Below are 453,765 nucleotides of genomic sequence, written 5' to 3'. Positions count from 1 at the left end.
GAATTGCCGCCATAGCCGCCGCCGGAGATCTGATACATCACATAGTCGCGGCCGCGCGCCGGATCGTTGCCGCCCAGCGCGAAATTGCCGCTGGAGCCGGCGGGCGCGGCCGTCACCTTTTCCGGCAGCGCCTGCACCATCGCCGCGAACACCGCCTCGGCGATGCGCTGCGAGACTTCAGCCGCACAGCCGGAGACGGGACGCGGGTATTTGGCGTCGAGGAACGTGCCTTCCGGCCGCTTGACGATCAGCGGCTCGAAAGCGCCGGCGCTGATCGGCACATCAGGGAAAATATGGCGCATGGCGAGATAGACCGACGACAATGTCGTCGCCAGCACGCTGTTCATCGGCCCGGCACAGGGTTTTGACGAACCTGTGAAATCGAAGGTCAGCGTATCGCCCTTCTTCTCCACCGCGAGCGCGATGGTCAGCGGCTCGTTGACCACGCCGTCCGAGTCGACAAAGGCCTTCGAGCTGTAGGTGCCGTCGGGAATGGCGGAGATGTTGGCGCGCATCTGCTCGGCGGCGCGGCGACGCAGTTCGGCGATCGCCCCGACGACGGTTTCGTCCCCGTAACGATCGAGGATTCCATTGAGCCGGTCTTGACCGATCAACAGTGCCGCGGCTTGCGCCCTTATATCGCCGATGCGCTGGTCGGCGACGCGGATGTTGGAGCAGATGATGGCGTAGATTTCGGTGTCGAGCACGCCCTTCTTGAACAGCTTGACCGGCGGCAGCCGCAGGCCTTCCTGCTCGACGGCTGTGGCGGAGGCGGAGAAGCCGCCCGGCACCGAGCCACCGATATCGGGCCAGTGGCCGGTATTCGATAGCCAGCAAAATATCTTGCCGTCGCGGTAGACTGGCATGGCGAAGCGCACGTCCATGAGATGCGTGCCGCCGAGATAGGGATCGTTGACGATGTAGATGTCGCCCGGCTCAGGCGGCAGGCAACGGCCGTCGGCGATCATCTCGATCACCGTTTTGGTCGAATACTGCATGACGCCGACGAACACCGGCAGGCCCTGGCTGCCTTGTGCGATCAACGAACCATCGACGGCCGAGTAGATGCCGTCGGAGCGGTCATTGGCCTCGGCGATGACAGGCGAGAAGGCAGCGCGGGAGAAAGTGAGATCCATCTCGTCGCAGACCTGCTGCAAGGCTGCCTGCAGGACCGAAAGCGTGATGGCGTCGAGCTTTTGCATCTCAGGCCTCGCCAATGTCGATGATGATGTTGCCGTCGGCGTCCGATCTTGCGCGGTCGCCGGGTTCGAGCACGGTGGTGGCGTCCATCTGTTCGAGGATCGCCGGCCCTTGGATAACGGCATCGAGCGGCAATTTTTCGCGTGCGTATATCGGCGTATCGTGCCAGCGTCCGGCATACCAGACCGGCCTTGTCTCGCGCAGCGCCTCGTCTAGCGTCTTTGTACGTCCGGCCGGGTCGATCAGCCGTGACAGGTCGATTGCCGGCCGCACGCCCGTCACCGACGTGTTGAGGTTGACCAGATTGGCGCGGATCTCCGGCAACTCGACCTTGAAGCGGGCGAAATAGGCTTTTTCGAACAGCGCCTGCAACTCCTGCCTTGTCACCGATGAAGACGGCAGCGCCACGTTGATGATGTGGGTCTGGCCGACGAACTGCATGTCGGCAGAGTGCGTAACGCGGATCGTTTCCGGCTTCACCGCTTCCTTGCCGATCAGTTCCTCGCCTTCCCCGCGGTGACGTTCCAGCACCTCGCGAAGCCGGGCTTCATCAAGCACGGCGACCGGCTGGTTGATGGTGTTGACGAAGTCATGGCGCAGATCGGCCACGACGCAGCCGAGCGCGTTGGTGATGCCCGGACGGGCCGGCACCAGCACGCGGGGCAGGCCGAGTTCGCGCGCCAGCGCGGTTGCATGCAGCGGCCCGGCGCCGCCGAAGGCGAACAGCGCGAAATCACGCGGATCATGGCCGCGCGACACCGAGACCATGCGGATGGCGCCGGCCATTTTCATGTTGCCGAGCCGCAGGATTGCACCCGCCGCCTCGACGCCGGAGAGGCCGGTGGCCTTGCCTATTCTGTCTTCGAAGATGCCGGTGACGCGCTCGACGGTGACCGGATTTTCGACCGCCAGCAGTTTTTTCGGCGCCAGCCGTCCCAGCACCAGATTGGCATCGGTGATGGTCGGCTCCAAGCCGCCGCGGCCGTAGCAGATCGGACCGGGATTGGCGCCGGCACTTTCCGGGCCGATCTGGATCAGGCCGGCCGCATCAACGCGCGCGATCGAGCCGCCGCCGGCGCCGACCGTATGCACCGCCACCATCGGCACATGGATCGGCATCGCATATTCGATCTCGATCTCGTTGGAGACCGCCGGCTCGGCGTTGCGGATCAGCGCCACATCGGTCGAGGTGCCGCCCATGTCGTAGGTGACGAGGTTTTCAAAGCCGGCGCGCTTGCCCGTATAGGCGGCCGCGATGACACCCGAAGCCGGGCCTGACATCACGGTCTTGGCCGACTCGCGCGTGACGAAGCGGGCCGAGATCATGCCGCCATTGCCGTTCATGATCAGGAAGTCGCGGGCATAGCCCTTGGCAGCCAATTCCTTGCGCAGCCGCTCGACATAACGCTCGAGGATCGGCTGCACCGAGGCGTTCACCGCGGCGGTCACGCCGCGCTCGAATTCGCGGGCTTCCGACAGCAGCGCATGGCCAGTCGTGATGTAGCCGTTCGGCCAAAGCTCGGCGGCGATTTCGGCCGCGCGCCGCTCATGCGAAGGGTTGGCGTAGGAATGCAGGAAATGGATGACCAGGGACTCGCAGCCGGCCCCGATCAGCGTCTTCACGGCGTCGCGCATCTCGGCCTCGTCGAGCGGCGTGCGCACCGCGCCCGACGCCTCGACGCGCTCCGACACTTCGAGCCGGAGATCGCGCGGGATGATCGGAACGAAGCTTCCGGTCATGCCGTAGGGCTGCGGCCGTGTGCGGCGGCCAAGCTCGATCACGTCGCGAAAACCGCGCGTGGTGATCATGCCGGTTTTCGCCAGCCTGCGTTCCAGCACCGCATTGGTGGTGGTGGTCGTGCCATGCACGATGAGGTCGATGCCGTCTATGGCAAAGCCTGTGGCGCCCAGCGCTGAAACCACGCCGAACGCCTGGTTGTCGACCGTCGTCGGCGTCTTGGCGATATGCACCTTTCCGCCGTCATTTCCGTCGATCAAAATGAGGTCGGTGAAGGTTCCGCCAACATCGATGCCGGCAACGACGTCGCCTGCGGAATCCGGCTGCTTCACCGAAAAATTCTCTTTCATTGTCGAAATCCGAAATGGCGGAACTACGAATATGCCGCAGTTTGGAAAGCTGTTTTAGCGTGGTATCTTGACACAAATATCGTTTGTATACTAATAAATTTGGGACACAAGAGCTCACTGCTTTGGAGTGTGTGAACGGCTCGCCGGGACCTGAATGGTCTGGGCGCGCAGGAAACGGTTTGGCGCCCGCACAGGCGTGGGCAAGACAGAGTTGGATTGATGAACACCACATCCGCACTCAACACAGCCGGCGCCCGTCCGCTGCAGTTTCCGATTCCGGCCAATGTCTATGCCGAAACCGTCGTCTCGGTGAAGCATTACACCGACCGCCTGTTCTCGTTCCGCATCACCCGTCCGCAGTCGCTGCGCTTCCGCTCCGGCGAGTTCGTCATGATCGGGCTGCCCAATGCCGAAAAGCCGGTGTACCGCGCCTATTCGGTCGCCAGCCCGGCCTGGGACGAAGAGCTGGAATTCTTCTCGATCAAGGTGCCGGATGGTCCGCTGACCTCCGAACTGCAGAAGATCCAGGTCGGCGACACCGTCATCATGCGCCAGAAGTCGACCGGCACGCTGGTTGTCGACGCGCTGACCCCGGCAAAGCGCCTGTTCATGATCTCGACCGGCACCGGCATCGCGCCCTTCGCCAGCCTTCTGCGCGACCCCGATACCTACGAAAAATTCGATCAGGTCATCCTGACCCACACCTGCCGCGACAATGCCGAACTGACCTATGGCCAGGAACTGGTGGCCGCGCTCGAGAACGATCCCCTGATCGGCGAACTGACCGGCGGCCGCGTCACCCTCTACAATTCGACGACCCGCGAAGAATCGGCGCGCATGGGCCGCATCACGGCGCTGATCGGCTCGGGCAAGTTCTACGCCGACCTCGGCATCGAGAAGCTCAATCCGGAGACGGACCGCATCATGATCTGCGGCTCGATGCATATGCTGAAGGACGTCAAGGAAATGGCCGAAGGCCTCGGCTTCCATGAGGGCTCGCTCAGCCATCCCTCGACCTTCGTCGTCGAGCGCGCTTTCGTCGGCTGACATCAGCAGGCGCCTCGGCGCCTGCTTCTCGATTGGAATTTTGACCATGCGGTCAAAATTCAGCTGCTTTCGCCGCCTTTTTCCGCTATGACCGCTTGAAGGACTCGTGAAGCGATGCTTCACGGGCTATCTTCGGTGTGCGTCGCCTAAAGCCGCCGTGCGGTCCGGGAGCAACGACACGCACCACGACGTAAAATCGTCGAGCGAAAGGGCAGGAGATGAGCAGCACAATCCGCGAAGCCGATCTCGGCGCGTCCAAGGTCACGCCGCTGCCGGCGCGTGCCGCAGCCAACACGCCCGTTCCGCAATCGCATGGCATCGCCCGCAACACCGGCATGCGGCTCGATCTCGGCTTCATGGAATCGGTGCGCTCGGTCAATCGCTCGGCGCTGGAGCGCCGCGTCGCCAGCCTGACCAAGCGTCGTTCGATCAAGGCCGACAACCAGGCGGCATGGCTGCTGCGCGCCGTCTCCTGCATGGATTTGACGACGCTGAATTCCAACGACACCGAAGAGCGCGTGCGCCGCCTGTGCGCCAAGGCGATCAACCCGTTCCGCCGCGACATCGTCGAGGGGCTTGGCATCGAGGGCGAAAAAATCCGCCCGGCGGCGGTCTGCGTCTATCATCCATTCGTCGCGACGGCTGTTGATGCCGTGCGCGGCACCGGCATCCATGTCGCCGCCGTCTCCACCGCTTTCCCGCACGGCCTTGCGCCGCTGTCGACCCGCCTGCAGGAGATCGAGGCATCGGTGCGCGACGGCGCGGACGAGATCGACGTCGTCATCCCGCGCGGCCTGGTCTTCGGCGCCAAGTGGCAGGAGCTCTACAACGAGATCGTCTCGATGCGCGAAGCCTGCGGCGATGCGCATCTCAAGGTCATTCTCGGCACCGGCGACCTCGCCACGCTGCGAAATGTCATGCTAGCCTCGATGGTGGCGATGATGGCCGGCGCCGATTTCATCAAGACCTCGACCGGCAAGGAAAGCGTCAACGCCACGCTGCCCGTCGGCCTTGCCATGGTGCGCGCCATCCGAGCCTATTTCGAGGAGACCGGCTTTCTCATCGGCTTCAAGCCGGCCGGCGGCATCTCTACCGCCAAGGCCTCGCTCGACTGGCTGGTGCTGATGAAGGAGGAGCTCGGCCGGCCCTGGCTGGAGCCAGACCTGTTCCGCTTCGGCGCCTCGAGCCTCCTCACCGATATCGAGCGCCAGCTCGAGCATCATCTGACCGGGCATTATTCGGCCAATCACCGCCACGCAATGGCGTGAGGCGGATGAAGGCCTTGAACGTCGTGTTCCTTCGCGCCTCCCTCTGTCCTGCCGGACATCTCCCCCACTTGGGGGGAGATTGGCTAACGTCGGCGATTTCGCCAATTGTCGACGTTTCAGAGCCGACAGGCGCGAAGGCTAATCTCCCTCCTTGTGGGGGAGATGTCCGGCAGGACAGAGGGGGGCGCCACAGAGCGCCTGCCAAGACGATTATCTGGAGCGCGTCATGAACATTCTCGAACGCTATCACGCCATGGAATACGGCCCGGCGCCGGAAGCCCGCACCGAGGCCGATGCCTGGCTTGCCGGACGCGATTTCGGCAAGGCGCTGTTCATCGACGGCGGCTGGAAGGCAGCAGGCGGCGGCAAGACCTTCGAGACCAGCGAACCCTCATCCGGCAAGCTGCTGGCCAAGATCTCCGATGCCGGCGCCGCCGATATCGACGCAGCCGTCGCCGCAGCCACCAGGGCGTTGCCGAAATGGTCGGCATCCTCGGGCTACCAGCGCGCAAAAGTGCTTTACGCCATTGGCCGCGCGATGCAGCGTCATCAGCGCCTGTTCGCAGTGCTTGAGTCAATCGACAACGGCAAGCCGATCCGCGAAAGCCGCGACATCGACGTGCCGCTGGCCATCCGCCATTTCATCCATCATGCCGGCTGGGCGCAGGCGCTGGACAAGGATTTCCCAGGCCACAAGGGTGTCGGCGTCGTCGGCCAGATCATCCCATGGAATTTCCCGCTGCTGATGCTGGCCTGGAAGATTGCGCCGGCGCTCGCCGCCGGCTGCACGGTGGTGCTGAAGCCGGCCGAGTTCACGCCGCTCACCGCCATCCTGTTTGCCGAGATCTGCGAGCGTGCCGGCGTGCCCAAGGGCGTCGTCAACATCGTCCAGGGCGGGCCGGAAGCGGGCGTCGCCATCGTCAACCATCCCGGCATCCAGAAGATCGCCTTCACCGGCTCTTCGGAGGTCGGCAAGATCATCAGGAAAGCCACGGCTGGATCGGGCAAGAAGCTGTCATTGGAGCTTGGCGGCAAATCGGCCTTCATCGTCTTCGAGGACGCCGATCTCGACAGCGCCGTCGAAGGACTGGTCGACGGCATCTGGTTCAACCAGGGCCAGGTCTGCTGCGCAGGCTCGCGGCTTCTGGTGCAGGAAGGCATTGCCGACGCGTTGATCGCAAAGGTCAAGGTCAGGATGAGCCGGCTTCGCGTCGGCAGCCCGCTCGACAAGAACACCGATATCGGACCGCTGGTCGACTTGACGCAACTGGACCGCGTCAAGGGTCTGGTCGCCGAAGGCGCCAGACAGGGCGCCGTCTGCTGGCAGCCCGACGCGGTGCTGCCGTCTTCCGGCTACTACCACCTGCCGACGCTCGCCACCGGTGTTTCGCCGGCAAATATATTGGCGCAGGAAGAGGTGTTCGGTCCGGTTCTGGCCACCATGACCTTCCGCAACACCGAGGAAGCGATCGAGCTTGCCAACAACACGCGCTATGGGCTGGCCGCCTCGGTGTGGAGCGAAAACATCAACCTCGCGCTGCATGTCGCGCCGCAGCTGAAGGCCGGCGTCGTCTGGGTCAACGGTACCAACATGTTCGACGCAGCCTGCGGCTTCGGCGGCTACCGCGAAAGCGGTTTTGGCCGTGAAGGCGGCCGCGAGGGCATGTTCGAATATCTGTCGGTGAAACTGCCGCTTGGTCCCGTGATCAAGCCGGCGACCTCTTCGGCGCAGCCGGTCGAGCAATCGGATGGCGGCGCCATCGATCGTACGGCCAAACTGTTCATCGGCGGCAAGCAGGTGCGGCCCGATGGCAATTATTCGCTTTCTGTCGCCACTGCCAGGGGCAAGCTGGCCGGCGAAGTCGGTCTCGGCAGCCGCAAGGACATCCGCGACGCCGTTGCCGCCGCCCGCGCCTGCAAGGCGTGGCCGGAGGCGACCGCCTACAATCGTTCCCAGGTGCTCTACTACCTCGCCGAAAATCTGTCCGGCCGTACCGGCGAATTTACCGCACGCTTGACCGAACTGACCGGCGCCAACGCCAAGGCCGCGCGGGAGGAAGTGGAACAATCGATCGAGCGCCTGTTCCTCTATGCCGGCCTTGCCGACAAGTATGAGGGCAGGGTGCATCAGCCACCGGCCCGCGCCGTCACGCTCGCTTTGCACGAGCCGGTCGGCGTCCTCGGCATCGTCGCCCAGGACAGCGCGCCGCTGCTCGGCTTGATCTCCCTGATCGCACCTGCGCTTGCCATGGGCAACACCGTGGTGGCCGTGCCGTCGGAAAAATACCCGCTGCTCGCCACCGATCTCTACCAGGTGATCGAATATTCCGACGTTCCGGCAGGCGCCATCAACATCGTCACCGGCCGCAGCGCCGAACTTTCCGGCGTGCTGGCCAAGCATGACGATGTCGACGGGCTCTGGCTGTTTGCCGATGCCGACACTTGCGCCAAGGCGGAGGCCGATTCCGTCGGCAATCTCAAGCGCGTCTGGACCGGCAACGGCCGCAGCCTCGACTGGGCGTCCGACGAGGCCGCCGGCGATGCCCTGCTGCGCCGCGCCGTCGAAGTGAAGAACGTCTGGGTGCCATACGGCGACTAATGCCGCCTGAAATGCGCTGTGCTTGAGCGAACCATGGCAACGTGACTCGTTGCCCGGTTGTCATACATGTTGTTGCATCAGAGCAAGCGATGTGCATTACATCAGCCGTCGCGAAGGTGATCGCGTTCGGGCTTGACGCCCGGACGTGTGTTCTTTAACCAGAAAAAACATTTGTTATTTTGGACTGATGGATTGTGCAGGCCGCATAGTCGCGCCTGTCTGGCACAGGACGCCCTGGTCAGCCCGCATTAAATCGGGCCGGGAAGTGGCCAAAGAGGGCGAGGAGAAACGCATGGCGGATCTGGCAGGCAAGGTCGTTGTCGTCACGGCGGCGGCGCAAGGCATCGGCAGAGCGAGCGCTCTGGCCTTCGCCAAGGCAGGTGCCATCGTGCACGCCACCGACATCAACGAGGCGCTGCTGGCCGAACTCGCCAAGACCTCCGGCATCAAGACCCGCAAGCTCGACGTTCTCAACGACGATGCGGTGGCATCCGGCTTCGCCGAAATCGGCCGCGTCGACGTGCTGTTCAACTGCGCCGGCTTCGTCCATTCCGGGTCCATCCTCGAGATGAAGGATGCCGATCTCGACTTCGCCTTCAACCTCAATGTCCGCGCCATGATCCGCACCATTCGGGCGGTACTGCCCGGCATGCTGGAGCGCGGCGATGGCTCGATCATCAACATGTCGTCCGTCGCCGGCGCCGGCAAGGGCGTGCCCAACCGCTTCGCCTATGGCGTCTCCAAGGCGGCCGTGATCGGTCTCACCAAGGCGGTTGCCGCGGACTATGTCGCCAAGGGCATTCGCTGCAACGCCATCTGCCCCGGCACCGTCGAGAGTCCGTCGCTGCAGGACCGCATGCATGCGCAGGGCGATTACGAGGCGGCCCGTGCAGCCTTCATTGCCCGCCAGCCGATGGGCCGTCTCGGCACGCCCGAGGAAATCGCCGACCTTGCCGTCTACCTCGCCGGCGCCACTTACACCTCGGGGCAGGCCTATAATATCGACGGCGGCTGGTCGATCTGAGCATAGTCTCGATACGCAGGTTCCGGGTCGACCAGTCCTAAAGTCCGGCTTGCCCCAGGTCGGATCCGTTAGCCAGAGTCGGCCAGTCCTCGTCGCTTTGGCAGAGTGAGTTGAAAACGGCCTTGGGCCGCAATTTGGAGAGCAAGATGAAACTGCTGCGCTATGGCGAGATAGGGAGCGAACGCCCCGGCCTGCTCGATGCGGATGGAACGATCCGCGATCTTTCGGGTCATGTCGCCGACATTGCCGGCAAGGCGCTCGATCCGGCATCGCTCGAGACATTGTCGAAGCTCGATCCGAAGTCGCTGCCGGTGGTTTCCGGCAAGCCGCGCCTCGGCGCCTGCGTCGCCGGCACGGGCAAGTTCATCTGCATCGGCCTGAATTATTCCGATCATGCCGCCGAAACCGGCGCCACCGTGCCGCCGGAGCCGATCATCTTCATGAAGGCGAGTTCGGCCATTGTCGGCCCCGACGATGATGTGCTGATCCCGCGCGGCTCGGAAAAGACCGACTGGGAGGTTGAACTCGCCGTGGTCATCGGCAGAAAAGCCAAATATGTCAGCGAGGCCGATGCGCTGGATTATGTCGCCGGCTATGCCGTTGCCCATGACGTGTCCGAGCGAGCCTTCCAGGCCGAGCGCCAGGGCCAGTGGACCAAGGGCAAGAGCTGCGACACGTTCGGTCCGACCGGGCCGTGGCTTGTCACCAAGGACGAGGTTGCCGATCCGCAGAACCTCAAAATGTGGCTGACGGTCAACGGCAAGACGATGCAGAACGGCTCGACCAGGACCATGGTCTACGGCGTCGCCTATCTCGTTTCCTATCTCAGCCAGTTCATGTCGCTGCATCCTGGCGACATCATCTCCACCGGCACCCCGCCCGGCGTCGGTCTCGGCATGAAGCCGCCGGTGTTCCTGAAGCCCGGCGATGTGGTGGAACTGGGCATCGAGGGGCTCGGCCAGCAGAAGCAGACCTTCAAGGCGGATGCCTAGCCGCCTCTTCCCTTAGAGCGTTTCACCGTTTGCCGGCGAAACGGTCTATCTCTTTGTTTGCCGGGCGGCTGGCGCCTCTTGTCAGCGCCAGCCCAGAGCCGGCGCGACGTGCTTCAGGATCGCCTCGATGACGTGGGCGTTGTACTCGACGCCAAGCTGGTTGGGGACGGTCAGAAGCAGCGTGTCGGCCTCGGCGATCGCTTCGTCCTCTTTCAGCTGATCGATCAGCACATCGGGCTCCGCGGCATAGGAGCGGCCGAAGACGGCAAGCTTCTCAGGCTCGATATAGCCGAAATGATCTTCGCTGCTGCCGCCGCCGAAATAGGCGCGGTCGCGGTCGTTCACCAGCGCAAAGATGCTGCGGCTGACCGACACGCGCGGCTCGCGTGTGTGGTCGGCCGCCTTCCACGCCGCGCGATAGGCGCGGATCTGTTCGGCCTGCTGGATGTGGAGCGGCTGGCCGCCCTCATCGAACTTCAGCGTCGAACTTTGCAGGTTCATGCCGAGCTTGCCCGCCCATTCGGCGGTCGCGTTGGTAGCGGCGCCCCACCAGATCCGGTCGCGCAGGCCGGCCGAGAATGGCTCGAGCCGCAGCATTCCCGGAGGATTGGGGAACATCGGCCGCGGATTGGGTTGCGCGAAACCTTCGCCGTGCAGCACATTCAGGAAAACCTCGGCATGATTGCGCGCCATGTCGGCATCGCTTTTGCCGTCCTGCGGCACGTAGCCGAAGTAGCGCCAGCCGTCGATCACCTGCTCCGGCGAACCGCGGCTGATGCCAAGCTGCAGCCGGCCACCGGCGATCAGGTCGGCAGCACCCGCATCCTCGGCCATATACAGCGGATTCTCATAGCGCATGTCGATGACGGCGGTGCCGATCTCGATGCGGCTGGTGCGGGCGCCGACCGCGGCCAGAAGCGGAAACGGCGAAGCGAGCTGGCGGGCAAAATGATGGACGCGGAAATAGGCGCCGTCCGCGCCCAGCTCCTCGGCGGCGACGGCCAGGTCGATCGACTGCAGCAGCGCGTCGGACGCCGAGCGCGTCTGCGATTGCAACGAGGGCGACCAATGGCCGAAGGAAAGAAAGCCGATCTTCTTCATGCGCGTATCCTGTTCTTTGATTGCAGTTGCCTACTTCGTCGCCCACGCGATTGGGTTCAATCGACACTGACACAACGCAGTGTCAATGCCGCCGGCCCTTGACGGTTTCGCGACGATACCCATCGGTGCGCAAAGGACCAAGGCCATGGTCCCCGGCGATGCCCTGCGCGACCGCGTCAGCATCTGCCGCGGCGCTTTTGGGGCCAAATGAACCAACCAAAGGCGATGTACCGCAAACTCCATTCGCTTCAGAGCCCGGTTTTGAAATCTTCTCGCTCATTTAATTCTACAAAATCGGTAGGCTTAATGCGGATAGTGCGTTTGCGAGAAGGAGCCTCGGATGTCAAAAAAGCTGGTGGTGGGGTTGTCCGGCAACCTGACCCGTCCGTCCAAGACGAAGGCATTCGTCAGCCACATCGCCGGTGAGGTGGCGAGCCGGGCCGGCTCGGCTTTGAGCGTTTTCGACATCGAGGATCTCGGCCCGTCCTTTGCGCCTGCAAGACAGCTTGGCGATCTCGATCCGGCGGCGCGCGGTATTATCGAGCAGCTGCTCGGCGCCGACGTGCTGGTGGTCGGCTCCCCGACCTTCAAGGGCAGCTACACCGGGCTGTTCAAGCACTTCTTCGACCTGCTCGACCCGTCGTCACTGCGCGGCAAGCCGATCATCCTGGCGGCAACAGGCGGCGGCGAGCGTCATTCGCTTGTCGTCGAACACCAGTTGCGGCCGTTGTTCGGCTTCTTCGAGGCGCAGACCCTGCCGACCGCGATCTACGCCTCGGACAAGGACTTTGCAGATGGCGTGCTGGTGTCAGAGGCAGTCAAGGCGCGAGCCCGGCAGGCGGTCGCCGAGGCATGCCGGGTGGCCGGCGTGCCCTACAGCGTCGTCCTTGCCGCCTGAAACCACGATCCGCGACGCAATATTCCATCCCGCATAGACCAGAAGGACGCCTGCAATGACTCGAGCCAGCAAGTCCGATAGCAGGCCGCGGCAGATCAAGCTAGGCGCTTTCCTGCCCGGCGGCGGGCAGCATATCGCCGCCTGGCGTCATCCCGATGCGCCGGCCAACGGCGCCACCAATTTCGAGTTCCACAAGCAGCTGGCGCTGATCGCCGAGCGCGGCCTGTTCGACGCCTATTTCCTGGCCGACAACCTGACCGTCGGCCTCGGCGCCCGCGAGGGCGGCAACGCCAAGATCGCCGGCTTCGAGCCGGTGACGCTGTTTGCGGCGCTGGCGCCGCTGACGACGCATCTCGGCTTCATCGCAACGGCGTCCACCACTTATGAGGAGCCTTACACGCTGGCGCGCAAATTCGCTTCGCTCGACCTGTTGTCGAACGGCCGCGCCGGCTGGAACGTGGTGACCTCGGCCGGCGACGAAACGGCACGCAATTTCAACCGCGACGTCCAGCCCAGCCATGCCGAGCGCTATGCCAGGGCGCATGAGCATGTCGAGACGGTTAAGGCGCTGTGGGACAGCTGGGAGGATGACGCCTTCATCCGCGACAAGCAGTCGGGCCGTTTCTACGACAAGGACAGATTGCACGACATCGACCACAAGGGCGAGCATTTCAGCGTCAAGGGTCCGCTCAACGTGCCGCGCCCGGTGCAAGGACATCCGGTTGTCGTACAAGCGGGGCAGTCGGAAGACGGCCGTGGGCTTGCCGCGCACTCGGCCGAGGTCATCTTCACGGCCCATCAGAAGCTCGAGACGGCGCAGGAATTCTACCGCGACATCAAGGCGCGCGTGGCTGAAGTCGGCCGCGATCCCGACCAAGTGCTGATCATGCCGGGCGTCGCGCCCTTCGTCGGCCGCACCGAGGACGAGGCCCGCGCCAAATACCAACAGCTCAACGACCTTATCCTGCCCGAGGACGGTGTTGCGCTCCTCAACGGTCTTGCCGGCCAGACGCTCGACATCAGGGGCTATCCGCTCGACGGCCCGTTGCCGCCGAGCAAGGAAACCGAAGGCATGAAGAGCCGCCAGGCGCTGATCCGGCAGATTGCCGACGAGCACAATTTCAGCATCCGCCAGCTTTACCAATGGGTAGCGACGGCGCGCGGCCACTACACCATCGTCGGCAGCGTCACGCAGGTCGCCGATCAGCTGGAGGAATGGTTCACCAGCGAGGCGGCCGACGGCTTCAACATCCTGCCGCCTTGGCTGCCCGGCGCGCTCGACGATTTCGTCGACCTGGTCATTCCCGAACTGCAACGGCGCGGCCTGTTCCGCACGGCTTACGAAGGCCGCACGCTGCGCGAGAATCTCGGCCTCAGGCGCCCGGAAAATCCATGGACCGTCGCCCGCTCGACCGTCCTTGCCGCCGAATGACCTTGGCATCGAAGGGGTGAAGCAATGACGCTGCAGCACATCGATCGGCAGATCACGGTTCGCCGCAGTGGTGGCGAAACTGGGCTCGGCACCGACTTCCTGAACCTCGGCAGCAAGGCGGCTGTTCGCTTCCTGAAGCGCTACGGCGTGCTTGCCGGCTTCCTGGCGCTCTGGCAGGTGGCGAGCAGCGTCGGCTGGGTCAACGCGGCGGTGCTGCCGCCGATCGACATGATCGTCGTCGCACTCTGGAAGGGGCTTGCCGGCGGCAGCCTGCTCGGCGACATCGCCATCAGCCTGCAACGCGCCGGCATCGCCTTTGCGGCGGCTGTCGCCGTTGCCATTCCGCTCGGCCTGTTCATGGGCCAGGTGCGCCCGGTCGAAACCGCGCTCGATCCGATCCTGCAGGTGTTCCGGCAGACGTCGGCGCTGGCGCTCTATCCGGTGTTCATCCTGCTCTTGGGACTTGGCGAGACCTCGAAGATCTTCGTCATCTTCTGGGCGACGCTGTTTCCGCTGCTGCTCAACACCACCAGCGGCGTCAAGGAAGTCGATCCCAAGCTGCTTGAAATGGCGCGCGTCTATGGTGCGAGCCGGCTCACCGTGTTTCGCCGCGTCGTACTGCCGGGCGCCGTGCCGTCGATCTTCGTCGGCTTGCGGCTGAGCGCCACCACGGCGCTGCTGCTGCTGATCGCGTCCGAGATGATCGGTGCCAACAAGGGCATCGGCTTCCAGGTGATGAACGCGCAGTACAATTTCCAGATCCCGCTGATGTTTGCGGCAATCGTCATCCTCGCCGGGCTTGGCCTGATCGCCAACCAGGCATTGGTCACCCTGCAGCGGCGGCTCTGTCGCTGGAGCAATCCTGTCAACTGAGCAGTCCGCCCCTCACCGTTTACCTCACAAGGACCCGATCATGAAAATCACCCGCCGTTCGCTGCTTGCCGGCGCGCCGCTTGCCGCCGGCCTCATCGCCGCCGGCCTGCCGCGCCTGGCCTTTGCGCAAGCCGCAGCCGTCAAGTTCCGCTACCTCGCCAGCCGTGGCAGCATCTCCCCGCACGAGCTGGCCGACGAGCTCGGCTACTTCAAAGGGCTCGGCGTCGAGCTGGAGAATGTCGGCTATTCCTCGGGTGGACCGGAATCGCTGTTTGCGCTGTCTTCCGGCAGCGTCGACATCGGCTCGGCCGCCACCGCAGCGGTGATCAACTCGATCTCCGGCGGCAACGACTTCGTCGCGGCGTATCCGAGCAACGGCATCAACAAGGATGTGAAGAGCGTCTTCTACGTGCTGGAAGACAGCCCGATCAAATCGATCGCCGACATTGCCGGCAAGACCATCTCGGTCAACACGCTCGGCGCTCATCTCGACTATACGGTGCGTGAGGCCCTGCACAGCGTCGGCCTGCCGCCGACCGCCGCCAACCTCATTGTCGTGCCCGGCCCGCAGCTTGAGCAGACGCTGCGCTCGCGCCAGGTCGACATTGCCGGCCTCGGCTACTGGCAGGCGACCTTTGCCGGCGCGCTGGTCGCCAACGGCGGCGTGCGCGGCGTGTTCGACGACACCCAGGTGCTCGGCGAACTCGCCGGCGGCTTCGTCGTACTCAGGCGCGACTTCATTGCCGCCAACCCGGATGCGGCGCGCAACTTCGTCGAACAGTCGGCGCGCGCCTCGGACTGGTCGCGCCAGAACCCGGACGAAGCCCGCAAGGTGCTGGCCACTATCCTCGACAAGCGCGGCGAAAACGGCGATCTCGCCCGCTACTGGACCGGCTTTGGTCTGCGCGAAGGTGCGCAGGCGACCGATCGCGACATCGACTTCTGGGTCGCCGTGCTGGAGCGAGACGGCCGTCTGGCCAAGGGCAAGCTGAAAGCCGCCGACATCCTGTACCGGCCCGGCGAAACCAAGATCAACTGAGCTTTGAAATAGCTGAGAGACAAGATGGCCGGTTCCAACCGTGGCGGAGAGGTCTCGATCCGCGACCTGTCCAAATCCTTCAGCCTCGGCGGGCGCCAGCTTGCCGTGCTGCGGACGCTCAACCTCGACATTCGTTCGGGGGAATGCCTGGTCATCGTCGGCGCCAGCGGCTCCGGCAAGACCACGCTGCTGCGTATTCTGGCCGGGCTGGAGGCGGCCGACAGCGGCGGTGTCGCGATCGACGGCCAGCCGGTGCATGGCGTCGGCGCCGAGCGTGCCGTGATCTTCCAGGAACCGCGGCTGCTGCCGTGGCTGAGCGTGCTCGGCAATGTCGCGTTCGGCCTCGAAGTGCGCGGTGTTCCCAAGAGGCAGGCCGAGGAACGCGCCCGCTTCTACGTCGCCCTGGTCGGCCTTGCCGAATTCGCCGATGCTTTTCCGAGCCAGCTTTCCGGCGGCATGGCGCAGCGCGTCGGCATCGCCCGGGCGCTCACCGTGCAGCCCGAGATCCTCCTGCTCGACGAGCCGCTGGGGGCCCTGGACGCCATGACCAAGATCGGCATGCAGGAGGAACTGGCGCGCATCTGGAGCGAGGAGAACGTCACCATGGTGATGGTCACCCACGATCTGGAGGAGGCGATCTATCTGGCTGACCGGGTGCTGATCCTGCCCAAGGAGAAAGGCGGCGCGGCGCGGTTGATCGACATCGACCTGCCACGCCCGCGCGAGCGCAGCGAGAGCCGCTTCGTGCGCTACCGTGAAGAATTGCTGCGCGAATTCGGATTGCACTGATCAAGGGAAGGGGCCAGCCGTGGCTCCCCCGGAAGATTAGCTCTCGCGATTATTGCTTGGTGAACGTGCCCGTATAGGTTCGGTCGGCAAGCCCATAGGTGACGGCCAGCGTTCCGTCCGCCTGAATGACCGCGCTGACGTCCGCGCCATTGGGAAGGCGCCGCAGTTTCAACGTGTTGCCGAAAATCTTGCCTTCGCCATCGGCCACGCCCGGTTTGTTGTCGGCGACATCGCCCCAGGCATAGGTGGCGGTGACATTGCCGCCGCGCGTAATCGTCAGCACGGCGAGCTTGCCGTCATACATCCCGTCCAGCTGTCCGCCCCATATGCCGGAAAACGCGACATATTTGGCCGGGACGCCTTCGCCGGGCGGCATAACCCGCACGGATGGATCGAGGACCGCCGCACCATCAGGAGCAGAGATCGCGGCAGGCTCCATGGGCTGAGGTGCGGGCGGCGATGATGGTTCAGGCGCCGACTGGCAGGCGACAAGCATGAATGCCGCGAAACCGAGCGTCGGAAAGAGACTGTTTGGTGGAGCCAATCGGGATCGAACCGACGACCTCTTGAATGCCATTCAAGCGCTCTCCCAACTGAGCTATGGCCCCACTCCGGCAGTCAGCCGTCGCCGTTGCCGGCGAGAGGTCCGGCGCGGGTTTCAGGACCGCGCCGTTTAGTGCAGGCGGCTTCTAACCCCGCCTTCCCTGAAGATCAAGCCTTCGAGGGCCGCTTTTTCGTCATAGCCCGTGAACGCCGCTAAATGCATGCGTTCGAAGCGTTCTTAGACTTCGTCGTCGTCGTCGCCGACGCCGATCATGTCGGCGACATCGTCGTCTTCTTCCTCTTCGTCGGCAAGGAAAGTATCGTCCTCATCGTCGCCTAGATCGACATCGTCCTCGTCGTCGCCCAGGTCGGGAAGCTCGTCGCCGGCCTTGACGTCTTCGTCGGCCTCTTCAAGCGAGACGACTTCAACGCCTTCTTCTTCCTCGGCGTCCACTTCCTTCTCGGCCACTTCCTCTTCCTCTTCGAGGGCGGCGATCTTGCCGTCCTCGAAATAGGAACGCGGATACGTCTTGCCCGTATAGGGCGAGACGACAGGGTCCTTGTTCAGGTCGTAGAATTTTCGGCCCGTTTCAGGGTCGACACGCTTTGTGCCAAGTTCGTTTTTTGCCACGTCAAGCCTCGTCAGTAAAAGAGTGGTCCCCTTAACCACAGTTTACCGCGCTGTCAAAGCGAAAAGCCGGCGTCACAAAACCAAGCACTGAAAGGCCTCGCGCCAAGCGACGACCATGGGGATGACCATTCGTGCCCGCCGTGATACGAGACCGCCGCAACAAATGAAAAGCGCCGGTGCGCCGGCATTCCGTCCAGGGAAATTCCATGTCTCACGCCGCCGCTGCCAAGCCGGCCACCGCCCGCAAATCATCCGCCCTTTCCGGCACCGCTCGCGTGCCGGGCGACAAGTCGATTTCGCACCGTTCCATGATGTTCGGCGGCCTTGCCTCCGGCGAAACCCGCGTCACCGGCCTGCTCGAAGGCGAGGATGTGATGCGCACGGCGGCCGCCATGAAGGCGATGGGCGCGCATATCGAGAAGCGCGGCGCCGAGTGGGTGATCCGCGGCACCGGCAATGGCGCGCTGCTGCAGCCGGAAGGCCCGCTCGATTTCGGCAATGCCGGTACCGGCTCCCGCCTCACAATGGGCCTCGTCGGCACTTACGACATGGAAACGACCTTCATCGGCGACGCATCGCTGTCGGGACGGCCGATGGGCCGCGTGCTCGAACCCTTGCGCCAGATGGGCGTGCAGGTGCTGAAGGCGACGCCGGGCGACCGCATGCCGATCACGCTGCATGGGCCGAAACACGCCGCACCCATTACCTACCGCGTGCCGATGGCCTCGGCGCAGGTGAAGTCGGCCGTGCTGCTGGCAGGCCTCAACACGCCCGGCATCACCACCGTGATCGAACCGGTGATGACGCGCGATCATACCGAAAAGATGCTTAGGGGATTTGGCGCCAATCTCTCGGTCGAGACCGACGAGCGCGGCGTGCGCCACATCTTCATCGAGGGCCAGGGCAAATTGACGGGGCAGACCATCGCCGTGCCCGGCGACCCCTCCTCGGCCGGCTTCCCGCTGGTCGCGGCACTGATCGTGCCGGGTTCGGACATCGTCATCGAGAACGTGCTGATGAACCCCACCCGCACCGGCCTGCTTCTAACGTTGCAGGAAATGGGCGGCCAGATCGACATCTTGAACCCGCGCAATGCCGGCGGCGAGGATGTTGCCGATCTGCGCGTGCGCTACTCCGAGCTCAAGGGCGTCACCGTGCCGCCCGAGCGGGCGCCGTCTATGATCGACGAATATCCGGTGCTGGCGGTTGCCGCGAGCTTCGCCGAGGGCGAGACGTTGATGCAGGGGCTGGAAGAGCTGCGGGTGAAGGAATCCGACCGACTGGCAGCGGTTGCCAATGGGCTGAAGCTCAACGGCGTCGACTGCGCCGAAGGCGAAGCTTCGCTCGCGGTGCGCGGAAAGCCCGGCGGCAAGGGGCTGGGCGGCCATCCCAATGGCCAGGACACGACGGTGCAGACGCATCTCGACCATCGTATCGCCATGAGCTTCCTGGTAATGGGGCTGGCAACGGAAAAGCCGGTGACCATCGACGACGCCGCCATGATCGCGACGAGTTTCCCGGAGTTCATGGGTCTGATGACGGGGCTCGGTGCGGAGATCGGGTAGGTTGATGCCAAGCGCAAAGCAAGCAGAGATGTCGGCGGGACAGCGCCCCCCTCTGTCCTGCCGGACATCTCCCCCTCAAGGGGGGAGATCGGCCGTCACAGCGGCTTTCGCCAGTTTTCGAAATTGCAGGAAAGAGTGGGGCGCAGAAGCTTCTGATCTCCCCTCTGGAGGGGGAGATGTCCGGCAGGACAGAGGGGGGCGCGAAGGATCGCGGCGTCTGTCTTTCGTGTTGGCCCGCCAATGACCTTCACCATCGCCATCGACGGTCCCGCCGGCGCCGGCAAAGGCACGCTGGCCCGACGGCTGGCCGACCACTACCGCCTCAACCTGCTCGACACCGGCCTCACCTACCGCGCCGTCGCCTATGCGTTGATCCGGCACGCGCTGCCACTCGACAATGTCTCAGCAGCCGAAACCGCCGCACGCCAGGTCGATCTGGCAAAGCTCGACCGTGCGGTGCTGTCGGCGCATGCGGTTGGCGAGGCGGCCTCGAAGGTCGCGATTTACCCTACCGTCCGGCGCATCCTGGTCGAAAAGCAGCGCGATTTCGCCAGGACACCGCCAGGCGCGGTGCTCGACGGGCGCGACATCGGCACGGTTGTGTGCCCTGACGCCGACATAAAGCTCTATGTGACGGCGAGCGCCGAAGTGCGGGCGCAGCGCCGGCTGGCCGAGATCGAAAGCATCGGCGGCACCGCCGATTTCGCCGAAATTCTTGCCGATATTGTGCGCCGCGACGAGCGCGACATGGGCCGCGCCGACTCGCCGCTGAAGCCGGCGGCGGACGCGCACTTGCTTGATACCTCCGAAATGGCTATAGAGGCCGCGTTTCTGGCGGCCAAAGCGATCATCGACGACGCCCTGGCCAAGAGAGACAAAGCCTGATCCAGGGTTTTCCCGCTCCACCGATTGCCGGAAGCGAAGAAAATACCCATATCGGGCACGAACCAGCCTGCCAGCATTCTTCATGCGCCGGAATTGCCGCTTAGGCGGCCCAGGGCTTTTGTAGCCCGGAACGCCGGCAGGCCAACGCAACGCTAACCCACGGCGCCCGTCCCGCTTCAGATGCGGGGCACTCCAGGAGAAAATATGTCAGCTGCAAATCCCACTCGCGACGATTTCGCGAGCCTGCTCGAAGAATCATTTACCACCGGTCACTCCGGCGAAGGTCAGGTCGTCAAGGGCACGATCCTGGCGATCGAAAAAGACATGGCCATCATCGATGTCGGCCTCAAGGTCGAAGGCCGCGTGCCGCTGAAGGAATTCGGCGTCAAGGGCAAGGACTCGACGCTCAAGGTCGGCGACACGGTCGAGGTCATGGTCGAGCGCATCGAAAACGCGCTGGGCGAAGCCGTCCTGTCGCGCGACAAGGCCCGCCGCGAAGAGAGCTGGGTCAAGCTCGAAGAGAAGTTCACCAAGGGTGAGCGCGTCGAAGGCGTCATCTTCAACCAGGTCAAGGGCGGCTTCACCGTCGACCTCGACGGCGCCGTGGCCTTCCTGCCGCGCAGCCAGGTCGATATCCGCCCGATCCGCGATGTCTCTCCGCTGATGCACAACCCGCAGCCCTTCGAGATCCTCAAGATGGATCGCCGCCGCGGCAACATCGTGGTGTCGCGCCGCACCGTGCTCGAGGAAAGCCGCGCCGAACAGCGTTCGGAAATCGTGCAGAACCTCGAAGAAGGCCAGGTTGTCGAAGGCGTCGTCAAGAACATCACCGATTACGGTGCGTTCGTCGACCTCGGCGGCATCGATGGCCTGCTGCATGTCACCGACATGGCATGGCGCCGCGTCAACCACCCGACCGAGATCCTCAACATCGGTCAGACGGTCAAGGTGCAGATCATCCGCATCAACCAGGAAACCCACCGCATCTCGCTCGGCATGAAGCAGCTCGAGAGCGATCCGTGGTCCGAGATCGGCACCAAGTTCCCGATCGGCAAGAAGATCAAGGGTACCGTCACCAACATCACCGACTACGGCGCGTTCGTCGAGCTGGAGCCGGGCATCGAAGGCCTCATCCACGTTTCGGAAATGTCGTGGACCAAGAAGAACGTGCACCCCGGCAAGATCCTGTCGACGACGCAGGAAGTCGACGTGGTCGTGCTCGAGGTCGATCCGGCCAAGCGCCGCATCTCGCTCGGCCTCAAGCAGACGCTCGAGAATCCGTGGCAGGCTTTTGCCGCGAGCCATCCGGTCGGCAGCCAGGTCGAGGGCGAGGTCAAGAACAAGACCGAGTTCGGCCTGTTCATCGGCCTTGAAGGCGACGTGGACGGCATGGTGCACCTCTCGGACCTCGACTGGACCCGTCCGGGCGAGCAGGTCATCGAAGAGTACAATCGCGGCGACATGGTCAAGGCGCAGGTGCTCGACGTCGACATCGACAAGGAGCGCATCTCGCTCGGCATCAAGCAGCTGGCCAAGGATACGGTCGGCGAAGCGGCGACTTCAGGCGAACTGCGCAAGAACGCGGTCGTCACCTGCGAAGTCACCGGCATCAAGGATGGCGGCCTGGAAGTGCGGCTGGTCGACAGCGGCATAGAGACCTTCATCAAGCGCAACGACCTCAGCCGTGACCGTGACGAGCAGCGCCCCGAGCGCTTCTCGGTCGGCCAGAAGCTGGACGCCCGCGTCATCGCCTTCGACAAGAAGACCCGCAAGCTGCAGGTCTCGATCAAGGCGCTGGAAATCGCCGAAGAGAAGGAAGCCGTCGCACAGTACGGCTCTACCGACTCCGGCGCTTCGCTGGGCGACATCCTTGGCGCCGCGCTGAAGAAGCAGGGCAGCTAAGCCGCTTTGCGCGCAGCGCGTAAGCCGCTTCGCGCAAGCGTAAGCCTCGGCTGCGCCTCGCGCGCAGCCTGAACAAGAAAACCCGCGGGCCGCAAGGCTCGCGGGTTTTTCATGCTCGGCTGCGCGATTGGCACTAGACTAAGACTGTGCAACCCCTTCAATTCCACACGCGCGGTTGTAGGCTCGGCCGTCGTTGCAGACGTAAACACGGAAGTCCGGCCCTTCGGGCAACGGAGAAGCATGCGGGATGAAGGTCGTCGAACTCTATCGCTATCCGGTCAAGAGCCTGCGCGGCCATGCCGTGCCGAGCGCCGACATCGAGACAATGGGCATGGAAGGCGACCGCCGCTGGATGGTCGTCGACAAGGATGGGCAGTTCCTCACCATTCGCCAGATACCTGATATGACGACGATCGACGTCGAGCATCGCGGAACGGGCATCCTGTTGAAACATGACAGGCATGGCTCGCACTTCGTCGAGGCTCCGGCTCCCGGCACCGCGCTCCGGCAAGTCAAGATCTGGAAGGATATGGCTGCCGCGCGGCCGGGCGATCCGGCCGCCGGCGCCTATCTCTCGGCTATTCTTGGCCGGCCTGTCGATCTCGTCTATTTCGACGATCCGCAAAACCGGCCGGTCGATGCGGAATTCGGCCAGCCCGGCGATTTCGTCGGCTTTGCCGACGGTTTTCCGCTGCTGATCGCCACGACAGGCTCGCTGAACCATCTGAACAGCCATCTTGCCAGGCCCATCGAGATGGCGCGGTTCCGGCCAAACATCGTCGTCGACGCAGAAGGCGCATGGCCTGAAGACAGCTGGAAGACGATCCGCATCGGCACGGTGGAGTTGCGGATCGCAAAGCCCTGCTCGCGCTGCGTCATCACCACCCGAGATCCGTTGAGCGGCGAGCAGCCGGACCCGCGCGAGCCGTTGCAGACGCTTGGCAAACTCCACCGCTCCGCCAAGGGCGGCATCATCTTCGGCCAGAATGCGATTCCCAACAACGCCGGCGCGATCGCCATCGGCGACGCAGTCGAGGTCGTGGAAGCGGGCGTCTCGAACCTGACGTAGTCGCAGGCCTTCTAATGCCGTGGAGGCGTCGGCGGACGCCATGATTGAATGGCCAACCTCCGCTGTAGACTCAGGCGAGGTCGGCAAAGGCCGCCATCGGAAGCCAAACCAAATGAGTCGCCTGCGCGGCGGAACTTCAGGCGCGGCCGTAAAGTGGCGCCAGCGTTCCGCTCATTGCCAGATTGGCCGGTGATGCCAGATAGGCGATTGCCTCGGCGGCGGCTTCGAGGCTGACCCATTTGCCGAAATCGGCATCCGGCATGTCGGCGCGGTTGGCCGGCGTATCGAGCGTCGAGGGCGCCACCGCGTTGACCAGTATGCCTTTGTGCTTCAGCTCTTCCGCCATCGCCACGGTCATCGCCGCCACTGCCGCTTTGCTCGCGGTATAGGCGACCATGCCGGCGCCTCGGCGCGGGTCGAGCCCGGCGCGTGCCGTGACATTGACGATGCGGCCCGCTGTGTTCGAGCCCAACATGGAGCGCACTGCCGCGCGGCAGCACAGAAAGGCGGTGCGGGCGTTGGTGTCCATCATTTCGGCAAAGGATGCGGATTCGATCTTCTCGACCGGGGCTGCGGCAAAGCCGCCGGCCAGATGGATGGAGGCCCACAATTCGGGGACGCTGTCATAGAAGGCATCGACCTTGGCAGGATCGGCGAGATCGACATTGTGCGCCAGCCGGACGCGATCATGGGCCGCGAAGGGGAAATGCGAGGGGGCCGACGCGTGGGCATTCGGCACATGGCAGATCGCGCCGTCCGCCAGCAATTTGCCGACGACCGCGGCACCCAGCGCCCCGGTGCCACCGGTCACCACGATATGCTTGCCCTGAACTGTTTCCGTCATCCTGGACGCTCCTGTCGTTTCTTATGATTATGTCGCTTGTCGTGCCGCGCCGACGCAGAGCGTCGCGCCTTTTGCACGATCACTCAACCGACATCTCGACATGGCAGTTGTTGCGTCTTTGCATCGCTCGAAGTCGCCGACCGCCCCCTTCTGACCCGCGCATTGACGTAAAGCGCGCGGTCAAGCGTCAGTCGATGGTGATTTCGATGACGTGCGGCAGTCTGGTTGCGCGTGCGCGTTTGAGCGCATCGGCGAGACCGGCAGTACCGGCAAGCCGTTCGGCTGATATGCCGTAGGCCTCGGCCAGCTTGCAGAAATCCGGCGGCGCCGGCGACACGCCGACCGGCTCGACGCCGACATCGAGCATCGACGTTTCGATCTCGCGATAGCATCTGTTGTTCCAGACGACGAAGATGACCGGTGCGGGTGCATCGAGCGCCGCGCCCAGCTCCGGCAAGGTGAACTGGAAGCCGCCGTCGCCGGTGAGGCAGACCACCGGCACGCCGGGCATGGCAAGGGCTGCGCCGATCGCCGCCGGTGGTCCGTAGCCGAGCGCGCCGAAACCGGTGGCGGCATTGAACCAGCCGCCTGGCCGGTCATGGTCGTAGTAAAGGTTGGCGGCGTAGATCGGCTGGGTGGAATCGCCGACGATGATGGCGCCCGGCAGCGCGTCGCGAATGGTTTCCACCGCACGCACCTGCGCGGCATAGGCCGGGCTGAGCTCGGCAAAGGCCGCCTTTCTCGACGCGGCTGCGCGGCTCTCGCCGTCCTTCGCCGCGGCATGATCAGGGTGGAGCGCGCCAAGCAGTGCGCCAAGCGCCTCCGCGCAATCGGCCTGGATGCCGACGCTCACCGGGCGGCGGGCGAGCTGGTCGGCGCCGATATCGATGCGGATCAGATTGGCGGGCAGCACGAAGCCGCCATCGCTGTAACCGTCATAGTCGGTCGGGCCGAATTCGGTGCCGGCGGCGATGACCAGATCGGCGTCTGCCATCAGCGCACGCACCGCCTTCAGGCTGGGGCTGGCCGGCACGCAAAGCGGATGTGCATGCAGCAGACCGCGCGCATTGGCGGTCTGGGCGACAGGCGCGCCGAGCCGCTCGGCCAAAAGCTGCAATGGCTGTTCGGCGCGCTTGGCGCCGCCACCGGCAAGGATCAGCGGCCGGCGCGCGGCTGCGATCAGTTTGGCTGCCTCGGCAATGGCCGCGCCATCCGGCGCCGGCGGCGCTGCATTGGTGAGCGAAGCAGCGATGCCGTCGGCCGGTTTGACCATGACGTCGGTCGGGATCTCGATATGGACGGGGCCCGGCCGCGACGACGAAAACAGCGCGAAGGCCCGCGCCAAAGCGCCAGGCAATTCGCTGGCCTCGGTGACACGCTGCGAAAACAGCGCCACCTTCTCCATCATGCCGCGCTGGTCCGGCAGTTCGTGCAGGAAGCCCAGTCCCTTTCCCAACGTCGGCATCGCGTTGACGCCCGAAATCACCAGCATCGGCACCGAATCGGCGCGCGCCTGGCCCATTGCGGTGATGGTGTTGGTCAGCCCCGGTCCGGTGATGACAAAGGCAACGCCCGGCCGGCCGCTGGCACGGGCATAGCCGTCGGCCATGAAGCCGGCGCCCTGTTCGTGACGCGGCGTGACATGGCGTATCTTTGAACGCGCCAGCCCGCGATAAAGCTCGACAGTGTGGACGCCAGGAATGCCGAAAACGGTGTCGACGCCATGCGCTTCGAGCAGCGTGATGAGGGCTTCGCCGATGGTGGTCATGGGTTCTCTCCCGTTAGTGCCGACCACTGTTCAACGGAAACAATGATCGGCTCTACCTCTTTGTTTTTAACGCAATTCCGGACGGAAAACCGCTTCTCACTTTTCCTGGAATTGCGTTTGCGGCGCGAGGCCGAGCTCGGCCTCTATGGCTTTGACGCCGATCCCCGCCAATTCGCCAGGCGAGAACATCTCTGCGGCCAGACAGCCTTCGATCCAGAGCCCGTCGATGATCGCGTTGATCGCGATGGCATGGCGGCGCAGCTCATTTGCGTTTGGCCTGCGCTGCTCGGCGCCGAGCACTTCGGCAACGACTGCTTCCACCTCGTTGCGAAAGCCGAGATAGCCTTCGCGGTGGGCGCGAGCCAGGCTCGGATCCGCGCCGGCGCGGCCGATGAAGGTTGCCCAGAGCGAAAACACGCGTGCATCGATGATCGGCGCGTTGAGGTTGGCGGCAACGAAGGCCGCAAGGCGCTGGCGCGGCGAGGCGTCTTCCATGAGCAATGCCGCCTTCGCCTGCTCGGTCATGCGGCCCATCAGCGCCGCGTACGCTTCCTGCAGCAAGTCTTCCTTGCCGGGGAAATAGTGCCGGATCAGCCCGGCGGTGACACCGGCGCGCAGTGCGATGGTGCGCAGGCTGGCGCCCTCCAGCCCATGTTCGGCCACGCTGTCCAGGGTCGCGTCGATCAAATCCTGCCGCCGCCGCTCCTCGCCCTCGCGGCGGAACTTGCGGCGCTCATTCATTGCCGCAGGATGGGCCGCGTCAGGCATGTCGGCCCACCTTCGCAGGCGATGCAGAGGGCATCCGCCTCGAAGATTTGAACCGTGCAGCCGGCGGCTTCCATCGCGGCCTTGGTCTTGGGAAAGCCGGCGACGGCAATGACCTTATGCGGGCTGGTCGGCAGCACGTTCAGGCTGAGGCCGTTGGACGCGGCAAACTCTTCGGCGTCGCCTTCCACCAGCCGGATGCCGCGCGCCTTCAGCAACTGATAGAACGGCGCCGGCAAAAGCGGTGAATAGACCAGGGCCAGGTCGTCGGCCAGCGGGCTGATCACCGACATCAGATGCAGGCACGCCTCCTCGCCCTGCCACAGCGGCAGATCGAAGCCGTAGACGGAAATGCCGAGCGGCGTCAGCAGGTTGGAAACCTGCTGTATGCCTTCCTGGTTGGAGCGCACCCCGCGCCCGATTACCAGCGTGTTTTTATCCAGCCATACGCAATCGCCGCCTTCGACCTGGCCGGGAGCCTCGACGCGGCCGAGGATAGGAATACCCAAGCGTGTGTAGGTTTCCTCATGCAGCGATGGCTCCCTGGCGCGCAGTGGCTTGCCCATGGACAGGATCAGCGCGCCGCGATCGGTCATCAGTGACGGATCGTGGGTGAATACGGAATCCGACAGCCCGTCGGCATTGTCATCGATCCATTCGATTTCGGCGCCGGACGCCGTCACCAGCTCAGCGAGAGCCGCGTGCTGCGCCGCCGCTTTCGCCGGGTCGAAACCCGGGCCATAGTGCCAGGTAGCCCGGTCGGCACCGCGCATGGCATTGGCCGCCGACCGCATCAGCACGCGCCGCAACGGCGCCGCCATGGACTGTGATCCGAAAGCGCTCATCAGTGCCCTTTTCAATGCCGTGTTCAGGGTGAAAAAAATGGAAGAAATTTCATCGGAGGCTATTTATACACTTGCACAATAAGGCCGCAAGTGCCGTAATGAGCGGGATTGACGGGCTCGCGCTGTTGGGTCCATGCTGAAGTCTGGAGTGGGCATTACAGCGTATGTTGATTAGCCGGATAGACGTTCGACGATCTGCCGTGGACCCTGTGGCAGAGGTTCCCCGGTGAGCGCGGCGGGAACCGCCGCAGTCCAATCCGGCAAGGCGCAGGACGGCGCCGCCGAAGCCATCCATGTCGAGAACCTGCACAAGAAATTCGGCCATCTGCATGTGCTGAAAGGCGTTTCGCTGTCGGCGCGCGACGGCGAGGTGATCGCCATTATCGGCGGCTCGGGTTCCGGCAAGTCGACGCTGCTGCGCTGCATCAACTGCCTGGAAAACCCGACCAGCGGCATCATCCGCGTCAATGGCGAGGAGATCAAACTCAAGGCCGACAGCCACGGCCACACCGTGCCCGCCGACCGCCGGCAGATCGAACGCATCCGCGCCAAGCTCGGCATGGTGTTCCAGAACTTCAACCTGTGGAGCCACATGACGCTGATCGAGAACGTCATCGAGGTTCCGGTGCATGTTCTGGGCGTCAGGCGCGACGTGGCGATCAGGGAAGCCGAAAAGCTTTTGGCGCGCGTCGGCCTGGCCGAAAAGCGCGACGTCTATCCGGCCTATCTCTCGGGCGGCCAGCAGCAGCGCGCGGCGATCGCCCGCGCCCTGGCCATCAACCCGCGCGTCATGCTGTTCGACGAGCCGACCTCGGCGCTCGACCCGGAGCTGGTCGGCGAGGTGCTGAAGGTGATCGGCGACCTGGCGCGCGAGGGCCGCACCATGGTGCTGGTCACGCATGAAATGAAATTCGCCCGCGAGGTCGCGACCCATGTCGTCTACCTCTGCAACGGGCTGGTCGAGGAAGAGGGGCCGCCGGAGCAGATATTCGGCGCACCGAAATCCGAAAGGCTGAAGCAGTTCATCCGCAACATCGGCTAGGACAAGCCGGGACGGAAGAAAACCGGGAACCAACAACAAACTGGGAGTCGTGACATGAAGACTGTTCTGAAAACATTCGCCGCAGCGCTGCTGCTCGGCGTCGCCGCCATGGGCGTGGCCAAGGCCGATCCGGTCAAGATCGGCGTCGCCGCCGAGCCCTATCCGCCCTTCACCTCGCCGGACGCTTCCGGCAAATGGGTTGGCTGGGAAATCGAGTTCATCGACGCCGTCTGCGCCGAGGAGAAGCTCGACTGCGTCATCACGCCTGTCGCCTGGGACGGCATCATCCCGGCGCTGACGACCAAGAAGATCGACGTCATCGCCAGTTCGATGTCGATCACTGCCGAACGCGAGAAGACCATCGACTTCTCGGATAAGTACTACAACACGCCGACCGCCATCATCGGGCCGAAGGACCAGAAATTCGGCGCCACGCCCGACGATCTCAAGGGCAAAGTGCTCGGCGTGCAGGTGTCGACCACCCATTCGGCCTATGCCAAGAAGCATTTCGGGCCCACGGCCGCCGAGATCAAGGAATACCAGACGCAGGACGAAGCCAACAACGATCTGGCCGCAGGCCGCCTCGACGCCGTCCAGGCGGATTCGATCGCGCTCGACGCATTTCTGAAGTCGGACCAGGGCAAGGCCTGCTGCGATCTGAAGGGCATGGTGGCTCCGGACGATGAAGTGCTCGGACCGGGCGTGGGCGCCGGCGTGCGCAAGGAAGACACCGACCTTAAGGCCAAGATCAACGCCGGCATCAAGGCGATCCGCTCGAACGGCAAATATGACGAGATATCGAAGAAATACTTCGATTTCGACATTTACGGTGGTGGCGGCGCGCAGTCGAACTGACGATCCTCGCATGAGCTGAGGGGCATGGCGCCAACGCCATGCCCCTCCTGCCCGACCTTTCCCAGACATGCTTGCCGCCGGCGCTGCCGTCGGCGGTGGTTGGACCCAGCAATCCGGGGGCGACGCTGATCGACGCACTTCTTTCGGCCTCGGCGGCCGGCATCATAGAACTTCTCTCGCCCAATCCGCCGGGCTGGGGCGGCACGCTGTTGCTTGGGCTGCTCCATTCGATCGAGATCGCGCTCGGCGCCACGGTCCTCGGTCTTCTGATCGGCACCGGTGGCGCCTTTGGCAAGCTCTATGGCGGTCCTGTCGTGCGCGACCTGCTGGCGGTTTACACCACCATCGTGCGCGCCGTGCCCGAACTGGTGCTGATCCTGCTGCTCTATTATGCCGGAACAGACCTGATCAACCAGGCGCTGACCGCTATGGGCTACCAGCGCGTCGACATCAGCGGCCTTGCCGCGGGCATCGCCGTGCTCGGCTTTGTCCAGGGCGCCTATTCGACCGAAGTGATCCGCGGCGCCATCCTGGCCATACCGCAGGGCCAGATCGAAGCCGCCCGCGCCTATGGCATGTCACCCGGGCTCATGCTGCGGCGCATCACCTTGCCGGCAATGCTGCCCTTCGCCATACCCGGGCTCGCCAATCTGTGGCTGATCGCCACCAAGGATACGGCCCTTCTGGCGGTCGTCGGCTTTTACGAACTGGCGCTGGCGACGCGGCAGGCGGCGGGCGTCACCAAAGCCTATTTCACCTTCTTTTTCGCCGCGGGCGTGCTCTATCTCATCTTGTCGCTGGTCTCCAACCTGCTCATCGGCCGCCTCGAGGCCTGGTCGCGGCGCGGTATGCCGTCGCTCAAGGATGCGCGCTGATGGCCGGAGAAGCGACCATCATCAACGCTGCCGCGCGCACGTCGCTGTGGCTGCAGCCGCATCGCATCGTGCTGATCCTGGTCGCGATCGCGCTGGTTTTCGGCGCAGCCTTCTTCATGCGCTGGGATTGGCTGCCGCAATATTACGAAATGGGGCTTCTCGGCATCTGGCGGTCGCTGTGGATCCTGGCCGTCACCTGCTTTCTCGGCTTCCTGCTCGCCGTGCCGCTCGGGCTGGCGCAGGCCGCCGGCCCGTTCTGGCTTTCCGCTCCAGCCAGGACATTCTGCACCGTCATCAGGGGCACGCCGCTGCTGATCCAGCTGTGGCTGCTCTATTACGGGCTGGGCTCGCTGTTTCCGCAATATCCGTGGATTCGCGAATCCTGGATGTGGCCGTATCTCAGGCAAGCCTGGCCCTATGGCGTGCTGGCGTTGACCTTGTCATTCGCCGGCTATGAGGGCGAAGTGATGCGCGGCGCCTTTGCCGGCGTGCCCAAGGGGCAGCTCGAGGCAGCCCGCGCCTTCGGCATGAGCCGCTGGAAGATTTTCCGCCGCATCTGGCTGCCGCAGGCCATCTACCGGGCGCTGCCGACGCTGACCGGCGAAACCGTGCTGCAGCTGAAGTCGACGCCGCTGGTGGCGACGATCAGCGTCATCGACATCTTCGCAGTCTCGTCCAAGGTCCGGCAGGACACCTACCTCACCTACGAACCCTTGCTGCTTTTGGCGCTGATCTACATGATCATCACCGGCATACTGGTGTTTGCATTCAGCAAGATCGAGGCGCGCATACCGAACAAGGTGGGCTAGGGAACAGTGAGCAGGCAGTAGTGAGTAGTCAGCATATGACCGGGAAACCGCTTGCTTTCGCTACTCCCTACTGACTACTCCCTACTCACTCTCACCACCAATCGGGTCCGCACCATGCAACTCTCTCTCGACCAGGCAACAGGGCTGTGCCGGATGGCGGCGCTCGGCGCCGGCGCCAATGAGGAGGCGGCGAGGTCGCTCACCGCCTCGATCATTGCCGCCGAGGCGGAAGGGCTTTCGACCGTCGGGCTGACCCATTTCATCGATTACCTCGAAGCGCTGGAAGCCGGCCGCATCGACGGCAATGCCGATCCCGTGATCACCAGGCCGGCGCTCGCCGTCCATCTCTCCGATGCGCGTGGCGGCCTCGCCCATACCGGCTTCGACCGCACCATCGACGACCTCGCCAAGGCGGCAAGGCTGTTCGGCGTCGCCATCTTCTCGCAGAAGAACGCTTATACCTGCGGCGCACTAGGCTATTTCACCGGGCGTCTGGCGCAATTGGGATTGGTCTCCTTCGCCGCCACCAACGGGCCGGCGGTGCTGGCAGGCTCGGGCTCGGTCAAGCCGGTCTATTGCACCAACCCGATGTCGTTTGCGGCACCCGCCGCTGATGGCGCGCCGCTGGTCATCGACCAGTCGTCGAGCGCCACCGCCTTCGTCAACATCCGCAAGGCGGCCGAGGACGGCAAGAAGATCCCCGAAGGCTGGGCGCTGGACGCCAGCGGCAACCCGACCACCGATCCGGCCGCGGCCATGAAGGGCGCCATGCTGGCCTTCGGCGGCCAGCGCGGCGCCAACATCGCGCTGATGGTCGAAGTGCTGGCGGCTGGCCTGTCGGGCGCCAACTGGTCGCTCGACGCGCCCTGGTTCTCCGGCGGACCGGACAGCCCGGGAACCGGCCTGTTCGTGCTCGCCGTCGAGCCCAAGCTGCTCGACCCGGATTTTGAGCAGCGCATGAAGGACCAGCTCGACCGGCTGCGCCGGCGCTTTGGCGTGCACGTGCCGGGCCGGGCGCGGGCCGAAGCGGCGGAGAAGGCGCAGGCGCGCGGCATCAACGCCCCCAAAGCCGTGGTGCAGCGCATTTCCGAATTCGCCGAGCGCTATTCGGGCTGAAGAATCCTTCTTTATCAAACAATTTAAACTGACCTTCCGGTTGGCGACGGGCAGGCGCGCATTTGCGCCGCCTGCTGAACCTTCTTGCGTCTTGCGGCGACCCATCCTTGTCCAGGGCAAGGTGAGCTTGCCCGAACCAGACCGGAGGAAACACCCAACCAAATCGAAAGCCTGCTTCACGCGAAGGGTGTGCCCTTTGCGCTCCGGAAACATCAACCGCAATCAAAGGAAATCATCATGACCAACACCAAGACCACCCTGCTGATAGCAGTCCTTCTGCTCGGTTCTTTCATGGGCGCCACCCAGGCGGCCTCCCTGAAGGCCGCGCCGGTCAAGCCATCTTCGGCCGGCGTCATCACGGCTCCGAGCGGCGGTGCAACCGAGGACCATTACTGCAAGAACGGCCACGCCAAATTTGCCAATTGCAGCGCCGACTTCATCGCGGCCTGCAAGCAGGTCGGCGGCACCATGTCGGATGTCCAGGGCTGGGGTGGGCGTACTTGCTTCACGCCCTCCTGATACCGTCTCAGGTCAGGCCGCTCCGTCGGCCCCTGGCTTCGTCCTGATGCTGCCCGGAAAACCCCGCTTCGGCGGGGTTTTCTGCGTTTCATCCCTCCGTGAGCAATAAACATGACGGTGAAAGTTAACTTTTGTTAACTTGACTTGATGGGACCATCGGGCGTTTGCGAGAGGTCATCACAACAACAGGAGCTACGATGTCCGCAACCACCGACGCCTCCCGCGGCAGACTGATCATTCCGGTGTTTGGCCGCCTGTACTCGTCGCTGCATGACGGCGCCGAAACCCTTCTGCGCGTCGTCGCCGGCGGGTTTCTCACCATTCACGGCTCGCAGAAGATCACCAACCCTTTCGGCGCCGCCGAGATGGTCGAAGGCCTCGGCTTCTATCCCGGCGCGTTCTGGTCGTTGCTTTTGTCCTGCACCGAATTCTTCGGCGGCATTCTGATCGCCATCGGCCTGTTGACTCGGCCCGCCGCCTTTGCCGGCATGATCGTGCTGCTGGTCACCGTCTGGTTCCACTGGATCACTGTCGGCCAGGGCTTTTCCGGCGCTGAAAAGTCGCTTCTATGGGCGGCGATCCTGCTGTTCTTCGTTATCCGCGGCGGCAACCGCCAGTCGGTCGACGCGCGCCTCGGCAAGGCGTTCTGAAGGGTCTATAAGAGGGTGGCAGCGACGACGCGTCACCCTTTGCCTTTGGCCCAAAACGGACTATGAAACGGCTTCAGCCAAGCTTTCGAGCGCCGGAGCCAGCCATGACCGAAATCCTGCAGATCCCCAAGCTCGTGGTCGTCTTCGGCGGCTCCGGCTTCGTCGGCCGCCACATCGTGCGGGCGCTGGCCAAGCGCGGCTACCGCATCAGGGTGGCGGTGCGCCGGCCCGATCTGGCGGGACATCTGCAGCCGCTCGGCAATGTCGGCCAGATCCAGCCGGTGCAGGCCAATGTGCGCGTGCGCTGGTCGGTCGACCGCGCCGTGCAGGGCGCCGACCATGTCATCAATCTGGTCGCCATCCCGCATGAAAGCGGCCGGCAGAAATTCAACACCGTGCACGAATTCGGCGCCCGCGCCGTCGCCGAAGCCGCACGCTCGGTCGGCGCAGGGCTCACCCACATCTCGGCGCTGGGCGCCGACCTCAACGCCGAATCCGACTATGCCCGCACCAAGGCGCTCGGCGAAAAGGCCGTCCTGGAGACGATCCCGGACGCCGTCATCTTCCGTCCGGCGATCAATTTCGGACCGGAGGACAGTTTCTTCAATCGCTTCGCCGACATGGCGCGCTATTCGCCGGTGCTGCCGCTGATCGGCGGCGGCCAGACCAAGTTCCAGCCGGTCTATGTCGGCGATGTCGCCGAAGCCGTGGCGCGTTCGGTCGAGGGCAAGGTCAAGGGTGGCCAGATCTATGAACTCGGCGGGCCGCAAGTGCTCACCTTCAAGCAGTGCATGGAAGAGCTGCTGACCGTCATCGAGCGCAAGCGGCTCCTGGTACCGGTGCCGTGGTGGATGGCCAATCTGCAGGCCTCGATCCTCGGCCTGCTGCCCAACCCGTTGCTGACCAAGGACCAGGTGCTGCTGCTGCGCCAGCCCAACATCGTGTCGGAGGAGGCCAACAAGGCCAACCGGAACCTTGCCGGCCTCGACATCCAGCCGCAGTCTATCGGCACCATCCTGCCCAGCTATCTCTGGCGCTTCCGCGCCGCAGGCCAGTTCCAGCGCAAGCCCGCCGGTATCGCGTAACAAGGCGTTGCGCCGTTAAACGCGCCGCGTGACCTGCATCGGCAGGCCGCCCTGCGGCTGTGTCGTCAGTTTCTGCACCGGCCACGGCTTGGTCTCGGCGGTCACATCGAAGCGGAAGCGCGACAGCATGATGGCCAGCGCAATGATCGCCTCCTGCATGGCGAAGCTGGCGCCGATGCAGATGCGCGGACCGGCGCCGAACGGCAGATACTGGAAGCGGTCGATCTTCTCGCGGTTTCCCGGATGGAAGCGTTCGGGCATGAAGGCGTCGGGCATGTCCCACAGTTTTCTGTGGCGGTGGACGACCCAAGGCATCACCAGTACGGCCGCGCGCTTGGGGAGCACCAGATCGTTCCAGGTCTCCGTCTCGATCGGCTCGCGGTTGATCGACGGCGCCGGCGGATAAAGCCGCAGCGCCTCCTCGAAGGCGGCGCGGGTGAACGGCATTGCCTCGAGCCATTTCGTTGGGTCGGGTTCGCGCGCCAGCACGGCCTCGATCTCGCGCTCGACCTTTTCGCGCTCCCACGGCGCTTCGGCGAGGCAGTAGATCGTCCAGCCCAGTGCCCGCGCGGTGGTCTCGTGGCCGGCGCCGATGAAGGTGATGATGTTGTCCTCGACTTCCGCCCGCGTCAGCCCGTCGGGGCCTTCGGCGCGCAGCAGAAGCGTCAGGAAATCCTGCGGCGCGGTGTCGGGGTCGCGCTTCAGCCGCTCCTCGCGCATCTTGACCGTATCGGTGACGATCTTGCGGAAATAGGCCATGGTCTTGCGGCCGCGGATGCGGGTCAGCCGCGGCAGCCATTCGGGCGCGCGCAACAGGTCGAGCGGATCGACGCGGCCCATGGTCTCGAACAGGCGGTCGATCTCCTGCGCGAAACTGCCGGGCTCGCCCGCAATCTCGCCCGAAAACAGCGTCTCGGCCAGGATATCGTAGGTGAGCAGCGTCATGTCATGGGCGACATCGGTCATGCCGCCTTCGTCATAGCGGGCGACGAACTGCATCGTGCGGCGCAGCATCGGCTCGGCGAAGCCGAAGATATGCCGCGGCGTGAACACCGGCGCCATCGCCTTGCGCGAGCGCTTCCACACCTCGCCTTCGGCGGTCAACAGCCCGTCGCGCAAGATCGGTCGCAGGATCATCTGGCGCACCGTCGCCATCTTGTAGTTCTTGGCGTTGTCGATCAGCACGTGGCGGATAAGGCCGGGATCGTTGGCGACGATCAGATGCCCGCCGACGCCATTCGCCGAAATCCAGGGCTCGTTGTAGGTGTGCTCGCCCCACAGTTCGAGCGGATTGCGGTAGACGATCCGCATCATCTCCAGCGTCGAAGGCGGCGTCGTGCGCGGCCTGGGCGCCGGCGGCACGAAGGGGACGGGCTGCGTGTCCATGAGGTGCTCCGCTGATAGCTCAGATGTAGTGGCTGGCAATCCGGGCGTCCATGTGACCGAACGGCAAACTGAAACGCTGCAGCGCCCGGTGTGCCCGACAGACGGTGTGTTCATCGGATCGTGACCGCCGGTGAAACGGTTGCGGCTTGTCCGGTTGGACACTCTGCCATAGGTGACAGTTACCAACAGCTACTGCCAATCGCCCAGGAGAGTCCGCTTGAAGCACAAGCTGAACATCATAATCGGCAGCACGCGGCCGGGCCGCGCCGGGCCGGTCTTCGCCCACTGGCTGGAGGATTTTGCCCGCGAGCACGGCAAATTCGAACCGGTGCTGACCGACATTGCCACGTTCCATCTGCCGGTTCTGGACGAGCCGCATCACCCCAGGCTCGGCAATTACCAGAACGACCACACCAAAGCCTGGTCGAAGGTCATTGATGCCGCCGACGCCTTCGTGTTCGTGGCGCCGGAGTACAATTATTTCGTGGCGCCTGCGATCGTCAACGCCATCGACTACCTTGCGCGCGAATGGAAATACAAGCCAGCCGCCATCTTCAGCTATGGCGGCATTTCCGGAGGCCTGCGCGCCGCGCAGGCGCTGAAGCCGCTGCTGACCGCGGTGGGCGTCATGCCCATCTCGGAAGGCGTCGCGCTGCCGATGTATCAGAAACTGCTGGAGAGCGACGGCTCCTTCCAGGCTAGTGAGCAGGTAGAGGGTGGGACCAAGACCATGCTGGACGAGCTCTCGCGCTGGAGCGGGGCGCTGAAGCCGATGCGGGCTACGTAACGCAGCCGGCCCCGGCTTGCTCATGCCATAAAGAGGTGGAATGGTCGGCAGGTGACTGAGCCGGGGGCGGTTCGATTTGCGCCTGTTGTTTGCCTTGCTGTTGATGCTTGCGACCACCGCCACAGCGGTGGCGGAGCGGCGCGTGGCGTTGGTCATTGCCGAGGACGACTACCGGCTGGTGCGGCCGCTGGCCAATCCTGTCAATGACGGCGAGGTGATGGAAGTGGCGCTGAAGAAGCTCGGCTTCGAGGTCGTGGTCGAGACCAATCGTGATCTCAGGCGCATGCGCCGGGCTCTCGACGATTTTCGCGAGGACGCCATGGGCGCCGACGTGGCGCTGGTGTATTTCTCCGGCCATGGCGTCGAAATCTCCGGCGACAACCGTCTTCTGCCGGTCGATGCCGATGCCTCCTCGCTCGACCAGCTGGAGAAGACCAGCCTGCCGTTGGAGGAAGTGCGCGATGCGGTTGCCGCCACGGCGAAGGTCGGGCTGATCGTGCTCGACGCCTGCCGCAGCGATCCGTTCACAGGCGGCAACGGCGACGGGCGTGGCGCCACATCGCTGATCAAGGACCTGGTGGACAAGATCAAGCCGGGCCTCGGACGCGTCGGCAAGGCGGAAAACATCCTGTTCGCCTTTTCGGCGGCGCCCGGCGAGACGGCTGCCGACGGTACCGGTGCGAATTCGCCCTTTACAGCGGCGCTGATCAAATACCTCGGCACCGACGGGCTCGAAATCCGCTCGGTGCTGACGCTGGTGCAGCAGGAGGTCTACGACCTTTCGCGCGGAAAACAGCTGCCCTACGTCGAGAGCGGGCTGCCGAAGCTGTTCTTCGCCTCGGCGGCCAAGGAACAACTGCCGGAGCGCGAGCGGCTGTTGCTTGCCATGGCCGATGTGACGCCGGAAATGCGCGGCGCGGTCGAACGGGTCGCCAGCGATGCCGACATGCCGCTGGCGCCGCTCTATGGCGCGCTGATCAGTTCCGACACCAGCCATCTCTCCGGCGAAAGCCTGGACGCCAAGCTGCGCGAGGCGGCCGACGCCTTCGTCAAGGTGCGCGGCGAGATGAAGACGCTGGCCGCCGACGACCCGCAGGTGACCGAACTGCGCCGCCAGGCCGAGGAACAGTTGGCGCTCGGCGCTTTCGATGGTGCACGCGTGATCCTCGCCAAGGCCGCCGACGTCGACAATGTCTCGCGCCAGGCGTTGAAGGCCAATTTCGTCAGCCGCACCCTGTCCGAAGCCGCGACGCGATTTCTCTCGGGCGGCGCGGCGCGTGCCACCCTGGACTATGCAACCGCCATCAAGGACTATGAAACGGTGCTGGCGCTCTATGGCGAAGCCGGGCAGACCTCGCTCAGCCTGGAACAGGCCGACCGCCAAAGCCGCACGCTGGAAGAGCTCGGCATCCTCTACACAACGGTCGGCAACACCGACGCCGCCGGCCGCGCCTTTGCGGCGCTGGTCGCCAATCTTGAGCAGCGAGCGCGCCAGGAAACCGATCCGAGCGTCAAGCGCGACCTCGCCATCGGCCATATCAAGTTCGCCAACATCAAGATGGCGCAAGGCGATCTGCCGGCCTCCCTGCAAAACTATGAGGCGGCCAGGGACATGTTGCAGGGCCTGACCACAGACGTGCCGGACAAGAAGGACTGGCTCGGCGATCTCGCCATGGCCAATGACAAGATCGGCAATGTGCTGGCCACGCAAGGCGACCTGGGTGCGGCAGCCCAGGCCTACCAGCAAAGCCTGTCCATCAAGCAGCAATTGGCCGATGCCGAGCCGAACAGCGTCTATCTGCTGCGCGACCTGACCATTACCTACGACGAAATCGGCGGTCTTGCCCGTACCGCCGGCCAGCTGGATGGCGCCCAGACTGCATTCGAAGAGAGCCTGAGAATTCGGCTGGCGCTGGCGCAGAACAACCCCGACGACCCCAGGCATCAGCGCGCCGTCTCCGTCAGCTACACCAGGATCGGCGACGTCCTGCGCGAGCGTGGCGACGCTGCGGGCGCGCTCGACGCCTACAACAAGAGCCAAATAATCGCCGAAGCGCTGGTGCGCCGCGACTCAAACGACACCGATTTGAAGCGCGACCTGTCGGTCGGTTACGCCAAGATCGGCAATGCTTACGGCGACCAGAAGGACTGGCCATTCGCGTTGGAGGCCTACCAGCAGGCGCTGGCCACGGCGCGAGACCTTGCCGCCAGCGACCCAGGCAACACCGATTGGCAGCGCGACCTGTCGGTCTGTCTGGAAAAAATTGCCGGCGTGTTTGATGCCCAGGGCGATATCGCCGGTGCTTTGCAGAACTACCAGGACAGTCTCGTCATTGCCGACCGGTTGGCAAATCTCGACCCGGGCAATTCCGACTGGCAGCGCGACCTGTCGATCACGTTCGAGGAAATAGGCCTGCTGGAGACCAAGCAGCGCCACTATGAGGGCTCGAAGAAGGCCTTCGAAGCCAGCCTGGCCATCCGCCAGCGGTTGGCCCTGTCCGATCCGGACAATGCGATCTGGCAATTCGATCTGGTACAGGCCTATATCAACTATGCCTATGTGGCGAAGAATCCGAAGGCTGTGTTGTCGCAGGCGCTAGACCTGACGCTGGAGCTTGACCGCACAGGCAAACTGGCGCCGAGGGACAAACCCACGATCAAATATCTGCGCCGTCTTCTGGCCAAATTGAAAGCCGCGAAAAAATAGCCGGCTGCCAGCTCGGGATTCAGCCCTGAAATGCCCGCAAACCTTGGAAAAACCGCCTTTTGCGCCTATATCTAGGACATCAAAGCGGCGTGATTCGAAGCCATTTTTTCGCGCTGAGCATGCGGCATCAATCAGACAGGTTTTCATGAGCGATCAAAGCGACAACGCCAACGGCGCTGAGGCCGAATACGGCGCCGATTCCATCAAGGTTTTGAAGGGGTTGGACGCTGTCCGCAAGCGGCCGGGCATGTATATCGGCGACACCGACGACGGCTCGGGCCTGCATCACATGGTCTATGAGGTGGTCGACAACGCCATCGACGAGGCGCTGGCCGGCCATGCCGATCTGGTCACGGTGACGCTCAATCCCGACGGTTCGGTCACCGTTATCGACAATGGCCGCGGGATTCCGACCGATATTCACACTGGCGAAGGCATTTCGGCGGCCGAAGTGATCATGACGCAGCTGCATGCCGGCGGCAAATTCGACCAGAATTCCTACAAGGTGTCTGGCGGCCTGCACGGCGTCGGCGTCTCGGTGGTCAACGCGTTGTCGGCCTGGCTGAAGCTGAAAATCCGCCGCAACGGCCAGATTTTCGAGATGAGCTTCACGCATGGCAATGCCGATGCGCCGCTCAAGGCGACCGGCAGCTATGAGCAGAACAAGCAGCCCGGCACCTATGAGGGCCGCAGCGGTTCCGAGATCACCTTCTTTCCGTCGTCCGAAACCTTCACCATGGTCGAGTTCGACTTCGGCACGCTGGAGCACCGGCTGCGCGAGCTCGCCTTCCTGAATTCCGGCGTGCGCATCATTTTGACCGATGCCCGCCATGCCGATCTCGTGCGCCACGAGTTGCACTATGATGGCGGCCTGGAAGAGTTCGTCAAATATCTCGACCGGGTCAAGAAACCGCTGATCGACAAGCCGATCGCCATCAAGGCCGAGCGCGACGGCATCACCGTCGAAGTGGCGATGTGGTGGAACGACAGCTACCACGAGAACGTGCTGGCCTTCACCAACAACATCCCGCAGCGCGATGGCGGCACCCATCTGGCCGGCTTCCGTGGCGCGCTGACGCGCCAGATCACCGGCTATGGCGAATCGTCGGGCCTGACCAAGAAGGAAAAGGTGGCGCTGATCGGCGACGACTGCCGCGAAGGCCTGACGGCGGTGCTGTCGGTCAAAGTGCCCGACCCGAAATTCTCCTCGCAGACCAAGGACAAGCTGGTCTCGTCAGAGGTGCGGCCCGTGGTCGAAGGCCTGGTCAACGAGGCGCTTGGCACATGGCTGGAAGAACACCCGACCGAGGGCAAGGTGGTCATCGACAAGGTGATCCAGGCGGCCGCGGCGCGTGAAGCCGCGCGCAAGGCCCGCGACATCACCCGCAAAAGCTCGCTCGGCGTCACCTCTCTGCCCGGCAAGCTTGCCGACTGCCAGGAACGCGACCCGGCGAAATCCGAAATCTTCATCGTCGAGGGTGACTCGGCCGGCGGCTCCGCCAAGGGCGGCCGTTCGCGCCAGAACCAGGCGATCCTGCCGCTGCGCGGCAAGATCCTCAATGTCGAGCGCGCCCGCTTCGACCGCATGCTCGGCTCCGAGATGATCGGCACGCTGATCACCGCGCTCGGCACCTCGATCGGCAAGGACGAGTTCAACGCCGACAAATTGCGCTACCACAAGATCATCCTGATGACCGACGCCGACGTCGACGGCGCCCATATCAGGACCTTGCTGCTCACCTTCTTCTTCCGCCAGATGCCGGAGCTGATCGAGCGCGGCCATCTCTACATCGCCCAGCCGCCGCTCTACAAAGTGACGCGCGGAAAAAGCTCGCAATACATCAAGGACGAGAGCGCCTTCGAGGAGTTCCTGATCGGCTCCGGGCTGGAAGAGGCGTCGCTGACGCTTGCCTCCGGCGAGGCGCGGGCCGGACAGGATCTGCGCGGCTCGATCGATGATGCACTGGCCGTGCGCCAGCTCATCAACGGGCTGCACACGCGCTACAACAGGGGCGTGGTCGAACAGGCGGCGATCGCCGGCGCGCTCAACGCCGATGTGCTAAACGACCTCGGCCGCGCCAATGCCATGGCCGAACGCGTCGCCCAGCGCCTCGACATCATTGCCGAGGACACCGAGCGCGGCTGGACCGGCCGGCTGTCGACCTCCAATGAAGGCGTCGGCGGCTATGTGTTCGAACGCACGGTGCGCAGCGTCAAGGAATTCGCGCAGCTCGATGCCGGGCTGATAAATTCGGCCGACGCACGCCAGCTCGACCGCTATGCCCCGCGCCTCATGGAAGTCTATGGCGAGCCGCCGGTGCTGCGCCGCAAGGATGTCTCCGAAACCATTTCGGGGCCGCTGGCGCTGCTCAACGCGGTGTTTGCGACCGGCCGCAAGGGCCTGACCATGCAGCGCTACAAGGGCCTCGGCGAGATGAATGCCGAGCAGCTCTGGGAAACCACGCTCGACCCGAATGTGCGTTCGCTGCTGCAGGTCAAGGTCAATGACGCCACCGATGCTGACAGCTTGTTCTCGCGGCTGATGGGCGACGAGGTCGAGCCGCGGCGCGAATTCATCCAGGACAACGCGCTGTCGGTGGCCAATCTGGACATTTGATGGCTGGGGGCCCATCGCTTCGTCATCCTAGGGTCTTCGCGACGGAGCTTCGCTCCTGCTTCGCCCTAGGATGACGTGGGTGAGGCCTCAGCCAATCTCCAGCGTTTGCGATGAACCGTTCTCAACGCCGCCACTCAACTCGGTTCCAGCTTTCGCCCGAGGTCCACCGCGTCGCGCAGCACTTGCAGATGCGAGCGCGGCGCGGTGCCCGCCGGCGGGGCGATTTCGACGCCGTTTGCCGTCGATGACCAATAAAGCGTGTGGGTGAAGATACGGCCAAGTGAGCTGCGAAGCTCGACCTGGATGTTCTCCACACCGGGGCCGAAATTTTCCGTCATCGGACCGGAAATCGGATCGCCTGTCGCCCAGCCATTGCCGCGGTCGTAGACGTTCGTCCAGCGCGTTGCCGCAAACACCGCGCCATGATGCACCGCGCGCTGCGCCTTGCCTGCTTGGCTGTGTCCTTCCTGGTAAAGCACGGTGCCGCCGGCGCGCCCGTCATCGGCAATCGGCGGGCAGGCCGAGAACAGGCGCTCGGCAAGGCCACGCCTGAATTCCGCGAGATTGTAGGTCACCAGGAATTCGCTGTGGGAGAGCGGACTGCCAAGCGTGACGAAATCGCTGATCTTCCAGGGCAGCGGGTGGTCGGCGTCCTTGGTCCGAAGCTGCTGGTAGAGCGCCCATTGGCCGCGCCGGAACCCGGCGAGGTCTTCAAGATTCTTTGGCCACGCTGACCCATCAGAGCCGAGCGTTGCCTTGTCGATGGCCTCGACCGCCGCCAGTTTGGCCTTGTCGCGGACCGCTTCCAGCCTTCGCGGCCGGAACTCGGCCCACAGGATCTGCAGCAAATCATAGGCGATGATCGACCCAAGGCTGTGCGAGACCAGCACGATGCGGTCGTAAGCATCGTCCTTCATCAGCGTCTTGAGCAGCGTCAGGCCTCTGTCGCGGATCAGCGCACGCTTCTCGATCGTCGCCGCCTCGGCGCGCACATAAGCGGCGACGTCGCCGAAATAGGGCAGGGCGAACTGATCCACCGCCCAGATGACAAAAGAAGCGAGGATGGTGATCATCAGGCCGGTCGTCAAGGTAACGGCCTGTTGCCAGACCGATGTTGCCAGCACGAGTGCTGCGCCCAGGATGACGATAACGATCAGAAGTGTGGCGACGTAAAGCTTGCGGGCGTCGAGCGGAATGTCGGCGAGCTTGCGCCACAACAGGTTCGTCACCCAGGCGGCCAGCCGGCCGCGCGTCGTGCCTTGCGTGATGTCGGCCCAATAAAGCTCGTAGAAATCGGTACGGCGGCCATCGACGTCGTAGGGCGTGGTGATGCGGCGCAGCTCGTGTGACTTGGTCCGGCTGTCGGGCGTGATCCAGCTCTGGTTGATCGTGGCGCCGGAAACGGCCGGATCGGGAATCTGGGCGTAGGGTGGAGCACGGGTGGGATCGCTGCTCCAGACCGCCTGGACGAATCCCCTCAGCGTACCCATCGGCCGCTGCTCGCCCATGCCGTGCACGATCACCACCGCCTGGCCGGGCTGCGCCTTTTTGTAAGCCAGCGATGCGACAGTCTTGGGCATCAGCGTCTCCGTTGACGACATCCGACGGCGGGAGTCGCTCATGCTACCCCCGGCTCACCGAGCCAACAATACACGGCAGCCCATGTGGAACTCCGTGAACCAATCCACAGTTTCGCAGTCGTGCCTCGGGCCGCGCGGAAAATAGTTCCGTTCCCGGCAAGCAAATCATTTCATTGCCCTTCGGAACGGAAATCGCTCAGGAACATTGTGACGACATCGATCAATTTCTCGCAGGGAGGCTCTTTATGGGACGCGGTATTTTGCTCTGGTTGCTCGGTATTCCGATCCCGATCATCATTCTCATCATGCTGTTCGTACGGTAGGAGGCGTCGATGCAGTCCACCGTGTCGGCTGTCGACGTATCCGCCTCAACAGAATCCTCCGCCCCGGCCGTCAGCTGGGGTCCGATCATCGCCGGCGCCTTCGCGGCCTCGACGCTGACCTTCATCCTCATGCTGCTCGGTTCGGGGCTGGGGCTGACCATGGTCTCGCCGTGGTCCGGCGCCAGTGCCTCGCTGACCACCTTCGCGGTGTCCGGCGCCATCTGGCTCATCATCGTGCAATGGCTGTCCTCCGGGGTCGGTGGCTATCTTGCCGGACGCCTGCGCACCAAATGGGTCGGCATCCACACCGACGAGGTCTATTTCCGTGACACCGCGCACGGCCTCCTCGCCTGGGCGCTGGCGACATTGCTGGTCGTCGGCATTCTCGGGTCGGCGCTGTCGGCAGTGCTTGGTTCAGGCGTGCAGGCGGCTTCTACTGTTGCCTCAGGCGCCGCCATGGGTGCTTCGGCCGGCGCGTCCGCCAATGCCGGCAGCGCACCGGCCGACAATGCAACGTCCTATCTTGTGGATACGCTGTTCCGTCCGGCTGATGCCGCCAGGCTCGCGGCGGCCAATCCGGACAGCGATGCGGCTGCGGCCGGGCAGGCTTCGCGCATCCTCATCGCCAGTGCGGCGGCAGGCGAAATTTCGGCTGACGACAAGACCTATCTGTCGCAGCTCGTCGCCGCCCGCACCGGGCTTTCCGAGGCTGACGCCAAGGCGCGTGTCGACGCCCTGGTGGCCAGGGTCGAGGACGGCAAGGTCAAGGCCAAGCAGGCCGCCGACGCCGCCCGGAAAGGCAGCGCCACCTTCGCACTGCTTGGCGCCCTGTCGCTGGTTATCGGCGCCTTCATCGCCAGCGCTGCGGCAGCACTGGGCGGCAGGCAGCGCGACGACGAGGAAGCGGTTTTCCTGACCAGCCGCTGAACCGGTCTTCAACATAGAAAAGCCCGGTCGAACCGGGCTTTTTTGTTTCCGATGATGGACCGACAACCTTCCAGTGGAAGGTTGCAGCGGGATCAGTGATCCATGGCCTTGACGATTTCCTCGGTCATCTTCTTGGCGTCGCCGAGCAGCATCATGGTGCCGTCCTTGTAGAACAGCGTGTTGTCGATGCCGGCATAGCCGGAGCCGAGCGAGCGCTTGACGAACAGGCAGGTGCGGGCCTTGTCGACGTCGAGGATCGGCATGCCGTAGATCGGCGACGACTTGTCGTCGCGGGCGGACGGATTGGTGACGTCGTTGGCGCCGATGACATAGGCGACATCGGCCTGCGCGAACTCGGAGTTGATGTCTTCCAGTTCGAACACTTCGTCATAGGGAACATTGGCTTCGGCGAGCAGCACGTTCATGTGGCCGGGCATGCGGCCGGCCACGGGGTGGATGGCGTATTTGACATCCACGCCATTGGCCTTGAGCTTGTCGGCCATTTCGCGCAGCGCGTGCTGGGCCTGAGCGACCGCCATGCCGTAGCCCGGCACGATGATGACCTTCTGTGCGTTCATCATCAGATAGGCAGCGTCGTCGGCCGAGCCCTGCTTGACCGTGCGTTCGATGCCGTCATCGGCAACCGCCGCGGTCTCGCCGCCGAAGCCGCCGAGGATGACCGAGATGAACGACCGGTTCATGCCCTTGCACATGATGTAGGACAGGATGGCGCCGGACGAGCCGACCAGCGCGCCGGTGATGATCAACGCCAGATTGCCAAGCGTGAAGCCGAGTGCCGCGGCGGCCCAGCCGGAATAAGAATTCAGCATCGAGACGACGACCGGCATGTCGGCGCCGCCGATCGGGATGATCAAGAGGACGCCGAGCGCCAGCGACGCCGCGACGATCAGCCAGAACACCAGCTTGGCCTCGGTGGTGACCAGAAGCACGATCAGCACGATCAGCGCGATGCCGAGGACCGCGTTGATGATGTGACGGCCGCCGATCATGATCGGCTTGCCCGACATGCGGCCATCGAGCTTGAGGAAGGCGATGACGGAGCCGGTGAAAGTGATGGCGCCGATGGCAACGCCAAGGCTCATCTCGATCAGCGCCTGGGCGTGGATGTCGCCATTGGTGCCGATGCCGAAACTTTCCGGCGCGTAGATGGCGGCTGCCGCTACCATGACGGCGGCAAGGCCGACCAGCGAGTGGAAGGCGGCGACCAGCTGCGGCATCGACGTCATGGCGATGCGGCGCGCTGTAACGGCGCCGACGCCGCCGCCGATGGCCAGACCAAGCACGATCAGGCCGAAGCGCCCGGCGGACGGAGTCGCCAGCGCCAGCGTGGTGGCAATGGCAATGCCCATGCCGATCATGCCGTAGAGATTGCCTTGGCGGCTGGTGGTCGGATGCGACAGGCCGCGCAGCGCCATGATGAACAGGACGCCGGAGACCAGGTAGAGGAAGGACGCGAAGTTGGCGTTCATGGCTCTCTACCGGTCCTTCTTCTTGTACATGGCCAGCATGCGCTGGGTGACCAGGAAGCCGCCAAAGATGTTGACTGAGACCAGCATCAGCGCGACGAAGCCGAAGCCGGTGGCAATGCCGGAGGCCGAGATGCCGACGGCCAGCAGCGCGCCGACGACGATGACCGAGGAGATGGCGTTGGTGACCGCCATCAGCGGCGTGTGCAGCGCCGGCGTCACCGACCAGACGACGTAGTATCCGACGAAGATCGCAAGTACGAAGATGGCGAAGCGGAAGACGAAGGGATCGATGGCGCCGCCGGACAGTGCGTGCGCGGCATCGCCCGCCGCATCGACGCCACCGGGCGCGTTGGCCAGGTTCTGCACAGCCAGCCGGACGGCGGCACTTGCCTGGTCGAGCTGATCGAGGGCTTTCTGCAAGGTCTGATCCATCACGCGATCCCCTTCGGCTTGGCGGCGGACTTGCCGGCAGTGGCTTTGTCGGACGCCTTTTTCGGTGCAGCCTTCTTCGGCGTGGCATCAGCCACCATGGTCTCGGCCGGAATGGCCGCCGGTTCGATATGGGGCTGTTCCGCCGCCTTGGCGAAGGCCGGATGCACCACGCGGCCAGCGTCGGTCAGCATCGTCGCCTTAACCAGATCGTCTTCGCGGTTGATGGCGAGCGTCTTGCTGGTCTTGTCGACCAGCGTCTCGAGGAAGGCGAACAGGTTCCTGGCGTAGAGCAGCGAGGCCGATGCGGCGACGCGGCCGGGCACGTTGAGGTGGCCGACGATCTTAACGTTGTTGGCCGTCGTCACCACCTGACCCGCAACCGCGCCTTCGACATTGCCGCCGCGCTCGACGGCGAGGTCGACGATCACCGAACCCGGCTTCATCGAGGCGACCATCGCCGCCGACACCAGCTTCGGCGCCGGCCGGCCGGGGATCAGCGCCGTGGTGATGACGATGTCCTGCTTGGCGATGTGCTCAGCGGTGAGCGCTGCCTGCTTCGCCTGGTACTCCTTCGACATTTCCTTGGCGTAGCCGCCGGCGGTCTCGGCCGCCTTGAACTCCTCGTCCTCGACGGCGAGGAACTTTGCGCCAAGCGACGCCACCTGTTCCTTGGCGGCGGGACGAACGTCCGTGGCGGTGACGACAGCGCCGAGACGGCGCGCCGTGGCGATCGCCTGCAGGCCGGCAACGCCGACGCCCATGATGAAGATCTTCGCCGCCGGCACGGTGCCGGCCGCAGTCATCATCATCGGCAGCGCGCGGTCATACTCCGATGCGCCGTCAATCACGGCCTGGTAGCCGGCGAGATTGGCCTGCGACGACAGCACATCCATCGACTGGGCGCGGGTGATGCGCGGCATGAATTCCATCGAGAAGGCGGTGACCCCAGCCTCGGCAAGCGCCGCGACCGCGGCATCATTGCCGTAGGGATCCATGATGGCGATGACCGCCGCACCCGATTTGTAGCCCTTCAGCTCGGCGTCGGTCGGCCGGCGCACCTTCAGCACCACATCCGCCCGGCTCGCATCCGAAGCCTTGCCGATCGCGGCACCCGCCTTGGCGAACTCCTCATCGGGAATGCGCGACTTGGTGCCGGCGCCCGTCTCGACGGTGACGTCGAAGCCCAGCGCCGCCAGCCGCTTCACGGTATCGGGCGAGGCCGCGACACGAGGCTCGCTGGCATCGAGCTCGCGAGGGATGAAAACCGTCTGTCCCACCGCATGATCCTTTCGGCTGGAACCTGTTTGCGCAAGAGTGCGGCCGGATATCCGGCTACGCCCTGGCAAGGGGTCTGTATAGACTATCGGAGAATGAAGGCGCCGAGGGCGAGGATCAGCACGAACAGGATGGTCGCGGAGAAGAAGCCGCCTGCGAAGAAGCCGAAAGCCATGGCCAGGAGCAGGGCGCCGCAGAACAGCGAGCCGTATTTGGCCAGCGCCAGAAAGCCATGATAGGTGCGGTCATGTTCGGCATAGTCCATCTTCGCGCCCAGTTCGACAGGACCGGTCGGCGTGTGATCAGCCATAGGAATACCCCTTCGAAGACATCTTTGAGGCACATAGCGAAAAGCCGGGCCAAGAGCAATGGCGCTATTGCCGCACGACCAGTGACAACAGCCTCAAAGGAATGTTGAAAGCCGGCGGTATGGGCTTGTCGCCGGCCTGGCGTCGAAGGTTGAGGATTTTGCGTTTCAACCGGCTAGATGCGGAAACAGCCCGAGCAGCCCAATGACGATCAGATAGAGCGCGACGATGTAGTTGAGCAGCCGCGGCATCACCAGGATCAGCACGCCGGCAATCAGCGAGATCAGCGGGGTCAGTGCTAGCTCGGGAATATGCATGTCGGTTCCTTTCTATGGCCGCGTCGGCGTCGTGACGTCCAGAACGCCGAAGCGGCCGGAAAGCTCCTCGCACCGGGCGCTAAAGTGCGCCGGCTTTGCCGACATTACGCTGCTTCGCGAAAATATTTAGCGGTGGGCAGGATGGTCAGCGGCGCGAGCTCGCCGGCCGGCGCCTTGGCAAACAGCATACGCCGCTCCAGCGCCGTCGACTGGAAGAAGGGAAAGCGCTCCAGCGTCGGGGCCATGTTCTGCTCGCAGATCGATTCATAGAAGAAGATCGGCATGGTGAAGGGCGGGTAGAGGCGCGGCTCGCCGACCTGCACCGATCCGAAGATGCGATGGTAGAAGGCCGTGTGCTCCTCGCGGATCATCGAAATGCAGCTGGTGGCGTTGAAGAAGGTGTTGGCGATAACCGCGAGCCGCAGCGTGACATAGGGCAGGGCGCGGTTGGCCGACGACATTTGCGGATCGATCGCCAACCGGCTCGGGTCGATGAAGGTTTCACCGCGCGCCAGCCGCAGCAGCAGCCGGTCGCCGAAAACGGTCATGATCGGCGCTTCGGGGGTCTCACGGGTCAAATGGTGGAGCCTGACGGTGCTGACCAGCTCGCCATCCATGAAGACGCCGAAACAGTAGCAATTGCGCACTTCGTCAAGGGGATCGACGAGCTTCTGTTCGGTAATGGTGTCAAGCAGGCCGTGTGTATGAAAGGCCTTGTAGCGCAGCCGGTAGACCGCTTCGAGATCCTCGCCGCTTTCGCAGCGCCGGTATTCGACACGCTCGAGGACGTCGAGGACGTTGCGGGCGAACAAGGAAGGCGGGCCGGATTTGACTGCCGCACCCGAAAGCACACCTGACTGATGCGTGTCCATTACTTCCCCTCGTACCGCCGCAGGAGAACAATACCGGACGACCGAAGGAACAAGAAGATGAAACTCTAATCGTCTGTGTTTACCGATCATTAACCTTAACAATCAGTTAACGCCTAGACAATACAACGCTTTTTAGACGGGCTTTTCAAGCGCAATTTAATGACGGGTCAGGGCGTGGCGAGTTTTGCCGCCGGCCGCAGCTCGGCGGCGAAAGGCCAGGTCACGTTGGACATGGTCTCTATGCCCGAGGCACTGAGTGCTGCGCCAAACAGGAAGCCCTGGACGAGGTCCGGCTTGACCGAATGCACCAGGATCTTCAGCTGTTCGAAGGTTTCCACACCTTCGATGGTGACGGTCAGCCCGAGCACGCGGGTCAGGTCGACGATGCCCTTCAACAAGTCGAGCGAACGCTTGTTCTGGGTCACGTCCATCAGGAACGAACGGTCGATCTTGATCTTGTCGAGCGGCAGCTTGTGGAGGTAGCTCAGGCTTGAATAGCCGGTGCCGAAATCGTCGAGCGCAATGCGCACGCCAAGCTGCTTAAGTTCCTCGATATACTGGCGCGTTAGCGATTTGTCGTCGAGCAGTGCGGTTTCGGTGACTTCGATCTCGAGGCGGCCGGCGGCGAGCCCCGAAGTGGCAAGCGCGTCGCGAACCTTCTGGACAACGTCGCGGTTGCGGAAATCCTTGGCCGAAAGGTTGACCGAGACGCTGGTCTGTGCGGGCCATTTAGCGCATTCGGCGCAGGCAGCCGCGAGCACAAAAGTGCTGATCTCGGAAATGATGCCCATTTCTTCGGCCAGCGGAATGAAGATGCTGGGCGAAACCGGCCCGAGATCGGGATGATCCCAGCGGCACAGCGCCTCGCAACTGGCGATGCGCATGGTGTTCATCGCCACGATCGGCTGATAGACCACCCGCAGCGCCTTGCCTTCGACCGCCGTGCGCAGATCGGCCTTCATCAGCTGGCGGTTGCGGAACGCCGCATCCATCGCTGCCTCGAACAGCCGCCAGTTGTTCTTGCCGAGTTCCTTGGCCTTGTAGAGCGCCAGATCGGCCTTGACGATCATGGCGTCGACATCGGTGTCGTCGACCCTGGACAGCACGGCGCCCGCGCTTGCCTGGATGCGCAGACCGTGGCCTGCGACGTCGACCTCGCCCTGCAGATCGGCAAAGATCTGGTCGAGCAGGCCCGTCAGATGGCTTTCATCCTCGACGCGGTCGAAGAAGATCATGAACTCGTCGCCGCCGAAGCGGCTGACATTGACGCCTTGCCCGGCGACGGCCGCCAGTCGCTCGGCAACGGCATAGATAAGTCCGTCGCCGACCGGATGGCCGAGGGTGTCGTTGACGCTCTTGAAATCATCGAGATCGAGCACCGCCAGGGCGCACAGGCGGTCGCGGCTGCCCGACGCCATGGCTTCACCGACCAGCTCATGGAAATACGCGCGGTTCGGCAGGCCGGTAAGGCTGTCATAGCGCGCCATGAAGCGGATTTTTTCCTCAGCCTCGACGCGGGCGGTGACGTCCTCGAAGGTGATGACACCGAGATCCTGATTGCCTTCGCGGGCCGAGAACTCATAGTGCTGGCCATTGGAGAAGGAGACCAGCACCTTGCGGTCGCGGCCCTCGCGCAAGGCGCGCGTCAGCTGCGCTTCGACATAACGACAGTCTTTCGGCGCCAGCATGCCGCCCGCAACGCCGCGCAGGAGCAGCGAATGGATCGACCGCCCGAGCAGCTGGTCGGGCGAGCGCAGCGACATCAGATGCGCGGCTTCGGCATTGCCGACCACGACCTTGCCGTCGGGGCCGAGCATGACCAGGCCATGCGACATGGTGTTGAGCGCGCGGTTGAAGCGCTCGGCGAGCCTGGCGGCCGTCTTGCGCTCCGAAATGGCGTTGAACAGCACGGTGCGGACGTGGCTGGCCATCCGGGTGATGATGAAGATGAACGGCACTATGTAGAGGCCGAGGATGAAATCGCCGAGATGTCCCTTGAGCATCAGCCCGACCGCGATCGGCAGCACGACCGTGAAGGCCTGCACCGCAACCATGGTCTTGGAGCCGTAATTGCGGCCGACAATGGTCACCGTCGAGCCCATTATGACGGCGATGGCGGCACTTTCCCCGAAGACATCGGGAATGAGATAGATTGAGGTGAAGCAGAAAAGCCCCATGAAGAAAGCCTGGATGGTGCCGCCAACCAGGTAGTAGCGTTCCCACTTCTTGGCTTGTTCATAAGTTTCGAAACTGCCTATGCGCAGGCCTTTGCGGATGCCGTAGTAACGGTAAAGCCCCGCCGCAAGCATAAGCGCGGCCAATGCAAGATAGGCCGGATGCCCCGAGGTAAAATAAACCAGAATGCCGATGAGGCCATGGCAAAATGCGCCAATCAGCAGGATCCCGGGATCGTTGAACAACGATCGCACGAACCCAGCATAGACGTCCTCACCTATCTCTGCGGCTTTGTTTTCTTGCATGGCCTGCGGTGTCGCACGAACCGCAGTCATGTCACATTCGCCTTAAGAAAGGTTTAGAGATGCCGTTCCGACGCCTGGCGTCAAGTCGGCTCCATCGGCGTAAACCGCGAAAATTCGTGTTCAGGTAAACAAGGCGTATCGATCACTCGGCGGCCTGAAGTTCAGGCCGCGCCGGCGTGTTGGCCAGCCGCTCGACAAGCCTTGTGCGCTCGCCCTCTGCCTTTTCGGCGCTGGCTTGCCTGACATGGCCGTAGCCGCGAATGAGCGCCGGCACCGAGGCAAGGGCGATGGCGGCCTCGATCCTGCCTGGCGCAAGTGCCTTGGCGACAAGCTCCAGATCGGCCTCATAGCGGGCCAGAAGCTGCCGCTCCATGCGCCGCTCAGTGCTGTAGCCGAACACGTCGAAGGCCGTGCCGCGCAGGCCTTTCAGCGCCGCCAGCAGGCGAAATCCCTTCATCATCCACGGGCCGAAGCTCGATTTCCTCGGCTTGCCGTCATTGCCGCGCCTGCCCATGATCGGTGGCGCCAGATGAAATTCGAGTTTGTCGTAGCTCTGGAACTGTTTTGAGAGCTCCATAGCGAAGGAGCCGTCGGTGTATAGCCGCGCCACCTCATATTCGTCCTTGATCGCCATCAGCTTGAACAGGTTTCTGGCGGCGGCCTCGGTCACCGCGGTCGAGTCAGGCACGGCCTTGGCCTCGGCAGCACGCAAAACCGCCAGCTTCTCGGCATAGCGCCTGCCATAGGCGGCATTCTGATAGGCAGAGAGGAAAGCGACGCGGCGGGCGATGATATCGTCCAGCGTCTTGGCGATCTCAGTGGCCTTGCCCGGCTGGGCGACGAGGCCGCGCACAAACTCCGGCTGATGCGCGGCGCGCCGGCCCCAGCGGAAGGCGGCGATGTTCATCGCCACCGCCTCGCCGTTTAATTCGATTGCTTTTTCAACGGCTTGCGCCGACAGCGGCAGCCCGCCATTCTGGAAGGCGAAGCCGAGCATGAACATATTGGCGCCGAGTGAATTGCCGAACAATTGGGTGGCGGTGCGCGTGGCGTCGAAGAAATGCGTCTTGTCTTCGCCGGCGGCAGCACGGATCGCCTTCTTCAGGCGCTCGATCGGCAGCGAGAAATCGGCCGAACGGGCGAATTCGCCGGGCATGATCTCGGCGGTGTTGGCGAGGAAGATGGTATGGCCTTCGCGCACTGCGGCCAGCACCTTCTTGGCGCCCGAGACGACGAGGTCGCAGCCGAGCACCAGGTCCGCCTTGCCGGCCGAAACGCGGATCGCGTGGATGTCGTCCGGAGTGCGGGCGATGCGGACATGGGTGAACACCGAGCCGCCCTTCTGGGCGAGGCCGGCCATGTCGATCATGCCGCAGCCCTTGTCCTCGAGATGGGCGGCCATACCGAGCACAGCACCTATGGTGACGACGCCGGTGCCGCCGACGCCGTCGATGATCGCCGCCCAACCCTCGCTACCGAGCGGGAATTCGGCTGGCACCGGCACGCCGTCAAGCGGGTCGGAGCGCCCGGCAATGCCTTCGGCCTTCCTGATCTTGGCGCCGTGCACGGTGACGAAGGACGGGCAGAAGCCGTTGACGCAGGAGAAGTCCTTGTTGCAGCTCGACTGGTCTATTCTGCGCTTGCGGCCGAACTCGGTTTCGACCGGCTGGATCGAGACGCAGTTCGATTGCACCCCGCAATCGCCGCAGCCCTCGCAGACCAGTTCGTTGATGAAGACCCGCTTGTCGGGATCCGGGAAGGTGCCGCGCTTGCGGCGGCGGCGCTTTTCGGCGGCGCAGGTCTGGTCGTAGAGCAGCACCGAGACGCCCTTGACGTCGCGCAGCTCGCGCTGGACGAGGTCGAGGTCGTCGCGGTGGTGGATGGTGGCGCCGGAGGGGAATTCGGCCTTCCCCGCATATTTGTCCGGCTCGTCGGTGACGATGGCGATGCGCTCGACGCCTTCGGCGCGCACCTGCCTGGCGATCATGTCGACAGTCAGGCCGCCCTCATGCGGCTGGCCGCCGGTCATGGCGACGGCGTCGTTGTAGAGGATCTTGTAGGTGATGTTGGCATCGGTCGACAGCGCGAAGCGGATCGCCAGCGTGCCGGAGTGATTGTAGGTCCCGTCGCCGAGATTCTGGAAAATGTGGCCGCGCTTGGAGAATGGCGCCTGGCCGACCCATTGTGCGCCCTCGCCGCCCATGGCGGTGAAGCCGACCGTGTTGCGGTCCATCCACAGCGCCATGAAATGGCAGCCGATACCGGCGGCGGCGATCGAGCCGACCGGCACCTTGGTCGAGGAATTGTGCGGGCAGCCGGAGCAGAAGAACGGCGTGCGCGAACCGATATCGCTGGTGTCGGCAAGCATCGCCTGGAACTGGCGCAGCTTTGCCACCTTGGCAGTGATCTCTTCCGAAGGGCCGATTGTGCGCAGGATGCGCTCGCCCAGCGCAATGGCGATCTCGTTGGGGTCGAGCGCGCCCTTGGCCGGGAACAGCCAGTCGCCGCGCTCGTCCTTCTTGCCGACGATCATCGGCTGGGTGGCGGTGCCGTAGAGGTTTTCGCGCAGTTGCACCTCGATCAGCGAGCGCTTCTCCTCGACGACGACGATGGTGTCGAGGCCGCGGGCGAATTCGGCGATATGCTGCAGGTCGAGCGGCCATGGGCAACCGACCTTGAACAGGCGGATGCCGATGCGGCCGGCGGCGGCCTCGTCGATGCCGATGTCTTCCAGCGCCTGGCGGACATCGAGATAGCTCTTGCCGAGCGTGATGATACCGAGCTTCGGCGCGCGGCCGCCCGAATAGACGATGCGGTTCAGGCCGTTGGCATGGATGAAGGCGGATGCAGCGGCGCGCTTGTATTCATGCAGCCGCTCCTCCTGGCCGAGCATGTCGATCTCATCGCGGATGTTGAGGCCGCCGGGCGGCATATCGAACTCCGGCACGACGATGTTCAGGCGCTCGAGCGCGGCATCGACGGAGGCCGTGGATTCGATGTTGTCCTTGACGCATTTGATAGCCGCCCAGGTGCCGGCGAAGCGCGACATGGCAAAGCCGTAGAGGCCGTAGTCGATGATCTCCTGAACGCCGGCCGGGTTGAGGATCGGCACCATGGTGTCGACGAACAGGAATTCGGTGGCGTGCGCATTGGTCGATGATTCGGCCATATGGTCGTCGCCCATCAGCGCAAGCACGCCGCCATACTTCGACGATCCCGCGAGGTTGGCGTGGCGGAAAACGTCGCCGGAGCGGTCGACGCCCGGACCCTTGCCGTACCAGACCGAAAATACCCCGTCATGCTTGCCTTCGCCCAGCAATTCCGTCTGCTGAGAGCCCCAGCAGGCGGTGGCGGCAAGCTCCTCGTTGAGGCCGGGCTGGAAAACGATGTCGGCCTGCGCCAGCTGCTTTTTCGCCCGCCACAGCTGCATATCGAGGCCGCCGAGCGGCGAGCCGCGATAACCGGACACGAAGCCGGCCGTGTTGAGGCCGGCCCGGCGGTCGCGCTCGCGTTGCATCAAAAGCATGCGGATGACCGCCTGTGCACCGGACAGGAAGATGCGCTCCTTACCAAGATCGAACTTGTCGTCGAGCGCGACGTCGTGCAGCGTCATCAGGCATTTCCTCTGCGGAGACAGCACCGGGGGCGCGCAGCCAACGTAGGAGTGAGATGGCGCAGTCTTTCTCCGCTTGCAAGGCAGGTCAAACGAAATCGAAAGTGCCAGGCAAAGCGCAACGAACGATCCGCTGCCGTCGCGTATCCGGCACGAAATCGGTCCGCGGCGGTTGTCCGGCGACCAAAAATTTCCACGCAATCGCGCCGGGCTAAGACGCGTCAGCCTTTCGAGCAATCCGGCTTCGGCTCACCCGGCAGCTTGCCGTCGGGATGGCCGGCAAGATCGGGATTGGCCGTATAGAGCTGGTCGACCACCAGCGGCCGGTCGGGAAGGATCGACTGGTCCTCGCTCGACATCAGCGTCGTGTCGATCTTCTGCAGGAACGTGCCGTCAGGACCCCTGATGCTGATCGAAATCGCATAGGGCTTGTCCTTGACGATACAGGTCAGCGCCGGGCTTTCCAGGCTGACCTTGTCGAGCTTCGGCCAGACCTTCTGCTCGATCACCAGGGGAGGACCGCCAGCCGGATTCTGGAAGCTGGCGACCGCAACCTGGCCTTCGCCCATCGGCTGCAGGGGCCGCAGCGTCACGACATAGGTCGCCCGGGCGAGGCGGTAATTGAAGACGACGACCTTGCCGGAAACCTCGAACAGCTTGCCGTCGCCGCCGGTGTCGCGGCAGGCGCCAAGCGCAACGGCTGCAATGAGCGCAGCACCGACAAGGATCGAACGAAAAACAACCCTAGGCATTGTTGACCTCATGGGGCGCCGTGCGGCGGCGGCGATAGTGACGGCTTGCTTTCTGGCGGTTGCCGCACACAGCCATATCGCACCAAAGGCGGCTGGAATTGCGGCTCCTGTCGACGAACAGCCAGCTGCAATTGGGACAGATCCTGAGCCTGGCGACCGTGTCGTCGCGCAGCAGCGACAAGGCCGAAACCGCCAGCGCCGCCTCGAACGCGATCGGCGTCGATGGGTCGCCGAACGGTCTACCCGGTGCGCCGATTTCGGCCAGGCTCCGGTCGAGGCCGTTGGCGCAGGCCTTGAGAAAAGCGGCGAGGTCGCCGGCGGCAAGCGCACCTTTCGACACCGCGCCGCGAAACAGGCAGTCGGTCGTCTCGCGGATCGCCAGCACCACCGGGGCGATCCTGTCCGGCGAGGTCGCCTCCAGCGGTCTGCCGCCAAGCTCGGCACCGCGAAAGCCGCTTGCGGCATCGGCGAAGCGCGCGATCTCGGCCGGATCGTCAAAACGGTCGAAGGTCTTTTCCGGATCGTTGCGCAACACCACGGTGTTGGCCGTATCGAGCGCAAGAATGCCGCCGGTGAAGCGATGTGGGGTCCAAGATACTGTCATATCAGAAATCTAACCCATAAAACGCATTTGACAAGTTAGATTCTACGATGCAAACCTTGGCGCGGGCTCCGGCGCCCGGAAAGCTGTCTATGCTCTATTTCTTCCAGCAGGTGCTGAACGGGCTGCATTCCGGCGCGCTCTATGCGCTGCTTGCCTTCGGCTACGTGCTGACCAACGGCATCCTGCACCGGACCAATCTCGCCTACGGCGCGCTGTTCGCCTTTTGCGGCCAGACGATGATCCTGACCGTGGCCTTCGGCTATCAGGTATTGTGGCTGACCTTGCTGGCGGCAGTGGTGCTCGGCGTCGTCACGGCTTTCCTTTATGCCGCGCTGATCGGCCACGTGCTGTCGCGCAGCGTCTTCGAACCGCTGGCCGACCGCACGCCCAATGCCATTGTGGTGACGACGCTCGGCATCCTGCTGGTGCTGTCGGAAGCAAGCCGTATCGCCGCCGACACGCATGATTGGTGGCTGCCGCCGATGCTGGCGCAGCCCATCGTTTTTGCTCAGGATGCCGGCTTCCAGGCGACGCTGACGCTGATCCAGCTCATCGATTGCGCGGTGGTTCTGGCGGCAATCATGCTCGCTGCATGGGCGTTTGCCCGCTCGGGCTTCGGCCGCCGCTGGCGCGCCGTCTCCGACGATCCCAAAGCGGCTGCCATGTGCGGCGTGGACGTGCGCGCAGTGTTCCGGCATGCGGTGCTGTTCGGCGGTTTCTGCGCCGCGCTGGCCGGAATCATGGCCGCCCTTTACTACGGCAATGTCAGCTTCGGCTCCGGCCTCGTCTACGGGCTGAAAATCCTGTTCGTGACGGCGGTGGGCGGCTATCTCTCTCCGCCTCGGGCCGCGCTCGGTGCGGCCGCCTTCGGCATGGCGGAGTCGCTATGGGCCGGCTATTTCCCGATCGAATGGCGCGATGGCTGGATGTATCTGTTCCTGGTCGCGGCACTTGTGCTGATCGGTCCCGGCCGCGACCAGCAGAAGATCGCCTGATCGCCGCATCCGCTGTCAGACTTTGGTTGCATGACGCAGCAGCCGGTCGGCACTTATCCCCTGCCTCCCGTCACGACGGCGTTGATCGCGCCCATGCCATGTTGACCCGCCGAACCACGCACGGCATACCGTTGGGCCACAGCGGCGCGACGGAAAATAGGGGAGCCGGCGCGCCTTCGACCTCAGGGAGGAAATGCATGGCAGGGCTGCTCGCTCTATCCAGAACGATCGACCGTATGAACGAGTTCATCGGCCGGTGGATATCGTGGCTGATCCTGCTGGCAATCCTGGTCAGCGCCGCCAATGCCATCATCCGCAAGGTCTTCGACGTCTCGTCGAATGCCTGGCTGGAACTGCAGTGGTATCTGTTCGGCGCCGCCTTCATGCTGGCCGCCGCCTACACGCTGAAACAGAACGACCATATCCGCATCGACATCGTCTACGGCATGTGGTCGCGCCGCGTGCAGCACTGGATCGACCTGCTCGGCCATGTCTTCTTCCTGATGCCGTTTGTGACGCTGATGGTGATCTATTTTGTACCCTACGTGTCGCTGTCGTTCCGCAGCGGCGAAATGTCGAACAATTCCGGCGGCCTGATCATCTGGCCGGCCAAGGCGATCCTGCTCGTCGGCTTCTTTCTGCTGGCGCTGCAGGGCATCTCCGAGATCATCAAGAAGATCGCCATCATGCGCGGCGACATGGACGATCCCAATCCGTTCATCTCGGTGCACGAACAGGCCGAGCTCGAGGCGAAAGCCCTTGCCGAAGAAGCCAAGGCGCTCGCCCAGGAGGCGCGCCCATGATCGAGTTCATCGCCCAGAACATGGCGCCGATCATGTTCGCCTCGCTGATCATCTTCCTGCTGATCGGCTACCCCGTCGCTTTCTCGCTCGCCGCCAACGGCCTGATGTTCTTCTTCATCGGCGTCGTGCTGTCGCCCTATTCGGGCGGCTCGATCAACCTGGCGTGGCCGCTGCTGCATGCGCTGCCCGACAATTTCTACGGCAGCCGGGTGATGTCGAACGACACGCTCTTGGCAATCCCGTTCTTCACCTTCATGGGCATCGTGCTGGAACGATCGGGCATGGCCGAGGACCTGCTCGACACGATCGGCCAGCTGTTCGGCCCGGTTCGCGGCGGCCTTGCCTATGCGGTGATCTTCGTCGGTGCGCTGCTTGCCGCGACCACGGGCGTGGTCGCGGCTTCGGTCATCGCCATGGGCCTGATCTCGCTGCCGATCATGCTGCGCTACGGCTATGACCGACGACTGGCGTCGGGCGTCATCGCGGCATCCGGCACACTCGCCCAGATCATCCCGCCGTCGCTGGTGCTGATCGTTCTGGCCGACCAGCTCGGCCGTTCGGTCGGCGACATGTATGCCGGCGCGCTGATCCCCGGCCTGGTGCTGACCGGCCTTTACACGCTCTACATCCTGATCATGTCGATCGTCCGGCCGAACTCGATGCCGGCGTTGCCGCTGGCGGCCCGCACGCTTGGCCACGGCGTGCTGTCGCTGCTCGCGGCACTGCTGGTGGCAGTCGCGGCTTCCTATGCGGCCTATCGCTACCTTGCGCCGGCGCATGGCGACAATGCCGATATCCTTGGCGCCAGCATCGGGGTGATCCTGATCTATATCGTGGCGATCGCCGACAAGGGCCTGAACATCAACATGATGTCCAGGTTGGCGCAGCAGGTGATCATCGTTTTGATCCCGCCTCTGGCGCTGATCTTCCTGGTGCTGGGCACCATCTTCCTCGGCATCGCCACCCCGACGGAGGGCGGCGCCATGGGCGCCGTTGGCGCCCTGGCGATGGCGGCAATGAAGGGGCGGTTGTCGCTGGATGTCATCAAACAGGCGCTCGCGTCGACCACGAGGCTTTCCTCCTTCGTGCTGTTCATCCTGATCGGCGCGCGGGTGTTCTCGCTGACCTTCTACGGCGTCAACGGCCACGTCTGGGTCGAGCATTTGTTGACGTCGCTGCCGGGCGGCGAAGTCGGCTTCCTGATCGGCGTCAACATCCTGGTCTTCGTGCTCGCCTTCTTCCTCGACTTCTTCGAGCTCGCCTTCATCATCGTACCGCTTTTGGCGCCGGCTGCCGATAAGCTCGGCATCGACCTGATCTGGTTCGGCGTGCTGCTCGGCGTCAACATGCAGACCTCCTTCATGCATCCGCCTTTCGGCTTTGCGCTGTTCTACCTGCGCTCAGTCGCCGCGCGCGTGCCCTATCTCGATCGCCTCACCGGCAAGCAGATCGCGCCGGTGACCACCGGCCAGATCTATTGGGGCGCCGTGCCCTTCGTCTGCATCCAGGTGATCATGATCGGGCTGACCATCGCCTTCCCGCAAATGGTCATGCGCTACAAGGGTGCGGCCGTCGATCCGGGTACGATCGAGATCAACTTGCCTGATATGCCAGGCCTTGCGCCTCTCGGCACACCACCACCAGCCAACGGTGGTCCATCACCTGCGGCGCCACCGTCGAACGATCTCTCGCAGCCGCCGAATTTCGGCGAGACGCCGCCCGCCAAGCCGGCGGCGCCGGCGACCGACCTGTCGCAGCCGCCGAACTTCAACTGATGTGTGAACACTGAGAACCTGAGTGAGGATGTTATGAGAGCCGTGCGCCTGGAAGCGGTGGGCAGCATTGCGCTACGGGAGGTCGACAAGCCTGTTGCGGGACCGCAGGACGTTCTGGTGCGCGTCGAAGCCTGCGGCGTTTGCGGCACCGACCGTCACCTCCTCCACGGCGAATTCCCTTCGAGCCCGCCGGTGACGCTTGGTCACGAATTCTGCGGCATCGTCGAGGCTGTCGGCGACGCGGTTTCCGGCATCGCCATCGGTGACCGTGTTACCGGCGATCCCAACATCTTCTGCGGACGCTGCAGTCATTGCCGAGCCGGCCGCGTCAATCTGTGCAGCAATCTCAGGGCCATCGGCATCCATCGCGACGGCGGCTTCGCCGACTACGTCGTGATGCCGCAGAGCCAGGCCTTTCTTCTGCCTGCGAACCTCAAGCCAACGCATGGCGCCTTCTGCGAGCCGCTGGCCTGCTGCCTGCACGCTGTCGACCTCGCCGGAATCAGACCCGGCGCTGCCGTGGTGGTGCTTGGTGGCGGCGTCATCGGCCTGCTTACCGTGCAATTGGCGAGGCTCGCAGGAGCGGCGACCATCATCCTGTCGACGCGGCAGGCCTCCCGCCGTGCGCTCGCCGAAGAGCTCGGTGCAACGGCGACGGTCGACCCAAACGCGGTCGACCCGATCGAGGCGATCGCCGGCCCAACCGGCCTTGTGCCCGGCGGGGCCGACGTGGTGCTCGAATGCGCCGGTGTCCCCGATACCGTCGAACAATCGATGCGGCTGGCGAAGTCCGGCGGCTCGGTGGTGATCGTCGGCGTGATGCCGCAAGGCGTGAAAGTGCCCTTCGAACCGTTCGACATCCTGTTTCGCGAACTGAAGGTTCTCGGCTCGTTCATCAACCCCTTCACCCACAGGCGGGCGGCGGACCTTGTCGCGTCCGGCGCAATCGAGATCGACAAGCTCATCTCAAGGCAGGTCGGCCTGGAGGAAGCCGCCTCGGTGATCGCCAATCCGGCAGCGCCCGGCGAGGTCAAGGTGTTGGTGGTGCCGGGCATGGAATGAAGGGCAGCCTCAATCCTGCGGCGTTGGCGATTGGCGAAACGGCGATGACCGCGCCCCTCTCCCCGTCACTATACGGGGACAGGATGCCGGCAGGCAGGTGAGGGGTAGCGTCAACGCTCGGAAAAATAAGCTGTAATTTCGGGGCGGCTACCAAGCCCAAGGCGATCGATCGCCGAAGTTTGCGCCGCCCCTCATCCACCTGCCGGGACCTTCTCCCCGTATAGTGACGGGGAGAAGGGACAGATCCCAGCCTACAGTTTGCCGTTGCGCTGCTGGACCATCATGAAGGTGTCGTAATTGTACTCGGCCACCTGCGCCCACAGATAGTGCTCCTTGCGGAAGCCCTTGATCGAGTCCCAGATCTTCTTGAACGGTGCGTTGGTGGCTTCCATTTCGGTGTAGACCTCATTGGCCTTCTCGAAACAGGCGGCCATGATGTCCTGGCTGAACGGGCGCAATTTCGCGCCGCCGGCCACCAGCCGCTTCACCGCCGCAGGATTGAGAAAATCGTATTTCTGCAGCATGTTGGCGTCCGCCGCCTGCGCGGCGGTGTGCACAAGCGACTTGTAGGCGGGCGACAGCTCCTCGTACTTGGCCTTGTTGAACAAGAGATGGACGGTCGGGCCGCCTTCCCACCAGCCGGGATAATAGTAGTAGGGCGCGACCTTGTAGAAGCCGAGCTTCTCGTCGTCATAGGGGCCGACCCATTCGGCGGCGTCGATCGTGCCTTTTTCCAGCGCCGGATAGATGTCGCCACCGGCGATCTGCTGCGGCACGACGCCGAGCTTCTGCACCACTTTGCCGGCAAAGCCGCCGATGCGCATCTTGAGGCCGGACAGGTCGGCGACGGTGTTGATCTCCTTGCGGAACCAGCCGCCCATCTGCACGCCGGTGTTGCCGCCGGGCAGGCCGAAAAGACCCTGCGTGGCAAGAAACTCGTTGAACAGGTCGATGCCGCCGCCATGATAGTGCCAGGCGTTCATGCCGCGCGCGTTGAGCGAGAACGGCACCGCCGCACCGAGCGCCCATGTCGGGTCCTTGCCCCAATAATAGTATGACACCGTGTGGCAGGCCTCGACGGTGCCGGCAGTGGTGGCGTCGGCGGCCTGCAGGCCGGGCACGAGTTCGCCGGAGGCGAAGACCTGGACCTGGAAATTGCCGTCCGTCGCCTCAGACAGCATCTTGGAGAAGACTTCGGCGCCGCCATAGATCGTATCGAGTGACTTGGGAAAGGATGACGCCAACCGCCACGTCACTTTCGGATTGGACTGGGCGATTGCCGGTGCGGCTAGCGTAGCGGCAGCCGCCGCTGCGCCCACGCCGGTGACCCCGGCCTTGCGGATGAATGAACGACGATCCATGCAGTTCCTCCCTATTGGACCAACAACCGATATCAGGGACATCTCCTCACGTCCGGTATCGATTTGCCCGAAACAATACACGGGCAAAAGGTCGAGTCCAGCATGGTGGCGGGATTTGACGGCGGCGCTGGCGACAAATCCGCGGGCCGGCCGGCCAGCCTGCAACTATAGTCTAACGTTCGCCGCGTGGCCCATGCGAGATGGCGAAACTTGCCATGGAAAAGCGCCTTCGGATCGCCTATTTTGCAGGCACAATAGCTATTCGCTTCGCGCCAAATGGAATCCGGACCCAAAATGCACCAGCCGCTCGTCGCCATATCAACCGACGTCCGTCAGTTCGACAACTACACCTGGCATGCCGTCCCGCAGCAATATATCGAGGCAGCACTTTCCGGCGCCGGCGTGTTCCCGCTTTTGGTGCCGTCATTCGGTGACCGGCTCGACTTCGACGAGCTGTTGTCTTCGGTCGACGGTGTCATGGTCACTGGCTCGAAGTCCAACGTGCATCCATCGCTCTATGGCGGCGACGCCAGCGAAGCCAACGGCCCCTACGACCCGGCGCGCGATTCCACCACGCTGCCGCTAATCCGCAAGGCGATCGAGCGCGGCGTGCCGCTGCTTGCCATCTGCCGCGGCATCCAGGAGTTGAACGTTGCGCTGGGCGGCACGCTTGGCACCGAGATCCAGGAGCGCGAAGGCTCGCTCGACCATCGCGCGCCGGTGAGCGACAACCAGGACGAACGCTTCGCCATTCACCAGACCATTTCGATCAAGCCGGGCAGCTGCCTGGCCGGCGTGTTTGGCGCCGGCGACATCAAGGTCAACTCGCTGCACCGCCAAGGCATCGACCGGCTCGGCTCGAAGCTGCAGGTCGAGGCGGTTGCCGGCGACGGCACGGTGGAGGCAGTTTCGGTGAAGGACGCCCGCGCCTTCGCCGTCGGCGTGCAATGGCACCCCGAATACTGGGTCAAGTCGGACAACAACTCGGCCAAGATCTTCCGCGCCTTCGGCGATGCGGTGCGGCTGCATGCGGCGGCGAAGGCCGGCGCGCGGGCGGCGGCGGAATAAATCCCGACGATCAATTGCCGGCGGATTGATCCCGTTCGCCGGTTGTCGCCAGCGAAAGCAGCGGCGTGGCCGGAGCGTAGGATTCGTAGCCGTCGCCATCCGCAACCGAGAAGGTGACGATCGGGTCGGTGCCGTCGGCGCTGAACGCGATCGTGCCGTCCTCGCCCTCTCGCCAGAATTTTGCCCGCTCGATCCCCGGCAGCAACCCGCGGCAGTTCGGCGCCACGGTCAACAGCGACAGGCCATCGTCAATCGCGGCGCCGCGGCTAACCGCGCAGTCGCCTTCGTCGCCATTGGCGACCAGCCTGAAGGTGGTTGCCGGCCTTGCTTCATTGGCCGAACTTTCACTGCTGCCGCCGTGAAACAGCTGAAAGCCGGCGAAAAGTGCCGCTGCCGCAATCAATGCCGGAAGTTTCGTCATCTTGCACTCCGCGCCCCCCGGCGCAGATGCAGAATGATTCCAAAGCGTTAAGCCGACGTTAACGAGTGTGGCAGACAGCCGCTCAGCTTCGTGGCTTGACTTGCGCCGTCTCCGGCACCGGGGTCAGTGGCCGGCGCTCGCTGAACCAGGATACCAGATTGTCGACGCACAGATCCGCCATGGCGCGGCGCGTGTGGTGCGAGGCCGAACCGACATGGGGCAAAAGCGAGGTGTTGGGCGCCTCCAGCAAAGCCTTGGGCACATTCGGTTCATCGGCGAAAACATCGAGCCCGGCCGCGGCGATGGTGCCGTTGGCAAGCGCTGCGGCGAGGTCTGCCTCGTCGACCGTGCTGCCACGGCCGATGTTGACGAAAACGCCGTTGGCGCCAAGCGCCGCCAGGATTTCGGCATTGACCGCCTTCTCCGTGGAAGCGCCGCCCGGCACTACGGAAATCAGCGTATCGACCGCTTCGGCAAGGCCCTTCAGCGTCGGGTGGTATTCATAAGCCAGACCTTCGACCTTGCGCCTGTTGTGGTAGGCCACCGGCAGCCCGAACGCTTCCAGCCGGCGCGCAATGGCAAGGCCGATGCGGCCCATGCCGAAAATGCCGACATGCCGACCGCGCAAGGTCAGCCGGCTCAGGGGATAGTTGCCCTTCTTCACCCAACTGCCGTCGCGCAGCCATTTCTCGGCGTTGTAAAGTTCACGCACGGTGTTGAGCAAAAGGCCGATCGTGGTGTCGGCGACCTCCTCGGTCAAAACATCGGGGGTGTTGGTGACCATGATGTTTTTCTTGGCCGCATGGCCGGCATCGACCGAATCATAGCCGACGCCGAAGGAGGCGATGAGTTCGAGGTTGGGCAATGCATCCATCAATGCCGCATTGACGCCGGCAAAGGACGCAATGGCGCGCACGTCATGGCGCATCTCCTCGGTGACCAGGGCGGGATCGGCGCGCTCTATCTTGACCCGCTTGAAGGTGCGGTCGATGCGCTCGACCGCATGGTCGTTGAAATGTCCCGGCACCAGAACGGCGACGGTCTGCAACGCATCAGTCTTGGTCATGCACGCTCCACCGGCTTGCCGGTCGACTGGCGCACATGCAGTTCCGGCTTGATCAGTTCCTGTGACGGCCGTACCGCCTGTCCGTTCAGCTTGTCGAGCAGCGCGCTGGCGGCACGGCGGCCGACCTCTCGCTGGCCATTCCAGACTGTGGTGAGCGCCGGTGTCGCGATTGCCGCCTCCTCGAGATCGTCATAGCCGGTCACCGAGATGTCGGCGCCCGGCACCAGGCCGGCGCGGGCAATGCCGTTCATCAGGCCGATGGCGACCAGATCATTCCAGCAGCAAGCGGCGGTTGGCTTGTCTTTAAGCGCCAGAAACTGTCCAGCCGCCTCGAATCCGCCCTGCTTGGTGCGCGGCCCGGCGATGCGCCAGGACGGCCTGACCTCAAGCCCGGCGGCCTCCATGGCGTTGAGATAGCCCTGGTAGCGGTCGCGCCCGGTCGAGGTCTGGTCGGTGCCGCCGATCATGGCGATGCGCTTGTGCCCGAGCGAGATCAGATGATTGGTGGCAAGTGCCGTGCCATAGGCATCGTCGCCGCGAAACACCGGCACGTCGGCGCCTTCCACGCTGCGTGCGATCAGCACCGCCGGCAGGCCGTTTTCCTCGGCCATGACGATGTCGGAGGCCGGCGTGCCGATGGCCGGGGACATGATGACGCCGTCGGCGCCGAGCTGCAGCAGCGTGTCGATGAAGGTGCGTTGCTTTTCCAGCTGGTCGTAGTGATTGGACAGGATGAAGGTCTGCCGGCTGCGATCGAGTTCGCTCTCGATCGAGCGCAGGATCTCGGCGAAGAACGGGTTCATGATGTCATGCACGACGACGCCGACAATGCCCGAGCGCGAGGTGCGCAGTGAGGCGGCGCGGCGGTTGTAGATATAACCGATGGCCCGCGCATGTTCCTTGATGCGGTCACGCGTGGCGCCGGCGACCAGCGGGCTGTCGCGCAGTGCGAGGGAGACCGTGGCCGTGGACACGCCAAGCGCATCCGCGATCGTCGAAAGCTTGATCTTTTGTGCCAGCCCTTCGCTCCCCGAGTTTTTTTAAAATTTTTTAAATGCGGCGTTATGCCATCGGATTCGGAGCAAATCAAAGTTTTTTCGCCAGCGCCTCCGCCTCGGCATCGACGGTCGTGCGATTGCGCAGCCGCAAACGGTGCTCGCGATGGATGATGTAAAGGCCGCTGGCGACGATGATGGCAGCACCCACCAGCGTCCAGCGGTCGGGGAACTGGTGGAAGATGATCCAGCCGGACAGGATCATCCAGACCATCTGCGAATAGGGGTACGGCGCCAGCGCCGTGGTAGTCGCCAGGCGGTAGGCCTGCACCAGCAGCCAGTGGCCGCCGGCGCCGAACACGCCCAGCATCATCAGTATGAACCAGTGCCAGCCATCCTGCGGCAGCCCATGCGAGAACGGCAGCATCGGCAGAAGCAGCACGGCCGGCGCCAGCGCCGAAAACAGGATCAGGCTTTCCGAGGTTTCGCTGGCTGACATCCGCCGCGTCATGATGACGTAAAAACTGTTCGACAGCATCGAGCCGAGCGCGAAAAGATGGCCGATGCCGAACACGCCGATGCCCGGCCTTGTAATGACGAGCACGCCGACAAAGCCCGACAGGATTGCCAGCCAGCGCCGCCAGCCGGCCCATTCACCAAGCAGCGGTCCGGCAAGGGCGGTGATCACCATCGGCCCGAAGAAGTAGATCGAGGTGGTCTCGGCCAGTTGAAGCGTTTTGAGCGCCATGACGTTGCACATGGTCGAGCCGAACAGCAGACCGCCGCGCAGGATGTGGGCCGGCAAATTGTTGGCGCGGAAGCGCGACGGCTCGCGCCAGCCGCGCAGGAAGACGCCGACAAGCAGGACATGGACGGTGAAGCGGGCCCAGGCGACGATCAGCGCCGAGACGCCGGCCAGGACCAGATATTTGCTCGATGTGTCGAGAAAGGTGAAAAAGACATAGGTGGAAAGCATGAACAGCATCGCGGCGGGCGGCGTTGCGCTTTCGTCTGATCTTGCGGGAACGTTCAATGTCAGGCCGGGCAGGGAGGAGCAACGCTTAACCTTTGCGGCAATCGCCTGCGCCCGGCAAGCCAAAAGCGACTGGCACAACAGGCGTCTGAGACAGGTTCAGCGCAGGCCAATCCGATGCCCAATCCGATGCCAGCTAAGGCGCCTTGCGTTCCGCTGCGACGTTCTGACATCCCGGTGCTTTGCCGTCGGATGCCATTTGCGCCTGGAGATGAAGCCACAACGCCTGGGCGACGGGTCCATGCGGTCGGTCGCGCCGGCGCACCGCCGCCAAGGTCTCCGTCCGGCCGGGCAGATGTGCACCAGCGATCGAGATCAGCCTCCTATCCCGCAGTTCATCCTCGATCAGCCATCCCGGCAGATGGCCCCAGGCCAATCCGTGAAGGATCAGTTCCTTCTTCATCAGATGATCCGGCGCCGAGCACTGATGCGCACCGTCGACGAGGAAATAGCTCTCCGGCGACGGCCGCCGCGCCGTGTCGCGGATCACGCACTGGGTGAAGGGCCGCATCTGCTCCGGCGCAATCTCCCGGCCAGGCGCGAAGGGCAGGAACCCAGGCGCCACCACCGGCACGAGCGTCACCGCGCAGAGATCGATCCGCTCGAGATGCGGATCGGAAGGATCCGCGCGATGGAAGACGAGGTCAGCCTCGCCTTCCATCAACCGTTCGAGCGGACCGCCGATCGCCTCATACTCCAGACGCAGGCGTGTCCTGGTGCATTCGGCAAAGAAGCCGCTGAGCATAGGCAGGATTTGCGGTCGCGGGCACAGATCACCCATGACGACACGCAGGACCGTCTCCTCGCCACTCGCCAACTGGCCCGCATAGGTTCGCAGATGGTCGAGCTCGCGCAATGTCAGCTGCGCTCGCGCGCGAAACTCGCGGCCCGCCTCCGTCAGCCCCACCCGATATCCGCTGCGGTCGAGAAGTGTGAGCCCGAGCAACTGCTCGAGGCGTGCAACAGCGGCGAAGACGGATGGATGCGATCGGTTCAAGGCAAGGGCGGCCGCCTGGAAGCTGCCCTCGCTTGCCACGGCGTCAAAGCACCGTAGGTCGTGGAGTTTCAGACCATTCATTATAGTCAAAACCTACTGAGATTGTCCAATCATAGTAATTTTCCTGGATAATTACGAGGCCTAGGGTGGCTCATTCAAAGGGCGGCGGGAGCATCGAACTCCTTTCGCCAGGGTGAGATGAGGACCAGATGACTGACACGCTTTATTTTACGACGGGCGACGGCTGCCGGATCGCCTATCAGCTGGCGGGGGCCGGCCCTGTGCTTGTGCTCTCGAATTCCATTGCGACGAACCTGCATATGTGGGACCGGCAGCTTGCGGAATTTGCCGGATCTTTCCGGGTGCTGCGCTATGATCTGCGCGGCCACGGCAGTTCCGATGCTCCGGCCGGAGCCTATTCGCTCGATCGGCTGGGCCGCGACGTCCTTGAGCTGCTGGATGCGCTTCAGATCGCCCGCGTGCATTTCTGCGGGCTGTCGCTGGGCGGCTTCGTAGGGCAGTGGCTGGGTATCCATGCCCCGGACCGCATCGAGCGTCTCATCCTTTCCAACACCTCGCCGCATCTCGGGCCGGCGTCTTACTTTGATGAGCAGATCGGTACTGTCCTTGCAGCGAGCAACATGTCGGCCACCGCGGATATGTTCATGCACAACTGGTTTCCCGCCTCGATGCTTGTCGGCCCAAACGAAACCGTCGACGCGTTCCGCGCGATGGTCCTGGCGACGCCGCCCCAAGGTCTCGCGGGATGCTTCGCCGCCGTACGCGATTGCGATCTGCGCCGGACTGTCTCCCTCATTACCGCGCCCACCCTGGTGATCGGTGGAGAAGACGACAAGGTAACGCTGGCAAGCCACAGCGAGGCGATCGCAGCCAGCATCCCCGGCGCCACGCTTACACTGCTTCCGGGCGTCCATATGCTGAACGTCGAGCGGCCGACTGAATTCATGAGCGCCGTTACACGCTTCCTGCTGAATTAGGCGTGCATGCGGGCGCCCTTGGTGATCTTGTCGACGAGTTTCTTGTCGGTACGCAACGCGATGCCGACGATCTTGGCGTCCTCAGGCCCGAACTCGGCGAAGACCGCGCGGTTGGCCGCATCGAAGCCGGTGGCAAACATCTCCTCGACATAGGCTGACCCCGTCACGCCCCGCTCCAGCGCCTTCCGGTGGATGGAGTTGAGCGTCGGCCCATCGGCCGAAAGCACGATGACCGGCTGGATCGACAGAGGATTGTAAAGGTTGCCGGCGCGGTCGCGGTAGGGTTCGCCGATAATGCCGGGGAATTGCGCGACGATGCCGCTGGTCAGGAAGGCGGCGACGTTGAGCTTTTGCCAGACGGCGAGATCGTCCCGCAGCACGATTGCAAATTTCGTATCGAACACCAAAATGAGGACTCCGGAGCACGCCCATGAAGGGCAGGGATAGGTGATGACGCACGATCTAGAAGGTGAGGCGACGCAGGGTCTTGAACGTTCGTGCGCGGATGAAGACCGGATCGTGTCGGCGCCTGTTACCGCTGGCATCGAGCGCATCGAGGCGCATTTCCATGGCAACGCCTTCGACCTGCACCGTCATGATACACTTGCCGTCGGCGTGACGCTTTCCGGTGTGCAGCGCTTCCACTACAGGGGCACTGTCAACCACAGCCTGCCCGGCCAGGTTATCGTGCTGCATCCCGACGAAGTGCACGATGGCGGCGCCGGGACCGAGGATGGTCTGCGCTACCGGATCCTCTATCTGGAACCGTCACTGCTGCTCGACTGCCTCGACGGCGCGCCGCTGCCTTTCGTCAGGGATGCTGTGGTCAGCGATCCTGCCTTGCGTGGCACGCTGCTTTCGGCTCTGGCGCCGCTCGACGAGGAACTGGACGAGCTGTTCGTCGCCGATTTCGTTGCGGAGCTGGCGCAGCATCTGGGGCGTCATGCGGGACAGAAGGCAAAGCCGATGGGGAAGTCGGCCTCGCGTGCGGCGGCGCTGGCGCGCGGCTATCTCGAGGAGAATGCCGAGCGGTCCGTTCGTTCCGATGAGCTGGAAGCCGTCACCGGGCTCGACCGCTATGCGCTGTCACGCCATTTTCGCGCGACCTATTCCACCAGCCCGCATCGGTTCCTGCTGATGCGCCGGCTGCAAAAGGCAAGACGGATGATCGAGGTGGGCGAGCCGCTGGCCGAGATTGCCGTTGGCGCCGGCTTCAGCGACCAGAGCCATTTCAACAGGCATTTCAAGAAAGCATTCGGCCTGACGCCCGGCCGCTGGTCGACCCTGGTGCGCGGGCCTTCGGTAGCCGCCTAGGTCAGGAAGATCAATCGTCGATGTCGCCATCGTCGTCGACAAGCACCAGCTCCTCGTTCGACAAATTGGCCTCGATGCGGGCGAGCAGCTTGAACAGCGTCTTCTGTTCTTTCTTGTCGAGGCCCTTCAACGCCTGCTTCTCGGTCTTCTTCACCGACTTCTCGATGGCGTGGATGATCTCGCGGCCGGTGTCGGTGAGAAAGATATGCGCCTGGCGTGCATCCGCGGAAGAGGCGCGCTTTTCCAAAAAGCCCTGGGCCTGCAGCCGGTTGATGGTCTTGGTGATGGTCGGCGGGCGCACGCCGAGGCGGCCGGCGAGATTGCCGGGCGTCTGGCCGTCCTCGCGGTCGAGCGTCAGCATGATCTGGTCCTGGCCGGCATAGAAGCCGTGCGCCAGAAGCCGCGCCGCCAGCGCGGTCCTTGCCAGCCTTGCCGCCGAATGCAGCCGGCTCATCGTTGCAGTCTTGTCCGCCTTGGCCATGGTGATCCCTCTTCGGCCGTACCGGTGCGTGCAGCATAGACGCAGCCGGCCGGTTGGCAATCGACGATCAAAAAGATTCCGGCTTTCGAAACAGCTTTGCCGGCAAGCATTTGTGGTGCTCGAAATGGTGATGCCAGATGTTTATTTCAGTTAGATGACAAACGAGTTTCCGCCAAGGCGATTGCAACGGTTTGACGCGGCGCGGCTTAGCACAGATCAACGAAGAGGCGTTTCCAGCGACACGTTGATGGTCGGCATCCCTTGCACTCGGCCTCTCGGGTCTACCCATCCGCTTCGTCAATCCTGGGTCAAACACCCAGGCGGTTTGCCTCGTGCAAAAGGCCGGCACACATCCTATATCAGGCCAACAATCCCTTCTTGCGGCCCGCAATTCCGTGGCCCAGCCATTTCGAGGCAAGATATGAGCGAAGCACAGACGCAAATCCCCGTGACCGTTCTCACCGGCTATCTCGGCGCCGGCAAGACGACGCTGCTCAACCGCATCCTGTCGGAAAACCATGGCAAGCGTTATGCCGTCATCGTCAATGAATTCGGCGAGATCGGCATCGACAATGATTTGATCGTGGAATCCGACGAGGAAATCTACGAAATGAACAATGGCTGCGTCTGCTGCACGGTGCGCGGCGACCTGATCCGCGTCGTCGAAGGCCTGATGCGCCGTCCCGGCCGCTTCGACGCCATCGTCGTCGAGACCACCGGCCTCGCCGATCCTGTGCCGGTGGCGCAGACCTTCTTCATGGACGACGACGTGCGCTCCAAGACCAAACTCGACGCTGTCGTGGCCCTGGTCGACGCCAAGCACCTGCCGCTCAGGTTGAAGGATTCCAAGGAAGCCGAGGACCAGATCGCCTTCGCCGATGTTGTCGTGCTGAACAAGACCGATCTGGTGACGCCCGAAGAGCTGGCCAAGGTCGAAGCCACCATCCGCGCCATCAACCCGGCGGCCAGGATTCACCGCACCACGCGCGCCGGCGTGGCGCTGTCCGAAGTGCTCGACCGCGGCGCCTTCGACCTGTCGCGCGCATTGGAAAACGATCCGCATTTTCTCGAGGCGCACGATCATGATCACGACCACCATGATCACGACCACGATCACCACGACCATGATCACGACCATCATCATCACGATCACGCGCATCCCTCCGAGATCCATGACGTGACCGTACAGTCGGTGTCGCTGCGCGGCGGCGAGATGGACCCGAAGAAATTCTTCCCGTGGATCGAGAAGATCACTCAGATGGAAGGTCCCAACATCCTGCGGCTGAAAGGCATCATCGCGCTCAAGGGCGACGACGAGCGCTATGTCATCCAGGGCGTGCACATGATCATCGAAGGCGACCACCAGCGCGCTTGGAAAGACGGCGAAAAGCATGAGAGCCGGCTGGTGTTCATCGGCCGCGAGCTTGACGCCGAACGGCTGAAGAAGAGCTTTGACGCCTGCCAGGCGGCTTGATTTCCGGACTCTATGGCGCTAGCGCTGCCCGCTCTTCCTTCTCCCCTTGTGGGAGAAGGTGGCCTCGCGAAGCGAGGTCGGATGAGGGGTGCTCCAGCTCGGCACCGACGGCGATCCGTTCAACACCCCTCATCCGTCTCGGCGCTGCGCGCCGATCCACCTTCTCCCACAAGGGGAGAAGGTTGACGCCAGGCCTGGCCGCCTCAGTGGCTTCCCGGGAGTGGTGACAGCTTCATTGGAATGGTCCTGATGCCCACAGTTGCTCCCCTCGACCTGGAAGGTCACTGCCTTGCCGCCGTCTTCCTCGACAACGTGCCGCATTTTGCGCTCGCCGATGGGACAGTTCATAGGCTCGACAACGGCCACAAGACAATTCAGGCCAATGACGGCCTGCTCTCCACGTTCCATGACGCCGCCAACGACCGCCTGATCACCGGCGGCGAGGACGGCAAGATTTTTGCCGTTGCCGCCGGCGGCAATGTCAGCGAACTCGCCAGCGCCGGCAAGAAGTGGATCACCAGCGTCGCCGCCGGGCCGCAAGGCGCTATCGCCTATGCCACAGGCAAGACTGCGTTCGTGCGCTTTGCCGACGGCAAGACCAAAGAGTTTGCCCATCCACGTTCGGTCGAGGGGCTGGCCTTCTCCCCCAAGGGCATGCGCTTCGGCGTCGCCCGCTACAATGGCGCGACGCTGCATTTCCCGGCCGCCGAGGGCAGACCGGTGGAGCTGGAATGGGCCGGCGCCCATACCGGCGTGACCTTCTCGCCGGATGGCGCCTTCCTCGTCACCACCATGCAGGAAAACGCGCTGCATGGCTGGAAGCTCGCCGACGGCAAGCACATGCGCATGACCGGCTATCCCGGCAAGGTCAAAAGCCTGTCGTGGAGCGTGAAGGGCAAGTGGCTGGCGAGTTCCGGCGCGCCGGCGGCGATCGTCTGGCCGTTTTCGGGCAAGGACGGCCCGATGGGCAAGGCGCCGCTGGAGCTCGGCACGCGCGGCAACGCCATGGTGACATCGGTTGCCTGCCATCCGAGCCAGGATGTCGTCGCCGTCGGCTATGATGACGGCATGGTCATGGCGGTGCGCTTTACCGATGCCAAAGAGGTGCTGTTGCGCCGCCCGGGCATGGGCGCCATCACCGCGATGATGTGGGACAAGGAAGAGCGCCGGGTCGCCTTCGGCAGTGCCGCCGGCGACTGCGGCGTCATCGATATCTCGGCGTGACCTATTCGGCTCCGCACGACACCTTGCCGGTCAATTCTTTCGGCTTGCCGTCCTGTTCCGTGTCGGCGGCGTTGTCGTAGACGGCAAGCGTGTACCGGCCGTCATAGACGCCCTCGTCACTGGTCTTGGTCAGGATCGTCAGTTCGACAGAGTTGAATTTATCTCCGAGCTGATGCTCGTGGTAGACGTTCAGCCGCAACTCCTTGTCGTCCAGCCAGTACTGGGTGAGGTCGGAATCCTCGAAGACGGTCTTGCGCAGACTGTCGCCTTCCGGCCGGCCAAGTATCTCGAGATCGCCGCGAAAATTGAAGGTCGGGCCGCCCATACCTCTGGTGACCCCGGCGCCGACCTCGAATTGCACCGCTTTGTCATCGACGGAACACCAGACGCCGCCCGATGCGGAAGCCGCAGCGGCCGACAAGAGTAGCGCAATAGCGCAGATGATCGTCCGCATTTTTCTCCCCAAACCACAGACCCGATCGCATTGGCGCCCGACTGCGCCGGAAGGTCAAGTCTGCCGAACTTGCTGCTGACCCAATGCAGCGCACCAACACGGCCAATTGCGGTTGCCGTCGCCAATTGGGTAGTGTGCCGGCCGAGAGGGATTTCATGTACAGCACGAACAGTTCAAAGGCGTCCATTGGCGGTATCAGCCGTGACCGCATCGCTGCATTGCGGACAAGCGAGGCGAACACCTTCCGCAAGGCGCGGCCGAAATCGCAGGCCAAGGTCGGTAACGGCCTGCCAGGCTTCTTCGGCGGTGTGCCGATGCACTGGATGAACGACTGGCCGACGCCATTCCCGATCCTGGTCGAAAGCGCCAAGGGCGCCGCCATCACGGATATCGACGGCAACAGGCTGGACGATTTCTGCCTCGGCGACACCGGTTCGATGTTCGGCCATTCGCCGCCGCCGGTGGCGCGCGCCATCCGCCGCCAGGCCGGGCGCGGCCTGACCTATATGCTGCCTTCGGAGGATGCGCTGGCCATCGGGCCGCTGCTCACACAGCGTTTCGGTCTGCCGTTCTGGCAGATCGCCACCAGCGCCACCGACGCCAACCGCTTCGCGCTGCGTGTTGCCCGCGCTATCACCGGTCGGGAAAAGATCCTGGTCTTCAACGGCTGCTATCACGGCTCGGTCGACGAGACGATGGTCCGGCTGGTCGACGGCAAAGCTGTCAACCGGCCGGGCCTGGCGGGCGAATTCCGCGACCTGACCAGGACGGCGAAGGTCATCGAATTCAACGATGTTGCTGCACTGGAAGCGGCGCTCGCCGACCGCGATGTCGCCTGCGTCATCGCCGAGCCGGTGCTGACAAATTCCTGCATGGTGCTGCCCGATCCGGGTTTTCACGACGCCTTGCGCAAACTGACGCGCGCGGCCGGAACGCTGCTGCTGATCGACGAGACCCACACCATCTCGACCGGCCCAGGGGGCTACACCAGAAAATTCGGGCTGCAGCCCGACCTTTTCGTGCTGGGCAAGCCGATCGCCGGTGGCGTGCCGGCAAGCGTGTGGGGCATGAGCGACGAGGTCGCCTCGCGCTATGCCGACTACAACCGAACCAAGGAGCCGGGCTATTCCGGCATGGGCACGACGCTGTCGGCGAACCCGCTGCAGTTCGCAGCCATGCGCGCAACGCTCGAAGAGGTGATGACGCAGGAGAATTATGCCCGGATGGATCGCCTCGCCCTGCGGCTCGATGCCGGGCTGACCGGCGTCATCGATCGCTACAATCTGCCCTGGCATGTCGCCCGCGTCGGCGCCCGCGTCGAGTTCATCTGCGCCCCTGGCCCGCTCAGGAACGGCGCCGAAGCCGAGACTGCCCATGCGCCGGAGCTTGAGGCGGCTATCCATGTCGCGCTGGTCAACCAGGGCGTGCTGATCGCGCCCTTTCACAACATGATGCTGATCTCACCGGCCACCACCGGCGCCCAGGTCAACCGGCTGATCACCGCCTTCGCCACGGTTGCGGCAAGGCTGACGGCATGAGACAAGCTGCCAAGCCAAACTCGAGTACACTAATCATGACTTCACCTTCGGGCTCGACGCCCGCCGAGGCGCAAGCCTTTCTCGACGCCCATCCCGAAATCGAAGCCTTCGATATCGTCTTGACCGACGCCAACGGGGTCGGCCGCGGCAAGATCGTGCGCCGGCATGAGCTGAAAAGCATCTTCGAGGGCGGCCGCCACATGCCGATCTCGATCCTCGGCCTCGACATCACCGGCGAGGATGTTCACGAAACCGGGCTGATCTGGACGACCGGCGATGGCGACCTCAGGGCCTGGCCGATCCCCGGCACCCTGGTGCCGCTTTACGGCACGAACCCGCCGCGCGGCCAGTTGCTGATGGCGATGTACCATCTCGAGGGACAGCCTATGTCGTCGGACCCACGGCTGGCGCTGGCCAGGCAGGTCGACATCTTGGCGGCCAAGGGCCTCTATCCCGCCGGCGCCTTCGAACTCGAATTTTTCCTGCTTGCCAATCAGCGTGACGCCGACGGCAAGGTAAAGCCGGCGGACGCCGTGCTCGACGGCCGCCGCTCGGCCAAGACGGAAGTCTATTCCGTCGACCATCTGCACGGCATGGAGCCGCTGTTTTCCGACATCTATGCCGCGGCTAAGGCGCAAGGCATTCCGGCCGAAACGGTGATTTCCGAATACGCGCCCGGCCAGTACGAGCTGACGCTGAACTATCGCAAGGATGTCATGCGGGCGGCCGACGACCTCGTCATGTTGAAGCGGCTGGTGCGGGCGCAGGCGCGCCGCCATGGTGTCACCGCCTGCTTCATGGCCAAGCCGATCGAAAAATACGCCGGCTCCGGCATGCATTTCCATGTTTCGTTGCAGGACAAGAACGGCCGCAACGTTTTTGCCGAGGCTGGCGGCGAAAGCTGGTCGCTGCCGCTGCTGCAGGGGCTCGGCGGGCTGATCCAGACCATGGCCGAATCGATGCTGGTGTTTGCGCCGCACGCCAATTCCTGGCGGCGCTTCGTCTCGCAGTCCTATGCGCCGGTGGCGCCGACCTGGGGCGTCAACAACCGTTCGGTGGCGCTGCGCATCCCGGCGGGCGACGCCAAGAACCGGCGCATCGAGCACCGGCCGTCGGGTGTCGACGCCAATCCCTACCTGATCGCGGCAACGGTGCTGGCCGGCATCATCAAGGGTCTGGATGAAGGCCTCGACCCCGGCCCCGAAACCACTGGGAATGGCTATGAAGCCGCCATCACGCGCACGACCATGCCGGTCGACTGGCGCGCTGCGATCGAGGCGGCGCGGGCATCGAGCTTCCTGAAAGAGGCGCTTGGCGAGGATCTGCATCGCACCTTCGTGGCGATCAAGCAGTCGGAGTATCTGCGCGTCGCCCGCACCGTCAGCGAGCTGGATTACCACCTCTACCTCCATGAGGTCTGAGAGACCGCCTGGAACTCGGGCAGTCGTCCTGCTAGCCCGACGATCAGGCGGCGATTACTTTTTCGCCGCCTGCATCAAATGAGGTGGCGCTGCAGCCTTCAAGAACATATCATGAACGGATGAGCGCACCTACCGTCCGTGAAAAGCTGGCAATCCTGTCTGACGCCGCCAAATACGATGCTTCCTGCGCCTCGTCCGGCTGGGCGAAGAAGGATTCGCTCCAATCCGGCGGTATCGGCTCCACAGAAGGCATGGGCATCTGCCATTCCTACGCGCCGGATGGCCGCTGCATTTCGCTCCTGAAAATCCTGCTCACCAATTTCTGCATTTACGATTGCAGCTACTGCATCAACCGCTCGTCATCGAATGTGCGCCGCGCCCGCTTTAGCATCGACGAGGTGGTGAAGCTGACCATGGATTTCTACCGGCGCAACTACATCGAGGGCCTCTTCCTGTCCTCCGGCGTCATCCGTTCGCCCGACGAGACCATGGCCGAGATGGTGGAGGTGGCGCGGCGGCTGCGGCTGGACGAAAAATTCTCCGGCTATATTCATCTGAAGACCATTCCGGAAAGCTCGGCCGAACTGGTCGAGCAGGCCGGGCTCTACGCCGACCGGCTGTCTATCAACGTCGAACTGCCGACCGATGAGGGCGTCAAGAAACTGGCGCCGGAGAAGAAGCCGGAAACGATCCGCCTTTCCATGGCGAACCTGCGCCGGAAGATGGAGGAAAAAGCCGAGCCGACGCTGAGGACCAAGAAGCGCGAACGCTTTGCGCCCGGAGGTCAGTCGACGCAGATGATCGTCGGCGCCGACAAGACATCCGACGACGGCATCTTGCACACCAGTGCGCGGCTCTATGGCAGCTACCATCTGCGGCGCGTCTATTACTCCGCCTTCAGCCCGATCCCGGATTCGTCATCGTCGCTGCCGCTGCAGAAACCGCCGCTGATGCGCGAGCACCGGCTCTATCAGGCCGACTGGCTGATGCGCTTCTACGGCTTTTCGCAGCCGGAAATCCTCGCCGGCAGCAGCGACGGCATGCTCGATCTCGCCATTGACCCCAAGCTCGCCTGGGCTTTGCGCAATCGGGCGAGGTTTCCCGTCGACATCAACCGCGCCGATCGGGAAGCGCTGCTGCGGGTTCCGGGTCTGGGCACCAAGGTGGTGGCGAAGATCCTTGAAACCCGCCGCCACCGACACATGCGGCTGGAAGATGTCGGACGGATCTGCCATTCGATCGCCAAGCTGAGGCCCTTCATCATCGCCGAAGGCTGGTCGCCGGGTGGACTAACGGACAAGACCGGCTTGCGCGACACGATCGTAAAGTCCTGCGAACAACTGTCTCTGTTTTGACCATGCAGCCGGCCCAGCTCGACCTTGCCCGATACACTGTCCGGCTAGCGAGCCAGACCGATTTCGCCGGTTGGCGCGATGCGGCACGGCGTCTGGCGCTGAATGAGGTCCGACCTGAGGATATTAGTTGGGGTGTCGGGTCCGACGCCAATGATACTCAAGATGCCTTGCCGGCGGTGCCAGAGGGCGCGCAGCTTACCGTCCCGCGCGAGTTCATCGCCCATGCCGAAACGGCCTTCTGCCACTCCGACCCCGGCCGGTTTGCCTTTCTCTACTGGATGCTTTGGCGCCTGCGCACCGAGCCGAAACTGCTGGCGATCGCATCCGATCCCGACACCAGGCGGCTCGAAGCCATGGAAAAGGCGGTGCGGCGCGACAGCCATAAGATGCATGCCTTCGTACGCTTCCGGAAGATCGGCGACGGCGAGAACGAGCGCTACGTCGCCTGGTTCGAGCCGGAGCATTTCATTGTCGAGCGCAACGCGGATTTCTTCGTCCGGCGGTTCACCGGCATGCGCTGGACCATCCTGACGCCCTATGCCTCCGCCGACTGGAACGGCGAAAGGCTGGCGATCGGGCCGGGTGCGGCCAAGGGCGATGCACCCGATCAGGACGACACCGAGGCGTTGTGGCTGACCTATTTCGAAAACATCTTCAACCCGGCGCGGCTCAAGGTGAAGGCGATGCAGAAGGAGATGCCGAAGAAATATTGGCGGAACCTTCCCGAGGCCTCGCTCATTCCAGATCTGATCGCAGGAGCGGACGAGGCCGCCAGGGATATGATTGCCAGACTGCCGACAACGCCGGCGCCGCACCACGCCAAGCTGCAGGCGAAACATTGGCCGAAGCGCGAGCCGGCCGAGGCGCCGGACGATGACGCCAACACCATTTCCGAGCTACGCGAAGCCGCGAAAGGCTGCCGCCGCTGCCCGTTGTGGCGCGACGCGACACAGACCGTGTTCGGCGAGGGGCCGGATGATGCCAAAGTGGTCTTCGTCGGCGAACAACCGGGCGATCAGGAAGATCTCGCCGGCAAACCTTTTGTCGGGCCAGCGGGCAAAGTGTTCGATGCAATTCTCGATGACGCAGGCGTCGACCGGCAAAAAGTCTACGTCACCAACGCCGTCAAGCACTTCAAGTTCGAGCCGCGCGGCAAGCGCCGCATCCACTCGAAGCCAAATACCGGCGAAGTCCAGGCCTGCCGCTGGTGGATCGGCCGGGAGCTTGAGCTGATCAAGCCGGACCTCGCCGTGGCGCTTGGGGCAACGGCGGCGTTGTCGCTGCTGGGCAAGGCCATTGCCGTGACGAAAATGCGCGGCCAGTTGATCGAACGCGATGATGGCTTGCGCGTGTTCATCACCATCCACCCCTCCTTTATTCTGCGTATTCATGAGCCCGCGGACAAGGAGGCAGAGCGCGAGCGGTTTCTCAGGGATATGAGAGAGGTGAAGCGGCTGATGGGGTCGTGAGATGAGCGAAAGCCTCAGCGACATCGTCATCCGCGGGCGGAGCAAGGAGTGAAGCGACGCAGCGCAGACCCGAGGATTCATGCCGCGACGTTTGGACGCTGCTACGGTGCAGAATTCTGCTCCGCTGCGCTCGACGGCTAACATCACGGAATGGACCCGGGGCTTCGCGACGGAGCTTCGCTCCTGCTTCGCCCAGGGATGACGAAGCTGAGTGGCTTCAGCCAATCACCTACGGTCGTGAATCCAACGTTGGAAACTTCGGCCGCCACGGCCGAATTAACTGATTAGGATTGCCCTCAGATCATTCACATTCGTACCCGTCGGCCCCGGCACGAACAGATCGCCGATCGCGTTGAACGCCGTCCAGGCATTGTTGCCGGCCAGCATCGCCTTGGCGTCGATGCCGGCGGCACGCATGCGCGAGACAGTTGAGCCATCGGCAAAGGCGCCGGCATTGTCTTCAGAGCCATCGATGCCGTCGGTATCGGCGGCCAATGCATGAATACCTTCCGCGCCGCTGATACCGATGGCAAAGGCGAGCAGGAATTCGGAGTTGCGGCCGCCCTTGCCCCTTTTTCCGTCAACAGGGGCCCGCAAGGTCACGGTCGTCTCGCCGCCGGACAGGATCAGCACCGGCTTTTTGAACGGCCGGTTGCGCGTCGCCACTTCGCGCGCAATGGCTGCATGCACGCCACCGACCTCGCGCGCCTCGCCCTCGATGGAATCGGAGAGGATGACGGCTTCGATGCCCTGCCGTTTTGCCTCAGCGGCTGCCGCTTCCAGCGACACGCCAGCCGAGGCGATCAGGTGCACTTCATTGCGTGAAAAGCGCTGGTCATCCGGATCTGGCGCATCGGCCTCTGGCGAGTTGATGTGCGCCATGACGGCGTCGGGCAGTTTCATACCGTAGGCCGCTATCGAGGCCAGCGCATCGGCGCGGTTGCCGGAGTCGGGCACGGTCGGGCCGGAGGCCACCAGGGCCGGGTTGTCGCCGGGAATGTCAGAGACAACCAGTGATACCAGTTTGGCCGGCCAGGCGGCAGCTGCCAGCCGGCCGCCCTTGATGGTCGAGAGATGCTTGCGGATTGTGTTCATCGCCGCGATCGGCGCGCCGGAGGCAAGCAGCGCCTCGTTGACGGCGATTTCGTCGGCGAGCGTCAGGCCGGCGGCAGGCGACGGCAGCAGCGCCGATCCTCCGCCCGATATCAGCGCCACTACCAGGTCGTCCGCAGTCAGCCCTTGCACCTTTTCGAGCAGGCGCCGCGACGCCTTAAGACCGGCAGCGTCCGGTACCGGATGTGCCGCCTCGATGATTTCGATGCGCTCGCATCTGGCGCCATAGCCGTAGCGGGTGACGACCAGCCCTTCGATTGGGCCATCCCACACCTTCTCGAACGCGGCCGCCATCTGCGCCGAGCCCTTGCCGGCGCCAATGACAATGGTACGGCCCTTGGGCCTGGCCGGCAGATGATCCCTGATGGTCCGTTCAGGATCGGCAGCGGCAACAGCGGCATTGAAGATCGAGATGAGAAAGGATTTGGGATCGAGCACGGTTATCCTTGGCCGTAACTGGCGGTTTTCAAAATGAGCAAACGTTGGCGCTGCCCCTCACCCTCACCCCGTGAAAGACGGGGAGAGGGGATCGCCAGCGCTCGAGCTTGTCCTTTCTCCCGTCACTATACGGGGAGAAGGTGCCGGCAGGCGGATGAGGGGCAGCGCCAACGTCACGATTTACCTTCCGGCGGCAGCGCCAATTGTGTCCGATCGACGCCGAGATGATCGCACAGTGCATCGACGACGACGCCATGATCCTGGCGTTCCGGCAGGCCGGAGACGGCGATGACGCCGATGACGCCGGCACCCTTTACAGTCACCGGAAACCCGCCGCCGGCCAGTACGTAATCAGCAATATCCAGCCCCTCGCCGACCTTGAAGGTGCGGTCCGGTCGCTGCTGTTCCAGCACCAGACGATAGGTGCTCCTGAGGTAGCGCTTGACCACATTGATCTTGCGTCGTGCCCAGTCGGGGTTGGAGGCGTTTGAACCGGGCATCGCGGCATAAAACAGCGGCCGATCCCACAGCCTGATATCGACAATGATGGGCAGCTTTTCGGCCAGCGCCCGCTCGCGGATCGCCGCGCCGACCTTGAAGGCGACGGCCTCGTCGAAGGCCGGGAAGACCAGCGTCTCTTCCTGTTTCTGGATCAGAGCGATGTCGTCTGCGGCGGCCATTTTTGTTCTCCGAAATCGTCACAAATCGTGTGTACGACAAGCTCCGCCCGGTCAAGGTCTCGTCGCGGTGGTGGTCTTGCCCCGCCAGGGTCGCCCCCCACTCCGTCGAGCTTCTCTCGACACCTCTCCCCCGATCGACGGGGTAGAGGAAGGGCGCAAAGCTGTCCGAACCGGCGCCCGTCCTCCGAAGCAAAGGCTCCCTTCCTCTCCCTCCGGAGGGGGGAGAGTTGGCGCCGCGAAGCGGCGACGGAGTGGGGGAACCTCTTGGCAACCAGGCGCAATCATCATCTTGTCCCGCGCGGATGATGAGTCCTAACCCGCGATCATATCACTCTTGGCTGGCCGCCCCGCAACATAGACCTCGCGCACCGCGCGGTCGTCGCCCAATGTCTGCAGCAGGAACAACTCCTCCGCCAGCGTCTCCGCAGTCTCCATCCTCAGCCGCATCGCCGGCGTGGCGCGGGCGTCGAGCACGGTGATGTCGGCATCGGTGCCTTCATCCAGCGTGCCGACCTTGTCCGCCATAGACAGCGCCTCGGCATTGCCACGTGTTAATTGCCAGAAGGACTGGAACGGGTTCAGCTTTTCGCCAGTCAGCGCGATCACCTTGTAGCCCTCGTCCATGGTGCGCAGCATCGAATAGTTGGTGCCGCCGCCGACATCGCTGGCCGCGGCGATGCGCAGCGGCTTGTCGCGGCCCCGAAAGCGCTGGTAATCGAACAGGCCAGAGCCGAGGAACAGGTTCGAGGTCGGGCAGAACACCGCCACCGAGCCGCTGTCCGACAGCGCATCGGCCTCGCGTTCCGAGAGATGGATGCAGTGGCCGAACAGGCTCTTTGGCCCCAGCAGGCCATACTGCTCGTAGACATCGGTGTAGTCGCGCGCCTGCGGATAGAGTTTTTGCGTGAAGGCGATTTCGGCGTGGTTTTCCGACAGATGCGTCTGCATATGCAGATCGGGATGCTCGCGGCAGAGCGCGCCCGACATCTCCAACTGTTCGGGCGAAGAGGTGATGGCGAAGCGCGGCGTGATCGCATAAAGCTGGCGGCCCTTGCCGTGCCATTCCGCAATCAGTGCCTTCGTATCGTCATAGCCGGATTGCGGCGTGTCGAGCACGCCTGCCGGCGCGTTTCGATCCATCATCACCTTGCCGGCAATGTTGAGCATGCCGCGCGCATGCGATTCGGCAAAGAACGCTTCGGCAGACGCCTTGTGCACCGAGCAGTAGGCGGCGACCGTCGTCGTGCCGTGGCGCACCATCTCGTCCAGGAACAGCCGGGCGATGCGGCGGCCATGCTGAGCGTTGGCGAATTTGGTCTCTTCGGGAAAGGTGTAGGTGTTCAGCCAGTCGAGCAGTTCGGCGCCGTAGGAGGCAATGACCTGCATCTGCGGAAAATGCGCATGCGCATCGATGAAGCCGGGCAGCAGCAGATGCGGCCGATGATCGATCTTTTTCGCACCGTCGCCCGCTTGCTTTTCGACTTCCGTGTAGCTGCCTACGGCAACGATCCGGCCGTCGCGGATCAGCAGGCCGCCATCCTCCTCATAGCGCCAGGCGGCATGGTCGTCGATGGCTTCGGGCCAGCGCAAAAAACTTAGGGTGCGGCCGCGCAGAAGTGTGGAGGTCATCCCTATTTCCCTGCGCCTTCGAACCAGGCGACCAGCAGCGCCCGTTCCTTGTCGCTGATCTGGGTGACGTTGGCGGGCGGCATGGCGTGGCTGCGCCCGGCCTGCAAATAGATTTCACGCGCATGCTCGGCAATGCCGGCGTCGGTGTCGAGCATCACGCCCTTCGGCGCATGGTAGATGCCTTCATAGACCGGCTCGGCCGTATGGCACATCGAGCAGCGGCCAAGCACGGTGTCGCGCACCGCCGGGAAATGCGACGAGGCGATATAGACTTCGGCCGCGGCGGATGCCTTGGGCTCGCCGGTCAGTATTTTCGGCGCTGTCGACAGCCACATGATGATCATGAACAGAACGGCAGCTGCCATCCAGGTCCAGTGCGGATTGCCGGCACGCTTGTGCACGGTGTTGAAATAGTGCCGGATCAAGACGCCGATGATGAACACCAGCGAGGCGATGACCCAGTTGAACTCCGTCGCAAACGCCAGCGGATAGTGGTTCGACAGCATCAGGAACAGCACGGGCAGCGTCAGGTAATTGTTGTGCAGCGAGCGCTGCTTGGCGATCTTGCCGTATTTCGGGTCGGGCTTGCGGCCGGCAATCAGGTCGGCGACGACGATCTTCTGGTTTGGAATGATCACCATGAAGACATTGGCCGACATGATCGTGGCGGTGATGGCGCCCAGATGCAGGAAAGCGGCGCGGCCGGTGAACAGATGCGTCAGACCCCAGGCGATGAACACCAGCACGCCATAGAGCACCAGCATCAGTCCGGTGTCACTTTTGCCGAGCGGCGAGCGGCAGAGCAGATCGTAGACTACCCAGCCGACGCCGATGGTGGCCATCGACAAAAGGATGCCGACCGGCACCGACATCGGCAGCACATTGGGGTCGATCAGGAACAAATCGGCGCCGGCATAGTAGACCACGCACAGCATGGCGAAGCCGGACAGCCAGGTGGCGTAGGATTCCCACTTGAACCAGGTCAGGTGTTCCGGCATTTCGGCCGGCGCCACCAGATATTTCTGGACGTGGTAGAAGCCGCCGCCATGCACCTGCCATTCCTCGCCGAATGCGCCGACCGGCATGCCGGGGCGCTGGCGCAGGCCAAGGTCGAGCGCGACGAAATAGAAGGACGAGCCGATCCAGGCGATGCCGGTGACGACGTGCAGCCAGCGCACGGCGAAACTCAGCCAGTCCCAGAAAATCGCGAAATCCATCATGTGAAATCGTCCCTGCCGATCGGCTGACTTTACGGTGTGGGGCGCAAACGAAAAGAGGCGAGGTGTACGATGACTTTCAAAAAAAAATGGAAAATACTAGGCTGACCACGTACGCCGCCACATAAAGAGCCACGAATGGCCTATCTCGACAACATCGCCGTCTTCGTCCGCGTCGTCGAGCTTGGTAATCTCTCGGCGGCGGGCCGCGACATGCGCATTTCGCCGGCGGTCGCCTCCAACCGCATCAAGGAGCTGGAAAAACACCTCGGCGTGCGGCTGTTCAACCGCACCACACGGCAATTGATGCCGACGGAGCATGGCACGGTGTTCTACTCCGGCGCCAAGCAGGTGCTGGAGGCGATCACCGAGGCGGAAGCCGCGGTCTCGGCTCTTTCCGGCCAGCCGCGCGGCACCATCAAGGTGACCGCCCCGCTCGGCCTTGGACGGCGGCTGGTTGCGTCGGGCATTCCGGATTTCCACGACAAATACCCCGATATCGAGGTGCGGCTGAGGCTCTCCGACCACAATATCGACATCATGAAGGAAGGCATCGACGTCGCCTTCAAGCTCGGCATCATTGAGGATTCCAGCCTGCGGATGCGCGGCATCATGGAATGTGAACGCGTGCTGGTGGCGGCACCGAAATATCTCGAAGCGCGCGGCGAGCCGGTGGCGCCACAGGAGCTGATCGGCAAGAAGCACGACTGCCTGATGCTGCGCTATTCCGGGGCGCGCGAATATGTCTGGACGCTGCAGACGCCGTCCGGCCCGCAGAAATTCGAGGTGCACGGCCCCTACGACACCGACGATGGCGATGTGCTGACCGGCTGGGCGCTGTCGGGCCGCGGCATCATCAACAAGCCGCGCTTCGAGGTGGAACCCTTCATCCGCGACCGGCGGCTGCAGGTCATCCTGGCCAGCACGCCGCCAACGCCGGTGCAGTTCGCCGCCGTCTATCCGCACAAGAAGCTGCAAGACCCCAAGGTGCGGCTGCTGCTCGACTTCATGGCCGAGCGTTGCCAGCGGCTGATCAAGGATTTGCTGGCCGGCAGGTGAGAGGCTGTTGGCCCAGTCGCCAGGGTTGTCTTACAAGCAGGTGACCTTAGGGTCGCATACGCTGCCCTATGATCGATGGTCCCATGCCGACTGACCAGCAAGCCACAATGCATCTTGCCGTTTCGCTCAACATTACTTCCGGGCAGCCGCTCGGGTTTAGCGACCTGGCCGGCTTTGCCAAGCAAGCGGAAGCGGCTGGGCTGGACATGATTGTCCTCGATGATTCCGCGCCGAACAGCGCCGGGTCGAGTTCTTTCGAAGCGACGACCTTGCTGGCGGCGCTGGCGACGGTGACAAGTCGGATCGGCCTTGTCGCTGCAGCCTCGACGGTCGCTCACCAGCCGTACAATCTGGCGCGCCGTTTTGCTTCGCTCGACATCATCAGCCATGGCCGCGCCGGCTGGCACGCGACCATGGCGCAGGCGCCAGGGGAAGCCGCCAATTTCAGCCGGCCGGATGGATTTTCGGACGATGTGTTCCGCCGCCGCACGCAGGAATACATTGGCATCGTTCAGCGCCTGTGGCAGGGCTGGGATGCCGACGCGCTGCTGTTCGACAAGGCCGGCGGCCGCTTCCACGATCCCGAAAAAATGCACCTGCTCGACCACAAAGGCGAATTTTTCTCCGTGCGCGGGCCGCTGAACGTCGCGCGCTCGCCGCAGGATACGCCGGTGCTGGTGCTGTCCGGCCTGTCCGAGGCCGACTTGGATATCGCCGCCCGCACCGCCGATGTCGTCCTGCTGGACAGACCCACAGAGGACGCCAAGGCGCGCCATGACGATCTCAAGCGCCGCGTTGTGGCCTGCGGACGCGATCCGGGTGCGGTCAAGCTGCTGCTGAACGTTGGCGCAGATGTCGCTGCTAACGCGCTCGAAACATTGTTCAGCTCGCAAAGCTGCGACGGGTTCAACATCGCAATACCGCCTGCCGCGATTGACGGTTTCATCGGCCGCGTGCTGCCGGAATTGCAGCGCCGCAGCCTCGTCCGCCCGGATTATCCCGGCACCATCTTGCGCTCGCATCTCGGATTTGCCGGAGGAACGCAATGACCCGCCAGATGAAGCTTGGCGCCTTCCTGTGGGCGACGGGCCACCACATCGCCGCCTGGCGTCACCCCAAGGCGCACGTTACGGCAGGCATCGACATCGATCATTACATCCAGCTGGCGCGCACGGCGGAAGCGGCAAAGTTCGACATGGTGTTCTGCGAGGACGCCGCCGGTCTGCGCGAAGCCAATGTCGGCATCGCCAGCCAGACCTCACGCTCGATCGGCTTCGAGCCGATCAGCCTGCTGTCCGCGCTCGCCGTGCAGACCAGCGGCATCGGCCTCGTTTCGACGGCGTCGACCAGCTACAACGAGCCCTACGGTCTGGCGCGCACCTTTCTGTCGCTCGATCATCTGAGTGGTGGCCGGGCTGGCTGGAACCTGGTGACGTCGGCCAGCCCCATCGAAGCCGCCAATTTCGGCGCGATGGGCCTGAAACCCCATGCCGACCGCTACGAGCGGGCGCGCGAATTCGCCGAGGTGGTATCAGGACTTTGGCAAGGCAGTGGCTTTCACGGTCACAACGGCCAGAGCTTTTCGGTGCGCGACCCGCTCGACCTGCCGCGCTCGCCGCAGGGCGCGCCGGTGATGGTGCAGGCCGGCGCCTCGGATGTCGGCCGCGACCTTGCCGCCCGCACCGCCGACGTCGTGTTCACGGCGGCGCAGACCCTCGAGGAAGCCAAGGGCTTTTACGACGACCTCAAGGGCCGTATGGCTGCCTATGGGCGTCAGCCCGACGACATCAAGATCATGCCGGGCGTCTCCCCCGTGGTGGCGGAAACCGAGGCCGAAGCGCGGGAGAAACAGGAGGAATTGCAGGCGCTGATCCCCGACGATGTCGGCGTGGCGCTGCTGTCCAGCTATCTCAGCATCTCCGATCTCGGGAGCTATCCGATCGACGGACCGATGCCCGAGCTGCCGGAGACCGAGGGAATGAAAAGCCGCCAGGCGCTGGTCATCGAACAATCGCGCCGCGACGGCCTGTCGATCCGCCAGCTTGCGCGCCATTTCGCCGGCGCACGTGGCCATTGGCGTATCGTCGGCACGCCGGCGCAGATCGCTGACGAATTGCAGGCGCGGTTCGAGGGCGGCGGCGCGGACGGCTTCAACGTCATGCCGTCATACTTCCCCGGCGAGCTCGATGCCTTTGCCACGCTGGTGGTGCCGGAACTGCAGCGGCGCGGACTGTTCCGTCGGGAATACGAAGGCAGCACCTTGCGAGATCATCTCGGCCTGAAGCGGCCTGCTTAGCCGCGCCGAAGCTTAGCCGGCCATCATCTTGTGCTGGACTTCATGGTCGGCATTCGGCGCGGTGTTGTGAACGACCAGTGCCGTCATGATCTCGGCTGCCGCGAGCGCCGCGATCACCGGCGGGCGCTTGTCCCTGACGGCGTCGCCGCCGATCGGGGAGACGAGGCGGGCCAACTCAGCCTCCGTGCCATCCGCCGATTTCAGGAACCAGTTCCTGAACGTCGCTCTCTTGGTTTTCGAGCCGATCATGCCGACATAGGCCGCGTCGTCGCGCTTCAGCGCCTCGGCGACGATGAGGAAATCCAGCGCATGGTCGTGGGTGAGGATGGCGAAGGCGGTGCCGGCGGGGGCGTTTCGCACCTCGGCCTCGGGCATCGGCGTCAGCAGCGTCTCGACGGTTTCCGGCATGCCTTCCAGCGCTTCGGCCCGCGTCTCAATGACGACGCCATGCACGGGAAGAAGTGCTACCGTCGCGGCCAGCGCCTGGCCGACATGGCCGCCGCCGAACATATAGACATGCGGCAGGTGGGCTTCCTCGGCTTCTGCGGCCGCAATCAGCTCGGCAGTAAGCGCGGCATCGACGATACGGATCAAGACTTCGACGCGCCCGCCGCAGCACTGGCCGATCTCGGGACCTAGCGGCACGTCAAGCGTGGCGCAGACTTCGTCGAAGCCGATGCGGGCTTCTTTACCCTCCCCCTTGTGGGGAGGGTCGGTGAGCGGACGCCGCGTGGCGGCGTCCGCGAAACGGGGTGGCTTGGCACGATCGTCCGCACCCCCACCCCGGCCGGCTTCGCCGGCCGACCCTCCCCACAAGGGGGAGGGTGAAGACCCCACCATCTGCCTCGCCTTGTCGATCGCCATGTACTCGAGCTGACCGCCGCCGATCGTGCCAAAAATCGCCGCCTGCGATACGAGCATGAAGGCGCCCTTCTCGCGCGGAGTCGAGCCTTTGGTGCCGGCCACTTCGACCAGAGCAAGCCGGCCGGCGCTGGCGAGAAAAGCTCTGAGGCTTTGCACTTTCGAGTTCATATTTCGCATTCCCGTACGGGAAATATAGAGTTTTTCAGTCTGAATTGCACGTTTTGCCAGAATCCAGGTCAGAGTCAGGCGCTATTCTCGGCTTCACCCTTCAACCGTTCGATCGCCATCAGCACCCGTTCTGGTGTTGCAGGAGCGTCGAGACGCGGACAGACCTTATGATCGGCCACACTTGCCACCGCGTCCGACAGCGCATGCAGCACAGACATGCCGAGCGGGAAGGGCGGTTCGCCGACCGCCTTGGAACGGTGCACCGTCGGCTCGTTGGCCTCCGGCCAGTCGGCCAGCGTGACGTTGAATATCTTCGGCCGGTCGGACGCGAGCGGGATCTTATAGGTCGACGGCGCATGCGTGCGCAGCCGGCCCTTGTCGTCCCACCACAGCTCCTCCGTCGTCAGCCAGCCCATGCCCTGGATGAAGCCGCCCTCGATCTGGCCGAGATCGATGGCGCGGTTCAGCGAGCGGCCGGTTTCATGCAATATGTCGGTGCGCTCGACGACATATTCGCCGGTCAGCGTGTCGACCGAGACTTCCGAGCACGAGGCGCCATAGGCGAAATAATAGAACGGACGGCCCTCGCCCTTGTCACGGTTCCAGTGGATTTTCGGCGTCTTGTAAAAACCCGCCGCCGACAGTTGGATGCGGGCCATATAGGCCTGCTTGACAAGGTCGGTGAAGGCGATCTCCTGGTTGCCGATGCGCACCCGGTTGGGCAGGAAAAGCACCTGCTCGCGCGGCACCTGGTATTTTTCGGCGGCGAAGTCGGTCAGCCGTTCCTTGATCTGGCGGGCGCCGTTCTGCGCCGCCATGCCGTTGAGGTCGGTGCCGGACGACGCCGCGGTGGCCGAAGTGTTGGGCACCTTGCCGGTGGTCGTCGCGGTGATCTTGACCTGGTCGAGGTCGATCTGGAACTCTTCCGCCACCACCTGCGCCACCTTGACGTAGAGGCCTTGCCCCATCTCGGTGCCGCCGTGATTCAGATGCACCGAACCGTCGGTGTAGACATGCACCAGCGCGCCGGCCTGGTTGTAGTGGGTGGCCGTGAAAGAGATGCCGAATTTGACCGGCGTCAGCGCCAGGCCGCGCTTGATGAAGCGGCTGTTGGCGTTGAAGGCCTGGATGATGCGGCGGCGCCCCGCATAGTCGGCGCTCGCCTCCAGCTCGGCGACGATGCGGTGGATGATGTTGTCCTCGACCGTCTGGTGATACGGGGTGACGTTGCGGCCCCCGTCTTTATCACCACTGGTGCCATAAAAATTCTGCTTGCGGATTTCGAGCGGGTCCTTGCCGACGGCAAAGGCAACCTCGTCGATGACGCGTTCGGCGCCGACCATGCCTTGCGGGCCGCCGAAGCCGCGAAACGCCGTGTTCGACACGGTGTTGGTGTAAAGCGGCGCCGATTGCGCATGCACCGCCGGCCAGAAATAGGTGTTGTCGCAATGGAACAGCGCGCGGTCGGTGACCGGGCCGGACAGGTCCGATGAAAAGCCGCAACGCGCCGCGAACATGAAGTCGACGCCAAGAATGTTGCCGGCGTCGTCGAAACCTACTTCGTAGTCGACGAGGAAGTCATGGCGCTTGCCGGTGGCAATCATGTCGTCGTCACGGTCGGGCCGGATCTTGACCGCGCGATGGTGTTTCTTGGCGGCGATCGCCGCCAATGCCGCAAACTGGTTGCCTTGCGTCTCCTTCCCGCCGAAGCCACCGCCCATACGGCGGATTTCCACCGTGATGGCATTGCTCGGCACGCCCAGCGCATGGCTGACCATATGCTGCACTTCGCTCGGATGCTGGGTCGAGGAATAGATGGTGACGTCCTGGTCCTCGCCGGGAATGGCCACGGCGATATGGCCTTCCAGATAGAAATGCTCCTGGCCGCCGATGCGCATCTTGCCCTTCAGCCGGCGCGGTGCCGCCTTGATCGCGGCAGCGGCATCGCCACGCTTCAGCGTGAGCGGCGGCGTGACCAGCTTGTCCTTGCGGGGGTCGAGGTCGCCAATGTCGGTGACGAAAGGCAATGGACTGTATTCGACCTTGGCCAGCCGGGTGGCGCGGCGCGCCTGTTCGCGCGTCTTGGCAATGACGCAGAAGATCGGCTGACCATAAAACTGCACCTTGTCGTCGGCCAGCACCGGCTCGTCGTGGCGGCCGGTCGGCGAAATGTCATTTTCGCCCGGAACGTCCTTGGCCGTCAGCACATCGACGACGCCCGGCGCCGCGCGCACCGCCGACAGATCCATTTTGCTGATCGTCGCATGCGTCGCCGTGGACAGGCCGAGGCAGCCATGCAGCATGCCCGCCGGTTCCGGCATATCGTCGATATAGACCGCGCTGCCGCTGACATGCTTGTGCGCGGAATCGTGGCGCTGGTCGGCGGCGACGCCACCGGAAATCTTCTGCGCCTTGAGATCTGGAGAGGCGTGCTTGTTCATCAGGCCGCCTCGTTGCGTGACACCTGGAACGGCGCCTTGCTGCCGCTGGTTTCGGCAAAAAAGCGCAGCAGCAGGTTCCTGGCCGCCAGCGCCCGGTATTCGGCCGATGCCCGCATATCGGTCAGCGGGGTGAAATCGCCGGCATATTCAGCCATGGCCGCTTCCACCGTCGTCTCCGTCCACGGCTTGCCGAGCAGCGCCTTTTCGACACCGAAAGCCCGCTTTGGGGTCGCCGCCATGCCGCCATAGGCGATGCAGACATCGGCCACCGTGCCATCCTTGGCCAGGTCGAGGAAAAAGGCGCCAAGGGCTGCGGTGATGTCCTCGTCGCGGCGCTTGGTGATCTTGTAGACGGCAAACTTCGTGCCCTTGGCCGGCACGGGAACGTGCACGGCCTCGACGAATTCGCCTGGCTGCCGGTCCTGCTTGCCATAGGCGATGAAGAAATCCTCGAGCGCGATGGTGCGCCGCTTCTTGCCGCGGCGCAGCGTCAGTTGCGCACCAAGCGCGATCAGGGGCGGCGGCGTGTCGCCGATCGGCGAGCCATTGGCGATGTTGCCGCCGATGGTGCCCATGTTTCGTACCTGTTCGCCGCCGATGCGGTCGAACAATGGCCCGAGCGCGGGGATGCGCTTGGCCAGTGTCGCGAAGGCGTCGGTGTAGGTAACGCCGGCTCCGATGGTGATGACGTCATTGTCTTCGGAGATCGCGCACAGCCCCTCGAGATTGCCGATGAAGACTACCGGTGAGATGTCGCGCATGTGCTTGGTGACCCACAGGCCGACGTCGGTCGAGCCGGCGACAACAGTGGCGTCGGGTTCCTTATCCAGTACAGCGGCGAAATCATCGGCGTTGGCCGGGACGACCAACCTCAGCTTGCCGGCGCCGATTTCGACGCGGGCACCGTCATGCATAGCCTCGAGCCTGGCGGTGATCGCCTTGCGCTCGGCCGCCAGCGGATCCTTCGCCGCCTTGCCGTAGCTGGAGATGGCACGCGCGGCGCGCATGATTGCCTCATAGCCGGTGCAGCGGCAAAGATTGCCTTGCAAGGCCTTCTCGATCGCCGCATTCGACGGGTCCGGCGACTTCATCCACAAGCCGTAGAGCGACATGACGAAGCCCGGCGTGCAGAAGCCGCATTGCGAAGCGTGGAAATCGACCATCGCCTGCTGCACCGGATGCAATTGGCCAGGCGCGCCGCGCAGATGCTCGACGGTGACGACATGGGTGCCGTCGAGCGAACCGAGGAAACGGATGCAGGCGTTGACGCTTTCATAAACCAGCTTGCCGGCGGACAATTTTCCGACCAGCACCGTGCAGGCGCCGCAATCGCCCTCGGCGCAGCCTTCCTTGGTGCCGCGCAGCGAGCGGTCGAGCCGCAACCAGTCGAGCAAGGTCGCGTCGGGCGCCACCGACGACAGCGCGACATCCCTGCCATTGAGGATGAAGCGGATCTCGTTGCGTATTGTGATCTTGGCCATGCGTCAGCTCCCCCTGTAGGTCGAGTAGCCGTAAGGAGAGATAAGCAACGGCACGTGATAATGCACGGATTCCGCCATGCCGAAGCGGATCGGCACACTGTCGAGGAAGGCCGGTTCCGGCAGTTTGGTGCCCTGGCCGCGTAGATAGTCACCGGCGGCGAACACCAGTTCGTATTCGCCGAGGCGAAATTCCGCTCCTGCCAGCAGCGGCGCATCGCAGCGGCCGTCGGCATTTGTGACGATGGTCTTCAAATGTATCCGCGCGTCGCTCTCAAGATGATAAAGCGCGATCGACAGGCCCGCCGCCGGCTTGCCGGTCGCGGTGTCGAGCACATGCGTCGTCAGACGTCCGCCATCGGCTCTCGACGTTTCTGCCACTGGCGCCTCCCATTTCCGATACAGCCGAACAAAGCAGTGAATTGTGCGCCAATTAAAGGCGATGCATAAGTCCCGGTCGAGCGGAGTGGCACAAAAACACTTTCAAAAATTTCGGGGGAATGCGCGAGCAACCCTTTCGACTATCCTGATCACAACTTCCGGCAGCGTCCGGCGGGGAGGGGCAATGCGTTACTCTAGAGACATGCGCGGCTACGGAGCCAATCCGCCGGATCCGAAATGGCCGGGCGGTGCGCATGTGGCCGTCCAATTCGTCGTCAACTACGAGGAAGGCGGCGAGAACTGCGTGCTGCACGGCGACAAGGCCTCGGAAGCCTTTCTGTCGGAAATCGTCGGCGCCGCGCCCTGGGTCGGCCAGCGCCACTGGAACATGGAATCGATCTACGAATATGGCGCGCGGGCAGGCTTCTGGCGGCTGCTGCGCCTGTTCAGCGAGGCGCAAGTGCCGGTGACCTGCTACGGGGTCGCCTCAGCATTAGCCCGGTCGCCCGACCAGGTGGCGGCGATGCAGGAGGCCGGCTGGGAAATGGCCTCGCACGGGCTGAAATGGATCGACTACCGCGACCACAGCGCCGAGGACGAGCGCCGCGACCTCGAAGCGGCGATCAAGCTGCACTACGAGGTGACAGGCCAACGGCCGACCGGCTGGTACACCGGCCGCACCTCGGTCAATACGGTGCGGTTGGTGGCCGAAGAGGGCGGCTTCGACTATGTGTCGGACACTTATGACGACGAACTGCCCTACTGGTTCGAGCACAGCGGCGGCGCGCAACTCGTCATCCCCTACACGCTCGATGCCAACGACATGCGTTTCGCCACGCCGCAGGGATTCAATTCCGGCGACCAGTTCTTCTCCTATTTGAAGGACAGTTTCGACACGCTCTATGCCGAGGGCAAAGCGGGCCGGCCGCGGATGATGAATATCGGCCTGCATTGCCGCCTCGTCGGACGTCCTGGTCGGGTGGCGGCGCTGAAGCGCTTCGTCGACTATGTGAAATCGCACGACAAGGTCTGGCTGGCGCGGCGGATCGATATCGCCAGGCACTGGCAGGAGAACCACCCCTACCAGCCGGCGGCGCTCAAGCCGTCGAAGATGGAGTTCGAAACCTTCGTAGACACTTTCGGCGGCGTGTTCGAACATTCGCCCTGGATCGCGGAACGTGCCTATGAGCTGGAGCTTGGGCCGGCGCATGACAGCGCCGGCGGCCTGCACAATGCGCTCTGCCGCGTCTTCCGCGCCGCCAGCGAAACCGAGCGGATCGGCGTCCTCAACGCCCATCCCGATCTCGCTGGCAAACTGGCCGAAGCGAGACGCCTCACTGCGGAATCCACACGCGAGCAGGCCTCCGCCGGCCTCGACGCGCTGACCGACAAGGAGCGCGAGCTGTTTTCCAAGCTCAACGCCGCTTACGTCACCACCTTCGGCTTTCCCTTCATCATCGCGGTGCGGGGCAAGACCAAGGAGGAGATCCTCGCCGAGTTCGAGGCGCGCATCGGCAACAGCCGTGGCGTAGAACTCGATACCGCCTGCAAACAGGTCGAGCGCATCGCGCTGCTCCGCCTGAAAGACATGCTCCCGCTCTAATGAAATGACTGAGGGGTCAGGACCCAATGGATATGATCAAGACTGACCAGAAAACCTATTATGCACCGCATGGCGGCCATCCCGGCCAAAATGAGCTTTTGACCGGCCGCGCCGTCTTCACCGAGGCCTATGCCGTCATACCGAAGGGAGTGATGCAGGACATCGTCACCAGCCCACTGCCGTTCTGGGACGAGACCAGGGCCTGGATCATCGCCAGGCCGCTTTCGGGTTTCGCCGAGACATTTTCGCAGTACATCGTCGAGGTCCTGCCCGGCGGCGGCAGCGACCGGCCCGAGCCGGACGCCGGCGCCGAGGGCGTGCTGTTCGTGGTCGAGGGCGAGTTGACCGTTTCGCTGGCCGGCAAGAAGCACTTGCTTCAAGCCGGCGGTTTTGCCTTCCTGCCGCCGGCCAGCGGCTGGACGGTGCGCAACGAAGGTCGCGACGCCGTACGCTTCCACTGGATCAGGAAGGCCTATGAGGCCGTCGACGGCATCGGCGCGCCGGAAGCCCTGTTCAGCAGTGACCAGCAAGTGGCGCCGACGCCGATGCCCGGCACCGAGGGCCGCTGGGCGACGACCCGTTTCGTCGATCCGGCCGACATGCGCCACGACATGCATGTCACCATCGTCACGCTCGAGCCCGGCGCCGTCATCCCGTTTGCCGAGACGCATGTCATGGAGCACGGGCTCTATGTCTTGGAAGGCAAGGCGGTCTACCGCCTCAACCAGGACTGGGTCGAGGTCGAGGCCGGCGACTTCATGTGGCTGCGCGCCTTCTGCCCGCAGGCCTGCTACGCGGGCGGCCCAGGCAAATTCCGCTATCTCCTTTACAAGGACGTCAACCGGCACGCCAAGCTCGGCGGGGCGGGCATTGGCGGTCGCGCGCGGTGACCCGCATCACAGCGCGGCCGCTGACCCGCGAAAGCTTTGCCGGCTTCGGCGATGTCATCGACATGGGCGGCGGCAATCACTACCCGATCAATGGCGGCAAGACCGAGCGCTACCACAATCTCGCCACCGCTGAAGCCGCGGGACCGAATGCCCGCGTGCTGATCTCGATGGCGCGCGGCACGCCTTACGACCTGCCGCTGAAGCTGACCATGGTCGAGCGCCATCCCTTAGGCAGCCAGGCGTTCATCCCGCTGTCACCGCGCCCTTTCCTGGTCGTCGTCTGCCATGACGGCAAGGACGGTCCGGGCGAGCCGCACGCCTTCATCACCGCACCCGGGCAAGGCGTCAACTATCCGCGCAATCTCTGGCACGGCGTGCTGACGCCGCTCGGCGAAGCGCAGGATTTCGTCATCGTCGACCGCGGCGGTGACGGCTCCAACCTCGAAGAGTTCCATTTCTCGCACACCTACGAAATCCATCTCCCCAACGAGACCTGAGAAATGACCGACATATCGCTGATCGACCGCCTGCTCGATGTCATCGAGCACGACATCGTGCCGAAAACGGCAGAGGGCGTGGCCCATGGGAACAAGCTGTTCGGCGCCGCCATCCTGCGGAAGGGCGACCGCTCGCTGGTGCTGGCCGAAACCAACAACGAGATGGAAAATCCGCTCTGGCATGGCGAGGTGCACTGCCTGAAGCGTTTCTATGAAATGCCGAAAGCCGAGCGCGTCGACACCAAGGACGCCATCTTCATCGCCACGCATGAGCCCTGCTCGCTCTGCCTGTCGGCGATCACCTGGACCGGCTTCGACAATTTCTACTACCTCTTCAGCCACGAGGATTCACGCGACAGCTTTGCGATCCCGCACGATCTGAAAATCCTGAAAGAGGTCTTCACTCTTGATCCCGGCGGCTACAATGCCGAGAACGCTTATTGGAAGAGTTTTTCCATTCGCAGGCTGGTGCGGGCGCTGCCCGAGGCCGAGCGCGGCCGGCTTGAGGCAAGGATCGGCAATATTTCCGCCCGCTACGACGAACTGTCCGGCGCTTATCAGGCGCGCAAGGCCGAAAACGACATTCCGCTGAACTGACGCGGATTGCCTAGCCTACCTTCGCGTTTTTCAGCACCTCGTTGATCCTGGCCTGCCAGCCCTTGCCGGTCGCCTTGAATTTACTGATGACATCCTGATCCAGACGGATGGACACGACTTGCTTAGGCTTCTCCACGGCTGGCCGGCCACGAGCACGCCTTATGCTCTCGAAAAGTTCTGGAAACACTTCCGCGAAAGGCCTGGCTTGCGCCAACTGTTCGTCTGTCGTCTCCGCATCGTCGGGATCATCAACAATTTGTCTTTGAATTTCCACTTCCTCCGCATCGGTAAGCGGTCGAACACGCGATTTAGGATTGTTCATATACTGACCTTTCCTTTCGGCTGGCACGGCGCATCGAGATCACCGAAATCGCCTCCGAACCAAGCGGCTTGAAAATCACGGCCAGGATGATCTCTCCGAATTCGCCAATCGCCTTGAACCGGTCGGCCTTGGCTGGAAGGACGGTTGAAGTCGCAAAAAACTCAATATCGAGTTCGGCAAAATCGAGACCCCGGCTGTCCAGGTTCGTCACGCGCTTTGGCTCATCCCAAACGATTTTCAGGCGAAACCATCCTCATCACGTTGGGTTCAGTTAATAAATGTAATACATTAATTATAATCCTGCAACATCAGGGCAAAACAATCGGGCTACATATCGTGGCGTCGTCGCGGCGACACCGGCCGTCGCCCGTTTGACTTCATGACATGCCCGCTTCATGCGTCACTGACATCCTGGAGCATCGCATGAAAACCATCACCGAATTTCCCCGCAAGGTCGTCGAATTCCCCGATATGGGCATCGTCATGCCGGATGGTTGCCGGCTGTCGGCGCGGGTTTGGATGCCGGAGGACGCCAGCAGCGATCCGGTGCCGGCGATCCTCGAGCACCTGCCCTACCGCAAGCGCGACGGCACCATCTTTCGCGATCAGCTGACGCATCCCTATTTCGCCGGCCACGGCTACGCCTCGATCCGCGTCGACATGCGCGGCAATGGCGATTCCGAAGGGCTGATGGACGACGAATATTCCGAACAGGAATTGCAGGACGCCTGTGATGTGATTGCCTGGGCGGCAGCACAGCCCTGGTGCAATGGCAGCGTCGGCATGATGGGCATTTCCTGGGGCGGCTTCAACTGCCTGCAGGTAGCGGCCAAGCAGCCGCCGGCGCTGAAGGCGGTGATCAGCCTGTGCTCGACCGTCGACCGCTACGCCGACGACATCCACTACAAGGGCGGCTGCCTTTTGACGGAAAATTTCGGCTGGGCCTCGACTATGTTGTCCTATTCGTCGCGACCGCCGGATCCGCTGATTGCGGGCGACAATCGCTGGCGCGACCTCTGGCTGACGCGGCTGGAGAACCAGTCTTTCCTTCTGCCGCTCTGGCTCAGCCATCAGCATCGCGACGCCTATTGGAAACGCGGTTCGATCTGCGAGGATTTCTCCGCGGTCAAAGCCGCCGTGCTGTCGATCGGCGGCTGGCATGACGGCTACCGCAACACGATCTCGCATCTGGTCACCAACATCCAGGCGCCGGTGAAGGGCATTGTCGGGCCATGGATCCACAAATACCCGCATTATGCCGAACCCAAACCCGCCATCGGCTTCCTGCAGGAGGCGTTGCGCTGGTGGGACAACTGGTTGAAGGGCGTCGACACCGGCGTCGAGGCCGACCCGGACTACCGCGCCTATGTCATGGACAGTGTGCGGCCGGCGCGCTGGCACCCGGAGCGGCCGGGCCGTTGGGTGGCCGAACAGGAATGGCCGTCTCCCAACATCAAGGTCGGGGCGATCGAACTCATTGCTGACGGCGTCAGGCCGGCGATCGTGGCGACCCCGCAAAGCTGCGGGCTCGCCGGCGGCGAATATTTTCCCTTCACCTTTGGCCCGGAACTGCCCGGCGACCAGCGCCCGGACGATGCGCTGTCCGTCTGCTTCGATCAGCCTGTGCTTGCCGAGGCACTCGACATCGTCGGCGCGCCGGAGCTTCTCATCCGGGTGTCGTCCGATCGCCCGCAGGCGAACATCGCGGTGCGGCTGTGCGACGTGCACCCCGACGGCGCCTCGGAACTGATCTCCTACGGCGTGCTCAACCTGACGCATCGCGCTTCGCACGAACAGCCGCAAGCGCTGGTGCCGAGCGAAACGGTTTCGGCGCGCGTTATTCTCGACCAGTGCGCCTACCGCGTGCCGGCCGGACACCGCCTGCGCATCGCTGTTTCCAACGCTTACTGGCCGATGATCTGGCCGTCGCCGGAGCCGGTGCGGCTCGACCTTTCAGCGGCGACGCTGAGGCTGCCGCTGCGCCCGCTCGCAAAAAGCGACGAGACTTCATTCCAGTCTCCCGAAGGCGCAACACCCTGGGCAACCGAGACAGTTCGTACAGCGAATTCCGAGCGTCACGTCGATCGCGATGAGAAGACCGGCATCGTCACGCTGTCGATCACGGATGATTTCGGAGAAGTGCGCGATCTCGCGCATGGACTGGCCAATGGCAGCATTGCCCGCGAGAGCTGGACGATCCACCCCGACGACCCGCTGTCTGCCTCGGGCCGCACGCACTGGACGCAGACCTTGTCGCGAAACGGATGGTCGGTGCGCACCGAGACGTCGGCTGAAATGCGCTGCGATGCGCAAAACTTCATCGTCAGCGCCAGAATCGAAGCCTATGAGGGCGAAACGCTGGTTTTCGAACGCGATTTCGAAGAGACGATCCCGCGCGACCTGCTCTGAGCGTCCACCCGACTGGTCCAGTTGCGACGCACGATTTACGCCACGGCATGTCGCATTCCGTCTTGCTTACCGCTTTGCCTTCCGGTCAATATCCCTTTGGTAACAACAAGCAAAAAACGACCATAAGGTCGAACCAACAGAGTGAGGAACTCAAATGTCCAACGAACTCGAATATCTGAGCCGGCGCGTTGCGTCCGGCAAGCTGAGCCGTCGTGATTTCCTCGGCCGCGCCGCAGCACTCGGCGTCACAGCGCCCTTCGCCAATATGCTGCTTTCCAGTGCGGCTCGCGCGGAAGGCCCGGTCAAGGGCGGCACGCTGAAGGCCGGCCTCGTCGGCGGCGAATCCACGAACAGCCTGGACCCGGCTTTGTTCATGACGCAAGTGCCGTTCGCTTTTGGCAAGATGTGGGGCGAACTGATCGTCGAGCTGTCCCCGGAAGGCAAGCTCGAGAACCGCATCGCCGAAGAGATCGGCTCGTCGGACGACGCCAAGGTGTGGACGCTGAAAATCCGCGACGGCGTCGAATTCCACAACGGCAAGACGGTGACCGCTGAGGATGTGGCGGCAACGCTCGAGCGCCATTCCGATGAAAAGTCGAAGTCCGGCGCGCTGGGCTACATGAAGGGCATCGACAGCATCAAAGCCAGTGGCAAGGAAGTCGTCCTGACGCTGAAGGAGGCCAACGCCGACCTTCCCTATCTCCTCAGCGACTACCACCTCATCGTCCAGCCCAACGGCGGCAAGGACAAGGCGGATGCCGGCATCTCGGCAGGACCCTACAAGGTCACCACCAACGAGCCCGGCGTGCGCCATGGCGGCGAGCGCTTCGCCAATTACTGGCAGGCCGACAAGATGGGCCATGCCGACCAGATCGAGATCATCGTCATCAACGACGCGACCGCGCGCACGGCGGCCCTGCAGGGCGGCCAGGTCAACATGATCAACCGCGTCGAGCCGAAGATCGTCGACCTCATCAAGCGCGTACCGGGCGTCACCATCCGCAACCATGCCGGCCCCGGCCACTACGTCTTCATCATGCATTGCAACACCGCGCCCTTCGACAACAGCGACCTGCGCATGGCGCTGAAGCTCGCGATCGACCGCGAAGAGATGCTGAACAAGGTGCTGCGCGGCTACGGCTCGCTCGGCAACGACTTCCCGATCAATTCGTCCTATCCGCTGTTTTCCGAGATCGAGCAGCGCAAATATGATCCCGACAAGGCCAAGTTCCACTACAAGAAGTCGGGCCATGACGGCACCGTGCTGCTGCGCACCTCCGACGTCGCCTTCCCGGGCGCGGTCGACGCCTCGCAGCTCTTCCAGCAGAGCGCGGCCAAGGCCGGCATCAAGATCGAGCTCAAGCGCGAGCCCGGCGACGGCTACTGGAACGAGGTCTGGAACAAGCAGCCCTTCTGCGCCTCCTATTGGGGCGGCCGCTCGACCCAGGACCAGATGTACTCGACCGCCTATCTGTCGACCGCCGACTGGAACGACACCCGTTTCAAGCGTCCGGACTTCGACAAGCTGGTGCTGGCCGCACGCGCCGAACTCGACGAGACCAAGCGCAAGCAGATGTACCACGACATGGCCGTGCTGGTGCGCGACGAGGGCGGCCTGATCCTGCCGATGTTCAATCAGTTCATCGATGCGACAGGCGCCAAGGTCGGCGGCTGGGTAGACGATCCGCATCAGGAGCTGATGAACGGCTACGCGCTGGCGAAGTGCTGGCTCGAAGCCTGAGCCCGGCTTTGCGGATATGTCCTCACCCGTCGTGAAACTTGTGGCCCAGCGCGTTGCGCTGGGCATCGTCCTCTTGCTGGCCGTTTCGGTCCTGATCTTCGCCGGCACCCAGATCCTGCCCGGCGACGTCGCGCAAGCCATTCTCGGACAGTCGGCGACGCCGGAATCGCTCGCCAATCTGCGCGAGCAGCTCGGCCTGAATCAGCCGGCTTACATCAGGTATTTCCATTGGCTAGGCGGTGTGCTCACCGGCGATCTTGGCACGGCGATGTCGAGCGGCCAGGATATTGCCACGTCGATCAAGGGGCGGCTGTGGAACACGCTGTTCCTCGCCTTCTGGGCTGCGATCGTGGCCGTGCCGCTGGCCATCATCCTCGGCCTGATCGCCGTGCGTTACCGCAATGGCTGGGTCGACAAGCTGATCTCCGGCCTGGCGCTCGCCTCGACATCTTTCCCGGAATTCTTCATCGGCTATGTGCTCGTCTATTTCTTTGCCGTGAAGTATCAATGGTTCCCGGCCATTTCCACGGTCTATGACGGCATGCCGTTCGGTGAGCGCATGCAGGCGATCGCGTTGCCAGCCACCGCGCTGACGCTGGTTGTGCTGGCGCATATGATGCGTATGACCCGCGCGGCCATCCTCAACGTCATGCAGTCGGCCTATGTCGAGACGGCAGAACTGAAAGGCCTGTCGGCCTTCAACGTCATCCGCAAGCATGCTTTCCCCAATGCCATAGCGCCGATCATCAACGTCGTCATGCTCAACCTCGCCTACCTCATCGTCGGCGTCGTCGTGGTCGAGGTGATCTTCGTCTATCCCGGCATGGGACAATATCTGGTCGACCACGTCACCAAGCGCGACGTGCCGGTGGTGCAGGCGGTCGGCCTGGTCTTCGCCGCCGTTTATATCAGCCTGAACATCATTGCGGACATCGGGGCGATCGTCGCCAATCCGCGCCTCAGACATCCGAAATAGGCGGCGGGCATGCTCGACATCAAACGCATCCCCATCCCCGCGCTGATCGGCATCGTGCTGACGGCTATGTTCGTGTTGGCGGCAGTTTTCGCACCGTTGATCGCACCGTACGGCAATGCCGAAATCGTCGGCGATGTCTGGGAACCGATGACGGCGGCACATTTGCTGGGCACCGACAATCTCGGTCGCGATCTTCTGTCGCGCATGATCTACGGCGCTCGCATCACGCTGTTCATCGCGGTGCTGGCCACCGCGCTGTCATTCTCGCTCGGCGCCATCCTCGGCTTTTCGGCGGCGGTGTTCGGCGGCTGGTTCGACACGCTTCTGTCGCGCCTTGTCGATCTGCTGATGTCGATCCCGACCCTGATCATGGCGCTCGTCGTGCTTTCGGTGCTGCCGACCAATCTGGTGACGCTGATCCTGGTGATGGGCGTCCTCGACTCGACCCGCGTCTACCGGCTGTCGCGCGCGGTGGCCGTCGACATCAACGTCATGGACTATGTCGAGGCCGCCAAGCTGCGGGGCGAAGGCAGCGGCTGGATCATCTTCCGCGAGATCCTGCCCAACGCGCTTTCGCCGCTGGTCTCGGAACTTGGCCTGCGCTTCATCTACGCGGTGCTGTTCTTGTCGACGCTCTCCTTTCTCGGGCTTGGCGTGCAACCGCCGGATGCCGACTGGGGCGGCATGGTCAAGGAGAACAAGGACGGCATCGTCTTCGGTATCGGGGCGGCACTCATTCCCGCCGCGGCGATCGCAGCACTGGCGATTTCGGTCAATCTGGTCGCCGACTGGGTGCTCAACCGCACGACAAGCCTGAAGGGAGGACGCGGGTGATGGCTGACACAAAAGCAAAGCCCGGCCTGCTGCTCGATATCCGCAATCTGCGCATCGAAGCGACAGTGTTTCCGCCCGGCGAGGCGCCGAAGAACATCGTTTTGGTCCACGATGTCTCGCTGACGCTGGAAAAGGGCAAGGTGCTCGGCCTGATCGGCGAGTCCGGCGCCGGCAAGTCGACCATCGGCCTGTCGTCGATGGGCTATGGCCGTGGCGGCGTGCGCATCACCGGCGGAGAGGTGCTGCTCAACGGCCGCGATATCCTCAAGGGCGGCAAGGAAGGTTTCCGCAAATTGCGCGGCCGCGAGGTCTGCTATGTCGCGCAGTCGGCGGCCGCGGCCTTCAATCCGGCGCACAAGCTGATGGACCAGGTGGTGGAAGCAACGCTGCTGCACGGCACGGCGACACGCGCCGAGGCCGAGAAACGTGCCGTGGCGTTGTTCAAGAAGCTCAGCCTGCCAAACCCCGAAATCATCGGCGAACGGTTCCCGCACCAGGTCTCCGGCGGTCAGTTGCAGCGGGTGATGACGGCTATGGCGCTGTGTTCGGAACCCGACCTGATCGTCTTCGACGAGCCGACCACGGCGCTCGACGTGACGACGCAGATCGACGTGCTGGCGGCGATCAAGGACGCCATCCGCGACACCCATGTCGCGGCGCTCTACATTACCCACGATCTTGCCGTCGTCGCCCAGGTCTCGGACGAGATCATGGTGCTGCGCCATGGCAGGCTGGTCGAATGGGGCGGCACTCGCCAGATCATCAAGGAGCCGCGCCAGGAATACACCAATGCGCTGGTCTCGGTGCATGAGATCGAGCATGCCGAGCAGAAGCCCGGCGCCGCGCCGTTCCTGTCGGTCAAGAACGTCACCGCCGCTTACGGCGGCAGCCACGTCAAGGTGCTGAAGAACGTCTCGGTCGACATCTTTCCGGGACAGACGCTGGCTGTCGTCGGTGAATCCGGCTCCGGCAAGTCGACGCTGGCGCGCGCCATCACCGGGCTGTTGCCGCCGGAAGAAGGCACCGTCACCTTCGACGGCAGGCCGCTCGCCAACAGGCTTGCCGACCGGCCGAAGGAGGATCTGCGGCAATTGCAGATGATCTACCAGATGGCCGACGTGGCGATGAACCCGCGCCAGACCGTCGGCACCATCATCGGCCGGCCGCTGGAATTCTACTTCGGCATACGCGGTCGCGAGCGCGACAAGCGCGTCGCCGAACTGCTCGACGAGATCGAGATGGGCAAGGGCTTTCTCGATCGTTATCCGGCCGAACTCTCCGGCGGCCAGAAACAGCGCGTCTGTATCGCCCGCTCGCTCGCTGCCAAGCCCAAGCTGATCATCTGCGACGAGGTGACATCGGCGCTCGACCCGCTGGTGGCCAACGGCATTCTCAAGCTGCTGCTCAACCTGCAGCAGCACGAGAAGGTCGCCTACCTCTTCATCACCCACGATCTGGCGACGGTGAAGTCGATCGCCGATTCGATCGCGGTGATGTACCGCGGCGAGGTGGTGCGCTACGGCGCCAAGAGCAAGGTGCTGACGCCGCCCTTCGACGCCTATACCGACCTGCTGCTGTCGTCCGTTCCCGAGATGGAGATCGGCTGGCTGGAAAAGGCGATCAAGGGACGGCGCATGGCGAGCGCGGGGAATTAGTAGGGAATTCGTGGCCTTTGTCGCGAAAACTTCCTTCAACGGCAAAAGCTTTCCGGAGCCGCCCATGGCGCTCAAGACCAAACTGCTGCTCATCATTTTCGATGGCGTGCCCTACCGGAACTGGCGCCGGCTGATGGGCAATCTCGAAGGCTGGGTGCAATCGGGCGAGGCGCAGGTGTGGAAGATGCGCTCGGTGCTGCCGTCGACCTCGGCCTGCTGCTATGCCTCGATCCACACCGGCGTTTCGCCGCAGGAGCACGGCATCCTATCCAACGAGAACCGTTTTCTCGTCAACAAGCCGGATATTTTCTCCGAGGTCAGCAAGGCCGGCGGCAAGACCGGCGCGGTGACGCATTCCTGCTGGTCGGAATTCTTTCGTTCCTATCCGTTCGATCTGGTCGAGGACATGGAGTATGACGAGCCCAACGGACCGATCGCGCATGGCCGCTTCCACACCATGACCGGCTACAATGCCCGCAACCAGATGACGCCGAGCGATGTCGACCTGTTTGCGACGCTGACCATGCTGACCCGACGCCATGCCATCGACTACGGTATCCTGCACACCTGCACTCTGGATTCGATGGGCCATCGCTTCGGCCATGACTGCCACGAAATGGACCATGCCTGCTATGCGATGGACGGCATGCTGGCAGCCTTCCTGCCGGGCTGGCGGCAGGCCGGTTACGAGGTGATCGTAACCGCCGACCACGGCCAGACAGACCGCGGCCATCATGGCGGCCGTGACGATGAAATGCAGGATTTCGCGCTGTATTATTTCGGAGCCGGCAAAGGGCCGGATCCGGACACGCTGCTTGATCAGCTGCAACTGGCGCCGACGGTGCTGAAGCGGCTGGGTGTGCCGGTGCCGGAGACCATGAAGGCTAAGCCGTTTTTGGGGTGACGGAGGTCGTCGCTGAGCCGCCGTTCGCTACCCCCTCTCCCCGTCACTATACGGGGAGAGGGTAAGGGTGAGGGGCAGCGCTAACATCAAAATAAATACCCCAACGCCGGCGCCGCCCCTCATCCGCCTGCCGGCACCTTCTCCCCGTATAGTGACGGGGAGAAGGGAGACGCTCTGGCAACACTCCCTCTCTTCGGTTAGCTTCGCCAAAATTCCTTGGCGGAAGGATGAACCTTTTTGAACCTATCGGCGACAGAGCAGACAGGAGCCAGGCGGCTCGACCGGCCATGACGGCAGCGACCGAGACTGATCGCGCGCTTGTCGACCGGGTCGCGAAGGGCGACCGTGCCGCTGTTCGGCTGCTGTTCATGCGTCACCACGCGCGGGTCTACCGCTTCGTGGTGCGCCAGACGGGATCGGAAATGATGGCCGACGATATCGCAAACGAGGTCTTTCTCGAGCTGTGGCGCCAGGCGCCCGGTTTCGAAGGGCGCTCGGAAGTCTCGACATGGCTGCTCGGCATCGCCCGGTTCAAGGCGCTGTCGATGCTTCGCAAGAAAAAAGAAGACTGGATCGATGACGATGATGCGGCGCAGGTTCCCGACGGCGCCGACACGCCGGAAGTCGCCACCATGAAGGAAGACAAGGGCGCCGCTTTGCGGCGCTTCGTCGATGCCTTGCCGGAGGAACACCGCTCGGTGATCGACCTTGCCTATTACCATGGACAGTCGGTGACGGAGATTGGCGAGGTGCTCGGCATCCCGGTCGCCACCGTCAAGACCCGAATGTTCTACGCCCGCAAGAAACTCGGCGAAGCCCTCAAGGCCGCCGGTTACGACAGGGGGTGGCCATGAGCAATCCTGAAGACATGAGCGCCGCTGAAAAAATGTCGCGCCGTGACGAAATGGAAACGCTGCTGCCGTTCTACCTGAACGGCTCGCTGGAAGGCTCGGACCTCGAAGCCGTCGAGGAATGGCTGGCGTCCGATCCGGCGGCGACGGCGGCGCTTGGCGAGGCTGAGGCGGAATTCTCCGGCGCCACCGCCGCCAACGAGGCGATCCGGCCACCGGCCGATGCGCTCAGCCGCTTTGCCAGGGCGCTCGACGCCGAAGCCGGACCGGTCCGCGCTCCCGCGGGCCGTTTCTGGCTGGCGCAGGCACTCGGCCGTTTCATGGCGGTGCCGGTCGGTGTCGCCTGGGCGGCAGCGGCGGTGCTGCTGGCGTTGGTCGTGGTGCAGTCCTACGTGCAGACCGGCGGCAAGAGCCATGATTTCGAGATTGCCGGCGCCGAGGATGATCTGGCGAAACTGCCGTTCGCGCTGGTCAAGTTCAAGCCGGATGCGAAGATGTCCGACATCGCTGTCTTCCTCGACCAGAACGCGCTGAAGATCGCCGGCGGGCCGGCCGCCTCGGGCGTCTTCCGCATTGCCATCCCGGTCAAGACCGGAGCAGACTACACCAGGCTCGTCGGCCTTATTGCCGCCCAGCCGTTCGCGGAGACTGTGATCGAGGGAAGGAAACCGGTTGATGGCAGCTAGGGCGGTCATTCGATTTGCGGCGATCCTGGTGGCGGCGACGACAATCGTCGCCGTGCCGGCGTCGGCGCAGACCAATGATCCCAATGCCGGCCGGGCCGACTGCACCGACGCGGCCGGAGCGGCGGCTGCCGACTGCCCGAAAGACGGCAATGAGGCCAACGTCGGCGGCGAACCAGGCGCAGTTACCCTTCCGGCCCTGATCGTCGACCTGTTTCCCAACCCACCGGCTCCCGTAGCGCCGGTGCCGACGCCGCGGCCGTCAGCGCCGCCTGCCGACACGCAGGCCGGGCCACCCGCCGGTGGGGCGATCGTTTCGCCGACCGATCTTGTCGCGACCGCGCCGCGGCGTGCCATCGCCGGCGAGTTCGTGCCCGACGAGGTGCTGGTGACCGTCGACGGCGATGCCGGCGCCGTCCAGCAGATCGCCGCCTCCTTCGGCCTTGAAGTGCGCTCGCAGCGCCAGTCGCGGCTGCTCGGCACCACACTGGTGCGCTTCGGCATTCCCGACGGCCGCCCGGTCGGCGCCGTGCTGGCGCAGCTGGCCGCCGATGGCCGCACCCTGCGGCGCGAGCCAAACCATATCTACTCGCTGCAGCAGGCGGCCGGCATCGTCAACTATGCCTTCGAGCGCATTCAGCTCGACAACAAGCAAGCCAGTGGCGAAAACGTGCGCATCGCCGTCATCGACACCGGCATAGACGACACCAATCCGGCGCTGTCCGGCGTCATTGCCGACCAGTTCGACGCCATGCCCAACGTGCCGGTCGAAAAGCGTGACCACGGTACCTCGGTCGACGGGCTGATCGCCGGCGTCGGCGCGCTCGAAGGCATGGCGCCCGGCGCCAGGATCTATCACGCCCGCGCCTTCGAGGACGGCAGGTCGACCATGGATGTCATCCTGTCGGCGCTCGACTGGGCGGCGGACCAGAATGTCAGCATCATCAATATGAGTTTCGTCGGCCCCAAGAACGATCTGCTCGCCACCGCCTGCCGCAATGCGCGCGGGCTCGGCATCATCCTGGTCGCTGCTGCCGGCAACAACGGGCCGAAAGCGCCCTATGGCTACCCCGCCGCCTATGACGGCGTGATCGCGGTCACCGCCACCGACGCCAAGGACGGGCTGATGCAGCAGGCCAATCGCGGCGCTTATGTCTTCATCTCGGCGCCCGGCGTCGAGATGGTGGCGCCGAGCGGCGCCGGCTCTGACGTCGTCACCGGCACCTCATTTGCCGCCGCGATCGTGTCCGGCGCAATCGCCAACCTGATCCACGCCTCACCCGAGCGCTCGGCCGACGATATCGAAAAGGCGCTGGCCGCCACCGCCAGGGATCTCGGTCCGAAGGGACGGGACAATGATTTCGGTTATGGGCTGCTGGATACGAAGGCGGCGGCGAACAAGTAAACCGGAATTTCGCGCCACCCAATTCAGAGCGCCGGACCCAGCCGGACAGGGCTGCCATCATGGAAGCGCGACAGCCGGAAGCGGCTGAGGTCGTGCCCGGTCTGGTTTCCCTGGATCATGTCGGCAACGACCCGGCCTATGCCAGGCCCGATACCGAAGCCGTGACCGCTCATTCCCGTCGCGACGAAAAGACCGCCGACGGCCTGCACATGATCCACGATGGGGACGACGTCCGGCATGGCGTCGATCATGCCGCCCCAGCCTGCCTTCAGGCGAACCCTCTCGAACTGCGGAAAGAGGTGCTTGAACTTGCGTTCTATCGAACGCAGACGGGCCGGTTCAGGGGCCGGGTCGAGCACCCGCATTCTCTCGAAAGGGCTGTGCGAATCCGGCGCCCAATCGCGCGGCGTCGACCAGGCATCGGGGTAACCTGACGGCGCGAACGGAAAGTAGCGTGTCCCCAGCGGATTGTCCCTCAGCGCAGGAAGATATTTGGTGGCGTGCCGGAAGGCGTCAGGTCCCAGGTAATGCAGATGGCTGCCGCCCGCGGCGAGCGTATACCCGCCATCCTGCCGGCGCCTGAAAGCGATGTGTTCGTCAGTCGCCGCACCTGCATAGATTTCAGCCAAGGGGTCCGTTGCGGCTGCGGTTACCCTGACGCTGAGCTGGGGGATGGAGACGCCGTGTCTTCTCAGGAACAAGGATGACCAGGCACCTCCCGCGACCAGCACGCTGGAGGCCTCGATATACCCCGTCTCGGTCCACACGCCCTTGACCTTGCCGCCTGAGATTTCGAGGGTTCGCGCTGCGCAATTCTCGACGATTTTGACGCCTTTTCGCACGGCGAGCCGGGCAAGTGCGGGCACCGCCAGCCAAGGCTCCGCCCGCATGTCGGAGGGCGTCGTCATCGCGCCCTTGAATTTGCGCGACATGCCTTTGATGAGTGCCGCGGTTTCGTCTGCATCCAGGAGACGGGTGTCGAGCGCATGCGTCGCAGCGATCTTCATGAATGCTTCGAAGCCGGCCATGTCCTTGTCGGTCTTCGCCAGGTAGGTCACACCTGTCTGGGTCAGGCCGATGTCCTCGCCGCATTCCTCAGCCAGTTGCCGCCACAGGCGAATAGCCTCTATGACGATGGGCAACTCGTCGGCGTCGCGTCCCTGCTTCCGGATCCAGCCCCAATTGCGGGACGACTGTTCGGCCGCAATGCGTCCTTTTTCCAGCAGCGTCACCGGGATGTTCCGCTGTGCCAGGAAAAGCGCCGTCGTCACACCGATGATGCCGCCACCGACAATGACCACCTCCGACGTTTTCGGCGGTGGGCCAGGATGCCGGATTGGATCCGTTTCGGAGAACGGGAATATGGGCAAGTGGCGCACCCTGAGGACTGGTTGATGGCTCTGGCTTACTGGTTGCCACCCACTCGAAGCCAAATCAAGGACAGGTCCAGGCAGACCGTTGTCCCAACGAAGTCAATCTATCTGCGGGCAACATCCACATGGGTGAACTTGCCCAGCGGAGCAATTGGATTAATCCCTAAACCGGCGCGCCGGCGACCGAGCCTCTCACCACCAGGTCGACAGGCCAGACCTCGCCTCGCGCCCCTTCTTCCAAGCCGGAAATGCGCGCTGCCAGGCGTTCGGCGATGCGGGCGCCGGCGAGGCGGATCGACGAGCGCGTCGTCGACAGCGGCACGGAAAAATTCTCCGGCTTCAGCCATGGAAAGACGTCGTCATGGGCAATCAACGACAGGTCGCCGGGAATGGTCAGGCCAAGGTCGCGCACCGCGCGCACGACGCCGAGCGACATGATCAGGCTGGAGCAGGCGATCGCCGTCGGCCGCTCGCTCTGTTCGAGCAGGCGCCTGGCGGCGCGGTAGCCGTTCTCCTCGGTCATGGTGAGTGAACAGACATGGCGCTCGCCGAGCGTCAGGCCGCTCGCGGCCAGCGCCCTGCGCATGCCGCGCTCGCGGTGGATGGCGAAGGTCTCGCGGTCGTCGCCATTGATCAGCGCCAGCCGGCGGTGGCCGAGCTGAACCAGCAGCCGGGCGGCGTCGTGGAAGCCGCCCTCATTGTCGATGTCGGTGAAGGGGTAGTCGAAATCGAAGCCTTCGCTGCGGCCATGGACGATGAAGGGAATGCCGAGCGTGTTGACCAGCGCCACCCGCCGGTCGGCCGGGCGCGGCGAGGAGATGTAGACGGCGTCGACCTGGCGGTTGGCGACGATGCGGCGATAGGTGGTTTCCTGGTCGTCGGCATCGGCCGGCGACAGCACCAGGTCGAGCTCGTGCGAGCGGGCATAGTCGCCGAGACCCGACAGGAACTCGACGAAATGCGGGTCGATGTCGACGGAGGCGCCCGTCGGCAGCACATACCCGATCATGCCCGTCTTGCCGGTCGCCAGCCGGCGCGCGCTCGGGTTGGGCCGGTAGCCGTGGCGCTTGGCGGCATCCACCACACGCCGGCGGGTTTCCTCGTTGACCTCGGGATAGCCGTTGAGCGCACGGCTTACCGTTGTCTGCGACAGGGCCAGCATATGAGAGAGCTGCTTCAGGTTCACTGGGAGGCCTCCAAGCCTCAAAGCGCTTTTAATTTTGAAGCCACGCGGCGCCACAATGGGCGCGGCCGAACTGGTCGACCATACGCACTGGTCCGGCCAGTTTGAAGCTTAATACGGTGCTGCACCGCCGTAAAACTGTGCTGCAGTGCACTTTACCAAGTCTTGCGGCCCGCAATTAAATCGATTAGCCCACCGCCCTCTTGACTTCCAGCCGATTCAATGGCGAGATCAAAAAGACCAAAGCGCTTTGGAAGACTCTTCGAAAGGTTGCGGTTCCTTTCTGAACGAGTCACAGTCCTGCAGCGTCGGCGGGCGGAATGGAGGTTCCGCCCGGGTGTATGTGTCCACACTGGGAGGAATACCGATGAAGAAGATGCTTCTGCTTGGCGCAGCGTTTGCCACACTCGCCTTGTCCCTGCCGGCGCAAGCCGAACTGAAGTTCAAGCCCGGGGAAGACAAGCGCTTCAACTGGGCCAATTACGAAGAGCTGAAGAAGGTCGATCTCAAGGGCGAGACGCTGACCATCTTCGGGCCCTGGCGCGGCGAGGACGAAGGCCTCATTCGCACTGTTCTCGAATATTTTCAGGAAGCCACCGGCGCCGAGATCAAATACTCCTCGTCGGAAAATTACGAACAGCAGATCGTCATCGATACCCAGGCCGGCAGCCCGCCCAATATCGCCGTACTGCCGCAGCCGGGCCTGATCCAGGATCTGGCGTCCAAGGGCCTTTTGACGCCGCTGGGCGACGACACCGCCAAATGGATCAAGGACAATTACGGCGCCGGCCAGTCATGGGTCGATCTCGGCACCTTCAAGGACAAGGACGGCAAGCCGGGCTTCTTCGCCTTCCCCTACAAGGCCGACGTGAAATCGCTGGTCTGGTATTCGCCCGACAATTTCGAGGAAGCCGGCTACAAGGTTCCCAAGACGCAGGAAGAGCTCGCCGACCTCGAGAAGAAGATCATCGCCGACGGCGGCACGCCGTGGTGCATCGGCCTCGGCTCAGGCGGCGCTACCGGCTGGCCGGCGACCGACTGGGTCGAAGACATCATGCTGCGCACCCAGACGCCCGACGTGTATGACAAGTGGGTAAAGAACGAGATCCCGTTCAACGATCCGGCGGTGGTCAACGCCATCGACATTTTCGGCAAGATCGCGACCGACGACAAGATGGTCGACGGTGGGGCCAAGGCGGTTGCCGCGACCGACTTCCGCGACAGCCCGAAGGGCCTCTTCTCGGTGCCGCCGAAATGCTACCTGCACCATCAGGCATCGTTCATCCCGACCTTCTTCCCGGAAGGCACAAAGGTTGGACAGGACGCCGACTTCTTCTACTTCCCGCCCTATGCATCCAAGCCCGAGCTGGGCACGCCTGTGCTCGGCGCCGGCACGCTGGCCATGATCACCAAGGATTCGAAGGGTGCACGCGCGTTCATCGAATTCCTGAAAATGCCGCTGGCACATGAAATCTGGATGGCCCAGGGCGGCTTCGTCACGCCGCTCAAGTCGGTCAACAAGGATGCCTATGCCAGCGACGCGCTGAAGAAGCAGGGCGATATCCTCGCCAATGCCTCGACCTTCCGCTTCGACGGTTCGGACCTGATGCCGGGCAAGATCGGCGCCGGCGCCTTCTGGACCGGCATGATCGATCTGGTCGGCGGCAAGTCGGCGCAGGATGTCGCCACCGACATCCAGAAGAGCTGGGACGCTATCAAGTAGTCAGCTGGCAAGCAGTCAGCTGGCAAGCAGTCAGCTGGCAAGTAACCACTGCCAAGTAATCAGCCGCTTTGGCGGCAAATTCAGGACTTCCTCCACAGACTGGGTCCGGGCCGCTATGGCCCGGATCCGACCGGCGCCTTACGCCGGACCGATTTGCGTTCGTTCGTTTCAGAATAACTTAAATCGGCGCAGAGCCACATCGCCAGGGCTGTTCAAGGCCCGGCCGATCATGCGCAGGGAAGAGGGACCCATGGCTGCTCAGATCTTATCGGCCATTTTTGTCATCATCATCGGCGTCGGCGGCTGCGTCGCCTATTTCTGGGGCGCCAACAAGCTGGTCGACCTGATATTCCCGTCGCGCGGCGTGGCCGGGGCTGCGGCCATCGACAATCTGCGCCGGCAAGGACTGGTCCGTCCGTGGCTGTTCGTCGGCCCGGCGATGATCATCCTCACCGTCTACCTGATCTATCCGGTGGTGGCGACGCTCTGGCTGTCCTTCCTCGACCGCGGCGGCCAGCATTTTGTCGGCTTCGCCAACTATGAATGGGCGTTCGGCGACCGCGAGTTCCGCAACTCGATCCTGAATAACATCATCTGGCTGGCGGTGGTCCCCGCCGCCTGCACCTTTCTAGGGTTGATAATCGCCGTGCTCACGGACAAGATCTGGTGGGGCACAATCGCCAAGAGCCTGATCTTCCTGCCGCTGGCGATCTCCTTCGTCGGCGCCAGCGTGATCTGGAAATTCATCTACGAATATCGCGGCGAGGGCCAGACGCAGATCGGCCTGCTCAACGCCATCATCCAGTATTTCGGCGGCCAGCCGCAGGTCTGGATATCGCTGCCGTTCTGGAACAATTTCTTCCTGATGATCATCCTGATCTGGATCCAGACCGGCTTTGCCATGGTCATCCTGTCTTCGGCGTTGCGCGGCATCCCCGAAGAGACGCTTGAAGCCGCGGTCATCGACGGCGCCAATCCGTTCCAGATCTTCTGGAAGATCATGGTGCCGCAGATCTGGGGCACCATCGCCGTGGTCTGGACGACGATCACCATCCTGGTGCTGAAAGTGTTCGACATCGTGCTGACCATGACCAACGGCCAATGGAACAGCCAGGTGCTGGCCAATCTGATGTTCGACTGGATGTTCCGCGGCGGCGGCGATTTCGGCCGCGGCGCAACCATCGCCATCATCATCATGATCGCGGTCATCCCGATCATGGTCTGGAACATCCGCCAGGCGAACAAAGAGACGGGAGGACATTGAGATGGCCGTCGCGACCGGAAAGTCCTTTGCCAGCCGCTTCGGCGTCCACATCGCCGTGCTCATCTTCGTCGCCATCTGGACCGTGCCGACGCTCGGCGTCCTGGTCTCGTCGCTGCGCGACAAGGACCAGATCATCGCCTCGGGCTGGTGGAATTCGTTCTCAAGCTCCACCCAGACTGAAGCCGGCCGCCTGCCGCCGGCCTCGGCGCAGGTTGAAAAGGACGGCAAGTTCGTGCTTGCCGGCAACATCTTCGGCGATGCTGTGGCCCGCAACATCAGCGCCTTCGGCGTCAAGTCGGCCGCACCGACGCAGTATCCGGCCGGCACCACGGCCGACCTCGGCGACGGGGTAACCCTGCTGCTCAATGCCGACGGCACGTTCGTCATGTCGTCGCCGAAAGCCTTCGAAGGCGACCGTGGCCAGCGCGTTTATTACGCCTCGTCGGCGCCGCCGAAATTCACCATCGACAATTACAAGACGGTGCTGTTTTCGGAGGGCATCGGCCGCTCCTTCATAAACTCGCTGACGGTCACCATTCCGGCGACCGTGATCCCGATCCTGATCGCGGCCTTTGCCGCCTACGCGCTGGCTTGGATGCGCTTTCCCGGCCGTGCACTGTTGATCGCCATCATCATCGGCCTGCTGGTCGTGCCGCTGCAAATGTCGCTCATCCCGCTTTTGAAAATCTATAACGGCGTCGGCATCTTCTTCGGTGTGCCGTCGAAAACCTATCTCGGCATCTGGCTGGCGCATACCGGCTTCGGCCTGCCCTTTGCCATCTATCTCCTGCGCAGCTACATTGCCGGTCTGCCGCGAGAGATCATGGAATCGGCGCGTATCGACGGCGCCAGCGATTTCGAGATCTTCGTCAAGATCGTGCTGCCGCTATCGTTCCCGGTGTTGGCTTCCTTTGCCATCTTCCAGTTCCTGTGGGTATGGAACGATTTGTTGGTGGCGATGGTTTTCCTTGGTACAGAGGGCGATCAGATCGTCCTGACCGCCAAGCTCAATGCGCTGCTCGGTTCGCGCGGCGGCGACTGGGAGATCCTGACGACATCGGCCTTCGTGACCATCATCGTGCCGCTGATCGTGTTCTTCTCGCTGCAGCGCTATTTCGTCCGCGGGCTGCTGGCCGGCTCGGTCAAAGGAGGTTGAGACTTATGCAATCCGCTTTGAAGGCGACCTCGAAGCCCGATCTCGCCGTCGATCGCGACTGGTGGCGGGGCGCGGTGATCTACCAGATCTATCCGCGCTCCTACCAGGACTCCAATGGCGACGGCATCGGCGATCTCAAGGGCATCATCCGCAGGCTGCCCTACATCGCTTCGCTGGGTGTCGACGCCATCTGGATTTCGCCCTTCTTCAAGTCGCCTATGAAGGATTTCGGCTACGACGTGTCGGACTATTGCGACGTCGACCCGATGTTCGGAACGCTCGCCGATTTCGATGCACTGGTTGCGGAAGCTCATCACCTTGGCCTCAAGGTGATGATCGACGAGGTGCTGTCGCACACCGCCGACGTCCATCCATGGTTCAAGGAGAGCCGCGCCAACCGCAGCAACCCGAAGGCCGACTGGTATGTCTGGGCCGATGCCAGGCCCGACGGCACGCCGCCCAACAACTGGCTGTCGATCTTCGGCGGCTCGGCCTGGCAGTGGGACACCAGCCGCCAGCAATATTATCTGCATAATTTCCTGTCCGAGCAGCCGGACCTCAACTTCCACAATCTGGAAGTCCAGGACGCGCTGCTCGACGTCACCCGCTTCTGGCTGGAGCGCGGCGTCGACGGCTTCCGCCTCGACACCATCAATTTCTACTTCCACAGCCAGGGGCTGGAGAACAATCCGCCGCTGCCGCCCGAAGAGCGCAACGACCAGACAGCACCTGCGGTCAATCCCTACAACTACCAGGACCATATCTACGACAAGAGCCGGCCGGAAAACCTTGCCTTCCTCGAACGGTTCCGGGCGCTGCTCGACGAATATCCGGCGGCCGCCGCGGTCGGCGAAGTCGGCGATTCGCAGCGTGGGCTGGAAGTGGTCGCCGCCTACACCGCCGGCGGCAAACGCGTCCACATGTGCTATTCCTTCGATTTCCTGGCGCCGGAAAAGATCAGCGCCGCCAAGGTGCGCCAGGTGCTGGAAGCCTTCGGCAAGGTCGCCAGCGACGGCTGGTCGTGCTGGGCCTTTTCCAACCACGACGTGATGCGTCCGGCCTCGCGCTGGGCCGCCGACGAGGCCGACCCGGCCGCCTATCTGAAGGTTATGTCGGCGCTGCTGATGTCGCTGCGCGGTTCGGTCTGCCTCTATCAGGGAGAGGAGCTTGGGCTGGGCGAAGCCGAGTTGCAGTTCGAGGATCTGCAGGACCCCTACGGCATTCGCTTCTGGCCCGAATTCAAGGGCCGCGACGGCTGCCGCACGCCGATGGTGTGGGATGCAACCGCCAGCAATGCCGGCTTTTCGACGGCCAAGCCCTGGCTGCCGGTGCCGGGCAAGCACTTGTCGCAAGCGGTCAATGTTCAGCAGGGCGACGCGGCCTCGCTGCTCGAGCACTACCGGCGCTTTCTCGGTTTCCGCCGCCAGCATCCGGCCCTGGCCAAAGGCGACATCGAGTTCATCGAAAGCGAGGGCGACACCGTCGCCTTCACCCGCCGTGAGGGCAATGAGCAGATCGTCTGCGTCTTCAATCTGGCCAGCAAGCCGGCCGAGGTCGATCTCGGTGGTCAGGCGTTGCTGCCATTGGCCGGGCACGGTTTTTCGGGACAATCCGGCACAGGTTCCATCCGCCTCGGCGGCTACGGCGCCTGGTTCGGGCGCATCGACTGAGTTTTTGACGAAACTGGATTTTTTGAGGAAATCCAGGTTCTCTAGGGAAATCACTGGGAGGAAATTATGGCCGATGTCACGCTGAGACAGGTGAAGAAATCATACGGCAATCTGCACATTCTCCACGGCATCGACCTCGACATAAAGTCGGGCGAGTTCATCGTCTTCGTCGGCCCGTCGGGTTGCGGCAAGTCGACCTTGCTGCGGTCCATCGCCGGGCTTGAGGAGATCACCTCCGGCGAGCTGAAGATCGCCGGCGAGGTGGTGAACGACGTGCCGCCTTCCAAGCGCGGCATTGCCATGGTGTTCCAGTCCTATGCGCTCTATCCGCACATGACCGTCTACGACAACATGGCCTTCTCGATGAAGATCGGCAAGGAAAGCAAGGCCGAGATCGACAAGCGGGTGCGGCAGGCCGCCGAAATCCTGCAGCTGACCAAATATCTCGACCGCCTGCCCAAGGCGATGTCGGGCGGCCAGCGCCAGCGTGTCGCCATCGGTCGCGCCATCGTGCGCAATCCGAAAGTGTTCCTGTTCGACGAGCCGCTGTCGAATCTCGACGCGGCGCTGCGCGTCGCGACCCGCATCGAGATCGCCAAGCTCAAGGAATCGATGCCTGCCACGACCATGATCTACGTCACCCACGATCAGGTCGAAGCGATGACGCTCGCCGACCGCATCGTCGTGCTGAAGGATGGCCATATCGAGCAGGTCGGCACGCCGATGGACCTCTACAAGAAGCCCGGCAATCTGTTCGTTGCCCAGTTCATAGGCTCGCCGGCCATGAACATCCTGCCGGCGACAATCGACAGGACGGGCAACCCGACAATCGTCAGCCATGTCGGCGGCCGCAAGGCAACGGTGCCGATCGCAACGCCGGCGTCAGCAAAGGGTGCGGCAGTCAGCTTCGGCGTGCGGCCGGAGGATCTGTCGGCCGCCACCGGCGCGGAATATCTTTTCGAGGGCGTGGTGGACTATGTCGAGCAACTCGGCGAGGTGCAGCTTGTCTATGTCGATATCGGCCGCGCTGACCTGCCGTTGGTGACCAAGCTGCCCGGCAATGTCGAGGTCAAGCGCGGGGCAAAGCTGCGACTGACCGCGGATGCCGGGGACCTGCACATCTTCGACGCCGATGGGCACTCCTTCTCGCTCAAGCCGGTGGAAGTGAAGGCGGCTTGAGATAGCTGCGTCGTACAGGCATGAAAAAAGAGCGGCGGGCCAGGCCCGCCGCTCTTTTTTTAAGCTTCGGCTGTTAGTTGTTGCCGAACCGATCCCTGTCGCTGCTCTGAGGAACGAACTTCTGTTGGTCGTTCGACGAGTTCAGCAGCTTGTAGACCGCCGAGTTGGTGCCGGTCGACGAAGTGCGGGTGGTGTCGACGGCAGCGGCCGGCTGGTTGGCGCCTTTGGAGCCATAATTGTCGCTGCCGGCAAAGGCAGCGCTCGAAACAGCCAGAACGGCTGCGGTGGCAAGAACGATCTTCTTCATTTTAGTCTCCTGAATTTTTCTGATGCCGCCAGCTGCAGCGGATAAGCCCGCCACGTGCTGGAAACCGGCTTTTAGCGGCCGAAAAGGTTACGGTCGGCACCGTGGGCAGGCGCCTGCTCGGCTGGAGCCGACTTCTCAACCGAAGCCGTATGGCCACTATCGGTCGACGTAATCGCAGGCTGGTTGGCGCCGTTCGAACCGTAGTTGTCGCTGCCGGCGAAAGCGCTGCCGGAGATGGCCAAAACGGCGGCGGCAGCAAGGATGATCTTTTTCATTTCAATACTCCTGAATTTTTTGGGATCCCGAGAGCGACGGGTTAGCCGCCTTCTTTGGTCGGGATCAGCGATTGCCGTAGAGGTCGCGGTCGGCGCCCTGAACGACAGGCTGCTTGTCAGCGTGCGCCGGCTTCTGAATGGAAGCCGTATACGAGCTGTAGACCGAGACGGCTGGCTGGTTCGCACCATTGGAACCGTAATTGTCGCTACCGGCGAAGGCGCTGCCGGTGATCGCCAAAACGGCTGCGGCAGTGAGGATGATCTTTTTCATTTTTAGTACTCCAGTTTGTCTGTCCGTCTAGCGGCGTGTCTTGGGAGGAATTCGCGTTGTTCGGACAGCCCCGATGTGGGAAAGCCATAGGCTGGTTTCCAATCACGAAGTTGTTCCGTGTGGACCAGGGTCCTGCACCTTGAAATTGTGCCAGGAAGTTCCTCTGTGGTCATTTACCGTTTTGTTTTCAGTTGCTTATGTCGAACCGAGTGGTTCGCTCCGGTGTCGGTTTCCGGGCCGTCGTTCACACCGTCCTGCACGCATCGTCAACAGAAACGAACCGTTCGGTTCGATTAGAGATTGCTAATAGTAACTTTTCGATACCGTTGAGCCCTTTTTGCCCCCGATCGAACTGGATCCGCAGCGATTCGAAACGGCGATGATGGCGTCGCAAGAAACGTCTAAGCTCTTTGACCGGCGGCGGGGGGCGTATGCCGCGCGTGTCGCGCCGCATGGATATGATGTCGCTTTCATGCCGACGTCGCGATCGCTGCCGTGATTAGATGATCGCATCTCAGGTGCCGCTTCGTGACGACGCAGCGGAGAATTGGGAAGCCGGTCAGAATCCGGCGCTGCCCCCGCAACGGTGGTGGAGTTCAAGTCGCAACGGGAGACCACTGGGCAGCAGCCTGGGAAGGTGTCGCGATGGTCCGCAAGGACAACTCCAGAGCCCGGAAACCAGCCCGAGATGCATAGACTCGACTGATCGCGGTGGGCGGTCAAGAGGTGGATAGTGCATGTCCGGCGCCGCGCCGGCCTGCGTCCGATCCTTCCTCCATCACCACCAAGTTCAGTCCTTAAACCACGAGGACAGAACTATGGATACGCGCAACGACATGCTGAGGCTCCTGAACGGCCGCAAGCAAGGCTTTTCGCTGGAACAGCCCTTCTACACCGACCCGGACTATTTCAAGCTCGACATGGAGCTTATCTGGTATCGCGACTGGCTGTTCATCGGCCATGATTGCGAACTGCCGAAGCCCGGCAGCTATATCACCGTGCAGATCGGCGATTATCCGGTGGTGCTGGTCCGCGACCAGAAGGGCAACATCAACGCCTTTCACAATTCCTGCCGCCATCGCGGCAGCCGTGTCTGCAACACTGAGAAGGGCATGGCGGCAAAGCTTGTCTGCCCCTATCACCAGTGGACCTACGAGCTTGACGGCCGGCTGCTGTTTGCCCGCCAGATGGCCGACGGTTTCGACAAGAGCCAGTTCGGCCTGAAGCCCGTCGCCTGCGAGAGCGTCGGCGGCTACATCTTCATCTGCCTGGCGAAAGAACCTGCCGACTTTGCGCCGATGCGCGCCATGATAGAGCCCTACCTCAAGCCGCACCAGCTGAATGAAGCCAAAGTCGCCTTCGAGAGCACCATCATCGAGAAGGGCAACTGGAAGCTGGTCTGGGAAAACAACCGCGAATGCTATCACTGCGCCGGCAATCATCCAGAGCTGTGCAAGACATTCCCCGAAGCGCCGACGGTGACCGGCGTGCAGGGCGCCGACAGCGATCCGGAGATGCTGGCGCACTGGGCGAAATGCGAGGCGGCGGGCCTGCCGAGCAAGTTCCGCATCGATCCGGCCGGGCAATACCGCGCCACCCGCGCGCCGCTGCTGCGCGATGCCGTCAGCTACACGATGTCGGGAAAGCGCGCGGTGACGAAGAACCTGTCCGACACTGTTGCCGCCGACCGCATCGGCACCTTGATGCACTACCACTATCCGACGACTTGGAACCACATACTGATCGACCATGCGGTCACCTTCCGGGTGCTGCCGATCAGCACCACGCAAACCGCGGTGACGACCAAGTGGCTGGTGCACAAGGATGCGGTCGAGGGGGTCGACTACAACCTTGAGGAGCTCACCCATGTCTGGACCGAGACCAACGACCAGGACCGCCGCATCGTCGAGGAAAACGCCTTCGGCATCCTGTCTCCGGCCTATGAGCCCGGCCCCTATTCGGAGCTGCACGAGGGCGGCGTGATCCAGTTCGTCGAATGGTACGCGGCCTTCATCGGCCCGCGCCTTGCCGAAGGTGGCAGGCCGGCGCTGCGCAGCGTCGCGTGAGCTGGAGCAGGCGAAGAAGGACCGGAGGATGAATGCGATGACGGATCTTGGGCTCTATCGCCATCTCGACCAGATGGCGCCCTGGAACGATAGGCTGCAGGTGCTGGAAGTGATCGGCGTCAGCGACGAGGCGCCCGACGTCAAGACCTTCACCTTCCGCTCCGACAACCAGACCTGGTTCCGCTACAAGCCGGGCCAGTTCCTGACGCTGGAACTGCCGACACCGGACGGGCCGCTGATGCGCACCTATACGCTGTCGTCGTCGCCATCGCGGCCGTTTTCGATCGCGGTGACGGTCAAGGCGCAGGCCGGCAGCATCGGCACGCGCTGGATGTTCGACCATCTGGTGCCCGGTTCGCATGTCAAGGCCTACGGACCGGCCGGCGACTTCTCGTTGCACAGCCACCCGGCGGCCAAATACCTGTTCATTTCCGCCGGCTCCGGCGTGACGCCGATGATGTCGATGCTGCGCTGGCTGAACGACTGCGCGCCATGGACCGATGTCGGTTTCGTCGACTGCGCGCGGCGTGCCGAAGAGATCATCTTCCGCAAGGAACTCGAACTGCTCGGCGGCCATATGCCCGGCCTGTCGCTCGGCTTCATGATCGAGGAACGTTCCAGCCGCGAGGGCTGGTACGGTCATATGGGGCGCATCGATGCGATCCGGCTGCCCTTGCTGGCTCCGGACTTCCGCGAGCGCGAAATCTTCTGCTGCGGCCCCGATCCGTTCATGCGCGCCGTGCGCGGCATGCTGGAGGCCGCCGGCTTCGATATGACGAAATACCATCAGGAGAGCTTTGCCGCGCCCGTGGTGGAGGAAATCCCGGCGCCGTTTGCTTCACCCGCTGAAGACGGTGCTGTTGCACCTGTCGAGGCTGTGACGCCGATCCGCTTCTCGCTTTCGGAGGTCGACGCCGGCTGCGTTGCCGGCCAGACCGTGCTGCAGACGGCGCGCAGCTCGGGCGTGCGGATACCCGCCGCCTGCGAGTTCGGCCTGTGCGGCACCTGCAAGGTGAAGAAGGTCTCCGGCGCTGTCGAGATGAGCCACAATGGCGGCATCCTCGACCACGAGATCGATGACGGTTTTATCCTTGCCTGCTGCTCGAAACCGTTGTCGGCGCTCGAAATCGAGGCTTGAGCCGGTCGACTTCGCCGCAACGGTCGCCGACGCAAGCGTTGTGTTCGCGGGTCTTTGTCTTGCCAAGCATAGGCCGAGTGATTTAGACGCACTTAGGAAGGGCTGGGCAGACCGTGAAACCGGCGCATCCCTTCATGGGCGCATGGAACGGGGGACAGAGCGATGCAACAGCGGGTCTACGCGGTCGCAAGCAAGGACATCGTTTTCGAATCATTCGATGGCGAAGCCGTCGTTCTCGATCTTTCGAACGGCAAGTATTTCGGCTTTTCCGATTCCGGCAGCCGGGTCTGGCAAGCTTTGTCGTCCGGCGTCGCCACTGAAGCGCTGGTCGGAGCTGCCGCGGGCGCCGCAAAAATAAGCCTGGCCGACCTCGAAAGCTTCGTTGCCCGACTGCTCGATTTAGGGTTGCTTGCGCCAGCCGAAACACCGGCACAACCGCTTTCGGGCGAGCTGTCGTCTGCGCTTGCTGCCAGCAATGAGCCGCTCAAGGTCGATGTCCATGACGACCTTGCCGATCTCATCATTGTCGACCCGATCCATGAGGTCGAGGAACCTCTCGGCTGGCCGGCGGTGAAACAGGCATAATCGTTTCCCTAAAGCGCGTCGCGTTTGAACGGACTCAGGCGACGCGGTTTAGATCTTTGATTTTATGCATGTCGTCGTCTCAAAACCGGGGCCACCCCGAGCGACATGCATCAGGCGACCCGGCGCAATTCTGGACGCTGAACAACCAACACATGCCTTTGATCACGCTGCAAACCCTGCCGGATTATGCCCGCCATGTGCTGGCGGCCGCGGAAAGCGCCGCCGCCTTCTATCCCGTTACCGCCAGCGTGCGGTTGCCGGGACTGGACCTGAGTGTCCACCTCGACCATGGCACGCTGGCGGAAGCCATGAGCCATGCCTTCATACCGGCCCCGGAAAATCCGTCTGCATCTGACGGCTGCCGCATTTTCGTCGCCCACCCGGGCATCGATGGCGTCCCCGCCCCGGCCACCTGGGGCCGAGGCGATTACAACCATCATGCCTTTGCCAACCGGCTGGAAGAGGCCGGATTGCGCGGCAGCTACTATCATGACCTCGACTTCTGGCAGTTCCATGATCCGCAACGCCATGTCGGGGCGCAGCTGATGATGTCGGCCGACGCCTTTCCGCCATGGGAACAAGGGGCGCCGCTGCGCGCCTTCCTGCATTGGGAATATGCGGCGCGCGGCATGCGGCTCACCCATGCCGGCACGCTGGGCATCGATGGCAAGGGCGTCCTGCTGGCGGGCTCCGGCGGTGCCGGCAAATCGGGAACGGTCGTCGCCGGCTTGCTCAATGGGCTCGATAGTGTCGGCGACGACTATGTGCTGATCGACCGGACCGAGGGGGTGACGGCCTATCCGCTGTTTGCCACGCTCAAGCAGGATCCGGAGGGCTTCAAGCGGCTGAAACTGGAGGGTCGGCTAAAGTCGTACCAACCGCTGAACTGGCAAGGCAAGCATGCCTTTCACATCGACGAGATCGCGCCTCGACCAACTCCTGCAAGTCTGGACATTATTGCTTTGATAGTGCCCCATATCAGGGGAGGTGCGAGAAGCTCGGTCATGCCCATATCGCGCAAGGATGCCATGATCGCCTTGGCCCCGTCAGGAATCGTGCAGATGCCGGGCGAGCGGGAAGCGGGCTTTCGCTTTTTCAGCGAGCTTACCCGCGACCTGCCATGCTACCGGCTGTCGCTGGGGGCCGAGCCGCGCGAGATCGCCGGCACGATTGCGGATTTCGTCCTTCGGGGCGCTGCATGAAGTTGAGCATCATTGTGCCGGTCTACAATCGGGAGATCTATGTCGTTTCGACGTTGCGGTCCCTGCTCAGGCAACGCGACGATGCCGATCTCGATATCATCGTTGTCGACGACGGCTCGACCGACAGCTCCGTTGAAGCCGTCCGCGCCATCATGCGGGAAGCGTCGTGCATCCGCCTGTTCCAGCAGGCCAACCAGGGCGTGGCCAACGCCCGCAACACAGGGCTGAAGCAGTTGCTGCCGCAAACCGAACTGGTGTCGTTCCTGGATTCGGACGACGTCTCGCCGGCTGGACGATTCAAGACTGACCTACCCCTGTTCGCGACCGACCCTGCGCTCGAGCTGACCTACTCGCTGATGACGCGCGTCGATCTCATGGATGACGAAACCCTGCAGCCGGCACCGGGCGGCGCAGGTCCCACCGTGCGCGGCGTCAGCCTTAGCGCCGGGATATTCCGCAGGGCACTCATCGACCGTGCCGGTGCTTTCGACGAGGAGTTCCGGCAGGGGGAAGACGCCGACTATCTTCTGCGCATTTTCGAAACCAGCCCGAAGCACATTTTTCCCGACACCGTCGCGGTATACTACCGGCGCCACCCCGGCAATTTGACGAAGCAAAGGGATGTGGCGGTGCGCGAATATCTACGTGTAATTCAGAAATCCTTGCGGCGGCGCAAGGCCGATCCGTCGCGGCGCCCGGTCGAGGGGCTTTTCGAGATCAAGCGCCCGGCAGAGTGGTGAAAGAATGAACAGATCACAGCCTGGAATGCGTGCGTGAAGCTGAGCGTGATCATGCCGGTTTACAACCGCGAACGCCATGTCGGCTCGGCGCTGCGCTCGCTGCTGAGGCAGCGCGATGCCGCCGATCTCGACATCATCGTTATCGATGACGGTTCGACCGACAGTTCGGTGGCGGTCGTGCGCTCGCTGATCGCGGAGGCGCCGTGCATTCGCCTTTTCCAGCAGCAGAATGCCGGGGTGACGCGGGCACGCAACGCGGGCTTGCGGCAATTGCTGCCGCAGACCGGGCTGGTATCGTTTCTCGATTCCGACGACATTTCCCCGCCGGGCCGCTTCAAGGCGGATCTGGCCTGTTTCGACGCAGACCCCACCCTCGAGCTCACCTATTCGCGCATGACGCTGGTCGACGACATAGATGACGATACGCTGGAGCCGACAGCCGACAGCCACTCGGTGACGGTTCGCGGCATTCACCTGTCTCCCGCTATCTTCGTCCGGCGGTTGGTCGAACGCATCGGCAGCTTCGACGAGGATTTCCACCAGGCCGAGGACACCGACTATCTGCTGCGCACTTTCGAAAGCGGGCCGAAATTCACGATGCCCGACACTGTTGCGCTCTATTACCGGCGCCATCCCGGCAACATGACCAGGCAGGCCGATGTTCCTTTTCGCGAATTCATGCGCGCCGTCTACAAGTCGATGAAACGGCGCGAGGCCGACCGCTCCTTGCACCCTGTCGACGGCATCTTCGATTTCAAGGAACTTGCGAATTGGCGTTTCCTGTGATGGCCAGCTACGGCGTCGTCATTCCGGCCTTCAACGCGACCGCCACCATCGCCGAGACGCTGCGATCGGTCGCGGCCCAGACGGTCCAGCCCGACGCTATAATCGTCGTCGATGACGGCTCGACCGACGATACGGTCGCGGTGGTCAATTCGCTGGGCATGCCGGTGCAGGTGTTGCGCCAGGACAATGCCGGACCAGGCAGCGCCACCACCAGGGGCATCGCCGCGCTGGCGACGCCCTTCGTCGCCACGCTCGATGCGGACGATCTGTGGCTGCCGACCAAGATCGAAAGGCAGCTGGAGCATTTCGAGCGGTTTCCCGCGACGGCAGGAGTCTTTGCCCACTGGCGGACGTTTCGCGATGATAAGCCCGATGTGCAACAGGACGTGGCCGTGGCGGGCTGGTCGCGCACGACGATGATGATCCGCCGGGAGGTAGCCGAGGCCGTCGGTCCGATCATCGACCCGCAAGGCGGTCGCGGCGACATGGTCGACTGGATCGCCCGTGTCCGCGAGGCGGGCTTTGCGCTTGCCATGCTCGACGATGTCCTGACCTTGCGCCGCATCCGGCCCGACAGCATGTCCTATGGACGCGACCCCGCGCGCGATCGCGGTTATCTCGAAGTCGTAAGGCTGGCCATGCAAAGGCGAGCAGCGAAAAAGACGAGCGCCGACTGATGGCCAATGCCATGCGCCGTATCGGCCGTCGGTTTCCGGACTATGGCTGGTCATGGCCAACTGGCGGACTCGACCAGCTGCTGAAGGCCGCATTGCTGCCCGATGAAGAAGCGGCAGGGCGTTACGCGGCGCGCTGGCTCGACGAGAACGACATCGACCATGTTGCCTTCCGAGAGCATCGGCTGCTGGCCGCGATCTCCGACAGGTTCGGCCGCAAGCTCGCTGGGCATCCGGCCTATCCACGTCTTGTCGGCCTGCAAAAGATGCTGTGGACCAAATCGCGACTGGCTGCGCGCGAGGCCGAGCCGGCGCTACAGGCCATGATCGACGCCGGCTGCGCGGTGATGCTAATCAAAGGCGCCAGCCGCATCGCCGTCAACGCGTCGGCGCAGCGGGGCCGGGTGGCGCACGACATCGACATATTGGTGCGTCCGCAGGACATGATCGCCGCCTTCGACGTGTTGACCGAGGGTGGCTGGCAAATCGCCACCGGCGTCAGCCCGCAATATCTGCGCACAAGGCTGGCGTCCCTGCGGTCGATGAATTTCTTCAAGGGCAGTTTCGGCGACATCGACCTGCACCAGTCGGCCTATGACGGATCGCAGCAGAGCACCGAAGACGATCTGGCGGTCTGGCAGCGGGCGCTGTCAGCCGATTTCAATGGCGTCCGCGTGCTTGTGCCCTCTCCGGCCGACCGCATGGCGCTCGCCATCGCACATGGCGGCCTCGATGCCCACACCCACAGCGACTGGCTGGTCGACTGTGCGGTCGCCATCGAGAGTGGCGCAGTCGACTGGGGCGTGTTCGCCGACATCGTCGCCAAGCGGGGCCTCGCCGTCGCCGCGGCGGTGGCGCTCTCCTATCTCTGCCTGGAGATCGGCATTGCGGTGCCGGAGGCCGAACTTGCAAAGACGATTGAGTTGGCCGACCGCGCCGGCCTGTCGCGCTGGTCCGCGGTGCTGCAGGCCAAGCCGCGCACCGATTTCGGCGGCCTCGTTTGGCTGTCGCGCGGCTTTGCCAAGCAGTTGCGCCTCAAACGCAAAAAGGGCCGCCTGCAGCAGCCGACGCCCGCCGTCTGGCGCGGCAGGCCGACATTGCGCAAGGCAAGAGCGACGTCGGCGCCGTTTGCACTTTCCCAGCCCCTGCCGCGTCCGGACAGGACTGGAGCGATGGTGCTGGACGTCACCGTCAGGATCGTCGTTCCACCAATCCGGCGCCGCATTGAGATGGAAATCAATGCCGGCGGCGGCCATGTCGCCCGCCTGCGTTCCATGGTGATCAGCCGCGCCGGCGGCGGACGTGTGCTGCGCTTTCGCGGCAAGGTAACGGTGGACGACACCGGCCGGCCTCTGGTGATCGAGGCACGGCCATCGCGCCAGTTCCGCAACTGGGACAATGAGGCCGAAGTCGCCGCCTATGGCGCGCTGCCGTTCCAATTGCTGTCGGCAAGGTTTTCACCCACCTGAGAGCGGGTGGCTGTTTCCATGAAACGGTGAACCACTGTGGCCCTCTCAGACGCCATAGCGCTCGGTGCGGATGATTTCCGCTGATATGCCGGCGTCGATCAGCGCCTGGGCAGCCGCCGAGACGAAGGCGTTCGACCCGCAGACGAAGGCGAGCGCCGGCGGCCGCGGCAGCCGCGTGAGCGCCTGCATGACCATTGCCGTGTCGATGCGCCTCGAATAGTCGGACGGGCGCCGTACGGCCTCGCGCGTCAGCGTCAGCACCAGCTCGAACCCGTCGCGGCGGTCACCGAGACCGATCAGCTCGTCGCGGAAGATCACCTCGTCCCAGACCCGCACCGAAAACATCAGCGCCACCGGCACCGCCGATTTGCGCAAGGTTCGATGCCGCACCATCGCCATCAGCGGCACCACGCCGGAGCCGCCGCCGACCAGAAGCAGCGGCCCGCCATCCCCATCGGACCAGACGAAATGGCCGCCGAGCGGCCCGCGCAGTTCGATCTCGTCACCGACCGCGGCGACGTCATGGAAGAAGGGCGAGACTTCACCGTCGTCGAGCTTCTCGATCGCCAGCTCGATCGTGGCGCCGCTCTCCGGCGCCGAGGCGATGGAGTAGGAGCGGCGTGCCTGGTAGCCGTCAGGCGCGGTCAGCCTGACATCGACATGCTGTCCGGCGCGATAGGCGAATCGCCGTGACAGCGCGAAGAAGAAACTGGTAACGCGTGGCGTCCGCTTTTCGATCCGGGTGATTTTCGCCGTCTGCCAGGGAGATTGCGGCGCTTCGCTCATGGATCGCCGCTATAGCGCTGCTCGCGCCACGGGTCGCCATAGATGTGATAGCCGCGCAATTCCCAGAAGCCCGGCTCGTCGCGCTCGGTGAACTGCAGCCCGTTCAGCCATTTAGCCGATTTCCAAAAATAGAGATGCGGCACCAGGAGCCGCGCCGGGCCGCCATGGTCGGCAGTGATTGGCTTGCCTTCATAAAGCAGCGCCACCATCGCCTTCCCCGCGGTGAGATCCTTGGCCGGCACGTTGGTGGTATAGCCGTCATAGCCATGCGCCAGCAGGAAGCCGGTCGGCGCTTCGATGCCGGCATCGGCAAGGATGTCGTCGACCAGCACGCCTTGCCAGGCGGTATCGAACTTGGTCCAGGCGGTAACGCAATGGATGTCGCGCGTCATCTTGGTCAAGGGCAGCGCGTTGAACTCGGCCCAGTTCCATTTCTTGATCGGGCGTGGCCCGTGCTTGAGCGTGAACGACCAGTCATCGGTGCGCACGCGCGGCGTCGGCCCCGCCGACAGCACCGGAAAGCCCTGTTCGAGATACTGACCGGGCGGAATGCGCGCATCGGTCTCCGTTGGAGGCTTTCGACCGGAGGAAAAACCGCGAGTGACCATCGGACCGTCCGTTTTTAGCAGGCCATTGCCGGCCTGCCGTAATGTTCTCGAAGATGTCGCGGCGGGCAACAGGAATTTTGGCGGCGCCGTGCGGCAGGCCTGTCGGTGGTCCGGCGACCCCTGCCGCATCATGCCTCAGCCGGCGGCGAAGGGTACGGCGACGAAGATTTGTGTGTCGCCCCGGTCGACCAAAAGCAGCACCGACTTCCGGCCCGATCTGCCGGCCTCGGCGATCGCCTGGTTGGCTTGCCGCGCATTCCGCACCGGCGACTGGTCGACGGCGACGATGACGTCGCCCGGCTGCAGGCCGGCATTGGCGGCTGCCGTGTCCGGATTGACGCGCTCGACCACGGCGCCACGCTGGTTCCAATCACAATGTCGTCAGAGGCCTCCGGTGCGCCTGAGATAGGCTGTGGCGATCTCGCGCATCCGGTTGCCGTCGAAGCTCGGCCCATGGCCGCCATGGCCGAGGCGAACAGGCAGGTCAAGGAGCCGCTGCATGGTACGGCGATAATCAGGCCGGGAGGAATCCGGCAGGTCGTCGATCAGCGTGGAATCGTAGATGGCGTCGCCGGCAAAGAACAGGCCGTCTGCCTCGTCGAACAAAGCGATCGAATCCGGCGAATGTCCGGGCAGACGCAGGACGCGGAACTGCCGGTCGCCGAGGTCGACGATGTCGCCCTCGTCCAGCGTGCGCGTCAGCGGCGCCGGCGGAATCTTGTAGTCGGCCGCCGTCCAGCCCGGCGCCGGCAATTTCGAAACGGCGCCGTCGAGATTGTTGAACATGTAGGCGTAGGTCACCTGATCGTTCATGGTCTCGAAATGCTCGGCACTGTGCCGCGGCCCGGCGCGCAGCGGAAACTCGTGCAGCGAGCCGACATGGTCGAGATGGATGTGGGTGGCGACAACAATGAGCGGCTTGCCCTCCGGCGTGTCGATCTCAGGCGCCAGCGGGCAGATGCCCATGCCGGTGTCGACCAGCAGGTCGGCGTCGCGTCCCCTGAAATGCCAGATGTTGGCGCGCACGAAATCATGCACGAACGGCTCGGTCAGCATCGTCGTGCGGTCGTCGATGATCGTCTTGCCGAACCAGTCGCCGACAACGCGCTCGCCACCAAAACGGGTGCCGCCAAAACGGCCGCCCATCAGACGAAGGGCTTTCCCACCTTGTATTTTTCCGGCACCAGCCGCTTCAGGTAAGCCATGCCCGCTTCCGACAGCTGGTTGACATCGGGCTTCATGAAATCGTCGGGCATATGGCGCGTCTTGCCGGCGACGTTCTTCAGCGGCACCTTCTTCAGCACGGTTTTCGTGCCGTCATATTGCAGCGCCACCGAGCCACCGCCTTCGCCGGCAACGGCAACCGCGAAGGCGCCGGCGTCGAAAGCCTCCTGCGCGTCGACGGCGCTGATCGCGCCGACATAGCCGCGCGGCATGTAGCCAAGCGCATCGACGCGGGCGCGCTTGCCCGGGAGGCCTTCGGCGAGCGCACGTTCCAGAGCTGACGGCAGGTCGCTGCCCGACAGTTTGACGTTGCCATGCGCGTCGCGCTCGAGCTTCTCCGGCGGCACCAGGCTTTCGACCAGCGCCTTGCCGTCGGCGGTGCTGACACCTTCGGAGACGGCGACGATGCAACGCTTGTGGCGGTCGAGCGTGGCGCGCACGTCGTCGATGAAACCGGCGGCGGAGAACGGCCGTTCCGGCACGTAGACCAGATGCGGGCCGCTGTCGGGATCGAGCTGCCAGGCTGCAGCCGCCGCGGTGAGGAAGCCGGCATGCCGACCCATTACGATGCCGACATAGATGCCGGGCAATGCGCGGAAATCGAGATCGACGGACAGGAAGGCGCCGGCGACGAATTCGGCCGCCGAGATGAAGCCCGGCGTGTGGTCGTTTTCCTCGAGGTCGTTGTCGATGGTTTTTGGCGCATGGACGAAAGCAATGCTGCCGCCGGCGGCGTCGGTCAGAATCTGCTGCGTGCCCGACGTGTCGTTGCCACCGATGTAGATGAAAGCGTCGGCGCCGGCCTTCTTCAACCCGTTGAGGATGACTTCGCAATAGGCGGCATCCGGTTTGTCGCGCGTCGAGCCGAGGGCTGCACTCGGCGTGCCGGCGATCAGCCGCAGCCGGTCCTCGGGGATGGCGGAGAGGTCTACATAGTTGCCGTCACGAATGCCGCGCACGCCGTGGAGCGAGCCCAGCACCTTGGCGCCGGGATGGCGCTTGCGGATTTCCAGCGTGGCCCCGACAACCGTCTGGTTGATGACGGCGGTCGGGCCGCCGCCCTGTGCGATGACAAACGTTCCAGCCATGCTCGATCTCTCCCGGCGCTGTGGTTTTCAAGGCACCTTGGCCTAGCTTGCCGCATCGCGCAACGGGAGTTTCCAGCGGCGCCAAACCGCCGCACAGGATCAGACGACCACGACCGGGTTCTTCTTGGAAACGCGGCTGTAGAGGTCGATGATATCCTGGTTGATCAGGCGCACGCAGCCCGACGACATCGCCTGGCCGATGCTCGCCCATTCCGGCGAACCGTGTATGCGGTAGCCGGTGTCCTTGCCGTCCTGGTAGATGTAGAGGGCGCGTGCGCCGAGCGGGTTGGTGAGGCCACCGGGCTGGCCGTTTTGCCATTTCACCAGTTCCGGCTTGCGCTGGATCATCTCCGGCGGCGGCGTCCAGGTCGGCCATTCCTTGCCGTACTGGATGTTGGCGCGGCCGGACCAGCGGAAGCCGTCCTTGCCGATGCCGACGCCGTAGCGGATGGCGTCGCCGCCCTCCTGCACCAGATAGAGCTTTCGCTCCTGCAGATGGACGACAATGGTGCCGGGCGCCTCGCCGGTCTCGTTGACGACGATCTGGCGGCGGAACTCCGGCTTGACCTTCTGATAGGGCACCGCCGGCACTTCGAAGCCGCCATCGTTGAGCGAAGCGTACATGACATCGGGGCCGGTGACGTTCTTGTCGACGCTGATCGCCGGACGGATCGGCCGCACCGAGCCGGTGACCGTGTCATCCAGCTGGAATTGCGGCAGCTCGAGCGTCGAAGTGCTGCAGCCGGCCATGCCGAGTAGCGTCATGGCGCCGGCCCCTGACAGGACGAAGCGGCGGGAATAGAGATGTTCGGTCTCGTTTGCGTCGCCATTTGCTGGCGGCGTCACATTCTGCGGCAACTCACGCATGCACCCAACCCTACGCTGTCGGCGGGAAACACGGTCCGGCCGGATAGCAGGCAGTTTCGCCAAACATGGTTGAAAAAGGGTGAAGGCCCAACGACCGGCATTAAACTTGTGCCGCCAATAGCCGCAGCGGTCGGGCGAAATGGTCCGCAGTGCATTTTTGGGAGAGGGCTCTTTACATTCCTCCGCACACGAGGATTTATCCTTTTCTTTGCGCTCAAGGAGACAAAGATGTCGTTCGAAAACTGGGCCGCCTTCGCCGCCGCCTCGGCCGTGCTGCTCATCATTCCGGGCCCGACCATTCTTCTGGTCGTGTCCTATGCGCTGGGCCAGGGCTGGCGCACTGCCTTGCCGATGGCCGTCGGCGTGGCGCTGGGCGACTTCACCGCCATGACCCTGTCGATGCTGGGCATCGGCGCGCTGCTGGCCGCGTCGGCGACCGTGTTCACCATTCTGAAGCTGATCGGCGCCTGCTATCTGATCTATCTCGGGGTAAAACTGTTTCGCGCCGGCGGCGCGCTCAAAGCCGAACCACGCACAGATGCCGTCTCGGCCGCCAAGATGATGGCGCACGCCTGGCTGGTCACCGCACTCAACCCGAAGAGCATCACGTTCTTTGTCGCCTTCCTGCCGCAGTTCCTCAATCGGGAAGCCGATTTCTGGACACAGATGCTGATCTTCGAAACGACCTTCCTGGCGCTCGCCTTCGCCAATGCCTTCGGCTACGCGCTGATTGCGGCGCGCGCCCGCAACGTCGTACGCAACCCCAAGGCGATCCGCATCTTCAACCGCACCGGCGGCACGCTGCTGGTCGGCGCCGGGATCGCCACGGTGGCGATGCGCTCGGGCCATTAGGAACTGCGGAGCATCAGGGCCGATATGGCAGTAAGAGATCCATTCGGCCTAATGTTTTCGGGCGCGACCGAGGCCGGGTTTTCACCCTACAGCCAGGCCGTTCATGAATTGCAATGCTTCGTCGGCGACCCGGTCGGCTCCGTTGACCGCGCCATATCGGCGGATCCCGGTTTCGTCATGGCGCATGTCTTCAAGGGGTATCTGTTCGGCCTCGCCACCGAACGCGAGGCAACGGCGGTCGCCCAGGCATGCCATGCTGCGGCACTGCCGCTTGCCGCGACGCCGCGCGAACAGGCGCATGTGGCGGCCCTTGGCCACCTTGCCGAGGGACGCTGGCATGACGCCGCGCGCCTGCTCGAAGATATCGCCATCGACAACCCGCTCGACGCGGTGGCGTTGCAGGTCGGCCACCAGATCGACTTCTTCACCGGCAATGCCCGCATGCTGCGCGACCGTATCGGCCGCGCGCTACCGTCCTGGCAGAGCGGCATGCCAGGTTATCACGCCATTCTCGGTATGCAGGCCTTCGGTCTCGAGGAGATGGGCGACTATATCAGAGCCGAAAGTTTCGGCCGACAGGCGATCGAGATCGAGCCGCGAGACGGCTGGGCGCAGCACGCGGTCGCCCATGTCATGGAGATGCAGAGCCGGCAACGGGACGGCATCGCCTGGATGCGCGCCAATCCCGAGGCGTGGACCAAAGAGAGCTTCCTGCAGGTGCATAATTGGTGGCATCTGGCGCTGTTCCACTACGATCTCGGCGAGACCGACGAGGTGCTCAAACTCTATGACGGGCCGATCTATGGCGAGCGTTCGACGCTGGCGCTGAACATGGTCGATGCATCCGCGATCCTGTGGCGGCTTTATCTCGGCGGTGTCGATGTCGGCGACCGCTGGGCAGCGCTCGCCGCCAACTGGGCGCCAAAGGCTGGAGCCGGCAATTACGCCTTCAACGATGCGCATGCGATGATGGCATTCGTCGGCGCCGGGCTCGAAGCGTCGGCCAAGATCTTGCTCGAAGCCCAGCACGAGGCGATGCGCGGCAGCGACGACAATGCCGCCTTTACCCGGGATGTCGGCCAGCCACTGACGGAAGGCATCAAGGCATTCGGCGAGGGCAATTACAGCGAAGCGGTGCGCCTGATCCGACCGATCCGCGCCATTGCCCATCGCTTTGGCGGCAGCCACGCCCAGCGCGATGTGATTGATCTCACGCTGATCGAGGCGGCGTTGCGCGCCGGCGACACGGCGCTTGCCTGGGCGTTGACCGCCGAGCGCGCACTGGTCCGGCCGGACAGTCCGCTGTCGGCGCTGTTTTCGCAACGCGCCGCCAATTTGTCAGAGAATTGACCCGCGGCGGATCTTGTTTTAAAAACTGGCAAGCCAGATTTTTTCGAGACCCGAAAAAATTAATGGCAATGGGAGGAATGCATGTATCTCGGCCTCGATCTCGGCACGTCGGGCGTCAAGGCGCTGTTGATCGATGCCGGGCAGAAGATCATCGGCTCCGGCCATGCTTCGCTTGACGTATCGCGGCCGCATCCCGGCTGGTCCGAACAAAACCCCGCCGACTGGATCCGCGCCTGCGAGACGGCCATTGCCGAGCTGAAAGCCTCGCACCCGAAAGAGCTTGCCGCGGTCAAGGGCATCGGCCTTTCCGGCCATATGCATGGCGCCACCTTGCTCGATGCCGGCGACCAGGTGCTGCGCCCCTGCATTCTGTGGAACGATACGCGCAGCCACGCTGAGGCCGCGGCGCTCGATGCCGACCCGCGCTTTCGCCAACTCACCGGGAATATCGTCTTCCCCGGCTTCACGGCGCCGAAACTCGCCTGGGTGAAGAACAATGAGCCCGCGGTTTTCGCCGAGGTTGCAAAAGTGCTTTTGCCGAAGGATTTCCTGCGGCTGTGGCTGACCGGCGAGCATATCTCAGAAATGTCCGACTCGGCCGGCACCTCCTGGCTCGATGTCGGCAAACGGCGCTGGTCCCCCGAGTTGCTTGCGGCGACATCGCTCGACGAAAGGCAGATGCCGTCGCTGGTCGAAGGCACGGAGAAGGCTGGAGCCTTGCGCGCCGAACTGGCCGCCAGCTGGGGCATAGCATCGGGCACCCCGGTTGCCGGCGGCGCCGGCGACAATGCGGCTTCAGCCTGCGGCATGGGCACGGTCGGCGCCGGCCACGCTTTTGTGTCGCTGGGCACATCTGGCGTGCTGTTTGCTGCCAACGCTTCCTACCTGCCCAATCCGGCAAGCGCGGTGCACACCTTCTGCCATGCCCTGCCCAACACCTGGCACCAGATGGGGGTCATCCTGTCTGCGACCGATTCGCTGAACTGGCTGTCGGAGATTTCAGGCAAGAAGGCCGGCGAATTGACCGCCGAACTTGGCGATGTGCTGAAAGCGCCGAGCGGGGTGTCGTTCCTGCCCTATCTCTCGGGCGAGCGCACGCCGCACAATGATTCCGCCATTCGTGGGTCCTTCACCGGACTGGCGCATGAGTCGAGCCGCGCGGTGCTGACGCAGGCCGTGCTTGAAGGCGTCGCCTTCGCATTCCGCGACAGTCTCGAAGCCTTGAAGACCGCCGGCACGGATTTGACGCGGGTGACGGCAATCGGCGGCGGCTCGCGCTCGCGCTACTGGCTGAAGGCGATCGCTACGGCGCTGCAGGTGCCCGTGGACATTCCGGCCGACGGCGATTTCGGTGCTGCCTTTGGCGCGGCGAGGCTTGGTCTGATCGCGGCGACAGGGGCTGATCCGCTGGCGGTGTGCACGGCGCCGAGGACGGATGCGACGATCGAGCCGGATGCTGCGCTTGGCGGGGCGTATGCCGATGCGTACCAGCGCTACCGGGCGCTATACCCGGCGATAAAAGGCATGACCGCGTGAGTCGGCGCGAGGCACCCCCCTCTGCCCTGCCGGGCATCTCCCCCGCAAGGGGGGAGATCGGCAGCGTCGGCGGGTATGCCAGTCTTGTAAGGTGGGTGATTAGCGAAGGCGTGGATGCCAGCCAATCTCCCCCCTTGCGGGGGAGATGCCCGGCAGGGCAGAGGGGGGTGTCTCGCGCCACCCTTGATCGATCACTGCGCCGGCACCTTGTCCAGAAACCCGGTGACGCTCTTCAGGCGCCCATTTTCGATAACACCGATATCGGTGCCTTCGATAACCGACGGCACGCCTTCCGGCCCAAGATTCCACGAGAAGCGGATGCGGTCGCCAAACCCGTCCGGCGTACCCTTCAGCGAGAACCGGAAGCCGGCGAAGCGCTGCTGTACGCCGTCGATCAGCCCAGCAACGCCGGCGTGGCCGTCGCCCTGCATGAGCGGATCGCGGTAGCTGACGTCTTCGGTGAAGGTGGCCTTGAGCAGTTCGGCACGGCGATCCGCATCGGCCTCGTTCCAGGCGGTGATGTAGTTCTGGGCGATCGTATTGAGGTCGGTCATGGTCTGTCTCCTTCGTTGAGTGGCTTTGACACGAGGCTTTTCACCCCAAGCGAGAGCGAAACCAATTACGCCTGAGGTAATCAGGGTGGACTATTCGAGAGAGGACAGAAATCATGAGCAGCGGATTTTTCGGCGACATCAAAGCGATCAAGTATGAGGGGCCGGATTCGACCAATCCGCTGGCCTACCGCTTCTACAATCCCGACGAGGTGGTGGCCGGCAAACGGCTGGAAGACCATCTGCGCTTCGCCGTCGCCTACTGGCATTCTTTCGCCTGGCCGGGCGGCGATCCCTTTGGCGGCCAGACCTTCGACCGGCCCTGGTTTCCCAAGGCTGGCGGCGTCGACACGATGGAACTGGCCAAGCTGAAAGCCGACGTCGCCTTCGAGATGTTCTCGCTGCTCGGCGCGCCCTATTTCTGCTTCCACGACGCCGACGTGCGGCCGGAAGGCAAGGATTTCTCCGAAAGTGCCGCGCGGCTCGACGAGATCGCCGACTATTTTGCCGCCAAGATGAAGAAGACCGGCGTCAAACTGCTCTGGGGCACGGCCAACCTGTTCTCCAACCGCCGCTTCATGTCGGGCGCCGCCACCAATCCCGATCCGGATGTCTTCGCCTATGCGGCGGCGACGGTGAAAAGCTGCATCGACGTCACGAAGCGGCTGAAGGGCGAGAATTATGTACTGTGGGGCGGGCGCGAGGGCTATGAAACGCTGCTCAACACCGATCTTGCCCGCGAGCAGGAGCAGGCTGGGCGCTTCCTCAGTCTCGTCGTCGACTACAAGCACAAGATTGGCTTCAAAGGCACGATCCTGATCGAGCCGAAGCCGCAGGAGCCGACCAAGCATCAGTACGACTACGACGTTGCCACGGTCTACGGCTTCCTCAAGCGCTTCGGGCTGGAGAAGGAAGTGAAGCTGAACATCGAGCAGGGCCACGCGATTCTTGCCGGCCATTCCTTCGAGCACGAGCTGGCGCTGGCCAATGCGCTCGGCGTCTTCGGCTCGATCGACATGAACCGCAACGACTACCAGTCGGGCTGGGACACCGACCAGTTCCCCAACAATGTGCCCGAGATGGCGCTGGCCTATTACCAGGTGTTGCAGGCCGGCGGCTTCAAGACCGGCGGCACCAATTTCGACGCCAAGCTGCGCCGCCAGTCGCTCGACCCGCAGGACCTGCTGATCGGCCATATCGGCGGCATGGATTCCTGCGCACGAGGCCTCAAGGCAGCCGCCAAGATGGTCGAGGACAAGGCGCTGTCGGGTCCGCTGGCCGAGCGCTATGCCGGTTGGAACACGGCCGAGGGCAAGGCGATGCTGTCGGGCAAGCGCTCGCTGGAAGACATCGCCGAGCGCGTGGTGAAGAAGAAGATCGAGCCGCAGCCACGCTCCGGCCGCCAGGAATTGCTGGAAAACATCGTCAACCGCTACGTCTGAGGGCGGAAAGCCGATTCGTTGTGCTCAAGGGTGGCTGGATAACATTCCGGTCGCCCCGGAATGGGGTTTGCGCAAGACCCTATCCGACGACAAGGGTTTGCCCTTTGGCGCCCCTCAATGACCTCGCTCTTGCCTTCAAACTGCCGTCACGTATCTCGTATAAGGATGCGGTTGTGGCGGGTGAAAAGGAAGGAGGCGAACCGATATGCAGCATGAACGCGAAATCGACGCCCTGCTCTCATCCGGCGAGACCGGATCGATCATCGACCGGCTGATGGCGCTGCCGCGGCCGACCGACAGCGTGAAAAACGAATGGGATCGTGCTGTCAGCAGCCGATTTGAAGTCCGTCTGGCGAGGCAGATGCGCTCGCAGATGGACGCCGGCAGCGATCGACAGAACGCAGCCTGATCTCCCTTTGTCTGTGCATGTCGTAATCCCAAAACCGCGACACACTTTTGGGCGACATGCATCAACCTCGGCGCAGCCTGACCGGGGCTTCGCCGAACGCTCTTGAAAACGCTCTGGAAAATGCCGCGGCGGACGAGAACCCCGTCCGCCCGGCAATATCCGCCATGGCGATCCGCGTGTCGACCACCAGCCGCCGCGCCGCGCCCAGCCGCAGCCTGAGATAATATGCGCCCGGCGTCTCGCCGATCGACTTGCGAAAAATGCTCTCCAATGTCCGCGCCGTCACCCCGGCGCGTTTTGCCACCGCGTCGATGGTCAGCGGCTGGTCGACATGCGATTCCATCAGCCGGATAGCCTGCGCCAGACGCGGGTCGTAGCCGTCGAGCCGGCCGAGCGAGACCAGCGGCTGCGCGTCGGTCGCGGCGCGCGCCTGGTCGTAGATGAAGACGCTGGCGACATCGAGCGCGACGGCCATGCCGAGCCGGGTGCGGATCAGATGCAGCATCAGGTCGAAGGTCGGCGACGCCCCGCCCGAGGTGAACACCGGTCCGTCGATGACGTAGCGGTCCGGACGCACGTCGACGCCGGGAAAGGCGGAGGAAAAATCCTCCATGTCTTCCCAATGGGTGGTGGCGCTGCGGCCTTCGAGGAGGCCGGCGCGCGCCACCAGCCATGTGCCGGCCTCGACGCCGCCGCAGGCGCGAGCCGCGCGGGCCGCTCGCCGTAATCCGGAAAGCAGAGCCGATGTCGCGTAATTCTGGGTGCCGAAGCCGGCGACGACGACAAGCACGTCGGTCGGCTCGGCCGCATCGAAGCGGCCCCTGACCGCCACCGGCAGGCCGCATGTGGTGACCGGCGCCTCGCCGGTGACCGAGACCAGTTTGAAATCGAACAGCGTCTCGCCTGAGATGCGGTTGGCGGCGCGCAGCGGGTCGACGGTCGACGCCACGCACATGATGGACGAGCCTGAAAACACCAGCAGCGTCACCTTGAGCGGCGATCGCTCAGCGCGAAAGATGGTCGGTTTTTCGCTTTTGATCACGAGAGCTTCGTAAATTGCAAAACAGTTTCCGGCAAGTCGGTCATTGTTAGGGTCTGTTTCTATGGGGAGGAGATGTCCATGCCGCTCGCGATGAACCGTGAGGTTTTCATTACCTGTGCCGTGACCGGGTCCGGCGGCTCGCAGGACCGCTCCCCGCATGTGCCACGCTCGCCCAAGCAGATCGCCGATTCGGCGATCGATGCGGCCAAGGCCGGTGCCGCCATCGTCCACTGCCATGTCCGCGACCCCGAGACCGGCAAGCCGCGCCGCGATGTCCATCTCTACCGCGAAGTGACGGACCGCATCCGCGCGGCAGAAGTCGATGTGATCCTGAACCTGACCGCCGGGATGGGCGGCGACATGGTGTTCGGCTCACCGGAAGCGCCGCTGCCGCTCAATGAAAAAGGCACCGACATGGGCGGCGCCACCAACCGCATGGAACATGTGCGCCAGTGCCTGCCGGAAATCTGCACGCTGGATTGCGGCACCATGAACTTCGCCGAGGCCGATTATGTCATGACCAACACGCCCGGCATGCTGCGCGCAATGGGCGGCATGATGACGGCGCTCGGCGTCAAGCCGGAGATCGAAGCCTTCGATACCGGCCACCTCTGGTTCGCCAAGCAGCTGGTCGAAGAAAAGGTCTTGAATCCCGACGCGCTGGTGCAGCTCTGCATGGGTGTGCCGTGGGGGGCGCCGGACGACCTCAACACCTTCATGGCCATGGTTAACAACGTGCCGTCGACCTGGAACTGGTCGGCCTTCGCCATCGGCCGCAACCAGATGGCCTATGCAGCCGCTGCAGTGCTCGCCGGCGGCAATGTCCGCGTCGGTCTCGAAGACAATCTCTGGCTCGACAAGGGCGTGCTGGCCACCAATGCGCAGCTGGTCGAGCGCGCCGCCAGCATCGTCACCAATCTCGGCGCCAGGATTTTGGGGCCGGAGGAAGTGCGCAGGAAGCTCAACCTCACCAAGCGGGCGCCGATCGCAGCGGCTGCTTAAGACGGGAGCGGATCATGGCTACCGTCAAATTCACTGCGATGAAGGATGGCGACAGGCAAGACTATGAGTTCCTGACCGCCCATGAGATCGACTATGCCGCCAGGACCGGCGAGCGGCTGCTCGACGCACTGGTGCAACTCGACGAAGGCCTGTCGGGCTACAAGATCACCAGGCTCGGCCATTCGCTGCAAGCGGCGACGCGGGCCTGGCGTGACGGCGCCGACACCGACTGGATCGCCTGCGCGCTGCTGCACGACATCGGCGACATCTACGCTCCCTACAATCACGACGAATACGCCGCTTCGATCCTGAAACCTTTCGTGCGCGAGCAATGCACCTGGGTGGTGGAAAAGCATGGCGACTTCCAGCGGCTCTATTACGCGCATCATCTCGGCGGCAACCGCCATGCTCGCGACCGCTTCGCCAGCCATGCCTATTTCGACGATTGCGACCAGTTTTGCGAACGCTGGGACCAGTCGAGCTTCGACCCGGACTTCGACACGCTGCCGATCGAATTCTTCCGGCCCTTCGTGCTCGAAGTCTTCGCCCGCAAGGCCTACGACCCCTCCGTGATCCGCTCCGGCGAGCGCGTGCCTCTCATCGACCCCGAAACCGCCAAGACAAGAACCGGAGCCTGACCATGAGCATCATCAACAAGGCAGCCGCCATTGGCGGCGGTGTCATTGGCGCCGGCTGGGTGGCGCGGCTGCTGCTCAACGGCATCGACGTGTCGATCTTCGATCCGGACCCGGAAGCGTCGCGCAAGGTCTCGGAAGTGATGAAGGGGGCGCGCCGCGCCTACAAGCAGATGGTTCCCGGCGGCCTGCCCAGGGAAGGCAGACTGACCTTTGCCAAGACCATCGCCGAGGCGGTGGCCGACGCCGATTTCATCCAGGAGAGCGTGCCGGAGCGGCTCGACCTCAAACACCGCGTACTGGCCGAGATCGATCTCTACGCGCCGGCCAACGCCATCGTCGGCTCGTCGACCTCCGGCATCAAGCCGACCGACATGCAGGTGGCGATGAAGAAGCACCCGGAGCGGCTGGTTGTCGGACATCCCTTCAACCCGGTCTACCTGCTGCCGCTGGTCGAGATCGTCGGCGGCGAGCAGACGTTCCCCGAAGCGATCGAGGTTGCCAAGGAAATCTATGCCTCGATCGGCATGAAGCCGGTGGTGATCCGTAAGGAGATCGAGGCCTTTGTCGGCGACCGCCTGCTGGAGGCGGCGTGGCGCGAGGCGCTGTGGCTGATCAAGGACGGCATCTGCACGGTCGAGGAACTCGACGACATCATGCGCTATGGCTTCGGCCTGCGCTGGGCTCAGATGGGCATGTTCCAGGTCTACCGCGTCGCCGGCGGCGAGGCCGGCATGCGCCACTTTATGGCGCAGTTCGGGCCGTGCCTGAAATGGCCGTGGACCAAGCTGATGGACGTCCCGGAGTTCAACGACGAGTTGGTTGATCTGATCGCCACCCAGTCGGACGACCAGGCGCATGGCCTGTCGATCCGTGAGCTGGAAAAGATCCGCGACGACAATCTGGTCGCGATTATGGATGCTCTGTCGAAACAGAACAAAGGCAAGGGCTGGGGCGCCGGCGCCTTGCACAAGGACTATACCAGGCAATTGGCCAAGCTGGCGGCGAAGAAGCCGGCCGCATCCAGGGCCGCCGAGAAGTCCAAGGCATCGAAGCCGGTGAAGAAGGCGGAAAAACCGAAGAAAAAGAAGAAGGCCTGAAGACCATGGATTTCGGGCTGTCGGAGGAACAGAAGCTCATTGTCGAGACGACGCGCGCTTTCGTCGAGAACGAGCTTTACCCGCATGAACGCGAGGTCGAGCGCACCGGCGTGCTGCGCCGCGAGCTGATCGAGGAGATCAAGGTCAAGGCAATCGAAGCGGGGCTCTATGCGGCCAACATGCCGGCCGATGTCGGTGGCGCCGGCCTCGATACGGTGACTTGGCTGCTCTACGAGAAGGAACTCGGCCGCGCCAACTATGCGCTGCACTGGACCTGCGTCGCGCGCCCCTCCAACATCCTGCTCGCCGGCACGCCCGAGCAGCGCGAAAAGTACCTGTTCCCGTGCATCCGCGGCGAGAAGTGGGACTGCCTGGCGATGACCGAGCCCGGCGCCGGCTCCGACCTGCGAGGCATGAAGGCGACCGCGGTGCAGGACGGCGACGACTGGGTCCTTAACGGCACCAAGCATTTCATCTCCCATGCCGATCTCGCCGATTTCGCGATTTGTTTTATGGCTTCGGGCGAGGAAGAAACGCCGCGCGGCAAGCGCAAGAAGATCACCGCCTTCTTCGTCGACAAGGGCACCAGGGGGTTCACCGTGCGCGACGGCTACCGCAACGTCTCGCATCGCGGCTACACCAATGCCATCCTCGAATTCGACGATTGCCGCCTGCCGGGAGCCCAAGTTCTCGGCGAAGTGCACAAGGGTTTCGACGTCGCTAATTCCTGGCTCGGCGCCACGCGCCTGCAGGTCGGCGCCACCTGCCTCGGCCGCGCCGAGCGGGCGCTCGGTCATGCCATCGAATATTCGGCGCAGCGCCAGCAGTTCGGCCAGCAGATTGGCAAGTTCCAGGGCGTGTCGTTCAAGCTCGCCGACATGGCGACGGAATTGAAGGCGGCGGACCTGATGGTGTTCGAAGCCGGCTGGAAGTACGATCAGGGCACCGTCACCGACCAGGACATGGCAATGGCGAAGCTGAAGGCTACCGAAATGCTCGCCTTTGTTGCCGACGAAGCAATCCAGATCCATGGCGGCATGGGGCTGATGGATGACCTGCCGCTGGAGCGCATCTGGCGCGACGCCCGCGTCGAGCGCATCTGGGAAGGCACGTCGGAAATCCAGCGCCACATCATTTCGCGGGCGCTGCTGCGCCCGTTCGGGGCATAAACCATGCATAAGCTTGAACGTCTCCTGCGTCCAAAATCCATCGCCGTGTTCGGCGGGGCGCAGGCCGCTGCCGTCGTCGCGCAATCGATCAAGATGGGCTTTGCCGGCGAAATCTGGCCGGTGCATCCGAACAAGGACGAGGTCGCCGGCCGCAAGGCCTATCGCTCGGTCGCCGACCTTCCCGACGCGCCGGACGCTGCCTTTGTCGGCGTCAACCGGCATCTCACCATCGAGGTAATCAAGGCGCTGGCTGAGCGCGGCGCCGGCGGCGCCGTCTGTTTTGCCGCGGGCTTTCTTGAGACCGAGGCCTATGACGATGACGGCGAGCGGCTGCAGGCCGAACTGGTGGCTGCCGCGGGCCAGATGCCGATCATCGGGCCGAACTGCTACGGCCTGATCAACTATGCCGATGGCGCGCTGCTATGGCCCGACCAGCATGGCGGCATCAGGCTGCCCGAAGGCGCCAAGGGCGTCGCCATCATCACCCAGTCCTCCAACATCGCCATCAACATGACGATGCAGAAGCGCGGCCTGCCGATCGCCTTCCTGATGACCGCCGGCAACCAGGCGCAGACCGGCCTCTCCGAAATGGCGCTCGGCCTGATCGAGGACGAGCGCGTCACCTCGCTCGGCCTGCACATCGAAGCCTTCGATTCGGTAGCCGGCTTCGAGAAGCTGGCGGCGCGGGCGCGCGAACTGAAGAAGCCGATCATCGCCATGAAGGTCGGCCGGTCCGAACAGGCGCGGCAGGCGACGGTCTCGCACACGGCATCGCTGGCTGGCTCGGACGCTGCCTCGGGCGCTTTCCTGCGGCGGCTCGGCATTGCCCGCGTCGATTCCATCCCCGCCTTTATCGAGGCGCTGAAGCTTCTGCATGTCACAGGACCACTGCCCGGCTATCGACTGTCATCGATGAGCTGCTCGGGCGGCGAAGCCTCTGTCATGGCCGACAGCGCCGAAGGCCGCTGGGTCAATTTCCCGGAGCTCACCAGCAAGCACCGCGCCCATGTCAAATCGACGCTCGGGCCGCTGGTCGCGGTCGCCAACCCGTTGGACTATCACACCTTCATCTGGAACAACGAACCGGCGATGACCGCCACCTTCACCGCCATGGTGTCGGGCGGTTTCGACCTCAACATGCTGGTGCTCGATTTCCCGCGCCCCGACCGCTGCTCGGTCACCGACTGGTGGGCGACGCTGCGCGCCTTCGAATCGGCGCTGAAGACCAACAAGGCGCATGGCGCGATTGTCTCGTCGCTGCCGGAGAACCTGCCGGAGGAATACACCGCCGAGCTGATGGCGCGCGGCATGGTGCCTTTGTTCGGTATTTCCGAGGCCATGGATGCCGCAGGCGCGGCGGCCTTCATCGGCTGGGCCTGGGCCGAGCCGCAGGCGCAGCCGATCGACACATCGGCTGCCGGTGCTGCCGGCGGCGATCATGTCACCCCTGACGAGGCCGAAGCCAAGGCGCGGCTGATCAAGGCCGGCTTGCCGGTGCCGAAGGCAGAACGTGCCGCTAACGCTGTCGAGGCCGTCATCTCATCCATGGCGCTCGGCTTCCCGGTGGCGCTGAAGGCGCTCGGCGTCACCCATAAGTCGGAAGTCGGCGCGGTGCGGCTCAATCTGAAAGACGCCGAATCGGTCAGCACGGCCGCGCATGATCTGCTGCCGCTCGGCACCGGCCTCTATGTCGAACGCATGGTGCGCGACGGCGTTGCCGAGTTGATCGTCGGCTTCACCCGCGATCCGATGTTCGGCGCGGTCATGACACTGGGCACCGGCGGCGTGTTGGTCGAACTGTTGCGCGACAGCGTTACGCTCATGCTGCCGGCGACGCGCGACGACATCGAGGCCGCCCTGCGTGGGCTTAAACTGTTTCCGCTGCTGGACGGCTATCGTGGCCGGCCCAAGGCCGATGTCGGGGCTGCCATCGACGCCATCGCGGGCATTGCCGGCTTCGTGCAGACGAATGCCGGAGAGATCGAGGAACTCGACATCAACCCGCTGATCGTCTGCGCCGAGGGCAAGGGCGCCTGGATCGCCGACGCGCTGCTGGTGCTGGGAGAGAAGAAGAATGTCTGACGTCATTTCCACCCGCCGCGAGGGCACCATCCTCGAGGTCACGCTCGACCGGCCCAAGGCCAACGCCATCGACCTCAAGACCTCGCGGCTGATGGGCGAGACCTTCAAGGCGTTCCGCGACGATCCCGGATTGCGCGTCGCCATCGTCAAGACCGCCGGCGACAAGTTCTTCTGCGCCGGCTGGGATTTGAAGGCAGCCGCCGGTGGCGACGCGGTCGACGGCGACTATGGCGTCGGCGGTTTTGCCGGCCTGCAGGAGCTGCGCGACATGAACAAGCCGATCATTGCCTGCGTCAACGGCATGGCGGTGGGCGGCGGCTTCGAGCTGGCGCTGTCCTGCGACCTCATTTTCGCCTCCGACCATTCCTCCTTCGCCCTGCCCGAAATCCGCGCCGGCACGCTGGCTGATGCCGCGACGATCAAGCTGCCCAAGCGCATTCCCTACCATGTCGCCATGGACCTTCTGCTCACCGGCCGCTGGATGGATGTGGCGGAAGCGCATCGCTGGGGCCTGGTCAACGAAGTGCTGCCCAAGGACAAGCTCGAGGAGCGCGTCTGGGAGATCGCAAGGCTGCTCGCCAGCGGCCCGCCGCTGGTGTTCGCCGCGATCAAGGAGACGGCGCGGGTGGCGGAGGCGCTGACCTTCCAGGACGCGATGAACCGCGTGACGCGCCGGCAATTGGCGACGGTCGATGCGCTTTATGGCTCGGAGGACAATATGGAAGGGTTTCGTGCGTTCGCAGAAAAGCGCGACCCGGTGTGGAAGGGGAAGTAGCCTCTTTACCCTCCCCTCGATGGGGAGGGTCGGACCGAAGGTCCGGGGTGGGGTGATGCGCCACCACCCCCACCCGCCGCTTCGCGGCGACCTCCCCCATCAAGGGGGAGGTAAAGGAGCTGCATGACCGACTACAAAACCCTCATCGACGCGGAAACCTGGGCCTTCATCGAGAAGACCAACTCCTACTATCCTCCCGACACGATCGACTACACCATCGCCCAGCAGCGTGCGATCTATGACAGGATGTGCCGCGAGTTTTTTGCCGGCTATCCCGATGGCGTGACGGCGGAAACGACAATCATTGCCGGCCACGACATCCCGATCCGCATCTATCGCTCTGCCTCACCCAACCGGGCCGCGATGGTGCTTTACATCCATGGCGGCGGCTTCATCCTCGGTGGGCTGGACAGCCATGACGATGTCTGCGCCGAGCTGTGCGCCCGGACCGGCTTCGAAGTGGTCTCCATCGACTACCGGCTGGCGCCGGAGCATCTGCACCCGGCCGCCTTCGACGATGCGCTGCATGCCTTTGAATGGGCGGCCTCAAACTACGACTGCCCTATTTTGCTCTGCGGCGACAGCGCCGGCGGCAATCTCTGCGCGGCTCTCGCCCACGCGACGCGCAGCCATGCCAAAAAGTCGATCGGCCAGGTGCTGATCTATCCCGGCCTCGGCGGCGACCGTTCGCAAGGCTCCTATTTGACGCATGCGGAAGCGCCGATGCTGACGGTGCGCGATCTCGACTTCTACAGGGATATCCGCACCGGCGGCCTCGATGGGACCGGCGACATCACTTTGTATCCACTGGCCGACGCAGATTTCATCGGCCTGCCACCGACAGTGCTGATCACCGCGCAATGCGACCCGCTGTCGTCGGACGGCGAGGCCTATCGCGACCGCGTCCTCGCTGCCGGCGGCCATGCCGCCTGGTTCGAGGAGCCGGGACTGGTGCACGGCTATCTCCGGGCCAGGCACACGGTCGGCCGGGCCCGCGCCAGCTTCAACCGTATCGTCGAAGCGGTGTCGGTGCTGGGCAAGGGCGACTGGATCGGGTGAACGGCTCAGCCGCGGACAAAGGCGATCAGCGCCTCGGCCATGCGATCGTTGAACTCCCGGCGAAAGCGGTTTTTCTTCAGCCATTCCGGATTTGAGCCGACGGTCTTGTTGGCATCGACGACAACGCCTTTGCCATCGACAATGAAATAGTCGATGGCGCCGAAGTCCAGGTTGAGCCGCTGCCGCACCGCCAGCACTTCCGGCGGCACGGCGCCGCCCACCTCATTGCTCAGGATTTTTGAGCCGGCGCACAACACATCGTCGTAGACCTGCCGCATGTTGACCTCGGCACCGAGCAGGAACATGTAGCGGTGCTTGACGATGGGCAGGTCGAGCGTATCGAAAGCGAACTTTTCCACCATCAGGCGATTGTTGCGCCATACATCCCGCGGAACCTCGCCGATCGTCTGGTAGACCTTATAGGGCGGGCACAGGCGGTCCTTGTAGCCGGGTTCGAAGAGCTTGCGGATGGCATGCGCGCTCCTGGTCAGGCCGTTGCGATGCTGCCACCAGCGCTGCTCTGGTCGGCCCCTGGAGTTGAGGACCGTCTTGACGACAACCGGCCCCTCGTGGCTGTCGCCTGCTTCCAGCTTCAGTGTCGAATAGAGGTGCCTGTGGATGGACAGCGCGCGGCCATTGATGGTGCGGTCGTAGAGGTGGCCGAGACCGCGGTACGTTGGCGGCACGATTGTCAGGTCGACATGCAGAAAGGCCACCGGCGCCCGATCTCGGCCGGCCGGCCGGTCGAGCAGGCGCACTTTCAATCCAGCCTGTTCCAGGTAAGGCAGTAACTGCGCGATGCTATAGCTCCGCACCAGTCGGAAATTGCGCAGGCTCTCTACATAGACATCGAGATCTGCGGCAGACACCGAACGCTATTCCTTGATATCGACGCCCGAGAAATCATGGTGATCAAAGGGGTCCATGACATAGCCCGTCACCTGTTCGCGCATCGGCATCGAGACCACGGAGTGGGCGATAGCGACCCACGGCATCTGCTCCCTGAAGATCGTTTGCGCCTGCGAATAGAGTTTTGCGCGGGCAGCGGGATCGACGATCCCGGCTGCCTGCTTGAGCAGATCGTCGAAGGCCGGAAAACACCAGTTGGCACGATTGGTGGTGCCGACGCCGGCACAGCCAAGCGGCACCGACAGGAAGTTGTCGGGGTCGCCATTGTCGCCGGTGAAGCCGAACAGCATGGCGCCATCGCGGTCGCGTGACTTCGAGCGGGCAAGGTATTCAGTCCACTCATACGTCACGACTTCCACGGTGACACCGATCTTTGCCAGGTCGGACTGGATCATTTCGGCCATACGCTGCGCATTCGGGTTATACGGACGCTGCACCGGCATCGCCCAGATCTTCATGTGCAGGTCTTTTACGCCGGCATCGGCGAGCCCCCGCCTGGCGGCAGCGGGGTCGAAGACATGATCGGGGCTCGTCTTGTCATAGGCCCAGGAGGTCGGCGGCAGCGGATTGCGTGCGACTTCACCGGTGCCGCGGAACACGACGTCGACCAGCGCCTGGGTGTCGATGGCCATGGCGATCGCCTTCCTCACCCTTGGATCGTCGAAGGGCTTCTGCAAGGTGTTGAAGGCGAGGTATCCTGTGTTGAGGCCCTCCTGCCGCATGACCTTGATACCGGGCGTCGCCTTGATCGCGTCCAGGTCGGCCGGATTTGGATAGGGCATGAGATCGCATTCGCCGGCGCGCAGCTTTTCCATGCGAATGCTGGCATCGGTGGCAATCGCGAAGACGAGATCGTCGATCTTCGGCTTGCCGCGCCAGTAGTCCGGATTGGCCTTGTAGCGGATGACTGCATCCTGCTGGTAGTCGACAAGCTGGAACGGACCCGTCCCGACCGGCTTCAGCGCCAAGTCGAGAAGCCGCTTCTCTGCGACGAGCTTGTCGGCATATTCCTTGGAAACGACCGAAGCGAAATCCATCGCCAGGTCGGCAAGCATCGGCGAATGCGGCGCCTTCAGCGTCATCACCACAGTATGGTCGTCAAGCTTGCGCCAACCGGCGACAAGATCCGGCATGCCGATGCCGTCGAAGTAAATGTACTGGCGTTTGGCGTAATTGTTGAACGGGTTCTGCGCGTTGGCCTGCCGGTCGAAGGTGAACAGCACGTCATCGGCATTGAAGTCGCGACTAGGCGTAAAGCCCTCGACGATGTGGAATTTCACGCCCTGCCGCAGGTGGAATGTGTAGGTGAGGCCATCGTCGGAAATCTCCCAGCTTTCGGCAAGGCCGGGGCGCACCTTGGTGGTGCCGGGCTCGAACTCGACCATGCGGTTATAGAGAGCGGTGGCCGAGGCGTCGCGGGATCCGGAGGCGAGTGCGGGATCGAACGTATCGGGGCTAACCTCGGTGCAGTAGACCAAGGTCTTGGCTACGGATTGATGGACCGGCAACGCACATGGAAAAAGCGCCGCCAGCAAGAGAACGAAGTGCCTGCGTGTCATGATACCCCCCAGGGTTGGGAAGACGCTAGCAGAAGCCGGCACTGACGGTAAGTAAGCCGGCCGGTCTTTCGCGCGCCAAGACTGTTTTCCACCTTGAGTTGACACAAGGAATTGGCCGCGCCTATGTGAAATGGCGGACAGACCCGGCCGCCGTTTTGCATGAACCTTTCCGCTTCAGCCTGCGACTGACGACCAGGCGCCGCATGGTGCGGGCCGGAAAGGATGCCCCCATGACCAGGACCCCAGAGGCTCCACGGTCTCCGGGACCAACGCAAGCTCAGCGCGACCACCGCCTTCGGGATGGAGTCGATGCGCTGGGCTTTCGGCTGATTCCGTTGACCCTGCGCAGGAGCAGGCGTATCGTGAAGATGAGGAAAGCAGACAATTCGATCAGGGACGAACGTGCCGGAACGCCGCGCCTTGCCCTGTTTCGCGCGGCCGGACCGGATGTTCCTCCCGAAAACTTCGGGGGGAGTTTTATGTCCTGCGATCGCGGCGCGTCCATGTCGTCTCCAAGCGGCGGTTTGCGCCGTTCGCTCCATCTGGCCGGCGGTTTGCTTGCCCTGGCGCTGAGCGCCACGCTCTGGTTGGACACAGCCGCCCAAGCGCAGGAAACCCAGATCATCTATCCCGGCTCGATGGCGGTCACCGGATTTTCCGGCACCGTCATTCCCAATTTCGACTCTGCCGATTCCGAAAGGGGGGGGCTGCCGCCCGGCGTCGACCCGGTCGACGAAACCTTCATCGACACGACGCGCGCCACCTTGCGCGTCTTCGACGTTTCGGCGCTCGGCGGACCGGCTTCCGGCCAGCTCGTCTACACGCCGCCGCCTTTCGAGGTGACGGCCGAACAGATCGGCCAGGTGTTCGCCATTACCTATGATGACGGTGTGCGCGACGGCGTTCCCACGGGCGTCCCCAACCTCTATGCCGGCGCGACCTCGCTGCACGGCATCCGTATCGTCACCCCGGACGAAGATGCCGACGGTCGGCCCGAGCGACAGCGCCGCGGAACCGCAGGCGCCGTCTTCATGGACGGCCAGTTCGGCACCGAAAGCGGTGGCGGTCCGGGCACGATCTGGAAGATCGACGGCATCACCGGCGCGGTCTCCAAATTCGCCGACATTGACACCAACAGCGGTTCCGGCATCGGCGACATCAGCTTCGACAGCAATCACCGCGAGTTCTTCGCCAGCGATCTCGACACCGGCCTCATCCACCGCCTCGACGCCAACGGCACGCTGATCGACACATTCGATCACGGCGTTGCCGGGCGGCCGGCGCATGGGCTGGCTCCCGTCGCCGATGACGGTGCGGTGATGGACATACAGGGTGCTGCCTTCGACTCGGAAGACCCCGACACATGGGGCTACACGCAGGACGAACGCCGCGTCTGGTCCGTCGCCTATCATGGCGGCCGGCTCTATTATTCGGTCGGCGAAAAGGCCGAGATCTGGTCGGTTGGCATTGCCCGCGATGGCAGCTTTGCCGGTGATCCGCGCTGGGAGCTGACGGTCAAGGCCGACAAGGACTACGCCGTCACCGACATCGCCTTCGACAACCAGGGTTTCATGTATCTGGCGCAGCGCGGCCCGGTCGAGAATCGCTACGATTACAGCCAGTTCGCCGATTCCGGCAAGGGCGAGGTCATCCGCTACTGGCGCGAAAACCCGGACGATCCGGCGACGGAATCGGTCTGGGTGGAAGAGCCGCAGGAATATGCGGTCGGCTTCCCGCAAGGCAACCGGCAGTCGGCCGGTGGGCTCGACCTGCAATATGGCTATGACGCCGACGGCAATCTCGACACCGGCGTGTGCACCGACACGCTGGTCAACACCGGCGACAAGCTGCGCGACAACCCGACACTTGCCGACCAACTCGCCGCCGGCGGGCCGCTTGCCGTGCACGGCGTGCAGATCACGCCGACGCCGTTGGTCAAGCCGGCCAACGTGCCGCCTTTCGGCTCGTGGTTCGTCGACTTCGACGGCTATTTCGAAGACCCAGAAGTGGAAGGCCATGTCGGCGACGTCGAGGTCTGGCACCCCTGCGACGGCCGTGCCGGCTATTATGAAGAGATCCCAGGCGGTTATCTGCCGCCGTTCTATCCGCCGGGCTTCCCACCGCCCGGCGATCTGCCTCCGTGCATCGATGTCGAGGATGTTCAGTTCTACTGCACGCCTCGCGGCCTCCAGGCCGACCTCTATCTCCATGACCATGCCGGCTTTGGCGGCGATTCGATCAAAGTCCAGTCCATGACACCAGGCGTCGGGGTGACATCACCCCAGTCGCATGCTCCCGGCAAGCCTTACACGGTCGACATCACCGGCCATTCTCCGGGCGACAGAGTCGATGTTGGACTTTGCTTCTACAGGCAGTCCGACAAGGACAAGGGTGGCTACTACCCTTGCTGCAAGATGACTCTGCCGCTCAGAACCCCAGCCGTCAGCTGCGAACGTTGAGGAGGGAAAGATGAAAAATCTCGCACTTTCCCCGACCGCGAAGAGCAGTCAATCCACCGGCAAGCAGCCAACCGTCATGGAGACCATCATGAAACCCCTGTCATATGCCAGGCGCGGCGCGCGCTGGCTGATGGCGGCCGGTATCGCGGTCGCCATGTTCACCCCTGTGGCAAGCCACGCCGAAGATGCAGTCCCGATCACTCCGGAACTGCGGCTCGACCTCGACAATTCAAAAATCGTCAATCCGAGGCCGGAACGGATCGTGCCGTTCTTCACCAAAACAGGCACACAGAGGAGCTGCGACTACGTCGTCTACTCTCTGAGCTTTGGCCTGCGCGGCGACTCGCAAGGCTTTGCCGACCCAAGCTTTTCGGCCAGGCTGAAGAAACTCCAACTCGACTTCAAGGATCAGCTTCCGCACGGTCTTGCGATCGTCAACGTCAACGTGTCCGGCGACGGCACGGATGCGTCTGGCGGACCGCTGCCGGGTGCGACAATCAGCACCTCGGCTAATCCGAACGATACGGCAACGGTTTCCGATTTCCGGATTTCCACCACCGATCTCGACGGCGCTGGGGCTGGCAATGAACGCGTCATCAATTTCAAGATCACCGCCAAGATCGACCATGCGGCGTTTCCTTCGCCGACCATCGTCGACAACCAGGGCATGATCAAGGTGACGCCGGGCGTCGGCACGGGGGCCATCATCCCGTCGCAGGATCCGGGCAAGCCCGACGACGGCGACTACAAGACCGGGGCCAAGACCTCGATCAAGATCGACCTCACCAATTGTGACAAGCGGCCTCCGCCTCCCGACCGGGAATGTTTCAAGGTGGAGCGCGGCACGGTCGATTGCATGCAAGGCGGCGGCGCGTTCATCTACCACATGCCTGTCGGCCCGGAGATGGGCGGCAAATGGGTGCAGGTATCGACGACGACCCCAGGCATCACCATCATCCCCGACACGCAATTGGTGCCGGCGGGCGGCGGTGTGCTGAACTGGAAGATCGTCGGTGCGTCGCCCGGCGACGTCATCCACCTCATCGTCACCGGCATCGAGACCTATGCCGGCCCGAAGGAGGGCTGGGGACTATGCTGCACGCAGACCATCGACATCGTCATCCCGCGTGACTTGAGATGTCCGCCCAAGGACAAGGAACCGGACCTCAAGGTCGAGAAACGCGCCGACGTGACGCGTTGCACGATGAGCGGCGGCTGCGACTTCACCATCAAGGTCACCAATGTCGGCGACGGGCCGTATCACGGCAAGATCGTGCTCGACGAGGTGACGCTGCCGGCCGGCTCGACTCTGGATTCAGGGCCCAATCCGCCCTGGGTATGCATGCCCGGCGTGACCCCGATGACGTGCACCTATCCGGTGACCACGCTCAATCCGGGGGCCTCCATCAACCTCAAGCTCGGCTTCAAGCCGGCGGGTGGTTGGCAAGGCAGCGCGCTGCGCAACTGCGCCACCTATAACTACGGCGCCAGCGGCAAGCCGCTGTTCGGCAGCCAGCAGAACGATCGCGGCTGTGCCTCGATCCCGATCTGCCGGCGTGGCGACCGCGACCGCGATTGCCGGCCCCCGGTCGACAAGAAGGTCGACCTGATCCTGAAGAAGCGTGCCCGCATCCCAGTCTGCACGCCCGACGGCATCTGCTACTTCGTGATCGACATCATCAACAATGGCAGCGTCCCCTATAATGGGCCGCTGACGGTTATCGACAATTACCCGGGCGGCGCGCCGGCCTCTTCGACCTTCGGCCCGTCTCCGCCCTGGACATGCGGACCGAACGGTCCCGGCCAGTTCCGCTGCGACAATGCAGGCATCGTGCTGATGCCGGGCGCCTCGACGCCGATCGTCGTCAAGGCGGTCATGCCGGCCGGCTACCAGTCGGATTCGGTCGAGAACTGCGCGGCGCTGAAGCCCGTCCCCGGTGAGGTCGACCTCACCAACAACAAGGCCTGCGCCAAGGAACGCTTCCGTCATCCCAATGGCGGCAAGCCGACCATACGCATCACCAAGGTCTGCAATGGCTCGCTCGCCGGTGCGGCGGTGGTTTCCTGCCGCATCACCGTCATCAGCCTTGGCACCTCTGCCCCCACCGGTCCGGTGCGGGTCAACGATGCTGCCACGCTGATATCGGGTGGCGCGCCGGTCCAGATCCAGACCGTCACACCCGACGGTGCGGAATGGGCCTGCGGAGCGGTTCCGGCCAATGCGCTGTCATGCCAGATACCCGGCGCCGCGATGACGCCCGGAACCTCCAGGCACTTCGACGTGACGGTCTTGGCCAATGGCGCGTTCGAGAACTGCGCACGCGGCTCATACGGCCCGGCCCCTGGAGACGACGTCGTCTACCCGATCGGCCATGCCTGCGCCAAGGGCGGCGGCACGTCCACCATTAGCGTCAAGAAGACCGGCGATGCCGAGTGCCAGCCGGGGCAACCCTGCTCGTTCGAGATCACCATCACCAATGATGGCCAGACCGCCTTCTCCGGTCCGGTCCGCATCGGCGATGCGATCGGGGTGGACGGGCTGGGGCGGCTGCAAGGCGTCGCGATCACCTCGATCGAACCGCCCTTTGGCTGCTCGCCCGAACCGACGACCTTGCCGTTGACCTGCATTGCCAACCTGACGCTCGGCGCCGGGGAAAGCCATGTGCACAAGGTCACCGTGGTCCTTCCCGACGCTCCCCTGGTCAATCTGCGGGGCAACGTCAGCGGCCAGAACTGCGTCGGCGTCTTGTCTCCCGACACCAGGGTGCAAGGCGGCGGCGACGTACTGCCCGGCGACCTGACCAACGTCCAGGGCGATCGCGGCAAGGCCTATGCCTGCCATCCGTTCACCATCAAGCGCGAGGTGAAGAAGGAATGCTCGCCAGGCTTCGTCATGAACGATGCCGGCCGGTGCGTGTGTCCGGAAGGCACGACGTTCCGCAACGGCCAGTGCTCGCCCGACGGCGGCGTCATCATCCAGCCGAAGGATCCGAGGCCCTGCGTGCTGCTCAAGGGCCAGATCCGCACCGAGGATGGACGCTGTGTCTGCCCGCGCGGAACCGAGCTTGAGAACGGCGCTTGCGTCAAGACCGACAAGCCTGGCTGCACCATCCCCGGTTCGGTCCCGACGTCGGACGGCAATGGCTGCTACTGCCCGGAAGGTACGCATCTCGACCGACAGGCAAATGCCTGCGTGCGCGACAAGCAGAAGCCCGAGCAGTGCGGCATACGCGGCCAGGTTCATGACGCCGATGGCGATTGTGTCTGCCCGCGTGGGACAGAGGTGCGCAATGGAGCCTGCCGGCCGATCCGGCCAAAGCCTGAACAATGCTCGATCCGTGGTCAGATCCAAAACGCCAATGGCGATTGCGTCTGCCCGGACGGCACAGAAGTCAGGGGCAAGGTCTGCCGGCCGATCCGGCCGAAGCCCGAGCAGTGCTCGATCCGCGGCCAGGTCCACGACGCCAATGGCAATTGTGTCTGCCCGCGGGGTACCGAGGTGCAAGGCAATGCCTGCCGGCAGAAGAAGCCTGTGCTGGAACAGTGCGACATACGCGGCCAGGTGCACAACAAGCGCGGCGAGTGTGTTTGCCCGCGCGGCACCCAGGTGATCGACGGCGCATGCCGCAAGCCGAGGCCGCAGGTGGGAGACTGCGCCCCGGGCTCGCAGATGGTCGGCGGCCAGTGCGTGCCGATCATCAGGCGGCACTGCCCCGAAGGCACCGTTGGTCGGTTCCCGAACTGCAGAGCCATCCGGCAGCAGCCGTCGCTCGACCCGACCCTGTTGCTCAATCCAGGTGTCATTCAGCAGTTCATACCGAAGCGCACGCCGCAGACGCAGGTACAGCCGCAAAGGGATCCGGCGGCCAACTTCAAGCCATAGGATCTGACACGAGTCAAAATTCAGAACCCCGCCGGAGCGATTCGGCGGGTTTTTTTCGTCAGCGCGATCGGGGTCCGCCGCATCTCGTCGTTGAAATGCCGGTGCAATCTTCCTCGGACGCCAGCAAGCCGCTGTCGCCCGACGGTCCCTCGATAAAGCCGTCCAGCGACGTCAGCATGGAAGAGACGGTCTTTCCCGTCTGAGCTCTCCTTTCTGTTTTCGCCAATTGGGCCATAACCGGAAGCGAGGCCGAGCAGGTAAGGCATCAGCCGGGCCGCTCCTAGCACAACAAATACCGACTTTCCCTTTTCGGGATCATGGTCTAGGCAGACGTTTGGATCGCGCCCGCAAACAGGGCGCCCAAAGGGGCCGCATCATGAGCAGGAAGACCCTGATCGCGCCATCGGTGCTGGCGTCGGATTTCTCGAAGCTCGGCGACGAGGTCGAGGCGGTGACGGCGGCCGGCGCCGACTGGATCCATCTCGACGTGATGGACGGGCATTTCGTGCCCAACATCACCTTCGGCCCGCCGGTGATCAAGGCCATCCGCAACCGCACCAAGGCCTTCTTCGACTGCCATCTGATGATTGCGCCGGCCGATCCTTATCTGGCCGCCTTTGCCGATGCCGGCTGCGACGGCATGACCGTGCATGCCGAGGCCGGACCGCATCTCGACCGCTCGCTTCAGACCATCAAGGGTCTCGGCAAGAAGGCCGGCGTATCGCTTAATCCGGCGACGCCGGAAAGTGCGATCGAATATGTGCTCGAGCGGCTCGACCTGATCCTGATCATGACCGTCAATCCGGGCTTTGGCGGCCAGGCCTTCATCCCGGCCATGGTCGACAAGGTCAAGCGGGTGAAAGCGCTGATCGGCAACCGGCCGATTCGCATCGAGATCGACGGCGGCGTGTCGCCGGAAACCGCCCCCCTGGTCACATCAGCCGGCGCCGATGTGCTGGTGGCGGGCGCCGCCATCTTCAAGGGCGGCAGCGTCGAAGCCTACCGGGCCAATATAGAAGCCATCCGAACCGCGGCCGACCGGGCTGCCGGCTGACATCAGTTCCAGGGCAAGTTCCCGGCTGGTCGATTCTCCTCGGCCTGATCTCCCTGCCTGATCCTTCGATCTCCCAAAGGCCGTCAACGGGTGGCAGCCGCAAGGGCATCGCGGCAAGCGACAGGATCGCGGCATCCGGCACTAGTTTTGGCCCATAAATCTAGTGGATAACTGCCGAAGGGATCTGCATGCGGGGAGAGGTCAATCCGGCGGCATGACGCGCGTTAAGAAAAAATTATCCGTATTCGGGATCTCGAAGCTGTTTCTCGAGGGCGCCTGCCATGCAGGGAGACAAACTTTCTTCAGAAGAACAAGTTTTTCACGATTTTAGTTACTTCCGGCGGATAAGATGCGGTCAACCTTCCTCTTTAAGTCGAATATCGTGATCTTTCGCTTGAGGGGCGGATGCCTTAGGAGTTACAGTAAATTTCCAGGGGAAATCGTTTGCTTCGCGAACGGGCTAGCGGAGCATGGCGAGCTACAGGAGTCATATTGACCTACGGATCTGCCGATGTGAGCGAAGGCGCGGGACCCAAGAGCACACTCGCTAGTACGGTCTATCAACAGCTTCGCGACGATCTCCTGCGCGGCGTGTTTGAAAGTGAAAGCAAGCTTCGTGTCGAATGGGTGGTTTCCCGTTACGGCGCCGGCGCCTCACCGGTTCGCGAGGCCCTCAACCGACTTGCTTCGGAAGGCCTGCTCGGCCGCCACGACCAGCGCGGTTTCTTCATCATGCCGGTCAGTGCCCCGGAACTCGAGGAATTGACGCGCACCCGCTGCTGGCTGGAAGAGCGGGCGCTGCGTGAATCCATTGCCAACCGCACCGGCGAATGGGAAGAGCAGCTCGTGCTGGCCTTGCATCGCCTGGCGCGTGCCCCGCGCCGCTTGCCGGAGGATCCGTCCTCGAACAATCCGGAATGGGAAAAGCTGCACCGCGCCTTCCATCGGGCACTGATCGCAGGCTGCCGCTCGCATTGGCTGACCGGCTTTTGCGACCAGCTTTCGGATCAGGCCTCCCGCTACCGGCTGATCTCCCAGGACGGCAGCGAGCGCGACGAAATCAGTGAACATCGGCTGATTGCGGAGCGCACGGTGGATGGCGATGCCGACGGCGCCGTTGAAGCCCTCCTCAACCACTACCGTCTGACGGCAGCCATGTGCATGGAGCGCTTCAACGACAGCGGCGATCCACGCGTGAGCGCCACCAAGGCGCTGCGCAGCCGCAGATAGAAGCGCTTCCGGTCCGCTATCCAAAATCCGCCCGCTATCCAAAATCGCCCGCTATCCAAGTCCGCTTGCCTTCATCTGATCGGCGGCAAACCCGATTTCACGTTGTTGCCGGACGGAGGCGAAATCGTTTCCTTTGTTCCAAGGCCATCCGGCTCTAAATCAAAGGGTTAGAGCATGACGTCCTCCGAAAACCGCTTCACACTTTTCGGCATCATCTCTAGGGAATGCGCATGACCAATCACCTGTTCGACGCGTTCCGCAGCCGGATTTCAGCCTCCAAGCGCATCCTGATGGCGACCGATGACGGACGCGCGATCGCCTATGGCGACATGTTGGCGCAATCGGCACAGCTGGCACATGCGCTGAGGCATTTTGGCGTCGAGCCGGGCGACCGCGTTGCCGTGCAGGTCGAAAAAAGCCCCGAATGCATTTTCCTCTACCTCGCCTGCCTGTGCGCCGGCGCGGTCTTCCTGCCGCTCAACACCGCCTACACGCTGGCCGAACTCGGCTATTTCTTCGGTGATGCCGAGCCGCGGCTGGTCGTCTGCGACCCGGCCCGCGCCGGCGCTATCGCGCCGTTGGCGCAGGCGTCGGGTGCTGCCACCGTCACGCTTGGCAGCAATGGTGAGGGCTCGCTGACCGCACTGGCGGCACAACAGCCCACGGATTTCGACGCCGTGGCGCGCGGGCCGGACGATCTGGCCGCAATCCTTTACACATCCGGCACCACCGGACGCTCCAAGGGCGCCATGCTCAGCCATGAAAACCTGGCCTCCAATGCGCGCGTGCTGGTCGAGCAATGGCGTTTCACCGGGGATGACGTGCTGATCCACGCGTTGCCGATCTTCCATACGCACGGCTTGTTCGTCGCCACCAACGTCACCCTGATGGCCGGCGCCTCGATGCTGTTCGAGCGGAAATTCGACGCCGGCCGCATCGTCTCGCTCTTGCCCCGCGCGACAGTGCTGATGGGGGTGCCGACCTTCTATACCAGGCTCCTGCAGCAGGACGGGCTGGATGCCCAGGCGGCGAAGAACATCCGCCTGTTCGTTTCCGGCTCGGCGCCGCTGCTCGCCGAAACGCACAAGGCCTGGCGCGAGCGCACCGGCCACGCCATTCTCGAGCGCTATGGCATGACCGAGACCAACATGAACACGTCGAACCCCTATGAGGGCGAGCGTCGGGCCGGCACGGTCGGCTTCCCGCTGCCCGGCGTTTCGCTGCGCATCGCCGACCCTGACAGCGGCGATGCGCTTGGCCAGGGTGAAGTCGGCATGATCGAGGTCAAAGGTCCGAATGTCTTTTCCGGCTATTGGCGCATGCCGGAAAAAACCAAGGCGGAGTTTCGCAAGGACGGCTTCTTCATCACCGGCGACCTCGGCATCATCGACGCGGACGGCTACGTCCACATCGTCGGCCGCGGCAAGGATCTCATTATCTCCGGCGGCTACAACATCTATCCCAAGGAGATCGAGAGCGAGGTCGACGCCGTTGCCGGCGTCTTGGAAAGTGCCGTCATCGGAATTGCCCATCCCGATTTCGGCGAAGGCGTCACCGCTGTCGTGGTGCGGGCGCCGGCATCGCAGATCACCGGGGCCGAGATCGTTGGCGCCATTGCCGGCCAGCTGGCCAAATACAAGCACCCGAAGCAGGTGATCTTCGTCGACGAGCTGCCGCGCAACACGATGGGCAAGGTGCAGAAGAACCTGCTGCGCGAGACCTACAAGGGTCTCTACGGCTAATCCATAGCCGGCTAACGTCTTTGCCCAAGCGCTTCGCCTGGACATCTGTTCGCGGTTCGGCAGTGGCGCCTTTTACCTGCGCGGCTTTTTCACCCGAGTGCTGGAACCCCACAAAGCGCGGTTCAGCAGGCTGCGTTTGCGCTTGCGCGGGATGAGGTCGACGTCGCTGACGAGCTTGGCGCCGCCCTCGCGCCGCTCCAGGGTGATCTTGCGGCTGTGGAAGGCTTCGAGCTCCGCACGATGCGCCACGCTGATGATGGTGACGTCAGGCAGTTCGCGGATCACCGTCAACATCATCGTGTCCTGGCTCTTCTCGTCGAGCGCCGAAGTCGCTTCATCCAGCACCACGATATCGGGGCGATGCAGCAGCAGGCGCGCGAAGGCGAGGCGTTGCTTTTCGCCGCCCGACAGCGTCTGGTCCCATGGCGCCTCTTCCTTGATCCTGCCGGTGAGATAGCCAAGCCCCACCTTGTCGAGGGCAGCCTTGATTTGCTTGATGGTCCACTTGTCCGCCGCCGCGGGATAGGCGACCGCGCGGCGAAGCGTTCCGGAAGGGATGTAGGGGCGTTGCGGCAGCATGAACAGGCGCCTGTCGGTGTGGAAATTGACGCTGCCGCCGCCCCATGGCCACAGGCCCGCGACGGCCCGCACCAGCGTCGACTTGCCTGAACCGGATTCGCCTGAAACCAGCACCCGCTCGCCCGGCTCGATCACGACCTCGGTTTCCTTGACCACGGAGGTGCCGTCGTCGAGTGTCACGGAAAGATTGTCGAGGCTGAGGATGGCGCCGTCTTCCGCTTCGCCCCGGTTGATGCGTCCGAGCGCATCGCTCTGCTCGGCGCGCTCGAGCCCGTCGAGCGACATCATCAGCGAGGCAATGCGCCGCGCGGAGGCGTTCCAGTCGGCGAGGCGCGGATAGTTGTCGACCAGCCAGCCGAACGCGCCTTGCACGATGCCAAAGGCAGACGCCGCCTGCATCACCTCGCCAAGCGTCATCGAGCCTTCGAGGAATTTTGGCGCGCACAAAAGGATCGGCACGACCGGCGCAAACAGGCTCGATCCCTGCGACACCGCCGCCGTGCGCATGTGCTGTCCGGTCAGCAGAGCCCATTGCCTCAGCACATGGCCGAAATTCCTGTCGATGCCGCTGCGCTCCTCGTCCTCCCCTCCCAGCAAGGCGATGCTCTCGCCGTTTTCGCGCACGCGCGTCAGCGTGTAGCGCAGTTCGGCCTCCGCCTGGTTCTTCCGCTCGGAGAGCTGGACGAAGTCGCGGCCGATGACCACCATCGAGGTCGAGGTGATGGCGGCATAGATGATCGCGGTGATGACCAGAAAGCCGGGAATGGTGATGCTCTCGCCGCCGATCGGCAGGGTGAGCGCGCCGCCGATGGTCCACAGCACGACGATAAAGGTCGAGGCCGACAGGAACGCGTTGAGGACGCCGGCGGTGAAATCGACCGGCGACTCGGTGGCGATGCGCAGATCCTCGGTCATGCGGGCCTCGGGGTTCTGGTGGTCGCCGCCCACGAGGTTCAGCTGGTAGTAGCGGCCGTTTGCCAGCCAGCGCGCGACGACCCCGGTGGTCAGCCAGGAACGCCAGCGGCGCTGGATCGTCATGCGCAGATAGACCTGCGCGACGACAAGGCTGCCGCTGCAGATCACCAGCGGCACGAATACGGCGCTGAGGAGATAGACCGTGCGGGCGTTGCGCTGCTCGAGGGCATCGAACATCGAGCGGTTCCAGACGTTGATGCCATACTGGAAACCGATGTTGATGCAGATCAGCAGCAGCACTCCGATCGTCAAAGGCCAGGCGAGCTTGTCGCCATGCCTCCCCCAATAGCCGCGCCCGCTGATCCAGAAACGCCGCAGCAGATATTTTTTGCGCGCCTGCTCGGCCTGCTCGGGCGTCAGCTTGGGATCGGGTTCGACGGCATCCGGCGGCGGCGCAGGCTCGCCAACGGGCTCGGACGCGGCTTCGGCGGCCGATGCTTTTTTCTCGCGCGGCGTGTCCTCGCGCGGTCCATCTCCGCGCGTTTGCCGTGACGGCTTTTCCCGACGCGACTTCGTGGCATCGCGCGCTTCGATGCCGTCGGCCGGTTTCGATTTGGGTTTTGCCTCGGACATATGCCTCGACAACGACCTCCATATCAAAAGGTTTCATGGTATGCGCCTGCCCGACGTTTCAGGAAACGCCCGTCATTGCGGATATAAAAGCCCAACGACATGTTCTGCGATGGCGAGGCTGGCGGTAAGGCCAGGGCTCTCGATGCCGAACAGATTGACGATCTGGCCGTCCCCGTGGTCAGCCGGTCCCAGGATGACGAAGTCGGCGGCCGGCTGTCCCGGACCCGACAGTTTCGGCCTGACACCGGCATAGGCCGGTTGCAGGGCGCCATCCGCCAGGCCGGACCAGTAGCGCCTGATTTCGTCGTAGAAGGCAGCGCCTCGTGCGGGATCGACGGTATAGTCGACGCGATCGATCCATTCGACATCTGGGCCAAAGCGCGCGCTCCCCGACATGTCGAGGGTCAGGTGCACGCCGAGGCCGCCATGGACTGGCACCGGATAGATCAGCCGCGAAAAGGGCGAGCGGCCGGAAAGCGCGAAATAATTGCCGCGCGCCAGCCACAGCGGCGGAACACGGTCTTGCGGGAGGCCTTCGATGCGGCCGGCGAGCGCCTGCGCGTCGAGGCCGGCGGCGTTGATGAAGGCGCCGGTCTTCAAGGTGAAACCCTCGCCATCGGCGTCGCGCGTGTCGATCCGGATGCCGTCGGCTTCGATGCTCGCGCCTGAGACAACGGTGAGCAAGGCGAAAGATGCGCCGGCCGCTTCCGCGTCTCCACGCAATGACAGCATCAGCGCCTGGCTGTCGACGATGCCGGTTGACGGCGACAGCAGCGCGCCGGCGCAGCTCAGCGCCGGTTCCAGGCTTTCGGCCTCTGCGCGCGTCAAAAGCTTGAGGTCACCGACTCCGCATTGCGCCGCGTTGATCTGGATCGCCTGCAGTTTGTCCAACTGGTCGGGTTCGACGGCAACGATCAGTTTGCCGGTGCGATGATGGGCGACGTCGTGCTCGCGGCAATAGGCATAGAGACGCTCGCGGCCGTTGACGCAGAGACGGGCCTTCAGGCTGCCCGGCGTATAATGAAGCCCGGCATGGATGACTTCCGAATTGCGCGAACTGGTGCCCGTGCCGATGGCTGCGGCCTTCTCGACCACCAGCACCTCGCGGCCCGACAGCGCCAGCGCGCGGGCAATGGCGAGGCCGACAACACCGGCTCCGGCGACAACGCAGTCGACATCATGCATGGGTGGACTTTAGCGCGGACTGTCCGCGCCTGCAAAAACCTTGTCGCCGCCGATCCAGACGCCGTTGACGTCGAGGGCGTCCGACAGAGCGACGATATCGGCAGCCGTGCCATTGGCGAAGCGGCCGAGCCGGTGGGCCTGGCCGACCGCCTGCGCCGGATAGAGCGAGGCCATGCGCAACGCTTCCGACAGGTCCAGCCCGACGATCCGGTGGACGTAGCGAACCGCCGAGATCATATCGAGATCGGCGCCGGCCAGCGTGCCGTCGGCCAGCCTCAGGCTGCCATCCTTGCGATAGATGATGCGGCCGTTGAGGGTGAACGATGTCATGTCGGTGCCGATCGTCGCCATGGCGTCTGTAACCAGCACGATCTTGCCCGGTCCCTGCTTGGCGCGCAGCGCGATTGCCATGGTGGCGGGATCGACATGGATGCCGTCGGCAATGATCCCGGCCGACAGACTGCCTATGTCGATGGCCGCACCCGCCAGCCCCGGCTCACGGTTGCCGATCTGGCTCATGGCGTTGAACAGATGTGTGACCACGCTGGCGCCGGCATCGGCAAAGGCTCTGGCCGTGGCATAGCCGGTGTCGGAATGGCCGAGGCTGACAATCACACCGGCCTTGGCCAAGGCCGCAACGCGGGCAGGCTCGACGGATTCCGGCGCTATCGTCGTCAGCAGCACCGGCAGGTTTTTGCGTGCCGCGACCAGCGCCGCTTCATCCGCATCCGTCATCGGCCGGATCAGCGCCGGGTCATGCGCCCCCTTGCGGGCTACCGAGAGATGCGGTCCCTCGAGATGCAGGCCGAGAAACCCCGGCAGTTTTTGCCGTGCCGCCTCGGTGCCGGCGGCAATGGCCGCGGCGGTGATGTCAGGCGTATCTGTGATTAGCGTCGGCAGCAGTGCGGTCGTGCCGAACGGCGCATGCGCCCGGCAGATTGTTGCCAGCGAGGCGACATCGGGATGGTCGTTGAGCATGACGCCGCCGCCGCCATTGACCTGCAGGTCGACAAAACCCGGCACCAGCATGCCGCCCCCGGCGTCGATGCGGGCAACGCCCGACGGAATGGCGCCGACGGGATGAATGCCTTCGACCACATCGCCGTGCACGACAAGGGCGGCGTTATCATGCCAGTCGTCGCCATCGAAAATTCGGGCGCCAGTCAGGGCAAAACGGTCGCTCATACGGTTTCCGTCACCTTGCGCAGATTGCGCGGTACGTCCGGATCGAGGCCGCGATGGCGGGCGAAGGCTTCGACGAAGCCGTAGAAGGAGACGATCAGCGTCAGCGGGTCGGTCAAGGGATGACCGGTGGCGACATGCGGCAGCCGCGCCGCGCTCTTGGCTTTGTCCGAGGTTACAAAAACTGCTGCACCCTTGCCGGCAAGGTTGTCGGCAGCCTCTGCCACGGACGGCTCGGAGGCATCGCGGGCGGCGAGTGCCAGCACCGGGAAGCCTGGCCCGACCAGCGCCAACGGGCCGTGCATGACTTCGGCTGCACTGTAGGCCTCGGCATGCATGCCGCAGGTCTCCTTGAATTTCAGCGCCGCCTCGTCGGCCATCGCCGCCGACGGGCCACGGCCGAGGATGAACAGCGATTGCGGCGTCTCCAACGCGCCGGCCAGCGCCATCCAGTCGCAGTCGATCGCCTTGCTGAAATGCTCGGGCAGGCGGGCAAGGGCGGCCAGCAGTCTGTCGTCGCCGGTGCAATGCGCCATCAGCGCCAGGCCGGCGACCGCCGAATTGACGAATGTCTTGGTCGCCGCGACGCTGCGCTCGGGGCCGGCCAGAATGTCGATGGCAAAATCCGAAGCCCGAGCCAGCGGCGAATCGGCGGTGTTGGTGATGGCGACGGTGAGCGCACCGCCGGCTCGTGCCGTCTCGGCCATGGCGACGATGTCAGGGCTCTTGCCGGATTGCGAGATGGCGAGGCAAGCGGAACCGGCGAGCTTGAGCTTGGCGCCGTAGATCGAGGCGATCGACGGACCGACCGATGCCACGGCCAGGCCGGCGGTCAGTTCGACGGCATATTTCATGAAGGTGGCGGCATGGTCGGACGAACCGCGCGCGACGGTAACGACGAAGCTCGGATCGCGCTCGCGAATGCCGCGTCCGGCCTCGGTCAGCACCGCCGCCGAGCCATCGAGCAGACGCGCGACGGCTTGCGGAATTTCGTCGATCTCGCGCCGCATATGGGTGGTCTTGGGGATCATGGTCGGCCCTCTTCGCTCGGCCCTGTCAGGCGCAGTTCGGCGACGAAATCATAGGCGTCGCCGCGGTAGATGGAGCGGGTGAACTCGATCACCTTGCCGCTCGCGAGATAGGAAATGCGTTCGATGTGCAGGCCGGCAATGCCGGATGGCACTTCGAGCAGACGCGCATCGGCGTCGCCGAGATTGGCGGCGGAAATGCGCTGCACCGCCCGCACCGGCCGGTTGCCGGTCAGTTGCAGCGCCGCATAGAGTGACGAGCCTATCCCGGCCGGATCCGGCAGCACGCTGGCCGACAACGAGGCGCGCTCGATGGCCAGCGGCGTGTCGTTTGCGATGCGCAGGCGCGCCACGCGCGCCACCAGCTCGTTCGAGGACAGGCCGAGCACCATCATCTCGTCGGGCGAGGGCGGGTAGAGGTCGCGGTCGAGCCAGGCTGAACGCACCGCCATGCCGCGCCTTGCCATGTCCTCGGTGAATGAAGTGAGCCTGGACAGCGACTGCTCGACGCGCTCCATGCGCGGCGCCACGAAGGTGCCGGAGCCGTGGCGCTGCACGAGGATGCCGCCCTTGACCAGATCCTGCACCGCCTTGCGGACGGTGACGCGCGAAATGTCGGCCTTGGTGGCGATGTCGCGCTCGGAAGGCAGCGCATCGCCCGGCCCGATCAGGCCGCGATTGACGGCGTCCTCGATGCTTTTCCTGAGCTGCAGGTAGAGCGGGGCGCCGCTCTGCGACGACTGCCTCAGCGTGGCGAAGATCTGGTCGGCGGCATCGCTCATCGCGTCGCCTCCGCTTTGACGAAGATGCGGGCCGCCATCTGCACGGCGCCGCCCAGCGCATCGTCGAGCGGCGCTTTCAGCAGCGCCTGGCAGCGCTGGGAAAGGCGCGGCCCATAGAGCGGCGCCAGCCCGCCGAGCAGGCAGAGCGGGGCGTCATCAGAGAGGTCGAGCGCGTGGAGCGACGCCTCGACATCGGCAACCGACTTGTCGACGATCCAGTTGGCGACGCTGTCGCCCTTCTCGGCATGCTCGAAAACCTTGGGCGCGAAGCCGCCGAAATCGCCGGGCTTGGCATTGGTGGTGAACTCGACCACGTCTTCGGGATTGTTGCGGAAAATGGCCATCATGCTGTCGGTCAGGGCTGAGCGCGGCCGGACGCCGTCATGGGCGAGCAGCGTCTGCTCCAGCAGGTCGCGGCCGATCCGGGCGCCGCTGCCTTGATCACCGACCTGAAAGCCCCAGCCGCCGATGGCGCGCGACGTGCCGCCCTTGCGCGCCATATAGGCGGTGCCGGTGCCGAGGATGGCCATGGCGCCGTCACCAGAGCCGACTGCCCCTTCGAGCGCGATCTCGGCGTCCGTCTCGACGCGGCTGATGCTGAACGGGAGGATTGCTTCAAGCTGCTGGCGGTAGGTGCCGACATTGGCGCCGGCAAGGCCGAGAATGGCTGGTGTCTGCGGGATCAGGTCCGGATCTTGCCCGGCGGCGATGAAGGCCTGACGAGCAGCCTCGACGATGTGGGTGCGAGCGCCGGTGAGATCGGTGCGGATGTTGGCGGCGCCGCTTTTGGCACGGCCAATGACAACGCCATCGCCTGTCGCAAGGGCTGCCCTGCAGCTGGTGCCGCCGCCGTCGATACCGAGCACGAATCTCACGCGATGTCTCCTCCGGGCGGATAATACCAATAAAATACCAATAGCCAAGGGATTAATTTCCGTTTCAAAAAGATTAAGACGTATCAGGTTGAAAAACCCGGGAATTTTGCCGGATCAACGCTTTCCAGTTCGCAATTTCGTTAATGCGTGTGGACAAGTGGTATTTTTTTGGTATTGTTCTTCCATCGGAGGGACAGGGATGGCCGAACCGCGCACCGAAGCGCTTCACAGCAATGCCGAGGGACTGGACATCCAGGCCCCGGACGCCATCCTTTCTTCTTTGGTCAATGCGCAGATCGAGGCCGCCAAGGCTGTGCGCGACGCCATTCCCGCCATCGCCGCCGCAGCCGAAATCATCGCCGGGCGGCTGAACGGCGGCGGCAAGCTCGCCTATGCTGCGGCCGGCAGCTCCGGCCTGATGGCGCTGGCCGACGCGCTGGAGTTGCCCGGCACCTTCGGCATCAAGCGCGAACGCATCGCCATCCTCATCGCCGGTGGCGACGACGCTTTCAAGACCCTGGCCGGCGGACCGGAAGACGACACCGACGAAGCCTCGACGGCAATTGCCGGCGCCGGCATCGGCAAGGGCGACTGCCTGATCGCGATTTCGGCCAGCGGCTCGACGCCCTATGCGGTGCAGGCGCTGAAGGAGGCGCGCAGCCGGGGCGCGGCAACCATCGCCATTGCCAACAACAAGGACACGCCCCTGCTCAGGCTGGCCGACGTCGCCATCCTGCTCGAGACGCCACCGGAGGTGATTGCCGGCTCGACGCGCATGGGCGCCGGCACTGCCCAGAAGATCGCGCTCAACATGCTGTCGACGCTTACCGCCATTCATCTCGGCCATGTCCATGACGGCTACATGGTCAATCTCACCGCCGACAACATCAAGCTGCGCGACCGCGCGGCTCGCATCGTCGCCGCTATCAGCGGCCGCGACCGGCAAGACGCCGTGCGGCTGCTCGAAGCGAGCGGCGGCGTCGTCAAGACAGCCATTCTGCTCGCCGCCGGCGCTGCCAACGCCGTTGCGGCCGAGAAGATACTGGAAGGGACCGGCCAGAAGCTGCGGCCAGCCCTTTCCGCGATCGAGGGGAACAAGGGCGCGAAGGCCCCTGTTCTCAAAACCGAACCTGAAAAAGGTCAACAGGGAGACTAGCATGACAACGAAATTACTGACGGCACTGCTTCTCGGCACCAGCATTCTCGGCACCGCCGGGTTGGCTCACGCCGATGACGTAACGCTCAATATCGAAAGCTGGCGCGGCGACGACCTTGCCATCTGGAAGGACAAGCTGATCCCGGCTTTTGAGGCCAAGAACCCGGGCATCAAAGTGGTGTTCGCACCGTCGGCGCCGACCGAGTATGACGCCGCACTCGGCGCCAAGCTCGCCGCCGGCTCGGCTGGCGACCTGATCACCTTGCCGCCCGTTCGACAAATCGCTCGAACTGTTCAAGAAGGGCAACCTTGCCGATCTGTCTTCGCTGCCCGGCATGGAGAACTTCTCACCGGTCGCCAAGGCGGCATGGCAGACCGACGACGGCAAGGCGAGCTTCTGCGTCCCGATGGCCTCGGTCATTCACGGCTTCATCTACAACAAGGACGCCTTCGACAAGCTCGGCCTCAAGGTCGTCACCGTCGCCTCGCTGTTCTTCGTGCTTCTGTTCGGCGCGATGGCGGCGTTCGCGTTGTCGGAATACCGCTTTCGCGGCAACACGCTGATGGGGCTTTACCTCGCGCTCGGCATCATGATCCCGATCCGGCTCGGCACCGTCGCCATCCTGCAATTGATGGTGGCGAGCGGGCTGGTCAACACGCTGACGGCGCTGATCCTGGTCTACACCGCGCAAGGGCTGCCGCTGGCCGTCTTCATCCTGTCGGAATTCATGAAGCAGGTGTCGGACGATCTGAAGAATGCCGGCCGTATCGACGGGCTGTCGGAATACACGATCTTCTTTCGGCTGGTGCTGCCGCTGGTGCGGCCGTCGATGGCGACGGTCGCCGTCTTCACCATGATCCCGATCTGGAACGATCTGTGGTTCCCGCTGATCCTGGCGCCGTCGGAAGAGACCAAGACGGTGACGCTCGGCGCGCAGTTGTTCCTCGGCCAGTTCGTCACCAACTGGAACGCCATCCTGGCCGCACTCTCGCTGGCGATCATGCCGGTGCTGACCCTCTACGTCATCTTCTCGCGGCAGCTGATCCGAGGCATCACATCCGGAGCCGTCAAGTGAGCGGAGCCCTACAAATCTCTGCTGGAGCCTTCACCCCACCCGGCGCTGCGCGCCGACCTCCCCATCAAGGGGAGGTAAAAGGTCGTGGCTTCATTCACGACCGCCAAAGGGCGACTTTCGGAGAAGCTTCTTTGGCAGTGAGGGTGTTCGCGCCAACGTCCTACCTCCCCTCGATGGGGAGGTCGGCGCGAAGCGCCGGGTGGGGTGACGCCCTCTCAGAAGGAACAACTGGAACATCTGGAGTAGTTAGGTGACCTCTAAATCGCCCCTTCGCGTCGTCGTCGCAGGCCTCGGTAATATGGGGCGTAGCCATGCGCTGGCCTATCATAACAATCCGGGCTTCGAGATCGCGGCGCTGATCAACCGCTCCGACGTGCCGTTACCGGACGGGCTGTCGGCCTATGGCATCAGGCGCTCCTTCGACGAGGCGCTGCGCGATGAAAAGCCGGATGTTGCCTGCATCGCCACCTATTCCGACAGCCATGCCGACTATGCGGTGAAGGCATTCGAGGCCGGCTGCCACGTCTTTGTCGAAAAGCCGCTGGCAACGACGGTGGCGGACGCCAAGCGCGTCGTCGCGGCGGCCAAGGCCAATGGCAGAAAGCTGGTGATTGGCTATATCCTGCGCCATCACCCGTCCTGGGTCCGGCTGATCGCCGAGGCGCGCAAGCTTGGCGGCCCTTACGTGTTCCGCATGAACCTCAACCAGCAATCGTCAGGCCCGACCTGGCAGACGCACAAGCAGTTGATGCAGACGACGTCGCCGATCGTCGATTGCGGCGTGCACTATCTCGACGTCATGCTGCAGATCACCGACGCCAAGCCGGTCGAGGTGCGCGGCATGGGTCTGCGGATGACCGAGGAGATCGCGCCGACCATGTATAATTACGGCCATCTTCAGGTGCTGTTCGATGACGGTTCGGTCGGCTGGTACGAAGCCGCCTGGGGACCGATGATTTCGGAAACGGCGTTCTTCGTGAAGGACGTGATTTCGCCCAATGGCTGCGTGTCGATCGTGATGAAGGAAGGTGTGAAGTCCGACGACATCGACACCCACACCAAGACCTCGACCATCCGCCTGCACAGCGCTGCGACCGGCGCGGACGGCAAGTTCGCCAGGCCGGACGAGATGCTGTCGATGGACGGCGAACCCGGCCACCAGGATCTCTGCGACCTTGAACAGGCCTTCGTGCTGAAGGCGATCCGGGAAGACATCGACCTGACCCGCCACATGGACGACGCGGTCAAATCGCTCGCCGTCTGCCTTGCCGCCGATGAGAGCGTGCGCAGCGGCGCCCCAGTTAAGCTCTAGTAGGGCAAACTCTAGAACAAGGACGAAGCCGTGGGCTCGCTGGTAATCGAGAATGTGAAGAAGGCCTTCGGGCCGGTCGAGGTGCTGAAAGGCATCAACCTCGAAGTGACCGACGGCGAATTCGTCGTCTTCGTCGGCCCATCTGGCTGCGGCAAGTCAACCTTGCTCAGGGTCATCGCCGGGCTGGAGGATTCGACCTCCGGCAGGGTGGTGATCGACGGCGCCGATGTCTCGGCCACGCCCCCGGCAAAACGCGGCATCGCCATGGTGTTCCAGACATACGCGCTCTACCCGCATCTGACGGTGAAGAACAATATGGGTCTCGGCCTGAAGCAGGCCGGCACGCCCGCCCCAGAGATCGAGCGCCGCATCGGCATAGCCTCGTCGATGCTGTCGCTGGAGCCCTATCTCGAGCGGCGGCCGGCCGAACTCTCCGGCGGCCAGCGCCAGCGCGTCGCCATCGGCCGCGCCGTGGTGCGCGAACCAAAACTCTTTCTCTTCGACGAGCCGCTATCGAACCTCGATGCAGCACTTCGCGTCAACACGCGCCTGGAGATCGCGCAGCTGCACCGGCGGCTGAAGGCGACGATGATCTATGTCACCCACGACCAGGTCGAGGCGATGACGCTGGCCGACAAGATCGTGGTGCTCAATGCCGGCCAGATCGAGCAGATCGGCGGACCGATGGAACTCTACAATTCGCCGGCAAATGAATTTGTCGCCGGCTTCATCGGCTCGCCGAAGATGAATTTCATCGACGGCGCCAGGCTGGGGGAAACGGCCAAGACGATTGGCGTGCGGCCGGAGCATCTGACCGTCGATCCGAAGTCCGGCGCCTGGAAGGGAACGGTCGTGCACGCCGAACATCTCGGCGCCGACACCAACCTCTATCTCGACTGCGACAAGGCCGGGCTGATCACGGTGCGTATTTTCGGTGTCTACGACGCGGAGCCGGGCGCCACGCTTTATGCGACGCCCGAGCCGGGAAAGACGTACCGGTTTGGGGCGGACGGGAAGACGATCAAGTAATCCTCTGCCCGCAGCGCCAGAGCGATCATGCAGCGCCGAGCAGCACCGCTCCGTGAATGGCCGCCTGCCAGCCCAGGGCGGCCCAGCGTATGTCCAGAGGCTGGACAACAAGCGAATGCGGCAGGCTCTCCGCGATACGCTGCTTGAGCGTCTGGCGGGGATAGGACTTCATGTCGACAATGCCGCCACCGATCAGGATCGTCTGCGGGGAAAACAAAGCGGCTGCCGTTGCGATGGTCACCGCCTGCTGCCAGACGATCTCATCGAGCCATTCGCGCAGCGACGGCGGCTGCCCGGTCGCCGAAAACAGCTCGGCAACCGGGATATCGTAGTCTGTCGCGAGTTCGACAAGCGTTGCCCCTGAGGCGTAGGTCTCGACGCGGTTTGGCGGTCCGCTTTCGTCAGGCCGGTAGATCGGCATATGGCCGATTCCAGCGCCCAGCCGCCACCCCTGAAAATGCCGTCCTTGCCGAGATAGGCCGCACCGATGCCGGTGCCGAGATAGACCGCCAGCACCTCCTTTTGCCGCTTCACTGCGCCGGCGACGCTTTCACCCAGCAATTGCAGCACGACGTCGCGTTCGAGCCGCACGGGAACGCGGAGCCGCGATGCCAGTTCCGTACCCAGCCGGATGCCGTTCAGCTCGGGAATGTTGGCCGTGTGCAGCACCGTGTCGAAGTCGCGGTCGATGAACCCAGGCACCGTCGCAACGACCCGTGCAGGTTTGAGCCCGGCATCGCGGCAGGCTGCGGTGACCGCATCGGCCAACCCCGCCACAGGCGCGCCCTGGCGCAGTTGCGCGGTCGGGTAGGTGCGGGCAAAATCCACCGGGATGCCGTGGTCGGCAAAGCCAACTTTGACCGACGTGCCGCCGATCTCGACCACGGCGATCGTGTCTTCCATCGTTTGATGCGTCATGCCAGCGCTTCCAGGAATTCCGAAAGACAGGCGCGGAATTCCCGCCGGTAGGCGGCGCGATCCTGCGATTTGGCTGTGATGGTGCAAAGCCGGGCCGACGGGATGAGCCCGGCCAGCGTCTGTGCGTCGTCCAGTCGATGGACGAGGTCATGGTCATGGCCGATGACAAGGGTCGGCACCGCGATAGCGCGGATGTCCGCCTCGCTCACGCCCGGACCATCGCCCGCGATCGCCACCAGCAACCTACCGAACAGAACCGGGTCCGGGCGATTGAAGAAGCCTTGCAGGCTGGCGAGATTGTCCGGCGCCAGCCTCGCTAGCTCTGCGGCAACTGCGCTGTCATCGAACAGACGCCTGGCGTCAGGCGAATGGCGCATCAGGAGATCGCCGACCACGGCATAGGGCCTCATATTGGCCGGTGCAGCCTGGGATACCCACGCAGGCCGGGCGAGCACCAGCGCCCGCACCCGCGCCGGCCTGTGCACCGCCAGGCGGAGCGCCAGCGCCGCGCCCATCGAGATGCCGCCGACGACGGCCGGGCCGAGGCCGAGATCGTCGGCCAGTGCATCGACGTCCTCGGCAAACGTCGCGATCGAAAGCTGCTCGACAGGCCCGTAGCCGGATCCGCCCTGGCCACGGCATTCGAGCGTCACGCGCCGCGTCACCGGCAGATCGGGAAACACGTCGGCCACCTGCGCCTCATCGCCGCCCAGCCCATGCTGGAAGATGACGGGAAGGCCCGTGCCGACCTCCCGGTAGGCAAGGTCGACGCCATCTCGGCTGAAGGTCTTTTTCACGTGTCGTCGCTCGCTTCCAGGACATTGCGCAGGAACGCGCCGACGCCGGGCGCCTCGGCCTCTGTCAGGCCATGCGTGATCAGGGGGCCGTCGAACCCGGCGGCTCTTAGGCAGCCGATGAAATGCGGGAAATCGACGACGCCCTGTCCGGCGGCGGCAAAACTGCCATCGGCATTGCGGTCCTTGGCATGGGCCATGCCGATCTCCGCAGCCAGCAGATCGACGGCCTCGTCGATCAGGCGGTGACGCTCCGCGCTGTCCGCCACTTCGAATAGATTGGCCGGGTCGAGCACAATGCGCAGCCGCGCGCTGTTCATCTCGTCGAGCAGCCGGCGAGCGGCCCGCGCGCTGGAGACGACATTGGCCAGTTCCGGTTCGATGCCGAGCTCGATGTCGAAGCGCTCGGCAATCGCGATCGCCGCTTCCATCTCCGTCCGCAGATCGCTCCATGCCGCCTCGCTTGCATTGTCGGGATGCCAGCGCCACGGATCCTGTGCATCCCTTGTGCCGGTGCACAGCGTGATCAGGCGGGTGCCCATGTCAGCGCATGACGCAGCCAGCACCTCCAGCCGAGCAAGACCTGACACACGAACCGAGCGATCCGGGTGGATCATATTGTAGGTTCCAGACACGGCCGCGATCGAAACGCCGGCCTCGCCGCTCGCCTTAGCGACGGACCGGGCCGCATCCGGCTCGATGCTGTCCGGCATCGACGGCAGTCCAAGGCACGCCATGTTGAACTGCGCCGCCGTGTAGCCGCCGTCCGCGACCGCGCGCAGCACCGGCAAGGCGCCGGTGGTGGCGAAGGTCTTGGCGAAAATCCCAAGCTGCATCACACGACCCCGTCGACATCGGCCAGACGGACGGCGCGGCCGCCGGCAGCGGCCGAGCGGGCTATGGCCGCCATGCCCCTGACCGAGGCGATGCCGTCCTCGATGCCGGCGCCGATCATCGGCGCGCCATTCAGCACGACATCGGCAAAGCCTTCGAGCTGCCGGCGATAGAAGTGGCCATCCGCGCCAAGCGTCCGATGCCAACTGCCATCGGCCTCGCGGAAAATGTCGACCTCGCTGCTCTTGTAGTACCAGGGGTTGTAGGTCTTCGCGAGAACGCTGCCATTCTGGCCGTAGATCTGGAACCCTTCGTGCCAGTCCATGCGCACGGCGACCGTCAGGTCGAGATGGCCGATCGTGCCGTCGGCGAAGATGGTGGTGACGAACCAGCAATAGGCGCCGTAGCGCTCGGTGAGCCGGGCCTCGACCGCCTCAATCGGACCATGCAGATGGCGCGCCGTATCGATGAGATGGCTGCCATGCGCCAGCATATAATACTGGCGCAGATCCGCCTTGGGATTGACGGAGGGCTTGCGTGCCTTGGCGCTGGTGATGATGAGCGGCTGCACCGCATCGGTCATCGGGTAGCGGTGGGTGCTGTCGCAATACCAGCCCTTGAATGCCAGACGCTCGCCCATCTCGTTATCTACGAAGGCCTTTGCCGCCTGGATGCCTGGATCGAAGCGCTTCATATGGCCGACCTGAAGCACCTTGCCGCTCTTGTCGAGTGCGGCCCGCAAGCCTTCGACTTCCTCGACCGAAACGCCCAGCGGCTTCTCGCACAGCACATGCTTGTCGGCATCCAGCGCCAGTTCGGCGGCCTTGACGTGGAACGTGTCCGAGGTCGCGATGATGACGGCATCGAGGTCGGGATCGGCCAGCATCTGGCCGTAGTCGGCATAGGATTTTTCGGGCGCGTAGGTCGCGGCCATCCTGTCGCGCAGATCGTCGGCGACATCGCAGATGGCATAGAGGTCGGCGTTGCGCGCCTTGGTGCAGGATTCGAAATGCGCGGCCTGCGCAATCGGGCCGCAGCCGAGCACGCCGACACGCAGCCGCTTTTCGTCTTTGCGAGGCATGGAATCTCTCCTGATTAGCGCGCGGCGAGGCCGCGAAGTTGAAATTGCGGATCGCCCGACAAAGCTGCCTGATGCAGCAGACAGGCAGCGCCCAATGCCGGACCGTCGGCGCCGACGCGCGACAGTTCGACCGTGGGAACGGGATAACCTTCAGCCAGGAAGCCCGAGAGGAAAGCTTCCACCTGTTCGGCGACAAAGGGATAGATGGCATTGACCGAGCCGGAGAGAATGATGCGCTCCGGCTGCAAGGTGCAGGCAAGCGTCGCCAGGCCGCGACCGAACCACAGCGCCCAGTCGCGCGCGGTGGCGACGGCTGCCGGATCGCCGCCGGCCAGCGCTGCGACAAACTCATCCACGCCGGCGCGCCGCCCGCTTATGTGCAAATAGCGCGCCAGCAAAGCATCCTTGCCGACATATGATTCCAGCCGGCCCGGGCGCTTGGCGTCGAAGACAAAACCTTCGTCGCCAATGCGCAAATGACCGATCTCGCCGGCGCCGCCGAGCCGGCCGCGATGCAGCCTGCCGGCATTGATGATGCCGCCGCCGACGCCGTTCTCGATCAGGATGATCAGCGCATCCTCATCGTCCTTTCCCGGCTGCGCCCAGTATGTCTCGGCCACAGCGACGGCATTGGCATCGTTTTCCAGCAGGATCGGAAAATCGTCGCCAAAGGCGTTGCCCAAAAGCTCAGCCAGATTGACCCCGTGCCAGCCAAGGATGGTGGCATGGTATGAGACGCCATCAGCGGCGGGGAAGCCGGGCACGGCGACATTGAGCCCGTAGGGGCGCGTGCTCTCAGGCAATTGCGATCGGACATCGCCAACGAGTTCCTCGATGATGGCGACTGCAGCGGCAGGCGTACTACCCGGGCCGGCAAAGGCCTTCGATGCTGCGGCACGCTGCGTGCCAGCAAGGTCGACAGCCACGGCAGCGATCCAGTTGACGCCGATATAGGCGCCAAGGAAGAAGCCGCCATTGCCTTCGATCTCGACAAGGATTCCGGGGCGGCCGACCCGGCCCTCGCCGTCCTGCTCGTCATCCCCTTCATCCGAGCGCTCGCGCGCCAGACCGGCTTCGATCAGTCCCAGCACCAGGGCCCCGGTGGTCGACCGGGTCAGGCCGAGATCGCGTGCGAGCGCCGCCCGGCTCAACGCGCCGGCACGAAACAGCGCCGCAAGGGCCCGCGTTTCATTCGGCCGAAGATCGGTCGACACCAGCACGTCTTCCTCCGCGATTTGTTTGATTGCCATACTAATAGATTTTTTATGCGATTTGAAAGGGTCAAACGGGGCGCACTGTAACAAAATGTTCGGCGTTCTGAATCTGTTGACCCAAGTTTCAAACGATAATTTGTATCAAAAACTTACAAATTGACATGGGAGGATGCGATGCCGGTTCTAGCGCCATTGTCACCCACCAGGCCAAAAGCCTCGCCCTCATGATGTCGAGCGAGACATTGTCCAGCGCGCGGACGGCACCGAAATCCTTCACAATATGGGGACATCTCTTCGAATGCAGGCTTGTCGGTCAGCCTGGCCCGCTTTGCGATCAGAGATCGTCGCCGTCTCTCCAGCAGGCGATCAGATGACCGTCGCCGGCCTGCCTGACGGGTGGTTGCGCCTTTCGGCAATCGGGCAGCGCGACAGGACAGCGGGCGGCAAAGGGGCATCCGGAGGTCTCGGCATCGTGTGCCGCGACGTCGAGCTGAGCCGGAGCCTTCGGCGCCGTCTCATCCGAGGACGCGGCCAGAAGCAGCTTCGTGTAGGGGTGGTTGGGGCCACGGAAAATCTGCTCGGATGAGCCGGTCTCGACCAGCCGGCCGCGATAAAGCACGCCGATCCGGTCGGCCATATAGCGCACCACCCTGAGGTCGTGGCTGATGAACAGATAGGTGGTGTCCTTGTCGCGCTGCAGGTCGTTGAGCAAATTGAGCACGGTCGCCTGCACGGAAACGTCGAGCGCAGAGGTTGGCTCGTCCAGCACCACGAGCTTCGGCGCGCCGGCAAAGGCGCGCGCAATCGCCGCACGTTGGCGCTGGCCACCAGACAGCGATCTCGGCTTCTGGTCGACGGTCGTAGCGGCAAGACGAACCGAGGCCAGGAGATCGGCGACACGCTGCTTCACCTCGCTGCGGCCAAAGCCGGCGAGCCGCCGCAGCGGACGGCCGAGGATCCTGCCGATCCGCTGGCGCGGATTGAGCGTGCGGTCGGGTGACTGGAACACCATCTGCACGTCGCGCCGTTCGCTCAGGCTTCTTTTCTCGACGCGCGGCGCGACAGTGCTGCCGAACAGCTCGACCGACCCAGCGTCCGGCGTCTGGAGGCCAGTCACGATCCTTGCCAATGTCGACTTGCCGGAGCCGGATTCGCCGATCAGCCCGAACGTCTCGCCCTGGGCTATCTCCAGGTCGATATCGTGCAGGACGGCCTGGGAGCCGAAGGCGTGGCTGATGCCTTTGCAGGCGACGGCGATCGGACGTGCGGCTTCCGGTTGATCGCTGCGGACAGGCTTCGACGGGCCGGTTGTGTGCATCTCGGCCAGCCTGCCGTCGCGCTTGGTGAAGTTGAGCGCCGGGATCGAGGCGATCAGCGCCTTGGTGTAGGCGTGAACAGGGTTCTCGAAGACATCGTTGGCGATGCCGCTTTCGACCACCGTCCCCGACTGCATCACGGCCACCCGATCGCAGGCCCGGCGGACCATGTTGATGTCATGGCTGATCAGCAGAACGCTGGTTTGGTGATCGCGGCGCAAGTCCTGCAGGATGGCGACGATCTCGGACTGGACGCTGGCGTCAAGCGCCGTCGTCGGCTCGTCCAGCACCAGCAGCGACGGGTCGAGCGCAATGGCAATCGCGATGTTGGCGCGCTGCTGCATGCCGCCCGACAATTCGTGCGGATAGAGATCGAGCACCCGTTCCGGATTGCTCACCCTGACACGGATCAGCAGTTCGGCGGCGCGGGTGCGTGCTTCGTCCTGCCGAACCTGGCGATGCCGCATGATCGTTTCGGTGATCTGCCGGCCGATCGTCATGGCCGGATTGAGCGCCGCACCTGGATGCTGGTAGACAGCCGCGATGCGATCGCCCCTTAGCCGGCGAAGCTGCTCGCCGGAGAGACTGCGGATCTCGCGACCCTGGAATTCGAGCGCCGACGCGGCGATCCGGGCGTTGCGCGGCAGATAGCGCAGAATAGCGAGAGCCACCGAGCTCTTGCCCGATCCGGACTCGCCGACAAGGCCGAGCGCTTCGCCTTCGCCGATGGCGAGCGACACGCCGTCGACGGCCGGATGCGATCCCCGGCGTCCATCATAGGCGACGGTGAGCTGCTCGACCTTCAGAACCGATGACGACATGTCTTGCTGAAACCACTTTCTTTCGGCGCGGCCTTCAAGGGCAATCGCTTCCGCTTTCGCAACGCACAATCTATATAAAATTACTCGAATTAAGCTGGAGCGCAATCTACCTTTCATCGCTCAGGAGAGATTGTCGCAGCCGGTCGAGGCGTCGCGACGGTCCCTTGGAGCAGTTCTGCAAGGAGGCCGACATGGCACGCGACCACATGATCCTCAGCGCGTTTTTCTTCAACCCGCAGGGCGATCATCGCATGTCGTGGCGCCATCCGCGCGCGCCGGGCCGCGAAGTGCTCGACTTCGACTTCTACCGCGATCTCGTCCAGTCTGCCGAGCGCGCCAGGATCGATACGATCTTCGTCGCCGACCATGTCGCGATCTGGGATTCCGTACAGAGCGGCGTAGCCCATTACGCCAATGCCCGCCTGGAACCGCTGACGCTGTTGTCGGCGCTTGCCGGCGTGACCAGGCATATCGGCCTCATCACGACCGCCTCGAGCTCCTACAGCGAGCCCTACAATGTCGCCCGCATGTTTGCCTCGCTCGACCATATCAGCAAGGGCAGGGCGTCTTGGAATGTGGTGACGTCGGCCATGGACGAGGAGGCCCGCAATTTCGGCCGCGACGGCAATATCGAGCACGCCTTTCGCTATGAGCGCGCCACCGAATTCCTCGATATCGTCAAGGCGCTGTGGGACAGCTGGGAAGACGAAGCCCTGCTTATCGACAAGGCATCGGGCTATTTCGCCGATCCCGACAAGGTCCATGCGATCAACCACAAGGGCCCGCACTTCAAGGTGCGCGGACCGCTCAATGTCTCGCGCCCGCCGCAGGGCCATCCGCTGATCGTCCAGGCCGGCTCGTCCGAAGACGGCAAGAATTTCGCTACCGCGCACGCCGATGCGCACTTTGCCATCTACAGCACCAAGGAAGACGGCATCAAATATAGGCAGGACATCAACGAGCGCCTCGCCCGTTACGGTCGCAAGCCCGAGAGCTTCAAGATCCTGCCGGGCATCCTGCCGATCGTCGCAGCTTCCGAAGCGGAGGGACGCGAGCGGCAGGAGTATCTGCAGAGCTTGCTTCCCGATAGGGTCGGCATCGACCTTCTCTCGAGCTGGAGCGGCGTCGATCTCTCCGTATATCCGCCGGACGGCCCGCTGCCGCCGCTGCCGGACGAGAGCACCTTCAATGGCGGCCGCACCTCGCTCAATCGCGTCAAGGAATGGTCGAAGCAGAACCTCACTCTGCGCGAGATCGCTCGCAAGCTCGCCAACAGCGGTTCGGTGCCGACCGTCGTCGGCACACCGAACCAGATCGCAGATCAGCTGCAGGACTGGTTCGAGGCAGGTGCCGCCGACGGCTTCAACCTGATGTTCCCGCTGCTCCCGGAGGATTGGGTGAATTTTGCCGAGCAGGTCGTGCCGGAACTGCAGCGCCGCGGCGTATTCCCCACCGAATATGCGCCGGGGACGCTGCGTGATCGTTTCGGCCTGGCTCGGCCGGCCAACCGCTTCGCCGAACAGCGCGACAATGTGCGCGCCGTATCCTGACTTGGGGCAACTGATATGACCGGAGCGCCAAAACTTCAGCCCCGCGAAGCCACGGCTCCGCAGCTCATCAATGTTCTGCACAGCCCCAAGCGCATTCGGGTCAAATTCGCCGGCCGCACCATCGCCGACAGCCGCAACGTCCTGGTGCTGCGCTCCAACCATTTTCTGCCGATCTATTTCTTCCCGGCCTCCTCGGTGGACCGCTCGCTCTTGAAGCCGTCCGAGCGTCGCCAGCCGCATCCAGTCGGCGGCGAAACCACCTATTGGGACCTGGAGACGGGATCGAAAGCTTCTCCCAATGCGGCCTGGTCGTTTGTCGCGCCGCAGGATGAAAGCCTGTCGCCACTGGCCGGCCGCATCGCCTTCACCTGGAAAGCGGTCGACCAATGGTTCGAGGAGGAGGAAGAAGTCTTCGTCCACGCCCGCGACCCATACGCCCGCATCGACGCTCTGCAGAGTTCAAGCCATGTCCAGATCTGGTTCGACGGCGAAGTGATCGCCGACAGCCATCGCCCGGTGCTGCTGTTCGAAACGCATCTGCCGACGCGTTTCTATTTGCATCCGGACGATGTCAGGCTCGACCGTCTGGTCGACTCGGACAGCACGACGCGCTGTCCCTACAAGGGCATCGCCTCCTACTGGTCGGGCCGGCGCGCCGACGGCTCGGTGAGCCCCGATGTCGCCTGGAGCTACCGCGATCCCATTGCCGAAATGCCCAAGATCAGGGGCCTCATCGCCTTTTACCCGCAAGCCGTCGACCGCATCCATCTCGACGGCGAACCAGTCGCTTAAGCCATTCAACAGTCATTTCAGACAGGGGTTTCAGAATGACCAAACGCAACCACATCGATACGCTTCACAATCTGTCCGGCGACATCTGGAACGTCGCCGTCGATGAGCACCAGGCCGGCTTCCTCAAGCGCCGCGATCTGCTGAAATACGCAGCCTTGATCGGCCTCACCGGCTTTGCCGCCTCGCAGGGACCTGCTGGTTTCGGCACGGCGCGCGCTGCCGGCGCCGGCGGCACGGTCCGCGTTGGGCTCGGACAGCCGACCAAGGCGATCGATCCCGTCTCCATCACCGATCCGGCCAGCATCGGCGTCATCAGCCAGGTCGGCGAATATCTCATCCTCGACGATCCCAAGGACGGTCTGCAGCCCAAGCTCGCTCTGTCGTGGGAGGCCGACGAGACCGCCAGCCGCTGGACCTTCAAATTGCGGCCGGGCGTGAAATTCCACGACGGCCGCACCGTCACCGCCAAGGATGTGGTGGCGAGCTTCGAGCGGCTGGTCGATCCGGCCAGCGGTTCGTCCGCTTTGTCTGCCTATAAGGGCATCCTGTCCAAGGGCGGCGCCAAGGTCGTCGACGACCAGACAGTCGCCTTCGATCTCGACGGGCCCAACAGCAACTTCCCCTTCTATGTCTCCTCCGACGTCTACAACGCCGTAATACTGCCGGCCGACTATGCCGGCGATTTCGAGAAGAATTTCAACGGCACCGGCCCGTTCAAGCTCGAATCCTTCCGCCCCAAGCAGGGCGCCAGCTTCGTGCGCAACCCAGACTATTGGGGCGACAAGGCGCTGCCCGACCGCGTCGAGATCAAGTTCTTCGACGACGAGCAGGCGCAGGTGCTGGCGCTGCAGGCCGGCCAGCTCGACGTCATCCCGAGCACGACCCGGCTGGAATTGGCGATCGAGGGCAATCCCAACTTCAAGCTGCTCAGCGTGCAGGCAAGTTCGCATGACGAGGTGCATCTGAGGACCGACCAGGCGCCGTTCACCGACAAGCGCATCCGCCGCGCCTTGGCGCTCACCATCGACCGCGAGGCGGTGGTCAAGGGCTTGCTCAAGGGCCGCGCCATTGTCGGCAACGACACCCCGTTCGCGCCGATCTTCCCCTCGGCCGATCCGTCGGTGCCGCAGCGCAAGCAGGACATCGCCGAGGCCAAGCGCCTGCTTGGCGAAGCCGGCGTGCCGAACGGCTTCCCGGTGACGCTGACCACCGAGCGCGCCTATGACATTCCCGATTATGCCGTGCTGATCCAGAATTTTGCCAAGAAGGCCGGCATCGACATCAAGCTCAACGTGCTGCCGCAGGACGCCTATTATGGCTCGGCGAAGTTCGGCTCGTCGCCATGGCTCGATTCCAATCTCGGCATTACCGATTTCGGACATCGCGGCACGCCCGACATCTTCCTCAACGCGACGCTGAAGAGTTCGGGCGCCTGGAATGCGGCGCATTTCAACAACCCGGCCTATGACGGGCTGCTGCTCGAATATGGCAAGGCCCGCGACCTTCAGGCGCAACGCCTTGCCGCGGGCAAGATCCAGACCTTGCTGCTGGACGAGACGCCGCTGATCATCAGCTACTTCTCGCAATACAGCCGCATCGTCTCGTCGAAGGTCGAGGGCGTCCGCTTCACGGCGATCTCGCATCTGCTGCTCGACCGCGTGACGTTCGCCCAGGCATGATTGCGAGACGTCCAGCCACTCCGGGCACTAAAATCCGATGCTGACCGGCCGCACTGTGTCGGTGCGGGCAGCCTCGCTTCTGCTCACGCTGTGGCTGGTCAGCATGCTGGTGTTCTTCGCCGGGCAGGTTCTGCCCGGCGATGTCGGTCGCCTCATGCTCGGGCCGTTCGCCGATGCCGAGGCCGTCGCGGCGCTGAACAGGCAGCTCGGCGCCGACCAGCCGGTGCTCGTGCAATACTGGCACTGGTTCAGCAGCGTGCTGTCAGGCGACTTCGGCACCTCCCTGTCGCTGCGTCTGCCGGTGGCGCCCTTCGTTCTGGAAAGCCTCAAGCGCTCGGCGGCCCTTGCCGGAATTATCCTCGTCTTTCTGCTGCCGCTGGGCATCGGCGCCGGCATCGTCGCCGGTCTCAACCAGGGCCGCTTTATCGACCGCCTGATCGTACTCGCCGGCGTGTCCTTCGGCATTGTCCCGGACTTCGTCTCCGGCCTGCTGTTGCTCATCGTCTTCGGCCTGTGGCTGAACTGGTTCCCGATCACGGGCGCTGCTCCCGATGGCGCCGGGCTCTGGGTCAGTGGCTATTACCTGATCCTGCCGGCGCTGCCGCTGGTGCTGAACCTTGCCGGCTACATCGCCCGCATGACGCGGGCCGGCGTGATCGAGGCGCTGGCCGCCGACTATACGCGCACCGCCGTCCTGAAAGGCCTCGAGCGTCGCGAAATCCTCATCCGGCACGTGCTGCGCAATGCGCTGACGCCGACCATCGCCGTGCTCGCGACGCAGACCGGTTACATGCTTGGCGGGCTGGTGGTCATCGAAGCGCTGTTCGGCATACAGGGTCTCGGCAATCTGGTGCTCAACGCCGCCAAGTCGCGTGACTTCCCGATGCTCGAAGCCGGCGTGCTGGTCATGGCGACCATCTTCGTGCTGTCGGCCGCGGCAGGCGATCTCGTGAATGCCTTGCTCGATCCGCGGCAGCGCCGCCGTGTCTCGCCATGATGGAACTGATGGAATTGCCGGAGCGCCGTACGCTGGGCTGGCGGGCAGCAAGTCGCATCCGCGAGACTGTTTCGCAGCTGCCGCCCTCGGTCATCATCGGCTCGCTGCTCCTGCTGTTCTGGGTCGGCTGTGCCGTGTTTGGCAGCCTGTTTGTGCCCTACGATCCCTATGCCGAGGATTTCCTCGTCATGCTGGCGCCGCCCGACGCGGCGCACTGGTTCGGCACCGACCAGCTCGGTCGTGACGTGCTGTCGCGCATCGTCGTCGGCTCGCGTGACATCCTGCTGGTCGCGCCGGCAGCAACACTGCTCGGCGTTGCCGCCGGCAGCGTGCTTGGCCTCGTGCTCGGCTATTTCGACGGGCTGATCGACGCCATCGGCGCCAGGCTGCTCGACACGCTGATGGCTTTTCCCTTCATCGTGCTCGTCACCATGACGCTGGTCGCGCTCGGGCCGTCCAACCTCACCGTCATCCTGGTGATCGCCATCGCCTATGCGCCGCTGGTGGCGCGAACGGTGCGCGCCGCCGTGCGCGAACAGCGCGACCGCGACTATGTCAGCGCCGCCCGTCTCGGCGGCGAGAGCGCTCTTGCCATCATGTTCCTCGAGATCCTGCCCAATGTCAGGGAAACCATCCTCATCGAACTGGTCACAAGGCTTGGGTACGCCTTCTTCTCGATCGCGACGCTGAGCTTCCTCGGCCTCGGCATCCAGCCGCCTTCCGCCGATTGGGGGCTGGCCGTTGCCGACGGCTACGGCTTCCTGACCGGCGGCAAATGGTGGGTGGTGATCTTCAACTCGGCGGCCATCGTCTCGCTGGTCATGGCCACTAATCTGATCGCGCAAGGCATGGGCGCCTTCGAAAACAGCGACCGGTGAAGATCGGCGCTCACCAAAGCTGACGCGCAATTCAGGACCGTGCGCTAAAATCGCTCCTTGTGATTCGGCCCGGATCGGGCATCAGAACAAGGAACGGCATGAGCAAGGCTCTCTCCACATTCGCACTGGTCGCGGTGTTCACCGCATTGCTCATGGCGCTCAGCCTGGCGGTTGCCCGGCACGGCTATCCCTATGGCGCGATCGGGGTCCGGCGGCTGGACGGCATCGCCGATGCTGGCTCGTTCCTGCCGCTCGCCGCCGTCTATTTCTTCAGCGCCATGCTGATGATGATCCTGCCGATCCGCGCCGCCGGCATCGTGCTCACCCATGCGGCGGACGCGCTGTTCTGGGCGGTGATCGCCTTGTTCGCGACCATTGTCGGCTGCCTCGTCGCCCGCTGGGCCTTCGGCCAGAGCAGTGTGTTATGGGCGCTGCTCAACTGGCGCTTTCTGTTTGCCGCGGCAATCGTCGGCTGTCATTTCACCATGAACGAGCTGCGCCGTAACATCCTGCTCAGAAGCCTGTTCTTCGTCATCTTCGCCGCGGCAACGCTGGCTTGCCTGTTCTGGACTTTTCCGAGCTGACAGCGGCCTGCTTCATATCGTCCGTTTTGAGGTCGCGGCTTTCACAGCAGCGCGCCATCGGCTATCCAGTCCGCAGCTAGACGTCAGGCCTCACAGTGTCGTCATTTGTCTGATAAATGATTCAGGCATACGGCACCCCCAGCGAACCAATACAAGGAAACCGCGACATGACCCTGTTTCGTAAAAATCTGATCGATGGCGAGTGGGTGGGCGAAGCCGGCTCGCGCAACATCAACCCGTCCGATACCGGCGATGTCGTTGGCGAATATGCCTCGGCCGGTGCCGAACAGGCCAAGCAGGCCATCGCGGCGGCCAAGGCTGCTTTCCCGGCCTGGTCGCGTTCGGCGCCGCTGGTTCGCCATGCCGTGCTGAAAAAGGCGTCGGACGAGATCATGGCGCGCAAGGAAGAGATCGGCCGCGCGCTGTCGCGCGAAGAGGGCAAGACGCTGGCCGAAGGCATTGGCGAGACCATCCGCGCCGCCCAGATCTTCGATTTCTTCGCCGGCGAGACGCTGCGCCTGTCGGGCGAACTGGTACCCAGCGTTCGGCCCGGCGTCGGCGTCGAGATCACCCGCGAAGCCGTTGGCGTCGTCGGCATCATCACCCCGTGGAATTTCCCGATCGCCATCCCCACCTGGAAGATCGCGCCGGCGTTGGCCCACGGCAACACCATCGTCTTCAAGCCGGCCGAATTGGTGCCGGAGAGCGCCTGGACCATTGTCGACATCCTGCACCGCGCCGGCCTGCCGAAAGGCGTGCTCAATTTGGTCATGGGCAAGGGCTCGGTGGTCGGCCAGGCCATGCTCGACAGCCCCGACCTCAACGCCATCACCTTCACCGGCTCGGTCGGCACCGGCAAACGCGTGGCCGCGGCAAGCGTCGAGCACATGCGCAAGTTCCAGCTCGAAATGGGCGGCAAGAATCCGATGGTCGTGCTCGACGACGCCGACCTCGCCACGGCGGTCGAGTGCGCCATCAACGGCGCCTATTTCTCGACTGGCCAGCGCTGCACGGCCTCGTCGCGCCTGGTGGTGACCGAAGGCATTCATGACCGCTTCGTTGCCGTGCTCAAGGAGCGCCTGGAAAAACTCGTCATCGGCGATGCGCTTGATGCCAAGACCCAGATCGGGCCCGTCGTCGATGCGAGCCAGCTGAAGCAGGACGAGGACTATATCGCCATCGGCAGCCAGGAAGGCGCCAACCTCGCCTTCGGCGGCGAGCGGCTCGATCGCGAAACGCCCGGCTTCTACCTCAGGCCGGCACTGTTCACCCAGAGCACCAACGCCATGCGCATTTCGCGCGAAGAAATCTTCGGGCCGGTCGCCAATGTCATCCGTGTCAAGGATTATGACGAGGCGCTGGCGGTTGCCAACGACACGCCCTTCGGCCTGACGTCCGGCATCTGCACCTCGAGCCTCAAGCATGCCACGCATTTCCGGCGCAACTCCGAAGCCGGCATGGTGATGGTCAATCTGCCGACGGCAGGCGTCGATTTTCACGTTCCATTCGGCGGCCGCAAGGGCTCGAGCTACGGCCCACGCGAGCAGGGCCGCTACGCCGCGGAGTTCTACACAACGGTGAAGACAGCCTATACCTTTGCCGGCTGATCGGCGGGTGTATAGGTGACTTCGGCGAAAGAGGAACTGACCTGGCTCAACCCGCCGCCGCATCATGTTGTCGGTGACACTACGGTGCATGTGCGCACCGGCAAGGAAACCGACTTCTGGCGCGAAACCTTCTACGGTTTCTGGCGTGACAATGGCCATTTCCTCTACCGGTCGGTCGAGGGCGACTTCAGCGCCGAAGTCACCGTCAAGGGCGACTACAAGGTGCTCTATGACCAGGCCGGGCTGATGCTGCGGCTGAGCGAAACGCACTGGATCAAGGCCGGCATCGAATATACCGACGGGCTGGCGTATTTCTCTGTCGTCGTCACCAACGACACCTCCGATTGGTCGCTGCTCAGCATTCCCAACGATCCCGACGGCGTCCGCATCCGGCTGACCCGTCACGCCGAGGCGATCCGCGTCCAGTATCTTGATACCATCGACGGCAAGTGGAAGCCGGTGCGGCTGGCTTGTTTCCCGATCTCCAAATCCGTCGATGTCGGCATGATGTGCTGCTCGCCGCAGCGCGAAGGGTTTGAGGTAACATTCTCCGGCTTTACTGTCGGCCCGCCGATTTCCAGGCAATTGCACGACTGACGGCCATATCGATGGCGGACTAACCGTCTGCCCGATGCTGGAAGAACTGCAAAAACAGCTCCCGTTCGGTGGTGATGTCGAGCTTCTCGTAGATGCGGCGGCGGTGGTTCTTCACCGTGCCGACGGCGATGCCGAGCCGTTCCGCGATGTTGGCGGTCGGATGTCCCGCCAGGATCAACTGCACCAATTCCCGCTCGCGCAGCGACAGCTCCGGCCACAGGCTCGCCGGGATGGTCGGCTCCTGCCGGGGCGAGGCGCCGGGGCCGGTCGGCGCCGATGTGCGGGAGAACTCGGTGCCGCGCGCCTTGATGTCGAGCGCATGCAAGGCCTCGAACACCGGCAGCCGCTCGTCCAGCAGGGCGATCTCGCTCTCCTTGAAGGTGGAGGTCGAGCGGTCGAGGAAGATGCCGAGGCACCAGTCGCCGCCATCGGCCAGCATGATGCCGACCTCGTCGCAGATTTCCGACTGCGCCAGGAAGCCCGCTATGTACTGGCCGCGCTTGGCCTCGTCATCGGCAAGCCGCTTCAGCGGCAGGATGCCCAGCCTCTGCTCACGCCGCCACGAGGCATAGAACGGGTCGAAGACGTAGTAATTGTCGAGATAGCGCCGGACCATCTCGTCGGAGAAGCGCCGGTGCTTGATGAATTCCGGCGTCTGCGTCGCCGAATATCGGGTCACGGTGACGAGATCGTGCTCGATATCGGCGCCGATCAGGTCAATCAGGCAGTCGACATGCCTGTCCGTACCGGTGGCGGCAATCGCCCTGGCGAGCGGCCCCCAGATATTGCCCATGCGCATGCCCTTTTCTCGGCGATCCCGGTCCGGCAGTCATTGTGTCTTTTGGCATATGGCGCAAGGCCGCCCAAGGAATCTAGCTTGAGCCATCCTAGAGCAATCCTGAGGCGACCGTGACCCAACCCAACCTCACCAGCCCCATCGTCGGCAATCCAATCGTCATCGGCATCGACGCCGGCGGCACCATGACCGACACGATCCTTGTCGACCAGGACGGCCACTTCAAGATCGGCAAGTCGGCAACCACGCCGAAGAACGAGGCCGAGGGTTTCCTGGCCTCGGCCGAGGATGCGGCCGATGCCTGGGGCATCTCGCTGGAGCAGCTCTTTTCCGGCGTCAACGTCGTGCTCTATTCCGGCACTGGCATGCTCAACACGCTGCTGTCGCGCACCGGCCGCCGACTCGGCCTGATCACCACCAAGGGTCTGGAAGACATGATCCTGATGGGCCGCGGCCTGCAGGCCTGGGCCGACTATTCCTATGCCGACCGGCTGCATGCGGTGACCCACCATCATCCCGATCCGCTGGTGCCGCGCCGTCGCACCCATGGCGTCACCGAGCGCATCGACCAGTTCGGCGACATCGTGCTGCCGCTCTACGAGCATGAGGTCGCGACTGCAGCCAGGAAGCTGATCGCCGACAAGGTCGAGGCGATCTGCATCATGACCATCTTCTCGCACGTCAATCCGGTGCACGAGAAGCGCATCGCCGAGATCTGCCGCGAGGAAGTGCAGAAGGCCGGCGCCGACATTCTCGTCTACACCAGCCACGAAGTCCGCCCGGTCATTCGCGAACAGTCGCGGCTGAACTCGGTGCTGATCGAGGCCTACGCGACGTCGCGCGGCCGCAAGCAGCTTAGGGGTATCGAGGACGTCTCGAAGAAATACGGCTTCAAATACGGCGTGCAGACTTTGCTCTCCTTTGGCGGCCTGACCTCGATCAATCATCCGCGCCTGCACGAAACCATGATTTCGGGCCCGATCGGCGGTATTCTCGGCGCGGCCTATGTCGGCAAGCTCATCGGCAACGACTCCCTGATCTGCTCGGACATGGGCGGCACCTCCTTCGACATGGGCGTCATTTCGCCCGGCCAGACGCGGATCGAGAACGAGCCGCTGATGGACCGTTTCAAGCTCAACGTGCCGACGTTGCATCTCGACACGATCGGCGCCGGCGCCGGCATGATCCTCAAGGTCGACCCGCTGACCAAGAAAGTCTCGCTCGGGCCGGAAAGCGCCGGTTCCGACCCCGGCCCCATCTGCTTCGCCAAGGGCGGCACTGAACCCACCATCGCCGATTGCGACGCCATACTAGGCCGCCTCAACCCGTATTATTTCCTCGGCGGCAAGGTCGTCTTGCAGGTCGAGAAGGCGCGCAAAGCGTTTGAGGAAAAATGCTCCAGCATCCTTGGCGTCGGGGTCGAGGAGGCTGCCGAAGGCATGATCGACATGCTGGAAGCCGATGCCAACAACGCGCTGCGCCGGGTCATTTCCGGCCAGGGCATCCATCCCTCGGAATTCACGCTGCTGTCCTATGGCGGCTCGGGTCCGCTGCATCTGGCCGGCTGCTCCAGGGGCATCGGCTTCAAGGACATCATCACCTTCCAGTTTGCCGCCGCCTTCTCGGCCTTCGGCTGCACCACCGCCGATTTCATGCGTCGGCATTCGGTGTCGACGCAGCACGACATCGGCGCCCGCGCAAGCGATAACGAGCTGCTCGCTTTCGGCAAGAAGGTCACCGACGTCTGGAATGATCTCACCAAGGCGGCGGTCAACGAGATGATCAGCGACGGCCATATCAGAGACAAGATCAAGACCGTGCCGTTCCTGATGATGCGCTACACCGGCCAGCTCGAGGATGTCGAGGTCATGGCACCGCTTGCCGAGGTCAATTCGGCTGACGACATGCGTAGGGTCATCGACGAGTTCGAGGCGGTCTACGCCAAGGTCAACCATCGCGTTTCGCGCTATGGCGAAGCCGGCTTCACCATCACCGAGCTCGGATTGATCGCCACCGCCGACAAGGTCAAGCCGGTGCTCTTGAAGCGCCCGCTCGGCAAGTCGGCCCCGGCAGCAGCGCACAAGGGCGTGCGCGAGGCCTATATCGGGGGACGCTGGCACAAGGCCAATCTCTACGAGATGGACCTACTGCAGCCCGGTCATGAGGTGATCGGTCCGGCCATCATCGAACATCCCGCCACCACGCTCGTTGTTCATCCGCAGGACCGTGTCCACGTCGATGAGTGGACGCTGCTGCATTACACCCATTCTTGAAAGGGCACCGCCATGTTGGACAGACCTGCCTCGGCCCTGCGCCTTCGCGAACGGCTGCTCGATTCAGAACGGCTGATGGAAGAGACCGGCTGCTATGACGGCATCACCGAGCTCACGCTACGCAACCAGGACCCGCTGAAATTCGAGACGCTGCACACCAAGCTGCGTGCCTATTGCGTCTCGGCCCGCGAAATGGCCCGCCGCATCTCGGCCTCGCCCGGCGTGCGCGAAGTCGGCGAAATGGTGGTGGCGATCTATACGCCCGAGGGCGATGCGATCGCGCTGTCCAACGGCATCATGGTCCACGTCCACACGATGAGCCGCTTCATCAAATGGATGATCGAGAACAATTACGAGGAAAACCCGAAGATCCGCGAAGGCGACATCTTTGCCAACAACGATGCCTTCATCGGCACAGTGCAGGTGCCCGACGTCATGGACGTGGTGCCGATCTTCCATGAAGGCACGCTGGTCGGCTGGGCCGGTGCGGTCTGCCACGAGCTCGAAGCCGGCGGCATCACGCCCGGCGGCGACGTCTGCCTGGCGCAGGAGCGCTTCACCGAAGGCCTGTTCGTCTGCGCCGAGAAGATCGGCGAGAATGACGAGATCCGCCGCGACTACGTCATCCGCTGCGAGCGCAATCTACGCATGCCGATCTACTGGGTGCTCGACGAGAAGGCCAAGGTCGCCTCCTGCATCGACATGCGCGAAAGCGTCAAGCAGCTGATCTCGGAGATCGGCCTCGACTACTGGATGAAGGTATCGAAGGAGTTCATTGAGGAGGGTCGTCGTGCCCAGCTCGCCCGCACCCGCCAGCTCACCGTGCCCGGCATCTATCGCGGCCACACCTTCTATGGCCATGTCACGACGGGCAAGCCCGGCTTCCAGCTGCTTGGCGATCCCGACTGGCTCTACAACATCCCGATCGAGATGGAGATCACCACCGACGGCAAGATCACCATGGACTTCGAGGGCACGCAGCCCTGGGGCTACCATTCGATGAACTGCACGCCGGCCGGCATGGATGGCGGCATGTTCGTCACCTTGACCCAGCACATGAATTTCGAGGGCCTGGTCAATGACGGCGCCTGGATGGCGACCGAGCTGAAGCTGCCGCACGGCACCTGGACCAATCCCGACAATGAGATGGTGGCGACCGCCACATCCTGGGCGCTGCTGCTGCCGGCCTATGGCGTGTTCCAGCGCCTTTTGTCGCGCGGCTTCGTCGCGCGCGGCTTCGTCGAGGAAGCCTTCGTCGGCCAGGTCAACAGCCCGATGATCGAGATGGGCGGCGAAAGCCAGTACGGCACGCCGTTCGGCATGGCGCATTTCGAATGCGCCGCCGCCGGCTCCGGCGCGCTCGCCATCGCCGATGGCCTCGACACCGCCTATGTCGGCTGGAATCCGGAATCCGACATGGGCAACATTGAGGTCTGGGAACAGTCGATGCCGATGGTCTATATCGGCCGCTCGATCATGCCCAATTCGGGCGGGGCCGGCAAATATCGCGGCGGCTGTTCCTTCGTCTCGACCTGGCTGATCAACAAGACCTCGCACCTGCGACTGCACACCTCGGAACACTCCTCGCGGGTATTCGACAATGGCGGCATGTGCGGCGGTTATCCCGCGCCGACCTGCCAGAAGCATCGCGCGGTGCGCAACTCCAACATCCACGAACTGGCGGCAAAAGGCGAACCGCTCGCGCATGCCCCAGGTATCGATCCGCATGTCTCCGACTACGAGAAGAACATCGGCGGCGACCATGCCGTGGTCGAAGGCCCCTACATCACCTCGCCGCACAAGTCGGGGGACATCTTCAGCCATTCCTACAATGGTGGCGGCGGCTACGGCGACGTGCTGGAGCGCGATCCGGTCAAGACCGCCTGGGATGTCGAGAACGGTTTTCTCACCCGCCAGGCGGCGATCCAGATTTTCGGCATCGTGCTGAAGGACGACGCCGAGGGTTATCCGGTTGCCGATATCGACGCCACCGTCGAACGTCGTGCCGCCATGCGCAGAGAGCGTCTGGCCAAGGCGATCCCGGTTTCGGACTGGATCGCTGCCGAACGCGGCCGTGTCGAGAAGGCCGACTTCGCGCCCGAGGTGAAGAAAATGTATGCCAGCGCGATCAAGCTATCGTCGCGCTTCACCAGGGATTTCAGTGATTTCTGGACTGTCGACGCCAGATCGATCTTCATGCCGGGAGCAAAGCCATGACCTCATACAGCAAGGAAGTCCTCGGCGATCTCTCAGCCGGCAAGCTGCCCTGGCCGCAGACAAAGCGCATCATGAGCGCCTACAAGGACGACGACCGCTTCTTCAAGATGCTCGCCGTCTATCAGGACCGTGTCGCATGGAAGGACCCGATCCTGCTGCCGGTCTCGGATCACCTCTTCATCTGCCAAAGCGGCGATGAACGGATCACCCGCTGCGAATGCGGCCACTCCTTCGGCGACTACCGCAAGAACTGGAAGCTCAAGGCTGCGATCAACGTGCGAAACACCGAGGAAGCGCTGCGCGAGATCTATCCCAACAGCGATATCCCCGATCCGCAATGGATGGAAATTCGCGAATTCATCTGTCCACAATGCGGCACCATGCACGAAGTGGAAGCGGCGGCGCCGGGCTACCCGATCGTCCATGATTTCGAGCCAGATCTCGAAGGCTTCTACCGCGAGTGGCTGGGCAAACCGCTTTAGCGAAACTCGATGTTACGGCCGCGTTGCCGGCAAGGTAGCGCTCCTAGCCGGCGACGGACTATGAATAAACGCATCGTACGTCGCATCGGAGACTGCCCACCATGACAGACCTTTCCGGCCGCAGCGCCATCGTCACCGGCGGGTTTTCCGGCATGGGTTTCGCCATTGCTACGGCCCTGGCGCAAGCCGGCGCCAATGTCGCCGTCGGCTCCTACATCGCGCCCGCCAGCGCCGACAGATCCGACGCCGCCTACTATCCCGGCGCCGATGAACTCGAGGGCGTGCGGTTGGCCCTGTCGGCACACGGCACCAAGGTTTGTGCCGCCCATCTCGATGTCCGCGACAGCGAGGTGACCAACCGGTTTGCAGCCGACGTGCAGGCCGCCATCGGCCCGGCCGACATACTGGTCAATGCCGCGGGCACCACCGCCGAACAGCCGGTCTGCGGCCATTCCGACGCGCTGTGGGACAAGATCGTCGACACCAATCTCAGCGGAGCGTTCCGCGTCACCCGAGCTGTGCTGCCCGGCATGATCGAGCGCGGCTGGGGCCGTATCGTCAACATCGGCTCGACGGCGGCTTCCGTCGGCTGGAAGGACAACCCGGCCTACTGCGCCTCGAAGGCCGGGCTGCTCGGCCTTACCCGCTGTGTAGCGCTGGAAGGCGCCGCGCACGGTGTCACTTGCGTCATGATCAGCCCGACCTGGGTCGAGACCGAACTGATGCGCCGCAACGTGGCGCAGGTCGTCGAGCGTGAGGGCAAGGGCAGAACCGCCGAGGAAGCGATGGCCGAGATCGCCAAGGGCAATCCCCAGCAGCGCATGCTGCAGCCGCAGGAAATCGCGGCTCTAGCCGTGTTCCTGTGCTCGGATCTGGCCAAGGGCATCACCATGGAAAACATCCAGGTCACCGGCGGAGCGCTGTGGTAGCGGCCACAGTTTGAATTTTCGAACAAGCGAGCCGCATTAACGCCATTTGTCGGTTGCATGGTCGTTTTGGCCCTGCCTGCAGCAACTTTACCCCTCGCGGCAAATTTACCATTGAGTGACAGGCGATCGAGGTTATATTGTGCACTGCACAATGGATGCCCGCTGATCGGGGTCCGGCAAGGGCAGGTTCCGGCGATCGCGCATGACGCAGAAAAGCCGACCATGGGCGCTTCAGCCCAGCCGAAAGGCGGCAGCATGAGAAATCCGGTACGGATATGAAGATCCCGAAATCCATTCTGATCGATCCGGACAACAACAAGGCCTATGCCGCCTTCGCCGTTGCGGTGTCGGTCTTTGCCTTCGCCTACTCCACCAATTTCGGCCAGATCCTGATCCTCGCCTACTATCTGGTATGGCTGCCGCTGCTGTTCGTCGATTACCGGCGTTTCGCCCGCGATCTCTCCAGCGCCTGGCTGCCGCTGCTGTTTGCGGCCTATGTCTGCCTGTCGCTGTTCTGGTCGCAAGCGGCCGGCACCAGCGCGCGGGCGGGGCTGCAATATTTCTCCCACATGCTGTGCGCCTACATCGCGGCGCGCACCATCAGCACGCGCACGCTGGTGCTGGGCTCGCTGATCGGCATCTTCATCGTGCTGCTGTATTCGCTGAAGGTTGGCGCCTATGCGCTCGACACTATCGACGGCACCACCAATTTCGTCGGCGCCTTCGGCTCCAAGAACCAGATCGGCTTCTTCGCCTCGCTCGGCATCTTCTTCTGCTTCGCTTTTCTGGCCTTCTACCGGCGCAACTGGATGAGCTTCGTCTGGACCGCGCCGATCATCCTGCTGTCGGTCTATATGCTGGCGATCGCCCACTCGGCGACGTCGGTCGCTTCGCTTCCGGCGGTGATCGGTGTCGTTGCCTTGCTTGCGATGAGCAAGGTTCTGTCACGCCGCTACCGCCGCGTGCTGTTCGTCGTCGGCGCTACCGCGCTGGTCGGCGGTGTGATGGCTGCGCTGAACCTTGGCCTGCTCGATGTCGTGCTCGGCATCTTCGGCAAGGATTCGACGCTGACCGGCCGCACCTATCTCTGGGAACAGGGCTGGGCCGCCGCGCAGCAGCGTCCGGTGCTCGGTTATGGCTATGCCGCCTACTGGATCCAGGGTTTTGCCGATCCGGAACGGCTCTGGGCCGAGTTCTACATCTCCACCCGCACCGGCTTCCATTTCCACAACACCTATATCGAGACGCTGGTCGAGCTCGGCTTCATCGGCGTGACGATGCTGGCGCTGATCATCCTGCGCTCCTTCTGGGGCCATGTTTCGAAGGTGGTGTTCGGTGACTGGAGCGCCGATTCAGTGGTGCTCGCCGGCGCGGTCGGCATGATGCTGATCCGCTCCTTCTTCGAGGTCGAGATCCTCGGCCCCTATTTCATGGCCTCGTTCATCGTCTATTACGGCCTGTTCAAGCTGCGCCCGGTGCCGCTCGCCAGGGCAAGGCGGGCCTATGTTCCGGTGCCGGACGAGAACACCGCCAACGGCCGCATGCCGGCGCGCGTCTGACTTGCTTATCTCAGGCGACGGCGCGCTTGCGCAGCATCAGCCGCTGCAGGAAGCGGCGCAACGGCTCGTCATAGAGGCGCGTGGCGATGTCGGCGATGACGATGACGGAAACCGCCATGACGATGCCGAACCAGGGATGATGCGCGAACGGGTCGATCGCTGCGGCCTTGCCCGCCCCGGCGATGATCATCAGCAGCGGCGTGTGGATGATGTAGATTGGGTAGGAAATCCGCCCCAGCCAGCCATAGAGGCCTGACAGGCGCGGCGCCGTCGGCGCAATAGTGCCGACCACCACCAGCGCCGGGAAAACAAAGACGACGCAGGCGAGATCGTAGGCGACGCGCGCGCCGCCGACCGGCGCGATGGCAAAGACAACGAGCGTCAGTGCGATCGCGGCCTCTATCCACCAGCCGCGCCGCAGAAAGCCGAGCCCGCTTTGATAGCGTGTCATGGACCGGCAAAGCAGCACGCCCAGGAAGAACGAGAAACAGACGCGTGGCAGGCCGCTGATGATAGTCGATCCGGTCATGCCGAAGTCGAGGGTGCCGGCAATGATAGAGACGACCACCAGCAACACCAGACTGACGGCGATGAGCGTGCTCAGCACGCGTTTCGTCAGCAGGAAGAAGACGGCGACATAGGCTATGTTGACGATCAGCTCGAAGAACAGCGACCACGACGCGGGGTTGAGCGGAAAGATCGTGTGATAGGCATCGCTGACCAGCGGGATGAAGAACATGCCGGTCGTCAGCATGGTGCCGATCTCGGAGATCGGCATGTATTCCGCCGGAATCAGCCGGTTCTTGACGACGAGATAGAAGAAACCGAGCAGCGTGCCGGCGAGGTAGAGCGGGTAGAGGCGTATCAGGCGGATCGCCACGAAGGTGCCGACGCCCATGCCGTTTTCGATCTTGCGGTCATAGGCATGCGCGATGACGAAGCCGCTGAGCAGGAAGAACAGGTCGACGGCCAAATAGCTCGACGGCAGCACCTTGCCGGCGGCCAGGAACGGCGAGAAGTGGTAGAGCATGACGCTGATCGCCGCGACGCCGCGGATGGCATCGAGATTGAGGTAGACGTGGCGCGGTGCGGCGGGCTGCATGGAATGCCTTCAAGCGGTCGAAAAACGGAAGTTCCCGCCCGCACCCTGGCGCGAACGAGCCGAACTGGTTCCTCCCGCCTCCATCGCGCGGGCCTCGCCGAGCGAGCCCGAGCGCTAGAGCAATTCCGGGAAAAGTGGGAAACGGTTTTCCGTCCGGAATTGCTCCAAACAAACAGGTTACTGGCTGGCCGTCGGCGCCAGCTTCACCTTGATGACGTCGCCCGGCAGCACCGGCGTATCTTCCTTGGCGTCGATCTCGCTGGTCTTGCCGTCCGTCACGCGCACCAGCGAATAGATGAGCGCCGGCTCTTCATTGTGGTTTGTGATGGCGGCGGTCGTGGCCGGGTCCGATGCCTGGGCCATCAGGCCCTGTTGCATGTTGACCCTGAGTGCGGCTTCGTTGAGGTCTGCTTCGACCTGCTGCCGGTCGGCGGCAAGTCTCGAGTTCAACGTGTTCTGGGCATCGATGGCATCCTGCGTCGCCTTGCTGACCGACTGCTTGGCGGTGAGGATCGCCGTCTCATAGTCCAGGATCTTGCCCTGCAGATCGGTGACCGACTGTTGCGAGGAAAGCAGGCGTGCGTTGGCGACCAAGCCCTTTTGCGCCAGCGGACCGATACTGTCCGCCTGCTGCTGCGCCAGGTCGACCTGCTTTTGCTGGTTGACGATCTTTTTCTGCAGCGCCTCGATTTCGGACTGCAGGACCCCTTTCAGATCGTCAAGCGCCTGCAGCTTCAGCTTCAACGCTTTCTGGTCGGAGATCAGGATCTGCATTTCGTCGGCGACGATTGTCGCCAGGCGCGGGTCGCCCTCGACTTCCTTAGGCGCCTCGAAACTCTCCTTGCCGGCGAGATCGGCATCGATGCGGGCACGCTTGACGATCAACCGCACGCGCTGGTCGTCATAAATGTCGAAATTGCCCTTGGCGGTGATCAGATCCTTGCCGAGCTGGGTGCCGAAATCGGCGTTGCGCCGGATGCCGCCGGCGATGCTGATCGCCTTGAGCACGGTCAGCTCCGGCACATAGGGAAACTGGCCAGGCGTCTGGATCTCGCCCGAGATGTAGAACGGCCGGAACTGCACCATTTCCACCGAGGCTTCCGGCTTGTCCGACAAGGCAAGCTTGCGCTGCAGGGCGACGCTGATCGCGGTCGCAACCTCCGACGTGGTCTTGCCGGCGGCCGGCAGTTCGCCGACGAACGGCACCGACAAATTGCCGGCTGGACCGACCGAATATTCGCCGTTTACCGCCGACCAGTCACGGAACGTGCCTTCCACCGTCTGCCACTCGGCGACGCGGATGTTGAGCTTGTCCTGCGAGCCGAGCCGGTACTCGTCGGCCATGGCCGGAACCGCGAGCGACAGAGCGAGGCACGTGGCGACGAGCCGTGCCGGCCGCATCGGGCCGGCAAGGCGAAAATACGCTGATATGTCTGTTTTCAACTGAACGTTTCCGATCCGTTTTGGCCCCATCCGCCCGATAGGCCTGCTGCCGAGTGCCTCCTTCGGAACCTGGCAGAATACTATGGCTGCAATGCGAGACCGGCCCATCGCCGAATAGCTTTGGACCGGATTGGCTTCGGGCCGTACCGGCCCGATTGCTGACCAGTTGCGGTCGGTCAGTAGGAACCGCGCGACATCCACACCGCAGGCACGGTCTTGAGGATGATGCGAACGTCTTCGAACAGCGACCAGTTCTCGACATAGTGACGGTCGAACGCGACGCGACTGTCATAGGAGACATCGTTGCGTCCGCTGACCTGCCAGAGCCCGGTCAGGCCCGGCCGCGACTTCAAATAATAGACCGCGGCGCTGCCGTAGATCTCAAGCTCGTCGCGCACCACCGGGCGAGGCCCGACAAGGCTCATGTCGCCCTGCAGGATGTTGATGATCTGCGGCAGCTCGTCGAGGCTGAGCTTGCGCAGAACGGCGCCGACGCGGGTGACGCGCGGATCGTTCTTCAGCTTGCGGGTCGCGATCCATTCGGCGTTGGCTTCCGGATTGGCCGCGAGATAGGCGGCCAGCACACGTTCGCCGTCTTCGACCATGGTGCGGAACTTGAGGCAGGGGAAAATCCGCCCACCGCGTCCGATGCGCTTGTGGCCGTAGAAGATCGAGCCGCCGTCGGAAAGCTTGACCAGAAGGGCCACCATCAGGAACAGCGGGCTAAGCGCCACCAGGCCGACAAGTGAACCGAAAATATCGAAACTGCGCTTCAGCAGCCCGCCGATGGGTGGCGGAAAATCTACGCCGACATGCGAAAATGCCGCATTGGCCGACTTGGCAACGTCCCTCATGCAAAAGCTCCATACGTTGAACGGATGGTTTATGCCACGATACCAAAAAAATGCTGCAGCGCAACACACAATTTCCCATATGGCTGAAATAGTCACGTCAGGAATTGACCAAATAATAAACCCTCCTTGCCCAAATTTTGCCCTTTATGGCGGGTTTGTGACGAATAATTAGCAACCGTAGGAAATGTAATGCATTTTTTCGGCGGGTTTTGGGCAAATCGTCCTTTGCCGCAGAGGGAACGGCTTTAACTGATTTTCGAATCACTGGCTTTGCTAAATTAATCAAGTAAAATACTAATCAACGTTGTAGATTCTACTGTAGTATAAAGCGCATGACGAGTTAGGTCACCACCCCTGCGTGTGCATCGCAGCATGGCGGAGTCCAAGCCGCCGCCAAGCCGAAAATTATTGCAGGTTGCCCTTGCCGTCAGTTTCGCGCCTTAATAGAGTCGCAAATTATTCCTGATAGAGTCTGGATGGGTTGGGAAGGCCGGAAGCAACCGGCCGAAAAAGAGCAGCTAAATAAGCTCGCATGGCGAATGGGGAGATACTCGGGTGGGTAAGTCATCGCTTTTGCATGCTCGGGCCGGTTGACGGGCCGCCGAACATGTCATTACCAAAATTCGTCATTGGAATGGTTTTCGCCCTCGCGATCGTGGTCGCGTGGTCCTATGTCGACGGCGCGACGGTCACCACAACGGTGCTTCGCGTCATCGGCTGCGCTGTCCTCATCCAAGTCGGTTATTTCCTGCTGGTGTATGTTATGATCGCCAGGAGCGCGCCGACATCGGCCGACAGGGCTCGCGACGCCGAAAGAAGCCTCGGCGCCGACAAGGCGGTTGAAGGCGAGAAGCTCTCGGCGAGGCGCAGCGTGCATTGAACAGTCTGAAGCCGCAAGGTCGGCCTCGGATCATCTTGCAGCCGGACTCAGCCTGCTTCGGCCGGCTCGGGTTCCGATTGCTCGCCTGAAAGCATTTTCGACAGGCGGCTGCCGGCCTTCGCTTTCAACCTCTGATATTGCCCGACTTCGACGATTCGTCCGTTTTCGACTGCAACCACCCAGTCGGCGAAGGCGATCATCGATGGCCTGTGCGCAATGGTCAGGATCGTCATCGATCCGCGCAAGCCGTCGATCGATTTGGCGATCAGGGACTGGTTCTGCCAGTCGAGCGCGCTGGTCGCCTCGTCGAGAATGAGCAGCGAAGGTTTGCGCAGCAGCGCGCGCGCCAGCGCGATGCGCTGGCGTTCGCCGCCCGAGAGCCGGACGCCGCGGTCGCCGACCACCGTGTCGAGCCGCAACTCCAGCCGCTCGACGAAGTCGGCGCCATGCGCAGCGCGCAGTGCAGTCCACAGCTCCGCGTCACTGGCTTGCGGCGCGGCAAGGCGCAGATTGGCGGCGATCGTATCGTGCAGCAGGAACACGTCTTGCGGCACATACGCCACCTGGTCGCGCCAGCGCCGGCGGTTGGCGGCGCCGATCTCGACGCCATCGGCCAGGATTTTGCCCTCGCTCGGTTCGAGCAGGCCAAGCAGCATGTCGGCAAGCGTGCTCTTGCCCGATCCTGACGGACCGATCAGCGCCGTTACCTTGCCGGCGGGTAGGCCAAAGGTGACATCGCTCACCACCGGCTTGCCGCCCGCCTCATAGGCAAAGGAGACATTGCGTATGTTGAGCCCGACATCGAGCGACAGCTTGGCATCCGATTCGAGGTTTGCCGGCTCGCGCTCGGCATCGAAACGCGCCTGCATGTCGCGCATCGAGGCATAGGCCGGCAGATTGATCAGCACCTGCTGCGCCTGCATCTGCATGTCCATGAAGCGCGGCGCAATGCGCATGAACACCAGAAGCAGGACAACGATCTCGGCCAGCGAGAGGTTGAAGCGCACCAAAGCGACATAGATGAACAGGCTCAGACCAATGACGCTGGCGACCTGGAACAGAGCGGTGCCGATGGTGCTGTTGCGCACATAGTTGATGTTGTCGGCCTTCATCTTCTCCAGTGTCGCGCGAAGCTGCGCGTAATAGGTCGCCTCGACATTCAGGCTCTTGGCCACCTTGATGCCGCCGAGGAACTCCGAGACCGTTCGGTACTGCTCCTGGCGATTGCTGGTCAAAACCCGGCCGAAGGCGCTGGCTCGTGCCCGAAACGGCTGCAGCGCCAGGAAGGTGACGATGCCGACGACAATGGCAAACGCCGTCATCACTGTCGAAATGAACAGCGAGACAACGAGATAACCCGCCAGAAGCACGGCGATCTGCACCAGCATCAGCAGGGAGAACGCCGCCGACTGCACGCGGTCGATATCGCCGGTCAGCGCATGGTCGAGATCGGAGCTGCGCATGCGCGCGAATATCCCCCACCGCGCCTTGCCGATGCTCTCGAACAGGTTCATGCGCAGGCGATTGATGAAGTCGAGCAGCAGCCGCGCCATGTAGACGGATTTATAGCGGTTGAACGCTGCCTGCAGCGCGACAAGCCCGACCAGCAGGCAAAGCACCGTGGTCAATTGCAGCGTTCCGTCCGGAGCCAGCCAGCGCACCCAGTCGCGGTCAGGCAACCTGACCGCGAAATTCTGCTCGGGTCGCCCGACCAGATGCAGCAGCGGCACCAGAAGCAGGATCGAGATGCCTTCGGTCAGGCTTCCCAGGATCAGGAACAGCAATGCCGTGAAGGTCCTGCGCCCGCCGATCCGGGCCATGGCGGCGCCGAAGCCGGCGACATCGCGGTAAAACGAAAAGCGCAGGATCTGCGATGCGGACATGTCAGTCACCGCGGCCCTTTGTCGGCCGCCAGATCGTTTTCGATCAGGGCGACGGCTTCGCCGATACGGTCGAGCCCGGTGGGCACTTCGAGGCGACAGACGCCGATCTGGCTGGCCAGGGCCGCGCATTGGCGAAGATGTGTCGTGGCAAAATCGCCGACCAGGGCTGGACGGCCGAAACGCGTCACATAGGAAAATTTGATGATGGCCGGCAGGGCGCCGATGCCTGGCAGCGGCGTGATCGCTGCTTTGTCGCTGCGCTCGAGGATATAGATCCGGGTCGCCGGCACCGCGTCTGCCGCAAATCCGGCGTGCAGGCGATGCTGCATCTTGTCGATCGCCGCATGCACCTGCGGGCGTATCTCTGCCTGGCGGATGGGAAACGCGGCGGCCGCATCGGCGGCGAGTTTCAGCTGCGGAAAACCCGGAACGATCATCGGCCGGTCCGTGAGATCGAGCGCCACGACATCGTCGGTCAGCAATCGATGCCCGGCGCGGATCATCGCGCTCGCGGTCGTCGATTTCCCGGCGCCCTTGTCGCCCATGAAGACAGCGCTCTTGCCGCCGACCGCAATGGCGCTGGCGTGCAGGATGAGCAGGCCGCGCTGGTGCAGGAGCAGTGCCATGACCGGACCGAGCAGCGGAAACGCCAGCAGCGCATCGTCGACATCGGGCGCCGGCTCCACCTCGATCCGGCAGGCATCGGTGATCAGGAAGGCGCCGACCGTCTGCCATGCCAAATATTGCTGCCGCGGCTCGAAACGGAAAGCGGTTCCGGTCTCGGGCGAGGGTTTTGGCAGGTCGATCGGGCCGACCGTGATCAGCACATCGACGCAAGCTGGTTCGCTCGGCTCTAGCTCAGGCAGTTCGACCTGCGAAGCGATCGTCAGCCCATAGGCTTTGTACAAGTGCTGTGCGCGAGCAGCAATTGCATGGCGGTCATCAGCGGCAAGAGGCATGTTGGCCGGCATCATCAGTGGCTCCCGCGCTGTTGCACCTGCCGCAGCCACAACGATAGCGAAATCGAACGCCATACATATTGGACATCGGGCAAGGTCGCGGCCTCGGGTTGGCTGGAAATGCGGCCATAGGCGGCGGTCACCTCAGGCAGGTTGACGTAAGGGGCAATCCGCGCCGCATCTTTCACCAGCACCTTGTCCAGGAGATCGCGGTGGTTGCCCAGCATGCCTTTGACCAAATTGGAGGTGAAATCGATCTTGTCGCGCCGCCACTGCACCGCCGGGGGCAAAATTCCTTCCATGGCACGGCGCAACACCGAGCGGCCAAAGCCCTGGTTCAGCTTTTCCGCGCCGGGCAGTGCCAGGCAGAACTCGACCAGAGGCTTGTCCCAGAAGGGGTAGCGCGGCTCGACGCCGAAATTCGCCGCCGCCTTGTCGAGTACCTCGAAGGCGTGCGGCACCATGCCGTTCGACAGCAGCCAGCGATGGGTCAAGGTCTCGCTGGCGCTGACCGCGGGCGGCATATAGCCGGCCCTGCGGAACCGTTCGACGAGGTCGGTACGCATCGCCAGGTCCGGATTGATCAGGGCGCGCCAGCTCGTCGCCGGCCGCCCAGTGGGATGGCGCCGCAATTTGCCAAGCACGCGGTTCGCGAACCGCTTGATTCTCGCGATGCGCCAGGCCGGCCCGTAAAGGGTAAGGAACTGGTAGTAGAGGCCGAGCATGCCATCGCCATAGGTGTTGGAGGCGCTGCGCAGCTCGCGCCACAGCTCCATCCATTTGCCGGCATAGGCGAGTTCGTGCAGATGGCCGTGGCCCTGCGAAACCACCTCGTCGCCTCCATGGCCGTCGAGCAGAACCTTCATGCCCTTGCCGCCGGCGGTCCTGTAGATGTCGCGGGTCAGCGACAGGCCGGGCGCAAGAAACGTTTCTTCCTGCTCCTCCAGGATGCGGTCGAATTCGGCGAAGGGGGCATAATTGCCGACCGAAATCAAAGTGCCGTCGACCTTCTGCTGGCCCAGCACCGCCTCGATGAACGGACGCTCATCCATCGGCGAGCCCTTTTCGAACACCAGCGAGAAGGTCGGCAGCCTCGATCTTTGCTGGGCGGCATTCTGCAGGCCCGCCACGCAGGCGATCGAGGAGGAATCGAGGCCTCCGCTCAGCATAGCACCGACCGCAGGCGTGCCGCGCATGCGGTTGCGGACCGATTGCGAGAACAGATGCCGGAATTCCTCGGCCGTGTCCGATCGCATCGGCCTTGGCGAGGGTTCGATCTGCCAGTAGCGGCGCAGCACCACCTGGTTGCCGGTCACTGTCAGACTGTGGCGCGCCGGCAGGCGGAAGATATCGGCATAGGCTGTCGACTGCGGATCGTCGGGCAGCCCGGCCAGGAATCCCGAAATCTGGTGTTCGCTGATGCGCATGTCGACGCCGCCGGCATCGAGGATCGGCCCGATCTCCGAGGCAAAGACGAAGCGCCGGTCGCTCGAATGATAGTAGAACGGTTTGACGCCGAAATGGTCGCGCACGCAAAACAGCTGCCGGCGCTCGCCATCCCAGATGGCAAAGGCGAAGTCGCCTTGCAGATGCTCGGGGCAGGCTTCGCCCCAGCGCAGATAGGCGCTCATCACAAGCACGGCGTCGGCAACCGAATTGTCCCGGATGCCGAGCCTGGCCAAGAGTTCGTCGCGGTTGTCCAGCCGGCAATCCGCGGTGATTGCGAGCTTGCCGCCGGCCATGGTCAGCGGGCCGGGGCCGGCTTCATCGGTGGTGTTGAGCCAGGCGTGGCCAAGAACGACGCCCTCGTCGATCCACCACGAACTGCCGTCAGGCGCGCGATGCTGCATGCGGGCAAGCATGCGCTGGATGTCGGCCGCGGCGGCCTGCCTGCCTTCCTGCCTCAGCAGAATTCCGGCGACGCCGCTCATCGCTCACTGGCCGTGGTCGACGAGATGGTTAAACCTGCCAAGCGAGCCGCCGAGCACGATATGGTCGCCGCTGACCAGCCAGGCATGCGCCTTCAACTCGGTGCCGGTATCGCGCTCGATGCCGATGCGGATTTTTGAGGCGTTGCCCTGGCGGGCAAGCAAATATTGGCCGGAAAGCGCTTGGGTCAGACAGCTTGCGCCAGGCACCAGGCGGGCAGCCGCAGCCACGCCCCAGGCGACACGCCTGAGATCGCCGATGTCGGCTGGTTCGCGCGCGTCGAGCCGGGTCACCATGCGGCGCACTTTGTTGTAGGAAAGCAGCGTCAGCCCCAGCCGCACCGACACGACCACCGCAAGGCAGTGGGCGAGAAAGAGCATCTCCGGCCCGCTCAGTGAGAAAGCTCTAGACAAGTTCCTCATCATGGAGCCTCGCAAGCCCGGCGTCCGCCAAGCCCTTCAACAATCCATCGACATCGGCCTTGCAGCGTTCCGGATCGACATTGTAGCGATCCAGCACGGCGCTGCGGATTTCGGAAATCGGCCGCGGCTCCTGGATCAGCTCCCAGATATAGGCGCCGACGCCGTTCAGGCTGTAATAGATGTTGGACCTCATATCGAGCAGCGCTAGGCCGTTGCCGAATTCGCAGGCCACGGCATCCTTGCTCGCGCTCATCCGATCATGGTCCGTGGGGTTCCAGTCCATCCTAAACCTCGCTCACAACCAACGCTTCGGCAATTCCGGACAAAGACGCGAGAGCCGGGGTTTGACCCCCGACTCTCCTTAGTGCGCTCTGTTTGCAGAGTCCGGACTTTGTCACCCCAACGAGAGAATACTCAGGAGAAGGTGAGTTCGCCGACCGGCGTATGTGCCGGAAACGAGGCGTCGAGTGCCGTAGTACCGCTACCGCCTTGCGTGATGGTCTCGATCGAGCCGTGGACCGTCAGGCTAGGGGTTTCGTACTCATGCTTTTCAACATTCTGTTCCAATTTACTCTCCACTTGTGGACTGGAAGCGGCCTGTCGATTGCCGGCAGCGAGCTATTGCTGCACCGCAATAGCTGCATGGCAGCATTTATGAGTCAAGCCTGATTTACCAGCCGTTAATCAATTCTCGGTTGCGACTCCCTTCAATGGTGATCAAAGCGCTTTGCATTTTCACATCCCAGGAGAATTCAGCAGAGTGTCCGAGGCCATCAACTAAGTATCTGATTTAATTACGTTAAGTTTTCCTTCGAATGCTCCTCACTTGGGCGCTGGCGCATTCCCACAAAATTGTTGCTGACGTACCCGCCACAAGCCCCGATCAGGCGGCGCCTTGCATCTCGTTGTAGGACTGTGTTGCGAAACGTTCAGGTTGCAGGAAAATTGGCGCCAAAGGAAAAACTGGACGCGGCGCATGAATTTGGCGATGCTTTGCTTCGCAGTTGCAATATAACGCGCCTGGCGAATTTTTTGCGGAGATGCTGCAGCATATGGCATTGCAGGAAGGGACCTTCGAAAGGTTGCGCGCCGCTGGCTGCGCCGACGAAGTGGCCTATGTGCAGGCTTGCCTGCGGCTGTTCTTCGCCTCCAGGGCGAGCCCCAGCGCCGCGCCTGCACCGGCCATCTCCGTTGCCGATGTTTGCGATATCGCCAGGCTGAACAAGGTCGCCACCTTCATGCTGAAGGCGCTGTCGCGCCCACCGGCGGGCGAGACGCCGCCGGGATTGCTCGAGTGGCTCGACACTTATCGCCGGCGCACGATTGCGATGAACTCGTCCGGCATCATGGATTCGATGGCCATCGACAAGGCGCTGCGCGGCAGCGGCATCGATTTCGTCTTCCTGAAGGGCCCCCTCCAGCAGCAACTGCTCTATGGCGACCATTTCATGAAGCCGTCCGGAGATGTCGACATATTGGTGTCGCCGGCCGGCTTCTTTAGAGCTCGCGATGCGCTGCGCTCGATCGGCTACGAGGTCGCCGGCAAGTCCCGCTCCGTCTGGTGGGTGCGCTTTCTGGGCGAGCAGCACATGGTTCGCAGCCAAGGTCGGAAATTGTCCACCGTCGATCTCCATTACCGGCTCCAGCAGCCGGGATCGCCCAGCCCGCGCGATACGGAAGGGTTCCTGCGCCGCAAGCGCGCGCTTGCGATCGCCGGCTCCAGCGTGCCGTTCATCTCGGCCTCCGACACTTTGCTTCTGTCCTGCATCAGTGTCGCAAAGGCGCTGTTCAACCGCGAGCCATGCGCGGGCTATGTCTGCGATATCCGGGCCGCTGCCGGTCGGCTGAGCGAGGCCGAGCAGCAGACTGTGCTCGACTACGCGGCCGAGCAGGGGCTGGCTGACACCCTGCTGCTGGGCCTGCGCGCCGCCGATGTGCTGCTTGGTGGCGCCGGCACGCTGCTGTCGGATCGGGCCACCAGGATCCTGTCACGCATCGGCAATGAAGACCTGTTCCACATGGTCATCGCGCCGTGGCTGTCGTCGCTCAGATGGCCGCAACGGCGCACCGTTTTGTGGGAATTGTGCGGCCGCGAACCTGTCCGCTACCTGACCGAGGCCGGCTGGGCCGCGTCAGCCGACCTCAGCCGGCGGATTTTCGAGCGGGAAAGCCGGTGACGATGAGGGTCGTCATGCAGCAGGCAGATAACGTTCCGTCCCGATCCGCTGGGGATGGATCGGGGGATGGATCTGGGTCCGGCGCCGCGCGCCGGGAGGGCGAGGGACCAATGCGACACTTTATGCAATCGAAAGGCCACCCTATGTCCATGACAGAATCCCGGGTCTGCGTGATCATCGCGGCGCGCAACGCGGCCCGGACCATTCCCGCAGCCATCGCCTCGGCGCTGCGCGAGCCGGAGGTGGCGGAAGTCGTTGTCGTCGACGACGCCTCCACCGACGACACCGCAAAAGTGGCCAGCGCTGCCGACGATGGCAGCGGTCGGCTTTCGGTCATCCGGCTCGACGTCAATCGCGGCCCGTCCTTCGCTCGCAATGCCGCCATTGCCGGGTCGAAATCGCCTTTCATCAGCATTCTCGACGCCGACGATTTCTTCCTTCAGGGACGGTTTCGCCAGCTGTTTGCCAGCACCGACTGGGATTTCGCCGCCGACAACATCATGCTGATCCGTGACGATACGGCGACCGACGTCTCTAAGATCGTCGCCCCGTCCTTTTCGGCGGACCCGGAATTCCTCGACTTCGAGCGGTTCATCGAGGGCAACATCTCCAGACGGCGTGTCCAGCGCGACGAACTCGGCTTTCTCAAGCCGGTGATATCAAGAGCTTTCCTCGACAGGCATGGGCTGCGTTACGACGAGAACCTGCGTCTCGGCGAAGATTATGAACTGTACGCCCGCGCCTTTGCCCTTGGCGCACGCTTCAAGGTCATCCGTTCCTGCGGCTATGGCGCGATCGTGCGCGCCGATTCGCTGAGCGGGCGCCACAAGACACAGGATCTGAAGCGCCTCGCCGATGCGGATCTGGCACTGCTCAAGATCGACAGCCTGCCGGAAGGCTCCAAGGCCCTGCTGCGCAAGCACGAGCGGCATGTGCGTGACAAATACCGGCTGCGCAATTTTCTCGATGTGAAGGCCGAGCGCGGCATGGCGTCTGCCGCCGCCTACGCGCTGGCCAGCCAGTCGAACTTCATTCCCATCGTTGTCGGCGTGGCCGCCGACAAGCTCGATGCGTTGTTTCGCCACGCCGGTCTGCCCCCGCGGCAGCAGCCGGTGCCGCCCTTGCGCTTCCTCATGGCCGCTACCAGCACGGCGGCGCAAAAGTAGGCTCCGCCAAGTCCGGGACGGCGGCCGCAAGGCTGAAAAAATTGCCTTTCTGAAACTCGGAGGTTGCCTACACGCCCCGACGATGGCACTGTATGTTGCGGTGCAGCAATTTTGGAAGGCCAACCGGATGGCTTCAATTTTCGGCTTCAGGTCCAGGGACCCAGCGCGCGACAAGCAGACCGATCTGGCGCGTTTCGACCGTCTGGCAAAGCTGTTGGATCAGATCACGGCCGAGATTGCGGCCGAGAAGACCGGGCTGGAGGCCCGCTACCGGTCGAAGTCCACCAACGCGGCCTTCCTGGTCGAGTCGATGGAGAACGGCTCGGCGTCGGCAAGCAAGCTGTCGGAAGTCGGCGAGTTGACGAAGTCCATCCTGAACTGCGAACAGCGCATCGCCGAGCTGGTGCGCCAGACGAGCCGGATGAAGGAACTGCGTCATTCGCTCGACGCGATCGTCGGCGAGGATGGCCAGGGTTCTGATTCGCACGGCGAATATGTCAAACCCGCAGGTCGCTTCGGCTGAACACGGTCACACGAGACACAGAAGAGAAAGTTCGGGGACGGAGGATCGGGATCGGCCCGTTAGCAATGTGGGCCAATCGGTGACTTTGGGTTGGGGCGGAACAGCACAAAGGTGAATTGATATGAACGCAGATCCGAAGACGACGCCCATGGCGGCAATCGATGCCATGATTTCCGCGCGGCCAAATCGGCCAATGCGTCTTGTATTCCCAACGCGTCTTCTATCCGTTGGTGCGCTTCTGTTGGCGGCAGCCGCAGCTCTGCTCGGCGCCGCGCACCCCTCCCGCGCCCAGGACGCCTCCCCGGAGATGCAAAGCGCACCGTCCTTCGTCGACGATTTCAAGAGTTTCGATCGTTCGCGCTGGTATGTCTCCGACGGCTGGTCGAACGGCAATCACCAGAACTGCACCTGGTCGAAAAGCCTGGTAAAAGTTTCCGACAACATGCTGACGCTCGGCTTCGAAAAGCGCAAACTGAAGGACCGCGAGTTCGCCTGCGCCGAGATCCAGACCAAGCAGCGCTTCGGCTATGGGACCTATGAAGCACGGATGAAGACCGACACCGGATCCGGTCTCAACGCCGCTTTCTTCACCTATATCGGCCCTGCCGACAAACAGCCCTGGTATGAGATCGACTTCGAGGTGCTGACCAAGGATACATCCAAGGTGCAGGTCAACAGCTACATCGCCGGCAAACCCAAAAACGAGAAGCTGGCCGAGGTCGAAGGCGGCGCCGACAAGGGCTTCAACGACTATGCTTTTATCTGGGAAAAGGACCGGCTGCGCTGGTACGTCAACGGCAAGCTGGTCCAGGAAGTGACCAATCCCGAGCAATTGCCGACCCACTCGCAAAAGATATTCTTCAGCCTCTGGGGCAGCGACACGCTGAAAAACTGGATGGGCGCCTTTTCGGACCCCGGCCGCCAGGTGACGATGCAGGTGCAGCGCGTCGCCTTCACCGCACTCGGCCAGCCGTGCCAGTTTCCGGAATCGTTGGCATGCAGTGTAAGCAGCATAAAGTAATCTGAACCGGCCCGGCCATATAAGGCCAAAGGGCGTGAACAGGAATTAACCCGAATGAATTTGACGGTCTTTGGAATTGGCTATGTCGGTCTCGTGCAGGCCGCGGTGCTGGCGGAGGTCGGGCACCAGGTGGTGTGCGTCGATGTCGATGAAAAGAAGGTCGAGCGGCTCAACCAGGGCCTGGTGCCGATTTTCGAACCGGGACTGGAGGCCCTGGTCAAGGAGAACCACGCCGCCGGCCGCATCAAGTTCACCACCGATGCCGCCGCCGGCGTAAAGCATGGCGAGATCCAGATGATTGCGGTCGGCACGCCACCCGGCGAAGATGGTTCGGCCGACCTCAAATATGTGCTGGCGGTGGCCGAGACCATCGGCCGCGAGATGGACGGTCCCAAGATCGTCGTCGGCAAGTCGACCGTGCCGGTCGGCACCTGCGAAAAGGTGAAGGCCAAAATCGCCGCGACGCTGAAGGCGCGCGGGCGCCAGGACCTGGCTTTCGATGTCGCTTCCAATCCTGAGTTCCTCAAGGAGGGTTCCGCCGTCGCCGACTGCATGAAGCCTGACCGCATCATCGTCGGCACCAACAGCGAGGGCACCGAGGCGGTGATGCGGGAGCTCTACGCGCCGTTCAACCGCAACCACGAGAAGATGATCGTGATGGACGTGCGCAGCGCCGAATTCACGAAGTACGCCGCCAACTGCATGCTGGCGACCAAGATCTCCTTCATGAACGAAATGGCCAATCTGGCCGAGCAGCTCGGCGCCGACATCGAGGAGGTACGCAAGGGCATCGGCTCGGATCCGCGCATCGGCTACCACTTCATCTATCCCGGCCTCGGCTATGGCGGTTCGTGCTTCCCCAAGGATGTCCGCGCGCTGATCAAGACCGCCGAAGGTGTCAAGTTCGACGCCAAGCTGCTGCGCGCCGTGGAGGAGCGCAACAATGCCCAGAAGTCGGTGCTGTTCGACAAGGTGCACCGTTATTTCAAGGGCAGTCTCAAGGGCAAGACCTTCGCGCTCTGGGGCCTCGCCTTCAAGCCCAACACCGACGACATGCGCGAGGCGCCGGCGCGCGTCCTGATGGAGGCGCTGTGGCAGGCCGGCGCCAATGTGCAGGCCTACGATCCCGAGGCGATGCAGGAATGCCAGGCCATCTACGGCCTGCGCGACGATCTGCTTTTGTGCGGCACCAAGGAGGCGGCGTTGCGCGGCGCCGACGCGTTGCTGATCGCCACCGAGTGGAAGAGTTTCCGCGCCCCGTCCTTCGACGCGGTGAAGGATGCCCTGACCACGCCGGTCATCTTCGATGGCCGCAACCTCTATGATCCCAAGGTCATCGCCCGTCACGGCATCGAGTATTTCTCGATCGGCAGGATGGCGGCGTGAAGGCAGGGCGGCACAACGCGGAGCCAGGTTCATGAAAGTTCTGTTTGCAGGCGGCACCGGCTACACGCCGCAATTCAGCGGGGGCGTCCAGTCGAGCACCCACCACCTGGTCGAGCAATTGCGCGAAAACGGTCACGAGGCATCCGTTCTGGCAGCGCTGTTCGGCGACGGCATGTTCGGCTTCCGGGCGCGCGCCAAGATGAAGCTCCTTCGTCAGCGCGCGGTCATCGACAATTTCCCGGGCTATCCGGTTGTACGGGCGTGGTTCCCCTGGGAAGCGGCCGACTTCGCCGTCAAAAAGTTGAGGCCGGATGTCGCGGTCGTGCAGTGCCACAATTCGGTGCCGATCGGCAGAGAGTTGCAGAGGCTTGGCGTGCCGCTGACCGTCTATCTGAGGAATGTCGAATTCGACGAATTGGCCGGCGATCTGCGTGAGCTCCATTCGGCGGTTTATATCGCCAACTCCGAGTTCACCGCGCGCGCCTATAAGGCAAAATTCGATATCGATTCGACGGTTATTCCGCCGACCATCAATCCCGCGTTCTACAGCACACCGACGACCGGTGAATTTGTCACGCTCATCAATCCATATGAGGAAAAAGGCTTCGATCTTGCGGTGCGCATTGCCGCCGCCTGTCCCGAGATCCCGTTCCTGTTCGTCGAAAGCTGGAAGCTCGACGACGATCATCGAGCCCGGATCGAAGCAACAATCTCTCCCCTCCAGAACGTCAAGCTGGAAAGCCGCACCAGCGACATGAAGACGGTCTACGGCCGCACGAAAATCCTGCTTGCGCCCAGCAAATGGGAAGAAGCCTGGGGCCGGGTGGCCTCGGAAGCGCATTGTAGTGGCATTCCCGTGGTCGGCTCGCGGCGCGGCGGTCTGCCGGAAGCGATCGGCGCCGGCGGCGTGGTACTGGACTACGACGCCCCGCTCGCCGACTGGGTCGCAACGGTCAGGCGGCTGTGGAGCGATGAGGCCGAGTACAAGCGGCTGTCAGCGACAGCACGTCAGTTTTCGGAGCGGCGGCAAATGAACCCCGACAGCCAGTTCGCAACGTTCATGGGCGTTCTCGACCGCGCAAGACGTGTCGGTTTGGAGCGCGCAGCCTAAACGCGTCGTGTTGCAGTTCAGCTGAGACGCTGCACGACCGTGGTCGCGCAAAGTTCCCGTTAGCCAGGTCCAGGCGTCGTGCGCCCGTCCGGATCACTTTTAATTGCTGCAGTGCAATATCTTGTGGCACTGCAGCAATCAACGTGTATTCTGCCTGTCTACATTAGGGCTTGTGCGATATGGACCGCTTGGTCCGAGCAAGCCCCAACCTTATGGGCGGGTCATGCGCGTGGGCTTTGTCGTCGGCGAATTCCCTCTGCTTTCGGAAACCTTCGTCGTGGACCAGATGGCTGGGCTGCTGGCGCGGGGCTTTCAGGTCGAAGTGGTCTGCGAAAAGATGCAAGGTGACCACCGAATTGACCGGCAAAGCGAGCCGATGGCGACGCTGCTCGCCAGAACCCGACATTGGTGGCGATGGGCCGCTGTAATCAGCAAATTTGTACAGCGTCTGCCGCCGCGTCTGCGATACAAGGCCTCGACCGTTCTCGACATCGCCTTTGCACGCCGCCTGAACCGCTGCGACGTGATTGTCGCCCACTTCGGACAGAACGGCGAGAGAGCAGCCGCACTGAAGAAATGGAAGGTGCTCAAACCACCGATTATAACCATCTTTCACGGCGCGGACGTGGCGATCCCGGCGCGGCAGGCAGTGCTCGCGACACAATATGCCGGGCTGACCAAGCATGGGACCCTGAACCTGCCCGTCAACGATTACTTCCGCACGATGCTGCTGGAAGCCGGCCTGTCCCAGGCGAGCACGACGGTCCACCATATGGGAATTGACACCCGCGAAATCGGCTATCGCTGGGAATCGTGGGAAGGCACCCAACTGGTCGTGACGACGGTTTGCCGCCTGGTCGAAAAGAAAGGCGTCGAGTTCGCCTTGCGAGCCCTGGCCTCCCTCAAGGCCTCCCAGCCGCAGCTAGACTGGCGTTACGACATTGTTGGCGACGGTCCTCTGCGGATGAATCTGGAGAGGCTGGCCGTAGAGCTGGGCTTGGCTGGTCGCGTAACATTCCTCGGCAGCCTCCCTCACGCAGAGGTGAAAAGACGGCTTCGCATGGCGCATCTCTTTTTGCTGCCAAGTATCACTGCCAGCGACGGGGATATGGAAGGCATTCCGGTCGCGCTCATGGAGGCCATGGCCGCCGGATTGATTGCGGTCAGCACGTATCATTCGGGAATCCCGGAGCTCATCAAGGATGGGGAGACGGGGTTGCTTACGCCCGAGCGAGATATTTCAGCGCTTGCCGGCAAGCTTGCCTGGGCCGGGGAGCACCCGACCGAATGCGAGCGTATCGCGCTTGCCGCACGCCGCAAAGTCGAGGACGACTTCAACGCAGATGTTCTGAATGAACGTTTTGCGCAGATCGTTACCCAACTGGCCACATCGAGCCCTGCGCATGAACCTGCCGGTCATGTCGGGGTTTCCGAGGGCCTGGCGGATCCTTCATCTGCCGGCTGACACTGCTGCTCTGCGTTTGATCGGCAGACACGCCAAGCCGAGGGAAATCTTGCTACAGTGCACCAAAAATGTTGCAGTGCAGCAAGACCTATACTAACGTCCCTGCGGGTGGGCCAACAGCGGTAGAGTTCCATGCTGCATGTCTTGTGCCTCCGGCACCCTGTTTTCGGCCCGGCTTTTGTCAAGGGCACACCGGCTCTCCGCACGAGCGCATCCTGCCGATGAAGATTTGCTTCGTAGTCGACAAGTTCCCCTCATTGTCCGAAACCTTTGTTCTCGACCAGATAGCCGGATGCCTTGAGCGCGGCATGGAAGTCGGCGTCGTCTGCAACGAGACGTCCTTCGGCAGGGACAGCAACATCGATGATCCGCGCTGGCAGGCGCTGCCAGGAAAGGTCATATGCTGGTGGGGTGGCCTGGGTCGCTATCGCCCGCTGCTCAGGAAGTGGTCCGGCAGGTTCTGGGACAAGCTCTCGACCGCCATCGACATTGCTCATGCCCGAAAACTGCAGGGCGCCGACGTCATCGTTGCCCATTTCGGCAACAACGGCATGCGCGTGGCCCGCGCCATCAAGCGCGGGAGGATTTCCGCTCCCCTGGTGACGATATTTCACGGCCGTGATGTCGGCGAACCGCTGCATGACAATACGCTCGCGCGCTACAAGATTGTGTTCGAAAAGGGCGTTCTTCAACTGCCGGTGAATGCGTTTTTCCGCGATGCCTTGATTGAGGTCGGTGCATCGCCGGAGCAGGTTGTGGTTCACCATATGGGGGTGCGGCCGAGTGACATCGACTATCGGTGGCGTTCATGGGAGCAGGCTACGCTCTCTTTCATCTCGGTCTGCCGCCTGACTGAAAAGAAGGGCATCGAATATGCGCTTCGCGCGCTTGCTGGCCTGCCGCGGCGAGACTGGATCTACTCGGTGATCGGCGGCGGAGAACTTCTCGAGCAGCTGAACGGGATCGCCGCAGAGCTTGGCATTGCCGACAGGGTGAATTTTCTTGGGCCCCGGCCGCACAGCGAAGTCAAACAGCGTCTGCGCGATGCGCATGTGTTCCTGCTGCCCAGCGTCGGCGCCCGCGATGGCGATCTGGAAGGCATTCCGGTTTCGCTGATGGAAGCGATGGCCGCCGGCCTGACGGTGGTCAGCACATATCATTCCGGGATCCCTGAACTGATCGATGATCACAAGACGGGTTTTCTCGTGGCTGAGCGGGACGTTGCGGCGCTGACCGGCAAGCTTGCCTGGATCGCCGAGAATCCGAAGCCGTGTGAAGGGATCGCTCTCGCGGCGCGCAAGAAGATCGAGGCGGAGTTCAACTCCGATCTGCTGAACCAACATTTCGTGGAAATCGCCATGCGGCTTGGCGAAACGAGGTCGCTTGCATGAACGCCAATCCGCCCCCCCAGTTCGGTCGTGTCGCCCTGCGCGGCGGGCTGGTAACCATCGGCGCCCAGGGTTTCAAGATGGCGATCCAGTTTCTCTCCGTCATCGTGCTGGCCCGTCTGCTCGTCCCCGAGGATTTCGGTCTGGTGGCTTCCGTCGGGCCGATCGTGGCCTTCGTCGGGCTGCTTCAGAATCTGGGCCTGCAGCAGGCTGTGGTTCAGCGCAAGGACATCAGCAACCAGCAGCTCAACCAGGTGTTCTGGATCAGCGCGCTCGTCGGGCTGGGTAGTGCCGTGGTAGTGGCCGGCCTGGCGCCTGCCATCGCCGCGTTCTATGGCGATCAACGTATGTCCGGCATCACCCTTGGCTCCGCCCTGCCGCTGCTTCTCGGCAGTCTGGCCGCAGTGCCGCTGGCGTTGATGAACCGGCACCTGCAGTTCGGCCAGCTCGCACTGAACGACGTGATAAGCGCCGCCGCCGGACTTCTGGCCGCCGCGATCGCGGCCTATGCGGGGTTGGGCTACTGGTCGCTGGTCATCGGCCCGGCGGTTTCGGCAGCTATCGCCCTGGCTGCCGCCTGGCTGGTGGCGCGTTGGACGCCTTTGCGGCCGGACCTGAAGGTCGATGCCGATATATTGTCGTTCGGCGCCAACCTGACCGGCTTCAACCTCGCCAACTTCTTCTCGCGCAATCTCGACAACATTCTCATCGGCAAATATTCCGGTGCGATCGAACTCGGCTATTACGACCGCGCCTACAAGCTCCTGTTGTTCCCGCTGCAGAACATCAACCAGCCGCTGACACGGGTCATGGTGCCGCTGCTCAGCCGCATCCACGATGACAAGGCCCGCTTTCGCGATATCTATGTGCGCACCAACTGGATGCTGGCGGCCGTTACCATGCCGGGCATCGCGGCGCTGACGCTGACCTCCAATCAGATCGTCGGACTTCTCTTCGGCGCGGGCTGGGCACCGGTCGCACCGATCTTTGCCTGGCTGGGCATCGCCAGCCTGGTCCAGTCCGTTTCAAGCACGACGGGATGGATATTCATCTGTCAGGGCAAGACGAAGACCATGTTCCATTGGGGCATCTATTCGTCGCTGACGACCGTCGCTGCCTTCGTCGTCGGCCTGCACTGGGGCGCCGTCGGCGTTGCCGCGGCCTATGCCATCAGCGGTTACGTGCTGCGCGTTCCCGTGCTGGCGCTACTGGTCCATCGCGTCGGTCCGGTGACCGCCGCCGACTTCCTGCTCATGCAGGGGCTTTTCATCGCCTCGTCCCTGCTTGCCTGGTTCCTGTACCTGTGGTTGCCGGCGTCTCTAACGGGCCAGTCAGACCTGCTCGCGGTCTTTTTGGCGCTTGCCCTCAACTACGGCATCGGTCTCGTTTTCATGCTTGCCGTCCCGCAGTCGCGACGCGCTTTGTTCACCACCCTGTCCAACGCCGCGCGCAATATCCGCTGAGCGGCCGGCGATCAGCGGCGCCAGCAGGTTTGTGGCCGACATTGCCGAAGCATGTTCTTCGAGCACGGCCTGAAGGCTTGTCTTGCGATAGCGGTCGAGATTTCCCGCAAATCGGCCGAGCTTTTCGCGCGCCTCTTCGGGCGTCACGGTGTCGATGTCGAGCAGCACATCGTCGACACCGATTCGCTTGGCCACTTCCTTGGTTTTGAACTCGTAGGCGATCGGCAGCACCGGCGTGCCGACGCAAAGCGACATGATCATCATATGCATGCGCGTCGCGACGACGAAGTCGAAGCCCTTCACCAGCGCCATCAACTGGTCCGGCGTGTGGAACGAAGCGTCCACCGTTACGTGGCTGGCGATCTCAGGATCGAGCTCGGCAACGATGGCCTGTGCGGTCTTGGAATCGTCATGGGCATATTCCGGCACGCCCTGACACGTGGAGACGAAGGTCACCTCCTTGCCAAGGTCCCTGACAAGAATTGTGGCGATCTCGCGGACCGAATCCAGATAGCGGCGCATGCCGCCCTCACCGTCGCTGACGTAGTTCCACTGGCGGACCGAAATAGCGACGCGGCCCGTCGACGCCGGCGGCTGGCTGGAAGCGAGACGCTTGCGGATCCTGTCGGTATCGGCCAAGGCGAATACGGCATCGGCCACCACGCGGCACTTGCCGAGATCCTTCACCAAGTCCCGGATATGGGTCCGCGACCGTTCGTCGCGCAACAGGATGAGCGGACTGCGGTCAAAGATCGGGCCGAGCTCCTGGCGGTTGTAACTTTTGTCGAACGGACCGAGGGATTGCGTGAAGAAGACCGGATCCTTGCCAAATACGGCATCGAGCCTGAACTGATTGAGGCGTCGTTCGAGATTGTAGTTCTCGACGAGATAGGTTCCCCCTGTGGTGACCACCATGTCCGCGTCGGCGTAGATATCGAGACCGCGCCGGTCGCGATAGCTGAAAAAATTGCCTAGCGCGCTGCTGCCAAACCAGCGCAGAGCCTGGAGAACGAGCCGATTGTAGATCGGCTTGAACCGGTCCCTCAGCCCGCTGCCATTCTTGTATCGGAACAGGGATTCCGACAGCAGCTTATGAAATTCGAGGTCGGGATAATCCGTCTTCGGATAGAGTCGTTCCGCAACCTCGGGCTGGCTGTCGAAGACGGCAAACCGCACGTCGCCTTGCACGATCGTCTTGAGAATGTGGCGGATCGCCAGCAGAATCGCCGCATCCCCGGTATTCAGGCAGACTGTGTTTTCAACGACGATCTTCATGGGATACCTCATTTCGTCAGCAGATTCCGCGGCGTGGCCTGCGGTGCCTAGGACGGGCATGGTGACCGAAAATACCCACGCCAGGACGATCCCGATGCGGCTCGCGTCACAATCCATCGCTGCATCGGGCTGGGTGACCAGCCAGAGCGGCGCTCAAGCCCGACGGAGGGTAACGCATCAATTTTGCAGTGCAACAAAAAACGTGCACTTATGCTACGGCGCACCAAAAATGTTGCGATGCAGCAAAAGCTGGGTTAGCATTCCCGTGGGTGGGCCAACAGCGGTCGAGTTTTCATGCTGCATGTCTTGTACCTTGTGCACGATGTTTCCGACCCGGCGGTGCGCCGGCGGATCATAATGCTCAAGGCAGGCGGCGCGCGGGTCACGTTGGCCGGCTTCCGTCGGACCACAAATGCTGTTCCCGACGTCGAGGGGCTGCAGCCGGTCGACCTCGGCGCGACGCGTGACGGCCGATTCGGCCAGCGTCTGGCGGCGGTCGCCAAGGCGGCGCTGTCGATAGGCTCGAAGCTTGCGGCGATGCCGAAGCCCGACCTCATCATCGCGCGCAATCTGGAAATGCTGGCGCTGGCCAGGCGCGCCAAGGCCGCCTTTCGCGGCGGCGTGCCGATCGTCTACGAATGCCTCGACATCCATCGCCTGGTGCTGCGCAATGACATGCTGGGCAAAGCACTGCGCACAGCGGAGCGTTATCTCGCCCGCGACGTGAAGCTTCTGGTGACGAGCTCACCGGCCTTCATCGCCAATTATTTCAAGCCGTTCGGGCAGGTCGCCGCACCGGTGGAACTGGTCGAAAACAAATACTTCGAAACCGCGCCGATCGCCTTGGATGACAGGTCAAAGGCCGAAAACCCTGCAGCACCCCCGTGGCGCATCGGCTGGTTCGGCGCGCTGCGCTGCCGCCGCTCGCTGGAGCTGCTGGCCGACTTCACGCGCCGTCAGGGCGGGCGCTTCGAGGTCGTCCTCCGGGGCCGTCCGGCACTCTCGGAATTCCCGGATTTCCATGCTTTTGTCGAGGCCGAACCCTATCTCTCCTTTCGTGGCCCCTACCGCAACCCGGAAGACATGGCCGCGATCTACGGCGAAGTGCATTTTTCCTGGGCGATCGATTTCTTCGAGGAAGGGCAGAATTCGGAATGGTTGCTGCCCAACCGCCTCTATGAGGGCTGCCGCTTCGGCGCCGTACCGATCTCGATGGGCACTACCGAGACGGGGCGCTTTCTCAACCAGCAGGACATTGGCATCCTGCTTTCTGCTGCCACGCCCGAAATCCTGGAAACCGCGCTCGGCCGCATGGACCAGGAGCACTTCGGCAAGGCCAAGGCGCGTGTGCTGGCCCGCAACCCACGAACCTGGAGCTACGACCGCAGCGACTGCCGCGCCTTTGTCGACAGGCTGCGCGGCCTTGCGGTTGCCCCTGGTTCGTTCGCCACCGAGGCACTGGCCTGAAGGATGACCAATGACAAAAGTGCAGTTCATGGAAAGGCGCCGATGACGCAAACCGAAGCGCTGCCGCCAAGCCTGATCGTCATTCCGTGCCTGAATGAGGCAGCCCATATCGGCGCGTTGCTCGAGCAGCTCAGGCCGGCAGCGCTAAGGCTCGGCGCCCGCATCGTCGTTGCCGATGGCGGCAGCACCGATGGTACTTTGGCCATTGTCGAAGCGGTTGCGGCCAAGGACCCTCAGGTCGTCCTCCTGCACAACCCAAAACGTATCCAGAGCGCGGCGATCAATCTCGCCGTCGCCAGCCTCGGTGACGGCGCCGAATACCTGATCCGCATCGATGCCCATGGCGGCTATCCCGCCGATTATTGCGACCGGCTGGTCGAGGAGGCGCTCGCCACTTCAGCCGATTCGGTCGTCGTCTCGATGCTGACCAGCGGCAGCGGCGCGGTGCAGAAAGCGGTCGCGGCGGCGCAGAATTCCAAGCTCGGCACCGGCGGCTCCAAGCATCGGCACTTCTCGGCCGGCGAATGGGTGGACCATGGCCATCACGCGCTGATCCGGATCTCGGCCTTCACCGCGGTCGGCGGCTATGACGAGACCTTCAGCCACAATGAGGATGCCGAACTCGACTACCGCCTGCGCCGGGCAGGCTACCGCATCTGGATGAGCGGCAAGACGCAGATGGTCTACTATCCGCGTTCGTCGCTGAAGGGCCTGTATTTCCAATATCTCGGCTATGGCCGCGGCCGCGCCAAGAATGTGCTCAAGCACCGCATGATCCCGAAAGTTCGGCAGATGATCCCGCTGCTGGTGGCGCCGGTCGTCCTTCTCGCGGTATTTTCCTTTATCCACTGGCTGGCGGCGGTGCCGCTGCTGGTCTGGGCTTCGGTCTGTCTGGGCTACGGCGCTGTGACCGCCATCAGCCAGCGCAATCCCAACAATGTGCTGGCGGGCATTTCGGCGATGGTCATGCATTTCGGCTGGTCGCTCGGGTTTTGGCTGCAACTGCTCGGCTCGCGATCGCAGCGCGGGGTGGCATGATGGTCGCCGACAGCCGCCGAATCGACATCTGCGTCTGCACGTTCCGGCGGCCGGAACTGGCCGACACGCTGCGGTCGCTCGCTGCCATGGATATGCCTGCCGGTTTCGGCATCGGCGTCATCGTCGCCGACAATGACGACGAGCCGACCGCCGAGCCGCTGGTGACCGCGCTGGCGAGCGAATTGAAGCTCGTGGCCCGCTACCGGCACGCCCCGGCGCGCAACATCTCGGTTGCCCGCAACGCCTGTCTTGATGCCAGCACGGCCGATTTTCTCGCCTTCATCGACGACGATGAAACCGCTTCCCGGCAATGGCTGGCCGAACTGATTGCTATCGCGGAGACAAGCGGCGCCGAGGCCGTGCTCGGTCCGGTGCGGGCGCTCTACCGCCCGGATGCGCCGGACTGGATGCGCAAGGGCGATTTCCATTCGACCTTGCCGGTCTGGGTGCAGGGCGAAATCCGCACCGGCTACACCTGCAACGTCCTTTTGAGGATGAGCGCCGACAGCTTGCGCGACCGTCGTTTCAGCCTGGCGCGCGGCCAGAGCGGCGGCGAAGACACCGAATTCTTCGACCGCATGGTCAAGGCAGGCGGTCGAATCGCCTTTGCGCCGGAGGCGTGGGTCGAGGAAGTCGTGCCGCGTTCGCGAGCCGCTTTCGACTGGCTGCGCCGCCGCCGCTTCCGCTTCGGCCAGACGCATGGCCACCTCATCGGCCATGACGCAGGCGTGATAGAGCGTGCGAAGGCTGTCGGCCTTGCCTCGGCCAAGGCCGTCTATTGCTTCGGCATGGCGGCGTTGACCGCGATTAGCCCGGTCCGCCGCAACCGCAGCGTGCTGCGCGGCATCATGCATGTCGGCGTCGTCAGCGGCCTCGTCGGTATCAGCGAAATTCGCCAATACGGACTGTCTTCCCCGCAGCAAGGAGGCAAGCGTGCAGCCTGACGTCTCCTTTGTCATCGCAGCCTACAATGCCGCGGCCACGCTCGACCGGGCGATCGCAAGCGCCATGGCCCAGCGCGATGTCAGCGTCGAAATCATCGTCGCCGATGATCAGTCGCGCGACAACACGCTCGACGTCGCAAGAGCCTATCCAAAAGATGTCGTCAAAGTGGTTGCGCTGCCGGCAAATCGTGGCCCTGGCGGCGCCAGGAATGCCGGGCTCGAACTGGCTTCCGGCCGCTGGATCGCGGTGCTCGATTCCGACGATGCCGTCCTGCCCGGGCGGCTTTCCGCCATGATCGCGCGGGCCGAAAGCGCGGGCGCTGTAATCGCCGTCGACAACCTCCAGGTGGTGCGCGAGGAAAGCATTGCCGAAGCGACGATGTTTCCCGCCGAATATCTGGAGGGCCTGCGTGAAATCACGCTCGCCGACTACATCGCCGGCAACATCGTTTTCGAATCCACGTTCAACCTTGGCTATCTCAAGCCGATCTTCCAGCGCCGTTTCCTGATCGAAAACGGGCTTCGCTATGATGAAAGTCTGAGCATAGGCGAGGATTACATCCTGCTCGCCAACGCGCTGGCCAAGGGCGGAAAATGCGTGGTCGAGCCGACGACCGGCTATATCTACCACATCCGCACGGGCTCGATCTCGCGCGTGCTCGAGCTTCACCATATCGAGGCGATGCGCAAGGCCGACGCGGTCTTCGCCGAGACCAATTCCATGGACGCTGCTGCTGCGGCCGCCTTCGCCAAACGCGCCCGCAGCCTGCGCAAGGCGGCATCGTTCCTGTCGCTGGTCCAGCACATCAAGGCGCGTTCGCCGTTGAAAGCGATACGCACCGCGCTAAGTGATCCGGCGGCTGTCAGGCACATGTCGATGCCGATCGCCGTCCGCCTCAAAAGGGTGGCGGCGCAGTTTGCTGTCGGCGCGGAGTAAGGAGGGCGAGTACATGAAGACGTTTGTTCGTGGCCTGCAACAGGCTGAAATCGATCTGCTCAGAAGGAATTTGCGATGAAGAAAATCAGGAAGGCAGTCATCCCTGTGGCGGGGCTTGGAACACGGTTCCTGCCGGCAACCAAGTCGATTCCGAAGGAGATGCTGCCCGTGGTCGACCGGCCGGTCGTCCAATATGCGGTGGACGAGGCCTTCGAAGCCGGCATCGAGCACATCGTGTTCGTCACCGGCCGCAACAAGGCTGTCATCGAGGACTACTTCGACCTGCACCCCGAACTGATTGGAACGCTCGAACAAACCGGCAAGAAGACCCAGCTGGAGGCGCTCGAAAGCATGCTGCCCGTGGCCGGCGCCACCAGCTTCATCCGCCAGCAGTCGCCACATGGTCTCGGCCATGCGGTGTGGTGCGCACGCGAAGTCATCGGCGACGAGCCCTTCGCCCTGCTGCTCCCCGATATGGTGTCGTTCGGTCGCCGAGGTTGCCTGGCTGAAACAGTCGATCTCTATCAGCAGACCGGCGGCAATGTGATCGCCGTCGAGCGCTGTGATCCCAGCGAGACCAGCAAATACGGCATCGTCGGGCGCGGCGCCGAGACAGGCAGCGGCTTCGAGGTGACGGCCATGGTCGAAAAGCCGGCGCCGGCCAATGCGCCGTCGAACTATTACATCAACGGCCGCTACATCCTGCAGCCCGAGATCTTCTCGCTGCTGGGCAACCAGCAGCGCGGCGCCGGCAACGAAATCCAGCTTACCGATGCCATGGTGCGGCTGGCGAAAAGCCAGTCTTTCTTTGCCCAGCCTTTCAATGGCCGCATGTTCGACTGCGGCTCCAAGGAAGGCTTCATAGAGGCGACCATCGCCTTCGCGCTGGCGCGCGACGACATGAAGGGACCTGTGCTGGAAATGCTGCAGGCGTTCGTGCGGTCGCATGAGCGTCAGGAAGTGGCCGCATAATGCCCATCTTTCGAGGGCATATGCGTTTGGACGATGGCGCGGCTCATGCCTGCACGCCTGGCCGCTCAGGCCCGGCGCCGGATGGCATGAAGCTTGCGTTGCATATCTTGCCCCCGATCTCCGCAGCTTCGGACGAGGTGGGACCTGACCCGTCTCGCTCCGGCGCCTGTAACCTAGAATTGGATCGAAGATGAATTATGCCAGCTTTCCTCTCGACAAGAGGATGCCATTGCCCAACCCCGATCAGGAAAAGGGTGAAGACTTCATCGACGTCGAGCGCCTGCTTGGCATGGCGGCGCGTCAGGTCAAGGTGGTGGCGGTCTGCGCCATCATCGGCCTGTTCCTGGGGTTGCTCTATCTGCAGACCACGCCCAAGCAATACATGTCGGTCGCCAGCGTGCTGATCGACGAAGGCCTGAACAAGGTCATCGACGACATCTCGGCTGCATCCGTCACCATGCAGACCGACGCCGCCCTGCTCAGCCAGATCGAAATCATCACCTCGGCGCGGCTGGCCTCGGTGGTGGTCGACAAGCTGAAACTCGACCAGAACGCAGAGTTCATGAACCCGCCGCAATCGGCGCTGGTCAAGGGCATCGGCTTCGTGCGCGGCGTGATCGGCTATTTCCGCTCAAGTTCCGCCGAGCAGATTCCCGGCATGGAAAACGTCGATGAGGCGACACGCCAGGCCATGATGCAGACGGCGCGCCACGACTATGCCGTGCTGAAGCTGCAGAGCGAGGTGCTGGCGCAGCGCAACGGCCGCTCCTATGTGCTCGCCATCGGTTACCAGTCGACCAATCCGGCGCTCGCCACCGCCATCACCAAGGCCTATGCCGACGCCTATCTCGCCGACCAGCTCAATGCCAGCTTCGACGCCACCGAGCGCGCTGCGGTCTGGCTGCAGGGCCGGCTGACCGAGCTTCGTCAGAACTCACAGGCGGCCGCTATGGCGGTCGAGAAATTCAGGGCCGAGCATGGTCTGGCCGCCAACAGCGACGGCCAGCTGATCAGCGACAAGCAGATTGCCGATCTCACCGCGCAACTGATCGTCGCGCAGGCCGATACGGCGCGCGCCAGCGCCCGCTATCAGCAATACAAGACCATCGTCGAAAGCGGCTCGGACAATGCCTTCAACGATTCCGCCATCTCAAGCGATCAGCCGGCAAGCTCCGTCATTGCAACGCTCAAGACCCGCTATCTCGCAGTGGCCAAGCGGCTGCAGGACGTGACGGCCAATTTCGGCGCCGACCATCCGCAGGCGGTGGCGCTGGCCAAGGAAAAGGCCGACCTGTCGACCCAGATTTTCGGCGAGTTGAAGCAACTGACCGAAAGCTATCGCAATGAATATGAAGTCGCGCTTTCACGCGAGACCTCACTGAGGCAGAAGATCGCCGACGCGGCCGGCAAGAGCTCCATCGACAACCAGAGCCAGGTCAAACTGCGCGAACTCGACCAGCAGGCGCAGGCGCTGACCACGCTCTACCAGACCTTCCTTAGCCGCTACGAGGAGGCCTCGCAGCAGCAATCCTTCCCGGTCGGCAAGGTCCGCATCATCTCGGATGCCTCAACGCCGCTTTCCGCCTCGAGCCCGCGCACCTCCAGGGTGCTGGCGCTGTCGCTGGTGCTTGGCGTGCTGCTTGGCGCCGGCTTTGGTGGCCTGAATGAGTTCAACGAGCGCTTCTTCAGGACCGGCGAGGACATTCGCGATCGCGTCGGCCTCAAATTCCTCGGCTATTTGCCGATGATCGGCGGCAGGCTCGGCAAGGACGCCGACGGCGGTGCGGCGGATGCCAAAGGCGCCAACACATTGTCGGCGGCCGAGAAACGGGCGCGCATGCGGGTCAGCGTCGATGCGCCGGCATCAATGTTCTCCGAAACGCTGCGCAACGCCAAGATCGCCTTCGACGTCGTCATGGAAGGGCAAGGCAGCCGGGTCATAGGCGTGGTCTCGGTCCTGCCCGGCGAGGGCAAGTCTACGGTCGCCGCCAATCTCGCCGGATTGCTGGCCGCCAACGGCTCGAAGACGCTTTTGATCGACGCCGATCTGCGCAATCCTGGCCTCAGCCGCAACCTCGGCATGGAAGCCGAGCAGGGGCTGATGGAGGCCGTGGTCAACGGCCAGACCTGGCAGTCGGTCGGCAAAGTCGACCGCCAGACCAAGCTGGCGATCATCCCGGCCGTGCTGCGTGGGCAATTCTCGCATACCAGCGAGCTGCTGTCGTCGGCCGGCATGCGGCGCTTCATCGACAACGCCAAGGAGACGTTCGAGTACATCATCGTCGACCTGCCGCCGCTCGGCCCCGTGGTCGACGCCAAGGCGTTTGCGCCGCTGGTCGACGGCTTCGTGCTGGTTGCCGAATGGGGCCGCACGCCGCGCGCCATGGTGCGCTCGCTGCTGGAGCAGGAACCCTACGTCGCAAGCAAGGTCGTCGGCGCCGTGCTCAACAAGGTCGATCTGAAGAAGCTGCCGAAATACGGCTCGCTCGGCGGCTCGGAGAAGTTCTTCGACCGCTATTCGACCTACTATCTGGAGAAATCGGACGTGCGAGCCAAGACCGCCGCCTGAACGGAGCGCGATCCTGAAAAGGAGCGTGATCCGGACAGCGGATCCGGTTTTCGGAAAAGATCACGCTCAAACGAAGAAGCACGGCAGGTCAGGAAAAGATCAGCTTGCCGAACTTACCCGCGATCCTGAGCGCTGTCAGCCGTCCGCTCTGAAAGGCGCCGGTGTCGATGCCGAGCCTTCGCCCGTCAAGCCTGGGGATATCGACCGGCGTGTGCCCATGCACCACAAGGCGGTCGAGCAGATGTGCGGCCTTGAAGAACTCGTCGCGGATGTTGAGCAGATCCTGCTCATCCTGTGCGACCAGGTCGATGCCCGGCCTGATGCCGGCATGGACGAAAACGAATTTATCCGAACAGAGCAGCACCGGCAGGCTGCGCAGGAAGTCGATATGGCTGGCCGGAATGACCTCCTTCACGCGCCGGTCGACCGCGTCGCTCGAGGCATAGAGGCTGGCAAGCCGCGCCGGATCGACCCCATAGGAAAACAGAGTCTCGCGGCCGCCGACCGCCAGCCAGCGGTCCCGCGACAGATAGCCGTCGAGATAGTTCAGCATGGCCACTTCGTGGTTTCCCGCCAGGCAGACGCGCAGGAACCCTGTTGGCGGCAGCGCCAAGAGGTGGTCGAGCACGCGCGCCGATTGCGGCCCGCGATCGATATAGTCGCCGAGCATGACGATAATCTTGCGGCCGCGAAATTGCAGCGCGTCGAGCTGGATCTTCTGCTCCAGCGACAGCAATTCCTTGTAGCAGCCATGCACGTCGCCGATCGCGTAGACGACGGTGTCGTCCATATCCATTTCCAGGCGCTCGCGCGGCGCCGGCCGGGGGGGCCTGGATCGCTGGAACAACGCCACTGGGGCCGTCAGACCCCGATGCCGCGGGCTTTGAGCGCCGCGGTGATCTCGTCAAGAATGGCGGGATCGTCGATAGTCGCCGGCATCGTCCATTCTTCCTTGTCGGCGATCTTCTGGATGGTGCCGCGCAGGATCTTGCCGGAGCGCGTCTTGGGCAGGCGCTTGATCGTCACCACGGTCTTGAAGGCTGCGACCGGGCCGATCCGTTCGCGCACCAGCCCCACCACTTCGCCTTCGATGACGGCGGTATCGCGCGACACATCGGCATTGAGCACGACGAAGCCGAGCGGAACTTGGCCCTTCATCACATCGGCGACGCCGATGACGGCGCATTCGGCAACATCGGGATGCGCTGAAAGCACCTCCTCCATGGCCCCGGTCGACAGCCGGTGTCCGGCGACATTGATGATGTCGTCTGTGCGCGCCATGACATAGAGGTAGCCGTCCTCGTCGATCATGCCGGCATCGGCCGTCTTGTAGAAGCCGGGAAATTCCTCGAGATAGGCTTGCCGGAAACGCTCGTCGGCATTCCACAGCGTCGGCAGGCAGCCGGCCGGCAGCGGCAGTTTCACCACCACATTGCCAAGTGTGCCGCGCGGCACTTCATGGCCGGCATCGTCGAGCACGCGAATGTCGTAGCCCGGCATCGGCACGCCGGGCGAGCCGTATTTCACCGGCAGCAGGCCGAGGCCCGCCGGGTTGATGGTCATCGGCGAGCCGGTCTCGGTCTGCCACCAATGATCGACCACCGGCACGTTGAGTTTCTGCTCCGCCCATTTGATGGTTTCCGGGTCTGCGCGTTCGCCGGCCAGGAACAGAGTGCGGAATTTCGACAGATCGTATTTCGGCACGAATTCGCCCTTGGGGTCCTGCCCCTTGATGGCGCGGAAGGCCGTCGGCGCGGTGAACAGCGCGACCACGCCGTGTTCTGCGATCACCCGCCAATAGGTGCCGGCGTCGGGTGTGCCGATCGGCTTGCCCTCGAACAGCACGCTTGTCGCACCATGCAGCAGCGGTCCGTAAACGATGTAGGAATGGCCGACCACCCAGCCGACATCGGAGGCCGCCCAGAATACTTCGCCCGGTCTGACGCCGAACTCGTTTTCCATCGTCCATTTGAGCGCGACCATGTGGCCGCCATTGTCGCGCACGATGCCCTTAGGCTGGCCGGTCGTGCCGGAGGTGTAGATGATGTAGAGCGGGTCGGTGGCGAGCACCGGAACGCAATCGACGTTGGCGCCCGCGGCGCGCTCGCGGGCAACGGCGTCGGCAAAATCGATATCGTAATGCTCCCTCAGATCGCAGCGCAGCTGGTCGCGCTGCAGGATCAGGCAGGCGTCCGGCTTGTGGCGGGACATTTCGATCGCCTTGTCGAGCAGCGGCTTGTAGGCCACGACACGTCCAGGCTCCAGGCCGCAGGACGCGGAGATGACCAGCTTTGGCTTGGCGTCGTCGATGCGGGTGGCGAGCTCGTGCGAGGCAAAGCCGCCGAACACCACCGAATGCACCGCGCCGATGCGGGCACAGGCAAGCATCGCGACCGCCGCTTCGGCCACCATCGGCATGTAGATGATGACGCGGTCGCCTTTGTGAATGCCGCGGTTCTTGAGCACCGAAGTCAGCGCTACCACTTCGCGCTTCAATTCGGCATAGGTGAATTTCTTGACCGTGCCGGTGATCGCGCTGTCGTAGATAAGTGCGATCTGGTCGGCGCGGCCGCTTGCGACATGGCGATCGAGAGCGTTGAAGCAGGTGTTGCAGCTGGCGCCGTTGAACCAGCGCCCGTAAACGCCGGCCTTGGCATCGAAGACGCTGGTCCACGGCGAATACCAGTCGATCGCCTCGGCCGCATCGGCCCAGAATTGTTCCGGGTCGCGTTTCCAGCCGTCATAGACCTCGTGGTAGCGTGACGCCATTCATCCCTCCTCGGGAAAACTCTCTATCTTGCAATAGCCTATGCGGGTTTTCCCGGCCACGTCTTTCCCCAAATGCCATGTCTTTCCCGAAATTTGGGGCTTGGCCGATCTCGCCTTGGCCATAAATTGCAGGCACCATGGCCGGGTTTGAAATCGGGGCAGGGCGCGCAATGACGGTACGATACGGGGTTGGATCTGCCGTTGGAGCAGCGCTGCTGTTGACGATCGTTTCCGCCGCCCAGGCCGGCGATGCCGCCGCGCGGCGCATCATCGGCTTTTCCCCCGACGGCAAATATTTCGCCTTCGAGCAATATGGCGAGCTCGACGCTGCCGTTTCCGGCTGGTCGCAGATCGACATCATCGACACAAGCACAGACGAGTTCGTCGGCGGCAAGCCGATCCTTGTCCTCGATGAATCGGAAGAGGCGACCACAACGGTGGAGCAGGCACGGGCGCAGGCCGCAAAGCAGGCCGCGCCAATCCTGGCCAAATACGGCATCGCCGAGCGCGGCACGCGCACGGCCTCCGACAGGTTCACCTTCCCGGACGACACGGTCGAGTACAACGACATCCCCCGCCTCGAGCAGGCCGCGCAGAAATGGCTGTCGCCGTTCTATGGCGAAACACAGATTTCGACCATCCAGCTCGATGAGATTTTGGCCGACAGCAAGACGGACTGCTCGGCAAGCTTTGATGACGCCAAGCCAAGCGACCAGGCTCTTCCGAGCGACAAGACACTTCAGGGCGAAAAGAAACTTCAAGGCGCCAAGACGGGCAAGGCGCGTGGCTTCCGCCTGTCGCTGCAGGGGCAGGACGGCAAGCCGTTCAAGGTGCTGCACGAGGACAAGGCCGTGCCGGGCTCGCGCAACTGCCCGACTTCCTACAGCCTGTCGGAATCCTACGAATACACCCCGCCCGGCAGGCCGGCGGTAGTGGCGGTGCTGGTGCAGCGCTTCAGCCAGGGCTTCGAAGGACGCGACCGCCGCTTCATCGCCGTAACCGGCCATGCACGCTAAGCCGCGGCCCGTCTTGTGGCAGGCAGAAAAAGCTCATGCGCCCGGAGAAAGCAGGGCGTTCGTGTCGGATATCAGGTCTTAAAGCGGCAAGGCCGCCAGCATCAGCCCGACGCCACCCGCGATCAATATGGCGGCTGCCAATGCTTTTCGATGACGTTCGAACGCGGTCGGAGCCCGCTCCCAGTTGTAACGCATACCCAATGCTCTCCCAAAACCCCGCGACTCCATAGCTTACTTTAGGTAAGAAAAGCAAGACCTTGACCCTGCGAGATAGCTGGCTTGACCGTTTGCGGCGGTGATTCCCAGCTGCAATCACCGACTATTTCTGGGGTGCTTCCCTGTTCTCAGGCTCTGAATCATGGTGGCGTTGCCGGATTGCCACAGAACGGTCAGGCCGGCCTGTTCTCCCTCTCGTCCGCGCAATGGACAGACCCGCATCGCCGCGCTATCTGCTCTCCAGGAAAATGGTGGAGGGGCTCCATGGCCCAAATCGGTTCTGAAATGGTTCTGCGGCTGGCGGACGACGCCTCGGTCCAGCATGTCGGCGATGGCGCCGTCGTGCTCTTGGCGCGCAGCGGCCAGCTTTACACCTGCAACGGCACCACCGAAGCCTTTCTCGACAAGGTGGACGGCGCCCGCAGCCTTGACCAGATCGTCGTCCTGTTGTCTGACGAGTTCGAGGTCGACAAGGGCACGCTCGACCAGGACATGGCGGCGCTGGCCGCCGAACTGGTGAGCGAAGGCATTCTCGCCGACCCGGCTCCCTGATGGTGGACGGCGTTCTCCTGCGCGCTTTGTTTCGTGTCCATTTATGGGCAAGCGCGCGGCTGATGCCGACCCTGATCGGCCGCCGCAGCTTCGAATCGGTGCTGAAATGGGCGCCGCTCAGCGCACACACCCCTTATCGCGGCCTGTCGTCAGCCTACATCGTCGCTGCCGTCAACCGGACCGTCCGGCACCCCTGGCTGATGCGCGACCGCAGATGCCTGCGCGAGGGCCTGCTCGCCCACCGCTTCCTGCGCTTTGCCGGCTTCGATCCGGATCTGCGCTTCGGCGTCGATCCGAAGTCGATGCAGGCGCCGCGTATGTCTGCCCATTGCTGGGTCTGTCTCGATGGCCGCCCGGTGGTCTCGGACAGCCTCCCCGGCATGGTGCAGATCTATCGCCATCACGCCGATGCCGGAAAGGCGCACGCTGCTTGACCGGTCCGGCGACCACCTTCTGCTATGATCTCCAGGGCCAGGTCATCAGCATATCGGCCTCGCGGGCCGATCTCTGGCCGAGCTTCGACCTCTTGCTCGGCACGTTGCGCGTGAGCGGGCCGGTCGAGCCCGATTTCCGCGTCGACATCGTCGAGACGCGGGAGTTACCGGAATCGCCTGCCGGAAAACTCGCTTTCGACGGCGAGGTGCCGGAGGGCGGCCATTGCCGGCTGATCGACGGTGGCGGCACCGTTCATCTGGTCTTTCCCGGCCTGCAGACCGTCTCGATCAATGCCGATGGAGGCTGGGCCGAGATACGAGTCCATCCCGATGCCAAGGTCAAATGGACGGTGCTGATGATGGTGCTGGATGCAGCACTTGATGCCGGCGACCAGCACATGCTGCACACCGCCGGCCTGACATTGCCCGGCCGCGAGGCGCTCGTGCTGATCCATGCGCCGAGCGGCACCGGCAAGTCGACGACGTCGCTGGCGCTGGCGTCGCAAGGTTTCGGCCTGTGCTCGGATGACGCCATGATCCTCAAGGTTTTGGCCGGTGGCGGCATCACGGCCTGGGGCTTGCCGCGCAAGGTGAAGGTCCACCGCCACACCGCGGCAATGCTGCCCTTCGTGGCGCCTTGCCTTGGCGACAAATGGGACGCCAATGGCGAGCAGGCCGTCTCGCTGGAACGTCTCGCCGAGATCATCCGCATCGAGGAAACTGTCGGCAGACCGGTTGCGGCACTGTTTCATCTCGCCCGCTCGGCGGACGCGCAAACCCGGCTCGTGCCCATGACCAGGACAGACGCCATGGTGGCGCTTGCCACCGACAATGTCAGGACCGGCATGACCGGCCTTTTGCCGGCGCAGAAGCGCCGCATGGCAACCATCGCAACGCTGGTCAAAGCCGTCCCGACATTTACCCTGGAAGTCGGCGCGAACCCGGCCGAGGCGGCCCCGCTGATCCGCTCGGCGCTGGCGGCGCGGGACTAAAGCACACTTCAGGCAGAATGCGGCTTTGGCCTGGCGAGGCGCTGGATCCAGCGGAAGGCGTCGCGGCGCAGGCGCGAATGCATCTTGTCCCTGGAATTGACGCCGAGCAGCGTATCGCCGGTGATCAGCCATTTGGCCAAAAATATCGAGAGGCCGGGCTTGATGCGGTCGGCCAGTTCGATCGCGCGCGGTGCATCAAACAGCCGCCCCGTCACATTGAGAACCGTCGCCAGTTCGAGCTCGATGCCGCTGATGCGCGCCGCCTCGAAAAGCCGGTCTTCATCCGCGGGCGACCGCAGCGCGCGCACGCCCTGCAGCACATCGACGCAAAGCTGCAGCCGGTGGAACTTGTGCCCGCCGGCGGCGTGGACAATGGCGATGGTCAGCAGCGCGGCCGGCGTGTCGGCCTCGCCGCCGTCGATGATCTGCAATTCGCGAAAGCCCAGCGACAGCCGCCGCCGCATGCCGGAATCATGCACCAGGTTGCCGTGCAGTTCGATCAGCAGGCTGGTATTCTCCTTCTCCAGCCACTTGAACTCCTGCAGATCCTGCGACTGCGCCTCGCCGCTCCAGAGCTCGAAGCCGCATCCGGCAATCACCGTGTTGGCTTCAATGATGCTGGCCGGCTCGACCAGAATGTCGATGTCGGTGAACGGCCGGTCAGCGGCGTGGCGGTAAAGTTTGCGTGCGAAGACCGGACCCTTGACGATGCGGGCCGGAACATTTTTCGCCGCCAATGCCTTCATGATGCGGTCGCCATGATATTGCAGCAGCATCGATTGGCCGGTCGCCAGCGTCGAGCGATCACGCAGTTCCGACAGCTTTTGCCGCAAGGCTGCGTCCGCAGGCAGTTGGGCGTCGCCGATCTCGCTGAGCTTGCGCAGCATGATCGGCAGCACGCCGTGGAACTCGGCATTGGCGAGCAGTGCCAGCAAGCTTTCGGCAGCAACGTCACGGCCAATGGCAACCGTCGCCTCCGGGTCGGCGAAGGTCAGCAGCAGTTTTTCATCGGCAGGCGCAAGAGATGGCAGCATCAAACCCGGATTGCGTTCGCCCACATCAGCAATTCCCGTCCGGAATTGCGTCAAACAACCAACTCAGAGGAGCGTATGTTGCAGAAAAGCATGCATGAAGCCAGCGTGTGGTGGCAGAACCAGCTCATGAATTGACTTTCCACGGTTTCGGTCCATTCTTTTGCACTTGACTGAAAAGGGTGTTTGGAATGGCCAAGAAAAAGTATGAAGCGCCCGTGCTGCGCAAGGCAGGAAAGTTGTCCAGCGTGGTGGCCGGGCCGTCGCTGCCGATACCGCGATAAGACTTCTACGGCTTCGGTTTGGATGAAGCCGGAGCGGTCGGCCGCAAGGCAAGCCGCGCTGCAGGCGGGCAATCTGTCGGCGTGACTGCGGGTAACGGTCCGTCCGGTCCCGCAGGCTAAGGCAAGTTCATAAGCCGCCTGTTCGGGATATGGGCAAGGCCCCTCCGTTACAGTCCCCAGCGCAGCGCGGCTGTGTGCACCGGCGCGTCCCACATTGACGTTGCCTCGTCATCCAGCATGGTCAGCGTGATCGAGCAGCCGGCCATGTCGAGCGATGTCACGTAGGACCCGACCAGCGAGCGGGTCACCGTCACGCCCTGTTTTTCGAAGATGTTTCGGGCGCTGTTGTACATCAGATAGAGCTCCATCAGCGGCGTGCCGCCAAAGCCGTTGATGAACAACAGTGCCGGGCCTTTCGCCCTGTCGCCGAGATCGCCCAGGATCGCGGCGCAAATCTCTTCGGCGATCGCATCGGCGCTTTTCAACGTGTCGCGACGCCGGCCGGGCTCGCCATGAATGCCGACGCCGAATTCCATCTCGCCATCACCAATCTCGAAGGTCGGCCTGCCGGCCGCCGGCACCGTGCAACTGGTCAGCGCCACGCCCATCGAACGCGTCGCGCTGTTGATGCGACCGCCGAGCGCCTTGAGATCCGCCAGCGCCATGCCTTGCTCGGCGGCGGCGCCGACGATCTTCTCCACCACCAGCGTGCCGGCGACGCCGCGCCGGCCGGTCGTAAAGGACGAATTCTCGACGGCGACGTCATCATTGATCACCACCTGCAGGACGCCGTCGGCCATTTCGCCGGCCATGTCGAAATTCATCACGTCGCCTTCATAGTTCTTGACGATGAACAGGCAGCCGGCGCCGGTATCGACGGCGGCGGCCGCCGCCAGTATCTGGTCCGGCGTTGGCGAGGTGAAGACCTGGCCGGGGCAGGCGGCGTCCAGCATGCCGTGACCGACAAAGCCGGCATGCAACGGCTCGTGGCCGGAACCGCCGCCCGAGATCAGCGCCACCTTCCCCGGCTTCATCACCTTGCGGCGAATGAATTTGTGCTCCTCGCCCAGCACCAGGATGTCGGCATGAGCTGCAACGAAGCCGTTGAGGCTTTCGGTCAGCACCGTGTCGACGGAATTCATAAACTTCTTCATGTGTCCTCCCGACACAACACGATCAGCCGCCACTCCTGCCGGTGATGCTGGTGATCTTCTGGATGAATTCGTTGATCGCCTTGTCGAGCGCTGCATTCTGCTTGTCGTCGCCGAAATCGGGCACGATCAGCGAGACATGCCGGGTCTTGCGCATGCCTGCCGCAACCGACATCTTGCCGGGATGCGCCAGATGATAGGCAGCCAGAAACTGATCGCGCTCGGCCGGACTGAAATGGCAGACCGAAAAAATAGCCGGCAGATGTTTTGACGGGATCGGGGTCGAATAGGCCGCGCTGGAAATCTGGGTGACGAAGCTGCGGTGCTTGCCAAGCGCGTCGGCAAGGCGTTGTCGCATACCCGACGGTCGCTGGTCGATGACCTGCGACAGGATCGTCTTGTAGGCGCGGATCGCCTCTTCGGAGCCGGCTTCTGGTGTCTTGTCGGCCATCTCAGTCATCCTAGACCGATGCATCCGAGATGGCCGCCTTGGCCATGGCGAGTTGGGCGGGAGCCACCGAGAGATCCCGCAGGCCGGCCTCGAGCAGTGCCGGGATCGATGCCGGATCGCCGCCGGCATCGCCGCACAGGCTGACTGGGATTTTCGCGCGCAGGCCAAAAGCGGCAACCGAGCCGATCAGCCGCAACACGGCGGGATGGCGGACAGAATTAAGATGCGCCACGGCTGCGTTATCGCGGGCAGCCGCCATTACATATTGGGTCAGATCGTTCGAACCGATCGAGAAGAAGGCGACATCGGCGAACGCCTCCGGCGCGATCGCCACCGAAGGCACCTCGACCATGATGCCGAGCGGCGGCATTTTTTGCGCGATGCCGCGCGCGGCAAGCCCGGCCTGCTCCTCCATGAACAGAGCGGCGGCGCGTTGGTATTCCTCCGCGACGGCGATCATCGGAAACATCACCTTCAGATTGCCGTGCACCGCCGCGCGCAGCAGCGCCCGGATCTGTACGCGAAACACCTCCGGCCTTGCCAGCGACAGCCTGATGCCACGCAGCCCGAGGAACGGGTTGCTCTCCTCGACGGTGAAGCCCGGCACCGGCTTGTCGCCGCCGGCGTCGACGGTACGGATGGTTACCGGCTTGTCGCCTGCCCATTCCAGCACCTTGCGATAGGCCTGGTATTGCGTCTCCTCGTCCGGCGGCGCCTTGCCGAACAGGAATTCGGTGCGCATCAGCCCGACCCCGTCGCAGGTCGAAATGTCGATGCCGTCGACCTCGGACGGATCGGCGATGTTGACCTGCACGCGCACTGTCGTCCCGGCCCGGGTTACCGCCGGTTTCGCGAGATAGACTCCGGCCTTGTCTCGATGTGCCACAAACGAGGACGAGGACCGGTGGAACGCTTCGATCTCGGTCGTGGTCGGCGAAAGCACGATACCGCCATGCTCCGCATCGAGCAGAGCCAGACCGACGGGATTAGCCGGCGAAGCGCCAAGCCCCACCACCATCGGCACGCCGCGCGAGCGCGCCAGCATGGCGACGTGGCTGGCGGCGCTGCCGGCCCTCAGCGCGATGCCGCCGCCGGTGCTCCAGTCGGTCTCGAGAAAGCGCGTCGGCGCGATGTCCTCGCCATAGAGAATGGCGCCGGCTGGTGGAGCGCTCTCCTGCTCCTCGGTAAGGGCGCGCAGCACGCGGTCGCGGATATCGCTGATATCGGCGGCGCGAGCCCGGAAATAGTCCTGGTCTGACGTTTCGTAGCCGGAGATTTCGGCGTCCAGCGCCTGTCGCCAGGCCATGTCAGCCGGCATGCCGGACGCGATCGCGGCAAAAGCCGGGCCGGTCAGTGCCTCGTCCCCAAGCATGGCGAGCTGGAATTCGAGAATGCCGGCGGCCTCGTCATCGGCGGTTTCGATCAGGGTCGCGAGCCGGTCCGTCGCGCTGGCGATAGCTGCTTCCAATGCGGCCTTCTCGTCCGCGGCGCTCGCCTTGCCCGTGTAGTGCGCGGTGCCGTTGTCGAGGTTGAACAACGGCCCCTCGGCATAGCCGGCCGAGGCCGAAATGCCTTGCAGCCTAAGCGGTTCGGGCATGGCCCGCATCCTCGTCGAAACCGCGTCGCACCAGCTCGGCCAGCGCTCTCACGGCATCATCGGCGCCGTCGCCTGTGGCCCGGATGTGCAGCATGGTGCCTTTCGGCGCCCTGGCCGCCATCACCTTGACGATGCTCTTGGCGTCGAACCATGGGCCGTTGGCGGCAAGCGCAATCTCCACCTCGGCGGCAAAGCTCTTGGCAAGCTTGGTGAACTTCACCGAAGGGCGCGCGTGCAGACCTACCTCGTGGGTGATCAGGACGGTGGCCTCGGCAAATGCGGACATCAGGTCAAAATTCCCGTTCGCTCACGACGGCGACAATTCATGCGCCGTCGCCACCACTTCCTTCAGCGAGGCCCCGCCGGACGCCTCCGTCGCAGCCATCACCGCGCCTTCGACGATCGGCGCGTTGCAGACGACGATCTTCTGCGCCCGCGGCTCGCCGATCATTTCCACCGCCATTTCCGAATTGGTCTCGGCGCCGCCGAGATCGACCAGTATGGCGACGCCCGCCTCCGACCACGCCTTGTCGATGGCGCCCATGATCGCTTCGACGCTGGTGCCGAGCCCGCCATGGCCGTTTCCGCCGCACCATGCAAGCGGCACTTCGTCGCCCACCATCTGCCGCACCATGTCGGCCGTGCCTTCGGCAACCAGCGGCGAATGCGAGACGATGACGATGCCGACATTGCTCATGCTTGGCCCTCGACGGTTTCGGCGACGGTCCGCACCAGCAGCGCCACAGAGCGTCCGCCGGCATCCATATGACCGATTGAGCGGTCGCCGAGGAATGAGGCGCGACCGCGTGTTGCCTTCATCGGCACGGTCGCTTCGGCAGCCGCGTCGGCGACATCTGCGATTTCCATGGCCGTCTTTCCTTTGACCAATGCGTCATGCACGGGTTGCAGCACATCCAGCATGGTCTTTTGACCAACCTGGGATTTGCCTCTAGCGGCCACCGCCTCGATTGCCTTGCCGAAAGCAGCCGTCAGCTTGGGGCGATCCGGCTCTCCTGAAATCTCCTTGCCCAGCGCCAGGAACAATGTACCGAACAGCGGCCCGGACGCACCGCCAACCGTCATCACCAGCTTGGTGCCGATCGCCTTCAGCGCCTCGGGCAGCGGCTTTGCAGCGAACGCCCCGGCATCGGCGCGCACAGCCTCGAAGCCGCGCTTCATGTTCAGCCCATGGTCACCGTCCCCGATCGCCTGGTCGAGCGCGGTCAACTCTTCCGAGTGAGCGGCGATCGTGTCCGCGGCGGCGGTGATCAGCCTGGCAAGGTCGAACGCTGCCATGTCCAGATTCCCGGTTTCGATCCTGCCGGCAGTATCGCAAGAGTTTTCATTCGACAATCGAAGCATGCCGTCAGGCCGTTGCATGCAGCGCGGCGGCGGCCGCGAACACTTCGGCCACGGCATGGGCGCCAGGGTCGACTACGCCCTGCAATTTGGTGCCAACATAGGCGGAGCGTCCGGCCTTCGCCTTCTCCATGGCAGCGGTCGCCTCGGCGCCGTGCCGTGCCGCTGTAGCCGCGGCATCCAGCCCCTTGGCATCGAGCGCCTTCAGCGCCGGCTCCAAGGCATCGACCATGGTGCGGTCGCCGACCTTGGCGCCACCGTAAAAAGTCATGCGGTCAAGCCCGGCAAGCAGCGCCTTGGACAGGGTTGCTCCGCCGTTCGAAGCCTGAGCCGCCGCCGTGAAGAAGATCGACAGCAAGACGCCTGAGGAGCCGCCCATTGCGACGCCCAGACTATCGCCTATAGCCGCAAGCGTGGCGGCAGGGTCAGCCAGCGGCAGCGCATCGAGCCGTTCCAGCACGCTGCGCGCGCCGGTCGCAACCGTCGAACCGGTATCGCCATCGCCCGCCTTGGCGTCGAGCCCGTTCAGTGTCTCTTCGAGCGCGATCAGCCGTTCGCAGACCGTGACGATCAAACGCCTGGTGCCGGAATCCTGGCTGGCCCTTTGGGCTGCGCTGTTTCCAGCCGCTTTCGCCATAGGCACGATAGCCGGCGCGACGACGGTTTTGGCAGGCATCCAGGCATGTGGGCCGACAGGTGCCAGCAAGGCTGCCTCGCGCGCCGCATCGAGCTTGATCAGCGACAGCGAAAAACCGTTCATGTTGAGCGCCGTCATCAGCGGTCCGGGGCCGATCGCAAGCTTCACGGTCTTGGCCAGCGGCGAGGCCAGCACGGCATTGGCGACCAGCGACATTTCGAGCGGCGGCACCGAGCCGAGATTGTTGATGAGCAACGCGTGGCTGGCGTTCGGGTCGAGCCGCACCGCCAGCCGCTCCGCCATGATCGCCACAAGTCTGTCGGCGCTCTGCACGGCGATGCGCTCGACGCCCGGCTCGCCATGGATGCCGAGGCCGAGTTCGCCGTCATTTTCGCCGAACCGCTCTTCATGTGGCTGGCCGGGGATCGAGCAGGACGACAGCGACATGCCGAGCGAGATGATGTCCTTCGTCGCCGCGCGAGCGGCTATAGCAACGGCTGCCAGGTCCTGACCGGTCTCCGACAAATGGCCGGCGATCTTGTGCACGAACAAGGTGCCGGCGACGCCGCGCGGCTGGTTGATACCCGGCAGGGCGATGTCGTCGGCAACGATCGCCATCTCGACGCGAAACCCCTCGGCGCGCGCCTTCTCGGCCGCCAGGCCGAAATTGAGCCGGTCGCCGGTGTAGTTCTTGACGATCAGCAGGCAGCCGGCGGGGCCGGTCACCGCGCGGATCGCCGCCAGCACCGCCTCGACGCTGGGCGAGGCAAAGATCTCGCCCGAAACCGCCGCCGTCAGCATGCCCTTGCCCACAAAGCCGGCATGGGACGGTTCGTGTCCGGCGCCGCCACCGGAGACGACGGCAACTTTCGCCTTGTCCCAGTCGGCGCGCAGCACGACCTTGATCTCGGGGTAACCGTCGAGGCGCGCGAGATCGCCGGAACCGATGGTCCGCAACAGGCCATCCAGCGCCTCGGTGACGATCGTTTCCCTGCGGTTGAAAAAGTGCTTCATCGAGTTCGTCCCGTATTCGCAATCGTCAGTCAGAAGCCGGCGTCTAGACCGCCGAAACCGTCACATCAGTCGTTGTCCGTCGGCGCCGAAATACAGCGGCGAGCGGTAGCGGATCACCACTTTGTCGCCCTCGGCCAGATCCGTATCGGGGTCGGTGAGCGTCACCAGTTTCTTTGGGCCGACCGTAACATGCAGATGGTTCTGGTCCCCGAGATGTTCGACCCAGTCGACGACGCCTTCGGCATGGCCGTTTGCGGCCTTCTCGATCGACAGATGCTCGGTGCGCGCGCCGATGGTCTTGGTTCCGGTCGGCGCCCCACCATCAGGCAGCAGCCCGGCCGGCAGCAGGTTGATCGCCGGCTGGCCGAGGCGGGCCGCGACATGAAGGTTGGCCGGCTCCGAATAGATTGTGCGCGGCGTGCCGATCTGCACCAGCACGCCGTCATTGAGGATCCCGATGCGATCGGCCATGGTCATCGCCTCGATCTGGTCGTGCGTGACATAGAGCATGGTGGCGCCGAGTTCGGCCTGGATGCGCTTGAGTTCGAGCCTGAGATCGGCGCGCAATTTGGCATCCAGCGACGACAGCGGTTCGTCCATCAGATAGATCGACGGTTTGCGCACCAACGCTCGGCCGATGGCGACGCGCTGCATCTCGCCGCCCGACAGTTTGGTCGAGCGGTTGGCGAGCTTGTGGTGGATGCGCACCATCCTTGCGACCTCTTCGACGCGGCGGCGAATCTGGTCCTCCGGTACTTTCCGCGCCGGCGAGCGCAGCGGGAAGGCGAGGTTGTCGTAGACCGACAGATGCGGGTAGAGCGAATATTGCTGGAACACGAAGGCGGTGTCGCGCTCGGCCGGCGACAGCGTCGTCGCATCGTGGCCGCCAATATGGATCGTGCCGCCATCCGGCCGCTCCAGTCCGGCGATCAATCTCAGCGTCGTCGTCTTGCCGGCGCCTGTGGGACCGAGCAGCACGACGAATTCGCCATCGGCGATGTTAAGGTCGAGGCCATCGACGGCGACATGGTCGCCGAAGCTTTTGGTCACGCCCTTGATGTGCACGTCAGCCATGCTGCGCTCTCCCTTGAGAGGCGGTATCGTGAACAGCGGTGCGCACGGCGCGGCCCGATCCCTTGTCGAAGAGTGACAGCCGCGCGCTGTTCAACATCAGGCCGACATGATCGCCGGCAGCGAGCCGGATTTCGGCCGGCACCCGCGCCTTGATGATGCCGTCCGCCGTCTCCACCGCCACGATCTGCGTCGTGCCGAGATATTCGGTGCCGTAGATGGCGCCGCGCAGTTTCGACGCATCGTCGAAACGGATGTGCTCGGGACGGATGCCGAGCGCCATGTCGGCGGGCGCAATTTCCTCGCGCACTTCCGGCACCGCCACCTTGGCGCCCTGGACGACGATTTCCTTCGCCCCCTTCGCCAGCCCGCCACCGAAGCCCAGGAAATTCATCGGCGGCGAGCCGATGAAGTCGGCGACGAACATGGTTGCCGGGCGGTCGTAGATTTCGCGCGGGCTGCCGAACTGTTCGATGACGCCATGGTTCATGACGGCGATCTTGTCGGCCATCGACATCGCTTCCATCTGGTCGTGCGTGACATAGACGGTGGTGGCGTGGATGCGGTTGTGCAGCTCGCGCAACTCATGCACCATCAGATCGCGGAATTCGGTGTCGAGCGTGCCGAGCGGCTCGTCCATCAGAAAACACTTTGGCCGCCGCACGATGGCACGGCCGAGCGCGACCCGCTGGCGGTCGCCGCCGGCAAGCCCTGAGACCGATTTGTTGAGCAGGTGGTCGATGCGCAAAAGCTTGGCCGTCTCTTCGACCCGCTGGCGGATCTCGGCGGACGGCATGCCTTGCGCCAGCAGCGGGAAGCCGATGTTCTTGCGCACATTCATATGCGGATAGAGCGCGAACAGCTGGAACACGAAGGCAATGTCGCGCTCCCGCGCCCGGCGCATGGTGACATCCTCGCCGCCGAGCAGGATCTGGCCGCCGGTCGGCAGTTCGAGCCCGGCGATCATGCGCAGCGTCGTCGTCTTGCCGCAGCCTGACGGCCCAAGCATCACGAAGAACTCGCCATCCTCGACGACGAAGCTGGAATCCTGCACGGCGACGAAATCGCCGAAGGCCTTTCCCAAATGTTGGACGCGGATTTCGGCCATGATTATTCCGGGAATTTCGAGACGATGATGAACATCACCGTGCCGGCGAGCATGGTGATGAAGGAATAGGTGTAGAGCGCCAGCGCGAAAGGCTGGAACAGCATCAGGAAGCCGACGGCGATGAGCGCCGTCGCAATGTTTTCCATGAGGCCGCGCCGGGCCCAGCGAGGCCAGGATGACTTTTTGGAGATGGCTGGGCGCGTCATGCGTAGCTGCCTTCCTTCTGCCCGGCAACGGGGCGAGACGGTTGCCAGGTGGTTCCCCCACTCCGTCGCTGCTTCGCAGCGCCACCTCTCCCCCCTCCGGAGGGAGAGGAAGGCAGCCTGCCTGAATGAAGTTCGCGTCCTTCCTCTACCCCGTCGATCGGGGGAGAGGTGTCGAGCGAAGCTCGACGGAGTGGGGGTCGACTTGACACACCAATCATTTGCGTACCGCGCCGAAGGTGATGCCGCGCAGCAATTGTTTGCGAAGCAGGATGGTGAAGACCAGGATCGGCACCAGGAAGATCGTCGTGCCGGCCGCCACCGCCGGCCAGTCCTGGCCGCCTTCGCCGATGATAGTCGGGATGAAGGGCGGTGCGGTTTGCGCCGTGCCGGAGGTGAGTAGTGCCGCGAAGGCATATTCGTTCCAGGCGAAGATCAGGCAGAAGATGGCGGTCGCGGCGATGCCGGTGGTGGCTTGCGGCAGCACGGTGCGCCAGAAGGCCTGCAGCCTGGTGTAGCCGTCAATCATCGCCGCTTCCTCATACTCGCGCGGGATCTCGTCGATGAAGCCTTTCAGCAGCCACACCGCCAGCGACACGTTTACCGCCGTGTAGAGCAGGATCATGCCCAGCGCGGTGTCGGACAGGCCGAGCTCGCGGTACATCAGGTAGATGGGAATCGCGACCGCGATCGGTGGCATGAAGCGCGTCGACAGGATGAAGAACAGAAGGTCATCGGCCAGCGGCACCTTGAAGCGCGAGAAACCGTAGGCCGAAAGCGTGCCGAGGAATACGGCGCAGAAGGTGGAACCGAAGGCGATGATCAGTGAGTTGACGAAGCGCGGCAGGAAATTGGACGGGCCGGCAATCACCATGTTGCGCTTGCGCGAGGTCTCGTCGCAGAAACCGGTCGCGGGTCCGAGCGAGTTGATATACTCGGGCGTTTGCCTGGTGCGCGTCGTGAACAGGTTGCAATAGCCCTCGATGCTCGGCTGGAACAGAATCTTGGGCGGATAGGCGATCGAATCCGGCGGCGTCTTGAAGCTGGTGGCGAAGATCCACAGCAACGGCACGATCGAGATCAGCGCGTAGAGCACGATGATGGTGCCGGCGATCCGCTTCGAATTGGCCGAGGGGGCGACGACGGAGTGGGCGGTGGTCAGGCTCATCTCTGCTTCACCTTGTTCAGCGCCTTGACGTAGATGTTGGCCAGCCCAAACACCGCGACGAACAGGATGATGGCGAAGGCCGAGGAATATCCGGTGCGCCAGCTCTCGAAGGCCTGCCGCTTCAGCGTGATCGAGGCGACCTCGGTGGTCGAGCCCGGCCCGCCACCGGTCAGCAGGTTGACCATGTCGAACATCTTGAAGTTCTCGATGCCGCGAAACAGCACCGCCAGCATGATGAAGGGCAGCGCCATGGGCAGCGTGATCGACCAGAACTGCCGCCAGTTGGACGCGCGGTCGACCTCGGCGGCTTCATAGATGTATTCGGGGATGGAGCGCAGGCCGGCGAGACAGATCAGCATGACATAGGGCGTCCACATCCAGGTGTCGACGATGATGATCGACCACGGCGCCAGCGACACGTTGGACAGCATCTGGATGTCGGTCGGTGGTATCCGGGTGACGAACGAGATGGCGTAGGCGAACAGGCCGATCTGCGGCTCGTAGAGGAAACGCCAGAAATTGCCGACCACCGCCGGCGACAGCATCATCGGCACCAGGATGATGGTCGTCCAGAAGGCGTGGCCGCGAAACTTCCTGTCGATCAGCCATGCCAGCGTGAAACCGATCAGCGTCTGCAGCAGGATCGTCCAGAACACGAAATGCGCCGTCGTCTGCATGGCGATCCAGATGTCCTGGTCGCCGAGGATGCGCTGGTAATTGGCGAAGCCGAGGTTCTTCACCACCTCGTTCGGGCGGTTCGCCCGGAAGTTGGTGAAGGACAGGTAGATCGCCCAGAACAGCGGGAAGATGTTGATGGCCAAGAGCAACAGGATCGTCGGCGAGATGAACAGCCAGGCGAGGCCCTTGTCGCTGATGCCCCGGACCTTGCGGGCCAACGGCTCCGGGGTCGCCCGGGCAACGTTCTCCGCAGTCCGATTGAGCATGGTGAGTCCTGCTTCGGTCACGTCAAGTCTCGACACTGGAATTTATCTGAACTGCGTCCCGTGCCAAGGGCGGCACGGGACGCGTCGGCGCGACTCGGGAGGAGCCGTTAAACCGTTGGTCCGGTTACATCTTGCCGTCGTCCTGGAACACTTGCGTCCAGTCCTTGACCAGGCCGTCAAGCGCGTCCTTGGCCGAACCCTGGCCGGCAACGACATAGTCGTGGAAGCGCTTCTGCGACGCCTGCAGCAGCGGTGCGTAGCTCGGCTCGGCCCAGAAGTCCTTCACGATCGCCATCGAGTCGAGGAAGGTCTGTGCATAGGGCTGGCTGGACGGGAAGGCCGGGTCCTTGACCACCGCGTTCAGGCAGGAATAGCCGCCGAGCGACCACCATTTGGCCTGCACATCCTTGTTGGCGAACCACTTGATGTATTTCAGCGCCGATTCCTGCTTGTCTGAATAGGACACGACCGAAATGCCCTGGCCGCCAAGCTGCGCAAACTGGGCGCCGCCGGGACCCTTCGGATTGACGAAGTAGCCGATCTTGTCGCCGCCGACATTCTCGTCCTTCTGCAGGCCGGGCCAGGTGAAGGCGAAGTTCATGTGCATGGCCACCTGACCGGATTTGAAGGCGTCGACGCCTTCGCCCATATAGCTGTTCGAGGCACCCGGAGGCGTGCAGCAATCGTAGAGCGACTTGTAGAACTCCAGGCCTTTGACCGCGTCTGGCGAATTGACGAAGCCTTCCATCTCGTAGGGCTTCTTGGGGTTTTCATACTGGAAGCCGTAGCTGTAGAGCACGTCCATGGCGCCCATGGTGATGCCTTCCGAGCCACGCTCGGTGTAGATCGAAGCGCCATAGACGGTCTTGCCGTCGATCTCGCGCTTCTGGAAGAATTCGGCGACCTGCTTCAGTTGGTCGAAGGTGGTCGGCGGGCCGAGATCCCAGCCATATTTTTCCTTGAATTCCTTTTGCAGCTCCGGCTTGGAGAACCAATCCTTGCGGTAGGTCCAGCCGACGACGTCGCCCATGGCCGGCAGCGCCCAGTAATTCGGCGTGTTCTTCGGCCATTCGGAATAGCCGACGACTGTTGCCGGCACAAAGTCGTCCATGCTGATCTTCTCCTTGTCGAAGAAGTCGTTTAGCTTGACGTAGTGGCCGTTCTCGGCCGAGCCGCCGATCCACTGGCTGTCGCCGATGATCAGGTCGCACAGTTTGCCGTGCGAGTTGAGCTCGTTGAGGAAGCGGTCGGCATAGTTGGTCCACGGCACGAATTCGAATTTCATGCCGATGCCGGTTTCCTTGGTAAAATCCTTGGACAGTTCGACCAGCGCGTTTGCCGGATCCCAGGCGGCCCAGCAAAGCGTCAGGTCTTCAGCGTGCGCAACGTTCGAGACGGCTGTCGACGCGGTAATCGCCGAGGTCAGTCCCAACGCCAGTTTCAAGCTCGATTTCATGCCTTCCTCCCATTTGCGAAACGCGCCCGGATGGCCGTTTCAAGAACCCCTCAACCCTCGCTCCTCCGAGGGGCTAAACACGGCGCGCTATGCGTCGCCAGGGCGGCGCGGTGCGCCGCAGATGTTTAGTAATTTGTTTAGTGATGCAATTTTTACTAAACAAGGCAAGCGAATTCGTCGCTGCGCCGCAACATGGCGAAACGGCGATTGAAATCGTTGGGAAATGATTGCCGGACGGCTCGCCCGGAAGTTGCTTAGCCGGGGTCGCCTATAATTTTCGTCTGCGGCGTCACCGGCCGAACAGGGGGCGCGGGCGGCAGCAGCGCGCGGATGTCGGCGAAGGGAAATGTCGGCTCGAATCGGAAGGCCTCGGCCAGGGAGCCGGGAACGCTGTTGCATTGCCCGGCGCGAAACTCATTCTGGACGCGCGCTCTGTCGACATACTGCTCCGGCCACTGCGACTGGTGCGCGCGGATCGCCTGCGTCTTGATATCGCCGTAGGCGGAAATGTCGACATAATGCGTCGGCGCAAAGCCGGTGCCGCCCATCGTGTCGGCATGCAGCACGGGGACGCCGAACGAGGCCGCGATGCGCACGCCGTCCGACAAAGCGCGATGGTCGGCGTGATAGTCGTTGGGGGCATGCGTGATCACCAGATCCGCCGCTGTCTCGCGTATCAGCGCTTTCAGCGAAGCGATCAGCGCCGCATCGGCCACCAGTTCGCTGTCGGGGAAGTCGAGAAAGCGAAGGGTTGCGCCGAGCAACGCCGCAGCGGTCGCCGCCTCGTCGCGGCGGACACGAGCCAGAACGCTCGGGTCGCCCATGCCGCCCCTGGCGCCATCCGTGGCCACGGCAAAAGTCAGTTCTGCGCCTTGCGTGGCATAGGCAGCCAGCGTACCGAACATGAATATCTCGATGTCGTCGGGATGCGCGCCGAGCGCCAATACCTTCACTGCACTCTCCCCGGAAATGGAAAAACGTGACGAACGGAATCCTGCTCGCCCTCATCGCCTATGCAAGCTATTCGTGCAGCGATGCCGTTATCAAGAGCCTTGGCGGACAGTTCACCGTCTTCGAGATCGGCTTCTTCATCACGCTGTTTGCCGGCTGCTTCCTGTTTTTCAGCCGCCCAGTCGATGAGCGCTGGCGCGACTTCTGGCGCACCGGGCGGCCATGGGCGGTGCAGGCCCGCGCCTGGGCCGGCATCGCCTCGGGCGTGCTCAGCGTCTACGCCTTCACCACCATTCCGCTGGCCGAGACCTATGCACTGATCTTCCTGGCGCCGCTTTGCGTTACCATTCTCTCGACCGTCATCCTGAAAGAAAAGGTCGGTCCATGGCGCTGGCTGGCGGTGGTTGCCGGCTTTGCAGGCGTCATGCTGGTGGTGCGGCCAGGTTTTCGCGAGTTGCATCTCGGACACCTTGCCGCGTTCACGGTGGCCTTCCTTGCCGCGGCCAGCGTCATCCTGATGCGGTCGCTCGCCCAGCAGGAAAAGCGCACCACCATGCTCGGCGTGCTCATCGGTTACGGGCTGCTGTTCAACGGGGCCGGCACCATCGCCACGTCGTTCACCCTCCCCAACGCCATGCAACTGCTGTGGCTGGTGCTGGGCGGCGCCTTTACCGCCGGCGGCCAATTGCTGCAGCTGCTGGCCGCCAAATACGCACCGGCCAACCGCATGGCGCCGACGCATTATTCGCAGATCGTCTGGGCGGTGATCCTCGGTGCGTTGTTCTTCCAGGAGTATCCGGACTGGATATCGCTGGTCGGCTTGGCCGTCGTTGGCGCGTCCGGCCTGCTCACCATGGTGCGCGAGGAGGTGCGGCTGGGCACGGTGCGCTGGAACCCGTTTGCGCGCACGAGGCTTTGATCCGGTTGCATGGCCATAGTGACCGCTGATATGCGGACGCAATGACGACGAGATCCTTGCCGGAGCTTCCGGTATCCGCCGTGCTGCCGGCCCTGAGCGAGGCGCTCGGCTCCGGCAACAGCGCCGTCCTGATGGCGCCGCCCGGCGCCGGCAAGACGACGCTGGTGCCGCTGGCGCTGCTCGATGCGCCCTGGCTGGTCGCCGGCAAGATCGTCCTGCTCGAACCGCGCCGGCTCGCCGCCCGCGCCGCCGCCCGCCGCATGGCCGAATTGCTTGATGAAGAGCCCGGCGCCACTGTCGGCTATGCCATGCGCATGGAAAACCGCACATCGGCCCGGACAAAAATCCTGGTCGTCACCGAAGGCGTCCTGGCGCGCATGATCCTAGACGATCCCGAGCTGCCCGGCGTCTCGGCGGTGATTTTCGACGAATTCCACGAGCGCTCGCTCGACGGCGATTTCGGCCTGGCGCTGGCGCTCGACGTGCAGGGCGCGCTGCGGCCGGATTTGCGGCTGCTGGTGATGTCGGCAACGCTCGATGGCGCGCGCGTCGCGAAACTCCTGTCCGGCGCCCCGGTGATCGAAAGCCAAGGCCGCGCCTTTCCCGTCGACATCCGTTACGACGAACGGCCGGCCGGCGTTCCCGTCGAAGACACCATGGCCAAGGCTATCCGCTCCACCCTTGCCGAGGAGAGCGGCAGCGTGCTCGCCTTCCTGCCCGGCCAGCGCGAGATCGAGCGCACCGCCGAGCGGCTGCAGGGCCGCCTCGGCGCCGACACCGACATCGTGCCGCTCTACGGCCAGCTCGACAACAGGGCGCAGGATGCCGCCATCAAACCGGCGCCGCCCGGCCGCCGCAAGGTGGTGCTGGCGACGTCGATCGCCGAGACCTCGATCACCATCGACGGCGTGCGCGTCGTCATCGATTCCGGCCTGTCGCGGCTGCCACGATACGAACCGGCGAGCGGCCTGACGCGGCTGGAGACGGTGCGTGTCTCCAGGGCGTCGGCCGATCAGCGTGCCGGCCGCGCCGGGCGTACACAGCCAGGCGTCGCCATCCGCCTGTGGCGGGCCGAGCAGACGGCGGCCCTTCCCGCCTTCACCCCACCCGAGATTCTCGAAGCCGACCTGTCCGGCCTACTGCTCGATTGCGCCGCCTTCGGCGTCGCCGATCCCGCAAGCCTGTCCTTCCTCGATCCGCCGCCCATTCCCGCGCTCAACGAGGCGCGGGCGCTGCTCCTGGCGCTGCACGCCATCGATGCGGCCGGCCGGCTGACGGAGGCGGGCGGCGCGATGCGCAAGCTGGCCCTGCCCGTGCGGCTCGCACACATGGTCGCTGAAGCCGCTGGCGGCGGCCACGCGCTCGAGGCTGCGATGCTAGCCGTCCTGCTCACCGAGCGTGGTCTCGGCGGCGACGGCGCCGACCTCGAACGGCGCTTGATGCGCTTCCGCACCGAAAAGTCACCGCGCGCCGTTGCGGCAAGGCAGCTTGCCGGGCGATTGGCGAAGGAGGCGGGCGGCCCCAAGAGCAGCGAAACCGCTTCTGCCGGTCTTCTCCTCATCCACGCCTGGCCGGACCGTGTCGCCAGAGCGCGCGGCGAGCGCGGGCGTTTCGTGCTCGCCAACGGCTCCGGCGCCATGCTCGAAGCCGCCGATCCGCTGGCCGGCGAGACCTGGCTGGTCGTCGCCGATCTGCAAGGCAAGGCGCAAAACGCCCGTATAACCGCCGCGGCCGCGGTCCACGAGACCGACATCCGTGCCGCTCTCGCCGACAGGATCGAGACGCGCCGCGAGACAAGCTTCGACCGCGAGCGGCGCGCGGTGCGCGTGCGCGAGACCGCCAGGCTCGGCGCCATCACTTTGTCGGAGCGCATGCTGCCCGCACCAACTGGAACAGACGCCGACCGCGCCATCCTGGATGCCTTGCGCGAGCACGGCCTGTCGCTGCTGGAATGGAGCAAGGACGGCGAGACGCTGCGCCAACGGCTTGGCTGGCTGCATCGCGGCCTAGGCGCGCCTTGGCCCGATGTTTCGGAAGCCGCCCTGCTCGAACGCCTCGACGACTGGCTGCTGCCGTTCCTGTCGGGCAAGGCGTCCTTCGCCGCCATCGACCCCGGCACGCTGTCATCGGGCCTGATGGCGCTGGTGCCGCATGATTTGCAGCGCAAGATCGGCACACTGGCGCCGACCCATTTCGACGCGCCGTCCGGCAGCCATGTGCCGATCCGCTATGACGGCGAATGGCCGGTGCTGGCCATCCGCGTGCAGGAACTGTTCGGCCTTGACCGCCATCCGGCAATCGCCAACGGCACCGTGCCGCTGACGCTCGAGCTGTTGTCGCCGGCGCACCGGCCAATCCAGACGACGCGCGACCTGCCCGGCTTCTGGCGCGGCTCCTGGGCCGATGTGCGCACCGACATGCGCGGCCGCTATCCCCGCCATGTCTGGCCGGAAAATCCGCTGCTCGCTGCGGCCACCGCCCGCGCCAAACCGCGAGGGACCTAGCGCTCGTCCTTTCCCGGCTATAATCCTTGGCCATGATCAACATCGTGCACGCGCCAGACTTCCAGCAAAGCCAGCGGCTGCGCCTCAACACGCTGATCCGGCTGCGCTGGCTGGCCATCGTGGGCCAGAGCCTGGCGGTGCTGGTCGTCGCCTATGGGCTCAAATTCCCGCTGCCGGTCAGCCTCTGCTTCGCGCTGGTCGCCTGCTCGGCCTGGCTCAACCTGGTGCTGACCTTCCGCTATCCGGCAGCGCACCGGCTGACCCCGTTCTCAGCCTTTTTCATCCTGACCTTCGACAGCCTGCAGCTTGCCGGCCTGCTCTATTTGACTGGCGGCCTCACCAACCCGTTCTCGGTGCTGATGACCGTGCCCGTCGTCATCTCGGCGGCCTCGCTGCCGCTGCGGCTGACTGCGGTGCTCGGCGCGCTGGTCATGGCGGCGGCCACGTTGCTGGTCTTCTTCCACCAGCCGCTGCCATGGTATGAGGGCGCGCCTCTGCCCATGCCATTCATCTATGTCGCCGGCATATGGATGGCGGTGTTTTCCTCGATCGCCTTCACTGCCATCTATGCCTTCCGCGTTGCCGAGGAAGCCCGCCTGCTCGCCAATGCGCTTGCCGCCACCGAACTGGTGTTGCAGCGCGAGCAGCATCTGTCGGCTCTGGATGGGCTTGCCGCCGCCGCCGCGCACGAACTCGGCACGCCGCTCGCCACCATCGCCCTTGTCTCCAAGGAGATGGAAAAGGCACTTGGCGACGACCCAAAATACGGTGAGGACGTCAAACTTCTGCGGTCGCAGAGCGAGCGCTGCCGCGAGATCCTGAAGCGGCTGACCAGCCTGTCCTCCGAGGGCGAGGCGCATCTGTCGCGTCTGCCGCTGACCTCGCTGGTCGAGGAGGTGACCGCGCCGCACCGCGATTTCGGCATCTCGATCAAGCTTCGGCCGGGCGAGCGCGTCGGCCCCGAACCGGTGGGACGGCGCAACCCCGGCGTCATCTACGGCCTCGGCAATCTGGTCGAGAACGCCGTCGACTTCGCCCGCAACAGTGTGACGGTGCGATGGAGCTGGGACGAACTCGACGTCACCTTCTCGATCATCGATGACGGGCCGGGCTTTCCCCCCGAAATCATCGATCGCATCGGCGAGCCCTATATGTCGACACGCCAGGGCAACGAGGCTGGCGGTGGCCTGGGTCTCGGGCTGTTCATCGCCAAGACCTTGCTCGAACGCTCCGGCGCCACGCTCGATTTCCGCAATTCGAGCGGACTGGGCGAAGGCGCGATCGTGCAGATATCGTGGCCGCGCACGGTCTTCCTCAACCCGGAATCGGTGGGGATCTCGATGTTCGACACCGCGTAAAAGCCTTGGCGGAGGCGGCAAAATTGGACAATGGCGTTCAGGAACTATATCTGCGTAAAATTAAGGCAGCAGGATTTTTTGAGATAATGACTGGCGAAGAAGCAATTGGCGCAATGGTCGAAGGCGAGGACACCTCGCTGCTCATCGTCGACGACGACAAGCCGTTCCTGACGCGGCTGGCCCGCGCCATGGAAACCAGGGGTTTCGTGGTCGAGACGGCCGAGAGCGTCGAGGAGGCAGTGGCCAAGGCGCGCGCCCACCCGCCGGCCTATGCGGTGGTCGACATGCGGCTTGGCGACGGCAACGGCCTCGACGTCGTCGCCGCCATCCGCGAGAAGCGCGACGATGCCCGCACCGTCATCCTCACCGGCTACGGCAACATCGCCACCGCGGTGACCGCGGTGAAGCTCGGCGCCATCGACTATCTGTCGAAGCCGGCTGACGCCGACGACGTGTTTGCAGCGCTCACCCGCACCGCCGGCGAGCGCGCCGCCCCCCCGGAAAATCCGATGTCGGCCGACCGCGTGCGCTGGGAACACATCCAGCGCGTCTACGAAATGTGCGACCGCAACGTGTCGGAAACCGCGCGCCGGCTCAACATGCATCGCCGCACGCTGCAGCGCATACTCGCCAAGCGCGCACCACGCTGAGGTTCACGCGCCGGTGGCGCCGGCCGCCAATTGCCGAACCTCAGCGCTGCCCCTCACCTGCCTGCCGGCATCCTCTCCCCGTATAGAGACGGGGGAGAGGGGCGCTCTCATCGCCGGTTTCGCCAATCGCCGGCGTTGCAGGAGACGACGGCGAGGCTGAAGCTGCTGTCCAGTCGATAGATGGGTAACACTTTGAACCGGATACATAGGTGACACTTCTCTCCCCCTATGCGGCGGACAAGCTTCATGCGGCGTGTGTCGATGATGCCGAGCGGGTGGGCATGGAATGAGAGTGTCCATTGTCCGTCTTCGGTCTCCAACGCAGCGACCGGTTCGCCCGCCAGCGCTTGCGAGACATATATGAAGCCGCCATTCCATCGGATCTCGCCATTGTGGCGCACGCGGCGGACCGAGGCCTCGGCCGGATAGACGGGCTCGGGTAGTGTCCTGGGCATGGCGCGCTGTGAGGACCGGTAGTGCTGGGCGGGCGTATCCATGCCCAGCGCCTCATGGGGACGTTCCTCATTGTAGCTGTGGCGGAAGGTCTCGAAGGCCTGGCCCTGTGCCGTTCGGTCGGCTTCCGGTGCCTCGGCCATCGGCAGCATGGTCAGGTGAAAGCGCTCGTGACGTCCGTTCTGCTGTGGCCTGCCGGGTGCGATCCGCTCCAGGGTGATGCCGAGCTTGATGAAGCGCACGACAAGCGGCGTCAGCCCGGTGACGCCGGCCGATGCGAAGGGCGGGCCATTGTCGCTTCTGAAGCGATCCGGCAGGCCATGCTCTTAAAACAGCCGCTCAAACACCGGCCAGGCTTCGCTATCGGCCGTCGACCCCGTCGCTTCGAGCGCCAGAAGATAGCGGCTCGACGCATCCATCACCGTCAAGGGTTCGCAACGCCAGCCGTCGCGGGTCCGGAACCAGCCCTTGTGATCGCCAGTCCACACCGCGTTCGGTTCTTGCGGCTGTGGCCAGGGTCCATTGCCGCAGGCCCGCAGGCGGGGTCGCTTGCGGGCGCGGACAAGCCCATGCCGCGCAAGGATCGCGCCGACCGTCGAGGCTGAAGGCCACATGAACTCGGGAGCCGTGCGCCTGAGCCGTGCCACGATCTTCTTTGGACCCCAGAGCGGATGCAGCTCCTTGGCCGCCACAATCCGCTCAACTAGGTCCTGAGCTGTCGCCCGGCCTTGATTGAGCGGTGCTCGCGGCAGGTCGTGCAAACCTTCCGGGCCGAACTCCCGATAACGTCCGAGCCATTTGTAGCCGTTCTTGCGTGAGATCCCGTAGGCCGCACAAAGCGCAACCATCGTCTCATCCCCAGCAAGACACTCCACAACAAACCGTAGCCGCTCGTCCATGATGCCAGTCTCTCGTCAAACCATCGCCGGTCCTCCCGGCGAAGGAGAAAACTGTCACCCATGCTATCGGTCCATTCTGTTACCTATCTATCCGGTTCGGACACTGCCTCTTTCTCCCCGTCGCTATGTGGGGAGTTGAGGAATGGTCCGCGAAGCGGACGAAAAGCCAACTGCTTGGCTTTTCGAATGACGAACGTCCGGCAGGACAATGAGGGCGGCGCCAACGCTGGAAACAGTTGCGCTTGCCGTGCCATCGACCTTTGCCCATCATCGGCAATAACGCCGCCGGAAAACCCGGCAACGGAGCACAGATGCGCGACAAGCAGCCGAAATCCATCCTTCGCGAATTCCTCGACGGCGAGGCGGCGGGCGGCATCATCCTGATGGTTGCGGCAGCCCTTGCGCTGATCGTCGCCAATTCACCATTGGCCGAAACCTATTTCGCCGCTCTCCACGCCTATCTCGGCCCGCTCAGCGTGTCGCACTGGATCAATGATGGGCTGATGGCGGTGTTCTTCCTGCTGGTCGGCCTCGAGATCAAGCGCGAGATGCTCGACGGTCAGCTCTCGACCTGGCCGCGCCGCGTGCTGCCGGGCGTCGCCGCCGCCGGCGGCATGCTGGTTCCCGCACTCGTCTATGTCGCCATCAACCGCAACAACGCCGCCGCGCTCTCCGGCTGGGCGATCCCGACCGCCACCGACATCGCCTTTGCGCTCGGCGTGCTGTCGCTGCTCGGCAACCGCGTGCCGGCGTCGCTCAAGATCTTTCTCACCGCGCTCGCCATCATCGACGATCTCGGCGCCGTCATCATCATCGCCATCTTCTACACAAGCGGCCTATCGCTGGCCTATCTCGGTGCGGCCTTCGCCGTCATCGTGGTGCTCATCGTGCTCAACCGCATGCGGGTGACGAGGCTGACGCCCTACCTCGTGCTCGGCGCCGTGCTGTGGGTGCTGGTTCTGAAATCGGGCGTGCATGCCACGCTGGCCGGCGTCGCGCTGGCTCTCACCATTCCGCTGAAAATCTCTGCCGATAGCGGCCACGATCTCAACCATTCGCCGTTGCACCGGCTCGAACACGGCCTGCACAAGATCGTGCCCTTCGTCGTCATCCCGATCTTCGGCTTTGCCAATGCCGGCGTGTCGCTGGCCGGCCTCAGCGCCGCAGTCCTGGTCGAGCCGCTGACGCTCGGCGTTGCCGCCGGCCTGGTGCTGGGGAAGCTGGCCGGCGTCTTCGGCTCGTCCGCGCTTGCCATCCGGCTCGGCTTCGCCGACCTGCCGGTCAATGCCGGCTGGCTGCACATGATCGGCATTTCGCTGCTCTGCGGCATCGGCTTCACCATGAGCCTGTTCATCGGCCTGCTTGCCTTTGCCAACGACATGGCGCTGCAGGACGCCGTCAAGGTCGGCATCCTGGCGGGCTCGTTCGTTGCAGCGCTGCTGGGGGCAACCGTGCTGTTGGTGGCGCCAGCTGCGGGGGCGGAGGAAGAGGTGGAGTAGGTGTTCTTGGGTTCCTCGCCCCACTTCGTGGGGCGAGGAACTTGAGCTTCGTCTACTCGCTCTCCCCCGCCAGCGCCGGCACCGCCACACCCGCCAGCTCCGCCGCCAGCAGCCGCGCCGCACCCGCCCGTGCAATGCGCAGCATCAGCGCCTTGCGCGTTGCTGCGGCCATGCGGTGCTCGGGCGCCTCGCGCAAAATCTCGGCGCCGTAGCCGTCGGACAGGATGAAGCCGCATTCCTCCGGAAAAATATCCGAGGGCACGCCGGGATGCGTGGCGAAGAAGAAGCGGTCGGAGTGCAGCCGGTAATCAGGCCATTTGCGGTCGACGCGAAAATCCTCGATCGAGGATTTGATCTCGATGATCCAGATGTCGCCCTGCCTGGTCAGCGCCACAAGGTCGGCGCGCCGCCCGGTGGCCAGCGACAGTTCGGGCAGCACATGCATGCCCATTTGCATCAACAGCCTCTGCACGCCGCGCCGCACCAGCATGGCGCGTTCGGACTGGCGGCCGTCGATGAGGGGATTGAGGGGAATCGGCGAAATGATCGGCATGGCAGCCACCATGCCAGATTTTGTTCACGGTTTGAACCCTGTGTGCCATGGCGATGTATGATTGACAAACCATAGGCGAATTTTCTCTCGCAATGATAAGAAGCACGGTCCTTGGCACGAGGGGAGACACCATGGGGTTTTTGGGATTCATCAACCGGCTTTTCCCCGCGACCGAAGAGTTGCGCCGGTACTCAGCGATCGCGGGTCCCTATTCATTCATGTTTCTGGTGAAGCGCATCCCAGCCGAAAACCGGAAATTCGTACGCTTCCGCCTCAGCCATATGGGAGCGGTCCAGGATAGTTACACATTCAGCGTCGAGGAGTTCGGTTCCCTCGTTGATGCCGTCCTGAAGACAAAGGCAGAGCTAGATGACCCACTGCTCACGAGCGCTACCCAGCCGTAGGGGAATGGCGGCAATTATACGGTTGACAGAACCGAGGCTACGACTTGATCCGAGCGCCTTCCGCGATCGCACCATATCTGTATCGGCGCGGTCTGGTATTGCTCCGGAACGCCCCTGCGTCCGCCGATCAACTTCCGTTCTTAGCTATAAGGCGGCCGGACTAAAGTCTTGCGCCGGGAACGCAAAGGTCTGATGTAACCGCTTTGGTTCCGTTCTTGTCCCTTGGACGTTCCCGTATTTTAGTCAGTCGAGATACTACCTATATGGCCGAAGCCGGCCTGTTCTCGAGCAGCGCAGCCCCCGCAATGTCATCCAAAATCGGGCAATCCGGCCGGTCGTCACCATGGCAGGCCTGGATCAGCGTCTGCAAGGTCGTGCGCATCGACTGCAGCTCGCGCACCTTTTCCTCGATGGCGCTGACATGGGCGGCGGCGATCTCGCGCACATCGTGGCTGGCGCGGCTGCGGTCCCGGTAGAGCGCCATCAGCTGCCGGCAATCGTCGATTGAAAAGCCGAGGTTGCGAGCGCGGCGCAGGAAGGCTAGCCGATGGATGTCGTCGCTGGAATAATCGCGATAGCCATTGCCGGCGCGCGCCGGGGCGATCAGGCCGATCTCTTCATAGTAGCGGATGGTCTTGGCCGGCAGGCCGGACCGCGCCGCGGCATCGCCTACATTCATTGTTATTCCTCGATGTGGTTCCCTGATTCTAGGCTATCCGACAGGACCGACCATTGTTTTTCCTTCACAATCCCGTGAGTCCTGTTGCCGAAATGCCATAGTTGCCGGCTTACCGGCACGTAAGCTCCTGCATATAGGCATCGCGCGCTTGGCAAGCAAAGCAAATGCCAGCATGAATGATTTCAGGAAAAGCGGCCGTAACGTGTCGCGACATCTTGGTGGGGCATCGGACCATTTCATGCGCATGAAGTCATTTGCAATCGTCGCCGCACTTGCGTTGTCGGCCGCGATCTCGGGTTGCAGCACGATCGGCTCTCAGCTGTTCACCAACAACTACGGTTCGGTGAACGATGCAGGCTACCAACTGCCGCGCATCCCGATCGAGAGGGTGCCGCTGAAGTACCACCGGCAAGAGGTAAACTACGACACCTCGGAAAAGCCGGGCACCATTGTCGTCGATACTCAGAACAAGTTTCTCTACTTCGTCGAAGGCGACGGCCGGGCGATCCGCTACGGCATCGGCGTCGGCCGCGAAGGCTTTGAATGGCACGGGACCGCCCATATCGCGCTGAAGCGCGAATGGCCGACCTGGACGCCGCCGCGGCAGATGATCCAGCGCCAGCCGGAGCTAGCGAAGTTCGCGAGCGGCATGGAGCCGGGCCTGAAGAACCCGCTCGGCGCGCGCGCCATGTATCTGTTCAACAAGGGCGGTGATATGGGCTACCGCCTGCACGGCAGTCCGGAATGGAATTCGATCGGCAAGGCGATGTCGTCAGGCTGCATCCGGCTGATGAACCAGGACATCATCGACCTCTACGACCGCACGTCGGTCGGCGCCAAGGTCATCGTGATGTAGGACCATGATCCGGAACCGAGGTCCACGAAAGCGAAAAGTGGAACCGGTTTTCGGGAAGATCATGGTCAAAGTAGGCGTTACCCTTCGTACGCGGACCGTCTAGGCAACAACGGACGTCCAAAACAGAAAACCGGGCAATCTGGCCCGGTTTTTTGTTGCTCGCTCGAATGCGTGAAGGGGTCTTAGGAGACCTGCTCGACCTGCTGTACTTCCGGCACGAAGTGGCGGAGCAGGTTCTGGATGCCGTGCTTCAGCGTCGCCGTCGAGGACGGGCAGCCGGCGCAGGCGCCCTTCATGTGCAGGAACACGGTGCCGTTCTCGAAGCCGCGGAAGGTGATGTCGCCGCCATCCTGGGCAACCGCCGGGCGCACCCTGGTGTCGAGCAGTTCCTTGATGGTGATGACCAGTTGCTCGTCAGCCTTGTCGTAGAATTCGCCGGTCTGGCTGGTCTCGGCGGCGGGGCCGGCGTTGACCATCACGGGCGCGCCCGACATGAAATGCTCCATGATGGCGCCCAGGATCGCCGGCTTCAGGTGCTGCCAGTCCGGGCCGTCCTTGGTCACGGTGATGAAGTCATAGCCGAAGAAGACGCCGGTCACGCCGGGGATCTCGAACAGCCGGCCGGCCAGCGGCGAGGCGCTGGCTGCACTGTCGGCGTCGCGGAAATCGGCGGTGCCTTCAACAAGGACTTCCTTGCCGGGCAGGAACTTCAGCGTTGCCGGGTTCGGCGTCGATTCGGTCTGGATGAACATGGCCGTCTCCGTGCCCCAGTCGGGCAGCTAGTTTGGAATAGTTCTAAATAGGCTCAATCTGCTGGACATTCAAGCGAAACGCGTCGCTCAAAACGGCTGGCTGGCGGAATGTCTTTGCTGGCTGGGGATGAATCCCGCGCGGGCTATAAATCCAGGATCGTGATGTTATCCGAACCGCTTCACACTTTCCGGCATCACTCTCTATGCGAGGCTGTCGATCTCCTCGTCGGAAAGGTTCTGCGGCACCACTGTGACGGGAATAGGGAAGGCGGCGCCCTTGCCGGCAACAGCCCCGACCAGCGGCCCAGGTCCTTCCTTGCCGGCACCTGCCGCCAGCACCAGGATGGCGATGTCCTGGTCTTCCTCGATCAGCTTGTGGATCTCTTCGGTCGGCTTGCCTTCGCGCACCACCATCTCGGGCTCGATGCCGAGCTTCTGGCGCACCTTGTTGGCGTAGCCGTCGAGTGCCGCGCGCGCCGTGGCGTTGGCTTCCTCGCGCATGATCTTCTCGACGCCCAGCCAGTGCTGAAAGTCGTCCGGTGTGATGATGTAGAGCAGCACCAGCGTGCCGCTGGTGCTCTGCGCCCGCTTGGAGGCGTACGCGACGGCGCGCTCGCACTCCGGCGTGTCGTCGATGATCGTCAGGAATTTCCTGCGATGGCCGGCTTCGCGACTGAGGCGTTTGGAGACCATGTCTATCTACTCGATGTTTTCGGCCGCAATCTGCCACCGCGACAGACCGGCGGCAAGCCGCCGGCCTTGGGCCAGAATGGTGCGGTGCACTGACGGTAGGATCAGCCCTGCAACAGGCCGATAATGTCGCGTACCGTCTTCATGGTGGTCTCAGCCAGCGCGCCGGCGCGTTCGCCGCCGTCTCTCAGCACCGCGTCGACATAGGCGCGGTCGCCCTCGATACGGCGCATCTCGCCGGCGATCGGCGCCAGTTTTTCCACGGCAAGGTCGGCGAGCGCCGGCTTGAACACGGAAAACTGCTGGCCGCCGAATTCCTTCAGCACGTCCGCCTTCGACATCTCGGCCAGCCCGGCATAGATGCCGACCAGGTTTTCCGCTTCCGGGCGGCTTTCCAGTCCGTCGACTTCGCTTGGCAACGCTTCCGGGTCGGTCTTGGCCTTGCGGATCTTCTTCGAGATGGTGTCGGCATCGTCGGTCAAATTGATGCGCGACAGGTCGGACGGGTCCGACTTCGACATTTTCTTCGAACCGTCGCGCAGGCTCATGATGCGCGCCGCCGGCCCGCCGATCACCGGTTCGGTTATCGGGAAGAACCCGTTTACCGTCTCCTCGCCAACCTGCATCTCGACGCCGACGCCAAGACTGGCGATGCGGCTCGAAAAATCATTATTGAACTTTTGCGCGATGTCGCGGGTCAGCTCCAGATGCTGCTTTTGGTCCTCGCCCACCGGCACATGGGTCGCGCGGTAGAGCAGGATGTCGGCCGCCATCAGCGAGGGATAGGCAAGCAGGCCCAGCGAGGCGTTCTCGCGGTCCTTGCCGGCCTTGTCCTTGAACTGCGTCATCTTGTTCATCCAGCCGATGCGCGCCACGCAATTGAAGATCCAGGCAAGCTCGGCATGCTGCATCACCCGCGACTGGTTGAAGACGATGTGCTTCTTCGGGTCGATGCCGGAGGCAAGGAAGGCCGCGGTAATCGAGCGGGTCTGGTCGGCGAGGTCGTCATGGACGAGTTGTGCCGTCAGCGAATGCAGGTCGACGACGCAATAGATGCAGTCTGACGTGTCCTGCAGGGCGACGAATTTCTTGATGGCGCCGAGATAGTTGCCGAGATGCAGATTGCCGGTCGGCTGTACCCCGGAAAAGACGAGCTGTTTGAAGGCGGTCATGGGTTCCTCATGGCTTGTGGAGGGCCGTATAAGCGTGATTCCGAAAAGTTGCAGACTTTTCGGAGCCAATCACGCGGCTGGAAACCACGCGCGGCGAAAGTCTTGCGACGGCGCGCTTATGGACGAAGGGGCGGAGAGGATCAAGACCGATGTTGCTGTTAGCTCGCCCGGACTATTCGTCCAGATCGGCCTTTGGCGCTGGCGCCGCTGCCTTGCCCGAGCCGCGTTTCACATTGCGCCGGATCATTCCGAAATCGGCGCCGCCGGTGGCGAAAGCCGTGACGAAGTAGAGCAGCGCCCCGCCGGCTACCAATGAGAGAAGCGTCACGGCCTTGATCACCAGTGGCGAGCCGGGGCCGAGCCTGACGGCCAGCCAGTGCTCGGCGAAATAGAGCGCCACCGCCATCACCGCAGCCGACAGCACCAGGCGCGGAATGCGCTTCAGCAATGGCACGTCGCGGCCCCAATGGCCGCGTCGGATCAGCACGGCGAGCAGCATCACAGCGTTGACCCAGCCGGCCACGGCCGAGGCCACCGCAATGCCGGGCGCGCCCATGCTCGGGAACAGCGTCAGTGCCGTGATCACGTTCACGCCGACCGAAATGGCGGCGAACATCATCGGCGTGCGCGTATCCTCGCGGGCGAAATAGCCGGGAGTGAAGGCCTTGATCAGCACGAAGGCCGGCAGGCCGAGGCCGAAAATCGCCAGGATCGCGGCCACGGTCGGCGTCGAGCCGTTGGCGGCGAAGGCGCCGCGCTCATAGACCAGCCGCACGATCGGCTCCGCCATTACCCAAAGGGCCGCCGCCGCCGGCAAGGTCATGAACAGCGTGAACTCGACCGAGCGGTTCTGCAGATTGGCCGCCTCGACCAGATTGCCCGATTTCAGCGCCCGCGACAGCTCCGGCAACAGCACGATGGCGACGGCAACGCCGACGACGCCGAGCGGCAGCTGGTAGATGCGGTCGGCGTAAGCAAGCGAGGACACGGCGCTGTCCTGCGCCGACGCGATCGCCGTGCCGATCAGCTGGTTGATCTGGGTGATGCCGCCGGTGATCGCCGCCGGCAGCGCCAGGATCAGCAGGCGCTTGACGTTGGGCGTCATCTTCGGCCGGCGAAAACCGATGGCGATGCCGGCATTGCGCACAGCCACCCAGACAATGGCGAGCTGTACCAGCCCCGCCGCCAGCACGCCCCAGGACAGGCTGAAACCGACCTCACGGGCATCCATGCCGTGGTACCAGGCGTAGCCGAGCACGCTAATCAGGATGATGTTGAGGAATGCGGGCGCCACGGCAGCCGCGAAATAGCGGCGCAGCGAATTCAGCATGCCGGCCATCATGGCTGCGAGCGACATGCAGATGAGATACGGGAACATGATCGTCGCCAGCAGGACGGTCGTCTCGAATTTGCCCGGCGTGTCGGCAAAGCCCGGCGCCACGAGATAGCGCACGATCAGCGGCATCGCCAATTCCATGACGATGGTCAGCGCCAGAAGTGCGGTGAACAGGACGCCGAACACTTCCTCCGAAAAGCGCTTGGCGCCGTCGGTGCCGTGAGTCTCGATCTCCTTGGCAAACAGCGGCACGAAAGCGGCGTTGAAGGCGCCTTCGGCAAACAGCCGGCGAAACGTGTTGGGAAACTGAAAGGCGGCGTTGAAGGCGTCCGCCACCGGCCCGGTGCCGAGTGCGGCCGCCATCAGCATTTCGCGGCCAAAGCCAAGGGCGCGGCTCATCAGCGTGCCGGACGCAACCGTGGCGAATTTCTTGACGAGGCTCATGCGCGGGGAGATTGCCTGGATGATTGGGACAAAGGGGGTGATTGGGACAAAGTGATGGTCACTCGGCCGCCGCCTTGGCCTTGCCGCCGCGCTCTGGGACAACGCCTTCAAGCGCCGCGATCAGCCTGGCGTGGATGGTGGCGGTGCGTGCCGGGTTGTCGATCTTCTGCCCCGTAAGGTCGGTGACATAGAAAGTGTCGATCACCTTCTCGCCGAAGGTGGTGATGTGAGCCGAGGCGATGTCGAGCGAGAGATCGGACAACGCACTGGTGATTTCCGACAACAGCCCAGGCCGGTCCAGTCCCTCGACCTCGATCACCGAAAACCGGTTCGACAGCGTGTTGCGGATTTCGGCGCGCGGCGGAATCTTGAACACCTTGGCGCCGCGCCGCGGCCGGGTGCGCTTCTCGATCATCTCCGGCAGCCAGCTCTTGCCCGACAGCACGTCCTCGATCAGCCGGCCGACGCGCTCGGCGCGACGGCGCTCATCTTCATCGCGGTCGAATTCCCGTGAGATCAGGATGATGTCCAGCGCGCGGCCGTCGGACGTGGTGAAGATCTGCGCGTCGACGATGTTGCCGCCGGCGCCGGCACAGGCGCCGGCAATAACCGAAAGCAGGCGCGGATGGTCCTGCGCCAGCACGGTGATCTCGGTCACCGCCTCGAATTGGTGGGTCCTGACCACGGTGGCGAGCTTCTTGCCTGCCGCGTCGGCTTCGCGAATGAATTCGGCATGGCGCAGCTGATCGGGGAGGTCGACCGTCAGCAGATAGTTCTCGTAATGCAGGCCGACATAGCGCTTGCGGGCCTTGTCCGGCCAATCGGCCAGCGCCTCGGCCAGCCGCTCGCGCGCCGCCGCCGTCCGCTTGGCGCGCGACACTTCCGAGAAGCCGCCGGTCAAAAGCAGTTCGGTCTCGTAGTAGAGCGTGCGCAGGAGCTGGCCCTTCCAGCCGTTCCACACGCCCGGCCCGACACCCCTGATGTCGCAGACGGTCAGGATCAACAGCATTTTTAGCCGCTCAACCGATTGCACGATCGAGGCGAAATCCTCGATCGTCTTGCGGTCGTTGAGGTCGCGCGTCTGCGCCGTCATCGACATCACCAGATGGTTCTCGACCAGCCAGGCGACTGTCTCGGTGTCGGCCGCCGACAGCCCCATATGCGGGCAGATGCGGCGCGCGATCCGGGCGCCGGCCTCTGAGTGATCCTCCGGCCGGCCCTTGGCGATGTCGTGCAGCAGCACCGCGACATAGAGCGCCTCGCGGCTCTTCTCTAGCCCCGGCATCAGCGTGTGCGAGAGCGGATGCACCTTTTCGCCGTCGCCGCGCTCGATCTCGGCCAAGACGCCGATGCAGCGGATCAGGTGCTCGTCCACCGTATAGTGGTGGTACATCGAGAACTGCATCATGGCGACTATTCTGCCGAAATCGGGGATCAGCCTGCCGAGCAGGCCGGCCTCGTTCATGCGCCGCAAATTAAGCTCGGCATTGCGGTCCGAGGTCAGGATGTCGAGGAACAGCCGGTTGGCCTCCTCGTCGCGCCGCAGCGACTTGTTGACCAGACCGAGCGAGCGGGTGAGCAGCTTCAGCGCATCGGGATGGAACTCCAGCCCGTGCTTGTCGGCGAACCAGAACAGCCTGAGCAGATTGACCGGGTCGCGCTCGAACACGCTGTCGTCGGCGACGTTGATGCGGTGATTGTCGACAATGAAGTCCGACGTGCCTGCCAGCTTGCGCTTGCGGCGCTGGAAGGTGAGGAAGATGCGGTTGAAGCCGGGCACATGCTTGGCCTGCTCTTCCTCGAGCGCGGCGCAGAAGATGCGGGTGAGGTCGCCGACATCCTTGGCGACGAGGAAGTAATGCTTCATGAAGCGCTCGACCGCCGACAGACCGGGATGGGTGGTGTAGCCGAGACGTTCGGCAATCTCGCGCTGGATATCGAAATGCAGCCGTTCCTCTGGCTTGCCGGTGAGGAAATGCATGTGGCAGCGCACCGCCCACAGGAAGTCTTCGGCCTTCTGGAATTCGCGGTACTCGGCCTCGGTGAAGACACCTTTCTCGACCAATTCCTCGCCGGTGCGCACGCGATAAAAATACTTGGCGATCCAGAACAGCGTCTGCAAATCGCGCAGGCCGCCCTTGCCGTCCTTGACGTTGGGCTCGACCAGATAGCGGCTTTCGCCGGCCTTGGCATGGCGATCGTCGCGTTCGGCGAGCTTGGCCTGCACATATTCCGGTCCGGTGGTGCGCACCACTTCATGGTCGAAGCGGGTGAGCAATTCGTCGAAGAGCTTCTGTTCGCCCCACAGGAACCGCGCTTCCAGGATCGTGGTGCGGATGGTGATATCGCTGCGCGATAGCCTGAGACACTCGTCGATGTTGCGGGTGGCGTGGCCAACCTTCAACCCGAGGTCCCACAGCATATAGAGCATATATTCGACGATCTGTTCGCCCCACGGCGTCTGCTTGTAGGGCAGCAGGAACAACAGGTCGATGTCGGAGCCCGGCGCCAGCGTGCCGCGGCCATAGCCGCCGACGGCAACGACCGCCATGCGCTCTGCGGTCGAGGGGCTTTTCACCCGGTAGACGTGGGTCGCGGCGAACTCGTAGAGGGCGCGGATGATCTCGTCCATCAGATGCGACAGCCGGGCGGCGCAGGCCGTGCCGCTGCCATCGTCCATCAGCATGCGCTCGGCAACCTTGCGGCCCTCGGTCAGCCGATCCTTCAGCAGCCGGAGCGCGCCGACGCGCGCGCCGGGCTCGATGCCGCTGGCCGCCGAGATCAGCGCCGTCATGTCGCGGCGCAAAGCCTCGCTGTCGATCAGCGCGTCGAGCTTGAGGGAGATTTTTGCCATGGATTGCCGGTGGGCCTCGCCTTTGCGCGGCGTCTATAGCGCGTTTTCACGGCGCTGTGTATGGGGCGGACGGACGCGTCGGCCGCGATACCAGAAAGGGATGATCATCTCGCGCCGGAGCCGGAAGAGATCGGCGATCTGCCGCGTCAACCGCCTGGTCTCGATCCTTACCTTGGCGGTGATTGGCCTGGGGCGCCGTTTACCTATCCCGCTTGCCACCCATTCCTCTGTTCGCTCCTGCTTGAGCAGGCTTGGCAATCTCACCGGACTGTCGCCGAGGAATTGTGCCTGCAGGCACAATGCTGGGACGAGTTGGTAAATGACCTTGTCGGACGAGGTCGCAAAACGCGGATTGAAGATGAGGTGATCGACGGGAATGCTGATCTCATTCGTTGCCGCAAGAAGGTCCCGCGCGGCCTGTCTGGACAGGATGTATCCCGCCGTACCGATATGGAGCCCGTGCAGTCTGCTCGCGGAAAAACCGTGGCCGCAGGCGACTTGCTTCCGTGAAATTACGGTTCGGTTGAAGAACGTTTCCAACTTGACGATGTCCGCATCAGCGGGAATCCAGCCCGCATCGGCAAGCAAAGCACCGGCTTTGTCCGGGAAAACGACATCGTCCTCGAAAATCGCCGCGTAAGCATCCTCACCTGCAGCGATCATCGACCAACACTGTTGGTGGCTGAGCAGGCAGGCGATCTCGGCGTCGGCCAGGCGCAAATGCTTCTTGCCCTGCGGCATTTCGGCCAGATCCGGCCGATCTCGCGCATCGATGGCGGCGACCCGCTCGAAGGCGATGCCGATGCGCGCGAACTCCGCCGTTACATGGGCGAGGCGATCGCGGGACCGATCGAGATTGATAATCAGGCATTTCATTTGGGTGGGATCGATGCAGTGGGACGCGCGTCCATAGCATGGGAACAAAGTTGCGTAAGCGATTTTCCCTCGATGTGCGCGATGACGGCCACGATCGAAAAGTGGAAATCGCCCCTTGACCTTCCAGTTACTGGAAGCACTACCTCCTCACCCAGACAGATATAAGGCACTTTTCGATGGCGCATTCCGAGCATCACCACCACGCGCACGCGGCCGATGGCAGCTGTTGTGCGGCAAAGGCTGCTGAGCCGGCCGCCGAAGCCGTGGTGCGCGATCCGGTCTGCGGCATGAGCGTCGATCCGGCCGCGGGCAAGCCGACGGCCGAGCATGGCGGCCGTCTCTTTCACTTCTGCAGCGAGGGTTGCCGTACGAAATTCGTCGCCGGGCCCGAAAAATACCTGACCGCCACCGACCCCGTCTGTGGCATGAGTGTCGACCGCGCTACCGCCAGGCATTTTTTCCGCCACGAAGGCCAGGGTTTCTATTTCTGCTCGGCCGGCTGCCAGGCGAAGTTCGAGGCCGAGCCACAAAAATATCTCGGCGACAGGCCGGCGGCGTCGCCGGTGCCGAAAGGCACGCAATACACCTGCCCGATGCACCCCGAAGTGATAAGAGACAAGCCCGGCTCCTGCCCGATCTGCGGCATGGCGCTTGAGCCGATGGGCGTTCCCACTGGCGATGAGGGCCCGAACCCCGAACTGGTAGACTTCACCAGACGGTTCTGGGTCAGCGCGGTGCTGTCCGTGCCGCTGCTGATCGTTGCCATGGCGCCGATGCTCGGCCTGACGTTCCAGGCGTTTGTCGACGGGCGGACGATGGTGTGGCTGGAACTGGCGCTGGCGAGCCCCGTCGTGCTGTGGGCGGCATTCCCGTTCTTCCATCGCGGCTGGGAGTCGCTGGTCAACCGCAGCCCCAACATGTGGACGCTGATCTCGCTCGGTGTGGGTGCGGCCTACCTCTACAGTGTCGTCGCCACGCTGTTTCCCAACATCTTTCCGCATCAGTTCCGTGGCCATGGCGGCACCGTCCCGGTCTATTTCGAGGCAGCTTCCGTCATCGTCGCGCTGGTATTCCTCGGTCAGGTGCTCGAATTGCGGGCGCGCGAAAAGACCGGCTCGGCCATCCGTGCGCTGCTCGACCTGGCGCCGAAGACGGCAAGGCTGATCGGGGAGGACGGCTCCGAGACCGACGTGCCGCTCGATGCGGTCAAGACCGGCGACCACCTGCGCCTCCGTCCAGGCGACGCCGTGCCGGTCGACGGCATCGTAACGGAAGGCCGTTCCTCCATCGACGAATCGATGATCTCGGGCGAGCCGCTGCCGGTCGAAAAAACGAAAGGCGATGCCTTGACCGGCGGCACGCTCAACAAGAACGGTTCGCTGATCATGCGCGCCGAAAAGGTCGGCTCCGAAACGACGCTTTCGCGCATCGTCGAGCTGGTCGCAAAGGCGCAGCGTTCGCGCGCGCCGATTCAAGGTCTGGCCGATCGCGTCTCCTTCTACTTCGTGCCGGCCGTCGTGCTGGTCGCGCTCGCGGCCTTTGTCGCCTGGGCGATCCTCGGTCCCGAACCCAGCTTGATCTTTGCCATCGTCTCGGCGGTCTCGGTGCTGATCATCGCCTGCCCCTGCGCGCTCGGCCTGGCGACGCCGATGTCGATCATGACCGCCACCGGGCGCGGGGCGCACGCGGGCGTGCTGATCAAGGACGCGGCCGCGCTTGAGCGCTTCGCTTCCGTCGACACGTTGATCGTCGACAAGACCGGCACCTTGACCGAAGGCAAGCCTCGCTTGACCGATGTCGTCGCTGCCGAAGGCCTGTCTGAGAATGTATTGCTGGCGCTCGCCGCCGGCCTGGAAAAAGGCTCGGAGCATCCGCTGGCCGAGGCCATTGTCGGCGGCGCCGGCGAACGCGGCCTGACACTCGTTGAGGCCGGCGGCTTCGACGCCGTCACCGGCAAGGGCGTATCCGGCACGGTGTCTGGCAGGAAGGTTTCGCTCGGCAACGCCGCCATGATGGCCGATGTCGGCATCGACACCGCTTCCCTGTCGGCCAGGGCCGAGGCGCTGCAGGCAGAAGGCAAGACGGCGATGTTCGTTGCGGTGGACAAAAGACTGGCCGGCATTGTCGCGGTCGCCGATCCGGTCAAGGCAACGACAGCCGAGGCGATCAGGGCGCTGCACGACAGAGGCTTGCGGATCATCATGGCGACCGGCGACAATGAACGCACGGCGCGCGCCATCGCCAAAAGCCTTGGCATTGACGAGGTGCGCGCCGGCCTTCTGCCGGAACAAAAAGCAGCCCTTGTCGAGGAGTTGCGTGCGAAAGGTGCCGGCATCGCCATGGCCGGCGACGGCGTCAACGACGCGCCGGCCCTGGCCAGCGCCGATGTCGGCATCGCCATGGGCACCGGCGCCGATGTCGCTGTCGAGAGCGCCGGCATTACGCTGGTCAAGGGCGATCTCAACGGCATCGTCAGGGCGCGAACGCTCGCACAGGGGACGATCCGCAACATCCGCCAGAATCTGTTTTTCGCCTTCCTGTACAATGTGCTTGGCGTGCCGGTTGCCGCCGGCGTGCTCTATCCGCTCACCGGCACGCTTTTGTCGCCGATGCTGGCGGCGGCGGCCATGAGCCTGTCTTCGGTTTCGGTCATCGCCAACGCATTGCGGCTGCGGACGTTGAAACTCTGAGCAAAGCCCCCAGATACGAATTTCAATCAACAGGAGATCATGGATGACCTTGGCTAAGAAAATCGTGCTTTTGATGATGGCGGCGGGAATGCTGCTTGCCGTTTTCCTCGAAAGCGTCCCGGCGCAATCCGAAGAGATGAAACACGACATGGGCGCGATGGGCGCGCAAGGTCCTTCGACCGACGGCTACAAGGCGGCGATGGACAAGATGCACACCGACATGATGATCGAATATTCCGGCAATGCCGATGTCGATTTCGTGCGCGGCATGATCCCGCATCATCGGGGCGCGATCGACATGGCCAAGGTGGAACTCGCCAATGGCAAGGATCCCGAAATCCGCAAGCTGGCCGAAGATGTCATCGCCGCGCAGGAAGCCGAGATCGCCAAGATGCAGGCCTGGCTCGCCGCCCATCCGGCGAAGTAAGGCAGCAACGGCCATGCCGGAGAGATCCATTCTGGATTTCTCTCCGTGGTTGTGATGCCATTCACATCGATTACACGGCGCCAGGAGCCCACATGCCATCGACGATAAGAGCCACCACGCTGCCTTCGGGCGAGGCCGTCCAGGTGCTGGGACAGGGCACATGGAAGATGGGCGAAGATTCCCGCCGCCGCGCCGCGGAGGTCAATGCCCTGAAGCTCGGGCTGGACCTCGGCATGACGTTGATCGACACCGCTGAAATGTATGCCAGCGGCGGCGCCGAGGAGGTGGTGGCGGAAGCCATTGCCGGGCGTCGCGACGAACTCTTTCTTGTCTCCAAGGTATTGCCGTCCAATGCCTCGCGCGCCGGCGTGGCGCGGGCCTGCGAAAACAGCTTGAAGCGCCTGCGCACCGACCGCATCGATCTCTATCTCCTGCATTGGCCGGGCAGTGTGCCTCTAGGCGAAACGGTCGACGCTTTCGAGGCGTTGAAGAAGGCCGGCAAGATCTGTCACTGGGGCGTCAGCAATTTCGACACCGACGAAATGGAGGAGCTGACCGGCCTGTCGTCTGGAGATCATGTCCAGACCAACCAGGTACTCTACAATCTGTCGCGGCGCGGCCCCGAATTCGATCTCGCACCGTGGAGCCGGCAGCGCGGCATCCCGCTGATGGCCTATTCGCCGGTCGAGCAGGGCGCGCTGGCGCGCAATTCCAGGCTGGAAACCATCGCCGCCCGCCACAACGCCACGGCAGCACAGATCGCGCTTGCCTGGGTGATGGCGCAGCCCGGTGTCATCGCCATCCCGAAGGCGAGTAGCCAGGAGCATGTCCGCCAGAATTTTGCCGCGCTCGACATCGAGCTGGCGGCCGAAGACCTCGCCGAACTCGACCGCGCCTTTCCACCGCCGACGCGCAAGCGCGGGCTGGAGATGATCTAGATTGGAACGGGTTTCGGCCGGGTATCATCATACGGCGTATAGAGTCGGAGCCATGACGGTCACGTCGCTGCGCGACGGTTACGTCGACATGCCAATCAGGCGGCTGCGCCAGCCCGGAGACCGGACATTCGGTGACAACCTGCCCTCGCATGTACCGCTCGTCGACGGTGCGCTCAGGCTGTCGGTCAACGCCTTCGCCATCGATGACGGCGACGACATCACGCTGATCGACACAGGGGCTTCGAACGCCTGGCACCCGACAATGGGGCACCTGCCCGAGGCGCTGCGCGAGGCGAAGATCGCCACCGACCGGATTCGGACTGTTGCTTTCACCCACACCCATCTCGACCATATACACGGGCTCATCCTTGCCGATGGTGGCGACGGCTTCCCGCAGCTCTCTCGCCTGCTTGTCCCGCGCGCTGAGCTCGGCATGTTTCGCGACGTGGCGAGGCTGGAACGCTTCCACGATCGCGCCCAGCCTCTCGATGCTGGACAGCGCGTCAGCGCTGACATCGATACGATCGGCTCCGCTGGCCATGAAGCCGGCCACACTTGCTTTCGCGTTGTGAGCGCAGGCGAAACACTGTTGATCTGGGGCGACATCGTACATGTGCCGTCGCTTCAATTCGATCGACCCGAGATCACGTGGGAATTCGACGCAGACCAGCAGCAGGCGAGGGCAAGCCGGTTGCAAATGCTGGCGCTTGCGGCCAACAACGACTGCTACGTTGCCGGCGCGCATCTTGATTCGCCCGGCGTCGGCCGGGTTTTTCGAACCGAGACGGCTTTCCGCTTCGAGCCCTTGTAGCACTCTAGCCGAGCGCCGCCCGCGCCCGTCGCAACGCGCGCGAAAACACTGCGGTGTCGTCGAAGGCGCGCGCCAGCGTGAGCGCGCCCTGGATGGCGCCGACCGTTTCTTCGGCGAGTTCGTCTGCTTTGGCCGGGCTGTGTCCGACACGAGTCAGCGCCTCGGCAAGATGCGCTACCCAGCGGCCAAAATAGCTTTTGATCGCCTTGGCGAAGAGATCGCGCGATTCGTCCAGCGCAATGGCGCCGATCAGGCAGACCCGACGGCCTGAGCGGAAATAGCTGTCGGTCGCCTTCAGCATGCGCTCGATGCCGGCGTGTGGGTCAGCATGGTCCTGCAGCGGCACGAAGACATTCTCCTCGAACCAGCCATCTATATGGGCAATGACAGCCGCCGCCATCTCTTCCTTGCCGCCGGGGAAGAAGTGGTAAAGGCTGCCTTTGCCTAAGCCGGTCGCCGCGCCGATCCGCGTCACGCTCGCCCCTTCATAGCCGTGTTCGCGGAAAACCTCGCCGATTATGGAGAGCAAACCGGCGCGATCGGGCGCAATCCTGCGCATGCGCTAGTTTTTCCGCTTTTGAGCATGATCTTTGCCGAAAACCGCGACACAGTTCTAGGGATCATGCTCTAGAGTCCGAGTTCGGTCAGGCCGGGATGGTCGTCGGGCCGGCGGCCGAGCGGCCAGTGATATTTGCGCTCACTCTCGGCGATCGGCAGGTCATTGATGCTGGCAACGCGCCGACGCATCAACCCGGCCGCGTCGAATTCCCAGTTCTCGTTGCCGTAGGAGCGGAACCAGTGGCCGCTGTCGTCGCGCCATTCATAGGCAAAGCGCACCGCGATGCGGTTGTCGGTCCAGGTCCAGACCTCCTTGATCAGCCGGTAGTCGAGCTCGCGCGCCCATTTGCGTGTGAGGAAGGAGACGATCTCATTTCTGCCCGAGACGAACTCGGCGCGGTTGCGCCAGGTGCTGTCCTGCGTATAGGCGAGCGAAACCCGTTCTGGGTCGCGGCTGTTCCAGGCGTCTTCGGCCATGCGCGCCTTCTGCGCGGCGGTCTCGGCGGTGAAGGGCGGCAGCGGCGGACGGCTCATGTCATTCTCCCATCGGGAAAGGCGATGGCGAGCATTGTACCAATCGGTACAATTGATCAAGGCTGAAATCGGACTAGGTTTTCCCCGCGAGCCCCTTCAGCCGGTAGAGTGCTTCCAGCGCCTCGCGCGGCGTCATCTCGTCTGGATTGATCTCACCCAGCGCTGCGCCCAATGCGTCGCTCTTCGCAGGCTTTGCCGCTTCCCGCTTCATTGCCACCGAAAACAGCGGCAGATCGTCGACCAGTCGGTTGGCCTTGCCGGAGACATCGCCTTCCTCGAGTTGATGCAGCACCTCTTTGGCGCGGCCGACCACCGCTTCGGGCAGACCGGCAAGGCGAGCGACCTGAACGCCATAGGAGCGATCGGCGGCACCCTTGCCGACCTCGTGCAGGAAGACCACGTCGCCTTCCCACTCCTTGACCCGCATCGTGACATTGTGCAGTCGCGGCAGCTTGCCGGAGAGTGCCGTCATTTCGTGGAAATGAGTGGCGAAGATCGCCCGGCAGCGGTTCTTCTCGTGCAGATACTCGACTGCCGCCCAGGCGATCGACAGGCCATCGAACGTGGCGGTGCCGCGACCGATCTCGTCCAGGATCACCAGCGCCCGTTCGCCGGCCTGGTTGAGGATCGCCGCCGTCTCTACCATCTCGACCATGAAGGTCGAACGGCCGCGCGCCAGATCGTCCGAGGCGCCGACCCGCGAGAACAGCCGGTCGACAACGCCGATATGGGCCGACGTCGCCGGCACGAAGGAACCGGTTTGGGCGAGGATGGCGATCAGTGCGTTTTGCCGCAGGAAGGTCGACTTACCGCCCATATTCGGACCGGTGAGCAGCCAGATCGCGCCGGCCTTGGCCCCGTCTTGCGGCGACAGATCGCAATCATTGGCGACGAACGGCCCTTCGCCCGAACGCCGCAGCGCCTGTTCCACCACAGGATGGCGCCCGCCCGAAATGTCGAAGGCAAGGCTGGAATCGACCAGCGGCCGGCACCAGGCTTCGCTCTCCGACAACAGCGCGAGCGCCGCCGACACGTCGAGCACGGCGAGCGCATCGGCGCCGGCGCGGATCTTCTGCGCCTCGCCGACCGCCTCAACCGTCAGCGTATCGAAAGCGGCAAGCTCGATGCTCAGCGCCCGGTCGGCGGCATTGGCGATCTTGGTCTCGAGTTCGGCAAGTTCGGTCGTGGTGAAACGCATGGCATTGGCCATGGTCTGGCGGTGGATGAAGCGCGCCTTGGCGCCGTCGCTTCCGGTCATGATCGAATGGTGGTTGGCGGTCACCTCGATGTAGTAACCCAGCACATTGTTGTGCCGGATTTTCAGCGAGCGGATGCCGGTCTCCTCGATCAGCGAGCGCTCCAGTCCGGCGATCACCTTGCGCGATTCGTCGCGCAGCGCCCGCATTTCGTCGAGTTCGGCATGGTAGCCGCCACGCACGAAGCCGCCGTCGCGCCTCAGCAGCGGCAGTTCCTCGCCAAGAGCCTGGGCCAGATGCTTGGCCAGCGCACGCGGCAGCGCCTTTATCGCGGCAAGTGCTTCCGTCAATTCATGGGGCAGCGCTGTTGCGGCGAAGATTTCGGCAATGGCGCCCGCCGCTTCAAAGCCGGCACGCAGCGCGCCGAGGTCGCGCGGGCCGCCGCGGTTGAGCGCCAACCGCGACAGCGCTCGCGGCATGTCGGCGACGCTCTTCAGGCTTGACCGCACCGCCTGGCAGAGCCGCGTCTCGGCGCGGAAGAACGATACCGAATCAAGCCGGGCAGCAATCGCCGCCGGATCGGTCAGCGGCGCCATCAGCCGGTCGGCGAGCAGCCTGGCGCCGCCGCCGGTGACCGTGCGGTCTATAGCCTTGAACAGCGAGCCGTCGCGGCTGCCCGACAGCGTGCGCAACAGTTCCAGATTGCCGCGTGTCGCAGGATCGATGAACAGCGTCGAGCCCTGCTCCTCGCGTTCGGGACGCGACAAAGGCGGCCGCTCGGCCTTCTGCGTCTTTTCGACATAGGCGATGGCGCCCGAGATCGCCGACAATTCGGCGCGCGAGAAGGCACCGAAACTGTCAGGCGTCGCCACTTCGAAGAAGCGCGCGATCCGCCCCGCTGCCGAAGCCGAATCGAAAAGCGACGGCGGCTGCGGGCTGGCGACGCGGCCGATGACGTCGAACACCGGCTTCAGCTCGGGATCGTAAAACACCGGCTCGGCGACGATCAGCTCGCGCGGGTCGACGCGGAAGACATCGGCCAGCAGGCGGTCGGCCGTGGTTTCGGCGACGCGGAAGACGCCTGTCGAGATCTCGATCCAGGCCAGGGCGAAGGCGTCACCGCTGTTGCCGCCCTTCACCCGCCCTAGCGCCATCAGGAAGCTCGATTCCGACGGCGCCAGCAATTTGTCCTCGGTGATGGTGCCGGGCGTCACCAGCCGCACCACGTCACGGCGTACGACCGATTTGCCGCCGCGCTTCCTGGCTTCCGCCGGGTCCTCGACCTGCTCGCAGACGGCGACGCGGAAACCCTGGCCGATCAGCTTCTGCAGATAGTCGTCGGCCGCATGCACCGGCACGCCGCACATCGGAATGTCATGGCCCTGGTGCTTGCCGCGCTTGGTCAGGACGATGCCCAGCGCGCGGCTCGCCTTCTCGGCATCGTCGAAGAACAGCTCGTAAAAATCGCCCATGCGGTAGAACAGCAGCGAGTCTGGGTTCGCCGCCTTGATCTCGATATATTGCTCCATCATCGGCGTGACGCTGCCGACGGGCGCAGGCGGTGTCACCTCGGGGGCGTCGGTTTCTGCTGAAGTGTGCATGTTCATGCCCGCACGCTAGCAGATGTGGGTGCGGGGTTTAATGCCGGCGGCCCGAAAAGCAGGGGACGACCGGCCTCGACGGCGGCTTGTGCTCCCTCTACGCCGGGTGAAGCCGTTGGTTGCTTCGGGCGCCAACCAGACCCTATGATCGCCATGGCGGGGATAAGCGGCATGGATCAGGACAAACAGGAGGCGTTCGAAGAGCTGGTCGGTCCGGCTGGATCGGCGCTTGAGCGCCTGCTGCTGTTGGCGGCGCGGCGCGTCCACCGCACCAAAAGCAAGCTTAGGGGGACAGTGCGCAAGCGCGTCCCCTTCCTCCTGCCGACACGGGGACCGCTGTCCGATCTCGATAGCGGCATCGAGATGTCGCTGCATGTGCTCAGCCGCGACCCGCTGGTGCTCTATGTCCCGATTGGCGGAGCCCGTCCGCTCTATCCGCTGGCGGCCCTTGGCCGGCGCCTGGCGGGACGGCGCGTCACCTTCCTGACGATGCAGACCTGGACCATGGAGCGGCCGGCTGTCATCGCCCGGATGGGCCGCGATCTCGCCTGGTATGCCGGCCGGTTTCCGCTGCACGAAATCATCTTCCTGTGCAACACCGAGGAAGAGCGCCGTCTCGTCGCGGCTGCGGGCGGCAATGCCATCTTCTCCAACCACAATCTGATGGTGTCGGAGGATATATTCCGGCCGCTGCCGGACGTGCCGGTCGAATTCGACGCGGTCTACAATGGCCGCATCTCGCCGATCAAACGCCATCACCTGGCCTTCGACATAGAGCGGCTGGCCCACATCACCTATTCGATCGGCGAATTGCCGCCGGTTGCCGCCCGCGCCTTTGTTCGGCGACTGCAGGCGCGTTCGCCGCTCCACCAGATCGCCAATCCGCTCGTCGACGGCTGGCCGGGCAAGCTGACGGCGCAACAGGTCAACCACGTCTACAACCAGGCCGCCGTCGGGCTGTGCCTGTCGGCCGTGGAAGGAGCGATGTACTCCTCGATGGAATATCTGATGGCCGGCCTGCCGATCGTCAGTACGCCGAGCCTTGGCGGTCGCGACGTCTATTTCGATCCGGATTATTGCATCGTCGCCGATCCGGAACCGGCTGCCATTCGCCGCGCCGTCGAGACGCTGCGAGATCGTGCCATACCGCGTCAGCACATCCGCCGCCGCACGCTGGAGAAGGTTCACGCCCAGCGCATCGAACTCATGGCGTTCCTGACTGCATTGCTGCGGCGCAAGGGAAGCCGTGCGCCACCCATCGAGACGTGGCCTTTCCCCGGCACAGACGGCATGATGCGACGGGGAACGGTGCGCGAAATCGCTGCCTTCGTCAGCGAGCCAGAGCCGACGTGACGCCGTTCGACCTCGGGAGATTTCGCTGCGGGCGTGAAGATCGCTTGGCGATTTACAGCGGTGGCGTGTAGCCTTGATCCAGAAGTTTCAAAAACACGCACCCGTCTCAAGGGGGCGACACCGGCGAGGAATTCAAAAGCATCATGGCCAAGAAAACCGAAAATAGCGGCCCCTCCGTCAGCGCCGAGGAGGCGCTGGAATTCCACGCCATGGGCCGCCCCGGCAAGCTGGAGATCGTCGCCACCAAGCCGATGGCGACGCAGCGCGATCTGAGCCTCGCCTATTCGCCGGGTGTCGCGGTTCCTGTGCTGGCCATCGCCGAAGACCCCAGCCGCGCCTTCGACTACACGACGCGCGGCAACATGGTCGCCGTCATCTCCAACGGCACCGCCATTCTCGGCCTCGGCAATCTCGGCGCGTTGGCCTCCAAGCCGGTGATGGAAGGCAAGGCGGTGCTGTTCAAGCGCTTCGCCGATGTCGATTCCATCGATCTCGAGGTCGACACCGAGGATGCCGACGAATTCATCAATTGCGTGCGCTTTCTCGGCCCGTCCTTCGGCGGCATCAACCTGGAAGACATCAAGGCGCCGGAATGCTTCATCATCGAGCAGCGCCTGCGTGAATTGATGGACATCCCGGTCTTCCATGACGACCAGCACGGCACCGCCATCATCTCGGCCGCCGGGCTGATCAACGCGCTGGAGATCACCGGCCGCGACATGAAGACCACGAAAATGGTCTGCAACGGCGCCGGCGCCGCCGGCATCGCCTGCATCGAACTGATGAAGGCGATGGGCTTTGCCCCCGAGAACATCATCCTGTGCGACACCAAGGGCGTCGTCTACCAGGGCCGCACCGAAGGCATGAACCAGTGGAAGTCGGCGCATGCGGTCAAGACCGACACGCGCAGCCTGGCCGAGGCGCTGGACGGCGCCGACGTCTTCCTCGGCCTGTCGGCCAAGGGCGCATTGACCACCAAGATGGTGCAGTCGATGGCCAAGAACCCGATCATCTTCGCCATGGCCAATCCCGACCCGGAGATCACGCCGGAGGAAGTGGCCGAAATCCGCACCGACGCCATCATGGCCACCGGGCGTTCGGACTACCCCAACCAGGTCAACAATGTGCTGGGCTTCCCCTACATCTTCCGCGGTGCGCTGGATGTCAGGGCCACCACCATCAATGACGACATGAAGATCGCCGCAGCGAGAGCGCTGGCCGACCTGGCGCGCAAGGACGTGCCCGATGATGTCGCCGCCGCCTATCAGGGCAACCGGCCGAAATTCGGCCCCAACTACATCATCCCGGTGCCGTTCGATCCGCGCCTGATCTCGGCCATCCCGCTCGCTGTGGCCAAGGCGGCGATGGAGTCAGGCGTCGCCCGCAAGCCGATCCTCGACCTCGACCGCTACGCGCAGGAACTGTCGGCCCGCCGCGACCCGATCGCCTCGACCTTGCAGCGCATCTACGACCGCGTCCGCCGCCAGCCCAAGCGCATCGTCTTTGCCGAGGGCGAGGAAGAACAGGTGATGCGCGCCGCCGTCTCCTATGTGAACCAGAAGCTCGGCACCGCGATCCTGCTCGGCCGCGACGATGTCATCAAGGAAAACGCCAGGCACGCCGGCATCGACCTCAACAAGCAAGGCATCGAGATCATCAATGCCAGGCTGTCGCGCCGCAACGGCATCTATACCGATTATCTCTACGAGCGCATGCAGCGCAAAGGCTTCCTGTTCCGCGACTGCCAGCGGCTGATCAACAACGACCGCAACCATTTCGCCGCCTGCATGGTGGCGCTGGGCGATGCCGACGGCATCGTCACCGGCGTCACCCGCAACTATTCCACGGCGCTCGACGATATCCGCCGCGTCATCGACGCCAAGCCCGGCCACCGCGTCATCGGCGTCTCCATCGTGCTCGCGCGGGGCAAGACAGTCCTCGTCGCCGACACCGCCGTGCACGACATGCCCAATGCCGAGCAGATCGCCGATATCGCCGAGGAGGCCGCGGGCTTCGCCCGCCGCATGGGCTACGAGCCGAGGCTCGCCATGCTTGCCTATTCGACCTTCGGCCACCCGCAGGGCGAACGTTCCGAGCGCGTGCAGGAAGCGGTGCGCATCCTCGACAAGCGCCGCGTCGATTTCGAATATGACGGCGAGATGGCCGCCGACGTGGCGCTCAACGCCCGCGCCATGGCCCAGTACCCGTTCATCCGGCTGACCGGCCCTGCCAATGTGCTGATCATGCCGGCGTTCCACTCGGCCTCGATCTCGACCAAGATGCTGCAGGAACTCGGCGGCTCCACCGTCATCGGCCCGCTGCTGGTCGGCCTCAACAAGCCGGTCCAGATCGTCTCGCTCAACGCCAAGGATTCGGACATCGTCAACATGGCTGCGATCGCGGCCTATAGCGCGGGAGCCTGATTCGCGGCAAAATCGCCAACCCATAAGAGATTGATAATATTCGGCTGCTATAGGGAACGTTCTCGCCCCCTATGGCCTTATGGCATTGGCGGCGCGCTCAGACCGCCAAAACGGGGGTGCGGCCATGAAGCATGACACGGCATCTGTGGTCGGCCACGGGGTCTACCACGACGAGCGGCTGGACGCGCTGCTCAGCATCACCGGCCGCATGGACGGTTATCTCTACCGTTGCCGCAACGATGCGTCCTACACCATGCTCTACATCAGCGACGGCATTTTCACCGTCAGCGGTTATCGGCCGAGCGACTTCATTCAAAATGCCGTGCGCGACTATGTCTCGGCCATCCACCCGGATGATCTCGCTGCCGTCTATGCCGCCGTCGATACCGCGCTCGAGGCGCGCTGCAACTGGAACGTCGACTACCGCATCGTGCCGCAGGTCGGCGAGCCGCTCTGGGTCCGCGAGATCGGCGGCGGCGTCTGGGACGAGGCCGGCGAACTGGAATTCCTGGAAGGTTTCGTCGTCGACATCAGCGACCGCAAGGTCGTCGAGGATCTCAACGCCGAGCTGCTGCTCGAACTCAAGGCCGCCAATGAGGAACTCTCCGTACAAAAGCGCGAGATCGAGCTGGCCAAGCAGCACAGCGACCACTCGGCCAACCACGATGCATTGACCGGCCTGCCCAACCGGCGCGCCTTTCACAACGAGCTGAGGTCGGTGATCGACCGCTGCGACAGCACCGGCCAGGCGGCCGGCCTGCTGTTCATCGACCTCGATAGGTTCAAGAAGGTCAACGACACGCTCGGCCACGAGGCCGGCGACGCGCTGCTGCAGGAGGTGGCGGGTCAGCTTCGCACCATCCTGCGCAGCGCTGATTTCGTGGCGCGGCTCGGTGGAGACGAGTTCGCATTCCTGTTTTCAGGAGAGGCTAGCCGGGCCCGACAGAAGGCCGTGGGCGTCGCCGAACGTATCCTGGAAAAGCTGCGGATCAAGGTGCCGACGCCGAATGGTGCCATCCATGTTGGTTGCACCGTTGGCGTCGCCATCTACCCGGCGGAAGCGTCCGATTCGGAGGCGCTGATAACGCTCGCCGACCGACTGATGTACATCGGCAAAAAGAGCGGCCGCAACCGGCTGGTCACCGCCGGGGCTTTGGAACCCGGGCCTACGTCCGACGGCCTTCGCCGCACCGCCTGAGCGGAGCGCCGGACAGCCTGAACCGGCGGGCACCCTCATCTGGCTGGGCGCTGCGCGCCGAAAGATGGCCCTACAGCAACCCCGCCAGTTGGGCCGCGCTGCGCAAATTCTGCCGCGGCCTTGGCCCAAGCTGCTGGATCACCAGCCCGGCGGCTAGCGAGCCGAGATCGCCGCAATCCTTCAGGCTGCGCCCGCTCGTATAGCCATAGAGGAAACCGGCGGCGTAGAGGTCGCCGGCGCCAGTGGTGTCGACCAGTTCGCGGATCGTCGTCGCCTGGATGGTGACGGTCTCGTCGCCGCGCACGATCACTGAGCCTTTTTCGGAGCGGGTGACGGCGGCAATCTTGCAGTCCTTGCGGATAGCCGCCAGCGCCTCGTCGAAGGATTTTGTCTGGTAGAGCGACTTGATCTCGTGGCTGTTGGCAAAGACGATGTCGACAGTGCCCGAGCGCATCAGCTCGAGGAACTCGTCCCGGTAGCGGTCGACGCAGAACGAATCCGACAACGTCATCGACACTTCGCGCCCGGCCTCGTGTGCGAGCTTCGCCGTCTGCCGGATCGCCTCCTTGGCGCGCGGCGGATCCCACAGATAGCCCTCGAAATAGGTAACCTTGGCGCCGGATGCCTTGTCGGCCTCGACGTCTTCCGGGCCGAGTTCGACGCAGGCGCCGAGATAGGTATTCATCGAACGCTCGCCATCGGGGGTGACGAATATCATCGAGCGCGCCGTCGGCGGCTGTCCCTCAAGCGGCCTGGTGTCGAAGGCAACGCCCTGGGCATGGATGTCATGGGCGTAGATTTCGCCGAGCGGATCGTTCGACACCTTGCCGAAGAAGGCGGCGCGGCCGCCGAAGCTGGCGACGCCCGCCGCCGTGTTGCCGGCGCTGCCGCCCGAGGCCTCGATCGCCGGCCCCATGCGGCTGTAGAGCAGCTCGGCGCGCTTGGTGTCGATGAGGTTCATCGCACCCTTGATGATGCCGTTGGTCTCGAGAAAAGCGTCGTCGCACTGGGCGATGATGTCGACAATGGCATTGCCGATGCAAAGCACGTCAAAATCCGGCATCAATGTCTCCGCCTCGGAACCTGCCGGCTTTCTGCCGCGCCCGGGCGGGTCTACAGCATCACCCCGAAAAATGGCAACCGATTTCCATCCTTTGCCGGCCCAAGCCGGCGCGCGCGCCTGGGACGAGGCTCCATCACAGTTCGACCGTGGCCGAAGCATCTGACCGCCGGGTCGCCTACAAGCTTGGCCTCAAATCAAGCGCTGGAAGCACCCGCATGCAAGCAAAGACCGACATGACCACCGAACTGGCGCTGCTTGGCGTGCTGGCCGCCCTGTGGGGCGCGTCCTATACCTTCATCAAGATCGGTGTCGAGACGATCCCGCCGATATCCTTCATCGCTGCCCGCACCTTGATTGCCGGCGCCATCCTGCTCGCGCTGATCCGCTGGCGCGGCCTCGCCATGCCCAAGGACAGCGCGACCTTGTGGCGGTTCATGGTCCAGGCCTGCCTCAACAGCGTCGTGCCATTCACGCTGATCGCCGCCGCCGAGCGCTCCATCGACGCCGGCCTCGCCACCATTCTCAACGCGACCTCGCCGATCTTCACCTTCCTGCTGACCGCGCTTATCACCCGCCATGAATCCGTGACCGCACGCAAGCTGTTCGGTGTCGGTGCCGGCATTGCCGGCATTTGCCTGATCGTCGGCACCCAGGCGCTTGGCGGGCTCGGCCATCAATTGTGGGCGCAGCTTGCCGTCATTGCCGCCACGGTCTGCTATGCCGGCGCCGCCATTTTCGGCCGCGGCTTTAGGGGACTCGACCCGATGCTGCCGGCCGCCGGCTCGATGCTGTGCGGCGCGGTCATCCTCGTCCCCTTGAGCCTGGCCTTCGACCGCCCGTGGACCCTGTCGCCTTCAATGGCGTCGATACTGGCCTTGTTGGCATTGTCGGTGTTCTCCACGGCGCTGGCCTTCTGCATCTTTTTCCGCCTCATCCACACGCTTGGTTCGGTCGGCACGACGTCGCAGGCCTATCTGCGCGTGCCGATCGGCGTCGGCATCGGCGTCGTGTTCCTCGGCGAGAGCCTTGGGCCGACAGCTTTCTGGGGCATGGGCTGCGTCGTCGCCGGCGTTGCGGCAATGACCATCCCAGCCCGCTCCCGGGCGCTGGCGCGCTAGATCGTGATGAGATTTGGTTGAAATCTCATCATGATCTAACCCTTTGTTGAAGCATGATCTTTTCCAAAAACCGGTACCCACTTTTTGGGATCATGCTCTAGTTCCCGTCCGGAATTGCGCCCGCTCCAGCAGGCTTGCGGCTGACAGGGTCTCAGCCTATGTCGGAGATATCCGTTCGTTCCTGGGGGTGAAACGCCGTGATCTTCAACGCTGCCCGCGCCGCCTTCAGCCGGCTGTTTTCTCCCGAATTCCGCGCGGTTTTCCTGAAGACGCTGGGCTTGACCGTCCTGGCGCTGGTCGCGTTGTGGTTCGTCTTGACCGGGCTTGTCGATTGGCTGGCCCTGCCATGGGTTCACTCCTTGCTGCCCGGCCTGCCGTCCTGGGCCGGATGGCTGAGCGGCATCATCGCTGCCATCGCGCTTGCCTTCGGGATGGCGCTGCTGATCGCGCCGGTGACGGCAATCGTGGCGGGCCTGTTTCTCGAAGACATCGCCGAAGTGGTCGAGCGCACCGACTATCCGGCCGATCCCGTCGGACGCGCCATGCCGGCGCTGCGCTCGCTCGTGTTGTCGGTGAAATTCTTCGGCGTTGTCATCCTGGGCAACATCGTCGCCCTGCTGCTTCTGTTGGTTCCGGGCGTCAACATCGCCGCCTTCTTCATCGTCAACGGCTATCTGCTGGGACGTGAATTCTTCGAATTCGCCGCCATGCGCTTCCGCCCGGAAGACGAGGCGAGGGCGTTGCGCCGGAAACATGCCGGCACCGTGTTTCTGGCCGGGCTGCTCATTGCCGCCTTTCTCGCCGTGCCCCTGCTCAACCTGCTGACGCCGCTCTTTGCCGCCGCCATGATGGTGCATCTGCACAAGGCGGTCGGCGCGCGGGAGAGCGCCGGGCGATAGGCCTATCAACGCAGAAGAAAACCGCGTCCCAATTCGTCATCCGGCTCGACGGTGAATTCCGCCCGGCCCGAATAGTAGGCGTGGCCGCCGACGCGGGCGATGATCGCATCATGCGGGCCGGCCATGGTCGTGCGCGCCACCGCTCCGGAAAAGCGCGAGCCGGCGATGCTTTCGAAGGACCGCTCCTGACCAGGGTTGATCTCACCCTTGGCATGCATTGCCGCCAGCCGCGCGGTGACGCCGGAGCCGGTCGGCGAGCGGTCGACCTCGGCATCGGCAAAGACGCAGATGTTTTTTGTTGCCTCGCCGGAGAACGCATCGTGTCCATCGGTGAGGATGGTGCCGTAGAGGAAAGCGAGATCGGCATGGTCGGGATGCGATAGAGGGAACGCCGCCTTCAGCCGTTCGGTCAGCGCGGTTGCCGCGTCGACGAAATCGCGCACCCGGCTGCGGCCGAACTCCAGGCCGAATTGATGGCAGTCGGCCAGCGCGTAGAAGGCGCCGCCATAGGCGATGTCGAACGCAATCTTGCCGTATCCCCCCAATTCGATTTGTTGGTCATGGGCAAACAGAAAGGCCGGCACGCTTTCGAACGACACCGATCCCGCTTTGCCGTCCCTGACCTCGACCGAGGCGACGACCATGCCGCACGGCGCCTCGATGTTGACGGTGGTGATTGGCTCCTGCTTGACCACCAGCCCTTCGTCGACGGCGTAGCGGCCAAGCGCAATGATGGCGTGGCCGCACATCGTCGAATAGCCCTCGTTGTGCATAAACAGCACGGCCAGCTCGGCGCCGGGCAGGTCGGGCTCCACCAGCAGCGCGCCATACATGTCGTAGTGGCCGCGCGGCTCGAAGATCAGCAGCTTGCGCAAATGGTCGAGGTGGTCGCGCACATAGGCGCGCTTTTCCAGGATCGTGCCTTTGGGAATGTCTGGATAGCCGTCCGTGACGATCCTGACCGGCTCACCGCCGGTGTGCATGTCGACGACGGTGAGCGTCATGCGCCGGGACCCCTACCCTGAGGATTTGGAAAACAGCGCCTGCAATTTGCCGAACGGCATGGCGGCGCGGGTGAAGCCGAACGTGCCGTCCTGCTGGATCTCTCGCGCCGCGGTTTCCAGCATGCCGAAGGCGAAATTGGTCAGCCACGGCCCAAGCGAGATGCGCTTGACCCCGGCCATGGCGAGGTCGGCGATGGTGAAGGCCGGGAGTGCCATGACATTGACCGGCCTGCTCACTGCCGAGCAGACGTTCCGGATGGTCTCGACATCTTTGAGGCCCGGCGCATAGAGCACGTCGGCGCCGGCCTTTTCGAAGGCCTGCAGCCGCTTGATCGTGTCGTCGAGATCCGGTTTGCCCCAAAGGAAATTCTCGGCCCGCGCGGTGAAGACGAAATCATGCTTGAGCGCCCGTGCGGCTTCAGCAGCAGCTGCAACGCGCTCGACGGCGTGTGAAAACTCATAGATGGGCTTGTCGGGATCGCCGGTATGGTCCTCGATCGAGCAGCCGGCGAGACCTGCCGCTTCGGCCGCAAAAACCGTCTCGGCGGCACTCGTCGCGCTGTCGCCCTTGCCTTTCTCGAGATCGGCCGACACCGGCAGGCTGGTTGCCGCCGTCAGCTCGCGGCAATGGTGGATCATCGCCTCGAAGGTCACTGCGCCATCGGGCAGGCCGCGCGAGAAGGCAAAACCGGCGCTGGTGGTCGCCAGCGCCTTGAAACCGAAGGACGCCAGGAGCTTGGTCGTGCCGACATCCCAGGGGTTGGGCATGACGAAGGTCGAGGCGTGCAGGTCGCGAAAGATCTTGCCCTTGTCCATGAGTGCTCCCTTCAGATGCGAAATGCCGGCAGATTCTATCGTGCAGCAATGCACCGAGCAAACGAATGCGGTTGGCTCAGAAGCGTTTGGCGTTCTCTCCTGCCAATCTGTCCAGCGCATCGGAATCCTTGACATAGTGCAACGTTTTTTTGTCCCAATGATAGGTGACGGAAATTGCGTGGGCTTCAGGCTTGGGCGGCTGGTCGTCGCAGCTCTCGCCGTTGAGCACCGTGGCGTCGGTCACCGTCACTTTGACCGCGGCATGAGGCTGTCCGTCAGCGATCGTCTGGAAAGCAACGTCCTGCTTCCGGCTGTAGGCGCACAGGTTCTCATCGAAGGTGAAGATCATGTCGATCAGTTGGAATTTGTCGTCGCGCACCATGATCAGCGGCGTGATTGCGTAGTTTTGGCTTGAATTGAAATGCGCGCTCATGGTGATCACGATGTCGTCGTTCGGCCCAACGGAAAGCTTGCCCGGTTCACGGAAATAGGTGCCGCGGTCGAGCGCGACATTGACGGCGTCGAGCAGCTTCGGCTTGTCTGTGATGTCGTAGAGCGCCAGCACGGCATAGCCTTCGGCGCTGTCGGGAGAGTCGCCGAGGTCGTAGAGCATCGCCAGCCGGTCCTTGCCCCCGGCCTTGATGGCGAGCACGCCGGCGTTGGAGAGGCCCGATGTCTCAGGCGGCGAACCGCCGCCATCCGGTCCCTCGATGTGGCGCATCTCGATCGGCAATCCACCCCGGTAGAAACCGTTGCTGTTACCTGCGAGGCCGGGAATGACCATCCTTGCGAGGTCCAGATAGGTCACATCCATGTGGCCGGGGATGGCGCTGCCGAATTCCGGGAAGCTGACGGCTTGCGCGCCGGCTGCGGTCCAAAGCCACGGCAGCAGCACAAGCGCTAGAGCAATTTCAGGAAAAGTGTGTGCGGTTTTCCGGCCGGAAATTGCGACAAAACAAAAAGATAGAGCGGTTCGCCGTTTCCATGAAACGGTGAAACGCTTTAGGATGGAGCGAAGCAGGTTCGTTGGCATGGGCGCCTCAGGCTGGCCGCGCGGAACCTAACACAGCTTCAGTGGATCGGCACCAGCCCGGCAAGTTCGCGCATGTCGTCGAACAGGACGCCGCCGGCGCTGGCCAGGCCATCGCGGTCGGAATAGGGATCGCCATGATAGGAATAGACACGCATGCCGGCGGCAATGCCGGCCTGCGTGCCGGCAACGCTGTCCTCGATGACGATGCAGTCGGCGGGCACAAAGCCCATGGTCTTTGCCGCATGCAGGAACAGGTCCGGGAACGGCTTGCCGCGGCTGACCATGGTCGAAGAGAACATGCCATGCTCGAACAGCGGCAGCAGCCCGGTCTGGCCGAGCGTGATGTGCATCTTCGAGATACGCGCGGAAGTGGCGACGCAATAGGGAATGCCGGCCGCGCGAACCGCCTCGATGAAGTCGCGCACATAGGGGATCGCCTCGACGCCATGCGCAAACAGATCGGGCAGGCCGGCATTCCAGCGATCGACGAAATCGGCGCCGAGCCGCACCGTGGTCGTCTCTTCGATTTCCTTCTGCACCGAAGCCATGCTGCGGCCGGAAAAATATTTGCGGCAATATTCGAATGTGGTGGGATAACCGGCGGCAACAAACCACTCGGCAAGCCGCCGGTTGGCAAGGTTCTCGGTGTCGACCAAGATACCGTCGCAGTCGAAGATGACCAGTTTCGGTATGCTCATTCAGGCGGTGCCGGTCGATCCGAACCCGCCCGCGCCGCGCGTCGTGGCGCCGGCCAGCGAGCGCTCCTCAACCGTCACCTGCGTCACCGCGGCAAAGACGATCTGGGCAATGCGCATGCCGCGCGTCACCGCGAAATCCTCGTCGCCAAGGTTGACCAGCAGCACCTTGACCTCGCCGCGATAGTCGCTGTCGATCGTGCCCGGTGAATTGAGGACGGTCAGCCCATGCTTGAAGGCAAGGCCGGAGCGCGGCCGCACCTGGCCTTCCATTCCTTCGGGAATTTCCAGGATCAGACCGGTCGGCACCAAGGCGCGCTTGCCAGGCAGGATCAGCAGCGGCCGGTCTTCCGGCACCGCGGCGCGCAGATCCATGCCGGCGGCGCCGGTGCTTTCGTAAGCGGGAAGGGGAAGTCCATCGCCATGCGGCAACCTGACGAAGCCGACGGTTGGACCGATGACGGAGGAATTGTGGAGGGCTGCGCGCATAAAATCGATCCTATCGGCGCGAACGGCGATTCGGTCAACTCGTCCGCAGGCCTATCAACGGCTTTCTTTCGGGCGTCAGTGTGACCTAGCGCAATTCCACCGGAACGACCGTCGTCTCCTTGATCTCCTCCATGACGAAGGAGGCCGAAACGTCCGACAGCGCCACCTTGGCGATCAGCCGCTGATAGAGCCGGTCATAGGCCTTCATGTCAGCGACGCGGGCGCGCAGCACGTAGTCGAGATCGCCGGACATGCGATAGACTCCGGTGATCTCGGGAAAACCAGTCACCGCCGCCCGAAACTTCTGCAGCCAGTCCGGGTCATGATTGGACGTGCGGATCAGGATGAACACCGAAAGCCCGAGCCCGAGCTTGTCGGCATCGACCAGCGCCACCCGCCCGGTGATGACGCCGTCCTCTTCCAGCCGCTTGACCCGGCGCCAGCAGGCGTTGCGCGACAGCGACACTTTTTCGGAGAGCTGATCGACCGACAGTGTGCCGTCGCGTTGCAGCTCGGCCAGCAATCTTCGGTCGATTTCATCGAATTCAAGCGCCATGTTGGGAGGAATGTCCCGAACGACGGCGTTAGACAAGGACAAATTGAGACCGATGAACCTTTACCCCGTGGCAGGATACCCACATCGGGGCTTATCCCGGCAGGAGGGATCACCATGACGACGCTGTTTTCGAAGCTGTTCACCTCTCACCCGGCCAAGGTGGGCGAGACCTATTTCAGCCATATGGCCTTTGCCGCCTGGTTCTGCTCGCGCCTCCTGATGGCCGCTGGTGCGGCACTCGTTCACGCTTTCTTGCCGTTTCTCTTCGAAACTACGGCAAGCCGAATCGTTCGCGAACTCTATGAACGGACGCACAACAGAGGCTCGCACGCGGTCAAGGAGCCCCAGGCTCTCTTGGATCGCGCCTAGGATTGGTTAGAAGCGATGTGCAGATGGGCGGCCTATCTGGGTGAAGCGGTCTTCCTCGAAGACGTCGTCACCGCGCCTTGCCACTCGCTGATTGCCCAGAGCCATTGCGCCCAGGAAGCCAAGTCGCCGACCAATGGAGACGGTTTCGGCCTTGCCTGGTATGGCGACCGGCCCGAGCCCGGCCTCTACCGCGACATCCTGCCGGCCTGGTCGGATCCCAATCTGAAAAGCCTGTGCCGGCAGATCAAATCCGGCCTGTTCCTCGCCCATGTCAGGGCGTCGACCGGCGGCGCCACCAGCCGCATGAACTGCCATCCCTTCATCTCCGGCAGCTGGTCGTTCATGCACAATGGCCAGATCGGCGGCTTCGAAAAGATCCGCCGCGCGCTGGAGAACTCGCTCTGCGACGCCGTCTTCGACCAGCGCGAGGGCACCACCGATTCCGAGCTGCTTTTCCTGCTGATGATCGACGAGGGTCTTGCTGGCGACCCGCAAGGGGCAGTATCGCGCGCCACCGCCCGCGTCATCGAGGCATCGCGCCGCGCCGGTCTGGAGCCAGCCTTGAAACTGACTGCGGCCTTTTCGGATGGAAAGGCGCTGTATGCCGTGCGCTATGCCAGCGACGATCACGCGCCGACGCTGTACACGTCGGTGCGCAATGCCGGCCGTTGCATCGTGTCGGAGCCTTTCGATCGCGAGGGCGGGGAATGGCAGGCCATCCCGCCCGCGAGTTTTGTCACGATCAGCGGCGATGGGATGGTTATTCGGCCGTTCGTGCCGGCAACTGCGAAGCTCGCGCTGGTGGGCTGATCGAAGGAAACAGGGTAGGCCGCATTCCTTCGCGCCCCCCTCAACCGAACCGGTCAGCGCAATTACGATCAAGCGTTCCCTGTCCTAGAAATGCTGAACTCACTTCAAGCCGCGCCTGCCATTTGGCGAAGGCGCCGACTGCCGGAGCATTCGCCATGGACCTAGTCTTCTCCTCGACCGTCGACCTCGCTACGACGATTGCGGCGCGAAAAATCTCCGCCGTTGAGGCGCTAGACGCGCAACTGGCGCAGATTGACCTGCATAACGAGGCGGTCAACGCGGTCGTCAATCTCGAGCGGGAAGGCGCCCGCGAGCGCGCGAAACAGGCCGACGCGGTGCAGGCGCGCGGCGATGGGCTCGGACCGCTGCATGGCGTGCCTTTCACGTTGAAGGACATGCACCAAACCGCTGATATGAAGACCACGGTTGGTTTCGCACCATTCGCCGACTATGTGGCAAAGGCAGACAGTCCGGTCGTCGCCCGATTGAAAGCCGCAGGCGGCATCCTGATTGGAAAGACCAATGTCGCGACGATGCTGGGCGACTGGCAATCGGACAATCCGCTGTTCGGTCGCACCAGCAATCCGTGGAACCGCTCGCGCACGTCAGGCGGGTCCAGCGGTGGCGCAGCGGCAGCGGTGGCGACCGGCATGACGCCGTTCGATGTCGGCACCGACATGCAGGATTCGATCCGCCTGCCGTCGGCTTTTTGCGGCGTCTACGGGTTGAAACCGACCGAGCACCGCGTGTCCCTGGCCGGCGCCTTCCCCGATCCGAACGGCGCGGCGCGTAGCGTGCGGCTGATGTCCTGCCTCGGCCCGCTGGCGCGCAGCGTGGACGATCTTGCGCTGATCTACAAAATCATCGCCGGCCCGGACGGAGCAGACACCGACCTCGCGCCGGTGCCCGTAGAGGCCATGCCCAGGCTCGACCTCAAGACATTGCGCATCGCCGTCGCGCCGTCCTTCCCCGGCTTTCCGGTGGCTGGTAAAATCGCTGCCGCGGTCGAAAGCCTGGCCAAGCGCTTGCAATCAGCAGGGGTGATTGTGGAAGAAGCGAACTTGCCTGAGATCGATCTGCATGACGATCTGGAGCAGGGCGGCGATCTGATCGGCATGATGCTGGAGGCAGCGCAGCCCGAACCGCCGGAGCAGCCAACGCCGATCACCAATTGGTTCGAGGCGCTCGCTCGCCGCGACCGCTCGATCCTGGCCTGGGACAGGTTCTTCGAAACCTGCGATGCCTTGCTGTGCCCGGTCGCCATGACCACGGCCTTCGCGCATTGTGAGCCCGGCACGCCGATCGAAGTCGACGGCAAGGAGCAAAGCTATTGGATGCTACCGGCCTATGGCGCGGTCTTCAATTATTCCGGCCATCCGGCACTCTCGCTGCCCTGCGGGCAAGACCGCGACGGCCTGCCTATCGGCCTGCAACTGGTCGGCAAGCGCTGGTCGGAATCGCGGCTGCTCGGCATCGCCAAGGCGATCGAAGCGCTGACCGGCGGCTTCAAGCGTACGCCGGGCTACTGAGCAAACCGACCCAACCCATAAGGCGTCAGCAGCGGATCACGCTCGCCGTCGAGAATTTCGCGCGTGGCGAACAGCCCGACCGCGGGCGCCAGCGTGATGCCGGAATGCATGACGGCGACATAGAGGCCGTCGGCGCCCTCGGCGCGGCCGATGATCGGAAAGCCGTCGATCGGCGTCGGCCGGTAGCCAACCGTGTGGAAATCGAATTCCAGTTCGTCGGCGCCGCGCAAAGCCGCCTTCATTGCTGCAAACAGCTCGCGCGCCGTGGCGTCGGGATTCTCACCGGGATCGCTCCCCGCGAAATCCGAGCCGGCGATGATGCGGCCCTCCGCCGTCTGGCGCATATGCAGCCTCTCGGCATGCACCAGCCCGGTGAGGAGCTTCTTGTAGGGCTGCGAGTGGACGATCAGACCGGGCGGCGTCTCGATCGGCAGCTTGATGCCGGCGGTAGCGGCAATATCGGGCGCCCCGACACCGGCTGCGATCACCACCTCTTCGGCTGGCATCAGCCCATGCGATGTATCGACACCGGCAATCCTGCCATCGGTCTGGACAAGTGCGGTTACAGAACTGGAGAGAACGCGCGCACCTTGCCGTTCTGCGTCGGCCAGCAGCGCCTTGGCCGCTGCGACCGGTTCGGCCACGCCTTCTTCCGCGACATAGACAGCGAATTCCGGCGGCTCGACGAGATTGGGCTCGATTTGCGCTGCCCGCCCGGCGTCGACGCGTTCGATGCCGTAACCCCAGGAAGCGTGCTCAGCCGCGTAGGCTTCGAGCCGGTCGGCCGGCAAATCCCAGCACAAGCCGCCGCACCAGGCGAGCGGCAGTCCAGGCAACTCGTCTGCCAGCCGCTTCCACTCGGCCATGGCGCGGGTGCGCAGCCGGAAATAGATTTCGGGGTTACCCCAGCTGGCGTTGATCCAGGCAAAGGAATTGGGCGTCGCGACGCCACCGGCGCCGCTCTCCGAAACCACCGTCACCCGCGCGCCAGCCTTGGTCAGGTGCCAGGCGATGGAAGCGCCGACAATGCCGGCGCCGATGACGATGACTTCTTTAGCGCTGCTCATACCGGACCTCTCAAAATGGGCTCCTCTGATGCCACCGCAGCGGGTTAAGCTCAAGGGCGGTCGAGGCCTGCCGGCCCGAAACGGTCGACAGGCTGGCAATGCGCTGCTAGAAGCCCGCGCCACAGACAGGATTCCAGAAATTGGCTGAAGACATCGAACAGGCGGTATCGCGCCGCCGCACTTTCGCGATCATCGCCCACCCCGACGCCGGCAAGACGACGCTCACCGAAAAGCTGCTGCTGTTCGGCGGCGCCATCCAGCTTGCCGGCGAGGTCAAGGCCAAGAAGGACCGCATCCAGACCCGGTCCGACTGGATGAAGATCGAGCGCGAGCGCGGCATTTCGGTCGTCACTTCGGTGATGACCTTCGAATACGAGGACAATGTCTTCAACCTGCTCGACACGCCAGGTCACGAGGATTTCGCCGACGACACCTATCGTACGCTCTCGGCGGTCGACTCGGCCGTCATGGTCATCGACGCCGCCAAGGGCATCGAGCCGCGCACGCTGAAACTGTTCGAGGTCTGCCGGCTGCGCGACATCCCGATCATCACCTTCATCAACAAGATGGACCGCGAAAGCCGCGACCCGTTCGAAATTCTCGACGAGATCGAGCAGAAGTTGGCGCTGGACACCGCCCCCATCACCTGGCCGATCGGCCGCGGCAAGACTTTTGCCGGCACCTACCACCTGGCGCTCAACGCTGTGCGCAGGGGCGATGCCGAGAAAGACCGCACGCCGGTCAACGGCCCCGACTCCAACCGCGTCGCCGGCCTGCTGCCGGAAAACGAGCGCGAGGCCTTCATCGAGGAGCTGGAGCTCGCGCGCGAAGCTTGCCGCCCGCTCGACATCGACGCCTTCCGAGAAGGCCATCTGACACCGGTCTATTTCGGCTCCGCGCTGCGCAATTACGGCGTGCGCGACCTGATCGAGGCGCTCGGCGCCTTCGGGCCGCCGCCGCGCGCGCAGGAGGCAGACACCCGCAAGGTCGAGGCGACGGAGGAGAAGATGACGTCCTTCGTGTTCAAGATCCAGGCCAATATGGACCCCAACCATCGCGACCGCATCGCCTTCGTGCGCGTCTGTTCGGGCAAGCTCGAGCGCGGCATGAAGGCCAAGCTGGTGCGCACCGGCAAGCCGATGAGCCTGTCGGCGCCGCAGTTCTTCTTTGCCCGCACCCGCGTCACCGCCGACGAAGCGTTTGCCGGCGATGTCGTCGGCATTCCCAACCACGGCACGCTGCGTATCGGCGATACGCTGACCGAAGGCGAGGAGATACTGTTCCGCGGCGTACCTAACTTCGCGCCGGAAATCCTGCGCCGTGTGCGCCTCGGCGACGCGATGAAGGCGAAAAAACTCAAGGAAGCGCTGCACCAGATGGCCGAGGAAGGCGTCGTGCAGCTGTTTTCGCCGGAAGACGGCTCGCCGGCCATCGTCGGTGTCGTCGGCGCGTTGCAGCTCGACGTCTTGAAGGAGCGGCTGAATTTCGAATACACGCTGCCGGTCGAATTCGAAATGTCGCGCTTCTCGGTCTGCCGCTGGATCTCGGCCGACGACAAGGGCGAGACGCTTCGCTTCATCGAAGCGCATCGCGGCGACATCGCCCGCGACCTCGACAACGACCCTGTGTTTCTGGCCCAGCACGCCTTCTCGCTGAACTACGAAGCCGAACGCTGGAAGGCGATCCGCTTCGCAACCGTCAAGGACTACCAGGTCCGCGACAAGGCGGCGTAAGGCGCCATCTTGCCTTCTCCCCGTTCACTGGGAGAAGGTGCCCGAAGCGCGGATGAGGGGCAGCGAGGCGTTGAGGGCTTCACTCAGCCTTTGGCAGCTTCCTCGATCTTGGCGATATCGATCTTGCTCATCTGCATCATCGCCGACATCACCCGCCCGGCCTTGGCCCGGTCCGGATCCAGAAGCAGGCGCGGCAGTTGCTCCGGCACGACTTGCCAGGAGACGCCGAACTTGTCCTTCAGCCAGCTGCATTGCGACGGTTCGCCGCCGCCTTCGATGAGCTTGTCCCAGAAATAATCGACCTCTTCCTGGGTCTTGCAGTCGATCGACTGTGACATCGCCTCGTTGAACTTGAATTGCGGTCCGCCGTTGAGTGCCTGGAACTGCACGCCGTCGAGTTCGAACGTGGTCACCAGCGCCTTGCCGGCATCGGCTTGGCCTTCGGGCCAACGCAGCACGCTCAGCACCTTCGAATTCTTGAAGATGGAGACGTAGAAATTCATCGCCTCTTCGGCCTGGCCATCGAACCACAGGCAGGTGGTGATCTTTTGCATGTCATGCTCCTCGGGTGTTTGGTTGCGGTTACAGGTGAAGCTGCTGACTTATAGCAATGGTGCCATTCCCTTGCCGTCGTCCAAGGACGGATGCCGGGCTAGCGATCCGACACTGGCCGGCAATCTTTTTCGAAACCCTGATTTTCAGCGAGACTCTGGCGCATTGCAAAAAAGTGGCCAGACCATACTTGCCGGTCTATAAACCCTGCGATCCAAGTTCCGCGCCGCCACGCTCCGCACCGGGCGCAGCCAGCCAGCCAAGGAAAATTCATGCCTGCCTATCGCTCCCGCACCACCACCCACGGCCGCAACATGGCCGGCGCCCGCGGCCTGTGGCGCGCCACCGGCATGAAGGATTCGGATTTCGGCAAGCCGATCATCGCGGTGGTCAATTCCTTCACCCAGTTCGTGCCGGGTCATGTCCATCTGAAAGACCTTGGCCAGCTGGTGGCGCGCGAGATCGAGAAGGCCGGCGGCGTCGCCAAGGAATTCAACACCATCGCCGTCGATGACGGCATCGCCATGGGCCATGACGGCATGCTCTATTCGCTGCCGTCGCGCGAGCTGATCGCGGACTCGGTCGAATATATGGTCAACGCGCATTGCGCCGATGCCATGGTCTGCATCTCCAATTGCGACAAGATCACGCCCGGCATGCTGATGGCCTCCTTGCGCCTCAATATCCCAAGCGTCTTCGTCTCCGGGGGGCCGATGGAAGCCGGCAAGGTGGTGCTCGCCGGCAAGACACAAGCGCTCGACCTGGTCGACGCCATGGTTGCCGCCGCCGACGACAAGATCTCCGACGAGGACGTCAAGGTCATCGAGCGCTCGGCTTGCCCGACCTGCGGCTCGTGCTCGGGCATGTTCACCGCCAATTCGATGAACTGCCTGACCGAAGCACTGGGGCTCTCGCTGCCGGGCAACGGCTCGACGCTGGCAACCCACGCCGACCGCAAGCGGCTGTTCGTCGAGGCGGGTCACCTTATCGTCGATCTCGCCCAGCGCTACTACGAGCAGGATGATGAGACGGCGCTGCCGCGCAGCATCGCCTCGAAGGGCGCCTTCGAGAACGCCATGACGCTCGACATCGCCATGGGCGGCTCGACCAATACGGTGCTGCATATCCTGGCCGCCGCCCACGAGGGCGAAGTCGATTTCACCATGGAAGACATCGACCGGCTGTCACGGCGGGTTCCGGTGCTATGCAAGGTCGCACCGGCCAAGTCCGACGTGCATATGGAAGACGTCCACCGCGCAGGCGGCATCATGGCCATCCTCGGCCAGCTCGACAATGCCGGGCTGCTCAACCGCAACCTGCCGACGGTGCATACGGCAAGCCTCGGCGAAGCGCTCGACCATTGGGACATCTCCCGCACCTCGAGCCAGAGCGTCCGCGACTTCTTTCTCGCCGCTCCGGGTGGCGTGCCGACACAGGTCGCCTTCAGCCAGGACCGCCGCTGGGACGAGCTCGACCTCGACCGCGAGAAGGGCGTCATCCGCTCAGCCGAGACGCCGTTCTCCAGAGACGGCGGGCTTGCGGTTCTGAAAGGCAATCTCGCGCTCGACGGCTGCATCGTGAAGACGGCCGGCGTTGACGAGTCGATCCTGAAGTTCACCGGCCCGGCCCGCGTGTTCGAAAGCCAGGACGCTTCCGTGAAGGCGATCCTGTCCAACGAAATCAAGGCCGGCGATGTCGTCGTCATCCGCTATGAAGGACCGCGCGGCGGTCCCGGCATGCAGGAAATGCTCTACCCCACGAGCTATCTAAAGTCGAAAGGCCTCGGCAAAGCCTGCGCGCTGGTCACCGACGGCCGCTTCTCCGGCGGCACATCAGGCCTGTCGATCGGCCATGCCTCGCCCGAAGCAGCGGAAGGCGGCACGATCGGACTGGTGCAGGAAGGCGATACGATCGAGATCGACATCCCCAACCGCACGATCCGGCTTGCTGTCAGCGACGCTGAACTCGACGCGCGCCGCGCGGCCATGGAGGCAAAGGGCGCCATGGCCTGGAAGCCCGAGGAAAAGCGCAAGCGCAAGGTGACGACCGCGCTGCGCGCTTACGCCGCCTTCGCCACCAGCGCCGACAAGGGCGCGGTGCGGCACGTGCCGGAGTGATCCAGCCCGGCTAGTGGTACTGGCCGTACCAAGGCGATTTCGGATCGGGAAGATAGGGCCAATCCGTGCGGGTTGGCAGCGATCGCTTTGCGTCTTCCGCCTGTGATGGTGTCAAGAAGATGCCGAACAGGTCGTTTCCACCGTTGAGCGCGTAGTATCGCACGCCCGAATGGGTGAGTTGGTCATTGATGATTTTGAAGAAGACATAAGTGGCCGTGCCCCAGCTTTTGTCTTCGCTGCCCACACTATCCGGGGCGTATATCACGAACTCCTGGCCAGCCGAGCGCACGGCATATCGTGAAGCGTACATGTCTACGCTTTCCTCGATTGCGATTGGGTCTTTCACATATTGCCGAAGCTCGGGCAAAACTTCTTGGTAGGTCTTTGCGATTCCTTGTTCGGCGAGGTTCTCCGCGTCGAGGTGATGCGCCTTGTCGTAGTCGAGAGCCATGGCAGGAGATTGCGCGGCAAAGGTGCCCAACAAGACGGATCGTAGAAAGGACATGAACCGAGCAGCGCGCATACTCGCACTCCGTTATGGCATCAGCTGATATTCATAAAGCTTCTGATACAGCCCGCCTTGGTTGAGCAGCGTGCGATGCGCGCCGCTTTCCACCACGTTGCCGGCCTCCAGCACCACGATCGTGTCGGCCTGGTGCACGGTCGACAGGCGGTGGGCAATGACGATGGTGGTGCGCCCGACCGTCAGCTGCTGCAGCGCGTCGCGGAAAAGCGCCTCGGATTCGGCGTCGAGCGCGCTGGTCGCCTCGTCGAGCAGCAGGATTTCGGCATTGCGCAGCATGGCGCGCGCGATCGAGATGCGCTGGCGCTGGCCGCCTGACAGCAGCGCGCCATTCTCGCCGACATCCGTGTCGTACCCTTTCGCCTGGGCGCTGATGAAGTCATGTGCATTGGCGGCCCTTGCGGCGGCCATTACTTCCTCGTCCGTGGCGCCCTCGCGCCCGAGCCTGATGTTGTGCATGATCGTGCCGGCAAACAGGAACGTGTCCTGGCTGACATAGGCGATCTTTTCCCTGACCGAGGTGAGCGTGGCACAAGAAATGTCCTGCCCGTCGAACATCACCCTGCCGACCTGCGGGTCGTACATGCGCATGATCAGGTTGAGGATGGTCGACTTGCCGCTGCCCGAGGGTCCGACCAGCGCCGTCATCTTGCCTGCGGCAAGCGTCAGGTCCAGTCCCTCGAACACCGGCGCGCTTTCGGGGTAGGCGAAGCTGACATTGTCGAAATGGATCTCGCCCGGCCCGGCCCGCAGCGGCTTTGCATCCGGCTTTTCGGCCAGCGTCAGCGGCCGGTCGGCGAGCTGGAACATCATGCGCACGCCGACAATGCCGGTTTCAAGCGAGATGCGTACGCGGGCCAGGCGCTTGGCCGGCTCATAGGCCAACAGCAGCGCCGCGATGAACGCCATGATGTTGCCCGGCATCTGACCGCCGCCGCCCAGAACCAGGAAGCCGCTGACAAAAACGGCGCCAGCGATGGCCAGCCCCGCAAGCGTTTCCATCACCGGGCTGGTGGCGGCCTCCAGCGTGGCGATGTTGTTGGCGCGGCTCTCCACGTCCGACACGGCCTTGTACATGCGCTTGCGCATGGCGCCTTCGAGACCGAAGGATTTGACGACGCGCACGCCGATCGCCGTTTCCTGCATCACCTGCACGATCTGGCCGAGCGAACGGAATTCTTGCGAGGCAATTTTTCGGACGCGCTTCAGGATACGATTGACGCCGTAAATGGCGATCGGCCCGATCACCAGACAGATCAGGGACAGCGCCGGCTGCTGCCAGACCATCACCCCCACCAGCGCAGCCAGCGTCACCAGGTCGCGAACATAGGACGTGACGATTTGGTCGAGCACGCTGCGCGCGGCCTGGGCATTGTTCGTCATGCGCGAAATCAGTTCGGACGAAGAGGTCGAATGATAGAATTCGATGCCTTGCGCAAGAATGCTGTCATAGATCTTGCGCTGCCGGTCGGCGATGATGGCATTGCCGACCCTGCTCATGAAGTAGGCCTGGATGAAGTTTGCGAAGCCCTTGAGAATGAAAATCGCTCCGGTCGCCGCCGCGATCAGATTGACCTGCCCAATCCGCTTGTAAACCACGAATTCATTGGTGATTTCGCGCAGCATATAGGCGCTGGCTGCTGTCGTTGCCGCCACCACCAACATCGACAGAATGGCCGCAGCGTAGCCAAATCTATGCGCGTGAAAGGATTCCCGCAAAAGCCTTGCGATAAGGCGCTGGTTTTCCGTCGAACGGAAGAAGCGAAACAAATGGCCGATCCCATGCCTGACTGACGAATTTCGGATTCGCCACCGGGGCGAAAGGCGGCTTATAGAGCGAGTTGTGGCCGGATGGAACCTTTCGCTGTCGCGGAGACAATCGGCTGCGGCACGGTGTCTTTTGCGCCACGATTGCGGCGACTGATCTGCAGGGAGATGACGACAGATGGATTTCGACCTTGTTGTGCGCGGCGGAACGCTGCCCGACGGCACCGTCGCCGACCTGGGCATCATCGGCGAGACGATCGTCGCCATCGAGTCCGAACTGCATGTCAGCGCCGGCACGGCGATCGACGCCCGTGGCAATCTGATCTCGCCGCCCTTCGTCGATCCGCATTTCCATATGGACGCCACGCTGTCCTACGGCATTCCACGCATCAACGCTTCGGGCACGCTGCTGGAAGGCATTTCGCTGTGGGGCGAACTGAAGCCGCTCTTGACCCATGACGCGGTGCGCGAGCGGGCGCTCGCCTATTGCGACTGGGCGGTCTCGATGGGCCTGCTCGCCATCCGTACCCATGTCGATGTCTGCGACGACCGGCTGCTGGCGGTCGAGGCGCTGCTCGACGTCAAGAAGATTGTCGCGCCCTATATCGATCTGCAACTGGTCGCTTTCCCGCAGGATGGCTTCTACCGTTCGCCGACGGCGCGCCAGAACACGCTGCGCGCGCTCGACATGGGCGTCGACATCGTCGGCGGCATCCCGCATTTCGAACGCACCATGGCCGACGGCACGCGCTCGGTCACCGAACTTTGCGAAATCGCGGCGAAGCGCGGGCTGATGGTCGACCTGCATTGCGACGAGACCGACGATCCGTTGTCGCGCCACATCGAGCAGCTTGCCTATGAGACGCAGCGCCTTGGCCTGCAGGGCAAGGTGGCCGGCTCGCACCTGACTTCCATGCACTCGATGGACAATTATTACGTCTCCAAGCTGCTGCCGCTGATCGCCGAGACCGGTGTCTCGGCGATCCCCAATCCGCTGATCAACATCATGCTGCAGGGCCGCCACGACACGTTTCCCAAACGCCGCGGCATGACCCGGGTGAAGGAGATGCAGGCGCTCGGCATCCGCGTCGGCTGGGGCCAGGATTGCGTTCTCGACCCCTGGTATTCGCTCGGCACCGCCGACATGCTCGACGTCGCCTTCATGGGCCTCCACGTCGCTCAGATGTCGAGCCCTGCCGACATGGCGCGCTGCTTCGACATGGTCACCAACGTCAACGCCGCCATCATGGGCCTCGATCATCTCGGCCTTGCCGTGGGCAAGCGCGCCAGCTTCGTCATCCTCGATGCAGGCAACCCGATCGAGGCCTTGAGGCTGCGTGCCGAACGGCTGTGCGTCGTCGCCAGGGGCAAGGTGGTGGCCGAGCGCACGAAGCAGGAGACACGGCTGTCGATCGCCGGCCGTCCCGGACAGGTGAACCGGCGGCACAAAGCTGCGTAGAAACAGCCGATTTCCGCCGCTGGTCTTACCGATTTGCCTCGTCAAAGCGGCCGCTTGCAGCTAGGGAGCCGCATGGCCCAGTCGCTCGTCCGCACCTTTACCATCAGGAACGTGCTTTTGGCCGGCATCCTTTTGATGCTGGCCGGCGACTTCATGTTCGCGCTGAACGACGCGATGGGCAAATGGCTGGTCGCCAGCTTCTCGGTGGGGCAGGTGGTGCTGATCCGATCGATCGGGGCCTTCATCGTGCTCGGCCCGATGATCGCCAACCAGGGCGCCGCAAAGCTGTTCCAGATGGAGCGGCCAGTCCTCCAGCTTCTGCGCGTGGTGGCGACGACGGTCGACACAGCCTTGTTCTACGCCGCCGTCGTCTATCTGCCGCTGGCCGATGTGATGAGCTTCTACATGGCCGGGCCGATCTATGTGGCGGCGCTGTCGCATTTCCTGCTCGGCGAAAAGGTCGGCTGGCGCCGCTGGGCCGCCATCCTGGTCGGCTTCTGCGGCGTGCTGATCATCTTGAAGCCCTCTTCGGCTGCGTTCTCGCAGTCCTCGCTGTTCGCACTGGTCGGCAGCATTGCCTTCGCCTTCGCCATCATCCTCAGCCGCCGCCTGCGCGGCACCAGCGACACAACGCTGGTAACCTGGCAGACTATCGGCACGCTGCTGGTCGGCGGCGTGATGACCATCGGCGCCTGGCAGACGCCCTCGGCACTCGATTTCGGCGCCATGCTCCTGCTCGGCATCGTCTCCTGCAGCGCGCATCTGATGATTACCAGGGCGCTGAAACTGGCCCCTGCCTCGACGCTGGCGCCGCTGCACTACAGCCTGCTTCTATGGGCGGTGATCTTCGGCCTGGCCTTCTTCGGCGACGTGCCGGGACCGCGCATCCTGATCGGCTCGGCCATCGTCGTGCTCGCCGGCCTGTTCATCTTCCACCGCCAGAAGGTGGTCGAAACAGTCGTGCCGCGGGAGAACGTGCCGAAAGGCGTGAATTGACCTAACCTTGGCGCACCGCCGCCAAATGCCGTGAAAACTCAGGCGTTTCCATCAGCGCCTTGCAACGGGCGAAGCGGCCGTCGGCATAGGCGCGGAAGTCCTCGACCGGGTTGTTGTTGGCAAGCTGGATCAGCCCCCACAGCGTCCACAACAGGTCGCACATCGCCTTGTAGGTGACGACGCGGCCGCGCTCGGCCGGTTTCGCCTCGCCGCCGAAATAGGCGCGCATCATCTCTTCCTCCTGCGCGGTGTCGAACCGGCCTTCGACCGAGAGGTCGCCGAGATCCCAGAGCGGGTCATTCATCCCCGAATATTCCCAGTCGACGATCCACATCCGCTCGCCCGTATCGAGCAAATTCTCGCACAGCGGATCGCAATGGCAGGCGGCAAGCGGCAGTCTATGCGCGGCAAGGGACGCACGCACGGTGTCGGATTCGCGCACCACGTCGTGGTAGCCCGGCGGCAAGGCGACATCCTTGGTCGACAAGACCTTGAGATAGTCGTCGATCATCGCAAACAGCTCGAAGCGGAACGGGAACACCGCGCCTGACGAGTGCAGCTTGCGGAAGGCTTCGCCGGCGCGGGCCGGGCTACCGGCGCGCAGCTTGAACTTCTCCGGCGACATTGTCTCGGCGCCGGCAACGAAGCGGCTCGCCATCACGCCTGTCGCGGGGTCGACATGCAGCACCTCGGGACTGACGCCGGCCTTGGCCGCCTCACGCGCCGCCACCGCTTCATTGGCGCGGTTGATATACTCCTCCGTGCCTTTGCCGGGCATGCGCAGGCAGATATCGCCGGCCCGAAAGACGAGATTGGTCATCCCGCCCAGCCGCTCAAGCGGTCCGTCATAGCCCGCCAATGCCGGAATTGCCGCAAGTGTTGCGCGTGCCTCGTCCGTCCCCATGCCTGTTGCCCCTGGCGTGTTATTTCTTGCGACAACGGTTCCACAGTTTTCGCCGTTTGGCTATCATCCGATCGAGGGTGAGCAGCGAGCTGGCGGAGAAACAGCCATGGCGGGCAACAAGGATCATGGCGGGCTTGGCGCCGCCTATGCGGCGCAACGGCCCGAGGACGTCGCCGCGATCTATGACAAATGGTCGGAAACCTACGATGCCGATATGTCGGCCGCCGGCTACCGCCATCCGACGATCTGCCTGGCCCTGCTGGCCCGCCATCTGCCGCGCGGCGCGGCCCCGCTTCTCGACGCCGGGGCCGGCACCGGGCTGATCAGCGAGTGGCTGGCCATTACCGGCTATCCCCAGGTCGAAGCGCTCGATATTTCGCAAGGCATGCTGGCCAAGGCGGCGGCAAAGGGCGTCTATTCGGCACTGCATTGCCTGGCGCTCGGCGGGCCGCTCCCCTTTGCCGACAATGCCTATGCCGGCATCGTCTCGGCCGGCGTTTTCACCTCCGGGCATGTCGGCGCCGAGGGACTGGACGAACTGATCCGCATCTGCCGGCCGGACGGCATCATCGTGCTGACGGTCAAGAACACGCTGTGGAACGCCGGCTTCGCCGAACGCATCGCTGCGCTCGAGGCTGAGGGCAGGGTTGTCCGCGCCGAGGAGACGGCGCCCTATGTCTCGATGCCGGGCGAGTCGGATACCGTGCCCAGCCGCGGCCTCGTGCTTCGTGTGAGCTAATCCAGGTTTCGTCTACGCTTTGATCTTGCTCATCGCCGGATCGTACATCGGCTCGAGATGGATCTTGGCCGGCGTCCGTTCCATCGCCACCACCAGCTCATAGTCGCCTGAGCTGAGAAAATCGTCGCTGACGCCATCGGCGTTGCGGACATAGCCATAGCCGATGTTCTTAGCCAGCGTGTAGCCATAACCGCCGCTGGTGAGATAGCCGACCGGTTCGCCATTGCGCAAAATCGTCTCGCGCCCGACCAGCACGATATCGGGATCGTCGACCGTGAAGCCGGCAAAGCGTTTCTTCAGGTCGGCGCCGCTGATCTTTTCGAGCGCCCGCCGGCCGACGAAATCGGTGTTCTTCCTCAGCTTCACCGCCCAGCCGAGGCCGGCCTCCTGAGGCGTGTCGTTGGGGGTGATGTCGGAGCCCCAGGCGCGGTAGCCTTTCTCCAGCCGAAGTGATTCCAGCGCCCGATAGCCGATCGGCCGGATGCCGTGCGGCTTGCCTGCCGCCATCAGCGTGTCGAAGATTTCGCCGGTGGCGGCGATTGGCACATGCAATTCCCAGCCGAGCTCGCCGACATAGGTGACGCGCAGCGCCCGCACCGTGTGACCGGCAATAGCGATCTCGCTGACATGGCCGAATGGGAAGGCGGCATTTGAGACATCCGCGTCGGTGACGGCCGAAAGCACATCGCGGGCGCGCGGTCCCATCAGCGACAGCGTGCCGAAATCCTCGGTGACATCTTTCAACGTCACGTCGAGGCCCTTGCCGACATGGTCGCCGATCCAGGAGAGATCATGCGTGCGGAAGCCGGTGCCGGTGACGATGTAGAATTTGTCTTCGGCGAGCCTTGCCACCGTCAGGTCGGCCTCTATGCCACCGCGCGTATTGAGAAGCTGCGTGTAGGTCAGCCGTCCCACTGGCTTGGCGACATCGTTGGCGCAGATCCAGTCCAGCGCCTTGGCTGCATCGACGCCTGTCATTTCGTATTTGGCGAAGGAGGACTGGTCGAAGATGCCGACCTTTTCGCGCACATGCCGGTGCTCGTCGCCGACGGCTGAGAACCAGTTCTGCCGGCCCATCGAGTAGACGTCTTCGGGCTTGGTGCCCTGCGGTGCGAACCAGTTCGGCCGTTCCCAGCCGAGCTTGGAGCCGAACACCGCGCGGTGCGCTTTCAGCCGCTCGTAGAGCGGCGAGACGATGCGCGGCCGGCCCGAGACGTACTCCTCATGCGGAAAGCCGATCGTGTAATGCTTGCCATAGGCTTCCAGCGTGCGATCGCTGACCCATTGCCGGTCGCGGTGCAAATTGGAAAAGCGCCTGATGTCGACCACCCAAAGGTCGAGCGGCGCTTCACCATCGACAACCCATTGCGCCAGCACCCAGCCGGCGCCGCCGCCGGAAGCGATGCCGAAGGCGTTGAAGCCGGCGCCGACGAACATGTTGGCGCATTCGGGCGCGACACCGAGGATGAAATTGCCGTCCGGCGTAAAACTCTCCGGCCCGTTGATTATCTGCTTCACGCCGACCGTCTCCAGCGCCGGCACGCGCGCGATCGCCTGGCTCATATGCTGCTCGAAATGATCGTAGTCGTCGTCGAACAGCCGGAACTCCCAGTCGTCGGGGACATCGCCGCCCGGCAGGCCGGTCGCCCAGGCTTGTGGGTTCGGCTCATAGCCACCCATCACCAGCCCGCCGACCTCTTCCTTGAAATAGGTGCGGCGGTCGGGATCGCGGATTGTCGGCGCGTCGGTCGCCAACCCGTCGATCTTCTCGGTGATGATGTACTGGTGCTTGACCGGTTGCAGCGGCACGCAAATGCCGGCCATCGCGCCGACCTGGCGCGACCATTGCCCGGCGCAGTTCACCACCTTGTCGCAAGCAATGTCGCCCTTGTTGGTCTTCACCGCGGTGATGTGCCCGTCCGTCATGTCAAAGCCGGTAACGCGGACGTCCTCGAACAGCTTGGCGCCATGCATGCGCGCGCCCTTGGCCAGCGACTGCGTAATGTCGGAGGGGCTGGCCTGCCCATCGGTCGGCAGCCAGGAGGCGCCGACGAGGTCGCCGGTCTCCAGCAGCGGCCACATCTTTTTGACCTCCCTCGGCGACAGCAACTGCATGTCCATGCCGAAGCTCCTGGCCGTCGTCGCCAGCCGTTTATATTCGGTCCAGCGGTCGGCATTGGTCGCAAGCCTGAGGCACCCGGTCATCTTCCAGCCGGTAGCGAGCCCGGTTTCGGCTTCCAGTCCCTTGTAGAGCTCGACCGAATATTTGAGCACGCGGGTGATCGAGGCGGACGAGCGCAGCTGGCCGACCAGCCCGGCCGCGTGCCAGGTCGAACCCGAGGTCAGCTTGCCCTGTTCCAGCAGCACGACATCGGCCTTGTGGTCGCGCGCCAGGTGGTAGGCCGTCGAACAGCCGATAATGCCGCCGCCGATGACGACGATGCCGGCATGTGTGGGCAAGCTCATGACTGTGTCCCGTATTTCGTGCGGTAATTGTCCAGCGCCGCGTCAAGCCGCGTCAGGTTCTCCGCGGTGTAGGCGACGTAGTCGATGCCGGGCGCGTCGAGGTAAAGTTCGGAAACCATGCTCCACATCGCCTCGCGCAGCAGCGAGGCGCATTGCATGGCCGCGTGCGAGCGGCGGATCGCCTCATCCGGCTCGCGCATGAAATACGCCGTGAGGAAAGTGAAGGACTCCGCGTCGCTCATCTCGGCGTTGGAGGCAACGCCGGCAAGATCGAACATCGCGGTGTTGAAACCGGCATATTCGAAATCGATGAGCCACAACCTGTCGCCATCGTCGAGAATATTTGCCGGCAAAAGATCATTGTGGCCGAAGACGATCGGCAGCAGTTTCTGGGCCCGCTCCAACTCGTCGGCCAGAGCCAGCAGCCTGGGCAGCTCGTCGCGCTTGCGGCTGCCGCCTTCGCTCAGCGTTCGCGCATAGTCGCGGATGACATGGAAGACCCAGAACATGAAGCCGGCGCCGGAGATGTGATTGGGCATCTCGCGATGGAACCCGCGCATAAGGGCTGCGACGCGGCCGATATTGGCGCGCACGTCCTCGGCAACATAGGTTTTCGCGCCGAGAAATTCCGTGACCATGATGCCGGGTTCGGAATGGTGGACCGCCGGCGCGAAGCCTGCGGCGTGCGCCGCGCGGGCCGTCATCACCTCGCGGTCGCGAAAGACGTGGTGAAATGGATAGTCCTGGCCGAAGCGCACGACATGCCGCCCGGCCGCGTCCTTGACCAGATAGTTGGCGTTGCTGAGGCCGCCCGGCAACGGCGCAATGTCGATGCTGCCATTCCAGCAAGGCAAGGTCCGGATGCGGTCTTCAGCAGTCACGGGACCATCCCTGACTTTTGCGGAGCTTTCTTGGGCGCCATGCGCCGCGCAACGAGCGTTGGGAAACGCAAAAAATCTCGTCGGTGCGGGACGCAGGAACTCCTATCCCGCGCCGCACCGACGAGCCCCTCTGGCCAGGTTTTGATACCCGGTCTCCGCCCCCGCGGATTTGAGAAACTTTTGTGCCAGTTCAAACCCAGACGGTCTGGCCAGACGGTCCGGTCCGTGAATTGCGGCTCTGCCATCACCCTCCCGTGGCAGTTCCGAAGCTGTCACGCCGTCAATGTCACGCCAGTGCTACCTAACTGTCAATGAAATGTTGTGACTTTTTTTGGGTGTTTTGCCCGAAACCACGAGCAATTCCTTTAAAAACGGCGGCATTGCCCTAAAACCGGGCAGGCCGCAAATTCAGGAAGCCAGATGATCCATTCGAAACGGCATGGCGAAATCCTCCGCCTCCTCAAGGAAGAGGGCACCGTCACCATTGCCAGCCTCGCCGACCGGCTGGGGGTTTCGCTTGAAACGGTGCGCCGGGATGTCAAGCCACTGACCGGCAATGGCTCGGTGCTCAAGATGCATGGCGCGATCGGCCTGCCGTCGATGGCCGGCGAAGCGCCGTTCGAGCGGCGCATGCGCGACAATGCGGAGGCCAAGCGGCTGATCGCCCGCATGGTCGCTGCCACCATTCGCGACGGTGAATCGGTCATGCTGGACACCGGCACCACGACCTCGTTCCTGGCCCGCGAACTGCTCGGCCACCGGCGGCTGACCGTGGTCACCAATTCATCCGACATCGCCCGCACGCTGGCCACCGTCAACGGCAACAAGGTCTATATGGCCGGCGGCGAATTGCGCAGCGATTCCGGAGCCGCCTTCGGCGCCTCGGCGATCGATTTCGTCAGCCGCTTCTCGGTCAGCCATGCGGTGATTTCGATCGGCGCCGTCGATGCCGCCGCAGGCCTTGCCGACTACGATCTGGAAGAGGCGGAGTTCGCCCGCATGGTGCTGTCGCGCGGCCAGCGCTCGCTGGTCATCACCGACCACACCAAGTTCGGTCGCCAGGGTCTGGTCCAGGTCTGCGGCTTCGACGGTTTTTCCGAACTCGCCACCGACCAGCCGCCGCCGCGCGACATTGCCTCGGCACTTGCCGAGGCTGGAGCGCGCCTTAGCATTGCTGCGGCCTAGCCAAACACCAGCGACTGGCGCGCCGCGATCCCGGCCATGCCGCCACCCGATACCACGAAGGCGATGTTGTGCATCATGCGCGCCGCGTTGCCGGCCGCGTAAGATGTCGTTCTGGTGAAAAATTGTTTTTCAATCATCCCGCTCTTCGCAATGTCCATGCAACTTGGCAGCCGCAAACAGCGCCTCGTCGAAATGCGGGCCGGGCGAATCGCCCGCATCAGCAATGAGGCCACCATGCTGCAAACGATGCCTTGTCTTTCCTCATGGCCTGGACGCTTGCGCGCTCCGACCTGGAAGCCGACCCGGCTTGGCCGGACATTCCGCAACTTTCCGCCGGCGACGGTGTATGACGGTGTATAAGGTGTCCAGGATCAAGAACCTCAAAACCTATGACTGGCGCTTCGCATGACTGATCCACTGTCGGCGATCCTGGGCTTCGGCCTGCTCGGCGTCGCCTGCCTCGCCTTCACAGAAAAGATCCTGCCGCTGCCGCCCTCGCATGTGCTGCTGCTGTTCCTCGGCATGACGGCAGCCCCCGATCTCCCGGCGCTGGCGATCCTGCTTCTGGTAACGACGCTGTCCGCCATCACAGGCTGCCTTGTCTGGTATAGTTTGGGTCGTCGGATTGGCTTGGATCGTGCCGACAGGCTGGTCCAGCGTTTCGGCAAATATGTCTGCTTGCGCTATGCGACCTACAGCAAGCTTGGTCAGGCCTATCGCCGCCATCATGTCCGGGTCTCCTTGCTGGCGCAGTTCATCCCGACGGTTCGCAACTATCTGCCGATCGCGGCCGGCGCGCTCCGTCTTCCACTCTTGCCCTTCGCGGCGGCGACGCTGCTCGGCGCCACGCTATGGAACACCGGCTTCCTCGTCACCGGCTACCTTATGCGCGGCAGCGGCCGGGATTCCTATGCCATCGGCTTTCGCATCATCGTCATCGTCATGGCGCTGGAGACGGCGTTCATGCTCGCGCTGCGCTACGGTTCAGCCTGCCGGCGGCGCCTCGGGTTCGGCTGACCAGGAGGCGCCTCAAGCCGTATGGGTATAAGCTCCGCCTTCGGCTTTCCTTCCCCGGCGCGCCGGTGTTTAGTCCGGCCATGGCTTTCACCATCCGCCAGCTGCAGTTCTTCATTGCCGTCGCCGAGCAAGGCACGGTGTCGGGCGCCGCACAAAACCTCTCCATCTCGCAATCCTCGGTCACCGAGGCGATCAAGGAGCTGGAGAGCGATCTCGGCGTCGAATTGTTCGAGCGCCATCCGCGTGGCCTCAACATTACCCACAAAGGCCACCAGTTCCTGCGCCATGCGACCAAGATCCTGGCCGACGTCTCCGACGCGCGCCGCGCTTTTTCCGACGACCAGGTGGTGGCCGGCGGGCGGCTGCAGCTCGGCGTCACCTCGCTGGTCGCGGGCTATGTGCTGTCCGATCTGCTGGCGCGCTACCGCCGCGCCTATCCCGGCGTCGATGTCTCGGCCATCGAGGACAATGGCGACTATCTCGAACATCTGCTGATCGGCGGCAAGCTCGACATTGCCGTCATGGTCACCTCCAATTTGCGCGACCGCACCGCTCTGCAGTCGGAAATCCTCGAGGTCTCGGCCTACCGGCTGTGGGTCCCGCTCGGCCACAAGCTGGCCAGCGCCGACATTATCGGCATAGGCGACATTGCCGGCGAGCCGCTGATCATGCTGACCGTCGACGAGATCGAGGAGAACACCGGCAAGCTTCTGGCGGCGATCGGCGCCAGGCCGCATGTCGCCTTTCGCACCCGCTCGGTCGAAGCCGTTCGCAGCCTCGTCGCCACAGGTGCGGGCGTGGCGTTGCTGCCCGACCTAGTCTACCGGCCGTGGTCGCTGGAAGGCGACCGCATCGAATCGCGCGACATTTCGGGTTCCCTGCCGGTCGTCCAGGTCGGCATGGTCTGGCGCCGCGGCTCCGGTCTGCCGCAGGCGTCGCGCGACTTCATCGGCCTTGCCCAGTCGCAGCGTATGGTACGCCAGCAGCGTTGATAGGGTGCGTGGTTATCTATCGGAAAAACCGATATCGCGTTTCTGATAAATGAATTTGCGAAACCGGAATTTTCCGAGCACTTTTCATGTCAGGGACGAAAGCCGCCACCAGAGCGGCAACGTGCCATCGGATGAACTGACGCTTTTCAGCCTGCGGCTGACCGCGGCGGCGACTCGCTTCGCAGTCAGGCGCCAAAATGGGAGATTGACGATGAATTCATTCCTGAAGACGTGCACCGCCTTGACGGTCGCGCTGACCTTTTCCGGTCAGGCCGTCGCCCAGGTCAAGGAACTTGGCAAGGGCGAAGGGGAGGTCAGCATCGTTGCCTGGCCGGGGTACATCGAGCGCGGCGAAACCGACAAGGGCTATGACTGGGTGACCTCCTTCGAGAAGGAGAGCGGCTGCAAGGTCAACGTCAAGACCGCGAACACCTCCGACGAGATGGTCTCGCTGATGAATGAGGGTGGGTTCGATCTAGTCACCGCTTCGGGTGACGCATCGCTGCGCCTCGTTGCCGGCAAGCGCGTGCAGCCGATCAACACCGATCTCATCCCGAGCTGGAAGGCGGTAGACGACCGTCTGAAGGATGCGCCCTGGTTCACCGTCGACAAGGTGCATTACGGCGTTCCCTATCAGTGGGGCCCGAACATCCTGATGTACAACACCGATGTCTTCAAGGAAGCGCCCAAGAGCTGGAACGTCGTCTTCGAGGAAATGAACCTGCCGGACGGCAAGTCCAACAAGGGCCGCGTCCAGGCCTATGACGGCCCGATCCACATCGCCGACGCCGCCAACTATTTGATGTTCCACAAGCCGGAACTCGGCATTAAGGACCCGTACGAATTGAACGAAGACCAGTACAAGGCAGCGCTCGAGCTGCTGCGTGTTCAGCGGACGCTGGTCGGCCGCTACTGGCATGACGCCGCCATCCAGGTCGACGATTTCCAGAACGAAGGCGTCGTCGCTTCCGGTTCGTGGCCTTACCAGGTCAACACGCTGGTTGCCGCCAAGAAGCCGGTCGCCTCGACCGTGCCGGAAGAAGGCGTCACCGGCTGGGCCGACACCACCATGATGGAGGCCGACGCCGCGCATCCCAACTGCGCCTATATGTGGCTTGAGCATTCGCTGTCGCCCAAGGTCCAGGGCGATGTCTCGGCCTGGTTCGGCTCGCTCCCCGTGGTGCCCGCTGCCTGCAAGGGCAACGAGCTGCTCGGCGAGGAAGGCTGCAAGACCAACGGCTACGAGAACTTCGACAAGATCAAGTTCTGGAAGACCCCGGTCTCCAAGTGCGCAACCCAGAACGACCAGTGCGTGCCTTACTACCGCTGGGTGTCCGACTATATCGGCGTCATCGGCGGGCGTTGAGCTCCCTTTAACCCACCCCCTTGTGGGGAGGGTCGACGCGCAGCGTCGGGGTGGGGGCAGCGCTGACGTCCGGTGCTAGTCACCCCCACCCGCGGCTTCGCCAGGTGAAGTGCCGTGCCCGCTGGCCTGATTGGTGGCGGCAAGAGCTATTTCGACGAACCACAAACCGGCAACAGATCAGGACAGCCCATGACCTCGGCCGTTTCCTTCCAGAAAGTCTCTCGCCATTTCGGCAGCGTGCGCGCCGTCGATGCGGTCGATCTCGACATCGTGCCGGGCGAGTTCTTCGCCATGCTTGGTCCGTCGGGGTCCGGCAAGACTACCTGCCTGCGCCTCATCGCCGGCTTCGAGCAGCCGACATCGGGCTCGATCTCGATCTTCGGCGACCGCGCCGAGGGCGTGCCGCCCTATCGCCGCAACGTCAACACGGTGTTCCAGGACTACGCGCTGTTCCCGCATTTGAACGTGCTGGACAATGTCGCCTACGGGCTGATGGTCAAGGGCATCGCCAAGCCGCAGCGGCAGAAGGCGGCGGAAGAGGCATTGTCACTGGTGCGGCTTCCCGGCTATGGCGCCCGCCGTCCCGGCCAGCTCTCCGGCGGCCAACGCCAGCGCGTCGCGCTGGCCCGTGCGCTGGTCAACCAGCCCAAGGTGCTTTTGCTCGACGAGCCGCTCGGCGCGCTCGACCTCAAGCTGCGCGAGAACATGCAGGAAGAGCTGAAGTCGCTGCAGAAGGCGCTCGGCATCACCTTCGTCTTCGTCACCCATGATCAGGGCGAAGCGCTGTCGATGGCCGACCGCGTTGCCGTCTTCAATGACGGCAAGATCATGCAGATCGGCACGCCGGAAGACATCTACCAGCGGCCCAGGACACGCTTCGTCGCCGATTTCGTCGGCTCCTCCAACGTACTGCCGCCGGACTTCGTCCAGCGCTATTCCGGCCAGCACCGCTGGGGCAGCCTGCGTCCCGAATCCATCCGCATCGGCCGCGCCGCCAAAGGCGAGGGCGTCGCCGCGCGCCTGGTCGGAACCAACTATCTCGGCGCTACGACCAAGCTGGCGCTCGACGCCGACGGGTTGAGGCTGCACGCCATCGTGCCGGCCGGGACAAAGCTGCCGGCGGAAGGCGAAGCGGTGGTGCTGACGTTCAACCGCGAGCATTTGCATTTGATGGACGAGCCGGCATGATTGAGGTTTGCGCCAAGCACCCCCCTCTGTCCTGCCGGACATCTCCCCCTCAAGCGGGGAGATTGGCTGTTCCTCCCGGTTTCGCCAATCTTCAACGTTGGGGATTTGGCGGGGCAGCGAAACTGCTGATCTCCCCCCTTGAGGGGGAGATGTCCGGCAGGACAGAGGGGGGTGTGAAGGAACGCTGCCTCTCACGGTTCCTTCAGCACGCGGTCGCCCCATGACCATCGCCGCGCTCGACTCAACCTCCGCCCCCGCCATCCTGCCCGGCAGCGGTGGCATGCGCGGCGCACTGTCGGACCTTTTCTGGCGCAAGCCGCAACTGCTGCTGTTCCTCATGCTGCTGCCGCCGGTTCTATGGCTCGGCGTTGTCTATATCGGCTCGTTGTTCGCACTTCTGGCGCAGAGCTTTTTTTCGATCGACGAGTTCTCCGGCCTCATCAACCACGAATTCACGCTGAAGACCTATGGCGACCTGTTCCAGCCCGCCAATCTCGACATCATCCTGCGCACGGTGACGATGGCGGTGCTGGTCACGCTGGCCTCGGCCGTCATCGCCTTCCCGATCGCCTATTATGCGGCGCGCTATGCCCGCGGCCGCTGGAAGGCGCTGTTCTATCTCGGCGTCATGCTGCCGCTATGGTCGAGTTACCTCGTCAAGATCTACGCCTGGAAGCTGATCCTCGCCAAGGAAGGCATTTTGACCTGGCTGCTCGCCAAATTGCATCTGCTCTGGGTGCTCGATGGCTGGCTGTCGCTGCCGGTCGTCGGCGGCAACTCTTTGTCGGTCTCCGCCACCGGCACCTTCATCGCTTTCGTCTATGTCTGGTTGCCCTTCATGATCCTGCCGGTGCAGGCGGCATTGGAGCGCGTTCCCGGCAATCTGGTCGAGGCGTCCTCCGATCTCGGGGCGTCGCCGGGCCAGACCTTCCGCAACGTGCTGTTCCCGCTGGCGCTGCCCGGCATCGTCGCCGGCTCGATCTTCACCTTCTCGCTGACGCTGGGCGACTACATCATCCCACAGATCATCGGCACATCGCGGCTGTTCATCGGGCAGGCCGTCTATTCGCAGCAAGGCACAGCCGGCAACATCCCGCTCGCCGCAGCCTTCACCGTCGTGCCCATCGTCATCATGGGTTTCTATCTCTGGGGCGCCAAGCGCATGGGGGCCTTCGATGCGCTCTGACGGTTCGCAATCCGCTCCGCTCGGCCTCAAGATCGCTGCCGCCTGCGGCCTGCTGTTCCTGCATCTGCCGATCTTGTTGATCTTCGTCTACGCCTTCACCACGGAAGAGAAGAGCTTCGTCTGGCCGCCGCCGGGGCTGACCACACAATGGTTCGCCGTCACCTGGAACCGGCCGGATGTCTGGCAGGCGCTGTCGCTTTCGGTCCGTGTCGCCGCCATCTCGACCGCGATTGCCTTGATACTGGGCACGCTGTGCGCCGCCGCCGTGTCACGGACGAAATTCTTCGGCCGCGAGACGATCTCGCTGCTCGTCATCCTGCCGATCGCGCTGCCCGGCATCATCACCGGCATCGCGTTGCGCTCGGCCTTCTCGCTAGCCGACATCCCGTTCTCGTTCTGGACGATCGTGCTCGGCCACGCCACCTTCTGCGTTGTCGTCGTCTACAACAATGCGGTCGCCCGTTTCCGCCGCACTTCCGGCTCAATGATCGAGGCCTCGATGGATCTCGGCGCCGACGGCTTCCAGACCTTCCGGCACGTCGTGCTGCCCAACATCGCCACCGCTCTGCTTGCCGGGGGGATGCTCGCCTTCGCGCTCTCCTTCGACGAGGTCATCGTCACCACCTTCACCGCCGGCCAGCAGCAGACCGTGCCGATCTGGATGCTGGAAGAGCTGATCCGCCCACGCCAGCGTCCGGTCACCAATGTCGTCGCCATGGTCGTGGTGCTGGTGACGCTGCTGCCCATCCTTGCCGCCTATTACCTGACCCGCGACGGCGACCAGATCGCCGGTTCGGGCAAATGAAGAACAGCGAATAGGGAGTAGCGAATAGCGAATAGGGAGATTGCACGACCAGCCCTATTCGCTACTCGCTATTCGCTACTCGCTCCTGACCAAGGAGAACCCGCATGGACACCCAGATGCTGATCGGCTCGAAGTTCGAGAACGGCACCGAGACCGAGGAGCCGATTCTGAATCCAAAGACCGGGGCGACCATTCTCAACCTGCCTGAAGCCAGCCAGGCGCAGATCGAGGCGGCTGTTACTGCCGCCGGGCGAGCGTTCGTCTTGTGGTCACGCACAACGCCGGCGCAGCGCTCCGGCTATCTCCTCAAGATCGCCGACCGCATCGAGGCCAACGCGCGGGAGTTCGCGGCGCTCGAGGCGCTGAATTGCGGCAAGCCGATCAACGCGGTGCTCAATGACGAAATCCCGGCGATCGTCGACTGCTACCGCTTCTTTGCCGGCGCGGTACGTTCGATGCCGGGCGTGGTCGCCGGCGAATATCTGCCCGGCCACACCTCGATGGTGCGGCGCGACCCGATCGGCATCGTCGCTTCCATCGCGCCGTGGAACTATCCACTGATGATGATGGCCTGGAAGCTGGCGCCGGCCATTGCCGGCGGCAACACCGTCGTCTTCAAGCCGTCGGAGCAGACGCCGCTGACGGCGCTGAAGCTGGCCAGGATCCTGGCCGAGGTTCTGCCCGAGGGCGTCGTCAATGTCGTGCTCGGCCGCGGCGACAGCGTCGGCAACACGCTGATCAATCACGCCAAGGTCAACATGATTTCGATCACCGGCGACGTCGCCACAGGCAAGAAGGTGCTGCAGGCCGCCGCCAAGTCGGTCAAGCGCACGCATCTGGAACTCGGCGGCAAGGCGCCGGTCATCGTTTTCGACGACGCCGACCTCGGCGCCGTGGTAAACGGCCTGCGCGCTTTCGGCTACTACAATGCCGGGCAGGATTGTACAGCCGCCTGCCGCATCTATGCCGGCAAGAAGATCTACGACAAGCTCGTCGCCGATCTCTCATCTGCCGTCTCGACCATCAAATACAACCAGCCGGATGACACCAAAAACGAGATCGGGCCGCTGATCTCGCGCCGCCAGCGCGATCGCGTCTCGAGCTTCGTCGAGCGCGCTTCGGAACTGAAGCACGTCGAGATCACCACCGGCGGCAAGCCCGGCGAAGGCTCCGGCTTCTATTACCAGCCGACGGTGGTTGCCGGCGCGCTGCAGGAAGACGAGATCGTGCGCCGCGAAGTGTTCGGTCCGGTCGTCTCCATCACCCGCTTCTCCGAAGTCGATGAAGCCGTGAACTGGGCCAATGACGGCGACTACGGCCTGGCATCCTCGGTGTGGACCAAGAACGTCTCGCGCGCCATGGCGACGGCCGCCCGTCTGCAATATGGCTGCACCTGGATCAACACCCATTTCATGCTGACCAACGAGATGCCGCATGGCGGGCTGAAGCAGTCCGGCTACGGCAAGGACATGTCTCTCTATGCGCTGGAGGATTATACCGCCGTTCGTCATGTGATGGTGGCGCATGGGTAGAGGCCGCCACTATCTCTAAAATATTCGCCACCGCGTTTTCTGTATATTAAGCGTGAGTTACCTTTGCGGTACGGCGGGAGTTCACGATTTACTGAATATTCAACCTGAACGAGCAGCCTCTTGCCGGGAAACCGCGCGGCGAGGGGTTTGCGCATGAACACGACCAAGATCAAGCTGGTACTCATTGGCGGCTTCTGTCTGCTGATCGCTGTGTTCGGCGGCAAGGACATGATCAAGAAGAGCGGCTGGCCCGAGGCGCCTGCTGAAATCCTCGCGGTCAATGTCGAATGCGACATGGAATCGACCGCCCACAAGATTGTCTACAAGACCGTCAGCACCGCCACGATCCCGTGCGAACTGGTTGATGCGTTCAAGACGGTTCATGCTGACAAAGAGTGGAAGGTGACCCAGAAATTCACCGGCACCTTGCGCGTCGGCACCGGCGCCGATGCCGTCGAGGCCACGATGGAGCTGAACAAGAACGGTGCCCGCGAACCGCAGGTCGGCGACAAGCTCACCGTCGTCCAGAACCCCGCCAACCACACCCAGATCGAACGCACCGGCATGACCGGCACGCGTTTGACGATCGTCATTGGGGCTGGACTGCTCGGCGCGTTGCTTCTCTATCTTGCTTTCAAACCCCGCCGGCGGATGTCGACCTCCGCCGTGGCGGGCAACCCTGCCGGAAATGCCGGCGCGGACCAGCGCGCGCGCCAGGCCGACGCCTTGATAGCGGCGGCCCTGGCCAAGCAGGCCACATTGCCCAATCACCCGGCACGTGTCGCGGCTGCCGGATCGGCCAGGGAAGGGCGGTTTTCCGGGCAGCGGACGAGTTTCGGCCGCCGCAACTGATGGCCGAAAACTGCTGCACCTGCCACGGCTACTCCACGATGCGGTAGATGTTCCAAAGGCTGGTGCCTGAAACGACGTAGGGCTCCATCTCCTTGCCCCATTTGGCGTGCGCGTCGATCTTGCCAATCCTGGCGAAGAATCCCTCCAGCTGGGCAAGGCTTTCGACCTGATGATGCGATTCGACCGTCGCTTCCCGAGCTCCGACCGAACCGGTCATGATCTGGAACTCGAGATCGGCAATGCCGACCTGAGAGCCGATCTCGCGTTCCCATTTCTTCAACAGGTCGAGCACGGTCTGCTTGTGCCCGAACTTGGCGTCGATCTGCCATCTGGCGCTGAACATTTTTGTCTCCTCCAGTTTTGCGGCCCAAACCGCGGTTGATCTTTCCGCGGTGGAACTACTCGTCCCAGGCCTGCACGACGGTCTGTCGTGCAATCCGCCCATTCTTCAGCTCCAGCATCGCCGCGCAGAACACTTTCGTTCCGTCCGGATAGGCGCAGGCCTGGGTGAAGGCGAGATTGTCGCCATCGGCGATGGTGGTGTCGACCTTGTGGGTCATCGCCCGGCTGCAGATGTCGTCCCAGAAGGTGCTGATCGCCGCCCGGCCGCGGATCTCGCGCGGCTTGCTCGGTGGATTGTTGCGGTCGATCACCCGCACCAGTGCGTCGTCGGCATAGAAGCTAGCGAGCATCCTGCCGTCCCGTCCTTCGATCGCTTTCTTGATCGCCGCGCCGTCCACGCTCTGCGTCTTGGTCAGCATCTTCTCCTCCATGGCCCGTTGATCGGGCGGTTGAATGATCACAAGCAATGCCCGGCGCACCGCCCGGCATTTTCTTTCACTGCGACTTGGCTTTGACGGCTGCGAACACGCCGTCGGTCTGTTGTTTGAAGGTCGCGAAATCGACCTGGCTGCCGTTGAGCATCGTCGACCAGTGGCGCACGATCGCCGCCATCGCGATCGCCTCCTTGATCTCCTCATCGGTCGCGCCATTGAGCTTGGCGGCCTCGGTGTGGAAATAGATGCAGTACTGGCAGGGGATCTGCGAGGCGACGGCCAGCCCCAGCAGTTCCTTGGTCTTGCCGTCGAGCGCGGTCTTGGGGTTGAGCTGCACACCCTTGATCTCGGCCCAGGCGCCGGCAACCGCGACATCGGGCAGCGTCTTGAACATGTCCGGCACTGAGCCGAGCGTCGCCTCGATGTCCTTGTAGGCGGCGGCCGCCGAGGCATCCTCGGCTCTGGCGGGAGCGATCGTGAACAACGCGCCAACGCCTGCCGCTATCACCAGCGATTTGATCGACCTGTTTGACTTCAGCATTGCATCCTCCATCCGCAGTGCCTTTCCCGGCGACATCCGCCTGGCCTGCATGGAGAGAATTGGTACGCCTCGACCCCACCTGGCCGCTTCGCCCGAAAGCGCCATGGTCCCTATGGCCCGTCCGGGCCAGCCTGCCTGGCGGAAAATGCCGCTGCCGCCGCCCGTGACGGCAAATCGAGCTTCAGCAATATGTTGGCGACATGACGCTTGACCGTATGCTCGCTGAGCCTCAGCTCGGCGGCGATCGCGGCATTGCTCTTGCCGTCGGCGATCAGGATCACCACCTCGCTTTCGCGCGCCGTCAGTTGAGCCGGCTCGGCGGGTTTCGCCTTGGGGCGGCAGGCCGGCTCCAGGTGCTGTTCCGACGTTGCCTGGACCAGCGCCAGCGGCTCGTCCAGCTCATCCACCGTGACACGCCCGGCATCGATGAAATGCAGGCCGGACCCCGCCGCCAGATCGGCGGCCAGCCGCGACGCCAGAATATCGCCGCGCCCGGCATGGGCGGCGATCTGCATCGTCACCCGTGCCATCAGCCCCACCGGCGGCCCGCGCATTTCGACCTCACCGACATGGGCGCCCTGGGCGCTTGCAATGCCCATATGTTGCGCCGCATCGCGCAGTGCCGCCGCGCAGCGTATGGCCCGCGCCGGCCCGTCGAAGCGCGAGATCATCAATTCGCCATGGATGCCGGCGACGCGTCCGCCATGACGGCCGACCAGCTGCTGCCAGCTCTCCTGGAAGCGCTCGCTACGTTCGCTCCACATGCGGTCGCCAACCCGCGCCGTGTCGTAGATGCGTGTCGCCAGAAGAGCGGCAAGCACGCGCTCCGCTTCGGCCACGGCACGCTCGCCGGTCAGGAATTCCTCGATCAGGTCGGCCACCCGGTCGACATCGCCGGTCCAGATCGGGTGGTCGCGCCCGGGGACCTCGACCAATCGCGCATTGGCGATCTCTTTCGCCAGGAAGCGGCTGGCGTCCGGGTCGACCCGCGCGTCGTTGCGGCGATGAATGAGCAGTGTCGGTGCGCCGATCGCCGAAAGCACGCCGCGCACATCGATTCCGGCATTCATCCGGGCAAGGGCTGCCGCTGCCGTCGGACTGGCCGACAGCCGCTCGAAGCGGGCCCACCACTGGGTGAAATGCGCATCATCTACCCGGCCGGGAGCGAAGTTGGGCAGTGTGGCGCCCGTGCCCCATTCCGTGCCGGCCGTCGCGATGAAGGCCTCGAGGCGCTCCGGCGACATCACCCATTTGTGGAAATGCGCATAACCGCCATAGAGCGCCAGCGCTCGTGTCCGTTCCGGATAGGTGGCGGCAAACAACATTGCCATCGGCGCGCCTTCCGAAGCGCCGAGCAAGGCCGCGCGGCCGCTGCCGGTGGCATCCATCACCGCGCGCACATCGTCCATGCGGGTTTCGAGGCTGGGCAGGTGGCGTGGGTCGACGCGGTCGGACAGGCCGGTGCCGCGCTTGTCGAACAGGATAAGCCGCGAGAACGCCGAGAGCCGTTTCAAGAGCCTGGCGTAGCCCTCGTCTTCCCAATGCAGGTCGAGATTGGAGATGAAGCCGGGCACGAAAACCAGGTCGAACGATCCCTGGCCGACCACCTGATAGGCGATCCGCACGTCGCCGCTGAGGGCATATCGCGTCTCGATCGGCCTCACGTTGCTATCCCGCCCGGCCAGACGATTTCTGATCGCCGACCATAGCAGACGCCCGGCGGATGCGGCAGCCAAACTTTAGAAGACAGGAATATAGCCCGCGGCGAGCCGTGTTCGCCCGCCATTTCTGGGGGAGGCTATTTCTGGGGAGCGGCGCTCTCTGCACCCGTGGGTTGGACGTAGCCGATGCTCACATCGGCCTGCTCCTCGGTCTTCGGCCGCTTGATCCTGGCCGAGGCCACGACGACGAGTTCGTCAAAACCTTCGCCGCCGCTGTCCAGCATCTCGAAGAACTGCCGGCGCATCCTGGGCTCCCAGAACTTGTTGATGTGCTCGGCCACGCCCGCCACACCTTCCTCGCGGGGCCTTGAATGGAAGAAGGCGGCGATCTGGTTGGCCATGCGCACCAGCTTTTCCCCGGTGCTCGTGATGTGTTCTTCGTTATGCGACATGCTGGGCAACTCCCAAGACCACCCGTTCCGGGTGGGTGAAAACATCGAAATCATCGCCGCGCACCAGCGCTACCAGTGTCATGCCGGCCTCATCAGCGGTGCGGATGGCGAGCGCTGTCGGCGCCGACACGGCGATGATGAAGGCGGAGCCGATCGTCGCCGTTTTCTGCACCATCTCCACCGAGACGCGTGATGTCACCACCACCGCGCCCGATGCACCGTCAATGCCGGCCTTGGCCAGCGCGCCGGCCAGTTTGTCCAGCGCATTGTGCCGGCCGACATCCTCGCGCGCCATGACGATGCCTTTGCCGGGAATGTAGAAGCCCGCTGCATGCACGGCGCCGGTTTCTGAATGCAGAGGCTGCACCTTGGACAAAAGCTTTACCGAACGGGTGATATCGTCGGCTTCAAGCGTAAGCTTGGACGCACCAACCTTGTCGACCGAGCGCATCGCTTCCTCGATCGATTCGATGCCGCATAGCCCACAGCCGACCGGACCGGCCAATCGCCTGCGTCGCGCCTCGAAGCGCGTATTGGCCTGGTCCTTCAGCCGGATCTGGATATCGATGCCGGCGCCATGGTCCTCGACCTCGATCGCATCGATTTCGTCAGGCAAGGCTATGATGCCTTCGGTCAGAGAGAAGCCGAGCGCGAAATCCTCGAAATCGGCCGGGCTCGCCATCATCACCGCATGGGTGGTGCCGGCAAAGGAGAACGCCACCGGCGTCTCCTCCGGCACCATGCGGTTGGCCGATGTCGTGCCGCTGGCGCGGTGGGCAAGGCGAGAGATTTGGGTGGTGGCTTGGCGTTTTCGGGTCACGAGGCGCGCCCCTCTGCCCTGTCCGTCCTTAGCAGTAGCTGTGGAGGCTCGCGCCTTTCCTCTCCCCCGTCGACCGGGGGAGAGGTGTCAAGCGAAGCTTGACGGAGTGGGGGTCGACTGCTCGCCAGATAGGCCGGTTTGCCTGCTCTTTGGGTTGTGCGCGACTTTCGACGGCTGCGTGTTGCGGGGCCGGCTTCCCCCACTCCGTCGCCGCTTCGCGGCGCCACCTCTCCCCCCTCCGGAGGGAGAAGAAAGGCGCCATTCGGCATAAGCTCGCGTCCTTCCTGACGGAGTAGGGGTCGACCAACCGTCAAGATTGAAGCTCTTATTGTCGAACGCCGTGGCAAGACTACTCCGCCGCTTCCAGCTTTGCGATGCGGCGGCTCTGCTCGGCCTGCTCGTTATAGTCGCGCTGCCAGTCCGAAGGTCCGTTCGACGCGCCGACCTGCACTGCGGTCACCTTGTACTCCGGACAATTGGTCGCCCAGTCGGAGAAGTCGGTGGTGATGACGTTGGCCTGCGTGTCCGGATGGTGGAAGGTGGTGTAGACCACGCCCGGCGACACCCGGTCGGTGATCAGCGCACGCAGCGTCGTCTCGCCCGAACGGCTGGTCAGCCGCACCCAGTCGCCATCGCGCAGGCCGCGGTTCTCGGCGTCGTGCGGATGGATCTCCAACCGATCTTCCGAGTGCCACATGACGTTTTCGGTGCGCCTTGTCTGTGCACCGACATTGTACTGGCTGAGAATGCGGCCGGTGGTCAGCAGCAACGGGAAACGCGGCCCGGTCCGCTCGTCGGTCGCGACATATTCAGTGCGGATGAACTTGCCCTTGCCACGCACGAAGCCATCCATATGCATGATCGGTGTGCCGAGCGGCGCCTTCTCGTTGCAGGGCCATTGCACGGATCCGACACGGTCGAGCAGCTCGAAGGACACGCCGGCGAAGCTCGGCGTCGTTTTTGCAACCTCGTCCATGATCTCGGAGGGATGCTGATAGTTCCAGTCCAGCCCGATCGCACGGGCAAGCTCCTGTGTCGCTTCCCAGTCGGCGTAGCGCGCCTTCGGCTCCAGAACCTTGCGCACCATGTTGATGCGGCGCTCGGCATTGGTGAAAGTGCCGTCCTTCTCCAGGAAGGTCGAGCCCGGCAGGAAGACATGCGCGTAGTTGGCGGTCTCGTTGAGGAACAGGTCGTGCACGACCACGCATTCCATCGCCGCCAGGCCGGCCGCGACATGCTTGGTATCAGGGTCCGACTGCAGAATGTCCTCGCCCTGGATGTAGATGCCCTTGAACGAGCCGTCGACGGCGGCATCCAGCATGTTGGGGATGCGCAGGCCGGGTTCGTCGTCGAGCTTCACCCCCCAAAGGCTCTCATAGATGTCACGCACCGCCTCGCCCGAGATGTGGCGGTAGCCTGGCAGTTCGTGCGGGAATGAGCCCATGTCGCAGGAACCCTGCACGTTGTTCTGGCCGCGCAGCGGGTTCACGCCGACGCCGGGACGGCCGATATTGCCGGTCGCCATGGCAAGGTTGGCGATAGCCATAACCGTGGTCGAACCCTGGCTGTGTTCGGTGACGCCAAGGCCATAATAAATCGCGCCATTGCCGCCCTTGGCATAGAGGCGCGCAGCACCCCGGATCAGTTCGGGGTCGACGCCGGACAGCTTGCCGACGATTTCGGGGCTGTTTTCCGGCAAGGCGACGAAAGAAGCCCAATCCTGGAACTCCGCCCAGTCGCAGCGATCGCGGATGAAGGCTTCCTCGAAAAGCCCTTCGGTAACGATGACATGCGCCAGCGCCGTCAGCACCGCCACGTTGGTGCCGGGCTTCAGCGGCAGGTGATAGTCGGCCTCGATATGCGCTGACTTGACCATTTCGGTGCGGCGCGGATCGAGCACGATCAGCTTGGCGCCCTGGCGCAGCCGCTTTTTCAGCCGCGAGGCGAACACCGGGTGCGCGGAAGCCGGATTGGCGCCGATGATGACGGCGACATCGGTGAAGTCGACGGAATCGAAATCCTGCGTGCCGGCCGAGGTGCCATAGGTCTGGCCGAGGCCGTAGCCGGTCGGCGAGTGGCAGACGCGGGCGCAGGTGTCGACATTGTTGTTGCGGAAGCCTTGGCGCACAAGCTTCTGCACCAGATAGGTCTCTTCATTTGTGCATCGCGAGGACGTGATGCCGCCGATCGAGGTGCGGCCGTATTGATACTGGATACGGCGGAATTCCTTGGCCGTATGGGCGATGGCCTCTTCCCAACTCACTTCGCGCCAGGGATCGCTGACCTTTTCCCGGATCATAGGCGACAGGATGCGGTCCTTGTGGGTGGCATAGCCATAGGCGAAACGGCCCTTCACGCAGGAGTGGCCGTGGTTGGCCTTGCCGTCCTTGTAGGGCATCATGCGAATGACTTCGTCGTCCTTCACTTCTGCCTTGAACGAGCAGCCGACGCCGCAATAGGCGCAGGTGGTGACGGCGGAGCGCTCGGGCATGCCTTTCTCAAGCACGGTCTTTTCACGCAGCGCATCGGTCGGACAGGCCTGCACGCAGGCGCCGCAGGATACGCATTCGGAGGCGATGAAATCCTCGTGCATGCCGGCGACCATGCGCGATTCGAAACCGCGGCCCTCGATCGTCAGCGCGAAGGTGCCCTGCACCTCCTCGCAGGCCCGCACGCAGCGCGAGCAGACGATACATTGCGCCGGATCATAGGTGAAATATGGGTTGGACTCGTCGCGGGCGATGTAGTCGACCGCCAGCGAGCCATGGCCGGGCGCGACGCCGTTTTCCTGCTTGACGTGGTTGCGGCCCTCGATGCCGAAGCGGTTCTCGGTCAGGCCGACCGATTTCGCCACAACGTCGAACTCGCTGGCGCCGGTGCCGGCCTTCTCGTCCCAGCCGGTCGGGTGGTCGGAGACGTAAAGCTCCATGACACCGCGGCGGATGGCGTCGAGCCGCTCGGATTGCGTGCGCACCACCATGCCTTCGCCGACGGGCGTCGTGCAGGATGCCGGCGTGCCGCCGCGCCCGTCGATCTCGACCAGGCAGACGCGGCAGGAGCCGAACGAGTCCAGCATGTCGGTAGCGCAGAGTTTTGGGATCTCGACCCCGCCTTCCATCGCCGCGCGCATGATCGACGTACCCTCCGGCACGCTGATGCTGCGGCCGTCGACGATCAGCGTAACCTGCTTTTGCGCCTTCGATTCCGGGGTTCCGTAATCGAGTTCTTCGATGAGTGTCGGGAAGTCGGCCTTGATATTCATCTGCCAGCTCCTATTCAGCAGCCACGCGCGCCGGCGCGGGCTTGAAATCTTCGGGGAAATGGGTGATCGAGCTCATCACCGGATAGGGCGTGAAGCCGCCCAGCGCGCAGAGCGATCCGAACTTCATCGTGTTGCAGAGATCGGTGACCAGTGCCAGGTTCTTCTCCGGCTCGATGCCGGCGGCAAGCCGGTCGATGGTCTCCACCCCGCGTATCGAGCCGATGCGGCAGGGCGTGCACTTGCCGCAGCTTTCGATGGCGCAGAACTCCATGGCAAAGCGCGCCTGCTTCAGCATGTCGGCCGTGTCGTCGAACACGGTGATGCCGGCATGACCGATCAGTCCGTCGCGCTTCGCGAACTCTTCGTAGTCGAACGGCGTGTCGAACAGGCCGCGCGGGAAATAGGCGCCGAGCGGGCCGCCGACCTGCACCGCCTTCACCGGGCGACCAGTGGCCGTACCGCCGCCGATATCGTCGACGATCTCGCCCAGCGTCATGCCGAACGCCGCCTCGAACAGGCCGCCGAATTTGACGTTGCCGGCGATCTGTATCGGGATCGTGCCGCGCGAGCGGCCCATGCCGAAATCCTTGTAGAAGGCAGCACCCTTGTCCATGATGATGGGCACGGAGGCTAGGCTGATGACGTTGTTGATCACCGTCGGCTTGCCGAACAGACCCTGGATTGCCGGCAGCGGTGGCTTGGCTCGCACCACGCCGCGCTTGCCTTCAAGGCTGTTCAGCAGCGAAGTTTCCTCGCCGCAGACATAGGCGCCGGCGCCGACGCGGATTTCCATGTCGAAGGCGTTGGGCGAACCGAGCACGCTGACGCCGAGCACGCCTGCCTTGCGGGCGACCTCGACAGCCTTGTTCATGACAGCCACCGCATGCGGATATTCCGAGCGGATATAGACGAACCCCTTGGTCGCGCCGGTGGAGATGCCGGCAATCGTCATGCCTTCGATGAGCACGAAGGGGTCGCCCTCCATAATCATGCGGTCGGCAAAGGTGGCGCTGTCGCCCTCGTCGGCATTGCAGACGATGTATTTGCGGTCAGATGTCGTATCGAGCACCGTCTTCCACTTGATGCCGGTCGGGAAGCCGGCGCCGCCGCGGCCGCGCAAGCCCGATTCCGTGACCTGTTTGACGATGTCGAGCGGCGCCATGGCCACCGCGTTCTGCAGGCCCTTGAGCCCGCCCAGTGACTTGTAGGCATCGAGCGATAGCGGGTCGTTGATGCCGCAACGCGCAAAGGTCAGGCGCGTCTGCTTGGCCAGGAACGGGATTTTGTCGGGCGCGCCCAGCCAGCGCTTGTGATGCCCGCCGGTGAGAAAGCCGCTGTCGAACAGGCTCTTGACGTCCGATGGCTTGACCGGCCCGTAAGCGACGCGGCCCTTTTCGGTCGCGACCTCGACCATCGGTTCGAGGAAATAGGCGCCGCGCGAGCCGTTGCGGACGATCTTGGCCTCGACGCCCCGTTCAGCCAGTTCCGCACGAACAGCCTTGGCGACCTTTTCGGCGCCGAGCGCCAGCGCGCCGGAGTCACCTGGAATGTAGATGCGCGGGATCATGAGCGTACCTCCCCGACGATCTCTTCGATCTTCTCGTCATCGAGCCGCCCGATCACCTCACCATCCAGCATCGCCGACGGTGAACAGGCGCACAGCCCGAGGCAATAGACAGGCTCAAGTGTAACCGATCCGTCGCGGGTGGTCTCATGGAAATCGATGCCCAACAACTGCTTGACCTTTGCGGCGATCGCATCCGAACCCATCGACTGGCAGGCTTCCGCCTGGCAGAGCTTGAGCACATGCCGGCCAGCCGGCCGGGCACGGAAATCATGATAGAAGGTCACGACGCCATGCACTTCGGCCCTCGACAGGTTCAGCCCATCGGCGATGACGGGCACGGCGTCCTGCGGCACGTGGCCAAATTCTTCCTGGATCTCGTGCAGGATCGGCAGCAGGGGGCCTTCGAGGCCCTTCAACTCCTGGATGATCGCCGCCGTGCGCGACTGTATCTCGGTACTTGCAGGCTGCATCGTCACGCAGCGCCCTCCCTATCGTAGCGATCGATGCATATAATCGTCCAAAAGCATGAAGCAGTTTTGGAACAACGACATGCCTACGCCGCTTAATCGCTAAGTGCTTAAGAAATCAGAGAAAACCTCTGAAATCAATAAAGCGCTTTCGTTGCACGATAGAAAATTTCTATCGCGCCGGTTGACCAGTTATGACTAGCTCAGCGATTGGCGCGGAAATCGTCTGCCAGCGCCATCGCCTCGTCCAGCAGCGCCTGCACCAGCGGCGTGTGCGGTTCGCGCGGCGCGGCGACCAGCCCGACAGTGTGGCTGGCATCCGGTTCGACGATCGGAATGGCCCGGATCGGTTCGGAAAAACCGAATGTTTCCGCCAGGTTGAGCGGCATGATCGACGACCATTTGCCTGTCCGTATGTGGGAGAACAGCACGATCATCGAGTTGGATTCCAGTGTCGGCCGCACCTGCACGCCGGCCTCGGCCAGATGCTGGTCGATGATGCGGCGGTTCTGCATGTCCGGCGTCAACAGGCAGAGCGGCAGCTGGCTGATTTCGGCCCATGTCACTTTGTCGCGATCCGAATAGGGATTTCCGACCGCCGTGATCAGCTGGTAGCGCTCGTCATAGAGCGGCACGCTCGTCACCCGTCCGAGAGGCTCGTTGTCGAGATAGGTGATGCCGGCATCGACGTCGAAATTGCCGAGCAGCGACAACACCTCGATCGAGGTGCGCGACAGGATAGAGAAGGTGACGCCCGGGTGCTTCTCGCGAAATGGCGTCGTCAGCCGCGCCACCATGGCGAGGGCGGTTGGGATGGCGGCAATACGGATACGCCCGGACAGGCCATGTCGCGCCGCCCGCATCTCTTCGCGCATGGTCCTGGAATCGCCGACGATGCGACGCGCCCACACCAGCACCTGCTTGCCTTCCGGCGTCAGCCCCTGAAAGCGCGAACCACGATTGACCAGCATGACGCCGAGCTGGCCCTCCAGCTGCTTGATCCCGGCCGACAAGGTCGGCTGCGTGACGCCGCACGCTTCCGCCGCCCGGCCGAAATGCTCCTCCTTGGCCAGCGCGATGAAGAATTCGAGCTTGTCGATCATCCCATCCGTCCGTTCGTTCCGCGCAAGGTCGGGGAAATTGCCTTTCGCCGCAAGCTCTACCCGCAATTGGCCATGCATCCACATCTTTGGGCCGGCTGGCTGTTTCCCCCGGCCGAACACGGCGCTATGTGGTTGGATGGAATACGAGGAGATCGGACATGCTGGGCTGGTTCCGCAAGCTTTTGCCGCGCGAAGATCGCTTCTTCGACCTCTTTGAACGGCATTCCCGCACCGTGGTCGGCGGCGCCGAGGCGCTGGAGCAGCTTCTGCAGGGCAAGGACATCGATCGCTGGTGCCAGAAGATCATCGATCTCGAGGACGAGGCCGATCATATCACGGCCGAAGTGCTGCTGGCGGTGCGGCGTTCCTTCATCACGCCCTTCGATCGCGGCGACATCAAGGACCTGATCCAGTCGATGGATGACGCCATCGACATGATGCACAAGACCGTCAAGACGGTGAAGCTGTTCGAAAAGAAGGAATTCGACCCGCTGATGCAGGAGATGGGCGGCGTCATCGTTGCCGCCTCCAGGCTGGTTGCCGAAGCAATCCCGCTGCTCAGCAAGGTCGGCACGCACACGGTACGCCTCAACGCCATCGCCGAAGAGGTGATGCGCGTCGAAAGCCGCGCCGACGATCTGCATGAGCAGGGATTGAAGGACCTGTTCAAGCGGCATGGCCGCAGCGATCCGATGGCCTACCTGATCGGCTCGGAGATCTACGGCCAGCTGGAGAAGGTGGTCGACCGCTTTGAGGACGTCGCCAACGAGATCAGCGGCATCGTCATCGAGAACGTTTAGGCAATGGAAGCCACCATCGCCTTTCCCGTGCTGATCGGCCTTGTCGCCGTCGCGCTGTTTTTCGATTTTCTCAACGGCCTGCACGATGCAGCGAACTCCATCGCCACCATCGTCTCCACCCGCGTGCTGAGACCGCAATATGCGGTCCTGTGGGCGGCTTTCTTCAATTTCATCGCCTTCATGTTCTTCGGCCTTCACGTGGCTGAAACTGTGGGAAAAGGTATCGTCGACGTCAGCATCGTCACGCCGGCGGTGATCTTCTCGGCGCTCGTTGGCGCCATCGTCTGGAACATCGTCACCTGGATTGCCGGCATCCCGTCCAGCAGTTCGCATGCCCTGATCGGCGGGCTCGTCGGCGCCGGCGTTGCAAAGGCTGGGCCCGGCGCCATCGTCTGGACCGGGCTTGGCAAGACGGTCGCCGCAATCGTCGTGTCGCCGGCGACAGGGTTTGTTCTGGCGCTGGTCCTGATCCTGGCCGTTTCCTGGCTGTTCGTGCGCCAGACACCGTTCGCCGTCGACAGCACCTTCCGCGTCATGCAGTTCTTTTCGGCCTCGCTTTATTCGCTAGGGCACGGCGGCAACGACGCCCAGAAAACCATGGGCATCATCGCCGTGCTGCTCTATTCGCAAGGTATGCTCGGCGGGACGTTCTACGTGCCGCTGTGGGTCGTCCTCACCTGTCAGACAGCACTGGCGCTCGGCACTTTGTTCGGCGGCTGGCGCATCGTTCACACGATGGGCTCGAAGATCACCCGGCTGAATCCGATGCAGGGCTTCTGCGCCGAGACCGGCGGCGCCATCACCCTGTTTGCCGCCACCTGGCTCGGCGTCCCCGTGTCGACCACCCATACCATCACCGGGGCCATCATCGGTGTCGGCGCCGCCCGCCGCGTCTCGGCCGTGCGCTGGGGCATTGCCGGCAACATCGTCATCGCCTGGATCGTCACCTTGCCGGCCACGGCTGCAATTTCGGCGCTCACCTACCTAGCGGTTGGCCTGGCAGGGTGAGGCGGACACCGGTGGTGCTTGGAGTCGCTGCCAATCTGCACTATCTGAGCCGCAGCCAAACGCCTTAGGGAATAATGCATGTCCGTCACCAAGGAAATCGTCACCGAGCGTCTGAAGACGGTCAACGGGCCGGACTTCACCGGCAACATCGTCGACCTCGGCATGGTTTCGGAGATTTTCATCGCCGATTCGAAAGTGTTTTTCTCGATCACCGTTCCCGCCGCCCGCGCACAGGAGATGGAGCCGCTGCGCGCTGCAGCCGAGCGTGTCGTCAAGGCGATCCCTGGTGTCGCCGGCGCCGTCGTCGCGCTGACGGCGGAGAAGAAGGGCGGCGGCATGGAGGCTCCGGTTGCGTCGCGTCCCGCGCCCAGGCCCGCACCGCCGGCTGCGCCAGGCGGGCCGCGCCCAGCTCCACACACTCCAGCCCCGCACGCCTCGGCCTCGCAAAGCTCGGGCAAGCGCGGCGTGCCCGGAATCGAGGCGATCATCGCGGTGGCGTCCGGCAAGGGGGGCGTCGGCAAGTCGACCACCGCTGTCAACATCGCGCTTGGCCTCGCCGCCAACGGTTTGCGTGTCGGCGTGCTCGATGCCGATATTTATGGCCCGTCCATGCCCAGGCTGCTCAACATCCATGGCCGGCCGCAGACCGTCGACGGCAAGATCCTGAAACCGATGGAGAATTACGGCCTTAAGGTGATGTCGATGGGCTTCCTCGTCGACGAGGAGACGCCGATGATCTGGCGCGGTCCGATGGTGATGTCGGCGCTGACGCAGATGCTGCGCGAGGTCGAATGGGGCCGCCTCGACGTGCTCGTCGTCGACATGCCGCCCGGCACCGGCGACGCCCAGCTGACCATGGCCCAGCAGGTGCCGCTGGCCGGCGCCGTCATCGTCTCGACGCCGCAGGACCTGGCGCTGATCGACGCCCGCAAAGGATTGAATATGTTCAAGAAGGTCGACGTGCCGCTGCTCGGCATCGTCGAGAACATGAGCTATTTCATCGCCCCCGATACCGGCAAGCGCTACGACATCTTTGGCCATGGCGGGGCGCGGCGCGAGGCCGAGCGCCTCGGCGTGACTTTCCTCGGCGAAGTGCCGTTGGAAATGGGCATTCGCGAAAGTTCTGATGAAGGTGCTCCGGTGGTGGCGTCGAAGCCAGACAGCGCCGAGGCGAAGATCTATCGCGGCATTGCTTCGAAGGTCTGGGACCGGGTCAACGAAGAACGCGGCGCGGCCGAAGCGGCGGTGCCGAACATCGTGTTCGAGTAGCTCGGATATCCCTCCCCTCAAGGGGGAGGGGAACCCACCTTCTCGCCAAAGCTTGAAAAGAACTGCAAGGCCAGCTTCTTCGAAGTCGATTCGATGAGCCGGCTGCCGAGTTGGGCGATCTTGCCGCCGACTTCGGCTTTGGCAAAGTATTTGAGGACCGTCGCATCCGGCCCGTCCGCCGTCAGCGTCACGTCGGCGCCACCCTTGGCGAAGCCGGCAATACCGCCCTTGCCCTCGCCCTGGATGGTGTAGGAGTGCGGCGGCTTCAGGTTCTTCAATGTCACCTCGCCGTTGAATGTCGCCTTGATCGGTCCGATCTTCAACACCACCGTCGCCGCCATTTCGGTCGGCGATTTCATCTCCAGGTGCTGGCAGCCGGGAATGGTCGCCTGCAAAACCTTCGGATCGTTCAGCGCGTCCCACACTTTCTGCAGGGGGGCGGCAATGCGTTCCTCGCCTTCGATCACCAAAGCCATCGACACCTCCCGGACAGACTTCGAAGGCCTAACGCACGGTCTGGTCTGTGTCTATCGCACCAAAGTCCGGTTGCGACGGTGCGCCCTCTTGCCTGCTTCCGCGCGTTGCCATATCGATTTGTCTTACAAATACGGAGACCATGATGGCAGGCGCCCCCACCGGAAAGAAGAAATTTCGCTCGCAGGAGTGGTTCGACAATCCCGACAATCCAGGCATGACCGCGCTCTACCTCGAGCGCTACCTGAACTACGGCCTGACGCGGGCCGAGTTGATGTCGGGCAAGCCGCTGATCGGCATCGCCCAGACCGGCTCGGATCTGTCGCCGTGCAACCGCCACCATATCGAACTCGCCAAGCGCGTGCGCGAAGGCATCGTCTCGATGGGCGGCATCCCCTTCGAATTCCCGTGCCATCCGATCCAGGAGACCGGCAAACGCCCGACCGCGGCACTCGACCGCAACCTTGCCTATCTCGGCCTGGTCGAAGTGCTTTACGGCTATCCGCTCGACGGCGTCGTGCTGACCATCGGCTGCGACAAAACCACGCCGGCGCTGCTGATGGCGGCGGCCACCGTCAATATTCCGGCCATAGCACTTTCGGTCGGACCGATGCTCAATGGCTGGCACAAAGGCAAGCGCACGGGATCCGGCACCATCGTCTGGGAATCGCGCCAGCGGCTCTCCGCCGGCGAGATCGACTATGACGAGTTCATGGACATCGTCGCCTCATCGGCGCCGTCGACCGGCTATTGCAACACCATGGGCACCGCCACCACGATGAACTCGCTGGCCGAGGCGCTCGGCATGCAATTGCCGGGCTCGGCTGCCATCCCGGCGCCCTATCGCGAGCGCGGCCAGATCTCCTATGAGACGGGCAAGCGCATCGTCGAGATGGTGCATGAGGATCTGAAGCCGTCCGACATCATGACGCGCAAGGCCTTCGAGAACGCCATTGTCGTCAATTCGGCGATAGGCGGCTCGACCAACGCGCCGATCCACCTCAACGCGATTGCCCGCCATCTCGGCGTGCCACTCACCAATGACGACTGGCAGACGGTCGGCCTCCATGTGCCGCTCATCGTCAATCTGCAGCCATCGGGCGAATATCTCGGCGAGGACTATCACCATGCCGGCGGCGTGCCGGCTGTGGTGGCCGAACTGATGAAGGCCAAGCTGCTGCCTTATCCCGAAGCGATGACCGTCAATGGCAAGACTATCGGTGACAATTGCAAGGGTGTCGCCAACGAGAACACCGACGTCATCCGCACCGTCGCCGAGCCGCTGAAGGCCAATGCCGGCTTCATCAATCTCAGCGGCAATCTGTTCGATTCCGCAATCATGAAGATGAGCGGCATCTCGCCGGAATTCCGCGAGCGCTATCTCTCCAACCCGAACGACCCGGAAGCCTTCGAAGGCAACGCCATGGTCTTTGACGGGCCGGAGGACTACCACGCCCGCATCGACGATCCGGCGCAAGGCATCGACGAGCACACCATCCTGTTCATGCGCGGCGCCGGCCCGATCGGCTATCCCGGTGGCGCCGAGGTGGTCAACATGCAGCCGCCCGCCTATCTCATCAAGAAGGGCATTCACGCGCTGGCCTGCATCGGCGATGGCCGCCAGTCGGGCACATCGGGGTCGCCCTCTATCCTCAACGCTTCCCCGGAAGCCGCCATTGGCGGCGGCCTGGCGCTGCTCAAGACCGGCGACCGTGTGCGCATCGACTTACGCAAAGGCACTGCCAACATCCTCGTCACCGACGAGGAAATCACGCGCCGCCGTGCCGAACTGCAGGACGATGGCGGATACCACTATCCCAAGCACCAAACGCCATGGCAGGAAATCCAGCGCTCCATGGTCGACCAGTTCTCGGAGGGCATGGTGCTGAAGCCGGCGGTGAAATACCAGGACGTCGCCCATACCAGCGGCGTGCCGAGGGACAACCACTGAGCGTTGCAAGTTTGGTGAAATCGAAGGCGGCTTGCCATCGGGCAGGCCGCCTTTTCTCATGGCAACGCTCTTGTATCGATTGGGCCAAGTCTACAGATACGTCGTGTCGATAGGTCCTGCACAAGGGATAACACCCATCAATGACGAAGCGGCGCTCTTCCCTCGGTTTCCTCGGCATGTTCGGCCGCTCGGGTGATTTGCGGGAACTGGACAACGCGCTGCGCGGCGCCGATCTTCATCCGGCGCTTGTTCCCGGTAAAGCTCACCATCGTCAATTTGATGAAGGATCATTGGCCGGACGAGCCGCCGCCCGACGCCTACCGGTCCGTGGCGCAGCTGTTCGGCTTTTGCATCGCGGGCCCACAAACCTTCGAGCAGGCCAATGGGCCGGAGCGGCGGCTGGAGGCTGAGCGCCGCATCGAGGCTGCGCTTGAAACCGGCGACAGCCTGGATGCCCAGATCGTGTTGATGGCGCTGCATGGCAAGCTGATCAGCGCCGAAGTCGTCGAGCGCTTTGGGCTAAGTGCGGACTGACCTTCGTAAGGTGAAGCTTACCCGCCCATGCCGCTGCGTGGCAGCTTGATCATCTCGCCGAAGCGGGCACGCAATTTGTCGTCGAGCAGCTTCGGCACATGGCGCGGGAAGCGCTCGGCCAGCACGCGCTTCTTTTCGATGATCGCCCGCTGCAAGATGTCGGGCCGGCCCTTCTCGTTCCATTCCTTGGGCGAAAAGCGGTCGCCGACGGCAGGATAGAAATACTCCGTCTGCATCAGGCGCAGCGTCTGCTCATTGCCGAGATAGTGGCCTGGGCCATTCATGCAGACTTCGGTGATGGTGTCGATCGACAGCGCTTCGTCGGTCACTTCGATGCCCCGCACGCAGCGCAGGCAGTGGCCCAGCATGTCATTGTCTATGATCAGGCTCTCCAGGCAAAAGCCGAGCAGCGAGGCATGCATACCCGCCGATTCATAGACCAAGTTGAGGCCGGCAAGACCGGCCATCACATCGGTGATGCCCTTTTCATAGCCGGACTGGATGTCGGGCAGTTTCGAATCCGTCATGCCGGCGGCCGAACCGCCCGGCAGATCGTAGAACTGCGCCATCTGCGCACAGGCCGAAGTCAACACTGCCTGCTCGGCCGAGCCGCCCGACATGGCGCCGGTCCTGAGGTCGGAGACGAATGGCCAGGTGCCGAAGATCGCCGGATGCTCGGGCTTGATGGCGTTGACGTAGATGAGGCCGACCAGCACTTCGGCCACCGCTTGCACCACAGCGCCGGCAATTGCCGCCGGAGCGGTGGCGCCGGCCTGGCCGGCCGATAGAAGCAGGATCGGAATGCCGCCTTCGACGCAGGCTTCGAGCACGCCGCAGGCGTCCTCGGCAAACTTCATCGGCGGCACGACGAAGCAATTGGAGTTCGACACGAACGGCCGGGCGCGAAAGTTCTCCTCGCTGCCGGCGATCGCATAAAGCATTTCCAGCGCCGGCTGCACGTTCTCGCGCACCGTGAACGAGGTGCCGACATGCTTCGAGGTGCCCATCACGCAGGCGTAGAGCGTGTTGAAGTCCATTTCGAGCGGATCGGGAATGTCGCGCGGCACCATCGGTCGCTGGAAGAAATGGATGTTGTCGAGCCCTTCGACGAGGCGGGCGGCATCATAAATGTCCTGCACCAGCGACTCGCGGTATTCGCGCTTTTCGACATCGACCAGATGCACCGCCGCACCCGCCGTGCCGTAATGCACGCGCTTGCCCTGGATCAGCATGTCATGCCTGGGGTCCTGGCCGTGCAGCGTAAAATTCCGCGCGGCTCGTCTGATCGTGTCCATCACAAGCCCACGTGGGAAACGGATGCGGCCGTCATCGCCATAGACGGCGCCGACCCCGGTCAGCGCCTCGATGCAGGAGGGAATGGCATTGGCGAAGCCGACGGTCTCCAGCAGCGTCAGCACCGCTTCATGGATGCGCTCCTGGTCGTTCTGGTTGAGCGGCCCGTAGCTGCCGCCTTCGAGGCCGGCGCGCACCGGCCGGATATCGTCGGCAAGCGGTGCGGCCCGCATGGCGCGGCGCGCTTCGCGCCCGCCGGATCGTCGCGTACGCTGGTCGGCTGATGTATCTTTAGGAGCCGCATCCTTAAGAGCCGCATCCTGCTGCTCAACAGCCACTGACATGGGGGGCACTCCACCTTTAGCTTGCGAAACACGGCGCGGTGATTGGTCCCCGTCGGCTTGCTTCGTCCCTCTGTCAGCCGACTATGCCGTTGCCATTGGCCCAGCCTATGGGCCAGTCAACGCAGCCGAGTATGCCAGAGAGCTAATGCAGAATGTTGGTGATCACGCCAAGGGCCGGGGCTGTTCAAAGCTCCAGCACAGGCAAATCAGGCTGCCGCGGGCCTGCGTCCGGCCGCAGTCGCGAGCTCGCGAATACCCGGCTCGATGTGCTGCAGCGCGATCGAGGAAATGCCCAAGCGCATGAAACGCGAGGGCTTTTCGGTGCGATCGAAGAAACGATCGCCGGGCTCGATGATGACGCTGCGCGACGCCGCGGCCTCGGCCAGTCCACGTGAATCGGTGCCGCGCGGGCCTTCCAGCCAGAGCGATGTGCCGCCGGCCGAATCGGTCGAGCGCCATTCCGGCAGGAATGCGGAAATCGCATGGACCAGACGCTTGCGCCGCTCGTCGAAGGCCGACGACAGCCGCCGCACCAGCGCCTCGTGATGGCCGAGCGACAGGAACAGCGCGACCGCGCGCTGGTTGTTGGCCGGCGGGTGCCTGAGCATGAAGCGGCGCAGCGCCCTGAGTTCGGAGATTAGTCCAGCCGAAGCGACGATGTAGCCAAGCCGCAGGCCCGGAGCCAGCGTCTTCGACATCGAGCCGACATAGACGACGCGACCCGAGCGATCGAGGCTCTTCAGCGCCTGCTGCGGCGCCTCGTCGAGAAGCTGGCTGTCATAGCCGTCCTCGATGATGATCTGGTTGTGGCGGTTGGCGCGCGCCAGAAGGTCCTGCCGCCGCTCCGCAGACAGCGGCACCATGGTCGGGCAGTGGTGGCTGGGGGTGACGAAGACAAAGCCGGAATCGTTGGGAATGGACGAGGTGACGATGCCGGACTGATCGACCGGAACCGGCTGGATCTCGGCGCCTGCCAGGCGGAAGATCGAGCGCGCGTCGGGGTATCCCGGGTCTTCCATCGCGACCTTGGAGCCCTTTGTCATCAGCAGTGTCGCCAGCATATAGAGCGCGTTCTGGGCGCCGAGCGTGACGATGATCTCGTCCGGATTGGCGAAGATACCGCGCCGCGGCAACAGCCGCGCCTGGATCTGCTCGATCAAGAGCGGATCGTCGCGATCGACCATGTCGGAGGCCCAGTTGCGGATTTCGAGCACGGCCAGCGCCATGCGGTTGCACTCACGCCATTCGGCTGTCGGGAACAGCGCCGGGTCGAACTGGCCGTAGACGAAGGGGTAGGAGGACTTGATCCAGTTGTCGTGCTTGGCCGGTGGCGGCATGTCGCTGGCGGCGATCTGCCGGCGTGCCTTCCAGTCGATCTCGTTCTGCTGGTCGGGCGCCTTCTGGTGCGGCTTGGCGGGGGTGGCCAGCACATCCGGATTGACGAAATGGCCGCGCCGTTCGCGCGCCACCAGGAAACCTTGGTCGACCAATTGCTGGAACGCCAGCACCACAGTGCCGCGCGCGACGCCGAGTTTTTCAGCCAGGATGCGGCAGGACGGAAGCGGCATCGAAGCGGCGATCTGCCGGTCGAGAATGGCGGCGACGATCGCCTGACGGATCTGCGCCTGCAGGGTCTGGCCCGATTCCGCCGAAATCCGGAACAGGCCGGACCATATGGCCGTGTCGTTACGCTGTGGCATGGAAGGTGTTCCTCGATGGCCAGTCTTTTTTGCTTGGCTGGACCAGCGGAAGGTAACCGTGGCACAAGGGGTTGCGCCAATCAATTTTTCTGATCGCTGGGATTTATGCCAGTGATCTATGCGCGACGCGCAGCGTCGTCTCATCCCCGGGTGACGCTTGCGTCATCCCGCAGCGCGGACGCCCGCGCGATGCGAAGCGTCGTCGCGCCTCATTATCCCCAGCGCGACGCGCAGCGTCGTCGCTACTCCCATCAAATCATCCAGCGCGGCGCGGAGCGTCATAGCTCCATCACATCGCACTATGCTGCACTGCGTCATCCCCACGCATTGAAACATGCGGAATTCGGCTCAATAAGATCAGCGCGACGACACGCGCCGGAAACATCCGGTCTGATAAGATGTCGTGAAAAACGATCAGGAGCCGAAAGTGGATCATTCCTCCTTCGACAAACAGCTTGTCGCCTTGCGTGCTGCGCGCGCGGCGGCATCGGGTACGATGCGCGAGGCTTTTGCCGCCGACCCCAAGCGCTTCGAGACGTTCTCGGCCAGCGACGGCGACCTTTTGCTCGACTGGTCGAAATGCGCGGTCGACCAGGGCACGATGGAACTGCTCGAGAAGCTCGCCGCCGCCGCCGATCTCGAAGGTCGCCGCGCCGCAATGTTTTCCGGCAAGAAAATCAACATCACCGAAGACCGCGCCGTGCTGCACACGGCGCTGCGCAACCTCTCGGGCAAGGGCGTCACCGTCGATGGCCAGGACGTCAAGGCGGATGTGCTGTCCGTGCTCGACGCCATGGGCGCTTTCGCCGACGCCATTCGCTCCGGCAAGGCCGCCGGCGCCACCGGCAAGAAAATCACCGACATTGTCAACATCGGCATTGGCGGCTCCGATCTCGGCCCGGCCATGGCGACGCTGGCGCTGGCGCCCTATCACGACGGCCCGCGCGCGCACTACGTCTCCAACATCGACGGCGCCCATATCCACGACACGCTGAAGGGCCTGTCGGCCGAAACCACCCTGTTCATCATCGCCTCGAAGACCTTCACCACGGTCGAGACGATGACCAATGCCGAGACGGCGCGCGAATGGGTGCAGAAGGCGCTCGGCAAGGAAGCTGTCGGCAAGCATTTCGCCGCCGTCTCGACCGCGCTCGACCTGGTTTCCAAGTTCGGCATCGAAGCGGATCGCGTGTTCGGCTTCTGGGACTGGGTCGGCGGCCGCTATTCGCTGTGGGGCGCCATCGGCCTGCCGGTGATGATCGCCATCGGCCCGCGCAACTTCCGCGCCTTCCTCGATGGCGCGCATGAGATGGACGAGCACTTCCGCACCGCACCCCTGCAGAAGAACCTGCCGGCGCTGCTGGGGCTGGTCGGCTGGTGGCATCGCGTGATCTGCGGTTATCCGGCGCGTGCGGTCATCCCTTATGACCAGCGCCTTTCCAGGCTGCCGGCCTATCTGCAGCAGCTCGACATGGAATCGAACGGCAAGGGCGTCACCCTCGACGGCACGCCGGTGACGACGCCGACCGGACCGCTGGTCTGGGGCGAGCCCGGCACCAATGGCCAGCACGCCTTCTTCCAGCTGCTGCACCAGGGCACCGATTCCATCCCGGTCGAGTTCCTTGCCGCTGCCGTCGGCCATGAGCCGGATCTGAAGCACCAGCACGATCTACTGCTTGCCAATTGCCTGGCCCAATCGGAAGCGTTGATGAAGGGCCGCACGCTGGACGAGGCTCGCGCGCAGATGCTGGCCAAGGGCATGAAGCCGGCCGATGTCGACAGAATAGCCCCGCACCGCGTCTTCTCCGGCAACCGCCCCTCGGTGACGATCCTCTACCGCAAGCTCGACCCGCGCACCTTCGGCCGGCTGATCGCGCTTTACGAGCACCGCGTCTTCGTCGAAGGCACTCTGTTCAACATCAATTCCTTCGACCAATGGGGCGTCGAGCTCGGCAAGGAGCTGGCGACCGGCCTGTTGCCAGTCGTGGAAGGCAAGGAGAGCGCCGCCAAGCGCGACGCATCGACGGCCGGGCTGGTGGCGCGCATCCAGCAACTGCGGGGGGCGCAATGAAAAATCCGGCCGACATCAAGGGCATATTGTTCGACAAGGACGGCACGCTTGTCGATTTCAACGCGACCTGGCTCGGCATCGCCGATTTCATGGCCATGGATGCTGCCGAGGGCGATCGCTGGAAAGCCGACAGGCTGCTTTCAGCGGCGGGCTTCGATTTTGTCGCCAAGCGTTTCAAGCCGGATTCCATCTTCGCCTCGGGCACCAACATGGATGTCGTCGAACTATGGTTCCCGCGCCTGTCCGACGAGGACCAGATGCTGGCCGTCGCCCGTTTCAACGAGATCACCTCGGTGCAAGGCTCATCGATGGCGGTGGCCTTGCCCGGCATCGTCGCGGCGCTGACGGCTCTGCACAAGCGATCCTACCGGCTCGGCGTCGCCACCAATGATTCGACTGCCGGTGCCGAAAAGACCATGGTCACGCTCGGCGTCGCGCAGCTGTTCACCGCCGCCTATGGCTATGACGCGGTCGCCAATCCGAAACCGGCGCCGGACACGATCGTCGCCTTTTGCGACCTGACCGGGTTGAAGGCGTCCGAGATCGCCATGGTCGGCGACAACCGCCACGACCTGGAGATGGCGCGTGCCGGCGGCTGCGGCCTGGCGGTCGGCGTGCTCTCCGGCACCGGCACGCGGGAATCGCTGGCGTCGATCGCCGATGTCGTTCTGGATTCGGTTGCCGACTTGCCGGACTTTCTGTCGGCGCGGGTCAAGGAGACGGTCTGACGGGGGCCTGGGGCAAACTCAATTCGGCTCGGGATTTCCCCGCCAATGGCCGAGTTGGGGGAAGCAGCCATGAAACTATGGAGCTTCTGGTTTGTTTTCGGACATAGTGGGCTACTCATCAGCAGAGCAAACGTACCCGCATCTGCCGCAGCTGATCTTGGCGCTTGCGTTATCGATGTCTTCGCCAGGCTGAAGCTCGAAGCCGCGATTTTCGCACTTTGGGCAAACTATGAAGCCGATACGTTGAACAACTTTAATCCACGCCATTCGACTTCTCCTATCAACGGCTAATCCAATCTATTTTCTGCCCCTTGAGGTTTGTCCACAATGAGTAGAATCCGGCCATTCAGAGCGACTGGGCTTTGCCGCGTCGCGCTAGCAATCTTCCGGCTCGAACCAAAACACACCGCTCGGCTTGGTCACATCACCCTTTGCGTCGCCGAAATCCGGCACCTGATATTCGGCGAGCAATCGTAGCCGCGACAGCGGCAGATCGGCGCGGCGGGGATCGCCGACCAGCACCTCGATGCCGGCTGCCAGGCAGCGGTCGAGGAACGGGATCACCCGCAGAGCAACCTCGCGGCCGTAGAACACGTCGCCGGCAAGCACGAGATCGACCGCTGGCGGCGGGCCCGTGGTGATATCCTGGTCGACAATGGTGATCTCGACGCCGTTGGCCAACGCGTTGAGGCCGATCGCGGCGACGCCGTTGCGATCGCTCTCGGCGGCGATCACCGCGCTGGCGCCGGCCTTGGCGGCGGCGATGCCGACGAGGCCCGAGCCGGCGCCGAGGTCGAGCACGCGGTGACCGGCCACGATTTGCGGATGGTCGAGTATATAGCGCGCCAGCACGGCGCCGCCGGCCCAGGCATAGGCCCAGTAGGGCGGCTGCGGCTCAGCTTCGTGCTCCTCGGTCTGGCTGCCGTCTTCCGGTCCATGAGCTCGCCACTCGACAAGCCGCCTCAGGCCGCTGCCGGAATGAGCCGTATAGAGCTGGATTTCACGAAGGGCGGGAACGGGCGCAAGCCGCAGGTTCGCCTTGATGAACACTACTGCATCGGGACGCCGACTATCGTCCGCCATCCCGCCGTCGCCAGGCTCGCCGTTCAAATTATTCCCGCAGCGCCCGGCGCAAAATCTTGCCCACCGGCGTCTTCGGCAGCTCGGTCCTGAACTCGATGTATTTCGGCCGCTTGTAGCCGGTCAGGTTCTCGCGACAATACGCAGTGATTGCCTCAACGGTCAGCGCCGGATCCTTCTTGACGATGAACAGCTTCGGCACTTCGCCCGAATGCTCGTCCGGCACGCCGACCGCCGCCACTTCGAGCACGCCCGGATGCTGGGCGACGACTTCCTCGAGTTCGTTGGGGTAGACGTTGAAGCCGGAGACCAGGATCATGTCCTTCTTGCGGTCGACGATCTTGGTGTAGCCGCGCTCGTCCATGAAGCCCATGTCGCCGGATTTGAAAAACCCGTCCTTGGTCATCACCTTGGCGGTCTCGTCCGGCCGGTTCCAGTAACCGGCCATGACCTGCGGCCCGCGAATGCAGATCTCGCCGACCTCGCCGAGCGGCAGGTTGTTGCCGTCATCGTCGCGGATGACGATCTCGGTCGACGGCAGCGGCAGGCCGATCGTGCCGGTGAAATTGCTGTCGCTGAACTTGTTGGCGGTCGCCACCGGCGAGGTCTCCGACAGCCCGTAGCCCTCGGTGATCGAATTGCCGGTCAGCGCCTTCCAGCGCTCGGCAACCCCCTTCTGCACCGCCATGCCACCACCCAGCGTCATGATCAGCGGCTTGAAGTCGAGCTTGCGGAAATCCTCGTTGTTGAGCAGCGCGTTGAACAGCGTGTTGAGGCCGGGGAAAATGTGCATCGGGTATTTCTGCAGCTCCTTGACGAAGCCGGGAATGTCGCGCGGGTTGGGAACGAGCACGTTCTGGGCGCCCTGCTGCATGCCCATCAGCGCGTTCACCGTCAGCGCGAAGATATGGTAGAGCGGCAGTGCGCAAATGAAATTGAGATGCGCCGGTTTCGGCTTGATCGCATAGGCGTCCTGCAGCCACAGCGTGTTCTGCGCGACATTGGACAGCACATTGGAGTGCAGCAGCACAGCACCTTTGGAAATCCCCGTGGTGCCGCCTGTATATTGCAGGAAGGCGACGTCGCTGGCTTCCATCTTGGCCGGCTTGAAGGCGATGCCGGCGCCGGCCTTCACCGCCGCATTGAACTTGACATGGCCGGGCAGCGACCAGGCCGGCACCATCTTTTTCACCCGGCGCACGACCAGGTTGACGATCGTGCCCTTGAGGCCGCCGAGCATGTCGCCCATCGCCGCGACCACCACATGCTTGACCGCCGTCCTGGCAATCACCGCGTCCAGGGTGCTGGCGAAATTCTCCAGAATGACGATCGCCTGCGCGCCGGAATCCTTGAGCTGATGTTCGAGCTCGCGCGGCGTGTAGAGCGGATTGATGTTCACCACGACATAGCCGGCGCGAAGCACGGCCATCATCGCCACCGGATATTGCAGCACATTCGGCATCATCAGCGCCACGCGTGCGCCTTTCTGCAGGCCCTTCGATTGCAGATAAGCGCCGAAGGCGGCCGATTGCCGCTCGAGTTCGGCATAGGAGATCGACTTGCCCATGCAGACGTATGCCGGCTGGCCGGAAAACTGCTTGCAGGCGCCGACGAGGAAGTCGCCGATCGAACTGTAGGGCAGGGCGCCGATCTCCGCCGGCACGACTTTCGAATAGCTTTTTAGCCATGGCTTTTCCGGCAAGCCCGCGGCAAGCGCCGTCAGCGTATTCGGCAGTTTTTTGGCCGCGCCCGGCGACGGCTTCGAGGCGGGCTTCGCCGCGGCTGTCTTCGCGGCTGGCGGCTGGGCGGGCTTTGCAGCGGGTGTTGTCTTCGCCGCGCGCTTGACCGCAGGTTTCGCTGCCGGGTTGGCGCTTGCCTTCGCCGGCGTCGAGGTTGCCGTTGGCTTGACGGCGGGAGTGGCTTTGGCCGGTGGCGCTTTCGACTTGGCGGCAGCGGCGGCCGGTTTTGAAGCTTTCGCCGCTTTTGCTTTCGCCGGGGCCGTTGTCTTTGTTGCTTTCGCCACCTCTAGCCTCCCTCGGTCGTTCTGTTGCCTGCTCCTGCTGCGCCGCCTCGATGTGGTGAGGCGTCCTCCGCTGCAGCGATGTCGCGGATTCCCGGAAAATCCAGCGTGTCATCTATCTATTGCGACTATCGGCGGCCGTGCAAGTCTTGCCCCAGCGGCAGGACGGCAAAGATTTGCCGTCGAAATCCTTCCCGCGATGCCAGCTCAGGCAATGCCGTCCGGTCATCTCGGTGGCGAAACCCAGGCTTGTGGATTTTTGGCTTACGATTGCTGCGATCAATGAAAAAATGCGGTCGTTAACAATCCCGTGATTAGCAGATTTTGCTATTTGTTTCTGCAGTTCGTCAAAGACCGAGAAATATTTTCTGCTTACGGTGGGGTAGGCAAACAGGGTGTTCCAAAGCCGGAAAAACGGTGCTTATATGCGCGCTTCGCGAGCCTATAGAGGGGCTTGGAAGAACATCAGGGAGTGCTCAATGAAAAAGAAACTGACTTTTGCAGCCGCGTTGCTGGCTGCAAGCGTCCTCGGCGGTGTGGCCAATGCCAAGACGCTGGTCTATTGCTCGGAGGCCTCGCCGGCCAACTTCGACCCGGGTACCACGACGGGCGGCAACGACTTCGACGCCTCGTCGCGCACCGTCTATTCGCGCCTGGTCGAGTTCAAGCATGGCGGCACCGAAGTTGTGCCCGGTCTCGCCGACAAATGGGAGATTTCGGACGACGGCCTGGTCTATACTTTCCACCTGCATCCGGGCGTGAAGTTCCAGACGACGGATTTCTTCAAGCCGACGCGTGATTTCAATGCCGACGACGTCGTCTTTTCGTTCGATCGCCAGTTCAACAAGGAAAACCCCTGGAACGGCGAGAAGTACCTGCCGAACCTGACCTGGGACTACTACACCGGCATGGACATGCCGAAATACGTCGCCAAGTGGGAAAAGGTCGATGACCTGACCGTGAAGCTGACGCTGACCGAGCCGAACGCGCCGATGCTGGCCAATCTCGGCATGGACTTCGCCTCGATCGTGTCGAAGGAATATGCCGACCAGCTGGAAAAAGACGGCAAGATGGCCGACTTCTCGACCAAGCCGGTCGGTACAGGTCCGTTCCAGTTCGTCGACTACCAGCTGGATTCGGTCATCCGCTATGCGGCCAACCCGGACTACTTCAAGGGCAAGGAAAAGATCGACGATCTCGTCTTCGCGATCACGCCTGACGCCACCGCCCGCATCCAGAAGGTGCTCGCCGGCGAATGCGATATCGCGCCCTATCCGAATCCTGCCGACATCGGCACGATCAAGGCCAACGCCGACGTGACCCTGATGGATCAGGCTGGCCTCAACATCGGCTATATGAGCTATAACACCACCATCCCGCCGCTCGACAAGCCTGAAGTGCGCCATGCGCTCAACCAGGCGATCGATCGGGAATCGCTCATCAAGTCGCTGTTCCAGGACGCCGGCGCCACGCCGGCCGTAAACCTGATCCCGCCGACCATGTGGTCGTGGAACAAGGACGTGAAGTCCGACGCCTATGATCCGGAAGCCGCCAAGAAGGTGCTGGCCGATGCCGGATTGAAGGAGATCCAGCTTTGGGCCTCCGACCGCGTCCGTCCCTACAACCCGAACTTCCAGCGCGCCGCCGAACTGATCCAGGCTGACTGGGCCAAGGTCGGCGTCAAGGCGGAGATCGTCAGCTACGAGTGGACGAAGTACCGCGAAGAAGGCAAGAAGAAGGAGCGTCCGGGCGCCTTCCAGATCGGCTGGACCGGTGACAATGGCGATCCGGACAATTTCTTCGCCACGCTGTTCGCCTGCTCGGCCATCGGCGTGTCGAACTACTCCAGCTGGTGCGACAAGGACTTCGAGGATCTGATCCAGAAGGCCAAGAAGACCAGCGACCAGGCCGAACGCACCAAGCTCTATGAAGAGGCGCAGGTTGTCTTCCAGAAGCAGGCTCCGGCCTTCCTCATGGCACACAGCCAGGTCTACGCAGTCGTGCGCAAGAATGTCAGCGGCTTCATGATGGACCCGCTCGGCATTCATCGCTTCGACGGCGTCGACAAGGCCGAATAGAACTGTTAGGCGGGCGGCGCGCAATCAGGCGCCGCCCGCTTTTCAAGATGCTCCGATATCTCCTAAACAAAATCGTCTTGGTGCTGCCGACGCTGATCGGCATCACCATCTGCGCCTTCGCTTTCGTCAGGCTGCTGCCCGGCGATCCCATTCTTGCCATGGCCGGCGAGCATGGCGTGTCGCCCGAGCGTTACGCGGAACTGAAGGAACAGTTCGGCTACAATTTGCCGATCTGGCAGCAATACGCGCATTATGTCCGCGATGCCGCGACCGGCAATTTCGGCGTGTCGATTTCGTCCAAGCGGCCGGTCATCGAAGATTTCATGACGCTCTTCCCGGCAACCGTCGAGCTCTCAGTCTTCGCCATGATCTTCGCCATGGTGCTGGCCATCCCGGCCGGCATCATTGCTGCGGTCAAACGCGGCTCCTGGTTCGACCAGGGGCTGATGGGCACCGCCCTTGTCGGCTATTCCATGCCGATTTTCTGGTGGGGTCTGCTGCTGATCATCTTTTTCTCCGGCTATCTCGGCTGGACCCCGGTTTCAGGACGCATCGGCCTTCAGTTCTTTATCAAGCCGATCACCGGCTTCCTGACCCTCGACAGCCTGCTCTACGGCAAATGGGATGCTTTCCGCTCGGCATTGAGCCACCTGGTGCTGCCGACAATTGTGCTCGGCACCATCCCGCTGGCGGTGATCGCGCGCCAGACGCGCTCGGCCATGCTCGAAGTGCTGGGCGAAGACTATGTGCGGACCGCCCGCGCCAAGGGCCTGTCGTCGTCCCGCGTCATCGGCGTGCATGCGCTGCGCAATGCGCTGATCCCGGTGGTCACCACCATCGGCCTGCAGGTCAGTACCCTGCTCGCCGGCGCCATTCTCACAGAAACCATCTTCGCCTGGCCGGGCATCGGCAAGTGGATGGTCGAATCCATATCCAAGCGCGACTATGTCGTCGTGCAGTCAGGCTTGCTGTTGATCGCCCTTATCGTCATGGCGGTGAACCTGATCGTCGACGTGCTTTATGCCGTCATCAACCCGCGCATCAGGGCGGCGTGATGAGCCAGTCCACCGAAATCGCCCCGATGGCCGCCGGCAACCCTGACCGTCTGACCGGCTTCAGGACCTTCTGGCACTATTTCTCGGTAAACCGCGGCGCCGTCATCGGCCTATTCGTCTTCATCCTGCTGGTGCTGGCCGCGCTCTTTGCACCGCTGCTGGCGCCCTATGCGCCCGACATCCAGGACAAGACCGCTTTCCTGCGTCCGCCGGCCTGGCAGGCGGGCGGCAGCATGGAATATCTGCTTGGCACCGACGCGGTCGGCCGCGACATGCTCTCGCGCCTGCTCTATGGCGCGCGTTTCTCGCTGCTCATCGGCGCCGTCGTGGTCACACTGGCGCTTGTCGGCGGCATCACGCTCGGCCTTTTGGCCGGCTATTTCCGGGGCTGGGTCGACGTGGCGATCATGCGCGTCATGGATCTGATCCTGTCCTTCCCGTCGCTGCTCTTGGCGCTGGTTCTGGTCACCATCCTCGGCCCCGGCCTGTTCAACGCCATGCTGGCCATCGCGCTTGTCCTGCAACCCCACTTTGCCCGTCTGGTGCGCGCTGCCGTCATGGCCGAAAAGAGCCGCGAATATGTGGTCGCCGCCAAGGTCGCCGGCGCCGGCCATATAAGGCTTATGCTGCGCACCATCCTGCCCAACTGCCTGGCGCCGCTGATCGTCCAGGGCACGCTGTCCTTCTCCAACGCCATCCTGGAGGCGGCCGCTCTCGGCTTTCTCGGCCTTGGCGCCCAGCCGCCGACACCGGAATGGGGAACCATGCTCGCCTCGGCGCGTGAATTCATCCTGCGCGCCTGGTGGGTGGTGACCTTCCCCGGTCTGGCCATCCTCATCACCGTGCTTGCCATCAACCTGATCGGCGACGGTCTGCGCGATGCGCTCGATCCGAAGCTGAGGAGGTCGTAATGGCGCTGCTCGACATCCGCAATCTCGTCGTCGAGTTCCAGACCGCATCCGGCCCGTTCCGCGCGGTCGATGGCGTCTCGCTCCATGTGAACGAACGTGAAGTGCTGGCCATCGTCGGCGAATCCGGCTCCGGCAAGTCGGTGTCGATGTTGGCTGTGATGGGGCTGTTGCCGTGGACGGCGACGGTCACTGCCGACGAGATGAGCTTCAACGGCCGCGATCTCCTGAAGATGAGCCCGGCCGACCGGCGCAAGATCGTCGGCAAGGACATGTCGATGATCTTCCAGGAGCCGATGGCCAGTCTCAATCCGTGCTTCACCGTCGGCTTTCAGATCGAGGAGGTGCTGCGCTTCCATATGGGCATGGACAAGGCCCAGCGTCGCGAGCGCGCCATCGAATTGCTGACGCAGGTCGGCATTGCCGAGCCGGCCGAACGGCTGAACTCGTTTCCGCACCAGATGTCGGGCGGCCAGTGCCAGCGCGTTATGATCGCCATCGCCATCGCCTGCAATCCGAAGCTTCTGATCGCCGACGAGCCGACGACTGCGCTCGACGTCACCATTCAGAAGCAGATCCTCGACCTGCTGGTGTCGCTACAGGTCAAATACGGCATGGGCCTGATCATGATCACCCACAATATGGGCGTCGTGGCCGAGACCGCCGACCGCGTCATCGTCCAGTACAAGGGTCGCAAGATGGAAGAGGCCGACGTGCTGTCGCTGTTTGAATCGCCGAAGAGCAATTACACCCGCGCGCTTTTGTCGGCGCTGCCGGAAAATGCCGTCGGCGACCGGCTGCCGACCGTCTCGGACATGCTGTTCGAACCGGCTGCCGGGAGCGTCTGATGGGCATCAAGGTCGTCGAAGGCAAGGACATCGTGCGCGACTATCACGTCGGCGGCGGCCTGTTTCGCGGCGCGCGCACCGTGCATGCGGTCAAGGGCGTTTCGTTCAGCGTCGACAAGGGCAAGACGCTGGCCATCGTCGGTGAATCGGGCTGCGGCAAGTCCACGCTGGCGCGCATCATCACGCTGATCGATCCGGCAACGTCGGGCGAACTGTTCATCGACGGCAACAAGGTCGACATCGCAAGGAACGGCCTGACCAGGGAGATGCGCCGCAAGGTGCAGATCGTCTTCCAGAACCCTTACGGATCGCTCAATCCGCGCCAAAAGATCGGAGATGTGCTGGGCGAGCCGCTGCTCATCAACACCGATAAGCCGGCCGAAGAGCGGCGCGACCTCGCCATGAGGATGCTGAAGAAAGTCGGCCTCGGAACCGAGCACTACAATCGCTATCCTCACATGTTCTCGGGCGGCCAGCGCCAGCGCATCGCCATTGCCCGCGCGCTGATGCTGAACCCGAGCCTGCTGGTGCTTGACGAACCGGTCTCCGCGCTCGATCTTTCGGTGCAGGCGCAGGTGCTCAACCTGCTCGCCGACCTGCAGGACGAATTCCAGCTGACCTATGTCTTCATCAGCCACGATCTGTCGGTCGTGCGCTACATCGCCGACGATGTGATGGTGATGTATTTCGGCGAAGCCGTCGAATACGGCTCGCGCGAGGAGGTCTTCGCCGACCCCAAGCACAACTACACCAGGACGCTGTTCGCCGCGACGCCGCGCGCCGACGTCGCCTCGATCAAGGCGCGGCTGGCGAAGAAGAAGGCCGCCTGACCTCCCACCGAGAATTGTTTTTGAACAATCGGAAATGCGTCGCGGCGGTGGTTTGCCGGCAGGATTGATCGCGATCTGCGAGCTGCCGGGCGCAAGCCGCGTCGCAGGTTGGGGTGCGCCCCATCACTCACCCGCTCCGTGCTGGTAAAGCTCGTCCATGCTGAGCATTGCCAGGGTTGCGAAGGGGGCCTGTTTTTTCACCCGACCGCGGCTCAAGATCACCACGTCGTCGCAGAACGATATGGTGCTGTAATGATGACTGATGACAATGGTGGTGCGGCGGCCGGCCCGCGATTTCAGCGTCTCGACAATAGCGGCTTCTGACAACCCATCCACCGCACTGGTGGCTTCGTCGAGGATGAGAATATCGGGATCGCGCACCAGCGCCCGCGCCAGGGCGATCCTTTGCCTTTGTCCGGCTGACAGGTTGATGCCCCGGTATCCGACCAGTGTCGCGTAGCCCTGCGGCAGGTGCTCGATGAATTGATGTGCCTCGGCCAGCCTTGCGGCGCGCATGGCGTCGCTGGCCGACGCCGTGTCGTAGCCGTAGATAATGTTTTCAAAAATGGTGCCGTCGACCAGTTCCAGCTCCTGACTGGCCAGGGCAATGTTCCGCCGCCACTGGCTTGGGTCCACTTCATCGAGCGGTGCCCCATCGACGAGGATCCTGCCGCTGTCGGGTTTGACGAAGCGGCACAGGAGATTGACGATCGTCGTCTTGCCGGCGCCCGAGCGGCCGATCAGCGCCGTCGAGCGGCCGCTGCGGATGTCGAACACCGCCTTATGCAGCACCGCCTCGCGCGCGTCGGGGTCTGACAGGGGACCGGAATAGGCGAAGCTCACGTCATCAAAGCTGATCCCTTCGCGCAAGCCGTCGAACGGCAGGCTGCCCTGCGGCGCCTCGGGCTTGTCGGAAGGATCGAGCAGCCATTGTACCTCCTCCAGCGAGCCGCTCATGCCTTGCAACTGACTCCAGGACATCTGCAAGGCGCGCATATGCGGCTGCAGTCGGTAGAGCAGGATGAGGAAGGCGACGGTCAGCGGGAAGCTTACATTCGCCAGCCAGGCTCCGATCACCACCGCCAGGAACAGCATCGCGTGCAACACCTCGGTCAGTGGCGGCAAGACGCCCTGGCGGATTGAAAGCACGAAAGCCGCCCGCCGCACCCCGTCGGACGCTTTGGCGAAGACCGCCTTTTCGCGGTTCTCCTGCCCGAAGATGCGAATTAGGCGCCCGGCATGCACCAGATGCAGCATCTGCGACGCCAGTGCGCTGTTGCGCGAGACGACGCTGCGGCTCGGCGCCTTCAGATTGGACGACAAAACCCCGTGCGCCAATTGGACGAGCGCCAGCCCTAGCGTCACCAGCAGCGTCATCTGCCAAGAGAGGAGCAGGAGGAAGGCGAGCAGGATGACGGCGGCCGAGGCACTGACGATCGCGCCGAGCAGGGCCTGGATAGCGTCGGATGCTCGCCAGGATTCGTTGGAGATGATGTTGAGCAGCCGCCCGGGGCTTTGCTGCAGGAAAAAGGGGTAGCCGACCCTGAGCAACTGCTCCGACAGTGCGCTACGGATCGAATAACCTGCCTTGCCGTAGATGTAGCTGGTCAGCAGAGTGTTGGCGAAGGCAAAGACATTTTTCAGTACGATCGAACCGAGGATCGCGGCCGAAATGGCGATCAGCCGCTGGCGCTCGCCGAGGTCCGCTCCAACCTGCTGGAGGAGGGCGGAGAAACCGGCCATGCCTGATGTTTCGCCACGTCCCATAATGATGCCGAGCAGCGGAATGATGAGACCGATGCCGAGGCCTTCCAGCGCGGCGCCCGCAAGCCCGAGCCCCACCACGACGGGAACGAGCCGCAACAGCCTGCCACCAAGCGCGCGGCGCAGCATTGGCAGGGCTGACGGAATCAGTGACATTATCGCGCTCTGGCCTCCGCATTGGCTTCGCTGGCTTCTCGGTCGTGGCGCAGCGGCAGCCGTTTTGGCCATCCCATCATGACGAGCAGCGCAAATCTGGCGGCACCTGCCAGATTCATAACAACAATAGGCCAGTGCGACAGATCGAGGTCGCGGTCAAAGCGAGGACGGCCCGCCAGTTCCCTGAACGCGGCCCGCGCGGACCAATAGACATGGCGAAGCAGCCAAGGGGCGTGGCGGACATGTTTCAGGCACAGCGCACCATTACCGAGGCTATAGTCGCGGTGCAGCCTGTCGATCGATTTGCGGTCTCGCCGGCCGTGATGATGCAAGACCGTCATGTCGGGCACATACTCGACCGGCATGCCGAGCAGCATCGCCCGCACGAGATAATCAGTATCTTCAGCCGAGCGTAGCGGGCCGCCAGCGCCGAAGCGTTCGTCGAACGAGCCGATGCGGGCCGCGACGTCGCGGTGCATGGTCATGTTGCAGCCGAGCACGAAGCCGCCGGGGTGGACCGCCGGGGTCAGCCGCTCGCTTGCCTCGCGGAGCTTTATGGTGAAGGGCAGGTCCCGGGCATCACCGAGCTCGACCCGGCCGCCGCGGATCAGCCACTTCTCGCCACTCCGGTAGTGCCGCTCCAGGTCGCGGAGATAGTCGCGGTCGAGCTTGCAGTCGTCGTCGACGAAGACCAGCACGCGGCCTCGCGCTCGCGCCAATCCGGCATTGCGGGCAGCGGCTAGTCCGGGGCGAGTCTCCGAGACGGCTGTGACTGGGATGTCGGAAGTTTCGGCGATAGCGGCCAGCCGCTTTGACGTGCCGTCCCGTGAACCATTATCGACCACCACCAACTCTGCCGCGAAGGTGGCGTGCACCCGGCATGCGGTCTGGATCGAGGCTATGCAAGCCTCCAGCACAGCGGCGCGGTCGCGCGTGCAGACGATGAAACTGACCTCGAGCGACGGCCGCTCCGATCGGGGAGATGTCGGGACAGGTGCACTCGCAAACTGGTGATCGCGCAGGAGCGGGTGGGGCCTGTCGGTCATACCAGTCCCCGCTGATAACGCGCAAGCACCGCTTCGGCCGGCGTGGTTTTGAAGAAGTACGCCACCGCGTCCGCCCGCTTTCCGGCCCTTATCGAGAGCAGGCTGAGCCAAGGCGCCCAGACGCCGGGACGCAGCGCATATTGTTCGCGGCGCCGGATGAAATTCCATCTCGCCGTCCGCGTGAGCAATTCGTGGGTCAGCGGCGGTTCTCCTTCGTCGCCGACGAGTTGGTAGAGGAAATAGAACAGGTTCAGCGCGCCTGCCTCGAAGCTTGGCCGTGTGTCGGTCGGCAGCTCGGAAATCCGCTCTTCGAGCGCACGGATGAAATCGGCTGCGCGCGAAACCGTGTCGAAAGAGACGGCCTCGCCGATGTCGCGCAGATCCGCTGTGGTTTCCGCAAGCCCCTCACGCTCGAGATTTTCGGCCACGATCCGCAAATGCGTCCTGCGCATTTCCTTGGCATGCCGCATGGTTACGCTTCCCGCATGGATGCGATAGACGAGCAGGCTATCGGGCAATATGGTCGCCGGGAAACGGCCGGCAAGCCGTCTGAAGAGATCAAAATCCTCGGCATGTCTATACTTGGGATCGTAATAGAGATCGTTGTTCCCAATGACATTCCTGTTGTAGATCACCGTCGGATGTAAGAATATCGTAAAGAACATCGACAATATGTCGAGCCGGCCGAGCCGGAACACCGGGTCTAGCCTGCCTTTGGCGATACGGCCGTGAAGCAAGGTATCGACGCAGGCGCCGCAGAAGCCGAGATCGGGCCGCCGCTCGAACAGTGCGACCTGGCGCGAGAGGCGCCGGGGATAGGCGACATCGTCCGCATCCATTCGCGCAACAAGCTCGCCCTGGGCCAGTCGTAGCCCTTCATTGAGGGTGGCGACGAGGCCGCGGTTCTCACGCGAGATGACAGAAACGCGATTGTCTGCCCGGCGGTATCGTTCGAGAATCTCGAGCGAGTTGTCAGTCGATCCGTCATCGATAGCGATGACCTCCAGGCGATCGTAGTCTTGCCGCAGAATGCTCTCCAGCGCAGCGGTGAGATAAGGCCCGGCATTGTAGACCGGCAGCAGGACGGAGACGAGCGGCGCGGTGGTCATCTCTGCGCATCCGTTCGCCGGAGTTCGAGTGCGGCGCGGCCATCGGGGGATCCGCCGGGATAGGCGTCCGCCGCCCTGCCGAGCCAGCCGGCATCGCCAGAGCGTGCCTGGGAGCGGCGGCGCGCTACATAGGGGAAGCGGCGCTTGAGGCCGTTGAGCGGCTTTTCGAAAGCCGTCCACGAGATCGAAGCGACGGCGATCGTGGCGGCGCTCGCGACCAGGAAACGCCCTGGCCCCTGCTCCGAGACATTGAGCGGGATCCAGGGCTGTGACTTGACTGCGAGCGACAGAAGGATCGGATGGTAAAGATAGACGCCGTAGCTGATGCGGCCCAGTGACAGCAGCGGTGGCAGTTCGAAAACCCTGCCGAGGACGCCGCCAAGGCCGGCTGAACAGGCGGCGACAACGGCCACCAGCGGCACCAGGGGCAGGATCTGCAGCAACGCCCAGCGGGCCCATTCCAGCATAGGATCGGCCGGCGCAGGGATAAGCCACTCAATCGCCAGGAAGACAGCCGCAAGGGCTGGCCAGCCTAGCCGCATCCATTGCGGCAGGCCGGCGCCTCTGGTCCGCCGGCAGGCAAGCAAAGCACCAAACGCCAGCGCGTCCATCGATGCTGGCGGCAGCAGGTCGCGCGCTAGCGCCGGGGTGGCGGTGATCGGCCAGTAGAAGCGATAGGCCAGCGACAACAGGATGACGCCGATAGTGATCGCTTCCACCCGCCGGCGGGGTGCGAGAAGCACGACCAGCGGCCAGGCGATATAGAACTGCTCCTCGATGCTCAGGCTCCAGAAATGGCAGAGTAGCCAGGGCGTCCATTCGTTGCGCAGCGCGTACCAAAAATTCGACAGGTAAAGCGCATGCCAGACGAGCGATCCACTGGACTGCTCCAGATCGGTCAGCCAGACGAACCCAAGCACGGCGAAATAGGGCGGGAATATGCGCAGCGCGCGCCTGATGTAGAAGGAACTCAATGCAGGGCCGGCTTTGAATTCGGCCGCGGCGCGCGCTTCGAGCAGCAGTCGTGTGATCAGGAAGCCGCTCAGCACAAAAAAAAGCCGCACCCCGATGTGGCCCCAAAAGGAGGACCCGTTGGGTGCAAGGAAATGGGAATAGAGAACCATCGTGACAGCGATGGCGCGCAGAGCGTCCAACTGATTGTCACGCGCGACCGCCATCAGCCATTTCCGCCGGTCTGAAATCTCCGATGAAGCCAGCGGCCCTGCATTCCGGGCCTCAGGTCGAGGCCTGCCAGCGTCGAGAGTGCGCCGACAACATCAAACCCGCGCCTTGTGCGCGGGGCAGCCTCGAAATCGGTGCTGGCCAGCGAAAAATTCAAGCTGATCAACTTGGCGGAATCCTCCACGGCGCACTTCCCAGTACCAAATCCCCCAAGAAATGGTGCAACCGGGCAATGGTGCAGTGCAACACAAAATATCTATCGAGCTGTAATATTTGTGTGAGTTAGTGCTAAAAATGGGTATGATTTGCGAGTGCGTTGCGTCGATCAGGGTTTTTCACGTCCGCAATGCTGCATGAGCAGTAGTACCATGTCAGAAAAGGCACGGTTTAATTACACAACTATAATCCGGAGTGTCTGATATAGGTCAAAATTGACGAAGATTATTCCAAGATAGTGGTTTTGTATCTTATAAATTATGCTTGTATTGTCGGGTTCTCTAGGCTGTCGATCTTGCGCGATGCAGCATAGTCGATGGTCAAGCGTCTGACGACGCAATCCTGTGGCGGCGGCCATATGGCGCATGTCGACGAGGCAGACAGGAAGTGCCGGTGTTGGCGTAGGGAGTGACGTGCATTAGCCTTGCACCTGCCGTCACGCTTGCGTCGGATGGAGAACTGGTGCCGCTTAGGTGACTCGAACACCTGACCCCATCATTACGAATGATGTGCTCTACCAACTGAGCTAAAGCGGCCCGGGAAGCGCGAGGTTCCAGGATCGGCTGGGTGATAGACTCAACCGGCCGCTAATTCAAGATGGGCAACCGCGATTTCGAGCCGGCATCCGGCAATTCGTCCCGGCATTTTCCATTGGCGCGCAATGAGCCACCGCCTCATTTGCTTTTTCGGCTACGCGGAGACGTCGCGGTGGACTGCGCACAAACTGCCCGGCAAGGCGGCAAAACGGACTGATTTTATTGCCAAAACGCATCGAAATGGGCCTTGAACAGGCCTGTAAGGCAGAATGCGGGCGCTCGCCCGTTGATTGATTGGTCGCCTGCGGCTAACGATCATGGCAATGTAAGCGAACGGACAGGGGAAATTCGCTTGGACGCGATCGAAAAAGCGATCCGCAACGCCTTCGAGAAAGGCAACGCCGAGGACCGGGCATTTCGCGAGAGGGTCTATCGGTCGGCTTTCGCGGCGCTCGACCGCGTGCTCCAGGCCAATCCCGGCGTGACGGTGGAAGCCGCCATCAAGCGCCGCAAGGCGGTGCAGGAAAAGATCGCCGAGATCGAATCCGAATTCCTGCCCGCGGTCCCCGATGTCGCCGCGCCGACGCAGAGCGCTGCGCAGACGCAGAGCGCTGCGCAGACACAAGATACCGCGCTGACGCAACGCGTTGCGCAGCCGCAAGACGCCGTACAGGGCGCCGCCGAAGCGCCCGCGGTCGATGCCCCGACAGGTGTCGCGGTCGGACCGTCGCCGGCGATCGTCGTTGATGGACCGGTTCAGCCCGAGGCATCCGACGCGCCGCGTTCGCGCGTGCTGCCGGTCGTCCCCGACATCATGCCTGACGCCACGCTGCCCGGCGCCCCGGCGATCGATATGGCCGATTCCGCGCCGGCCGAGGCCGCGGCGGAAGTGGCGCCTGACCGCGATGAAAGGCGGATAAGGGGCCGCCGCCTGCCGCTGACGGCGATCTTCTTTGGCGTGACGTTGCTCGCCGCCGCCGGCATCGGCCTCTATTTCGCCGTGCAGACCGGGGTCTTCAAGACGCCGGCGCAGCTCGACACGGCGCCGCCCGAAGCGCCGCCGACCGTCGACGATGACGACTTCACGCCGCCTGCCGATACAGCTGAGCCGCAGCAGCCTGGCGCGCCGCAGCAGCCTGGTGTCGCCGAACAGACGCGCGACTGGATCAACGTGTTTACACCCACCGATCCAACGCATGTGGCGACCCCGTCCGACGCCAAGGCCGATGTCGTGCAGGACGACACCGGCTCCTTCCTGCGCATCCGCTCCGGTGCTTCCGGCTCGGCCATCAGCTTCGATGTCGGGCAGGGCGTGCTGGAGAAGCTTGCCGGCAAACATGCCGTGTTCGACATCGTCGCCCGCGCCGAGGACGGCAAGGACACGCAGATCTCCGTCGACTGCAATTTCGGCGATCTCGGCGATTGCGGCCGCAAGCGCTATGCGGTCGGCCAGCAGCGTAACGAATATCTGTTCGACGTGAAATTCCCCGACAAGCCCCCGGGCGCCGCCGGGAGCATCGCCATCAACTCCGACTTCGACAAGCAGGGCAAGGCGGTCGACATCTACGAGATCCGCGTCTCGATCGAACCGTAGGTCCCGGTGCCCGGTGGTCACAGCCTGGATTTGCGGGCGCGGCTCCTGCCAGCTAAATCATCGCTTTGGGGCTGTGCAGGACGCCCCAGGCCGGGGCGGAGTCCAGCGCGCCGAAGTCGCCTGCCGCAATCTCCCGGCAGATGGTCAGCAGCGCTCCGCCGGCAGCGCGGGCGAGCGATCCACCGACGCTGATCCGCCGCACACCGGCTTGCGCAATCTGGTCGAGGGTCAACCCGGAGACACCCTGGCCGATCACATGATTGACGGGAGTTTTGACTGAGCGGCAAAGCTTTTCGAGGGACGCCAGGTCCGGCACACCCGGCGCATAGAGAACCTCAACGCCGACAGCCTCGAATGTCCTGAGGCGGCGAATGGCCTCTTCGAGATCATAAGCGCCTTTGCCGAGGCCGTCGGCGCGGGCAGTCAGCACGATGTTGTATTTTCGCGCCGCCTCTGCGGCGGCGGCTACCCGCGCCACCGCGTCGTCAAAATCGCGTATCGGCAGATCGGAATTCGGCTGCCGATCCTCGATGGACAGCCCCGCCAGTCCAGCCTCGGCCGCCAGCCGAACGGTCTCGGGAACACCCTCGGGCGTGTCTTCGTACCCGTCCTCGAGATCGGCGGTAACGGGAACATCGGTCGAGGCGGCGATATCGGCGGCATAGGCCAGGCTCTCGGCGCGGCTGACGTCCAGCGCTCCGTCTTTCCTGCCTTTCGAGAATGCGTAGCCCGACGATGTCGTCGCCAGCGCCTTGAAGCCGAGACCCGTCATCATCCGCGCGCCGGCTATGTCCCACGGATTGGGGATCACGAAGCAGCCGGATTTGTGAAGAGCACGAAATCGTTCAACCTTGTCGGATCGGGAAATCATCTACGCTCCTGCCTGGGTTGGTACTCCCGGTTCGGAATTAAGTTTAGCGATCAAGCAGCGCCTGCAGCGTCTCGATGCGGTCGGCTTCGGCGGTCGGCTTGTCCCAGCGCAGCCGTGAGATGCGGGGAAATCGCATCGCAACGCCGGATTTGTGGCGGGTCGAACGGTTGAGACCTTCGAACGCCACCTCCAGCACCAGGCCTTGGCTGCGGTCGGCGCGCACCGAGCGCACCGGGCCGAAACGCTCGACCGTATTGTCGCGGACAAATTTGTCGATCTGCTTCAACTCCTCGTCGGTGAAGCCGAAATAGGCCTTGCCGACCGGCACCAATTCCTCCGCGCCTTCCGGCCCCGACCAGACGCCGAACGTATAGTCGGAATAAAAGCTCGACCGCTTGCCATGGCCGCGCTGCGCATACATCAGCACAGCATCGACCGTGTGCGGATCGCGCTTCCACTTGAACCACGGGCCTTTCGGCCGTCCCGCGAGATAGGGCGAATCCCAGCGCTTCAGCATCACGCCTTCGATGATTGGGTGCGGCGGCGCGCGGCGCAGTTCCTCCAGCGTTTGCCAATCCGGGAATTCGACGAACGGCGACAGATCGAAACGGTGCGGGTCCAGCGTTGTGATGAAGGCCTCAAGACGGGCCCGCCGCTCGCGGAAAGGTAGCGCGCGCAAATCTTCGTCGTTGATCTGCAGCGCATCGTAGCAGCGCATGAACGCCGGGTATTGCTGCTGTATCTTCGGGGCCACGCTCTTGCGATTGAGCCGCTGTTGCAGGTCCGAAAACGTGCCGGTCGCCACCGGCTCGCCGACCAGCAATTCACCATCGAGCGCGGCGGAAAAATCCATTGCCTGGGCGAGATCGGGGAATGCGCCGGACACATCGTCGCCGGTGCGCGAATAGAGCCGGCGCACGCCGCCCTCGCACACCGCCTGAACGCGGATGCCGTCCCATTTCCATTCCGCGGCATAGTCGGCCGGATCGAGCTTTTCGAGGTCGCCGTCGCCGACCGGGTTCGACAGCATCACCGGACTGAACAGGGCAAGTGCGGTCCGCTTCGGCTTCTCGGCCTTGCCTTCCAGCCACGCGAACAGCGAGATATAGGGCGGCGTCAGCCCGTGCCACAGCTCCTCGATCTCGGCGACATCGACCTTGCCGACATCGGCCAGCGCCTGTTTGGCCAGCCGCGCCGAAACGCCGATGCGCAAGCCGCCGGTGACCAGCTTGATGATGGCAAAGCGCGCTGAAATGCCGGCGCTGTCGAGCAGCCCGGCCAGCACCTTGGGTCCGTCCGAGCGGCTCGCCGCCTGCAGCTTCGCCACGACGTCGCCAAGCGTCGGCTCCCGGTTGGGGATATGTCCCGGCGTTTGCGGCCAGACCAGCGACACGGTTTCAGCGAGGTCGCCGACATAGTCGTAGGAATAGCCGAACAGCACCGGATCCATGCGCTCGGTGACCAGCGTGCGCAGCATCGCCGGCTTGACCGCCGCAATGTTGAGGTCGCCGGTGATAGCCGCCAGCGCCAGCCCGCGGTCGGGGTCCTCGACGCTACGGAAATAATCGACGAGCAGCGTCAGCTTGCCATTGCGCGACGGCGTCAGCACCAAGCGGTCGAGGAGTTCGGCAAAGCGGTTCATGGATGCAAGGACCGCGTTGACGGCAGAGGTTTGCGTTCTGGCGCACCCCCCTCTGTCCTGCTGGACATCTCCCCTGCAAGGGGGGAGATTGGCAGCCTTGATCTTGCCGCCCATCTTGCGAGGTTGGCGATTGGCGAAAGCGGAGGTGACATCTGATCTCCCCCCTTGCGGGGGAGATGGCCGGCAGGCCAGAGGGGGGTGGTAAGGATCGCCGCGCCGGCGATTTCTGGATCAAAAATCACCATCAATCGCCCTCGTCCTCATATCCCACCAGGTGCAGTGGCCTGGCGGCGATGCCTTCCAGCTCGCACCAGCGCACCAGCGCTTCCTCGCGGCCATGCGTCACCCAGATTTCGCCGGCGCCCGTCTCCTTGACGGTGGCGGTCAGTTCGTCCCAGTCGGCGTGGTCGGAAATGATCAGCGGCAGTTCGACGCCGCCTTGCTTGGCGCGCTGGCGGATGCGCATCCAGCCCGAGGCGAAGCACGAGATCGGGTCGGGAAAGCGCCGCGCCCAGCGGTCGGCGAAGGCCGATGGAGGGCCGACAACGATGACCCCAGTGAAATCCTGCTTGCCGCCGCTGTCGACGGTTGCCGGCTCCAGCGTGCCGAGGTCGATGCCCTGGCTCTGGTAATATTCGCTGAGCTTGGCCAGCGCGCCGTGGATATAGATCGGCCTGTCATAACCGGCATCGCGCAGCAGCCGCATCACCCGCTGTGCCTTGCCCAGCGCATAGGCGCCGACCAGATGCGATCGCTCGGGAAACTGCGCCGCCGATTTGAGCAGCCGGGCGATCTCCTCCGTGTCGGGCGGATGGTGAAACACCGGCAGACCGAAGGTCGCCTCGGTGATGAAGACGTCGCATTGGACCGGTTCGAACGGTGCGCAGGTCGCGTCCTTCTGGCGCTTGTAGTCGCCGGAGGCGACGATGCGCCTGCCCTTGTGCTCGACCGCGATCTGCGCCGAGCCCAGCACATGGCCGGCCGGATGGAAGGTGACGCTGACATCGTTCAGCGCCATAGCTTCGCCAAGCACGGCCGCTTGCGTTGTCCCGGCAAAATCCTCGCCATAACGCAACCCCATAATGTCGAGCGTCTGCTGCGTCGCCAGCACCGAACGATGGCCGGATCGGGCATGGTCGGAATGGCCATGCGTGATCAACGCCCGGTTGACTGGCCGCACCGGGTCGATGAAGAAATCGCCGCATGGGCAATAAAGGCCTTCAGGCCGGGGATGGAGCAGGTCGCTGGCGCGCATCCAGTCAAGATAGTGGCTAATTCCAGCGCGGGAAGCCTGTTGCAAGAGACTGCTGACTCGGCCTACAGCCAGCCACCGGCCGCATCAGCCGGCGGGGCCATCGCCATGCAACCGCTGAAAATCTCGTCCGGCGACCTGACCGCCGACCGTCGCGCCGACTATGCCGAGATGCTTTTCGGGTCGGGCGAGCACGCGGCAGCGACGGAGCTGCTGCTCGGCGCGCTGGAACTGGCGCCGCAATGGGCGGCGGGCTGGTTCCGCCTGGGCGAGATGCAGGAGGCAACGGGGCTGCTCGACCTGGCGACGCAGGCCTGGGCGACGGTGCTGAAACTGGACCCGGCGGATCGCCTGGGTGCTGCGCTGAAGCTGCAGCTGATCGGCAAGGCGCCGGCTGCCGCAGCGCCACCCAGCGCCTTCGTCGAGACGCTGTTCGACCACTATGCCGAGACTTTCGAGGACTCGCTGGTCGACAAGCTCGGCTACCGGCTGCCGGAGTTTCTCGATCGCGCCATTCGCGCGGCAAGACCGGGCCGCTTTTCGCTGGCGCTCGATCTCGGTTGCGGCACCGGTCTGATGGGCGAGAAACTGCGGCCGGTCGCCGAACGGCTGGAGGGCTACGATATCTCCGCCGCCATGCTGAAAAAGGCCCGCGCCAAGGGCGTCTACGACCTGCTCGCCAAGGCCGATCTGCAGCATTTTGCCTATGCCGGGCCGAAAGCCGATCTGGTGGCGGCGGCCGACGTGTTCATCTATGTCGGCGCGCTCGATCGCGTGGTGAAGACCGTCGCCGGCATTCTGGCCACCAATGGCCTGTTTGCCTTTTCCGTCGAAACGCCAGCCAAGGGCGGGGCGGGCGGCGACGCCGGTTTCGCGCTGCAGCCGTCTCGTCGCTACGCCCATTCTCAAGCCTATGTCGAGCGGGTGCTTGCCGCAAACGGCCTGTCGGTGCTGTCGATGCAGCCGACCGTCATCCGCTGGGATCGCCGCCAGCCGGTCGACGGGCTTGCCGCGCTGGCGGTGCCCTCGTCCAAGGGTTGATGTCTCGTCTTGTTCGAAAACGTGAATAGGATTTTTGCGGCTGGCGCGGCATCAGGTAGGATACAAGCCTAGAAAAGCCCTCGGCAGGCATTGAGGAGGAACACATGCGCTGGAACATGATGGTCTTGGTGTCTTGCCTGGCGATGACCGGCTGCAGCAGTTCGATGTCGGAGCGGCAGGACCAGGACGTACAATCGTCGCTGCAGTATGACAATGTGCCTTGCGACCAGTTGCTGGCGCAGCGCAACGAACTGGCGCAGCAATACCATCTGTCGACGGCCGCCAAGCCGAGCTTCTCCAATCCGGCGATGGGCTTCGGCCCGTTTACCCCGGATATGCGCTCCAAAAGCAAGCGCGATACTGATCTGGCTAGTGGCAAGATCGACGCCATGAACCGCTCGATCGTCCGCCGCGACTGCGGCAAGCCCAACAAGCAGAAGAAGTTCAGTCTGCCGAGCTGAACCTGAACTTCCTCAGTACCCCGCCTTGCGGTCGACCACGTTATCAAGCTTTTCGCCGCGCTCGAAGGCATCCATCTGCCGCAACATGCTCGGCGCCAGGTGGACAGGGTCGGAGGTCGCCGCCGCGTGCGGCGTCACGAACACTTTCGGGTGACTCCATAGCGGACTGGTCTTCGGCAGCGGCTCGACCTCGAACACGTCGAGGCTCGCCTCCTTCAGCGTGCCGTCGCCCAGCGCGCGCAATATGTCGGCGTCCTTCTGCAGCCGGCCGCGCCCGGCATTGATCAGCACCGAGCCGCCGAGGCCGTTGCGCTTGCGCAATTCCTTCAGCACGCCGTAATTGATGATGCCGTGCGTATCCGGCGTCAGCGGCAGCAGCACCACCAGTATGTCGGTGGCGTTGAGGAAGGGGATCAGCCCGGCCTCTCCGGCATAGGTCGCAACGCCTTTCATGGCCTTGTCGCTGCGCGACCAGCCATTGACGGCAAAGCCGAGCGACAACAGCACCGACGCCGCGGCGCGGCCGAGATTGCCGAGCCCCATAATGCCGACCGAGATGTCGCCGGCCGGCCGCTGCGGCGGTTCGTGCCAGGTCTTCTTCGGCTGCTGGGCACGATAGAGCATGCCCTGGCGATGATGGTCGAGCACCCGCCAGACGACATATTCGGTCATGTATTGGGTGAGGTTGTCGGCTACCACTTTGACGATCGGCACATCGGGCAGGCCGGGATCGGCGAAGATATGGTCGACGCCGGCGCCGATCGAGAAGATTGCGCGTAGATTGGGCAGCGATTTCAAGAGGTTCGGCTTCTGCTTCCACACCACCGCATAGGTGATCGACGGATCCGAAGCGCCGTCCGGCTCCAGCACCACTTCGCGCTCGGCCGACAGCAGCTCGCGCCAGCGCTGCGGATGAAAGCCGGTGACGGCAAGCAGGATTTTGCCTTTTTCCATTTGCGGATTGTATTCCCTGTTATTCGCTGACGATACCGACCGGCGCCGTCTCGATCTTGAACGCGGCCGAGATCAGCGCCTTCGTATAGTCGGTCTGCGGCCGCTCGAAAATCTGTTCGGAAGGGCCGGCTTCGACGATCTTGCCATTGCGCATGACGATGACGTCATTGGCAAGGGCGCGAATGACTTTCAGATCGTGGCTGATGAACAGATAGGCAAGGTCGTGCCTGGCCTGCAGATTGCGTAAGAGGTCGACCACTTGCGCCTGCACGCTCATGTCGAGCGCCGAGGTCGGTTCGTCCAGCATGACGAAGCGTGGATTGAGCACCATGGCGCGCGCAATGGCGACGCGCTGGCGCTGGCCGCCGGAGAATTCATGCGGATAGCGGTTCCTGGTCGCCGGATCGAGCCCGACCTCCTTCAGCACGGCGACGACCTTGTCGTCGCGTTGGTCGGGCGACAGCTTCGGCTCGTGGATCTTCAAGCCTTCCTCGATGATCTCCGAGACCGACATGCGCGGGCTGAGCGAGCCGAATGGGTCCTGGAAAACGATCTGCAACTCGCGGCGCAGCGGCCGCATGGCGTTGAAGGAAAGCTGGTTGATGTCGCTGCCATTGAACTGGATGGTGCCGGTCGATGAGATCATCCGCGCCAGCGCCAGCCCGAGCGTCGTCTTGCCGGAGCCGGATTCGCCGACGACGCCTAGCGTCTGGCCGGCGCGTACGGTGACGTTGATTCCGTCAACAGCCTTCACATTGTCGACGGTGGTGCGAAAGAAACCCTTTTTGATCGGGAACCAAACCTTGATGTCCTTGCCGGTCATAACCGGTTTGGCGGCGTCGTTGGTGGCCGGCGGCTTGCCCTTCGGCTCGGCGGCGAGCAGGTGCTTGGTATAAGCGTGCTGCGGGTTGGCGAAGATGTCCCTGGTCGGCCCGGTCTCGACGATCTTGCCTTTGGTCATCACGCAGACGCGGTCGGCGATCTTTCTGACAATGCCGAGATCATGGGTGATGAACAGCATTGACATGCCCTTGCGGCTCTTCAGCCCCGCCAGCAATTCGAGGATCTGCGCCTGGACAGTGACGTCGAGCGCCGTCGTCGGTTCGTCGGCGATCAGCAGTTCAGGCTCGTTGGCCAGCGCCATGGCGATCATGACGCGCTGGCGTTGGCCGCCGGACAGCTGGTGCGGATAGGCGTCGAGCCGCTTCTCCGGTTCGCGTATGCCGACCTCGTTGAGCAGCGCCAGCGTGCGCGCCTTGGCCTGGCGGTCGCCCATGCCCTGATGCAGCGCCAGGATCTCGACGATCTGCTGCTCGATCGTGTGCAGCGGATTGAGCGAGGTCATCGGCTCCTGGAAGATCATGGTGATCTTGTTGCCGCGCACGCTGCGCAACTGCTTTTCGTTCATCGCCAAAAGGTCGGCGCCCTGGAACAGGATCTTGCCCGAGGGATGGCTGGCCGTCGGGTAGGGCAGAAGCTTCAGCACCGACAGCGCCGAGACCGATTTGCCGGAACCGGATTCGCCCACAAGCGCCACCGTCTCGCCCTTGGCGAGATCGAAGGAGATGTGGTCGACGGCGGTCGACTCGTTGCCGCCTTGGGTGAAGGCAACGCTGAGATCGCGGACGGAGAGCAGGAGTTCGCTGCTCATCGGAACGCCTTGCGCGGGTCGAAAGCATCGCGCGTTGCTTCACCGATGAACACCAACAGCGACAGCATCAGCGAGATGACGATGAAGCCCGATATACCGAGCCAGGGGGCATTGAGGTTACTCTGCGCCTGTTTTAGCAGTTCGCCGAGCGACGCGGTGCCGGGCGGCAGGCCGAAGCCGAGATAGTCGAGCGAGGTCAGTGTCGAGATCGAGGCGCTGACCAGAAAAGGCATGAAGGTCAGCGTCGCCACCATGGCATTGGGCAGAAGATGGCGCAGCATGATGGTGCGGTTGGACACGCCAAGCGCGCGGGCCGCGTTGACATATTCGAAGTTGCGCGCGCGCAGGAATTCGGCGCGCACCACGCTGACAAGCGACGTCCAGGAGAAGAGCAGCATCAGCCCGAGCAGGATGAAGAAGCCCGGCGGCAGGATGGCAGCGACGATCAGCAGCAGATACAGCAGCGGTATCGCCGACCAGATTTCTATGAAGCGTTGAAAGAGAAGGTCGGTCCAGCCGCCGAAATACCCTTGCAGCGCGCCGGCGGCGACGCCGATAACCGACGAACCCGCGGTCAGGATCAACCCGAACAGCACGGAAATCCTGAACCCGTAGATGATGCGCGCCAGCACGTCGCGCGCCTGGTCGTCGGTACCCAGCCAGTTCCAGTTGCCGACAATGCAGTCAGGATCGGCAGCGCCTTGCGGATATTGGCTGCATCGCCTCTGCGCGTCGTATTCCCATGACGGTTTTGCGGGAGCGGCGTCGGGGATCGCATTGTTGACGGTGCGGTAGGAATAGCGGATTGGCGGCCAGATCATCCAGCCATTGGCGTTGATCTCGTCGCGGATGACCGGGTCGCGATAGTCGGTGACGGCGTAGAAGCCGCCGAATTTTTCCTCGGGGTAGGCGACCGCCACCGGGAACAGGATCTCGCCTTTGTAGTAGGCGACGATCGGTCTGTCGTTGGCGATCAGTTCGGCAAACAGCGACAGCACGAACAGAGCGAGGAATATCCACAACGACCAGTAGCCGCGCCTGTTGGCCTTGAAGTTCTGCCAGCGCCGCTTGTTGAGCGGCGACAGCCAGGGGCGGGCGATCCTTGTCGGTGTGATCTCGGCTGCAGCCTGCGTCATCAGACGTCTCTCCGCTCGAAATCGATGCGCGGATCGACCCATGTGTAGATCAGGTCGGACAACAGCGTCACGAACAGGCCAAGTAGCGAAAATATATAGAGGTTGGCGAACACGACCGGATAGTCGCGCGCCAACACGGACCTGAAACCGAGCAGCCCGAGACCGTCGAGGGAAAAGATGTTCTCGATCAAAAGCGAGCCGGTGAAAAAGGCCGAGATGAAGGCCGCTGGAAAGCCGGCAATGACGATCAGCATTGCGTTGCGGAACACATGTCCGTAAAGCACCCGCCGCTCCGACAGGCCCTTGGCACGGGCCGTCACCACATACTGTTTGCGTATCTCTTCCAGGAAGGAGTTCTTGGTCAGCAGCGTCGTCGTCGCGAAGGCCGACAGCACCAGCGCCGTCAGCGGCAAGGTCATGTGCCAGAAATAATCGACGATCTTGTCAGGCCACGACAATTGGTCCCAATTGTCGGAGACGATGCCGCGCAGTGGGAACCAGTCCCAGAAGGAGCCGCCCGCGAACAGCACCATCAGCAATATGCCGAACAGGAAGGCCGGTATGGCATAGCCGACGATGATCACGCCGCTGGTCCAGACGTCGAAGGCGGAGCCGTCCTTGACCGCCTTGCGGATGCCAAGGGGAATCGAGATCAGATAGGACAACAGCGTGATCCACAGCCCAAGCGAGATCGACACCGGCATCTTTTCCAGGATCAGATCGAGCACCGAGATGTCACGGAAATAGCTGTCGCCGAAATCGAAGCGGACATAGTTCCACAGCATCATGCCGAAGCGTTCGAGCGGTGGTTTGTCGAAGCCGAACTGCTTTTCCAGCTTCTTGATGAATTCAGGATCGAGCCCTTGCGCGCCGCGGTACTTCGAACCGACATCGCCGGCCACATCGAAATTGCCGCCGCCTCCTGCATCGCCGCCGCCGCTGCCGAGGCGATCGCTGCCGCCCTGGTTGGTCAGGCTGGCGATGACCTGCTCGACCGGTCCACCCGGTGCGAATTGAGTGACGACGAAAGCAACAGCCATGATGCCGAACAGGGTCGGTATCATCAGCAGGATACGGCGCAGTATGTAGGCGCCCATCAGCTTTCACCCTCCCCCTTGTGGGGAGGGTCGATCCGCGAAGCGGAGCGGGGTGGGGGTAGTCTCGATCCGGCGTACGCCGTCACACCCCCACCCCGGTTCGCCATTCGCGCTGCGCACGAAGTGCTCACCGACCCTCCCCACGAGGGGGAGGGTAAAGTGCCGCGCAACAGCCTACCCTTTGCCAATTTTTGCCGCCTTGCCCTTGTCGACCCACCACAGCGCTTCGACCGGGAAGTCGAAATCGGGTTTCCGCTCGGGAAAACCGAACATGTCCCAATAGGCGCTTCGATGATTCGCCAGGAACCAACTTGGAATCCAATCCCTCCGTGCACGCAAGACCCGGTCGAGCGCGCGCATGGCAATTGTCAGGCTTTCGCGACCCTCGGCGGCACCTGCGGCGTCAACCAGGGCGTCGATGGCCGGGCTCGACGTTCCCGGCAGATTGCGAGAGCCCGATACGGTAGCTGCTCGCGAATGGAAAATGGTTTCGAGGTCATCACGGGTTGGCGTCGCCGGAAACGAGGCCGCGACCGAGACGAGGTCGTAGTCGAACGAATTCTGCCGCAGCTGATATTGCGCGGCATCCACCAGCCGGATCGAGGCATCGATGCCGACCGCCTTCATGTTTTCGACCCAGGGCGAGTAGACCTGTTCGAATACTTCGTCGTCGACAAGAAACTCTGCGGACAACCGACCACCCTTGTCGTTCACGACGAAATTGCCGGACCGTTTCCAGCCGGCCTCGGCCAGAAGCTTGGCCGCCTTGCCAAGCAACTGCCGGTCGCGGCCGGAGCCGTTCGACGCGTCCTGGATCACGGCTTCGCCAAAAGCCTCGGCGGGAATCTGCTCACGCAGCGGCTCAAGAAGAGCCAATTCTTGTGGCGACGGTCTGCCCTCGGCGCGAAATTCGGATTTCTCGAAGCAGGATTGCGAGCGCTCATAGGAACCGTAGAAGAAATTGCGCCGCGTCCATTCGAAGTCGAAGCACAGCCCGATCGCCTGCCGCACGCGCGAGTCGCGAAACTGCTCGCGCCGCTGGTTGACGGCGGTGCCCTGCATCGAAGGCACCGTTTCGGCCGGGAATTCGTGCTTCACCACCTTGCCGGCAGTGAAGGCTGGGAAGTCGTAGCCGGTCGCCCAGACGCGCGAGGTGAATTCCTCCCTGTAGAGGATTTCTCCCTTCTTGAACGCTTCGAAGGCAACGCTACGGTCCTGATAGAACTCAACGCGAATCCGCTGAAAATTGTTCTGGCCGCGATTGACCGGCAGGTCGTTGCCCCAATAATCAGCCACACGCTCATATTCGATCCAGGCCCCTGCCGACCAGCGACCGACCTTGTAGGCGGCTGACCCCAACGGCGGGTTCATCTGCGAGGAATCGAACGGGTTGGTCGTGTAGAACGCCTTCGACAGGACCGGGAACTCGACGACGTTGAGGATGGTGCGGCTTGTCTGCTTGCCGGAAAACCTAAGCTGCAGCGTGTGGGCATCCACGGCAATCCCGTCATCCAGATGCGTTAGCGGCAGGGAATAGTACGGGTGCCCCTTGTCCTTGAGCAGCTTGAAGGTGAAGGCGGCATCCTCTGCGGTCAATGGCGTGCTGTCATGGAAGCGGGCCTGCGGGCGCAGCGAGAAGGTGAAGTCGTTGCGGTCGTCGGAAATCGTCACGCCGTCAGCGATCAGCCCGTAAACGGCGTCAGGTTCGTCGTACGCTCTCACCATCAGTGAATCGAAGCACATCTCCGTGCGCTGGGGCGAATCGCCTTTGGGGACGAACGAATTCAGCGTGTTGAAGGTCAGCGGCGTCTGGTTGGCAAGCCAGTTGCGCGGCAGGAAGTTGAAGACGCCACCTTGCGGCGCATCGACATTGACATAGTCGAAATGAGTGAAGTCCGGCTTGTATTTGAGGTCGCCGAAAGCCGACAGTCCATGCAGTTTCACGCGGGTTGGGCTGGCGGCGAAAGCCTTGCCCGGCAGCAGCGCAGCAACAGCCGCGGCGCCACTGAGGGCCAGGAAATCGCGGCGAGGGAGCCCCGCCATCAATTGCTGCCCTTGTACTTGGCGGCCAGGGCCTTTTCCTTGTCCGCATCGATCCACCAGGAATCGATATCGGCGCCACGGTAGCCGGGCTGCTTTTCCGGAATGCCGAACTTGTTCCAGTAAGCCAGCCACACAACGGCGCGATAGTATTGCGGCACCACATAGTAATTCCACAGCAGCACGCGATCGAGCGCATGGGTGGTGGCGACGAGGTCATCGCGATCCGTGGCAAAAATGATGCGGTCGACAAGGGCGTCAACGACCGGGTTCTTGATGCCGGAATAATTGCGCGATGCCGGTGTGCCGGCGGACTTGGAGCTCCAAAAATCGCGCTGCTCGTTGCCGGGCGATTCCGACTGTTGGAGCTGTCCTGTGATGACGTCGTAATCGAAATTTCTGACGCGGTTGGTGTACTGGCTCGGGTCGACGATGCGCAGTGTCGCATCGACGCCGATCTTGCGCAGATTGGCGATCCAGGGGCTGGAAATGACCTGGTCGGTTTCATTCGAGCCTAGGATTTCAAACTTGAATGGCTCGCCGGTCTTGGCGTTGACCATCTTGCCGCCCTTGATCACCCAGCCGGCCTGGGCGAACAGGTCGACCGCCTGCTTCAGATATTTGCGCTCCGCCTGCGGCGAATCGTAGACCGGCAACTTGAATTCCTGGGTGAATACTTCCGGCGGCAGCTTGTCGCGGTACTTCTCCAGGATCTCCAATTCCTTGCCTTGCGGCAAGCCGCTAGAGGCTAGGTCCGTGCCCTGGAAATAGCTGTGGGTGCGAGTGTTGAAACCGAAGAACAGCGTGCGGTTCATCGATTCGAAATCGAACGGGTAGGTGAGCGCGGCCCTGACCAGACGATCGGCAAACAACCTATGTCTCTGGTTGAGCATGAAAGCCTGCATCGGCTCGGGCGAGGTGGTCTTGAACTCCTGCTTGATCACATCGCCGGCCTTGATCGCCGCGAAATCATAAAATGTCGCCCAGCGCTTCGAGCTGTTTTCCGGCTTGATATCGTCGAGGCCACCTTTCTTGAACGCCTCCCAGGAGGCGTTGTCGTCAAGAATGTAGGTGAAGTGCTGCGTGTCGAAATTCTCCCGGCCGATCTTCACAGCCAGCTTGGCGCCCCAATAGTCGGGGACGCGCTGCCAGACGATTTCCGACCCCGCCTTGAAGCTGGCGATCTTGTATGCAGCCGAGCCCAGCGGCGGCTCCAGCGTCCCCTTGGTGATGTCGCGCTTCTTGCCATTGTCGTCGGTGCCTTCCCACCAATGCTTGGGCAGCACGACAAGGTCGCCGAGGATCTTGGGCAGTTCGCGATTGCCCTTCTGGTCGAAGTGGAACTCGACCTCACGGTCCGAGACAGCGACGGCGTCGGTGACGTTTTCGAAATAGCGGCTGTACATCGGGCTGTTGGCCTTCAGCACCTGGAACGACCAGATCACGTCGTCAGTGGTGATCGGCTGTCCGTCATGCCATTTCGCCCGTGGGTCGAGCCGGTAGGTGGCCGAGGAATAGTCGGTAGGGTACTTGTAGGCATCGGCGATGAGCGGGTGGCTGACGCTGCCTTCGTCAGTCGCTTGATCCATGAGCGTGTCGTAGAGCAGGCCGCCGCCAAATGGCTGCAGGCCGGCCGCCGGCGAGCCCTGCACGATGTAGGGATTGAAGCTGTCGAACGTGCCGGAAACGACCGAATTGTAGGTACCGCCTTTCGGTGCATCCGGATTCACATAATCGTAGCGCTGGAAATTCTCGCCATATTTGGAGGGGCCGATCAGCGAAGAGGTGGTGTGCCATTCCTGGGGGAAGGCTGCCTGCAGGCCGCCTGCGAGGGCGCCCACAACCAGAAAGGACCTCAGAAGCGTTCGGCCAACCGTCATGCGTTCTCCTCTTCGCCATGCCCGGCAATCCTAAATGATTTGACGCCGGTGAAAACCGCCATGCGGCGGCTTTGTCGCCGCATATGCGATTTTCCTAACAAAAAGCCGGCCTGAACCCGGCTTTTTTGAGATCATGGAGATGACAATTCGGTTATTTGGCGGGCGCCGGTGCCGGCGTCGCAGGGGCTGGAGCTGCACCTTCAGCCGGCTTGGCCGGAGCAGCACCCTCGGCCGGCTTGCCCGGCGCGGTTGCATCAGCGGCGGCACCTGGCGTCGGCAGCGGCTTCGGACTATCCGACAGCGTGCGCAGATAGGCGATGACGTTGGCGCGGTCCTCGTCCTTCGGCAGGCCGGCAAAGCCCATCGCAGTGCCCTTCACGAATTTCTTCGGCGAGGTGATGAAGTGGTTGAGGTTGTCATAGGTCCACTTCTCCGCGCCGCCCTTGGAAAACTCTTTCATGCCGGCCGAATAGGCAAAGCCCTCATGCTCGGCGACGGGGCGGTCGACGATGTCCCAGAGATCCGGGCCGACCTTGTTGGGGCCGCCTTTTTCGCCGGAATGGCAGGCCTGGCATTTCTTAAAGACGGCCGCACCTTGCTCGACATTGGCGGTGGCCAAAAGGTCGGCGATCGGCTTGGCCTCTGCCGCGGGTCCGGCGGCGCCGCCTTCGGCAGGCTCCGTCGCCTCGATGGCAAAGCCGGGTTTTTCCGGCGCCGGCGAGGCAAACAGGGCGTCGGACACCAAACCGACCGAGAAGACGACGAAACAGGTTCCAAGCAACCCGGCGAGCAGTTTGTTGACTTCGTTGGAATCCATACGCCCCAGGGCTCCCTTTTCCGGCGGACCTCTCCGTCCACTCCGTCCGTCGGTATCGTGACCCACCCCGTCGAGCCGGTCAAATCGGGCGGAAACTAGGTCTTTTGCTTGGGCGTTGCAACACCTATAAGGGCGCTTCCAGTGAGACCTTTTGCCACTTTCCCCATCCTCTTTCGAACGCCTTGCAACCTCGATGTCCACGCTCATCCTGATCCCGGCCCGCATGGCCTCGACGCGCCTGCCGGGCAAGCCGCTGGCCGACATAGCCGGCGCGCCGATGATCGTCCATGTCGCCCGCCGCGCCGCTGAGGCTGGGCTTGGCCGGGTGGTGGTGGCAACCGACACGCGCAACGTGGCCGAAGCGGTGCGCGCGCACGGTTTCGAGGCGGTGATGACGCGCACCGACCACGAATCCGGTTCCGACCGTATCTTCGAGGCGCTGACCGCCCTCGACCCCGATCGCAAGGTCGAAACCATCGTCAATGTGCAGGGCGACCTGCCGACCATCGATCCCAAGATCATCGGTGCGGCGCTGAAACCGTTCGAGGACGCTGCGGTCGACATCGCCACGCTCGGCGTCGAGATCGTCCGCGACGAGGAAAAGGCCAACCCCAACGTCGTCAAGATCGTCGGTTCGCCGTTGTCGGCGACGCGGCTGAAGGCGCTCTATTTCACCCGCGCCACCGCGCCCTGGGGCGAGGGGCCGCTCTATCACCATGTCGGCCTCTACGCCTATCGGCGCTCAGCCCTCGAACGCTTCGTCGCGCTAAAACCGTCGCCGCTCGAACGGCGCGAGCGGCTGGAGCAGTTGCGGGCGGTGGAGGCCGGTATGCGCATCGATGCCGAGATCGTGCAATCGCTGCCGCTCGGCGTCGACACGCCGGAAGACCTCGAACGCGCCAGACAAATTCTTTGCTGAGAAGACAAATCCTTTCCTGACACCGCAGATCCTTTCAAACCTGAGATATCGGCATGCCTGACAAGACCAACAGAATAGCCTTCCAGGGCGAACCGGGCGCCAATTCCGACACCGCCAGCCGCAACATGTTCCCTTCGATGGAGCCGTTGCCGTGCCCCACCTTCGAGGATGCCTTCAACGCGGTCGAGACCAACAAGGCCGACCTCGCCATGATCCCGATTGAAAACACCATCGCCGGCCGCGTCGCCGACATCCATCATCTCTTGCCGGAATCGAAACTCCACATCGTCGGCGAATATTTCCTGCCGATCCACTTCCAGCTGATGGTGCTGCCAGACGTCAAACGCGAAGAGATCAAGACCGTGCACAGCCATATCCATGCGCTGGGACAGTGCCGCAAATACATCCGCAAGAACGGTTGGAAGCCGGTGATCGCCGGCGACACGGCGGGCTCTGCGAAGCTGGTCTCGGAGCTCAAGGACCGCACCATGGCCTCGCTCGCCCCGGCGCTAGCCGCAGAACTCTACGGCCTCGACATCATCGAGAAGAACGTCGAGGACACGGATTCGAATGTCACCCGCTTTGTCGTGCTGACCAAGGACAAGCGATTGGCCGAACGGCCCTCGGCCGACACCAAGATGATGACGACCTTCATGTTCCGTGTCCGCAACGTGCCGGCTGCGCTCTACAAGGCAATGGGCGGTTTCGCCACCAACGGCGTCAACATGACGAAGCTGGAGAGCTATCAGTTGGGCGCCTTCACCGCGACGCTGTTCTACGCCGATATCGAGGGCCATCCCGACGACCCACTGGTCAAGCTGGCGCTGGACGAACTGCGCTTCTTCTCGCGCGAAGTGCGCATTCTGGGTGTCTATCCCGCCAGCGAGTCGCGCGAGCAGTGGAAGGTCTCGGACTAAGGTTCCCCTAAACCAGCAGGGTCAGCGGCACATAGTCGATTTCCATGAAGGTTTCGACTTCCGGGATCCAGCGGTCGCGCACGAAGGCAACGTGGTCGGGATGCTCGTTATATCTGGTGTAGGCGGCCTGATCGACGAACTCCATCGAGAAGCCGAAGTGATAGTCGTTCTTCGGGCTGACTTGCCGCAGCGGCTCGAAATGGGTGACGCCCTTGATTGCGCTGAGAATGCGCTTGGCATCGGAGAGGAACCGCTTTTCCTCCAGCGAGTACTGCGGGTGCTTCAGGGTGAAAACCACGGTGTGACGGATCATTTTTGCTCCCGTTAAGCAATTCCAGGAAAAGTGTGAAGCGGTTTTCCGTCCGGAATTGCGTAAAATAACAAGTCTTATTCGCTGTCGACCCAGGCGCGGATCAGATGATGCGCGATCGCGCCTTTCGGCGGCGTGACCAGATTGTCCTTGTGCGTCCTCTCCAGCATGGAACGCACCTCGTCGCGAAAAAACCAGCGGCAATCTTCCAACTCGTTGAGATCGGCCTGGATGTCGTCATTGAGCGGTTCGCCGAAACAGCCGATCATCAGCGAATAGGGGAACGGCCAGGGTTGGCTGGCATGGTAGACGACGCGGCCAAGCCGGATGCCGGCTTCCTCCAGCGTTTCGCGGCGCACCGCCGCCTCGATCGTCTCGCCCGGCTCGATGAAGCCGGCAAGCGCCGAGTACATGCCGGGCCCGAAATGCCGGCCGCGGCCGAGCAGGCATTTTTCCCGCGTCGCCGTCAGCATAATCGCCACCGGATCGGTGCGTGGAAAGTGCTCGGTGCCGCAATTTGGGCAATGGCGCTTGTAGCCGCCGGCCCGCATTTGCGATTCATGGCCGCATTTGCTGCAGAAGCGATGGGTGGCATGCCAGGCAAGCAGGGCGGCGCCTTGCGCCAGCGCGCCCGCTGCCGCCTCGTCGATCAGCCCCTGCATATAGACCGAGCGATAATCGATCGCCTTCATGGTCTCCGGTAGCTGTTCGGGATCGAGGCCGACCGGCACGGCAAGTACCGGGCCGCTCTCGGCAAAGCCAAGCAGCACGCCTTGTGCGAGTGATGGCTGCAGCTTCTGGCCCTCAGCCAGATCGAACCAAGGGTCGAAGCTGCCATCGTGCAATTTCAGATACAGCCGTCCGCCATGCATCGGCAGAAGACGTGCCGAGGGATCGGCCAACGCCCTTTCGACGGAATCGTCGGCGCGGTTCTCGGATTGCCGATCAATCGTGTTTCCGGCGAAGCCGACGAACTGGCTCGGTTCGCGCAAGGGCGCGTCAAAAAGGCGAAAGGTCATGGAAGCTCGAACGTCTAGGGATGGACACAGGCGGCTTATAGCGCCGCCTTGATCTGTTGCGCAAATTGGCGGATGCCTGAACGCTCATAGGGCTCGCGCATGCCGTGCCCCCACACCGGCCCCGGCCAGCCCGGATCGCCTTCCGAGCGGGCGATGACGTGGACATGCAATTGCCGAACGATGTTGCCGAGCGCGCCGGTGTTGATCTTGGTGCAGCCCGTGGTTCTTTTCAGCGCCTGCGCCACCATGTTGGTTTCGAAGGTCAACATCGCCTGGTCGAGCGGCGTCATGTCGTGGATTTCTTCGGCCCCCGGCCGCTGCGGCACCAGGACCAGCCATGGCCAGCGGCTATCGTTCATCACCCTGAGCTCGCACAGGCCGAGCCACATCAGCTGCTCGCTATCCGCCTCCAGCCTGGAGTCGAGCGTGAATCCGGCCTTGAGGCCCGGTAGCATTGGCGTTTCCCTTGCGCTTCTCGCATTATTCCCAAACTCATGACGCTAGAGCGGCTGCACGGGGGCTGCAAGCGATTCATTGAGCGGCGGAGTTCACGGGCATCCGATTCTCAATGCACCCTTGCATTTGATCGCTGAATTGCCGATATGGAACGCGGGAGGTTGGTGGTGGACGATCCACTCGCCAACCGGGTCAGGTCCGGAAGGAAGCAGCCCTAACGAGCCCGGAACGGGTCATTGTTCCAGCCTCCCACCTCATCGGCCCCTCTCGCGACATTGACGACGCATTGCAGCGCGGGCGAGACTATTGGAGCAATTCCAGGGAAAGTGTGAGCGGTTTCCCGTCCGGAATTGCGTTAAAGCAAAGGGTAGAGCGGTTTGCCGTTTCAGAAAACGGTGAAACGATCTAGCAGGAATCGGCTACGCTGAGACGCGGCCTTTTGGAGCTTTACGGGCGAATGAGCGAAGCCGGAAATTCGGACCCCGAAAACCTGGAGAAGCAAAAGGCCGTCGCCTATCGCGTGCTGGCGCGCAAATATCGTCCGTCGAATTTCTCCGAACTGATCGGCCAGGAGCCGATGGTCCGCACTTTGACCAACGCTTTCTCCACAGGCCGCATCGCCCAGGCCTGGATGCTGACCGGCGTGCGCGGCGTCGGTAAGACCACGACGGCGCGCATCCTGGCGCGGGCGCTCAACTACAAGACGCCGACGGTCGACCATCCCTCGGTCGACCTCGCCCTCCTGGGCGAGCACTGCCAGGCGATCATGGAAGGCCGCCATGTCGACGTCATCGAGATGGACGCCGCGTCGCATACCGGCATCGACGACATCAGGGACATTATCGAGCGCGTGCGCTATGCCCCGGTGTCGGCGCGCTACAAAGTCTACATCATCGACGAAGTGCACATGCTCTCCACCCAGGCCTTCAACGGCCTGTTGAAGACGCTGGAAGAGCCGCCGCCGCACGTCAAATTCATCTTTGCCACCACCGAAATCCGCAAAGTGCCGATCACCGTGCTGTCGCGCTGCCAGCGTTTCGACCTGAGACGCATCGATGCTGGCGCACTGGTCGCGCACCTCTCCTCGATTGCCGGCAAGGAAGGCATATCGGTCGACGACGACGCGCTGGCGATGATCGCGCGCGCCGCCGAAGGCTCGGCCCGCGATTCGCTCTCCATCCTCGACCAGGCGATCGCCCATGGCGGCGGCGCCGTCAGCGCCGAAGCGGTGCGCGCCATGCTGGGTCTCGCCGACCGCGCCCGCATCGTCGACCTGTTCGAACATGTCATGAAGGGCGATGTGGCGGCCGCCCTTGCCGAATTCCGCAACCAGTACGACACCGGCGCCGATCCGGTTGCCGTGCTGACCGATCTGGCCGAATTCAACCACCTCGTCACCCGGCTGCGCTTCGTGCCGACGGCTGCCGACGACGCTTCCCTGTCCGAGGATGAGCGCCGCCGCGGCGCCGACTTCGCCAGCACGCTGTCGGTCAAGGTTCTGTCGCGAACCTGGCAGATGCTCTTGAAAGGCATTCCCGAGGTGCAGTCGTCCAACCGACCGGTCAGCGCCGGCGAGATGGTGCTGATCCGGCTGGCGCATGCCGCCGACCTGCCGACGCTGGACGAGGCGCTGAAATCTCTAGAGAGCGGCGCTCCGGCGTCCGGTGGTGCGTCACGCCCGAATGGTGCGCCGGTAAATGCCGGCAATGGCGGCGGCGCCAGCGCGGTAGCGCAGACCCGGATGCCGTCCGGGCCAGCCGGTGCGCAAACCATGCGATTGGTCGACGCGCCCCCGGTCGCCTTTGTCGCGCCTCCGCAGCCGGTCGTCGAGCCGCAATCGCCGCCGCTGAAATCGCTGGCCGATATTGTCGCTCTTGCCGACGCGCAGCGTGACATCGCCTTTAAGGTGCTGGTCAAGAGCTGTATTCGCCTGGTGCGCATCGAGCCCGGCCGTATCGACGTCGGCCTGACCGCCGATGCGCCCAAGATGCTGCTCAACGACTTGACGACGAAGCTGCGCGCCTGGACCGGCCGCAACTGGCTGGTGTCATTGTCGAAGGAAGAGGGCGGCCAAACGCTGGCCGAGATGGAATCGACCAGGCGCGAGACTGCTTTCTCCGACGCGAAAAGCGATCCGGCTGTGGCCGCCATCCTGGCGCGCTTTCCCGGCGCCAAGATCATCGACGTGCGCATTCCCGACGCGCCGGAAGTCGACACCGACAAGGCCGAAGCGCCGGTCGAGCCGCCGTCCGACGACGACGAAACCTGACCATAGCCACGAATCCGCAAAGGACCCGACCATGAAAGATCTTCTCGGCCTGATGGGCAAGGCGAAGGAAATGCAGGCCAAGTTCCAGGCCATGCAGGACGAGATCGCGACGATTGAAGCAAGCGGGCAGGCGGGCGGCGGGCTGGTCAATGTCACGCTGACCGGCAAGTTCGAAATGAAGTCGCTGAAGATCGATCCGTCGCTGTTCAAGGAGGACGAGGTCGAGATTCTCGAAGACCTGCTGCTGGCCGCTCACAATGACGCCAAAAATAAGGTCGAGCAGATTATGCAGGAGAAGACCAAGGCGCTGACGGCAGGCTTGCCGATCCCGCCCGGAATGAAATTGCCGTTCTGAGCCGGCTCCAACCAGTTAATTGATTATGAAGGGAAATCGGCTGCGGAGGCTGTTGTTAAGACTTTCTCCGGCTTTGCTCACGCGGACATATCCGGGCATTTATAAAGTTTTACCTATGCTGCACGAAAGCTAATCCTTTAGCCATCTTTTTGCCTTTAAGAGTCTCATTCTTGCCACATCTCGGGGCGGGCTGGCATCTGGACAATGAGGCATTTTTGTTGATCGCGACGCGATGGAAGACGCCGCTTCTGCTCGGCATCATCTTCTCCCCTATGTTCCTGGCCGGTTGCAGCCAGACCACGTCTTCGCACGGCCTGTCGGTCGCCAGTCTGACCGACGCCATCACGCCCAGCTTCCTTTCGACGCGCGCCTACCGCAACACGCCGAAGGAGAAGGAATGTCTGGAGCGGGCGATGTTCTTCGAGTCCAACCGCTCGAGCCGTGACGGCATGATCGCCGTCGGCACGGTGGTGATGAACCGGCTGCGCTCCGGCAATCATGGCAGCACCATTTGCCAAGTGGTTGGCGAACCGGGCCAGTTCGCGCCCGGCGTGATGACGCGGGCGATGAATTCGAAAGCGATGCCCGATGTCGAGGAGGCCGCCGATGCGGTGCTCAAGGGCGAGCGCAAGGCCAAGCTGAAAAACACGATGTACTTCCACACCGCCGGCCTGAGGTTCCCCTACAAGAACATGCATTACACCATGGTTGCCGGCGGCAACGCCTTCTACGAGAAGCGCGGTCGCAACTGGCAGCCGCTGCCGGATGAATCCACGACCATGGTTGCCTCGGCGCAGCCGCGCGCGCCTGTGCCTGAAGCGCCGGTGCAGGTTGCCTACGCCGAGCCGGTGGTGAAGACCATTGTCCGTCCAGATCCTGCCAAGCAGGCCGCGGCGGTTCGCGCAGCCAAGGCGACACGTGCCCCGGCCGAGCAGACCTATGTGACGGCTTCCGCGGCGCCCGCCAAGAGCGCCCGCGTCGCCGCCAAGCAGACGGAGGTGGCGATGCAGGAGCCGATGGCCGAGCCCGATGCCTCGCGTTTCGGCGGCACGCTGAACGCCCGCCACATCACCTCGGTTCCATCGGCAACGCAGGAAGCGTCGATGGGCTTCCAGTCGACGCCTGAGAATACCGACGCTATCGGCGCGATGATTATCGACCAGACCCGGCCAGCGTCAGCTTACTGACGCCAAAAACAGTTTCCAAGCCCGCCATGGCAGCATGGCGGGCTCGGTGCGTATGCGGCATGTTTCAAAGCGCGCGGAAAAATCCTAGATCAGTGCGATGTCGAAGCGAATCGCCGGTCCCGAGATCGAACGCCTGATCCAGCTCCTGGCCAAGGTGCCGGGGCTAGGGCCGCGTTCGGCCAGGCGTGCGGCACTGCACCTCATCAAGAAGAAGGAGCAGCTTTTGTCGCCGCTCGCCGCCGCCATGGCTGAAGCCGCCGACAAGGTGCGCATCTGCACGACCTGCGGCAACGTCGATACCTCCGACCCTTGCATGATCTGCACCGATCCGCGCCGCGATGCCTCGACGCTGATCGTCGTCGAGGATGTCTCCGACCTCTGGGCGCTGGAGCGGGCGGCGGCCATGAATGTGCGCTACCACGTGCTCGGCGGCACGCTATCGCCGCTCGACGGCATCGGCCCCGACCAGCTCAATGTCCGCTCGCTGGTCGACCGCGTCGCCGGCGGCGAGGTGAAGGAGGTGATCCTCGCCGTCAACGCCACGGTCGAGGGCCAGACGACGGCGCATTATCTCACCGACCAGCTCTCGGGTTTCGAGATCAAGGTCACCAGACTTGCGCATGGCGTGCCGGTCGGCGGCGAACTCGACTATCTGGATGAGGGGACGCTGGCGGCGGCCTTGCGCTCGCGGACGGCGTTTTGACGCAATTGGCGGGCAGGATGTGCGACATGAAAGCTTCGCATTCTTCGAGGTTTGCGCCAAACACCCCCCTCTGTCCTGCCGGACATCTCCCCCTCAAGGGGGGAGATCAGCAGCTTCTCGGGCGGCATTCTTCTTTCAACGCTGGTGGTTGGCGAAAACCGAAGCGACAGCCAATCTCCCCCCTTGAGGGGGAGATGTCCGGCAGGACAGAGGGGGGCGCGACAGAACGCAGATCTTTTGGATTGGCGCTCGTTGCGCTTCTCGCATCCCTCGTTGCCCTGCTTTTTGTAGCCCCCGCCTCCGCCGCCAAAATCGACGACCAGTTCCGCGCCTGGCTGAAAACCGATCTCTGGCCGGAAGCCCAGACCAAAGGCATCTCCAAATCCACCTTCGACGCCGCTTTCGACGGCGTGAAGCCGAACCTCAAATTGCCCGACCTCGTCCTGCCCGGCGAGAAACCCAAAACTCCGCAAAAACAGCATCAGGCCGAGTTCGGTTCGCCCGGCGCCTATTTCGCCGAAAAGACGGTGCGCGCCGTCACGTCAGGTGGGCGCACGCGCGAGGCGGCCAACGCCAAGACGCTGGCTGCGATCGAAAAGCGCTACGGTGTCCCGGGCGAGATACTGTTGGCGATCTGGGGCCGCGAGACCGGCTTCGGCGCGGCGAAAATGCCCTACGACGCCTTCGAGGTTCTCGGCACCAAGGCGTTCATGTCGACCAAGAAGGACTTCTTCCGCACCGAGGTACTGGCGGCGCTCGAGATCGTCGAGCATGGGTTGGCGCCGGTCGGCGCCATGAAATCGTCCTGGGCCGGCGCGCTCGGCCAGCCGCAATTCATGCCGACCTCGTTCCTGAAGCACGCCGTCGACTACGACGGTGATGGGCACCCGGACATCTGGAATTCGACGCCGGACGTGCTGGCCTCGATCGCCAACTATCTCGTCCACTATGGCTGGGTGAAGGGGCGTGGCTGGGGTTTCGAGGTGACGGTTCCGGAAAGCGTTTCCTGCTCGCTCGAAGGTCCCGACCAGGGCAAGAAGATCTCAGCCTGGGCGGCGATGGGAATCAGCCGCGTCGGCGGCAAAGCCTTTCCGGCCAACGAACCGAAGGCGGAAGGGTTCCTTTTGATGCCGGCCGGACGCAGCGGTCCGGCCTTCATCGCCACGACAAATTTCTACGTGCTGAAGCAATACAACACCAGCGACCTCTACGCCCTGTTCATCGGCCATGGCGCTGACCGCATCGCCCATGGCGATGCTGATTTCGTCGGCAGCTGGGGTGCGGTCGGCGGCCTGCATCGTTCCGACATCGCCGCGCTGCAACGGGCGCTGGAGGCCAAGGGCTACGATGTCGGCAGCGCCGACGGCCTGCCCGGCTTCAAGACCCGCCGCTCGATCGGCAGCTGGCAGGAAAAGAACGGCCGCCCCGCCACCTGCTTCCCCGACGCCGATCTGGTTGCTGCCATCAAGTAACACCGAAAAGAGCAGATTTTTCCCCATCGGCGGCTGCAATTGGCTCGCCCATGCTTCGACGCGCACAGCATATTCCGGTCCAGTATGCCGGCTCGCAAAAATGCCCGTTGCCGGTTGGAGGGCTGCCGGATAGGGTGTTGACCAACTGGAAAAAAATCAACACGGTATGGGGTCTAACGGTCGTCCTCCGGCCGCGAAAAAGATTACTGCAGCCCTGAGCCGGGAACTCGGGGTCAACAATCAACAAAACAGGGAACAATCATCATGATGATGGAAAAGTTTGCTCTACGTTCGCGCGTCTGGCTCGCAGGTGCTGCCATGTCCGCTCTGCTCATTGGCGTCGCGCCGGCCTTTGCCGTGACCCCCGCCGACACGCTGGTCGAAGGTTTTGCCATCGACGACATCATCTCCATGGATCCGGGCGAGGCGTTCGAACTGTCGACCGCCGAAGTCACCGGCAACACCTATGATCTGCTGGTCCGCCTCGACCTCAGCGACACCTCCAAGGTCAAGGGCGACCTTGCCGAGAGCTGGACCGTCTCCGACGACGGCCTGGTCTATACGTTCAAGCTCAAGCCCGGCCTAAAGTTCGCTTCGGGCAATCCACTGACGGCCGCCGATGTCGCCTATTCCTTCGAGCGCGCCATCAAGCTGGATAAGCCGCCGGCATTCATCATCAACCAGTTCGGCATCAGCGGCGACAATGTTGCCGACAAGGCCAAGGCCGTCGACGATACCACCTTCCAGTTCACCGTCGACAAGGCCTATGCGCCGAGCTTCGTGTTAAACTGCCTGTCGGCAACGGTCGCTTCGGTCGTCGACGCAAAGCTGGTCAAGGAACATGTCGCCGCGGTGACGCCGAGTGCCGACTACAAATGGGACAACGATTTCGGCAACGCCTTCCTGAAGACCGGTTATGCCGGCTCCGGCGCCTACAAGCTGCGCGAATGGCGGGCCAATGAGGTCGTCGTGCTGGAGCGCAACGACAATTACAATGGCGAGAAGGCCAAGCTCGCCCGCGTCATCTACCGCAACATGAAGGAAAGCTCGGCACAGCGCCTGGCGCTCGAAGCAGGCGACATCGACGTTGCCCGCAACCTCGAGCCGAACGATCTCGACGCCATCGCCAAGAATGCCGATCTCACCACGACCAGCGCGCCGAAGGGCACGGTCTTTTACATCAGTCTCAACCAGAAGAATCCGAACCTCGCCAAGCCCGAGGTTCGCCAGGCGTTCAAATATCTGGTCGACTACGATGCGCTGAGCACGACCATCCTCAAGGGCATTGGCGAGATTCACCAGACCTTCCTGCCCAAGGGCGTGCTGGGCGAACTGGACGAAAATCCGTTCAAGTTCGACGTCGCCAAAGCCAAGGAACTGCTGACCAAGGCCGGCCTGGCCGACGGCTTCAGCGTAACCATGGACGTACGCACGGGACAGCCGACAACGGGCATGGCGGAATCGATCCAGCAGACGCTTGGCCAAGCCGGCATCAAGCTGGAAATTATCCCGGGCGACGGCAAGCAGACGCTGACCAAATACCGCGCCCGCAATCATGACATCTATATCGGCCAGTGGGGCCAGGACTATTTCGATCCGAACTCCAACGCCCAGACCTTTGCCTCAAACCCGGACAATTCGGATGAAGGCAAGACCAAGACGCTGGCCTGGCGCAATGCCTGGGACATCCCGGACCTGACAAAGCAGACCGAAGCAGCCTTGCTGGAGAAGGATGCCGGCAAGCGCGCCGATATGTACAAGAGTCTTGAAAAGACGATCCTCGACACCAGCCCCTTCGTCATCATCCACCAGCAATTGGAAGTGGCAGGCCTGCGCAAAAACCTGAAAGGCTTTGCGCTCGGTCCGAGCTTCGACACCAACTTCGTCGGCCCGGTCTCCAAGGAATAGCGCCGGCGGACGCGCCCTGATGAGCGCGATTGAAAACCAGGCGACGGCGGGGCAGGGAAGCGCCCGCGCCGTCGCTATCTTGTTGGCGATCGGCCGCTTCCTGGTCATCGCCGTCACCACCTATCTCGGCCTGCTCGCGGTGACCTTTTTCATCGGCCGCGTCATCCCGATCGATCCGGTGCTGGCGGTGCTCGGCGACCGCGCACCGGCCAATGTCGTCGAGCGCACCCGCCGCGAGATGGGGCTCGATCTTCCGTTGATCGAGCAATTCTATATCTATCTCAAGCATGCGCTGAACGGTGATTTCGGCACCTCTGTGCTGACCACCAATCCTGTGATGACCGACATCCGCCGTGCCTTTCCGGCAACGATCGAACTGGCGACTTTGGGCACTCTGATAGGCTCGTTGATCGGCGTGCCGCTCGGCGTGCTGGCAGCGGTAAAACGCGGCAGTCTCATCGACCAGATCGTTCGCATTGTCGGCCTGATTGGCTATTCCGTGCCTATCTTCTGGATCGGGCTTTTGGGGCTTGTCCTGTTCTACGCCAAGCTCCAATGGGTGGCTTTTCCTGGCCGCCTCGACATCGTCTACGAGTACACATTCACACCGATCACCGGCTTCTACCTGCTCGACGCCGCGCTGCAGGGCCAGTGGGATGTCTTCTACGACGCTTACCGCCACATCATCCTGCCGGCAGGGCTGCTGGGCTATTTCTCGCTCGCCTATATCAGCCGAATGACGCGCTCATTCATGCTGAATGAGCTGTCGCAGGAATACATCGTCGCCGCGAGCGCCAAGGGCCTGTCTGAAACGCGAATCATCTGGGGCCATGCGCTGCGCAACGCCGCGGTGCCGATGGTCACGGTGATCGCGCTGTCCTATGCCGGGCTGCTCGAAGGTTCGGTGCTGACCGAGACGGTGTTCTCCTGGCCCGGCATCGGCCTCTACATCACCAATTCGCTGCAGAACGCCGACATGAACGCCGTGCTCGGCGGCACCATCGTCATCGGTTCGGTGTTCATCGGCATCAATCTCCTGTCCGATGTTCTCTACAAGGTGCTCGATCCGAGGACGAAGACAGGATGAGCGCCGAAGCAATCCAAACGCGCCGCGATTGGCTGCTCAGCGATCGGCCGGCCTCGCGCATGCAGGCACGGCTCGGCCGCGCCTATGTCGCCTGGCGGCGCTTTTCCGCCAACCGGCTGGCGTTTCTCGGCCTGCTCATCATCATCGCGCTGCTACTGGTCGCCGCCTTTGCCGATGTGCTGGCGCCCTATTCGCCGACCATCGGCGATCTCAAGAATGCCCGGCTTTTGGCGCCGAGTGCGGCGCATTGGTTCGGCACCGACGATCTCGGCCGCGATATCTATTCGCGCATTCTTTTCGGCTCACGCTGGACGCTCTATGTCGTCATTCTCGTCGCCGTCATCGCAGCCCCCATCGGCCTTTTGGTCGGCACCGTCGCCGGCTATGCCGGCGGCTGGACCGATGCCATTCTGATGCGCATCACCGACATCTTCCTTGCCTTCCCCAAGCTGATCCTGGCGCTGGCCTTTGTCGCGGCCCTTGGACCCGGGATCGAAAACGCGGTGCTGGCCATCGCCATCACCTCGTGGCCGCCTTACGCCCGAATTGCCCGCGCCGAAACGATGACCGTGCGCAATTCCGATTACATCAAGGCGGTGCAATTGATGGGCGCCTCGCCGTTCCGCATCGTGCTGCGCCACATCATGCCGCTCTGCATCTCTTCGCTGATCATCCGGGTGACGCTCGATATGGCCGGCATCATCCTCACCGCCGCCGGCCTCGGTTTCCTTGGCCTCGGCGCGCAGCCGCCGCTGCCGGAATGGGGCACCATGATCGCGTCCGGCCGTCGCTTCGTGCTCGACCAATGGTGGGTGGCCGGCGCGCCCGGCTTCGCCATCCTGATCGTCAGTCTCGGCTTCAACCTGCTGGGCGACGGCCTGCGCGATGCGCTCGATCCCCGGAGTGGCGACCAATGAGTGGTGACCAATGAGCGGTGCACTTCTCGATGTCGACGACCTGCGCGTCACCTTCCCGACTCGGACCGGCCTCATCCAGGCGGTGCGCGGCGTCACCTTCTCGCTCGGCCGAGAGCGGCTGGGCATTGTCGGCGAAAGCGGCTCCGGCAAGTCGCAGACCGGCCGCGCCATCATGGGGCTGACGCCGCCGCAGGCTCTGGTTTCGGCCAAGAAGCTCGCCTTGGACGGCATCGATCTTTTGGACATACCCGCCCGCCAGCGCCGGGCGCTGCGCGGCAAACGCATCGCCATGATCCTGCAGGATCCGAAATATTCGCTCGACCCGGTGATGAGCATCGGCCGCCAGATCGTCGAGACGCTGCGCACGCATGAAAAGGTCTCCAAGGCCGAAGCGCGCGAGCGGGCGCTGGCCATGCTGGAAGCTGTGCAGATCCGCGATCCCTCGCGTGTCTTCGACCTGCATCCGCACGAGGTGTCCGGCGGGATGGGCCAGCGCGCCATGATCGCAATGATGCTGATCGCCGGACCGGAACTGATGATCGCCGACGAGCCGACCTCCGCGCTCGACGTCACCGTTCAGCTCGATGTGCTCGGCATCCTCGACCGCTTGGTCAGTGAGCGCGGCATGGGTCTGATCTTCATCTCGCACGATCTGCGGCTGGTCGCCTCCTTCTGCGACCGCGTCATCGTCATGTATGCCGGCAAGGTGGTCGAGCAGCTCAAGGCGTCGGAGCTGCGCGACGCCCAGCATCCCTACACGCGCGGCCTGCTCAACTGCATGCCCAGGATCGGTTACGAACGCCACCCGCTGCCGGTGCTCGACCGCAAGCCGGAGTGGGCGGCATGACGCCAGCCATTTCGATTGAAGGGCTGGAGGTGGTGTTCGACCGTTTTCGCGCGCTGAAAGGGGCGAACCTCGAGGTGAAGTCCGGCGAATCCTTCGGCCTGGTCGGCGAGAGCGGTTCCGGCAAGTCGACGCTGCTCAAAGCCATTGCCGGCCTGGTGCCGGCCAAATCCGGCACTATCACGGTCAACGGCAAGACGCTGGGAGCGCGCCGCGACAAGGCTTTTTATCGCGAAGTGCAGATGGTCTTCCAGGACCCGTATGGTTCGCTGCACCCGCGCCAGACCGTCGACCGCCTGCTGCAGGAACCGCTCGCCATTCACGGCTTTGCCGATGGCGAGCAACGCATCCAGCGCGCCCTTGACGAGGTCGGATTAGGCAACGGTTTCCGTTTCCGCTACGCGCACCAGCTCTCCGGAGGTCAGCGTCAGCGCGTGGCGATCGCGCGGGCGCTCATCCTCGAACCGTCGATACTGCTGCTCGACGAACCGACATCGGCGCTCGACGCTTCGGTGCAGGCCGAAGTGCTCAACCTGCTCGAAGAAATTCGCCGGCGGCGCAAGCTGACCTTCCTGATGGTCAGCCACGACCTCGCCATCATCACCCATATGTGCGAGCGCCTGATGGTGATGCAGAATGGCGAAGCGGTGGAAAATCTCACCGCGGGCCAGCTGATCGGGCATCGGGTGGAGAAGGATTATACGCGCAATCTGTTGAGGGCGAGCGAGGGGTTTGTTCGGACGGCGTGAACTAGTTTCTTCCGCAGAATAATCGCTTGGGGAATTCCATGGAAGAATGGAAGTTTGCAGATCCGCCCAATGTCGCGGTGCTATCGGACAAGAGCATATTGAAACGGGGCGACTGGATCGCATACGTTGTGCATGAAGCTGACGATGACGAGAACTACAACGATGAAGGGGGCAGTTGGCAATTCTATAGCAGCGACTCTCGAGATTGGGATGAACGCGAGATAATACTCGTTGGCCTTCAAGAGGTGGTGCAGCAGGATGAAAGCATCCTGGCATTGGCCGACTTGCCAAAAGGCTGGCATGCTTGGCGGACCTCAAAATCATCGCCATGGCAGCGAGCGAAATCGCGCCCCGAACCCTCTAAACGATAACGAATGACCGGCAAAGCCTTAAGCGGGGTCTTGCGCCAGTTCGCCGTTCTCCGGAACAGATGGTTCGTCCCCTGCTTAGGCTCCTTGATCCTGAACCACGTCACATAAAGCGCCGGCAGGAACAGCAGCGTGATCGCCGTGCCGGCGATGATGCCGCCCATCATGGCGTAGGCCATCGGGCCCCAGAACACTTCGCGCGCGATCGGGATCAGCGCCAGGCTGGCGGCCGCGGCCGTCAGCGCGATCGGCCGCATGCGGTGCTCGGTCGCTTCGATACGGCTTCCCAGCGGTCTTGGCCCTCGGCCACCAGATCCTCGATCTGCACGATCAGGATCACCTGAGTTGCGGATCAGGATGCCGATCAGCGCCAGGACGCCCAGAATGGCGACGAAGCCGAGCGGTGCGCCGCTCGGCACCAGGGCCGCGACCACGCCGATCAGGCCGAGCGGCGCCACCGCCACCACCAGGAACAGGCGCTGAAAACTTTGCAACTGGATCATCAGGATGGTCGCCATCACGAACAGCATCAGCGGCACCACCGCTGCGGCTTTTTGCGCTTTCTTCGACCGAGCCGGCGGTTGCAACGGAATAGCCGGGCGGCAGTTTGGCGATGAAGGCGTCGACCGACGGCTTCAATTCGTTGACGACGGTGGCCGGCAGCACGTCGCCAACGAGGCGCGAACGGTGATCGTCGGGATGCGGTTGCGCCGCCACACCGTCGGCTGTTCGAGGTCGTAGCGGAAGTCGCCACTGCCGCGAGCGGGATCGCTTCGCCGTTCCCGGTGACGGGTGAGCTGTCACGGACTGCCCCGTACGTGTATCGGTCGGCTGGTTAAGACCGGTCTGTCGAAGTGGCCCGCATCGACGACAGGCCCAATCGCCCGGCGGCGGTGCCAACTTGAGGAAAACGTGAAATAAGGTCAGAAGAGGCCTTGGCATTCATCTAACGAGAACGGGCGTCGGCCCGATGAGGGACGAAATGAAGAACGCAGCCATTTCCGAGCGCAAGAACCAGTCGATCTCGCGCGGCGTCGGCATGACGACGCAGATCTATGCCGACCGCGCCGAGAATTCGGAGATCTGGGATGTAGAAGGCCGCCGATACATCGATTTCTCCTCCGGCATCGCCGTCGTCAACACCGGCCACCGCCATCCCAGGGTGATCGAGGCGGTCAAGGCACAGCTCGACCGCTTCACCCATACCTGCCACCAGGTCGTGCCCTATGAGAGCTATGTGCGGCTGGCCGAACGGCTGAACGGCATGCTGCCCGGCAAGTTCGAGAAGAAGACCATCTTCGTCACCACGGGCGCTGAAGCCGTCGAGAACGCCATCAAGATCGCCCGCAACGCCACTGGCCGCCAAGCCGTCATCGCCTTTGCCGGCGGCTTCCACGGCCGCACCTTCATGGGCATGGCGCTGACCGGCAAGGTCGTGCCCTACAAGGTCGGCTTCGGCGCCATGCCGGGCGACGTCTACCACGCGCCCTTCCCGGTGCCGCTGCATGGCGTGTCGGTTGCCGATTCGCTTGCCGCGCTCGACAGACTTTTCAAGGCCGATGTCGATCCGGCTCGCGTTGCCGCCATCATCATCGAGCCGGTCCAGGGCGAGGGCGGCTTCTACGACGCGCCGCGCGAATTCCTGACGGCGCTGCGCAAGCTCTGCGACCAGCACGGCATGCTGCTGATCGCCGATGAGGTGCAGACCGGCTTTGCCCGCACCGGCAAGATGTTCGCCATGGATCATCATGAGGTCGCGGCCGACATTACCACCATGGCGAAAAGCCTGGCCGGCGGCTTCCCGCTGGCGGCGGTCACCGGCCGCGCCGACATCATGGATGCGCCCGGTCCTGGCGGGCTCGGCGGCACCTATGGCGGCAGCCCGATCGGTGTCGCCGCAGCACACGCCGTGCTTGACGTCATCGAGGACGAAAAGCTGTGCGACCGCGCCAATACGCTGGGCGCCCGGCTGAAGCAGCGGCTGCAGTCGATCCGCGACGACGTGCCCGAGATTGTCGACATCAGGGGTCTCGGCTTCATGAACGCGGTCGAGTTCAACGACGTCAAGAAGGGCCTGCCGTCGGCCGAGATCGCCAATGCGATCCGGCTGAAGGCGCTCGACAAGGGGCTGATCCTGCTGACCTGCGGCGTCTACGGCAACGTCATCCGTTTCCTGGCTCCGATCACCATCCAGGACAATGTCATGAACGAGGCGCTCGACATTCTGGAAAGCTCGATCCGCGAAGTCTGCGCTGCCTAGCGCAAACCCTACCTCCCCCTTGTGGGCATAGGCGCTAAGATAGCTTTGGCATGGACTGAAATTTGCGCTTTCGTGGTGGTTCGCGCCAGCGATATCGCAAGGCATGGAGATTTTGGCGCAGGGCCGCCAAGGAAGGTTGAGTAAAGATGGTCGCGATCAGAGAGGCGACGATCTGGCGGGTTGCGCGCCACAGCAGCGGGCGCCCGTCGCTCAAGGGGGAGAGACACCCAACTCCTGCGAGAGGGGTTCGGTCACAAGCGCGATGAGGAAGTGTGCAAGGATCCAAGGCTTTGCGATCCTTGGGTCCTTGGCGGGAGGAGAGCGCAGCCCGATCAGGCTCTTCAGGCGCTTGAAGGCGAGTTCGATGCGCCAGCGCATGCGGTAGAGCTTGAGGACCGTATCGGCGGGAAACTCCTCCCGGTCAAGCGAGGTCACAAGCAGGACGAAGCCGGCCGCAATCAGCGTCTGCGGTTGAACCTTGTTGCCCTTGGCCCTGGCTTCCTTGTTGATTTTGCGCCGCGCTTCTTGTGCCGCGGCCTCGGATTTGCGCAAGGCGATCAGGCGCATATTCACAGGCTCGCCCTTCTTGAGTGCCAGCCGGGCAGGCGTTTCGCAGACTTCCTCCCGGCAGTTCTCCAGGTAGCCGATGAGATCGAACGCCCTGCCGTTGGCGTCGAGCCATCGCGCGTTTTTCCACGACGCGCGCACAACAACATCGCCGCCTTGCGCCATCACCTTTGCGATCCGCTCGGCCTGCAGATAGGCGCGGTCACCGATGCGGATCTCGCCCGCCACCACCGGCACGCGGTCGATCAACTCGGCCTCGCTCTGGTCGGTGATCTCGATGAAGTCGAACTGCTCGCGCTCAAGCTCGAAGGCGCAGTGCATGCGCCAAAGACCATTGTTCTTCTTCTCATACGCACCGGCCTTGGCAACCGCTGTCGCATCGAGGATGCGGATCAGCCGGCCTTTGGCCAAACCTGCATCCTCGCGCTTCAAAAGGTGCCCAATCAACTGCTGCAGCCATGGTCCTGCATTGCGCAGCCGGCCAAGCAACGCCACGTCCGAAATGTCGGCAATCCCGCTCGCCGCCGCCCAGGCCACGACGCCCCGCATGCCAACCTTGCCAAGGCAGTAAGCCAGTGTCAGGCGCAACAGGTCGCTCGCCGACCTGACGCCGCGCGGGCGCAGGAACGCCTTCGTCTCGCGGGCGCTCTGCGTGAGCAAATCTTCGCCGCCGAGAAGCTCAATCGTCTCGGCCCAGCCGTCATCAACAAGCGATTCGTGTGTCATCGCAGTGTAGAATCACACCCGATTCCGCAGGGCAATACCTATCTTAGCGCCTATGCCCTTGTGGGGAGGTCGGACCGCAGGTCCGGGTGGGGGGCCTCGCGCCGACCCCAACCCCGCTGCTTCGCAGCGACCCTCCCCACAAGGGGGAGGGTAAGTGCGTCTAGCCCGCAGCCCGTGCCGGCTCATCCTGCTGGAACGCTGCCAGTGCAGCCTTCAGCCCGTCAGGTCCCTCAGCAATCGTCTGCGCCATCGGCGAAAACCCGGCCCCGAGCATCTTGCGGCCCAGCATATGGTCGCCCGGCCTGTTGACGGATTCGATGCCGAGCAGCCGGCTTCCAGCATAGTGGTAGATCGAGAACTTGTTCTCAGCGAGGTCGCCCAGCACGACATGGCTGTCGCCGCCCGAGGTCAGCCCGACCATCTGCAGTTTCATGTCGCCGATGTCAGACCAGAACCACGGCACCGCCGCATAGGCGTCCGTATGGCCGGTGATCGTGCGTGCGGCAAGCCGCGCCTGGTCGGTGGCGTTCTGCACTGATTCCAGCCGCACGTCGCCGCCGGTCGACCAGTGGCGGTAGGAAGCGGCGTCGCCGATGGCCAGAATATCAGGCACTGAGGTGCGCATCTGTTGGTCGACGCGGATGCCACTGGCGACAGTCAGTCCGGCAGCCTGAGCAAGTTCGACATTCGGCACGGCGCCGATGCCGACGATGACCATGCGCGCGGGCAGCCTTTCGCCGGTGGAGGTGATGGCGGCGCAGACATGGCCGTTTTCGCCTTCCAACCTGGCAATGGTGGTGCCGGTGAGGATACGCACGCCGATCGCCTCCAGCCGTTGACGGACATGGCTCGCCACCACCGGCGCCACGGCGCGGCCAAGCAGCCGGTCGACAGCCTCGACCAGGGTGACGTTGCGGCCGGCGGCCCTCAGCGTAGCCGCGATCTCCAGCCCGATGAAGCCGCCGCCGAGGATGACCACGTCTTCGCTTTGGGCGCTGAGCTGGCGGATCAGCCGCGCATCGGCGATCGAGCGCAGCGACAGCACGCCCGAGAGGTCGGCGCCCGGCAGCGGCAGGAGCCGCGGCCGCGAACCGGTGGCCAGGATGAGCCGGTCGAACGGCAGCACGCCGCCGCCTGCTATGTCCAGCTTGCGGCCTGCCGTATCGATGCTGTCGATTCGGACGCCCGGCCTGAAGTCGATGGCGCTGCCGGTGTAAAAGGCCTCGCCGCGCAAGGGTTGCGGCTTGGCATCGGCGTCCTTGATGAAGGTCTTCGACAGCGGTGGCTTGTGATAGGGCAGATCGGTTTCGTCGCCGATCAGGATGACAGGCCCGTCATAGCCTTCCTCGCGCAGGCTGGCGGCCGCTTGCACGCCCGCATGACCCGCACCGACAATGACGACCCCGTTCTTCATCGCAACCCGAATTCCTGTTTCAAATCTGGAGCATGATGCCGAAAAGTGTGAAGCGGTTTTCGGACGACATCATGTTTTGATTGTGAGCCGTTCCGCCAGATGGCGATTGTCTGCCGCCGTCGCAAGAGCCCCGGTCCGGGTCGCACCCGGAACGGTCGCTTGTCAATCGCGGCGTCTCTCACCTTGGCTGCTGGCTATACGACTGAAAGTTGACAGTCCCAGTTTAGAATAATTCTAAACTGTTGTTTCAATTGAATTTTCTAGGGTTGACCAGTTGACTTCCGGCCTCGCCATCGTTTTATGGAGGCTCGCGCGTCAGCGCACCCCTTTGATGTTTGGGCCTTGAACCCGTTCGATTGGAGGCATTTGGTGTCTTTCTTCCGTGAGCCGCGCAACGGCGCGGCACGGCATGCCTATGTCCCGGCACCGTTTGGCACGCGCGCCTTTTACCGAATCCCCTTTGAACTGGAGACTGATGATGACAGCGCGATATGGCGGCAGACTGGCTGCGATCGGTGCCACGGCTATGTTGACGGCGGCGGTTTTCATCCTGCCGGCCAAGGCGGCGGAGATCGATGCCAAGGCGGTCATCAAGACCTATTCCGACATCGCGCTGGCCAAGTACGAGGATTCGCTGACCACGGCGCAGGCGCTCGACAAGGCTGTCGACGCGCTGCTTGCCAACCCGTCGGCGGACACGCTGAATGCCGCCCGCGATGCCTGGAAGGCGTCGCGCGTGCCCTACCAGCAGACCGAGGTCTACCGCTTCGGCAACAAGATCGTCGACGACTGGGAAGGCAAGGTGAACTCCTGGCCGCTCGACGAAGGCCTGATCGACTACGTCGCCAAGAGCTACGGCACCGAGTCCGACGCCAACGCGCTCTACACCGCCAATGTCATCGCCAACAAGGACATCGAGATCGACGGCAAGAAGGTCGACGCCTCGAAGCTTTCGCCGGAGTTCCTCGCCGGCACGCTGCAGGAGGCCGGCGGCATCGAGGCCAATGTCGCCACCGGTTATCACGCCATCGAATTCCTGCTCTGGGGCCAGGATTTGCACGGCACCGGCCCGGGCGCCGGCGAGCGTCCGTACACCGACTACGACCTCAAGAACTGCACCGGCGGCAATTGCGATCGCCGGGCCGAGTATCTGAAGTCGGCCAGCGATCTTCTGGTCTCCGACCTGCAGGAGATGGTCGGCAACTGGAAGGAAGACGGCGCCGCCCGCAAGAACCTCGTCGATGGCCAGCCGAACACCGCTATCTCGGTGATCTTCAACGGCATGGGCTCGCTGTCCTACGGCGAACTGGCCGGGGAGCGCATGAAACTCGGCCTGCTGCTGCACGATCCCGAAGAGGAGCACGACTGCTTCTCGGATAATACCTACAACTCGCATCTCTATGACGCTATCGGCATCCGCGCCGCCTATCTCGCCAGCTACACGCGCATCGACGGCACCGTCGTTTCAGGCCCGTCGGTGCACGATATGGTCAAGGCGGCCGATCCGGCGATCGACAAGGAACTGTCCGACAAGCTCGATGTCTCGGTCGCCAAGATGGAGGCGATCAAGGCGCGGGAAGTGGCCGGCGAGGCCTACGACCAGCAGATCGCCGAGGGCAACACCGAAGGCAATGCTACCGTGCAGGCGGCAATCGACGCGCTGGTCGACCAGACCAAGTCGATCGAACGCGCCGTCGGCGCGCTGAACCTGAACAACATAGCCTTCGAGGGGTCCGACAGCCTCGACGCACCGGACAAGGTGTTCAAGTAGCACCCCAACCAACTACCAGCCAAACGGCGCGGAGGGGCGCCGTCAGCCAGAGCCAATCCATGCTGATCTGCCATTGCAACATCATCACCGAAAAGGAGATTGAGCAGACGATCGTCGATCTGCTGGATCAGGACCCCTGGCAACTGATCGTGCCGGCGAAGGTCTATCACACGATGCAAAAGCGCGGTCGCTGTTGCGGCTGCTTCCCAAATGTGGTCGAAACGATCATTCGGGTCACCGAAAATTACCACACCCGTTCGGAGGCGAGCGGCGTGGACATCGTTTCACACCTGGATCGCGTCAGAGGCCTGCGCGTCCAATATGGGAGCAGAATCCATGAAAGGCGAACCGCAGATCATCGAGCGGCTTAACGAGGCTCTGTTCCTGGAGCTTGGCGCCGTCAATCAATACTGGGTGCATTTCCGCCTGCTCGAAGATTGGGGATATGCCAAGCTGGCAAAGAAGGAACGCGCCGAATCGATCGAGGAGATGCACCATGCCGACCGGCTGGTGGCCCGTATCATCTTCCTCGAAGGGCATCCCAATTTGCAGTCCGTGGCGCCGTTGCGCATCGGCCAGAACGTCAAGGAAGTGCTCGAATCCGATCTCGCCGGCGAATATGACGCACGCACCGCCTACAAGCGTTCGCGCGAGATCTGCAACGAAGCCGGCGACTACGTGACGATGAAGCTGTTCGAGGAATTGCTGGCGGATGAGGAAGGTCACATCGACTTCCTCGAGACGCAGCTCGACCTCCTTGCCTCGATCGGCGAGGAAAAATACGGCCAGCTCAACGCCGCATCGGCGGACGAGGCGGAATAGGACCATGCAGGAATGCGGCGCCCCATAGATATTCTGCGCCGCTTGCGGCGGGCCGCCGGCCCGCTGCTCCTCAAAAACCCGCGATATCAGGCCTTTCGCGGGCTTTCGGTTGTAACCCTGGCGGCAATTTTGGCCCCGGCCCTGGCCGGATCGTCGGAACCGGTCGGCCTCGCCACAAGCCGCACCGACCTGACGCCGAAGGACCAGGCCCGCGTCCTTGCAGTTACCAGGCCAACCCAGGATTTCTCCAAGCCCGAATCCTTCGAAACGATGCAAGGCGGCGCCGGCACGTCGCGCAAGCAGGTCGACCGCGACGCCTTCTCGCAACCCTCTGAAAACATTACCTTCGAGGAACAGGGCAATTTCAAGCTCGGCAATGCGCTTTTCCGCAAGAACTGGGTGTCGTCGCCATCCTCGACCCAGGCCTCGGACGGTCTCGGACCCCTGTTCAACGAGCGCGCCTGCCAGAATTGCCATTTGAAGGATGGCCGCGGCCGCCCGCCGGCCGCCGACAGCCGCACCACGTCGATGTTCCTGCGGCTAGCGCGCGATGCGAGCACGGCCGAGGAAAAGACCGAGATCGCCGCGCACAAGGTGCTGAACTTCCCCGATCCGGTCTACGGCGCGCAGTTGCAGGGACTGGCGGTGCCCGGCCTCAAGGGCGAAGGCCGCATGTATGTCGACTATCGCGAGGAAAAGGTCACGCTCGGCGACGGCAGCCTGGTTTGGCTGCGCAAGCCGAGCTATTCGGTCGACGGGCTTGGCTACGGCCCGCTTGACCCGCGCACCACGCTGTCGCCGCGCCTGACGCCGCCAATGATCGGCCTTGGCCTGATCGAGCAGATCGCGCCGGCCGACCTCCTTGCCCATGCCGATCCCGACGACCGCGACGGCATTTCCGGCAAGCCCAACATGGTGCGTGACCTCAGCAGTGGGCAACTGACGCTTGGCCGCTTCGGTTGGAAGGCCCAGACCGCGTCGATCCGCCAGCAGGCGGCGGACGCCTTTGCCGGCGACATCGGCATTTCGACGCCGGAAGAGCCCAGTCACTGGGGCGATTGCACCGCAGCCGAAGAGGCCTGTTTGGCCATGCCCAATGGCGTGCAGAAGCGGCTCGGCCCGGTCGAGGCGCCACCACCGGTGATGGACCTCGTCACCTTCTATTCGCAGAACCTTGCGGTGCCGGCGCGGCGCGATGTCGGCGCACCCGCCGTGCTCGCCGGCAAGAAGCTGTTCTACGAGATGGGCTGCATTGCCTGTCATACGCCGAAATTCGTCACCATGCGCGGGAACAAGGCGCAGGCGTTCCAACTGATCTGGCCCTATTCCGACTTTCTGCTGCACGACATGGGGCCTGGCCTTGCCGACGGCCAGGCGGTGGGCGATGCCACGGGCAGTGAATGGCGCACCCCGCCGCTATGGGGCATCGGCCTGACAAAGACCGTCAACGGCAACGCTTTCTTCCTGCATGACGGGCGTGCGCGCACGCTTGCCGAAGCGATCCTGTGGCATGGTGGCGAGGGGCAGAAAGCGCGCGATCGCTTCGCCGCCGCCAATACGGCCGACCGCGATGCTCTCATCAAATTCCTGGAGTCATTCTGATGCTCAAGCGGGTTTTGCCTGTTCTACTCCTCCCATTGGCTCTGTTCGGTGCGTCCCCGGCATCGGCCTCGGTGAAAGCCTCCGACGTGATCCAAAGAGCGATCGACGGCTTTGTCCGCCCCGCCTATGCCAGCCTGCATGGCCATGCCGGCACCTTGGCGAAGGCCATGGACGCGCTCTGCCAGGCGCCGTCGCAGGGTAACCTCGATGCCGCGCATGCCGGATTCTCGGCCACGGTCGCAGCCTGGTCGTCGGCTGAAATCATCGGCTTCGGGCCAATCAAGGAGAACAACCGGCTGGAGCGCATGCTCTACTGGCCGGACCGAAAGAGCATCGGCCTGAAGCAGGTGCAGGCGGCGCTGGCCGGCAAGGATCCGACCGCCACCGATCCGGCGCAGCTGGCGGGCAAGAGTGTCGCGATGCAGGGATTAGGGGCGCTTGAGTTCGTGCTTTACGGCGACGGCGCCGAGACGCTCGTCGGCAAGGACGAGCCCTATCGCTGCGCCTATGGCGCGGCGATCGCCAAGAATATCGAGACCATGGCGGCCGATGTCGACGCCGCCTGGAAAAAACCGGACGGTTTTGCAGGCCTGTGGGCCAATCCCGGACCCGACAATGCGCTTTACCGCGACGGCACTGAAGCGGTGACCGAATTGGTCGGCGTGTTCATCAATGAACTCGAAATGGTGCGCGACGTGCGCCTCAAAGGTTTTCTCGGCGCCAAACCGCAGGGTGACAAGCCGAGGCAAGCGATCTACTGGCGCTCGCAAAACACCGGCCTTTCATTAGCCGGCAACCTCTCCGGCATTGATGCGCTGTTCCAGGCCTCCAAGCTCGGCGACGCGCTGCCCGAGGATAGCAGATGGATGGCGGAATCCATCCATATCCAGCTCATCAATGGCGTTGCCACTGCCAAATCCATCCAGGGTCGGATCGACAAGACGCTCGCCGATCCCGCGGAGCGCGGAAAACTCGAACATTTCGCGCTGATCACCTCCAGCCTGTCGGGCTTGATCGGCACCCGGCTAACCGCCGAGTTCGGCCTGACCGCCGGCTTTTCGTCACTGGACGGGGACTGACCAATGGTTGCGACACGCACGCCGCTGATGGACCGCCGCGATTTTCTCAGAGCTGCCGGCGCCGGCTTCGTCGCGTCAATGGCGCCGCGGGCCTGGGCGGACACGCTTGCCGCCGATGCCGTCTTTGCCACCGCCTTCGTCAAGCGCGACGGCAGCTTTGGCGCCGCTGTGTTGTCGGAAGCCGGAAAAGTATTGCATGCGATCGACCTGCCCGACCGTGGCCACGACGTCACCTTCGATCCGGTCTCGAAGCGCTCCGTGGTCTTCGCCCGGCAACCCGGCACCTTCGCCGTGGTCTTCGACCATGCCGGCCGCGAGCCGCCGCTGACCATCGCCAGCATCACCGGTCGGCATTTCTTCGGCCACGGTGTGTTTTCCACCGACGGCGCGCTGCTTTACGTCACCGAAAACAATTTCGACAATGCCGCCGGCGTCGTCGGGATCTACGACGCACGGGCCAAGTTCAGCCGCATCGGCGAGTTTCCGACCTATGGCATGGGGCCGCATGAGCTCTTGCTGCTCGGAGACGGCCGGACGATCGCCATCGCCAATGGCGGCATCGAGACCCATCCCGACTATGGCCGCGCCGAGCTCAACATCGCCACCATGAAGCCGTCCTATGTGCTGGTCGATCGCACAACCGGCGATCTCATCGAAAAGCACGAACTGCCGCCGGCTCTGCACCAGCTGTCGATTCGCCACATGGATGCCGACCCCACAGGCACCATCTGGTTCGGCTGCCAGTACCGCGGGCCGGGCACCGAGCGGCCACCGCTGGTCGGCCGCGCCACGCGCGGCAAGGGGCTGCAGCTGCTCGACATGCCGCAGGACGTGCTATCCGGCTTCCGGAATTACATCGGCTCGGTCGCCGCCAACCCGATTGCCGGCACGGTCGCGGTGTCTTCGCCGGAAGGCAATTCGCTGGCCGTCATCGACGCCGCCAGCGGCAAGATCGTCGCCACCAAGGCGCTGGTCGAGGTCTGCGGCCTGGCGCCCGACGGCCCGGGCTTCATGGCAACCACGGGTGCCGGCGAAATCATCGAAGGCAGCGGCGCGACGCGCTCCGAGCCCGACTATGTCTGGGACAACCACATGCTGCGCATCGCGCCGGCGGCGTAAGCCGTCCGGCCTGCACCGAAGCGAAGCCGCTTAACAATTTACGCGCTGGCTCTTGCGGCGGCGCGCCGTGGCGGGCAGAGGGAGACTGTTTTTCGAACCGGTCGCCCATGAAACTGCTCGCCATCGACTGTGCCGCCAATCTCTGCGCCGCTTGCGTCTATGACGCATCGGGCGACAGAGAGCTCGGCCGCTCGGTACTCGATCTCGGCAAAGGCCACGCCGAACACTTGATGGCTGTCATTGACGAAGCGTTGAAAGCGGACGGCACCGATTATGCCGGCCTTGGCGCCGTTGCGGTCTCCATCGGTCCGGGTTCCTTCACCGGCCTGCGGGTGGGCGTCTCGGCGGCGCGCGGCCTGGCGCTGGCGCTGAAGATCCCGGCGATCGGGGTAACGACACTGGAGGCGCTGGCGGCCGAGGCGAGGGCGGCATTTCCCGGCCGCCCGATCCTGGCGGCTCTCGATGCAGGCCGCGAGGAGATCCATGCGGCGTTTTACGATGCGGAAGCGATTTTGCGCTATGGTCCGGCTGTGACCACACTTGCCCAAGCCGCGGGAATGGCGGCGGACAATCGTCCGGTGCTTGCCGGCACGGCCGCCGTGCAGATCGCAGCCGCGGCCGGTCGCGATTTCGATATCGGCCCGACGGCTGCCACCGCCGACATTGCCGTCTACGCCCGGCTCGCCGCTGCAAAAGGTGAGGGCGACAAGCCGAAGCCACTCTATCTGCGCGGCGCCGATGCCAAGGCGCAGGCCGGGTTCATCCTGTTGAGGCAGGAAAAGTGATGCGCATCCCTTTCCTCCAGCCGCGCCGCAGGGACTATGCGCTCGAGCCGCTGACCATCGCCGACAGCCCGGCAGCGTCGGTGCTGCACCGCGAGGATTTCGTCCGGCCCTGGACCGATGGCGAGTTCGCCGCGTTGCTCGAACAGGAAACCGTGTTCGGCTATGCCGCGCGCGAAATCGGCCAGGGCGCCAAGCCGCCGGTCGGCTTCGTGCTGGCCAGGCTTGCAGCCGGCGAGGGCGAGATTCTGACCGTGGCGGTGGCGCGCTCGCATCGCCGCCAGGGGCTCGGCTGGCAGTTGATGGACGCCGTGCTGCGCGAACTGCATGCGCAGCGCGCCGAGGCGCTGTTCCTTGAGGTCGACGAGACCAATGTCGCTGCCATCGCCCTCTACCGGCGGCTGGGCTTCCGCCAGGTCGGCCACCGCGCCAATTATTACCGCTCGACCGAACATGGTCCTACCGGCGCGCTTGTCATGCGCCGCGATCTTCGCTAGCCAAAGTTTTGGGGCAGGGCCAAGCTGCATGATCGGAAAAATCAGGATTTTCCTGGCGCTGAGCCTCGTTGTCATCGGTTCGCTGGTCCTTGTGCCTTTGCAGCTGCTGTCGATGAAGACTGGAATCTGGCGCGAGACGGTCATTCTGAAGGCCTGGCACAGCCTCATCGTCCGGACGCTCGGCCTGCGCATCCATGTCAAAGGTGCGCTGTCCAGCCAGCGCCCGCTGCTGGTCGCCTCGAACCATATCTCCTGGACCGACATCATGGTGCTGGGCTCCTTTGCCGATGTGACCTTCATCGCTCGGGCGGACATGGAGGGATGGCCGCTGATCGGCTGGCTGTCGAAATTGCAGCGTACGGTCTTCATCGAACGCGAGCGTAAGCGGACAGCTGGCGACCAGGCCAGCGAGATCGCCAGCCGCATGGCCAAGGGCGACGCTATGGTGCTATTTGCCGAGGGCTCTACCGGCGACGGCAACACCATCCTGCCGTTCAAGAGCACCTTGTTCGGCGCCGCCTCGATGGCGATTTCGGAAGGCGCGGCCGAGCAGGTCTTCATCCAGCCGCTGGCGATTGCCTACACGCGGGTGCACGGCGTGCCTCTCGGCCGTCGCCACCGGCCGCTCGCTGCCTGGATCGGCGATCAGGACCTGATGCCGCATCTCAAGGTGCTGATGGCCGAAGGCGCCATTGACGTCGAGGTGCATTTCGGCGAGCCCATCGCCTTTTCCAAGGGCTCGAACCGCAAGGAAACGTCGAGGATGATGGAAAGCAAGGTGCGCGCCATGATGCAGGCCGCGCTCGCCGATCCCCGACCGAGCCGCTAGCGCAGGCCGAGCGCCTACAGGCCGATGCCCGAGAATCGTCTGTTTTTTGTCACGGAAAGGCGTTAGAAGCCGCCGGATGGATTTGAACACGATAGAGCGGAACGAAACCGACAGCGCCTCGCAAAGCGCTGCTGCGGCGTCCGCCCCGGCCAAAAAGGTCTTCGTCAAGACCTATGGCTGCCAGATGAATGTCTATGACTCACAGCGCATGACCGATGCGCTGGCCGCCGACGGCTACACCGCGACCGATGTCATCGCCGACGCCGACCTGGTGCTGCTCAACACCTGCCATATCAGGGAGAAGGCGGCGGAAAAGGTCTATTCTGAGCTCGGCCGCATCCGCGACATGAAGGCTGAACGCGCAGCAGTTGGGCGCGAAATGCTGATCGGCGTCGCCGGTTGCGTCGCGCAGGCCGAAGGCCCGGAAATCATCCGCCGTTCGCCTGCTGTCGATCTGGTCATCGGCCCGCAGACCTATCACCGGCTGCCCGATGTGCTGGCCCGGGTGCGTGGCGGCGAAAAGATCGTCGAGACCGAATACGCCATCGAGGACAAGTTCGAGCATCTGCCGCAGCCGAAGCGTGCCGAAATGATCAAGCGCGGCGTCACCGCCTTCCTCACGGTACAGGAAGGCTGCGACAAATTCTGCACCTTCTGCGTCGTGCCCTATACCAGGGGCTCGGAAGTGTCGCGGCCGGTGGCGCAGATCGTCGCCGAAGCCGAGCGGCTGGCCGATGCCGGTGTGCGCGAGGTGACGCTGCTGGGGCAGAACGTCAATGCATGGCACGGCAAGGGTGAGGATGGCATGGAATGGGGGCTTGGTCGCCTGCTGTTCCGGCTGGCCGAAATTCCTGGCCTGGCGCGGCTGCGCTACACCACCAGCCATCCGCGCGACATGGACGACGAATTGATCGCTGCCCATCGCGATCTCCCGGCTTTGATGCCTTATCTGCACCTGCCGGTGCAATCCGGGTCAGACCGCATCCTCAAGGCGATGAACCGCAGGCACACGGCCAAGGACTATCTGGCGCTGCTCGAGCGCATCCGCGCTGCGCGCGGCGACATCGCGCTGTCCGGTGACTTCATCGTCGGCTTCCCCGGCGAAACCGAGGCGGATTTCGAGGCGACGATGGGTCTGGTGCGCCAGGTGAACTACGCCTCGGCCTTCTCGTTCAAATATTCGCCGCGTCCCGGCACGCCGGGCGCCGATATGCCCGATCACGTGCCGGAAGCGGTCAAGGATGAACGTTTGCAACAGCTGCAGGCATTGTTGCTCAAGCAGCAGCAGGATTTCGGCCTGGGCCTGGTCGGCAGCACCATCGACACGCTGATCGAGAAGCCCGGCCGTCAGGCCGGCCAGAAGGTCGGCCGCTCGCCCTGGCTGCAGCCGGTTATTGTTGATGAAAAGGCCGGCGAAATCGGTGACATTATCCGGGTGCGAATCACGAAGACGGGCTACAATAGCCTGTTCGCCGAGTTGGCTTGATGGCCTCGGCAGATGAGGAGAGACGGTTGAGCGCTGCTGAAGTGAAGACTCTGCCCCAGAACCAGACGTCCGGGGCCTCTGACATGGCGCACATCGTTCTGACTTTCGACAACAACAAGCTTGCCAGCGCCCTGTACGGCCAGTTCGACGAGAACCTGGCCCGGCTCGAGCAGAAGCTCGGCGTCGACATCCGCTCGCGCGGCAACCAGCTCACCATCAAGGGCTCGGCCTCGGCGGCCGAGCAGGCGCGCCGCGCGCTCGACAATCTCTACGGCATTCTCCAGAAGGGCACCGATATTGGCCAGTCCGACGTCGATGGCGCCGTGCGCATGGCGATTGCCGCCGACGACCAGCTGACGCTGCCGACGCTGGAACGCAAGGGCAAGGTTTCGGCCGCCCAGATCTCCACCCGCAAGAAGACGATCTATGCCCGTTCGCTCAACCAGGACGCCTATATGCGGGCGCTGGAGCGTTCGGAACTTGTCTTCGGCATTGGCCCCGCCGGCACCGGCAAGACCTATCTGGCGGTGGCGCATGCGGCGATGCTGCTCGAACGCGGCATGGTCGAGCGCATCATCCTGTCACGCCCAGCGGTCGAGGCCGGCGAGCGGCTGGGTTTTCTGCCCGGCGATATGAAGGAAAAGGTCGATCCGTACCTGCGGCCCCTCTATGACGCGCTCTACGACATGATGCCGGCCGACAAGGTCGAACGTGCTATCGCTGCCGAGGTCATCGAAATCGCGCCGCTGGCCTTCATGCGCGGCCGCACGCTGGCGCATGCCGCCGTCATCCTCGACGAGGCGCAGAACACCACGCCGATGCAGATGAAGATGTTTTTGACCCGCCTCGGCGAGAATTCGCGCATGATCGTCACCGGCGATCCGACGCAGATCGATCTGCCTCCAAGCACCAAGTCGGGCCTCGTCGAAGCCTTGCGTGTCCTTGACGGCGTGGCCGGCGCGGTAACCGTGCGCTTCAACGATGTCGACGTTGTGCGCCACCCGCTGGTGGCCGAAATCGTCAGGGCCTATGACCGCGACGCCAAGCTGGCACGCGGCCTCGGCGCCGAGAGCTGATGTGACGATGCGGGCTCATGCCTGAAGACATAAGACCTGGCGGCGGGGACAGTTCGGTTCCCGTCGAGATCGATATGTCGGTCGAGGCCGGCGACTGGCCCGATGAGGCGGCGCTGACGCGTCTGGTCGATCGCGCCGTGTCGGCTGCCTTTGCCGAAACCGCTGCTGCCGGTCCTTCCGAACTCAGCATCGTCTTTTCCAACGATGCCCATATCCGTACCCTCAATGCCGGCTGGCGCGGCAAGGACAAGGCGACCAACGTCTTGTCTTTCCCGGCTTTTCCGTTCCCCAGGGGTGGCAAGCTGCCGCCCATGCTGGGTGACATCGTGCTGGCCGCCGAGACGGTGGCGCGCGAAGCCGCCCTGGAAGACAAGCCCTTCGAGAACCATATCACCCATCTCGTCGTCCACGGCCTGCTGCATTTGCTGGGCTACGATCACGAGACCGATGCAGAGGCCGAGGAGATGGAAGCCATCGAGCGCTCGGCGCTCGCAAGGCTTGCCATTCCCGATCCCTACACGTAATGACAAAAGACCAATTGACCGGACGACGATGAACGACAAACCAGAAACTGCCGCCCGCCCCGAGGCTGGCAGTGCGACAAAGCCTTCCGATACGACGGAAGAGGGATCGAGTCCGAGTCCCAGTTCCGGCAGCCCTGCTTCTGGTAGCATTGCCAGCGAGCCATCGCCTGCCGGTCCGTCCCTGTTCGACCGCGTCTTGGGCCTTTTCAGGCAGCGGAACGGCACCAGCCTGCGCGAGGAAATCGCCGGCGCGCTTGCCGAAACGACCAGCGATGCCGGGTCTTTCTCGCCTGGCGAACGCGCCATGCTCAACAACATATTGCGCCTGCGCGAGGTACGCGTCGAGGACGTCATGGTGCCGCGCGCCGATATTGAGGCCGTCGAGATCACCACGACGTTGGGCGATCTGCTCGGTCTGTTCGAGCAGTCCGGCCATTCCCGCATGCCGGTCTATTCCGAGACGCTCGACGATCCGCGCGGCATGGTTCACATCCGCGACGTGCTGGCCCACATCACCAAGGTTGCCCGCGTCAAGAAGGGCAGAACATCCAGGAAGACGCCGGCAACGACGCTTCTCGACCTCGCCCAGGTCGATCTCGGCCGCACCATCGGCGACCTCAATCTGATCCGCCCGGTGCTTTTCGTGCCGCCATCGATGCTTGCCTCCGACCTGATGGGCCATATGCAGACGACGCGAACCCAGATGGCGCTGGTCATCGACGAATATGGCGGCACCGATGGTCTCGCCTCGCTGGAAGACATCGTCGAGATGGTCGTCGGCGATATCGAGGACGAGCATGACGAGGACGAGCCGCTGATCACCCAGACCGGCGAGGGCGTATTCGTCGTCGACGGCAAGGCCGAGATCGACGAGGTCGCCAAGATGATCGGCGAGGACTTTACCGCCGGCGAGCATGGCGAGTATGTCGACACGATCGGCGGCATGATCTTCAACACGCTGGGCCGCGTGCCCGCGCGTGGTGAGGTTGTGCAAGCCATCCCCGGCTTCGAATTCCACGTGCTCGACGCCGATCCGCGCCGCGTCAAGCGGGTGCGCATCGTCCAGAACCAGAAGGGCGAGCGTCGCCGCCGCGCTACCGCTCGCACTGAGCAGGCCTAGAGCAGAACGTCGCTCGGTACATGACGATCGACGATCCCTTCAAGCACTCAACCTTTGGCTCCGGTGTCTTCTACAAGGACCCGCGAGCCGCATTGAAATGGCTCGAAACGGCCTTCGGCTTCGAGCCGAGCATGGTGGTCAGCGATGCCGACGGACGGCTGGTCCATGCCGAAATGCGTTTTGGCGATGGCTATATCATCGTCGATTCCGAATGGGCCGATCATATTGCCAGTCCGGTAAGCGTCGGCGGCAAGAACACTCAGTCGGTCTGTGTGCGTCTGAAAGACGGCCTGGACGTGCATTGTGAGCGGGCAATGGCGGCTGGAGCCCAAATCGTCGAGGAGCCTGCCGACCATTTCTACGGCGAACGGCAGTATCGGGCGCGCGACCCCGAAGGCCACTCTGGACCTTCTCCCAGACCTTGCGCACCGTGCCGCGCGAGGAGGCCGAGCAACTGAGCGGGCTAACCATCGAGGGATGGCACCGATAGCGCAGCGATCGGCCGGTTCGCGTTTCAATAAATCTGATAAATCTTGGCTCTTGATTCGCGCGACCTGGGAAGTCTGTATGGAGCGCCTTGCCGGCCGGATAATTCTGCTTTGGGGCTGGCGGCGCGCGCTGGTGGCGTTTCTTGCCGGGGCGCTGGCGGTGCTCGCCCAGGCGCCTTACGATTTCTTCGCCGTCTGTTTCGTCTCGTTTCCACTGCTGGTCTGGCTGCTCGACGGCGCCACCGGCGAGGCTTCCGACGGCTGGCTCAGGCGCCTGCGGCCGGCCTTTGCCATTGGCTGGTGGTTCGGCTTCGGCTATTTCCTCGCCGGCCTGTGGTGGATCGGTGAGGCGCTTCTGGTCGAGGCCGACAGTTTCGCCTGGGCCTTACCCTTCGCGGTCGTCGGCATTCCTTTGGCGCTGGCATTTTTCTACGGCTTCGCCACCGTCGTCGCGCGGCTGTTATGGACCAACGACATTGGCCGCATTGCCGCCCTTGCCTTTGCTTTTGGCCTGACGGAATGGCTGCGCGGCTTCCTGTTCACCGGCTTTCCCTGGAATGCCGTCGGGTATGCGGCGATGCCCGTGCCGCTGTTGATGCAAAGCGTGTCGGTGACCGGCATGGTCGGCATGAACGCGCTGGCGGTCTTTGTCTTCGCCATGCCGGCCTTGCTTGCAGCACGCCGGCATGTCCGTCTCGGTGTGGTCCTGCTTGCCATTCTCGTCGCCGCCCATGCCGGCTTCGGCTATGTCAGGCTCGCGACCCCCGACAAGCCGGCAACCCGCACTCTCGATGTCCGTATCGTGCAACCGGATGTCGACCTCAGCGAAAAATGGGACGCCTCGGTGCGCGACCGCATCTTCGCCACGATGATGGGCCTGTCGGCCGCAGCGCCCGATCCCGGTCATGACAAACCGCAACTTATCCTGTGGCCGGAGACCTCGGTACCGTTCCTGTTCACCGAGCGTCCGGACGCGCTGACCGCGCTCGGCGACATGCTGCAGCCTGGTCAGATGCTGATTGCCGGCGTCGTGCGCGAGGAGCGCGGATCCGGGGCGGATGCCGACAGCCGCTACTACAATTCGGTGGTGGCGATCGACGACAAGGGTGAAATCGCTGATGCCGTCGACAAGGTCCATCTGGTGCCGTTCGGCGAGTATCTGCCGTTTTCCGGTCTGCTCAGCCGCTTCGGCATCGGACAGTTCGTCGCCGGGCCGATGAACTTCGCCGCCGGCAACGAGCGCCATCCGATCGCTCTGCCCGGCGGCATCAGCGCCTTGCCGTTTATTTGCTACGAGGTGATCTTTCCTGATCTGGTGGCTGTTGACGCAACGTCATCCCAGCTTATTGTAAACGTCACCAACGACGCATGGTTCGGCGACACGCCCGGGCCGTACCAGCATTTCAGGCAGGCTCAGATTCGCGCGGTGGAAAACGGATTGCCGCTGTTGCGCGCCGCCAACAACGGCATTTCCGCCGTTGTCGATACGCGCGGACGCATCGTCGACGCATTGGCGGTCGATGCACGTGGCGCCATCGACGTGCGGGTGCCGATCTCCGGCCAAGCCTTCATCTCCGCCGCGGGGCGGCGCATTAACGGAATGCTGATCATGTTGGTGTTTGCCGCAATCGCCCTCAGCTTGAACGTAAGGCAACGGCTACGGGTGAATTGACAGTCGACACATTAGAAACTCATACTGTTACCGCCTAATTTTCTCGAAGTCGGTTGGTGTTTCTGTTGGGGCAGTTGGCTCCGGCTTCGTTTGGGCGAGAAAAATAGAAAAGGCCGGAAAAATTCGGCGAGGAAAAAATGACAGAAGAAAACAAGAAGAAACCGAATCCGATCGACATCCATGTCGGAAGTCGCGTCCGCCTTCGGCGCAATATGCTTGGAATGAGCCAGGAAAAGCTCGGTGAAAATCTCGGTATTACGTTCCAGCAGATCCAAAAATATGAAAAAGGAACGAACCGCGTCGGCGCCAGCCGTCTGCAGGCAATAGCCTCGATACTCAGCGTGCCTGTCGCCTTCTTTTTCGAGGATGCGCCAGGGCAGGAGCCGGTGGGTAATAGAGGATTTGCCGAGGACACTTCGATGGCTTTCGCCGTCGAATTCTGCGGCAGTCCGGAAGGGCTTCAGCTCAACCGCGCGTTCGTCAAGATCGCGGATGTGAAGGTGCGCCGCCGGATTATCGACCTTGTGAAGTCCCTTTCTGCCGAAGATGCCGAGTGATTCGGTGGGTCGATTGACCCATTGGCCCCAGTAATCCCCCGGGCCCGAGTAGCCCAGGGGCTCGACTGCCGGCGGAGCCAAGCCGCCGGTGGTACAAGATATATTGCTGCGACACTCATGCCAGAACCGCGGCACCGCTTGACGAGCGGCGCCCGGCACCGTTAACACGTGGCGCGCCAAAATCGGCAGCCCTGCCGATCGTTTTTTCAAGAGGGGACACCCGTGACGCGGCAGAACTACTTCTTCACCTCGGAATCCGTGGCCGAGGGTCATCCCGATAAAGTCTGTGACCGCATCTCGGACGAGATCGTAGATCTGGTCTATCGCGAGGCCAAGAAGACCGGCATGGACCCATGGAAAGTCCGCGTCGCCTGCGAGACGCTCGCAACCACCAACCGCGTCGTCATCGCCGGCGAAGTAAGGGTTCCCGATACTCTGCTGAAGCGGGACAAAGCCGGCAACATCCTCAAGGACGCCGCCGGGCATTCGGTCGTCAACCCGGCCAAGTTCAAGTCGGTCGCCCGCAAGGCGATCCGCGAAATCGGCTACGAGCAGGCCGGCTTCCACTGGAAGACGGCAAAGATCGAGGTTCTGCTGCACGGCCAGTCGCCCGACATCGGCCAGGGAGTCGACAACGCCGCCGACCGCCAGGGCGAAGAGGGTGCCGGCGACCAGGGCATCATGTTCGGCTATGCATGCCGCGAGACCCCGGACCTGATGCCGGCGCCGATCTATTACAGCCACAAGATTCTCGAACTGCTCGCCGCTGCCCGTCACGAAAACAACGGCGAAGCCGGCAAGCTCGGGCCTGACGCCAAGAGCCAGGTCACCGTTCGCTATGTCGATGGCAAGGCCGCCGAAGCGACTCAGATCGTGCTATCGACGCAGCATCTCGACGCGACCTGGGATTCCAAGAAGGTCCGCAAGGTCGTTGAGCCTTACATCCGTGAGGCGCTCGGCGACCTCAAGATCGCCGACGATTGCATGTGGTACATCAACCCGACCGGCAAGTTCGTCATCGGTGGGCCGGACGGCGACGCCGGCCTGACCGGCCGCAAGATCATCGTCGACACCTACGGTGGTGCTGCCCCGCACGGCGGCGGCGCCTTCTCCGGCAAGGACACCACCAAGGTCGACCGCTCCGCCGCCTACGCGGCGCGCTATCTCGCCAAAAATGTGGTGGCGGCCAAGCTCGCCGACCGCTGCACCATCCAGCTGTCCTACGCCATCGGCGTTGCTCAGCCGCTGTCGGTCTATGTCGACCTGCACGGCACCGGCAAGGTCGACGAGGCCAAGCTCGAGGAAGCGCTGCGCACGGTGATGGATTTGTCGCCATCCGGCATCCGCAGGCATCTCGACCTCAACAAGCCGATCTACGCAAAGACCTCGTCCTACGGCCATTTCGGCCGCAAGGCCGGCCGAGACGGGTCCTTCTCCTGGGAAAAGACCGATCTGGCCAAGGCGCTCAAGGACGCGATCGCTGCTTAGGCATGATTCCAAAAAGTGGGTACCGGTTTTTTGGAAAAGATCGTGCTCCAACAAAGGATTAGATTGAGATGAGATTTCAGCCAAATCTCATCTCAATCCCAAATCTCATCTCAATCTAAGCGCGGCGCGCGACCAGGCCATGGATCCACAGGACAGGCGGAGCCGCGCGACCGAAGGGTTCTTCGGCCGCCGGCACGGCAAGACCATTCGCCCGCAGCAGGCGGCGGCGCTGGAAAGCGGTCTTGGGGCCTATGGCCTCGACCTCTCCGTCCAGGCGCCGGCAGAATTGCGCGCGCTATTCTCAGCGGATGTTTCAACGGTTCGGCTGGAAATCGGCTTCGGCGGCGGTGAGCATCTGCTGCACCGTGCCACGGAGGCACCGGCGACCGGCTTCATCGGTGTCGAGCCGTTCGTCAACGGCATGGCCAAGCTGATGATGGCGGTGCGGGAAAAGCCGCTTGCCAATCTTCGCGTTTATGATGACGACGCCACGCGCCTGCTCGATTGGTTGCCGCAGGCGTCGCTCGACGGCATCGATCTGCTCTACCCCGATCCCTGGCCGAAGAAAAAGCACTGGAAGCGGCGTTTCGTCAGCCCGCTCAACCTCGATCGGTTCGCGCGCGTGCTGAAGCCGGGCGGAAAATTCCGCTTCGCATCCGACATCGACACCTATGTGAACTGGACCTTGTTGCACTGTCGGGCGCATGGCGCGCTCCTCTGGCAGGCGCAAGGTGGGGCCGACTGGCATCGGCCCTATGAAGGCTGGCCGGGCACACGCTACGAGGCGAAAGCCATTCGCGAGGGCCGACGGCCGGCCTATCTCACCTTCATCAGAAAATAGTTCGATGCGGGAAAGTGTCCCGCATCAACAGCCGGTCTGGCTTCAGAAACGGCCGATCTTGCCGAAAGCGGTCGGGTCCATGCCGAGCCGGCGCAGATCGTTGGCGCGCGGCTTGCGGCCGGCTTCGACGGCCCGCGAGGCGGCAACGGCGCTGCCGAACAGGGCAAAGGCGTCGCCTATGGCGGAAAACACGGTACGGTTGCTCATTGTCTTGACCTTTCGCGCGCCACCGCGCGCTCATCTTTGATTTGTGCAGTGCAACATAGATAGGGATGTGAAATCCGGGATCACAGGGCCGTTACCGCATAGCCGGCATGCGCCGCGCGCAATCCTGCCAGCCGTCCCCGGCTGCACTCTGCCCGGCCCGTCAACAGACTTGAAACACCGGCCGGGATCGTCTATATCAGCCTCAAATTCTTGGTCGGTATGACGAAGAGTGGGTCCACCCGGTCCCGCTCTTTTTTATTACCTGCCGGTCAGCTATCAGCAAAGAGATGGTTCGGGACGACGATCATCCTGATCCAGAGAACGACAGGAACCGCATGACTGCAACGGCAAGCGAAGCCGACGACCGCATCATCCGCGAAAGCGGTGTCGATGCGCGCATCGCGCTGATCGTTCAGCCGGTGTTGCGAGGCATTGGCTTCCGCCTCGTGCGGGTGCATCTGTCGGGCCAGAACGGCCTGACGCTGCAGATCATGGCCGAACGCGAGGACGGCACCATGACCGTCGAGGATTGCGAAGAGGTCAGCCGCGCTGTGTCGCCGGCGCTCGACGTCGATGACCCGATCGAGAAGGCCTATCATCTCGAAGTGTCGTCGCCGGGCATCGACCGGCCGCTGGTACGCAAGTCGGATTTCGTCACCTGGACCGGCCATCTGGTGAAGATGGAAACCTCGGTGCCGGTCGCCGACCGCAAGCGCTTCAAGGGCAAGATCGCCGAAGCCGGCGAAGACGACATGCTGCTCGAGCGCGACAAGGCCGCCTACGGCGAAGAGCCGACGGTTCGCATTCCTTATGACGCGATCGCCGATGTGCGGCTGATCCTCACCGACGACCTTATTCGCGATGCCCTTTCGAAGGACAACCGGGAACGCAAGGAAGCCAAGAAACGCCGCGGCGAAGCTGATGATGCACCCGAAGGTGCTGAAGGCGGCGCGGAAGACGAAATCGAACAGGAACTATGATGAGCGGCCGGGCCTAAAAGCTCGGCAACAAGCTCGGGAGAAATAAGATGGTTGTAAGCGCCAACAGACTTGAACTGCTGCAGATCGCCGACGCGGTGGCGCGTGAAAAGTCGATCGACAAGTCGATCGTCATTGCCGCCATGGCTGATGCGATCCAGAAGGCCGCGCGCTCGCGCTACGGCCAGGAAACCAACATCCGCGCCGACATCAACGCCAACACCGGCGAGATGAAGCTGCAGCGGCTGATGGAAGTGGTCGAGAAGGTCGACGACTACGCCACCCAGATCGCCATTTCCTCGGCCCGCGAGCGCAATCCGGACGCCCAGCTTGGCGACTTCATCGCCGAACAGCTGCCGCCAATGGATTTCGGCCGCATCGCCGCCCAGTCAGCCAAGCAGGTCATCGTGCAGAAAGTGCGCGAGGCCGAGCGCGACCGCCAGTATGACGAATACAAGGACCGCATCGGCGAGATCGTCAACGGCACCGTCAAGCGCGTCGAATATGGCAACGTCATCGTCGATCTCGGCCGTGGCGAGGCGATTATCCGCCGCGACGAGCTGATCCCGCGTGAAAACTACAAGTACGGCGACCGCGTCCGCGCCTATGTCTACGACGTGCGCCGCGAACAGCGCGGCCCGCAGATATTCCTGTCGCGCACCCATCCGCAGTTCATGGCCAAGCTCTTCACCATGGAAGTGCCGGAAATCTATGACGGCATCATCGAGATCAAGTCGGTCGCCCGCGACCCAGGCTCGCGCGCCAAGATCGCCGTCATTTCGCGTGACTCGTCGATCGATCCGGTCGGCGCCTGCGTCGGTATGCGCGGCAGCCGCGTCCAGGCCGTGGTCGGCGAATTGCAGGGCGAAAAGATCGACATCATTCCGTGGTCGCCTTCGGCCGCCTCCTTCATCGTCAACGCGCTGCAGCCGGCGGAAGTCGCCAAGGTGGTGCTCGACGAGGATGCCGAGCGCATCGAAGTGGTGGTTCCCGACGACCAGCTGTCGCTGGCCATCGGCCGTCGCGGCCAGAACGTGCGTCTTGCCTCGCAGCTCACCGGCTGGGACATCGACATCCTGACCGAGGCCGAGGAGTCCGAGCGCCGCCAGAAGGAATTCGTCGAACGCTCGTCGCTGTTCATGGAAGCCCTTGATGTCGACGAGATGGTAGGCCAGGTGTTGGCCTCCGAAGGCTTCACCAGCGTCGAGGAAGTTGCCTATGTCGATTCGGGCGAGATCGCCTCGATCGACGGTTTCGACGAAGACACCGCTTCGGAGATCCAGACCCGCGCCCGCGAATATCTGGAGAAGATCGAAGCCGAGCATGACGACAAGCGCAAGGCGCTGGGCGTCGCCGACGAACTGCGCGAGATCCCTGGCGTCACCACCGCCATGATGGTGACGCTTGGCGAGGATGGCGTGAAGACGATCGAGGATTTCGCCGGCTATGCCGCCGACGACCTGACCGGCTGGAAGGAACGCAAGGACGGCGAGACCAAGGTATTCCCGGGTGTGCTCGCCAATCACGGCGTGTCGCGCGCCGACGCCGAGCAGATGGTTCTGGCAGCCCGCCTCAAGGCCGGCTGGATCACCGAAGACGAGCTTGCAGCCGAACAGGTCCCGGCTGACGAAGCCGTTGGTGCGTGAGGTGAAACCACATCGCACACAACCCGCCCCAGGACGAGATGAACGATCGCACCTGCATCGTCACGCGCAAACAAGCCGAGCCGGATGAGCTGATCCGTTTCGTCGTCGGCCCGGATTCGGCCGTCGTTCCCGACCTGAAGAGAAATCTGCCCGGCCGTGGTTGTTGGGTGAGCGCCGACCGCCTACATATCGACAAGGCGGCGGCGAAGAACCTGTTTGCCCGCGCCTTCAAGGCGCAGGTCGTCGTGCCGCCCGATCTCGGCGGCATGGTCGACGGACTGCTTGCACGATCCGCTTTGGGTATGCTTGGCCTTGCCCGCAAGGCTGGCTCGATCGCACTCGGCGCAACCAAGGTCGAGAGCGCGGTGCGCTCGGGGTTGGCGCTTTTCGTGCTCCACGCGACCGAGGCATCCGACGATGGCGTGCGCAAGATCAGTCAGGCGCGGCGGGCAACTGTCCACCTCGGCGGGCCTGCAGTCCTTGCCTACAAACTTTTCTCCGAGGCCGAGTTGAGCTTGGCATTGGGGGGTACAAATGTGATACATGCTGCCGTTCTCGCGGGAGACGCGGGCAAGGCGGTTGAGAGGCGCATGGTTGCGCTCGACCGATATCGGGGCGGAACCCCCGACGATCTGGCAATGCTTGCGGCCGTTGCTGACGAAGATGATGCTGCAGAGGATATGGAATGAGCGATACGAAATCGGGCGACGATAAGACGTTGAGTGTTACACCGAAGAAGACCTTGACGCTGAAGCGCCCCGGTACCGAGCAGAGCGTCGTGCGACAGAATTTCTCGCATGGCCGCACCAAGCAGGTCCAGGTCGAGATCAAGAAGCGCAAATTCTCCATGCCCGGCGACAAGCCGGAGCCGGTGGCTGCACCCGTATTTACGCCCAAGCCCGCGGTAGTGGCAGCCCCCGTCGTGCAGGAAGCGCCCAAGGCGCCGCCTCCGCCCCCGGCCGAACGCGGCGGCATGGTGCTGAACGAACTGTCGCGCAATGAAATGGAAGCGCGCCGCAGGGCGCTCGAAGGCTCCAAGGTTCGCGACGTCGAGGACCGCCAACGCGCCATCGAAGAGGCCAAGCGCCGCAACGAGGATGAGGAACGCCGCAAGCGCGAGCGCGAGGAATCCGCGCGCCGTCAGGCCGAGGAAGAAGCCCGCCTGCAGACCGAGGCCGAGTCCCGCCGCCGCGCCGAGGAAGAAGCGCGCCGCCGCGCGCCGCAGGCTGCCGAGCTTGTGGCATCGGACGACGAGGAAGAGGTCAAGCCGAAGCGCACCGCCGCCGGCGCCCCGGTACGCCGTCCGGTTACGCCCGAAGTGGCGCGCCCGGCCAAGCCGACCAAGGCCGAGGAAGACCGTCGTCGCGGCAAGCTGACCCTCAACACGGCTCTTTCCGACGAGGACGCGCGCGCCCGCTCGCTGTCGTCGATGCGTCGCCGCCAGGAAAAATTCAAGCGCGCGATGCACAATGAGCCGCGCGAGAAGGTTATGCGCGAAGTGATCCTGCCTGAAACCATCACCATCCAGGAACTGGCGCAGCGCATGTCCGAGCGCGCCGTCGATGTGGTTAAGTACTTCATGAAGCAGGGCCAGATCCTGAAGCCGGGCGACATCATCGACGCCGACACGGCCGAGCTGGTCGCCACCGAATTCGGCCACACGGTCCGCCGCGTCGCCGAGTCCGACATCGAGGAAGGCCTGTTCAACATTGCCGACAATGCCGAGGACCTGGTGTCGCGGCCGCCTGTCGTGACCATCATGGGCCATGTCGACCACGGCAAGACCTCGCTGCTCGACGCCATCCGCAATGCCAATGTCGTCTCCGGCGAAGCCGGCGGCATCACCCAGCATATCGGCGCCTACCAGGTCGAGAAGAACGGGCAGAAGATCACCTTCATCGACACGCCCGGTCACGCCGCCTTCACGGCGATGCGCGCCCGTGGCGCTCAGGCAACCGACATCGCCATCCTGGTGGTGGCGGCCGACGACAGCGTCATGCCGCAGACCATCGAATCGATCAGCCATGCCAAGGCGGCCGGCGTTCCGATTATCGTGGCGATCAACAAGATCGACAAGCATGATGCCGATCCGCAGAAGGTGCGGTCCGAACTGCTGCGCCATGAGGTGTTCGTCGAATCGATGGGCGGTGAAGTGCTGGACGTCGAAGTGTCGGCGACCAAGGGCACCAACCTCGACAAGCTGTTGGAAGCGATCCTGCTGCAGGCCGAAATCCTCGACCTCAAGGCCAATCCGGACCGTACCGCCGAGGGCGTGGTCATCGAAGCCCAGCTGGACAAGGGCCGTGGCCCCGTCGCCACCGTACTGGTGCAGACCGGCACTTTGATGCCGGGCGACATCCTCGTCGCCGGCAACGAATGGGGCCGGGTGCGCGCGCTGGTCAACGACCGTGGCGAGCAGATCAAGGAGGCGCCGCCGGCAATGCCGGTCGAGGTGCTCGGCCTGCAGGGCACGCCGCAAGCCGGCGACCGCTTCGCTGTCGTCAACAACGAGGCCCGCGCCCGCGAGATCACCGAATATCGCCAGCGTCTGGCGCGCGAGAAGGCAGTGGCTCGCCATGCCGGCCAGCGCGGCTCGCTCGAACAGATGATGTCGCAGCTGCAGACGAGCGGGTTGAAGGAATTCCCGCTGGTCATCAAGGGCGACGTGCAGGGTTCGATCGAGGCGATCAACGCCGCTCTCGACAAGCTTGGCACCGACGAGGTGCGTGCGCGCATCGTTCATGCCGGCGCCGGCGCCATCACCGAAAGCGACGTGTCGCTGGCGGAGACCTCGGGGGCCGCGATCATCGGCTTCAACGTCCGTGCCAACGTGCAGGCACGTGCGGCCGCGGCGGCCGCGGGCATCGAAATCCGCTACTACTCGATCATCTACAACCTTGTCGATGATGTGAAGGCAGCACTTTCCGGCTTGCTGTCGCCGGAACGCCGCGAGACCTTCATCGGCAATGCCGAGATCCTCGAGATCTTCGACATCACCAAGGTCGGCAAGATCGCCGGCTGCCGTGTCACCGAAGGCAAGGTCGAGCGTGGAGCGGGCGTGCGCCTGATCCGCGACAACGTCGTCATCCATGAAGGCACGCTGAAGACCCTCAAGCGCTTCAAGGACGAAGTCGCGGAAGTTCCGGGCGGCCAGGAGTGCGGCATGGCCTTCCAGAACTACGAGGACATGCGCGTTGGCGACATCATCGAGTGCTTCCGCGTCGAGATGGTGACCCGGACGCTCTGAGTTCGTATACTGTCGATATGACCGGGCGGTGGTCGAAAGACCGCCGCTCTAACTTTAATGCCTGTCGCCCAAAAGTGCGGGATAAACGACATGCATAGAAACAAGTATGAGACATGCGGCACGGTCCCATCCCGCGCCTCACGCTTTCCGGATTGAGAAAAATGCCCCGTCCAACCGCCTCCAGCCCATCCCAGCGCATGCTTCGCGTCGCCGAACAGGTGCGCCATGCGCTGTCGGAAACCTTGCAGCGCGGCGAGATTATCGACCCGCTGATCGAGAACACCGTGGTTTCGGTCTCGGAAGTGCGCATGTCGACTGATCTGAGGGTCGCAACGGCCTTCGTTTCGCCGCTCGGCGCCAAGGACACGGGTGCGGTCATCGACGCGCTCAACAAGCATGCGAAGTTCGTCCGTGGCCGCGTCTCCGGCGCGCTCCGCCAGATGAAGTTCATGCCGGAGTTCCGCTTCAAGCTCGATACGTCCTTCGACAATTTCGCCAGGATCAACGATTTGCTGAAATCGCCCGAAGTCGCGCGAGACTTGGGTGCCGATGGCGAAGACAACGACAAGGACGAGAAATAGTGGGGCGCCGCGGCAAGAAGAAGGGCCGGCCGATCTCCGGCTGGGTGGTGCTGGATAAGCCGGTTGGCATGGGTTCGACCGAAGCCGTCTCCAAGATCAAATGGCTTTTCCAGGCCGAAAAGGCCGGCCATGCCGGCACGCTCGACCCGCTGGCCTCTGGCATGCTGCCGATCGCGCTCGGCGAGGCAACCAAGACCGTGCCTTATGTACAGGACGGCGCCAAAATCTACCGGTTCACCGTCGCCTGGGGCGAGGAGCGTTCGACCGACGATCTCGAAGGCCCGGTGACGCAAAGTTCCGACCGCCGTCCGGCGGAAAACGATGTCAGGGCGCTGCTGCCGAACTACACCGGCGTCATCATGCAGACACCGCCGCAATTCTCGGCCATCAAGATATCAGGCGAACGCGCCTACGATCTCGCCCGTGGGGGCGAGACAGTCGACATCCCCGCGCGCGAGATCGAGATCGGCCGTCTGGACATCGTCGAGCACGCTGCCGGCCACACCTTGTTCGAGGTCGAATGCGGCAAGGGCACCTATGTGCGCTCGCTGGCCCGCGACATGGGCCGCGACCTCGGCTGCTTCGGCCACATCGCCGAATTGCGCAGGGTCGAGGTCGAGCCGTTCACCCAGGAGGATTTCGTCACCGTCGCCGAACTGGAAGCCGCCCGTTTCGGCGAACAGCGCGAAGCTGACAAAGAGGGCGACGCCGATGTTGCCGACGCGCCGATCGACTTTGGCGCCATCGATGCGCTGCTTGTCGACACGGCCGCCGCGCTCGACTGCCTGCCCCAGATCGCCATCAGCGACGAAGCGGCGACCAAGATCCGCCTTGGCAATCCCGTCATCATCCGCGGCCGCGACGCGCCCGTGGAAGCCGAGGAAGCCTGCGCCACCGCGCGCGGCAAGCTTGTTGCCATCGGCGCCATCGAGCAAGGCATGTTCAAGCCGAAGCGGGTCTTTGCCGGCTGACCACTCTCGTCTAGTCTTACGTCGACGTCACATCCGAGGGGCACATGGCAAAGGCTGAGGCGGTGAAGAAGCGGGCGCCGGTGACAACGCGCCGGCCGCCGGTTGGCGCCTCGCCCGGCACGCTGATCGCCGATCCGGCGGCGCGACGGTCCGAGCTGCGGCTGACGCTGATTTCGCCTGACAAATTCAAGACCATCAACGATGCCAGCATCGACGATCTCAACACCCATTGCGACAACTGGCCGGTCGTCTGGTTGGACTGCACCGGTCTCGCCAACATCCAGCTGATCGAGGAGATCGGCCGGATCTTCAACCTGCATCCACTGGCTCTGGAAGATGTCGTCAACACCGGCCAGCGGCCGAAGGTCGACTTCTTCGAGGACCACGCCTTCGTCGTCATGCGCATGATCGACGACGTCAAGGTGCATCGCTATGAGCAGATCGCGGTGTTCTTCGGCAAGAAATTCGTCGTCACCTTCCAGGAGCGCGAAGGCGATCCGTTCGACCCCGTGCGCAAGCGCATCGCCGCAGCGTTGCCCAACCGCTTGCGGATGCGCGGCGCCGACTATCTGGCCTATGCGCTCATCGATTCCATCGTCGACAGCTATTTCCCGCCGATTGAGGCCGCGAGCGAGGAGGTCGATGGCATCGAGGACGAGATGCTCAACACGCCTCACAAGCATCAGATGCGCCAGCTGCACGAATTGCGGCGCGACGCCAATGTGCTCAAGGGCGTGCTGTGGCCGATGCGCGACGCGCTGGCGACGCTGATCCGCAACGACGTGCCCTATGTGAAGCCGGAGACGAAAATCTTCTTCAACGACACGCTCGACCACGCATTGCGGCTGATCGAGCTGGTCGAGAACCAGCGTGATATGCTGACCGGCTTGATCGAAATGCATTTGTCGCTGAGCCAGGCGCGCACCAACGACGTCATCTCTTATCTCACCATCGTCTCGGTGATCTTCATGCCGCTAACCTTCCTGGTCGGTATCTGGGGGATGAATTTCGATCCCGAGATCTCGCCGTGGAACATGCCGGAACTGAAAGCCTACTATGGCTACCCGGCTTCGCTGCTGTTCATGCTGGCCGTTGCTGTCGGGCTGATCGTCTTCTTCAAAAGCAAGAAGTGGCTGTAAGGTTTCGGTGTCAAGGGAATCCTGGATACCCGAGCAAAGGGCTGCGACAAGCCGGCTTTATGAATGGGCTGGTGTTTTCCGGGGAATTGCCCTATATGCGCCGCAGCATCGCGCCATGTCGCTTTGCTTGCACCGGCCCCTGCTGGACGACATCCCGGCTGAGGGCGACCCGTTTCCTCAAACAGATAAGGAAAAACACGATGTCGATTACTGCCGAGCGCAAACAGGAATTGATGGGTGAATTCGCAACCGCGAAGGGCGATACCGGGTCTCCGGAAGTCCAGGTGGCCATCCTTTCCGAGCGCATCAAGAACCTGACCGACCACTTCAAGGACCACAAGAAGGATAACCATTCCCGCCGTGGTCTGCTCGCTCTCGTCTCCCAGCGCCGCAGCCTGCTTGATTATCTCAAGCGCAAGGATGACGCGCGCTATCAGACGTTGATCGAGAAGCTCGGTCTGCGCCGTTGACGAATTGACCGGCGGGCTTTCGAAGGAGAGCCCGCCGGTCGCGCATTCTGCCAGTCGCATCGATTGGCCAGACCCGGTTTCGAGCGTGCAGAGGCCACTCGAAACCGCCCATGGACGGTCATGGGGCAGGATTGCAGGACGCTCGTGCGCTAACCAGCGCCGAAATTTACCGAGCTTCCCGTTGTCTTGCCCGTGGCTGCCCGAGAAAGGAAGCCAGGGAAAGGGCATCCGCGCACCGTGAAACGGCGCGGCCCTTTCCGCTTATTAAGGACAAGTTATGTTCAACTACCACAAAGTGGAAATCGAATGGGGCGGCCGTCCGCTCATCCTGGAAACCGGCAAGATCGCACGTCAGGCTGACGGCGCGGTGCTTGCGACCTACGGCGAAACTAAGGTTCTCGCCACCGTCGTTTCGATGAAGGAGCCGAAGCCAGGCCTCGATTTCTTCCCGCTGACCGTCAACTACCAGGAAAAGACCTACGCCGCCGGCAAGATCCCGGGCGGCTACTTCAAGCGCGAGGGACGTCCGAGCGAAAAGGAAACGCTGGTTTCCCGCCTGATCGACCGCCCAATCCGCCCGCTCTTCGCCGACGGCTACAAGAACGACACCCAGATCGTCGTCACCGTCGTCCAGCATGACCTCGAGAACGATCCCGATATCCTGTCGATCGTCGCCACCTCGGCCGCTTTGACGCTGTCGGGCGTTCCCTTCATGGGCCCGATCGGCGGCGCCCGCGTCGGCTACATCAACGGCGAATACGTGCTCAACCCGCATGTCGATGAGATGCAGGAATCCAGGCTGGACCTGATCGTCGCCGGCACCACCGACGCCGTGCTGATGGTCGAGTCCGAAGCCAAGGAACTCGGCGAAGAGCTGATGCTCGGCGCCGTCATGTTCGGCCACAGGGGCTTCCAGCCGGTCATCGACGCCATCATCAAGCTGGCCGAAGTTGCCGCCAAGGAGCCGCGCGATTTCACGGCGCCGGACTACTCCGCGCTTGAAGCCGAAATGCTGAAGATCGTCGGCGACGAGCTCAGCAATGCCTACAAGAACGTCGACAAGCAGAAGCGTTACGCCGCCGTCGACGCCGTCAAGGCGAAGGTCAAGGCAGCGTTCGCCCCGGCCGAAGGCGAAGACGCCAAGTACACCTCCGAGCAGATCGGTTCGGTGTTCAAGGAACTCCAGGCCAAGGTCGTGCGCTGGAACATCCTCGACACCGGTTCGCGCATCGATGGCCGTGACCTCAAGACTGTCCGCAAGATCGTCTCGGAAGTCGGCGTCCTGCCGCGCACGCACGGTTCGGCGCTGTTCACCCGCGGCGAGACCCAGGCGCTGGTCGTTGCCACGCTGGGTACCGGCGAGGACGAGCAGTATGTCGATTCGCTGACCGGCATGTACAAGGAGAAGTTCCTCCTTCACTACAACTTCCCTCCCTACTCCGTCGGCGAGACCGGCCGCATGGGTTCGCCGGGCCGCCGCGAAATCGGCCACGGCAAGCTCGCCTGGCGCGCTATCCGTCCGATGCTGCCGAGCGCGGACCAGTTCCCCTACACGCTGCGCGTCGTCTCGGAGATCACCGAGTCCAACGGTTCGTCGTCGATGGCCACCGTCTGCGGCACATCGCTGGCGCTGATGGATGCCGGCGTTCCGCTGGCCAAGCCGGTTGCTGGTATCGCGATGGGCCTGATCAAGGAAGGCGAGCGCTTCGCGGTTCTGTCCGACATCCTGGGTGACGAAGATCACCTCGGCGACATGGACTTCAAGGTTGCCGGTACCGAAGGCGGCATCACCTCGCTGCAGATGGACATCAAGATCGAGGGCATCACCGAGGAGATCATGAAGATCGCGCTGGACCAGGCCAAGGACGGCCGCCAGCATATCCTCAGCGAGATGGCGCATGCTCTGACCGGCGCCCGCCCCGAACTCGGTGAGTTCGCACCGCGCATCGAGGTTATGCACATCCCGACCGACAAGATCCGCGACGTGATCGGCTCCGGCGGCAAGGTTATCCGTGAGATCGTCGAGAAGACCGGCGCAAAGATCAACATCGAGGACGACGGCACGGTCAAGATCGCTTCGTCGAACGCCAAGGAGATCGAGGCGGCCAAGAAGTGGATCCATACCATCGTCGCCGAGCCGGAAGTCGGCGAAATCTACGAAGGCACGGTCGTCAAGACCGCCGACTTCGGCGCTTTCGTCAACTTCTTCGGTCCGCGTGACGGCCTCGTCCACATCTCGCAGCTTGCCAACGACCGGGTCGCCAAGACCTCGGACGTCGTCAAGGAAGGCGACAAGGTCTGGGTCAAGCTGATGGGCTTCGACGAGCGCGGCAAGGTCCGCCTGTCGATGAAGGTCGTCGACCAGGCCACCGGCAAGGAAATCGCCCGCGACAAGAAGGCCGAAGGCGAAGAAAACGCCGCCTGAGTGGTCTGACAATAGAGTTGAACGGGCGCGGCTTATGTCGCGCCCGTTTTCGTTTAATACCCGTCTACGACATGAGAATCGAAGAATGGCCGCTGAGCCGCTGAAGACACTGTTCCATCCCTTCGAGGCCGAGGGGCTCCCTCTGCCGCAAAAGGGCGAGCGTGTGTTGTTCCTGGGTGCGGAGCCCGGCTTCCGCTTGCCGGAAGGCTTCGAGGCAGAGCTCCATCTTGCACAGGGTTTCCGGCCGCATCTCCGAGCGCTGGAGCGTGCCGGTCACAAGGTAACGCCCCGCTCGGAAGGCGATGCATTCGATGCAGCGCTCGTGCTTGCCGGCCGCCATCGTGGGCTAAACGAGATGCGTATTGCCGAGGCGATCGAACGCGTCACGCCGGGCGGTCTGATCATTGTCGCCGGCGGTAAGGACGAAGGCATCGCCAGCCTGCGCAAGCGCATCGACGAGCTTGTCCCCATCGAAGGGCATCTGCCGAAATATCACGGCATCGCCTTCTGGCTTCGCCGTCCGGTCGATCTGGCGCCTGCGGAAAAACTGCGCGTCGCCAATCCTGCCTTGGTCGTAGAGGACCGCTTCCGCACTGCGCCGGGCATGTTCTCCTTCGACCGGATCGACGCCGGCTCGAAACTTCTGGTCGACAACCTGCCCAAAGACCTGCGCGGCAACATTGCTGATTTCTGCGCCGGCTGGGGTTATGTCGCCGCCGAGGTCGCGGCACGTTCATCCGGTATAACGGGGCTCGACCTTTACGAAGCGGATTTCGACGCGCTTGAGGCGGCCAAGGGCAATATCGGCCAGACAGGCTTCGAGCCCGGCTTCTTTTGGACCGATCTGCTGAGGGAGCCGGTCGAGCGGCGCTATGATGCCATCGTCATGAACCCGCCCTTCCATCGCAGCCGGGCGGCCGAGCCGGAAATCGGCGCCGGCATGATCCAGGCGGCGGGCAAGGCGCTGAAGCCGGGCGGGCGGCTGTTCATGGTGGCGAACCGTCAGCTGCCTTACGAACCGGTTCTGAAGGCCGTCTTCTCCAGCCATGCCGAGCTCGCCCGCGACGGCATGTTCAAGGTTTTCTCCGCGCGCCGATAGGACGGTGCCGGTCGCCTCAATGCATGCTGACGATGCGCGCCGGCTCGTGGACGGGAATGGTCGGTCTGATATCGCCAGGCTTGATCTTGAGCGGCGCCGGCCTGCCGAACAGATAGCCCTGCACCATCTCGCAACCAGCTGCTCGCAAAAGCGTCGCCTGGTTCTCGGTCTCGACGCCTTCGGCGATGATGCCGACGCCGAGCGCCCGCGACAGGCCGACGATGGTAGAGACGACGGCGCCCGAATTCGAATCGGTGTCGATGCGGCTGACGAAGGAGCGGTCGATCTTCAGCTTGCCGAAGGCGAAGTCGATCAGGTAGCTGAGATTGGAATAGCCGGTGCCGAAATCGTCGACGGCCACCGAAATGCCCATGTCGGCAAGCTGCTGCAGGATGGTGGCAGCGCGGTCGCGGTCCTGCATCATCGCCGTCTCGGTCACTTCGAGCTCCAGCCGCGACGGCTTGATGCCGGTGCTGGCCATCGTATCGCGCACGATGCCGACGAAATCCTTGGTCATGAACTGGACCGGCGAGATGTTGACGGCAACGAAGCAGTCCTCGGGCAAATGACGGGCATCGCTGCAGGCCTTGTTCAGCACCCAATTGCCGATCGGGTGGATCATGCCGGTCTCTTCGGCGATCGGAATGAATTCCATCGGCGGGATCATGCCGCGTTCCGGGTGCTTCCAGCGGATCAGCGCCTCGTAGCCGACGATACGGCCGGTCGGCAGGTCGAGCTGCGGCTGGTAGTGAAGGTCGAAATCGCCACGGACGAAGGCGATGTGCAGTTCGGATTCGATCCAGTGGCGGTAGTCGGCGACCTGGCCCATGTCGGAATGGAAGACCGACCAGTTGCCCACGCCGCCGGCGCGGGCATTCTGCAGCGCCAGGTTGGAGCGGCGCAGGATGAGGACCGGATCGACGCCATCCTTTGGCATCGCCACGATGCCGACCGACAGGCCGACCGACTGCAGGTGGGAATCGAGCTGGTACGGCTTCAGCATCTCCTCGATCATGGTTTCGACGGTGCTTTCCATGGACCTTTGGAGTTGGTGTTCCCAGACAAGGATAGCGAACTCGCCGGCGCCGATGCGCCCCATCACCGCGCCTTCGGGCATGCAGGCCTTCAACCGCTTGGTGAAGCCGCGGATCAGTTCGTCGCCATGGCTGTAGCCGATGGCGTCGTTGATCTGCTTGAAGCGGTCGATGTCGATGTCGATGAGGAACACCGGCTCACCGGTCCTGATCGTCGCGGACGCCGCGTCGGCAATCCTGCCGACCATCGCCGGCCGCGCAAAAAGCCCGGTCAGCTTGTCAAAATGGGTTTCGTTGAAAACGTAGTCCACCGATTCATCGACGCCGGCGAAGAAGGACAAGGCAGCACCGGCGGCGGCCAGCGCGCATAGCGCCGACGCGATGCCGATCATGGTTTCCGCCTGCATGCCGGCAAAGCCGTCCCCGAAACCATGCCGGAGGCCCCAAAGCCCAAGGATGAAACTGCCAAGGCCCGAACTGGCGACGGTGAGCAGCCGGAACACAGGTGTTCGCTTCGGGTTGCTGACAGCAGGCATTGCTCAGTCCCTGTCGCATGATCCCGAAATCAACTCGACTTTCGGAAATATCAAGCGCAAATTCATAAAGGCTAAAGTATCCTTTGCGCCCAGCAAGAACGCGCAGAGCCCAAGCCCATAAGACTTCTAGCGGATATCTCCTTAAAATGAGTTTCCGCCGATGCATCTAATTTTACTGGTGAGTTAATCGCGTACGCTGTCGGTCTGCTTCAACTCATCCAGGGTTGGCATCGACACGATGTGATAGCCGGAATCCACATAATGGATTTCGCCGGTGACGCCTGACGAGAGGTCGGACAAAAGATAGAGCGCCGAGCCGCCGACCTCGTCGATGGTCACCGTGCGGCGCAGCGGCGAGTTGCGCTGCTGGTAGGAGTACATGTGGCGGGCGTCCGAGATTCCGGCGCCGGCCAAAGTACGCACCGGTCCCGCCGATATGCCGTTCACCCGGATGCCGCGCGGGCCATAATCGTTGGCGAGATAGCGCACGCTGGCTTCCAGCCCGGCCTTGGCGACGCCCATGACGTTGTAGTTCGGCATGACGCGGACAGAGCCGGCATAGGTCAGCGTGATCATCGCGCCGCCTTCGCTCATCAGCGGGGCGGCATGGCGGGCGACCTCGGTGAAGGAGTAGCAGGAGATGACCATGGTGCGGACGAAATTGTCGCGGCTGGTGTCGGCGTAGAGCCCTTTGAGCTCGTTCTTGTCGGAAAAGCCGATGGCGTGGACGACGAAGTCGAGCCCGCCCCATTCCTTGCCGAGCGTCTCGAAGGTGGCGGCGACCGATGCGCTGTCCTCGACGTCGCACGGCACCACCAGTGACGCCCCAAGTTTCTCGGCAAGCGGCTTGACGCGGCGCCCGAAGGCGTCGCCCTGATAGGTGAAGGCAAGCTCCGCCCCGTGTTCGGACAATTTCCTGGCGATGCCCCAGGCGATCGAATGATCGTTGGCGACGCCCATGACAAGCCCGCGCTTGCCCTTCATCAGTCCGTCCATGGCCGGCAATCCCCCTACAATAAAACGCTGGCCTTATGCGGAATAGCGCTGGAAAATCAGCGTTGCGTTGGTGCCACCGAAGCCGAACGAGTTGGACAAAACCGTGTCGATCCTGGCGTCGTCGATGCGCTTGCGCACGATCGGCATGCCCTCGAATTCGGGATCGAGGTTTTCGATATGGGCGCTCTCGCCGATGAAGCCGCCTTGCATCATCAGGATCGAGTAGATCGATTCCTGTACGCCGGCGGCACCAAGGGAATGGCCGGTCAGCGACTTGGTCGAGGTGATGAACGGCATCGTGTCGCCGAACACCTCTCGGATGGCGCCCATTTCCCGGGAATCGCCGACCGGCGTCGAGGTGCCGTGGGTGTTGATGTAGTCGACCGGCGCGGACACCGTCGCCAGAGCCTGGCGCATGCAGCGCACCGCGCCTTCGCCCGACGGCGCCACCATGTCGTAACCGTCCGACGTCGCGCCATAGCCGACGATCTCAGCGTAGATCTTGGCGCCGCGCGCCTTGGCGTGTTCGAGCTCCTCCAGGATGAGGACGCCCGCGCCGCCCGCGATGACGAAGCCATCGCGATTGGCGTCATACGCGCGGGAAGCTGTTGACGCCTTGTCGTTATACTTCGACGACATCGCCCCCATGGCATCGAACAGGTCCGACATCGTCCAGTCGAGGTCCTCATGGCCGCCGGCAAACATCACATCCTGCTTGCCCCACTGGATCAGTTCGTAGGCGTTGCCGATGCAATGCGCCGAGGTCGAGCAGGCCGACGAGATCGAATAGTTGACGCCGTGGATCTTGAACCAGGTGGCGAGCGTCGCCGACGCGGTCGACGACATCGCCTTCGGCACCGCGAACGGACCGATGCGCTTGGGGCTGTTGTTCTTGAGCGTGGTCTCGGCCGCCTCGACGATGGTGCGGGTCGAGGGGCCACCCGAGCCCATGACAATGCCGGTGCGCTCATTGGTGATGTCGCTTTCGCCAAGCCCGGCGTCGGCGATCGCCTGGTCCATCGCGACATGGTTCCAGGCCGCGCCCTGGCTCAGGAAGCGCATGGCGCGCCGGTCGATCATAGGGGTCGGGTCGAGCGTCGGCGCGCCCCAGACCTGGCAGCGGAAGCCGTGTTCGGCGAAGGAATCGGAGAAGCTGATGCCTGATTTGGCATCGTGGAGCGAGGATTGCACCTCGTTGGCGTTGTTGCCGATCGACGATACGATGCCGAGGCCTGTGACGACGACCCTTCTCATTCGCAACTCCTTCCAGCGGATGATCCCGAAACCCTAGTCGGTTTTCGCCGGCGATCATACGCAAAACCAAAATGCCGCAGCGTCGTTGCGCGTCCGGGAACGCCCTGCTGCAGTGGCGCCGGTCAGGCGGCCGATTGCTTGGACAGCCCCACTTTGAGGTCTGTCGCCGCGTATATGGGTTCGCCGTCGGCTTTAAGCCAGCCATCGGCGATGCCGAGAACCAGGCGTCCGCGCATGACGCGCTTGAAATCGATGCCGTATTCCACTTTCTTGACCGAAGGCGTCACCATCCCCTTGAACTTCACTTCGCCGGTCGACAGCGCCATGCCCTTGCCCGGCTCGCCGAGCCAGCCGAGGTAGAAACCCGTCAATTGCCACATGGCGTCGAGGCCCAGGCACCCCGGCATGATCGGATTGCCGATGAAATGGCAGGCGAAAAACCACAGGTCCGGCTTGATGTCGAATTCGGCGCGGATGAAGCCCTTGTCGTGGGCGCCGCCGGTCTCGCTGATCTCGGTGATGCGGTCGAACATCAGCATCGGCGGATAGGGCAGCTGGGCGTTGCCGGGCCCAAACAGCTCGCCGCGGGCGCAGGCAAGCAATTCCTCATAACCGTAGCTGGATTTCGAACCCGCCATATGTCTCGTCCCCATAATGTCCCGGGCGGTGGGGCGCCCTTGTCGTTGGTTTCCTAACACAATCCCTTTCGGTCCGGAAACCGGCGTTTGCGCTTAACCCGCCCGTCTGCCCGGGTCAATGCGCGCTCTCGCATCGGCCCGAAATCGATCTCGATTCCGGAAAGCACGATGCGACGCCAAAAAAGCGATAGAGCGCACTTAGTGCGTCCAACTGGACGCACGTCGCTCTATTGATCGTATTCCGCCAACAGAATATATGTCGGGAGGTATCCAGTTTCGGTTGATGACGTTTTTTCGCCACTCTGGGCGTGTCTTGAGGCAGAACTGTGGGCTTGGACGGATAGATGGATCTGGGCGGCCGGAAGGAAAATGTCGCTGTGGACAAGCGGGTTCGCGAAGCCGGCCTTAGGCCGACACGCCAACGCATTGCGCTGGCCGATCTGCTGTTTGCCAAGGGCGACCGCCACCTTTCGGCCGAGGAACTGCATGAAGAGGCGGTCGCCGCCGGCGTGCCGGTCTCGCTCGCCACCGTCTACAACGCGCTTCACCAGTTCACCCAGGCCGGCCTGCTGCGCATCCTGGCGGTCGAGGGGTCCAAGACCTATTTCGACACCAACACCTCCGATCACCATCATTTTTACATCGAAGGCGAAAACAGGATCTTCGATATAGAAAGCGGTCCGGTGACCGTCTCCAACCTGCCGGAGCCACCCGCAGGCATGGAGATCGCCAATGTCGACATCGTGGTGAGGCTGCGCCCGAAGCGCAGCGTTTAAGCCCCAACCCGTGAAACCTGTCGATTTTGCAATCCGGCTCGAATGGGTTGCGGTCGCGGTCGTGGCTATAGTCGCCTATGCCGCGTCAGGCGTTTCCTGGTGGCTGTTCGCCCTGCTTATTCTGGCGCCCGACCTGTCGATGCTGGGCTATCTCGCCGGGGCACGGATCGGCGCTGTCGCTTACAACGCGTTGCACATCCTGATCGTCCCGCTGTTGCTGGCCCTCGCCGGATATGTTCTGGCCAATTCGACGGCGACCGCGATTGGTCTGATCTGGATCATCCACATCGCCGTCGACCGCGCGCTCGGCTACGGTCTCAAACTGTCGACCGGTTTTCAGGACACCCATCTCGGCCGTATCGGCCGTTAGGCCTCCAGCAATCTCAATTCTTGACGTGCTCGCCGGGATAGGCGCCCCACACCTGCGACTGGGCGATCCAGCCGGTGTGGCCGTCGAAGGTCATTTCGCACCACTGGCCATCGCAGGTTTTGATCGTGCCCGTAACGCCCGGCTCGATGATGGCGATGACGCTGGCGTCCTTATCGGCATCGTCGAGCAGATTGATTCGGCCACCTTTGGTGCGTTGCCAAGGGGCGACGATCGCGGTCCGGCGGCCGGACAGCAGCGACTGGTTGATCCAACCCTCCGAGCCATCGGCATCGCGCACCCGCCGCCAGGTATCGAATTCCTGGATGATTTCCATCGGCAGGCCGGCCTTTGTGTACATCCAGTCGACGGAATAGTTGGCGCCGGGGCCAACGCGCGAGTTGACGCGAGCCGATTTCAGGCTGACGAAACGCGGCAGCGGCAGGCCGCTCGGCCCGAGCGTGACCGTCTGCACAGGTGCGGCGGCACCTTGCGCCGCGGCTTGCGGGGAATGCAGGAGAGCGCCGAGAAGCGCTGCGCTGAGGATCAGGCGAAGCGACGCGAAACCAGACACTTTCATTCCTTTCGGCGCGTGCCCTTTGGTCCGGGCGCCCCTTTTTCTTTGTCTTCGGCGGCACCGCTTGTTACAGGAGTGGCAGGCACCGCGACCGGTATTCAGTTTCGCCTGTCTTGGTTAAAGAGGTCTCAACGAGATCGGGTTCGAGGAAACAATGGCAGGCAAAAAACGGCCTCTCGTCGTCATCACGCGCAAGCTGCCCGATCCGGTCGAGACCCGCATGCGCGAACTCTTCGACGCCAGGCTGAATGTCGAGGACCGCCCGATGACGCAGCCGGAGCTGGTCGCGGCGATCAAGGAAGCCGATGTGCTGGTGCCGACCATCACCGACCAGATCGATGCGGCGCTGATTGCCCAGGCCGGCGACAATCTCAAGCTGATCGCCAATTTCGGAAATGGCGTCGACAAGATCGATGTGGCGGCGGCGGCCAGGAAAGGCATTACCGTCACCAACACGCCGAACGTGCTGACCGAGGATACGGCCGACATGACCATGGCGCTGATGCTGGCCGGCCCGCGGCGGCTGGCCGAAGGCGCCAATGTGCTCACCAGCGACAAGAAATGGGCCGGTTGGTCGCCGACCTGGATGCTCGGCCGGCGCATCTGGGGCAAGCGCCTCGGCATTGTCGGCATGGGCCGCATCGGCACCGCTGTTGCCAGGCGCGCCAAGGCTTTCGGCCTGTCGATCCACTACCATAACCGCCATCGCGTGCTGCCGGCGGTCGAGGAAGGGCTTGAGGCGACCTACTGGGAAAGCCTCGACCAGATGCTTGCCCGCATGGACATCATCTCGGTCAATTGCCCGTCGACGCCGGCGACCTTTCATCTGCTTTCGGCGCGGCGCCTGGCTCTGCTTCAGCCCACCGCCTATGTGGTCAACACCGCGCGTGGCGACATCATCGACGAGGAAGCGCTGGTCAAGCTGATCCAGGACGGCAAGATCGCCGGCGCCGGCCTCGACGTCTACGAGCACGAACCGGCGCTGAACTCGAAACTGCTGAAGCTTGCCGCGAAGAACAAGGTCGTGCTTTTGCCGCATATGGGTTCGGCGACGATCGAGGGCCGCATCGACATGGGCGAGAAGGTGATCATCAACATCCGCGCCTTCTTCGACGGCCACCGGCCGCCGGACCGCGTGCTGCCGCTACGGACTTGAAGCGGGCCGCGTTCAGGATGCGGTTGTGAGGGCGCCATCCGCCGCGACACTCACACGCTTGCCGCGATAGGCCTCAAAATCGTCGCGCTCGAGCCTGAGCGCTACCGGCGTCGGCCAGCCCATTTCCCTGGCCACGATCAAGCCAAGCAGCAGGATCGCGTCCGGCTCGTGCAGCACGAGTGCCGTCGGCGCATGGCCATTGTGGACGAGTTCCATCAGCACGGCTGACGCTGAGGACGAGCCGATCGTGCCGGGCAGGAACAGCACACGCCCGGAAATGGTCTCGCCATGATGCGGGTGACGGACATCGGCGATGCGGCCGCTCTTCGGATCGACGCCACCCCAGAAGCTGATTGGCGCGGTCAGCACCAAGGCCAGTCCTTCGCCTCCGCTGCCCGGCACCAGTATGTCGGCTGCAGCATTCATGCGGCGATGTCCGTAAACCTGGGCTTACCGGCAACCGCGCTTTCCACGCAGTCGGCCAGCGAGCCGTAAAGCACGGCGTAACCGGTATTGCCCGGCGCGTAGTGCGCGAATTTTCCCGAATTGGTCATCAGCACGCCGCCGGCCAGATCCGGCAGGATCGGCGTCACCACCACGCAGGTGTCGGCGACGATGATGACGCCGCTGGCTTCGAGCATCTTGCGCTTGCCGTTCTGCTCCAGCCTGGTGAGCACGTGGCGGCCGGTGCAGGCGTAAATCGGCACGCTGAGCCGCCGCCCGCCAATCAGCCGCTCAAGTGCATCGAATTCGGCCAAAGACAGATGCGGACTGCCGATCGCCACGGCATCGATGGCGGTCTGCGTGGCTGCGGTGGACAGGCCGGCGCGGGCCTTCATGGCCATCTCCGGCGTTACGCGGATCATCGTTTCCGGCCTGCCGCCCACCAGGATGGTCTCGGCGTCGGGCGCCTCGGGCGTCACGCCGGCAATGTGGAACAGGCCGACGGCGCCCGACGATGCCGCAGCCGCGCCGAAGGCCTTCAGCGCATCCTCGCCGGGATGGCTGAATATGCCGGTGACGACGCCGATCGCATTGCCGACCTCACGGCCGTAGAGGTTGCCCAGCACCGGCCAGGCGATCTCGGAGCCAAGGAACGAGGCGGATAGGCCGGACACATCGAACAACAGCCGTGCCTGCCGGTTCTCGGGGCGATGCAGGCCGTAATCCGGCGCGCGGCCCGATATGGCGCAGGCGATGTCGAGGAAGTCGCCATAGCGGTTGGTGCGTGCCCCCAGAACCGAATTGCAGAACACCACCGCGTTGGATTCACCCCAGGCGACATCGCTGCCAAGCGCCGGCCTGTGGCCGGCCTGATAGGGCGCGCAGGTCCAGCTCTGCTCGCAGCCCAGTTTGCGGTAGGCCTCCATCATTCGTCGCGCCATGCCGCGCGCCGGCTCTTCGAGGCGCACGCGCGAGCAGCCCATCAGGTCGAGCGCGCCGACATTGAGCGTCGAGCGCACCGCGACCCTGGCGCCGCTATCGACCAGCCTTTCGGCAAACAGCGTGCCGGAATCGCCGTGATAGAGCGCGCCGTCTATATGCGTCGAGGCGATCGGGATAAGTCGCGGCGCGCCGAGCAGCGCAGCGCTTTCGGCAACGATGCGCATCGCCATCGCCGCCCCGTCATGGCCGGAGGCGACTGTCTGCTCCTGTGAGCTGAGTGCAAGGCTCACGCCAACTCCTTGCGCAAGGTGATCGAGGTCGGCCGGTCATAGCCGTCATGCGCGGTGCGTTCAGTCTCGCGAAAGCCGAGACCGGCAAAGGTTGCATGATTTACGGTGAGTTCGATTCGCGTCTGCAGTTCGATGGCCGGTTTGTTCCGGCTGCGGGCGAGAAATTCGACAGCCTGCATCAGCCGCCTGCCGATGCCTTGCCCTTGAAGCTCAGGTTCGACGGCGAGCTTGCCGATGTAGAAATCATCGGCTCTCTCCAGCGCGAAAACGCAGCCGGCGATCCTGTCATCCTGCAGGGCCAGCAACACGGTCTCTCGGCCAGCCTTGTCCCTGAGGTTTCCGGCGTTCAGCAGATGTGCCGAGGAGGGCGGGTCGATGACGCCGTCCATCGGTGCAAAGGCGCGCATGATCAGGCTGAGCAGTTCGTCCCAGCGCTCGAAATCGGAGGCAAGCTGCGTAACAAGGACGCTGGTGGACCGATCCATAAGCTCAGTTTCTCTTGTAACGGATCGTGTCGAAGCGCGCCGACAGTGCATCGTAGAGCAGCAGCCGGCCGACCAGTGGTTCGCCGATACCGGTGATCAGCTTGATGGCTTCCATTGCCTGCAAGGTGCCGATGACGCCGGTCAGCGCACCGACGACCCCGGCCACCGCGCAGGACGGCACCAGTCCTTCCGGCGGCGCTTCAGGAAAGAGGTCGCGATATCCAGGGTTCGGTCTGCCGTCGGCGCCGGTCCCGAACGGCATCAACACCGTCACCGAGCCGTCGAAGCGGCCGACGGCGGCATGCACGAGCGGCCGCTTTTCCGCCGCGCAGGCATCCGCCACCACATAGCGCGTCTCGAAATTGTCGGAGCCGTCGACGACCACGTCGTAGCGCGCGACGAGAACGGCAGCATTGTCGGCCGTCAGCCTGAAATCGTGCAATTCCACCGCGACATGGGGATTGATCCGGGCGATCGCTGCTTTGGCGCTCTCGGTCTTCGCCGCGCCGACAGTATCGGTGGCGTGGATCACTTGCCGCTGCAGATTGGACAGCGAGACAATGTCGTCATCAACGATGCCAAGTGTGCCGACGCCCGCGGCAGCGAGATATTCCAGCACCGGTGCGCCGAGGCCGCCGGCGCCGATCACCAGCACCCGTGCGCGCTTCAGCCGCTGCTGGCCGGCGCCGCCGATCTCGGGCAGCACGATGTGGCGGGCATAGCGTTCGAGTTCGTCGTCGGTGAGGGCGGCAGGGGTCATTGCCCGACCATATAGCGGAGCAAAAACCTTGTCAGGTCTCTTCGGTCGGCCCAACCGTGCCGTGGTCGACGGTGAGGAACTGCGCGCGTCCCCTCAGGCTGGAAAACAGCGCGGCGTCGGTTCCGGTCATGAAGGCCTGGCAGTTCAGCTCCTCCAGGATCGAGAACAGCGCGGCGCGCCGGCCGGCATCGAGATGCGCGGCAATCTCGTCGAGCAACAGGATCGGCGTCATCGCCGACATCTCGCCGGTCAGCCTTGCGTGCGACAACACGATGCCGACCAGCAGCGCCTTCTGCTCTCCGGTCGAGCAGAGTTCGGCCGGCATCGCCTTGGGGCGGTGGCGCACCAGTAGATCCGAACGGTGCGGGCCGTCGAGCGTGCGTCCGGCGGCGCGGTCGCGCTCGCGGCCGTCGGCAAGGGCGTCGCGATAGCGTTGCTCGACATCCACAGCGGGTGCTGAGGCGACATGGCTTTCAAGGTCGCCGAAGAGGCTGATGTCGGCTTGCGGAAACGGCCCGCTGGACGGCAACCTGTCGATCATGGCGGCCAGCAGGCGCACCAACTCGGCGCGCGCCGCGGCAATCGCCACGCCGGTTTCGACCATTTGCATCTCGATGGCGTCGAACCATGCGCCGTCTCGCGAACCTTCCGTAAGCAATCGGTTACGTCCGCGCATCGCCTTCTCATAGTCGAGCGCGCGCTGGCCGTGGCCGGGATCGATCGCAAGCACCAGCCTGTCGAGAAAGCGCCGCCGGTCCGCGGCAGGCCCCGGGAACAGGCCGTCCATGGCCGGCGTCAGCCAGACCACGCGCAGCCATTCCAGCATGGCGTCGGCCGACCGTGCCGGCGCGCCATTGATGCGCACCTTGCGACCGCCCTCGCCGGCCGCTTCACCCCCGGTGATGCCGGTGCCGATCTCGACCTGCCCCTCCGGCCCGTCGAGCCTTGCGTGCAGCGCAAAGCCGCCATCGCCGCCTTCGCGGGCCACGTCGACATAGGGCGCCCGGCGCAGGCCGCGGCCAGGCGTCAGCAGCGAGATGGCTTCCAGGAGATTGGTCTTGCCGGCGCCATTGTCGCCGGAAAACACCACCGCGCCGGGTGAAAAGCCGATCGACAACGCCGCATAATTGCGGAAATTCGTAAGTGTGAGCTTACTTATGTGATTTTGTTCCGGCAACCGCTATCCGCCTATAGAAGTCGCCGCAATCACTATGCTGCAGTGTGCCGCAGTGCGGCTACACCCGCATCGGCATCAGCACGTAGAGCGCGGTCTCATCGGCCATGTCGTGGATCAGCGTCGGCGAGCCGGCATCGGCCAGCATGAACTTGGCTTCCGTGCCGGTGAGTTGAGCAGCGACGTCGAGCAGATATTTGGCGTTGAAGCCAATCTCGATCGGGTCGGACGAATAGTCGGCCGCCAGTTCCTCGGTGGCGCTGCCCGAATCCGGATTGTTGACGGCAAGCGTCACCTGGCCTTCGGTGATCGAAAGCTTCACCGCGCGGCCGCGCTCGGAGGAAATGGTCGAGACGCGATCGACGGCGGCGGCGAAGCTCTGGCGGTCGATGATCAGCTTCTTGTCGTTGCCGGTCGGAATGACGCGCTGGTAGTCCGGGAAAGTGCCGTCGATCAGCTTCGAGGTCAGAACCACGCTGCCGATGGTGAAGCGGATCTTGGTGTCGGACAATTCGGTGGTCACCGCGACATCGGGATCGTCGACCAGCTTCTGCAATTCGCTGACCGTCTTGCGCGGAATGATGATGCCCGGCATGCCTTCGGACCCGGCCGGAGCGTCGATCTCGGCGCGCGCCAGGCGGTGACCGTCGGTCGCCACCGAACGCAGCTTCAGCTTGCCGCCAGTTTCATGCGTGTGCAGGTAGATGCCGTTGAGATAGTAGCGCGTCTCTTCGGTGGAGATGGCGAACTGGGTCTTTTCGATCAGGCCTCTCAGGGCGACGGAATCGAGCCGGAAGATGTGTGAGAAGGACCCCGCCGAAAGCTCCGGGAAATCGGACTGCGGCAGGCACTGCAGGCGAAAGCTCGAGCGGCCCGACGTCACCGTCATGGCGTTGCCGTCCTCATCGGTCTTCAGCATCACTTCGGCGCCGTCGGCCAGCTTGCGCACGATGTCGTAGAGGAGGTGCGCCGGAACCGTCGTCGCCCCGCCGCGCTCGACCTTTGCCGGCGTCGCTTCGGTCACTTCGAGGTCGAGGTCGGTGGCTTTCATTTCAAGGCTGGCGCCCTCGGCGCTGAGCAGCACGTTCGACAGGATCGGTATGGTATTGCGCCGCTCGACCACGCGATGAACGTGGTTGAGCGACTTCAGGAGATTGGACCGTTCCAGGATAACACGCATGACGAAACAGGCTCGCTTGAATGAATGGACGGGTCACCAGTGGGCGGCGCCCCGCGAAAGGTCTGAACAGGCTCAGAATCTATGCAAACTGACAGGAAAAAGCCAGCAAACGCAAGTCCGGGCCACCGGTTCGCGCCGGTTAAGCGGGCTTTCTGGGGATAAAGCGGACGTTGGCCGGCAACCGATGCATGTCGCCGAAAACTGCGCAGCGGTTTTGGGACAACGACATGCATCAAAACAAGAAAATTTAAAGCGCGACGACCGAATACTCTAACCCGGCGCGCTCCGTTTGCCGCGCCGATCAGGCTTGGTCGTTGATCAGCCTGCGCAACAGTTCCAGTTCCTGCGCCAGCGTGTTGTCGACGCCGGAAAGGTCCTCGATCTTGCGCACCGCATGCAGCACCGTGGTGTGGTCGCGCCCGCCGAACCGCCGGCCGATCTCCGGCAGCGAGCGCGGCGTCAATACCTTCGACAGGTACATGGCGACCTGCCTGGGCTTCACGATGGTGCGCGTGCGCCGGTTGGACAGCAACTCGGTCTTCGACACATTGTAGTGGCGCGCCACGATGCGCTGGATGTCCTCGATGCGCACCCGCTTCGGCTCGCCAGAGCGATAGATGTGCCCCAGGATCTCGTCGATGCGGTCGATGGTGATCGCCGGCTCGAACGACTGACGAAACAGCAGTTGGTTGAACGCGCCTTCCAGCTCACGCCCGCTGCCGGTGACGGTACGGGCGACATGGTTGAGGATCTCCTCCGAAATATTGAGCGACGCATCGTCGACCTTGGCCGTGGCAAGCCGCAGCTTGAGCATGCCGATGCGCATGGCGAAGTCCGGCGCCGACATTTCCAGCGCGACACCGCCATTGAGGCGCGAGCGCACCCGCGGTTCCAGCGATTCCAGTTCCGACGGCGGCCTGTCGGCGGCAACCACCACTTGCTTGGCGCTGTCGAGCAGCATGTTGATGAGATGGCAGAATTCGTGCTGGATCGACTTGCCCTGCAGGAACTGCATGTCGTCGATGATCAAGAGGTCGATGTCGCGCAGCTGTTCCTTCAGCGTCAGCGCATTGTTGTCGCGGATCGCGGTGGCGAAGCGCCACATGAAATATTCGGCCGTCAGATAGACGACGCGCGATTTCGGGTTCTGTTTCAGGGATTCGGCCGCAATCGCCTGCAAAAGGTGCGTCTTGCCGAGCCCGACGGTTGCATGAAGGAACAGCGGGTTGAAGCGCACCGCGCTCGACTGCGATTCCGCCACGGCTTTGGCTGCGGCGAAAGCCACCCGGTTCGACGGGCCTTCGATAAAGGAGCCGAACGTGTAGCGCGGGTCGAGCGGCGACCCCAGCACATTGTGCCGGAATTCGCTCTCGATGGGCGTGCCGGGACGAGGGGCGGGCGCCCGATCCACCCTGCCGGGGCCGACCGTGCCGGCCGCCAATGCGGTCTGCGTATGCTTGGTCATCTTGCGCGCCGGCACGACCTCGGGTTCGACGCCATTGCGGGCAGGACGGGTCGCGGTGCGCACGACCATCTCGATCTTGAGGATTTCGGGATCCTCGTGCTTCCACAGATCGGCGATGAGATCGAGATAATGGCCATTGATCCACGAGCGCAGGAAGGCCGTGGGCACCGAGATGCGTACAATGCCCCGGGAAGCCTCAGCCACCTTCATACGGCCGAACCAGCTCGAATAGACCTCGGTTCCCAGGCGCGCCTTCAACTGGGCCTTGACCCGATCGAACTTCTGTTCCGCGTCGTTGGAAGCCGCCATATCGTGCGCTCCGACCAATGTTCCGGGAAATGGCAGGTCGCCCGTAAGCTCCCGCTCGATGCCGCTCTGCATGATTGTGCGTCCCTTTTCCTTTGTACCTTTTTCCCGCCGGGAGTGCGCCTCCTGCACCCATGTTTCCGGCGACCGTATCTTCGCTACAACACCACCGCCGCCGCCGGCGGATGACGTTGCCTCGTCAAAAAGGGATCGGTCCCGGCTGCTTAAAGCCAGTCCGTCTGACATGTTCGGGCAAAGCGGTGCTGCCCGGCGAAAACGCCGGTGCGCCATCAAGCTGCCATGTACAATTACGCCAGTCCCCTATCGTATCGAAAAGGCAAGCCATACCCGTTCGCGGAATTGATCCACGTCATGAATTCTGCCACTGTTAGCTGGCCGATTCAGGCTGGGTTAAGGGCTAATGGCCCGTCCCTTTCGATAGATCGACATTACCGAAATCGCTGTGGATAGGGCAAGGCCACCTCTAACGGATTTTTAAGGAATCTGGTTAGTGAACAACGGTTCGGGCTCCGTGCTGGAAGCGCATATTTTGACAAAGCCATTGGGATTCAAACCCTTTTGCCGCGAATATGAAAATGGCTGTGCGGTTTGAAATTTTCTGAAATAATTCGCTTGACACCAACTTGCTGCCTGTCGCCCACAGGCGATGTGAACAAGCTGTGGATCACTTCCAGCAAGTCGTTGAAAAATATCAGCAATTTGTGACAGCCAAATTTATTGGCGTGGGCCGTTTCGGCGGATTGGAATATCAGTGGGAGTGTATGTGCCGGCAAAGCATTCCGGACTCTGGAATGCGGCTCGGGCATGCTTTGCGGCCGTTCTTTTTAAGTGCTTGCCGGCAAACGAAAAAACCCGGCGCGATTGGCCGGGTTTGAAAGAACAACAGTTCAGGAACGGTCAATCAGGCCGACAGCACCTTGAGGCGGTGAGCCAGACGCGACACCTTGCGCGATGCCGTATTCTTATGGATCACGCCTTTGGTCGCGGCGCGCATCAATTCCGGCTCTGCGGTCTTGAAGGCTTCCAGCGCGGCTGCCTTGTCGCCGGCAGCCAGTGCCTCTTCGACCTGGCGGACATATGTACGCACGCGCGAGCGGCGGTTCTTGTTGATCGCTGCGCGGCGGGCGATCTTGCGCGTTGCCTTTTTGGCCGAGGAGGTATTGGCCATGATGCCTCTCTTCTGATCTGGTGGGCGCATGCGGGATGCCGCAGGGCGCAAAAAACAAACGGGCAGCCAACGGCCGCCTCGGTTGGAGCGGCTTATAGTTCAGCTTTTCCGGCGCGTCAACGCCGCTTTGGCTTCTTTTTGGTCCTCGCCGCCGCCACTCTAGCGATTGGTGAAATTCGGCTTCCGCTTCTCGGCAAAGGCTGCCATCCCTTCCTTCTGGTCGTCGAGCGCAAACAGCGAGTGGAACAGCCGGCGTTCGAAGCGCAGTCCCTCCGCCAGCGTCGTCTCGTAGGCGCGGTTGACTGCCTCCTTGGCCATCATCACCGATGGCAGTGAAAACTCTGATATCCTGGCCGCGGCCTTCATCGCCTCCTCGATCAACTCGCCGGCCGGCACGACGCGCGAGGCCAGGCCGCTGCGCTCGGCTTCGGCGGCATCCATCATCCGACCGGTCAGGCACATGTCCATGGCCTTCGACTTGCCGACAAAGCGGGTCAGCCGTTGCGACCCGCCCATGCCGGGAATGACGCCGAGCGTGATTTCGGGCTGGCCGAATTTCGCCGTGTCGGCGGCAATGATGAAATCGCACATCATCGCCAGTTCGCAGCCGCCGCCCAGTGCATAGCCGGCGACCGCCGCGATCATCGGCTTGCGCGCACGGGTAAACTCTTCCCAGCCGACGAAGAAATCCTGCACATAGGCCTCCGCGTAGGTGACGGCCTGCATTTCCTTGATGTCGGCGCCCGCCGCAAAAGCCTTCTCGGAACCGGTGATGACCATGGCGCCGATGCCGGGATCGGCGTCGAACCCCTTTGCCGCCGTCAGCAAATCCGCCAGCACCTGCGCGTTCAGCGCGTTCAGCGCCTTGGGCCGGTTCAGCGTGATCAGGCCGACCTTGCCGCGCGTCTCGACGATGATGGTTTCATAGCTCATGGGCTGGCCTCCTGGTTGCGGCACTGAAGGACCGTCTAGCTTACCGCTGGCAGGTCCGGCAATAAAAGGTCGAGCGGCCGCTTTGCACGATGCGCTCGATGTGGCCGCGACAGCCGGGCGTCGGACAGGGCTCGCCTTCGCGATCGTAGACCGCGAAGGAATGCTGGAAATAGCCCGGCGACCCGTCTGTGTGCACATAGTCGCGCAGCGAAGACCCGCCGGCGGCGATCGCATCGGCGATCACCGAACGGATTGCCTCGGCCAGTCGTTCGCTCTGTTCCTTGGCCTTCTTGCCGGTCCCGGCGATGGTGCCTGCCTCGCGCAATGGCGAAAGGCCGGCGCGCCACAGCGCTTCCGACACATAGATATTGCCGAGCCCGGCAATCAGCTTCTGGTCGAGCAGCGCCGCCTTCAACGGCGATCTGCGGCCCTTCAGCAGAGAGGCGAGCAGGGCGCCTTCCAGCGCATTGCCGGTCGGCTCGACGCCCAGTCCCGCGAGCATCGGATGCGCGTCGGCCAGGCCTTCCGCAAACAGCATGAAGCCGAAGCGACGCGGGTCGTTGAAGACCACGCGAGACTGGACGCCGACAGGCGACACGACATGGAACACCACATGGTCGTGCTTGGCATCCTTCGAGCGCTCTTGATGGAACGTGCCGGGCGTCTCTTTGTCATCAGCGGCCTCGATGCGGAACGAGCCCGACATGCCGAGATGGCAGATCAGCACCGGGCCACCGTCCAGGTGTATGGTGAGATATTTGGCGCGGCGGCCAAGCGCGATGACCGTCTTGCCGGTCAGCCGCTGCGCAAATTTCGCCGGAAACGGAAATCTGAGATCGGGCCGGCGCGCCTCGACGCGCACGATCCGCGCGCATTCCAGAACCGGCTGCAGGCCGCGCCGGACCGTTTCGACCTCGGGCAGTTCAGGCATGGCCGCCTATCGCCGAATGGAAGGAAGCGCCGTGGCGGCCGCGCGCCAGCTTGAGGTGTTCGGCGACCGTCTCGCCGATATCGGCGAAGGTGGTCCTGAGCCCGATGTCGCCGCCCGTGAGACCCGGTGCGGTGCCGATGACCGGGACGCGTTCGCGCGTGTGGTCGGTGCCACGCCATGTCGGATCGTTGCCATGGTCGGCGGTGAGGATGAGCAGATCGCCCGGCTTCAGCTTTGCCAGTGCCTCGGGCAGCCGGCGGTCGAAGGCTTCGAGCGCCGCAGCATAGCCGGCGACGTCGCGGCGATGGCCGAACTCGGTGTCGAAGTCGACGAAATTGGCGAACACCAGGTCGCCGTCGCCGGCATCGTCCATCGCGCCCAGCGCCTTGTCGAACATTGCCATGTTGCCGGGCGCCTTGCGTACTTCCGAGATACCGCGGTGGGCGAAGATGTCGCCGATCTTGCCGACCGCGATCACCCGGCTGCCGCGCCCGGTCAAGCGGTCGAGCAGCGTCGGCTCAGGCGGCGGCACGGCGTAGTCATGGCGGTTGTAGGTGCGCTCGAAGGTGGCTGATGTTTCGCCCAGGAAAGGCCGTGCGATCACCCGTCCGATCTTCAGCGGATCGACCAGCCGGCGTACCGTCTTGCAGAACTCGTAGAGCCGCTCAAGGCCGAAATGAACTTCGTGCGCTGCTATCTGCAGGACGGAATCGACCGAGGTGTAGCAGATCGGCTGGCCGGTGCGGATATGCTCCTCGCCGAAGCGCTCGATGATCTCCGTGCCGGGCGCATGGCAGTTGCCGAGAATGCCCGGCACTTTACCCTCGCGGATCATCGCTTCGGTCAGTTCGGCAGGGAAGGCGGGCACCTTATCGGGGAAATAGCCCCAGTCGAACCGCACGGGCAGCCCGGCGATTTCCCAGTGACCCGACGGCGTATCCTTGCCGCTCGAAATCTCCTGCGCGGCGCCGTGGAAAGCGGAGGCTGAAACGGCGGCTTTGCTGTCGAATTGGAAGCCGGTTGCGGTTTCTGCTGCGCGGCCGAGACCGAGCGAAACCATGGTGGGCACCTTCAGCGGTCCCTCGCGCAGGCCCTCGCGATCGGCGCGGGCTTCCGCGCAGGCCAGCGCGATATGTCCGAACGTGTTCGAGCCGGCGTCGCCATAGCGTTCGGCATCGGCGGCGCCGCCAATGCCGAAAGAATCGAGAACGAAGAGGAAAGCGCGTGACATCGGTGCCGTCATTGCCAGTCTGGTTGACCAGACATAAGGTCCCGTCGCGGCATTGGCAAATCGTAAACCAGGCGGCAACGGCCTGACGCGATGGTCGCGAGGTCGGGCAGGCGCGCTGTACGCATCCTTGAGACATGCGATGCGCTTCAAGGAAACGGTGTGCGGGGCATGGATCGATGAGACGGGCTGACCTCGGTTGGAGTGCACTGGCGACCACTGTAGCGCTCCTGGCCTCGCAGCTCGCCGCGCACGCCGACTGGCGCGACCAGATCGGCACGTTTCGCATCGGCATCGTTGCCGACCCGGGCGCCGGCAACACGGTTCCGGGTCTGGCCTTGCTGACTGACGCCTACGGCAAGGCGCTCGGCATGAAGGTGGAATTCGTCGTCGCGCATGACTATGCGGCGCTGATAGAGGCACAGGCCAATGGCCGGATTCAGTACGCGGTCTATTCGGCGACCGCCTACGCCACCGCCTCGGAGCGCTGCGCCTGCGTCGAACCTCTTGTGGCGCCGGTCGATGCCGACGGTGCCACGGGCATCCGCTCCGTGCTTTTGACGCGCGACGGCAGGCTTTCCGATCTCGCGGCCCTGGAAACGCACCGCATCGCCATGGCGCCGTCCGGCAATGTCGGCGGTTCGCTTCTACCGCTCGCCGGGCTGGCGGCCGACGGCATCAAGATCAGCCAGAATGCGCCATTCCTCGCTCATGCCGGCTCGGCTGCTGCCGCAGAAGCGATGCTGGTCGATGGCCAGGCCGATGCCGTGTTCGGCTGGGAGCGGGCCACGGCGGAAAACCGGACGGGGATTGCTGGCGATCAGCCGGCTGATCCGGACGGCACGGCGGCGCGACTGGAGGCGGCGGGCATTCCAGAAGCCGCGCTCCAGATCATCTGGACCTCCGGCGTGCTCAGATACGGCCCTCACGCCGTCCGCAGCGATCTCGACCCCGAAGCCAAACGCCGACTGACCGTCTTCCTCACCAATCTCAGATCGCAGTCGCCGGAAGTCTACGATTTCGTGGAATCGAGACATTCGGGAGGGTTCACGCTCGCCGCTGCGAGTGACTATGCGATGGCCGCTTCCATCGTGCGCCTGGTGTCGGGCAGCACCGGCAGCGGCGCGCAATAAAGCCGGGGTCGGATGGGCCAGAGCTGCTTCAGCAATCGCTGCAGGGGATCGACGTGGCCCGGCGCGGCCTGAGATAGTAGGTTTCGCTCATCGTTATTTTGCCTTCGTTGAAGGCCGAGATAAATCCGAGCGGCTTTTCGGCGCCTTCCGACCAGGAGATGATCGGTTGGTATTTGAGAGTGGTTTGGACACGAATGAGGAAAGTCCCAGCAATATTGAGCGTTGCCGGAACGGTGGTGGCGGTTGTCGGGTCGGAGTCGCGGCTAGTGATCCCATTCAGCACGCGCCAGGACCACGCCACCTTTGCTTGCGGTGTCGCATTACCCGGATCGGCTTCGATGTCGATTGCTGTAATGAAGATATCGGCGACTGAGCGGTTATAAGGCTGAAGGCTGGAGTTTCCAATCTTCATGATGTCGGTGAGATCTGCGTTGACCACTGACGTTTGCTGCGTGACGAGGTCGGCAACCATGGAACTGATGCGGCTGACCTTCTTGCTGGCCTCGATGGCTTGCGAGGCCTCCATGGTAACGAAATACATGATCAGCAAGACAGGCACGATGAGGGCAAATTCGACCGCCGCTATGCCGCGCCGATCGGCAAAAAACCGCGCCGCTCTCTTCCAGATAACCGACATCCCCGGATGTGCCCCCGCACAAAACATGCACTTTTCCTTTTGCTTACACGTGCAATTTCAGTTGTCGAATGGCTCGTTTTGCCACGTTGTCGTCGCGTAATGCAGAGTCTTGCCGCCATCCATATTCGACATGTATTGAGCCATGAAATCGGTCATGACCGGCCAAGGGTAAAAGACCCGCAGCATGTTCTTTGATTCTGCCGGGCCTATTGTGGGGGTCCCGAAAACCGGCTCCTTGCCTGTATCCGGATCCTTGCCCGTCAGCGTGATGGTCGAGCCGGAAATCGTGAAACCCGCACTGGCTGCCCCGGCAAAGGTCTTGAACGGGCGCAGATCCACCAGCAAACCGGGGCAACCCTTGGCGACAATAATCTCCAGTCTGGCGCAGACCAAGCCCTTCAGCTCCTCGTCCGTTACATCGGCTTGCCTCAACTGGCCAGTACGCAACTGACGAGCGATATCATCGGTGATGTTGGCCATCACCTCCTGTCCGGCGAATGAAACGCAGCTCTCGAGGATGGCGAAGACGAGAGCCGCAAACGGTAACGCAAGCATGGCGAATTCTATCGCGGTGCTGCCGCGCCGATCGCCAAGGAAACGACGGATAAACTTTCCTCGTCCTGCGCTGGCCTTGCCGATTCCGGGTCTTGAATCCTCGCAATAATCCTCGCCCATATCCGTCCCTGCCGATCCTGATGCGGTACCAGAGACAACATTAGCCAGAACCCATTGAGGTCCGGTTTGGATGACCGTTAAATTTGCCGAGACTGCATTAACCCGCCGCTAACCGAGGCGGCGTTGTCGAGGCCATGAAGCGTCGGGCGCTTACTGCCCAGCGCTCATCTCGGCTTCGGACGACTTTTCCGAGTCGCTCTTGTACGAGCTTTCGCAATAGGGCGTGCAGGACATGGTCTGTACCGAGGCGCGCCTGTAGATACGCACGGACGACGCGTCCTGGCGCACCACGGTCACTTGCTCGTCGACGATCGGGCTGCCATCGTGGTCGAGGACAACCAGGTTGGTGACGCCGAACCCCTTGCCCGTCAGCACGATCGTCGATGCATCCTGGACGGAAGCGTCGGCAATCGCCGGATTGCCGACGACTATGGTGTCGGCGGGGCGTGTCAGTTTGACGATCTTGGCCTGGTTCATCGTCACTTCGATGCCGGCTCCGGCCTTGGCCGGCAGCACAAAAGCCGGGACGGCGAGAAGCGCGACAAGCAGGAATGACGATTTCATGGCAGTCATCAAGGCGCTCCACGGCGGCAAAACTTGTTCAACGGAACATGAAGGAGATTGGTGAACCAACGGTTAAACCGATCGGCGCAGGGATATTCGCACCAATCTTGCTGCCAGCTAATATAATAATGCGTCCTGCCGATGGCCGTGAATTTGCAGCTTTCGCGGCCTTTTCACAGGCAGGCGAGCTAGTGTCCAGCGTTTAGTTTACGGTTAACCACACAGGCTGTTCGAAGCGGGAAAGGAATCGGTAAGGCTGTTTATTAAGCCGATTGAAAGAGCTTCTCCGTAGATTGGCAGCATCCGATCAACCACCACAGAAGTTGACGGAAGTGCTGTAACACGTGGAGTAGGAGCTCTCGAATGTCTAATCTCATCGCACGTTTCGCGAAGGACGAATCCGGCGCGACCGCTATCGAATACGGTCTGATCGCCGCTCTCATCGCGCTTGCCATCATGGTTGGCGCTGGTTCGCTCGGCAATGCCCTGAACAACAAGTTCACCACGATCGCCGGCAAGGTGACTAATTCGTAATACCCTTGGTTGCTTTAGAGATAGGGGCCGCCTGATTGGCGGCCCCTATTTCATCGCGTCGAGCGATTTTGAGTACCCAGTCTCATCGATCGTTAATCGTATATGTCTAGGCTGAGGCTGGATACAGTTGGCAACAGGGTGCCGCGCCCATGCTCGAAGCGTTGATCTTCGTCGTCTTTCCTTTTTGCATGCTCTTCGCCGCGACCTCCGACATGCTGTCGATGACGATCGCCAACCGCGTACCGGTGCTGCTACTGGCGGTGTTTGTCCTGGTTGCGCCGCTGACGGGCATGGACTGGGCAACCTATGGCTGGCATTTCGCCGCCGGCGCCTTGGTGCTGGCAGTGACGTTCGGTCTGTTTGCACTGGGCGGCATGGGCGGCGGCGACGCCAAGCTGCTCGCCGGCACCGCCGTCTGGATGGGGTTCAACACTCACCTTGTCGAGTATCTCGTGATCTCAGCGTTTATCGGGGGACTGCTGACGCTCGCCATCCTCCTCTACCGGAAATCGCCGCTGGCGATCTACACCAGCCACAGTCCATTCCTGCGCCATTTCGCCGACGACACGACCGGCGTTCCCTACGGCATTGCACTCGGCATTGGCGGGCTGCTAACCTATCCGGACTCACCCCTGATGGTATGGGCGCTGGCAAGGCTGGCGATCTGAGACAGCAAGCCTTCCTTGCCGCTCCTGCATCGATCTGAAAAGAGGCGGCTTGGCCGCCTCTTTTGTTGGTCGGAGCACGGGTCCATCCAATTTATGTAAACCTTAAATTAATCACGATCGTAAGCATTGTATTAACCTTGTTTTGACGATTGCCGCTGCAAAGTCCGGCCTGGCTAGGTGGTTGCCTAAAGGCGAGGGTTCGGACAGATGCCAGCATCCCGACTGATCATTCTGGGCGTGGCGGTGGCCGCGGCGGGTGGTGCAGGTTATGTTGCCAAGAATATGGTGGCGGTCCCGCCCCAGCAGGTCGTCGTCGATGCCCCGCAGGCGCCGGCCATCGCCTTGCAGGATGTGCTCGTGCTTTCCGGCGACGTGCCTATGGGAAGCCCGCTTGAAAACAATCTCAGCTGGGAGTCCTGGCCGTCCGATGGCATCAATGCGAATTTCATCACCCGTGCCGCCGAACCCGAAGCGCGGGAGAAGCTGAAGGGCTCCGTCGCCCGCATGGCGATGTACACCGGTGAGCCGCTGCGGCGCTCCAAGCTGATCGGCGAGGGGCAGAGCTTCATGTCTTCTATCCTGCCCACCGGCATGCGTGCCGTCGCCACCGCGATCTCGGCGGACACGTCGGCAGGCGGCTTTATCCTGCCTAACGATTTTGTCGACGTCATCATGACCCGCAGATCCGACACCGGCAACGGCGGTAGCGGATTCACCACCGAGACCATCCTCAAGAACATCCGCGTCCTGGCGATCGATCAAACCATCCAGGAGGACGAGGAAGGCAAGAAGACCAGGGTCGGACAGACGGCGACGCTGGAGCTGACGCCGCAGCAGGCCGAGATCATCACCGTCGCCCAGCAAATGGCCGATCGCCTGACGCTGGCGCTGCGCTCGATCACCGACAACAAGGAAAAGGGTACCGATGAAGCCGACTACCTCGTTTCCGGCAATGGGCGGCGCGGAACGGTGCGGTTGATCAAATCGGGCGAAGTTTCCGAAGTAGGGGCAAGGAAATGAGGTTACTCGCTAAACTGCCGGTCACCATGGCTGCGGCCATCGGCCTGCTTTTTCTCGGAGCCCATGCAAGTGGCCTCGTCGACGCCAAGGCCGCCGGAAAGAGCGCCCGGGTCATGGCCTCGACCGCCACGCAACGTGTCAAGCTCGGCCTCAACAAATCGGTGGTCATCGATCTGCCGAGCGATGCCTACGACATTCTGGTCGCCAACCCTGCGGTCGCCGATGCGGTGACCCGCACCGCAAGGCGGATCTATCTGTTCGGCAAGTCGGTGGGCGAAACCAACATCTTCGTCTTCGGTCCCAATGGCGAGCAGATTGCCAGCCTGGATCTGGCCGTCGAACGCGACGTCGCCGGATTGGAAGACTACCTCAAGCGCTTCCTTCCGAATGCCGAGATCAAGGTCGAATTGCTGAACGACAACGTCGTCCTGACCGGGGTGGTGGACACGCCGCTCGATGCCAAGCGCGCCGTCGATCTGGCAACCATCTTTGTGTCCGGCGGTGAAGCGACGACCGGCCAGTATTCGCAGACCGCGGCCGGCGGCAATGCTAATGGCGGCGTCGACATCAACAATCCGGATGCCGAACGCCGGGTCTCGAAGATCGTCAACCTGCTGCAGATCATCGGCGACGACCAGGTGACGCTGAAGGTGACCGTGGCCGAAGTCAGCCGCTCGGTGATGAAGCAGCTCGGCGTCAACATGGTTGGCAGTGGCGGCAGCAACGGTATCAGCTACGGCGCAATCAGCGACAATTTCACCGGCCTCGGCAAGCAGCTGTCGAATTCGGGCTTCAATATCGGCTCCTCGGGGCTGCAGGCCTATATCAACGCCATGGAGCAGTCCGGGGTCATGAAGACCCTGGCCGAGCCGACCTTGACCGCCGTATCAGGCGAGAAGGCGACCTTCAAGGTCGGTGGTGAATACAACATGGTGAGCAGCGTCAGCGCGAACGTATCCACCGACAACCAGACTGGCCTGAAGACCTATACTCTCGACAAGATCGAGTACGGCATCGGCCTGGAATTCCAGCCGGTGGTGTTGTCTCCCGGTCGCATCAGCCTGAAAGTCAGAACCTCGGTTTCCGAGCCGACAACGGAGGGATCTGTGTCGCTCTCCTCAGGCGTAACGAGTCCCGGCACGAACGTCCTGTCGCTGCGCAAGCGTCTTGCCGATACGACGGTGGAATTGCCCTCTGGGGGCTCCATGATGATCGCCGGCCTGGTTCGCGACGATGTCAGGCAAGCCGTCAACGGCTTGCCTGGACTGACAAAGATTCCCGTGCTCGGGGCGCTCTTCCGCAGCAGGGATTTTGTGCGCAACGAGACCGAACTCGTCATCATCATCACCCCCTATCTGGTGAAGCCGGTGGCACGCAACGACCTCGCCAAGCCGGACGACAATTTCAACGCCCCGAGCGATGGGGCCGGCATGTTCCTTGGCCGGGTCAATCGCGTCTACGGCACCATGCAGACCGACAAGCCCAACGGCCGTTATCACGGTGTTGTCGGCTTCATCTATAAGTGAGCGGGGAAGTGGACATGTCTCAGTCAGCATTGAAGGCAAGCACGTTCGCTACAACGATGCGTGCCGGGCGTTCGCGGATCTGCCGGCGAGCCGTCCCAGTCCTGGCGGTTGTGGCGGCAGCGCTGCTGGCCGGCTGCGCCCATCGTGACAGCATCACGGTAGGCGCCATTCCGGACGATTATCGCACCACGCATCCGATCGTGATCGCGGAGAAGAACCAGAAGATCGACCTGCCGGTCGGCGCTGGCGACCGCGGTATGACCGGCTCCCAGCGCGATACGCTTCTGGGTTTTCTGGATGGCTATGACAGAAGTGCCGCCCCGACGCTGACGATCCAGATACCGAGCGGATCGGCCAACGAGGTCGCCGCGACGGCCGCCGGTCGCGATTTCGCCAGGCTGGCGGTTGCCAGCGGCATCAAGCGAAACCGGATCGTCGTGACCTCCTACCAGTCGGTTTCCCCCGAAGCCTCGGCGCCTATCCGGGTCTCCTATATTTCGGTGAGAGCCCAGACCGACAAATGCGGGCGCTGGCCCGCAGACATTCTCGAGTCTTCGGAAAACAAGCACTACGCCGATTACGGCTGCTCATCTCAGAACAACCTCGCCGCCCAGCTTGCCAATCCGGCCGATCTGCTCGGGCCGAGAAAGTCGTCCGATATCGACGCCGAGAACCGCGGCGCGGTGATCGACGTCTATCGCGGCAGAGGTATTTCGGACGAGTTCCTCGGCAATTCGGAAGTGACGTACTAGGAGCGCCGGTCCCGCGTAGAGACTGGAAAGAGAAGTCACGGAAAAGAGCATGACGATGAGCAATCTTGCCTACGACACGCCCGGAGACGGCCGCGACAGCTCGCAATCGGATGTTGCCGCGATGCAGGCGCTGCGGCCGGTGCCACGTATTTCGATCCAGGCATTTTGCGAGACGGAAGGTGTCGCGCATCCGGTGGAGCGGGCCGGCGAGGATCGCCGCATGGCCAAGGCGCATCTGAAAGTGCATATGGGCGGCATCGCCACGGCGATCGAATTCTACCAGTCGGCGCCGACGCCGAACCTGATCCTGCTGGAATCGCGCAGCGAACCGAAGCAGTTGCTGGAGCAGCTTGCCCAGCTTTCAGAATATTGCGATCCCTCCTCCAAAGTCGTGGTGGTCGGCCACTACAACGATGTCGGTCTCTACCGCGAACTCATTCGCTTCGGTATTTCCGAATATGTCATCGCACCGGTGTCGATGGCCGATATCGTCTCCGTGGTGTCATCGATCTTCGTCGATCCGGAAGCCGAGCCGATCGGCCGCTCGATCGCCTTCATCGGCGCCAAGGGCGGCGTCGGCTCCTCGACCATCGCCCACAATGTAGCGTGGGCGATGTCATCGCTGTTCAAGTCGGAAGTGGTCGTCGCCGATCTCGACCTGGCTTTCGGGACGGCCAACATAAATTTCGACCAGGACCCTGTGCAAGGCATCGCCGAAGCCGTATTTTCGCCCGAACGCGTCGACGAGGTCTATCTCGACCGTCTGCTTGCCCAGTGCGCCGAACATCTGTCGCTGCTCGCCGCGCCCTCCACACTGGAACGTGTCTATGATTTCGATCCCGATGCCTTCACGCAACTCATCGATACCGCCCAGCGCAGCGTGCCGCTGCTGGTGCTCGACGTCCCCCATATCTGGACGGGCTGGACCAAGAACACACTGATCAAGGCAGACGAGATCGTCATCACGGCGACGCCGGAATTGGCCAATCTGCGCAACACCAAGAACCTGGTCGATATGCTGACGAGGCTTCGCCCGAACGATCCGCCGCCGAAGCTGATCATCAACCAGGCCGGCGTGCCGAAACGGCCCGAGATTTCCGCTTCCGACTTCGCCGAGCCGCTCAGCCTCACGCCGATGTCGGTCATCGCCTTCGACCCGTTGTTGTTTGGAAATGCCGCCAACAACGGCCGCATGCTGGGCGAGATGGATGCCAGGAGCCCGGTCGTCGGCATGATCAACGAAATCGCGCATGTCCTGACCGGTCGAAGCGAAATCAAGGCCAGGAAGAAGGCAGGCCTTGGCGGCCTGCTCGGCAAGCTCTCGCGTAAGAAGAAATGACGCTCCCCTCCAAATCAAGAAGTAGAGCATGATGTCGTTCGAAAACCGCTTCGGCATCATGTCCTGGACGGAATTGGTAGTCGATCATGTTTGGTAAAAGAGGCTCCGACGACGGCGGCCGGTTCACCCCGGAGTTCCGTCAGCCAGCACCGGCGCCAGCGGCGCCGGCCACTGCAACGCCTGCGGACATGGCGGTACTTGCCCGGCCCGCGGCAGCGCCGCCTGGAGCGCCGGGAACCCCGCCAACTCGCCGTGTCGTTGAGGCGCCGTCGATGGCGCCGGAGCCGCCAAAAAAGATCCAGCGCGAAAAAAGTGAAACCTACTACGACACCAAGAGCCAGGTCTTCTCCGCGCTCATCGACACCATTGACCTGTCGCAACTCGCCAAGCTCGATCCCGAGAGCGCGCGCGAGGAAATCCGCGATATCGTCAACGACATCATCGCCATCAAGAATTTCGCAATGTCGATCGCCGAGCAGGAAGAGTTGCTCGAGGACATCTGCAACGATGTGCTGGGCTACGGCCCGCTGGAGCCGCTGCTCGCCCGCGACGATATCGCCGACATCATGGTCAACGGCTCCAAGAACGTCTACATCGAAGTCAATGGCAAGGTCGAACAGACCGGCATCCGCTTCCGCGACAATCAGCAGCTGCTCAACATCTGCCAGCGTATCGTCAGCCAGGTTGGCCGCCGCGTCGACGAATCGAGCCCGATCTGCGACGCCCGCCTGCCCGACGGCTCCCGCGTCAACGTTATCGCCCCGCCGCTCTCCATCGACGGCACCGCGCTCACCATCCGCAAGTTCAAGAAGGACAAGCTGACGCTCGATCAACTGGTCAAGTTCGGCGCCATCTCGCCGCAGGGCGCCGAGATCCTCAAGATCATCGGCCGCGTCCGTTGCAACATCGTCATCTCCGGCGGTACCGGCTCTGGCAAGACGACGCTGCTCAACTGCCTGACCAACTATATCGACCGCGAGGAACGCGTCATCACCTGCGAAGACTCGGCCGAACTGCAACTGCAGCAGCCGCACGTGGTGCGTCTCGAAACCCGCCCGCCCAATCTCGAGGGCGAAGGCGAGGTGACAATGCGCGACCTGGTCAAGAACTGCCTCCGCATGCGGCCCGAACGCATCATCGTCGGCGAAGTGCGCGGACCGGAGGTTTTCGACCTGCTGCAGGCGATGAACACCGGCCATGACGGGTCGATGGGAACGATCCACTCCAACAGCCCGCGCGAATGCCTGAACCGTATCGAATCAATGATCGCCATGGGCGGCTATTCGCTGCCGCAGAAGACCGTGCGTGAAATCGTCGTCGGCTCCATCGATGTCATCATCCAGGCAGCACGCCTTCGCGATGGCTCGCGCCGCATCACCCACATCACCGAGGTGATCGGCATGGAAGGCGACGTCATCATCACGCAGGATATCGTGCTCTACAACATCAAGGGCGAGGACTCGAATGGAAGGCTGCTTGGCGAGCACGTGTCGACCGGCATCGGCCGTCCGCATTTCTGGGATCGCGCCCGCTACTATGGCGAGGAACAGCGCCTCGCCAATGCGCTGGAATCGATGGAGAAACGCGCTGACTGACGCATATCGAGGTTGGAAGCAATTCCAGGAAAAGTGTGAAGCGGTTTTCCCGGGAAAAGCGCGTAGCGCTTTCCCTTGGGAATTGCGTCAAAGCAAAGCGATAGCGCATATCGCCGTTTCCTTGAAACGGCGATATGCGCTGGGGACCGAGGTCGATGTTCGGAATTGACACCACCGTACTGGCGTTCATCGTGCTCGCCGGCTTCAGCGCCGGTGCGGTCGCCTATGCCTTCCTGTTCACCAAGATGAGCAACGAGAAGCAGGCCGGCAAGCGGCTCGAGACGATCAAGGCCGCCGAGACCGATCGTTCGGTCGTCAAGGCTTCGCGCGACCGTGTCGCGGAGGCGGTCAAGCGGCGTAAATCTGTCCAGGACACGCTGAAACAGCTCGACGAAAAGCAGAAAACCAACGAACTCGCGGTCAAGAAGCCGCCGTTAAAGGCCCAGATTCGTCAGGCCGGCATGCAGGTCTCGATCGAGCGTTTCTATATCTACTCCGTCATTTGCGGCATCGCGCTGACGGTGCTTGCCTATCTCGCCGGCGCGCCGCTTCTGGTCCTGCCGGGCGCGCTGCTGGCGGGGGCGCTCGGCCTGCCGCGCTGGTTCGTCTCGTTTCGCCGCTCGCGCCGGGTCAAGGCGTTCCTCAACGAATTTCCCAACGCCCTCGACATCATCGTGCGCGCCGTCAAATCCGGCCTGCCGCTCAACGACGCCATTCGCCTGATCGCCAGTGAATCGCCGGAGCCGGTCAAGACCGAGTTCCGCCGGATCGTCGATTCACAGCAGATTGGCATGTCCATCCCCGATGCCACCTTGCGCATGGCTGAAACCATGCCGTGCAGCGAGGCAAGCTTCTTCGGCATCGTTATTCAGATCCAGTCACAGGCCGGCGGTAATCTCTCCGAGGCGCTTGGCAACCTGTCGCGCGTGCTTCGCGATCGCAAGAAGATGAAGGCCAAGGTCCAGGCGCTTTCCATGGAAGCCAAGGCGTCGGCCGTCATCATCGGCGCGCTGCCTTTTGTCGTCGCCCTTCTCGTCTATCTGTCGAGCCCGAACTACATCATGCCGCTGTTCACCACCAGCACCGGCAATCTGATCCTCGGCTGTTCCGGCGTCTGGATGTCGATCGGCATTCTGGTGATGCGCAAGATGATGAACTTTGAAGTTTAGGCCGACCTTGGAAAGCTCGAAACGAAAAGACTGAAAACGAATGACCGACCAAGTCGTAAAATCGCTGACCGATCCTGCCTTCCTGATAGCGTTGCTGGTTGGCATTGCGGTGTTCGCGACCGTCTTCACGGTGCTGCCGGCCCTTGGTGGCAATCAGCTCAAGACGCGCATGAGATCGGTGGCGCTGGAGCGTGACGAATTGCGCGCCAAGCAGCGCGCGCGGCTTGCCAATGAAGCCGATCGTCGCCGCAAGGGGCTGCGCGAAGAGCAGTCGATCGGCATGCGCAACATCGTCGACAGGCTGGACCTGCGGCGTGCGTTGGCCGATGAAGGCACGTTGCAGAAGCTCAAGGTGGCGGGCTTTCGTGGCCAGAACCCGCTGACGCGCTTCCTGTTCTTCCGCCTGATCCTGCCTTTTGTCGGTTTCGCGCTGGCAGCGATCTATCTGTTCGTGCTCGGCGGACTGCCGGACCGGCCGGCCTTCGTGAAACTGTTCGTCTGCATCCTTGTCGCCTACGCGGGTTTCTACGCGCCGATCCTTTACGTCAACAATCGTGCCGCCAAGCGCAAGCAGTCGATCCAGGCGGCGTGGCCGGATGCGCTCGACCTGATGCTGATCTGCGTCGAGTCGGGCATGTCGGTCGAGGCTGCCTTGCGCAAGGTCTCCGAGGAGATCGGTTCACAGTCGGTGGCGCTGGCGGAGGAATTCGTGCTGACCAACGCCGAACTCTCTTATCTGCAGGAGCGCAAGCAGGCTTATGAAAACCTCTCGGCTCGTACCGGCCTGGAATCGGTCAAGTCAGTGTCCCAGGCACTGGTCCAGGCGGAACGCTACGGCACACCCGTGGCGCACGCATTGCGCGTGCTGGCCTCGGAAAGCCGCGACATGCGCATGAATGCCGCCGAGAAGAAGGCCGCCGCCCTGCCGCCGAAGCTTACCGTGCCGATGATCCTGTTCTTCCTGCCGGTTTTGTTCGCCATCATTCTGGGCCCGGCCGGCATCCAGGTCAGCCAGCGCGGCATCTTCGGCGACCAGCACAGTTCCTCAAGCCAGTAGGCCTCGTTGCGGCCATACAAAGTGCCGCATTGCCATGCAGTGCGGCTCTTGTTTTTTCAGCTTTGATATGGGGACGGATTTTGCGCTGTGCGGGGCCGGCGCCCATGCGGCGCTCAGTTGGTCGCCGGCTTTGCCTTGTCCTGATCCTTGAGTTGGCTCCAGGCGTTCTGCTGGGCAAGCATCTGGCGAAGATAGGCTACATTGGCTTGCGCCTGTTCGGGCGAAAGCTCCTGCGAGGCGATCTTCTCGGCCTCGTCGAAGCGGCCCTGCAGTCCCACGACCAGCGCAAGGTTCTGGCGCACCCGGCTGTCGGCATTCGGTTGCTGGGCTGCCGAGCGCATATAGGTCTCGGCGGTGCGCAGATCGCCTTCCAGCACATAGGACATGCCGAGATTGGAAAGGATCGAGGGTTCGTTCGGCTTGAGGTCCAGCGCCTTGCGGTAGTTCTGGCGCGCTTCATCCTTCTGGCCAAGCTGGTCGAGAATGGCGGCCTCGGCCGACATCAGCCGCCAGTCCGGATATTCCGGTGTCTGCGCCCGGCGCACGGCGTCGAGCGCCGGCTCGAACTGGCCGTTGGCGGCCAGCGCCTTGCCGTAGGCGGCAAGCACGTCGCGGTCCTTGGGGTAGGCGATCGCCAGCTTGCGCATCACGGCAAGCGACTGGTCGGCATCGCCGTCCATCTGGAGCGCCGCCGCAAAATTTGTCGCCAGCCGCTTGTCGTTGGGGTTCTTTGCGTAGGATTCGCCCAGCCGCCCGGTCGCCCCGTGCAACTCGCTGGCCGACATGGTCTCCAGCGGTTTGCCGCTGGTGCGCCCGATCGAGCCGGTCGTGAGCTTGCTGGTTCCGCACCCGGCAACACCGGCCGCCAGCGCCATCAGCAGTGCCGTGGTGACCAACCGTTTGCCCGTGACGTTCATCCTGCGGTTGGTGGGCATCGGCACGGGGCTCTCCATTCCTGCGCGTGGCCATTCACGTGGCCATCTTCATCCCCGCAGAAATATTCTGTTAACCCTAACAGACAGTTAAAAAGTGAGCCGTCGGATCGGTGAACGGCCCGCCGGAAGCCACTGGCCTGGCACGTCCCATGCCCGGCTCTGTGCATAGATGTTGAAATCATTCGACGTCCCTGTCACTTGACTGAGGACGATCTGCAAGCCTCCCGGAGACCATCGAATGCCTGTCGAACTCATCGAGACACTAAGCACTGCCTTGCCGGTCCATCTGGTCGCGAGGGATGGACTGGAGGCTTTGGCGCTTTCGCCTTCCACGATCGCATGGGCGGCCGCCAACGGCTTTTCCGGCGAAGCCGGCAGGACGCTGGCCCTGCCCGGCGACAACGGTTCCCTTGCCGGCGCCTTGTTCGGCGTCGGTGATGGCGAGGGGGCGCTGGCCGTCGGCATGCTGGCGAGAGCCTTGCCGGAAGGCGACTGGCATTTTGCCGCCGCTCCAGCCGAGCCGGAACTCGCGGCCATAGCCTTGGTGCTCGGCGGTTACGTCTTCACTCGCTACGGAAAGAAATCAGGCAAGACGCTGCGTTTTGCGCTGCCGCTCGGCGTAGATGCAGGACGCGTCCGGCGCATCGCCGACGGCGTCTTCCTGGCGCGCGACCTCGTCAACACGCCGACCAGCGACATGGGACCGGACGAGTTGGAGAAGGCCGTGCGGACCCTGGCGGCCACTCACAAGGCCGAGGTGTCGGTGATCAAGGGGGATGATCTCCTGAAGCAGAATTTCCCGATGATCCATGCGGTAGGCCGGGCCTCGGTCGGAGCGCCGCGACTGATCGACATGGTTTGGGGACCGGAAGGCGCGCCGAAGGTGACGCTGGTCGGCAAGGGTGTCTGTTTCGACACTGGCGGCCTCGACATCAAACCGTCGTCGGGCATGCTCTTGATGAAGAAGGATATGGGCGGCGCCGCCAATGTGCTGGGCCTGGCCTCGATGATCATGGCTGCCGGGCTGAAGATCCGGCTGCGCGTCCTGATCCCGGCGGTCGAGAATTCGATTGCCGGCAACGCCTTCCGGCCTGGAGATGTACTGACCAGCCGCAAGGGCCTCACCGTCGAGATCGGCAACACCGACGCCGAAGGGCGGCTGGTGCTGGCCGA

At 63.4% G+C, this 453,765-nt stretch carries 404 protein-coding genes, 2 tRNA genes, 1 other RNA gene, 7 pseudogenes and 1 riboswitch (2 of these 415 cut by a window edge); of the genes and pseudogenes, 232 read left to right on the top strand and 182 right to left on the bottom strand.

Translation table 11 applies throughout. From position 1 onward, the window contains the following. Both NLY43_RS16785 and NLY43_RS16780 read right to left on the bottom strand, forming a co-directional pair. Nucleotides 1-1,202, bottom strand: partial view of a hydantoinase B/oxoprolinase family protein gene (locus NLY43_RS16785; RefSeq protein ID WP_023700429.1) — the 5' portion only. 481 nt of this gene lie to the left of the window's left edge; the window shows 1,202 of its 1,683 coding nt (coding positions 1-1,202); the start codon lies at nucleotides 1,200-1,202; its stop codon lies off the left edge, out of view. Between the two features lies 1 nt (nucleotide 1,203). Then, nucleotides 1,204-3,288 carry a hydantoinase/oxoprolinase family protein gene (locus NLY43_RS16780; RefSeq protein ID WP_023700428.1) on the bottom strand — a complete coding sequence of 695 codons (2,085 nt, stop codon included), beginning with the start codon at nucleotides 3,286-3,288 and terminating at the stop codon, nucleotides 1,204-1,206. Nucleotides 3,289-3,507: 219 nt separating this feature from the next. On the opposite strand from NLY43_RS16780, the gene NLY43_RS16775 reads away from it, so the two are divergent. The 5 genes from NLY43_RS16775 to NLY43_RS16755 all read left to right on the top strand — a co-directional run bounded on the left by NLY43_RS16775 (nucleotide 3,508) and on the right by NLY43_RS16755 (nucleotide 10,218). Continuing rightward, on the top strand, nucleotides 3,508-4,335 hold the full coding sequence (locus NLY43_RS16775) for a ferredoxin--NADP reductase (RefSeq protein ID WP_023700427.1): 828 nt from the start codon (nucleotides 3,508-3,510) through the stop codon (nucleotides 4,333-4,335). A 218-nt stretch (nucleotides 4,336-4,553) separates the two neighbouring features. Beyond that, nucleotides 4,554-5,603 (top strand): deoxyribose-phosphate aldolase, encoded by a 1,050-nt coding sequence (gene deoC / locus NLY43_RS16770; protein ID WP_023703681.1) that lies wholly within the window; start codon nucleotides 4,554-4,556, stop codon nucleotides 5,601-5,603. 226 nt (nucleotides 5,604-5,829) lie between these two features. Further along, nucleotides 5,830-8,202 (top strand): aldehyde dehydrogenase family protein, encoded by a 2,373-nt coding sequence (locus NLY43_RS16765; protein WP_023711347.1) that lies wholly within the window; start codon nucleotides 5,830-5,832, stop codon nucleotides 8,200-8,202. A gap of 292 nt (nucleotides 8,203-8,494) precedes the next feature. Then, nucleotides 8,495-9,226, top strand: coding sequence for an SDR family oxidoreductase (locus tag NLY43_RS16760; RefSeq protein WP_023695912.1), 732 nt, complete (start codon nucleotides 8,495-8,497; stop codon nucleotides 9,224-9,226). 146 nt (nucleotides 9,227-9,372) lie between these two features. After that, nucleotides 9,373-10,218, top strand: a complete 846-nt coding sequence (locus tag NLY43_RS16755; protein ID WP_023711346.1) for a fumarylacetoacetate hydrolase family protein — start codon at nucleotides 9,373-9,375, stop codon at nucleotides 10,216-10,218. A gap of 81 nt (nucleotides 10,219-10,299) precedes the next feature. On the opposite strand, the gene NLY43_RS16750 is transcribed toward NLY43_RS16755, so the two are convergent. Together NLY43_RS16750 and NLY43_RS16745 are read right to left on the bottom strand one after the other, a co-directional pair. Further along, nucleotides 10,300-11,319 carry an LLM class flavin-dependent oxidoreductase gene (locus NLY43_RS16750; RefSeq protein WP_023711345.1) on the bottom strand — a complete coding sequence of 340 codons (1,020 nt, stop codon included), beginning with the start codon at nucleotides 11,317-11,319 and terminating at the stop codon, nucleotides 10,300-10,302. Nucleotides 11,320-11,401: 82 nt separating this feature from the next. Continuing rightward, nucleotides 11,402-11,599: a hypothetical protein gene (locus NLY43_RS16745; RefSeq protein ID WP_155923605.1), complete on the bottom strand. Its 198-nt coding sequence runs from the start codon at nucleotides 11,597-11,599 to the stop codon at nucleotides 11,402-11,404. A gap of 60 nt (nucleotides 11,600-11,659) precedes the next feature. On the opposite strand from NLY43_RS16745, the gene msuE reads away from it, so the two are divergent. The 5 genes from msuE to NLY43_RS16720 are packed head-to-tail and all read left to right on the top strand — an operon-like array spanning nucleotide 11,660 to nucleotide 16,350. Then, nucleotides 11,660-12,217 (top strand): FMN reductase, encoded by a 558-nt coding sequence (gene msuE, locus NLY43_RS16740; protein ID WP_023683545.1) that lies wholly within the window; start codon nucleotides 11,660-11,662, stop codon nucleotides 12,215-12,217. A gap of 55 nt (nucleotides 12,218-12,272) precedes the next feature. Next, complete coding sequence (locus tag NLY43_RS16735; protein WP_023711344.1) at nucleotides 12,273-13,649, top strand: LLM class flavin-dependent oxidoreductase; 1,377 nt, start codon at nucleotides 12,273-12,275, stop codon at nucleotides 13,647-13,649. Nucleotides 13,650-13,673: 24 nt separating this feature from the next. Continuing rightward, on the top strand, nucleotides 13,674-14,522 hold the full coding sequence (locus NLY43_RS16730; RefSeq protein ID WP_023711343.1) for an ABC transporter permease: 849 nt from the start codon (nucleotides 13,674-13,676) through the stop codon (nucleotides 14,520-14,522). A gap of 40 nt (nucleotides 14,523-14,562) precedes the next feature. Beyond that, nucleotides 14,563-15,561 (top strand): ABC transporter substrate-binding protein, encoded by a 999-nt coding sequence (locus NLY43_RS16725; RefSeq protein ID WP_023671310.1) that lies wholly within the window; start codon nucleotides 14,563-14,565, stop codon nucleotides 15,559-15,561. A gap of 24 nt (nucleotides 15,562-15,585) precedes the next feature. Continuing rightward, nucleotides 15,586-16,350 carry an ABC transporter ATP-binding protein gene (locus NLY43_RS16720; RefSeq protein ID WP_023671311.1) on the top strand — a complete coding sequence of 255 codons (765 nt, stop codon included), beginning with the start codon at nucleotides 15,586-15,588 and terminating at the stop codon, nucleotides 16,348-16,350. Nucleotides 16,351-16,399: 49 nt separating this feature from the next. On the opposite strand, the gene NLY43_RS16715 is transcribed toward NLY43_RS16720, so the two are convergent. The 3 genes from NLY43_RS16715 to NLY43_RS16705 form a co-directional block, all read right to left on the bottom strand. After that, the gene (locus tag NLY43_RS16715; protein ID WP_245259937.1) at nucleotides 16,400-16,735 is read right to left on the bottom strand and encodes a hypothetical protein; all 336 of its coding nucleotides are present in this window, start codon (nucleotides 16,733-16,735) and stop codon (nucleotides 16,400-16,402) included. Between the two features lie 147 nt (nucleotides 16,736-16,882). Continuing rightward, a tRNA-Ala gene (locus NLY43_RS16710) sits at nucleotides 16,883-16,958 on the bottom strand. 173 nt (nucleotides 16,959-17,131) lie between these two features. Continuing rightward, the gene (locus NLY43_RS16705) at nucleotides 17,132-17,524 is read right to left on the bottom strand and encodes a TIGR02300 family protein (protein ID WP_023671313.1); all 393 of its coding nucleotides are present in this window, start codon (nucleotides 17,522-17,524) and stop codon (nucleotides 17,132-17,134) included. A gap of 206 nt (nucleotides 17,525-17,730) precedes the next feature. On the opposite strand from NLY43_RS16705, the gene aroA reads away from it, so the two are divergent. The 4 genes from aroA to NLY43_RS16685 all read left to right on the top strand — a co-directional run bounded on the left by aroA (nucleotide 17,731) and on the right by NLY43_RS16685 (nucleotide 22,945). After that, complete coding sequence (gene aroA / locus NLY43_RS16700; RefSeq protein ID WP_023671314.1) at nucleotides 17,731-19,089, top strand: 3-phosphoshikimate 1-carboxyvinyltransferase; 1,359 nt, start codon at nucleotides 17,731-17,733, stop codon at nucleotides 19,087-19,089. 240 nt (nucleotides 19,090-19,329) lie between these two features. Beyond that, nucleotides 19,330-19,974: a (d)CMP kinase gene (gene cmk / locus NLY43_RS16695; protein ID WP_023671315.1), complete on the top strand. Its 645-nt coding sequence runs from the start codon at nucleotides 19,330-19,332 to the stop codon at nucleotides 19,972-19,974. Nucleotides 19,975-20,178: 204 nt separating this feature from the next. Further along, nucleotides 20,179-21,876: a 30S ribosomal protein S1 gene (rpsA, locus tag NLY43_RS16690; RefSeq protein ID WP_023671316.1), complete on the top strand. Its 1,698-nt coding sequence runs from the start codon at nucleotides 20,179-20,181 to the stop codon at nucleotides 21,874-21,876. Between the two features lie 247 nt (nucleotides 21,877-22,123). Further along, nucleotides 22,124-22,945, top strand: coding sequence for an MOSC domain-containing protein (locus tag NLY43_RS16685; RefSeq protein WP_023689216.1), 822 nt, complete (start codon nucleotides 22,124-22,126; stop codon nucleotides 22,943-22,945). Nucleotides 22,946-23,081: 136 nt separating this feature from the next. Here the strand turns inward: NLY43_RS16685 and NLY43_RS16680 are convergent, their stop codons facing one another. From NLY43_RS16680 to NLY43_RS16665, 4 genes are all read right to left on the bottom strand, one after another. Further along, the gene (locus NLY43_RS16680) at nucleotides 23,082-23,789 is read right to left on the bottom strand and encodes an SDR family NAD(P)-dependent oxidoreductase (RefSeq protein WP_023671318.1); all 708 of its coding nucleotides are present in this window, start codon (nucleotides 23,787-23,789) and stop codon (nucleotides 23,082-23,084) included. 187 nt (nucleotides 23,790-23,976) lie between these two features. After that, a complete protein-coding gene (locus NLY43_RS16675; RefSeq protein WP_023689217.1) occupies nucleotides 23,977-25,557 on the bottom strand; it encodes a 5-guanidino-2-oxopentanoate decarboxylase in 1,581 nt (526 codons plus the stop codon). A 96-nt stretch (nucleotides 25,558-25,653) separates the two neighbouring features. Further along, nucleotides 25,654-26,325, bottom strand: a complete 672-nt coding sequence (locus NLY43_RS16670) for a TetR family transcriptional regulator C-terminal domain-containing protein (protein ID WP_023671320.1) — start codon at nucleotides 26,323-26,325, stop codon at nucleotides 25,654-25,656. After that, on the bottom strand, nucleotides 26,295-27,167 hold the full coding sequence (locus NLY43_RS16665) for a dimethylarginine dimethylaminohydrolase family protein (RefSeq protein ID WP_023671321.1): 873 nt from the start codon (nucleotides 27,165-27,167) through the stop codon (nucleotides 26,295-26,297). Before NLY43_RS16665 ends, NLY43_RS16670 begins: the two co-directional genes overlap by 31 nt. 226 nt (nucleotides 27,168-27,393) lie before the next feature. On the opposite strand from NLY43_RS16665, the gene NLY43_RS16660 reads away from it, so the two are divergent. From NLY43_RS16660 to NLY43_RS16625, 8 genes are all read left to right on the top strand, one after another. Further along, entirely contained in the window at nucleotides 27,394-28,209 is an 816-nt protein-coding gene (locus NLY43_RS16660; RefSeq protein WP_023671322.1) for an ABC transporter ATP-binding protein, read from the top strand. A 54-nt stretch (nucleotides 28,210-28,263) separates the two neighbouring features. After that, complete coding sequence (locus NLY43_RS16655; RefSeq protein ID WP_023671323.1) at nucleotides 28,264-29,064, top strand: transporter substrate-binding domain-containing protein; 801 nt, start codon at nucleotides 28,264-28,266, stop codon at nucleotides 29,062-29,064. Nucleotides 29,065-29,225: 161 nt separating this feature from the next. Further along, nucleotides 29,226-29,939, top strand: a complete 714-nt coding sequence (locus tag NLY43_RS16650) for an ABC transporter permease (RefSeq protein WP_196813869.1) — start codon at nucleotides 29,226-29,228, stop codon at nucleotides 29,937-29,939. Further along, on the top strand, nucleotides 29,939-30,748 hold the full coding sequence (locus NLY43_RS16645; RefSeq protein ID WP_023689221.1) for an ABC transporter permease: 810 nt from the start codon (nucleotides 29,939-29,941) through the stop codon (nucleotides 30,746-30,748). Before NLY43_RS16650 ends, NLY43_RS16645 begins: the two co-directional genes overlap by 1 nt. A 114-nt stretch (nucleotides 30,749-30,862) precedes the next feature. Then, nucleotides 30,863-31,864, top strand: coding sequence for an Ldh family oxidoreductase (locus NLY43_RS16640; protein ID WP_023711341.1), 1,002 nt, complete (start codon nucleotides 30,863-30,865; stop codon nucleotides 31,862-31,864). Nucleotides 31,865-32,101: 237 nt separating this feature from the next. Then, entirely contained in the window at nucleotides 32,102-32,383 is a 282-nt protein-coding gene (locus tag NLY43_RS16635) for a hypothetical protein (protein ID WP_023671327.1), read from the top strand. 197 nt (nucleotides 32,384-32,580) lie between these two features. Next, nucleotides 32,581-33,033, top strand: coding sequence for a DoxX family protein (locus tag NLY43_RS16630; protein WP_023671328.1), 453 nt, complete (start codon nucleotides 32,581-32,583; stop codon nucleotides 33,031-33,033). Nucleotides 33,034-33,137: 104 nt separating this feature from the next. Next, nucleotides 33,138-34,118: a complex I NDUFA9 subunit family protein gene (locus tag NLY43_RS16625; protein WP_023695927.1), complete on the top strand. Its 981-nt coding sequence runs from the start codon at nucleotides 33,138-33,140 to the stop codon at nucleotides 34,116-34,118. A gap of 15 nt (nucleotides 34,119-34,133) precedes the next feature. On the opposite strand, the gene NLY43_RS16620 is transcribed toward NLY43_RS16625, so the two are convergent. Further along, nucleotides 34,134-35,504, bottom strand: coding sequence for a cytochrome P450 (locus tag NLY43_RS16620; protein ID WP_023671330.1), 1,371 nt, complete (start codon nucleotides 35,502-35,504; stop codon nucleotides 34,134-34,136). 217 nt (nucleotides 35,505-35,721) lie between these two features. On the opposite strand from NLY43_RS16620, the gene NLY43_RS16615 reads away from it, so the two are divergent. From NLY43_RS16615 to gyrB, 3 genes are all read left to right on the top strand, one after another. Continuing rightward, entirely contained in the window at nucleotides 35,722-36,291 is a 570-nt protein-coding gene (locus NLY43_RS16615) for an NADPH-dependent FMN reductase (protein ID WP_023683526.1), read from the top strand. Between the two features lie 76 nt (nucleotides 36,292-36,367). Next, complete coding sequence (locus NLY43_RS16610) at nucleotides 36,368-38,998, top strand: caspase family protein (protein ID WP_023683525.1); 2,631 nt, start codon at nucleotides 36,368-36,370, stop codon at nucleotides 38,996-38,998. A 145-nt stretch (nucleotides 38,999-39,143) separates the two neighbouring features. Then, a complete protein-coding gene (gene gyrB, locus NLY43_RS16605; RefSeq protein ID WP_023671333.1) occupies nucleotides 39,144-41,615 on the top strand; it encodes a DNA topoisomerase (ATP-hydrolyzing) subunit B in 2,472 nt (823 codons plus the stop codon). Between the two features lie 134 nt (nucleotides 41,616-41,749). On the opposite strand, the gene NLY43_RS16600 is transcribed toward gyrB, so the two are convergent. Then, nucleotides 41,750-43,195, bottom strand: a complete 1,446-nt coding sequence (locus tag NLY43_RS16600) for a hypothetical protein (protein WP_023711340.1) — start codon at nucleotides 43,193-43,195, stop codon at nucleotides 41,750-41,752. Between the two features lie 332 nt (nucleotides 43,196-43,527). On the opposite strand from NLY43_RS16600, the gene NLY43_RS16595 reads away from it, so the two are divergent. Then, nucleotides 43,528-44,445, top strand: a complete 918-nt coding sequence (locus NLY43_RS16595) for a hypothetical protein (RefSeq protein ID WP_023711339.1) — start codon at nucleotides 43,528-43,530, stop codon at nucleotides 44,443-44,445. 92 nt (nucleotides 44,446-44,537) lie between these two features. On the opposite strand, the gene NLY43_RS16590 is transcribed toward NLY43_RS16595, so the two are convergent. The 5 genes from NLY43_RS16590 to NLY43_RS16570 all read right to left on the bottom strand — a co-directional run bounded on the left by NLY43_RS16590 (nucleotide 44,538) and on the right by NLY43_RS16570 (nucleotide 48,267). Continuing rightward, nucleotides 44,538-45,935, bottom strand: a complete 1,398-nt coding sequence (locus tag NLY43_RS16590; protein ID WP_023671337.1) for an NAD(P)(+) transhydrogenase (Re/Si-specific) subunit beta — start codon at nucleotides 45,933-45,935, stop codon at nucleotides 44,538-44,540. 6 nt (nucleotides 45,936-45,941) lie between these two features. After that, entirely contained in the window at nucleotides 45,942-46,367 is a 426-nt protein-coding gene (locus NLY43_RS16585) for an NAD(P) transhydrogenase subunit alpha part 2 (RefSeq protein WP_032891560.1), read from the bottom strand. Then, nucleotides 46,367-47,644 (bottom strand): Re/Si-specific NAD(P)(+) transhydrogenase subunit alpha, encoded by a 1,278-nt coding sequence (locus NLY43_RS16580; RefSeq protein ID WP_023695932.1) that lies wholly within the window; start codon nucleotides 47,642-47,644, stop codon nucleotides 46,367-46,369. Before NLY43_RS16580 ends, NLY43_RS16585 begins: the two co-directional genes overlap by 1 nt. A gap of 83 nt (nucleotides 47,645-47,727) precedes the next feature. Continuing rightward, on the bottom strand, nucleotides 47,728-47,952 hold the full coding sequence (locus NLY43_RS16575) for an aa3-type cytochrome c oxidase subunit IV (RefSeq protein WP_023671340.1): 225 nt from the start codon (nucleotides 47,950-47,952) through the stop codon (nucleotides 47,728-47,730). A gap of 165 nt (nucleotides 47,953-48,117) precedes the next feature. Then, entirely contained in the window at nucleotides 48,118-48,267 is a 150-nt protein-coding gene (locus NLY43_RS16570) for a DUF3096 domain-containing protein (protein ID WP_023671341.1), read from the bottom strand. Between NLY43_RS16570 and NLY43_RS16565 the strand changes: the two genes are divergently transcribed. Then, entirely contained in the window at nucleotides 48,266-48,397 is a 132-nt protein-coding gene (locus NLY43_RS16565; RefSeq protein WP_280793507.1) for a hypothetical protein, read from the top strand. The genes NLY43_RS16570 and NLY43_RS16565 overlap by 2 nt on opposite strands. Here NLY43_RS16565 and NLY43_RS16560 read toward each other — a convergent pair. From NLY43_RS16560 to NLY43_RS16540, 5 genes are all read right to left on the bottom strand, one after another. Then, nucleotides 48,372-49,139, bottom strand: coding sequence for an N-acyl amino acid synthase FeeM domain-containing protein (locus tag NLY43_RS16560; RefSeq protein WP_023695933.1), 768 nt, complete (start codon nucleotides 49,137-49,139; stop codon nucleotides 48,372-48,374). The genes NLY43_RS16565 and NLY43_RS16560 overlap by 26 nt on opposite strands. A 167-nt stretch (nucleotides 49,140-49,306) precedes the next feature. Continuing rightward, nucleotides 49,307-51,649, bottom strand: coding sequence for a putative bifunctional diguanylate cyclase/phosphodiesterase (locus NLY43_RS16555; RefSeq protein WP_031196397.1), 2,343 nt, complete (start codon nucleotides 51,647-51,649; stop codon nucleotides 49,307-49,309). A 112-nt stretch (nucleotides 51,650-51,761) separates the two neighbouring features. Beyond that, entirely contained in the window at nucleotides 51,762-55,232 is a 3,471-nt protein-coding gene (locus NLY43_RS16550; protein ID WP_023711338.1) for an indolepyruvate ferredoxin oxidoreductase family protein, read from the bottom strand. A 221-nt stretch (nucleotides 55,233-55,453) separates the two neighbouring features. After that, nucleotides 55,454-55,984, bottom strand: a complete 531-nt coding sequence (locus NLY43_RS16545) for a hypothetical protein (protein WP_023671345.1) — start codon at nucleotides 55,982-55,984, stop codon at nucleotides 55,454-55,456. Further along, the gene (locus NLY43_RS16540) at nucleotides 55,977-56,588 is read right to left on the bottom strand and encodes a CGNR zinc finger domain-containing protein (protein WP_023683519.1); all 612 of its coding nucleotides are present in this window, start codon (nucleotides 56,586-56,588) and stop codon (nucleotides 55,977-55,979) included. Before NLY43_RS16540 ends, NLY43_RS16545 begins: the two co-directional genes overlap by 8 nt. 89 nt (nucleotides 56,589-56,677) lie before the next feature. Here NLY43_RS16540 and NLY43_RS16535 point away from each other — a divergent pair, with 89 nt between their 5' ends. The 4 genes from NLY43_RS16535 to NLY43_RS16520 all read left to right on the top strand — a co-directional run bounded on the left by NLY43_RS16535 (nucleotide 56,678) and on the right by NLY43_RS16520 (nucleotide 61,223). Continuing rightward, nucleotides 56,678-57,583 (top strand): branched-chain amino acid ABC transporter permease, encoded by a 906-nt coding sequence (locus NLY43_RS16535; RefSeq protein ID WP_023695936.1) that lies wholly within the window; start codon nucleotides 56,678-56,680, stop codon nucleotides 57,581-57,583. Nucleotides 57,584-57,780: 197 nt separating this feature from the next. Next, complete coding sequence (locus tag NLY43_RS16530; protein WP_023683517.1) at nucleotides 57,781-58,386, top strand: TRAP transporter small permease subunit; 606 nt, start codon at nucleotides 57,781-57,783, stop codon at nucleotides 58,384-58,386. Beyond that, complete coding sequence (locus NLY43_RS16525; protein ID WP_023683516.1) at nucleotides 58,383-60,161, top strand: TRAP transporter large permease; 1,779 nt, start codon at nucleotides 58,383-58,385, stop codon at nucleotides 60,159-60,161. Before NLY43_RS16530 ends, NLY43_RS16525 begins: the two co-directional genes overlap by 4 nt. Nucleotides 60,162-60,194: 33 nt before the next feature. Then, on the top strand, nucleotides 60,195-61,223 hold the full coding sequence (locus tag NLY43_RS16520; RefSeq protein ID WP_023683515.1) for a zinc-dependent alcohol dehydrogenase family protein: 1,029 nt from the start codon (nucleotides 60,195-60,197) through the stop codon (nucleotides 61,221-61,223). A 251-nt stretch (nucleotides 61,224-61,474) separates the two neighbouring features. Here NLY43_RS16520 and NLY43_RS16515 read toward each other — a convergent pair whose 3' ends face one another. Continuing rightward, a complete protein-coding gene (locus NLY43_RS16515; protein ID WP_023671351.1) occupies nucleotides 61,475-62,584 on the bottom strand; it encodes a TRAP transporter substrate-binding protein in 1,110 nt (369 codons plus the stop codon). Between the two features lie 294 nt (nucleotides 62,585-62,878). Between NLY43_RS16515 and NLY43_RS16510 the strand changes: the two genes are divergently transcribed. Then, nucleotides 62,879-63,652, top strand: coding sequence for a gamma-glutamyl-gamma-aminobutyrate hydrolase family protein (locus tag NLY43_RS16510; RefSeq protein ID WP_023671352.1), 774 nt, complete (start codon nucleotides 62,879-62,881; stop codon nucleotides 63,650-63,652). Between the two features lie 10 nt (nucleotides 63,653-63,662). Here NLY43_RS16510 and NLY43_RS16505 read toward each other — a convergent pair whose 3' ends face one another. The 5 genes from NLY43_RS16505 to NLY43_RS16485 form a co-directional block, all read right to left on the bottom strand. Then, nucleotides 63,663-64,073 carry a hypothetical protein gene (locus NLY43_RS16505; protein ID WP_023683514.1) on the bottom strand — a complete coding sequence of 137 codons (411 nt, stop codon included), beginning with the start codon at nucleotides 64,071-64,073 and terminating at the stop codon, nucleotides 63,663-63,665. An 82-nt stretch (nucleotides 64,074-64,155) separates the two neighbouring features. Then, nucleotides 64,156-65,139 carry a 2-hydroxyacid dehydrogenase gene (locus tag NLY43_RS16500; RefSeq protein ID WP_023671354.1) on the bottom strand — a complete coding sequence of 328 codons (984 nt, stop codon included), beginning with the start codon at nucleotides 65,137-65,139 and terminating at the stop codon, nucleotides 64,156-64,158. Continuing rightward, nucleotides 65,136-66,158: a LacI family DNA-binding transcriptional regulator gene (locus NLY43_RS16495; protein WP_023671355.1), complete on the bottom strand. Its 1,023-nt coding sequence runs from the start codon at nucleotides 66,156-66,158 to the stop codon at nucleotides 65,136-65,138. Before NLY43_RS16495 ends, NLY43_RS16500 begins: the two co-directional genes overlap by 4 nt. Nucleotides 66,159-66,225: 67 nt before the next feature. Continuing rightward, nucleotides 66,226-67,110, bottom strand: a complete 885-nt coding sequence (locus NLY43_RS16490) for a DMT family transporter (protein WP_032996845.1) — start codon at nucleotides 67,108-67,110, stop codon at nucleotides 66,226-66,228. A 193-nt stretch (nucleotides 67,111-67,303) separates the two neighbouring features. Next, nucleotides 67,304-68,245 carry a LysR family transcriptional regulator gene (locus NLY43_RS16485; protein ID WP_023711336.1) on the bottom strand — a complete coding sequence of 314 codons (942 nt, stop codon included), beginning with the start codon at nucleotides 68,243-68,245 and terminating at the stop codon, nucleotides 67,304-67,306. 128 nt (nucleotides 68,246-68,373) lie between these two features. On the opposite strand from NLY43_RS16485, the gene NLY43_RS16480 reads away from it, so the two are divergent. After that, nucleotides 68,374-69,162, top strand: a complete 789-nt coding sequence (locus NLY43_RS16480) for an alpha/beta fold hydrolase (protein ID WP_023711335.1) — start codon at nucleotides 68,374-68,376, stop codon at nucleotides 69,160-69,162. Here NLY43_RS16480 and NLY43_RS16475 read toward each other — a convergent pair. Continuing rightward, nucleotides 69,159-69,566, bottom strand: a complete 408-nt coding sequence (locus NLY43_RS16475) for a DUF2000 family protein (protein ID WP_023711334.1) — start codon at nucleotides 69,564-69,566, stop codon at nucleotides 69,159-69,161. The two genes, NLY43_RS16480 and NLY43_RS16475, sit on opposite strands and share 4 nt — an antisense overlap. 46 nt (nucleotides 69,567-69,612) lie before the next feature. Here NLY43_RS16475 and NLY43_RS16470 point away from each other — a divergent pair, with 46 nt between their 5' ends. Further along, on the top strand, nucleotides 69,613-70,476 hold the full coding sequence (locus NLY43_RS16470) for an AraC family transcriptional regulator (protein WP_023711333.1): 864 nt from the start codon (nucleotides 69,613-69,615) through the stop codon (nucleotides 70,474-70,476). Between the two features lie 10 nt (nucleotides 70,477-70,486). Here NLY43_RS16470 and NLY43_RS16465 read toward each other — a convergent pair whose 3' ends face one another. Then, on the bottom strand, nucleotides 70,487-70,957 hold the full coding sequence (locus tag NLY43_RS16465; protein WP_023671361.1) for a MarR family winged helix-turn-helix transcriptional regulator: 471 nt from the start codon (nucleotides 70,955-70,957) through the stop codon (nucleotides 70,487-70,489). Nucleotides 70,958-71,378: 421 nt separating this feature from the next. On the opposite strand from NLY43_RS16465, the gene NLY43_RS16460 reads away from it, so the two are divergent. Together NLY43_RS16460 and NLY43_RS16455 are read left to right on the top strand one after the other, a co-directional pair. Then, nucleotides 71,379-72,431, top strand: coding sequence for a CobW family GTP-binding protein (locus NLY43_RS16460; RefSeq protein WP_023711332.1), 1,053 nt, complete (start codon nucleotides 71,379-71,381; stop codon nucleotides 72,429-72,431). Nucleotides 72,432-72,680: 249 nt separating this feature from the next. Beyond that, the gene (locus NLY43_RS16455) at nucleotides 72,681-73,655 is read left to right on the top strand and encodes a WD40 repeat domain-containing protein (protein WP_023711331.1); all 975 of its coding nucleotides are present in this window, start codon (nucleotides 72,681-72,683) and stop codon (nucleotides 73,653-73,655) included. 1 nt (nucleotide 73,656) lies between these two features. On the opposite strand, the gene NLY43_RS16450 is transcribed toward NLY43_RS16455, so the two are convergent. After that, entirely contained in the window at nucleotides 73,657-74,109 is a 453-nt protein-coding gene (locus NLY43_RS16450; RefSeq protein ID WP_023683507.1) for a hypothetical protein, read from the bottom strand. A 155-nt stretch (nucleotides 74,110-74,264) separates the two neighbouring features. Here NLY43_RS16450 and NLY43_RS16445 point away from each other — a divergent pair, with 155 nt between their 5' ends. The 4 genes from NLY43_RS16445 to NLY43_RS16430 all read left to right on the top strand — a co-directional run bounded on the left by NLY43_RS16445 (nucleotide 74,265) and on the right by NLY43_RS16430 (nucleotide 79,892). Next, nucleotides 74,265-75,647, top strand: a complete 1,383-nt coding sequence (locus NLY43_RS16445; protein WP_023711330.1) for an aspartate aminotransferase family protein — start codon at nucleotides 74,265-74,267, stop codon at nucleotides 75,645-75,647. Nucleotides 75,648-75,682: 35 nt separating this feature from the next. Then, entirely contained in the window at nucleotides 75,683-77,068 is a 1,386-nt protein-coding gene (locus NLY43_RS16440; protein ID WP_023711329.1) for a glutamine synthetase family protein, read from the top strand. Nucleotides 77,069-77,187: 119 nt separating this feature from the next. Beyond that, nucleotides 77,188-78,423, top strand: coding sequence for a putative DNA modification/repair radical SAM protein (locus tag NLY43_RS16435; protein ID WP_023700413.1), 1,236 nt, complete (start codon nucleotides 77,188-77,190; stop codon nucleotides 78,421-78,423). Nucleotides 78,424-78,425: 2 nt separating this feature from the next. Beyond that, a complete protein-coding gene (locus tag NLY43_RS16430; protein WP_023711328.1) occupies nucleotides 78,426-79,892 on the top strand; it encodes a UdgX family uracil-DNA binding protein in 1,467 nt (488 codons plus the stop codon). A gap of 276 nt (nucleotides 79,893-80,168) precedes the next feature. Here the strand turns inward: NLY43_RS16430 and NLY43_RS16425 are convergent, their stop codons facing one another. The 4 genes from NLY43_RS16425 to NLY43_RS16410 all read right to left on the bottom strand — a co-directional run bounded on the left by NLY43_RS16425 (nucleotide 80,169) and on the right by NLY43_RS16410 (nucleotide 84,972). Then, nucleotides 80,169-81,449 (bottom strand): glycerate kinase type-2 family protein, encoded by a 1,281-nt coding sequence (locus tag NLY43_RS16425; RefSeq protein ID WP_023711327.1) that lies wholly within the window; start codon nucleotides 81,447-81,449, stop codon nucleotides 80,169-80,171. A gap of 167 nt (nucleotides 81,450-81,616) precedes the next feature. Next, nucleotides 81,617-82,123, bottom strand: coding sequence for a heme-degrading domain-containing protein (locus tag NLY43_RS16420; RefSeq protein WP_023711326.1), 507 nt, complete (start codon nucleotides 82,121-82,123; stop codon nucleotides 81,617-81,619). A gap of 312 nt (nucleotides 82,124-82,435) precedes the next feature. Continuing rightward, a complete protein-coding gene (gene guaD, locus NLY43_RS16415) occupies nucleotides 82,436-83,752 on the bottom strand; it encodes a guanine deaminase (protein WP_023711325.1) in 1,317 nt (438 codons plus the stop codon). Between the two features lie 2 nt (nucleotides 83,753-83,754). Then, nucleotides 83,755-84,972, bottom strand: a complete 1,218-nt coding sequence (locus NLY43_RS16410) for a urate hydroxylase PuuD (protein ID WP_023711324.1) — start codon at nucleotides 84,970-84,972, stop codon at nucleotides 83,755-83,757. A 135-nt stretch (nucleotides 84,973-85,107) separates the two neighbouring features. Between NLY43_RS16410 and NLY43_RS16405 the strand changes: the two genes are divergently transcribed. The 3 genes from NLY43_RS16405 to NLY43_RS16395 all read left to right on the top strand — a co-directional run bounded on the left by NLY43_RS16405 (nucleotide 85,108) and on the right by NLY43_RS16395 (nucleotide 88,324). After that, on the top strand, nucleotides 85,108-86,028 hold the full coding sequence (locus NLY43_RS16405; RefSeq protein WP_023711323.1) for a LysR family transcriptional regulator: 921 nt from the start codon (nucleotides 85,108-85,110) through the stop codon (nucleotides 86,026-86,028). 107 nt (nucleotides 86,029-86,135) lie between these two features. Then, nucleotides 86,136-87,077: an LLM class flavin-dependent oxidoreductase gene (locus NLY43_RS16400; protein ID WP_023711322.1), complete on the top strand. Its 942-nt coding sequence runs from the start codon at nucleotides 86,136-86,138 to the stop codon at nucleotides 87,075-87,077. Beyond that, on the top strand, nucleotides 87,074-88,324 hold the full coding sequence (locus NLY43_RS16395) for an LLM class flavin-dependent oxidoreductase (RefSeq protein WP_023711321.1): 1,251 nt from the start codon (nucleotides 87,074-87,076) through the stop codon (nucleotides 88,322-88,324). The genes NLY43_RS16400 and NLY43_RS16395 overlap by 4 nt, the downstream gene beginning before the upstream one ends. Before the next feature lie 12 nt (nucleotides 88,325-88,336). On the opposite strand, the gene xdhC is transcribed toward NLY43_RS16395, so the two are convergent. The 4 genes from xdhC to uraH form a co-directional block, all read right to left on the bottom strand. Then, on the bottom strand, nucleotides 88,337-89,356 hold the full coding sequence (gene xdhC / locus NLY43_RS16390; RefSeq protein ID WP_286458301.1) for a xanthine dehydrogenase accessory protein XdhC: 1,020 nt from the start codon (nucleotides 89,354-89,356) through the stop codon (nucleotides 88,337-88,339). Nucleotides 89,357-89,430: 74 nt separating this feature from the next. Then, on the bottom strand, nucleotides 89,431-91,797 hold the full coding sequence (gene xdhB / locus NLY43_RS16385) for a xanthine dehydrogenase molybdopterin binding subunit (RefSeq protein ID WP_023700409.1): 2,367 nt from the start codon (nucleotides 91,795-91,797) through the stop codon (nucleotides 89,431-89,433). After that, the gene (gene xdhA / locus NLY43_RS16380) at nucleotides 91,797-93,278 is read right to left on the bottom strand and encodes a xanthine dehydrogenase small subunit (RefSeq protein WP_023694733.1); all 1,482 of its coding nucleotides are present in this window, start codon (nucleotides 93,276-93,278) and stop codon (nucleotides 91,797-91,799) included. Before xdhA ends, xdhB begins: the two co-directional genes overlap by 1 nt. 3 nt (nucleotides 93,279-93,281) lie before the next feature. Continuing rightward, nucleotides 93,282-93,656 (bottom strand): hydroxyisourate hydrolase, encoded by a 375-nt coding sequence (gene uraH, locus NLY43_RS16375; RefSeq protein ID WP_023683492.1) that lies wholly within the window; start codon nucleotides 93,654-93,656, stop codon nucleotides 93,282-93,284. Nucleotides 93,657-93,840: 184 nt separating this feature from the next. On the opposite strand from uraH, the gene puuE reads away from it, so the two are divergent. Genes puuE through NLY43_RS16355 form a run of 4 tightly spaced genes read left to right on the top strand, consistent with a single transcriptional unit; the run spans nucleotide 93,841 to nucleotide 97,243 of the window. Then, a complete protein-coding gene (puuE, locus tag NLY43_RS16370; RefSeq protein ID WP_023711320.1) occupies nucleotides 93,841-95,259 on the top strand; it encodes an allantoinase PuuE in 1,419 nt (472 codons plus the stop codon). Between the two features lie 32 nt (nucleotides 95,260-95,291). Continuing rightward, nucleotides 95,292-96,149 (top strand): bifunctional allantoicase/(S)-ureidoglycine aminohydrolase, encoded by an 858-nt coding sequence (locus tag NLY43_RS16365; protein ID WP_502882144.1) that lies wholly within the window; start codon nucleotides 95,292-95,294, stop codon nucleotides 96,147-96,149. Beyond that, nucleotides 96,146-96,646: an ureidoglycolate lyase gene (locus NLY43_RS16360; protein WP_023711318.1), complete on the top strand. Its 501-nt coding sequence runs from the start codon at nucleotides 96,146-96,148 to the stop codon at nucleotides 96,644-96,646. The genes NLY43_RS16365 and NLY43_RS16360 overlap by 4 nt, the downstream gene beginning before the upstream one ends. Nucleotides 96,647-96,649: 3 nt before the next feature. Further along, nucleotides 96,650-97,243, top strand: coding sequence for a nucleoside deaminase (locus tag NLY43_RS16355; RefSeq protein WP_023683488.1), 594 nt, complete (start codon nucleotides 96,650-96,652; stop codon nucleotides 97,241-97,243). Between the two features lie 10 nt (nucleotides 97,244-97,253). Here the strand turns inward: NLY43_RS16355 and NLY43_RS16350 are convergent, their stop codons facing one another. Beyond that, nucleotides 97,254-97,565 (bottom strand): BrnA antitoxin family protein, encoded by a 312-nt coding sequence (locus NLY43_RS16350; RefSeq protein ID WP_023671384.1) that lies wholly within the window; start codon nucleotides 97,563-97,565, stop codon nucleotides 97,254-97,256. Beyond that, a complete protein-coding gene (locus NLY43_RS16345) occupies nucleotides 97,552-97,806 on the bottom strand; it encodes a BrnT family toxin (protein WP_023700404.1) in 255 nt (84 codons plus the stop codon). Before NLY43_RS16345 ends, NLY43_RS16350 begins: the two co-directional genes overlap by 14 nt. A 182-nt stretch (nucleotides 97,807-97,988) precedes the next feature. On the opposite strand from NLY43_RS16345, the gene NLY43_RS16340 reads away from it, so the two are divergent. The 9 genes from NLY43_RS16340 to NLY43_RS16300 all read left to right on the top strand — a co-directional run bounded on the left by NLY43_RS16340 (nucleotide 97,989) and on the right by NLY43_RS16300 (nucleotide 109,023). Then, entirely contained in the window at nucleotides 97,989-99,974 is a 1,986-nt protein-coding gene (locus NLY43_RS16340; protein ID WP_023723416.1) for a CocE/NonD family hydrolase, read from the top strand. Between the two features lie 154 nt (nucleotides 99,975-100,128). Next, nucleotides 100,129-101,715: an ABC transporter substrate-binding protein gene (locus NLY43_RS16335; protein WP_023671387.1), complete on the top strand. Its 1,587-nt coding sequence runs from the start codon at nucleotides 100,129-100,131 to the stop codon at nucleotides 101,713-101,715. A 16-nt stretch (nucleotides 101,716-101,731) separates the two neighbouring features. Beyond that, a complete protein-coding gene (locus tag NLY43_RS16330; RefSeq protein ID WP_023671388.1) occupies nucleotides 101,732-102,691 on the top strand; it encodes an ABC transporter permease in 960 nt (319 codons plus the stop codon). Nucleotides 102,692-102,700: 9 nt separating this feature from the next. Next, nucleotides 102,701-103,525 (top strand): ABC transporter permease, encoded by an 825-nt coding sequence (locus NLY43_RS16325; RefSeq protein ID WP_023671389.1) that lies wholly within the window; start codon nucleotides 102,701-102,703, stop codon nucleotides 103,523-103,525. Then, nucleotides 103,525-105,180: an ABC transporter ATP-binding protein gene (locus NLY43_RS16320; protein WP_023694741.1), complete on the top strand. Its 1,656-nt coding sequence runs from the start codon at nucleotides 103,525-103,527 to the stop codon at nucleotides 105,178-105,180. The genes NLY43_RS16325 and NLY43_RS16320 overlap by 1 nt, the downstream gene beginning before the upstream one ends. 64 nt (nucleotides 105,181-105,244) lie before the next feature. Beyond that, the gene (locus NLY43_RS16315) at nucleotides 105,245-106,084 is read left to right on the top strand and encodes an alkaline phosphatase family protein (RefSeq protein WP_023711317.1); all 840 of its coding nucleotides are present in this window, start codon (nucleotides 105,245-105,247) and stop codon (nucleotides 106,082-106,084) included. A 287-nt stretch (nucleotides 106,085-106,371) separates the two neighbouring features. Next, the gene (locus NLY43_RS16310) at nucleotides 106,372-106,938 is read left to right on the top strand and encodes a sigma-70 family RNA polymerase sigma factor (RefSeq protein WP_023683483.1); all 567 of its coding nucleotides are present in this window, start codon (nucleotides 106,372-106,374) and stop codon (nucleotides 106,936-106,938) included. A gap of 14 nt (nucleotides 106,939-106,952) precedes the next feature. Continuing rightward, complete coding sequence (locus NLY43_RS16305) at nucleotides 106,953-107,621, top strand: hypothetical protein (RefSeq protein ID WP_023711315.1); 669 nt, start codon at nucleotides 106,953-106,955, stop codon at nucleotides 107,619-107,621. Further along, entirely contained in the window at nucleotides 107,611-109,023 is a 1,413-nt protein-coding gene (locus tag NLY43_RS16300; RefSeq protein WP_023711314.1) for a S8 family serine peptidase, read from the top strand. The genes NLY43_RS16305 and NLY43_RS16300 overlap by 11 nt, the downstream gene beginning before the upstream one ends. Before the next feature lie 23 nt (nucleotides 109,024-109,046). Here NLY43_RS16300 and NLY43_RS16295 read toward each other — a convergent pair whose 3' ends face one another. Together NLY43_RS16295 and NLY43_RS16290 are read right to left on the bottom strand one after the other, a co-directional pair. Further along, nucleotides 109,047-110,393: an NAD(P)/FAD-dependent oxidoreductase gene (locus NLY43_RS16295; RefSeq protein ID WP_023711313.1), complete on the bottom strand. Its 1,347-nt coding sequence runs from the start codon at nucleotides 110,391-110,393 to the stop codon at nucleotides 109,047-109,049. 166 nt (nucleotides 110,394-110,559) lie between these two features. Then, nucleotides 110,560-111,582 carry a substrate-binding domain-containing protein gene (locus NLY43_RS16290; RefSeq protein WP_023684299.1) on the bottom strand — a complete coding sequence of 341 codons (1,023 nt, stop codon included), beginning with the start codon at nucleotides 111,580-111,582 and terminating at the stop codon, nucleotides 110,560-110,562. Nucleotides 111,583-111,946: 364 nt separating this feature from the next. Between NLY43_RS16290 and NLY43_RS16285 the strand changes: the two genes are divergently transcribed. The 5 genes from NLY43_RS16285 to NLY43_RS16265 all read left to right on the top strand — a co-directional run bounded on the left by NLY43_RS16285 (nucleotide 111,947) and on the right by NLY43_RS16265 (nucleotide 118,571). After that, entirely contained in the window at nucleotides 111,947-113,302 is a 1,356-nt protein-coding gene (locus tag NLY43_RS16285; protein ID WP_023690253.1) for an ABC transporter substrate-binding protein, read from the top strand. Between the two features lie 250 nt (nucleotides 113,303-113,552). After that, nucleotides 113,553-114,566 (top strand): carbohydrate ABC transporter permease, encoded by a 1,014-nt coding sequence (locus NLY43_RS16280; protein ID WP_023668891.1) that lies wholly within the window; start codon nucleotides 113,553-113,555, stop codon nucleotides 114,564-114,566. 1 nt (nucleotide 114,567) lies between these two features. Further along, nucleotides 114,568-115,722 carry a carbohydrate ABC transporter permease gene (locus NLY43_RS16275; RefSeq protein WP_023711312.1) on the top strand — a complete coding sequence of 385 codons (1,155 nt, stop codon included), beginning with the start codon at nucleotides 114,568-114,570 and terminating at the stop codon, nucleotides 115,720-115,722. 5 nt (nucleotides 115,723-115,727) lie between these two features. After that, complete coding sequence (bglA, locus tag NLY43_RS16270) at nucleotides 115,728-117,392, top strand: beta-galactosidase BglA (protein WP_031199272.1); 1,665 nt, start codon at nucleotides 115,728-115,730, stop codon at nucleotides 117,390-117,392. 66 nt (nucleotides 117,393-117,458) lie between these two features. Then, the gene (locus tag NLY43_RS16265) at nucleotides 117,459-118,571 is read left to right on the top strand and encodes an ABC transporter ATP-binding protein (protein ID WP_023668888.1); all 1,113 of its coding nucleotides are present in this window, start codon (nucleotides 117,459-117,461) and stop codon (nucleotides 118,569-118,571) included. Nucleotides 118,572-118,644: 73 nt separating this feature from the next. Here the strand turns inward: NLY43_RS16265 and NLY43_RS16260 are convergent, their stop codons facing one another. The 3 genes from NLY43_RS16260 to NLY43_RS16250 all read right to left on the bottom strand — a co-directional run bounded on the left by NLY43_RS16260 (nucleotide 118,645) and on the right by NLY43_RS16250 (nucleotide 119,424). Continuing rightward, nucleotides 118,645-118,878, bottom strand: a complete 234-nt coding sequence (locus NLY43_RS16260; protein WP_023711310.1) for a DUF680 domain-containing protein — start codon at nucleotides 118,876-118,878, stop codon at nucleotides 118,645-118,647. 71 nt (nucleotides 118,879-118,949) lie between these two features. Further along, nucleotides 118,950-119,153 (bottom strand): DUF680 domain-containing protein, encoded by a 204-nt coding sequence (locus NLY43_RS16255; protein WP_023668886.1) that lies wholly within the window; start codon nucleotides 119,151-119,153, stop codon nucleotides 118,950-118,952. A gap of 64 nt (nucleotides 119,154-119,217) precedes the next feature. Next, nucleotides 119,218-119,424 carry a DUF680 domain-containing protein gene (locus NLY43_RS16250; RefSeq protein WP_023711309.1) on the bottom strand — a complete coding sequence of 69 codons (207 nt, stop codon included), beginning with the start codon at nucleotides 119,422-119,424 and terminating at the stop codon, nucleotides 119,218-119,220. A 499-nt stretch (nucleotides 119,425-119,923) separates the two neighbouring features. Next, a riboswitch (cobalamin riboswitch) is annotated at nucleotides 119,924-120,125 on the top strand. Nucleotides 120,126-120,242: 117 nt separating this feature from the next. Between NLY43_RS16250 and NLY43_RS16245 the strand changes: the two genes are divergently transcribed. The 8 genes from NLY43_RS16245 to NLY43_RS16210 all read left to right on the top strand — a co-directional run bounded on the left by NLY43_RS16245 (nucleotide 120,243) and on the right by NLY43_RS16210 (nucleotide 128,084). Further along, the gene (locus tag NLY43_RS16245; RefSeq protein WP_023711308.1) at nucleotides 120,243-121,490 is read left to right on the top strand and encodes an aromatic ring-hydroxylating oxygenase subunit alpha; all 1,248 of its coding nucleotides are present in this window, start codon (nucleotides 120,243-120,245) and stop codon (nucleotides 121,488-121,490) included. Between the two features lie 37 nt (nucleotides 121,491-121,527). Continuing rightward, entirely contained in the window at nucleotides 121,528-122,628 is a 1,101-nt protein-coding gene (locus NLY43_RS16240) for an FAD-binding oxidoreductase (protein ID WP_023711307.1), read from the top strand. Nucleotides 122,629-122,790: 162 nt separating this feature from the next. Continuing rightward, nucleotides 122,791-123,213: a PqqD family protein gene (locus tag NLY43_RS16235; protein ID WP_023711306.1), complete on the top strand. Its 423-nt coding sequence runs from the start codon at nucleotides 122,791-122,793 to the stop codon at nucleotides 123,211-123,213. A 152-nt stretch (nucleotides 123,214-123,365) separates the two neighbouring features. Continuing rightward, nucleotides 123,366-124,415, top strand: coding sequence for a hypothetical protein (locus NLY43_RS16230; RefSeq protein WP_023711305.1), 1,050 nt, complete (start codon nucleotides 123,366-123,368; stop codon nucleotides 124,413-124,415). Beyond that, a complete protein-coding gene (locus NLY43_RS16225) occupies nucleotides 124,412-125,155 on the top strand; it encodes a glycosyltransferase family 2 protein (RefSeq protein ID WP_023711304.1) in 744 nt (247 codons plus the stop codon). Before NLY43_RS16230 ends, NLY43_RS16225 begins: the two co-directional genes overlap by 4 nt. A 33-nt stretch (nucleotides 125,156-125,188) precedes the next feature. Then, nucleotides 125,189-125,941, top strand: coding sequence for a glycosyltransferase family 2 protein (locus NLY43_RS16220; protein WP_023684291.1), 753 nt, complete (start codon nucleotides 125,189-125,191; stop codon nucleotides 125,939-125,941). Then, nucleotides 125,926-126,618: a glycosyltransferase family 2 protein gene (locus tag NLY43_RS16215; RefSeq protein ID WP_245264019.1), complete on the top strand. Its 693-nt coding sequence runs from the start codon at nucleotides 125,926-125,928 to the stop codon at nucleotides 126,616-126,618. Before NLY43_RS16220 ends, NLY43_RS16215 begins: the two co-directional genes overlap by 16 nt. Continuing rightward, nucleotides 126,618-128,084: a nucleotidyltransferase family protein gene (locus NLY43_RS16210; RefSeq protein WP_023711302.1), complete on the top strand. Its 1,467-nt coding sequence runs from the start codon at nucleotides 126,618-126,620 to the stop codon at nucleotides 128,082-128,084. Before NLY43_RS16215 ends, NLY43_RS16210 begins: the two co-directional genes overlap by 1 nt. Before the next feature lie 45 nt (nucleotides 128,085-128,129). On the opposite strand, the gene NLY43_RS16205 is transcribed toward NLY43_RS16210, so the two are convergent. From NLY43_RS16205 to NLY43_RS16180, 6 genes and pseudogenes are all read right to left on the bottom strand, one after another. Continuing rightward, complete coding sequence (locus NLY43_RS16205) at nucleotides 128,130-128,870, bottom strand: FAD-binding oxidoreductase (RefSeq protein WP_023703620.1); 741 nt, start codon at nucleotides 128,868-128,870, stop codon at nucleotides 128,130-128,132. Then, a complete protein-coding gene (locus NLY43_RS16200) occupies nucleotides 128,867-129,478 on the bottom strand; it encodes a sulfite oxidase-like oxidoreductase (protein ID WP_023711301.1) in 612 nt (203 codons plus the stop codon). Before NLY43_RS16200 ends, NLY43_RS16205 begins: the two co-directional genes overlap by 4 nt. A 135-nt stretch (nucleotides 129,479-129,613) precedes the next feature. After that, nucleotides 129,614-129,835 (bottom strand): annotated as a pseudogene (locus NLY43_RS16195) (PDZ domain-containing protein); the annotation flags it as partial. A gap of 24 nt (nucleotides 129,836-129,859) precedes the next feature. Next, nucleotides 129,860-130,624, bottom strand: a complete 765-nt coding sequence (locus NLY43_RS16190; RefSeq protein WP_031199270.1) for an MBL fold metallo-hydrolase — start codon at nucleotides 130,622-130,624, stop codon at nucleotides 129,860-129,862. Next, nucleotides 130,624-131,790, bottom strand: a complete 1,167-nt coding sequence (locus NLY43_RS16185; RefSeq protein WP_023711298.1) for a diphosphate--fructose-6-phosphate 1-phosphotransferase — start codon at nucleotides 131,788-131,790, stop codon at nucleotides 130,624-130,626. Before NLY43_RS16185 ends, NLY43_RS16190 begins: the two co-directional genes overlap by 1 nt. A 99-nt stretch (nucleotides 131,791-131,889) precedes the next feature. Beyond that, nucleotides 131,890-132,657 carry a L,D-transpeptidase gene (locus tag NLY43_RS16180; RefSeq protein WP_023668871.1) on the bottom strand — a complete coding sequence of 256 codons (768 nt, stop codon included), beginning with the start codon at nucleotides 132,655-132,657 and terminating at the stop codon, nucleotides 131,890-131,892. 228 nt (nucleotides 132,658-132,885) lie between these two features. Between NLY43_RS16180 and NLY43_RS16175 the strand changes: the two genes are divergently transcribed. The 3 genes from NLY43_RS16175 (at nucleotide 132,886) to xylB (ending at nucleotide 136,395) form a co-directional block, all read left to right on the top strand. Next, nucleotides 132,886-133,509: a LysE family translocator gene (locus NLY43_RS16175; protein ID WP_023694251.1), complete on the top strand. Its 624-nt coding sequence runs from the start codon at nucleotides 132,886-132,888 to the stop codon at nucleotides 133,507-133,509. A 24-nt stretch (nucleotides 133,510-133,533) separates the two neighbouring features. Then, nucleotides 133,534-134,859 (top strand): tetratricopeptide repeat protein, encoded by a 1,326-nt coding sequence (locus NLY43_RS16170; RefSeq protein ID WP_023694250.1) that lies wholly within the window; start codon nucleotides 133,534-133,536, stop codon nucleotides 134,857-134,859. Nucleotides 134,860-134,940: 81 nt separating this feature from the next. Next, nucleotides 134,941-136,395, top strand: a complete 1,455-nt coding sequence (gene xylB / locus NLY43_RS16165; RefSeq protein ID WP_023711297.1) for a xylulokinase — start codon at nucleotides 134,941-134,943, stop codon at nucleotides 136,393-136,395. 191 nt (nucleotides 136,396-136,586) lie between these two features. On the opposite strand, the gene NLY43_RS16160 is transcribed toward xylB, so the two are convergent. Beyond that, nucleotides 136,587-136,949: a nuclear transport factor 2 family protein gene (locus tag NLY43_RS16160; protein ID WP_023689938.1), complete on the bottom strand. Its 363-nt coding sequence runs from the start codon at nucleotides 136,947-136,949 to the stop codon at nucleotides 136,587-136,589. A 113-nt stretch (nucleotides 136,950-137,062) separates the two neighbouring features. On the opposite strand from NLY43_RS16160, the gene xylA reads away from it, so the two are divergent. After that, nucleotides 137,063-138,388: a xylose isomerase gene (gene xylA / locus NLY43_RS16155; protein WP_023684279.1), complete on the top strand. Its 1,326-nt coding sequence runs from the start codon at nucleotides 137,063-137,065 to the stop codon at nucleotides 138,386-138,388. Between the two features lie 205 nt (nucleotides 138,389-138,593). Beyond that, nucleotides 138,594-138,797, top strand: a complete 204-nt coding sequence (locus NLY43_RS16150) for a hypothetical protein (RefSeq protein WP_023668865.1) — start codon at nucleotides 138,594-138,596, stop codon at nucleotides 138,795-138,797. Between the two features lie 61 nt (nucleotides 138,798-138,858). On the opposite strand, the gene NLY43_RS16145 is transcribed toward NLY43_RS16150, so the two are convergent. Next, nucleotides 138,859-139,839: a GlxA family transcriptional regulator gene (locus NLY43_RS16145; RefSeq protein ID WP_023668864.1), complete on the bottom strand. Its 981-nt coding sequence runs from the start codon at nucleotides 139,837-139,839 to the stop codon at nucleotides 138,859-138,861. Nucleotides 139,840-139,917: 78 nt separating this feature from the next. Between NLY43_RS16145 and bcoG the strand changes: the two genes are divergently transcribed. From bcoG to NLY43_RS16110, 7 genes are all read left to right on the top strand, one after another. After that, nucleotides 139,918-140,841 (top strand): 3-dehydrocarnitine:acetyl-CoA trimethylamine transferase BcoG, encoded by a 924-nt coding sequence (gene bcoG, locus NLY43_RS16140; protein WP_023668863.1) that lies wholly within the window; start codon nucleotides 139,918-139,920, stop codon nucleotides 140,839-140,841. A 14-nt stretch (nucleotides 140,842-140,855) separates the two neighbouring features. Beyond that, a complete protein-coding gene (locus tag NLY43_RS16135) occupies nucleotides 140,856-141,479 on the top strand; it encodes an HD domain-containing protein (protein WP_023696919.1) in 624 nt (207 codons plus the stop codon). 2 nt (nucleotides 141,480-141,481) lie between these two features. Then, a complete protein-coding gene (locus NLY43_RS16130; RefSeq protein ID WP_023711296.1) occupies nucleotides 141,482-142,576 on the top strand; it encodes a carnitine 3-dehydrogenase in 1,095 nt (364 codons plus the stop codon). A gap of 5 nt (nucleotides 142,577-142,581) precedes the next feature. Further along, on the top strand, nucleotides 142,582-143,745 hold the full coding sequence (locus NLY43_RS16125; RefSeq protein ID WP_023696921.1) for an acyl-CoA dehydrogenase family protein: 1,164 nt from the start codon (nucleotides 142,582-142,584) through the stop codon (nucleotides 143,743-143,745). Nucleotides 143,746-143,748: 3 nt separating this feature from the next. Beyond that, on the top strand, nucleotides 143,749-145,827 hold the full coding sequence (locus NLY43_RS16120) for an acetate--CoA ligase family protein (RefSeq protein ID WP_023711295.1): 2,079 nt from the start codon (nucleotides 143,749-143,751) through the stop codon (nucleotides 145,825-145,827). Next, nucleotides 145,820-146,602 carry a carnitinyl-CoA dehydratase gene (locus tag NLY43_RS16115; protein ID WP_023711294.1) on the top strand — a complete coding sequence of 261 codons (783 nt, stop codon included), beginning with the start codon at nucleotides 145,820-145,822 and terminating at the stop codon, nucleotides 146,600-146,602. Before NLY43_RS16120 ends, NLY43_RS16115 begins: the two co-directional genes overlap by 8 nt. A gap of 123 nt (nucleotides 146,603-146,725) precedes the next feature. Continuing rightward, nucleotides 146,726-147,661 (top strand): alpha/beta hydrolase, encoded by a 936-nt coding sequence (locus tag NLY43_RS16110; protein WP_023711293.1) that lies wholly within the window; start codon nucleotides 146,726-146,728, stop codon nucleotides 147,659-147,661. Between the two features lie 5 nt (nucleotides 147,662-147,666). Here NLY43_RS16110 and NLY43_RS16105 read toward each other — a convergent pair whose 3' ends face one another. After that, nucleotides 147,667-148,530, bottom strand: a complete 864-nt coding sequence (locus NLY43_RS16105; RefSeq protein ID WP_023713427.1) for a hypothetical protein — start codon at nucleotides 148,528-148,530, stop codon at nucleotides 147,667-147,669. Between the two features lie 6 nt (nucleotides 148,531-148,536). Then, nucleotides 148,537-150,129 carry an ABC transporter substrate-binding protein gene (locus NLY43_RS16100; RefSeq protein WP_023711291.1) on the bottom strand — a complete coding sequence of 531 codons (1,593 nt, stop codon included), beginning with the start codon at nucleotides 150,127-150,129 and terminating at the stop codon, nucleotides 148,537-148,539. Between the two features lie 203 nt (nucleotides 150,130-150,332). Here NLY43_RS16100 and NLY43_RS16095 point away from each other — a divergent pair, with 203 nt between their 5' ends. The 5 genes from NLY43_RS16095 to NLY43_RS16075 all read left to right on the top strand — a co-directional run bounded on the left by NLY43_RS16095 (nucleotide 150,333) and on the right by NLY43_RS16075 (nucleotide 160,497). Then, complete coding sequence (locus NLY43_RS16095) at nucleotides 150,333-152,588, top strand: hypothetical protein (RefSeq protein ID WP_031199268.1); 2,256 nt, start codon at nucleotides 150,333-150,335, stop codon at nucleotides 152,586-152,588. A gap of 10 nt (nucleotides 152,589-152,598) precedes the next feature. Next, nucleotides 152,599-156,471 (top strand): DUF7929 domain-containing protein, encoded by a 3,873-nt coding sequence (locus NLY43_RS16090; RefSeq protein ID WP_023711289.1) that lies wholly within the window; start codon nucleotides 152,599-152,601, stop codon nucleotides 156,469-156,471. Nucleotides 156,472-156,847: 376 nt separating this feature from the next. Continuing rightward, nucleotides 156,848-157,525 (top strand): ribulose-phosphate 3-epimerase, encoded by a 678-nt coding sequence (gene rpe / locus NLY43_RS16085; protein ID WP_023711288.1) that lies wholly within the window; start codon nucleotides 156,848-156,850, stop codon nucleotides 157,523-157,525. A gap of 492 nt (nucleotides 157,526-158,017) precedes the next feature. Then, nucleotides 158,018-158,755 carry a GntR family transcriptional regulator gene (locus NLY43_RS16080; protein ID WP_023694237.1) on the top strand — a complete coding sequence of 246 codons (738 nt, stop codon included), beginning with the start codon at nucleotides 158,018-158,020 and terminating at the stop codon, nucleotides 158,753-158,755. Nucleotides 158,756-158,985: 230 nt separating this feature from the next. Further along, entirely contained in the window at nucleotides 158,986-160,497 is a 1,512-nt protein-coding gene (locus tag NLY43_RS16075) for a malonate--CoA ligase (protein ID WP_031199267.1), read from the top strand. Between the two features lie 72 nt (nucleotides 160,498-160,569). Here the strand turns inward: NLY43_RS16075 and NLY43_RS16070 are convergent, their stop codons facing one another. The 6 genes from NLY43_RS16070 to NLY43_RS16045 form a co-directional block, all read right to left on the bottom strand. Continuing rightward, nucleotides 160,570-162,624, bottom strand: coding sequence for an ABC transporter ATP-binding protein/permease (locus NLY43_RS16070; RefSeq protein WP_023711287.1), 2,055 nt, complete (start codon nucleotides 162,622-162,624; stop codon nucleotides 160,570-160,572). A gap of 72 nt (nucleotides 162,625-162,696) precedes the next feature. Next, nucleotides 162,697-163,809 (bottom strand): NAD(P)/FAD-dependent oxidoreductase, encoded by a 1,113-nt coding sequence (locus NLY43_RS16065; protein WP_023711286.1) that lies wholly within the window; start codon nucleotides 163,807-163,809, stop codon nucleotides 162,697-162,699. A gap of 9 nt (nucleotides 163,810-163,818) precedes the next feature. Then, nucleotides 163,819-164,994 (bottom strand): N-acetylglucosamine-6-phosphate deacetylase, encoded by a 1,176-nt coding sequence (gene nagA / locus NLY43_RS16060; RefSeq protein ID WP_023711285.1) that lies wholly within the window; start codon nucleotides 164,992-164,994, stop codon nucleotides 163,819-163,821. After that, nucleotides 164,991-166,022 carry an SIS domain-containing protein gene (locus NLY43_RS16055; protein ID WP_023711284.1) on the bottom strand — a complete coding sequence of 344 codons (1,032 nt, stop codon included), beginning with the start codon at nucleotides 166,020-166,022 and terminating at the stop codon, nucleotides 164,991-164,993. Before NLY43_RS16055 ends, nagA begins: the two co-directional genes overlap by 4 nt. Then, nucleotides 166,019-166,801, bottom strand: coding sequence for a GntR family transcriptional regulator (locus NLY43_RS16050; RefSeq protein WP_023668847.1), 783 nt, complete (start codon nucleotides 166,799-166,801; stop codon nucleotides 166,019-166,021). Before NLY43_RS16050 ends, NLY43_RS16055 begins: the two co-directional genes overlap by 4 nt. Then, complete coding sequence (locus tag NLY43_RS16045) at nucleotides 166,798-167,676, bottom strand: glucosamine kinase nucleotide-binding domain-containing protein (protein ID WP_023711283.1); 879 nt, start codon at nucleotides 167,674-167,676, stop codon at nucleotides 166,798-166,800. The genes NLY43_RS16050 and NLY43_RS16045 overlap by 4 nt, the downstream gene beginning before the upstream one ends. A gap of 199 nt (nucleotides 167,677-167,875) precedes the next feature. Between NLY43_RS16045 and NLY43_RS16040 the strand changes: the two genes are divergently transcribed. The 5 genes and pseudogenes from NLY43_RS16040 (at nucleotide 167,876) to NLY43_RS16020 (ending at nucleotide 172,249) form a co-directional block, all read left to right on the top strand. Then, a complete protein-coding gene (locus NLY43_RS16040; RefSeq protein ID WP_023711282.1) occupies nucleotides 167,876-168,832 on the top strand; it encodes an N-acetylmuramic acid 6-phosphate etherase in 957 nt (318 codons plus the stop codon). 1 nt (nucleotide 168,833) lies between these two features. After that, a pseudogene (locus tag NLY43_RS16035) lies at nucleotides 168,834-169,338 on the top strand (extracellular solute-binding protein); the annotation flags it as partial. A gap of 9 nt (nucleotides 169,339-169,347) precedes the next feature. Beyond that, nucleotides 169,348-169,908: a carbohydrate ABC transporter permease gene (locus NLY43_RS16030; protein ID WP_502882178.1), complete on the top strand. Its 561-nt coding sequence runs from the start codon at nucleotides 169,348-169,350 to the stop codon at nucleotides 169,906-169,908. Between the two features lie 250 nt (nucleotides 169,909-170,158). After that, entirely contained in the window at nucleotides 170,159-171,220 is a 1,062-nt protein-coding gene (locus NLY43_RS16025) for a Gfo/Idh/MocA family protein (protein WP_023702498.1), read from the top strand. A gap of 30 nt (nucleotides 171,221-171,250) precedes the next feature. Beyond that, entirely contained in the window at nucleotides 171,251-172,249 is a 999-nt protein-coding gene (locus NLY43_RS16020) for an ABC transporter ATP-binding protein (protein WP_023702497.1), read from the top strand. Between the two features lie 25 nt (nucleotides 172,250-172,274). Here NLY43_RS16020 and NLY43_RS16015 read toward each other — a convergent pair. The 6 genes and pseudogenes from NLY43_RS16015 to NLY43_RS15990 all read right to left on the bottom strand — a co-directional run bounded on the left by NLY43_RS16015 (nucleotide 172,275) and on the right by NLY43_RS15990 (nucleotide 179,227). Next, a pseudogene (locus NLY43_RS16015) lies at nucleotides 172,275-173,152 on the bottom strand (ROK family protein). An 11-nt stretch (nucleotides 173,153-173,163) separates the two neighbouring features. Beyond that, on the bottom strand, nucleotides 173,164-173,964 hold the full coding sequence (locus tag NLY43_RS16010) for an alpha/beta fold hydrolase (RefSeq protein WP_023711279.1): 801 nt from the start codon (nucleotides 173,962-173,964) through the stop codon (nucleotides 173,164-173,166). Then, nucleotides 173,961-174,797, bottom strand: a complete 837-nt coding sequence (locus NLY43_RS16005; RefSeq protein ID WP_023702361.1) for a sugar phosphate isomerase/epimerase family protein — start codon at nucleotides 174,795-174,797, stop codon at nucleotides 173,961-173,963. The genes NLY43_RS16010 and NLY43_RS16005 overlap by 4 nt, the downstream gene beginning before the upstream one ends. Continuing rightward, nucleotides 174,797-175,876: a Gfo/Idh/MocA family protein gene (locus NLY43_RS16000; RefSeq protein WP_023702360.1), complete on the bottom strand. Its 1,080-nt coding sequence runs from the start codon at nucleotides 175,874-175,876 to the stop codon at nucleotides 174,797-174,799. The genes NLY43_RS16005 and NLY43_RS16000 overlap by 1 nt, the downstream gene beginning before the upstream one ends. Nucleotides 175,877-175,890: 14 nt before the next feature. Continuing rightward, on the bottom strand, nucleotides 175,891-177,126 hold the full coding sequence (locus NLY43_RS15995) for an ROK family transcriptional regulator (protein ID WP_023702359.1): 1,236 nt from the start codon (nucleotides 177,124-177,126) through the stop codon (nucleotides 175,891-175,893). A gap of 298 nt (nucleotides 177,127-177,424) precedes the next feature. Next, the gene (locus NLY43_RS15990) at nucleotides 177,425-179,227 is read right to left on the bottom strand and encodes a dipeptide ABC transporter ATP-binding protein (RefSeq protein WP_023711277.1); all 1,803 of its coding nucleotides are present in this window, start codon (nucleotides 179,225-179,227) and stop codon (nucleotides 177,425-177,427) included. Nucleotides 179,228-179,418: 191 nt separating this feature from the next. Between NLY43_RS15990 and NLY43_RS15985 the strand changes: the two genes are divergently transcribed. The 8 genes from NLY43_RS15985 to NLY43_RS15950 all read left to right on the top strand — a co-directional run bounded on the left by NLY43_RS15985 (nucleotide 179,419) and on the right by NLY43_RS15950 (nucleotide 187,911). Continuing rightward, nucleotides 179,419-180,777, top strand: coding sequence for an LLM class flavin-dependent oxidoreductase (locus NLY43_RS15985; RefSeq protein WP_023668832.1), 1,359 nt, complete (start codon nucleotides 179,419-179,421; stop codon nucleotides 180,775-180,777). A gap of 15 nt (nucleotides 180,778-180,792) precedes the next feature. Beyond that, nucleotides 180,793-181,569, top strand: a complete 777-nt coding sequence (locus tag NLY43_RS15980) for a DUF427 domain-containing protein (RefSeq protein WP_023702355.1) — start codon at nucleotides 180,793-180,795, stop codon at nucleotides 181,567-181,569. 35 nt (nucleotides 181,570-181,604) lie between these two features. Then, complete coding sequence (locus NLY43_RS15975; RefSeq protein WP_023711276.1) at nucleotides 181,605-183,248, top strand: ABC transporter substrate-binding protein; 1,644 nt, start codon at nucleotides 181,605-181,607, stop codon at nucleotides 183,246-183,248. A gap of 37 nt (nucleotides 183,249-183,285) precedes the next feature. Further along, on the top strand, nucleotides 183,286-184,245 hold the full coding sequence (locus tag NLY43_RS15970) for an ABC transporter permease (protein ID WP_023689971.1): 960 nt from the start codon (nucleotides 183,286-183,288) through the stop codon (nucleotides 184,243-184,245). Next, entirely contained in the window at nucleotides 184,242-185,123 is an 882-nt protein-coding gene (locus NLY43_RS15965) for an ABC transporter permease (protein WP_023711274.1), read from the top strand. The genes NLY43_RS15970 and NLY43_RS15965 overlap by 4 nt, the downstream gene beginning before the upstream one ends. Nucleotides 185,124-185,221: 98 nt before the next feature. Next, nucleotides 185,222-185,707 (top strand): hypothetical protein, encoded by a 486-nt coding sequence (locus tag NLY43_RS15960; protein WP_023668827.1) that lies wholly within the window; start codon nucleotides 185,222-185,224, stop codon nucleotides 185,705-185,707. Between the two features lie 167 nt (nucleotides 185,708-185,874). Beyond that, a complete protein-coding gene (locus NLY43_RS15955) occupies nucleotides 185,875-187,314 on the top strand; it encodes an aldehyde dehydrogenase family protein (protein ID WP_023711273.1) in 1,440 nt (479 codons plus the stop codon). Between the two features lie 15 nt (nucleotides 187,315-187,329). Continuing rightward, the gene (locus NLY43_RS15950) at nucleotides 187,330-187,911 is read left to right on the top strand and encodes a DUF1349 domain-containing protein (protein ID WP_023711272.1); all 582 of its coding nucleotides are present in this window, start codon (nucleotides 187,330-187,332) and stop codon (nucleotides 187,909-187,911) included. A gap of 19 nt (nucleotides 187,912-187,930) precedes the next feature. On the opposite strand, the gene NLY43_RS15945 is transcribed toward NLY43_RS15950, so the two are convergent. Further along, nucleotides 187,931-188,710 carry a helix-turn-helix transcriptional regulator gene (locus NLY43_RS15945; RefSeq protein WP_023684245.1) on the bottom strand — a complete coding sequence of 260 codons (780 nt, stop codon included), beginning with the start codon at nucleotides 188,708-188,710 and terminating at the stop codon, nucleotides 187,931-187,933. 110 nt (nucleotides 188,711-188,820) lie between these two features. On the opposite strand from NLY43_RS15945, the gene NLY43_RS15940 reads away from it, so the two are divergent. The 5 genes from NLY43_RS15940 to NLY43_RS15920 all read left to right on the top strand — a co-directional run bounded on the left by NLY43_RS15940 (nucleotide 188,821) and on the right by NLY43_RS15920 (nucleotide 196,167). Next, nucleotides 188,821-190,980: a hydantoinase/oxoprolinase family protein gene (locus NLY43_RS15940; protein WP_023711271.1), complete on the top strand. Its 2,160-nt coding sequence runs from the start codon at nucleotides 188,821-188,823 to the stop codon at nucleotides 190,978-190,980. A 12-nt stretch (nucleotides 190,981-190,992) separates the two neighbouring features. Next, on the top strand, nucleotides 190,993-193,197 hold the full coding sequence (locus tag NLY43_RS15935; RefSeq protein WP_023711270.1) for a hydantoinase B/oxoprolinase family protein: 2,205 nt from the start codon (nucleotides 190,993-190,995) through the stop codon (nucleotides 193,195-193,197). Then, nucleotides 193,194-193,679 (top strand): acetone carboxylase subunit gamma, encoded by a 486-nt coding sequence (locus tag NLY43_RS15930; protein WP_023668821.1) that lies wholly within the window; start codon nucleotides 193,194-193,196, stop codon nucleotides 193,677-193,679. Before NLY43_RS15935 ends, NLY43_RS15930 begins: the two co-directional genes overlap by 4 nt. Nucleotides 193,680-193,780: 101 nt before the next feature. Then, the gene (locus NLY43_RS15925; RefSeq protein ID WP_023711269.1) at nucleotides 193,781-194,608 is read left to right on the top strand and encodes an SDR family NAD(P)-dependent oxidoreductase; all 828 of its coding nucleotides are present in this window, start codon (nucleotides 193,781-193,783) and stop codon (nucleotides 194,606-194,608) included. Between the two features lie 275 nt (nucleotides 194,609-194,883). Then, complete coding sequence (locus tag NLY43_RS15920; RefSeq protein ID WP_023689977.1) at nucleotides 194,884-196,167, top strand: O-antigen ligase family protein; 1,284 nt, start codon at nucleotides 194,884-194,886, stop codon at nucleotides 196,165-196,167. 10 nt (nucleotides 196,168-196,177) lie between these two features. Here the strand turns inward: NLY43_RS15920 and NLY43_RS15915 are convergent, their stop codons facing one another. From NLY43_RS15915 to NLY43_RS15905, 3 genes are all read right to left on the bottom strand, one after another. Beyond that, on the bottom strand, nucleotides 196,178-197,269 hold the full coding sequence (locus NLY43_RS15915; protein WP_023711268.1) for an acyltransferase family protein: 1,092 nt from the start codon (nucleotides 197,267-197,269) through the stop codon (nucleotides 196,178-196,180). Nucleotides 197,270-197,446: 177 nt separating this feature from the next. Next, nucleotides 197,447-198,670 carry a polysaccharide biosynthesis/export family protein gene (locus NLY43_RS15910; RefSeq protein WP_032894632.1) on the bottom strand — a complete coding sequence of 408 codons (1,224 nt, stop codon included), beginning with the start codon at nucleotides 198,668-198,670 and terminating at the stop codon, nucleotides 197,447-197,449. A 218-nt stretch (nucleotides 198,671-198,888) separates the two neighbouring features. Further along, nucleotides 198,889-199,566 carry a sugar transferase gene (locus NLY43_RS15905; RefSeq protein ID WP_023668816.1) on the bottom strand — a complete coding sequence of 226 codons (678 nt, stop codon included), beginning with the start codon at nucleotides 199,564-199,566 and terminating at the stop codon, nucleotides 198,889-198,891. Nucleotides 199,567-200,173: 607 nt separating this feature from the next. Here NLY43_RS15905 and NLY43_RS15900 point away from each other — a divergent pair. Beyond that, nucleotides 200,174-200,446: an exopolysaccharide production repressor protein gene (locus NLY43_RS15900; protein WP_023711266.1), complete on the top strand. Its 273-nt coding sequence runs from the start codon at nucleotides 200,174-200,176 to the stop codon at nucleotides 200,444-200,446. A gap of 47 nt (nucleotides 200,447-200,493) precedes the next feature. Here NLY43_RS15900 and NLY43_RS15895 read toward each other — a convergent pair whose 3' ends face one another. The 6 genes from NLY43_RS15895 to NLY43_RS15870 form a co-directional block, all read right to left on the bottom strand. After that, the gene (locus NLY43_RS15895; protein WP_023711265.1) at nucleotides 200,494-202,329 is read right to left on the bottom strand and encodes an ABC transporter ATP-binding protein; all 1,836 of its coding nucleotides are present in this window, start codon (nucleotides 202,327-202,329) and stop codon (nucleotides 200,494-200,496) included. A gap of 5 nt (nucleotides 202,330-202,334) precedes the next feature. Further along, nucleotides 202,335-203,303 (bottom strand): phosphoenolpyruvate carboxykinase (ATP), encoded by a 969-nt coding sequence (locus NLY43_RS15890; protein ID WP_023711264.1) that lies wholly within the window; start codon nucleotides 203,301-203,303, stop codon nucleotides 202,335-202,337. Then, a complete protein-coding gene (locus NLY43_RS15885) occupies nucleotides 203,303-205,219 on the bottom strand; it encodes a lasso peptide isopeptide bond-forming cyclase (protein ID WP_023711263.1) in 1,917 nt (638 codons plus the stop codon). Before NLY43_RS15885 ends, NLY43_RS15890 begins: the two co-directional genes overlap by 1 nt. A gap of 3 nt (nucleotides 205,220-205,222) precedes the next feature. Then, complete coding sequence (locus NLY43_RS15880) at nucleotides 205,223-205,597, bottom strand: lasso peptide biosynthesis B2 protein (RefSeq protein WP_245263585.1); 375 nt, start codon at nucleotides 205,595-205,597, stop codon at nucleotides 205,223-205,225. 25 nt (nucleotides 205,598-205,622) lie between these two features. Continuing rightward, entirely contained in the window at nucleotides 205,623-205,892 is a 270-nt protein-coding gene (locus NLY43_RS15875; protein ID WP_245261370.1) for a PqqD family protein, read from the bottom strand. A 161-nt stretch (nucleotides 205,893-206,053) separates the two neighbouring features. Next, nucleotides 206,054-206,206 (bottom strand): lasso RiPP family leader peptide-containing protein, encoded by a 153-nt coding sequence (locus tag NLY43_RS15870; protein WP_023684233.1) that lies wholly within the window; start codon nucleotides 206,204-206,206, stop codon nucleotides 206,054-206,056. Nucleotides 206,207-206,691: 485 nt separating this feature from the next. Between NLY43_RS15870 and NLY43_RS15865 the strand changes: the two genes are divergently transcribed. The 9 genes from NLY43_RS15865 (at nucleotide 206,692) to NLY43_RS15825 (ending at nucleotide 217,339) form a co-directional block, all read left to right on the top strand. Then, nucleotides 206,692-207,816 (top strand): nucleotidyltransferase family protein, encoded by a 1,125-nt coding sequence (locus tag NLY43_RS15865; protein WP_023711260.1) that lies wholly within the window; start codon nucleotides 206,692-206,694, stop codon nucleotides 207,814-207,816. Between the two features lie 143 nt (nucleotides 207,817-207,959). Continuing rightward, nucleotides 207,960-208,982: a glycosyltransferase family 2 protein gene (locus NLY43_RS15860; RefSeq protein WP_023711259.1), complete on the top strand. Its 1,023-nt coding sequence runs from the start codon at nucleotides 207,960-207,962 to the stop codon at nucleotides 208,980-208,982. Between the two features lie 127 nt (nucleotides 208,983-209,109). After that, nucleotides 209,110-209,505, top strand: a complete 396-nt coding sequence (locus NLY43_RS15855) for a cytochrome P450 family protein (protein ID WP_023694203.1) — start codon at nucleotides 209,110-209,112, stop codon at nucleotides 209,503-209,505. Nucleotides 209,506-209,626: 121 nt separating this feature from the next. Then, a complete protein-coding gene (gene exoK / locus NLY43_RS15850) occupies nucleotides 209,627-210,526 on the top strand; it encodes an endo-1,3-1,4-beta-glycanase ExoK (protein ID WP_023711258.1) in 900 nt (299 codons plus the stop codon). A 54-nt stretch (nucleotides 210,527-210,580) separates the two neighbouring features. After that, nucleotides 210,581-211,912 (top strand): UDP-glucose dehydrogenase family protein, encoded by a 1,332-nt coding sequence (locus NLY43_RS15845; protein WP_023668805.1) that lies wholly within the window; start codon nucleotides 210,581-210,583, stop codon nucleotides 211,910-211,912. Between the two features lie 31 nt (nucleotides 211,913-211,943). Next, nucleotides 211,944-213,023 carry a glycosyltransferase gene (locus tag NLY43_RS15840; RefSeq protein ID WP_023711257.1) on the top strand — a complete coding sequence of 360 codons (1,080 nt, stop codon included), beginning with the start codon at nucleotides 211,944-211,946 and terminating at the stop codon, nucleotides 213,021-213,023. A gap of 223 nt (nucleotides 213,024-213,246) precedes the next feature. Further along, a complete protein-coding gene (locus NLY43_RS15835) occupies nucleotides 213,247-214,488 on the top strand; it encodes a glycosyltransferase (protein WP_023696969.1) in 1,242 nt (413 codons plus the stop codon). A 221-nt stretch (nucleotides 214,489-214,709) separates the two neighbouring features. Next, nucleotides 214,710-215,879 carry a glycosyltransferase gene (locus tag NLY43_RS15830; protein WP_023711256.1) on the top strand — a complete coding sequence of 390 codons (1,170 nt, stop codon included), beginning with the start codon at nucleotides 214,710-214,712 and terminating at the stop codon, nucleotides 215,877-215,879. Further along, on the top strand, nucleotides 215,876-217,339 hold the full coding sequence (locus tag NLY43_RS15825) for a lipopolysaccharide biosynthesis protein (RefSeq protein ID WP_023684224.1): 1,464 nt from the start codon (nucleotides 215,876-215,878) through the stop codon (nucleotides 217,337-217,339). Before NLY43_RS15830 ends, NLY43_RS15825 begins: the two co-directional genes overlap by 4 nt. A 225-nt stretch (nucleotides 217,340-217,564) precedes the next feature. Here the strand turns inward: NLY43_RS15825 and NLY43_RS15820 are convergent. Next, a pseudogene (locus NLY43_RS15820) lies at nucleotides 217,565-218,614 on the bottom strand (polysaccharide pyruvyl transferase family protein); the annotation flags it as partial. Nucleotides 218,615-218,908: 294 nt separating this feature from the next. On the opposite strand from NLY43_RS15820, the gene NLY43_RS15815 reads away from it, so the two are divergent. From NLY43_RS15815 to NLY43_RS15790, 6 genes are all read left to right on the top strand, one after another. Next, nucleotides 218,909-220,081 carry a glycosyltransferase gene (locus tag NLY43_RS15815; RefSeq protein ID WP_023689991.1) on the top strand — a complete coding sequence of 391 codons (1,173 nt, stop codon included), beginning with the start codon at nucleotides 218,909-218,911 and terminating at the stop codon, nucleotides 220,079-220,081. Nucleotides 220,082-220,123: 42 nt separating this feature from the next. After that, nucleotides 220,124-221,119 carry a glycosyltransferase family 2 protein gene (locus tag NLY43_RS15810; protein ID WP_023711254.1) on the top strand — a complete coding sequence of 332 codons (996 nt, stop codon included), beginning with the start codon at nucleotides 220,124-220,126 and terminating at the stop codon, nucleotides 221,117-221,119. Continuing rightward, the gene (locus tag NLY43_RS15805; RefSeq protein WP_198025453.1) at nucleotides 221,119-222,063 is read left to right on the top strand and encodes a glycosyltransferase family 2 protein; all 945 of its coding nucleotides are present in this window, start codon (nucleotides 221,119-221,121) and stop codon (nucleotides 222,061-222,063) included. Before NLY43_RS15810 ends, NLY43_RS15805 begins: the two co-directional genes overlap by 1 nt. Continuing rightward, the gene (locus NLY43_RS15800; protein WP_031199261.1) at nucleotides 222,053-223,000 is read left to right on the top strand and encodes a glycosyltransferase family 2 protein; all 948 of its coding nucleotides are present in this window, start codon (nucleotides 222,053-222,055) and stop codon (nucleotides 222,998-223,000) included. Before NLY43_RS15805 ends, NLY43_RS15800 begins: the two co-directional genes overlap by 11 nt. A gap of 75 nt (nucleotides 223,001-223,075) precedes the next feature. Continuing rightward, nucleotides 223,076-223,972 (top strand): UTP--glucose-1-phosphate uridylyltransferase GalU, encoded by an 897-nt coding sequence (galU, locus tag NLY43_RS15795; RefSeq protein ID WP_023668795.1) that lies wholly within the window; start codon nucleotides 223,076-223,078, stop codon nucleotides 223,970-223,972. A gap of 190 nt (nucleotides 223,973-224,162) precedes the next feature. After that, nucleotides 224,163-226,541 carry a polysaccharide biosynthesis tyrosine autokinase gene (locus NLY43_RS15790; protein ID WP_023689994.1) on the top strand — a complete coding sequence of 793 codons (2,379 nt, stop codon included), beginning with the start codon at nucleotides 224,163-224,165 and terminating at the stop codon, nucleotides 226,539-226,541. Nucleotides 226,542-226,629: 88 nt separating this feature from the next. On the opposite strand, the gene NLY43_RS15785 is transcribed toward NLY43_RS15790, so the two are convergent. Both NLY43_RS15785 and NLY43_RS15780 read right to left on the bottom strand, forming a co-directional pair. After that, complete coding sequence (locus tag NLY43_RS15785) at nucleotides 226,630-227,331, bottom strand: metallophosphoesterase family protein (protein ID WP_023689995.1); 702 nt, start codon at nucleotides 227,329-227,331, stop codon at nucleotides 226,630-226,632. A gap of 71 nt (nucleotides 227,332-227,402) precedes the next feature. Beyond that, nucleotides 227,403-229,310 (bottom strand): propionyl-CoA synthetase, encoded by a 1,908-nt coding sequence (locus tag NLY43_RS15780; protein ID WP_023711252.1) that lies wholly within the window; start codon nucleotides 229,308-229,310, stop codon nucleotides 227,403-227,405. Between the two features lie 218 nt (nucleotides 229,311-229,528). On the opposite strand from NLY43_RS15780, the gene NLY43_RS15775 reads away from it, so the two are divergent. From NLY43_RS15775 to NLY43_RS15760, 4 genes are all read left to right on the top strand, one after another. After that, nucleotides 229,529-230,326 (top strand): DUF2259 domain-containing protein, encoded by a 798-nt coding sequence (locus NLY43_RS15775; protein WP_245264018.1) that lies wholly within the window; start codon nucleotides 229,529-229,531, stop codon nucleotides 230,324-230,326. A gap of 480 nt (nucleotides 230,327-230,806) precedes the next feature. Next, nucleotides 230,807-231,094, top strand: a complete 288-nt coding sequence (locus NLY43_RS15770) for a PqqD family protein (protein ID WP_023684213.1) — start codon at nucleotides 230,807-230,809, stop codon at nucleotides 231,092-231,094. Then, nucleotides 231,094-231,528, top strand: coding sequence for a lasso peptide biosynthesis B2 protein (locus NLY43_RS15765; RefSeq protein WP_023707798.1), 435 nt, complete (start codon nucleotides 231,094-231,096; stop codon nucleotides 231,526-231,528). The genes NLY43_RS15770 and NLY43_RS15765 overlap by 1 nt, the downstream gene beginning before the upstream one ends. Continuing rightward, the gene (locus tag NLY43_RS15760) at nucleotides 231,525-232,520 is read left to right on the top strand and encodes a phosphoenolpyruvate carboxykinase (ATP) (RefSeq protein WP_023711250.1); all 996 of its coding nucleotides are present in this window, start codon (nucleotides 231,525-231,527) and stop codon (nucleotides 232,518-232,520) included. The genes NLY43_RS15765 and NLY43_RS15760 overlap by 4 nt, the downstream gene beginning before the upstream one ends. Before the next feature lie 8 nt (nucleotides 232,521-232,528). Here the strand turns inward: NLY43_RS15760 and NLY43_RS15755 are convergent, their stop codons facing one another. The 15 genes from NLY43_RS15755 to NLY43_RS15685 form a co-directional block, all read right to left on the bottom strand. Further along, nucleotides 232,529-233,554, bottom strand: coding sequence for a nucleotidyltransferase family protein (locus tag NLY43_RS15755; RefSeq protein WP_023703566.1), 1,026 nt, complete (start codon nucleotides 233,552-233,554; stop codon nucleotides 232,529-232,531). Nucleotides 233,555-234,002: 448 nt separating this feature from the next. Beyond that, nucleotides 234,003-234,989, bottom strand: a complete 987-nt coding sequence (dhaK, locus tag NLY43_RS15750; protein WP_023668785.1) for a dihydroxyacetone kinase subunit DhaK — start codon at nucleotides 234,987-234,989, stop codon at nucleotides 234,003-234,005. A 22-nt stretch (nucleotides 234,990-235,011) separates the two neighbouring features. Continuing rightward, complete coding sequence (locus NLY43_RS15745; protein WP_023668784.1) at nucleotides 235,012-235,437, bottom strand: hypothetical protein; 426 nt, start codon at nucleotides 235,435-235,437, stop codon at nucleotides 235,012-235,014. Between the two features lie 10 nt (nucleotides 235,438-235,447). After that, the gene (gene ptsP / locus NLY43_RS15740; protein ID WP_023668783.1) at nucleotides 235,448-237,034 is read right to left on the bottom strand and encodes a phosphoenolpyruvate--protein phosphotransferase; all 1,587 of its coding nucleotides are present in this window, start codon (nucleotides 237,032-237,034) and stop codon (nucleotides 235,448-235,450) included. Continuing rightward, the gene (locus NLY43_RS15735; protein WP_023684207.1) at nucleotides 237,018-237,320 is read right to left on the bottom strand and encodes an HPr family phosphocarrier protein; all 303 of its coding nucleotides are present in this window, start codon (nucleotides 237,318-237,320) and stop codon (nucleotides 237,018-237,020) included. Before NLY43_RS15735 ends, ptsP begins: the two co-directional genes overlap by 17 nt. 21 nt (nucleotides 237,321-237,341) lie before the next feature. Further along, on the bottom strand, nucleotides 237,342-237,731 hold the full coding sequence (gene dhaM, locus NLY43_RS15730) for a dihydroxyacetone kinase phosphoryl donor subunit DhaM (RefSeq protein WP_023690004.1): 390 nt from the start codon (nucleotides 237,729-237,731) through the stop codon (nucleotides 237,342-237,344). After that, nucleotides 237,728-238,330 carry a dihydroxyacetone kinase subunit DhaL gene (gene dhaL, locus NLY43_RS15725; RefSeq protein WP_023711249.1) on the bottom strand — a complete coding sequence of 201 codons (603 nt, stop codon included), beginning with the start codon at nucleotides 238,328-238,330 and terminating at the stop codon, nucleotides 237,728-237,730. Before dhaL ends, dhaM begins: the two co-directional genes overlap by 4 nt. Nucleotides 238,331-238,400: 70 nt before the next feature. Beyond that, the gene (locus NLY43_RS15720) at nucleotides 238,401-240,044 is read right to left on the bottom strand and encodes a dihydroxyacetone kinase subunit DhaK (protein WP_023711248.1); all 1,644 of its coding nucleotides are present in this window, start codon (nucleotides 240,042-240,044) and stop codon (nucleotides 238,401-238,403) included. 60 nt (nucleotides 240,045-240,104) lie between these two features. Next, the gene (locus tag NLY43_RS15715; RefSeq protein WP_023711247.1) at nucleotides 240,105-241,118 is read right to left on the bottom strand and encodes an ABC transporter ATP-binding protein; all 1,014 of its coding nucleotides are present in this window, start codon (nucleotides 241,116-241,118) and stop codon (nucleotides 240,105-240,107) included. Next, entirely contained in the window at nucleotides 241,111-242,223 is a 1,113-nt protein-coding gene (locus NLY43_RS15710) for an ABC transporter ATP-binding protein (protein ID WP_023711246.1), read from the bottom strand. Before NLY43_RS15710 ends, NLY43_RS15715 begins: the two co-directional genes overlap by 8 nt. A gap of 2 nt (nucleotides 242,224-242,225) precedes the next feature. Next, nucleotides 242,226-242,429 (bottom strand): hypothetical protein, encoded by a 204-nt coding sequence (locus NLY43_RS15705; protein WP_023694181.1) that lies wholly within the window; start codon nucleotides 242,427-242,429, stop codon nucleotides 242,226-242,228. Nucleotides 242,430-242,643: 214 nt separating this feature from the next. Then, nucleotides 242,644-243,594, bottom strand: coding sequence for a carbohydrate ABC transporter permease (locus NLY43_RS15700; RefSeq protein WP_023711245.1), 951 nt, complete (start codon nucleotides 243,592-243,594; stop codon nucleotides 242,644-242,646). Then, a complete protein-coding gene (locus NLY43_RS15695; protein WP_031198535.1) occupies nucleotides 243,591-244,538 on the bottom strand; it encodes a carbohydrate ABC transporter permease in 948 nt (315 codons plus the stop codon). The genes NLY43_RS15700 and NLY43_RS15695 overlap by 4 nt, the downstream gene beginning before the upstream one ends. 124 nt (nucleotides 244,539-244,662) lie before the next feature. Then, nucleotides 244,663-245,994 carry an ABC transporter substrate-binding protein gene (locus tag NLY43_RS15690; protein ID WP_023713419.1) on the bottom strand — a complete coding sequence of 444 codons (1,332 nt, stop codon included), beginning with the start codon at nucleotides 245,992-245,994 and terminating at the stop codon, nucleotides 244,663-244,665. Between the two features lie 254 nt (nucleotides 245,995-246,248). Continuing rightward, on the bottom strand, nucleotides 246,249-246,947 hold the full coding sequence (locus tag NLY43_RS15685) for a PIG-L deacetylase family protein (RefSeq protein WP_023711244.1): 699 nt from the start codon (nucleotides 246,945-246,947) through the stop codon (nucleotides 246,249-246,251). Nucleotides 246,948-246,973: 26 nt separating this feature from the next. On the opposite strand from NLY43_RS15685, the gene NLY43_RS15680 reads away from it, so the two are divergent. The 4 genes from NLY43_RS15680 to NLY43_RS15665 all read left to right on the top strand — a co-directional run bounded on the left by NLY43_RS15680 (nucleotide 246,974) and on the right by NLY43_RS15665 (nucleotide 252,376). Then, complete coding sequence (locus tag NLY43_RS15680) at nucleotides 246,974-247,864, top strand: DMT family transporter (protein WP_023711243.1); 891 nt, start codon at nucleotides 246,974-246,976, stop codon at nucleotides 247,862-247,864. A gap of 41 nt (nucleotides 247,865-247,905) precedes the next feature. Further along, nucleotides 247,906-250,368 (top strand): ATP-dependent helicase HrpB, encoded by a 2,463-nt coding sequence (gene hrpB, locus NLY43_RS15675; RefSeq protein ID WP_023711242.1) that lies wholly within the window; start codon nucleotides 247,906-247,908, stop codon nucleotides 250,366-250,368. Between the two features lie 32 nt (nucleotides 250,369-250,400). Then, entirely contained in the window at nucleotides 250,401-251,726 is a 1,326-nt protein-coding gene (locus NLY43_RS15670) for an ActS/PrrB/RegB family redox-sensitive histidine kinase (protein WP_023690015.1), read from the top strand. A gap of 86 nt (nucleotides 251,727-251,812) precedes the next feature. Next, entirely contained in the window at nucleotides 251,813-252,376 is a 564-nt protein-coding gene (locus NLY43_RS15665; protein ID WP_023672848.1) for an ActR/PrrA/RegA family redox response regulator transcription factor, read from the top strand. A 233-nt stretch (nucleotides 252,377-252,609) separates the two neighbouring features. On the opposite strand, the pseudogene NLY43_RS32830 reads toward NLY43_RS15665, so the two are convergent. Continuing rightward, nucleotides 252,610-253,728: pseudogene (locus NLY43_RS32830) on the bottom strand (integrase core domain-containing protein); the annotation flags it as partial. Between the two features lie 311 nt (nucleotides 253,729-254,039). Between NLY43_RS32830 and nhaA the strand changes: the two are divergent. Next, nucleotides 254,040-255,227: a Na+/H+ antiporter NhaA gene (gene nhaA, locus NLY43_RS15650; RefSeq protein WP_023713557.1), complete on the top strand. Its 1,188-nt coding sequence runs from the start codon at nucleotides 254,040-254,042 to the stop codon at nucleotides 255,225-255,227. Nucleotides 255,228-255,279: 52 nt separating this feature from the next. Here the strand turns inward: nhaA and NLY43_RS15645 are convergent, their stop codons facing one another. Beyond that, on the bottom strand, nucleotides 255,280-255,780 hold the full coding sequence (locus tag NLY43_RS15645) for an MmcB family DNA repair protein (RefSeq protein WP_023713558.1): 501 nt from the start codon (nucleotides 255,778-255,780) through the stop codon (nucleotides 255,280-255,282). A gap of 131 nt (nucleotides 255,781-255,911) precedes the next feature. On the opposite strand from NLY43_RS15645, the gene NLY43_RS15640 reads away from it, so the two are divergent. Continuing rightward, nucleotides 255,912-256,184, top strand: a complete 273-nt coding sequence (locus NLY43_RS15640; RefSeq protein ID WP_156935500.1) for a hypothetical protein — start codon at nucleotides 255,912-255,914, stop codon at nucleotides 256,182-256,184. A gap of 259 nt (nucleotides 256,185-256,443) precedes the next feature. Here NLY43_RS15640 and cueR read toward each other — a convergent pair whose 3' ends face one another. Continuing rightward, nucleotides 256,444-256,863 carry a Cu(I)-responsive transcriptional regulator gene (gene cueR, locus NLY43_RS15635; RefSeq protein ID WP_023703112.1) on the bottom strand — a complete coding sequence of 140 codons (420 nt, stop codon included), beginning with the start codon at nucleotides 256,861-256,863 and terminating at the stop codon, nucleotides 256,444-256,446. 238 nt (nucleotides 256,864-257,101) lie between these two features. Here cueR and NLY43_RS15630 point away from each other — a divergent pair, with 238 nt between their 5' ends. Then, nucleotides 257,102-257,719, top strand: a complete 618-nt coding sequence (locus NLY43_RS15630) for a L,D-transpeptidase (protein WP_023692663.1) — start codon at nucleotides 257,102-257,104, stop codon at nucleotides 257,717-257,719. Nucleotides 257,720-257,901: 182 nt separating this feature from the next. Here the strand turns inward: NLY43_RS15630 and NLY43_RS15625 are convergent, their stop codons facing one another. From NLY43_RS15625 to NLY43_RS15600, 6 genes are all read right to left on the bottom strand, one after another. Beyond that, complete coding sequence (locus NLY43_RS15625; RefSeq protein WP_023685140.1) at nucleotides 257,902-258,471, bottom strand: NifU family protein; 570 nt, start codon at nucleotides 258,469-258,471, stop codon at nucleotides 257,902-257,904. Between the two features lie 201 nt (nucleotides 258,472-258,672). After that, nucleotides 258,673-259,164: a universal stress protein gene (locus NLY43_RS15620; protein ID WP_023672856.1), complete on the bottom strand. Its 492-nt coding sequence runs from the start codon at nucleotides 259,162-259,164 to the stop codon at nucleotides 258,673-258,675. Nucleotides 259,165-259,265: 101 nt separating this feature from the next. Next, nucleotides 259,266-260,333 carry a tryptophan--tRNA ligase gene (gene trpS, locus NLY43_RS15615; protein WP_023672858.1) on the bottom strand — a complete coding sequence of 356 codons (1,068 nt, stop codon included), beginning with the start codon at nucleotides 260,331-260,333 and terminating at the stop codon, nucleotides 259,266-259,268. 172 nt (nucleotides 260,334-260,505) lie between these two features. Continuing rightward, nucleotides 260,506-262,113 (bottom strand): murein biosynthesis integral membrane protein MurJ, encoded by a 1,608-nt coding sequence (gene murJ / locus NLY43_RS15610; protein ID WP_023712866.1) that lies wholly within the window; start codon nucleotides 262,111-262,113, stop codon nucleotides 260,506-260,508. Nucleotides 262,114-262,171: 58 nt separating this feature from the next. After that, entirely contained in the window at nucleotides 262,172-264,967 is a 2,796-nt protein-coding gene (locus NLY43_RS15605; protein ID WP_023690023.1) for a [protein-PII] uridylyltransferase, read from the bottom strand. A gap of 33 nt (nucleotides 264,968-265,000) precedes the next feature. Continuing rightward, a complete protein-coding gene (locus NLY43_RS15600; RefSeq protein ID WP_023685136.1) occupies nucleotides 265,001-265,843 on the bottom strand; it encodes a glycosyltransferase family 25 protein in 843 nt (280 codons plus the stop codon). 176 nt (nucleotides 265,844-266,019) lie between these two features. Here NLY43_RS15600 and NLY43_RS15595 point away from each other — a divergent pair, with 176 nt between their 5' ends. From NLY43_RS15595 to NLY43_RS15580, 4 genes are all read left to right on the top strand, one after another. After that, the gene (locus NLY43_RS15595) at nucleotides 266,020-268,533 is read left to right on the top strand and encodes a heavy metal translocating P-type ATPase (protein ID WP_023712865.1); all 2,514 of its coding nucleotides are present in this window, start codon (nucleotides 266,020-266,022) and stop codon (nucleotides 268,531-268,533) included. Nucleotides 268,534-268,576: 43 nt separating this feature from the next. Beyond that, a complete protein-coding gene (copM, locus tag NLY43_RS15590; protein ID WP_023685134.1) occupies nucleotides 268,577-268,960 on the top strand; it encodes a CopM family metallochaperone in 384 nt (127 codons plus the stop codon). 92 nt (nucleotides 268,961-269,052) lie between these two features. Further along, nucleotides 269,053-269,898 carry an aldo/keto reductase gene (locus tag NLY43_RS15585; protein WP_023712864.1) on the top strand — a complete coding sequence of 282 codons (846 nt, stop codon included), beginning with the start codon at nucleotides 269,053-269,055 and terminating at the stop codon, nucleotides 269,896-269,898. A gap of 52 nt (nucleotides 269,899-269,950) precedes the next feature. Next, nucleotides 269,951-270,709 (top strand): MBL fold metallo-hydrolase, encoded by a 759-nt coding sequence (locus NLY43_RS15580; RefSeq protein WP_023698948.1) that lies wholly within the window; start codon nucleotides 269,951-269,953, stop codon nucleotides 270,707-270,709. 4 nt (nucleotides 270,710-270,713) lie between these two features. On the opposite strand, the gene NLY43_RS15575 is transcribed toward NLY43_RS15580, so the two are convergent. The 3 genes from NLY43_RS15575 to mutS form a co-directional block, all read right to left on the bottom strand. Continuing rightward, complete coding sequence (locus NLY43_RS15575) at nucleotides 270,714-271,268, bottom strand: TetR/AcrR family transcriptional regulator (protein ID WP_023712863.1); 555 nt, start codon at nucleotides 271,266-271,268, stop codon at nucleotides 270,714-270,716. Nucleotides 271,269-271,336: 68 nt separating this feature from the next. Further along, entirely contained in the window at nucleotides 271,337-271,801 is a 465-nt protein-coding gene (locus NLY43_RS15570) for a nuclear transport factor 2 family protein (RefSeq protein ID WP_023712862.1), read from the bottom strand. A gap of 73 nt (nucleotides 271,802-271,874) precedes the next feature. Next, entirely contained in the window at nucleotides 271,875-274,604 is a 2,730-nt protein-coding gene (gene mutS / locus NLY43_RS15565) for a DNA mismatch repair protein MutS (RefSeq protein WP_023712861.1), read from the bottom strand. A 165-nt stretch (nucleotides 274,605-274,769) separates the two neighbouring features. On the opposite strand from mutS, the gene NLY43_RS15560 reads away from it, so the two are divergent. The 3 genes from NLY43_RS15560 to NLY43_RS15550 all read left to right on the top strand — a co-directional run bounded on the left by NLY43_RS15560 (nucleotide 274,770) and on the right by NLY43_RS15550 (nucleotide 279,572). Next, entirely contained in the window at nucleotides 274,770-275,951 is a 1,182-nt protein-coding gene (locus tag NLY43_RS15560) for a glycosyltransferase family protein (protein WP_031200463.1), read from the top strand. A 143-nt stretch (nucleotides 275,952-276,094) separates the two neighbouring features. Continuing rightward, nucleotides 276,095-278,374, top strand: a complete 2,280-nt coding sequence (locus tag NLY43_RS15555) for an NADP-dependent malic enzyme (protein ID WP_023685127.1) — start codon at nucleotides 276,095-276,097, stop codon at nucleotides 278,372-278,374. Between the two features lie 124 nt (nucleotides 278,375-278,498). Next, a complete protein-coding gene (locus NLY43_RS15550) occupies nucleotides 278,499-279,572 on the top strand; it encodes a sensor domain-containing diguanylate cyclase (RefSeq protein WP_023712860.1) in 1,074 nt (357 codons plus the stop codon). Between the two features lie 70 nt (nucleotides 279,573-279,642). Here the strand turns inward: NLY43_RS15550 and NLY43_RS15545 are convergent, their stop codons facing one another. Continuing rightward, entirely contained in the window at nucleotides 279,643-280,635 is a 993-nt protein-coding gene (locus NLY43_RS15545; protein WP_023692653.1) for an adenosine kinase, read from the bottom strand. 215 nt (nucleotides 280,636-280,850) lie between these two features. Between NLY43_RS15545 and NLY43_RS15540 the strand changes: the two genes are divergently transcribed. Next, entirely contained in the window at nucleotides 280,851-281,753 is a 903-nt protein-coding gene (locus NLY43_RS15540; protein WP_023690035.1) for a DMT family transporter, read from the top strand. A gap of 197 nt (nucleotides 281,754-281,950) precedes the next feature. After that, nucleotides 281,951-282,652 carry a sulfate transporter family protein gene (locus tag NLY43_RS15535; RefSeq protein ID WP_023690036.1) on the top strand — a complete coding sequence of 234 codons (702 nt, stop codon included), beginning with the start codon at nucleotides 281,951-281,953 and terminating at the stop codon, nucleotides 282,650-282,652. A 5-nt stretch (nucleotides 282,653-282,657) separates the two neighbouring features. On the opposite strand, the gene NLY43_RS15530 is transcribed toward NLY43_RS15535, so the two are convergent. From NLY43_RS15530 to NLY43_RS15505, 6 genes are all read right to left on the bottom strand, one after another. Next, a complete protein-coding gene (locus NLY43_RS15530; RefSeq protein ID WP_023712622.1) occupies nucleotides 282,658-283,656 on the bottom strand; it encodes a proline racemase family protein in 999 nt (332 codons plus the stop codon). A gap of 12 nt (nucleotides 283,657-283,668) precedes the next feature. Further along, nucleotides 283,669-284,472, bottom strand: a complete 804-nt coding sequence (locus tag NLY43_RS15525; protein ID WP_023672876.1) for an isocitrate lyase/PEP mutase family protein — start codon at nucleotides 284,470-284,472, stop codon at nucleotides 283,669-283,671. Between the two features lie 76 nt (nucleotides 284,473-284,548). After that, complete coding sequence (locus tag NLY43_RS15520; RefSeq protein ID WP_245264052.1) at nucleotides 284,549-285,367, bottom strand: hypothetical protein; 819 nt, start codon at nucleotides 285,365-285,367, stop codon at nucleotides 284,549-284,551. 176 nt (nucleotides 285,368-285,543) lie between these two features. Further along, on the bottom strand, nucleotides 285,544-286,203 hold the full coding sequence (locus NLY43_RS15515; protein WP_023713561.1) for an HAD family hydrolase: 660 nt from the start codon (nucleotides 286,201-286,203) through the stop codon (nucleotides 285,544-285,546). Further along, entirely contained in the window at nucleotides 286,204-286,689 is a 486-nt protein-coding gene (gene dut, locus NLY43_RS15510; protein WP_023712620.1) for a dUTP diphosphatase, read from the bottom strand. Between the two features lie 85 nt (nucleotides 286,690-286,774). Beyond that, entirely contained in the window at nucleotides 286,775-287,245 is a 471-nt protein-coding gene (locus NLY43_RS15505; protein ID WP_023690042.1) for an Lrp/AsnC family transcriptional regulator, read from the bottom strand. Nucleotides 287,246-287,359: 114 nt separating this feature from the next. Between NLY43_RS15505 and NLY43_RS15500 the strand changes: the two genes are divergently transcribed. The 3 genes from NLY43_RS15500 (at nucleotide 287,360) to NLY43_RS15490 (ending at nucleotide 289,953) form a co-directional block, all read left to right on the top strand. Next, on the top strand, nucleotides 287,360-287,614 hold the full coding sequence (locus NLY43_RS15500; RefSeq protein WP_023685117.1) for a DUF6356 family protein: 255 nt from the start codon (nucleotides 287,360-287,362) through the stop codon (nucleotides 287,612-287,614). Nucleotides 287,615-287,629: 15 nt separating this feature from the next. Further along, nucleotides 287,630-288,424: a class II glutamine amidotransferase gene (locus NLY43_RS15495; protein ID WP_023692647.1), complete on the top strand. Its 795-nt coding sequence runs from the start codon at nucleotides 287,630-287,632 to the stop codon at nucleotides 288,422-288,424. Nucleotides 288,425-288,579: 155 nt separating this feature from the next. Continuing rightward, entirely contained in the window at nucleotides 288,580-289,953 is a 1,374-nt protein-coding gene (locus tag NLY43_RS15490) for an amidase (RefSeq protein ID WP_023712619.1), read from the top strand. On the opposite strand, the gene NLY43_RS15485 is transcribed toward NLY43_RS15490, so the two are convergent. Beyond that, a complete protein-coding gene (locus NLY43_RS15485; protein ID WP_023712618.1) occupies nucleotides 289,947-291,020 on the bottom strand; it encodes an NAD(P)/FAD-dependent oxidoreductase in 1,074 nt (357 codons plus the stop codon). The two genes, NLY43_RS15490 and NLY43_RS15485, sit on opposite strands and share 7 nt — an antisense overlap. 140 nt (nucleotides 291,021-291,160) lie before the next feature. Between NLY43_RS15485 and NLY43_RS15480 the strand changes: the two genes are divergently transcribed. Next, nucleotides 291,161-292,753, top strand: a complete 1,593-nt coding sequence (locus tag NLY43_RS15480) for a peptide chain release factor 3 (RefSeq protein WP_023712617.1) — start codon at nucleotides 291,161-291,163, stop codon at nucleotides 292,751-292,753. 83 nt (nucleotides 292,754-292,836) lie between these two features. Here NLY43_RS15480 and NLY43_RS15475 read toward each other — a convergent pair whose 3' ends face one another. After that, nucleotides 292,837-293,307: a VOC family protein gene (locus tag NLY43_RS15475; RefSeq protein ID WP_023688814.1), complete on the bottom strand. Its 471-nt coding sequence runs from the start codon at nucleotides 293,305-293,307 to the stop codon at nucleotides 292,837-292,839. Nucleotides 293,308-293,577: 270 nt separating this feature from the next. Between NLY43_RS15475 and ilvD the strand changes: the two genes are divergently transcribed. Then, nucleotides 293,578-295,422: a dihydroxy-acid dehydratase gene (gene ilvD, locus NLY43_RS15470; protein ID WP_023712616.1), complete on the top strand. Its 1,845-nt coding sequence runs from the start codon at nucleotides 293,578-293,580 to the stop codon at nucleotides 295,420-295,422. Nucleotides 295,423-295,432: 10 nt separating this feature from the next. On the opposite strand, the gene NLY43_RS15465 is transcribed toward ilvD, so the two are convergent. After that, nucleotides 295,433-295,903: a hypothetical protein gene (locus tag NLY43_RS15465; protein WP_156033682.1), complete on the bottom strand. Its 471-nt coding sequence runs from the start codon at nucleotides 295,901-295,903 to the stop codon at nucleotides 295,433-295,435. 54 nt (nucleotides 295,904-295,957) lie between these two features. Continuing rightward, the gene (locus tag NLY43_RS15460) at nucleotides 295,958-297,715 is read right to left on the bottom strand and encodes an ABC transporter ATP-binding protein (protein WP_023712615.1); all 1,758 of its coding nucleotides are present in this window, start codon (nucleotides 297,713-297,715) and stop codon (nucleotides 295,958-295,960) included. Nucleotides 297,716-297,890: 175 nt separating this feature from the next. Here NLY43_RS15460 and NLY43_RS15455 point away from each other — a divergent pair, with 175 nt between their 5' ends. Then, on the top strand, nucleotides 297,891-299,171 hold the full coding sequence (locus NLY43_RS15455; RefSeq protein ID WP_023712614.1) for an amidohydrolase family protein: 1,281 nt from the start codon (nucleotides 297,891-297,893) through the stop codon (nucleotides 299,169-299,171). A 72-nt stretch (nucleotides 299,172-299,243) separates the two neighbouring features. Continuing rightward, entirely contained in the window at nucleotides 299,244-300,167 is a 924-nt protein-coding gene (locus NLY43_RS15450) for a DMT family transporter (RefSeq protein WP_023712613.1), read from the top strand. 1 nt (nucleotide 300,168) lies between these two features. Here the strand turns inward: NLY43_RS15450 and NLY43_RS15445 are convergent, their stop codons facing one another. Next, nucleotides 300,169-301,071, bottom strand: a complete 903-nt coding sequence (locus NLY43_RS15445; protein WP_023712612.1) for a phosphotransferase family protein — start codon at nucleotides 301,069-301,071, stop codon at nucleotides 300,169-300,171. Nucleotides 301,072-301,177: 106 nt separating this feature from the next. On the opposite strand from NLY43_RS15445, the gene NLY43_RS15440 reads away from it, so the two are divergent. Further along, nucleotides 301,178-301,810, top strand: a complete 633-nt coding sequence (locus tag NLY43_RS15440) for a class I SAM-dependent DNA methyltransferase (RefSeq protein WP_023712611.1) — start codon at nucleotides 301,178-301,180, stop codon at nucleotides 301,808-301,810. Nucleotides 301,811-301,822: 12 nt separating this feature from the next. On the opposite strand, the gene NLY43_RS15435 is transcribed toward NLY43_RS15440, so the two are convergent. Both NLY43_RS15435 and NLY43_RS15430 read right to left on the bottom strand, forming a co-directional pair. Then, nucleotides 301,823-304,276, bottom strand: a complete 2,454-nt coding sequence (locus tag NLY43_RS15435; protein ID WP_023712610.1) for a GcvT family protein — start codon at nucleotides 304,274-304,276, stop codon at nucleotides 301,823-301,825. Next, nucleotides 304,273-305,157, bottom strand: a complete 885-nt coding sequence (locus NLY43_RS15430) for a phosphotransferase family protein (protein WP_023712609.1) — start codon at nucleotides 305,155-305,157, stop codon at nucleotides 304,273-304,275. The genes NLY43_RS15435 and NLY43_RS15430 overlap by 4 nt, the downstream gene beginning before the upstream one ends. A 420-nt stretch (nucleotides 305,158-305,577) precedes the next feature. Here NLY43_RS15430 and NLY43_RS15425 point away from each other — a divergent pair, with 420 nt between their 5' ends. Then, entirely contained in the window at nucleotides 305,578-306,342 is a 765-nt protein-coding gene (locus NLY43_RS15425; RefSeq protein ID WP_023685103.1) for a DeoR/GlpR family DNA-binding transcription regulator, read from the top strand. Here NLY43_RS15425 and NLY43_RS15420 read toward each other — a convergent pair. Then, a complete protein-coding gene (locus tag NLY43_RS15420) occupies nucleotides 306,339-306,500 on the bottom strand; it encodes a hypothetical protein (protein WP_023713562.1) in 162 nt (53 codons plus the stop codon). The genes NLY43_RS15425 and NLY43_RS15420 overlap by 4 nt on opposite strands. A 247-nt stretch (nucleotides 306,501-306,747) precedes the next feature. Between NLY43_RS15420 and NLY43_RS15415 the strand changes: the two genes are divergently transcribed. From NLY43_RS15415 to NLY43_RS15380, 8 genes are all read left to right on the top strand, one after another. After that, nucleotides 306,748-307,359, top strand: a complete 612-nt coding sequence (locus NLY43_RS15415) for a DedA family protein (protein WP_023712606.1) — start codon at nucleotides 306,748-306,750, stop codon at nucleotides 307,357-307,359. 80 nt (nucleotides 307,360-307,439) lie between these two features. Next, entirely contained in the window at nucleotides 307,440-308,351 is a 912-nt protein-coding gene (locus NLY43_RS15410) for a LysR family transcriptional regulator (RefSeq protein ID WP_023673412.1), read from the top strand. A 211-nt stretch (nucleotides 308,352-308,562) separates the two neighbouring features. Then, nucleotides 308,563-309,717: an ABC transporter substrate-binding protein gene (locus tag NLY43_RS15405; RefSeq protein WP_023692632.1), complete on the top strand. Its 1,155-nt coding sequence runs from the start codon at nucleotides 308,563-308,565 to the stop codon at nucleotides 309,715-309,717. A 189-nt stretch (nucleotides 309,718-309,906) separates the two neighbouring features. Beyond that, the gene (locus NLY43_RS15400; protein ID WP_023712605.1) at nucleotides 309,907-310,905 is read left to right on the top strand and encodes an ABC transporter ATP-binding protein; all 999 of its coding nucleotides are present in this window, start codon (nucleotides 309,907-309,909) and stop codon (nucleotides 310,903-310,905) included. A gap of 220 nt (nucleotides 310,906-311,125) precedes the next feature. Next, nucleotides 311,126-312,091 carry an ABC transporter permease gene (locus NLY43_RS15395; protein WP_023712604.1) on the top strand — a complete coding sequence of 322 codons (966 nt, stop codon included), beginning with the start codon at nucleotides 311,126-311,128 and terminating at the stop codon, nucleotides 312,089-312,091. Beyond that, a complete protein-coding gene (locus NLY43_RS15390) occupies nucleotides 312,081-312,896 on the top strand; it encodes an ABC transporter permease (protein ID WP_023673416.1) in 816 nt (271 codons plus the stop codon). Before NLY43_RS15395 ends, NLY43_RS15390 begins: the two co-directional genes overlap by 11 nt. Before the next feature lie 104 nt (nucleotides 312,897-313,000). Then, nucleotides 313,001-314,428, top strand: a complete 1,428-nt coding sequence (locus tag NLY43_RS15385; RefSeq protein WP_023712603.1) for a gamma-aminobutyraldehyde dehydrogenase — start codon at nucleotides 313,001-313,003, stop codon at nucleotides 314,426-314,428. A gap of 153 nt (nucleotides 314,429-314,581) precedes the next feature. Beyond that, the gene (locus tag NLY43_RS15380) at nucleotides 314,582-315,280 is read left to right on the top strand and encodes a hypothetical protein (RefSeq protein ID WP_023712602.1); all 699 of its coding nucleotides are present in this window, start codon (nucleotides 314,582-314,584) and stop codon (nucleotides 315,278-315,280) included. Between the two features lie 28 nt (nucleotides 315,281-315,308). On the opposite strand, the gene NLY43_RS15375 is transcribed toward NLY43_RS15380, so the two are convergent. The 10 genes from NLY43_RS15375 to NLY43_RS15330 all read right to left on the bottom strand — a co-directional run bounded on the left by NLY43_RS15375 (nucleotide 315,309) and on the right by NLY43_RS15330 (nucleotide 325,929). Next, on the bottom strand, nucleotides 315,309-315,623 hold the full coding sequence (locus NLY43_RS15375) for a hypothetical protein (protein WP_023738143.1): 315 nt from the start codon (nucleotides 315,621-315,623) through the stop codon (nucleotides 315,309-315,311). Nucleotides 315,624-315,678: 55 nt separating this feature from the next. Next, nucleotides 315,679-316,041 (bottom strand): nuclear transport factor 2 family protein, encoded by a 363-nt coding sequence (locus NLY43_RS15370; RefSeq protein ID WP_023688799.1) that lies wholly within the window; start codon nucleotides 316,039-316,041, stop codon nucleotides 315,679-315,681. 76 nt (nucleotides 316,042-316,117) lie between these two features. Then, complete coding sequence (locus NLY43_RS15365) at nucleotides 316,118-316,597, bottom strand: carboxymuconolactone decarboxylase family protein (RefSeq protein ID WP_023688798.1); 480 nt, start codon at nucleotides 316,595-316,597, stop codon at nucleotides 316,118-316,120. 110 nt (nucleotides 316,598-316,707) lie between these two features. Further along, nucleotides 316,708-318,261 (bottom strand): alpha/beta fold hydrolase, encoded by a 1,554-nt coding sequence (locus NLY43_RS15360; RefSeq protein ID WP_023673422.1) that lies wholly within the window; start codon nucleotides 318,259-318,261, stop codon nucleotides 316,708-316,710. A 134-nt stretch (nucleotides 318,262-318,395) separates the two neighbouring features. Then, entirely contained in the window at nucleotides 318,396-318,710 is a 315-nt protein-coding gene (locus NLY43_RS15355) for a formate dehydrogenase subunit delta (protein WP_023673423.1), read from the bottom strand. Continuing rightward, nucleotides 318,700-319,530, bottom strand: a complete 831-nt coding sequence (gene fdhD, locus NLY43_RS15350) for a formate dehydrogenase accessory sulfurtransferase FdhD (protein WP_023712601.1) — start codon at nucleotides 319,528-319,530, stop codon at nucleotides 318,700-318,702. The genes NLY43_RS15355 and fdhD overlap by 11 nt, the downstream gene beginning before the upstream one ends. Before the next feature lie 349 nt (nucleotides 319,531-319,879). Further along, nucleotides 319,880-322,792, bottom strand: a complete 2,913-nt coding sequence (gene fdhF, locus NLY43_RS15345) for a formate dehydrogenase subunit alpha (protein ID WP_023692626.1) — start codon at nucleotides 322,790-322,792, stop codon at nucleotides 319,880-319,882. Nucleotides 322,793-322,802: 10 nt separating this feature from the next. Further along, a complete protein-coding gene (locus tag NLY43_RS15340) occupies nucleotides 322,803-324,359 on the bottom strand; it encodes a formate dehydrogenase beta subunit (RefSeq protein WP_023712600.1) in 1,557 nt (518 codons plus the stop codon). After that, the gene (locus NLY43_RS15335; RefSeq protein ID WP_023688791.1) at nucleotides 324,356-324,835 is read right to left on the bottom strand and encodes a formate dehydrogenase subunit gamma; all 480 of its coding nucleotides are present in this window, start codon (nucleotides 324,833-324,835) and stop codon (nucleotides 324,356-324,358) included. The genes NLY43_RS15340 and NLY43_RS15335 overlap by 4 nt, the downstream gene beginning before the upstream one ends. Before the next feature lie 194 nt (nucleotides 324,836-325,029). Beyond that, nucleotides 325,030-325,929 carry a LysR family transcriptional regulator gene (locus tag NLY43_RS15330; RefSeq protein ID WP_023688790.1) on the bottom strand — a complete coding sequence of 300 codons (900 nt, stop codon included), beginning with the start codon at nucleotides 325,927-325,929 and terminating at the stop codon, nucleotides 325,030-325,032. Nucleotides 325,930-326,087: 158 nt separating this feature from the next. On the opposite strand from NLY43_RS15330, the gene NLY43_RS15325 reads away from it, so the two are divergent. The 3 genes from NLY43_RS15325 to NLY43_RS15315 all read left to right on the top strand — a co-directional run bounded on the left by NLY43_RS15325 (nucleotide 326,088) and on the right by NLY43_RS15315 (nucleotide 329,006). Next, entirely contained in the window at nucleotides 326,088-326,729 is a 642-nt protein-coding gene (locus tag NLY43_RS15325; protein ID WP_023673429.1) for a DUF47 domain-containing protein, read from the top strand. Between the two features lie 3 nt (nucleotides 326,730-326,732). Beyond that, nucleotides 326,733-327,737, top strand: coding sequence for an inorganic phosphate transporter (locus NLY43_RS15320; RefSeq protein WP_023703518.1), 1,005 nt, complete (start codon nucleotides 326,733-326,735; stop codon nucleotides 327,735-327,737). A gap of 78 nt (nucleotides 327,738-327,815) precedes the next feature. Further along, entirely contained in the window at nucleotides 327,816-329,006 is a 1,191-nt protein-coding gene (locus NLY43_RS15315) for an Mrp/NBP35 family ATP-binding protein (protein ID WP_023703517.1), read from the top strand. Nucleotides 329,007-329,023: 17 nt separating this feature from the next. Here the strand turns inward: NLY43_RS15315 and NLY43_RS15310 are convergent, their stop codons facing one another. Continuing rightward, nucleotides 329,024-329,482 (bottom strand): SRPBCC family protein, encoded by a 459-nt coding sequence (locus tag NLY43_RS15310; RefSeq protein WP_023712599.1) that lies wholly within the window; start codon nucleotides 329,480-329,482, stop codon nucleotides 329,024-329,026. Between the two features lie 143 nt (nucleotides 329,483-329,625). Here NLY43_RS15310 and NLY43_RS15305 point away from each other — a divergent pair, with 143 nt between their 5' ends. Together NLY43_RS15305 and NLY43_RS15300 are read left to right on the top strand one after the other, a co-directional pair. Then, a complete protein-coding gene (locus tag NLY43_RS15305) occupies nucleotides 329,626-331,431 on the top strand; it encodes an IlvD/Edd family dehydratase (protein ID WP_023712598.1) in 1,806 nt (601 codons plus the stop codon). Between the two features lie 140 nt (nucleotides 331,432-331,571). Further along, a pseudogene (locus tag NLY43_RS15300) lies at nucleotides 331,572-331,965 on the top strand (hypothetical protein). A gap of 17 nt (nucleotides 331,966-331,982) precedes the next feature. Here NLY43_RS15300 and NLY43_RS15295 read toward each other — a convergent pair. Both NLY43_RS15295 and pdxR read right to left on the bottom strand, forming a co-directional pair. Further along, complete coding sequence (locus tag NLY43_RS15295; RefSeq protein ID WP_023712597.1) at nucleotides 331,983-333,602, bottom strand: trimethylamine methyltransferase family protein; 1,620 nt, start codon at nucleotides 333,600-333,602, stop codon at nucleotides 331,983-331,985. A 206-nt stretch (nucleotides 333,603-333,808) separates the two neighbouring features. Next, on the bottom strand, nucleotides 333,809-335,302 hold the full coding sequence (gene pdxR, locus NLY43_RS15290) for a MocR-like pyridoxine biosynthesis transcription factor PdxR (RefSeq protein ID WP_023669484.1): 1,494 nt from the start codon (nucleotides 335,300-335,302) through the stop codon (nucleotides 333,809-333,811). Between the two features lie 427 nt (nucleotides 335,303-335,729). Between pdxR and pgi the strand changes: the two genes are divergently transcribed. From pgi to NLY43_RS15275, 3 genes are all read left to right on the top strand, one after another. Then, nucleotides 335,730-337,373: a glucose-6-phosphate isomerase gene (gene pgi / locus NLY43_RS15285; protein ID WP_023688784.1), complete on the top strand. Its 1,644-nt coding sequence runs from the start codon at nucleotides 335,730-335,732 to the stop codon at nucleotides 337,371-337,373. Beyond that, nucleotides 337,370-338,101: an HAD family hydrolase gene (locus tag NLY43_RS15280; RefSeq protein WP_023688783.1), complete on the top strand. Its 732-nt coding sequence runs from the start codon at nucleotides 337,370-337,372 to the stop codon at nucleotides 338,099-338,101. Before pgi ends, NLY43_RS15280 begins: the two co-directional genes overlap by 4 nt. A 69-nt stretch (nucleotides 338,102-338,170) precedes the next feature. Next, the gene (locus tag NLY43_RS15275) at nucleotides 338,171-338,392 is read left to right on the top strand and encodes a hypothetical protein (protein WP_156935499.1); all 222 of its coding nucleotides are present in this window, start codon (nucleotides 338,171-338,173) and stop codon (nucleotides 338,390-338,392) included. 84 nt (nucleotides 338,393-338,476) lie between these two features. On the opposite strand, the gene NLY43_RS15270 is transcribed toward NLY43_RS15275, so the two are convergent. Next, nucleotides 338,477-339,184, bottom strand: a complete 708-nt coding sequence (locus NLY43_RS15270; protein ID WP_031198174.1) for a class I SAM-dependent methyltransferase — start codon at nucleotides 339,182-339,184, stop codon at nucleotides 338,477-338,479. A 28-nt stretch (nucleotides 339,185-339,212) separates the two neighbouring features. Next, nucleotides 339,213-341,204: a long-chain fatty acid--CoA ligase gene (locus NLY43_RS15265; protein WP_023682052.1), complete on the bottom strand. Its 1,992-nt coding sequence runs from the start codon at nucleotides 341,202-341,204 to the stop codon at nucleotides 339,213-339,215. A gap of 476 nt (nucleotides 341,205-341,680) precedes the next feature. Here NLY43_RS15265 and NLY43_RS15260 point away from each other — a divergent pair, with 476 nt between their 5' ends. From NLY43_RS15260 to NLY43_RS15240, 5 genes are read left to right on the top strand one after another with little or no spacing between them, the layout of a single operon-like run. Then, nucleotides 341,681-343,279, top strand: coding sequence for an ABC transporter substrate-binding protein (locus tag NLY43_RS15260; RefSeq protein WP_023669491.1), 1,599 nt, complete (start codon nucleotides 341,681-341,683; stop codon nucleotides 343,277-343,279). Between the two features lie 47 nt (nucleotides 343,280-343,326). Then, nucleotides 343,327-344,334 (top strand): ABC transporter permease subunit, encoded by a 1,008-nt coding sequence (locus NLY43_RS15255; protein ID WP_023692619.1) that lies wholly within the window; start codon nucleotides 343,327-343,329, stop codon nucleotides 344,332-344,334. Between the two features lie 26 nt (nucleotides 344,335-344,360). Then, complete coding sequence (locus tag NLY43_RS15250) at nucleotides 344,361-345,245, top strand: ABC transporter permease subunit (RefSeq protein WP_050485757.1); 885 nt, start codon at nucleotides 344,361-344,363, stop codon at nucleotides 345,243-345,245. After that, nucleotides 345,245-346,090, top strand: a complete 846-nt coding sequence (locus NLY43_RS15245) for an ABC transporter ATP-binding protein (protein ID WP_023688781.1) — start codon at nucleotides 345,245-345,247, stop codon at nucleotides 346,088-346,090. The genes NLY43_RS15250 and NLY43_RS15245 overlap by 1 nt, the downstream gene beginning before the upstream one ends. Then, the gene (locus NLY43_RS15240) at nucleotides 346,090-346,920 is read left to right on the top strand and encodes a dipeptide ABC transporter ATP-binding protein (RefSeq protein WP_023688780.1); all 831 of its coding nucleotides are present in this window, start codon (nucleotides 346,090-346,092) and stop codon (nucleotides 346,918-346,920) included. Before NLY43_RS15245 ends, NLY43_RS15240 begins: the two co-directional genes overlap by 1 nt. Nucleotides 346,921-347,043: 123 nt before the next feature. Here NLY43_RS15240 and NLY43_RS15235 read toward each other — a convergent pair whose 3' ends face one another. From NLY43_RS15235 to NLY43_RS15210, 6 genes are all read right to left on the bottom strand, one after another. Next, nucleotides 347,044-348,840 (bottom strand): ABC transporter ATP-binding protein, encoded by a 1,797-nt coding sequence (locus NLY43_RS15235; RefSeq protein ID WP_031199653.1) that lies wholly within the window; start codon nucleotides 348,838-348,840, stop codon nucleotides 347,044-347,046. Then, nucleotides 348,840-349,886, bottom strand: coding sequence for a glycosyltransferase family 2 protein (locus NLY43_RS15230; RefSeq protein WP_023712595.1), 1,047 nt, complete (start codon nucleotides 349,884-349,886; stop codon nucleotides 348,840-348,842). The genes NLY43_RS15235 and NLY43_RS15230 overlap by 1 nt, the downstream gene beginning before the upstream one ends. Next, a complete protein-coding gene (locus NLY43_RS15225) occupies nucleotides 349,883-350,995 on the bottom strand; it encodes a glycosyltransferase family 2 protein (RefSeq protein ID WP_023669498.1) in 1,113 nt (370 codons plus the stop codon). Before NLY43_RS15225 ends, NLY43_RS15230 begins: the two co-directional genes overlap by 4 nt. Then, nucleotides 350,992-352,173: an acyltransferase family protein gene (locus tag NLY43_RS15220; protein WP_023669499.1), complete on the bottom strand. Its 1,182-nt coding sequence runs from the start codon at nucleotides 352,171-352,173 to the stop codon at nucleotides 350,992-350,994. The genes NLY43_RS15225 and NLY43_RS15220 overlap by 4 nt, the downstream gene beginning before the upstream one ends. Further along, nucleotides 352,173-352,361 carry a hypothetical protein gene (locus tag NLY43_RS15215; RefSeq protein ID WP_023682045.1) on the bottom strand — a complete coding sequence of 63 codons (189 nt, stop codon included), beginning with the start codon at nucleotides 352,359-352,361 and terminating at the stop codon, nucleotides 352,173-352,175. Before NLY43_RS15215 ends, NLY43_RS15220 begins: the two co-directional genes overlap by 1 nt. A gap of 492 nt (nucleotides 352,362-352,853) precedes the next feature. Continuing rightward, nucleotides 352,854-352,929, bottom strand: a tRNA-Thr gene (locus tag NLY43_RS15210). 352 nt (nucleotides 352,930-353,281) lie between these two features. Here NLY43_RS15210 and NLY43_RS15205 point away from each other — a divergent pair. Next, complete coding sequence (locus NLY43_RS15205; protein ID WP_023712594.1) at nucleotides 353,282-354,523, top strand: hypothetical protein; 1,242 nt, start codon at nucleotides 353,282-353,284, stop codon at nucleotides 354,521-354,523. Nucleotides 354,524-354,575: 52 nt separating this feature from the next. Here the strand turns inward: NLY43_RS15205 and NLY43_RS15200 are convergent, their stop codons facing one another. The 3 genes from NLY43_RS15200 to NLY43_RS15190 all read right to left on the bottom strand — a co-directional run bounded on the left by NLY43_RS15200 (nucleotide 354,576) and on the right by NLY43_RS15190 (nucleotide 358,291). Next, the gene (locus NLY43_RS15200) at nucleotides 354,576-355,394 is read right to left on the bottom strand and encodes an isocitrate lyase/PEP mutase family protein (RefSeq protein ID WP_023712593.1); all 819 of its coding nucleotides are present in this window, start codon (nucleotides 355,392-355,394) and stop codon (nucleotides 354,576-354,578) included. A 43-nt stretch (nucleotides 355,395-355,437) separates the two neighbouring features. Further along, a complete protein-coding gene (locus tag NLY43_RS15195) occupies nucleotides 355,438-357,036 on the bottom strand; it encodes a cisplatin damage response ATP-dependent DNA ligase (protein WP_023712592.1) in 1,599 nt (532 codons plus the stop codon). Nucleotides 357,037-357,280: 244 nt separating this feature from the next. Next, nucleotides 357,281-358,291 (bottom strand): ligase-associated DNA damage response exonuclease, encoded by a 1,011-nt coding sequence (locus NLY43_RS15190; protein WP_023712591.1) that lies wholly within the window; start codon nucleotides 358,289-358,291, stop codon nucleotides 357,281-357,283. Between the two features lie 105 nt (nucleotides 358,292-358,396). On the opposite strand from NLY43_RS15190, the gene NLY43_RS15185 reads away from it, so the two are divergent. Both NLY43_RS15185 and NLY43_RS15180 read left to right on the top strand, forming a co-directional pair. Continuing rightward, nucleotides 358,397-359,329, top strand: a complete 933-nt coding sequence (locus tag NLY43_RS15185) for a methyltransferase domain-containing protein (RefSeq protein ID WP_023712590.1) — start codon at nucleotides 358,397-358,399, stop codon at nucleotides 359,327-359,329. 104 nt (nucleotides 359,330-359,433) lie between these two features. Beyond that, nucleotides 359,434-359,790 (top strand): hypothetical protein, encoded by a 357-nt coding sequence (locus NLY43_RS15180; RefSeq protein ID WP_023708189.1) that lies wholly within the window; start codon nucleotides 359,434-359,436, stop codon nucleotides 359,788-359,790. Between the two features lie 12 nt (nucleotides 359,791-359,802). Here the strand turns inward: NLY43_RS15180 and NLY43_RS15175 are convergent, their stop codons facing one another. From NLY43_RS15175 to NLY43_RS15145, 7 genes are all read right to left on the bottom strand, one after another. After that, complete coding sequence (locus tag NLY43_RS15175; RefSeq protein WP_023682039.1) at nucleotides 359,803-360,744, bottom strand: 2-hydroxyacid dehydrogenase; 942 nt, start codon at nucleotides 360,742-360,744, stop codon at nucleotides 359,803-359,805. Between the two features lie 19 nt (nucleotides 360,745-360,763). Beyond that, nucleotides 360,764-362,395 carry an ABC transporter ATP-binding protein gene (locus tag NLY43_RS15170; RefSeq protein ID WP_023712589.1) on the bottom strand — a complete coding sequence of 544 codons (1,632 nt, stop codon included), beginning with the start codon at nucleotides 362,393-362,395 and terminating at the stop codon, nucleotides 360,764-360,766. Then, nucleotides 362,392-363,531, bottom strand: coding sequence for an ABC transporter permease (locus NLY43_RS15165; protein ID WP_023682037.1), 1,140 nt, complete (start codon nucleotides 363,529-363,531; stop codon nucleotides 362,392-362,394). The genes NLY43_RS15170 and NLY43_RS15165 overlap by 4 nt, the downstream gene beginning before the upstream one ends. Further along, on the bottom strand, nucleotides 363,531-364,628 hold the full coding sequence (locus tag NLY43_RS15160) for a microcin C ABC transporter permease YejB (RefSeq protein WP_023712587.1): 1,098 nt from the start codon (nucleotides 364,626-364,628) through the stop codon (nucleotides 363,531-363,533). Before NLY43_RS15160 ends, NLY43_RS15165 begins: the two co-directional genes overlap by 1 nt. Before the next feature lie 174 nt (nucleotides 364,629-364,802). Beyond that, the gene (locus NLY43_RS15155; protein WP_023712586.1) at nucleotides 364,803-366,671 is read right to left on the bottom strand and encodes an extracellular solute-binding protein; all 1,869 of its coding nucleotides are present in this window, start codon (nucleotides 366,669-366,671) and stop codon (nucleotides 364,803-364,805) included. Beyond that, nucleotides 366,671-368,548 (bottom strand): extracellular solute-binding protein, encoded by a 1,878-nt coding sequence (locus NLY43_RS15150; RefSeq protein WP_023712585.1) that lies wholly within the window; start codon nucleotides 368,546-368,548, stop codon nucleotides 366,671-366,673. Before NLY43_RS15150 ends, NLY43_RS15155 begins: the two co-directional genes overlap by 1 nt. Nucleotides 368,549-368,699: 151 nt before the next feature. Next, nucleotides 368,700-369,365: a c-type cytochrome gene (locus NLY43_RS15145; RefSeq protein WP_023688767.1), complete on the bottom strand. Its 666-nt coding sequence runs from the start codon at nucleotides 369,363-369,365 to the stop codon at nucleotides 368,700-368,702. Between the two features lie 193 nt (nucleotides 369,366-369,558). Between NLY43_RS15145 and NLY43_RS15140 the strand changes: the two genes are divergently transcribed. Next, nucleotides 369,559-370,284: a 3-deoxy-manno-octulosonate cytidylyltransferase gene (locus tag NLY43_RS15140; protein WP_023712584.1), complete on the top strand. Its 726-nt coding sequence runs from the start codon at nucleotides 369,559-369,561 to the stop codon at nucleotides 370,282-370,284. A gap of 53 nt (nucleotides 370,285-370,337) precedes the next feature. After that, nucleotides 370,338-371,201 carry a prephenate dehydratase gene (locus tag NLY43_RS15135; protein ID WP_023712583.1) on the top strand — a complete coding sequence of 288 codons (864 nt, stop codon included), beginning with the start codon at nucleotides 370,338-370,340 and terminating at the stop codon, nucleotides 371,199-371,201. 7 nt (nucleotides 371,202-371,208) lie between these two features. Here the strand turns inward: NLY43_RS15135 and NLY43_RS15130 are convergent, their stop codons facing one another. The 3 genes from NLY43_RS15130 to NLY43_RS15120 form a co-directional block, all read right to left on the bottom strand. Then, nucleotides 371,209-371,514 (bottom strand): Dabb family protein, encoded by a 306-nt coding sequence (locus NLY43_RS15130; RefSeq protein ID WP_023669515.1) that lies wholly within the window; start codon nucleotides 371,512-371,514, stop codon nucleotides 371,209-371,211. A gap of 74 nt (nucleotides 371,515-371,588) precedes the next feature. Continuing rightward, the gene (gene nudC / locus NLY43_RS15125) at nucleotides 371,589-372,530 is read right to left on the bottom strand and encodes an NAD(+) diphosphatase (protein WP_023712582.1); all 942 of its coding nucleotides are present in this window, start codon (nucleotides 372,528-372,530) and stop codon (nucleotides 371,589-371,591) included. A gap of 35 nt (nucleotides 372,531-372,565) precedes the next feature. Next, nucleotides 372,566-372,985, bottom strand: coding sequence for an HIT domain-containing protein (locus NLY43_RS15120; protein ID WP_023682032.1), 420 nt, complete (start codon nucleotides 372,983-372,985; stop codon nucleotides 372,566-372,568). A 157-nt stretch (nucleotides 372,986-373,142) separates the two neighbouring features. Between NLY43_RS15120 and ffs the strand changes: the two genes are divergently transcribed. The 11 genes from ffs to NLY43_RS15065 all read left to right on the top strand — a co-directional run bounded on the left by ffs (nucleotide 373,143) and on the right by NLY43_RS15065 (nucleotide 384,477). Further along, nucleotides 373,143-373,239, top strand: an RNA gene (gene ffs / locus NLY43_RS15115) — signal recognition particle sRNA small type. Nucleotides 373,240-373,443: 204 nt separating this feature from the next. Beyond that, nucleotides 373,444-375,255, top strand: a complete 1,812-nt coding sequence (locus NLY43_RS15110) for a DNA polymerase III subunit gamma/tau (RefSeq protein WP_023712581.1) — start codon at nucleotides 373,444-373,446, stop codon at nucleotides 375,253-375,255. A 31-nt stretch (nucleotides 375,256-375,286) separates the two neighbouring features. Next, on the top strand, nucleotides 375,287-375,610 hold the full coding sequence (locus tag NLY43_RS15105) for a YbaB/EbfC family nucleoid-associated protein (protein ID WP_023669519.1): 324 nt from the start codon (nucleotides 375,287-375,289) through the stop codon (nucleotides 375,608-375,610). A gap of 218 nt (nucleotides 375,611-375,828) precedes the next feature. Further along, on the top strand, nucleotides 375,829-376,797 hold the full coding sequence (locus NLY43_RS15100; RefSeq protein ID WP_023696746.1) for a cell wall hydrolase: 969 nt from the start codon (nucleotides 375,829-375,831) through the stop codon (nucleotides 376,795-376,797). A 97-nt stretch (nucleotides 376,798-376,894) separates the two neighbouring features. After that, nucleotides 376,895-377,500: a recombination mediator RecR gene (recR, locus tag NLY43_RS15095; protein WP_023696745.1), complete on the top strand. Its 606-nt coding sequence runs from the start codon at nucleotides 376,895-376,897 to the stop codon at nucleotides 377,498-377,500. 194 nt (nucleotides 377,501-377,694) lie between these two features. Further along, entirely contained in the window at nucleotides 377,695-378,972 is a 1,278-nt protein-coding gene (locus NLY43_RS15090; protein WP_023712580.1) for a lytic murein transglycosylase, read from the top strand. 264 nt (nucleotides 378,973-379,236) lie between these two features. Further along, a complete protein-coding gene (locus NLY43_RS15085; protein WP_023682026.1) occupies nucleotides 379,237-380,880 on the top strand; it encodes an ABC transporter substrate-binding protein in 1,644 nt (547 codons plus the stop codon). A 19-nt stretch (nucleotides 380,881-380,899) separates the two neighbouring features. After that, nucleotides 380,900-381,967, top strand: a complete 1,068-nt coding sequence (locus NLY43_RS15080) for an ABC transporter permease (RefSeq protein WP_023712579.1) — start codon at nucleotides 380,900-380,902, stop codon at nucleotides 381,965-381,967. After that, on the top strand, nucleotides 381,964-382,884 hold the full coding sequence (nikC, locus tag NLY43_RS15075) for a nickel transporter permease (RefSeq protein ID WP_023682024.1): 921 nt from the start codon (nucleotides 381,964-381,966) through the stop codon (nucleotides 382,882-382,884). Before NLY43_RS15080 ends, nikC begins: the two co-directional genes overlap by 4 nt. Before the next feature lie 10 nt (nucleotides 382,885-382,894). Next, nucleotides 382,895-383,731, top strand: coding sequence for an ABC transporter ATP-binding protein (locus NLY43_RS15070; RefSeq protein WP_023669526.1), 837 nt, complete (start codon nucleotides 382,895-382,897; stop codon nucleotides 383,729-383,731). Further along, nucleotides 383,728-384,477, top strand: a complete 750-nt coding sequence (locus NLY43_RS15065) for an ABC transporter ATP-binding protein (protein WP_023688757.1) — start codon at nucleotides 383,728-383,730, stop codon at nucleotides 384,475-384,477. The genes NLY43_RS15070 and NLY43_RS15065 overlap by 4 nt, the downstream gene beginning before the upstream one ends. Nucleotides 384,478-384,715: 238 nt before the next feature. On the opposite strand, the gene NLY43_RS15060 is transcribed toward NLY43_RS15065, so the two are convergent. Beyond that, the gene (locus NLY43_RS15060) at nucleotides 384,716-385,375 is read right to left on the bottom strand and encodes an efflux RND transporter permease subunit (RefSeq protein WP_156935498.1); all 660 of its coding nucleotides are present in this window, start codon (nucleotides 385,373-385,375) and stop codon (nucleotides 384,716-384,718) included. Here NLY43_RS15060 and NLY43_RS15055 point away from each other — a divergent pair. Further along, nucleotides 385,353-385,586, top strand: a complete 234-nt coding sequence (locus NLY43_RS15055; RefSeq protein WP_023712577.1) for a hypothetical protein — start codon at nucleotides 385,353-385,355, stop codon at nucleotides 385,584-385,586. The genes NLY43_RS15060 and NLY43_RS15055 overlap by 23 nt on opposite strands. 241 nt (nucleotides 385,587-385,827) lie before the next feature. Then, nucleotides 385,828-387,105 (top strand): 4-aminobutyrate--2-oxoglutarate transaminase, encoded by a 1,278-nt coding sequence (locus NLY43_RS15050; RefSeq protein WP_023692593.1) that lies wholly within the window; start codon nucleotides 385,828-385,830, stop codon nucleotides 387,103-387,105. 210 nt (nucleotides 387,106-387,315) lie between these two features. Here the strand turns inward: NLY43_RS15050 and NLY43_RS15045 are convergent, their stop codons facing one another. Beyond that, nucleotides 387,316-388,398, bottom strand: a complete 1,083-nt coding sequence (locus NLY43_RS15045) for a transposase (protein WP_286458476.1) — start codon at nucleotides 388,396-388,398, stop codon at nucleotides 387,316-387,318. A 160-nt stretch (nucleotides 388,399-388,558) separates the two neighbouring features. Then, a complete protein-coding gene (locus NLY43_RS15040; protein WP_023711442.1) occupies nucleotides 388,559-389,812 on the bottom strand; it encodes an NAD(P)/FAD-dependent oxidoreductase in 1,254 nt (417 codons plus the stop codon). Between the two features lie 478 nt (nucleotides 389,813-390,290). Here NLY43_RS15040 and NLY43_RS15035 point away from each other — a divergent pair, with 478 nt between their 5' ends. The 18 genes and pseudogenes from NLY43_RS15035 to trmB all read left to right on the top strand — a co-directional run bounded on the left by NLY43_RS15035 (nucleotide 390,291) and on the right by trmB (nucleotide 407,565). Next, entirely contained in the window at nucleotides 390,291-391,583 is a 1,293-nt protein-coding gene (locus tag NLY43_RS15035) for an imelysin family protein (protein WP_023692591.1), read from the top strand. A 59-nt stretch (nucleotides 391,584-391,642) separates the two neighbouring features. Further along, on the top strand, nucleotides 391,643-391,954 hold the full coding sequence (locus tag NLY43_RS15030) for a (2Fe-2S)-binding protein (protein WP_023669536.1): 312 nt from the start codon (nucleotides 391,643-391,645) through the stop codon (nucleotides 391,952-391,954). Next, nucleotides 391,920-392,405: a bacterioferritin gene (gene bfr / locus NLY43_RS15025; RefSeq protein ID WP_023669537.1), complete on the top strand. Its 486-nt coding sequence runs from the start codon at nucleotides 391,920-391,922 to the stop codon at nucleotides 392,403-392,405. Before NLY43_RS15030 ends, bfr begins: the two co-directional genes overlap by 35 nt. A gap of 12 nt (nucleotides 392,406-392,417) precedes the next feature. After that, nucleotides 392,418-394,007: a di-heme oxidoreductase family protein gene (locus tag NLY43_RS15020; RefSeq protein WP_023703488.1), complete on the top strand. Its 1,590-nt coding sequence runs from the start codon at nucleotides 392,418-392,420 to the stop codon at nucleotides 394,005-394,007. Next, nucleotides 394,007-395,086 (top strand): imelysin family protein, encoded by a 1,080-nt coding sequence (locus tag NLY43_RS15015; protein WP_023682016.1) that lies wholly within the window; start codon nucleotides 394,007-394,009, stop codon nucleotides 395,084-395,086. Before NLY43_RS15020 ends, NLY43_RS15015 begins: the two co-directional genes overlap by 1 nt. Nucleotides 395,087-395,089: 3 nt before the next feature. Continuing rightward, the gene (locus NLY43_RS15010) at nucleotides 395,090-396,205 is read left to right on the top strand and encodes a DUF1513 domain-containing protein (RefSeq protein ID WP_023669540.1); all 1,116 of its coding nucleotides are present in this window, start codon (nucleotides 395,090-395,092) and stop codon (nucleotides 396,203-396,205) included. Nucleotides 396,206-396,312: 107 nt separating this feature from the next. Then, entirely contained in the window at nucleotides 396,313-396,990 is a 678-nt protein-coding gene (tsaB, locus tag NLY43_RS15005) for a tRNA (adenosine(37)-N6)-threonylcarbamoyltransferase complex dimerization subunit type 1 TsaB (protein WP_023711441.1), read from the top strand. Further along, a complete protein-coding gene (rimI, locus tag NLY43_RS15000; protein WP_023669542.1) occupies nucleotides 396,990-397,484 on the top strand; it encodes a ribosomal protein S18-alanine N-acetyltransferase in 495 nt (164 codons plus the stop codon). The genes tsaB and rimI overlap by 1 nt, the downstream gene beginning before the upstream one ends. A gap of 28 nt (nucleotides 397,485-397,512) precedes the next feature. Continuing rightward, nucleotides 397,513-398,313: a lyso-ornithine lipid O-acyltransferase gene (olsA, locus tag NLY43_RS14995; RefSeq protein ID WP_023669543.1), complete on the top strand. Its 801-nt coding sequence runs from the start codon at nucleotides 397,513-397,515 to the stop codon at nucleotides 398,311-398,313. 76 nt (nucleotides 398,314-398,389) lie between these two features. Beyond that, nucleotides 398,390-399,799 carry a tRNA (N6-isopentenyl adenosine(37)-C2)-methylthiotransferase MiaB gene (gene miaB, locus NLY43_RS14990; protein WP_023669544.1) on the top strand — a complete coding sequence of 470 codons (1,410 nt, stop codon included), beginning with the start codon at nucleotides 398,390-398,392 and terminating at the stop codon, nucleotides 399,797-399,799. Between the two features lie 83 nt (nucleotides 399,800-399,882). Continuing rightward, nucleotides 399,883-400,875: a PhoH family protein gene (locus NLY43_RS14985; RefSeq protein ID WP_027049340.1), complete on the top strand. Its 993-nt coding sequence runs from the start codon at nucleotides 399,883-399,885 to the stop codon at nucleotides 400,873-400,875. 17 nt (nucleotides 400,876-400,892) lie between these two features. Continuing rightward, entirely contained in the window at nucleotides 400,893-401,399 is a 507-nt protein-coding gene (ybeY, locus tag NLY43_RS14980) for an rRNA maturation RNase YbeY (RefSeq protein ID WP_023711440.1), read from the top strand. 28 nt (nucleotides 401,400-401,427) lie between these two features. Further along, nucleotides 401,428-402,519, top strand: coding sequence for a hemolysin family protein (locus tag NLY43_RS14975; protein ID WP_023711439.1), 1,092 nt, complete (start codon nucleotides 401,428-401,430; stop codon nucleotides 402,517-402,519). A gap of 20 nt (nucleotides 402,520-402,539) precedes the next feature. Beyond that, nucleotides 402,540-403,009 (top strand): annotated as a pseudogene (locus NLY43_RS14970) (VOC family protein). Nucleotides 403,010-403,086: 77 nt separating this feature from the next. Continuing rightward, a complete protein-coding gene (gene lnt, locus NLY43_RS14965; protein ID WP_023713467.1) occupies nucleotides 403,087-404,679 on the top strand; it encodes an apolipoprotein N-acyltransferase in 1,593 nt (530 codons plus the stop codon). A 137-nt stretch (nucleotides 404,680-404,816) separates the two neighbouring features. Further along, a complete protein-coding gene (locus tag NLY43_RS14960) occupies nucleotides 404,817-405,236 on the top strand; it encodes a helix-turn-helix domain-containing protein (protein WP_023669550.1) in 420 nt (139 codons plus the stop codon). A gap of 222 nt (nucleotides 405,237-405,458) precedes the next feature. Next, nucleotides 405,459-406,724 carry a methionine adenosyltransferase gene (gene metK, locus NLY43_RS14955; protein WP_023669551.1) on the top strand — a complete coding sequence of 422 codons (1,266 nt, stop codon included), beginning with the start codon at nucleotides 405,459-405,461 and terminating at the stop codon, nucleotides 406,722-406,724. A gap of 139 nt (nucleotides 406,725-406,863) precedes the next feature. After that, the gene (trmB, locus tag NLY43_RS14950) at nucleotides 406,864-407,565 is read left to right on the top strand and encodes a tRNA (guanine(46)-N(7))-methyltransferase TrmB (protein ID WP_023688742.1); all 702 of its coding nucleotides are present in this window, start codon (nucleotides 406,864-406,866) and stop codon (nucleotides 407,563-407,565) included. Between the two features lie 42 nt (nucleotides 407,566-407,607). Here the strand turns inward: trmB and NLY43_RS14945 are convergent, their stop codons facing one another. Then, nucleotides 407,608-407,772 (bottom strand): hypothetical protein, encoded by a 165-nt coding sequence (locus NLY43_RS14945; RefSeq protein WP_023669553.1) that lies wholly within the window; start codon nucleotides 407,770-407,772, stop codon nucleotides 407,608-407,610. A 335-nt stretch (nucleotides 407,773-408,107) separates the two neighbouring features. Between NLY43_RS14945 and rimP the strand changes: the two genes are divergently transcribed. The 10 genes from rimP (at nucleotide 408,108) to NLY43_RS14895 (ending at nucleotide 420,327) form a co-directional block, all read left to right on the top strand. Next, entirely contained in the window at nucleotides 408,108-408,752 is a 645-nt protein-coding gene (gene rimP / locus NLY43_RS14940; protein ID WP_023711437.1) for a ribosome maturation factor RimP, read from the top strand. Between the two features lie 47 nt (nucleotides 408,753-408,799). Then, nucleotides 408,800-410,395, top strand: a complete 1,596-nt coding sequence (nusA, locus tag NLY43_RS14935) for a transcription termination factor NusA (protein ID WP_023711436.1) — start codon at nucleotides 408,800-408,802, stop codon at nucleotides 410,393-410,395. A 38-nt stretch (nucleotides 410,396-410,433) separates the two neighbouring features. Beyond that, a complete protein-coding gene (locus tag NLY43_RS14930; RefSeq protein WP_023669556.1) occupies nucleotides 410,434-411,084 on the top strand; it encodes an RNA-binding protein in 651 nt (216 codons plus the stop codon). Next, nucleotides 411,081-413,642, top strand: coding sequence for a translation initiation factor IF-2 (gene infB, locus NLY43_RS14925; protein ID WP_023699462.1), 2,562 nt, complete (start codon nucleotides 411,081-411,083; stop codon nucleotides 413,640-413,642). The genes NLY43_RS14930 and infB overlap by 4 nt, the downstream gene beginning before the upstream one ends. Before the next feature lie 161 nt (nucleotides 413,643-413,803). Next, the gene (gene rbfA / locus NLY43_RS14920) at nucleotides 413,804-414,223 is read left to right on the top strand and encodes a 30S ribosome-binding factor RbfA (protein WP_023669558.1); all 420 of its coding nucleotides are present in this window, start codon (nucleotides 413,804-413,806) and stop codon (nucleotides 414,221-414,223) included. Further along, complete coding sequence (truB, locus tag NLY43_RS14915) at nucleotides 414,223-415,194, top strand: tRNA pseudouridine(55) synthase TruB (protein WP_023711435.1); 972 nt, start codon at nucleotides 414,223-414,225, stop codon at nucleotides 415,192-415,194. The genes rbfA and truB overlap by 1 nt, the downstream gene beginning before the upstream one ends. A 44-nt stretch (nucleotides 415,195-415,238) precedes the next feature. Further along, entirely contained in the window at nucleotides 415,239-416,333 is a 1,095-nt protein-coding gene (corA, locus tag NLY43_RS14910; RefSeq protein WP_023711434.1) for a magnesium/cobalt transporter CorA, read from the top strand. Nucleotides 416,334-416,428: 95 nt separating this feature from the next. Beyond that, complete coding sequence (gene rpsO, locus NLY43_RS14905) at nucleotides 416,429-416,803, top strand: 30S ribosomal protein S15 (RefSeq protein ID WP_280790898.1); 375 nt, start codon at nucleotides 416,429-416,431, stop codon at nucleotides 416,801-416,803. Nucleotides 416,804-417,080: 277 nt separating this feature from the next. Beyond that, a complete protein-coding gene (pnp, locus tag NLY43_RS14900) occupies nucleotides 417,081-419,228 on the top strand; it encodes a polyribonucleotide nucleotidyltransferase (RefSeq protein ID WP_023688738.1) in 2,148 nt (715 codons plus the stop codon). Between the two features lie 85 nt (nucleotides 419,229-419,313). Then, on the top strand, nucleotides 419,314-420,327 hold the full coding sequence (locus NLY43_RS14895; protein ID WP_023669562.1) for a class I SAM-dependent methyltransferase: 1,014 nt from the start codon (nucleotides 419,314-419,316) through the stop codon (nucleotides 420,325-420,327). Between the two features lie 16 nt (nucleotides 420,328-420,343). Here NLY43_RS14895 and NLY43_RS14890 read toward each other — a convergent pair whose 3' ends face one another. The 4 genes from NLY43_RS14890 to fabA form a co-directional block, all read right to left on the bottom strand. Further along, nucleotides 420,344-421,897 carry a putative bifunctional diguanylate cyclase/phosphodiesterase gene (locus tag NLY43_RS14890; RefSeq protein ID WP_023669563.1) on the bottom strand — a complete coding sequence of 518 codons (1,554 nt, stop codon included), beginning with the start codon at nucleotides 421,895-421,897 and terminating at the stop codon, nucleotides 420,344-420,346. A gap of 183 nt (nucleotides 421,898-422,080) precedes the next feature. After that, nucleotides 422,081-422,893, bottom strand: a complete 813-nt coding sequence (gene fabI / locus NLY43_RS14885; protein WP_023669564.1) for an enoyl-ACP reductase FabI — start codon at nucleotides 422,891-422,893, stop codon at nucleotides 422,081-422,083. 33 nt (nucleotides 422,894-422,926) lie between these two features. Beyond that, nucleotides 422,927-424,147, bottom strand: a complete 1,221-nt coding sequence (gene fabB, locus NLY43_RS14880) for a beta-ketoacyl-ACP synthase I (protein ID WP_023669565.1) — start codon at nucleotides 424,145-424,147, stop codon at nucleotides 422,927-422,929. A 122-nt stretch (nucleotides 424,148-424,269) separates the two neighbouring features. Continuing rightward, nucleotides 424,270-424,785 (bottom strand): 3-hydroxyacyl-[acyl-carrier-protein] dehydratase FabA, encoded by a 516-nt coding sequence (gene fabA / locus NLY43_RS14875; RefSeq protein ID WP_023669566.1) that lies wholly within the window; start codon nucleotides 424,783-424,785, stop codon nucleotides 424,270-424,272. 344 nt (nucleotides 424,786-425,129) lie between these two features. Here fabA and irrA point away from each other — a divergent pair, with 344 nt between their 5' ends. Further along, nucleotides 425,130-425,561 carry an iron response transcriptional regulator IrrA gene (gene irrA / locus NLY43_RS14870; RefSeq protein ID WP_031193300.1) on the top strand — a complete coding sequence of 144 codons (432 nt, stop codon included), beginning with the start codon at nucleotides 425,130-425,132 and terminating at the stop codon, nucleotides 425,559-425,561. 10 nt (nucleotides 425,562-425,571) lie between these two features. Next, nucleotides 425,572-425,931, top strand: coding sequence for a DUF4260 domain-containing protein (locus NLY43_RS14865; RefSeq protein ID WP_023669568.1), 360 nt, complete (start codon nucleotides 425,572-425,574; stop codon nucleotides 425,929-425,931). Nucleotides 425,932-425,944: 13 nt separating this feature from the next. Here NLY43_RS14865 and NLY43_RS14860 read toward each other — a convergent pair whose 3' ends face one another. Beyond that, nucleotides 425,945-426,502, bottom strand: a complete 558-nt coding sequence (locus NLY43_RS14860; protein ID WP_023669569.1) for an SH3 domain-containing protein — start codon at nucleotides 426,500-426,502, stop codon at nucleotides 425,945-425,947. Between the two features lie 157 nt (nucleotides 426,503-426,659). Here NLY43_RS14860 and NLY43_RS14855 point away from each other — a divergent pair, with 157 nt between their 5' ends. Next, complete coding sequence (locus NLY43_RS14855; RefSeq protein ID WP_023669570.1) at nucleotides 426,660-427,661, top strand: 2-hydroxyacid dehydrogenase; 1,002 nt, start codon at nucleotides 426,660-426,662, stop codon at nucleotides 427,659-427,661. A 12-nt stretch (nucleotides 427,662-427,673) separates the two neighbouring features. Here NLY43_RS14855 and NLY43_RS14850 read toward each other — a convergent pair whose 3' ends face one another. Genes NLY43_RS14850 through dnaN form a run of 6 tightly spaced genes read right to left on the bottom strand, consistent with a single transcriptional unit; the run spans nucleotide 427,674 to nucleotide 432,936 of the window. Then, on the bottom strand, nucleotides 427,674-428,087 hold the full coding sequence (locus tag NLY43_RS14850; RefSeq protein WP_023669571.1) for an aconitase X swivel domain-containing protein: 414 nt from the start codon (nucleotides 428,085-428,087) through the stop codon (nucleotides 427,674-427,676). Further along, nucleotides 428,084-429,337 carry an aconitase X gene (locus NLY43_RS14845; protein ID WP_023669572.1) on the bottom strand — a complete coding sequence of 418 codons (1,254 nt, stop codon included), beginning with the start codon at nucleotides 429,335-429,337 and terminating at the stop codon, nucleotides 428,084-428,086. Before NLY43_RS14845 ends, NLY43_RS14850 begins: the two co-directional genes overlap by 4 nt. Further along, entirely contained in the window at nucleotides 429,334-429,822 is a 489-nt protein-coding gene (locus NLY43_RS14840; RefSeq protein ID WP_023669573.1) for a GNAT family N-acetyltransferase, read from the bottom strand. The genes NLY43_RS14845 and NLY43_RS14840 overlap by 4 nt, the downstream gene beginning before the upstream one ends. 4 nt (nucleotides 429,823-429,826) lie before the next feature. Further along, a complete protein-coding gene (locus tag NLY43_RS14835; protein WP_023711433.1) occupies nucleotides 429,827-430,582 on the bottom strand; it encodes a molybdopterin-synthase adenylyltransferase MoeB in 756 nt (251 codons plus the stop codon). Nucleotides 430,583-430,613: 31 nt separating this feature from the next. Further along, complete coding sequence (gene recF / locus NLY43_RS14830; RefSeq protein WP_023669574.1) at nucleotides 430,614-431,759, bottom strand: DNA replication/repair protein RecF; 1,146 nt, start codon at nucleotides 431,757-431,759, stop codon at nucleotides 430,614-430,616. A 58-nt stretch (nucleotides 431,760-431,817) separates the two neighbouring features. Next, nucleotides 431,818-432,936, bottom strand: a complete 1,119-nt coding sequence (gene dnaN / locus NLY43_RS14825; protein WP_023669575.1) for a DNA polymerase III subunit beta — start codon at nucleotides 432,934-432,936, stop codon at nucleotides 431,818-431,820. Here dnaN and NLY43_RS14820 point away from each other — a divergent pair. Next, on the top strand, nucleotides 432,935-433,210 hold the full coding sequence (locus NLY43_RS14820; RefSeq protein WP_155922476.1) for a hypothetical protein: 276 nt from the start codon (nucleotides 432,935-432,937) through the stop codon (nucleotides 433,208-433,210). The genes dnaN and NLY43_RS14820 overlap by 2 nt on opposite strands. A 27-nt stretch (nucleotides 433,211-433,237) precedes the next feature. Here the strand turns inward: NLY43_RS14820 and dnaA are convergent, their stop codons facing one another. Further along, nucleotides 433,238-434,782: a chromosomal replication initiator protein DnaA gene (gene dnaA / locus NLY43_RS14815; RefSeq protein ID WP_031199295.1), complete on the bottom strand. Its 1,545-nt coding sequence runs from the start codon at nucleotides 434,780-434,782 to the stop codon at nucleotides 433,238-433,240. A 569-nt stretch (nucleotides 434,783-435,351) separates the two neighbouring features. On the opposite strand from dnaA, the gene NLY43_RS14810 reads away from it, so the two are divergent. Next, nucleotides 435,352-435,603, top strand: a complete 252-nt coding sequence (locus NLY43_RS14810) for a hypothetical protein (RefSeq protein WP_156935503.1) — start codon at nucleotides 435,352-435,354, stop codon at nucleotides 435,601-435,603. Nucleotides 435,604-435,629: 26 nt separating this feature from the next. On the opposite strand, the gene rpsT is transcribed toward NLY43_RS14810, so the two are convergent. The 4 genes from rpsT to NLY43_RS14790 form a co-directional block, all read right to left on the bottom strand. Beyond that, complete coding sequence (gene rpsT, locus NLY43_RS14805; protein WP_023681995.1) at nucleotides 435,630-435,896, bottom strand: 30S ribosomal protein S20; 267 nt, start codon at nucleotides 435,894-435,896, stop codon at nucleotides 435,630-435,632. Between the two features lie 159 nt (nucleotides 435,897-436,055). After that, complete coding sequence (locus tag NLY43_RS14800; protein ID WP_023681994.1) at nucleotides 436,056-436,829, bottom strand: enoyl-CoA hydratase; 774 nt, start codon at nucleotides 436,827-436,829, stop codon at nucleotides 436,056-436,058. Between the two features lie 40 nt (nucleotides 436,830-436,869). Continuing rightward, the gene (gene mutM, locus NLY43_RS14795; RefSeq protein WP_023711432.1) at nucleotides 436,870-437,760 is read right to left on the bottom strand and encodes a bifunctional DNA-formamidopyrimidine glycosylase/DNA-(apurinic or apyrimidinic site) lyase; all 891 of its coding nucleotides are present in this window, start codon (nucleotides 437,758-437,760) and stop codon (nucleotides 436,870-436,872) included. Beyond that, on the bottom strand, nucleotides 437,753-438,991 hold the full coding sequence (locus NLY43_RS14790; protein ID WP_023711431.1) for a phosphopentomutase: 1,239 nt from the start codon (nucleotides 438,989-438,991) through the stop codon (nucleotides 437,753-437,755). The genes mutM and NLY43_RS14790 overlap by 8 nt, the downstream gene beginning before the upstream one ends. 176 nt (nucleotides 438,992-439,167) lie before the next feature. Between NLY43_RS14790 and NLY43_RS14785 the strand changes: the two genes are divergently transcribed. Beyond that, on the top strand, nucleotides 439,168-440,121 hold the full coding sequence (locus NLY43_RS14785; RefSeq protein WP_023711430.1) for a PhnD/SsuA/transferrin family substrate-binding protein: 954 nt from the start codon (nucleotides 439,168-439,170) through the stop codon (nucleotides 440,119-440,121). 28 nt (nucleotides 440,122-440,149) lie between these two features. On the opposite strand, the gene NLY43_RS14780 is transcribed toward NLY43_RS14785, so the two are convergent. The 3 genes from NLY43_RS14780 to NLY43_RS14770 all read right to left on the bottom strand — a co-directional run bounded on the left by NLY43_RS14780 (nucleotide 440,150) and on the right by NLY43_RS14770 (nucleotide 442,006). Continuing rightward, nucleotides 440,150-440,758, bottom strand: coding sequence for a TadE/TadG family type IV pilus assembly protein (locus NLY43_RS14780; RefSeq protein WP_245264030.1), 609 nt, complete (start codon nucleotides 440,756-440,758; stop codon nucleotides 440,150-440,152). Nucleotides 440,759-440,815: 57 nt separating this feature from the next. Then, a complete protein-coding gene (locus tag NLY43_RS14775; protein WP_023669583.1) occupies nucleotides 440,816-441,433 on the bottom strand; it encodes a TadE/TadG family type IV pilus assembly protein in 618 nt (205 codons plus the stop codon). A 150-nt stretch (nucleotides 441,434-441,583) separates the two neighbouring features. After that, nucleotides 441,584-442,006: a pilus assembly protein N-terminal domain-containing protein gene (locus NLY43_RS14770; RefSeq protein ID WP_023681988.1), complete on the bottom strand. Its 423-nt coding sequence runs from the start codon at nucleotides 442,004-442,006 to the stop codon at nucleotides 441,584-441,586. A gap of 354 nt (nucleotides 442,007-442,360) precedes the next feature. On the opposite strand from NLY43_RS14770, the gene NLY43_RS14765 reads away from it, so the two are divergent. The 9 genes from NLY43_RS14765 to NLY43_RS14725 all read left to right on the top strand — a co-directional run bounded on the left by NLY43_RS14765 (nucleotide 442,361) and on the right by NLY43_RS14725 (nucleotide 451,657). Beyond that, nucleotides 442,361-442,531, top strand: coding sequence for a Flp family type IVb pilin (locus tag NLY43_RS14765; protein WP_023669585.1), 171 nt, complete (start codon nucleotides 442,361-442,363; stop codon nucleotides 442,529-442,531). A 149-nt stretch (nucleotides 442,532-442,680) separates the two neighbouring features. Continuing rightward, a complete protein-coding gene (locus NLY43_RS14760; protein ID WP_023669586.1) occupies nucleotides 442,681-443,199 on the top strand; it encodes an A24 family peptidase in 519 nt (172 codons plus the stop codon). Between the two features lie 207 nt (nucleotides 443,200-443,406). Continuing rightward, a complete protein-coding gene (gene cpaB / locus NLY43_RS14755) occupies nucleotides 443,407-444,219 on the top strand; it encodes a Flp pilus assembly protein CpaB (RefSeq protein ID WP_023669587.1) in 813 nt (270 codons plus the stop codon). Then, the gene (locus NLY43_RS14750) at nucleotides 444,216-445,745 is read left to right on the top strand and encodes a type II and III secretion system protein family protein (protein ID WP_023669588.1); all 1,530 of its coding nucleotides are present in this window, start codon (nucleotides 444,216-444,218) and stop codon (nucleotides 445,743-445,745) included. Before cpaB ends, NLY43_RS14750 begins: the two co-directional genes overlap by 4 nt. Before the next feature lie 14 nt (nucleotides 445,746-445,759). Next, on the top strand, nucleotides 445,760-446,497 hold the full coding sequence (locus tag NLY43_RS14745; RefSeq protein WP_023711428.1) for a CpaD family pilus assembly protein: 738 nt from the start codon (nucleotides 445,760-445,762) through the stop codon (nucleotides 446,495-446,497). Nucleotides 446,498-446,552: 55 nt separating this feature from the next. After that, nucleotides 446,553-447,836 (top strand): CpaE/TadZ family protein, encoded by a 1,284-nt coding sequence (locus tag NLY43_RS14740; protein WP_023711427.1) that lies wholly within the window; start codon nucleotides 446,553-446,555, stop codon nucleotides 447,834-447,836. 86 nt (nucleotides 447,837-447,922) lie between these two features. Beyond that, a complete protein-coding gene (locus NLY43_RS14735) occupies nucleotides 447,923-449,431 on the top strand; it encodes a TadA family conjugal transfer-associated ATPase (RefSeq protein WP_023711426.1) in 1,509 nt (502 codons plus the stop codon). A gap of 155 nt (nucleotides 449,432-449,586) precedes the next feature. Continuing rightward, on the top strand, nucleotides 449,587-450,600 hold the full coding sequence (locus NLY43_RS14730) for a type II secretion system F family protein (protein ID WP_023711425.1): 1,014 nt from the start codon (nucleotides 449,587-449,589) through the stop codon (nucleotides 450,598-450,600). A gap of 40 nt (nucleotides 450,601-450,640) precedes the next feature. After that, nucleotides 450,641-451,657 (top strand): type II secretion system F family protein, encoded by a 1,017-nt coding sequence (locus tag NLY43_RS14725; RefSeq protein ID WP_023692560.1) that lies wholly within the window; start codon nucleotides 450,641-450,643, stop codon nucleotides 451,655-451,657. Nucleotides 451,658-451,770: 113 nt separating this feature from the next. Here the strand turns inward: NLY43_RS14725 and NLY43_RS14720 are convergent, their stop codons facing one another. Then, nucleotides 451,771-452,592 carry a tetratricopeptide repeat protein gene (locus NLY43_RS14720; protein ID WP_023669594.1) on the bottom strand — a complete coding sequence of 274 codons (822 nt, stop codon included), beginning with the start codon at nucleotides 452,590-452,592 and terminating at the stop codon, nucleotides 451,771-451,773. Nucleotides 452,593-452,830: 238 nt separating this feature from the next. Here NLY43_RS14720 and NLY43_RS14715 point away from each other — a divergent pair, with 238 nt between their 5' ends. Then, nucleotides 452,831-453,765: the 5' portion of a leucyl aminopeptidase family protein gene (locus NLY43_RS14715; RefSeq protein ID WP_023711424.1), read on the top strand. Its footprint extends 427 nt past the window's final position; the window shows 935 of its 1,362 coding nt (coding positions 1-935); its start codon is at nucleotides 452,831-452,833; its stop codon lies off the right edge, out of view.

The sequence above is a fragment of the Mesorhizobium sp. C416B genome, assembly GCF_030323165.1.
Lineage (GTDB): Bacteria > Pseudomonadota > Alphaproteobacteria > Rhizobiales > Rhizobiaceae > Mesorhizobium.
Note: the sequence above shows the minus strand (reverse complement) of the source record. Positions and strands in the feature narration are given on the sequence as shown.

What these genes read in the sequence shown, in the direction of transcription:
- NLY43_RS16780 (WP_023700428.1), bottom strand. Translation starts at nt 3,288, where the DNA reads ATGAAAGAGAATTTTTCGGTGAAGCAGCCGGATTCCGCAGGCGACGTC.
- NLY43_RS16775 (WP_023700427.1), top strand. Translation starts at nt 3,508, where the DNA reads ATGAACACCACATCCGCACTCAACACAGCCGGCGCCCGTCCGCTGCAG.
- deoC (WP_023703681.1), top strand. Translation starts at nt 4,554, where the DNA reads ATGAGCAGCACAATCCGCGAAGCCGATCTCGGCGCGTCCAAGGTCACG.
- NLY43_RS16765 (WP_023711347.1), top strand. Translation starts at nt 5,830, where the DNA reads ATGAACATTCTCGAACGCTATCACGCCATGGAATACGGCCCGGCGCCG.
- NLY43_RS16760 (WP_023695912.1), top strand. Translation starts at nt 8,495, where the DNA reads ATGGCGGATCTGGCAGGCAAGGTCGTTGTCGTCACGGCGGCGGCGCAA.
- NLY43_RS16755 (WP_023711346.1), top strand. Translation starts at nt 9,373, where the DNA reads ATGAAACTGCTGCGCTATGGCGAGATAGGGAGCGAACGCCCCGGCCTG.
- NLY43_RS16750 (WP_023711345.1), bottom strand. Translation starts at nt 11,319, where the DNA reads ATGAAGAAGATCGGCTTTCTTTCCTTCGGCCATTGGTCGCCCTCGTTG.
- NLY43_RS16745 (WP_155923605.1), bottom strand. Translation starts at nt 11,599, where the DNA reads ATGAGCGAGAAGATTTCAAAACCGGGCTCTGAAGCGAATGGAGTTTGC.
- msuE (WP_023683545.1), top strand. Translation starts at nt 11,660, where the DNA reads ATGTCAAAAAAGCTGGTGGTGGGGTTGTCCGGCAACCTGACCCGTCCG.
- NLY43_RS16735 (WP_023711344.1), top strand. Translation starts at nt 12,273, where the DNA reads ATGACTCGAGCCAGCAAGTCCGATAGCAGGCCGCGGCAGATCAAGCTA.
- NLY43_RS16730 (WP_023711343.1), top strand. Translation starts at nt 13,674, where the DNA reads ATGACGCTGCAGCACATCGATCGGCAGATCACGGTTCGCCGCAGTGGT.
- NLY43_RS16725 (WP_023671310.1), top strand. Translation starts at nt 14,563, where the DNA reads ATGAAAATCACCCGCCGTTCGCTGCTTGCCGGCGCGCCGCTTGCCGCC.
- NLY43_RS16720 (WP_023671311.1), top strand. Translation starts at nt 15,586, where the DNA reads ATGGCCGGTTCCAACCGTGGCGGAGAGGTCTCGATCCGCGACCTGTCC.
- aroA (WP_023671314.1), top strand. Translation starts at nt 17,731, where the DNA reads ATGTCTCACGCCGCCGCTGCCAAGCCGGCCACCGCCCGCAAATCATCC.
- cmk (WP_023671315.1), top strand. Translation starts at nt 19,330, where the DNA reads ATGACCTTCACCATCGCCATCGACGGTCCCGCCGGCGCCGGCAAAGGC.
- rpsA (WP_023671316.1), top strand. Translation starts at nt 20,179, where the DNA reads ATGTCAGCTGCAAATCCCACTCGCGACGATTTCGCGAGCCTGCTCGAA.
- NLY43_RS16685 (WP_023689216.1), top strand. Translation starts at nt 22,124, where the DNA reads ATGAAGGTCGTCGAACTCTATCGCTATCCGGTCAAGAGCCTGCGCGGC.
- NLY43_RS16680 (WP_023671318.1), bottom strand. Translation starts at nt 23,789, where the DNA reads ATGACGGAAACAGTTCAGGGCAAGCATATCGTGGTGACCGGTGGCACC.
- NLY43_RS16675 (WP_023689217.1), bottom strand. Translation starts at nt 25,557, where the DNA reads ATGACCACCATCGGCGAAGCCCTCATCACGCTGCTCGAAGCGCATGGC.
- NLY43_RS16670 (WP_023671320.1), bottom strand. Translation starts at nt 26,325, where the DNA reads ATGCCTGACGCGGCCCATCCTGCGGCAATGAATGAGCGCCGCAAGTTC.
- NLY43_RS16665 (WP_023671321.1), bottom strand. Translation starts at nt 27,167, where the DNA reads ATGAGCGCTTTCGGATCACAGTCCATGGCGGCGCCGTTGCGGCGCGTG.
- NLY43_RS16655 (WP_023671323.1), top strand. Translation starts at nt 28,264, where the DNA reads ATGAAGACTGTTCTGAAAACATTCGCCGCAGCGCTGCTGCTCGGCGTC.
- NLY43_RS16645 (WP_023689221.1), top strand. Translation starts at nt 29,939, where the DNA reads ATGGCCGGAGAAGCGACCATCATCAACGCTGCCGCGCGCACGTCGCTG.
- NLY43_RS16640 (WP_023711341.1), top strand. Translation starts at nt 30,863, where the DNA reads ATGCAACTCTCTCTCGACCAGGCAACAGGGCTGTGCCGGATGGCGGCG.
- NLY43_RS16635 (WP_023671327.1), top strand. Translation starts at nt 32,102, where the DNA reads ATGACCAACACCAAGACCACCCTGCTGATAGCAGTCCTTCTGCTCGGT.
- NLY43_RS16630 (WP_023671328.1), top strand. Translation starts at nt 32,581, where the DNA reads ATGTCCGCAACCACCGACGCCTCCCGCGGCAGACTGATCATTCCGGTG.
- NLY43_RS16625 (WP_023695927.1), top strand. Translation starts at nt 33,138, where the DNA reads ATGACCGAAATCCTGCAGATCCCCAAGCTCGTGGTCGTCTTCGGCGGC.
- NLY43_RS16620 (WP_023671330.1), bottom strand. Translation starts at nt 35,504, where the DNA reads ATGGACACGCAGCCCGTCCCCTTCGTGCCGCCGGCGCCCAGGCCGCGC.
- gyrB (WP_023671333.1), top strand. Translation starts at nt 39,144, where the DNA reads ATGAGCGATCAAAGCGACAACGCCAACGGCGCTGAGGCCGAATACGGC.
- NLY43_RS16600 (WP_023711340.1), bottom strand. Translation starts at nt 43,195, where the DNA reads ATGCCCAAGACTGTCGCATCGCTGGCTTACAAAAAGGCGCAGCCCGGC.
- NLY43_RS16595 (WP_023711339.1), top strand. Translation starts at nt 43,528, where the DNA reads ATGCAGTCCACCGTGTCGGCTGTCGACGTATCCGCCTCAACAGAATCC.
- NLY43_RS16590 (WP_023671337.1), bottom strand. Translation starts at nt 45,935, where the DNA reads ATGAACGCCAACTTCGCGTCCTTCCTCTACCTGGTCTCCGGCGTCCTG.
- NLY43_RS16585 (WP_032891560.1), bottom strand. Translation starts at nt 46,367, where the DNA reads ATGGATCAGACCTTGCAGAAAGCCCTCGATCAGCTCGACCAGGCAAGT.
- NLY43_RS16575 (WP_023671340.1), bottom strand. Translation starts at nt 47,952, where the DNA reads ATGGCTGATCACACGCCGACCGGTCCTGTCGAACTGGGCGCGAAGATG.
- NLY43_RS16565 (WP_280793507.1), top strand. Translation starts at nt 48,266, where the DNA reads ATGTCGGTTCCTTTCTATGGCCGCGTCGGCGTCGTGACGTCCAGAACG.
- NLY43_RS16570 (WP_023671341.1), bottom strand. Translation starts at nt 48,267, where the DNA reads ATGCATATTCCCGAGCTAGCACTGACCCCGCTGATCTCGCTGATTGCC.
- NLY43_RS16560 (WP_023695933.1), bottom strand. Translation starts at nt 49,139, where the DNA reads ATGGACACGCATCAGTCAGGTGTGCTTTCGGGTGCGGCAGTCAAATCC.
- NLY43_RS16555 (WP_031196397.1), bottom strand. Translation starts at nt 51,649, where the DNA reads ATGACTGCGGTTCGTGCGACACCGCAGGCCATGCAAGAAAACAAAGCC.
- NLY43_RS16550 (WP_023711338.1), bottom strand. Translation starts at nt 55,232, where the DNA reads ATGACGCTGCACGACGTCGCGCTCGACGACAAGTTCGATCTTGGTAAG.
- NLY43_RS16545 (WP_023671345.1), bottom strand. Translation starts at nt 55,984, where the DNA reads ATGCCTAGGGTTGTTTTTCGTTCGATCCTTGTCGGTGCTGCGCTCATT.
- NLY43_RS16540 (WP_023683519.1), bottom strand. Translation starts at nt 56,588, where the DNA reads ATGACAGTATCTTGGACCCCACATCGCTTCACCGGCGGCATTCTTGCG.
- NLY43_RS16535 (WP_023695936.1), top strand. Translation starts at nt 56,678, where the DNA reads ATGCTCTATTTCTTCCAGCAGGTGCTGAACGGGCTGCATTCCGGCGCG.
- NLY43_RS16530 (WP_023683517.1), top strand. Translation starts at nt 57,781, where the DNA reads ATGGCAGGGCTGCTCGCTCTATCCAGAACGATCGACCGTATGAACGAG.
- NLY43_RS16525 (WP_023683516.1), top strand. Translation starts at nt 58,383, where the DNA reads ATGATCGAGTTCATCGCCCAGAACATGGCGCCGATCATGTTCGCCTCG.
- NLY43_RS16520 (WP_023683515.1), top strand. Translation starts at nt 60,195, where the DNA reads ATGAGAGCCGTGCGCCTGGAAGCGGTGGGCAGCATTGCGCTACGGGAG.
- NLY43_RS16515 (WP_023671351.1), bottom strand. Translation starts at nt 62,584, where the DNA reads ATGGATCGTCGTTCATTCATCCGCAAGGCCGGGGTCACCGGCGTGGGC.
- NLY43_RS16510 (WP_023671352.1), top strand. Translation starts at nt 62,879, where the DNA reads ATGCACCAGCCGCTCGTCGCCATATCAACCGACGTCCGTCAGTTCGAC.
- NLY43_RS16505 (WP_023683514.1), bottom strand. Translation starts at nt 64,073, where the DNA reads ATGACGAAACTTCCGGCATTGATTGCGGCAGCGGCACTTTTCGCCGGC.
- NLY43_RS16500 (WP_023671354.1), bottom strand. Translation starts at nt 65,139, where the DNA reads ATGACCAAGACTGATGCGTTGCAGACCGTCGCCGTTCTGGTGCCGGGA.
- NLY43_RS16490 (WP_032996845.1), bottom strand. Translation starts at nt 67,110, where the DNA reads ATGCTTTCCACCTATGTCTTTTTCACCTTTCTCGACACATCGAGCAAA.
- NLY43_RS16485 (WP_023711336.1), bottom strand. Translation starts at nt 68,245, where the DNA reads ATGAATGGTCTGAAACTCCACGACCTACGGTGCTTTGACGCCGTGGCA.
- NLY43_RS16480 (WP_023711335.1), top strand. Translation starts at nt 68,374, where the DNA reads ATGACTGACACGCTTTATTTTACGACGGGCGACGGCTGCCGGATCGCC.
- NLY43_RS16470 (WP_023711333.1), top strand. Translation starts at nt 69,613, where the DNA reads ATGACGCACGATCTAGAAGGTGAGGCGACGCAGGGTCTTGAACGTTCG.
- NLY43_RS16465 (WP_023671361.1), bottom strand. Translation starts at nt 70,957, where the DNA reads ATGGCCAAGGCGGACAAGACTGCAACGATGAGCCGGCTGCATTCGGCG.
- NLY43_RS16460 (WP_023711332.1), top strand. Translation starts at nt 71,379, where the DNA reads ATGAGCGAAGCACAGACGCAAATCCCCGTGACCGTTCTCACCGGCTAT.
- NLY43_RS16455 (WP_023711331.1), top strand. Translation starts at nt 72,681, where the DNA reads ATGCCCACAGTTGCTCCCCTCGACCTGGAAGGTCACTGCCTTGCCGCC.
- NLY43_RS16450 (WP_023683507.1), bottom strand. Translation starts at nt 74,109, where the DNA reads ATGCGGACGATCATCTGCGCTATTGCGCTACTCTTGTCGGCCGCTGCG.
- NLY43_RS16445 (WP_023711330.1), top strand. Translation starts at nt 74,265, where the DNA reads ATGTACAGCACGAACAGTTCAAAGGCGTCCATTGGCGGTATCAGCCGT.
- NLY43_RS16440 (WP_023711329.1), top strand. Translation starts at nt 75,683, where the DNA reads ATGACTTCACCTTCGGGCTCGACGCCCGCCGAGGCGCAAGCCTTTCTC.
- NLY43_RS16435 (WP_023700413.1), top strand. Translation starts at nt 77,188, where the DNA reads ATGAGCGCACCTACCGTCCGTGAAAAGCTGGCAATCCTGTCTGACGCC.
- NLY43_RS16430 (WP_023711328.1), top strand. Translation starts at nt 78,426, where the DNA reads ATGCAGCCGGCCCAGCTCGACCTTGCCCGATACACTGTCCGGCTAGCG.
- NLY43_RS16420 (WP_023711326.1), bottom strand. Translation starts at nt 82,123, where the DNA reads ATGGCCGCCGCAGACGACATCGCTCTGATCCAGAAACAGGAAGAGACG.
- guaD (WP_023711325.1), bottom strand. Translation starts at nt 83,752, where the DNA reads ATGACCTCCACACTTCTGCGCGGCCGCACCCTAAGTTTTTTGCGCTGG.
- NLY43_RS16410 (WP_023711324.1), bottom strand. Translation starts at nt 84,972, where the DNA reads ATGATGGATTTCGCGATTTTCTGGGACTGGCTGAGTTTCGCCGTGCGC.
- NLY43_RS16405 (WP_023711323.1), top strand. Translation starts at nt 85,108, where the DNA reads ATGGCCTATCTCGACAACATCGCCGTCTTCGTCCGCGTCGTCGAGCTT.
- NLY43_RS16400 (WP_023711322.1), top strand. Translation starts at nt 86,136, where the DNA reads ATGCATCTTGCCGTTTCGCTCAACATTACTTCCGGGCAGCCGCTCGGG.
- NLY43_RS16395 (WP_023711321.1), top strand. Translation starts at nt 87,074, where the DNA reads ATGACCCGCCAGATGAAGCTTGGCGCCTTCCTGTGGGCGACGGGCCAC.
- xdhC (WP_286458301.1), bottom strand. Translation starts at nt 89,356, where the DNA reads ATGAACTCGAAAGTGCAAAGCCTCAGAGCTTTTCTCGCCAGCGCCGGC.
- xdhB (WP_023700409.1), bottom strand. Translation starts at nt 91,797, where the DNA reads ATGAACAAGCACGCCTCTCCAGATCTCAAGGCGCAGAAGATTTCCGGT.
- xdhA (WP_023694733.1), bottom strand. Translation starts at nt 93,278, where the DNA reads ATGGCCAAGATCACAATACGCAACGAGATCCGCTTCATCCTCAATGGC.
- puuE (WP_023711320.1), top strand. Translation starts at nt 93,841, where the DNA reads ATGCGTTACTCTAGAGACATGCGCGGCTACGGAGCCAATCCGCCGGAT.
- NLY43_RS16365 (WP_502882144.1), top strand. Translation starts at nt 95,292, where the DNA reads ATGATCAAGACTGACCAGAAAACCTATTATGCACCGCATGGCGGCCAT.
- NLY43_RS16355 (WP_023683488.1), top strand. Translation starts at nt 96,650, where the DNA reads ATGACCGACATATCGCTGATCGACCGCCTGCTCGATGTCATCGAGCAC.
- NLY43_RS16350 (WP_023671384.1), bottom strand. Translation starts at nt 97,565, where the DNA reads ATGAACAATCCTAAATCGCGTGTTCGACCGCTTACCGATGCGGAGGAA.
- NLY43_RS16340 (WP_023723416.1), top strand. Translation starts at nt 97,989, where the DNA reads ATGAAAACCATCACCGAATTTCCCCGCAAGGTCGTCGAATTCCCCGAT.
- NLY43_RS16335 (WP_023671387.1), top strand. Translation starts at nt 100,129, where the DNA reads ATGTCCAACGAACTCGAATATCTGAGCCGGCGCGTTGCGTCCGGCAAG.
- NLY43_RS16330 (WP_023671388.1), top strand. Translation starts at nt 101,732, where the DNA reads ATGTCCTCACCCGTCGTGAAACTTGTGGCCCAGCGCGTTGCGCTGGGC.
- NLY43_RS16325 (WP_023671389.1), top strand. Translation starts at nt 102,701, where the DNA reads ATGCTCGACATCAAACGCATCCCCATCCCCGCGCTGATCGGCATCGTG.
- NLY43_RS16320 (WP_023694741.1), top strand. Translation starts at nt 103,525, where the DNA reads ATGGCTGACACAAAAGCAAAGCCCGGCCTGCTGCTCGATATCCGCAAT.
- NLY43_RS16315 (WP_023711317.1), top strand. Translation starts at nt 105,245, where the DNA reads ATGGCGCTCAAGACCAAACTGCTGCTCATCATTTTCGATGGCGTGCCC.
- NLY43_RS16310 (WP_023683483.1), top strand. Translation starts at nt 106,372, where the DNA reads ATGACGGCAGCGACCGAGACTGATCGCGCGCTTGTCGACCGGGTCGCG.
- NLY43_RS16305 (WP_023711315.1), top strand. Translation starts at nt 106,953, where the DNA reads ATGAGCGCCGCTGAAAAAATGTCGCGCCGTGACGAAATGGAAACGCTG.
- NLY43_RS16300 (WP_023711314.1), top strand. Translation starts at nt 107,611, where the DNA reads ATGGCAGCTAGGGCGGTCATTCGATTTGCGGCGATCCTGGTGGCGGCG.
- NLY43_RS16285 (WP_023690253.1), top strand. Translation starts at nt 111,947, where the DNA reads ATGAAGAAGATGCTTCTGCTTGGCGCAGCGTTTGCCACACTCGCCTTG.
- NLY43_RS16280 (WP_023668891.1), top strand. Translation starts at nt 113,553, where the DNA reads ATGGCTGCTCAGATCTTATCGGCCATTTTTGTCATCATCATCGGCGTC.
- NLY43_RS16275 (WP_023711312.1), top strand. Translation starts at nt 114,568, where the DNA reads ATGGCCGTCGCGACCGGAAAGTCCTTTGCCAGCCGCTTCGGCGTCCAC.
- bglA (WP_031199272.1), top strand. Translation starts at nt 115,728, where the DNA reads ATGCAATCCGCTTTGAAGGCGACCTCGAAGCCCGATCTCGCCGTCGAT.
- NLY43_RS16265 (WP_023668888.1), top strand. Translation starts at nt 117,459, where the DNA reads ATGGCCGATGTCACGCTGAGACAGGTGAAGAAATCATACGGCAATCTG.
- NLY43_RS16260 (WP_023711310.1), bottom strand. Translation starts at nt 118,878, where the DNA reads ATGAAGAAGATCGTTCTTGCCACCGCAGCCGTTCTGGCTGTTTCGAGC.
- NLY43_RS16255 (WP_023668886.1), bottom strand. Translation starts at nt 119,153, where the DNA reads ATGAAAAAGATCATCCTTGCTGCCGCCGCCGTTTTGGCCATCTCCGGC.
- NLY43_RS16250 (WP_023711309.1), bottom strand. Translation starts at nt 119,424, where the DNA reads ATGAAAAAGATCATCCTCACTGCCGCAGCCGTTTTGGCGATCACCGGC.
- NLY43_RS16245 (WP_023711308.1), top strand. Translation starts at nt 120,243, where the DNA reads ATGGATACGCGCAACGACATGCTGAGGCTCCTGAACGGCCGCAAGCAA.
- NLY43_RS16240 (WP_023711307.1), top strand. Translation starts at nt 121,528, where the DNA reads ATGACGGATCTTGGGCTCTATCGCCATCTCGACCAGATGGCGCCCTGG.
- NLY43_RS16235 (WP_023711306.1), top strand. Translation starts at nt 122,791, where the DNA reads ATGCAACAGCGGGTCTACGCGGTCGCAAGCAAGGACATCGTTTTCGAA.
- NLY43_RS16230 (WP_023711305.1), top strand. Translation starts at nt 123,366, where the DNA reads ATGCCTTTGATCACGCTGCAAACCCTGCCGGATTATGCCCGCCATGTG.
- NLY43_RS16225 (WP_023711304.1), top strand. Translation starts at nt 124,412, where the DNA reads ATGAAGTTGAGCATCATTGTGCCGGTCTACAATCGGGAGATCTATGTC.
- NLY43_RS16210 (WP_023711302.1), top strand. Translation starts at nt 126,618, where the DNA reads ATGGCCAATGCCATGCGCCGTATCGGCCGTCGGTTTCCGGACTATGGC.
- NLY43_RS16205 (WP_023703620.1), bottom strand. Translation starts at nt 128,870, where the DNA reads ATGAGCGAAGCGCCGCAATCTCCCTGGCAGACGGCGAAAATCACCCGG.
- NLY43_RS16200 (WP_023711301.1), bottom strand. Translation starts at nt 129,478, where the DNA reads ATGGTCACTCGCGGTTTTTCCTCCGGTCGAAAGCCTCCAACGGAGACC.
- NLY43_RS16190 (WP_031199270.1), bottom strand. Translation starts at nt 130,624, where the DNA reads ATGGGCGGCCGTTTTGGCGGCACCCGTTTTGGTGGCGAGCGCGTTGTC.
- NLY43_RS16185 (WP_023711298.1), bottom strand. Translation starts at nt 131,790, where the DNA reads ATGGCTGGAACGTTTGTCATCGCACAGGGCGGCGGCCCGACCGCCGTC.
- NLY43_RS16180 (WP_023668871.1), bottom strand. Translation starts at nt 132,657, where the DNA reads ATGCGTGAGTTGCCGCAGAATGTGACGCCGCCAGCAAATGGCGACGCA.
- NLY43_RS16175 (WP_023694251.1), top strand. Translation starts at nt 132,886, where the DNA reads ATGTCGTTCGAAAACTGGGCCGCCTTCGCCGCCGCCTCGGCCGTGCTG.
- NLY43_RS16170 (WP_023694250.1), top strand. Translation starts at nt 133,534, where the DNA reads ATGGCAGTAAGAGATCCATTCGGCCTAATGTTTTCGGGCGCGACCGAG.
- xylB (WP_023711297.1), top strand. Translation starts at nt 134,941, where the DNA reads ATGTATCTCGGCCTCGATCTCGGCACGTCGGGCGTCAAGGCGCTGTTG.
- NLY43_RS16160 (WP_023689938.1), bottom strand. Translation starts at nt 136,949, where the DNA reads ATGACCGACCTCAATACGATCGCCCAGAACTACATCACCGCCTGGAAC.
- xylA (WP_023684279.1), top strand. Translation starts at nt 137,063, where the DNA reads ATGAGCAGCGGATTTTTCGGCGACATCAAAGCGATCAAGTATGAGGGG.
- NLY43_RS16150 (WP_023668865.1), top strand. Translation starts at nt 138,594, where the DNA reads ATGCAGCATGAACGCGAAATCGACGCCCTGCTCTCATCCGGCGAGACC.
- bcoG (WP_023668863.1), top strand. Translation starts at nt 139,918, where the DNA reads ATGCCGCTCGCGATGAACCGTGAGGTTTTCATTACCTGTGCCGTGACC.
- NLY43_RS16135 (WP_023696919.1), top strand. Translation starts at nt 140,856, where the DNA reads ATGGCTACCGTCAAATTCACTGCGATGAAGGATGGCGACAGGCAAGAC.
- NLY43_RS16130 (WP_023711296.1), top strand. Translation starts at nt 141,482, where the DNA reads ATGAGCATCATCAACAAGGCAGCCGCCATTGGCGGCGGTGTCATTGGC.
- NLY43_RS16125 (WP_023696921.1), top strand. Translation starts at nt 142,582, where the DNA reads ATGGATTTCGGGCTGTCGGAGGAACAGAAGCTCATTGTCGAGACGACG.
- NLY43_RS16120 (WP_023711295.1), top strand. Translation starts at nt 143,749, where the DNA reads ATGCATAAGCTTGAACGTCTCCTGCGTCCAAAATCCATCGCCGTGTTC.
- NLY43_RS16115 (WP_023711294.1), top strand. Translation starts at nt 145,820, where the DNA reads ATGTCTGACGTCATTTCCACCCGCCGCGAGGGCACCATCCTCGAGGTC.
- NLY43_RS16110 (WP_023711293.1), top strand. Translation starts at nt 146,726, where the DNA reads ATGACCGACTACAAAACCCTCATCGACGCGGAAACCTGGGCCTTCATC.
- NLY43_RS16100 (WP_023711291.1), bottom strand. Translation starts at nt 150,129, where the DNA reads ATGACACGCAGGCACTTCGTTCTCTTGCTGGCGGCGCTTTTTCCATGT.
- NLY43_RS16095 (WP_031199268.1), top strand. Translation starts at nt 150,333, where the DNA reads ATGGTGCGGGCCGGAAAGGATGCCCCCATGACCAGGACCCCAGAGGCT.
- NLY43_RS16090 (WP_023711289.1), top strand. Translation starts at nt 152,599, where the DNA reads ATGAAAAATCTCGCACTTTCCCCGACCGCGAAGAGCAGTCAATCCACC.
- rpe (WP_023711288.1), top strand. Translation starts at nt 156,848, where the DNA reads ATGAGCAGGAAGACCCTGATCGCGCCATCGGTGCTGGCGTCGGATTTC.
- NLY43_RS16075 (WP_031199267.1), top strand. Translation starts at nt 158,986, where the DNA reads ATGACCAATCACCTGTTCGACGCGTTCCGCAGCCGGATTTCAGCCTCC.
- NLY43_RS16070 (WP_023711287.1), bottom strand. Translation starts at nt 162,624, where the DNA reads ATGTCCGAGGCAAAACCCAAATCGAAACCGGCCGACGGCATCGAAGCG.
- NLY43_RS16065 (WP_023711286.1), bottom strand. Translation starts at nt 163,809, where the DNA reads ATGCATGATGTCGACTGCGTTGTCGCCGGAGCCGGTGTTGTCGGCCTC.
- nagA (WP_023711285.1), bottom strand. Translation starts at nt 164,994, where the DNA reads ATGAGCGACCGTTTTGCCCTGACTGGCGCCCGAATTTTCGATGGCGAC.
- NLY43_RS16055 (WP_023711284.1), bottom strand. Translation starts at nt 166,022, where the DNA reads ATGATCCCCAAGACCACCCATATGCGGCGCGAGATCGACGAAATTCCG.
- NLY43_RS16050 (WP_023668847.1), bottom strand. Translation starts at nt 166,801, where the DNA reads ATGAGCGATGCCGCCGACCAGATCTTCGCCACGCTGAGGCAGTCGTCG.
- NLY43_RS16040 (WP_023711282.1), top strand. Translation starts at nt 167,876, where the DNA reads ATGGCCGAACCGCGCACCGAAGCGCTTCACAGCAATGCCGAGGGACTG.
- NLY43_RS16030 (WP_502882178.1), top strand. Translation starts at nt 169,348, where the DNA reads ATGGCGGCGTTCGCGTTGTCGGAATACCGCTTTCGCGGCAACACGCTG.
- NLY43_RS16005 (WP_023702361.1), bottom strand. Translation starts at nt 174,797, where the DNA reads ATGCAGCTTGGGATTTTCGCCAAGACCTTCGCCACCACCGGCGCCTTG.
- NLY43_RS16000 (WP_023702360.1), bottom strand. Translation starts at nt 175,876, where the DNA reads ATGCCTCGCAAAGACGAAAAGCGGCTGCGTGTCGGCGTGCTCGGCTGC.
- NLY43_RS15995 (WP_023702359.1), bottom strand. Translation starts at nt 177,126, where the DNA reads ATGGCAATCAAACAAATCGCGGAGGAAGACGTGCTGGTGTCGACCGAT.
- NLY43_RS15990 (WP_023711277.1), bottom strand. Translation starts at nt 179,227, where the DNA reads ATGTCGTCATCGGTTCTGAAGGTCGAGCAGCTCACCGTCGCCTATGAT.
- NLY43_RS15985 (WP_023668832.1), top strand. Translation starts at nt 179,419, where the DNA reads ATGGCACGCGACCACATGATCCTCAGCGCGTTTTTCTTCAACCCGCAG.
- NLY43_RS15980 (WP_023702355.1), top strand. Translation starts at nt 180,793, where the DNA reads ATGACCGGAGCGCCAAAACTTCAGCCCCGCGAAGCCACGGCTCCGCAG.
- NLY43_RS15975 (WP_023711276.1), top strand. Translation starts at nt 181,605, where the DNA reads ATGACCAAACGCAACCACATCGATACGCTTCACAATCTGTCCGGCGAC.
- NLY43_RS15970 (WP_023689971.1), top strand. Translation starts at nt 183,286, where the DNA reads ATGCTGACCGGCCGCACTGTGTCGGTGCGGGCAGCCTCGCTTCTGCTC.
- NLY43_RS15965 (WP_023711274.1), top strand. Translation starts at nt 184,242, where the DNA reads ATGATGGAACTGATGGAATTGCCGGAGCGCCGTACGCTGGGCTGGCGG.
- NLY43_RS15960 (WP_023668827.1), top strand. Translation starts at nt 185,222, where the DNA reads ATGAGCAAGGCTCTCTCCACATTCGCACTGGTCGCGGTGTTCACCGCA.
- NLY43_RS15955 (WP_023711273.1), top strand. Translation starts at nt 185,875, where the DNA reads ATGACCCTGTTTCGTAAAAATCTGATCGATGGCGAGTGGGTGGGCGAA.
- NLY43_RS15945 (WP_023684245.1), bottom strand. Translation starts at nt 188,710, where the DNA reads ATGCGCATGGGCAATATCTGGGGGCCGCTCGCCAGGGCGATTGCCGCC.
- NLY43_RS15935 (WP_023711270.1), top strand. Translation starts at nt 190,993, where the DNA reads ATGTTGGACAGACCTGCCTCGGCCCTGCGCCTTCGCGAACGGCTGCTC.
- NLY43_RS15930 (WP_023668821.1), top strand. Translation starts at nt 193,194, where the DNA reads ATGACCTCATACAGCAAGGAAGTCCTCGGCGATCTCTCAGCCGGCAAG.
- NLY43_RS15925 (WP_023711269.1), top strand. Translation starts at nt 193,781, where the DNA reads ATGACAGACCTTTCCGGCCGCAGCGCCATCGTCACCGGCGGGTTTTCC.
- NLY43_RS15920 (WP_023689977.1), top strand. Translation starts at nt 194,884, where the DNA reads ATGAAGATCCCGAAATCCATTCTGATCGATCCGGACAACAACAAGGCC.
- NLY43_RS15915 (WP_023711268.1), bottom strand. Translation starts at nt 197,269, where the DNA reads ATGCAGCCCGCCGCACCGCGCCACGTCTACCTCAATCTCGATGCCATC.
- NLY43_RS15910 (WP_032894632.1), bottom strand. Translation starts at nt 198,670, where the DNA reads ATGCGGCCGGCACGGCTCGTCGCCACGTGCCTCGCTCTGTCGCTCGCG.
- NLY43_RS15905 (WP_023668816.1), bottom strand. Translation starts at nt 199,566, where the DNA reads ATGAGGGACGTTGCCAAGTCGGCCAATGCGGCATTTTCGCATGTCGGC.
- NLY43_RS15900 (WP_023711266.1), top strand. Translation starts at nt 200,174, where the DNA reads ATGTCATTACCAAAATTCGTCATTGGAATGGTTTTCGCCCTCGCGATC.
- NLY43_RS15895 (WP_023711265.1), bottom strand. Translation starts at nt 202,329, where the DNA reads ATGTCCGCATCGCAGATCCTGCGCTTTTCGTTTTACCGCGATGTCGCC.
- NLY43_RS15890 (WP_023711264.1), bottom strand. Translation starts at nt 203,303, where the DNA reads ATGATGCCGGCCAACATGCCTCTTGCCGCTGATGACCGCCATGCAATT.
- NLY43_RS15885 (WP_023711263.1), bottom strand. Translation starts at nt 205,219, where the DNA reads ATGAGCGGCGTCGCCGGAATTCTGCTGAGGCAGGAAGGCAGGCAGGCC.
- NLY43_RS15880 (WP_245263585.1), bottom strand. Translation starts at nt 205,597, where the DNA reads ATGCTCTTTCTCGCCCACTGCCTTGCGGTGGTCGTGTCGGTGCGGCTG.
- NLY43_RS15875 (WP_245261370.1), bottom strand. Translation starts at nt 205,892, where the DNA reads ATGAGCGCGAGCAAGGATGCCGTGGCCTGCGAATTCGGCAACGGCCTA.
- NLY43_RS15865 (WP_023711260.1), top strand. Translation starts at nt 206,692, where the DNA reads ATGGCATTGCAGGAAGGGACCTTCGAAAGGTTGCGCGCCGCTGGCTGC.
- NLY43_RS15860 (WP_023711259.1), top strand. Translation starts at nt 207,960, where the DNA reads ATGTCCATGACAGAATCCCGGGTCTGCGTGATCATCGCGGCGCGCAAC.
- NLY43_RS15855 (WP_023694203.1), top strand. Translation starts at nt 209,110, where the DNA reads ATGGCTTCAATTTTCGGCTTCAGGTCCAGGGACCCAGCGCGCGACAAG.
- exoK (WP_023711258.1), top strand. Translation starts at nt 209,627, where the DNA reads ATGAACGCAGATCCGAAGACGACGCCCATGGCGGCAATCGATGCCATG.
- NLY43_RS15845 (WP_023668805.1), top strand. Translation starts at nt 210,581, where the DNA reads ATGAATTTGACGGTCTTTGGAATTGGCTATGTCGGTCTCGTGCAGGCC.
- NLY43_RS15840 (WP_023711257.1), top strand. Translation starts at nt 211,944, where the DNA reads ATGAAAGTTCTGTTTGCAGGCGGCACCGGCTACACGCCGCAATTCAGC.
- NLY43_RS15835 (WP_023696969.1), top strand. Translation starts at nt 213,247, where the DNA reads ATGCGCGTGGGCTTTGTCGTCGGCGAATTCCCTCTGCTTTCGGAAACC.
- NLY43_RS15830 (WP_023711256.1), top strand. Translation starts at nt 214,710, where the DNA reads ATGAAGATTTGCTTCGTAGTCGACAAGTTCCCCTCATTGTCCGAAACC.
- NLY43_RS15825 (WP_023684224.1), top strand. Translation starts at nt 215,876, where the DNA reads ATGAACGCCAATCCGCCCCCCCAGTTCGGTCGTGTCGCCCTGCGCGGC.
- NLY43_RS15815 (WP_023689991.1), top strand. Translation starts at nt 218,909, where the DNA reads ATGCTGCATGTCTTGTACCTTGTGCACGATGTTTCCGACCCGGCGGTG.
- NLY43_RS15810 (WP_023711254.1), top strand. Translation starts at nt 220,124, where the DNA reads ATGACGCAAACCGAAGCGCTGCCGCCAAGCCTGATCGTCATTCCGTGC.
- NLY43_RS15805 (WP_198025453.1), top strand. Translation starts at nt 221,119, where the DNA reads ATGGTCGCCGACAGCCGCCGAATCGACATCTGCGTCTGCACGTTCCGG.
- galU (WP_023668795.1), top strand. Translation starts at nt 223,076, where the DNA reads ATGAAGAAAATCAGGAAGGCAGTCATCCCTGTGGCGGGGCTTGGAACA.
- NLY43_RS15790 (WP_023689994.1), top strand. Translation starts at nt 224,163, where the DNA reads ATGAATTATGCCAGCTTTCCTCTCGACAAGAGGATGCCATTGCCCAAC.
- NLY43_RS15785 (WP_023689995.1), bottom strand. Translation starts at nt 227,331, where the DNA reads ATGGACGACACCGTCGTCTACGCGATCGGCGACGTGCATGGCTGCTAC.
- NLY43_RS15780 (WP_023711252.1), bottom strand. Translation starts at nt 229,310, where the DNA reads ATGGCGTCACGCTACCACGAGGTCTATGACGGCTGGAAACGCGACCCG.
- NLY43_RS15770 (WP_023684213.1), top strand. Translation starts at nt 230,807, where the DNA reads ATGGCCCAAATCGGTTCTGAAATGGTTCTGCGGCTGGCGGACGACGCC.
- NLY43_RS15765 (WP_023707798.1), top strand. Translation starts at nt 231,094, where the DNA reads ATGGTGGACGGCGTTCTCCTGCGCGCTTTGTTTCGTGTCCATTTATGG.
- NLY43_RS15755 (WP_023703566.1), bottom strand. Translation starts at nt 233,554, where the DNA reads ATGCTGCCATCTCTTGCGCCTGCCGATGAAAAACTGCTGCTGACCTTC.
- dhaK (WP_023668785.1), bottom strand. Translation starts at nt 234,989, where the DNA reads ATGAAGAAGTTTATGAATTCCGTCGACACGGTGCTGACCGAAAGCCTC.
- NLY43_RS15745 (WP_023668784.1), bottom strand. Translation starts at nt 235,437, where the DNA reads ATGGCCGACAAGACACCAGAAGCCGGCTCCGAAGAGGCGATCCGCGCC.
- ptsP (WP_023668783.1), bottom strand. Translation starts at nt 237,034, where the DNA reads ATGCCCGAACCGCTTAGGCTGCAAGGCATTTCGGCCTCGGCCGGCTAT.
- NLY43_RS15735 (WP_023684207.1), bottom strand. Translation starts at nt 237,320, where the DNA reads ATGTCCGCATTTGCCGAGGCCACCGTCCTGATCACCCACGAGGTAGGT.
- dhaM (WP_023690004.1), bottom strand. Translation starts at nt 237,731, where the DNA reads ATGAGCAATGTCGGCATCGTCATCGTCTCGCATTCGCCGCTGGTTGCC.
- dhaL (WP_023711249.1), bottom strand. Translation starts at nt 238,330, where the DNA reads ATGGCAGCGTTCGACCTTGCCAGGCTGATCACCGCCGCCGCGGACACG.
- NLY43_RS15720 (WP_023711248.1), bottom strand. Translation starts at nt 240,044, where the DNA reads ATGAAGCACTTTTTCAACCGCAGGGAAACGATCGTCACCGAGGCGCTG.
- NLY43_RS15715 (WP_023711247.1), bottom strand. Translation starts at nt 241,118, where the DNA reads ATGGCTGACGTGCACATCAAGGGCGTGACCAAAAGCTTCGGCGACCAT.
- NLY43_RS15710 (WP_023711246.1), bottom strand. Translation starts at nt 242,223, where the DNA reads ATGGCCGAAATCCGCGTCCAACATTTGGGAAAGGCCTTCGGCGATTTC.
- NLY43_RS15705 (WP_023694181.1), bottom strand. Translation starts at nt 242,429, where the DNA reads ATGACGCGCCCAGCCATCTCCAAAAAGTCATCCTGGCCTCGCTGGGCC.
- NLY43_RS15700 (WP_023711245.1), bottom strand. Translation starts at nt 243,594, where the DNA reads ATGAGCCTGACCACCGCCCACTCCGTCGTCGCCCCCTCGGCCAATTCG.
- NLY43_RS15695 (WP_031198535.1), bottom strand. Translation starts at nt 244,538, where the DNA reads ATGCTCAATCGGACTGCGGAGAACGTTGCCCGGGCGACCCCGGAGCCG.
- NLY43_RS15690 (WP_023713419.1), bottom strand. Translation starts at nt 245,994, where the DNA reads ATGAAATCGAGCTTGAAACTGGCGTTGGGACTGACCTCGGCGATTACC.
- hrpB (WP_023711242.1), top strand. Translation starts at nt 247,906, where the DNA reads ATGACGACGAGATCCTTGCCGGAGCTTCCGGTATCCGCCGTGCTGCCG.
- NLY43_RS15670 (WP_023690015.1), top strand. Translation starts at nt 250,401, where the DNA reads ATGATCAACATCGTGCACGCGCCAGACTTCCAGCAAAGCCAGCGGCTG.
- NLY43_RS15665 (WP_023672848.1), top strand. Translation starts at nt 251,813, where the DNA reads ATGACTGGCGAAGAAGCAATTGGCGCAATGGTCGAAGGCGAGGACACC.
- nhaA (WP_023713557.1), top strand. Translation starts at nt 254,040, where the DNA reads ATGCGCGACAAGCAGCCGAAATCCATCCTTCGCGAATTCCTCGACGGC.
- NLY43_RS15645 (WP_023713558.1), bottom strand. Translation starts at nt 255,780, where the DNA reads ATGCCGATCATTTCGCCGATTCCCCTCAATCCCCTCATCGACGGCCGC.
- NLY43_RS15640 (WP_156935500.1), top strand. Translation starts at nt 255,912, where the DNA reads ATGGGGTTTTTGGGATTCATCAACCGGCTTTTCCCCGCGACCGAAGAG.
- cueR (WP_023703112.1), bottom strand. Translation starts at nt 256,863, where the DNA reads ATGAATGTAGGCGATGCCGCGGCGCGGTCCGGCCTGCCGGCCAAGACC.
- NLY43_RS15630 (WP_023692663.1), top strand. Translation starts at nt 257,102, where the DNA reads ATGCGCATGAAGTCATTTGCAATCGTCGCCGCACTTGCGTTGTCGGCC.
- NLY43_RS15625 (WP_023685140.1), bottom strand. Translation starts at nt 258,471, where the DNA reads ATGTTCATCCAGACCGAATCGACGCCGAACCCGGCAACGCTGAAGTTC.
- NLY43_RS15620 (WP_023672856.1), bottom strand. Translation starts at nt 259,164, where the DNA reads ATGGTCTCCAAACGCCTCAGTCGCGAAGCCGGCCATCGCAGGAAATTC.
- trpS (WP_023672858.1), bottom strand. Translation starts at nt 260,333, where the DNA reads ATGACCGCCTTCAAACAGCTCGTCTTTTCCGGGGTACAGCCGACCGGC.
- murJ (WP_023712866.1), bottom strand. Translation starts at nt 262,113, where the DNA reads ATGAGCCTCGTCAAGAAATTCGCCACGGTTGCGTCCGGCACGCTGATG.
- NLY43_RS15605 (WP_023690023.1), bottom strand. Translation starts at nt 264,967, where the DNA reads ATGGCAAAAATCTCCCTCAAGCTCGACGCGCTGATCGACAGCGAGGCT.
- NLY43_RS15600 (WP_023685136.1), bottom strand. Translation starts at nt 265,843, where the DNA reads ATGAAATGCCTGATTATCAATCTCGATCGGTCCCGCGATCGCCTCGCC.
- NLY43_RS15595 (WP_023712865.1), top strand. Translation starts at nt 266,020, where the DNA reads ATGGCGCATTCCGAGCATCACCACCACGCGCACGCGGCCGATGGCAGC.
- copM (WP_023685134.1), top strand. Translation starts at nt 268,577, where the DNA reads ATGACCTTGGCTAAGAAAATCGTGCTTTTGATGATGGCGGCGGGAATG.
- NLY43_RS15585 (WP_023712864.1), top strand. Translation starts at nt 269,053, where the DNA reads ATGCCATCGACGATAAGAGCCACCACGCTGCCTTCGGGCGAGGCCGTC.
- NLY43_RS15580 (WP_023698948.1), top strand. Translation starts at nt 269,951, where the DNA reads ATGACGGTCACGTCGCTGCGCGACGGTTACGTCGACATGCCAATCAGG.
- NLY43_RS15575 (WP_023712863.1), bottom strand. Translation starts at nt 271,268, where the DNA reads ATGCGCAGGATTGCGCCCGATCGCGCCGGTTTGCTCTCCATAATCGGC.
- NLY43_RS15570 (WP_023712862.1), bottom strand. Translation starts at nt 271,801, where the DNA reads ATGAGCCGTCCGCCGCTGCCGCCCTTCACCGCCGAGACCGCCGCGCAG.
- mutS (WP_023712861.1), bottom strand. Translation starts at nt 274,604, where the DNA reads ATGAACATGCACACTTCAGCAGAAACCGACGCCCCCGAGGTGACACCG.
- NLY43_RS15560 (WP_031200463.1), top strand. Translation starts at nt 274,770, where the DNA reads ATGGATCAGGACAAACAGGAGGCGTTCGAAGAGCTGGTCGGTCCGGCT.
- NLY43_RS15555 (WP_023685127.1), top strand. Translation starts at nt 276,095, where the DNA reads ATGGCCAAGAAAACCGAAAATAGCGGCCCCTCCGTCAGCGCCGAGGAG.
- NLY43_RS15550 (WP_023712860.1), top strand. Translation starts at nt 278,499, where the DNA reads ATGAAGCATGACACGGCATCTGTGGTCGGCCACGGGGTCTACCACGAC.
- NLY43_RS15545 (WP_023692653.1), bottom strand. Translation starts at nt 280,635, where the DNA reads ATGCCGGATTTTGACGTGCTTTGCATCGGCAATGCCATTGTCGACATC.
- NLY43_RS15540 (WP_023690035.1), top strand. Translation starts at nt 280,851, where the DNA reads ATGCAAGCAAAGACCGACATGACCACCGAACTGGCGCTGCTTGGCGTG.
- NLY43_RS15530 (WP_023712622.1), bottom strand. Translation starts at nt 283,656, where the DNA reads ATGACGCTCACCGTCGTCGACATGCACACCGGCGGTGAGCCGGTCAGG.
- NLY43_RS15525 (WP_023672876.1), bottom strand. Translation starts at nt 284,472, where the DNA reads ATGGACAAGGGCAAGATCTTTCGCGACCTGCACGCCTCGACCTTCGTC.
- NLY43_RS15515 (WP_023713561.1), bottom strand. Translation starts at nt 286,203, where the DNA reads ATGAGCATACCGAAACTGGTCATCTTCGACTGCGACGGTATCTTGGTC.
- dut (WP_023712620.1), bottom strand. Translation starts at nt 286,689, where the DNA reads ATGCGCGCAGCCCTCCACAATTCCTCCGTCATCGGTCCAACCGTCGGC.
- NLY43_RS15505 (WP_023690042.1), bottom strand. Translation starts at nt 287,245, where the DNA reads ATGGCGCTTGAATTCGATGAAATCGACCGAAGATTGCTGGCCGAGCTG.
- NLY43_RS15500 (WP_023685117.1), top strand. Translation starts at nt 287,360, where the DNA reads ATGACGACGCTGTTTTCGAAGCTGTTCACCTCTCACCCGGCCAAGGTG.
- NLY43_RS15495 (WP_023692647.1), top strand. Translation starts at nt 287,630, where the DNA reads ATGTGCAGATGGGCGGCCTATCTGGGTGAAGCGGTCTTCCTCGAAGAC.
- NLY43_RS15490 (WP_023712619.1), top strand. Translation starts at nt 288,580, where the DNA reads ATGGACCTAGTCTTCTCCTCGACCGTCGACCTCGCTACGACGATTGCG.
- NLY43_RS15485 (WP_023712618.1), bottom strand. Translation starts at nt 291,020, where the DNA reads ATGAGCAGCGCTAAAGAAGTCATCGTCATCGGCGCCGGCATTGTCGGC.
- NLY43_RS15475 (WP_023688814.1), bottom strand. Translation starts at nt 293,307, where the DNA reads ATGCAAAAGATCACCACCTGCCTGTGGTTCGATGGCCAGGCCGAAGAG.
- ilvD (WP_023712616.1), top strand. Translation starts at nt 293,578, where the DNA reads ATGCCTGCCTATCGCTCCCGCACCACCACCCACGGCCGCAACATGGCC.
- NLY43_RS15455 (WP_023712614.1), top strand. Translation starts at nt 297,891, where the DNA reads ATGGATTTCGACCTTGTTGTGCGCGGCGGAACGCTGCCCGACGGCACC.
- NLY43_RS15450 (WP_023712613.1), top strand. Translation starts at nt 299,244, where the DNA reads ATGGCCCAGTCGCTCGTCCGCACCTTTACCATCAGGAACGTGCTTTTG.
- NLY43_RS15445 (WP_023712612.1), bottom strand. Translation starts at nt 301,071, where the DNA reads ATGGGGACGGACGAGGCACGCGCAACACTTGCGGCAATTCCGGCATTG.
- NLY43_RS15440 (WP_023712611.1), top strand. Translation starts at nt 301,178, where the DNA reads ATGGCGGGCAACAAGGATCATGGCGGGCTTGGCGCCGCCTATGCGGCG.
- NLY43_RS15435 (WP_023712610.1), bottom strand. Translation starts at nt 304,276, where the DNA reads ATGAGCTTGCCCACACATGCCGGCATCGTCGTCATCGGCGGCGGCATT.
- NLY43_RS15425 (WP_023685103.1), top strand. Translation starts at nt 305,578, where the DNA reads ATGATCCATTCGAAACGGCATGGCGAAATCCTCCGCCTCCTCAAGGAA.
- NLY43_RS15420 (WP_023713562.1), bottom strand. Translation starts at nt 306,500, where the DNA reads ATGGACATTGCGAAGAGCGGGATGATTGAAAAACAATTTTTCACCAGA.
- NLY43_RS15415 (WP_023712606.1), top strand. Translation starts at nt 306,748, where the DNA reads ATGACTGATCCACTGTCGGCGATCCTGGGCTTCGGCCTGCTCGGCGTC.
- NLY43_RS15410 (WP_023673412.1), top strand. Translation starts at nt 307,440, where the DNA reads ATGGCTTTCACCATCCGCCAGCTGCAGTTCTTCATTGCCGTCGCCGAG.
- NLY43_RS15405 (WP_023692632.1), top strand. Translation starts at nt 308,563, where the DNA reads ATGAATTCATTCCTGAAGACGTGCACCGCCTTGACGGTCGCGCTGACC.
- NLY43_RS15400 (WP_023712605.1), top strand. Translation starts at nt 309,907, where the DNA reads ATGACCTCGGCCGTTTCCTTCCAGAAAGTCTCTCGCCATTTCGGCAGC.
- NLY43_RS15395 (WP_023712604.1), top strand. Translation starts at nt 311,126, where the DNA reads ATGACCATCGCCGCGCTCGACTCAACCTCCGCCCCCGCCATCCTGCCC.
- NLY43_RS15390 (WP_023673416.1), top strand. Translation starts at nt 312,081, where the DNA reads ATGCGCTCTGACGGTTCGCAATCCGCTCCGCTCGGCCTCAAGATCGCT.
- NLY43_RS15385 (WP_023712603.1), top strand. Translation starts at nt 313,001, where the DNA reads ATGGACACCCAGATGCTGATCGGCTCGAAGTTCGAGAACGGCACCGAG.
- NLY43_RS15380 (WP_023712602.1), top strand. Translation starts at nt 314,582, where the DNA reads ATGAACACGACCAAGATCAAGCTGGTACTCATTGGCGGCTTCTGTCTG.
- NLY43_RS15375 (WP_023738143.1), bottom strand. Translation starts at nt 315,623, where the DNA reads ATGTTCAGCGCCAGATGGCAGATCGACGCCAAGTTCGGGCACAAGCAG.
- NLY43_RS15370 (WP_023688799.1), bottom strand. Translation starts at nt 316,041, where the DNA reads ATGCTGACCAAGACGCAGAGCGTGGACGGCGCGGCGATCAAGAAAGCG.
- NLY43_RS15365 (WP_023688798.1), bottom strand. Translation starts at nt 316,597, where the DNA reads ATGCTGAAGTCAAACAGGTCGATCAAATCGCTGGTGATAGCGGCAGGC.
- NLY43_RS15355 (WP_023673423.1), bottom strand. Translation starts at nt 318,710, where the DNA reads ATGTCGCATAACGAAGAACACATCACGAGCACCGGGGAAAAGCTGGTG.
- fdhF (WP_023692626.1), bottom strand. Translation starts at nt 322,792, where the DNA reads ATGAATATCAAGGCCGACTTCCCGACACTCATCGAAGAACTCGATTAC.
- NLY43_RS15340 (WP_023712600.1), bottom strand. Translation starts at nt 324,359, where the DNA reads ATGATCCCGCGCATCTACATTCCAGGTGACTCCGGCGCGCTGGCGCTC.
- NLY43_RS15330 (WP_023688790.1), bottom strand. Translation starts at nt 325,929, where the DNA reads ATGATCGACAAGCTCGAATTCTTCATCGCGCTGGCCAAGGAGGAGCAT.
- NLY43_RS15325 (WP_023673429.1), top strand. Translation starts at nt 326,088, where the DNA reads ATGCTGGGCTGGTTCCGCAAGCTTTTGCCGCGCGAAGATCGCTTCTTC.
- NLY43_RS15320 (WP_023703518.1), top strand. Translation starts at nt 326,733, where the DNA reads ATGGAAGCCACCATCGCCTTTCCCGTGCTGATCGGCCTTGTCGCCGTC.
- NLY43_RS15315 (WP_023703517.1), top strand. Translation starts at nt 327,816, where the DNA reads ATGTCCGTCACCAAGGAAATCGTCACCGAGCGTCTGAAGACGGTCAAC.
- NLY43_RS15310 (WP_023712599.1), bottom strand. Translation starts at nt 329,482, where the DNA reads ATGGCTTTGGTGATCGAAGGCGAGGAACGCATTGCCGCCCCCCTGCAG.
- NLY43_RS15305 (WP_023712598.1), top strand. Translation starts at nt 329,626, where the DNA reads ATGGCAGGCGCCCCCACCGGAAAGAAGAAATTTCGCTCGCAGGAGTGG.
- NLY43_RS15295 (WP_023712597.1), bottom strand. Translation starts at nt 333,602, where the DNA reads ATGTCAGTGGCTGTTGAGCAGCAGGATGCGGCTCTTAAGGATGCGGCT.
- pdxR (WP_023669484.1), bottom strand. Translation starts at nt 335,302, where the DNA reads ATGCCACAGCGTAACGACACGGCCATATGGTCCGGCCTGTTCCGGATT.
- NLY43_RS15280 (WP_023688783.1), top strand. Translation starts at nt 337,370, where the DNA reads ATGAAAAATCCGGCCGACATCAAGGGCATATTGTTCGACAAGGACGGC.
- NLY43_RS15275 (WP_156935499.1), top strand. Translation starts at nt 338,171, where the DNA reads ATGAAACTATGGAGCTTCTGGTTTGTTTTCGGACATAGTGGGCTACTC.
- NLY43_RS15270 (WP_031198174.1), bottom strand. Translation starts at nt 339,184, where the DNA reads ATGGCGGACGATAGTCGGCGTCCCGATGCAGTAGTGTTCATCAAGGCG.
- NLY43_RS15260 (WP_023669491.1), top strand. Translation starts at nt 341,681, where the DNA reads ATGAAAAAGAAACTGACTTTTGCAGCCGCGTTGCTGGCTGCAAGCGTC.
- NLY43_RS15255 (WP_023692619.1), top strand. Translation starts at nt 343,327, where the DNA reads ATGCTCCGATATCTCCTAAACAAAATCGTCTTGGTGCTGCCGACGCTG.
- NLY43_RS15250 (WP_050485757.1), top strand. Translation starts at nt 344,361, where the DNA reads ATGGCCGCCGGCAACCCTGACCGTCTGACCGGCTTCAGGACCTTCTGG.
- NLY43_RS15245 (WP_023688781.1), top strand. Translation starts at nt 345,245, where the DNA reads ATGGCGCTGCTCGACATCCGCAATCTCGTCGTCGAGTTCCAGACCGCA.
- NLY43_RS15240 (WP_023688780.1), top strand. Translation starts at nt 346,090, where the DNA reads ATGGGCATCAAGGTCGTCGAAGGCAAGGACATCGTGCGCGACTATCAC.
- NLY43_RS15235 (WP_031199653.1), bottom strand. Translation starts at nt 348,840, where the DNA reads ATGTCACTGATTCCGTCAGCCCTGCCAATGCTGCGCCGCGCGCTTGGT.
- NLY43_RS15230 (WP_023712595.1), bottom strand. Translation starts at nt 349,886, where the DNA reads ATGACCGACAGGCCCCACCCGCTCCTGCGCGATCACCAGTTTGCGAGT.
- NLY43_RS15225 (WP_023669498.1), bottom strand. Translation starts at nt 350,995, where the DNA reads ATGACCACCGCGCCGCTCGTCTCCGTCCTGCTGCCGGTCTACAATGCC.
- NLY43_RS15220 (WP_023669499.1), bottom strand. Translation starts at nt 352,173, where the DNA reads ATGGCGGTCGCGCGTGACAATCAGTTGGACGCTCTGCGCGCCATCGCT.
- NLY43_RS15200 (WP_023712593.1), bottom strand. Translation starts at nt 355,394, where the DNA reads ATGATTTCCCGATCCGACAAGGTTGAACGATTTCGTGCTCTTCACAAA.
- NLY43_RS15195 (WP_023712592.1), bottom strand. Translation starts at nt 357,036, where the DNA reads ATGAACCGCTTTGCCGAACTCCTCGACCGCTTGGTGCTGACGCCGTCG.
- NLY43_RS15190 (WP_023712591.1), bottom strand. Translation starts at nt 358,291, where the DNA reads ATGCGCGCCAGCGACCTGCTCCATCCCCGGCCTGAAGGCCTTTATTGC.
- NLY43_RS15185 (WP_023712590.1), top strand. Translation starts at nt 358,397, where the DNA reads ATGCAACCGCTGAAAATCTCGTCCGGCGACCTGACCGCCGACCGTCGC.
- NLY43_RS15180 (WP_023708189.1), top strand. Translation starts at nt 359,434, where the DNA reads ATGCGCTGGAACATGATGGTCTTGGTGTCTTGCCTGGCGATGACCGGC.
- NLY43_RS15175 (WP_023682039.1), bottom strand. Translation starts at nt 360,744, where the DNA reads ATGGAAAAAGGCAAAATCCTGCTTGCCGTCACCGGCTTTCATCCGCAG.
- NLY43_RS15170 (WP_023712589.1), bottom strand. Translation starts at nt 362,395, where the DNA reads ATGAGCAGCGAACTCCTGCTCTCCGTCCGCGATCTCAGCGTTGCCTTC.
- NLY43_RS15165 (WP_023682037.1), bottom strand. Translation starts at nt 363,531, where the DNA reads ATGACGCAGGCTGCAGCCGAGATCACACCGACAAGGATCGCCCGCCCC.
- NLY43_RS15160 (WP_023712587.1), bottom strand. Translation starts at nt 364,628, where the DNA reads ATGGGCGCCTACATACTGCGCCGTATCCTGCTGATGATACCGACCCTG.
- NLY43_RS15155 (WP_023712586.1), bottom strand. Translation starts at nt 366,671, where the DNA reads ATGGCGGGGCTCCCTCGCCGCGATTTCCTGGCCCTCAGTGGCGCCGCG.
- NLY43_RS15150 (WP_023712585.1), bottom strand. Translation starts at nt 368,548, where the DNA reads ATGACGGTTGGCCGAACGCTTCTGAGGTCCTTTCTGGTTGTGGGCGCC.
- NLY43_RS15145 (WP_023688767.1), bottom strand. Translation starts at nt 369,365, where the DNA reads ATGGATTCCAACGAAGTCAACAAACTGCTCGCCGGGTTGCTTGGAACC.
- NLY43_RS15140 (WP_023712584.1), top strand. Translation starts at nt 369,559, where the DNA reads ATGTCCACGCTCATCCTGATCCCGGCCCGCATGGCCTCGACGCGCCTG.
- NLY43_RS15135 (WP_023712583.1), top strand. Translation starts at nt 370,338, where the DNA reads ATGCCTGACAAGACCAACAGAATAGCCTTCCAGGGCGAACCGGGCGCC.
- NLY43_RS15130 (WP_023669515.1), bottom strand. Translation starts at nt 371,514, where the DNA reads ATGATCCGTCACACCGTGGTTTTCACCCTGAAGCACCCGCAGTACTCG.
- nudC (WP_023712582.1), bottom strand. Translation starts at nt 372,530, where the DNA reads ATGACCTTTCGCCTTTTTGACGCGCCCTTGCGCGAACCGAGCCAGTTC.
- NLY43_RS15120 (WP_023682032.1), bottom strand. Translation starts at nt 372,985, where the DNA reads ATGCTACCGGGCCTCAAGGCCGGATTCACGCTCGACTCCAGGCTGGAG.
- NLY43_RS15110 (WP_023712581.1), top strand. Translation starts at nt 373,444, where the DNA reads ATGAGCGAAGCCGGAAATTCGGACCCCGAAAACCTGGAGAAGCAAAAG.
- NLY43_RS15105 (WP_023669519.1), top strand. Translation starts at nt 375,287, where the DNA reads ATGAAAGATCTTCTCGGCCTGATGGGCAAGGCGAAGGAAATGCAGGCC.
- recR (WP_023696745.1), top strand. Translation starts at nt 376,895, where the DNA reads ATGTCGAAGCGAATCGCCGGTCCCGAGATCGAACGCCTGATCCAGCTC.
- NLY43_RS15090 (WP_023712580.1), top strand. Translation starts at nt 377,695, where the DNA reads ATGTCCGGCAGGACAGAGGGGGGCGCGACAGAACGCAGATCTTTTGGA.
- NLY43_RS15085 (WP_023682026.1), top strand. Translation starts at nt 379,237, where the DNA reads ATGATGATGGAAAAGTTTGCTCTACGTTCGCGCGTCTGGCTCGCAGGT.
- NLY43_RS15080 (WP_023712579.1), top strand. Translation starts at nt 380,900, where the DNA reads ATGAGCGCGATTGAAAACCAGGCGACGGCGGGGCAGGGAAGCGCCCGC.
- nikC (WP_023682024.1), top strand. Translation starts at nt 381,964, where the DNA reads ATGAGCGCCGAAGCAATCCAAACGCGCCGCGATTGGCTGCTCAGCGAT.
- NLY43_RS15070 (WP_023669526.1), top strand. Translation starts at nt 382,895, where the DNA reads ATGAGCGGTGCACTTCTCGATGTCGACGACCTGCGCGTCACCTTCCCG.
- NLY43_RS15065 (WP_023688757.1), top strand. Translation starts at nt 383,728, where the DNA reads ATGACGCCAGCCATTTCGATTGAAGGGCTGGAGGTGGTGTTCGACCGT.
- NLY43_RS15055 (WP_023712577.1), top strand. Translation starts at nt 385,353, where the DNA reads ATGGTCGCCATCACGAACAGCATCAGCGGCACCACCGCTGCGGCTTTT.
- NLY43_RS15060 (WP_156935498.1), bottom strand. Translation starts at nt 385,375, where the DNA reads ATGCTGTTCGTGATGGCGACCATCCTGATGATCCAGTTGCAAAGTTTT.
- NLY43_RS15050 (WP_023692593.1), top strand. Translation starts at nt 385,828, where the DNA reads ATGAAGAACGCAGCCATTTCCGAGCGCAAGAACCAGTCGATCTCGCGC.
- NLY43_RS15045 (WP_286458476.1), bottom strand. Translation starts at nt 388,398, where the DNA reads ATGACACACGAATCGCTTGTTGATGACGGCTGGGCCGAGACGATTGAG.
- NLY43_RS15040 (WP_023711442.1), bottom strand. Translation starts at nt 389,812, where the DNA reads ATGAAGAACGGGGTCGTCATTGTCGGTGCGGGTCATGCGGGCGTGCAA.
- NLY43_RS15035 (WP_023692591.1), top strand. Translation starts at nt 390,291, where the DNA reads ATGACAGCGCGATATGGCGGCAGACTGGCTGCGATCGGTGCCACGGCT.
- NLY43_RS15030 (WP_023669536.1), top strand. Translation starts at nt 391,643, where the DNA reads ATGCTGATCTGCCATTGCAACATCATCACCGAAAAGGAGATTGAGCAG.
- bfr (WP_023669537.1), top strand. Translation starts at nt 391,920, where the DNA reads ATGAAAGGCGAACCGCAGATCATCGAGCGGCTTAACGAGGCTCTGTTC.
- NLY43_RS15020 (WP_023703488.1), top strand. Translation starts at nt 392,418, where the DNA reads ATGCGGCGCCCCATAGATATTCTGCGCCGCTTGCGGCGGGCCGCCGGC.
- NLY43_RS15015 (WP_023682016.1), top strand. Translation starts at nt 394,007, where the DNA reads ATGCTCAAGCGGGTTTTGCCTGTTCTACTCCTCCCATTGGCTCTGTTC.
- NLY43_RS15010 (WP_023669540.1), top strand. Translation starts at nt 395,090, where the DNA reads ATGGTTGCGACACGCACGCCGCTGATGGACCGCCGCGATTTTCTCAGA.
- tsaB (WP_023711441.1), top strand. Translation starts at nt 396,313, where the DNA reads ATGAAACTGCTCGCCATCGACTGTGCCGCCAATCTCTGCGCCGCTTGC.
- rimI (WP_023669542.1), top strand. Translation starts at nt 396,990, where the DNA reads ATGCGCATCCCTTTCCTCCAGCCGCGCCGCAGGGACTATGCGCTCGAG.
- olsA (WP_023669543.1), top strand. Translation starts at nt 397,513, where the DNA reads ATGATCGGAAAAATCAGGATTTTCCTGGCGCTGAGCCTCGTTGTCATC.
- miaB (WP_023669544.1), top strand. Translation starts at nt 398,390, where the DNA reads ATGGATTTGAACACGATAGAGCGGAACGAAACCGACAGCGCCTCGCAA.
- NLY43_RS14985 (WP_027049340.1), top strand. Translation starts at nt 399,883, where the DNA reads ATGGCGCACATCGTTCTGACTTTCGACAACAACAAGCTTGCCAGCGCC.
- ybeY (WP_023711440.1), top strand. Translation starts at nt 400,893, where the DNA reads ATGCCTGAAGACATAAGACCTGGCGGCGGGGACAGTTCGGTTCCCGTC.
- NLY43_RS14975 (WP_023711439.1), top strand. Translation starts at nt 401,428, where the DNA reads ATGAACGACAAACCAGAAACTGCCGCCCGCCCCGAGGCTGGCAGTGCG.
- lnt (WP_023713467.1), top strand. Translation starts at nt 403,087, where the DNA reads ATGGAGCGCCTTGCCGGCCGGATAATTCTGCTTTGGGGCTGGCGGCGC.
- NLY43_RS14960 (WP_023669550.1), top strand. Translation starts at nt 404,817, where the DNA reads ATGACAGAAGAAAACAAGAAGAAACCGAATCCGATCGACATCCATGTC.
- trmB (WP_023688742.1), top strand. Translation starts at nt 406,864, where the DNA reads ATGGATCCACAGGACAGGCGGAGCCGCGCGACCGAAGGGTTCTTCGGC.
- NLY43_RS14945 (WP_023669553.1), bottom strand. Translation starts at nt 407,772, where the DNA reads ATGAGCAACCGTACCGTGTTTTCCGCCATAGGCGACGCCTTTGCCCTG.
- rimP (WP_023711437.1), top strand. Translation starts at nt 408,108, where the DNA reads ATGACTGCAACGGCAAGCGAAGCCGACGACCGCATCATCCGCGAAAGC.
- nusA (WP_023711436.1), top strand. Translation starts at nt 408,800, where the DNA reads ATGGTTGTAAGCGCCAACAGACTTGAACTGCTGCAGATCGCCGACGCG.
- NLY43_RS14930 (WP_023669556.1), top strand. Translation starts at nt 410,434, where the DNA reads ATGAACGATCGCACCTGCATCGTCACGCGCAAACAAGCCGAGCCGGAT.
- infB (WP_023699462.1), top strand. Translation starts at nt 411,081, where the DNA reads ATGAGCGATACGAAATCGGGCGACGATAAGACGTTGAGTGTTACACCG.
- rbfA (WP_023669558.1), top strand. Translation starts at nt 413,804, where the DNA reads ATGCCCCGTCCAACCGCCTCCAGCCCATCCCAGCGCATGCTTCGCGTC.
- corA (WP_023711434.1), top strand. Translation starts at nt 415,239, where the DNA reads ATGGCAAAGGCTGAGGCGGTGAAGAAGCGGGCGCCGGTGACAACGCGC.
- rpsO (WP_280790898.1), top strand. Translation starts at nt 416,429, where the DNA reads ATGCGCCGCAGCATCGCGCCATGTCGCTTTGCTTGCACCGGCCCCTGC.
- pnp (WP_023688738.1), top strand. Translation starts at nt 417,081, where the DNA reads ATGTTCAACTACCACAAAGTGGAAATCGAATGGGGCGGCCGTCCGCTC.
- NLY43_RS14895 (WP_023669562.1), top strand. Translation starts at nt 419,314, where the DNA reads ATGGCCGCTGAGCCGCTGAAGACACTGTTCCATCCCTTCGAGGCCGAG.
- NLY43_RS14890 (WP_023669563.1), bottom strand. Translation starts at nt 421,897, where the DNA reads ATGCCTGCTGTCAGCAACCCGAAGCGAACACCTGTGTTCCGGCTGCTC.
- fabI (WP_023669564.1), bottom strand. Translation starts at nt 422,893, where the DNA reads ATGGACGGACTGATGAAGGGCAAGCGCGGGCTTGTCATGGGCGTCGCC.
- fabB (WP_023669565.1), bottom strand. Translation starts at nt 424,147, where the DNA reads ATGAGAAGGGTCGTCGTCACAGGCCTCGGCATCGTATCGTCGATCGGC.
- fabA (WP_023669566.1), bottom strand. Translation starts at nt 424,785, where the DNA reads ATGGCGGGTTCGAAATCCAGCTACGGTTATGAGGAATTGCTTGCCTGC.
- irrA (WP_031193300.1), top strand. Translation starts at nt 425,130, where the DNA reads ATGGATCTGGGCGGCCGGAAGGAAAATGTCGCTGTGGACAAGCGGGTT.
- NLY43_RS14855 (WP_023669570.1), top strand. Translation starts at nt 426,660, where the DNA reads ATGGCAGGCAAAAAACGGCCTCTCGTCGTCATCACGCGCAAGCTGCCC.
- NLY43_RS14850 (WP_023669571.1), bottom strand. Translation starts at nt 428,087, where the DNA reads ATGAATGCTGCAGCCGACATACTGGTGCCGGGCAGCGGAGGCGAAGGA.
- NLY43_RS14840 (WP_023669573.1), bottom strand. Translation starts at nt 429,822, where the DNA reads ATGGATCGGTCCACCAGCGTCCTTGTTACGCAGCTTGCCTCCGATTTC.
- NLY43_RS14835 (WP_023711433.1), bottom strand. Translation starts at nt 430,582, where the DNA reads ATGACCCCTGCCGCCCTCACCGACGACGAACTCGAACGCTATGCCCGC.
- NLY43_RS14820 (WP_155922476.1), top strand. Translation starts at nt 432,935, where the DNA reads ATGACGAAACAGGCTCGCTTGAATGAATGGACGGGTCACCAGTGGGCG.
- dnaN (WP_023669575.1), bottom strand. Translation starts at nt 432,936, where the DNA reads ATGCGTGTTATCCTGGAACGGTCCAATCTCCTGAAGTCGCTCAACCAC.
- dnaA (WP_031199295.1), bottom strand. Translation starts at nt 434,782, where the DNA reads ATGCAGAGCGGCATCGAGCGGGAGCTTACGGGCGACCTGCCATTTCCC.
- rpsT (WP_023681995.1), bottom strand. Translation starts at nt 435,896, where the DNA reads ATGGCCAATACCTCCTCGGCCAAAAAGGCAACGCGCAAGATCGCCCGC.
- NLY43_RS14800 (WP_023681994.1), bottom strand. Translation starts at nt 436,829, where the DNA reads ATGAGCTATGAAACCATCATCGTCGAGACGCGCGGCAAGGTCGGCCTG.
- mutM (WP_023711432.1), bottom strand. Translation starts at nt 437,760, where the DNA reads ATGCCTGAACTGCCCGAGGTCGAAACGGTCCGGCGCGGCCTGCAGCCG.
- NLY43_RS14790 (WP_023711431.1), bottom strand. Translation starts at nt 438,991, where the DNA reads ATGTCACGCGCTTTCCTCTTCGTTCTCGATTCTTTCGGCATTGGCGGC.
- NLY43_RS14785 (WP_023711430.1), top strand. Translation starts at nt 439,168, where the DNA reads ATGAGACGGGCTGACCTCGGTTGGAGTGCACTGGCGACCACTGTAGCG.
- NLY43_RS14780 (WP_245264030.1), bottom strand. Translation starts at nt 440,758, where the DNA reads ATGTCGGTTATCTGGAAGAGAGCGGCGCGGTTTTTTGCCGATCGGCGC.
- NLY43_RS14775 (WP_023669583.1), bottom strand. Translation starts at nt 441,433, where the DNA reads ATGGGCGAGGATTATTGCGAGGATTCAAGACCCGGAATCGGCAAGGCC.
- NLY43_RS14770 (WP_023681988.1), bottom strand. Translation starts at nt 442,006, where the DNA reads ATGACTGCCATGAAATCGTCATTCCTGCTTGTCGCGCTTCTCGCCGTC.
- NLY43_RS14765 (WP_023669585.1), top strand. Translation starts at nt 442,361, where the DNA reads ATGTCTAATCTCATCGCACGTTTCGCGAAGGACGAATCCGGCGCGACC.
- NLY43_RS14760 (WP_023669586.1), top strand. Translation starts at nt 442,681, where the DNA reads ATGCTCGAAGCGTTGATCTTCGTCGTCTTTCCTTTTTGCATGCTCTTC.
- cpaB (WP_023669587.1), top strand. Translation starts at nt 443,407, where the DNA reads ATGCCAGCATCCCGACTGATCATTCTGGGCGTGGCGGTGGCCGCGGCG.
- NLY43_RS14750 (WP_023669588.1), top strand. Translation starts at nt 444,216, where the DNA reads ATGAGGTTACTCGCTAAACTGCCGGTCACCATGGCTGCGGCCATCGGC.
- NLY43_RS14745 (WP_023711428.1), top strand. Translation starts at nt 445,760, where the DNA reads ATGTCTCAGTCAGCATTGAAGGCAAGCACGTTCGCTACAACGATGCGT.
- NLY43_RS14740 (WP_023711427.1), top strand. Translation starts at nt 446,553, where the DNA reads ATGAGCAATCTTGCCTACGACACGCCCGGAGACGGCCGCGACAGCTCG.
- NLY43_RS14735 (WP_023711426.1), top strand. Translation starts at nt 447,923, where the DNA reads ATGTTTGGTAAAAGAGGCTCCGACGACGGCGGCCGGTTCACCCCGGAG.
- NLY43_RS14730 (WP_023711425.1), top strand. Translation starts at nt 449,587, where the DNA reads ATGTTCGGAATTGACACCACCGTACTGGCGTTCATCGTGCTCGCCGGC.
- NLY43_RS14725 (WP_023692560.1), top strand. Translation starts at nt 450,641, where the DNA reads ATGACCGACCAAGTCGTAAAATCGCTGACCGATCCTGCCTTCCTGATA.
- NLY43_RS14720 (WP_023669594.1), bottom strand. Translation starts at nt 452,592, where the DNA reads ATGCCCACCAACCGCAGGATGAACGTCACGGGCAAACGGTTGGTCACC.